This is a genomic window from Vibrio sp. B1REV9 (assembly GCF_905175395.2).
Classification (GTDB): domain Bacteria; phylum Pseudomonadota; class Gammaproteobacteria; order Enterobacterales; family Vibrionaceae; genus Vibrio; species Vibrio alfacsensis.
This window is the reverse complement of the sequence record NZ_HG992745.1, coordinates 517,563-978,935: the sequence shown is the minus strand read 5'-3', so window position 1 is coordinate 978,935 and position 461,373 is coordinate 517,563. Positions and strand designations below refer to the sequence as shown.

355 protein-coding genes, 51 tRNA genes, 31 rRNA genes, 11 pseudogenes and 4 riboswitches (2 of these 452 running past the window's edge) are annotated in these 461,373 nt (G+C 45.4%); of the genes and pseudogenes, 149 read left to right on the top strand and 299 right to left on the bottom strand.

Going from position 1 to position 461,373, the window contains the following annotated elements:
* Positions 1-230, top strand: partial view of a radical SAM family heme chaperone HemW gene (gene hemW, locus KHN78_RS10080; RefSeq protein ID WP_211915943.1) — the 3' end only. It extends 943 nt beyond the left edge of the window; the window shows 230 of its 1,173 coding nt (coding positions 944-1,173); its start codon lies beyond the left edge, outside the window; it ends in the stop codon at positions 228-230.
* 123 nt (positions 231-353) lie between these two features.
* Here hemW and glsB read toward each other — a convergent pair whose 3' ends face one another.
* The 3 genes from glsB to trmB form a co-directional block, all read right to left on the bottom strand.
* The gene (glsB, locus tag KHN78_RS10075) at positions 354-1,274 is read right to left on the bottom strand and encodes a glutaminase B (RefSeq protein ID WP_211915942.1); all 921 of its coding nucleotides are present in this window, start codon (positions 1,272-1,274) and stop codon (positions 354-356) included.
* A gap of 101 nt (positions 1,275-1,375) precedes the next feature.
* A complete protein-coding gene (locus KHN78_RS10070; protein ID WP_211915941.1) occupies positions 1,376-2,404 on the bottom strand; it encodes a TRM11 family SAM-dependent methyltransferase in 1,029 nt (342 codons plus the stop codon).
* Between the two features lie 11 nt (positions 2,405-2,415).
* Complete coding sequence (gene trmB, locus KHN78_RS10065) at positions 2,416-3,135, bottom strand: tRNA (guanosine(46)-N7)-methyltransferase TrmB (RefSeq protein ID WP_211915940.1); 720 nt, start codon at positions 3,133-3,135, stop codon at positions 2,416-2,418.
* A 203-nt stretch (positions 3,136-3,338) separates the two neighbouring features.
* Here trmB and mutY point away from each other — a divergent pair, with 203 nt between their 5' ends.
* The 14 genes from mutY (at position 3,339) to KHN78_RS09995 (ending at position 9,269) form a co-directional block, all read left to right on the top strand.
* Entirely contained in the window at positions 3,339-4,415 is a 1,077-nt protein-coding gene (mutY, locus tag KHN78_RS10060) for an A/G-specific adenine glycosylase (protein WP_211915939.1), read from the top strand.
* A 19-nt stretch (positions 4,416-4,434) separates the two neighbouring features.
* Positions 4,435-4,707: an oxidative damage protection protein gene (locus tag KHN78_RS10055; protein ID WP_128810126.1), complete on the top strand. Its 273-nt coding sequence runs from the start codon at positions 4,435-4,437 to the stop codon at positions 4,705-4,707.
* 82 nt (positions 4,708-4,789) lie between these two features.
* The gene (gene mltC, locus KHN78_RS10050; RefSeq protein WP_211916535.1) at positions 4,790-5,929 is read left to right on the top strand and encodes a membrane-bound lytic murein transglycosylase MltC; all 1,140 of its coding nucleotides are present in this window, start codon (positions 4,790-4,792) and stop codon (positions 5,927-5,929) included.
* Positions 5,930-6,029: 100 nt separating this feature from the next.
* Positions 6,030-6,105 (top strand) — tRNA-Phe (locus tag KHN78_RS10045).
* A 56-nt stretch (positions 6,106-6,161) separates the two neighbouring features.
* Positions 6,162-6,237, top strand: a tRNA-Thr gene (locus KHN78_RS10040).
* 7 nt (positions 6,238-6,244) lie between these two features.
* Positions 6,245-6,320: transfer RNA gene (locus KHN78_RS10035), tRNA-Phe, on the top strand.
* A gap of 42 nt (positions 6,321-6,362) precedes the next feature.
* Positions 6,363-6,438: transfer RNA gene (locus tag KHN78_RS10030), tRNA-Asn, on the top strand.
* Between the two features lie 89 nt (positions 6,439-6,527).
* A tRNA-Thr gene (locus KHN78_RS10025) sits at positions 6,528-6,603 on the top strand.
* Positions 6,604-6,610: 7 nt separating this feature from the next.
* Positions 6,611-6,686, top strand: a tRNA-Phe gene (locus KHN78_RS10020).
* A gap of 54 nt (positions 6,687-6,740) precedes the next feature.
* Positions 6,741-6,816: transfer RNA gene (locus tag KHN78_RS10015), tRNA-Asn, on the top strand.
* A gap of 254 nt (positions 6,817-7,070) precedes the next feature.
* Positions 7,071-8,696, top strand: a complete 1,626-nt coding sequence (locus tag KHN78_RS10010; RefSeq protein WP_211915938.1) for a methyl-accepting chemotaxis protein — start codon at positions 7,071-7,073, stop codon at positions 8,694-8,696.
* A 235-nt stretch (positions 8,697-8,931) separates the two neighbouring features.
* Positions 8,932-9,007 (top strand) — tRNA-Phe (locus KHN78_RS10005).
* Between the two features lie 51 nt (positions 9,008-9,058).
* Positions 9,059-9,134: transfer RNA gene (locus KHN78_RS10000), tRNA-Thr, on the top strand.
* A 59-nt stretch (positions 9,135-9,193) separates the two neighbouring features.
* Positions 9,194-9,269 (top strand) — tRNA-Asn (locus KHN78_RS09995).
* A gap of 185 nt (positions 9,270-9,454) precedes the next feature.
* On the opposite strand, the gene KHN78_RS09990 is transcribed toward KHN78_RS09995, so the two are convergent.
* From KHN78_RS09990 to KHN78_RS09950, 9 genes and pseudogenes are all read right to left on the bottom strand, one after another.
* Positions 9,455-10,891 carry an NAD-dependent succinate-semialdehyde dehydrogenase gene (locus tag KHN78_RS09990; RefSeq protein ID WP_211915937.1) on the bottom strand — a complete coding sequence of 479 codons (1,437 nt, stop codon included), beginning with the start codon at positions 10,889-10,891 and terminating at the stop codon, positions 9,455-9,457.
* A gap of 674 nt (positions 10,892-11,565) precedes the next feature.
* Positions 11,566-11,642, bottom strand: a tRNA-Asp gene (locus KHN78_RS09985).
* 31 nt (positions 11,643-11,673) lie between these two features.
* A 5S ribosomal RNA gene (gene rrf, locus KHN78_RS09980) occupies positions 11,674-11,790 on the bottom strand.
* A gap of 18 nt (positions 11,791-11,808) precedes the next feature.
* Positions 11,809-11,884, bottom strand: a tRNA-Thr gene (locus tag KHN78_RS09975).
* 58 nt (positions 11,885-11,942) lie between these two features.
* A 5S ribosomal RNA gene (gene rrf / locus KHN78_RS09970) occupies positions 11,943-12,059 on the bottom strand.
* Positions 12,060-12,187: 128 nt separating this feature from the next.
* Positions 12,188-15,091, bottom strand: a 23S ribosomal RNA gene (locus tag KHN78_RS09965).
* 364 nt (positions 15,092-15,455) lie between these two features.
* Positions 15,456-17,012 (bottom strand): 16S ribosomal RNA (locus KHN78_RS09960).
* The 16S, 23S and 5S rRNA genes sit together here with 2 tRNA genes alongside, the layout of an rRNA operon.
* Positions 17,013-17,563: 551 nt before the next feature.
* Positions 17,564-18,814, bottom strand: coding sequence for an HD-GYP domain-containing protein (locus KHN78_RS09955; protein ID WP_211915936.1), 1,251 nt, complete (start codon positions 18,812-18,814; stop codon positions 17,564-17,566).
* Positions 18,815-19,038: 224 nt separating this feature from the next.
* Positions 19,039-20,573 (bottom strand): annotated as a pseudogene (locus tag KHN78_RS09950) (GNAT family N-acetyltransferase).
* Positions 20,574-20,772: 199 nt separating this feature from the next.
* Between KHN78_RS09950 and KHN78_RS09945 the strand changes: the two are divergent.
* Positions 20,773-22,494, top strand: coding sequence for a DUF4955 domain-containing protein (locus KHN78_RS09945; protein ID WP_211915935.1), 1,722 nt, complete (start codon positions 20,773-20,775; stop codon positions 22,492-22,494).
* A gap of 100 nt (positions 22,495-22,594) precedes the next feature.
* On the opposite strand, the gene KHN78_RS09940 is transcribed toward KHN78_RS09945, so the two are convergent.
* The 10 genes from KHN78_RS09940 to KHN78_RS09895 all read right to left on the bottom strand — a co-directional run bounded on the left by KHN78_RS09940 (position 22,595) and on the right by KHN78_RS09895 (position 33,827).
* Positions 22,595-22,891: a hypothetical protein gene (locus KHN78_RS09940; protein WP_211915934.1), complete on the bottom strand. Its 297-nt coding sequence runs from the start codon at positions 22,889-22,891 to the stop codon at positions 22,595-22,597.
* A 603-nt stretch (positions 22,892-23,494) separates the two neighbouring features.
* Positions 23,495-26,542, bottom strand: coding sequence for a carbohydrate-binding protein (locus KHN78_RS09935; RefSeq protein WP_211915933.1), 3,048 nt, complete (start codon positions 26,540-26,542; stop codon positions 23,495-23,497).
* A 421-nt stretch (positions 26,543-26,963) separates the two neighbouring features.
* Positions 26,964-27,048, bottom strand: a riboswitch (cyclic di-GMP riboswitch).
* Positions 27,049-27,177: 129 nt separating this feature from the next.
* Positions 27,178-28,328 (bottom strand): IS3 family transposase gene (locus KHN78_RS09930; protein ID WP_211915932.1). Its coding sequence is split into 2 segments (ribosomal slippage): positions 27,178-28,091 and positions 28,091-28,328, totalling 1,152 coding nucleotides; the frame shifts between segments, so codons are not numbered across the junction.
* A gap of 517 nt (positions 28,329-28,845) precedes the next feature.
* Positions 28,846-29,274 (bottom strand): DUF2787 domain-containing protein, encoded by a 429-nt coding sequence (locus KHN78_RS09925; RefSeq protein ID WP_211915931.1) that lies wholly within the window; start codon positions 29,272-29,274, stop codon positions 28,846-28,848.
* Between the two features lie 100 nt (positions 29,275-29,374).
* Entirely contained in the window at positions 29,375-29,875 is a 501-nt protein-coding gene (locus tag KHN78_RS09920; RefSeq protein ID WP_211915930.1) for a hypothetical protein, read from the bottom strand.
* A 44-nt stretch (positions 29,876-29,919) separates the two neighbouring features.
* A complete protein-coding gene (locus KHN78_RS09915; RefSeq protein ID WP_211915929.1) occupies positions 29,920-30,303 on the bottom strand; it encodes a hypothetical protein in 384 nt (127 codons plus the stop codon).
* Positions 30,304-30,395: 92 nt separating this feature from the next.
* Positions 30,396-31,544, bottom strand: a complete 1,149-nt coding sequence (locus tag KHN78_RS09910) for a tyrosine-type recombinase/integrase (protein ID WP_211915928.1) — start codon at positions 31,542-31,544, stop codon at positions 30,396-30,398.
* A gap of 113 nt (positions 31,545-31,657) precedes the next feature.
* A complete protein-coding gene (locus tag KHN78_RS09905) occupies positions 31,658-32,311 on the bottom strand; it encodes a hypothetical protein (protein ID WP_211915927.1) in 654 nt (217 codons plus the stop codon).
* Positions 32,301-33,179 carry an HAD family hydrolase gene (locus tag KHN78_RS09900; protein ID WP_211915926.1) on the bottom strand — a complete coding sequence of 293 codons (879 nt, stop codon included), beginning with the start codon at positions 33,177-33,179 and terminating at the stop codon, positions 32,301-32,303. The genes KHN78_RS09905 and KHN78_RS09900 overlap by 11 nt, the downstream gene beginning before the upstream one ends.
* Before the next feature lie 563 nt (positions 33,180-33,742).
* Positions 33,743-33,827 (bottom strand) — tRNA-Leu (locus KHN78_RS09895).
* Positions 33,828-34,107: 280 nt separating this feature from the next.
* Here KHN78_RS09895 and KHN78_RS09890 point away from each other — a divergent pair.
* Positions 34,108-34,587 carry an RDD family protein gene (locus KHN78_RS09890; protein WP_128810108.1) on the top strand — a complete coding sequence of 160 codons (480 nt, stop codon included), beginning with the start codon at positions 34,108-34,110 and terminating at the stop codon, positions 34,585-34,587.
* A gap of 73 nt (positions 34,588-34,660) precedes the next feature.
* Here KHN78_RS09890 and lptG read toward each other — a convergent pair whose 3' ends face one another.
* Both lptG and lptF read right to left on the bottom strand, forming a co-directional pair.
* Positions 34,661-35,731, bottom strand: coding sequence for an LPS export ABC transporter permease LptG (gene lptG, locus KHN78_RS09885; RefSeq protein WP_211915925.1), 1,071 nt, complete (start codon positions 35,729-35,731; stop codon positions 34,661-34,663).
* A 3-nt stretch (positions 35,732-35,734) separates the two neighbouring features.
* On the bottom strand, positions 35,735-36,835 hold the full coding sequence (lptF, locus tag KHN78_RS09880) for an LPS export ABC transporter permease LptF (protein ID WP_211915924.1): 1,101 nt from the start codon (positions 36,833-36,835) through the stop codon (positions 35,735-35,737).
* Between the two features lie 199 nt (positions 36,836-37,034).
* Between lptF and pepA the strand changes: the two genes are divergently transcribed.
* The 5 genes and pseudogenes from pepA to KHN78_RS09855 form a co-directional block, all read left to right on the top strand.
* Positions 37,035-38,543, top strand: coding sequence for a leucyl aminopeptidase (gene pepA, locus KHN78_RS09875; RefSeq protein WP_211915923.1), 1,509 nt, complete (start codon positions 37,035-37,037; stop codon positions 38,541-38,543).
* Between the two features lie 115 nt (positions 38,544-38,658).
* Complete coding sequence (locus tag KHN78_RS09870; protein ID WP_211916534.1) at positions 38,659-39,108, top strand: DNA polymerase III subunit chi; 450 nt, start codon at positions 38,659-38,661, stop codon at positions 39,106-39,108.
* 96 nt (positions 39,109-39,204) lie between these two features.
* Positions 39,205-42,060: a valine--tRNA ligase gene (locus KHN78_RS09865; RefSeq protein WP_211915922.1), complete on the top strand. Its 2,856-nt coding sequence runs from the start codon at positions 39,205-39,207 to the stop codon at positions 42,058-42,060.
* A gap of 228 nt (positions 42,061-42,288) precedes the next feature.
* On the top strand, positions 42,289-42,690 hold the full coding sequence (locus tag KHN78_RS09860) for a DUF2061 domain-containing protein (protein WP_128810104.1): 402 nt from the start codon (positions 42,289-42,291) through the stop codon (positions 42,688-42,690).
* Between the two features lie 69 nt (positions 42,691-42,759).
* Positions 42,760-43,233: pseudogene (locus KHN78_RS09855) on the top strand (GNAT family N-acetyltransferase); the annotation flags it as partial.
* Positions 43,234-43,249: 16 nt separating this feature from the next.
* On the opposite strand, the gene KHN78_RS09850 reads toward KHN78_RS09855, so the two are convergent.
* Positions 43,250-44,050 carry a glycosyl hydrolase 2 galactose-binding domain-containing protein gene (locus KHN78_RS09850; protein ID WP_211915920.1) on the bottom strand — a complete coding sequence of 267 codons (801 nt, stop codon included), beginning with the start codon at positions 44,048-44,050 and terminating at the stop codon, positions 43,250-43,252.
* A gap of 146 nt (positions 44,051-44,196) precedes the next feature.
* A complete protein-coding gene (gene rraB / locus KHN78_RS09845; RefSeq protein ID WP_128810101.1) occupies positions 44,197-44,613 on the bottom strand; it encodes a ribonuclease E inhibitor RraB in 417 nt (138 codons plus the stop codon).
* Positions 44,614-45,198: 585 nt separating this feature from the next.
* Between rraB and arcA the strand changes: the two genes are divergently transcribed.
* From arcA to KHN78_RS09820, 5 genes are all read left to right on the top strand, one after another.
* Positions 45,199-46,419 (top strand): arginine deiminase, encoded by a 1,221-nt coding sequence (gene arcA / locus KHN78_RS09840; protein ID WP_211915919.1) that lies wholly within the window; start codon positions 45,199-45,201, stop codon positions 46,417-46,419.
* Positions 46,420-46,575: 156 nt separating this feature from the next.
* The gene (gene argF / locus KHN78_RS09835) at positions 46,576-47,580 is read left to right on the top strand and encodes an ornithine carbamoyltransferase (RefSeq protein WP_211915918.1); all 1,005 of its coding nucleotides are present in this window, start codon (positions 46,576-46,578) and stop codon (positions 47,578-47,580) included.
* A gap of 276 nt (positions 47,581-47,856) precedes the next feature.
* Positions 47,857-48,786 carry an aspartate carbamoyltransferase gene (gene pyrB, locus KHN78_RS09830; protein WP_211915917.1) on the top strand — a complete coding sequence of 310 codons (930 nt, stop codon included), beginning with the start codon at positions 47,857-47,859 and terminating at the stop codon, positions 48,784-48,786.
* Between the two features lie 17 nt (positions 48,787-48,803).
* Complete coding sequence (pyrI, locus tag KHN78_RS09825; RefSeq protein WP_211915916.1) at positions 48,804-49,265, top strand: aspartate carbamoyltransferase regulatory subunit; 462 nt, start codon at positions 48,804-48,806, stop codon at positions 49,263-49,265.
* Positions 49,266-49,400: 135 nt separating this feature from the next.
* The gene (locus KHN78_RS09820; protein WP_211915915.1) at positions 49,401-49,790 is read left to right on the top strand and encodes a RidA family protein; all 390 of its coding nucleotides are present in this window, start codon (positions 49,401-49,403) and stop codon (positions 49,788-49,790) included.
* Positions 49,791-49,928: 138 nt separating this feature from the next.
* On the opposite strand, the gene KHN78_RS09815 is transcribed toward KHN78_RS09820, so the two are convergent.
* The 8 genes from KHN78_RS09815 to mlaF form a co-directional block, all read right to left on the bottom strand.
* Positions 49,929-50,654 (bottom strand): 1-acylglycerol-3-phosphate O-acyltransferase, encoded by a 726-nt coding sequence (locus KHN78_RS09815; RefSeq protein ID WP_211915914.1) that lies wholly within the window; start codon positions 50,652-50,654, stop codon positions 49,929-49,931.
* A gap of 142 nt (positions 50,655-50,796) precedes the next feature.
* The gene (murA, locus tag KHN78_RS09810; RefSeq protein WP_211915913.1) at positions 50,797-52,062 is read right to left on the bottom strand and encodes a UDP-N-acetylglucosamine 1-carboxyvinyltransferase; all 1,266 of its coding nucleotides are present in this window, start codon (positions 52,060-52,062) and stop codon (positions 50,797-50,799) included.
* A 9-nt stretch (positions 52,063-52,071) separates the two neighbouring features.
* The gene (ibaG, locus tag KHN78_RS09805; RefSeq protein ID WP_005432865.1) at positions 52,072-52,326 is read right to left on the bottom strand and encodes a BolA family iron metabolism protein IbaG; all 255 of its coding nucleotides are present in this window, start codon (positions 52,324-52,326) and stop codon (positions 52,072-52,074) included.
* Between the two features lie 3 nt (positions 52,327-52,329).
* Positions 52,330-52,650 carry a lipid asymmetry maintenance protein MlaB gene (locus KHN78_RS09800; protein WP_128810092.1) on the bottom strand — a complete coding sequence of 107 codons (321 nt, stop codon included), beginning with the start codon at positions 52,648-52,650 and terminating at the stop codon, positions 52,330-52,332.
* Positions 52,650-53,288: a phospholipid-binding protein MlaC gene (gene mlaC / locus KHN78_RS09795; protein WP_211915912.1), complete on the bottom strand. Its 639-nt coding sequence runs from the start codon at positions 53,286-53,288 to the stop codon at positions 52,650-52,652. Before mlaC ends, KHN78_RS09800 begins: the two co-directional genes overlap by 1 nt.
* A 3-nt stretch (positions 53,289-53,291) precedes the next feature.
* Positions 53,292-53,780 (bottom strand): outer membrane lipid asymmetry maintenance protein MlaD, encoded by a 489-nt coding sequence (gene mlaD, locus KHN78_RS09790; protein ID WP_211915911.1) that lies wholly within the window; start codon positions 53,778-53,780, stop codon positions 53,292-53,294.
* A gap of 2 nt (positions 53,781-53,782) precedes the next feature.
* A complete protein-coding gene (mlaE, locus tag KHN78_RS09785; protein ID WP_128810089.1) occupies positions 53,783-54,574 on the bottom strand; it encodes a lipid asymmetry maintenance ABC transporter permease subunit MlaE in 792 nt (263 codons plus the stop codon).
* Positions 54,564-55,367 (bottom strand): phospholipid ABC transporter ATP-binding protein MlaF, encoded by an 804-nt coding sequence (gene mlaF / locus KHN78_RS09780; RefSeq protein ID WP_211915910.1) that lies wholly within the window; start codon positions 55,365-55,367, stop codon positions 54,564-54,566. The genes mlaE and mlaF overlap by 11 nt, the downstream gene beginning before the upstream one ends.
* A 398-nt stretch (positions 55,368-55,765) precedes the next feature.
* Here mlaF and KHN78_RS09775 point away from each other — a divergent pair, with 398 nt between their 5' ends.
* From KHN78_RS09775 to mgtE, 11 genes are all read left to right on the top strand, one after another.
* The gene (locus KHN78_RS09775) at positions 55,766-56,731 is read left to right on the top strand and encodes a calcium/sodium antiporter (protein ID WP_128810087.1); all 966 of its coding nucleotides are present in this window, start codon (positions 55,766-55,768) and stop codon (positions 56,729-56,731) included.
* A 35-nt stretch (positions 56,732-56,766) separates the two neighbouring features.
* The gene (gene kdsD / locus KHN78_RS09770; protein ID WP_211915909.1) at positions 56,767-57,738 is read left to right on the top strand and encodes an arabinose-5-phosphate isomerase KdsD; all 972 of its coding nucleotides are present in this window, start codon (positions 56,767-56,769) and stop codon (positions 57,736-57,738) included.
* A 99-nt stretch (positions 57,739-57,837) separates the two neighbouring features.
* On the top strand, positions 57,838-58,401 hold the full coding sequence (gene lptC, locus KHN78_RS09765) for an LPS export ABC transporter periplasmic protein LptC (RefSeq protein WP_211915908.1): 564 nt from the start codon (positions 57,838-57,840) through the stop codon (positions 58,399-58,401).
* The gene (lptA, locus tag KHN78_RS09760; protein ID WP_211915907.1) at positions 58,382-58,876 is read left to right on the top strand and encodes a lipopolysaccharide transport periplasmic protein LptA; all 495 of its coding nucleotides are present in this window, start codon (positions 58,382-58,384) and stop codon (positions 58,874-58,876) included. Before lptC ends, lptA begins: the two co-directional genes overlap by 20 nt.
* Before the next feature lies 1 nt (position 58,877).
* A complete protein-coding gene (gene lptB, locus KHN78_RS09755; protein ID WP_211915906.1) occupies positions 58,878-59,603 on the top strand; it encodes an LPS export ABC transporter ATP-binding protein in 726 nt (241 codons plus the stop codon).
* 50 nt (positions 59,604-59,653) lie between these two features.
* Positions 59,654-61,120 carry an RNA polymerase factor sigma-54 gene (locus KHN78_RS09750; protein ID WP_211915905.1) on the top strand — a complete coding sequence of 489 codons (1,467 nt, stop codon included), beginning with the start codon at positions 59,654-59,656 and terminating at the stop codon, positions 61,118-61,120.
* Between the two features lie 24 nt (positions 61,121-61,144).
* Positions 61,145-61,432: a ribosome hibernation promoting factor gene (gene hpf, locus KHN78_RS09745; RefSeq protein WP_128810081.1), complete on the top strand. Its 288-nt coding sequence runs from the start codon at positions 61,145-61,147 to the stop codon at positions 61,430-61,432.
* 2 nt (positions 61,433-61,434) lie between these two features.
* Positions 61,435-61,881, top strand: a complete 447-nt coding sequence (gene ptsN, locus KHN78_RS09740) for a PTS IIA-like nitrogen regulatory protein PtsN (RefSeq protein WP_128810080.1) — start codon at positions 61,435-61,437, stop codon at positions 61,879-61,881.
* A 14-nt stretch (positions 61,882-61,895) separates the two neighbouring features.
* Entirely contained in the window at positions 61,896-62,759 is an 864-nt protein-coding gene (gene rapZ, locus KHN78_RS09735; RefSeq protein ID WP_128810079.1) for an RNase adapter RapZ, read from the top strand.
* A gap of 2 nt (positions 62,760-62,761) precedes the next feature.
* Positions 62,762-63,037 (top strand): HPr family phosphocarrier protein, encoded by a 276-nt coding sequence (locus KHN78_RS09730; protein WP_128810078.1) that lies wholly within the window; start codon positions 62,762-62,764, stop codon positions 63,035-63,037.
* 166 nt (positions 63,038-63,203) lie between these two features.
* Positions 63,204-64,559, top strand: a complete 1,356-nt coding sequence (gene mgtE, locus KHN78_RS09725) for a magnesium transporter (RefSeq protein ID WP_128810077.1) — start codon at positions 63,204-63,206, stop codon at positions 64,557-64,559.
* A 108-nt stretch (positions 64,560-64,667) separates the two neighbouring features.
* Here mgtE and pmbA read toward each other — a convergent pair whose 3' ends face one another.
* Positions 64,668-66,011: a metalloprotease PmbA gene (gene pmbA, locus KHN78_RS09720; RefSeq protein ID WP_211915904.1), complete on the bottom strand. Its 1,344-nt coding sequence runs from the start codon at positions 66,009-66,011 to the stop codon at positions 64,668-64,670.
* Positions 66,012-66,121: 110 nt separating this feature from the next.
* On the opposite strand from pmbA, the gene yjgA reads away from it, so the two are divergent.
* On the top strand, positions 66,122-66,649 hold the full coding sequence (yjgA, locus tag KHN78_RS09715) for a ribosome biogenesis factor YjgA (RefSeq protein WP_211915903.1): 528 nt from the start codon (positions 66,122-66,124) through the stop codon (positions 66,647-66,649).
* Positions 66,650-66,724: 75 nt separating this feature from the next.
* On the opposite strand, the gene KHN78_RS09710 is transcribed toward yjgA, so the two are convergent.
* From KHN78_RS09710 to rapA, 3 genes are all read right to left on the bottom strand, one after another.
* Positions 66,725-67,687: a D-2-hydroxyacid dehydrogenase gene (locus tag KHN78_RS09710; RefSeq protein ID WP_211915902.1), complete on the bottom strand. Its 963-nt coding sequence runs from the start codon at positions 67,685-67,687 to the stop codon at positions 66,725-66,727.
* A 35-nt stretch (positions 67,688-67,722) separates the two neighbouring features.
* The gene (rluA, locus tag KHN78_RS09705; RefSeq protein WP_128810073.1) at positions 67,723-68,475 is read right to left on the bottom strand and encodes a bifunctional tRNA pseudouridine(32) synthase/23S rRNA pseudouridine(746) synthase RluA; all 753 of its coding nucleotides are present in this window, start codon (positions 68,473-68,475) and stop codon (positions 67,723-67,725) included.
* Between the two features lie 104 nt (positions 68,476-68,579).
* Positions 68,580-71,489: an RNA polymerase-associated protein RapA gene (rapA, locus tag KHN78_RS09700; RefSeq protein ID WP_211915901.1), complete on the bottom strand. Its 2,910-nt coding sequence runs from the start codon at positions 71,487-71,489 to the stop codon at positions 68,580-68,582.
* 547 nt (positions 71,490-72,036) lie between these two features.
* Here rapA and KHN78_RS09695 point away from each other — a divergent pair.
* Entirely contained in the window at positions 72,037-73,413 is a 1,377-nt protein-coding gene (locus KHN78_RS09695; RefSeq protein ID WP_211915900.1) for a PhoH family protein, read from the top strand.
* A 127-nt stretch (positions 73,414-73,540) separates the two neighbouring features.
* On the opposite strand, the gene tldD is transcribed toward KHN78_RS09695, so the two are convergent.
* The 26 genes from tldD to KHN78_RS09565 all read right to left on the bottom strand — a co-directional run bounded on the left by tldD (position 73,541) and on the right by KHN78_RS09565 (position 104,531).
* Positions 73,541-74,986 carry a metalloprotease TldD gene (gene tldD / locus KHN78_RS09690; RefSeq protein WP_211915899.1) on the bottom strand — a complete coding sequence of 482 codons (1,446 nt, stop codon included), beginning with the start codon at positions 74,984-74,986 and terminating at the stop codon, positions 73,541-73,543.
* Positions 74,987-74,997: 11 nt separating this feature from the next.
* A complete protein-coding gene (locus KHN78_RS09685) occupies positions 74,998-75,819 on the bottom strand; it encodes a carbon-nitrogen hydrolase family protein (RefSeq protein ID WP_211915898.1) in 822 nt (273 codons plus the stop codon).
* Between the two features lie 43 nt (positions 75,820-75,862).
* A complete protein-coding gene (locus tag KHN78_RS09680) occupies positions 75,863-79,741 on the bottom strand; it encodes a YhdP family protein (protein WP_211915897.1) in 3,879 nt (1,292 codons plus the stop codon).
* Between the two features lie 11 nt (positions 79,742-79,752).
* A complete protein-coding gene (gene rng, locus KHN78_RS09675) occupies positions 79,753-81,222 on the bottom strand; it encodes a ribonuclease G (protein WP_128810068.1) in 1,470 nt (489 codons plus the stop codon).
* Between the two features lie 18 nt (positions 81,223-81,240).
* Positions 81,241-81,810 carry a Maf family protein gene (locus KHN78_RS09670; RefSeq protein ID WP_211915896.1) on the bottom strand — a complete coding sequence of 190 codons (570 nt, stop codon included), beginning with the start codon at positions 81,808-81,810 and terminating at the stop codon, positions 81,241-81,243.
* A 4-nt stretch (positions 81,811-81,814) separates the two neighbouring features.
* On the bottom strand, positions 81,815-82,303 hold the full coding sequence (gene mreD, locus KHN78_RS09665; protein ID WP_128810066.1) for a rod shape-determining protein MreD: 489 nt from the start codon (positions 82,301-82,303) through the stop codon (positions 81,815-81,817).
* The gene (mreC, locus tag KHN78_RS09660) at positions 82,293-83,183 is read right to left on the bottom strand and encodes a rod shape-determining protein MreC (protein ID WP_128810065.1); all 891 of its coding nucleotides are present in this window, start codon (positions 83,181-83,183) and stop codon (positions 82,293-82,295) included. Before mreC ends, mreD begins: the two co-directional genes overlap by 11 nt.
* Positions 83,184-83,326: 143 nt before the next feature.
* The gene (locus KHN78_RS09655) at positions 83,327-84,370 is read right to left on the bottom strand and encodes a rod shape-determining protein (RefSeq protein ID WP_099080126.1); all 1,044 of its coding nucleotides are present in this window, start codon (positions 84,368-84,370) and stop codon (positions 83,327-83,329) included.
* Between the two features lie 152 nt (positions 84,371-84,522).
* A complete protein-coding gene (locus tag KHN78_RS09650; RefSeq protein ID WP_211915895.1) occupies positions 84,523-88,881 on the bottom strand; it encodes a DUF6701 domain-containing protein in 4,359 nt (1,452 codons plus the stop codon).
* A complete protein-coding gene (locus KHN78_RS09645; RefSeq protein WP_211915894.1) occupies positions 88,881-89,324 on the bottom strand; it encodes an MSHA biogenesis protein MshP in 444 nt (147 codons plus the stop codon). The genes KHN78_RS09650 and KHN78_RS09645 overlap by 1 nt, the downstream gene beginning before the upstream one ends.
* Positions 89,314-90,021, bottom strand: a complete 708-nt coding sequence (locus tag KHN78_RS09640; protein WP_211915893.1) for a PilW family protein — start codon at positions 90,019-90,021, stop codon at positions 89,314-89,316. Before KHN78_RS09640 ends, KHN78_RS09645 begins: the two co-directional genes overlap by 11 nt.
* Positions 90,021-90,617, bottom strand: a complete 597-nt coding sequence (locus KHN78_RS09635) for a prepilin-type N-terminal cleavage/methylation domain-containing protein (RefSeq protein WP_211916533.1) — start codon at positions 90,615-90,617, stop codon at positions 90,021-90,023. The genes KHN78_RS09640 and KHN78_RS09635 overlap by 1 nt, the downstream gene beginning before the upstream one ends.
* Positions 90,618-90,667: 50 nt before the next feature.
* Positions 90,668-91,153 (bottom strand): type II secretion system protein, encoded by a 486-nt coding sequence (locus KHN78_RS09630; RefSeq protein WP_211915892.1) that lies wholly within the window; start codon positions 91,151-91,153, stop codon positions 90,668-90,670.
* Positions 91,154-91,268: 115 nt separating this feature from the next.
* Entirely contained in the window at positions 91,269-91,502 is a 234-nt protein-coding gene (locus tag KHN78_RS09625) for an MSHA biogenesis protein MshA (protein ID WP_211915891.1), read from the bottom strand.
* Positions 91,503-91,571: 69 nt separating this feature from the next.
* Entirely contained in the window at positions 91,572-92,033 is a 462-nt protein-coding gene (locus KHN78_RS21985; protein ID WP_211915890.1) for a prepilin-type N-terminal cleavage/methylation domain-containing protein, read from the bottom strand.
* A gap of 183 nt (positions 92,034-92,216) precedes the next feature.
* The gene (locus tag KHN78_RS09615) at positions 92,217-92,678 is read right to left on the bottom strand and encodes an MSHA biogenesis protein MshF (RefSeq protein ID WP_211915889.1); all 462 of its coding nucleotides are present in this window, start codon (positions 92,676-92,678) and stop codon (positions 92,217-92,219) included.
* Between the two features lie 3 nt (positions 92,679-92,681).
* Positions 92,682-93,905, bottom strand: a complete 1,224-nt coding sequence (locus KHN78_RS09610; RefSeq protein WP_211915888.1) for a type II secretion system F family protein — start codon at positions 93,903-93,905, stop codon at positions 92,682-92,684.
* An 8-nt stretch (positions 93,906-93,913) separates the two neighbouring features.
* Entirely contained in the window at positions 93,914-95,638 is a 1,725-nt protein-coding gene (locus tag KHN78_RS09605) for a GspE/PulE family protein (RefSeq protein ID WP_211915887.1), read from the bottom strand.
* Positions 95,635-96,813 (bottom strand): tetratricopeptide repeat protein, encoded by a 1,179-nt coding sequence (locus tag KHN78_RS09600; protein ID WP_211915886.1) that lies wholly within the window; start codon positions 96,811-96,813, stop codon positions 95,635-95,637. Before KHN78_RS09600 ends, KHN78_RS09605 begins: the two co-directional genes overlap by 4 nt.
* Positions 96,798-97,643 carry an ExeA family protein gene (locus tag KHN78_RS09595; protein WP_211915885.1) on the bottom strand — a complete coding sequence of 282 codons (846 nt, stop codon included), beginning with the start codon at positions 97,641-97,643 and terminating at the stop codon, positions 96,798-96,800. Before KHN78_RS09595 ends, KHN78_RS09600 begins: the two co-directional genes overlap by 16 nt.
* A gap of 44 nt (positions 97,644-97,687) precedes the next feature.
* Positions 97,688-99,319, bottom strand: a complete 1,632-nt coding sequence (gene mshL / locus KHN78_RS09590; RefSeq protein ID WP_211915884.1) for a pilus (MSHA type) biogenesis protein MshL — start codon at positions 99,317-99,319, stop codon at positions 97,688-97,690.
* Between the two features lie 20 nt (positions 99,320-99,339).
* On the bottom strand, positions 99,340-99,672 hold the full coding sequence (locus KHN78_RS09585) for an MSHA biogenesis protein MshK (RefSeq protein WP_211915883.1): 333 nt from the start codon (positions 99,670-99,672) through the stop codon (positions 99,340-99,342).
* Positions 99,665-100,315 (bottom strand): type II secretion system protein GspM, encoded by a 651-nt coding sequence (gene gspM / locus KHN78_RS09580; RefSeq protein WP_211915882.1) that lies wholly within the window; start codon positions 100,313-100,315, stop codon positions 99,665-99,667. Before gspM ends, KHN78_RS09585 begins: the two co-directional genes overlap by 8 nt.
* The gene (locus KHN78_RS09575) at positions 100,312-101,760 is read right to left on the bottom strand and encodes an MSHA biogenesis protein MshI (RefSeq protein WP_211915881.1); all 1,449 of its coding nucleotides are present in this window, start codon (positions 101,758-101,760) and stop codon (positions 100,312-100,314) included. The genes gspM and KHN78_RS09575 overlap by 4 nt, the downstream gene beginning before the upstream one ends.
* A gap of 11 nt (positions 101,761-101,771) precedes the next feature.
* On the bottom strand, positions 101,772-103,781 hold the full coding sequence (gene csrD / locus KHN78_RS09570) for an RNase E specificity factor CsrD (protein WP_211915880.1): 2,010 nt from the start codon (positions 103,779-103,781) through the stop codon (positions 101,772-101,774).
* Positions 103,782-103,997: 216 nt separating this feature from the next.
* Positions 103,998-104,531 carry a single-stranded DNA-binding protein gene (locus tag KHN78_RS09565; protein ID WP_128810047.1) on the bottom strand — a complete coding sequence of 178 codons (534 nt, stop codon included), beginning with the start codon at positions 104,529-104,531 and terminating at the stop codon, positions 103,998-104,000.
* 277 nt (positions 104,532-104,808) lie between these two features.
* On the opposite strand from KHN78_RS09565, the gene KHN78_RS09560 reads away from it, so the two are divergent.
* The 4 genes from KHN78_RS09560 to KHN78_RS09545 all read left to right on the top strand — a co-directional run bounded on the left by KHN78_RS09560 (position 104,809) and on the right by KHN78_RS09545 (position 111,331).
* Entirely contained in the window at positions 104,809-105,453 is a 645-nt protein-coding gene (locus tag KHN78_RS09560; RefSeq protein ID WP_128810046.1) for a LuxR C-terminal-related transcriptional regulator, read from the top strand.
* A 159-nt stretch (positions 105,454-105,612) separates the two neighbouring features.
* A complete protein-coding gene (galU, locus tag KHN78_RS09555) occupies positions 105,613-106,485 on the top strand; it encodes a UTP--glucose-1-phosphate uridylyltransferase GalU (protein WP_211915879.1) in 873 nt (290 codons plus the stop codon).
* Positions 106,486-106,663: 178 nt separating this feature from the next.
* Positions 106,664-109,486, top strand: a complete 2,823-nt coding sequence (gene uvrA, locus KHN78_RS09550; RefSeq protein ID WP_211915878.1) for an excinuclease ABC subunit UvrA — start codon at positions 106,664-106,666, stop codon at positions 109,484-109,486.
* 66 nt (positions 109,487-109,552) lie between these two features.
* Complete coding sequence (locus KHN78_RS09545) at positions 109,553-111,331, top strand: PglL family O-oligosaccharyltransferase (RefSeq protein ID WP_211915877.1); 1,779 nt, start codon at positions 109,553-109,555, stop codon at positions 111,329-111,331.
* Positions 111,332-111,384: 53 nt separating this feature from the next.
* Here the strand turns inward: KHN78_RS09545 and KHN78_RS09540 are convergent, their stop codons facing one another.
* Positions 111,385-112,506, bottom strand: coding sequence for a pyridoxal-phosphate-dependent aminotransferase family protein (locus KHN78_RS09540; RefSeq protein WP_211915876.1), 1,122 nt, complete (start codon positions 112,504-112,506; stop codon positions 111,385-111,387).
* 223 nt (positions 112,507-112,729) lie between these two features.
* Positions 112,730-112,908: riboswitch (Lysine riboswitch) on the top strand.
* A 119-nt stretch (positions 112,909-113,027) separates the two neighbouring features.
* On the opposite strand from KHN78_RS09540, the gene lysC reads away from it, so the two are divergent.
* Positions 113,028-114,380 (top strand): lysine-sensitive aspartokinase 3, encoded by a 1,353-nt coding sequence (gene lysC, locus KHN78_RS09535; protein WP_211915875.1) that lies wholly within the window; start codon positions 113,028-113,030, stop codon positions 114,378-114,380.
* Positions 114,381-114,463: 83 nt separating this feature from the next.
* Here the strand turns inward: lysC and metH are convergent, their stop codons facing one another.
* Positions 114,464-118,144 (bottom strand): methionine synthase, encoded by a 3,681-nt coding sequence (gene metH, locus KHN78_RS09530; RefSeq protein WP_211915874.1) that lies wholly within the window; start codon positions 118,142-118,144, stop codon positions 114,464-114,466.
* A 189-nt stretch (positions 118,145-118,333) separates the two neighbouring features.
* On the opposite strand from metH, the gene KHN78_RS09525 reads away from it, so the two are divergent.
* A complete protein-coding gene (locus KHN78_RS09525) occupies positions 118,334-119,614 on the top strand; it encodes a cation:proton antiporter (protein ID WP_211915873.1) in 1,281 nt (426 codons plus the stop codon).
* A gap of 393 nt (positions 119,615-120,007) precedes the next feature.
* Entirely contained in the window at positions 120,008-120,271 is a 264-nt protein-coding gene (locus tag KHN78_RS22145; protein WP_211915872.1) for a transposase, read from the top strand.
* A gap of 212 nt (positions 120,272-120,483) precedes the next feature.
* Here KHN78_RS22145 and KHN78_RS09515 read toward each other — a convergent pair.
* The 21 genes from KHN78_RS09515 to dusA all read right to left on the bottom strand — a co-directional run bounded on the left by KHN78_RS09515 (position 120,484) and on the right by dusA (position 144,449).
* Positions 120,484-120,560 (bottom strand) — tRNA-Asp (locus KHN78_RS09515).
* Between the two features lie 69 nt (positions 120,561-120,629).
* Positions 120,630-120,746 (bottom strand): 5S ribosomal RNA (rrf, locus tag KHN78_RS09510).
* Positions 120,747-120,838: 92 nt separating this feature from the next.
* A 23S ribosomal RNA gene (locus KHN78_RS09505) occupies positions 120,839-123,731 on the bottom strand.
* 305 nt (positions 123,732-124,036) lie between these two features.
* Positions 124,037-124,112 (bottom strand) — tRNA-Ala (locus KHN78_RS09500).
* Between the two features lie 40 nt (positions 124,113-124,152).
* A tRNA-Ile gene (locus KHN78_RS09495) sits at positions 124,153-124,229 on the bottom strand.
* Between the two features lie 67 nt (positions 124,230-124,296).
* Positions 124,297-125,851 (bottom strand): 16S ribosomal RNA (locus KHN78_RS09490).
* 367 nt (positions 125,852-126,218) lie between these two features.
* A 5S ribosomal RNA gene (rrf, locus tag KHN78_RS09485) occupies positions 126,219-126,335 on the bottom strand.
* A 92-nt stretch (positions 126,336-126,427) separates the two neighbouring features.
* Positions 126,428-129,320: ribosomal RNA gene (locus KHN78_RS09480) — 23S ribosomal RNA — on the bottom strand.
* Positions 129,321-129,625: 305 nt separating this feature from the next.
* Positions 129,626-129,701, bottom strand: a tRNA-Ala gene (locus KHN78_RS09475).
* 40 nt (positions 129,702-129,741) lie between these two features.
* Positions 129,742-129,818: transfer RNA gene (locus tag KHN78_RS09470), tRNA-Ile, on the bottom strand.
* Positions 129,819-129,885: 67 nt separating this feature from the next.
* A 16S ribosomal RNA gene (locus tag KHN78_RS09465) occupies positions 129,886-131,440 on the bottom strand.
* A gap of 367 nt (positions 131,441-131,807) precedes the next feature.
* Positions 131,808-131,924: ribosomal RNA gene (gene rrf / locus KHN78_RS09460) — 5S ribosomal RNA — on the bottom strand.
* Between the two features lie 92 nt (positions 131,925-132,016).
* Positions 132,017-134,909 (bottom strand): 23S ribosomal RNA (locus KHN78_RS09455).
* Positions 134,910-135,271: 362 nt separating this feature from the next.
* Positions 135,272-136,826: ribosomal RNA gene (locus tag KHN78_RS09450) — 16S ribosomal RNA — on the bottom strand.
* Between the two features lie 624 nt (positions 136,827-137,450).
* Positions 137,451-138,230: a phosphoadenylyl-sulfate reductase gene (locus tag KHN78_RS09445; RefSeq protein WP_211915871.1), complete on the bottom strand. Its 780-nt coding sequence runs from the start codon at positions 138,228-138,230 to the stop codon at positions 137,451-137,453.
* Complete coding sequence (cysI, locus tag KHN78_RS09440) at positions 138,223-139,959, bottom strand: assimilatory sulfite reductase (NADPH) hemoprotein subunit (RefSeq protein WP_211915870.1); 1,737 nt, start codon at positions 139,957-139,959, stop codon at positions 138,223-138,225. The genes KHN78_RS09445 and cysI overlap by 8 nt, the downstream gene beginning before the upstream one ends.
* Positions 139,959-141,833, bottom strand: a complete 1,875-nt coding sequence (locus KHN78_RS09435; RefSeq protein WP_211915869.1) for an assimilatory sulfite reductase (NADPH) flavoprotein subunit — start codon at positions 141,831-141,833, stop codon at positions 139,959-139,961. The genes cysI and KHN78_RS09435 overlap by 1 nt, the downstream gene beginning before the upstream one ends.
* Positions 141,834-141,947: 114 nt before the next feature.
* Positions 141,948-142,178 carry a hypothetical protein gene (locus KHN78_RS09430; RefSeq protein WP_128810035.1) on the bottom strand — a complete coding sequence of 77 codons (231 nt, stop codon included), beginning with the start codon at positions 142,176-142,178 and terminating at the stop codon, positions 141,948-141,950.
* 149 nt (positions 142,179-142,327) lie between these two features.
* On the bottom strand, positions 142,328-142,990 hold the full coding sequence (locus KHN78_RS09425) for a TIGR04219 family outer membrane beta-barrel protein (RefSeq protein WP_128810034.1): 663 nt from the start codon (positions 142,988-142,990) through the stop codon (positions 142,328-142,330).
* Positions 142,991-143,089: 99 nt separating this feature from the next.
* Positions 143,090-143,305 carry an envelope stress response protein PspG gene (gene pspG / locus KHN78_RS09420; RefSeq protein ID WP_211915868.1) on the bottom strand — a complete coding sequence of 72 codons (216 nt, stop codon included), beginning with the start codon at positions 143,303-143,305 and terminating at the stop codon, positions 143,090-143,092.
* A 163-nt stretch (positions 143,306-143,468) separates the two neighbouring features.
* Positions 143,469-144,449, bottom strand: coding sequence for a tRNA dihydrouridine(20/20a) synthase DusA (gene dusA / locus KHN78_RS09415; protein WP_211915867.1), 981 nt, complete (start codon positions 144,447-144,449; stop codon positions 143,469-143,471).
* A gap of 282 nt (positions 144,450-144,731) precedes the next feature.
* On the opposite strand from dusA, the gene zur reads away from it, so the two are divergent.
* Positions 144,732-145,196: a zinc uptake transcriptional repressor Zur gene (gene zur / locus KHN78_RS09410; protein WP_211915866.1), complete on the top strand. Its 465-nt coding sequence runs from the start codon at positions 144,732-144,734 to the stop codon at positions 145,194-145,196.
* Positions 145,197-145,205: 9 nt separating this feature from the next.
* Positions 145,206-145,667 (top strand): chemotaxis protein CheX, encoded by a 462-nt coding sequence (locus KHN78_RS09405; protein WP_099080830.1) that lies wholly within the window; start codon positions 145,206-145,208, stop codon positions 145,665-145,667.
* A gap of 100 nt (positions 145,668-145,767) precedes the next feature.
* Here KHN78_RS09405 and pgi read toward each other — a convergent pair whose 3' ends face one another.
* The gene (pgi, locus tag KHN78_RS09400; protein ID WP_211915865.1) at positions 145,768-147,420 is read right to left on the bottom strand and encodes a glucose-6-phosphate isomerase; all 1,653 of its coding nucleotides are present in this window, start codon (positions 147,418-147,420) and stop codon (positions 145,768-145,770) included.
* 304 nt (positions 147,421-147,724) lie between these two features.
* On the opposite strand from pgi, the gene KHN78_RS09395 reads away from it, so the two are divergent.
* A complete protein-coding gene (locus KHN78_RS09395; RefSeq protein ID WP_211915864.1) occupies positions 147,725-148,144 on the top strand; it encodes a secondary thiamine-phosphate synthase enzyme YjbQ in 420 nt (139 codons plus the stop codon).
* Positions 148,145-148,193: 49 nt separating this feature from the next.
* Here the strand turns inward: KHN78_RS09395 and KHN78_RS09390 are convergent.
* The 3 genes and pseudogenes from KHN78_RS09390 to KHN78_RS09380 form a co-directional block, all read right to left on the bottom strand.
* Positions 148,194-149,388: pseudogene (locus tag KHN78_RS09390) on the bottom strand (hypothetical protein).
* A gap of 3 nt (positions 149,389-149,391) precedes the next feature.
* Positions 149,392-150,468 carry an alanine racemase gene (gene alr, locus KHN78_RS09385; protein ID WP_211916531.1) on the bottom strand — a complete coding sequence of 359 codons (1,077 nt, stop codon included), beginning with the start codon at positions 150,466-150,468 and terminating at the stop codon, positions 149,392-149,394.
* Positions 150,469-150,481: 13 nt separating this feature from the next.
* A complete protein-coding gene (locus KHN78_RS09380) occupies positions 150,482-151,882 on the bottom strand; it encodes a replicative DNA helicase (RefSeq protein WP_211915863.1) in 1,401 nt (466 codons plus the stop codon).
* 205 nt (positions 151,883-152,087) lie between these two features.
* Between KHN78_RS09380 and KHN78_RS09375 the strand changes: the two genes are divergently transcribed.
* Positions 152,088-152,852 carry a DUF481 domain-containing protein gene (locus tag KHN78_RS09375; RefSeq protein WP_211915862.1) on the top strand — a complete coding sequence of 255 codons (765 nt, stop codon included), beginning with the start codon at positions 152,088-152,090 and terminating at the stop codon, positions 152,850-152,852.
* A 101-nt stretch (positions 152,853-152,953) separates the two neighbouring features.
* Here the strand turns inward: KHN78_RS09375 and rplI are convergent, their stop codons facing one another.
* The 15 genes and pseudogenes from rplI to pilM all read right to left on the bottom strand — a co-directional run bounded on the left by rplI (position 152,954) and on the right by pilM (position 164,095).
* The gene (gene rplI, locus KHN78_RS09370; protein ID WP_128810025.1) at positions 152,954-153,406 is read right to left on the bottom strand and encodes a 50S ribosomal protein L9; all 453 of its coding nucleotides are present in this window, start codon (positions 153,404-153,406) and stop codon (positions 152,954-152,956) included.
* Between the two features lie 32 nt (positions 153,407-153,438).
* Entirely contained in the window at positions 153,439-153,666 is a 228-nt protein-coding gene (gene rpsR, locus KHN78_RS09365; protein ID WP_000090472.1) for a 30S ribosomal protein S18, read from the bottom strand.
* A 16-nt stretch (positions 153,667-153,682) separates the two neighbouring features.
* The gene (gene priB, locus KHN78_RS09360) at positions 153,683-153,985 is read right to left on the bottom strand and encodes a primosomal replication protein N (protein WP_128810024.1); all 303 of its coding nucleotides are present in this window, start codon (positions 153,983-153,985) and stop codon (positions 153,683-153,685) included.
* A gap of 8 nt (positions 153,986-153,993) precedes the next feature.
* On the bottom strand, positions 153,994-154,374 hold the full coding sequence (rpsF, locus tag KHN78_RS09355; protein WP_128810023.1) for a 30S ribosomal protein S6: 381 nt from the start codon (positions 154,372-154,374) through the stop codon (positions 153,994-153,996).
* 243 nt (positions 154,375-154,617) lie between these two features.
* Positions 154,618-155,289, bottom strand: coding sequence for a ribulose-phosphate 3-epimerase (gene rpe / locus KHN78_RS09350; protein WP_128810022.1), 672 nt, complete (start codon positions 155,287-155,289; stop codon positions 154,618-154,620).
* A gap of 99 nt (positions 155,290-155,388) precedes the next feature.
* Positions 155,389-156,227: pseudogene (locus tag KHN78_RS09345) on the bottom strand (Dam family site-specific DNA-(adenine-N6)-methyltransferase).
* Between the two features lie 69 nt (positions 156,228-156,296).
* Positions 156,297-156,686, bottom strand: a pseudogene (locus KHN78_RS22140) (SPOR domain-containing protein); the annotation flags it as partial.
* Between the two features lie 81 nt (positions 156,687-156,767).
* Positions 156,768-157,811, bottom strand: a pseudogene (locus KHN78_RS09340) (ATP-binding protein); the annotation flags it as partial.
* 51 nt (positions 157,812-157,862) lie between these two features.
* Complete coding sequence (gene aroB / locus KHN78_RS09335; protein WP_211915860.1) at positions 157,863-158,963, bottom strand: 3-dehydroquinate synthase; 1,101 nt, start codon at positions 158,961-158,963, stop codon at positions 157,863-157,865.
* A 28-nt stretch (positions 158,964-158,991) separates the two neighbouring features.
* Complete coding sequence (aroK, locus tag KHN78_RS09330) at positions 158,992-159,510, bottom strand: shikimate kinase AroK (protein ID WP_099080818.1); 519 nt, start codon at positions 159,508-159,510, stop codon at positions 158,992-158,994.
* 188 nt (positions 159,511-159,698) lie between these two features.
* Positions 159,699-161,378: a type IV pilus secretin PilQ gene (locus KHN78_RS09325; RefSeq protein ID WP_411912345.1), complete on the bottom strand. Its 1,680-nt coding sequence runs from the start codon at positions 161,376-161,378 to the stop codon at positions 159,699-159,701.
* 59 nt (positions 161,379-161,437) lie between these two features.
* Positions 161,438-161,953: a pilus assembly protein PilP gene (locus KHN78_RS09320; protein ID WP_211916529.1), complete on the bottom strand. Its 516-nt coding sequence runs from the start codon at positions 161,951-161,953 to the stop codon at positions 161,438-161,440.
* A complete protein-coding gene (locus KHN78_RS09315; RefSeq protein ID WP_211915859.1) occupies positions 161,937-162,530 on the bottom strand; it encodes a type 4a pilus biogenesis protein PilO in 594 nt (197 codons plus the stop codon). The genes KHN78_RS09320 and KHN78_RS09315 overlap by 17 nt, the downstream gene beginning before the upstream one ends.
* Positions 162,523-163,098, bottom strand: a complete 576-nt coding sequence (locus tag KHN78_RS09310) for a PilN domain-containing protein (protein ID WP_211915858.1) — start codon at positions 163,096-163,098, stop codon at positions 162,523-162,525. Before KHN78_RS09310 ends, KHN78_RS09315 begins: the two co-directional genes overlap by 8 nt.
* Complete coding sequence (gene pilM, locus KHN78_RS09305) at positions 163,082-164,095, bottom strand: type IV pilus biogenesis protein PilM (RefSeq protein ID WP_211915857.1); 1,014 nt, start codon at positions 164,093-164,095, stop codon at positions 163,082-163,084. Before pilM ends, KHN78_RS09310 begins: the two co-directional genes overlap by 17 nt.
* Before the next feature lie 141 nt (positions 164,096-164,236).
* Here pilM and KHN78_RS09300 point away from each other — a divergent pair, with 141 nt between their 5' ends.
* Entirely contained in the window at positions 164,237-166,801 is a 2,565-nt protein-coding gene (locus KHN78_RS09300; RefSeq protein WP_211915856.1) for a penicillin-binding protein 1A, read from the top strand.
* Between the two features lie 71 nt (positions 166,802-166,872).
* On the opposite strand, the gene oxyR is transcribed toward KHN78_RS09300, so the two are convergent.
* Entirely contained in the window at positions 166,873-167,781 is a 909-nt protein-coding gene (oxyR, locus tag KHN78_RS09295) for a DNA-binding transcriptional regulator OxyR (protein WP_211915855.1), read from the bottom strand.
* A gap of 173 nt (positions 167,782-167,954) precedes the next feature.
* On the opposite strand from oxyR, the gene KHN78_RS09290 reads away from it, so the two are divergent.
* Both KHN78_RS09290 and KHN78_RS09285 read left to right on the top strand, forming a co-directional pair.
* On the top strand, positions 167,955-168,683 hold the full coding sequence (locus KHN78_RS09290; protein WP_211915854.1) for a glutathione peroxidase: 729 nt from the start codon (positions 167,955-167,957) through the stop codon (positions 168,681-168,683).
* 496 nt (positions 168,684-169,179) lie between these two features.
* Positions 169,180-169,476, top strand: a complete 297-nt coding sequence (locus KHN78_RS09285) for a DUF3624 domain-containing protein (protein WP_211915853.1) — start codon at positions 169,180-169,182, stop codon at positions 169,474-169,476.
* A 254-nt stretch (positions 169,477-169,730) separates the two neighbouring features.
* Here the strand turns inward: KHN78_RS09285 and argH are convergent, their stop codons facing one another.
* The 4 genes from argH to argC form a co-directional block, all read right to left on the bottom strand.
* Positions 169,731-171,605, bottom strand: a complete 1,875-nt coding sequence (gene argH, locus KHN78_RS09280; protein ID WP_211915852.1) for an argininosuccinate lyase — start codon at positions 171,603-171,605, stop codon at positions 169,731-169,733.
* A 246-nt stretch (positions 171,606-171,851) separates the two neighbouring features.
* Positions 171,852-173,066: an argininosuccinate synthase gene (locus KHN78_RS09275; RefSeq protein WP_211915851.1), complete on the bottom strand. Its 1,215-nt coding sequence runs from the start codon at positions 173,064-173,066 to the stop codon at positions 171,852-171,854.
* Positions 173,067-173,156: 90 nt separating this feature from the next.
* Positions 173,157-173,948: an acetylglutamate kinase gene (gene argB, locus KHN78_RS09270; protein ID WP_211915850.1), complete on the bottom strand. Its 792-nt coding sequence runs from the start codon at positions 173,946-173,948 to the stop codon at positions 173,157-173,159.
* A 21-nt stretch (positions 173,949-173,969) separates the two neighbouring features.
* Entirely contained in the window at positions 173,970-174,974 is a 1,005-nt protein-coding gene (argC, locus tag KHN78_RS09265; RefSeq protein ID WP_211915849.1) for an N-acetyl-gamma-glutamyl-phosphate reductase, read from the bottom strand.
* Between the two features lie 144 nt (positions 174,975-175,118).
* Here argC and argE point away from each other — a divergent pair, with 144 nt between their 5' ends.
* The 3 genes from argE to KHN78_RS09250 all read left to right on the top strand — a co-directional run bounded on the left by argE (position 175,119) and on the right by KHN78_RS09250 (position 180,152).
* Positions 175,119-176,255 (top strand): acetylornithine deacetylase, encoded by a 1,137-nt coding sequence (gene argE / locus KHN78_RS09260; protein WP_128810008.1) that lies wholly within the window; start codon positions 175,119-175,121, stop codon positions 176,253-176,255.
* Positions 176,256-176,533: 278 nt separating this feature from the next.
* A complete protein-coding gene (ppc, locus tag KHN78_RS09255) occupies positions 176,534-179,167 on the top strand; it encodes a phosphoenolpyruvate carboxylase (RefSeq protein WP_128812228.1) in 2,634 nt (877 codons plus the stop codon).
* Between the two features lie 445 nt (positions 179,168-179,612).
* Positions 179,613-180,152 carry a PadR family transcriptional regulator gene (locus KHN78_RS09250; protein WP_128810007.1) on the top strand — a complete coding sequence of 180 codons (540 nt, stop codon included), beginning with the start codon at positions 179,613-179,615 and terminating at the stop codon, positions 180,150-180,152.
* A gap of 81 nt (positions 180,153-180,233) precedes the next feature.
* Here KHN78_RS09250 and metF read toward each other — a convergent pair whose 3' ends face one another.
* The 3 genes from metF to KHN78_RS09235 all read right to left on the bottom strand — a co-directional run bounded on the left by metF (position 180,234) and on the right by KHN78_RS09235 (position 185,027).
* A complete protein-coding gene (metF, locus tag KHN78_RS09245; protein WP_211915848.1) occupies positions 180,234-181,136 on the bottom strand; it encodes a methylenetetrahydrofolate reductase in 903 nt (300 codons plus the stop codon).
* Between the two features lie 304 nt (positions 181,137-181,440).
* Positions 181,441-183,849 (bottom strand): bifunctional aspartate kinase/homoserine dehydrogenase II, encoded by a 2,409-nt coding sequence (locus tag KHN78_RS09240; protein WP_211915847.1) that lies wholly within the window; start codon positions 183,847-183,849, stop codon positions 181,441-181,443.
* Positions 183,850-183,866: 17 nt separating this feature from the next.
* Positions 183,867-185,027, bottom strand: coding sequence for an O-succinylhomoserine (thiol)-lyase (locus KHN78_RS09235; RefSeq protein WP_211915846.1), 1,161 nt, complete (start codon positions 185,025-185,027; stop codon positions 183,867-183,869).
* A gap of 228 nt (positions 185,028-185,255) precedes the next feature.
* Between KHN78_RS09235 and metJ the strand changes: the two genes are divergently transcribed.
* Positions 185,256-185,576: a met regulon transcriptional regulator MetJ gene (gene metJ, locus KHN78_RS09230; RefSeq protein ID WP_128810003.1), complete on the top strand. Its 321-nt coding sequence runs from the start codon at positions 185,256-185,258 to the stop codon at positions 185,574-185,576.
* A gap of 110 nt (positions 185,577-185,686) precedes the next feature.
* Here metJ and KHN78_RS09225 read toward each other — a convergent pair whose 3' ends face one another.
* From KHN78_RS09225 to fkpA, 12 genes and pseudogenes are all read right to left on the bottom strand, one after another.
* Positions 185,687-186,964: a malic enzyme-like NAD(P)-binding protein gene (locus KHN78_RS09225; RefSeq protein ID WP_211915845.1), complete on the bottom strand. Its 1,278-nt coding sequence runs from the start codon at positions 186,962-186,964 to the stop codon at positions 185,687-185,689.
* Between the two features lie 201 nt (positions 186,965-187,165).
* Complete coding sequence (gene bfr / locus KHN78_RS09220; RefSeq protein WP_128810001.1) at positions 187,166-187,642, bottom strand: bacterioferritin; 477 nt, start codon at positions 187,640-187,642, stop codon at positions 187,166-187,168.
* Positions 187,643-187,714: 72 nt separating this feature from the next.
* Positions 187,715-187,903 carry a (2Fe-2S)-binding protein gene (locus tag KHN78_RS09215; RefSeq protein ID WP_211915844.1) on the bottom strand — a complete coding sequence of 63 codons (189 nt, stop codon included), beginning with the start codon at positions 187,901-187,903 and terminating at the stop codon, positions 187,715-187,717.
* Positions 187,904-188,129: 226 nt separating this feature from the next.
* Positions 188,130-189,314: an elongation factor Tu gene (gene tuf, locus KHN78_RS09210; protein ID WP_211915774.1), complete on the bottom strand. Its 1,185-nt coding sequence runs from the start codon at positions 189,312-189,314 to the stop codon at positions 188,130-188,132.
* A gap of 153 nt (positions 189,315-189,467) precedes the next feature.
* Entirely contained in the window at positions 189,468-191,567 is a 2,100-nt protein-coding gene (fusA, locus tag KHN78_RS09205) for an elongation factor G (protein ID WP_211915843.1), read from the bottom strand.
* Between the two features lie 139 nt (positions 191,568-191,706).
* A complete protein-coding gene (gene rpsG / locus KHN78_RS09200; RefSeq protein ID WP_045957025.1) occupies positions 191,707-192,177 on the bottom strand; it encodes a 30S ribosomal protein S7 in 471 nt (156 codons plus the stop codon).
* Between the two features lie 118 nt (positions 192,178-192,295).
* Positions 192,296-192,669 (bottom strand): annotated as a pseudogene (rpsL, locus tag KHN78_RS09195) (30S ribosomal protein S12).
* 178 nt (positions 192,670-192,847) lie between these two features.
* The gene (gene tusB / locus KHN78_RS09190) at positions 192,848-193,123 is read right to left on the bottom strand and encodes a sulfurtransferase complex subunit TusB (protein ID WP_128809998.1); all 276 of its coding nucleotides are present in this window, start codon (positions 193,121-193,123) and stop codon (positions 192,848-192,850) included.
* A gap of 7 nt (positions 193,124-193,130) precedes the next feature.
* Complete coding sequence (tusC, locus tag KHN78_RS09185; protein WP_128809997.1) at positions 193,131-193,487, bottom strand: sulfurtransferase complex subunit TusC; 357 nt, start codon at positions 193,485-193,487, stop codon at positions 193,131-193,133.
* Entirely contained in the window at positions 193,484-193,879 is a 396-nt protein-coding gene (gene tusD, locus KHN78_RS09180) for a sulfurtransferase complex subunit TusD (protein WP_211915842.1), read from the bottom strand. The genes tusC and tusD overlap by 4 nt, the downstream gene beginning before the upstream one ends.
* A gap of 2 nt (positions 193,880-193,881) precedes the next feature.
* On the bottom strand, positions 193,882-194,598 hold the full coding sequence (locus tag KHN78_RS09175; protein WP_128809995.1) for a transcriptional regulator: 717 nt from the start codon (positions 194,596-194,598) through the stop codon (positions 193,882-193,884).
* Positions 194,599-194,743: 145 nt separating this feature from the next.
* Entirely contained in the window at positions 194,744-195,526 is a 783-nt protein-coding gene (fkpA, locus tag KHN78_RS09170) for an FKBP-type peptidyl-prolyl cis-trans isomerase (RefSeq protein ID WP_128809994.1), read from the bottom strand.
* Between the two features lie 128 nt (positions 195,527-195,654).
* Between fkpA and KHN78_RS09165 the strand changes: the two genes are divergently transcribed.
* On the top strand, positions 195,655-196,641 hold the full coding sequence (locus tag KHN78_RS09165) for a WD40 repeat domain-containing protein (RefSeq protein ID WP_211915841.1): 987 nt from the start codon (positions 195,655-195,657) through the stop codon (positions 196,639-196,641).
* Positions 196,638-196,865, top strand: coding sequence for a SlyX family protein (locus tag KHN78_RS09160; protein WP_128809992.1), 228 nt, complete (start codon positions 196,638-196,640; stop codon positions 196,863-196,865). The genes KHN78_RS09165 and KHN78_RS09160 overlap by 4 nt, the downstream gene beginning before the upstream one ends.
* Positions 196,866-196,953: 88 nt before the next feature.
* On the opposite strand, the gene KHN78_RS09155 is transcribed toward KHN78_RS09160, so the two are convergent.
* From KHN78_RS09155 to kefG, 5 genes are all read right to left on the bottom strand, one after another.
* Positions 196,954-197,895: an isoaspartyl peptidase/L-asparaginase family protein gene (locus tag KHN78_RS09155; RefSeq protein ID WP_128809991.1), complete on the bottom strand. Its 942-nt coding sequence runs from the start codon at positions 197,893-197,895 to the stop codon at positions 196,954-196,956.
* A 163-nt stretch (positions 197,896-198,058) separates the two neighbouring features.
* Positions 198,059-198,634, bottom strand: coding sequence for a peptidylprolyl isomerase (gene slyD, locus KHN78_RS09150; protein ID WP_211915840.1), 576 nt, complete (start codon positions 198,632-198,634; stop codon positions 198,059-198,061).
* Positions 198,635-198,722: 88 nt separating this feature from the next.
* Complete coding sequence (locus KHN78_RS09145) at positions 198,723-198,923, bottom strand: YheV family putative zinc ribbon protein (protein ID WP_128809989.1); 201 nt, start codon at positions 198,921-198,923, stop codon at positions 198,723-198,725.
* A gap of 35 nt (positions 198,924-198,958) precedes the next feature.
* The gene (gene kefB / locus KHN78_RS09140) at positions 198,959-200,755 is read right to left on the bottom strand and encodes a glutathione-regulated potassium-efflux system protein KefB (RefSeq protein ID WP_211915839.1); all 1,797 of its coding nucleotides are present in this window, start codon (positions 200,753-200,755) and stop codon (positions 198,959-198,961) included.
* Positions 200,739-201,326, bottom strand: a complete 588-nt coding sequence (gene kefG, locus KHN78_RS09135; protein ID WP_211915838.1) for a glutathione-regulated potassium-efflux system ancillary protein KefG — start codon at positions 201,324-201,326, stop codon at positions 200,739-200,741. The genes kefB and kefG overlap by 17 nt, the downstream gene beginning before the upstream one ends.
* A gap of 167 nt (positions 201,327-201,493) precedes the next feature.
* Here kefG and KHN78_RS09130 point away from each other — a divergent pair, with 167 nt between their 5' ends.
* The 6 genes from KHN78_RS09130 to crp all read left to right on the top strand — a co-directional run bounded on the left by KHN78_RS09130 (position 201,494) and on the right by crp (position 207,121).
* Complete coding sequence (locus KHN78_RS09130) at positions 201,494-203,413, top strand: ABC transporter ATP-binding protein (RefSeq protein ID WP_211915837.1); 1,920 nt, start codon at positions 201,494-201,496, stop codon at positions 203,411-203,413.
* Positions 203,410-203,889 carry a TIGR02444 family protein gene (locus tag KHN78_RS09125; protein WP_128809985.1) on the top strand — a complete coding sequence of 160 codons (480 nt, stop codon included), beginning with the start codon at positions 203,410-203,412 and terminating at the stop codon, positions 203,887-203,889. Before KHN78_RS09130 ends, KHN78_RS09125 begins: the two co-directional genes overlap by 4 nt.
* Positions 203,890-203,989: 100 nt before the next feature.
* On the top strand, positions 203,990-204,991 hold the full coding sequence (locus tag KHN78_RS09120) for a hydrolase (RefSeq protein WP_211915836.1): 1,002 nt from the start codon (positions 203,990-203,992) through the stop codon (positions 204,989-204,991).
* Between the two features lie 48 nt (positions 204,992-205,039).
* On the top strand, positions 205,040-205,252 hold the full coding sequence (locus KHN78_RS09115; protein WP_128809983.1) for a YheU family protein: 213 nt from the start codon (positions 205,040-205,042) through the stop codon (positions 205,250-205,252).
* A gap of 127 nt (positions 205,253-205,379) precedes the next feature.
* Complete coding sequence (locus tag KHN78_RS09110; protein WP_128812224.1) at positions 205,380-206,249, top strand: phosphoribulokinase; 870 nt, start codon at positions 205,380-205,382, stop codon at positions 206,247-206,249.
* A 239-nt stretch (positions 206,250-206,488) separates the two neighbouring features.
* The gene (gene crp, locus KHN78_RS09105) at positions 206,489-207,121 is read left to right on the top strand and encodes a cAMP-activated global transcriptional regulator CRP (RefSeq protein ID WP_005381432.1); all 633 of its coding nucleotides are present in this window, start codon (positions 206,489-206,491) and stop codon (positions 207,119-207,121) included.
* A 101-nt stretch (positions 207,122-207,222) separates the two neighbouring features.
* Here crp and KHN78_RS09100 read toward each other — a convergent pair whose 3' ends face one another.
* The 10 genes from KHN78_RS09100 to nsrR form a co-directional block, all read right to left on the bottom strand.
* The gene (locus tag KHN78_RS09100; RefSeq protein WP_211915835.1) at positions 207,223-208,017 is read right to left on the bottom strand and encodes a DUF1338 domain-containing protein; all 795 of its coding nucleotides are present in this window, start codon (positions 208,015-208,017) and stop codon (positions 207,223-207,225) included.
* 249 nt (positions 208,018-208,266) lie between these two features.
* Positions 208,267-209,724, bottom strand: coding sequence for a succinylglutamate-semialdehyde dehydrogenase (gene astD, locus KHN78_RS09095; RefSeq protein WP_211915834.1), 1,458 nt, complete (start codon positions 209,722-209,724; stop codon positions 208,267-208,269).
* Between the two features lie 28 nt (positions 209,725-209,752).
* Entirely contained in the window at positions 209,753-210,772 is a 1,020-nt protein-coding gene (gene astA, locus KHN78_RS09090) for an arginine N-succinyltransferase (protein ID WP_128812222.1), read from the bottom strand.
* A 109-nt stretch (positions 210,773-210,881) separates the two neighbouring features.
* Positions 210,882-212,093: an aspartate aminotransferase family protein gene (locus tag KHN78_RS09085; protein ID WP_128809980.1), complete on the bottom strand. Its 1,212-nt coding sequence runs from the start codon at positions 212,091-212,093 to the stop codon at positions 210,882-210,884.
* 361 nt (positions 212,094-212,454) lie between these two features.
* Positions 212,455-213,042, bottom strand: a complete 588-nt coding sequence (locus KHN78_RS09080) for an aminodeoxychorismate/anthranilate synthase component II (RefSeq protein ID WP_211916528.1) — start codon at positions 213,040-213,042, stop codon at positions 212,455-212,457.
* A 182-nt stretch (positions 213,043-213,224) separates the two neighbouring features.
* Positions 213,225-214,262 (bottom strand): tryptophan--tRNA ligase, encoded by a 1,038-nt coding sequence (gene trpS / locus KHN78_RS09075; RefSeq protein ID WP_128809978.1) that lies wholly within the window; start codon positions 214,260-214,262, stop codon positions 213,225-213,227.
* A 115-nt stretch (positions 214,263-214,377) separates the two neighbouring features.
* Positions 214,378-215,064, bottom strand: a complete 687-nt coding sequence (locus KHN78_RS09070) for a phosphoglycolate phosphatase (protein ID WP_211915833.1) — start codon at positions 215,062-215,064, stop codon at positions 214,378-214,380.
* Between the two features lie 106 nt (positions 215,065-215,170).
* Complete coding sequence (gene rlmB / locus KHN78_RS09065) at positions 215,171-215,914, bottom strand: 23S rRNA (guanosine(2251)-2'-O)-methyltransferase RlmB (protein ID WP_128809976.1); 744 nt, start codon at positions 215,912-215,914, stop codon at positions 215,171-215,173.
* Between the two features lie 79 nt (positions 215,915-215,993).
* Positions 215,994-218,501, bottom strand: a complete 2,508-nt coding sequence (gene rnr, locus KHN78_RS09060) for a ribonuclease R (RefSeq protein WP_211915832.1) — start codon at positions 218,499-218,501, stop codon at positions 215,994-215,996.
* A 105-nt stretch (positions 218,502-218,606) separates the two neighbouring features.
* Positions 218,607-219,032, bottom strand: coding sequence for a nitric oxide-sensing transcriptional repressor NsrR (nsrR, locus tag KHN78_RS09055; RefSeq protein WP_128809974.1), 426 nt, complete (start codon positions 219,030-219,032; stop codon positions 218,607-218,609).
* A 111-nt stretch (positions 219,033-219,143) separates the two neighbouring features.
* Here nsrR and hmpA point away from each other — a divergent pair, with 111 nt between their 5' ends.
* Complete coding sequence (gene hmpA, locus KHN78_RS09050) at positions 219,144-220,328, top strand: NO-inducible flavohemoprotein (protein WP_211915831.1); 1,185 nt, start codon at positions 219,144-219,146, stop codon at positions 220,326-220,328.
* Positions 220,329-220,450: 122 nt separating this feature from the next.
* Here hmpA and motX read toward each other — a convergent pair whose 3' ends face one another.
* Together motX and KHN78_RS09040 are read right to left on the bottom strand one after the other, a co-directional pair.
* The gene (gene motX / locus KHN78_RS09045; protein WP_128809972.1) at positions 220,451-221,086 is read right to left on the bottom strand and encodes a flagellar protein MotX; all 636 of its coding nucleotides are present in this window, start codon (positions 221,084-221,086) and stop codon (positions 220,451-220,453) included.
* A 228-nt stretch (positions 221,087-221,314) separates the two neighbouring features.
* Positions 221,315-222,631, bottom strand: a complete 1,317-nt coding sequence (locus KHN78_RS09040; protein ID WP_128809971.1) for an adenylosuccinate synthase — start codon at positions 222,629-222,631, stop codon at positions 221,315-221,317.
* A 173-nt stretch (positions 222,632-222,804) separates the two neighbouring features.
* Here KHN78_RS09040 and KHN78_RS09035 point away from each other — a divergent pair, with 173 nt between their 5' ends.
* Positions 222,805-222,990, top strand: a complete 186-nt coding sequence (locus KHN78_RS09035) for a DUF2065 domain-containing protein (protein WP_128809970.1) — start codon at positions 222,805-222,807, stop codon at positions 222,988-222,990.
* 71 nt (positions 222,991-223,061) lie between these two features.
* Here KHN78_RS09035 and hflC read toward each other — a convergent pair whose 3' ends face one another.
* The 8 genes from hflC to tsaE form a co-directional block, all read right to left on the bottom strand.
* Positions 223,062-224,042, bottom strand: a complete 981-nt coding sequence (gene hflC / locus KHN78_RS09030) for a protease modulator HflC (RefSeq protein WP_211915830.1) — start codon at positions 224,040-224,042, stop codon at positions 223,062-223,064.
* Positions 224,043-224,044: 2 nt separating this feature from the next.
* Entirely contained in the window at positions 224,045-225,244 is a 1,200-nt protein-coding gene (hflK, locus tag KHN78_RS09025) for an FtsH protease activity modulator HflK (RefSeq protein WP_211915829.1), read from the bottom strand.
* A gap of 45 nt (positions 225,245-225,289) precedes the next feature.
* Complete coding sequence (gene hflX, locus KHN78_RS09020) at positions 225,290-226,579, bottom strand: ribosome rescue GTPase HflX (RefSeq protein ID WP_211915828.1); 1,290 nt, start codon at positions 226,577-226,579, stop codon at positions 225,290-225,292.
* Between the two features lie 38 nt (positions 226,580-226,617).
* A complete protein-coding gene (hfq, locus tag KHN78_RS09015; protein ID WP_005438329.1) occupies positions 226,618-226,881 on the bottom strand; it encodes an RNA chaperone Hfq in 264 nt (87 codons plus the stop codon).
* A 196-nt stretch (positions 226,882-227,077) separates the two neighbouring features.
* Positions 227,078-228,010 (bottom strand): tRNA (adenosine(37)-N6)-dimethylallyltransferase MiaA, encoded by a 933-nt coding sequence (gene miaA, locus KHN78_RS09010; RefSeq protein WP_211915827.1) that lies wholly within the window; start codon positions 228,008-228,010, stop codon positions 227,078-227,080.
* Positions 228,007-230,088 carry a DNA mismatch repair endonuclease MutL gene (mutL, locus tag KHN78_RS09005; protein WP_211915826.1) on the bottom strand — a complete coding sequence of 694 codons (2,082 nt, stop codon included), beginning with the start codon at positions 230,086-230,088 and terminating at the stop codon, positions 228,007-228,009. Before mutL ends, miaA begins: the two co-directional genes overlap by 4 nt.
* A gap of 18 nt (positions 230,089-230,106) precedes the next feature.
* Positions 230,107-231,834: a LysM peptidoglycan-binding domain-containing protein gene (locus KHN78_RS09000; protein WP_211915825.1), complete on the bottom strand. Its 1,728-nt coding sequence runs from the start codon at positions 231,832-231,834 to the stop codon at positions 230,107-230,109.
* Positions 231,828-232,292, bottom strand: coding sequence for a tRNA (adenosine(37)-N6)-threonylcarbamoyltransferase complex ATPase subunit type 1 TsaE (gene tsaE / locus KHN78_RS08995; RefSeq protein WP_128809964.1), 465 nt, complete (start codon positions 232,290-232,292; stop codon positions 231,828-231,830). Before tsaE ends, KHN78_RS09000 begins: the two co-directional genes overlap by 7 nt.
* A 284-nt stretch (positions 232,293-232,576) precedes the next feature.
* On the opposite strand from tsaE, the gene queG reads away from it, so the two are divergent.
* A complete protein-coding gene (queG, locus tag KHN78_RS08990) occupies positions 232,577-233,704 on the top strand; it encodes a tRNA epoxyqueuosine(34) reductase QueG (RefSeq protein WP_211915824.1) in 1,128 nt (375 codons plus the stop codon).
* 611 nt (positions 233,705-234,315) lie between these two features.
* Here the strand turns inward: queG and KHN78_RS08985 are convergent.
* The 15 genes from KHN78_RS08985 to orn all read right to left on the bottom strand — a co-directional run bounded on the left by KHN78_RS08985 (position 234,316) and on the right by orn (position 236,840).
* Positions 234,316-234,392, bottom strand: a tRNA-Met gene (locus KHN78_RS08985).
* A gap of 84 nt (positions 234,393-234,476) precedes the next feature.
* A tRNA-Met gene (locus tag KHN78_RS08980) sits at positions 234,477-234,553 on the bottom strand.
* A gap of 54 nt (positions 234,554-234,607) precedes the next feature.
* Positions 234,608-234,683, bottom strand: a tRNA-Gly gene (locus tag KHN78_RS08975).
* A gap of 56 nt (positions 234,684-234,739) precedes the next feature.
* A tRNA-Met gene (locus KHN78_RS08970) sits at positions 234,740-234,816 on the bottom strand.
* A gap of 108 nt (positions 234,817-234,924) precedes the next feature.
* Positions 234,925-235,000, bottom strand: a tRNA-Gly gene (locus KHN78_RS08965).
* Positions 235,001-235,035: 35 nt separating this feature from the next.
* Positions 235,036-235,111, bottom strand: a tRNA-Gly gene (locus tag KHN78_RS08960).
* Between the two features lie 49 nt (positions 235,112-235,160).
* Positions 235,161-235,236, bottom strand: a tRNA-Gly gene (locus tag KHN78_RS08955).
* Between the two features lie 48 nt (positions 235,237-235,284).
* Positions 235,285-235,360, bottom strand: a tRNA-Gly gene (locus KHN78_RS08950).
* A 52-nt stretch (positions 235,361-235,412) separates the two neighbouring features.
* A tRNA-Met gene (locus KHN78_RS08945) sits at positions 235,413-235,489 on the bottom strand.
* A gap of 54 nt (positions 235,490-235,543) precedes the next feature.
* A tRNA-Gly gene (locus KHN78_RS08940) sits at positions 235,544-235,619 on the bottom strand.
* 52 nt (positions 235,620-235,671) lie between these two features.
* Positions 235,672-235,748 (bottom strand) — tRNA-Met (locus KHN78_RS08935).
* Positions 235,749-235,802: 54 nt separating this feature from the next.
* Positions 235,803-235,878 (bottom strand) — tRNA-Gly (locus tag KHN78_RS08930).
* A 52-nt stretch (positions 235,879-235,930) separates the two neighbouring features.
* Positions 235,931-236,007, bottom strand: a tRNA-Met gene (locus KHN78_RS08925).
* 55 nt (positions 236,008-236,062) lie between these two features.
* A tRNA-Gly gene (locus KHN78_RS08920) sits at positions 236,063-236,138 on the bottom strand.
* A gap of 156 nt (positions 236,139-236,294) precedes the next feature.
* Positions 236,295-236,840, bottom strand: a complete 546-nt coding sequence (gene orn, locus KHN78_RS08915; protein WP_211915823.1) for an oligoribonuclease — start codon at positions 236,838-236,840, stop codon at positions 236,295-236,297.
* A 129-nt stretch (positions 236,841-236,969) separates the two neighbouring features.
* Here orn and rsgA point away from each other — a divergent pair, with 129 nt between their 5' ends.
* The 5 genes from rsgA (at position 236,970) to KHN78_RS08890 (ending at position 243,765) form a co-directional block, all read left to right on the top strand.
* A complete protein-coding gene (gene rsgA, locus KHN78_RS08910; RefSeq protein ID WP_211915822.1) occupies positions 236,970-238,034 on the top strand; it encodes a small ribosomal subunit biogenesis GTPase RsgA in 1,065 nt (354 codons plus the stop codon).
* Between the two features lie 116 nt (positions 238,035-238,150).
* Complete coding sequence (gene asd / locus KHN78_RS08905) at positions 238,151-239,008, top strand: archaetidylserine decarboxylase (RefSeq protein ID WP_211915821.1); 858 nt, start codon at positions 238,151-238,153, stop codon at positions 239,006-239,008.
* Positions 239,009-239,182: 174 nt separating this feature from the next.
* Complete coding sequence (locus KHN78_RS08900) at positions 239,183-240,598, top strand: SLC13 family permease (protein ID WP_211915820.1); 1,416 nt, start codon at positions 239,183-239,185, stop codon at positions 240,596-240,598.
* Positions 240,599-240,874: 276 nt separating this feature from the next.
* Positions 240,875-242,755: a methyl-accepting chemotaxis protein gene (locus KHN78_RS08895; protein WP_211915819.1), complete on the top strand. Its 1,881-nt coding sequence runs from the start codon at positions 240,875-240,877 to the stop codon at positions 242,753-242,755.
* Between the two features lie 122 nt (positions 242,756-242,877).
* Positions 242,878-243,765: a DMT family transporter gene (locus tag KHN78_RS08890; RefSeq protein ID WP_211915818.1), complete on the top strand. Its 888-nt coding sequence runs from the start codon at positions 242,878-242,880 to the stop codon at positions 243,763-243,765.
* Between the two features lie 120 nt (positions 243,766-243,885).
* Here the strand turns inward: KHN78_RS08890 and gpmM are convergent, their stop codons facing one another.
* The gene (gene gpmM, locus KHN78_RS08885; RefSeq protein WP_211915817.1) at positions 243,886-245,418 is read right to left on the bottom strand and encodes a 2,3-bisphosphoglycerate-independent phosphoglycerate mutase; all 1,533 of its coding nucleotides are present in this window, start codon (positions 245,416-245,418) and stop codon (positions 243,886-243,888) included.
* Between the two features lie 486 nt (positions 245,419-245,904).
* On the opposite strand from gpmM, the gene KHN78_RS08880 reads away from it, so the two are divergent.
* The 5 genes from KHN78_RS08880 (at position 245,905) to KHN78_RS08860 (ending at position 250,317) form a co-directional block, all read left to right on the top strand.
* Positions 245,905-246,339 (top strand): rhodanese-like domain-containing protein, encoded by a 435-nt coding sequence (locus KHN78_RS08880; protein WP_128809955.1) that lies wholly within the window; start codon positions 245,905-245,907, stop codon positions 246,337-246,339.
* A gap of 201 nt (positions 246,340-246,540) precedes the next feature.
* The gene (gene secB / locus KHN78_RS08875) at positions 246,541-247,005 is read left to right on the top strand and encodes a protein-export chaperone SecB (protein ID WP_128809954.1); all 465 of its coding nucleotides are present in this window, start codon (positions 246,541-246,543) and stop codon (positions 247,003-247,005) included.
* 200 nt (positions 247,006-247,205) lie between these two features.
* Positions 247,206-248,243: an NAD(P)H-dependent glycerol-3-phosphate dehydrogenase gene (gpsA, locus tag KHN78_RS08870; protein ID WP_128809953.1), complete on the top strand. Its 1,038-nt coding sequence runs from the start codon at positions 247,206-247,208 to the stop codon at positions 248,241-248,243.
* Between the two features lie 78 nt (positions 248,244-248,321).
* On the top strand, positions 248,322-249,143 hold the full coding sequence (gene cysE / locus KHN78_RS08865) for a serine O-acetyltransferase (RefSeq protein WP_211915816.1): 822 nt from the start codon (positions 248,322-248,324) through the stop codon (positions 249,141-249,143).
* Positions 249,144-249,168: 25 nt separating this feature from the next.
* Positions 249,169-250,317, top strand: coding sequence for a murein hydrolase activator EnvC family protein (locus KHN78_RS08860; RefSeq protein ID WP_211916527.1), 1,149 nt, complete (start codon positions 249,169-249,171; stop codon positions 250,315-250,317).
* A gap of 124 nt (positions 250,318-250,441) precedes the next feature.
* Here the strand turns inward: KHN78_RS08860 and KHN78_RS08855 are convergent, their stop codons facing one another.
* From KHN78_RS08855 to epmA, 4 genes are all read right to left on the bottom strand, one after another.
* Complete coding sequence (locus KHN78_RS08855; protein ID WP_211915815.1) at positions 250,442-251,398, bottom strand: DHH family phosphoesterase; 957 nt, start codon at positions 251,396-251,398, stop codon at positions 250,442-250,444.
* Between the two features lie 136 nt (positions 251,399-251,534).
* Positions 251,535-252,170 carry a TetR/AcrR family transcriptional regulator gene (locus tag KHN78_RS08850; RefSeq protein ID WP_211915814.1) on the bottom strand — a complete coding sequence of 212 codons (636 nt, stop codon included), beginning with the start codon at positions 252,168-252,170 and terminating at the stop codon, positions 251,535-251,537.
* A gap of 21 nt (positions 252,171-252,191) precedes the next feature.
* Positions 252,192-252,566 carry a VanZ family protein gene (locus KHN78_RS08845; RefSeq protein ID WP_211915813.1) on the bottom strand — a complete coding sequence of 125 codons (375 nt, stop codon included), beginning with the start codon at positions 252,564-252,566 and terminating at the stop codon, positions 252,192-252,194.
* A 9-nt stretch (positions 252,567-252,575) separates the two neighbouring features.
* The gene (epmA, locus tag KHN78_RS08840) at positions 252,576-253,547 is read right to left on the bottom strand and encodes an elongation factor P--(R)-beta-lysine ligase (RefSeq protein ID WP_211915812.1); all 972 of its coding nucleotides are present in this window, start codon (positions 253,545-253,547) and stop codon (positions 252,576-252,578) included.
* A 449-nt stretch (positions 253,548-253,996) separates the two neighbouring features.
* On the opposite strand from epmA, the gene frdA reads away from it, so the two are divergent.
* Genes frdA through frdD form a run of 4 tightly spaced genes read left to right on the top strand, consistent with a single transcriptional unit; the run spans position 253,997 to position 257,351 of the window.
* On the top strand, positions 253,997-255,817 hold the full coding sequence (gene frdA, locus KHN78_RS08835) for a fumarate reductase (quinol) flavoprotein subunit (protein WP_211915811.1): 1,821 nt from the start codon (positions 253,997-253,999) through the stop codon (positions 255,815-255,817).
* Entirely contained in the window at positions 255,817-256,575 is a 759-nt protein-coding gene (locus KHN78_RS08830) for a succinate dehydrogenase/fumarate reductase iron-sulfur subunit (protein ID WP_128809946.1), read from the top strand. The genes frdA and KHN78_RS08830 overlap by 1 nt, the downstream gene beginning before the upstream one ends.
* Before the next feature lie 2 nt (positions 256,576-256,577).
* Positions 256,578-256,961, top strand: a complete 384-nt coding sequence (gene frdC, locus KHN78_RS08825) for a fumarate reductase subunit FrdC (protein ID WP_211915810.1) — start codon at positions 256,578-256,580, stop codon at positions 256,959-256,961.
* 12 nt (positions 256,962-256,973) lie between these two features.
* Positions 256,974-257,351 carry a fumarate reductase subunit FrdD gene (frdD, locus tag KHN78_RS08820; RefSeq protein WP_211915809.1) on the top strand — a complete coding sequence of 126 codons (378 nt, stop codon included), beginning with the start codon at positions 256,974-256,976 and terminating at the stop codon, positions 257,349-257,351.
* 118 nt (positions 257,352-257,469) lie between these two features.
* Here frdD and efp read toward each other — a convergent pair whose 3' ends face one another.
* On the bottom strand, positions 257,470-258,036 hold the full coding sequence (gene efp / locus KHN78_RS08815) for an elongation factor P (protein ID WP_128809943.1): 567 nt from the start codon (positions 258,034-258,036) through the stop codon (positions 257,470-257,472).
* A gap of 32 nt (positions 258,037-258,068) precedes the next feature.
* Here efp and epmB point away from each other — a divergent pair, with 32 nt between their 5' ends.
* Positions 258,069-259,091, top strand: a complete 1,023-nt coding sequence (gene epmB / locus KHN78_RS08810; RefSeq protein ID WP_211915808.1) for an EF-P beta-lysylation protein EpmB — start codon at positions 258,069-258,071, stop codon at positions 259,089-259,091.
* Positions 259,092-259,186: 95 nt separating this feature from the next.
* Positions 259,187-259,684, top strand: coding sequence for an MgtC/SapB family protein (locus tag KHN78_RS08805; RefSeq protein ID WP_211915807.1), 498 nt, complete (start codon positions 259,187-259,189; stop codon positions 259,682-259,684).
* Between the two features lie 96 nt (positions 259,685-259,780).
* Here KHN78_RS08805 and KHN78_RS08800 read toward each other — a convergent pair whose 3' ends face one another.
* From KHN78_RS08800 to KHN78_RS08790, 3 genes are all read right to left on the bottom strand, one after another.
* Complete coding sequence (locus tag KHN78_RS08800; protein WP_164837135.1) at positions 259,781-260,344, bottom strand: VC2662 family protein; 564 nt, start codon at positions 260,342-260,344, stop codon at positions 259,781-259,783.
* Positions 260,345-260,791: 447 nt separating this feature from the next.
* Positions 260,792-262,435 (bottom strand): chaperonin GroEL, encoded by a 1,644-nt coding sequence (groL, locus tag KHN78_RS08795; RefSeq protein ID WP_211915806.1) that lies wholly within the window; start codon positions 262,433-262,435, stop codon positions 260,792-260,794.
* A gap of 73 nt (positions 262,436-262,508) precedes the next feature.
* Positions 262,509-262,799 (bottom strand): co-chaperone GroES, encoded by a 291-nt coding sequence (locus KHN78_RS08790; protein WP_211915805.1) that lies wholly within the window; start codon positions 262,797-262,799, stop codon positions 262,509-262,511.
* Between the two features lie 228 nt (positions 262,800-263,027).
* Here KHN78_RS08790 and KHN78_RS08785 point away from each other — a divergent pair, with 228 nt between their 5' ends.
* Entirely contained in the window at positions 263,028-264,410 is a 1,383-nt protein-coding gene (locus KHN78_RS08785) for an MATE family efflux transporter (RefSeq protein WP_211915804.1), read from the top strand.
* Positions 264,411-264,500: 90 nt separating this feature from the next.
* Here the strand turns inward: KHN78_RS08785 and pfkA are convergent, their stop codons facing one another.
* From pfkA to KHN78_RS08770, 3 genes are all read right to left on the bottom strand, one after another.
* Positions 264,501-265,463, bottom strand: a complete 963-nt coding sequence (gene pfkA, locus KHN78_RS08780) for a 6-phosphofructokinase (protein ID WP_128809937.1) — start codon at positions 265,461-265,463, stop codon at positions 264,501-264,503.
* Between the two features lie 285 nt (positions 265,464-265,748).
* On the bottom strand, positions 265,749-266,657 hold the full coding sequence (gene fieF / locus KHN78_RS08775; protein WP_211915803.1) for a CDF family cation-efflux transporter FieF: 909 nt from the start codon (positions 266,655-266,657) through the stop codon (positions 265,749-265,751).
* Between the two features lie 121 nt (positions 266,658-266,778).
* The gene (locus tag KHN78_RS08770; protein WP_211915802.1) at positions 266,779-267,291 is read right to left on the bottom strand and encodes a CpxP family protein; all 513 of its coding nucleotides are present in this window, start codon (positions 267,289-267,291) and stop codon (positions 266,779-266,781) included.
* A 190-nt stretch (positions 267,292-267,481) separates the two neighbouring features.
* Here KHN78_RS08770 and KHN78_RS08765 point away from each other — a divergent pair, with 190 nt between their 5' ends.
* The 3 genes from KHN78_RS08765 (at position 267,482) to trmL (ending at position 270,208) form a co-directional block, all read left to right on the top strand.
* Positions 267,482-268,171, top strand: a complete 690-nt coding sequence (locus tag KHN78_RS08765) for a response regulator (RefSeq protein WP_211915801.1) — start codon at positions 267,482-267,484, stop codon at positions 268,169-268,171.
* Positions 268,171-269,574, top strand: a complete 1,404-nt coding sequence (gene cpxA / locus KHN78_RS08760; protein ID WP_211915800.1) for an envelope stress sensor histidine kinase CpxA — start codon at positions 268,171-268,173, stop codon at positions 269,572-269,574. Before KHN78_RS08765 ends, cpxA begins: the two co-directional genes overlap by 1 nt.
* A gap of 154 nt (positions 269,575-269,728) precedes the next feature.
* The gene (gene trmL / locus KHN78_RS08755; RefSeq protein ID WP_128809932.1) at positions 269,729-270,208 is read left to right on the top strand and encodes a tRNA (uridine(34)/cytosine(34)/5-carboxymethylaminomethyluridine(34)-2'-O)-methyltransferase TrmL; all 480 of its coding nucleotides are present in this window, start codon (positions 269,729-269,731) and stop codon (positions 270,206-270,208) included.
* A gap of 71 nt (positions 270,209-270,279) precedes the next feature.
* On the opposite strand, the gene KHN78_RS08750 is transcribed toward trmL, so the two are convergent.
* Positions 270,280-270,798 (bottom strand): FxsA family protein, encoded by a 519-nt coding sequence (locus KHN78_RS08750; protein ID WP_211915799.1) that lies wholly within the window; start codon positions 270,796-270,798, stop codon positions 270,280-270,282.
* A 457-nt stretch (positions 270,799-271,255) separates the two neighbouring features.
* Between KHN78_RS08750 and aspA the strand changes: the two genes are divergently transcribed.
* The 8 genes from aspA (at position 271,256) to KHN78_RS08710 (ending at position 280,770) form a co-directional block, all read left to right on the top strand.
* On the top strand, positions 271,256-272,707 hold the full coding sequence (gene aspA / locus KHN78_RS08745) for an aspartate ammonia-lyase (RefSeq protein ID WP_128809930.1): 1,452 nt from the start codon (positions 271,256-271,258) through the stop codon (positions 272,705-272,707).
* A 177-nt stretch (positions 272,708-272,884) separates the two neighbouring features.
* On the top strand, positions 272,885-274,192 hold the full coding sequence (locus KHN78_RS08740) for an anaerobic C4-dicarboxylate transporter (RefSeq protein ID WP_128809929.1): 1,308 nt from the start codon (positions 272,885-272,887) through the stop codon (positions 274,190-274,192).
* A gap of 162 nt (positions 274,193-274,354) precedes the next feature.
* A complete protein-coding gene (locus KHN78_RS08735) occupies positions 274,355-276,190 on the top strand; it encodes a protein-disulfide reductase DsbD (protein WP_211915798.1) in 1,836 nt (611 codons plus the stop codon).
* A 193-nt stretch (positions 276,191-276,383) separates the two neighbouring features.
* Positions 276,384-277,019 carry a response regulator gene (locus tag KHN78_RS08730; RefSeq protein ID WP_211915797.1) on the top strand — a complete coding sequence of 212 codons (636 nt, stop codon included), beginning with the start codon at positions 276,384-276,386 and terminating at the stop codon, positions 277,017-277,019.
* Between the two features lie 220 nt (positions 277,020-277,239).
* A complete protein-coding gene (locus tag KHN78_RS08725; protein WP_211915796.1) occupies positions 277,240-277,863 on the top strand; it encodes a MarC family protein in 624 nt (207 codons plus the stop codon).
* Positions 277,864-278,067: 204 nt separating this feature from the next.
* Positions 278,068-278,334, top strand: coding sequence for a DUF4212 domain-containing protein (locus KHN78_RS08720; RefSeq protein ID WP_128809925.1), 267 nt, complete (start codon positions 278,068-278,070; stop codon positions 278,332-278,334).
* Between the two features lie 12 nt (positions 278,335-278,346).
* Positions 278,347-280,074: a sodium:solute symporter family protein gene (locus KHN78_RS08715; RefSeq protein WP_128809924.1), complete on the top strand. Its 1,728-nt coding sequence runs from the start codon at positions 278,347-278,349 to the stop codon at positions 280,072-280,074.
* Positions 280,075-280,287: 213 nt separating this feature from the next.
* Positions 280,288-280,770: a hypothetical protein gene (locus KHN78_RS08710; RefSeq protein ID WP_211915795.1), complete on the top strand. Its 483-nt coding sequence runs from the start codon at positions 280,288-280,290 to the stop codon at positions 280,768-280,770.
* Positions 280,771-280,823: 53 nt separating this feature from the next.
* Here KHN78_RS08710 and KHN78_RS08705 read toward each other — a convergent pair whose 3' ends face one another.
* Positions 280,824-284,255: a PAS domain-containing hybrid sensor histidine kinase/response regulator gene (locus KHN78_RS08705; protein WP_211915794.1), complete on the bottom strand. Its 3,432-nt coding sequence runs from the start codon at positions 284,253-284,255 to the stop codon at positions 280,824-280,826.
* Between the two features lie 135 nt (positions 284,256-284,390).
* Positions 284,391-285,581 carry a 3-phenylpropionate MFS transporter gene (locus KHN78_RS08700; protein WP_211915793.1) on the bottom strand — a complete coding sequence of 397 codons (1,191 nt, stop codon included), beginning with the start codon at positions 285,579-285,581 and terminating at the stop codon, positions 284,391-284,393.
* A 236-nt stretch (positions 285,582-285,817) separates the two neighbouring features.
* Here KHN78_RS08700 and KHN78_RS08695 point away from each other — a divergent pair, with 236 nt between their 5' ends.
* The 10 genes and pseudogenes from KHN78_RS08695 (at position 285,818) to KHN78_RS08650 (ending at position 296,772) form a co-directional block, all read left to right on the top strand.
* Positions 285,818-287,644, top strand: a complete 1,827-nt coding sequence (locus KHN78_RS08695; protein ID WP_211915792.1) for a DUF294 nucleotidyltransferase-like domain-containing protein — start codon at positions 285,818-285,820, stop codon at positions 287,642-287,644.
* Between the two features lie 35 nt (positions 287,645-287,679).
* Positions 287,680-288,311 (top strand): annotated as a pseudogene (locus tag KHN78_RS08690) (3'-5' exonuclease).
* Between the two features lie 235 nt (positions 288,312-288,546).
* Entirely contained in the window at positions 288,547-290,499 is a 1,953-nt protein-coding gene (gene acs / locus KHN78_RS08685) for an acetate--CoA ligase (RefSeq protein WP_211915791.1), read from the top strand.
* Between the two features lie 306 nt (positions 290,500-290,805).
* The gene (gene aroQ / locus KHN78_RS08680) at positions 290,806-291,255 is read left to right on the top strand and encodes a type II 3-dehydroquinate dehydratase (RefSeq protein WP_211915790.1); all 450 of its coding nucleotides are present in this window, start codon (positions 290,806-290,808) and stop codon (positions 291,253-291,255) included.
* Between the two features lie 59 nt (positions 291,256-291,314).
* Complete coding sequence (gene accB / locus KHN78_RS08675; RefSeq protein WP_211915789.1) at positions 291,315-291,779, top strand: acetyl-CoA carboxylase biotin carboxyl carrier protein; 465 nt, start codon at positions 291,315-291,317, stop codon at positions 291,777-291,779.
* A 14-nt stretch (positions 291,780-291,793) separates the two neighbouring features.
* Positions 291,794-293,136 (top strand): annotated as a pseudogene (accC, locus tag KHN78_RS08670) (acetyl-CoA carboxylase biotin carboxylase subunit).
* A 130-nt stretch (positions 293,137-293,266) separates the two neighbouring features.
* Positions 293,267-294,154 (top strand): 50S ribosomal protein L11 methyltransferase, encoded by an 888-nt coding sequence (gene prmA, locus KHN78_RS08665; RefSeq protein WP_211915788.1) that lies wholly within the window; start codon positions 293,267-293,269, stop codon positions 294,152-294,154.
* A gap of 139 nt (positions 294,155-294,293) precedes the next feature.
* Complete coding sequence (gene dusB / locus KHN78_RS08660; RefSeq protein WP_164837134.1) at positions 294,294-295,262, top strand: tRNA dihydrouridine synthase DusB; 969 nt, start codon at positions 294,294-294,296, stop codon at positions 295,260-295,262.
* Between the two features lie 23 nt (positions 295,263-295,285).
* Positions 295,286-295,582 carry a DNA-binding transcriptional regulator Fis gene (gene fis, locus KHN78_RS08655; protein ID WP_000462885.1) on the top strand — a complete coding sequence of 99 codons (297 nt, stop codon included), beginning with the start codon at positions 295,286-295,288 and terminating at the stop codon, positions 295,580-295,582.
* 200 nt (positions 295,583-295,782) lie between these two features.
* Complete coding sequence (locus tag KHN78_RS08650) at positions 295,783-296,772, top strand: GGDEF domain-containing protein (protein WP_211915787.1); 990 nt, start codon at positions 295,783-295,785, stop codon at positions 296,770-296,772.
* A gap of 474 nt (positions 296,773-297,246) precedes the next feature.
* On the opposite strand, the gene rrf (KHN78_RS08645) is transcribed toward KHN78_RS08650, so the two are convergent.
* The 19 genes from rrf (KHN78_RS08645) to zntR form a co-directional block, all read right to left on the bottom strand.
* Positions 297,247-297,363: ribosomal RNA gene (gene rrf / locus KHN78_RS08645) — 5S ribosomal RNA — on the bottom strand.
* Between the two features lie 128 nt (positions 297,364-297,491).
* Positions 297,492-300,386, bottom strand: a 23S ribosomal RNA gene (locus tag KHN78_RS08640).
* Between the two features lie 305 nt (positions 300,387-300,691).
* Positions 300,692-300,767: transfer RNA gene (locus KHN78_RS08635), tRNA-Ala, on the bottom strand.
* 40 nt (positions 300,768-300,807) lie between these two features.
* Positions 300,808-300,884: transfer RNA gene (locus tag KHN78_RS08630), tRNA-Ile, on the bottom strand.
* 67 nt (positions 300,885-300,951) lie between these two features.
* Positions 300,952-302,507: ribosomal RNA gene (locus KHN78_RS08625) — 16S ribosomal RNA — on the bottom strand.
* Positions 302,508-302,873: 366 nt separating this feature from the next.
* Positions 302,874-302,989, bottom strand: a 5S ribosomal RNA gene (rrf, locus tag KHN78_RS08620).
* Positions 302,990-303,080: 91 nt separating this feature from the next.
* A 23S ribosomal RNA gene (locus tag KHN78_RS08615) occupies positions 303,081-305,977 on the bottom strand.
* Positions 305,978-306,350: 373 nt separating this feature from the next.
* A tRNA-Val gene (locus tag KHN78_RS08610) sits at positions 306,351-306,426 on the bottom strand.
* Between the two features lie 30 nt (positions 306,427-306,456).
* Positions 306,457-306,532 (bottom strand) — tRNA-Lys (locus KHN78_RS08605).
* 2 nt (positions 306,533-306,534) lie between these two features.
* Positions 306,535-306,610: transfer RNA gene (locus KHN78_RS08600), tRNA-Glu, on the bottom strand.
* 90 nt (positions 306,611-306,700) lie between these two features.
* Positions 306,701-308,267 (bottom strand): 16S ribosomal RNA (locus tag KHN78_RS08595).
* Positions 308,268-308,634: 367 nt separating this feature from the next.
* Positions 308,635-308,753, bottom strand: a 5S ribosomal RNA gene (gene rrf / locus KHN78_RS08590).
* Positions 308,754-308,845: 92 nt separating this feature from the next.
* A 23S ribosomal RNA gene (locus KHN78_RS08585) occupies positions 308,846-311,755 on the bottom strand.
* A 327-nt stretch (positions 311,756-312,082) separates the two neighbouring features.
* Positions 312,083-312,158: transfer RNA gene (locus KHN78_RS08580), tRNA-Glu, on the bottom strand.
* A 126-nt stretch (positions 312,159-312,284) separates the two neighbouring features.
* Positions 312,285-313,845 (bottom strand): 16S ribosomal RNA (locus KHN78_RS08575).
* An 879-nt stretch (positions 313,846-314,724) separates the two neighbouring features.
* Positions 314,725-316,860 (bottom strand): lysine decarboxylase CadA, encoded by a 2,136-nt coding sequence (locus KHN78_RS08570; protein ID WP_211915786.1) that lies wholly within the window; start codon positions 316,858-316,860, stop codon positions 314,725-314,727.
* A gap of 116 nt (positions 316,861-316,976) precedes the next feature.
* On the bottom strand, positions 316,977-318,320 hold the full coding sequence (cadB, locus tag KHN78_RS08565; RefSeq protein ID WP_211915785.1) for a cadaverine/lysine antiporter: 1,344 nt from the start codon (positions 318,318-318,320) through the stop codon (positions 316,977-316,979).
* A gap of 808 nt (positions 318,321-319,128) precedes the next feature.
* Positions 319,129-320,703, bottom strand: a complete 1,575-nt coding sequence (cadC, locus tag KHN78_RS08560) for a lysine decarboxylation/transport transcriptional activator CadC (RefSeq protein WP_211915784.1) — start codon at positions 320,701-320,703, stop codon at positions 319,129-319,131.
* Between the two features lie 143 nt (positions 320,704-320,846).
* Positions 320,847-321,257, bottom strand: coding sequence for a Zn(2+)-responsive transcriptional regulator (gene zntR / locus KHN78_RS08555; RefSeq protein ID WP_211915783.1), 411 nt, complete (start codon positions 321,255-321,257; stop codon positions 320,847-320,849).
* A gap of 282 nt (positions 321,258-321,539) precedes the next feature.
* On the opposite strand from zntR, the gene purH reads away from it, so the two are divergent.
* Together purH and purD are read left to right on the top strand one after the other, a co-directional pair.
* On the top strand, positions 321,540-323,147 hold the full coding sequence (purH, locus tag KHN78_RS08550) for a bifunctional phosphoribosylaminoimidazolecarboxamide formyltransferase/IMP cyclohydrolase (RefSeq protein ID WP_211915782.1): 1,608 nt from the start codon (positions 321,540-321,542) through the stop codon (positions 323,145-323,147).
* 94 nt (positions 323,148-323,241) lie between these two features.
* Complete coding sequence (gene purD / locus KHN78_RS08545) at positions 323,242-324,531, top strand: phosphoribosylamine--glycine ligase (protein WP_211915781.1); 1,290 nt, start codon at positions 323,242-323,244, stop codon at positions 324,529-324,531.
* Positions 324,532-324,615: 84 nt separating this feature from the next.
* Here purD and KHN78_RS08540 read toward each other — a convergent pair whose 3' ends face one another.
* Entirely contained in the window at positions 324,616-325,314 is a 699-nt protein-coding gene (locus tag KHN78_RS08540; RefSeq protein ID WP_211915780.1) for a DUF1481 domain-containing protein, read from the bottom strand.
* A 39-nt stretch (positions 325,315-325,353) separates the two neighbouring features.
* Positions 325,354-325,626: a nucleoid-associated protein HU-alpha gene (hupA, locus tag KHN78_RS08535; RefSeq protein WP_005433627.1), complete on the bottom strand. Its 273-nt coding sequence runs from the start codon at positions 325,624-325,626 to the stop codon at positions 325,354-325,356.
* A 253-nt stretch (positions 325,627-325,879) separates the two neighbouring features.
* Here hupA and KHN78_RS08530 point away from each other — a divergent pair, with 253 nt between their 5' ends.
* Positions 325,880-327,010: a CNNM domain-containing protein gene (locus KHN78_RS08530; protein ID WP_211915779.1), complete on the top strand. Its 1,131-nt coding sequence runs from the start codon at positions 325,880-325,882 to the stop codon at positions 327,008-327,010.
* Positions 327,011-327,070: 60 nt separating this feature from the next.
* On the opposite strand, the gene KHN78_RS08525 is transcribed toward KHN78_RS08530, so the two are convergent.
* On the bottom strand, positions 327,071-327,658 hold the full coding sequence (locus tag KHN78_RS08525) for a YjaG family protein (RefSeq protein WP_211915778.1): 588 nt from the start codon (positions 327,656-327,658) through the stop codon (positions 327,071-327,073).
* A 66-nt stretch (positions 327,659-327,724) separates the two neighbouring features.
* On the opposite strand from KHN78_RS08525, the gene KHN78_RS08520 reads away from it, so the two are divergent.
* Both KHN78_RS08520 and KHN78_RS08515 read left to right on the top strand, forming a co-directional pair.
* Positions 327,725-328,648 (top strand): D-2-hydroxyacid dehydrogenase, encoded by a 924-nt coding sequence (locus KHN78_RS08520; RefSeq protein ID WP_211915777.1) that lies wholly within the window; start codon positions 327,725-327,727, stop codon positions 328,646-328,648.
* 7 nt (positions 328,649-328,655) lie between these two features.
* Positions 328,656-329,228 (top strand): uracil-DNA glycosylase family protein, encoded by a 573-nt coding sequence (locus KHN78_RS08515; protein ID WP_211915776.1) that lies wholly within the window; start codon positions 328,656-328,658, stop codon positions 329,226-329,228.
* 239 nt (positions 329,229-329,467) lie between these two features.
* Here the strand turns inward: KHN78_RS08515 and hemE are convergent, their stop codons facing one another.
* Both hemE and nudC read right to left on the bottom strand, forming a co-directional pair.
* The gene (hemE, locus tag KHN78_RS08510; RefSeq protein WP_128809901.1) at positions 329,468-330,535 is read right to left on the bottom strand and encodes a uroporphyrinogen decarboxylase; all 1,068 of its coding nucleotides are present in this window, start codon (positions 330,533-330,535) and stop codon (positions 329,468-329,470) included.
* 247 nt (positions 330,536-330,782) lie between these two features.
* On the bottom strand, positions 330,783-331,580 hold the full coding sequence (gene nudC / locus KHN78_RS08505) for an NAD(+) diphosphatase (protein ID WP_211915775.1): 798 nt from the start codon (positions 331,578-331,580) through the stop codon (positions 330,783-330,785).
* A gap of 176 nt (positions 331,581-331,756) precedes the next feature.
* Between nudC and rsd the strand changes: the two genes are divergently transcribed.
* Positions 331,757-332,248 carry a sigma D regulator gene (rsd, locus tag KHN78_RS08500; protein WP_128812218.1) on the top strand — a complete coding sequence of 164 codons (492 nt, stop codon included), beginning with the start codon at positions 331,757-331,759 and terminating at the stop codon, positions 332,246-332,248.
* Between the two features lie 322 nt (positions 332,249-332,570).
* Here rsd and rpoC read toward each other — a convergent pair whose 3' ends face one another.
* From rpoC to KHN78_RS08430, 14 genes are all read right to left on the bottom strand, one after another.
* Complete coding sequence (rpoC, locus tag KHN78_RS08495; protein ID WP_128809899.1) at positions 332,571-336,773, bottom strand: DNA-directed RNA polymerase subunit beta'; 4,203 nt, start codon at positions 336,771-336,773, stop codon at positions 332,571-332,573.
* Between the two features lie 105 nt (positions 336,774-336,878).
* The gene (rpoB, locus tag KHN78_RS08490) at positions 336,879-340,907 is read right to left on the bottom strand and encodes a DNA-directed RNA polymerase subunit beta (RefSeq protein WP_128809898.1); all 4,029 of its coding nucleotides are present in this window, start codon (positions 340,905-340,907) and stop codon (positions 336,879-336,881) included.
* Between the two features lie 250 nt (positions 340,908-341,157).
* A complete protein-coding gene (gene rplL / locus KHN78_RS08485; RefSeq protein ID WP_128809897.1) occupies positions 341,158-341,526 on the bottom strand; it encodes a 50S ribosomal protein L7/L12 in 369 nt (122 codons plus the stop codon).
* Between the two features lie 57 nt (positions 341,527-341,583).
* Entirely contained in the window at positions 341,584-342,078 is a 495-nt protein-coding gene (gene rplJ / locus KHN78_RS08480; protein WP_128809896.1) for a 50S ribosomal protein L10, read from the bottom strand.
* Positions 342,079-342,370: 292 nt separating this feature from the next.
* Positions 342,371-343,072: a 50S ribosomal protein L1 gene (gene rplA, locus KHN78_RS08475; protein WP_128809895.1), complete on the bottom strand. Its 702-nt coding sequence runs from the start codon at positions 343,070-343,072 to the stop codon at positions 342,371-342,373.
* Between the two features lie 4 nt (positions 343,073-343,076).
* Positions 343,077-343,505 carry a 50S ribosomal protein L11 gene (gene rplK, locus KHN78_RS08470; protein ID WP_128809894.1) on the bottom strand — a complete coding sequence of 143 codons (429 nt, stop codon included), beginning with the start codon at positions 343,503-343,505 and terminating at the stop codon, positions 343,077-343,079.
* Between the two features lie 143 nt (positions 343,506-343,648).
* Entirely contained in the window at positions 343,649-344,197 is a 549-nt protein-coding gene (gene nusG, locus KHN78_RS08465) for a transcription termination/antitermination protein NusG (protein WP_128809893.1), read from the bottom strand.
* A 13-nt stretch (positions 344,198-344,210) separates the two neighbouring features.
* Complete coding sequence (gene secE, locus KHN78_RS08460) at positions 344,211-344,591, bottom strand: preprotein translocase subunit SecE (RefSeq protein WP_005440549.1); 381 nt, start codon at positions 344,589-344,591, stop codon at positions 344,211-344,213.
* A 267-nt stretch (positions 344,592-344,858) separates the two neighbouring features.
* Positions 344,859-346,043, bottom strand: coding sequence for an elongation factor Tu (tuf, locus tag KHN78_RS08455; protein WP_211915774.1), 1,185 nt, complete (start codon positions 346,041-346,043; stop codon positions 344,859-344,861).
* Between the two features lie 101 nt (positions 346,044-346,144).
* Positions 346,145-346,220 (bottom strand) — tRNA-Thr (locus KHN78_RS08450).
* A 13-nt stretch (positions 346,221-346,233) separates the two neighbouring features.
* Positions 346,234-346,308: transfer RNA gene (locus KHN78_RS08445), tRNA-Gly, on the bottom strand.
* Between the two features lie 34 nt (positions 346,309-346,342).
* Positions 346,343-346,427: transfer RNA gene (locus KHN78_RS08440), tRNA-Tyr, on the bottom strand.
* Positions 346,428-346,474: 47 nt separating this feature from the next.
* Positions 346,475-346,550 (bottom strand) — tRNA-Thr (locus KHN78_RS08435).
* Positions 346,533-346,766 (bottom strand): hypothetical protein, encoded by a 234-nt coding sequence (locus KHN78_RS08430; protein WP_211915773.1) that lies wholly within the window; start codon positions 346,764-346,766, stop codon positions 346,533-346,535. The genes KHN78_RS08435 and KHN78_RS08430 overlap by 18 nt, the downstream gene beginning before the upstream one ends.
* On the opposite strand from KHN78_RS08430, the gene coaA reads away from it, so the two are divergent.
* Positions 346,757-347,680 (top strand): type I pantothenate kinase, encoded by a 924-nt coding sequence (gene coaA, locus KHN78_RS08425; RefSeq protein ID WP_211915772.1) that lies wholly within the window; start codon positions 346,757-346,759, stop codon positions 347,678-347,680. The two genes, KHN78_RS08430 and coaA, sit on opposite strands and share 10 nt — an antisense overlap.
* 26 nt (positions 347,681-347,706) lie before the next feature.
* On the opposite strand, the gene birA is transcribed toward coaA, so the two are convergent.
* Together birA and murB are read right to left on the bottom strand one after the other, a co-directional pair.
* Positions 347,707-348,672: a bifunctional biotin--[acetyl-CoA-carboxylase] ligase/biotin operon repressor BirA gene (gene birA, locus KHN78_RS08420; RefSeq protein WP_211915771.1), complete on the bottom strand. Its 966-nt coding sequence runs from the start codon at positions 348,670-348,672 to the stop codon at positions 347,707-347,709.
* Positions 348,669-349,712, bottom strand: a complete 1,044-nt coding sequence (murB, locus tag KHN78_RS08415) for a UDP-N-acetylmuramate dehydrogenase (protein ID WP_211915770.1) — start codon at positions 349,710-349,712, stop codon at positions 348,669-348,671. Before murB ends, birA begins: the two co-directional genes overlap by 4 nt.
* A gap of 101 nt (positions 349,713-349,813) precedes the next feature.
* Between murB and KHN78_RS08410 the strand changes: the two genes are divergently transcribed.
* Together KHN78_RS08410 and pssA are read left to right on the top strand one after the other, a co-directional pair.
* Entirely contained in the window at positions 349,814-350,245 is a 432-nt protein-coding gene (locus KHN78_RS08410) for a GNAT family N-acetyltransferase (RefSeq protein WP_211916526.1), read from the top strand.
* A gap of 71 nt (positions 350,246-350,316) precedes the next feature.
* Positions 350,317-351,657, top strand: a complete 1,341-nt coding sequence (gene pssA / locus KHN78_RS08405; protein WP_211915769.1) for a CDP-diacylglycerol--serine O-phosphatidyltransferase — start codon at positions 350,317-350,319, stop codon at positions 351,655-351,657.
* A gap of 250 nt (positions 351,658-351,907) precedes the next feature.
* Here pssA and KHN78_RS08400 read toward each other — a convergent pair.
* The 5 genes from KHN78_RS08400 to KHN78_RS08380 form a co-directional block, all read right to left on the bottom strand.
* Positions 351,908-351,984, bottom strand: a tRNA-Trp gene (locus tag KHN78_RS08400).
* A gap of 61 nt (positions 351,985-352,045) precedes the next feature.
* Positions 352,046-352,122, bottom strand: a tRNA-Asp gene (locus KHN78_RS08395).
* Positions 352,123-352,154: 32 nt separating this feature from the next.
* Positions 352,155-352,271 (bottom strand): 5S ribosomal RNA (gene rrf / locus KHN78_RS08390).
* Between the two features lie 91 nt (positions 352,272-352,362).
* Positions 352,363-355,255, bottom strand: a 23S ribosomal RNA gene (locus tag KHN78_RS08385).
* A gap of 362 nt (positions 355,256-355,617) precedes the next feature.
* A 16S ribosomal RNA gene (locus KHN78_RS08380) occupies positions 355,618-357,172 on the bottom strand.
* A gap of 620 nt (positions 357,173-357,792) precedes the next feature.
* Here KHN78_RS08380 and KHN78_RS08375 point away from each other — a divergent pair.
* Positions 357,793-358,248, top strand: a complete 456-nt coding sequence (locus KHN78_RS08375; RefSeq protein WP_211915768.1) for an RNA recognition motif domain-containing protein — start codon at positions 357,793-357,795, stop codon at positions 358,246-358,248.
* Here KHN78_RS08375 and murI read toward each other — a convergent pair.
* The 3 genes from murI to KHN78_RS08360 form a co-directional block, all read right to left on the bottom strand.
* Positions 358,211-359,017: a glutamate racemase gene (murI, locus tag KHN78_RS08370; protein ID WP_211915767.1), complete on the bottom strand. Its 807-nt coding sequence runs from the start codon at positions 359,015-359,017 to the stop codon at positions 358,211-358,213. The two genes, KHN78_RS08375 and murI, sit on opposite strands and share 38 nt — an antisense overlap.
* A gap of 40 nt (positions 359,018-359,057) precedes the next feature.
* Complete coding sequence (locus tag KHN78_RS08365; protein WP_211915766.1) at positions 359,058-359,741, bottom strand: adenine nucleotide alpha hydrolase; 684 nt, start codon at positions 359,739-359,741, stop codon at positions 359,058-359,060.
* A gap of 82 nt (positions 359,742-359,823) precedes the next feature.
* Positions 359,824-361,698, bottom strand: a complete 1,875-nt coding sequence (locus KHN78_RS08360) for a TonB-dependent receptor domain-containing protein (protein WP_211915765.1) — start codon at positions 361,696-361,698, stop codon at positions 359,824-359,826.
* Positions 361,699-361,752: 54 nt separating this feature from the next.
* Positions 361,753-361,954: riboswitch (cobalamin riboswitch) on the bottom strand.
* Positions 361,955-362,137: 183 nt separating this feature from the next.
* Here KHN78_RS08360 and trmA point away from each other — a divergent pair.
* Positions 362,138-363,232 (top strand): tRNA (uridine(54)-C5)-methyltransferase TrmA, encoded by a 1,095-nt coding sequence (gene trmA, locus KHN78_RS08355; protein ID WP_211915764.1) that lies wholly within the window; start codon positions 362,138-362,140, stop codon positions 363,230-363,232.
* A 78-nt stretch (positions 363,233-363,310) separates the two neighbouring features.
* Here trmA and KHN78_RS08350 read toward each other — a convergent pair whose 3' ends face one another.
* Both KHN78_RS08350 and fabR read right to left on the bottom strand, forming a co-directional pair.
* On the bottom strand, positions 363,311-363,676 hold the full coding sequence (locus KHN78_RS08350; protein ID WP_128809884.1) for a YijD family membrane protein: 366 nt from the start codon (positions 363,674-363,676) through the stop codon (positions 363,311-363,313).
* On the bottom strand, positions 363,676-364,317 hold the full coding sequence (gene fabR, locus KHN78_RS08345) for an HTH-type transcriptional repressor FabR (protein ID WP_005430912.1): 642 nt from the start codon (positions 364,315-364,317) through the stop codon (positions 363,676-363,678). Before fabR ends, KHN78_RS08350 begins: the two co-directional genes overlap by 1 nt.
* Positions 364,318-364,577: 260 nt before the next feature.
* Here fabR and sthA point away from each other — a divergent pair, with 260 nt between their 5' ends.
* A complete protein-coding gene (gene sthA, locus KHN78_RS08340) occupies positions 364,578-366,008 on the top strand; it encodes a Si-specific NAD(P)(+) transhydrogenase (RefSeq protein ID WP_080765438.1) in 1,431 nt (476 codons plus the stop codon).
* 68 nt (positions 366,009-366,076) lie between these two features.
* On the opposite strand, the gene dinF is transcribed toward sthA, so the two are convergent.
* The 3 genes from dinF to lexA all read right to left on the bottom strand — a co-directional run bounded on the left by dinF (position 366,077) and on the right by lexA (position 369,096).
* Positions 366,077-367,420, bottom strand: coding sequence for an MATE family efflux transporter DinF (gene dinF, locus KHN78_RS08335; protein ID WP_211915763.1), 1,344 nt, complete (start codon positions 367,418-367,420; stop codon positions 366,077-366,079).
* 55 nt (positions 367,421-367,475) lie between these two features.
* Complete coding sequence (locus tag KHN78_RS08330; RefSeq protein WP_211915762.1) at positions 367,476-368,270, bottom strand: class I SAM-dependent methyltransferase; 795 nt, start codon at positions 368,268-368,270, stop codon at positions 367,476-367,478.
* Between the two features lie 205 nt (positions 368,271-368,475).
* Complete coding sequence (gene lexA / locus KHN78_RS08325; protein ID WP_128809880.1) at positions 368,476-369,096, bottom strand: transcriptional repressor LexA; 621 nt, start codon at positions 369,094-369,096, stop codon at positions 368,476-368,478.
* Between the two features lie 367 nt (positions 369,097-369,463).
* Between lexA and plsB the strand changes: the two genes are divergently transcribed.
* Positions 369,464-371,890, top strand: a complete 2,427-nt coding sequence (plsB, locus tag KHN78_RS08320; protein WP_211915761.1) for a glycerol-3-phosphate 1-O-acyltransferase PlsB — start codon at positions 369,464-369,466, stop codon at positions 371,888-371,890.
* Between the two features lie 90 nt (positions 371,891-371,980).
* Here the strand turns inward: plsB and ubiA are convergent, their stop codons facing one another.
* Together ubiA and KHN78_RS08310 are read right to left on the bottom strand one after the other, a co-directional pair.
* Entirely contained in the window at positions 371,981-372,835 is an 855-nt protein-coding gene (gene ubiA, locus KHN78_RS08315; protein WP_211915760.1) for a 4-hydroxybenzoate octaprenyltransferase, read from the bottom strand.
* Entirely contained in the window at positions 372,836-373,375 is a 540-nt protein-coding gene (locus tag KHN78_RS08310) for a chorismate lyase (RefSeq protein ID WP_211915759.1), read from the bottom strand. It abuts the gene before it with no gap.
* A 153-nt stretch (positions 373,376-373,528) separates the two neighbouring features.
* Here KHN78_RS08310 and KHN78_RS08305 point away from each other — a divergent pair, with 153 nt between their 5' ends.
* Positions 373,529-373,939, top strand: a complete 411-nt coding sequence (locus tag KHN78_RS08305; RefSeq protein WP_128809876.1) for a flagellar basal body-associated protein FliL — start codon at positions 373,529-373,531, stop codon at positions 373,937-373,939.
* 73 nt (positions 373,940-374,012) lie between these two features.
* Here KHN78_RS08305 and glpG read toward each other — a convergent pair whose 3' ends face one another.
* From glpG to ftsY, 6 genes are all read right to left on the bottom strand, one after another.
* Complete coding sequence (gene glpG / locus KHN78_RS08300) at positions 374,013-374,855, bottom strand: rhomboid family intramembrane serine protease GlpG (RefSeq protein ID WP_128809875.1); 843 nt, start codon at positions 374,853-374,855, stop codon at positions 374,013-374,015.
* Positions 374,855-375,175 (bottom strand): thiosulfate sulfurtransferase GlpE, encoded by a 321-nt coding sequence (glpE, locus tag KHN78_RS08295; protein WP_128809874.1) that lies wholly within the window; start codon positions 375,173-375,175, stop codon positions 374,855-374,857. Before glpE ends, glpG begins: the two co-directional genes overlap by 1 nt.
* Before the next feature lie 410 nt (positions 375,176-375,585).
* Positions 375,586-376,443: an RNA polymerase sigma factor RpoH gene (gene rpoH / locus KHN78_RS08290; RefSeq protein ID WP_211915758.1), complete on the bottom strand. Its 858-nt coding sequence runs from the start codon at positions 376,441-376,443 to the stop codon at positions 375,586-375,588.
* Between the two features lie 175 nt (positions 376,444-376,618).
* Complete coding sequence (gene ftsX, locus KHN78_RS08285) at positions 376,619-377,587, bottom strand: permease-like cell division protein FtsX (protein ID WP_128809872.1); 969 nt, start codon at positions 377,585-377,587, stop codon at positions 376,619-376,621.
* Positions 377,577-378,251, bottom strand: coding sequence for a cell division ATP-binding protein FtsE (gene ftsE, locus KHN78_RS08280; protein WP_005535654.1), 675 nt, complete (start codon positions 378,249-378,251; stop codon positions 377,577-377,579). Before ftsE ends, ftsX begins: the two co-directional genes overlap by 11 nt.
* A 22-nt stretch (positions 378,252-378,273) precedes the next feature.
* A complete protein-coding gene (gene ftsY / locus KHN78_RS08275; protein WP_211915757.1) occupies positions 378,274-379,512 on the bottom strand; it encodes a signal recognition particle-docking protein FtsY in 1,239 nt (412 codons plus the stop codon).
* Between the two features lie 224 nt (positions 379,513-379,736).
* On the opposite strand from ftsY, the gene rsmD reads away from it, so the two are divergent.
* Positions 379,737-380,336, top strand: coding sequence for a 16S rRNA (guanine(966)-N(2))-methyltransferase RsmD (gene rsmD / locus KHN78_RS08270; RefSeq protein ID WP_211915756.1), 600 nt, complete (start codon positions 379,737-379,739; stop codon positions 380,334-380,336).
* 25 nt (positions 380,337-380,361) lie between these two features.
* On the top strand, positions 380,362-380,628 hold the full coding sequence (locus KHN78_RS08265) for a DUF1145 domain-containing protein (RefSeq protein ID WP_099080949.1): 267 nt from the start codon (positions 380,362-380,364) through the stop codon (positions 380,626-380,628).
* A gap of 142 nt (positions 380,629-380,770) precedes the next feature.
* On the opposite strand, the gene KHN78_RS08260 is transcribed toward KHN78_RS08265, so the two are convergent.
* From KHN78_RS08260 to KHN78_RS08250, 3 genes are all read right to left on the bottom strand, one after another.
* Positions 380,771-380,992, bottom strand: a complete 222-nt coding sequence (locus KHN78_RS08260) for a YecH family metal-binding protein (RefSeq protein ID WP_211915755.1) — start codon at positions 380,990-380,992, stop codon at positions 380,771-380,773.
* Positions 380,993-381,061: 69 nt separating this feature from the next.
* Positions 381,062-381,682, bottom strand: a complete 621-nt coding sequence (locus KHN78_RS08255; RefSeq protein ID WP_211915754.1) for a lysoplasmalogenase — start codon at positions 381,680-381,682, stop codon at positions 381,062-381,064.
* A gap of 1,032 nt (positions 381,683-382,714) precedes the next feature.
* Positions 382,715-383,080: a DUF4145 domain-containing protein gene (locus KHN78_RS08250; protein WP_128809867.1), complete on the bottom strand. Its 366-nt coding sequence runs from the start codon at positions 383,078-383,080 to the stop codon at positions 382,715-382,717.
* A gap of 241 nt (positions 383,081-383,321) precedes the next feature.
* Between KHN78_RS08250 and KHN78_RS08245 the strand changes: the two genes are divergently transcribed.
* Entirely contained in the window at positions 383,322-383,651 is a 330-nt protein-coding gene (locus KHN78_RS08245; protein WP_128809866.1) for a DUF2500 domain-containing protein, read from the top strand.
* Between the two features lies 1 nt (position 383,652).
* Here KHN78_RS08245 and KHN78_RS08240 read toward each other — a convergent pair whose 3' ends face one another.
* A complete protein-coding gene (locus tag KHN78_RS08240; protein WP_211915753.1) occupies positions 383,653-384,666 on the bottom strand; it encodes an acyltransferase in 1,014 nt (337 codons plus the stop codon).
* Between the two features lie 249 nt (positions 384,667-384,915).
* On the opposite strand from KHN78_RS08240, the gene KHN78_RS08235 reads away from it, so the two are divergent.
* Positions 384,916-385,296, top strand: a complete 381-nt coding sequence (locus KHN78_RS08235) for a cystatin domain-containing protein (RefSeq protein WP_211915752.1) — start codon at positions 384,916-384,918, stop codon at positions 385,294-385,296.
* A 90-nt stretch (positions 385,297-385,386) separates the two neighbouring features.
* On the opposite strand, the gene arsJ is transcribed toward KHN78_RS08235, so the two are convergent.
* The 5 genes from arsJ to rhtB form a co-directional block, all read right to left on the bottom strand.
* Positions 385,387-386,604, bottom strand: a complete 1,218-nt coding sequence (arsJ, locus tag KHN78_RS08230; protein ID WP_211915751.1) for an organoarsenical effux MFS transporter ArsJ — start codon at positions 386,602-386,604, stop codon at positions 385,387-385,389.
* A 258-nt stretch (positions 386,605-386,862) separates the two neighbouring features.
* Positions 386,863-387,357: a cyclin-dependent kinase inhibitor 3 family protein gene (locus KHN78_RS08225; RefSeq protein ID WP_211915750.1), complete on the bottom strand. Its 495-nt coding sequence runs from the start codon at positions 387,355-387,357 to the stop codon at positions 386,863-386,865.
* An 11-nt stretch (positions 387,358-387,368) separates the two neighbouring features.
* Positions 387,369-388,370, bottom strand: a complete 1,002-nt coding sequence (locus KHN78_RS08220; RefSeq protein WP_211915749.1) for an ArsJ-associated glyceraldehyde-3-phosphate dehydrogenase — start codon at positions 388,368-388,370, stop codon at positions 387,369-387,371.
* Positions 388,371-388,413: 43 nt separating this feature from the next.
* The gene (locus KHN78_RS08215; RefSeq protein ID WP_012126584.1) at positions 388,414-388,749 is read right to left on the bottom strand and encodes a metalloregulator ArsR/SmtB family transcription factor; all 336 of its coding nucleotides are present in this window, start codon (positions 388,747-388,749) and stop codon (positions 388,414-388,416) included.
* Positions 388,750-389,025: 276 nt separating this feature from the next.
* The gene (gene rhtB, locus KHN78_RS08210; RefSeq protein ID WP_211915748.1) at positions 389,026-389,640 is read right to left on the bottom strand and encodes a homoserine/homoserine lactone efflux protein; all 615 of its coding nucleotides are present in this window, start codon (positions 389,638-389,640) and stop codon (positions 389,026-389,028) included.
* A gap of 65 nt (positions 389,641-389,705) precedes the next feature.
* On the opposite strand from rhtB, the gene KHN78_RS08205 reads away from it, so the two are divergent.
* The gene (locus KHN78_RS08205; RefSeq protein ID WP_211915747.1) at positions 389,706-390,704 is read left to right on the top strand and encodes an alpha/beta fold hydrolase; all 999 of its coding nucleotides are present in this window, start codon (positions 389,706-389,708) and stop codon (positions 390,702-390,704) included.
* 161 nt (positions 390,705-390,865) lie between these two features.
* Complete coding sequence (locus KHN78_RS08200; protein ID WP_211915746.1) at positions 390,866-391,690, top strand: Cof-type HAD-IIB family hydrolase; 825 nt, start codon at positions 390,866-390,868, stop codon at positions 391,688-391,690.
* Positions 391,691-391,760: 70 nt separating this feature from the next.
* On the opposite strand, the gene KHN78_RS08195 is transcribed toward KHN78_RS08200, so the two are convergent.
* Positions 391,761-392,231: an EVE domain-containing protein gene (locus KHN78_RS08195; RefSeq protein ID WP_211915745.1), complete on the bottom strand. Its 471-nt coding sequence runs from the start codon at positions 392,229-392,231 to the stop codon at positions 391,761-391,763.
* A 39-nt stretch (positions 392,232-392,270) separates the two neighbouring features.
* On the opposite strand from KHN78_RS08195, the gene KHN78_RS08190 reads away from it, so the two are divergent.
* Positions 392,271-393,821, top strand: coding sequence for a COG3650 family protein (locus KHN78_RS08190; protein ID WP_211915744.1), 1,551 nt, complete (start codon positions 392,271-392,273; stop codon positions 393,819-393,821).
* A complete protein-coding gene (locus tag KHN78_RS08185) occupies positions 393,821-394,420 on the top strand; it encodes a tRNA-uridine aminocarboxypropyltransferase (protein WP_211916525.1) in 600 nt (199 codons plus the stop codon). The genes KHN78_RS08190 and KHN78_RS08185 overlap by 1 nt, the downstream gene beginning before the upstream one ends.
* Positions 394,421-394,482: 62 nt before the next feature.
* On the opposite strand, the gene yigB is transcribed toward KHN78_RS08185, so the two are convergent.
* The 6 genes from yigB to lptM form a co-directional block, all read right to left on the bottom strand.
* On the bottom strand, positions 394,483-395,205 hold the full coding sequence (gene yigB, locus KHN78_RS08180) for a 5-amino-6-(5-phospho-D-ribitylamino)uracil phosphatase YigB (protein ID WP_211915743.1): 723 nt from the start codon (positions 395,203-395,205) through the stop codon (positions 394,483-394,485).
* A gap of 8 nt (positions 395,206-395,213) precedes the next feature.
* Positions 395,214-396,146 (bottom strand): tyrosine recombinase XerC, encoded by a 933-nt coding sequence (gene xerC / locus KHN78_RS08175; RefSeq protein WP_211915742.1) that lies wholly within the window; start codon positions 396,144-396,146, stop codon positions 395,214-395,216.
* Positions 396,112-396,843, bottom strand: coding sequence for a DUF484 family protein (locus tag KHN78_RS08170; RefSeq protein WP_211915741.1), 732 nt, complete (start codon positions 396,841-396,843; stop codon positions 396,112-396,114). Before KHN78_RS08170 ends, xerC begins: the two co-directional genes overlap by 35 nt.
* Positions 396,837-397,667, bottom strand: coding sequence for a diaminopimelate epimerase (gene dapF, locus KHN78_RS08165; protein ID WP_211915740.1), 831 nt, complete (start codon positions 397,665-397,667; stop codon positions 396,837-396,839). The genes KHN78_RS08170 and dapF overlap by 7 nt, the downstream gene beginning before the upstream one ends.
* A 10-nt stretch (positions 397,668-397,677) precedes the next feature.
* Positions 397,678-398,931 (bottom strand): diaminopimelate decarboxylase, encoded by a 1,254-nt coding sequence (lysA, locus tag KHN78_RS08160; protein WP_211915739.1) that lies wholly within the window; start codon positions 398,929-398,931, stop codon positions 397,678-397,680.
* 63 nt (positions 398,932-398,994) lie between these two features.
* The gene (lptM, locus tag KHN78_RS22135; protein WP_005452030.1) at positions 398,995-399,111 is read right to left on the bottom strand and encodes an LPS translocon maturation chaperone LptM; all 117 of its coding nucleotides are present in this window, start codon (positions 399,109-399,111) and stop codon (positions 398,995-398,997) included.
* Between the two features lie 74 nt (positions 399,112-399,185).
* Here lptM and cyaY point away from each other — a divergent pair, with 74 nt between their 5' ends.
* Positions 399,186-399,500, top strand: a complete 315-nt coding sequence (cyaY, locus tag KHN78_RS08150) for an iron donor protein CyaY (protein ID WP_211915738.1) — start codon at positions 399,186-399,188, stop codon at positions 399,498-399,500.
* A 78-nt stretch (positions 399,501-399,578) separates the two neighbouring features.
* Here cyaY and KHN78_RS08145 read toward each other — a convergent pair whose 3' ends face one another.
* A complete protein-coding gene (locus KHN78_RS08145; protein ID WP_211915737.1) occupies positions 399,579-402,107 on the bottom strand; it encodes a class I adenylate cyclase in 2,529 nt (842 codons plus the stop codon).
* Positions 402,108-402,453: 346 nt separating this feature from the next.
* Between KHN78_RS08145 and hemC the strand changes: the two genes are divergently transcribed.
* Genes hemC through KHN78_RS08125 form a run of 4 tightly spaced genes read left to right on the top strand, consistent with a single transcriptional unit; the run spans position 402,454 to position 406,533 of the window.
* Positions 402,454-403,392 carry a hydroxymethylbilane synthase gene (gene hemC / locus KHN78_RS08140; RefSeq protein ID WP_211915736.1) on the top strand — a complete coding sequence of 313 codons (939 nt, stop codon included), beginning with the start codon at positions 402,454-402,456 and terminating at the stop codon, positions 403,390-403,392.
* Between the two features lie 2 nt (positions 403,393-403,394).
* Entirely contained in the window at positions 403,395-404,123 is a 729-nt protein-coding gene (locus tag KHN78_RS08135; RefSeq protein ID WP_128809847.1) for a uroporphyrinogen-III synthase, read from the top strand.
* A gap of 17 nt (positions 404,124-404,140) precedes the next feature.
* Positions 404,141-405,352 (top strand): uroporphyrinogen-III C-methyltransferase, encoded by a 1,212-nt coding sequence (locus tag KHN78_RS08130; protein WP_211915735.1) that lies wholly within the window; start codon positions 404,141-404,143, stop codon positions 405,350-405,352.
* Positions 405,352-406,533, top strand: coding sequence for a heme biosynthesis protein HemY (locus tag KHN78_RS08125; protein ID WP_211915734.1), 1,182 nt, complete (start codon positions 405,352-405,354; stop codon positions 406,531-406,533). The genes KHN78_RS08130 and KHN78_RS08125 overlap by 1 nt, the downstream gene beginning before the upstream one ends.
* Positions 406,534-407,174: 641 nt before the next feature.
* Here the strand turns inward: KHN78_RS08125 and KHN78_RS08120 are convergent.
* The 12 genes from KHN78_RS08120 to trxA form a co-directional block, all read right to left on the bottom strand.
* Positions 407,175-407,265: transfer RNA gene (locus tag KHN78_RS08120), tRNA-Ser, on the bottom strand.
* A gap of 84 nt (positions 407,266-407,349) precedes the next feature.
* Positions 407,350-407,466, bottom strand: a 5S ribosomal RNA gene (gene rrf / locus KHN78_RS08115).
* A 91-nt stretch (positions 407,467-407,557) separates the two neighbouring features.
* Positions 407,558-410,450 (bottom strand): 23S ribosomal RNA (locus KHN78_RS08110).
* Between the two features lie 306 nt (positions 410,451-410,756).
* A tRNA-Ala gene (locus KHN78_RS08105) sits at positions 410,757-410,832 on the bottom strand.
* A 40-nt stretch (positions 410,833-410,872) separates the two neighbouring features.
* Positions 410,873-410,949, bottom strand: a tRNA-Ile gene (locus tag KHN78_RS08100).
* Positions 410,950-411,016: 67 nt separating this feature from the next.
* Positions 411,017-412,571 (bottom strand): 16S ribosomal RNA (locus KHN78_RS08095).
* A 520-nt stretch (positions 412,572-413,091) separates the two neighbouring features.
* Entirely contained in the window at positions 413,092-413,805 is a 714-nt protein-coding gene (gene fre, locus KHN78_RS08090) for an NAD(P)H-flavin reductase (protein ID WP_211915733.1), read from the bottom strand.
* 14 nt (positions 413,806-413,819) lie between these two features.
* The gene (locus KHN78_RS08085; protein WP_211915732.1) at positions 413,820-414,089 is read right to left on the bottom strand and encodes a 2Fe-2S iron-sulfur cluster-binding protein; all 270 of its coding nucleotides are present in this window, start codon (positions 414,087-414,089) and stop codon (positions 413,820-413,822) included.
* Positions 414,086-415,939 carry a 4-hydroxy-3-polyprenylbenzoate decarboxylase gene (gene ubiD / locus KHN78_RS08080; RefSeq protein WP_211915731.1) on the bottom strand — a complete coding sequence of 618 codons (1,854 nt, stop codon included), beginning with the start codon at positions 415,937-415,939 and terminating at the stop codon, positions 414,086-414,088. Before ubiD ends, KHN78_RS08085 begins: the two co-directional genes overlap by 4 nt.
* A 91-nt stretch (positions 415,940-416,030) precedes the next feature.
* Positions 416,031-417,023: a hypothetical protein gene (locus tag KHN78_RS08075; RefSeq protein WP_211915730.1), complete on the bottom strand. Its 993-nt coding sequence runs from the start codon at positions 417,021-417,023 to the stop codon at positions 416,031-416,033.
* Between the two features lie 105 nt (positions 417,024-417,128).
* On the bottom strand, positions 417,129-418,388 hold the full coding sequence (gene rho, locus KHN78_RS08070; protein WP_038868581.1) for a transcription termination factor Rho: 1,260 nt from the start codon (positions 418,386-418,388) through the stop codon (positions 417,129-417,131).
* A gap of 196 nt (positions 418,389-418,584) precedes the next feature.
* The gene (gene trxA / locus KHN78_RS08065) at positions 418,585-418,911 is read right to left on the bottom strand and encodes a thioredoxin TrxA (RefSeq protein ID WP_004745500.1); all 327 of its coding nucleotides are present in this window, start codon (positions 418,909-418,911) and stop codon (positions 418,585-418,587) included.
* Between the two features lie 111 nt (positions 418,912-419,022).
* Between trxA and rhlB the strand changes: the two genes are divergently transcribed.
* Complete coding sequence (rhlB, locus tag KHN78_RS08060) at positions 419,023-420,336, top strand: ATP-dependent RNA helicase RhlB (RefSeq protein ID WP_211915729.1); 1,314 nt, start codon at positions 419,023-419,025, stop codon at positions 420,334-420,336.
* Positions 420,337-420,355: 19 nt separating this feature from the next.
* A complete protein-coding gene (gene gppA, locus KHN78_RS08055) occupies positions 420,356-421,849 on the top strand; it encodes a guanosine-5'-triphosphate,3'-diphosphate diphosphatase (protein WP_211915728.1) in 1,494 nt (497 codons plus the stop codon).
* 220 nt (positions 421,850-422,069) lie between these two features.
* Here gppA and KHN78_RS08050 read toward each other — a convergent pair whose 3' ends face one another.
* The 3 genes from KHN78_RS08050 to recQ form a co-directional block, all read right to left on the bottom strand.
* Entirely contained in the window at positions 422,070-422,744 is a 675-nt protein-coding gene (locus KHN78_RS08050) for a 7-cyano-7-deazaguanine/7-aminomethyl-7-deazaguanine transporter (RefSeq protein WP_211915727.1), read from the bottom strand.
* 250 nt (positions 422,745-422,994) lie between these two features.
* Positions 422,995-423,300 (bottom strand): DUF3630 family protein, encoded by a 306-nt coding sequence (locus KHN78_RS08045; protein WP_211915726.1) that lies wholly within the window; start codon positions 423,298-423,300, stop codon positions 422,995-422,997.
* Positions 423,301-423,309: 9 nt separating this feature from the next.
* Positions 423,310-425,145, bottom strand: coding sequence for an ATP-dependent DNA helicase RecQ (gene recQ / locus KHN78_RS08040; RefSeq protein ID WP_211915725.1), 1,836 nt, complete (start codon positions 425,143-425,145; stop codon positions 423,310-423,312).
* Between the two features lie 176 nt (positions 425,146-425,321).
* Between recQ and rarD the strand changes: the two genes are divergently transcribed.
* From rarD to ggt, 4 genes are all read left to right on the top strand, one after another.
* Positions 425,322-426,236 carry an EamA family transporter RarD gene (gene rarD, locus KHN78_RS08035; RefSeq protein WP_211915724.1) on the top strand — a complete coding sequence of 305 codons (915 nt, stop codon included), beginning with the start codon at positions 425,322-425,324 and terminating at the stop codon, positions 426,234-426,236.
* Positions 426,237-426,308: 72 nt separating this feature from the next.
* Complete coding sequence (locus KHN78_RS08030; RefSeq protein ID WP_211915723.1) at positions 426,309-427,106, top strand: AraC family transcriptional regulator; 798 nt, start codon at positions 426,309-426,311, stop codon at positions 427,104-427,106.
* 91 nt (positions 427,107-427,197) lie between these two features.
* A complete protein-coding gene (locus KHN78_RS08025) occupies positions 427,198-427,857 on the top strand; it encodes a LysE family translocator (protein WP_211915722.1) in 660 nt (219 codons plus the stop codon).
* A gap of 109 nt (positions 427,858-427,966) precedes the next feature.
* Complete coding sequence (ggt, locus tag KHN78_RS08020) at positions 427,967-429,733, top strand: gamma-glutamyltransferase (RefSeq protein ID WP_211915721.1); 1,767 nt, start codon at positions 427,967-427,969, stop codon at positions 429,731-429,733.
* A 698-nt stretch (positions 429,734-430,431) separates the two neighbouring features.
* Here the strand turns inward: ggt and uvrD are convergent.
* Positions 430,432-432,606 carry a DNA helicase II gene (uvrD, locus tag KHN78_RS08015; protein WP_211915720.1) on the bottom strand — a complete coding sequence of 725 codons (2,175 nt, stop codon included), beginning with the start codon at positions 432,604-432,606 and terminating at the stop codon, positions 430,432-430,434.
* A gap of 282 nt (positions 432,607-432,888) precedes the next feature.
* On the opposite strand from uvrD, the gene KHN78_RS08010 reads away from it, so the two are divergent.
* The 4 genes from KHN78_RS08010 (at position 432,889) to KHN78_RS07995 (ending at position 435,329) form a co-directional block, all read left to right on the top strand.
* Positions 432,889-433,149: a DUF2282 domain-containing protein gene (locus tag KHN78_RS08010; protein ID WP_211915719.1), complete on the top strand. Its 261-nt coding sequence runs from the start codon at positions 432,889-432,891 to the stop codon at positions 433,147-433,149.
* A gap of 86 nt (positions 433,150-433,235) precedes the next feature.
* Positions 433,236-434,108, top strand: coding sequence for a DUF692 domain-containing protein (locus KHN78_RS08005; protein ID WP_211915718.1), 873 nt, complete (start codon positions 433,236-433,238; stop codon positions 434,106-434,108).
* The gene (locus KHN78_RS08000; RefSeq protein WP_211915717.1) at positions 434,105-434,863 is read left to right on the top strand and encodes a DNA-binding domain-containing protein; all 759 of its coding nucleotides are present in this window, start codon (positions 434,105-434,107) and stop codon (positions 434,861-434,863) included. The genes KHN78_RS08005 and KHN78_RS08000 overlap by 4 nt, the downstream gene beginning before the upstream one ends.
* Before the next feature lie 10 nt (positions 434,864-434,873).
* Complete coding sequence (locus tag KHN78_RS07995) at positions 434,874-435,329, top strand: DoxX family protein (protein ID WP_211915716.1); 456 nt, start codon at positions 434,874-434,876, stop codon at positions 435,327-435,329.
* A 31-nt stretch (positions 435,330-435,360) separates the two neighbouring features.
* Here the strand turns inward: KHN78_RS07995 and KHN78_RS07990 are convergent, their stop codons facing one another.
* Together KHN78_RS07990 and KHN78_RS07985 are read right to left on the bottom strand one after the other, a co-directional pair.
* Positions 435,361-435,642, bottom strand: coding sequence for a hypothetical protein (locus KHN78_RS07990; protein ID WP_005443411.1), 282 nt, complete (start codon positions 435,640-435,642; stop codon positions 435,361-435,363).
* A gap of 91 nt (positions 435,643-435,733) precedes the next feature.
* On the bottom strand, positions 435,734-436,927 hold the full coding sequence (locus KHN78_RS07985; RefSeq protein ID WP_211915715.1) for a multidrug effflux MFS transporter: 1,194 nt from the start codon (positions 436,925-436,927) through the stop codon (positions 435,734-435,736).
* 106 nt (positions 436,928-437,033) lie between these two features.
* Here KHN78_RS07985 and KHN78_RS07980 point away from each other — a divergent pair, with 106 nt between their 5' ends.
* Positions 437,034-437,975: a LysR substrate-binding domain-containing protein gene (locus KHN78_RS07980; protein WP_128809828.1), complete on the top strand. Its 942-nt coding sequence runs from the start codon at positions 437,034-437,036 to the stop codon at positions 437,973-437,975.
* Positions 437,976-438,178: 203 nt separating this feature from the next.
* Positions 438,179-439,969 carry an aminopeptidase P family protein gene (locus KHN78_RS07975; RefSeq protein ID WP_211915714.1) on the top strand — a complete coding sequence of 597 codons (1,791 nt, stop codon included), beginning with the start codon at positions 438,179-438,181 and terminating at the stop codon, positions 439,967-439,969.
* A 127-nt stretch (positions 439,970-440,096) separates the two neighbouring features.
* Here the strand turns inward: KHN78_RS07975 and thiH are convergent, their stop codons facing one another.
* The 14 genes from thiH to KHN78_RS07905 form a co-directional block, all read right to left on the bottom strand.
* Complete coding sequence (thiH, locus tag KHN78_RS07970) at positions 440,097-441,224, bottom strand: 2-iminoacetate synthase ThiH (protein WP_211915713.1); 1,128 nt, start codon at positions 441,222-441,224, stop codon at positions 440,097-440,099.
* Between the two features lie 34 nt (positions 441,225-441,258).
* Entirely contained in the window at positions 441,259-442,026 is a 768-nt protein-coding gene (locus KHN78_RS07965) for a thiazole synthase (RefSeq protein ID WP_005397059.1), read from the bottom strand.
* Between the two features lie 5 nt (positions 442,027-442,031).
* Complete coding sequence (gene thiS / locus KHN78_RS07960; RefSeq protein WP_211915712.1) at positions 442,032-442,286, bottom strand: sulfur carrier protein ThiS; 255 nt, start codon at positions 442,284-442,286, stop codon at positions 442,032-442,034.
* Positions 442,287-442,324: 38 nt separating this feature from the next.
* Positions 442,325-443,098 (bottom strand): HesA/MoeB/ThiF family protein, encoded by a 774-nt coding sequence (locus KHN78_RS07955; protein WP_211915711.1) that lies wholly within the window; start codon positions 443,096-443,098, stop codon positions 442,325-442,327.
* Positions 443,085-444,500 carry a thiamine phosphate synthase gene (locus KHN78_RS07950; protein WP_211915710.1) on the bottom strand — a complete coding sequence of 472 codons (1,416 nt, stop codon included), beginning with the start codon at positions 444,498-444,500 and terminating at the stop codon, positions 443,085-443,087. The genes KHN78_RS07955 and KHN78_RS07950 overlap by 14 nt, the downstream gene beginning before the upstream one ends.
* A complete protein-coding gene (thiC, locus tag KHN78_RS07945; RefSeq protein ID WP_211915709.1) occupies positions 444,500-446,440 on the bottom strand; it encodes a phosphomethylpyrimidine synthase ThiC in 1,941 nt (646 codons plus the stop codon). Before thiC ends, KHN78_RS07950 begins: the two co-directional genes overlap by 1 nt.
* A gap of 165 nt (positions 446,441-446,605) precedes the next feature.
* A riboswitch (TPP riboswitch) is annotated at positions 446,606-446,704 on the bottom strand.
* A gap of 52 nt (positions 446,705-446,756) precedes the next feature.
* On the bottom strand, positions 446,757-447,140 hold the full coding sequence (gene crcB, locus KHN78_RS07940) for a fluoride efflux transporter CrcB (RefSeq protein ID WP_128809821.1): 384 nt from the start codon (positions 447,138-447,140) through the stop codon (positions 446,757-446,759).
* A 432-nt stretch (positions 447,141-447,572) separates the two neighbouring features.
* Positions 447,573-447,649: transfer RNA gene (locus KHN78_RS07935), tRNA-Asp, on the bottom strand.
* A gap of 32 nt (positions 447,650-447,681) precedes the next feature.
* A 5S ribosomal RNA gene (gene rrf / locus KHN78_RS07930) occupies positions 447,682-447,798 on the bottom strand.
* A gap of 92 nt (positions 447,799-447,890) precedes the next feature.
* A 23S ribosomal RNA gene (locus KHN78_RS07925) occupies positions 447,891-450,783 on the bottom strand.
* A gap of 369 nt (positions 450,784-451,152) precedes the next feature.
* A tRNA-Val gene (locus KHN78_RS07920) sits at positions 451,153-451,228 on the bottom strand.
* Positions 451,229-451,258: 30 nt separating this feature from the next.
* Positions 451,259-451,334, bottom strand: a tRNA-Lys gene (locus KHN78_RS07915).
* Between the two features lie 2 nt (positions 451,335-451,336).
* Positions 451,337-451,412 (bottom strand) — tRNA-Glu (locus KHN78_RS07910).
* A 90-nt stretch (positions 451,413-451,502) separates the two neighbouring features.
* Positions 451,503-453,057 (bottom strand): 16S ribosomal RNA (locus KHN78_RS07905).
* 545 nt (positions 453,058-453,602) lie between these two features.
* Between KHN78_RS07905 and KHN78_RS07900 the strand changes: the two are divergent.
* A pseudogene (locus KHN78_RS07900) lies at positions 453,603-454,171 on the top strand (gamma carbonic anhydrase family protein).
* Here the strand turns inward: KHN78_RS07900 and KHN78_RS07895 are convergent.
* The 4 genes and pseudogenes from KHN78_RS07895 to KHN78_RS07880 all read right to left on the bottom strand — a co-directional run bounded on the left by KHN78_RS07895 (position 454,168) and on the right by KHN78_RS07880 (position 456,879).
* Positions 454,168-454,431: a DUF1488 domain-containing protein gene (locus tag KHN78_RS07895; protein WP_211915708.1), complete on the bottom strand. Its 264-nt coding sequence runs from the start codon at positions 454,429-454,431 to the stop codon at positions 454,168-454,170. The pseudogene KHN78_RS07900 and the gene KHN78_RS07895 overlap by 4 nt on opposite strands.
* 6 nt (positions 454,432-454,437) lie before the next feature.
* Positions 454,438-455,269 (bottom strand): annotated as a pseudogene (aroE, locus tag KHN78_RS07890) (shikimate dehydrogenase).
* 100 nt (positions 455,270-455,369) lie between these two features.
* Positions 455,370-456,287, bottom strand: a complete 918-nt coding sequence (gene hemF, locus KHN78_RS07885) for an oxygen-dependent coproporphyrinogen oxidase (RefSeq protein ID WP_211915707.1) — start codon at positions 456,285-456,287, stop codon at positions 455,370-455,372.
* A gap of 34 nt (positions 456,288-456,321) precedes the next feature.
* Positions 456,322-456,879: an L-threonylcarbamoyladenylate synthase gene (locus KHN78_RS07880; RefSeq protein ID WP_211915706.1), complete on the bottom strand. Its 558-nt coding sequence runs from the start codon at positions 456,877-456,879 to the stop codon at positions 456,322-456,324.
* Between the two features lie 200 nt (positions 456,880-457,079).
* Between KHN78_RS07880 and purE the strand changes: the two genes are divergently transcribed.
* Positions 457,080-457,565, top strand: a complete 486-nt coding sequence (gene purE, locus KHN78_RS07875) for a 5-(carboxyamino)imidazole ribonucleotide mutase (RefSeq protein WP_211915705.1) — start codon at positions 457,080-457,082, stop codon at positions 457,563-457,565.
* A 4-nt stretch (positions 457,566-457,569) separates the two neighbouring features.
* Complete coding sequence (locus KHN78_RS07870; protein ID WP_211915704.1) at positions 457,570-458,703, top strand: 5-(carboxyamino)imidazole ribonucleotide synthase; 1,134 nt, start codon at positions 457,570-457,572, stop codon at positions 458,701-458,703.
* A 63-nt stretch (positions 458,704-458,766) separates the two neighbouring features.
* Here KHN78_RS07870 and KHN78_RS07865 read toward each other — a convergent pair whose 3' ends face one another.
* The 4 genes in view from KHN78_RS07865 to KHN78_RS07850 are tightly spaced (at most 23 nt apart) and all read right to left on the bottom strand, a layout consistent with a single transcriptional unit that may run on beyond the window.
* Positions 458,767-459,336 carry a type I DNA topoisomerase gene (locus tag KHN78_RS07865; protein WP_211915703.1) on the bottom strand — a complete coding sequence of 190 codons (570 nt, stop codon included), beginning with the start codon at positions 459,334-459,336 and terminating at the stop codon, positions 458,767-458,769.
* Positions 459,337-459,359: 23 nt separating this feature from the next.
* The gene (locus KHN78_RS07860) at positions 459,360-459,839 is read right to left on the bottom strand and encodes a DUF494 family protein (protein ID WP_211915702.1); all 480 of its coding nucleotides are present in this window, start codon (positions 459,837-459,839) and stop codon (positions 459,360-459,362) included.
* A gap of 2 nt (positions 459,840-459,841) precedes the next feature.
* Positions 459,842-460,951 (bottom strand): DNA-processing protein DprA, encoded by a 1,110-nt coding sequence (gene dprA, locus KHN78_RS07855; RefSeq protein ID WP_211915701.1) that lies wholly within the window; start codon positions 460,949-460,951, stop codon positions 459,842-459,844.
* Positions 460,935-461,373, bottom strand: the 3' portion of a protein-coding gene (locus KHN78_RS07850; RefSeq protein WP_211915700.1) for a LysM peptidoglycan-binding domain-containing protein. Its footprint extends 650 nt past the window's final position; 439 of the gene's 1,089 nt are visible here — the last part of the coding sequence; its start codon lies beyond the right edge, outside the window; its stop codon occupies positions 460,935-460,937. The genes dprA and KHN78_RS07850 overlap by 17 nt, the downstream gene beginning before the upstream one ends.

The following is a 461,373-nucleotide window of genomic DNA, read 5'->3' as shown; positions in this document are numbered from 1 at the left end:
AAGATCGTCCGTTTGAGTTCTTTATGAACCGTTTCCGCTTAATGGAAGCGTGCCCGAAACAAGACTACATCGATACAACAGGTCTGCCTCTGAGCTCAATTCAAGAGACTATCGATTGGGCGCTTGAGATGGGCTATCTAAGTGAAACAGAGACCCACTGGCAAATAACCGAAAAAGGCAAACTCTTCCTCAATGACTTGCTTGAAGCCTTTATGACCGAAGAAGACTAAGGGCTTTGACTTGGGTTATTAGTTTTTGAAATATAAAAATTAATCTAAACAATGCCTCTCACTTGAGAGGCATTTTCATATTCTTATCTCATCAAATTACAAGGGTATTGCTTGAGGAGGGGCTTAAAAAATCGAACGGCCTATTCGCTCGGAAAGTAATTCAAGCGCTTTCGTGCCCGCCAGAGAGTTACCTGATGCATCAAGTTCTGGTGACCAAACCGCTATTGTCATCTCCCCCGGTACAACAGCGATAATGCCGCCGCCCACGCCTGATTTACCCGGCATCCCAACACGATACGCAAACTCACCAGCACCATCGTACAAACCACACGTGGCAAGCAGCGCGTTGAGCTGTTTCGTTTGCATTGCCGTCACCACTGACTTGCCCGTTTGAACAGACGTGCCCTTATTAGCTAGGTAACTAAACGTCTTAGCTAAATCCACGCAGCTCATCTTCAGTGCGCAGGCATGAAAGTAATTTTGCAATACCGGGATCACCTCATTTTCGAAGTTACCAAACGAGCGCATCAGGTAAGCAATCGCCGCGTTACGGTCACCATGCATCATTTCAGAAGCCGCAACGACTTTGTCATAGACAATATGGGTATCACCTGACAATTGGCGAGCAAACTCAAGTAAGCGCTGACGCGGTGCTGATAGGCGGCTTTGAAGTAAATCAGCGACCACAATAGCACCGGCATTGATGAATGGGTTACGTGGAATACCCTGCTCCATCTCTAACTGGATCATCGAGTTAAATGCTTGACCGGACGGTTCCTTGCCTACTCGAGCCCAAATCTCTTCCTGCTTGTATAAACACATAGCAAGTGTCAGGCTCAATGCTTTTGAGATTGATTGAATTGAAAACGGTTCTTGTGAATCCCCAGCTTGAATCACTTCTCCTTCATTTGTGTACACCGCGATACCAAGCTTGGTGTGCGGTACCTTAGCCAATGCAGGAATGTAATCGGCAACCTTTCCTTGGCCTATCAAAGGGCGAACTTCCGCTAGAATGTCCGTCAAAATTTGCGCTGTAGGTTTCATTTTCTACCTTCTTGTCACAAGAACCCAAATACCAGAACTCAGAGGTAAAAAAAGCCAACGCAGACGTTGGCTTTTCCATAGAGTTTGTTTTACTTTGTCGATTATGGTTTTATGGCCACAATGATATTGCGGTTAATCGACTGGTCAACACGGTGAAGATAACCGATGTAAGGCGCTTCGGAAAGTACCTTCCACCCTTGTTCTTCAAATAGAGCGGCGACGTCTTTCCACTTCAACGTAAACTCATTGAAAGACAACACCACTGAACCTTGCTTTTTCAATACCACTTTCCATGCAGGCAGAGCCTCTTTTAGAAGCTCAAGTGGGCTGCGGTTCAGCTTGCTGTCTTTGGCATTTTTGCTGCCGTGCTGCACGCCATAAGGCAAGTCAGACACCATCACATCTACCGAGTTTTTCTTCACAACTTGGTCAGCAATACGTGTATCTGCTGAGTACAGCTTCATTGTTTGCAGATTACCTTTGTTGTAATCGTCTTTGTCTGCTGCAGCCTCAACCACGAAGCCGTCTGCCACTTTTTTACCACCAGCAGTGCGCTTTTCTTTGCTCACTTTGTGCTTGAAGCGGCCGTTCTTCATGAACTTAACGATGAAGGTTTGGATCTCTTGAACCCATTTCTGGTTGATCTCAACACCCACAACATTCAAGCCGTGGATCAAACCTTCAAACAGTGTTGTACCTTTACCACACATAGGATCCATCAACGTCAATTGCGCACTGCCCGTGTTGGCAGCACTGACGCCTAGGTTCACCATCAAACGCGTAAACTGCTCGTTTGTTTTACCTGTGTAACGCAGGATCTGACTCATGCTCTCAGGGAAAGTATTGAATGCAGGCGCCTGAATTGGACGTAGCAGGCCATCTTCACGCACTTCAAACAGCGCATAATAGATAGATGACGCAGCAATCTTGCCTGCCTGTGCTTCACTCAGTTCTGTTTCACAAGAGAACACCAGTGCAGCAGGAAGACCCACATCTTTGTTGCCAATTTCAGTTACTTCAACACCTTCCGACTCCAAAATCGCTTTCAGCTCAGAACATGCAATCGTCATAGCGCTATCAAAGTAAATACGGTTATGACCCGGATTCGCTAATATCGCGTAGTGGTACATCTACTGGCTCCTTAAGCAGTACGCTTGAATTTGATATCCCACACACCGTGACCTAGACGGTGACCGCGAGCTTCAAATTTAGTCAGAGGACGTTCTTCTGGACGAGGAATGAAGTCGCCATCTTCTGCGATGTTTTCGAAACCAGGCGCTTGGTTCATGATTTCAATCATGTGTTCCGCGTAGTTTTCCCAGTCTGTCGCCATGTGGAAAATGCCCTCGTTAGGGATAAGCTTCTGACGAACCATTTCAGCGAACTCAAGCTGTACGATACGACGTTTGTGGTGACGTTTTTTGTGCCAAGGGTCTGGAAAGAACAGTTGTAGCGTTGTTAGGCTGCCATTTGGAATCATGTGTTCGAATACTTCTACCGCATCGTGACACATTACACGTAGGTTAGTGATACCTGCTTCGCGAGCATCTGCAAGACAAGCACCAACGCCTGGACTATGAACCTCGATACCGATGAAGTTTTTCTCTGGCGCGTTCTTTGCCATTTCAACCAATGAAGCACCCATACCAAAACCGATCTCTAGTACCACTGGGTTATCGTTGCCAAACACTTCTTTCCAATCAAGAAGTTCTGCTTTGTAGTCGATACCCATTGTTGGCCAGCACTCGTTCATCGCATTCTCTTGGCCCTTGGTTAGACGGCCTTCGCGACGCACGAAACTGCGGATTTTACGGATCATTTTACCGTCTTCGTTGTATTCGTTAGTGGTTACTTCACTCATTGATTTTGCCTGCACATTGATTAATCAAAGCGGGGATTATCCAAAGAATTCACTTAGGTGCAAGTATTTGTTGAGCTATCGAACTATGGCCGCCCAAAAGCAAACAAACCAGATAAAATATCCCCACAGTTTATCTGTTGTACTTATACCGCAATCTGTGGTGCAATTTTGCTCCTAACCAATAATAGAATACAGAGCAAGTCGTGACACCTTTCGCAAGCGCCATCTTAGAATGGTATGACGCATATGGAAGAAAAGATCTTCCGTGGCAACAAAACAAGACCGCTTACAGTGTCTGGTTGTCTGAAATCATGCTTCAGCAAACTCAGGTCACTACGGTTATTCCTTATTACCAACGCTTTTTAGAGCGCTTCCCGACCGTGGTCGATCTTGCTAATGCCGAGCAAGATGAAGTACTGCACCTATGGACCGGCTTAGGTTATTACGCTCGAGCTCGTAATCTTCACAAAGCCGCAAAAGAGGTCGCCCATAAATACAATGGAGAGTTTCCGCTAGACCTAGAGCAGATGAATGCCCTGCCGGGTATAGGCCGCTCCACCGCAGCAGCAGTTCTGTCGTCTGTCTATAAACAGCCACATGCGATATTAGATGGCAACGTAAAGCGCACACTTTCACGCTGCTTTGCCGTAGATGGATGGCCGGGACAAAAGAAAGTTGAAAATAAACTATGGGAAATAGCAGAAGCGCATACACCACAAACCGATGTCGACAAATACAATCAAGCTATGATGGACATGGGCGCAATGATGTGTACCCGCAGCAAACCAAAATGTACATTGTGTCCGGTCAGCGATCTTTGTGTAGCAAAGAAACAAGGCAATGTACTTGATTATCCCGGTAAGAAGCCGAAGAAAGACAAGCCAGTGAAGCAAACTCGTTTCGTCATGCTTCATTACAAAAATGAAAATGGCCATGAAGTGTGGCTAGAACAAAGACCACAAACAGGTATTTGGGGCGGGTTGTTTTGTTTCCCGCAAACCGAGCATATCGATGTTGAAAGCGATATTGAATTGCTGATAGAACAACGTGGTATTCCAACCTGCGATATTAAACATCAAGAGACACTGATTACATTCCGTCATACTTTCAGTCATTATCATCTCGATATCACTCCGATTTTGATTGACCTGTCAAAGCAACCCAATGTGGTAATGGAAGGTAACAAAGGTCTTTGGTATAACTTATCTAAACCTGAAGAAGTCGGTTTGGCTGCACCAGTAAAACTACTACTGGAAGCACTACCCCACGAACTTCGTTAATTAATTGCAAGGAGTCATTATGAGCCGCACTGTTTTTTGTGCTCGACTAAAAAAAGAAGGTGAAGGTTTAGATTTTCAACTTTACCCTGGTGAACTAGGTAAACGTATTTTCGACAATATTTCGAAAGAAGCGTGGGCTCAGTGGCAACACAAACAAACGATGTTGATCAACGAGAAAAAGCTCAACATGATGGATCCAGAGCATCGCAAACTGATCGAAACCGAAATGGTGAACTTCCTTTTTGAAGGTAAAGAGGTTCATATTGAAGGTTACACGCCGCCAAGCGAATAAGATAAATTTTTTTTAAAACAATGACATCACAACACCAATTGTGGTGTCATTTTTATATGCAGACTCAAAAACTTCTATCATCATGAAAAAACTAGCCCTTATTGCAGTCGCGGTGTTAATGGCAGGCTGCAGTCGTGAGTTTATTGAAAACATCTACGACGTGGACTACGAACCAACAAATCGGTTTGCCACTAACCTCGCGGAACTGCCAGGACAATTTGAAAAAGACACCGGAGCTCTGGATGCACTCATCCGCAGTTTTTCCGGCAATATTGAAAAGCGTTGGGGCCAACGTGAAGTTAAGGTGGCGGGTAAAAGTAATTACGTAAAGTACATTGATAACTACTTGAGTCGAGCGGAAGTGGATTTTCAAAAGGGGATGATAACCATTGAAACGGTTTCCCCTACAGAACCGCAAAAACATTTAAAAAACGCCATTATTACTACCCTATTGACGCCAGACGATCCGGCAAATGTTGATTTGTTTTCTTCTAAAGAGATCACATTAGAAGGGCAACCATTTCTCTATAACCAAGTTGTAGACCAAGACAAAAAACCGATCCAATGGTCTTGGCGCGCAAATCGATTTGCTGACTATCTGATAGCGAATAACGTCAAAACAAAAGATGTCGATTTCAAAAAAGCGTATTACGTAGAAATACCCATGGTCGAAGACCACTTCTCGCAACGTAGCTACCAATATTCAGATATTGTTCGTAGAGCCTCAACAAAATACGACATTCCTGAAGATCTCATTTACGCCATCATAAAAACGGAAAGTAGTTTCAATCCTTACGCGGTAAGTTGGGCTAACGCTTATGGGCTGATGCAAGTTGTGCCAACAACCGCTGGTAGAGATGTTTTTAAACTGGTCAAAAACAAACCAGGACAACCAAGCCCGGAATATTTATTTAATCCAGAAAACAATATTGATGCCGGGACAGCTTACTTTTACATTCTCAAAAATCGTTATTTGAAAGATGTTCGCCATCCAACCTCGTTAGAGTACAGCATGATTTCCGCATACAATGGTGGAACTGGTGGTGTTTTGAACACATTTAACCGTTCAGATCGAAAACGCGCGATGAACGATCTAAATTCTTTACAACCAAATCAAGTTTATTGGGCGCTCACAAATAAACACCCAAAAGCGGAAGCTCGTAGATACCTAGAAAAAGTTACAAATTTCAAAAGGGAATTTAACGCCAATCAAACTTTGTAGCAGCACTTGGACAAAAAGCACTCGAACAACCACTTTTTTGAAATTATTTAAAAAAAGTGGTTGACGAAATGCAGGAAAATCCGTTTAATAGCGCTCCGTTGCCCGGATAGCTCAGTCGGTAGAGCAGAGGATTGAAAATCCTCGTGTCGGTGGTTCGATTCCGCCTCCGGGCACCACGAATTAAAAGTCGTTGGTGCGAAGCACGAATGACAAATTGCAAAGAATATAAAGTGCCGACTTAGCTCAGTAGGTAGAGCAACTGACTTGTAATCAGTAGGTCACCAGTTCGATTCCGGTAGTCGGCACCATTCTTTTGCCTCGATAGCTCAGTCGGTAGAGCAGAGGATTGAAAATCCTCGTGTCGGTGGTTCGATTCCGCCTCGAGGCACCACTTTTGGTGCGCTTGCTTAAGCAAGACACAAAACAGGATAGTTCCTCCTTAGCTCAGTTGGTAGAGCGACGGACTGTTAATCCGCAGGTCGCTGGTTCGAGCCCAGCAGGAGGAGCCACTTTCTAGAGTTTCATCTCGATGAGATTCTGAAAAATGAAGAGTTTATCTCTTCTAAAAAAGCAGTATTGCTTAAAAAGAATATAGTGTGCCGACTTAGCTCAGTAGGTAGAGCAACTGACTTGTAATCAGTAGGTCACCAGTTCGATTCCGGTAGTCGGCACCATTCTTTTGCCTCGATAGCTCAGTCGGTAGAGCAGAGGATTGAAAATCCTCGTGTCGGTGGTTCGATTCCGCCTCGAGGCACCATTTTTGGTGCGTTTGCTTGATTTTAGATAATCGGCAAGACACAAACAGAATAGTTCCTCCTTAGCTCAGTTGGTAGAGCGACGGACTGTTAATCCGCAGGTCGCTGGTTCGAGCCCAGCAGGAGGAGCCACATTAGAAAGCCAAGTCTTAGGACTTGGCTTTTTTCTTTTCAGCTGCTTTCTACTTCCCTACTCATTCCGCTCAATACTCAGATTCAATATCCACTCTTATCCCGTCACTTACACTTATTTCACGATAAAAATTTAGACTAAATCATAATTTCACCGGTTCAACGCCAACGCTCCTGTACAAAGATCACCAGAAGAATTTATTATTAGCCTCTTTAAATATACAGTATGACGTTTCTATTATTGTGAGCCTACTATGAAACTAAAAACTCAAGCTTATTTCTTATCTGCAATCATATTGATTGCTCTACTTGCTCTGACGGCATCAGGACTTTGGACTCTTCGAGTTGCAAGCAATCTTGATAACAAAGCTCGAGTAACAGAACTATTTAAAAGTGCTTACAGCATTCTGACCGAAGTGGAAAAAATGGCCATCGAGGGCAAAATGTCAGAAAGCGAAGCTAAGGCCCTGGCAACTCGACTATTGAGAAATAATCTCTATAAAGATAACGAATATGTTTATGTTGCCGATGAAAATATGATGTTTATTGCCGCGCCACTTGATCCTCAACTGCACGGTACAAGCTTTCATGATTTCCGAGATGGAAATGGTAATAGTGTCGGTCAATTGATTGTAGATGTATTGGGCCATAGAACAGGTCAAATCGTTGAATACACTTGGACGCAGCAGTTACCAGACGGTACGATTGAAGAAAAGCACTCTATCGCAGAGAAGACGCCTCATTGGGGATGGGTTGTTGGTACAGGTATTGGATTTAATGAGGTAAACGCTCGCTTTTGGTCAACAGCGCAATGGCAACTCACATTATGTTTGGCTATCGCAGGGGCAATTTTGGGTGGTTTGATCATTTCTATTCGCAAAATGCTCAACCTTCTTGGCGGTGAACCAAATGACGTACGAAAAGCAGTACAAGCCGTAGCACAAGGCAATATCCAAATCACATTTGATACCGTTGCACCAAAAGGCAGTATCTACGACGCAGTACAGGATATGAGTCAATCTCTGGCTAAAATGGTCACTAATTTGGAAAGTTCAATGCATGATCTTCGATCTGAACTGTCAGCGGTAGAATCGCGCTCCAATTCAATTGCAGAGCTAACCATGTCTCAACAACAATCCACTGCAATGATCGCAACAGCAATGACAGAAATGGCATCTTCTGCAAATCACGTTGCAACCTCTGCAAGTGATACTGCAAACAATACCGACGAAGCTGACAAGCAGAGCCAACACACACAATCTCTCATTCACAGCACCGTTGACAATATCCAAGGTTTAGCAACGCAACTTAATACGGCTAGCCAAGCGGTTGCAGATCTGGATCAGGACGTAAACAGCATCGTTAAGGTTCTTGATGTGATCGGCGACATTGCCGAACAAACGAACCTCCTAGCGCTAAACGCAGCAATCGAGGCTGCACGAGCGGGCGAACAAGGCCGTGGATTTGCTGTTGTCGCTGATGAGGTACGTAACCTCGCAGGCCGCACACAAGACAGTACAAAAGAAATCCAGCTAATGATTGCAAACCTACAAGACGGTTCACGTAATGCGATTCAGACCATGGAGATCTGTGCAGAGACGAGTGAAAGCACGGTGACAGAATCTTTGAATGCGTCAGAGGCGCTTCAGCAAATTGTTACTGCACTTGAGTCTATATCTGAAATGAGTCAACAAATTGCAACCGCAGCAGCAGAACAAACACAAGTAAGTGATGACATTGCACATCGTATTAACTTAATCGAAGAGAGTGGTTGTCAATTAAACTTGGTCGTAAATGAGAGTCAAACCAGCACACAAACCCTATCCGCTTTAGCAAATGAACTGGAAGGTTGGGTGAAGAAGTTCTCCGTAAAGAACTAGTTTAATCATATTTAGTTAGACAAGAGCACGTTTTAGGACGTGCTCTTTTCATTTTAGACACCATTAACCGTATTAGGATTTATCATTCTAGTGTGCCTAAAAGCTTAAAATATGGTGTGCGACCATATTAAAATGCATAAAAACACCCCACTCCGAGCACAATTTCATCAAACGATATTTTATTTTAAATTTATTGTTGACCTAGAGACCAAAAAGCCTTTTAATACACCTCGTCGCCCGGATAGCTCAGTCGGTAGAGCAGAGGATTGAAAATCCTCGTGTCGGTGGTTCGATTCCGCCTCCGGGCACCACAATTTCTAGTTGTTGGTGCTTAGCACGAACGACAATAAAGAATACAATGTGCCGACTTAGCTCAGTAGGTAGAGCAACTGACTTGTAATCAGTAGGTCACCAGTTCGATTCCGGTAGTCGGCACCATTTATTCAGTGCGCTTGATTAGTTTTAAACTATTTTTAAGAAAGCACAAACAGGATAGTTCCTCCTTAGCTCAGTTGGTAGAGCGACGGACTGTTAATCCGCAGGTCGCTGGTTCGAGCCCAGCAGGAGGAGCCACTTTCGAAAAGCCGTATCATTTGATACGGCTTTTTTCGTTCTAAAAGAACTGGTCTTTATCACTTTTCACAAAATCAGCAATTCAATCAGTCCTAATATGAGAGAAGCCAGACTGACATCTCGCTCCCTCTTATCCTTTAATGGGTTATAACTATTAATAGGTTATAACTATGGGCATAAAAGCACTAATTTATCCCACCAAGACAAACATACTTAGTCTCTAAGTATTCCTCCATCCCTTGTTTTGATCCCTCACGCCCTATCCCTGACTCTTTGATGCCTCCAAAGGGAGCTACTTCAGTAGATATAATTCCCTCATTAACACCAACCATGCCATAGTCTAAACATTCACTGAATTTGATAATACGTTTCAAGCTATCTGTGTAGAAGTAACACGCTAATCCATACTCCGTATCATTTGCCATTGCGAGAACTTGTTCATCATTCTCAAACGTAATGATGGGCAAGACAGGTCCAAATAACTCCTGCTGAACAATCGCCATGTCTTGCTCGACATTGTCGAGTAAAACAGGCTCCATAAAGCGCCCAGGTAGCTTTTGAGGCTGGTTAATGATGAGAGCCCCCTCTTGCACTGCCTGATCGATATTTGCCTCCAGGCGATGCTTAGCAGCCATCGTGATAACTGGACCAAGTGTGATTGTTGGTTCCCGCCCATTACCAACCTGCAATGCAGATACTTTATCTAATAGGACTGCAACAAAATCATCTTTGATACTCTCGTGTACATATAATCTGTTGGTACATACACACGTTTGTCCTGCATTGCGAAATTTAGATGCAATCAATCCATTTGTGGCACTTTCTATATCTGCATCATCAAAGACAATAAAAGGGGCATTTCCGCCAAGCTCCATAGAGACAGCCTTTACTGTATCACTCGCTTGCTTTAATAGGATTTTCCCAACACGAGTCGACCCCGTGAAAGATATCTTCTTGATTCTTGGATCGGTACTCAGTATCTGGCCGAATTCCGCCGCTTGCTCAGAGATAACCAAAGATAATAACGCTTTAGGAATACCTGCTTGATGAGCTAAATCCACAACAGCAAGAGCCGTTAGCGGCGTTAATTCTGATGGCTTTACGATCATACCGCAGCCTGCAGCAAGAGCAGGAGCCGCTTTTCTAGTGATCATAGCAATAGGAAAATTCCATGGCGTAATCGCCGCACAAACACCTACAGGCTGTTTAATCGTAGACAAGCGTCTATCCATAGATGTTGCCGGAATAACCTCTCCATAAGCGCGCTTAGCCTCTTCTGCGAACCATTCCACAAAGGATGCACCATATGCGACCTCTCCGCGACTTTCTGTGAGAGGTTTCCCCTGCTCCAATGTGATAATAGTAGCGATATCTTCAGCGTGTTCTACAAGCAACTGAAACCAGTTTTTGAGTATCTGAGATCGTTGTTTCGCTGCCAACTTCGACCACTCTTGTTGTGCTGTTCTGCATTGTTCAATCTGTTCATCCAGTTCCGTTAGCAAACTTGGCTCTAAGCGAATCAGCGTCTCCTCTGTCGCAGGGTTAATGACTGCGATCCCCTCTGGTGAGGACAGGCTTTCAAATAATTTTTTTAATTTTGTACTACGTAATAGCTGGATCATTAGTTTGCACTCCAAGACAGACTGTTCTTAGAGTAGCCCTCACAGCCAATAAGAGTAAAGCAAACATAGTTTACTGATGTGTGCTCATCAGTTTGTCTGTTCTTTGCCTCTCCTAAATCACGTTTTCAGACGTATTTCCAAAATATCTTAGTAGCAAACGCTCGATATGATAAAGACTTAGTATTGCTGCAATAACGCACGTTTAGGGTTTTGCTGCAACAAATAGGAGAAAGGCTGGCGGACTGAAGATCGTCAGGGCTTGTATTCAAGCAGGACTCATTGGTCAAAGACCAAGTTTATGCATATACGAAAAAGCCTCAGCATTGCTGCTAGTGCTTCGTCTGAATAAATAGCGAAGCGGCCGGGCTTGCGTTCAAGCGGGGCTCGTTGGTCAACCACCAAGTTTATACATATACGAAAAAGCCCCAGCATTTCTGCTCGAGCTTCGTCTGAATAAATGGCGGGACGGCCGGACTTGCGTTCAAGCGGGACTCGTTGGTCGAAGACCAAGTTTATACATATACGAAAAAGCCCCAGCATTGCTGCTAGGGCTTTGTCTGAATAAATGGCGGGACGGCCGGGCTTGCGTTCAAGCGGGACTCGTTGGTCGAAGACCAAGTTTATACATATACGAAAAAGCCCCAGCATTTCTGCTAGGGCTTTGTCTGAATAAATGGCGGAGCGGACGGGACTCGAACCCGCGACCCCCGGCGTGACAGGCCGGTATTCTAACCAACTGAACTACCGCTCCGCACTGGTTAGACTCTGGAGTCTAAATAAGAACCTGGCAATGTCCTACTCTCACATGGGGAAACCCCACACTACCATCGGCGCTACTTCGTTTCACTTCTGAGTTCGGAATGGAAATCAGGTGGGTCCAAAGTGCTATGGTCGCCAAGTAAAATTCTGTTTGTGAATGGTGCTGATACCCAGAATCGAACTGGGGACCTCATCCTTACCAAGGATGCGCTCTACCGACTGAGCCATATCAGCATCAAATGTCCTTTTCGGACCAAAATCCCGTACTATTGACCGGATCTTTTTAATTAAAGCCTGGCGATGTCCTACTCTCACATGGGGAAGCCCCACACTACCATCGGCGCTATTTCGTTTCACTTCTGAGTTCGGAATGGAAATCAGGTGGGTCCAAAATGCTATGGTCGCCAAGCAAATTCTGTCTTTTTACTTCCACTTTTTTAAAAAGTGAAAACAAAAAGTTTGGAAAGCTGTTTCTGTGTTCTCTACACAATCAAGTCTGTTCTTGCTTTGAGTCCATCAAAACCCTTTGGGTGTTGTATGGTTAAGCCTCACGGGCAATTAGTATCAGTTAGCTCAATGCCTCACAGCACTTACACACCTGACCTATCAACGTCGTAGTCTCCGACAAAACCCTTTAGGATACTTAAAGTATCAGGGAGAACTCATCTCAAGGCTCGCTTCCCGCTTAGATGCTTTCAGCGGTTATCGATTCCGAACTTAGCTACCGGGCAATGCGTCTGGCGACACAACCCGAACACCAGAGGTTCGTCCACTCCGGTCCTCTCGTACTAGGAGCAGCCCCTTTCAATTCTCCAACGCCCACGGCAGATAGGGACCGAACTGTCTCACGACGTTCTAAACCCAGCTCGCGTACCACTTTAAATGGCGAACAGCCATACCCTTGGGACCGACTTCAGCCCCAGGATGTGATGAGCCGACATCGAGGTGCCAAACACCGCCGTCGATATGAACTCTTGGGCGGTATCAGCCTGTTATCCCCGGAGTACCTTTTATCCGTTGAGCGATGGCCGCTTCCATTCAGAACCACCGGATCACTATGACCTGCTTTCGCACCTGCTCGAATTGTCATTCTCGCAGTCAAGCGGGCTTATGCCATTGCACTAACCTCACGATGTCCAACCGTGATTAGCCCACGCTTCGTGCTCCTCCGTTACTCTTTGGGAGGAGACCGCCCCAGTCAAACTACCCACCAGGCACTGTCCGCAACCCCGATAAGGGGTCGACGTTAGAACATCAACACTACAAGGGTGGTATTTCAAGGACGGCTCCACAGATACTAGCGTACCTGCTTCAAAGCCTCCCACCTATCCTACACATGTAGGGTCAATGTTCAGTGCCAAGCTGTAGTAAAGGTTCACGGGGTCTTTCCGTCTAGCCGCGGGTACACTGCATCTTCACAGCGATTTCAATTTCACTGAGTCTCGGGTGGAGACAGCGTGGCCATCATTACGCCATTCGTGCAGGTCGGAACTTACCCGACAAGGAATTTCGCTACCTTAGGACCGTTATAGTTACGGCCGCCGTTTACCGGGGCTTCGATCAAGAGCTTCGACCGAAGTCTAACCCCATCATCAATTAACGCTTCCGGCACCGGGCAGGCGTCACACCGTATACGTCATCATTACGATTTTGCACAGTGCTGTGTTTTTAATAAACAGTTGCAGCCACCTGGTATCTGCGACTCTCGTCAGCTCCATCCGCAAGGGACTTCACCATCAAGAGCGTACGCTTCTCCCGAAGTTACGGTACCATTTTGCCTAGTTCCTTCACCCGAGTTCTCTCAAGCGCCTTGGTATTCTCTACCCGACCACCTGTGTCGGTTTGGGGTACGATTCCTTACAATCTGAAGCTTAGAGGCTTTTCCTGGAAGCATGGCATCAATGACTTCACTACCGTAGTAGCTCGACGTCGTGTCTCAGCCTTAGAAAGAGCCGGATTTACCTAACTCTTAAGCCTACGCACTTGAACCTGGACAACCGTCGCCAGGCCCACCTAGCCTTCTCCGTCCCCCATCGCAATTGTAAGAAGTACGGGAATATTAACCCGTTTCCCATCGACTACGCCTTTCGGCCTCGCCTTAGGGGTCGACTTACCCTGCCCCGATTAACGTTGGACAGGAACCCTTGGTCTTCCGGCGAGGAGGTTTTTCACCCCCTTTATCGTTACTCATGTCAGCATTCGCACTTCTGATACCTCCAGCATGCTTTACAACACACGCTTCAACGGCTTACAGAACGCTCCCCTACCCAATGAAGTAAACTTCATTGCCGCAGCTTCGGTTTATTACTTAGCCCCGTTACATCTTCCGCGCAGGCCGACTCGACCAGTGAGCTATTACGCTTTCTTTAAATGATGGCTGCTTCTAAGCCAACATCCTGGCTGTCTGAGCGCTTCCCACATCGTTTCCCACTTAGTAATAATTTGGGACCTTAGCTGGCGGTCTGGGTTGTTTCCCTCTCCACGACGGACGTTAGCACCCGCCGTGTGTCTCCCGGATAGTACTTACTGGTATTCGGAGTTTGCAAAGGGTTGGTAAGTCGGGATGACCCCTAGCCTTAACAGTGCTCTACCCCCAGTAGTATTCGTCCGAGGCGCTACCTAAATAGCTTTCGGGGAGAACCAGCTATCTCCAGGTTTGATTTGGCCTTTCACCCCTAGCCACAAGTCATCCGCTAATTTTTCAACATTAGTCGGTTCGGTCCTCCAATTGATGTTACTCAATCTTCAACCTGCCCATGGCTAGATCACCTGGTTTCGGGTCTATATCCAGAGACTGAACGCCCAGTTAAGACTCGGTTTCCCTACGGCTCCCCTAGATGGTTAACCTTGCCACTGAATATAAGTCGCTGACCCATTATACAAAAGGTACGCAGTCACAGGACGCAATGCCTGCTCCTACTGCTTGTACGTACACGGTTTCAGGTTCTATTTCACTCCCCTCACAGGGGTTCTTTTCGCCTTTCCCTCACGGTACTGGTTCACTATCGGTCAGTCAGTAGTATTTAGCCTTGGAGGATGGTCCCCCATATTCAGACAGGATATCACGTGTCCCGCCCTACTCGATTTCACTGAATGTGCGTTGTCGACTACGGGGCTATCACCCTGTATCGCCGGACTTTCCAGACCGTTCGTCTAACGCATATCAAAGCTTAAGGGCTAGTCCAATTTCGCTCGCCGCTACTTTCGGAATCTCGGTTGATTTCTTTTCCTCGGGGTACTTAGATGTTTCAGTTCCCCCGGTTCGCCTCATTAACCTATGAATTCAGTTAATGATACTAGCTTATGCTAGTGGGTTTCCCCATTCAGAAATCCCAGACTCAAATGGTTGTTACTACCTAATCTGGGCTTATCGCAAGTTACTACGTCTTTCATCGCCTCTGACTGCCAAGGCATCCACCGTGTACGCTTAGTCACTTAACCATACAACCCCAAAGAGTTTCAGAAGAAATCTTGAGTTTGTTGTTTAAACAACCAAAGTTGCTATCTCATTATTTGAATGAGCGAGATAGCTATCGATTTTGCCGGACTCAAATATGTTTTGCTTTCGCAAAACCCAAGAACACTTGAATGTGTTTTTGTGTATTCATCGAAATGAATACTTTGAGAACTTTACAAACAAACGCTTATCTATTTAAGACAAGATTTGTTTTTTGTCAGCTTTCCAAATTGTTAAAGAGCAATAATAGCTCGAAGCTTTCGCTTCAAAACCATCAATCTGTGTGGACACTCATCGAGACTCATTTGTCTTCACTTTAAAAAGTGAAAGCAAACTATCCGTATCGTATAAGGAGGTGATCCAGCGCCAGGTTCCCCTAGCGCTACCTTGTTACGACTTCACCCCAGTCATGAACCACAAAGTGGTAAGCGTCCTCCCCGAAAGGTTAAACTACCTACTTCTTTTGCAGCCCACTCCCATGGTGTGACGGGCGGTGTGTACAAGGCCCGGGAACGTATTCACCGTGGCATTCTGATCCACGATTACTAGCGATTCCGACTTCATGGAGTCGAGTTGCAGACTCAATCCGGACTACGACGCACTTTTTGGGATTCGCTCACTTTCGCAAGTTGGCCGCCCTCTGTATGCGCCATTGTAGCACGTGTGTAGCCCTACTCGTAAGGGCCATGATGACTTGACGTCGTCCCCACGCTTCCTCCGGTTTATCACCCGGCAGTCTCCCTGGAGTTCCCGACATTACTCGCTGGCAAACAAGGATAAGGGTTGCGCTCGTTGCGGGACTTAACCCAACATTTCACAACACGAGCTGACGACAGCCATGCAGCACCTGTCTCAGAGTTCCCAGAAGGCACACCTGTATCTCTACTGGCTTCTCTGGATGTCAAGAGTAGGTAAGGTTCTTCGCGTTGCATCGAATTAAACCACATGCTCCACCGCTTGTGCGGGCCCCCGTCAATTCATTTGAGTTTTAATCTTGCGACCGTACTCCCCAGGCGGTCTACTTAACGCGTTAGCTCCGAAAGCCACGGCTCAAGGCCACAACCTCCAAGTAGACATCGTTTACGGCGTGGACTACCAGGGTATCTAATCCTGTTTGCTCCCCACGCTTTCGCATCTGAGTGTCAGTATCTGTCCAGGGGCCGCGCTTCGCCACCGGTATTCCTTCAGATCTCTACGCATTTCACCGCTACACCTGAAATTCTACCCCCTCTACAGTACTCTAGTCTGCCAGTTTCAAATGCAATTCCGAGGTTGAGCCCCGGGCTTTCACATCTGACTTAACAAACCACCTGCATGCGCTTTACGCCCAGTAATTCCGATTAACGCTCGCACCCTCCGTATTACCGCGGCTGCTGGCACGGAGTTAGCCGGTGCTTCTTCTGTAGGTAACGTCAAATCCATACGCTATTAACGCATGAACCTTCCTCCCTACTGAAAGTGCTTTACAACCCGAAGGCGCTTCTTCACACACGCGGCATGGCTGCATCAGGCTTGCGCCCATTGTGCAATATTCCCCACTGCTGCCTCCCGTAGGAGTCTGGACCGTGTCTCAGTTCCAGTGTGGCTGATCATCCTCTCAGACCAGCTAGGGATCGTCGCCTTGGTGAGCCCTTACCTCACCAACTAGCTAATCCCACCTAGGCATATCCTGACGCGAGAGGCCCGAAGGTCCCCCTCTTTGGCCCGTAGGCATCATGCGGTATTAGCCATCGTTTCCAATGGTTATCCCCCACATCAGGGCAATTTCCTAGGCATTACTCACCCGTCCGCCGCTCGCCGCCCAACAAATCCTCCGAAGATTCAATGTTGTCGCTGCCGCTCGACTTGCATGTGTTAGGCCTGCCGCCAGCGTTCAATCTGAGCCATGATCAAACTCTTCAATTTAAGATTTTGTTCGGCTCAATGAATACTGACTTCAAAACTGCTCTTACTCGAAAGTAAGAAGTAATTTTAAAGCTATTATCGTTCCAACAGAACGATAATGAATTGACTGTGCCAAGTCTTTCGACTCGTTTGGTCACTCAGTTCATTGAAACCTAATTTGATACCGCTTTCCGTTAAGAAAAGAAATATCTAATTGGATTATCATCAACGAGTGCCCACACAGATTGATAGGTTCTTATTTTTAAAGAGCTTGCTTTGTTCGAAAACTTTCTCTCAAAGCGGAGGTGCATTCTAACGAGATAATTGAGAGTAGCAAGTACTTTTTCAATTTATTTTCTCAGAAGCTTTTTACCTCTCCGACATTGCTGAAGCCTTATCGCATCTGCTGTGTCGGTGGATGCGCATTATAGGGAGTTACTTTTCTTTGGCAATACTAAATATGCATTTTTTTCCAAAAAAAGCATCAACCGAACACTTTGCATCCAACAAGAAGAAAAGAGCAAAATAACACTCAGGGTTTACACAGATTATTCACAAAAATCTGTGGGTAACTATTCGTCACTATCAAAGAAATACGATATTCGAGAGCGTGGATTAATATACTCTTTTACTTTATCTGGGAGTTTCGACGGATGAATCGCCTTAACTATCTTAATATCTTTGGATGCAAGCTCAATAATCGGTGCTTGAGTGCGCGGTACCGTCGGGTCGTACACCAATACATTGGGATATAACAAATGGGAGTCGTTTACCGAGATCACCAAGCCAATCATGTTATTTGAAAGTTGAACCACCGTTCCTGGCGGGAATACTCCCATAAACTTGATTAAAATATTGAGGTTTTCTTCTTTATATAGATGTTTACAATTCTTATAGAGATGAGAGAGCGCGGTGTAAGGGATTTTCTGTTCCGCGACAACCGGCGTATGGCACAAGTTGTCAAATGCATTAGCAACCATGATCACCTGAGTCAATTCACAGATCGCATCTCCTTTTAATCCCTCTGGATAACCTGAACCATCATTTAACTCGTGATGCTGAGCAATAACGGTTTTTGCACTATCCGGAAAGCAGTCAATCTCATTAGCGATGTCTAAGCCATACTTTGTATGTAACTTGAGGTAGTTACTTTCAGGTTCAGTCAATGGCTGTTGTTTTCTCAATATCGCTGTGGGAATCTTAATTTTCCCCATGTCATGAAACAGCGCGGCAAAAGACAGAGCTTTCAACTTCTCAGCTGAATAGCCTTTTGCTCTGCCAATCATCATAGCGATGACCGCAACATTTAGAGAGTGAAAGTAAACATCTTCAAATTCATTCTTACCATTCATAAGGTGCAGCGTGACATTGTCGTCAGACATCAACTTATCAACAATGTCATCAATTAACTGCTTAGCTTCATCTACGGCATCAATAGGACGATTACGTATTTTCATCATCACCGCTCGCATACGTGCAAGCGAGCGCTCAAATTCTTTTTCGCACTTAATCACACGACGACGATAAGCATTGAGCTTTTCAATACGATTTTGCTTTTCTTGCCATAACTTTTGAGCTTCTAAATCTAGCGATTCATCTGTAGAAACATCTTCCTGTGGTTGGTTTACAGGTAAAGGCGATGCGTCACTTTGCTCGGGGTTAAAGTAGACAAACTTAATGCCAAGATGACGGATCATTTCTACTTGTTGATGATCTTTAATTTTAAAGCTATTCAGTAAGAAAGGATGATCATTCCATTTTAGAGGAAGGCGAATATGTAAGCCGGGTTGTATCCGGTCCACTGTCAGTTTTAATGAAGCCACTGTATTAACAAGATTCTCGTTATAATTCTCAGCTCAGAATGTTAGTGAATTCATTCAACTAAATCATCTACTGGAAGACGATTAATGCTCTCTCTGTGCTTCCTATCAAAGAACCAAAAAATTAGGCCACAAAACTTGTGGCCTAGAACGCGCAATATGTAACGAGAAGAGCAATAAAGGAGATGAAACATACTCTTTGCTATTTCAACTCATCCAATTCCTCATTATTGCCCTTTTGCCTGTGTAAACCCACCGTACAGATCCAAACGCCTGTGACGTAAATTTGTGACAGAACCCTCTGTGTTCAGTTGTTTTAACTTGGTTAAGTCAACATCGGCAAAAATGATCATTTCTGTATTCGCATTCGCTTCAGTTAACGTTGCATCATGCGGAAAGTAAATGTCAGATGGAGAAAATACTGCTGACTGCGCATATTGAATATCAACATTGTCCACCCGTGGCAAATTACCAACACTTCCGCCAATCGCGACATAACACTCATTCTCTATCGCTCGAGCTTGAGAACAAAGACGGACGCGTTGATAACCATTTTTCGTGTCCGTCCAAAAAGGAACAAAAATGATCTGAACGTCTTGCTCCGCCATCATTCGACCGAGCTCTGGGAACTCACTGTCATAGCAGATCAAAATACCGATTTTACCTGCGTCCGTTTCAAAGACTTGTACTTGATTACCACCATCAATCACCCAATCTTTTTCTTCATGCGGTGTAATATGGATTTTGTACTGAGCATTAATTTGACCATCTCTCTGTAATAGATAAGCAACATTAAACAGTTTCCCATCTTCAATTACGGGCATACTTCCAGCAACAATATTGATGTTGTAGGTCACCGCCATCTGAGAAAAGCGTCGTTTTATCTCGTCACTAAAACTCGCCAAAAAGCGAATTGCTTCCACTGAGTTTTGGTCTTTTTTCAGTCCCATAAGTGGCGCATTAAAAAACTCAGGGAACAAGGCAAAGTCCGCTTTGTAATTGGCGAGCGATGATATGAAAACTCAGCCTGCTCTAAAAGATCGTCCAAATCATTCATGGCTCGCATTTGCCATTGGACAACGCCAATACGAACGAGGGTCTTTTCGACATCATGGATTGATTCGATATCTTCTTCATAAAAGAAATTATCCCACTCCAATAAGGTGGCATAACCTTTTGATGCATCATCCTCTGGGAGGTATCCACGCATGATACGTTTGACGTCAAAGCCATTCGCTAATTGAAAAGAGAGAATAGGATCATGCAGTTCACGGCGTTTTACTTTATCGATGTAATCCGCGACAGAAAACTCGTCAGAATATTTGTGGTAATTGGGAATACGTCCACCAGCTAAAATTGCTTTGAAGTTTTTACTTCGGCACAACTCTTTACGTGCATCATAAAGCCGTCGCCCTAAACGAAGCCCGCGATAATCAGGATGAACAAATACATCAAGTCCGTACATTGCATCGCCCGTAACTTGGTTCTGAATAACGTTGTTTTCCGTGATGATGTCTGTATATAAATGAGGAAGCGAAAAACGGTTGTAATCAACTTTTATCGTCAGTGCCGCGCCCACAATTTTCCCATTGTCTTCAATGCAAATCTGCCCATCTGGAAACTGGTGAATCAGGTCCATAATCGTCATTCGAGGCCAAGAACCTCCAACATCGTGAAATACAAGATCCATTAATTCTGCAAGCTCTGAGTAATCTACCGCTTCAATCGTTCGTAGAGAGAGTTTGGGCGTGTTGCTGTCCATTTTAGATATTCCATTATTCATTCAGTAGTGCATGACCGAGAATGTCACAAAAGGAAAAAATCAGATATATAAGATCATCACATATATGAATTTATAGTGTGACGGCTCACTACTAAACATTTCAAAAATCTTCATTTAATGCAAAGTTTCAGATAAAAACACAAAAACAAAAGAAAATGAAAGAAGTAGTGGAAATGCCATGCATAAAAAAATTTACTCTTTATTGATAGTAGCCTCTGTTACTACAACAGCAACCGCATCTGAAAGCACATCTCAATACTGGCAAAACTATTTAGCGAGCAGAAACGCCAATAGCGATCTCATTGATGTTAACAAATACGAGCTAGATGGATTGATTCCACCTAATTTTTCGTATGCAGGCTACCAGACAGGGATTAACCCCTTACCTCAAAATATTGAGCCTAGCTATAAGGTGTTCAACATACTCGATTTTGGGGCCATTGCTAACGACAACATAAGCGATAAACCTGCTTTTCAACGTATGGCAAAGGCCGTTTCAGAGTATGTCAAAAACGGGACAAATGGTGCGGTCTTTTATGTTCCAAAAGGACGTTACATAATCAATTCAGCCTCTGACAATCAACTAATTGATAAAAAAGACAAACAACAAATCACTCACCATCAAACCATCCGGATTATTGGCAGTAACATCGTAATAAAGGGCGATGGTACCGACAAAACCATTCTTGTCATGAAAGATCATTTATTTCCAGAATCAGAAAGTAAGATGTGGTCAACGCCTTACCTAGTTCAAGTTGGAGGGGATAAATCTAAATTTAAAACCGCCACTACGACAAAGGTAGTGAAAGACGCAATTCGAGGCAGTAGCTTTGATGTATATGTGGCCGATGCAAGTACTTTTAATGTTGGAGACTATGTTGAACTTGAGGGCAACATTTCTAATCAGGAACGAATAAAAGAAGCGATTGATCCTTATAAATTTGAACGAAACAAACAAGGAAAACCACTTTGGGCCGCTCTTGCAGCCAATCTACGCAAACTCGAAAAGCACCGGATTATCGCGATCAATGGCAATCGAATGACCTTTGATGTACCTATTGCCCATAACATCATCGCTCAAGACACATGGACCGTATCAAAAATAAACCCTGCGGCTAATATTGGTATCCAAGATTTAAGTTTTGAGGGTGCTTGGAATGGCGATTTTATCCATCACAAAAATGCTATTCACGACAGTGGTTATAGTTTTCTCCGATTATCGCTTGCTGTAGATAGCTGGATTAAAAACGTGAAAATCACGAACTTTAGCCAAGGGATACAGGTCGCTAACTCATTCAACACCACGGTGCAAGACATTACCTTAACGGGTAATCCAGGCCATTTAGCTCTGTCCATTTTATACGGAAACCACAACCTAATTAAGGATGTGAATGATTCGGCTCATACATGGCATGCTCCAGGTTTATCAAAGTTTTCTACCCACAATGTCATTTTGCGTAGCCAATATTCGCCAAAGATGGGGCTAGATTTGCATGGTGCTCAATCTATGGATAATTTATTTGACAATGTGAGAGGCGGATTTGTAAAAGGACATTGGGGAGCCGCTGTGCAGAACCAACCAAATCACCTGAAAGGCTTATATCTGTGGAATGCTGAAAACTTAGGGGAGTCGAACAAAGATCTCTACTTTATGTCCAGTGATGGCAAATACGGCAAATTAATCATGCCGCACTTAATTGGTTTACATGGCAATCCATTACAGGTGCAATCCCAGCGAGAATACATGCTGGCTGCAACGCAAAAGCAATGGGCTGAGTACAAACACTTACCAGCGCCAAACGTTGCCCAAGCATATATCGAATCAAACGGTAAGCGAGTGTTTCCAGAATCACTGTATGAAGCGCAACTAGACTACCGACTATCTCTAAAAGAAAAGTAATTATAACGCGTCACAAACAACAAAGCCTCGGGTTGTACCGAGGCTTTGTTCTATCTTATTTCTTCAATTTTATTCGATGAAGAGACCGTGCATTTTCCAATTAGAACAATGCCTGTACACCATCAAATAGCATATTTAACCCACTAACTAAAAAGAAAATACCTTTCACTGCATTCCAAAGCCTTTTAGGTACTGATTTGTTATACAGCGCTCCAGCACAAAAAAGAGCGCCAATAAGTGAACATAGAATTCCCCACATAAAATCATCTATCACGGGAGTGAAGATCACCGCATCATGTATGCCTTCGGTGATGAATTTATACCCTACCACGCTCACAAAGCCGAGAAGCCCAATAAGTACGATAAATTTAATTAATAGCGTTCTGTTACTTGTCATTTTGTACTCAGCTAAAGGCTATATCTTGTTAGCCATCAATATCATCCAAATGGATCATAAGGAAAGAACTACGAGGGGCTTTTATATTGGAGCAGATACAACAAAGTCCCGACTTTCGTCGAGGCTTTGTCATTTAAATATGGTACCGGTAGGCGGACTTGAACCGCCACGCCCGAAGGCAACGGATTTTGAATACCTCACATGGTCTTTTAACTAGCTGTATTTACTAGGATACTGTTGGATATAAAAGACCATGGAATGGGATTGTGTTGGATCTACATTACATGCTTCAGACACAGAATCACTTGGTAATCACAAATCGAAAAGCTAATATAACAATAACTTACAGCCTTAATTCTATACATCAAGGAAAGGGCGTACACACTATTGTCATTAATAGCTTTTTATCCGAAGACACTGACGATATCTCAGATTGGTTAAAGATTGTAGACCAACGATACTATCAGCTTTCTGTTCATCGCAATCATATTTTTTCATTTACTTCTTTCGGATTTGGCCTACTCAAGCAATTCCATGTTCGGCGCACGAAAAACGCCTGACAGAATATACTGACAGGCGTTAATTTCTGATGTTAGGCGAGGGTTATTGACAGCTTGCTGCGCCGATATCCATCCACACGCTCGCAACTCCAGGCTCTTCACCCTTTGTCCACCACTTGGCTTGCCACTGACGGCCATTGTGCGTAGTGATGTCATTGCCGTTGTACACTACGCCTTTGCTCCAGCCCAGTTGTACATCGCTAATCAATTGCCACTGGTCAGCAGTGCGTGATGGTTTATTGCCTTGGGTCCAGTACTTGGCTTTCCAGACTAAGTTATCTTGGCTGACAATATCGCCACCGGTATATACCGTTGCTGATTGCCACTGTGGGTACTTGCCAGCTTCTGGGTCGGTTGTGCCGCAGCTACTATCAGTGCTTTCCACCGTGATAATGCGTGGCAATTCTGTCACATTTGCTTCGCTATCTTGAGCACGGTAAAGCAACTCGTAATGACCAGCAACATCAGTATTAACTATGCCACTAACCCTAATAGAAGCGCTAACATCACCGTCTAGATCATCTGTTGCACTCACGCCATCGAGAGGATCAAATACTGAACCTTGCTCAATAGTTATATTACTAATTCCATGCAACGTGGGCGCTAAAGATGGTGTGCTTGATAAATACACCACTGAGGTAGAAACCGCCTTGCCATCGGTTACAGTGAGAGTCACAGGCTGGTTTTTCATCGCTTGCTTGGGTGTCGCAATAACCACCTTGCCACTGTTTTCACCCGACTTAATGCTAAAGCCTTCGGGTAACTGCCATTGATAGCTCAACGAAATGTTATTTTCGGACTTCACCATGGCATCCAGTTCAACATCCTGACCTGGGAAATAGCTCGCTTTATCAATTAATGAGAGTTCTGGGCCTTTCATATAACTAGGGGAAGTCAAAATCTCAACTGAGTTTACGATATCCAGGAAGTGGCTAGCATTCGTCACACCAGCATCACGAGTATAGTAACGGCCTGTGAAGTTTGTGCCCTCATAAAAACGAACTCGGTAATTAGCTGGAATATTATAAGACGACAGCTTGTTGCCAAAATCAAACGAATTTAGATCCGCAACATTTGCAGATAGTTGCACCATTTCACCACTTTGATCGAGCTCAGAATAGAGCTTAACTGCAGAGTATGGCGACATTTCCGGCACAGAGATGTCGATGTTCATCAGTACATGCGTCTTCGTCCCATCAACATACCTTTGCATGATTTTTAACGGCAAAATACCTGAATAATCGCCAACCTCGAGGTGCCTGTTTTTATCTGGATGGAACTCAAAATTAAAGATCGCATTTTTGTCATTACAGGTAGCTTGCGAGTTTAATGACATTACTTGCCCACAACTCCAACGATATGCAGTGATATACGCAACCTCTTGGGTTTCTGTGTTGCTGTTTTCAATCACCACAGGCAGTTCTAGCTTGTGAGTTTCATGCCAAGTTGGCGCGATAGGCCCTTGCTCTGGATAGAATACCAGCATGCCATCATAGGGATGACTACCCTCTTTTTCAAACTTAGTGACTTTAGTAAAGTCATTGATTGTAAAGATTTCAATATCAGCATTTACCACCTCTGGATCAAACGGTGGCACCATGGCGTCGAACCAGTTAGTCGTGTGCCTGATGACGTTGTGCTGGATCAACTCGCCTTGCGCATTATACATATCAAGAGGTACCCAAGCGCGCGACAATAGTGAGGCCGTTTTATAAGACTCATATTTTAATGTCACGTCGGTTGCGTCATTGATATTGTGGTTAATAGGGTAAGCTTTACCTTTAGACTCTAACCACATTTTTATCGGTAGATTAAGCTCTGCTGCGCTGTGCTCTTCGTTTGTGTGCTCATCAAGATATTGTGGATACACCAACGAATACTCATCACGATGGTGCATAGTAATTTTAGGGTTATTGAAATAAACCGGCTCACTGCTGCTTATTACTATACCATCGTTAGAGAACGGTGAGACAGCAACATTATTAAGCTTAACCGGTTTGGTACTCGCCGGTACTGCAATATTCTCGGCATAATCCTCAAGCCAAGGGTTTTGTTGGTGTATCAAGGAGGCTTGCCAACCAACATTTCTTGTTGGTGCAGCAGCAGCGTGAAGACCAATTAGCTCGCCAGTGGTTTGTAAGATAACTGGTGAGCCAGAGCTGCCTGCTTCAGTATCACAGTTATATAGCATGGTCGAGTTGTCTTGACCAAGGATAGAGCATGGATTCCCATCATCATGTTCACTGGCAACAATAGTTTTATGGTAGCCTTGCGGTATCATTAATGGTGAACCATCTGGTACTTTCTTATTTGCCAGCTTTAAGCCACCGAACAAACGCTTTATTTCTGAGTTAATCAAATCAAATTCGTTGACTTTGAAAAAGCTATAATCAGCACCGTGTTGGCCACTAATCGTTACTTCAGTCACTGGCAAGCGAATAATATCTTCTATTTGATTATCACCTTCACAAGAGCTATGACGATAATTAAACAAGGCAACAGTATCGTTAATTGGCCTAGGCTCTCCAATTACATGGTAGTTCGTGAGAAATAAGTTACCCGCACCAATCGAAGATGCAGATCCTAGATTATTATTATTTAAAGCAATTGCGCTACGACCCCAACCATAAAACTCAGCCCCTTGATAACAAGCAAGACGTTTGCGGCCATCAACACCAACGGCATTACGCTCCGTAGCACCCTCTGCCTCCTGAGAATATAAGATTTTGTCAATAACCAAACGAGCATCTTTAGCCAGTTGCACGCCATTTGGCAGAGTTAACGAGACAATAAAACCACCTTGCTCAGGCAGGTAGAGTTGGTGCTCGCCATTGGTTAGTCGGAAGTTATGGTGTAGTACGTCACCCGCTTCGGTGCGAATGGTAATACCCGTTCCTGTCGGTAGGTTGTGTGCTTCTAGCTGTAGATGTCTAAAGCTGTTGTTGCCTTTATCGCTAAAATAAAAGTTTTTGTTATAGACGCCTTTTGCGCCAGCTAGTAGATCCATTGCAATGTTATTAGCATCCAGATCATTCGCCACTGCACTTGCTGACAGCAAAGATAGCAGTAATGTGTTCTTTATAAACTTCATACTTAATAATTTTCTAATGTATGACTTATTGATGTTGAGCAATAAGCGATGTGTTTTTTTTTGTTATTCGCCAACAATACTTAGTCACTCTCATGCAACCTCATTGGTTGAAAAGTATTTGCTGAATGAGCCACATTGCATTTGAGTAGGTTCCAGTTAACTGAAACGTCTTACAACATTTTTCATTTAACAATTTTGCTATAAGCATTGTTGTCATTGATGGCTGTTTGGGGGAGTTCAACAATGGCGTCATGCGCTTCACCTCTATCAGAATGGGAGGAGAGCTGATAATAATGATGCGAGTAACGCTAGTGCAGAATATTGAGTTTACATGTTGTAATTCCTTATTGATGGTTTCAATAAGGCAAACAAAGCACGTGCATAGGCTACCGAGTGTGAGTTAGGAGCTCATTCGGTAATTCATGGCGTCCCCGCTATCTTAGGATTCATCCCTTAGACCGGAAGCTTTGCGTCCCAGTATTTCTACTGGTTTGCCTTTATCATCTATCGCCAACAGGGGTGATGGCTTGCGGGGTAGCATAAAGATAAAAATTTTAAACGCAACAAGCTGTTGATAAGAAAGATTTATACTTTCGAAAACAGTACTCATTTGACGTCTTTGAATAGCCACCAAATCAGTAGACACTCTTTAACTTGATTTCATATTGCTTTTCATACTCTACTGGCGACAACTGATTATTGGAACCATGTCGGCGTTTAATGTTGTAGAACATCTCAATATATTCGAAGATGTCCATACGAGCTTCCTCTCTAGTGGTGTAGCACTTCCGCTTAATTCTTTCTCTTTTGAGTAACTGGAAAAAACTCTCGGCAACCGCATTGTCGTGACAATTACCACGGCGACTCATACTTGATTCAAGACCATGCTGTTTCAAAAAACAGTCCCAATCGTGACTGGTATACTGGCTACCTTGATCTGAGAGGACGAGCACTTTTCCTATAGGCGAACGGCGCCAAACCGCCATCAGCAAAGCATCGAGGACAAGTTCTTTAGTTATTCTACTTTTCATTGACCAACCAATTACTCGCCGAGAGAATAGATCTACAACTACTGCCAAATACAGCCAACCTTCGTGCGTTTTGATATAGGTAATGTCAGTTACCCACGATTGATTGGGCGCGATCGGGTTGAACTCTCTTGAGAGTTTGTTAGGAACAATGATGTTTTCGGCACCACCCTTGGGGCGTGGCTTTCGATAGCCTCTTTGCGACTGAATACCTTCTCGCTTCATTAGTCTATGAACTTGGTTAATTCCACAGATTTCCCCTTCATCTCGCAGGTCACTGTAGATTTTTCGATAACCATACACACAGCCTGACTCCAGCCAAAATTGCTTTATAAGTCCGAGAAGGTATTTTCGCCGCTTTTCTTGTCTACTATCTGGATTTTTTAGCCAAGAATAATAACCACTTGGGTGAATTCCAAAGACTTTACACATGCGCCGAACAGACCAGATGGTCTGATTCGCTTTTATAAAGGCATACCTCAGTCGGACTGGCTTGCGAAGTACACCGCGGCTTTTTTTAGTATGTCTCGCTCTTCTGTTACCCGCTGCAATTCCTTTTTAAGTCGACGAATTTCAGCACTTTCATCAGATTGAGCTTGGTATAGTGAAGAGTTGGGACCGTAACGTTTAACCCACGCATACAAACTATGGCTCGTTGTTCCTAGTCGCGCAGCAACATCAGCCACGCTATAACCTTTTTCAGTCACTTGTTTGACTGCTTCAATTTTAAATTCTTCTGGATATCTCTTGCTGCTCATAAGCACCTCTCTATTAGTCATTTTGTCTAACTAAAAGGTGTCTATCAAGTCGGTGGCTATTCACACCAACCTTTTTGTTTCATTTTTATAACAAAGCACTAACGTGCTCTTGGCGCGAGATAGAAACAAATGAATATGGACAAACTCAGGGTAAATCGCATTTATGACCCACTATCCATACTCGCCCTAAAGGAAACACCGCACTCACTCCCATTGCTTGTTGAAGCAATGGGAGTCACTAATGTCAAAAGCTCGGTACAAACCAACCAGACTGGTTAGAATTAAAATCCACTCCTTGGTTTAAAAATCCATTTCTCAAGCTCCATTGAACTGTTCCCCTCTGAATCCCGACTGCAACGTTTAAGTAAAACGTTGTAGAACGTTACCCAAACGAAAAAGGCTTCCCATCACACCATGACGAACATGGGACAATGGGAAGCCTTGATTTCACTAGGAAGTGACTGGCAAATTTTATGGTGCATACATGGTGTTTTCAACTTAATTGGTTAGTGATGGACTAATCCACCGTGACTTGTATCTCATCGAATACTTCCATATGTAGGTACGTCATAAAGTTCAGTTCCCACATCTGGTAGAAGTCTATAACGTTCGTGTCACTAATAGGTTGAGGTGGCATATAAAGAAATGCCGCTTCTCCATTGGCAAAATCAAAATCAACTTCTTTAGCCAGTTCAGGATATGGATAGCCTACGTAACTAAAGTCCGTAATATAACTAAAGTGCCACAGACCACTCTCTTGCTCGATACGAATTTCAACCGGATGCCAGCCCCCCTCAGCGCTGAAACTGGTATCGCGGAAATTGTATGTTAGAGCTCTGGTTGATGCCGTTGGTAGGTCATGTTGATTGGCGATTTGTTCAAGCTTGCTTCTCAAGTCTTTGCTTACTGGTAGCAGTGATCGCTCAACGTCAAAAGTTAAGTTCATAATAAATTCTCTTTTAAATTGTTAGGGAAGCACTCTTGGTTAGTGCTAGGTATGAAAAGCCAGAGTTGGCTTGATTGGTAAGAATTGATGACTTTCAGGGTTATTCAGGCTTAGTTTCGCCCCCCACTAGCGACAGCAATTCATCACGACGTTGCTCAAAATCTGGTGCGAGTTGGTGAAGAAACACTGACTTTTCCGTCGGGATAATAAGACCAAGCCCCCTACAACAAGCCATGAGAAAACCGCTATTGTTGGCCGAGCCAGATTTGAATAGAGATTTCACCACAGTACTCTTAAATGGCTTGGTATCCTGAGCACAAAGAACATTCATCAAATCAGCTAAGCGTATATTTTCACGGCTGAACAAACCACCTCCTTCGTTTCCTGTCATACGGATATAAAGCTCATTTTCCTCGTCATGTAATACGATTTCATAGAACACATGGTTTGTTGTTTTCGGGCTTAGCTTTTTCGCTTTACCATCGAGTACGATATTAGTGAAATGATCGACTGGCTTATCGTCAGTAACCGTGACTTGTTCATTACCCTCTACGATTTCAGCTTGAACCGTTTCTTGTTGTTGATTTGATTTACGTGCCATACGACACCTCCTTTAAGTTGGAATAGTTCAGGTTTGATTTGGATTTAAGATTCAGCTTGGTCAGCGAGCTTGACGACAGGGAATGTTGGACTGTTCATTGGAGCGCAACAGTAGACTCCACCACCCTCCATAGTCACTATGGCGACCGCCAGCAACCAAGGGCAATCATCATCGTTTAACAGCAGAACCCACTCAGGGTAGTTAGAAACAAAGCGCAGGAAATGCTGATCTTCTTCGGCTTGTTCACTCAACGTTTCGTCGGTATCGGACTCCTCAATCAAGTACAAGGTTGTACTGACTTCATCCCAGAACGCTTTAGTGCTTTCTTCATCACCGAATGGCTCTATCAAATGTTCGAGGAGTTTTGCTTTAACACCATCGGGTATTGGTAGTGATACTACTTCCTCAAACTTATTTACTTTCTTCATAATTAATTTCCCTCTAATAATGAAAAAGCCCTCGTGCAGCGAATAGCTGCACGAGGGCTTTTTCTAATGATTTGATCTAAATATTGCTTGATTTATCCAAGTGACAAACCACCACTCACCATGTCCGATAGATGCGAACCAATTTCACGCCTACGTCCTACGGTAAGCTTGGAGTAGCGCCTTGTTGATGACAGATCTGCATGATTTAACTGCTTGGCTATATCGTGTAACGGAACCCCACGACTCGCCAGTAAGCTACCTACCGTATGCCTAGCAGGACTGATAGGTTTCCCCTTACGACGTCCAGCAAAGATATAAGGGTTATTCGACACCTTGGGTATAGACCGTAAAATCTCGACCATGTAATCACTCAGATAGATAACATGACTACTACCGTTTTTCGTATGTTGGATAGTAAGAGTTTGCTCGCCCCAATTGATGTCATTCCATAAACGAAATCTCAGCTCCTTATCGCGTAGTCCAGTTAGAAATAGCAGAGCAAGAAATGCCCCTGTGTGCCTATCTGGATACTCCAAGGCATGGCGAATAAAATCCTTTAATTGAACTTCCGACAAATAACCCGTGCGCACATTATCTTCTTTCATCAAGCTCACCTTATCCGCTACTAAAGGCGCATCCATCAACTTGTAAGCTTGGCGATTAATCGTTTTCAGTAATGCCAGCACTCGATTAATTGAAGCAGTAGCATAAGGCTTGCCTGTAGTCTTGCTAATAGCACCCTGCATTTCCATTTGGATCTTAACAATATGCGCAGCAGTGAGCTGATTGATTGGAACATGATGTATCGACTTAGCATGGCGAAACCTTGCGACCTCATCTTTCCAAGATCGTTTCTGCTTGGCTAATGGCAGATAGACCTCATTAAAGAATCGCTCTAGGGTCATAGAAGAATCGACTTTTTCAGTATCACGCTCGATCTTCGGATCAATACCCTCAAGGATTTGCTGGCGATATTCTTTAGCTTTTTTACGCAGCGTAATTAAGTCAGTGTCATTATGTCGCCCTAGACCGATGCTGGATTTTTTACCAGTCACAGGGCTAGTAAACCTAAAAATGAACCTAATTGAACCCTGTCTCTTGCCAACTAAACACCGCACTCCAACAGGCAAACCAGAGTCTTTCATAGCAGACAAGTTAACTTCGTAATCGGTGGATTTAGCGTTGGCAGGATTGGGCTTGAGATTGTTTAGAAATGCTGTGGTGAGTCGTGAACTTGTCACATTTAACCTCCTGTATTATCAGTGTATACAAGAGGTTAATATATGTTTGGATTGCTGTTTATTTCGGTAATATAGACAAGTGCACTGAACACTATATATCTAAAACCAGTTATCTATTTAGTGGAGGGTAGTTTATCGGTTTTACTCTTATCTTGTTCCGAATGAGAGTCGCCTAAAGCAATAACACTCAGTGCAACTGGTTCTACTTGAGTGCTCAATTCCATTCCCACCCCCGAATTTTGTAGTGCTTTCTCATTTTCAACCTTATCACTAATCATAAGAAGTAAGACTGCTATGCTCAGTAGAACACCACCAATTCCAAGATAAAAAATCTTAGCTTTTGTCGTACTCCTAACATTTTTAATACCTAAAATACTAACAGCACTTTCTGCGCCAATTTTTTGGGTCAAATTTATATTAGGCAAATCCAGCTTCAACTGCTCTTCTATCTCGATACCTTTGAGAACGGCACCTTTTAGTAAAGGGTGATACCAGTAAACATCCACTAAAAACACAAGCATCCAAACAACAAGAGCACCTAATGCGAGAAATGCTGCTACTGGTACTTCATATCCTAAAATTTCTGCCTCGTATTGAGATTTTAAACTAACACCAATCGCACTAATAAATGCTGAAATAATAAGTAAACCAAAGTTACGAACTTTCATTTCAAGATCATTAAAATGTTGCTGAACGTCGACAATCTTCTTCCACACATCAACGTTTAGCTTTAGTCGCTCTAAATCTACGTTATCGTTATTGCTCATGTTTTTTTCCATCAAACGCACAAAAATCAAACAAGTCTAATAATTCAGAAAAGCTATCAACAGAATACGTTGGTGGCATTGAATGATAATTTTCTTTGATCATTTTCTCTCTTTCTACATCAGCATCGGTCCAATGGGTTACTGAGCGCAACAAATCATACCCTTCCACATTTTGCTCAAAATGGCTTGTGCCATATCTAGCAAACACATCTGTAACACCCGCTTGTTGAGCCATGTCTATATCTTTCATCTCACTGTCACCAATATAAACACAGTCCTCCACATTTGCTCCAACCTCGCTGATTATATCCAAAAGCAATTTAGGATTAGGCTTTGTTTCACCTTCTGGAGTATGCCTAGGTTTAGTTAATTGAAAGTTAAACTTTGTCCCTGAGCCAAGTTCATCAGGTAACTCATGATCAGGTGGAGAGAAAAGATAATCAATATAACTATCTAAGCCAAACGTCTTTAGTCTATATGATGTGTAATAAGACTTTGACTCCGTGTACGCCACGATCAACACCCCTTTTTCTTTTAAAGACTTAAGTGTCGACTCAACTGTTGGATATAACTGGAAGTGTTTTTTTCTTGCAGATCTAAAAGCATGAATTGCTTCATCAAGAGCCATATTAACTCCTTCTTCCGAGCCGTATAATGACAATAGTGATGGTAAACTTTGAAGGATAAATGCGTATTCTGCGGTGCCATGCTCTTGATGAACCTTTTTCATTTCAGGCAAGATCACATCACTATTCAATCCTGTAATCTCATATACCTTTTCAAGCATCGCCGCATTGCTTGCATGCCAAATGCTGAACCAATCAAAAAGCGTATTGTCTAGGTCAGTAATGAGAACATTTTTATTCATCTAGCAACTCTGTATTCATTTTAGGGGGAATCTAACAACAGGTTATCATCTGGCAGCACTCAGTCAAAGAGAAGCTATCACCATTCACGGTGCTGTGCCCACTTTGGCGCTCGTTTCACTGCAATAAAACTTACAAAGCACAACACCAAACGACGTTGTTAATGTATATCCCCTACCGCCTTGATACACACTAACCAACAAGCCCCAATGATAAAAGGCTTTAACCGAAGTTCATCAAAACGATCTTTTACCCAAACCAAACTTCATACCTAAATTCATGTCACCGTAAATTCACCATGGTTCTTACACCCCACAGCCCTTGGTGATACTGGCTTGCGAGATTGCAGCTTTTAGCAATTGTTGGATTTACTAGGATTCCCTTGCGCACAGAATCGTCATGCGATGAACCATAGATAGACCATGGGAGAAAATTAAAGGCTGATAAAGATTGTCTATTGAGAGAGATTTTCTGCTGATAACAGGAAAGAAAAGCTGAGGTAAGCTTTGATTAGCCTAGAAACAACAAAGCCCCGACTTTCGTCGAGGCTTTGTCATATAGAATATGGTACCGGTAGGCGGACTTGAACCGCCACGCCCGAAGGCAACGGATTTTGAATCCGTCGTGTATACCAATTTCACCATACCGGCATCTTTGGGCTATTGCCCTTTGATGATTGGCATTATACGTAAGCTTTTATGCTTCGCAAGCAGAAAAATCTTTGATAACGACCGTTTGCTGATAATTTAGCCACAAAGTGTGATAAAGAATCTATTCTGATGGGTGATTCCCCTCTACTGCTATCTCTAAACTTTCTCGAATAACATAATCAATCTGATCGTAAACTGTGACTCTGTGCGTTAGGTCTCTTTTCACAAGCAAGCGGAATCTATATTCTGACGCACAATTTTAAAGGTAAGTGATAGAACTATGACTACTTCAACGACTCTTCCACCCGCCGGTTTTTTTCGTCGAATCGCGGCTTTGATTTATGACACTCTTATCATCCTCGCGATCGAGATGATGGCTGCGGGAGTCGTCATGGCAATTGTTTTTGCTTTGAATGCTGCAGGGTTATTAAGCTATGGCGAATATGTGGATGCTGCTGATATGCTAGGAAAACATCCGGTGCTAAGCCCACTGTTCACATTATATCTTGCAGCGGTATGGATTTACTTCTTTGTATTTTTCTGGACAAGAGCAGGACAAACCCTAGGGATGCGAGCTTGGAAGATGCAGATCCGTAACAGCAAAGATGGTGGACCTATTACCATCACTCAAGCGTTAATTCGCTTGGCAACCTCTGGTTTTGGATTGGCAAACCTAACGGTTCCAATTGATCCGCAAAAACGAGGCTTCCATGACATCTGGGCAAAAACCGAAGTTGTGGTCTTGCCAAAAGCGAGATAGCAGAGCGGTAAAAGCAAACAAAAAAGGAAAGCACTGTGCTTTCCTTTTTTATACGGTTAATTTTTTTGAATAACTATAGCTTTCTTCTTAGTAAAGAAACGGCAATGGCTAAGAACACCAAACTTGGCGCTAAGGCACCAAATACTGGCGGAATGCCATAAACTAACGTGAGCGGACCAAAAAATTCACTGGATATGTAGAACGTAAAGCCAGCAACCACGCCTGAAAGCACTCGTGCCCCCATCGTCACACTGCGCAATGGGCCAAACACAAATGACAGTGCCATTAACATCATCACTGCGATAGATAAAGGCTGGGTCAACTTACGCCAAAACGCCAGTTCATAGCGCGAAGCATCTTGCTCTGAAGCTTTTAAATAAGTAACGTAATCATACAGTCCACTCAAAGAAAGCTCTTCTGGTTTAACCGTTACTACCGCTAGCTTGTCTGGCGCTAAAGAGGTATGCCATTCCATCTGTTCTAAATCACGCTTGGTAATGACATTTTCATTTTCCATATCCGTGATTTGTACGTAGCGCATCAACCAATTGTTATCTTGTTGGTAATCCACCTCTTCCGCAAAGATCACTTTTTCGAGGTTCTTATTTTCATCAAAACGCCACATGTTTAAACCGTAGAGTTTGTCATCCTCAACTTTTCCAATGAAAATGAAGTCGTTAGCATCACGCGCCCATACCCCAGCTCGGACCGAAGCAATGCTACCGCCAGACAGGGCAAATGCTCGTAAGTCACGCGCCATCTTTTGTGCCTCTGGGGCCCCCCACTGACCAAGCGTCATTACGATGAGCATGAGAGGCACTGCCGTTTTCAATACCGAAAGACCAATGTCCAACTTTGAAAAACCAGCGGCTTGCATCACAACAAGTTCAGAGCTTGAGGCCAACATACCAAGGCCAATCAATGCCCCCAGTAGTGCCGCCATTGGGAAAAACATTTCAACGTCGCGAGGGATGCTCAGCAATACAAAATAAAGAGCATGCATCAAATCGTAAGCACCACGCCCAACCTTACGCAATTGCTCTACGTATTTAATGATGCCCGATAAGCCAACAAAGGTCGCCAAAACCAAGGCTGTGGTAGACATAATGGTTCTACCGATATATAGGTCTAAGATTTTGAACACAGCTTACGCGAGCCTCTTCTTACGGAATTTGTCTTTCATACGTCGAGCAGGAACACTGTCCATCATGTTTGCCAAAATAGCGACAATGAGCAACATAGCATTGATCGGCCACATACCAATTGCAGCAGGGATCGCTCCATCTTCCAGTGCCGATTTCGTCGCACTGATTGCTAGGAAATAGGCTAAGTAAATCAAAATCGCTGGCCCCATCTTAGCGAAGCGTCCCTGACGCGGATTCACTGCAGAAAGTGGAATGACGAGCATCGTCAACAATGGAATACAGACAAATAAAGAAATACGCCATTGCAGTTCGGCCTGAGCTTCCGGATCAGGATGTCCGATTAAATCCACCGTTGGGTAAGCTTCCCAATCACGACCTTTTTCCTTCACCTCTCGTTGACCAATCACACCTTCGTATTGATCAAACTTAGTCACCATATATTCAACGCGAGTAGGCACACCTTCATAACGCGTCCCATCATGCATGGTGATGATCTGACGTCCATCGGATAGTTCTTTTACTTCACCAGAAGAAGAAAACATCACACTAGGCAAGATAGAGTCACGTGGACGCATCTGCGCAACAAACACATTACTGAGCGTGCTATTTTTTATGTCATCAATAAAGACAACCGAAGATCCATCTGGCGTACCTTGGAATTGCCCTTTCTTCAAAAGATCAACGCTGTTTTCCGCTGCCACCTGTTCATACAGTTGTTCAACGCGATCTTGAGACCAAGGCGATAACCATAAAGCATTGAAAGCCGCAACAGCAGAGGTAATCAATGCTAAATACAACGCCGCCTGTACCAAGAACTTATTCCCGATACCTGTCGCGTTCATAACCACGATCTCGCTCTCTGCATACAGACGCCCGAAGGTAATCAATATGCCGATGTACAAACTTAATGGCAGCATCAAAAGCCCCATCGCAGGCATATTTAGACCTACAACAGAGAAAATCAAACCGGCTGGAATATCCCCATCAGAAGCATCAGCAAGTACGCTGATGAACTTCTGGCTCACAAACACCAAAAAAAGCACGAAGAAAATCGCAAATTGGCTCTTGAGTGTTTCGCGGATCAAATATCTAACAATAATCACGCTGAAATTACCTATACAAAACTTGTTTTTTTGGTCGAATCACTATAGTTTCCCGTTGAACCATTTATTTTTTTAAAAATTATAAACTAAATGTTAGCGCTTAAATCAGCTCAGCGGTAATGCTAGAGCTTAAATTCAACAAGTAAGCGTTCATTATCTAACATTTAGAGCAATTTGTCTTCAGGATGTAGGAGTACGCATGGAGTTCAGTGTTAAAAGTGGCAGTCCAGAGAAACAACGTAGCGCATGTATCGTTGTTGGTGTGTTTGAACCACGTCGCCTCTCTCCAGTAGCCGAACAACTTGATAAAATCAGTGACGGTTACATCAGTTCACTACTTCGCCGTGGTGATCTAGAGGGTAAACCTGGTCAGATGCTACTACTGCATCAAGTACCAGGTGTATTGTCAGAGCGCGTTCTACTCGTAGGTTGCGGTAAAGAACGTGAACTAGGCGAGCGCCAGTACAAGGAAATCATTCAAAAGACGATCAGCACACTTAACGAAACAGGCTCAATGGAAGCCGTATGTTTCTTAACAGAGCTGCACGTTAAAGGCCGCGATACTTATTGGAAAGTTCGTCAGGCGGTTGAAGCAACAAAAGATGGTCTATACACGTTCAACCAATTCAAGAGCGTGAAACCAGAAACTCGTCGCCCACTGCGTAAACTTGTGTTCAACGTACCAACGCGTCGTGAGCTAAACCTGGGCGAGAAAGCTATTTCTCATGGTCTAGCGATTGCGTCTGGTGTAAAAGCATCGAAAGATCTAGGCAACATGCCGCCTAACGTAGCAAATCCAGCTTACCTAGCTTCTCAAGCTCGTCGTCTTGCCGATGACTACGAAACAGTTACGACCAAAATCATTGGTGAGCAAGAGATGGAAAAACTAGGCATGACCTCTTACCTAGCGGTAGGTCGTGGCTCCAAAAATGAATCTATGATGTCTGTCATCGAGTACAAAGGCAATCCAGATTCAGATGCAAAACCTATCGTACTAATTGGTAAAGGCCTGACTTTCGATTCGGGCGGTATCTCACTAAAACCTGGTGAGGGTATGGATGAGATGAAGTACGACATGTGTGGTGCGGCATCTGTATTCGGTACCATGAAAGCGTTGGCAAAACTGAATCTACCGTTAAACGTAGTTGGCGTACTTGCTGGTTGTGAAAACATGCCAGGCCGCAACGCTTACCGTCCAGGTGATATCTTAACAACCATGTCTGGCCAAACCGTTGAAGTTCTGAACACAGACGCTGAGGGTCGCTTGGTATTGTGTGATGCACTGACTTACGTAGAGCGTTTCGAACCAGATTGTGTGGTTGACGTTGCAACGTTGACGGGAGCTTGTGTTATCGCACTTGGTCACCACATCAGTGGCGTACTTTCAAACCACAACCCACTGTCTCACGAGTTAGTTAACGCATCAGAGCAAGCGAGTGACCGCGCATGGCGTTTACCAATGGCAGATGAGTACCATGAACAGTTGAAGAGCCCATTTGCTGATATGGCAAACATCGGTGGCCGTCCAGCAGGCACAATTACTGCGGGTTGCTTCTTGTCTAAGTTTACTAAGAAGTACAACTGGGCACACATTGATATTGCGGGTACTGCATGGAAATCAGGGGCAGCAAAAGGCTCGACAGGTCGTCCTGTCTCAATGCTTGTCCAATTCCTTTTGAACCGCAGCGGCCAAGAGACAGAAGAGTAATTTCTGAACAACATCAAAAAGGGCCGCAAGGCCCTTTTTTATTATCCCAATATTCTTGAGAATGAATGAGGGTTAAGATGGTCTTAGGATGAGACCTTAAGCAAACGAGAGAATGATGCACAACGCCACTTTCTACATCATTAAAGAAGAAAGCCCACAAGCAACCGTTTCGGGGTTTGAACAATACATCGTGTTTTTGACTCAGCACTTTGCTCGTCAAGGCGCTAAAGTATATTTGAACTGCCAAGATAAACGGCACGCGGAGCAACTTGCTGAGGCTTTCTGGCAAATTGATGCTGATAAGTACATGGCACATAATCTCGTAGGTGAAGGGCCCAAATACGCTACGAATATAGAAATTGGCCATGAGGGTGTTAAGCCATCTTGGAATCGTCAGTTGGTAATTAATTTGGCGGAAAATGAGACAACCTTTGCGAACAAGTTTGCTCAAGTGGTAGACTTCGTCCCTTGCGAAGAAAAAGCTAAACAGCTCGCAAGAGAAAGGTATAAAATTTATCGTCAAGCAGGATACCAACTGCAAACAATCGAAATTGATTATCCTTAACGGTCAATCCTTATAGTTAAGGTGATCTTACGAAGATCCCTCACTTATAAAGATTGACTTAGATTCAACCATCAACGTATCCATTAAAAGAGCGCTATGGAAAAGACATACAACCCAACTTCAATCGAACAAGCTCTGTATCAGACTTGGGAAGAGAAAGGCTACTTTAAGCCACACGGTGACACTACTAAAGAAGCTTACAGCATCATGATTCCGCCACCGAACGTCACTGGTAGCCTACACATGGGCCACGCGTTCCAAGATACGATCATGGATACGCTTATCCGTTGTGAGCGCATGAAGGGTAAAAATACTCTTTGGCAGGTAGGTACGGACCACGCAGGTATCGCAACACAGATGGTTGTTGAGCGTAAGATCGCTGCAGAAGAAGGCAAAACAAAACACGATTACGGTCGTGAAGCTTTCATCGACAAAATCTGGGAATGGAAAGGCGAATCAGGCGGCACTATCACTAAACAGCTTCGTCGTCTTGGCGCATCTGTAGACTGGGATCGTGAGCGTTTTACGATGGACGATGGTCTATCTAACGCCGTTCAAGAAGTGTTCGTACGTCTATACGAAGACGACCTAATCTACCGCGGTAAGCGTCTAGTTAACTGGGATCCAAAGCTACATACAGCTATCTCAGACCTAGAAGTAGAGAACAAAGACACCAAAGGCAACATGTGGCACTTCCGCTACCCACTAGCAGATGGCGTTAAAACAGCAGATGGCAAAGACTACATCGTTGTTGCAACGACTCGTCCTGAGACCATGCTAGGCGATACTGGTGTTGCGGTTAACCCAGAAGATCCACGTTACAAAGATCTTATCGGTAAAGACATTATTCTTCCTATCGTTGATCGTCGCATCCCAATCGTGGGCGATGAGCACGCAGATATGGAAAAAGGTACTGGCTGTGTGAAAATCACACCTGCGCACGACTTCAACGACTACGAAGTTGGTAAGCGCCACCAGCTACCAATGATCAACATTCTGACTTTCGACGCGAACATCCGTGACGCTTCTGAAGTATTCAACACGAACGGCGAAGCAAGCGACGCGTACAGCACAGAACTACCAGCTAAATACCACGGTATGGAGCGTTTTGCTGCTCGTAAAGCTATCGTTGCTGAATTCGATGAGCTAGGTCTACTTGAAGAAGTGAAAGATCACGATCTACAAGTTCCTTACGGCGACCGTGGTGGCGTGGTTATCGAACCAATGCTAACGGACCAATGGTACGTGCGTACTGCACCTCTAGCGAAAACGGCGGTTGAAGCAGTAGAAAACGGCGACATCCAATTCGTTCCTAAGCAATACGAAAACATGTACTTCTCTTGGATGCGTGACGTTCAAGACTGGTGTATCTCTCGTCAGCTATGGTGGGGTCACCGCATCCCTGCTTGGTACGATAACCAAGGCAATGTTTACGTAGGTCGTGACGAAGACGAAGTTCGTAAGAACAACAACCTAGAGTCAGTCATTGAACTTCACCAAGACGAAGACGTACTGGATACATGGTTCTCTTCTGCACTATGGACGTTCGGTACTCAAGGTTGGCCAGAGCAAACTGACGATCTGAAAGTATTCCACCCTTCAGACGTACTAGTAACTGGTTTCGACATCATCTTCTTCTGGGTTGCGCGCATGATCATGATGACCATGCACTTCGTGAAAGACGAAAACGGCAAACCACAAGTACCATTTAAGACGGTTTACGTTACTGGTCTAATCCGTGACGAAAACGGCGACAAGATGTCTAAGTCGAAAGGTAACGTACTTGACCCAATCGACATGATCGATGGTATCGACCTAGAGTCTCTAGTAGAGAAGCGTTGTGGCAACATGATGCAGCCTCAGCTAGCGAAGAAGATCGAGAAGAACACTCGTAAGACGTTTGAAAACGGTATCGAAGCATACGGTACAGACGCACTACGTTTCACTCTTGCAGCAATGGCATCAACAGGTCGCGATATCAACTGGGATATGAAGCGTCTTGAGGGTTACCGTAACTTCTGTAACAAACTATGGAACGCAAGCCGTTACGTAATGATGAACACAGAAGAGCAAGATTGTGGCTTCAACGGTGGTGAGATTGAATACTCACTAGCGGACAAGTGGATCGAGTCTCAGTTTGAACTAGCGGCGAAAGCGTTCAACAACCATATCGACAACTTCCGTCTAGATATGGCATCTAACACGCTTTACGAATTCATCTGGAACCAATTCTGTGACTGGTACCTAGAGCTAACTAAACCAGTTCTATGGAAAGGTACTGAAGCGCAACAACGTGGTACTCGTCGTACACTAATCACAGTTCTTGAGAAGACTCTACGTCTAGCTCACCCAGTGATTCCTTACATCACTGAAACTATCTGGCAAAGCATCAAGCCACTGGTTGAAGGTGTAGAAGGCGAGACAATTATGCTGCAAGCACTGCCTCAATTCGACGAAGCAAACTTCAACCAAGAAGCGCTAGACGATATTGAATGGGTGAAAGCGTTCATTACAAGCATCCGTAACCTACGTGCTGAATACGACATCAACCCAGGTAAACCGCTTGATGTAATGCTTAAAGCTGACGAAAAAGACGCAGCTCGCCTAGAAGCAAACAAACAAGTACTGATGTCTCTAGCAAAACTAGAATCAGTACGCGTACTTGCAGCAGGTGAAGAAACGCCAGCGTGTGCAACGGCATTGGTTGCTAAGTCTGAGCTGATGATCCCAATGGCAGGTCTGATCGACAAAGACGCAGAACTTGCTCGTCTAGATGGTGAAATCAAGAAGACTCACGGCGAAATCAAGCGTATCGAAGGCAAACTAGGTAACGAAGGCTTCGTAGCAAAAGCGCCTGAAGCCGTTGTTGCTAAAGAGCGTGAGAAGCTTGACGGCTACAAAGAGACGCTAGCTAAGCTAGAAGAGCAGAAGACAACGATCGCTGCACTTTAATCGCTAAAAACTAGAATAAAAGAATCAAAGGGTTGGTGTGAAAGCATCAACCCTTTTTTTGCATTTTATCGCTCGGACAGCTTTCAAAGATATTCATCCTTCTCTCCTACTCTTCCTCCCATTTAATAGTTTTTACCTATCAAACTAATCTTAACTGCCAATTGGATTTAATGATAATAATTCTCAATAATAGCTCTATCGAAACAACACAACGATTGAGTAATTATCATGAAAAAGACACTAACCTTTGCAGCACTCCATTTTACTATCGCGTTTAGTGTCGCTTACGTGCTTACTGGCGACATTCTCATTGGTAGTTTAATTGCCATGATTGAGCCTTCAGTGAACACCGTCGCTTTCTACTTTCATGAAAAGGCATGGGCAAAAGTCCCAGCGCTTAAAGCTCGTCAGTGGATGACCAAATTAAAAACCGCAAGCTTTGCCACTATCCACTTCAGTGTTGCCTTTACCGTGGTTTACTTGCTAACAGGTGATGCGTTTGTTGGTGGTGTTATGGCGATGCTCGAACCAAGCTTGAATACAGTGGCTTACTACTTCCACGAGAAAGTGTGGATGCGTCAATCAGATAGCCAAGCAGCACCACAGTTTTGTTTGCACCAACATGCTTAAACGAAATATATTGGGTCACAACTCGTGACCCTTTTTTATAGGCAAAACATGAAACAAATTGCTGGCTTCACCCTCCGCCCAATCACAGCGCAAGATAACTCTGGCATTGCTCAAGTCATTCGAAAAGTCTCTGCTGAGTATGGCTTAACCGCAGACAAAGGTTATGGTGTGGCCGATCCAACACTAGATGACATGTACTCGGTTTACGACCAACAAGGCGCAGCCTACTGGGTAGTCGAATACCAAGGCGAAATTGTGGGCGGCGGCGGCTTTGCACCTTTAGCTGGTGAGCCAAATGTGTGTGAGCTGCAAAAGATGTACTTCTTACCTCAAACACGAGGACACGGCTTAGCTAAACGCATCGTCGCATTGAGCTTACAACTGGCGAAACAGTTTGGGTATCAGCAGTGCTATTTAGAAACGACAGAATGTCTAAGAGAAGCGGTAGGCTTGTATGAAAAGCTAGGCTTTGAGCATCTCGATGCCCCGCTAGGACAAACAGGGCATGATGCATGTGAAGTCGTGATGCTTAAGACGCTATAGCGTTTTATCCCCAAACTTAAAGTACAAGATGGGTAACACAGAGCTCTTGGCTAAGTGCCACTGTAAATGCTTGGCATTGCCCATCCAACTCCACCACGAGTTCGTAGAGATCTTTTGGATCGGGATTGTTAAGATCGGCATACTTTGGTGCTTCGATCTGGAATAAAGCACTCGCATGATCCGCTCGGACATCGATAGGAATATGGTAAGTCATGCCATTAAACTTAACCGATGCCGATACTAAGCCCGGCGCAAAAGTTTGATAGTACAAGTCGACTTTAAACTCACAACCACCACCGTGGTGCCAAATCTGCTCGGTAGCCACGCGGTCTAAACGCACATTGCGAATAAACTGCAGATACGGCTCTTGCCATACCCCTAAGCGCTCATCACTCTTTTGGTATTCATGATCCGCAAGTGAGCACAACTCTGGTTTATCCTCATCCAGCAGAAGATCTTCTTCTTCCTCAAGGAACAGGATCTCAAAACGGTTACGCCCCATTTGCATGAATGGGCGAATGTCTTTTTTGTACACACTTTGTGAACCGTCACAGTCGAACAATGCAACCCCGTTCAAACGCACTTCAGCATGGTAATCCACACCACCCAACACCATTTCTACCGCTGGGAATGCCATCATGGATTCGTCCACTTCAATGTCGTGCATCAGGTGCCACTCTTGCTGATGAATCGCTTCTTCAGTCAGTTCAGTAGGCAATACCTGACTCAAAGGAGCAGGGAAAGTAATGTCATCCTGTGGGATAGAAAGGTCCGTCAGTGGAGAGACTTGCCATAAACCGGCGAGTGAGAGTTGCATATACACCTTGAGCTAGATCAATTTTCACGCATTATATACTCAAGTGACTTCAATATGCACGAATCACTATGCTTATGTCACTTTAGTAAATGACAGGCATAAAAAAACCAGCGATAAACGCTGGCTTCTTAAAATGAATAAGTCGATTACTCTTCGTCTTCATCATCTTCGTCAGGGTAAAGCGCATCTTCGCCTTCGTAGTAAGTACCCCAGCCGTCATAAATGATGTCGTATTTTTCTGCAAGATGAACCAGCTTCTCAACCTGTGCGTCAATTGCCTCCGCGTCTAGCGCGGATTCCATCGTTGCATCACAGCAAAGCAGTTTATTGCCGTCTTCATCTTCTGTTTCTTCTGCTTCAAGCACATCAAAACCCATTTTGAATGCTTCAACTACCGCTTTTTCCAACGTGTCAAAATCTTCTGCAAACAGGTGATGTTCGATCTCGTATAGAGAATCTGGGTCACTGCCGTCTTCTAGCAGTGCTGCAATGATATCGCGAGTCTCTTCCTTTTGAATCTCAATTAATTCTTCTACTGATAGATATTCATCTTCGTGAGACATGTATTAGCTCCAGATTAGTGACTTGATAGAAACATTATACCCAAAACTTGAGTACGCTGATGCGGTGAAATATGGCATGGATCGCAACGAAAAGCCACAAACAAACCGCAATCAGCACCGATTCTCAGTGATTATTTCTTTCCTAAATTAGAAATCCAATCACGAAAAACAAAAAATTAACAAAAAGCATGAATATTTAATATTCAGAAGATCCTAATAAACCCAAGACACCCTAAATTCCACGCGCTTTGCGTGTTTATGACTATGGAGTGAATACAGTAAAACTGGAACATGAGAAGTGATCCGAATAAAGAAACAGCCGCATGTGCATATTTGGGAATATTTAGTCATCTTTTATGCACAAACCGTGTATTTCGCATAATCGAAAGAGAAAAGAATAAAAACGCACTTTTCCCCAATCATCTCGTAAAAAATAAAATATCGAAAAATAAACACACCAACAAACAATGTAGAGCAATCGAACATAAAGACAACAACAAGCAGGATATTAACAAAGTGGAACAACTTGCATCTTTGCTTCAAGCTTGTCATAACTAACCGCTGGAAAATTTGTAAGGATACAAAATGAGTAAGCTGTACGTTGGTTCAGAAGTCGGTCAACTAAGACGAGTACTATTGCATCGCCCAGAGCGTGCCCTAACCCACCTGACCCCATCAAACTGTCATGATTTACTGTTTGATGATGTACTTGCGGTTGAAGCGGCAGGCGAAGAACATGATGCGTTTGCTCGTACATTGCGTGGTCAAGGCGTTGAAGTATTGCTGTTGCATGATTTGCTCGTAGAAACACTCGACGTGCCAGAAGCCAAACAGTGGTTACTCGGCACTCAAATATCAGACTTCCGCTATGGCCCAACTTTCGCTCGAGATTTACGCCAATATTTCATGGCGATGGACAACGAACACCTAGCCACAATCTTGCTTGGCGGTTTAGCTTATTCAGAACTACCTATTCAATCATCTTCTATGCTGCCAAAGATGAAGCAGCCTCTTGATTTTGTTATTGAACCTCTGCCAAATCACCTATTTACTCGTGATACATCTTGCTGGGTATATGGTGGCGTCTCTCTTAATCCGATGATGATGCCCGCTCGCCAGCGTGAGACCAATCATCTTAGAGCAATATATCACTGGCACCCTACCTTTGCTGGACAAGACTTTATCAAATACTTTGGTGATGAAGATCTCCACTATGACAATGCCAACATCGAAGGGGGGGATGTATTGGTGATTGGCAACGGGGCTGTTCTGATTGGTATCTCCGAACGTACAACCCCACAAGGTGTCGAAAACCTAGCGGCAAACCTCTTCAAATCAGGCCAAGCGAAAGAAGTGATTGCGATCGATTTACCAAAACATCGCTCATGCATGCACTTGGATACGGTGATGACACACATGGATGTGGATACATTCTCTGTGTATCCTGAAATCATGCGCAAAGATCTCGACACATGGCGCTTAACACCAAAAACAAATGGTGAAATGCATGTTGAAGCCTCACACAACTATCTGCACGCGATTGAATCCGCACTCGGTTTAGACCAATTAAAAATCATCACAACGGGTGGTGACAGTTATGAGGCTGAACGTGAGCAATGGAACGATGCCAACAACGTACTCACTGTAAAACCAGGTGTCGTTATTGGTTACGAGCGCAATGTTTACACCAACGAGAAATACGACAAAGCAGGCATTGAGGTATTAACCATTCCGGGCAATGAGCTTGGCCGTGGTCGTGGCGGTGCACGTTGCATGAGCTGTCCTATCGAACGCGACGATATTTGAGAACAAACACTCACTCTATTCCGTGAATAAAGACTAAGGTTGATGTGTATGCATCAACCTTTTTTGTTATTACATAAAAATAATTATTCACAATAAAAGCATTTATATGTTTAAATGCTTTTATCTTATCACCACTAACGTACTTAAGGACGAGCTATGGCTTTCAATCTCCGTAATCGCAACTTTTTGAAGCTATTGGACTTCTCAACAAAAGAAATCCAGTTTTTGCTCGAACTGTCTGCAGAGCTAAAAAAAGCAAAATATGCAGGAACAGAGCAGAAGAAACTTCAAGGTAAAAACATCGCATTAATCTTTGAAAAATCTTCGACTCGTACCCGATGTGCGTTTGAAGTAGCAGCGTTCGATCAAGGTGCCCAAGTGTCTTATATCGGACCATCGGGGTCACAAATTGGTCACAAAGAATCAATGAAAGACACCGCACGAGTGCTGGGCCGTATGTATGATGGCATTGAGTACCGTGGTTTTGGTCAATCCATCGTGGAAGAACTTGGTGCCCACGCAGGCGTTCCCGTATGGAATGGATTGACGGATGAATTCCACCCAACCCAAATCCTAGCCGACTTCCTAACGATGCAAGAATATGGGCGAGGAAAGCAGCTGCACGAAATAACCTTTGCTTACCTTGGTGATGCACGCAATAACATGGGAAATTCACTTATGGTTGGTGCGGCAAAAATGGGAATGAACATCCGCCTCGTTGCACCAAAAGCGTTCTGGCCAGAAGAAGCGTTAGTGGCGACTTGCCAAGAGATTGCACAACAGAGTGGTGCAAAGATCACGCTTACCGAGAACGTCGAAGAAGGTGTAAAAGGTTGTGATTTCTTATACACCGATGTTTGGGTCTCTATGGGTGAATCTGCAGAAGCGTGGGATCAACGAGTAGCGCTTATGACACCTTATCAAATCAACATGGATGTGATTAAACAAACAGGCAATCCTCACGTGAAGTTTATGCACTGTCTCCCTGCTTTCCATAACGATGAGACGACTCTTGGTAAAGAGGTCGCAGAGAAATACGGAATGAAAGGTCTTGAAGTCACCGAAGAGGTGTTTGAGTCAGAATACTCTATCGTATTTGATGAAGCAGAGAACCGCATGCATACCATCAAAGCCGTGATGGTCGCGACATTGGGAAGTTAACCAATATTGGTAATAAAAAGCATGATGTAATCGCTTGCGCTCACTAAAGTTAAGCGTATAATGCTCGGCAATTTGTCTGAGGATTACGAAATGAACAAGCCGATTGCGGACGTAAAAATGCGATTTGCTCTAACTAAGCGACTACGCTTACGTGCTGTTATTTTCGTTAATTCTATTGAATTTTAAAACCTCCCCATTTGGGGAGGTTTTTTTATGTCCAAAATTCCGCGGCGGTTAATTTTGGGGATAGTCACCACTGTTATAGGGAAGAAGATCATGGCGAACTCGCTTTACCAAAAGCACATCATCTCTATTCCAGAGCTTTCACGTGAAGAACTGGAACTGATTGTTGAAACTGCAGGTCAGTTAAAAAAAGAACCTCGTCCAGAGCTGATTAAAAATAAGGTTGTTGCTAGCTGTTTCTTTGAGCCGTCCACACGTACCCGTCTCTCGTTTGAAACAGCAATTCAACGCATTGGCGGCGATGTAATTGGCTTTGACAATGGTGGTAACACCTCTCTTGCTAATAAAGGGGAAACGCTATCGGACTCGGTTCAAGTGATCTCTTCTTACGTAGATGCATTCGTCATGCGTCATCCTCAAGAGGGTGCGGCTCGCTTAGCGTCAGAATTTTCAAATGGCGTACCTGTGATTAACGCTGGTGATGGTGCAAACCAACACCCAACACAAACACTCCTTGATCTGTACACCATTGCCGAAACGCAAGGCCGTCTAGATAACCTTAACATCGCATTTGTCGGTGATCTTAAATATGGCCGTACAGTGCACTCTTTGACGCAAGCGCTAGCGAAATTTAACAATATTCGCTTTTTCTTTGTCGCTCCTGATGCTCTCGCTATGCCAGATTACATCTGTGAAGAGCTTGATGAGGCAGGCATTCAATACAGCCTACATACCGATATGGAAAGCGTGATCCCAGAGCTAGATATTCTATACATGACTCGCGTTCAGAAAGAGCGCTTTGATGAGTCAGAATATGCACACATCAAATCTGCGTATATCTTAACCGCATCAATGCTAGCGGGCGCACGTGAGAATCTAAAAGTGCTGCACCCATTACCACGCGTCGATGAAATTACCACTGATGTTGATGCTACACCGCATGCTTACTTCTTCCAACAAGCTGAAAATGGCGTTTATGCACGCCAAGCGCTGTTGGCATTGGTTCTAAACGAAACACTGTAATCGAGGGAGAAAAACACATGACTAAAGAAACTCAATTGCAGGTAGAAGCAATCAAAAATGGTACGGTTATCGACCATATCCCTGCACTGATCGGTATTAAAGTGCTAAAGCTATTTAATATGCACAATTCTTCCCAACGTGTGACTATCGGTCTCAACCTACCATCATCAGCACTCGGCCATAAAGATCTGTTGAAAATTGAGAACGTCTTCATCAGTGAAGAACAAGCAAACAAACTCGCTTTATACGCACCAAATGCGACCGTAAACCAAATCGAAAACTATGAAGTGGTTAAGAAGTTGGCCCTTGAACTACCAGAGACCATCAGCAATGTCTTTGAGTGTCCAAACAGCAACTGCATTACTCATAATGAACCTGTATCAAGCAGCTTTACGGTTATCAAAAAGAAAGAAGAAATCCGCTTAAGATGTAAGTACTGCGAGAAAGTATTCGCTCGTGAAATTGTGACTGAACGTTAAATGCAATTTCACTTTCTGTTTACGCTAAACTGACTAATACCCCGCTTTCGCGGGGTATTTTGCTCTTTACGTGCCACGTGTTTAAAGGCACACTGATCACTCTTTATATCCCCACAAACTGATGGAAGCATTCAAATGACGAAAGTACTTCACACTGAATCTGCACCGGCAGCAATCGGTCCTTACGTTCAAGGCGTAGATCTAGGTAATATGGTTCTAACCTCAGGCCAAATCCCAGTAAACCCAGCAACAGGTGAAGTGTCTGAAGACATCGCAGAGCAAGCTCGTCAATCACTAGAGAACGTAAAAGCAGTCGTAGAAGCTTCAGGCCTTAAAGTCACTGATATCGTAAAAATGACGGTATTCGTTAAAGATCTAAACGATTTCGGTACGGTAAATGAAGTGTACGGCAAGTTCTTCGATGAGCATGAAGTAGCAAACTACCCTGCGCGTTCTTGTGTAGAAGTAGCACGTCTACCTAAAGATGTAGGTATCGAAATTGAAGCAATTGCAGTTCGCAAATAATTGCTATTGTTCATAAGCTAAAAATTGCTTGTAAACCAAAAACTGTTTATAAGCTGAAAAATGTTTGCAAGCACAAAAAACGGGTAGCTCAGACTACCGTTTTTTTATGGTCATTTTGCTGTGACTTCGCAGTGAAACTTAAGCGGCATTACGCTGTTTCACTTCTTCATCCAGCGCTTCCAATTTCTCTTTCATTTGCTCTCGACAGAGATTCGCCAGATCGCGCACACTGTCTTTGCCATAATTTTCAGTACTGATTGGTGGTAGCATTTCAACAATCACATGACCGTTATTCCAACGGTTCAATTTCACTTTATCCGTTGAACTGCACACGATAGGAATGATAGGTACCCCTGCACCAATTGCTGCATGGAAAGCTCCGGTTTTGAATGGCAGTAAGCCACGACCACGTGAACGTGTCCCCTCAGGGAACATCCAGATAGAAACGTCGCTCTTTTTAATGCTATCAACGACTTGGTCAATCGTACCTTTCGCTTTAGAGCGGTTTGCACGGTCAATCAAAATATTACCTGTTAGCCAGTAAAGCTGACCAAACAATGGCATCCACGCCAAGCTTTTTTTACCAACAGTCACCACTTTTGGCGTGACCGCAGAAGAGACCGTAAACAAATCATAATTATTTTGATGGTTAGCAATATAAACATGCTGACCACGGGAATAAGCGTCTTCTGGAATGCGTAATTCTAATTTAATACCAAACACGCGAGACATCTTGCCGAAAAGTCGACCAAAGGTGAAAACGTGTTTAGGGTTTCGAGGGCTAAATAGGCAGTAACCACAACCACCAATAAACATCACAATTGCGAAAATTGCGACAGCAAATACACGTAACAGTGCAATCATTGTTGTTCTCCAGGAACCGGCTTTGCGCCAGGTACAGCTATTATTGTCTTTTCATAATCAAAGTTATGAAAGAAAACGCGATATAAAAAAGCCGAAACTTGAGTTTCGGCTCTCTTGATATCCAAGTCACCTGCAACGCAGTTTAACTTGCCTCGCTCACTCGCTCAATATTTGCGCCAAGTGCAGCCAGTTTATTTTCAATTTTGTCGTAACCACGGTCGATGTGGTAAATACGATCAACAATCGTTTCACCCTTAGCAATACAGCCGGCAATCACCAAACTCGCTGATGCACGTAGGTCTGTTGCCATCACTTGCGCACCACTTAGCGAATCGACATCACCACAAATAACCGTGTTGCCCTCGATCTCTGCTTTCGCGCCCATACGCATCAACTCTGGTACGTGCATAAAGCGGTTTTCAAAGATGGTTTCAGTGATCACGCCGCCGCCTTTCGCCATCATGTTCAACAGCGTAAATTGTGCCTGCATATCAGTTGGGAAACCTGGGTGTGGAGCTGTACGAATACTTACCGCTTTCAGTTCGCGATTGGTCATATCAACAGAAATCCAGTCTTCACCAGTTTCTACCAACGCACCTGCTTCCTCTAGCTTCGCAAGTACTGCTTCAAGTAGGTGAGCGTTGGTGTTACGACAAACAACTTTACCACCAGAAACGGCTGCAGCCACAAGGAAAGTACCGGTTTCGATACGGTCAGCAACAACGCTGTGCTTACCGCCACCAAGACGTTCAACACCTTCAATAGTGATGGTATCAGTACCTGCTCCAGAGATTTTCGCGCCAAGTTTGTTTAGGAAGTCAGCCGTATCGACAATCTCAGGTTCACGTGCTGCGTTATCAAGCGTGGTTTTACCCTCAGCTAACGTTGCCGCACACATGATAGTGATGGTTGCGCCAACACTCACCTTATCCATCACAATGTGAGCACCTTTAAGGCGGCCATCAACTTCAGCTTTTACATAACCATCTTCTAGTGTGATCGTTGCACCTAGCTGTTCTAGACCTGTAATGTGTAGGTCAACTGGACGAGCACCGATTGCACAACCACCAGGTAGAGATACCTGGCCTTTCCCAAAACGAGCAACAAGAGGGCCAAGCGCCCAAATTGATGCACGCATGGTTTTCACCAAGTCGTAAGGTGCGCAGTATTCATTAATGCTGCTTGGATCGACATGAACAGAACCATTGCGGCTTACTTTAGCGCCTAAACGCTTAAGCAGCTCCATCGTCGTATCAATATCGCGAAGATGTGGCACGTTTGCCACTTCTACTGGCTCTTCCGCCAAGATAGACGCAAACAAAATCGGCAGTGCTGCGTTTTTTGCACCTGAAATAGTCACTTCACCAACAAGTGGTTTGTCTGACCCAATAACTCGAAACTTTTCCATCAATAAACCTTAAAGCGACATTAGCTTTTTGTCACGTGCCCACTCTTCAGGAGTGAACGCTTTGATCGATAGCGCGTGAATGTCATTACGCTGGATGTAATCCATCAGAGGACCGTAAATTAACTGCTGCTTCTTAACGCGGCTCATTCCATCGAAACAAGCATCAACAGCAACCACTTCATAGTGGCTACCTTCACCTTTAACATGCACTTCTTGAAGGTTTAGTGCTTCTTCTAGTAACTGTTGTACTTTTGCGCTATCCACAATTTACCCCTGATAATTCTGTATATGTTTGGCCACTAAAGATTCAACGTTGCTTAGCTGAAACAAAGTGCGCAATTGCGCCGGCACGAAACTGAGCATTATATGACAGTTTCGTTTTTTTGCATGCTCTATTAAGTGGATTAACATCACCATTCCGGCAGAGTCAACACGCTCAATCCCCTCTAGCGAGCATTCTAACTCTGCTTGAGAAGGCATCCACTGTTGTGCCACGGCCCATAAGGCTGGTACGGAATCCCGATCCAACGCTCCTGTAAGCTTAAGAATGTCGGTCTGTAAATGCCACTGGCTATGAGATGATGCCATTACTTGCTCGCCTCGAAACGAATTGGCTGAGCCGCCAATTTCTCAAGGTCTTTCGCTACGGCTAGAATGCCGTCTTGGCGAATCTTCGTATTCCACTCTGACTGTTTGCTTGACAGTAAACTAATACCCTCAGCCACCATATCAAACGCTAACCACTCACCCGTTTTCTTGTCTTTACGCAGTTTAAACTCAAGTTTGATGTTAGGACGCGGTGCGTCAACGATATCAACCTTGATGCTAGTAATGCGTTTAGACGCATCTAAGTAGGGCTCAGGACCAAATTCTATTTTCTGATCCGAATATTGTGTTAACACTTGCGCGTATGACGTCACCAAATAAGCACGAAATGCAGTAATGAATTCACCGACATCTTCACGCTTTGCCCCTTTTAAATTTGGACCTAACAGTTTTAATGCTGCATAGCGATCGTTAACGTAAGGCATCAACTCTTCTTCAACGATGGTTTTCAGCAAATTTGGATCTTGTTTAATTTGTGGTTGTTCTGCTTTCAAACGATCAAATGTCACTTCCGCAACCTGCTTCATCATCTGATAGGGTTGAGTCTTATCTACTTCAGTGGCCATTGCACCGAATGCAGAAAATACCGCTAAAAAAGAAAGTAATAATCTTAAAAACATGGGTTATTCCTTACCTGAATCGCCTGAACCACCAATGCTATATAAAACCTGACCGATAAGATCTTCCAACACCAATGCAGATTTGGTGTCTTCAATCGTATCGCCATCGACTAGCATTTCTTCATCATCAAAAACAAAGCCTGGTACCAAGCCAATGTACTGTTCACCAATCAATCCAGATGTCAAAATTTGCACGCTAGAAGTTTCTGGAAACTGATTGTACTGGCTGTTAATCGATAAGCTCACCACGGGTAATAGGCTCTGAGGATTAAGTGTGATGCTGCTTACACGCCCAATCACGACACCACCAACTTTCACCGGAGAGCGAACTTTCAAACTACCAATATTATCGAATTCTGCTTTTAGGGTATAAGTATTGCCAGAGCCCATGCTTTTTACGTCAGCAACCTGAAAAATCATCACAAGAATCGCGCAAATTCCTGCTAATACAAAGCTGCCAACCCATAATTCAGTTTTACGTGTTTGTTGCATGATTAATTCCCAAACATCAATGCGGTCAGTACAAAGTCTAGCCCTAGTACTGCTAAAGAAGAATGCACAACAGTGCGCGTGGTTGCTCGGCTGATTCCTTCCGAAGTTGGAATAGCGTCATAGCCATTAAATAGAGCAATCCAAGTAACCGTAATAGCAAACACAACACATTTAATGGTGCTATTACCGATGTCTTGGCCTAATTCGACCGATGATTGCATTGCCGCCCAGAAACTGCCGTGATCAACGCCTTTCCAGTCAACCCCAACTAATTCTGCGCCCCAAATGCCTATCGCCATAAAAATCATAGCAAGCAGTGGCATTGAGATAACACCAGCCCAGAAACGTGGCGCAATGACACGCTTAAGAGGATCAACAGCCATCATTTCTAAGCTAGACAGTTGCTCCGTTGCTTTCATCAAACCAATCTCTGCCGTTAATGCAGAGCCTGCACGCCCAGCGAACAGTAACGCAGTGACAACCGGGCCAAGTTCACGTAAAAGCGATAACGCGACCATTTGACCAAGGCTCCCCTCTGCACCGTAATCCACTAGAACAACATAGCCTTGTAAACTGAGCACCATGCCGATAAATAGGCCAGATACCACGATAATTGCCAGTGATTGCACACCAACGGAATACAATTGCTTTAGGAGTAAAGGGAAGTTTTTGACAGGCTGGGGCCGAGAAACCAAAGCACCAATCAGCATTAGCGTCGCTCGACCAAAGGCTTCACAAATCGCCAATGTTCGCTTTCCTAATGAGGCGACAAAATGAATAAAGTTATCGACCATCAAATAAGTCCTTCTCGATACTTTGTGCAGGAAAACGAAATGGTACAGGGCCATCGGCATCGCCTTGCAAAAACTGCTGTACGCGAGGATCTGGATTTTCGTTTAGCTCTTGTGGCGTACCACAAGCAACAATTTTTCCGTCTGCGAGTAAATAAACCCAATCGGCAATACTCATCACTTCCGGAACATCGTGTGACACCACGATTGACGTTAGGCCTAGAGCTCGATTCAAGTTACTGATCAACTCAACCAAAACCCCCATCGTGATCGGGTCCTGACCAACGAACGGTTCATCATACATAATCAGGTCAGGATCAAGAGCAATGGCACGGGCCAATGCCGCACGCCTCGCCATACCACCAGAGAGTTCACTTGGCATTAACTCCGCAGCCCCGCGAAGTCCAACCGCTTCGAGTTTTAGAAGAACCATGGTTCGAATCAGTGTCTCGGGTAGGTCTGTGTGTTCACGCAAAGGAAATGCAACGTTATCGAACACCGTCAAATCCGTAAACAACGCACCCGATTGAAACAACATGCTCATTTTTTTTCGTGCATGGTAAAGCTTCTTACGTGACAACGCGGGAATATTGTCACCATCAAACCAGATTTCACCTTTTTCAGGAGACAACTGACCACCAATCAAACGCAGTAGGGTCGTTTTACCAATTCCCGATGGGCCCATAATGGCCGTCACTTTACCTTTTGGTACACGCAAATCTATATCATCAAAGATCGTACGATCACCGCGAGAGAAAGTGAGATTATGTAAAGTAACTAAATCGTTGTTCGACATATTATCTCTTCTACTATTTATAAGTGTTCACTTACAAAGTCGTTAAGTCATTCTCGCTGAACCAAGCATTTTGAGGTTACTTCGAAAGATGAACATCTCAATACTACGTCGGTACATTTATTATGGATGCAATCATAAGCACATTGAGATGCAATTAAAAGCACTGTTCAATTAATTCAAGGATCCTAGCTTTCGTTAATCTTTTAAAAAACAAAATGAAATTCGGCATCCGTCTTCTTATTTGCAAACCAAACTCTATTGGCGCAGAAGAACTCGAATTGGGTGCGCATTTTCGTTACTAAGTCTTAATTTATTTGTTGTTTATCTTCCATTTTTCGCTGCAAAAGGTCAAAATTGGCGGTTACTCATTTTACATATTTACTTACTTAGGAATTATCATGCTCGAAGCCGTAGCGTTGCTTATCGTCGGTCTTGTATTACTCGTTTGGAGTGCAGACAAACTGGTTTTCGGTTCAGCTGCTCTTGCCCGCAACGTTGGCATTTCACCTTTAGTTATCGGCATGACAATCTTAGCGATGGGCTCATCCGCACCTGAAATGATGGTATCTGCGACTGCTGCATGGGATGGCAAAACCGATACGGCCGTCGGCAATGTTCTCGGTTCAAACATCGCAAACATCGCGCTAATCCTAGGTATTACAGCTCTGATCAAACCACTGTCTATCAGTTCTGCTGTCATTCGTCGTGAATTGCCTTTAATGATAGCAGTAACTGTCCTTGCTGGTATTTTGCTATGGGATAACCACTTAGGTTTTTACGAGGGCGTTCTGTTATTTGTGTTATTTGGTGGCTTCCTCTATGCCATGCTTAAGATAAGTCGCAAAGAACAAAAAGCAGGCGATGCCTTTATTGAAGAGCAAGAAGCCGAAATCCCTGAGGGCGTAAGCAATCCAAAAGCCATCATGTGGGTCGTTATCGGTCTTATTCTACTTCCAATTGCCGCTAGTGTTCTTGTTGATAACGCCGTTATTATTGCCAAGTTCTTCGGCATGAGTGACCTCGTCATTGGCCTAACGATTATTGCAGTAGGTACCAGTTTGCCTGAGCTAGCAGCATCATTAGCTGGCGTATTGAAAGGTGAAGACGATATGGCGGTAGGTAATATTATCGGCTCAAACGTGTTTAATATTCTTGCAGTAATGGGCCTACCAGGCATTATCAACCCATCAATGCTAAGCGAATACGCTATGGGCCGTGATTTCTGGGTAATGCTTGGCGTATCACTACTGCTTGTCGCAATGTGCTTAGGTAAATCACGCAGTATTAATCGTATTGAAGCCAGCATTTTATTGGTCTGTTTCGTCGCATACCAAGGCTACCTACTTACAAACATGACCGCTTAAAAATAGAATAAATTACGATAAATTGGAGCATTAATATGTCCATTCAGTTTGATTTTCGTGCTGCTGCCAAACAAGTTCTAGATATCGAAGTCTCTGCACTTCAACAACTAGACCAATACTTTGACGCGCAATTCGAACAAGCTTGCGAGTTAATTCTTTCTAACCGCGGCAAAGTTGTTGTTATGGGCATGGGAAAATCAGGCCATATCGGTAATAAGATCGCGGCAACCCTCGCAAGTACAGGCACCTCTGCTTTTTTTGTTCACCCTGGCGAAGCCGCTCATGGTGACTTGGGCATGATTAGCGCTGGAGATATTGTTATCGCAATATCAAACTCTGGTGAATCTCACGAGATTTTATCGCTGTTTCCTGTACTAAAACGATTGAACATCACCATCATCAGCATGACAGGCAAGCCCGACTCAAACATGGCAAAGCTTTCTGATCTGCATCTGCAAATCACAGTACCGAAAGAAGCGTGCCCGTTAGGTCTAGCACCAACGAGCAGCACAACCGCAACATTGGTTATGGGCGATGCGCTTGCTGTCGCTTTGCTTCAAGCTAGAGGCTTCTCTGCCGAAGATTTTGCACTTTCTCATCCAGGTGGCGCACTGGGAAGAAAACTGCTTCTCAAACTGTCTGATATTATGCATATAGGTAGCGCGCTACCAAAAGTCGCGCCAAATGCGCTCATTCGCGATGCATTACTCGAAATTTCAGAGAAAGGATTAGGAATGACCGCCATCGTTGATGAACACGATGCTATGCTTGGTATATTCACTGACGGGGATTTACGCCGCACGCTAGACAAACGCATCGACATTCATACCACGAGAATTGGTGAAGTCATGACACAAAACCCAACGACTGCCCACCCTGAAATGCTCGCGGTTGAGGGATTGAATATGATGCAAGACAAGAACATCAATGCACTGATTTTATGTGACAATAACAAAATCGTTGGTGCTTTGAATATGCATGACTTATTGAAAGCGGGCGTAATGTAACTTGTACATGAGTTGCACAATACAATAAATTTAACGATTAATTTATCAGATTAAGGCAGTAGTCAGGGAAGTACTGAGCTAAAAGAAGGCCTTTATTATATGAGTTTAACTCGCCTTATTTATGTGCTGTTGATCTTTGTTATTGCATGGTGTGGGTATTACTTACTCACGCCGAAAAATAACGATGGTTTACAGGTCGCACCCAATTTAGAACTGCCTATGTTCAGTGGTACTGGACTAGAAAACATCACATATGGTGAAAATGGTGTCCGCAGTTACATCATTCGTTCTACCACATTAGATCATTATGCCAAAAGTGGTGAAACCATTTTTAATGACCCAACACTAATGGTCTACCGTAATGGTAGCGTTATTGAGTGGAAAGTTAGCGCGGTCAAAGCCGTGCTAGATGAAGACCAAATCCTGACGTTGTACGATAACGTACTCATGCAAAACCTATTGCCAGATGCAAGCTTTAACACGATGGCAACAGACAAAATGGTCATCAATCTAACCAACCGTGATTTTAAAGCGGATCAACAAGTAATGTTGGTTGGACCGCAATTTGAAACGACAGGAGGCGCAATGAAAGGCAACTTAAATGCTCACACTGCGACTCTAACAAGTGAAGTTCAAGGTCGATATGAAACCGTTACACCTTAGCCTATTAGCACTGGTATTAGCTGCACCACAAGCGCTGGCACTAAAATCAGACACACAACAGCCCGTTTACATTAATTCTGACACACAACAAGTGGACATGAAGAGTAATCAGGTTGTCTTTGAGGGCGATGTCTCTTTGAAACAAGGCAGCATCAATATTGATGCTGACCGAATCATCGTGACTCGTGACCCAAAAACCGAATCAATTAAACAGATTCAAGCGTTTGGCAAACCTGCCACTTTTTCTCAGTTGATGGATGACGGCAAAACACTAAATGGTCAAGCAACAGAGTTGGATTATCGTATCGCGACTGATGAACTGACGATGAAAGGTCAAGCGCAGCTCGCACAAGATGGTAATACGATCCGTGGCTCATCAATTCGTTACCAAATTGGCAAGCAGAAGCTTGTTGCTGACAGCTCAAAAACTGAGCGTGTGACCACGATTTTGCAACCTAATCAAATCGAGAACTAATATGGCGGTACTGAGCGCAAAAAACCTGGCGAAAAGTTACAAAAAACGCAAGGTCGTCACTGATGTGAGCCTAGAAGTGGAATCGGGCCAAATTGTCGGACTTCTCGGGCCGAACGGTGCTGGTAAAACAACGTCATTTTATATGATTGTCGGCCTTGTTCCTCGTGATGAGGGCTCGATTACTATTGACGATCAGGACATCAGTATTCTCCCAATGCACAGCCGATCTCGATTAGGTATCGGCTACTTGCCTCAAGAAGCCTCTATCTTCCGTAAGCTTTCTGTCGAAGACAACATCATGGCCGTGCTAGAAACACGCCAAGAACTTACCCGAGAAGAACGTCAAGATAAGCTCGAAGATTTATTGGAAGAATTCCACATACAGCACATAAGAACCAGTGCAGGTATGGCACTATCAGGTGGTGAACGTCGACGAGTTGAAATTGCACGTGCACTCGCTGCAAACCCACAGTTTATTTTATTAGACGAACCTTTCGCTGGTGTTGACCCGATTTCGGTAAATGACATCAAAAAAATCATCGAACATCTACGTGACCGCGGTCTTGGTGTATTGATCACCGACCACAACGTTCGTGAAACTCTCGACGTATGTGAAAAAGCTTACATCGTAAGCCAAGGGCACCTTATTGCTTCTGGAACCCCAGAAGACGTTCTCAATAATGAACAGGTGAAACAAGTTTATCTCGGTGAACAATTCCGTCTATGATTACATTAGGAACGGTAAGATTCTGAGCATTACAAGGTAAGTAACACTGAATGAAACCTTCATTACAACTCAAGCTAGGTCAACAGTTAGCCATGACGCCGCAACTGCAACAAGCAATTCGCTTGTTACAATTGTCGACGCTAGACCTTCAACAAGAGATCCAAGAAGCATTAGATTCCAACCCGCTTTTGGAAGTTGAAGAAGGCCACGAAGAAGCTCAAGTCAACGGTGAAGATAAGTCAGCTTCAGAAGCCGCTGACAGCAGTGCAAACGACGCCTCGGAACCCGACCTTCCCGATAGCTCAGATGTTATTGAAAAATCAGAAATTAGCTCTGAGTTAGAAATCGATACCACTTGGGATGATGTGTATAGCGCCAATACAGGTAGTACTGGAATAGCACTCGATGACGATATGCCAGTGTACCAAGGTGAAACAACTGAGTCGCTGCACGACTACCTAATGTGGCAATTGGATTTAACACCGTTTAGCGAAAACGACCGAACTATCGCAATCGCGATCATTGATGCGGTTGACGATTATGGCTATTTGACGCTCACTCCTGAAGACATCCATGAAAGCTTCGACAACGAAGACATTGAATTGGATGAAGTCGAAGCAGTTCGCAAACGCATCCAACAATTTGACCCTCTCGGTGTGGCCTCTCGTAACCTGCAAGAGTGTTTACTGCTGCAATTAGTTACTTTCCCAGAAGATACCCCATGGCTTGCAGAGGCAAGAATGGTGCTGAGAGACCATATCGATCATCTGGGAAATCGTGACTACAAGTTGGTGCTCAAAGAAACCAAATTAAAAGAAGCCGACTTACGCGAAGTATTGAAGCTCATCCAGCAACTTGATCCTCGACCGGGCAGTCGCATTACTCCTGATGATACTGAATACGTCATCCCTGATGTTTCTGTATTTAAAGACCATGGTAAATGGACCGTATCCATTAACCCTGACAGCATTCCAAAACTCAAAGTAAATCAACAATATGCCCAACTTGGAAAAGGCAACAGTGCGGATAGCCAGTACATCCGTAGCAATTTGCAAGAGGCAAAATGGTTAATTAAGAGCCTAGAAAGCAGAAACGAGACCCTTCTCAAAGTTGCAAGATGTATTGTTGAACATCAACAAGATTTCTTCGACTATGGTGAAGAAGCCATGAAGCCAATGGTCCTCAATGACGTAGCATTGGATGTGGATATGCATGAATCAACGATCTCTCGTGTGACAACGCAGAAATTCATGCACACACCGCGTGGCATTTTTGAATTGAAGTACTTCTTCTCTAGTCATGTCAGTACAGACAATGGTGGAGAATGTTCGTCCACAGCAATCCGCGCACTCATTAAAAAACTGGTTGCCGCTGAAAATACAGCGAAACCATTGAGTGACAGTAAGATTGCTGATCTTCTGGCTGACCAAGGGATTCAGGTCGCAAGGCGAACCATTGCGAAATATCGCGAGTCCTTGGGTATCGCCCCATCAAGTCAGCGTAAACGCCTACTTTAAGGCACCAACTGAAAAGGAAAGTCTATGCAAATCAATATTCAGGGCCATCACGTTGATCTTACCGATTCAATGCAAGACTATGTTCAAAATAAGTTTCAGAAGCTCGAAAGGTTCTTCGACCATATCAATCAAGCTCATGTCGTATTAAAAGTTGAAAAACTCGACCAAATCGCGGAAGCTACGCTCCATATAAATCAGGGCGAAATCCACGCTTCATCAACGGATGAAAGCATGTACGCAGCGATTGACTCGCTGGTGGATAAATTAGTTCGTCAACTTAATAAGCACAAAGAAAAACTAAACAGTCATTAATCATGCAACTTAGCGAAATACTGTCACTGGACTGCACGAAAAGTGCAGTCCATTGTACAAGTAAAAAACGAGCCCTCGAAATGATCAGCAAAATTGTTGCTGATACCACAGGCCAAGATTCAACAGAACTGTTTGAGTGTATGCTCAGCAGAGAAAAAATGGGTAGTACTGGTATCGGCAACGGTATCGCTATCCCACATGCAAGAATGTCATCTAGCGACAAAGCCATCGCCGTTTTACTTCAATGTGATGAGGCGATTGAGTTTGACGCTATCGATAACCGACCTGTCGACCTTCTTTTTGCACTCCTCGTACCAGAAGATCAGTGCAAGGAGCACCTCAAAACACTATCCTCAATGGCTGAACGTCTGAGTAACAAGCAAGTACTGAAGATGCTACGTAATGCTCAGAGCGATGAAGAACTTTACGACATTATGATTCATCAGTAATCGAGGCGATCACCATGCGATTAATCGTTGTTAGTGGGCACTCAGGTGCAGGAAAGAGTGTTGCCCTGCGCGTGCTTGAAGACTTGGGGTATTACTGCGTCGACAATCTACCAGTGAACCTACTGGATGCGTTTGTTCAATCCGTCGCAGACAGTAAGCAAAATGTGGCGGTTAGCATCGACATTCGCAATATCCCCAAAAAGCTCAAAGAGCTTACCAGCACACTAGAGAAGCTAAAATCAGAGCTGGATGTAACGGTACTTTTCTTAGATGCCAATAAAGAAACGCTGCTTAAACGCTACAGTGAAACTCGCAGAATCCACCCTCTTTCACTCGGTCAGAGTTCTCTCTCTTTAGAGCAAGCGATCGAACTTGAGCATAATATTCTGACGCCGCTCAAGGCTCATGCCGACTTAGTCCTCAATAGCAGTGGGCAATCGCTGCATGATTTAAGTGAAACCGTCCGTATGCGAGTATTGGGACGAGAGCGAAAAGATCTCGTAATGGTATTTGAATCATTTGGCTTTAAATACGGTTTGCCGTCTGATGCCGACTACGTTTTTGATGTGCGTTTTTTACCCAACCCACACTGGGAACCGGCATTGCGACCACTAACCGGATTAGATGCTCCTATTGGTGCTTTCTTAGAGCAGCACCAATCAGTTCTCGAACTAAAACAACAGATAGAGAATTTCATTGAGACCTGGTTACCGCTACTTGAGACAAACAATCGCAGTTACCTCACTGTCGCCATTGGTTGTACCGGTGGAAAACATCGCTCAGTGTATCTGACACAAAAAATTGGCGAATACTTTGCAGCTAAAGGTCATCAAGTCCAAATTCGCCACACTTCATTGGAAAAAAACGTTAAGGAATAACGGTGGAACTAAGTCGTAAAGTGTTGATCCAAAACCGTTTGGGGCTACATGCTCGAGCAGCAATCAAATTGGTCGAACTGGCGCAAAGCTATAACGCAATCATCACGATTGATAACGAAGAAGACAAAACCGCAACCGCAGATAGCGTGATGGGATTGCTCATGCTTGAGTCTGCTCAAGGGCAATACGTTACCATCCACGCTTGTGGTGATGATTCTCAACAAGCACTCGATGCGGTTTGCCATTTAATCGAAGACAAGTTTGATGAAGGCGAGTGATCCACTCGCTTTTTGCTTATCTTTAGTGTGATATCCCACACCACTTCCTATCCCCTGCATCTCTTCAACAAATAATTTCTTCGACTTTCACAAGTTGTTATTAAAAGGTGCCTAGAATTAAGATATTATTCAAAGCATTGTAAATTTCAGGAATTAGGAGGTATCAATGGCAGAGCAAATAGAATTCGACCAAGCTCACCAAGCCCTCCAAGAAGTCACTGAAGCGCTGGAAAACGGTCGCTTCGTCCATGTTCGCCGTCAATTGCAGGACATGGAACCTGAGGACATCGCTCATCTTTTAGAGGCCTCCCCACGTAAAAGCCGCGAAGTACTTTGGCAGTTAACTGACCCAGAGGACTACGGTGAAATCCTTGACGAGCTAAACGAAGACGTTAAAGACAGTCTTGTATCCAAAATGGCGCCAGAAGCACTTGCTGAAGCGACAGAGGGCATGGATACCGATGACGTGGCTTACGTACTACGGAGCTTACCAGATACACTATCGCGTGAAGTCCTATCACAAATGGACTCTGACGATCGTCTGCGCGTCGAAACCGCCCTATCCTACTCTGAGGATACCGCTGGCGGATTGATGAACACTGACGTAATTACCATTCGTGGTGATGTAGATGTGGACGTTGTCTTGCGTTATTTGCGCATGAAAGGTGAATTGCCAGAAGCAACCGATGCTCTTTACGTCATTGACGATGAAAACAAGCTCATTGGTGAGTTGCCGATTACCACACTTATCACCACGCAACCTGATGTCAAAGTCATTGACGTGATGGAAGATGCCGATGATGCCATTACCGTCGATACCAGTGACTCTGACGTTGCAAGCCTATTTGAACGTCGTAACTGGGTATCTGCGCCAGTCGTCGATGAAAATCAGCACCTGGTTGGCCGTATCACCATCGATGACGTTGTTGACGTTATCCGTGAAGATGCAGAACACTCTATGATGAGCATGGCGGGTATGGATGATGATGAAGATACGTTCGCGCCAGTATTTAAATCTGCTCGTAAACGCAGTGTCTGGTTAGGAGCAAACGTTCTTGCAGCACTGGCTGCAGCTTCTGTTTCCAATATGTTCGAAGCAACACTCGATCAAATGGCAGCCATTGCGGTTCTCATGACCATCGTACCTTCCATGGGCGGGGTTGCAGGTAACCAAACCGTTGCACTTGTGATCCGTGGCTTAGCGCTCGGTCACATCGGTGATGCCAACAAACGAGAACTTCTGATGAAAGAGGCTGCCATCGGCTTGCTCAACGGTATTATGTGGGCACTGATCATCGGTGGTATTGTCGTCGTTTGGAAAGGAAACTGGATGCTTGGCGGTATTATTTCTGCCGCTATGTTGACCAACCTATTAGTAGCCGGTATTGCCGGGGTAAGTATTCCAATACTGCTTAAAAAGATGAATATCGACCCAGCACTCGCGGGCGGGATGGCACTGACAACTGTCACCGACGTGATAGGTTTATCGGTATTCTTAGGGCTTGCTACTTTAGCCATCTAAGACGCATAAGCCTTACAAGCTTATTTAGGACGGATCGCAAGCCATAAAAAAGCCTGATGATAAACACATCAGGCTTTTTTAATCCTCTATCACTCACTTTTAGTGAAACTATTCGCCTGCGACTTTCATCGTATCAAGCAAAATAGAACCCGTCTGGATTTGTGAGCGGGTCTCCACATCACTGCCGACAGCCACAATTTTTGTAAACATTTCTTTTAGGTTACCAGCGATCGTGATTTCCGAGACTGGGTACTGGATTACGCCATTCTCAACCCAGAACCCTGCTGCCCCACGGGAGTAATCGCCCGTCACAACATTAACGCCTTGGCCCATGGTTTCTGTTACCAGTAGACCAGTGCCCAGCTCTTTCAGCATTTGCTCGAAGTTTTGCCCCGTAGACTTCACATACCAGTTATGAATACCACCAGCGTGACCCGTTGGCTCCATCTTCATCTTGCGAGCAGCGTAGCTAGTTAGCAAGTAAGTCGCCAAAACACCATCTGTGATGATTTCACGATCTTGAGTGTAAACGCCTTCACTATCAAATGGGCTTGAAGCCAAGCCACGTAAAACATGCGGACGCTCAGAAATATTAAACCATTCTGGCAACACTTGTTTGCCAAGGTGATCCAACAAGAAAGACGATTTACGGTATAAGTTACCACCACTGATTGCCATCACAAGGTGGCCAATCAAGCCCGTCGCAACATCAGCGGCAAACATAATAGGATACTTACCCGTCTTAAGTTTTTGAGCGTCTAATCGGCTAATGGTTTTTTCTGCGGCTTGACGGCCAACCATCTCAGGAGTCCACAAGTCATCACGATGGCGAGCAACGGTATAGCTGTAATCGCGCTCCATTTCGCCATTCTTACCAACACCAATAACACAACAACTGGTGCTATGGCGACTTGAAGCATAACTTGCTAATAAACCGTGGCTATTACCATAAACTTTCACACCATAATGGCTGTCATAGCTCGCACCATCACTTTGCTTAATGGCATCACTGTAGCTTAGTGCTTCTTTCTCGGCAGCAATGGCAACTTCTGCTGCATAGTCAGGGTTAGGTGCATCAGGGTGGAAAAGGTCTAGGTCCGGAATTTCTTTGACCATCAACTCTTTAGGCGCAGGGCCTGCAAATGGGTCTTCTGATGTGTATTGAGCAATGTCTAATGCCGCTAAGACGGTTTGCTTAATTGCGGCTTCGCTCAAGTCTGATGTGGAAGCACTGCCTTTACGTTGCCCACGGTAAACGGTGATACCAAGTGCACCATCGCTGTTGAACTCCACATTTTCCACCTCGCCCATACGAGTGGAAACACTCAAACCAGTGCTCTTGGTAATTGCGACTTCAGCCGCATCAGATTTTGCTCCAGCAATCTCTAATGCTCTTGCAACGGCTTGTTCTAGCTCAATTCGTTGCTCGGTAACCTGCTGTTTAATATCCATTGTCTTTCACATCATGTATTCGATGTACAATAGAATAACAAGAATTTCGCTTTCTCCCCACGATTCTTGTTAAAATAGTCATAATATTAATCAGAACACAGGCAACTGAAATGGCACGTAAGAATCAAAAAGCGCCATGGGAACCAGAAGAAGAGATCATCTGGGTAAGTAAATCCGAGATGAAACGCGACATGGAAGAGCTGCAAAAGCTTGGTGAAGAGCTCGTAGGTCTTAAACCATCGACTTTAGAAAAGTTTCCATTGAGCGAAGACCTAAGAGAAGCCGTTGCAGATGCACAGCGCTTTAAAAACGAAGCGCGTCGTCGCCAACTGCAACGCATCGGTAAATTGATGCGCTATGAAGATCCAGAGCCAATCCAAGCGGCACTGGACAAAGTTCGTAACAAGCACTCGCAAGCAACCGCCGTACTCCACAAATTAGAAGTACTGCGTGATCGCGTGGTTGAAGATGGTGATAAAGCTATTGATGACGTGATGGAGCTTTACCCTACAGCCGATCGTCAACGCCTTCGTCAGCTTGCTCGTCAAGCTGCGAAAGAAAAGAAAGCGGGCAAGCCTGCGAAGTCTTACCGTGAGATTTTCCAAATTCTAAAAGCGCTGAACGAAGAAGAGCAGTAATTCGCTTACCTTTAAAAACGGCAAGAAGCATCAAATACAAAGCAGATCTCATGATCTGCTTTTTCGTCTCTGCTGCTAGCAAAGTCTATTGATGCTCTCACCACACTGAAATGCATTGATGTTTTCGATTAATATGTCAGCTAGACGCTGAAGAGAAGAATCGCTTCCCCAGGCCACATGAGGGGTAAGCAACAAATTGGGTAAATCCATATTCGCCACCAAAGGATTATTGCTATCTGCTGGCTCCTGCGTAAAAACATCAATACCTGCAGCCGAGATTTCTCCTCGCCTTAGTGCATCCACTAATGCTTGCTCATCGACCAAGCCACCACGCCCTGTATTGATCAAGATGGAAGTTGGCTTCATTAACTTCAGTTCCACTTCACCAATTAAATTATGCGTATGTTCATTTAACGGACAGTGCAAAGAAATGGCGTCACAACGTTTAAGCAAATTTTCAAAGGGAACGTAACCCTTTCGACATTCACTTACGCCTTTCCGTTCGGAAAACAGTACGTTCATGCCCACTGCTTTGGCTAAATGTGCGGTTGCTTGCCCTAACGTTCCGCTTCCAATTATACCTAAAGTACTACCAGCAATATCAGCTATTGGATGAGTAAAAAAGCAGAACTGTTTATTTCTTTGCCATTCCCCAGCCGCAATATCTTGGTGATAGCCAAATAAATTACGACGCAGTGCAAATAGCATGGCAATAACATGCTCAGGTACAGAACGGGTGGCATAGCCACGAACGTTTGCCACTGCAATATTATTCTGGGCGCAATAATTGATGTCGACGTTATTGAAACCCGTTGCTGCGACCGCAATCATTTTTAAGTTAGGCAATTGAGCCAAAACCATTTGGTCGAGGACAACTTTGTTGCTGATGACAATATCGGCCTCAGCCAAACGTTCTACCACTTGGTCTGCCGAGGTTAAATCATACTCAATCCAATGATGAGCGAAATTAAGACGAGGTAACTGGATATGCTCGGGGATGGTTGCACGATCAAGAAAGACCACTTTAGGCAGTGACATAACGGCTCCTTTTTATTCACTGCCTAATGGAAATGTTATGAATGAGGCAGTGTTTTATAGTCTGGTAATTTACGCTCAGGGTCGAAATAGTCAAAGATCATCTCTTTCGCTTCCGGATAGAAATCACAAGGTACAAAAATACTGCGTAGCCATTGACTCTTAGGGTGGTAAAAACTCAGCTCTGCTGCGTGCAGCTCCAATCGAGCCGAGAATGCTTTCGCATCTTCAGTCGCGTAAAACTCATCTCCCACAATTGGGTGCCCTAGAGCTTGCATGTGTACACGCAATTGATGGGAACGTCCTGTAATAGGTAACAGACGTACGATTGTGGTCTTAGAGCCATCTTGATGCTCTTCTCGCTTAGCGACCTGAAATAACGTCTTGGATGGCTTGCCATCTTCAAAACACACTTTCTGTAGTGGGCGATTCGGCCAATCACAGATCAGGGGCAGATCGATCTCCCCTTCTTGCGGCTCTATATGCCCCCATACTCGCGCATAGTAGATCTTATGCGTCAGACGATATTGGAACTGTTTCTTCAAGGCACTTTCAGCACGCTTATTTTTCGCTAACACCATCAAACCCGACGTCGACATATCCAAACGGTGCACCACCTGGATCTCCGGGTATTCTTCTTGTAGACGACTCCACATACTATCGTGATGCTCAGCAAGACGCCCAGGAACAGACAGCAAACCTGATGGCTTGTTCACAGCCAAGATATGATCATCCTCAAACACAATATCGGTCCAAGGATCTGTCGGAGGGTTGTACTCAAGCATTGCCATCTGTGTGCTCTCAAAATATAGAAAGAAAAGGAGGGGTATTTTAATACTAAAACGACTCCCGTAAAGGAGCCGTTTTGATTATCGTTTTTCTAGATAAAAACCAATTAGTTGTGACTTACCACGATCAAACGTAGCGAATCGAGTTGAACTTGAGCTTGGTTAATATAACCCGTCAACTCTTTAATTTGTGCTTCAATCGCATCAATCTCTTCGTCACGAATATTCGGGTTTACCGCTTTTAGTGCTTGTAAACGTTCAAGCTCTGAATTCAAGCTTTGCTGCATCTCTTGATGAGCTTGCTTACGAACCGCTTCAACCTGTGGTTCAACCAATATATCACCGGCTTCTATTAAACGATGAACCTCTTTCTGAACAGAAGTCACTAGCTTGCTCGCAAGGTGACGATTTACTGGGCTAAGTTGACGGTTAAAGCTCTCAAACTCTACTTGAGCAGAGAGATCATTACCTCGGCCATCCATCATTAAGCGAATCGGCGTTTTTGGTAGAAAACGCGCAATACCACTGCGTTTTGGTGCTTGTGCATCCACCGCGTATACCAATTCAAGTAGAATAGTACCCACTGGTAGCGCTTTGTTCTTCAGCAAAGAAACCGCAGAGGTACCCACACCTTCGCTCATCAGCAGATCGATACCACCTTGAATCATTGGGTGCTCCCAACTGATGAAGTGCATGTCTTCACGAGAAAGCGCGGTATCACGATCAAACGTAATGGTTGCGCCCTCATATGGAAGACCAGGATAGCTCGGCACCATCATGTGTTCAGACGGTGTCACAACTAAGGCATTTTCACCTTTATCGTCTTGGTTCAGACCAATGGTATCAAATAGAGACAGCGCAAACGTCACTAGGTTAGTATCGCCGTCTGTTGATGCGATTTTCTCAACGATTTGCTGTGCTTTTTCACCGCCATTAGAGTGCATTTCTAATAAGCGATCGCGGCCCTGCTCTAACTGAGATTTCAGCGCTTTATTTAACTTAGCCGACTCTTCAATCACTTCATCAAGGTTTGCAGTATCGCCCGAAGCAAGCATCTCAATAAGCGCGTCTGAATACTTGTCATAAACCGCGCGACCTGTTGGACAGGTTTCTGCAAAGGCATTCAAACCTTCATCAAACCAACGAGCCAGAATCGATTGTGAAGTGCCTTTTAGGTATGGAACATGAATATCGATATCGCGTTTCTGACCAATACGATCAAGACGACCAATGCGCTGCTCTAGCAAATCCGGGTTGAATGGCAGATCGAACATCACAAGCTGATTAGCAAACTGGAAGTTACGACCTTCAGAGCCGATTTCGCTACAGATGAGAACCTGTGCACCCCCCTCTTCCTGAGCAAAATAAGCCGCGGCTTTATCACGCTCTAGAATCGACATTCCCTCGTGGAATACCGTTGCGCGGATACCCTCACGCTCACGTAAAGCTTGCTCTAGTTGCAACGCAGTACTTGCACGAGAGGCGATGACTAGGACTTTGTCACTGCGTTTTTCTTTTACTTTTTCAAGTAGCCAGTTAACGCGAGAGTCAAATTGCCACCAGCTTGAATCATCACCTTCAAACTCTTGGAAGATTTCCTCTGGATACAAGTTCTTCATTGCACGCGCTTCAGGCGACATCTTACCGCCAATCATGCCCGCAACACGCATGGATGTGGTGTATTGCGGCGGAATATCCATTGGCATCAAATGCACATTACGAACAGGGAAGCCTTTAACAGCAGCACGTGTATTACGGAACAACACACGCCCAGTACCGTGACGATCCATTAGATTGTCAATCAACTCCTGACGCGCTGATGCTTTTGCTTCTTCATCGCTGTCACTTTCGATAATACGAAATAGCGGTTCAACGTCCTGCTCAGAGAGAAGTTCTGTGATCTGGTTTTTAGCGTCATCGGCCAGTTTATGGCCTGAGAATAATGACGTAATTGCATCCGCAACAGGTGCGTATTGCTCTTCTTCTTCAACAAACGCTTCATAATCGTAGAAACGGTCAGGATCAAGTAGACGCAAACGAGCAAAGTGACTCTCACGGCCAAGTTGCTCTGGCGTTGCAGTCAGCAGTAGCACACCAGCTGTACGCTCCGCTAATCCCTCGACGACTTGATATTCACGACTCGGTTTGTCTTGGCTCCACTCTAGGTGATGTGCTTCATCGACAACCAACAGATCCCATTCCCCCTCTAATGCCTGCTCAAAGCGCTTACGGCTCTTACGTAGGAAATCAAGAGAACACAGCACATATTGCTGAGTATCAAATGGATTTTCTGCGTCTGCGAATGCTTCAATACAACGCTCTTCATCAAAGATAGAGAAGTGCAGGTTGAAACGACGCATCATTTCAACTAACCACTGGTGTTGTAATGTCTCAGGCACTACGATAAGAATACGCTCAGCTCGGCCAGCCAGCACTTGCTGGTGAATGATCATGCCCGCTTCGATAGTTTTACCAAGACCTACTTCGTCTGCTAACAGTACGCGTGGTGCATGTCGGCGGCCAACTTCGTGTGCGATATATAACTGATGTGGGATCAAACCTGCACGCATACCGCACAAGCCACGCATTGGGCTCTTATGCTGTTCAAACTGGTTTTTCAGTGCACGGTAGCGCAATACAAAGTTGTCCATGCGATCAATCTGACCCGCGTACAATTTGTCTTGCGGTTTATTAAAACGGATCTGGTTACTAAGGAATATTTCACGCAGTACGACTGCGGTTTCCTGAGTGTCTTCACGAGTACCGAAGTAGGTGTATAAACCCTCATCTTCTAGTACTTCTTCAACTTTTAATGACCAACCTTCTTGGCAATCGATGACATCACCGACGTTGAACGTTACTCGGGTAACTGGCGCATCGTTACGTGCGTAAACTCGGTTTTCCTCTGATGCTGCAAACATCAATGTCACAGTACGAGCATCCATTGCTACTACGGTACCTAAACCTAAATCGCCTTCCGTATCGCTAATCCAGCGCTGACCCAAAGCAAATGTCATGAATTGACTACCTCGTTATTTGTTTCTTGGTGAGTGTTTCTGTTGGCCTACTTATGCTCGTTAGGCATGGATAATAGTGTAGATCTGATTGCAACTTCTGCTACCTCCATTCTACTCTTTATGCCACACCAAGCTGAGTAAACAATCGCCAGCCTCGCATGATAATTCAGGCTCATCAGAAGCACAGAAAAGGTCGGTAATCTTACTTGAAGCTGTGATACAGGTCACGCCTAAACGAACAAGCGAACCAACTTTTTTTCCTGAATTACGAATGCAATCAAATTGTAAAAAACTCATGACAATTATTGAGTTGCAACAAGCAAATATTACGTATACTTCTAATAAGGATGCTTACATGACATATGTGTATATGTAGGCATATTGGTACACGATTAGGATCAACACGGGTTTGCAGTAAGTTGTCTTGCTACTCGGTTGCGCACTAACCGACATTGCCGGACGACCTCTATTGCAAGTAAATAAAGCTAGGACAGCGCTGTATTCCTAGTTTTCTTTAAGCAAAGCCGCGCTGCGGCAAGGAGACGCTATGGGCGATACCGATCGGAAACTATTTGTACTCGATACCAACATCCTCCTCCATGAACCTTTCGCCATTTTTTCTTTTCAAGAGCACGATGTCGTCATTCCTATGACCGTGCTAGAAGAACTCGACCGAATTAAAGACAGTAAGCGCGACGTCGCTCGAGATGCACGCGTTGCAATTCGCGCTATGGAAGATTTATTCAAAGACGCGACACCCGATGAAATTTCAGAGGGCATTCCCGTATCTAAAGACAGCCCAAGCCAAGGCACGATTTCTATTTTGGCGGATTTTGAATTGCAGGAAACCGTCAAAGCTTTCGCCGACAAAGCCGGTGACAACCGCATACTCAATGCGGTGCTTTATCTGCAAAACAAACGAGCACCTCGTGAAGTCGTGCTCGTGACGAAAGACATTAATATGCGCCTTCGAGCCAAAGGGGCTGGCGTTCGTTTTGTCGAAGACTATCGCACCGACCAGCTCATTGATGATATCCAGTACCTTACAAAAGGCTTCCAGCAACGTGAGGGAGACTTTTGGAGTCACGTCGATGATGTTGAAAGCTATGCTCTAGGAGGAAAAACATTCCACAAACTCAACAAAGAGCCGTTTGATCCAACGTTTATTAACCAATACATCATTGATCAAGACAGCGATTTTGTTGGCCGAGTAGAAACTATTGTTGATGACAAAGTGACATTGCTCGACCTCAGCCGTGAACGCATGATGCACCGTCGAGCTTGGGACATTACCCCGAAGAATATCTATCAAGGCATGGCGATGGATGCCTTACTCGACCCAGATATTGATTTGGTGATTCTGACCGGTGCAGCAGGCAGTGGTAAAACACTACTGGCCATGGCGGCCGCATTGGAACAAACCATTGAAAAAGGCATGTTTGACAAAATCATAGTAACGCGAAACACACCAGACATTGGTGAATCGATTGGCTTTTTACCAGGTTCTGAAGAAGAAAAGATGATGCCATGGCTAGCCGCTGTCACTGATACTTTAGAAGCGTTGCACAAGCACGACCACTGCACTGAGGGCTCAATGAAATATATCTGTGACAAAGCCAACATTCAGTTTAAGTCGATTAACTTTATGCGTGGCCGCTCCATTCAGAACGCATTTGTGTTGCTCGATGAATGCCAAAACCTAACCGCTTCACAAATCAAGACCATCATCACCCGCTGTGGGGAAGGCACAAAGATTGTGTGTTCAGGTAACTTAGCTCAAATAGATTCTCATTACCTCACACCCGTGACGTCTGGTTTGACTTATATGGTCGAGCGTTTCAAGAACTTTGAAGGCAGCGCCAACATTCACCTAAATGGCGTGGTACGCAGCCGATTAGCAGAGTTTGCCGAAGAGAATTTGTAGTGACCTATCTAGTCATCTAAAGTTCTTTGCCTGCAACTAGTCATCTAAAACTAATCACTGACAACGAATCACCTAAAACCAAAAGAGCGCTCAATGAGCGCTCTTTTTAATTTGGAGTGACGATGACTTACTCAGTACCACCAACGGTAATGGAATCAAGTTTCAATGTTGGCTGACCAACGCCAACCGGTACACTTTGACCCGCTTTACCACACACGCCAACACCTCTGTCGATGCTTAGATCATTACCTACCATCGATACTTGCTGCATCGCTTCGATACCTGAACCGATAAGCGTTGCGCCCTTCACTGGACGAGTGATTTTGCCATCTTCAATCAAGTACGCTTCCGATGCTGAGAAGACGAACTTACCAGAAGTGATATCCACCTGACCGCCACCGAAGTTTGGTGCATATAGACCTTTCTTCACCGTAGAGATGATCTCTTCTGGCGAGTGTTCACCCGGCAGCATGTAAGTGTTGGTCATACGTGGCATTGGTAGATGCGCGTAAGACTCACGGCGACCGTTACCTGTTGGGTTTACACCCATTAAGCGTGCGTTTAGCTTGTCTTGCATGTAGCCTTTTAACACACCATTTTCGATAAGCGTATTGTATTGACCATTGACACCTTCATCGTCTACGTTCAATGAGCCGCGCAGATCTTTTAGCGTGCCATCATCGACGATAGTACAAAGTGGAGACGTCACTTGCTCACCCATCTTGCCAGAGAACACGGAAGACTCTTTACGGTTGAAGTCACCTTCCAAACCGTGGCCTACGGCTTCATGTAACAATACGCCAGGCCAACCTGAACCTAGTACAACAGGCATCATACCCGCGGGAGCGGCTTCTGCTTCTAAGTTAACCAGCGCCATACGAATCGCTTCATCGGCGAAATAGAACGCCTGTTTTACACCATTGCTTTCAGACAAGAAGAAGTCATAGCCAAAACGGCCACCGCCACCAGCACTGCCACGCTCTCGACGATCGCCTTTTTCAGCTAACACACTGATTGACAAACGAACAAGAGGGCGAGTGTCTCCCGCGTAAGTGCCGTCTGTTGCAGCAACCAACATTTGCTCATGCACACCGCTGATACTAATGGAGACTTCTTTGATAAGTGGCTCTTTAGTACGGATGTACGCATCAAGCGACATTAACAGTTCGGTTTTTTGTTGCTTTTCCCAACTTGCTAGTGGGTTTACCGCATCATAGTAAGCTTGGTTGTCAGAACGTTTGAACGCATGCACTTTGCCATTTTGACCTTGCTGCGCAATACCACGCGCTGCAATCGCACTTTGCTTCAAACCGTCTAGTTGAATTTGGTCTGAATAAGCGAAACCGGTTTTCTCGCCAGTGACGGCACGAACACCAACACCACAATCAATGTTGAAAGAGCCATCTTTAATGATGCTGTCTTCTAGAACCAGAGACTCATGCCAGCTGGACTGAAAGTAAATGTCCGCGTAATCGATCTGGCGCGTCGCAATGCTCGCTAGTGTGTCAGCGATGTCTTGCTCTGTCAGACCGTTTGGGGCAAGGAGTGCCTGTTCTATTTGGTTTATGCTCATAGTTAGCTCTTTTATTTCCGTTTCAATGCATTTTGAAAGCGACTGTGTTGAGTCAGCGGCATATTCTGCCTTACTTGCTGGCTGTGTGACAAATCTATCTCAGCCACCAGCAATCCTACTTGATCATCGAGTTGTTGATGAATACAGCCCCAAGGGTCAATCACCATGGAGTGTCCCCACGTTTGGCGACCACATAGATGGGTCCCCGTTTGCCCGCATGCAAGAACCCAACACTGAGTTTCAATGGCACGCGCTCTTAACAAGACTTCCCAATGCGCTTTACCTGTCACCGCAGTAAAAGCGGCTGGCACAACAATAATTTGGGCACCTGCTAAGCGTAGCGCTTTAAATAACTCAGGAAAGCGCACGTCATAGCAAATACTTAAGCCTACCGTACCAATATTGGTCTCTGCCGTCACGATTTGGTTGCCAGCCTTAAACGTATCGGACTCTCGATAGCTGCCATGTCCATCGGCGACATCCACATCAAACATATGCAGTTTATCGTAATGAGCAATGCATTCGCCTTGCGATGAGAATACTAATGTTGTCGTTGTGACGCCTTGTTCTGAACGAATCGGCATACTGCCCAATACCAAAGTCAGCTGGTTTTGTTTTGCAATACCAGACAAACGTTGCTGAATCGGACCGTCACCCAATCTTTCCGCATTCTCATGATACGCGTTACGATTGGCAAACTGCGTGGCGTTTTCTGGCGTCACAACCAGCTTAACGCCTTGTTTAGCTGCCAGTTCACACTGCTGAGCGATAAAGTCCAGATTCTCATCGATATCCGGACCAGATGTCATTTGAATGATGCCAATTCGTTCCATCTACTTAGCTCCTTTGCGCTCATTCATAGGTAAAGACGAATGATTACTTCGCTTGTTTACGCATTTTTTCTGGCAATTTGTACTCGCCCTTACTACGTGACATCTCTTTTACCGTTGGTGAATCAAGTGGTCCTTTCACTTCGTAGTTTACCTGGGTGAAGACTTCAACAACGGGAGAAATCACTGTTGATATCGCCAGCACATATAATGCCGTTTGAGGTGCTACCGCAAAAGCGGTCAACATTGGTAAGCCCGAGGTAATATCTGGCGTAAACTTCACTTCTGCGTCCACAAGGCGACGATTAATATCAGCCATACCTCGGATTTGCATTTCACCCGCCAACGCATCCATCACGATATCATTAGTAACAAAAATGCCATCCTGAATTTTGCCCGTACCAGTGATTGAATTAAACGCCATACCTTTGTCAAACACATCCGTAAAGTCGAGCTGCATCTTGCGGATAATTGAATCTAAACTAAACAACCCCAATAAGCGTGCTGCACCGCTAACTTCGGTGATCACGCCTTTACCAAACTCGGTAGAGACGTCACCTTGCAAACTTTGAGTCTTCATCGACCACGGAGCGCCATCCCAATCAAGATTTGCACTAATCTCAAATGGCGCACGCTGAATACCAGAAGTAATACCAAAGCGTTCCATCAGGTCACTGTTGTTCTCGCCTTGTAATTTGATATTCAGATTCGAATGACTGCGATCTTTATTGAGCTCCCACCAACCATTCATTTCCACCTTACTCTGACCACTGCTAAACGTGACCTTGTTCCACGCCAAGCGGTTATCTTGCCGTGAAAGGTCAACATTGACCTTACCGACCTTATAACCTTGAAGCCAAAAGTCATCGATATTCAACGTTAAATTTGGTATCTCTTGGTGTAGCTTTCGATCCAAATCGGAGATCAAGGGTGCCGCTTGATCCTCACTGGCAAACAAAGAGTTTCTTTCATCGGTTATTTCATCAAACCCCGGAATGTATAAATGCAAGTGTTCTAATGACACCGACAAATCATAAGGCTTAAGGTACGTGGCATTACCTTTCAACTCTTGACTATTGACATCCAAGAGCCAACTCAAATGCTTTTTGCGAGCGGTTAAATCCACATCATGAAAATCAATGCCCGCGACTTTAAGTGTTTTTACATCCATACCCACGCGAGTTGGTAATGGGATTGCCGGCGTTTTCATATTTGCCAACACGGACGACACATCACTGACTGGTACGTGACCTAAACCCACCCAATTATCAAGGCTTAATGAGTCCAACTGAATCGAGGCATCGTGACCAACAATCGGGCTAATCTTAAACTCTCCCTCGCCGACAACGAGATTTGTCGCCGTCAAAATAGGCACATCTCCCGTGATATCAATTTCTGCTTGATACTTCGCATTCGGGATTTGCAAACGTGCAGAGATATTTTCTTGATTACCTGATGCCTGTAATCTTGCTTGACCCGCTTCCCCTCGTTCTTTATTCAATGGGGACGGGTATTGGCTTATCAGTTGATTTAACTGCGCAAGCACACCAAGTTGATACGTAAAACCGACATCATTAAGCTGTAAATCAATATCCATTTGCCATGGAGCATGCCCCGAGACTAAGCTCAACCAACGCTCACCTAAATAAGGCTTGAGCGGGTCAACCGACCAATCCCCCAGAGTATTGATTGCCACGTTATAGCCTTGCTCTGCATTTTCACCACGAAAATCCAAAGAAATCGGCTGCTTTAACAAAACCGCAGACAAACCCGATGTTGTCACGACGTCGTTATCAAACTCTATACGTCCTGTGGCCTTTTCCAATGTCATCGGCGGCGCTTCAATATCGACACGATTCTCCTTTAGATCCGCATAACCCCATGCTCTTGAGTCTTTATCGGTATCGAAAGGAATATTGAGCTGAAACTCTGAATACACCGGCCCGCTGACTTGTAAAGCTGTCAATGCAGCACCAACAGAGTCCACCAATGGCGTCGCCATCATATAGTCACGAACTTCATTACCTGGCGCACTCGCCTTGGCTTCTATTTCGATGTGACCATTCTCTGCCAATTCAGGAATGCGCCCTGTGATACGTTTCGCTTTCACACCGTTCAACGTTGCTGACTTAGAATCCAAATACATCGCATCGTTTTCGAACAATAAATCAAGTTGAAGATCAGTAATCGTCGGCCACGCGGTATCAAAACTAAACTTCGCGTTCTTCAAACCCACCCAAGCTTGGAACATCCCATTATGTTCTTTATACGGAAAGTCACCTAATTCGCCATACCAAAGCAGTTTAGCGGTGTTAACTTTCCCGCCTTGAATTGCAGTCGAAAGGTAATCGGTAAGATCTTGTCCTAACGCTGGCGCTGGTAGGTAGCGCCATGTTTCACCAGCATTGTAAAGATCAGCTTCGGCATAAAATGACAGGAATGGGCTTTGATCTTTGGGGAAATCCAAACGAAATGCACCAAGCACTTGTAAATCAGGCGTAGCAGCCGTGACTTTGTCTGACCATAAACGCCAACCACTTTCGTCTTGCTGCCAAATAACATCGACTTCCGCTTGCTTTACATTCAGTGGCGCTTGAAACACATCACCATATGGGAAAACATCATCAATGACGGTGATCTTTGCTTTCGCTTGCTTGAGATCGCCAAACACCGAGCCTTGTACATGATTAAAGCCCGGCAGCAATTCCCATTGCGTTAGACCGAGCTGATCAAGCTCTGCTGAATATTTCAGCGTGTCTAAACCACCATTCATGGATAAACGGATGTCTTCCACTCGCCCTTTGGCCGCAAGCTTATTCAGCAAATCACTGATAGGCTCCGACTTTGGCGCCAATTTGACAAGCGGTGTTAGCGCTTCAATATCCAGTTGAGATAAGTTAAGCAACCAACCATCTGGCTGCCAATCAAATGCGATGTCTAATTCTGGCCATGGGTGATCATCCGTGCGAATTTTGAGTGAGTGACCATTTACTTTCCAGCCCTGCTTATCTGGCGATAGCTTAAAAATGCCGGATTCCAACAATAACTCATGCTGGCCATTTTCATTCCACACAAGCTCTGAGGGTTTTAGTTCAACATAAGCGTAATGAGGATGACTATGCTCCAAGGTTAGCCATGTATTTAAACTTACACGTCCCGATTCAATTCCAGATGCATCTTGTACATAAGTCGTCAGCCAAGGGGTGACGGATACATCTTGAGCGCTAACATAGAATTCACCAGAAATATCCAATAATGACCCATAGTCTCTAAAGTTAGCGCTTACCAACAACGCATTGAGACTCGCATCCGCGATACTGACGGTGCCCTCTGCTAAGTGGTGTTTACCACGGTTACTCCATCGCAACTGGGCGATATCTAAGCGGCGAGTTTCCCCCGAAACCGATTTATACCAAACACGGGAATCCGTGATCGTAAAATCCTCAAACTGGCGTAACAGCAGCGAGTCAAGCTGATCAATTAGCTTACTTTCACTACGTGCACTACTTGAAGATTGAGGAGAGGACTCCCCGCGAGGTAACAAATCCAGAGAGCGAATATCTAATGCCAAATCACCAATCGTTAAATCAGCAATAACCGGTTTAAACTGCAACAAAGATTGAATTAAATCGAACTCAATGTGAATTTCATCAACCGCAAAACGTGCTTCGGGGTTATTGGGCAGATTGGCTTCTAAACCTTGCAGAGCAATAGATGGGTGGCTATTACGCCAAGAGCCAGCAACGCTGGTAATAGAAAAGTCAAAACCTGAGCCTTGCTTGACCCAGGTTTGAATTTCATCTTGGAAGTGGTTAAGTTGTGGGAGAGCTACGCGCAAGGTTGTTACGATGATGGCAAGAAAAACCAATACCGAAACCAATACCCACGCGCAGAAACGCCCGAAACGGTTAAAACCAGAATTCACAAATTTTCCAATTACATCATTACGACGTCAAACTGCTCCTGAATATACAGAGGCTCAGCTTGAATACGAACTTGTTTACCAATAAATACTTCAAGTTCAGCCAGTGCGTGTGATTCGTCGCCCAACAAAGTTTCAGCAACAAATGGGGATGCGTAAACGACAAACTTGTCGGCATCATAAGCACGGTTTACTCGAGTGATTTCACGTAAGATTTCGTAGCAGACGGTTTCTACTGTCTTCACGCTGCCACGCCCTTCGCATGTTGGACAACTCGAACAAAGAATATGTTCAATGCTTTCTCGCGTGCGTTTACGTGTCATTTCAACGAGACCCAATTGGGTAAAGCCGTTGATGTTGGTTTTCACGCGATCTTTAGATAAAGCCGCCTCAAGCGAAACTAATACACGCTTGCGATGTTCCTCTGACGCCATGTCGATAAAATCAATGATGATTATCCCGCCAAGGTTGCGCAAACGAAGTTGTCGTGCAATCGCCTGTGTCGCTTCGACGTTGGTGTTGAAGATGGTTTCTTCAAGGTTACGACGGCCAACAAACGCCCCAGTATTGATATCAACGGTCGTCATCGCTTCGGTCTGATCGATGATTAGGTAACCGCCCGATTTGAGCTCGACCTTACGCTCCAAAGAACGTTGGATTTCGTTCTCTGTATCGTACATATCAAAAATAGGTTTATCGCCCTCGTACAGCTCAAGCTTGTCTGTCAGCTCAGGCACATATTCAGAAGTAAACTCTTTAAGGTTTTCATACTCAAGACGAGAATCGACCATGATTTTGTCCAGCTCAGTACCAACAAAATCACGCAATATACGCTGCGCTAAACCAAGCTCACCATAAAGTGTCGAACGCGTTTTATATTTTGAACGACGTTCCATGACTTTTTGCCATAGACGTTTCAAAAATGCCGCATCTTGTGAAAGCTCTTTCTCGTCAGCGCCTTCCGCTGCCGTGCGAATGATAAAACCACCGTGCTCGTCGCAGTAATGGTTAACCACTTTCTTAAGACGCTCACGCTCACGCTCACTTTCAATACGCTGAGAAACACCAACATGACTCGCCCCTGGCATAAACACCAAGTAGCGCGATGGCAATGTAATATCAGTGGTTAGACGGGCACCTTTCGTACCGAGAGGATCTTTAACGACTTGCACAACAATGTCTTGGCCTTGGCGAACCAATTCAGAAATATCACGAACCTGAAATTGCTGCTTTTCGTTCTCTGCGACACACTCGGTGTGCGGCACAATATCTGACGCATGCAAAAACGCCGCTTTATCTAGGCCAATATCAACAAACGCCGCTTGCATGCCTGGCAATACGCGACTGACTTTGCCTTTATAAATATTGCCCACAATGCCTCGACGGGCTTCACGTTCAATATGAACTTCTTGTAGTACTCCACCTTCAATCATGGCCACGCGAGTTTCACTCGGGGTCACGTTAAGCAGCAATTCTGCACTCATGTGCACACCTCAAAACAATTATAAAAATTCTTGAATTAGCTGATCGGTTTCGAACAAAGGTAAGCCTACTACGGCATGGTAACTGCCTTCTATTCGGGTGACGAAACGCCCCCCGAGCCCTTGAATTCCATAACTTCCAGCTTTATCGCATGGTTCTCCTGACTGCCAATATTGTTCGATTTCTTCTTCGGTCAGTGTTTTGAACCACACGTCAGTGATCACGACCACTGAGTGTTGTTGTTCTTTTGATACGACGCTCACTGCGGTCATTACTTGATGTTGACGACCTGATAAGTTGTTGAGCATACGTTTTGAATCTTCAAAACTATTTGGTTTTTCTAATACTTGGTTTTCACATACCACGACAGTATCTGAGCCCAATACAACAGAATCAGGCTTAGCCATCGCTAAGCCTGCCTGAGCTTTTTCCAGAGAAAGACGCAGAACATAGTCTTGTGCTTGCTCGTGATCTTGCTTAGCTTCTTCAATGTCAGGAAGCACAACGTCAAAATCATAACCTAGTTGAGCAAGCAGCTCTTTTCTTCTCGGAGAACCCGATGCGAGAACGAGGGATAAGCCCTTTTTCACAACGCTACCTTACGTGCCAAGCGCGACGTACGCGTCGCATAAGTAAAAACATCCATGGCCAAAGTATACAGTTTATTACTGCAGTCCATAGAGATAATGGATTAAATACTACATCCTGGTTCAAATATTCCCCACAGAATATAAGAAGCTCCAATACCACGGTAAAAAAGGCAATCAAGATAGATTGTTGCCACAGTGCCATGTTACGGATCACCAGGAAGTTCAGTGCCACCAAGTAGACAACGATCGACATCATCATGCCTCTGATCCCTAAGGTCGAGCCAATCAAAATATCCCAGAGTAGCCCGAGCACTAGTGCCGTACCTACGTTCACACGATGGGGCAATGCAAGCACCCAGTAACATGTGACCAAGAATAGCCATGATGGACGAAGAAGATCTAATACGCCCGGCCAAGGGATCGTTTGAAGTACAAGAGCAACAAAAAAGCTGACACCAATGACCACTCGGCTACGCACTACACTATTGGCCATTTGTCACCTCTTGCTTAGCACTTTCTTCCACACTGGATTGCAATACCTTGTGCTGACGATCTTCATTCGGCCAGATCAACAGCAAATACCTCAAACGGTCAAACTCCACGACTGGCTCAGCCTTGATTGCAGCAAACTCCTGACGTGGATCGTGAGCAACCGATGTCACATTCGCAACCGGATACCCTTCAGGATAAATCCCGCCAAGACCTGACGTTACTAATAAATCGCCGACTTGAATATCCGTACTAGTTGGAATGTGTTCCAATTGGATCTCATCAACTTCACCATTACCAGAAGCAATCACGCGAATATCATTGCGGATAACTTGTACAGGAATCGCATTCTTTGCATCGGTAAGCAGGAGTACACGAGCATTATGTGCCGCAACAAAAGTGACCTGACCAACAATGCCTTTTTCATTAATGACAGGTTGACCTACGTATACCCCGTCAATTTGTCCTTTATCGATAACAACTTGGTGTCGATATGGAGAAGTATCTACCGCCATCACTTCTGTCACGACTTTCTTCTCATCACGGACAAACGAAGATCCAAGCAACTTACGTAGACGCTGGTTTTCTTCTTTATATTGATCGAGCAAAATCAGTTCGCTCTTCAGGCGAAGCACTTCACGCTTCAAACTGCGGTTGCCATCTATCAGCGACTGACGAGTATTTAAACTCTCAAACATCCCATCGAACATGCTACGAGGTAAATTTGCAGCGTATTGTATTGGAGCGACCATACTATTAAGCAGGTATCGAACGTTAGAGAACGTATCTAGACGGTTATCAGCCAGCATCAAGCTCGCCGACACGATGACAGCAAAAAACAGACGCAATTGCAGAGATGGGCCTCTGCCAAAAATCGGTTTCATCTTGTTTTTGACCTGATTGCTACCATGATATTGAGCCTTACTTGGCAACCTGAGAAATCACAAGATTCTAGGTATGGAGCAGATTGAAATTACAGAGAGAGCAGAAATGATGGTGAAGCCCGTGCAGAGCTTCACCGAACACTTTATTCTTCAGAGAATAGATCGCCACCGTGCATGTCGATCATTTCTAGAGCTTTACCGCCACCGCGAGCCACACACGTTAGTGGATCTTCAGCGATAACCACTGGAATACCCGTTTCTTCCATTAGAAGACGGTCTAGATCTTTGAGTAGTGCACCACCACCAGTTAATACCATGCCGTTTTCAGAGATATCAGAAGCGAGCTCTGGTGGACACTGTTCTAGTGCAACCATCACTGCAGATACGATACCAGATAGCGGCTCTTGCAGCGCTTCTAGGATTTCGTTTGAGTTTAGGCTAAAGCTACGCGGCACACCCTCAGCAAGGTTACGACCACGAACTTCGATTTCACGAACTTCATCACCTGGGTATGCAGAACCGATCTCATGTTTGATCTTTTCAGCAGTCGCTTCACCAATCAAGCTACCGTAGTTACGACGAACGTAGTTGATCACTGATTCATCGAAACGGTCACCACCGATACGTACAGAAGACGAATAAACCACACCGTTTAGTGAGATAACTGCCACTTCAGTTGTACCACCACCGATATCAACCACCATTGAACCTGTAGGTTCAGAGACGCGTAGACCAGCACCGATTGCCGCCGCCATTGGCTCGTCAATTAGGTAAACTTCACGTGCACCCGCACCCAGTGCTGATTCACGAATAGCACGACGCTCAACTTGAGTAGAACCACAAGGAACACAAACCAGTACGCGAGGGCTTGGTTTAAGGATGCTGTTATCGTGCACTTGCTTGATGAAGTGCTGAAGCATTTTTTCAGTTACGTAGAAATCTGCGATAACACCGTCTTTCATTGGACGGATAGCTGAGATGTTACCCGGCGTACGACCAAGCATCTGTTTTGCTGCATGGCCTACAGCAGCAACGCTTTTTGCAGAACCTGCACGGTCTTGACGAATAGCAACGACTGAAGGCTCATCAAGGACAATACCTTGGCCTTTTACGTAAATTAGAGTGTTGGCAGTACCTAAATCGATAGATAGGTCGTTAGAAAACATGCCACGAAGTTTTTTAAACATATTCTTCGCTCATCCTGCAAAAATTTAGAAGACAAAAATTGTCCTAAATGTACCAATGCCTCGCTGTCACAGCAAGGCATTGGTACACAAACATGAGCAGAAAGCCTCAATTTCTTGCAGTTTCCTTACTTAACGCAAGAAACCGGCGTTTGTTACTGTGCGGTTAAACCCGGTTCACCACGATAAATCACGCGATCATTGCCGCGATGAATACCAAACGTGACCACCGATGATGGATTTTCTTCTCCACTTTCCGTTTTATCCCAGTTGTATTTGAGCCAAGGTAGGTCATTACCACCCGGATCAAGGTTTAGCCAAACACGACTTTGTTGACGGTTAGATTCCGCTTCTGTGGCTTCAATTGAGCGAGAACGACCAGCGATCACTTTGCCACCTGCACTCAGTGCCACATCGACATCCTCCGCGACGCCATCTGTATTTTTCTTTTCCGACCAAACCAGCTTTTGTTTTTCTTTAATGCCTTGAACATCCGTTTGGCTGTCATCTAAGTTGAGAGTGAAACGTTCACCATTCCAGTATTCAATACGAAGTGGAATATGTATTACCGTATCTGTGCCTTGTTTTTCACCCGCATCGGATAAGTTAACGCGTCCAAAGCGAATCTTAGGCTGCATAATTAAACGCGAGTCATTAGCTTTATCTACATTCAAGAAAGAAACCGGATCCTGACTATTACCCGCAAATACCAAGCCAATTTTCGTCACATCCGCTCCTTGATTATAAGGACCATCAGCATAACCTTTTGCATCGTTTATCTTGGTGAAATCTTTAATAAAGCATGCACTACCAATCGAGCGATTCGAAGAATCAGCACCACAAAGCGAATTACCGCCTATAGTGAAAGATCCGAGACTCTTCGTCTTATCAGACAACCTCCAGCTGCCCTCTGAGTTAGGGGCATCAAATCTCCCAGCCAATGCATCTAACTCATCAATATTAAACATGGCTTGATTCGCAGACTCGAACAACGCATAGTTTTTGAGTGAATCTTCATTCGAGTTCAATGCCTCAACCGAATAAGAGACACCATCAAAAGGCTGCCCCATATAAGCAAAGTTTTGTGCTCCTGGGTAATTCCAATCACTGTCACTGTCAATGACTTGGAAATATTTAGGATAAAAACGACCGATAGTGACGTGATTGTCCGTCAACGATTTTTGGAAGTACGTTCCTGATGTTTTCAAGTCCAATGAACCTACTTCATTCCAAGCATATTCCACCGTCAGACCTGACTTAGCATTATCTTTGTTAAATTCTAATTGCTGTTTATCTCCTAGATTCGCGATATCGCTGTCTGTTGAGGATGGATAAGCAATAGAGAATTCAGTATCAAATTGTGCTTTAACACTTTCATCTGAGAAGAAGTTTTGAGTCACTGGATAGTCACAAAGCTCACTTGCCTGACCTTTCGAGTCACTATGTACAACTGGTTTGTAAGTCACACTAAAGCTCTCTCCAGATGGGATAAAGCCGCCATCAGAGCCTTGGGTTCCTGGGTTCAATTTTCCACCGTTCTTTGCAACAATATTGCATGCTGCAATTTTCCAAGGTCGTGACTGAACGGTAAATGAACCTGTGAGAACCGTTTCCAAAGATTGCGAACTATCATCACCTTTAGGAGCAATTGGACAATTACTAGAATAATTTGGATCACAAGTAAACTTAGTGTCAGTTAACGTAACCGTATAAACCCCTGATTCCATGACTTTAAACGGGCTAGAAGTCACGCCTTTACTACCATCAGAAAACGTAGGTGCATAAGTAAATAAACTTTCTTCCTTACGTCCTGTTTCTGGCGTTGCAATATCCCACTCTACAATTGGTGTACCTTGATAGCTTTTAACAACCGTTTGACTATCATTTTGACAAGCGAGCACCTTGGTCTCTATCTGAGAGCCTTGGCCCGCGATAACAAATTGCGGTTGTACATCAAATTTATAAGGTACAAACCTGAAAGTTGACGCTAACGTCTTTGATGAATCATTATCGAGAGTAACGGTTAACTTATAGTCTTTATTCAACTCTATTTTGTCGTTATTAGTAACCATTACAGATAGTTTAAGCTTTCCTAAATTAGATGAGCTGTTGCTAGTAATAAAGTGTGGATAGCTACCAGACCCGACGTTGTCAGCAACTTGAACAGACAAACCGCTTTCATTTGGTCCGACTCCAACAGTCACGCCCGTACTTTCCGGTTGAGTGCCATTTTTCGTTTCAATGATAAAACTAGGCTGATCTTCACCACATGTCAGGGCATATTGTTTTGTTGGGGTTAGTGTTAGTTCATAGCTTGTTGGGGGATCAATACATTCAGTTGCGGCTTGAATTTTCGCAGTCGATGTCAGTTGAACAGATCTTGCGGAAACAGAGCCATAAACAACGGCATCGCCACTCATCTCAACATGCTTTTCGCTGTATAATAATCCGACAAACTGCGCATCACCATTGAGATCTACATATTCTCTATCACCAGATTTGGGAATATTATGGACATTCACTCGAAGTTCTGCGTCTGCAAGTACCGGTAACTGCGGATTTGCCCAACTCGTTATCTCAATACCAAAGTGGCTTCGGTTGTTCACTGCCAAACTTCTTGTATCTATCGTAACGGAGTTCCCCGATCTAACAATGACTTTTCCGTCTTCCCAAACATCAATTTTGCCAATTTTATAATGTCCAGACTTAATAATAACCGTCCCACCAACAGACAAAGTTTCATATGTTTGATTATCATCATCAAGGATTAAAGTATCACCAGCCAAAACTGTTCGGCTCTCCCCCAGGTGATTTGGAAAGTTCTCTAAGGCTTCTTGCCCTGTCATCAACCCCTCATCACTCGTACAAGTTTGTTCTGAGCATGCCAATGTGCGATCATAAATATGGTCAGGTAAAAAACCGAGAACTCGCTTTCCATCGACAAGTGGAGCCCCTACGATTGTCGGACTGCCATATAGGTGTAGCTCACCATCCTTATCATCAACAGGAATGTATCCATCTGGTCGCTTCCATGTTTGAACTGGACTATTAAATCCATTACACATTGGGTTGGCGTTTGCTTTTTCAAACATGAACCAACCAACATCTTCATCCTTGTGGCCCCTTTCTTTATCTTTCTGCATATCTTCTTCAATGATAAAGGCGGCAGAATTTTTCGTCACATCACAGCGTTTTAGCCAACCTCCATTTGGACCTCGACGTGAGTTTTTATTTGCAACCAAAATAGGCGGCTCATTAAAGCTCGTTCCATCAGGGAACGGTGTATATACAGAACACCCCTCAACAACAGGGTCAATGACAGGATCTTTCGTATTTAACGTGTATTTCGTTGTACCGTCACCTAGCCAGAATTTGCGTCCATTGATATAACCAGCACCTTGACCTGCAACAAAAGCGAGCGTTTCTTTTGTACGCAAGTTGCTGTAAACCTCTGAGGTCTCAAGCGAGATTTTGGCTTTCTCTTTAGTAACATCCCGAGCAAGAGCAGTGAACCAATCTGAAGACCGATCATTATTTCTAGTCTGGGACTGAACTAAAACGCCGGGTATTTTATCGAAATGGTTCAATCCAAAGTCAGCGAAATCTATGGTTACCCCGTTATTTCTTTCGCTCTTTTTTTCAGATGCAGCAACCTTAGTATCAATTGTGCCTGCGACAATTTTTGAGCCATTATTCAGCTCTAATACACCTGGTTCGATAATAAAATAGTCCACTTTTGCCATTTCCTTGTGGATGACATCTCTATCTTTATCCCAAAACGAAACCTTAGAGTCCGCTTTGTTATGTGGGGCAAATTCTTGCACAATCGTAGCTGTGGAATAACTTGTGTTCACAACAGAAACCGTTGATGGGTACTCACTTACACGCGGAGATTTTCTTGATAATGACGCATCAATGGTTGGCATGACGAATACTAGAGGCTTAGATTTAGTTCTATCGTATGTATTCTCAAAATCAATCGTACAGGTGTATTTATTGCCATCCATACGACAATTTCCGCGATCCACGGTGCCAAACTCGAATGTCGGCGAACGATTAATCGGACCTACTGGAGGAACCAGCTCTTCGAAATTAGAACAGTGAATTGTACCGATATCATCACCGACATCAGATGCAAGATAATTACCAGACTTTAAACTTACATTCATAGAGTCAATAAGTTCATAACTCGATGCTCTTGCGAGTTTTCTAAAATAACGCAACGTACCTGTACTTGAGTCATGAGTTATTTTTACATCGTAAAACAAGCCTTCGGTAAGGCTACGCTCGTTAAATAAATAAGACCATGAACGGTTTTCACTTCGCTTATGCTTCGTATACCAAAGGTAGTATCCATGTTGGCCTTGCTGAAGTTTAACCGCTTGAAAATCATCATCAGCTTCAACACGGAATGAAATCGTGAAATCACTTTGCCCTAGCACATTGCACTGCGAAGCTAACGTAATATTTGGCAGCATTAGCGAAAGTGCTAACAAGATAATTATCTTTTTCATTATTGTTGATACTCCCTAACCCAAATCTCTTGTTGGCGCTGAACTTTTGTCACCCCGGAGCCACACATTGCCGTGGCTTGCACCTTAAATAAAGATTCTGCATCTGAAGCACCTTTATTAAAGGTGCCTATTTCTGAACATTGCATCGCTTCGATCTCACAACCTGTTCCTTGTGCCACATCTGGCTTTTTGCCATTGACACGATTCGAACATAGCGTTGTAAACGCAGCGCTGGTTCCGTTTAATGGATAAAGCTGAGTAAGCGCCCACTCATTGGCAGATTGGGCGATAAACCACGCTTTGGTTCCTAAAAATTCACGTGTGAGTGTGCTTTGGTTGGACCAATTCACACGCATTAATGACGAAGCCAAAAAGCCCATCACAATAATGACGAACAGCACGATAATTAAGACATTGCCTTGAGGCTTTCTTCTATGGGACATTGAGCACCTGCACGTCTTGTTGGTAAACACTGCGCTCACCGTCTTGAACAAACTCCAAATTAATATGGACAAGGCCACCGCGCTGAAGGGTTGGTTCTTTATAATGCATTTTGCTGACTGCTGTATTAACGTTCTCTGCAACCGTCACCCCATTGCGAGTAATCTGGCCACTGTCAAAGCAATAACTCACTTGCGAGTTTTCTTGGTAGATATAGTGACGGCTGGAAATAGAAGAACTATCAATGCTATCCGCGGCGCCTGAAATCTTAAAAACGCCATCTTTTTTAGTAAATTCGCTAACAGAGAAACTTTGTGGCGATGAGGGTGATAAATCCTGTATACGACTTGGGTTTATCACTAACCAACTGTCTTTGGGCATTGTTTCTCGGTCGATATCATTACCAAGAAGAAATTCTAAATTTCCATCTCTTAAGTTGTAAAAGCCTGAGAACTCGATAGGCACAAACGCCAAACAATTGCTTGAGGGTTCATAAAAGCTATTTGGCACCGCATGGCGAATCTCGCGCGACATTTTTTCTAATACAAACTGCGCTTGAGTTTGAATTCGCTGGCGGTCGATAGAATCCGCATAACCTTTCATCCCAAGCTTCACATAACCGGCAATACCTAGCATTATGATACTGCCAATCACAATCGTGGCGATCATCTCTATTAAAGTAAAACCCCGCATTTTCATCAGTAGTTTCCTCTAAAAGCGGTAAGCGATAGTGGCTGAGTATTGCTGGAGTAAATGGTCATCGTCACCTTTTTGTAAGGCGTGATAATCGTAGACTTGGTAGGTGCAGAGTTGTTTGTCGTAATATCGTAATAAGCGACTTTCACCTCAACCCTAAAATTCTTGTAACTGTCACCACTGTCTTCACCCAAAATATCACTAATGTTACCGCGCTCTTTTCCCTGACACTTATTGACCGTTGTAGGCGTACTCCAACAGCCAATGTAATCATCAACGTCATTAAAATCACTTGGCCGATTTTCTTCGCTGTCTTCACCTAAATCATCAGGCTCAGTACAACGCTCTTGTTTCGTACCATCATCTCCCTCTCCACAGCGAATCACGCCACCATCAAAGTCGCTGTTTTCATCAAAACCCCGCGCCAATATTTGCGACATAAAACTTTGCGCTAAAGCTGCTGCGCGAGTTTGATAATGAGGCGTTGCAGAATCACGCAACTGTGGAACAAGAAAGGAGGTATAGGCAATCATGGCAATGCCCATCAAAACGATGGCGATCACCATTTCAATCAAGGTCATGCCGCCTTGGTTCTTCAGCCTTTTATTGCTTAAGCGTTTCAGGATTAAGCGCTTCATGTTTAGACGCTTCATGAGCACTCTTCCTCTGACACATACCCTTGGCTATTGATCTCAACACGGCAGCGGCTACCACCATTTTTATCCCGGATCAGGATAGAGACACCTGCAGAAGCAGAACCTAATGGATTGCCTAATAAATTGAACTCTATTGGCGAAGTACCGCCACTCAACTCAAATACCGCTTGTGGGTCAGCCACATAATCACTGCGAGATTCGCGCTGAGCCTTGTTCATGTCACATGCGGCTTTAGAGCCAATGCAGGAGCCAGAAACTTCGAGAATAAAGTTGGTGTCTTCATAATCAACATTCGATTGCATGCGATTGACTTGCACTTGGCGGATCACGGAAATGGCTTGTTCTTGAAGTGCATAAGCGGAGATGCTAGCCGTGCCCATAAAACGGCTGGCCGCATAAAGCGAAAGAATAGAGAGCAGAACGATCACTAAGATCAATTCCATCAGCGTAAACCCAAATGCAGAGCTGCGATTTTTCATAACCCAACCTTAGGTCCAGAACAAGCAAATTAAGTATAAGATGAAATTATTAGAGTAATGATAGAGTTATCACATTTTTACATGAAGTGTGAGCGGTATACGTCTCGCGTTATGGCTAGTTATTGTCACCTTTGGCTTCATCTAGCTCTTTCTCGATGCGATCGTAGGTTTTTTTGTTGCTCAACGATTCAGAAACATGCTCTGCGGTTTGCTTGGTTTGCTCCCACTTCGCTTCATAGGTTTCTGCTTCAAAGCTGATAAATCTTGGCAATACCACATAGCCAACCACACCGAGGAGAACTAAAACAACAACGAACTCAACAGAGCTCAAACCGGAGGATTTACGCATATTAAGCATTCCGAGATTAACCAGAATTGGGAAAGAAAAGGCCAGACAGGCTGGCCTTTAGAAATATCACTAACACTTATCTGCTTCAGCAACTGTAATTACTGGAGCTGCACTTGATGTTGCAGCTTTGTAAGTAACTGAACAATCCCAATTTGAACTATCTGCAAACGTAAACTGAGTGACCGCACCAGCCGTGGCTGCACCACCTGATTGAGTCCAATCGCCTGAGTCATGTAGCGCTGCTTTAATACCACTAGCGTCTGCTGTTGGGTAACCATGAATAATTGTCACGTTACCTTCTGCTGAACTAACTGTTTCCAGGGTACTGCTATTCTCTTTACCTTGAATCGCAGCTTTACCATAAACAATGCCAGAAGCACCTTGCATCGCACCTTTAAGTCCCTCTAACGCAGATACTCGTGCATCAGATTGTAGGTTAAGGAAACGTGGTGCAGCCGTCACCGCTAGAATGCCTAGGATCACAATAACCACTACCAATTCGATAAGGGTAAAACCACCTTGTCTTTTCATTGTTTTTCTCTCTATGTAAGCATGCAGAGTGACTGCAAAATTTTGGTCGCATGACCCTGTTATTTGAAGCCATAATAAAAGCCAACGTGACACATTTACGTCATGTTACAACTTTTTTCTTATGGAAATATTTGCATTATACCGACTTTATGAACCATTTGTAGTACTAAGGTGTCAAATAATTCACTCCGCCGAGTTTTCGACACTCAATTTCAACTGGTTACCACTCGATATAACTACAACTTTATAACCATTTGCGTAAGTATAATCACACATATAATTATTACTTTTAACTACGCCACGAATTTTCAACAACTCGCTCGCCATAATCTTGCGTTGTGGGTAATGCACCGCCAACCAATAGTCACAATCCAGTTCCCCATCAGATGTAAATGGCGACACCAACCCATCATTGGTCATTTTTAGCTTAAAGCCATCCATCATCAAGATGTTAGGCTCCCCACTGACGAGCCAAGCTTGCTGATAACGCTGAATACTGGCGCGCATCCAAGCTTTCGCCATTTTGCTGCCAGATAAACTCGCTTCTTGTTCGATAGGCTTTAGATTCTGCACAAAAGCCACCAGCACGATCATCACCACCAAACCACCGAGAATGGCCGTTGCCCTCCTTGGGTTTTCAACCATGTTTTAACCGCCTTTGATGATGTCCAACATGCCCCACATCGGCAGGAAGATACCCAGCGCCAAGACCATTACCATACCAGCAACAATGACCAAAAGTAATGGTTCTATTCTAGCGGTCAGGGTTTTCAGATCGTAATCCACCTCACGATCATAAAAATCCGACACCTCAAGCAAGAGTTCATCAATACGACCGGTTTCTTCCCCCACCGCGATCATTTGTATGACCAACGGCGTAAAGATTTTACTGTTAATCGCCGTGACAGAAATGGTGCTGCCCGCTTCGATCGAGGCTTTCATTTCTAAAATACGGTTTTCAAGAAACTTGTTGCCCAGCGCTTCCCCCGCCAACGCTAATGACTGGTTTAGTGGGACACCAGATTTGAGCATCAACGAGAAAGTACGCGCAAAACGCGATAACTGCGCTCGGTTGACAATGCCTCCGACAATTGGCAAGCGTAAACGAAATTTATCAAACGCTTCTTGCCCGTCTGCCGTCGCAACCCAAGCTTTAAAAACAAAAAACGCCCCGACAATCGCGGCAATCAACAATCCCCAGTAGTGAACAAAGAAGTTTGAGGTCGCAATCAAGATCCGGGTTGGCAATGGCAAGTCGACACCAAAACGCGAGAACATCGAAGCAAACTCAGGGATCACCAAGATATTCAGGATAAACATCGCAATGGTGATAAAAATGATCACAAACGTCGGATAACGCATCGCTGCTTTGATTCGTTTGCGTGTTTCGAGCTCTTGTTCGTAATAATTGGCCAATTGCAGCAACGCTTGGTCGAGACGACCCGTGTTCTCACCGACGTTGATCATCGAGACAAATAACGGGCTGAATACTTTGGTATGTGGCTGCATCGCAGAGGACAAACCACGACCATTACTCAATTCAGATACCACGTCTTCTAGCGCGTCTTTCAACTGCTTGTTCTCACAGTTCTGTAAGAGTCCACGCATAGAGCGAAGCAACGGCACGCCGGCTTTGGTTAAACTAAACAACTGACGTGAGAATAGAATGATCGCCTCCAGAGGGATCGCCGGAACAAGGAGCTTAGCTAAGCTCACTTTGTTCTTCATGGCTTCTTTTTCTAAGCGAATGTTGAGCGGGATAATCCCCTTGTTCATCAATGCTTCTGCTGCGGCTTCTGCATTGACAGCATCCACTTTACCACTGGTGGCTTTACCGTCTAGAGAGCGGCCTTGGTAACGAAAAGTTGGCATTCACTTACCTATATTAAGATCGGTTCAACTTGACCAGAGGCATCACCCTCACCCAGAGCCATTACTTCATCAAGGCTGACGGTGCCTTGCAGAGCGAGCTCCATTGCCGAAGCAAGCAGTGGCTTATAGTTTGGCGAGCGACGAGCGACCTGTGCAAAACCAACCGCATCGTTAGCACGCAACTTATCCATCATTTCTTGTTCAAGCTCTAAGATTTCGAATACACCGATTCGACCACGGTACCCCGTCATATTACAGTTTTGGCAGCCAATGCCTCGGTGGAATCTTGTGCCCACCTGATTTGGGAATCGCTCTGCTAACCAGTGCTGACGAGACGCATCAAGCTCATCCGTCGTTTTACAATCTGGGCACACACGGCGAACCAGACGCTGAGCAACCACCGCCCGCACCGCACTTGCGACCAAGTAACCCGGCGCCCCCATATCAATCATGCGCAGTGCACTGTCGATGGCATCGTTCGTATGCAGTGTACTCAACACTAAGTGACCTGTCAGTGCTGCTCGCAAGCCGATTTCAACCGTTTCTTGATCTCGCATCTCACCGATAAGGATGATATCCGGATCCTGACGTAAGAAAGTACGCAACACACGAGAAAACGTCAGATCAATCTTACTGTTGATCTGTACTTGGGTAATGCGAGGTAAGCGGTATTCCACTGGATCTTCTGCTGTGATGATCTTTTTACCTGGCTCATTAAGTTCACTCAAAGCACCATAAAGCGTGGTAGTTTTACCCGAACCTGTTGGTCCTGTTACGAGGATCATGCCATGCGGGCGAGCCAGTTGATGACGTAAACGCGCCAACAACTCAGGAGGCAAACCAGAATCTTCCAACTTTCTTAGACCTGATGACTGGTTAAGCAGACGCATAACCACGGATTCGCCATATTGTGTTGGCAGCGTTGACATACGAATATCAATCGACTGACCACGCACTTTGATATTAAAGCGACCATCTTGCGGCAAACGTTTTTCAGAAATGTCGAGGTGCGCCATTAGCTTTAAGCGCAACACCAATGCAGAAGCAATATTCACCTCGTTAAGCAAGGTTTCTTGCAGTACGCCATCAATACGTTGACGTAAACGCAGCACTTTATCGTCCGGCTCAATATGAATATCGGAAGCGCCAACTTGCACTGCATCTTCAAACATGGAGTTGACTAACTTAACAACCGTGACATCTTCACTGTCACCCTCATCAATGCCATATTCAAACCGTTCTGAATCTTGGTGTTCTGCTTGCAACTGCTCTGCAAACGATGCGATTTCTTGCGTTCTTCGGTAATAGCGGTCGAAGCTTTCGATTAACTGACGCTCCGGCGCAATGATAAATTCCAGATCGTATTGCCCAAGCAAGTTCATCAACGACTCTTGGGTAAACAGATCCGCAGGATCACTCATTGCCACTCGCAAGGTATCACCATTTTGAGCGACAACTAACGCACGCAAACGACGCGCATGCACTTCAGGTAACAGCGGCACCGCGTCAGGATCAACAGGCGCTCGGCTTAAATCAATCAGCGGCAAACCTAACTGCTGAGATAAAAACTCCAGCATCTGCTTTTCGGTAATAAAGCCGAGATCAATCAACGCATCGCCAAGCTTCTGGCCTGTATTTCTCTGAGCAGATAAGGCCTGCTGAACTTGATCTTCCGAAACAATATTTTCTTCGACCAAGAGATCGCCTAAGCGTTTTCTCAACTGAATTTTCATTGTGCACTCTCCAGTTGTTTTAAGAGTTTTAAGCGATCGCGAATGAACGCCTGTGATTGATTTGAAATACCGACTTTACCCAGCGCTTGCTGGTAGGAAGCCATTGCCAATTTGAATTCGATTGCTCGTTCTTGCTGAATCCCAAGTCCCAACCACCAGCGTGCATTTTCAGGCTCTCGCTGAGTAAGCAGTTGGTAACTTTCTAACGCAATATCGTTCTGTTTTTGCTTCTGGGCTAGCGCCGCTCGCATCGCTAAATAATCGCGACTTGGCATTGGTGGAAGGTGCACAAGTGGGCTAAGTGCCGCTTCAGGTTGATTGGCTTTCACCAACAACTTAGACAGCGCAAGACGCAACACTTGGTTGTTCACATCTAAATTAATCCCCGCTTGGAGAATATCGTACGCTTCACGCGTATCGCCTTTACCAAAATATAACGCCGCCAGTTTTTGGCGAGCTTCAACATTCGTTGGCTGATAGCGCAGTGCTTCATTAAATGCAGATAACGCACCTTTCATATCATTAGCATCCATAGCCTTATCTGCGCGTATTAACGCTTTTTCGGCAAGTTGCTGGTGAGAAAGCTCAACTTGCTCTATTCGCATCGAGCTTTCCTGGACCATGGCAGGCAATGATTTTGGCTCATGATTGACTTGTGCCAATAGCACCGGCTTTTGCACCGCGTTATGTACAGAAACAGCCGGTGTTTGAACATCGTTAGTCAGCACACCACGCTCAGCTTGAGACGGGTTATGCGATTTAGGTTGAACTCGCACCTGAGATTGAGCTTGCTCTTGAGGCTTAACCACCACCGTTTCAGAAACTTGATGTGCTCTTTCTAGTGGTTTGGTGTACACCACTTCATCAAGATCAGGGGTGACTTTACTCGTAGGTGAATGTGTAACTCCTGCCGTTTGGTGGACAGGCTTTGATGACGAATCTAGCGTGTTATCGGCTAGGTTCGGTAAAGACACCCCATTTTGCTTTGCGTAGGATGGCGACTGTGATACAGCCCACCCACCAACGGCTAAGCTCAATGAAAAACCAGCAACTAGCCACAGCCAAGGTTTACTCTTTGTGACGCTTGGTACTTCTGCTTTGGTTAAAGCAGATGGTGCATCTTTTTCAGCAAGTTCTGATAATGCTTTATTAATCGCACTCAAGACTGACTCCATCCCCAAAATACAGGGGTCTTAAACTTAGGTTTACGGGCATCAAAGGTGTCATGCATGGCCACATAAACGTGATGATTTTTTAAAAGGGTGCAGCGATCGTTAAATGCAGAAAGTAACGCTTTATGACTGATTTGATTAATCAGCCGAGGTATCCCCATTGCTGAACGCCAAATCGCTTTTTTCTGCTCAATCGTCAATATATGAGCGCCATTTCCCGCTTTATCCAACCGGTTGTTGATATAAGCCACCCCCTCATCCAAAGAGAGAGGACGAAGATGGCAATTAAAGGTAATGCGTTGACGAAACTGTCTGAGTTCATGTGTAGCCAAACGCTCATCGAGCTCAGGTTGACCAAACAACACCAATTGAATCAACTTATGCTGCTCTGTTTCTAAATTGCCAAACAGACGTAAGGTTTCTAACGCTTGCTCTGATAGCGCTTGAGCTTCATCAACAATCAGCACTGTTTTTTTCCCGCTACTGTGCACCTCAATCAAACGGTCCTGTATCAACGACACAATACGTAAAGGATCGTCTTCTTGAACACCCAACTCCCTGGCGACAGCAAACTGTAATTGCTCGCCGCTAAGAACAGGGTTTGGTAGGTAGACAAGCTCAACTTGGGATTCAATTTGCTCAATAAGCTTACGGCACACCATGGTTTTACCCGTGCCTACTTCCCCCGTCACTTTAATCACGCCTTCTCCCATCTGCACAGCAGCAAGTATGGTCTGAATAGCTTCGTAGTGCGGCACCAACCCCAAAAACATCTCTGTATTTGGGGTCAATGAGAAAGGCTGAACTCGGAACCCAAAATGCGATAAATACATATGCGGTTTAAAACACCAAGATGATGATACAACTCCCGTCTGCGTTATTGCGCGTCAGGGAACCACTCTTGCAGTAAATCACGTGAGCGTTCTAGCTCTTTCTGCCATGAGTTCACACCAACAACGGTCGGTTTAAGCAAAATCACCAGTTCGGTTTTTTCCGTCACATTGTTCACATTGCGGAACAAATGCCCTAGCGCTGGTACGTCACCAAGGAATGGTACCTTAGAAACCAATTCGCGGTTTTGCTGCTTCATCAAGCCACCAATCACAACCACGTCACCATCTTTTGCTCGAATTACAGAATCTGATTCACGGATAGAGCTTTTTGCCAAAGGAAGTTGAATGTTTTGGAATTCACCACCTAGGTTCAATTGTTTTACTTCTTCTTGAACCTCAATAACCGCTGGATGAACGTGAAGGAAGACATTTCCCTTGTCATCAATTTGCGGGGTTACATCGAGAGAGATACCAGAGAAAAACGGCGTCAGTTCCACTTCAGGTACCGCATTGGAGTTTTCACCATTACCGGCATTGCTCGAAAGTTCAGTCACGAAGTATTCATCCGTACCTACTTTGATCACTGATTTTTGATTGTTGGCCGCGGTAATACGAGGGCTTGAAAGGACATTCAAGTCACCTTGTGTCGACATAAAGCTCAAAACCGCTTCAAAGTTACCATCAGAAATCGTTACATTGGTTTGCCCACCCAATAGAGAGCCGATCGCGTCCAATGGTGGCAATGCGCTTGCTGCACGCTCCACAACAACACTGCCAGAGTTACCAATCGAAGCCGTCATATCCGACCAATTGATACCTTGCTGATAACCATCACTCAAGGTCACTTCTAAGATCTTCGCTTCAAGAATTACCTGACGCTGCATTCGTTCTTGCGAAACGCCTAAGAACTCACGAACTTCACGAATTTCATCAGGGAATGCTCGTACTGTGATCACCCCAGCTTGTGGCGTCACAACCACACTTTGACCTTTGCCTGAGCCAATGAGGTCTGCCACCGATTGTTGCAGCAAAGGCCAAAAGTCACTTTCGGTAATGGTCTCAATGCGTGTGCCACCAGTCGAGGTCGTCGAGCTATTATCCGAATTCGAGCTTGAAGAGTCCGAATCATCCGAGCTGCCACCAGAGCTTGATTTACCCGCCGACGTTACCGAACCAGTTACGATACTCGTCAAAGAGCGACCTGAGCGTTTGAATTGCAAATAGTCAACCGGAATGGTGACCGTACGCATACCCGCAGGGTACACCTGAATCACTTTGCCCGTTTGGACAACGTCGTAGCCATACATATCTTGTACGACACGTAACACTTCATCCAAAGTCACATCAGATAAATTAACCGTGATGTTTCCTTGTACTGCAGGGTGAATGGCAACACTGTACTCTGTACCTTTGACTAAAGAGGCAAAGAAACTGCGCGCCTCAACCGCATTCGCTTGAATACGGAAACGCTTCAGCATTCCTTGCTCTGAAGTGACATTGGTATCAAGGTTTGGCATTAGATCGGCTTCGACGGAAGATGGGATCTCTTCAAGTGCTCGACTGTTTGCTTCATTAATAGATTCATTAAGAGCTTGCTTCACTTCAACTGGGTCACGGTGACCCATTGAACACCCCATTAAAGAAGCAATTGTTATTCCTACAACTAATTTGCGCATATCTGATCAGGCTCTGGTTATTATTTTTTTACATTCAAACGGAAAAGCTCAAGCTTCCAATGACGGTCGCCTCGCTTTAAGGTTACAAATTCACTGGTAATTCGCGACACTCGATACCCATTAACTTGAGCTCCTTGCTCAATAAGGCGGTTATTCAATATGGCGATACAATCTGAATTTGGTTTGCATACGATGCTATTGAGCGTCGGTACACGATACTGCTTCACTTTAGGCTTAGCTTGCGCTTGAGCAGCCGGTTGTTTCCACCCTAATGGCGCGGTTGGATCTTGATTCGCAAAAACAGAACCAGACACCACTACGAGGGCAATTGAGATCATGAGTTTCTTAACCACCGATAAACTCCTCTCTTGAACCTAATGTGTAAACTTCCAGTACCAACTTCGCTTTTGGATATTCTTCCACTTTGTAATTGAAGCTGCGCCAGTAGTAACTCGAAGGTAACCCCTCTAACTTGCTTAGGTAATTAACGATAGAAAAATAATCGCCCGTCAGCTCCATTCGAACCGGATGAACGTAGTAGCCTGAGTATTGAGAAGCTTCTTTATCTTCCGTGATCGGTTCAGCAGGTAATGTCTGCAATGACAGCAAATGAATACCGCTTTGTTTTTCCAATACACTTTCGAGTAATTGAGCCATTTGAGATGGTGTAATTAAGTGCTCAATGATCTCTGACAATTGCATAGAAAGGTGCTGACTTTCCGCCAACAGATCAGAGATTTGTTGATCTATTTCCGCATTAGGATCTTTTTTCAACTGCGCTTGAATGCGCAAAATATCAATTTCTGTCTTTTGGTTCGTGAGCTTTAAGTTACTCAATTGCTTATCGTTACTGGCTACCTCATTTAATTTCGGTTCCAATACCAACGTAAACAACAACATAACAACCGTCACCAAGCCACAAAGCGCCACCAGCATTTTTTCTCGAACGCTCATTTCTTCGAAACGTTCTTCTAAAGAAAGCCAAATATCATTCATTGCGCTTTGCCTCCACGAGTCTTCAACTCAAACGTCACTACGTTGTCCTCGTTGCGACCAATGCTCACATCATCGAATGTACGTCCAATTAGGCTAATTTCATTCTTAAACTGACTCACCCAGTTTGGTACTGCGCTCGGCGTTTTCGCTAAACCTTTAAGATCGAGCGTAGTACTGTCGATGTGAATGTCTGACAAAGAGATATTGCTGCTGCCTAGCTTCGCCAGCGACTGCATCACTCCGGAGTAGCCTGTTCTTTGCGAATCGTCATATTTCCCAACCGCTTTCATCGAGTCGCGTTTGGCTTTTACTTCTCGCTCTAGTCGGGCTTTTGCCGCTAACTTATTGGTATCGGGTTGGTGTTTACGAAGCCTAACTTGGTAACGTTCTAGTTCCGACTTCATGATACTGCCTTTGCTCTTTACAATCGCAATCTCATCTTCGACGCCTGAGCTCTGCCATGTCACATAGCCGTAAGACAACACGATCAAAGCGGCAGCAACCACCCAAGAAATGACCACATTCTTTAATGTCAGTAAGTTTTTTTTCGGTTTTAAGAAGTCTGGATATAGATTAACGCGACGCACACCCGTATTGGCAGCCGCGCTATCGGCTAACACTCGCCCTGAAAGTTCATGCTCTTCTGCGAGCAAAGGAGAAACTTTAGTGCTCAAACGGTAGTTCAGGGATTGAACCAGTTCATTCTCATCCTCTTCATCACAACACACTTTCAGTTGGTGTAACTGAACATTACGTAACTGTGAGGACAAGTAATCGATCGAACGCTGCAATTCCAGTGAAAGGCTGTCCATTTGCAATTCGCTTGATGGAACGCCAGTTAATGGTGGTGTCACACTGCGAATTGAACGGTGGAATGCGATGGTATGATCAACAAAAGCACTGATTCTAAAATGACCGCGTTTACTTCGTTGTAGAAGTAAAAAGTGACCAAGTTCTCCAGCGGTATCACCCCATACATCATCTTCCGGGATAATCGCATCCAGCGTTAGGTTGACACGGCTAGCAAGAAGCGCCAGTTTGTCCACCATTTTTCTTGATACTACATACGCTTGCACCTTGCTTGAGTTTGGCAGCTCAACTGCATCGGCAATGATGTCAATGGCACGTTCAGAAATCAGCTCTTTCAACAAAAACGGCAACGCAGATGGCCACTCATTCCGAGGCATCGCCGGTTTGTCGATTTGATACATCTGATAATAGTTGTGCGAGAGTACGACACTTAAAGCGTCATAACCACTCGCTGCGACACTCAACGCTTGTTCACAGGCTCTCTCCCAATTTGAGTCAGAAATTTCAAATCGAGAAGGCCGACTGCTTGAGGCCGGTGTTGATAAATAGATGGCATCTGGTTGAACAACCAAAAAGCACGTACGCCCACCTATCGATGAGCGCTTCAGCTTATCGAATACTGCTTTAAAATCCATGTTCGTTATCTTTATTTTTTCCGCCAGCGATTGCGTCTTCCCAATTTAACTTGGGAATCTGAATGAGAACTTAGCGTGATGCTTGGTACTGGAAGAAACTGTTCTTCTGCCGAAAAATAGCGTCCCTGACCACCGAACACCCCGAGTTCAACCAAGGTGTTCAACTCATGCTTATTCTCTATACCCACTGCTATTATTTTAGTTTTACTGTTTGCAGCTGCGCCCAACATACTTCGGACAAACAACTGATTTTCATGCCTTTGATCGATCTTTGCGACCAAACTTCGATGAATCTTAAGGTAACGAATGTCCACTTCTTTTAAATAATGAGTACTGACTATCGTTCGCCCTGCCTGCCCAATCATGATCTGGCACTCTAAACCGGCCAGCATTTTTGCAACAGGTCGCATAAAATCGAAATATCGGACAAATTGCGCTTCAACAAACTCAAACGTTAGGCATTTTCTCTGCTCTCGAGACAATTGCAAAAGCTCATCTCGAAACCACTTAAAATACTCTCGATGCCCAAATGGCACGACATTGAGATTGAGGACGTAGTGTCTAGAGCTATCAAAGTTATCTTTAAAGTCTTTTAAGAACTTATTCAAAACCGCACGATCCATCTGTGCTTCATAGCCCACTTGCCGCACTGCTGAGATAAAGCGAGACGCTTTTACCATGCCATTCTCTGGATCGAGGATTCGACAGGTTAACTCATTATGCAATGCTTTTTTATGCTTCATATCACCTATTGAATAGGCGGATTGTGCGTAGAGTATCACATTTTCAGAGGTGAGTGCTGAATCAAATAGCGTACGCCATCTCACACTGCCGCGCACATTTTCATCATGATTCCATTTTTTGAAGCGACTCCAGTTATTGCTATTTTGTAGCTGAGCACTCCTTAACGCCGTTTCCGCCTCATCGATAATTTGACTATGACGCTCGCCTTCCTTGTACATCGTCATTCCGATGTGACACCAGTTTTCTTCATCTAATGGGTATGGTGGGTGCAATTTTTCGAGCTGACGAATGCATTGCGAAGCCAAGTTTGCCACGTCTTTACCGGAGTGATGAGGAAGAAATAGAGCAAAGTCCGCGTCATAGTATCGGGAGAAGACGACATCGGGAAAACGCTGCACTAAATTTGATAATAAGCTACCCACCTCGACGATAAATTCATCACAGGTTTGCTTGTCTTGCTCTTCTTCTACGAGCTTCCAGTCTTGAATTCGTATTAAGAGCACGGCACCACGAGCGCCACTTTCCAAAAGGGCGGATTCCAATTTACTATCAAATAAGACACGATTTGCCGTGCCTGTCAGCTTATCGAGGAACGTCTGTGTTCGAATAAATGTATCAAAACGACTTCGTTCTTGACGTGCATCTTGGAGCTCTTCAATCAAGACATCGAGCGCTTCACTCGCTGTATAAGGCCACTCCCGCTCGTCCCCTTTTGCATACTGCTCTACCCGGCCAGCCAATATCATTCGACCGCGCTCTTCAAGCATCTCGGAGCCCTCTAGTTGCTCTTTTAACCAAGCAACACCGCGCATTAAGCAAAAAATGATCAACACGACGGCTAGCGTGATCGACCACAGAGCCTGCATCGAGTAGCCGTAACCGAGGTAAGGAGGAAGTGCCTTGAAATAGATAACGTAGTCTTGATTGTGAGCGAGTTGAAACTCTTGCTCAATCAGTATCGATTTATCTATCTTATGAGAGGTGTCTTTGAAACGATAAACAACGGCATTATTGGTCGATAGCGTCATTTCTACGATGTTACTTGCTTGTAGCATCTTAGGCATCCAACGCTGCATCGAGTACGCAGCGTCAGGATCTTCCATCTCTTTATCAACAACTTCAACAATCCCCTCCAAATAATGGGTGAGATATTCTTGTCCAAGCCGTTTAAAAGAGAGGGTGCCACCGACAAACAAAATAAACATCGCGCAAATAACGATCATGGTGACAAAGGCCACCAAACGCGTGCTTAACTTTAGAGTTGGGGTATACCTCATGAATACCAAATTCCTTTTCTATTCATCATATACCTTGTTGAATTACTTATACTTGATAAGTGTTCAGTAAACAATCGGATTCGTACAATAGTGAGAGGCTAAGACTAACAAATACCAGACTTTAGTACCAAACAAGGAGCGCAAAGTCGTTAGCCAAAATGGCAATAAAAAAGCCGCGTGATTACGCGGCTCATGGGATTCATAATAAGAACAATCTCAGAACGGAATGTCGTCATCAAAATCCATTGGTGGCTCATTGTATTGCTGCTGTGGTTGCTGCGGAGCCTGTTGCTGCTGTTGTGGTGCATTGTACTGCTGCTGTGCAGGTTGTTGTGGCTGACCCCAACTACCTTGTTGCTGCTGTTGTTGTTGACCACCCATTGGAGCGCCACCTTGAGCACGGCCACCAAGCATTTGCATAACGCCATTAAAACCTTGTACTACAACTTCTGTTGTGTACTGATCTTGGCCTTGTTGGTTTTGCCACTTACGTGTTTGCAATTGACCCTCAATGTAAACTTGTGAGCCTTTACGTAGGTATTCACCTGCTACTTCAGCTAGCTTACCGAATAGCACTACACGGTGCCATTCCGTTTTTTCGCGCTGTTCACCAGTCGCTTTATCGCGCCATGAGTCAGAGGTAGCAATAGTAATATTTGCTACTGCACCGCCATTAGGCATGTAACGAATTTCTGGGTCATTGCCAAGATTTCCCACTAAGATAACTTTGTTAATTCCACGGCTGGCCATGATGTGCTCCGTCTCACTCTGGATATATATAAAATTTTAGCGCATTAGAATAACACGCTTTAATGTTTTGATTAAAGTCCAATCCGATTGTGTAACTTAGACAACACACTGTCAGCAGATACACCAACGAAACTTCAATGTGTTGCATTTTTGATTCGCTTTGCAAACATCGTTTCGTGAACCTTTGAATCTCAACGCATTTCTTCATTAAGCATGTGGTCCTTAGCAATCAATAATGACAACGTATGGGCGATATTGCATAGGGAGAACTCAACACGTGAAAAAATCAGCTTACGCGAGAAAACTGTTTCTTGTCAGCGTAGAAAAACATGCTGAAAGAAAAGTAGAAGCGATAGAGAAATACATGGATATCGAGATCCCGGTCATTACGACGGATGCCTTGATGGAGGCGAATCCCACACACCGCAACAAGATATTAGTGATTGACTATGCTGAACATAAATACCTGATTCAATCTATAAAGAACCTACCGTTGATTTGGAAGAACTTTGAGACCGTCGTGTTCAACGTCCCAAAACGTCTCACCACTGATGATTTGCTGACGCTCGGACAGCTAAAAGGTATTTTCTACCAGTATCAATCCACAGAACAAGTTGGTGAGGGACTCATGGGTATTATCAATGGGCAAAACTGGTTACCAAGAAATGTCACAAGCCAACTGCTCCATTACTATCGCAATGTCATCAATACACATACGGCGCCAGCAACCGTTGATTTAACTATCCGTGAACTCCAAGTGCTTCGCTGTTTGCAAGCAGGCTCTTCAAACATTCAAATGGCGGAAGATCTTTTCGTCAGTGAATTCACCATCAAGTCACACTTGTATCAGATTTTTAAGAAGCTTTCGGTAAAAAATCGTGTTCAAGCAATAGCTTGGGCAGATCAAAACCTAATGTCTTAATCAAACCATGCCGTATAACTAATGTTGTGACATCTGGACTATGTGTCATTCTGCCTCTGGTTTCACAGTTTTTCTTACTTTATTCATGATTCATATGCATCTATCGTGTTAAAGTATCGCCCAAATTCTTGACTAAAAATGAGAAAGGATATTCCCCCAATGATTAAAAAATGTCTATTTCCTGCGGCAGGCTACGGTACTCGCTTCCTACCAGCGACCAAGTCTATGCCAAAAGAGATGATGCCAGTGGTAAACAAACCTCTGATTGAATATGGCGTAGAAGAAGCGATTCAAGCTGGTATGAACGGCATGTGTATCGTTACTGGTCGTGGTAAGCACTCAATCATGGATCACTTCGATAAGAACTACGAACTTGAGCACCAAATCAGTGGAACTAACAAAGAAGATCTGCTGGTAGACATTCGTGAAATCATTGACTCTGCAAACTTCACTTACATTCGTCAACGCGAAATGAAAGGCCTAGGCCATGCAATTTTGACTGGTCGTGAGTTGGTTGGTGATGAACCATTCGCGGTAGTTCTAGCGGATGACCTTTGCGTGAATGAAGAGGAAGGCGTTCTTGCTCAAATGGTTACGCTATTTAAGCAATTCCGTTGCTCTATCGTTGCCGTTCAAGAAGTGCCTGCAGAAGAGACGCACAAGTACGGTGTGATTTCTGGTGAAATGATCAAAGACGATATTTACCGCGTTGACGACATGGTTGAAAAACCTGAGCCTGGCACTGCACCAAGCAACCTAGCTATCATTGGCCGCTACATCTTAACCCCAGATATTTTTGAGCTAATCGAAAATACTGAGCCAGGTAAAGGTGGTGAAATCCAAATTACAGATGCGCTGCTTAAACAAGCAAAAGCAGGCTGTGTACTAGCATATAAATTTAAAGGCCAACGTTTTGACTGTGGTAGCGTAGAAGGCTACATCGAAGCAACAAACTACTGCTTTGAAAACCTATACCTAAAAGATGAGAAAAAATCAGAATTGGGTAAGCACGCAACAAAACGCGAAGCGTAATAGCACCTGTATCGTCCTCAATATGTGAACATATTTGAGGGCGGGACATCACTTTCATGTTAAAAGCTCGGTCTTGTGCCGGGCTTTTTGTTTACTGTTTTTTTGTCCAGTATTCTCTTTGCACATTTCTCACACTATGTAATACTTGCCTCACTTGGTTATACATAGAGCAAAAACGATGGATAAAATAGAAGTTCGTGGTGCCCGCACCCATAACCTCAAAAACATCAACCTCACGATTCCCCGTGACAAACTCACCGTGATCACCGGGTTGAGTGGTTCAGGTAAGTCTTCTCTCGCTTTCGACACCTTATATGCAGAGGGCCAAAGGCGTTATGTGGAATCGCTTTCGGCGTATGCTCGCCAATTTTTGTCTCTAATGGAAAAACCAGATGTTGATCATATTGAGGGCTTATCACCAGCAATTTCAATTGAACAAAAATCGACATCGCACAACCCACGTTCAACCGTAGGCACCATTACGGAAGTATACGATTACTTGCGCCTCCTTTATGCACGCGTAGGTGAACCTCGTTGCCCAACTCACCACACACCTTTAGCGGCGCAAACCATCAGCCAAATGGTTGATAAAGTGCTCGAGTTACCCGAGGGCAGCAAAATGATGCTGCTTGCTCCGATCGTGAAAGAACGCAAAGGTGAGCATGTAAAAACACTAGAGAATCTTGCCGCTCAAGGTTTTATTCGAGCCCGTATTGATGGTGAGACCTGCGATCTTTCCGATCCACCAACTCTAGAACTTCACAAAAAGCACACCATTGAAGTGGTTGTGGACCGTTTTAAAGTGCGCCCAGACTTGCAACAACGCTTGGCTGAATCATTCGAAACGACACTAGAACTTTCTGGTGGCATTGCTGTTGTCGCACCTATGGATGGCGACGGCGAAGAAGTGATCTTCTCTGCCAACTTTGCTTGCCCTATTTGTGGCTATAGTATGCAAGAACTTGAGCCTCGTTTGTTCTCGTTTAACAACCCTGCCGGAGCCTGTGGCACGTGTGATGGCCTAGGTGTGCAGCAGTATTTCGACCCAAGCCGTGTAATTCAAGATGAATCTTTAAGTTTGGCACAAGGTGCGATTCGCGGCTGGGATCAGAAAAACTACTACTACTTCCAGATGCTTTCTTCGCTGGCGGATCATTACGGATTCGATCTTCATGCACCGTTTAATTCTCTGCCAAAGAAAACTCAAGAGATCATTTTGAAAGGTTCTGGTCGCACAGAAGTCGAATTCAAATACATCAACGATCGCGGGGATATTCGTGTTAAGCGTCATCCTTTCGAGGGTATCCTGAATACACTTGAGCGTCGTTATCGCGATACAGAATCAAACTCTGTACGTGAAGAGCTTGCCAAATACATCTCCACCAAATCTTGTTCAAGTTGTGGTGGAACTCGCTTACGCCTTGAAGCGCGTAACGTCTTTATTGCCGATACAACGCTGCCAGAGATTGTTGAACTCAGTATTGCCGATGCATTGGATTTCTTCCACTCTCTGAAACTAGAGGGGCAACGTGCGCAAATCGCTGAAAAAGTGATGAAAGAGATCAACGATCGCCTGCAGTTTTTAGTTAACGTTGGCTTGAACTACTTAAACTTGTCACGCAGTGCGGAAACGCTATCAGGCGGCGAAGCTCAGCGAATTCGTTTAGCTAGCCAAATCGGTGCCGGACTTGTTGGTGTCATGTACGTTCTGGATGAACCCTCTATTGGCCTCCACCAGCGTGACAACGAACGTCTACTAAAAACACTGACTCATCTGCGTGATTTAGGTAATACCGTGTTAGTCGTCGAGCACGATGAGGATGCAATTCGCTGTGCTGACCATGTGATCGATATTGGTCCAGGTGCGGGAGTGCATGGCGGAAACGTGGTTGCTGAAGGGACGATGGAAGATATCATCGCGAACCCGAACTCTTTAACAGGACAGTACCTAAGCGGTGCAAAAGAAATTGCCATACCGAAAGAACGTACACCGCGTGATCCAAAGAAAACCGTTGAACTGCTTGGGGCAACAGGTAATAACCTGAAGAATGTTGACCTATCCATCCCTGTCGGCTTGTTCAGCTGTATTACTGGTGTATCAGGCTCGGGAAAATCAACGCTGATCAACGATACGTTCTTTAAAATCGCGCACACCCAACTCAATGGGGCAACGACAGCACATCCATCACCTTACAAATCCATCAAAGGCCTAGAGCACTTTGATAAAGTGATTGATATCGACCAAAGCCCAATTGGTCGAACCCCACGCTCAAATCCGGCGACTTATACTGGGATCTTTACTCCAATTCGTGAACTGTTTGCGGGTACACAAGAGTCTCGTTCACGCGGTTACAAACCGGGCCGCTTTAGCTTTAACGTTCGCGGTGGTCGTTGTGAAGCCTGTCAAGGTGATGGTGTAATCAAAGTGGAAATGCACTTCTTACCCGACGTATATGTTCCTTGTGATGTATGTAAAGGTAAACGCTACAACCGTGAAACCCTAGAAGTGCACTACAAAGGAAAGACTATCGATGAAGTGCTAGGCATGACCGTTGAGGACGCTCGCACTTTCTTTGATCCTGTTCCTGCGATTGCACGTAAGTTGCAAACGCTCATGGATGTCGGCTTATCGTACATTCGCTTAGGTCAAGCGGCGACAACACTGTCAGGTGGTGAAGCACAGCGCGTAAAATTAGCAAGAGAGCTTTCTAAGCGTGATACTGGCAAAACATTATATATCTTGGATGAGCCGACAACCGGTCTACACTTCCATGATATTCAACAGTTACTCACCGTACTGCACCGTTTACGCGATCACGGCAATACTGTGGTTGTCATTGAGCACAACCTTGATGTGATTAAAACGGCAGACTGGATCATTGACTTAGGGCCTGAAGGTGGACAAGGTGGTGGTGAAATCATCGCTCAAGGTACACCAGAAGATGTGTCTCAGATCAAAGGTTCACATACTGCTAGCTTCCTTAAACCTATGTTGAAGTAGAAAAAACAGGTAAAGTACAAGACCAGCCAATGCTGGTCTTTTTTCATTCAAAACAACACAATATCTATGGCAACTATACACGTTAGTGGAACCAAACTTTCACCAAGCAAAGTAACCGTTCCTCTCAATAGAAAGTTTCTTATCGCATTGGCAACATTATTTTTGTTGGCGATGCACTTTTTTATGCCAAACCCTGGTGGCTCAGGCCTTGCCCTGTCATTCAATGCAAGCACTTGGATCGCATTTAGCTTTGCGTTAGGTATTGGATGCTATCAACTTGCGACCAATCGCGTTCTGCGCTATTCCAAACTAACCATTGCCTTATTCGCCAGCTGTATGATCATGACGATCCCCATTTTCTATCCAAATGCTAACACAGCACTGGCGGCTAACAAGCTAATCGGTCTTTGGTGTGGCATGCTATTTTTCGTGGTGTTGCAGCAATTCCACTTTAGTAATAAGCACCGTCAACGCTTGCTGTGGTTTATTGTTCTTGCCGTGGTCATTGAAGCCATCTTTGGGTTGGTTCAATATTTATATCTACAGCCTGGGAATGTGTTTGGCTATAACACAGAAGCCAATCGTCCTTATGGCATATTTCAGCAACCTAATGTCATGGCGAGCTTTCTTGCTACAGGGCTAGTGATCGCAAGCTATTTACTTGCTCGTCAACCTTACAAGTATTCTCACAAGCTAAGTGATGTTTACTTACTTTATGCGGTGCCCGTTCTGACCATACCCCTAATTGTCGCTCTCGCCTCTCGCACTGGTTGGCTTGCCTCTATCATTGCAGTATTGCTGATCATTCCATACATGTATCGTTACGCGACAAAAGGACGCTTTCTGCGTTGGGTTGCTTCATTAGCTACCGGACTTCTGTTGTCTGTCACCATTATGCATATGGCTTTTCCTGATGGCGGAGGGCTAGCGAGCGAAAAGGTGAATATGGAATCACCAAGAACCTATACTTTTCCACAAGCCTTAGACATGGTGATAGAGAAACCATTCACGGGTTATGGATATGGTAAGTTCGAGTCTGAATACATGCTCTATACCGCTCGCCAACATGCGCTTAATGAACACTACCCAGCGGGATTGCCATCAATGGACCATCCACATAATGAACTGCTCTATTGGGGAGTTGAGGGTGGTTTATTGCCAATATTGGGTATCATGTTAGCCATGGCGATCGTACTTCATCGCATTTCACAAGCGAAACGAGGAACTCGTCTTGCATTACTTGCGCTCTTTATCCCTATCATTTTACATTCACAGTTGGAGTACCCGTTTTATCACTCCTTTGTACACTGGATTATTTTTATCATTCTTCTGTACTGGGTCGATCAGCGCGTATCCCGTTATCATCAAGCACCATTTAGCAAAGTGACGAAGAGTTTGCTTCGTGTATGCAGCCTCATCATTCCTGCTGTCATTAGCTTTTATATGATCAGCGCATTACATACTAACTATATCTTGATGAAATTTGAGACAACTCGCCCAACCAATCCGGAGATATTGAATCGTGTGACAAACCCAGTAGTTTGGAAAGATCGTTTCGATTGGGATGTCTATAGCACATTTTTGAACATTGGACTCTATAAGCAAGATCCAAGTTTAATTCAGCCTTATATTGATTGGTCTTTGGCAATCATCAAAGATAAACCACGCCCAGCGTTTTACAACAATCTGATCTTAGCTTATCAAGGTTTGAATGACTCAAGTAAAGCAGAGCAAATCCGTGCCGAAGCTCAATTCTTGTTCCCTAAGATCGATTTTAGTGACATCAATTACCAACCACCGTCTCAAGCAGTTTCTGCCTCACCAACCTCTGGTGTTGGCAAATAAACACAAAAAAGCGAAGGGAAACCTTCGCTTTTCTTTATCCGTACACCATCATTTTATTCGTTCAACGATTCTTCTAAAGCACGCAAACACAAAGCAACATTTTCTGCTCGTGCACCATACCCCATCAAACCAATTCGCCAAGCTTTCCCAGCCAGTGCGCCAAGACCCGCACCAATTTCTAAATTGTACGTTTCCAATAGATGATTACGTACTTTAGCTTCATCTATACCCTCAGGAACATAAATGGCGTTAAGTTGAGGTAAGCGATCGGCTTCCTCCACCACAAACTCAAAACCGAGTTTCTGCAAGCCTGCCTTTAGTTTTTCATGCATCTGCCTATGACGCGCCCAAGCATTTTCCAAACCCTCATTTTTCAAAATCAGCAACGCTTCATGTAAGGCATATAAACTATTGACTGGCGCAGTATGGTGATAACTGCGTTTGCCATCACCGCTCCAATAACCCAAAACTAAACTTTGATCTAAGAACCAACTTTGCACCGGTGTCGTTCTCGATTGAATTTTCTCAATCGCAGCAGGAGAAAATGTCACAGGTGATAAACCAGGAACACATGACAAACACTTCTGACTTCCGGAATACACCGCATCTAATTGCCATTCATCAACGTAAAGTGGCACGCCACCAAGTGATGTCACCGCATCAACAATTGATAGCAATCCATATTGCTTCGCAAGTTTACCCAATGCTTGTGCATCACTCACAGCACCTGTTGACGTTTCTGCGTGTACAAACGCCAAAACCTTTGCATCTGGATGTTGCTGTAGTGCCTCTTCAACTTTATTCACCGAGACCGCAGATCCCCATTCATCATCAACGACGATGACTTCACCACCAGCACGCACGACGTTTTCACGCATACGTTCACCAAAGACGCCATTACGACAGACAATCACCTTGTCGCCTCGTTCGATTAAGTTGACAAAACAAGCCTCCATTCCCGCGCTACCTGGCGCAGAAACCGCAATAGTAAATTCATTTTCAGTTTGGAAAGCATATTTTAGTAACTGTTTTAATTCATCCATCATCGCGATAAAAAGTGGATCTAGATGACCAACAGTCGGTCGACTTAACGCTTGTAATACTTGAGGTGAAATATCTGATGGGCCAGGCCCCATCAAAATGCGATGTGGTGGAATAAAGCTTTGGATTGACATGTCAGCTCCTTGATTGCAGTCATTCATCCTGAGCAAAATAAAAGTTCTATTCAAAATGATTGCTCAGGTATTGAACTTTTCACCCTAATAGATTTTTTGTCTAACAGCAATTAGCCCTAAGTATAGAGGTCAAACCACTGTCACAAATTCGTTAATAAAAACTTTCATTTTGGTTGAGATATTGATTGACATTGTGACAACAAAACCGTTCAATGTTTGAGCTTTATGCAGAAGAGGAGCACTGCCCAGGTAGGTGATTTGTGGAGCCGCAATTCCAATACTCATCACTCAGGGGGAGCAGTGCCGAGGTAAGTCAAAGTTGCAGGATTTGACTTGTCGGTTGGCTTGGGTTGAGTCCCATCAACTGTCATCAGCACCGTCTGATGAAGAGCTTCTGAGGGTAAATTTTTTAATGACATTCTTACTACCTCTCTATTTGCTCTGTTCCTTTCCTCACTAAATATTGGATGTATTAGACAACCAACTATTGTTGTTATTTTAGGAAGTCGTGGGAGAACGCAGTGAGCGCATTTAACGTAGCAAAATTCGGTGGGACCAGTGTAGCCAACTTTGAGGCAATGAGCCGTTGCGCTACCATCATTGAAAACAATTCAAATACCCGTCTTGTTGTCAGTAGCGCATGTTCAGGCGTGACAAATCTTTTAGTAGAGCTAGCAAATGGTGTACAAGATCAAGAACATCGTGCAGAAATACTACAAAAGTTAGCGAATATTCACGAATCAATCTTATCGCAATTAGAAGATGCCACCAAAACCGCAAGTGAGGTTTATGCCATTCTAGATACGGTAACGAGCCTAGCCGAAGCCGCATCAATTCAAGCCAACACCAAATTGACCGATCACCTTGTCGCTTGTGGCGAGCTAATGTCGACTCATATCCTTGCGCAGGTCATGCGTGAACGTGGCGTTCAAGCAACTCGATTTGATATCCGTGACGTACTTAAAACGGATGGAAACTTTGGACGAGCAGAGCCTAGCCTTAAGGCCATTTCGCAACTTGCACAAGAAAAGCTGATTCCCTTATGCAAAGAGTACGTTGTTATTACTCAAGGCTTTATTGGCTCCGATGAAAATGGAAACACCACCACTCTAGGACGAGGTGGTAGTGACTATAGTGCAGCACTCATCGCTGAGGGAGTGAAAGCATCTGGTCTCGAGATCTGGACAGATGTGCCTGGGATTTATACCACCGATCCTCGCATTGCATCAAAAGCAGCACCAATTCCAGAAATCAGCTTTAGCGAAGCGTCTGAAATGGCAAATTTCGGTGCTAAAATCCTTCACCCATCGACGTTGGTTCCAGCACTTCGTCACGATATTCCTGTCTTTGTGGGCTCTTCTAAAGAACCAGAAAAAGGCGGAACATGGATTCGTCATCAAGTAGAAAGTTCGCCGCTATTCCGTGCTCTAGCTTTACGTTGCAACCAAACCATGGTCACATTACGTAGTGCAAACATGTTCCACGCCTATGGCTTCTTAGCAAAAGTTTTTGAGATCCTCGCCAAGCACAAAATCTCCGTTGATTTGATCACAACGTCTGAAATCAGTGTGTCATTAACATTAGATCAAACCGATACCTCAGGTGGTGCTCCTCAGTTGCCACAAGCTGCGCGCGAAGAGCTTGAGGCGTTGTGCAAAGTAGAGGTGGAGCATGACTTATGTCTTGTCGCTCTGATTGGAAACAATATGAGTGAAAGCAAAGGCTATGCAAAACAAGTATTTGGCACGCTAGAAGACTTCAACCTACGGATGATCTGCTACGGCGCTAGTCCACATAACTTGTGTTTCCTCGTCCACGAATCAGTATCACGCCAAGCTATTCAGAAACTACACACAGAGCTATTTGAACAGTAAAAACGCTTTTACTCACGAGTAAAACTTTATTCGCCAAAAAACAATAAGGGCTGCGCAAGACAGCCCTTGTTTTGTTGGTTTGATTAACCATTAATATTTGGACCTAGCCACTTCTCCGCTTCGATCCGTTCCCAACCTTTGCGATCAGCATAACTCTGCAGTTGATCCTCTTGAATCTGAGCAATCGCAAAATAACGAGAGTCAGGATGCGAGAAGTACCAACCTGATACAGATGCACCAGGATACATTGCATAACTCGATGTTAGCGACATTCCGATATTCTCTTCAACATTCATAAGCTCCCAAAGTGGTCCTTTCTCCGTGTGTTCAGGACAAGCCGGATAACCAGGTGCTGGTCGAATACCTTGGTATTTTTCACGGATCAGTTCTTCATTTGATAGATCTTCATCCGCTGCGTAACCCCATATCTCTTTACGTACTCGCTCATGCAGACATTCGGCAAAGGCTTCTGCAAGACGATCAGCGACCGCTTGAATCATGATTGCATTGTAATCATCACCTTGGGCCTTGTACTCATCGGCGAGTTCTCGCTCACCAATACCACCAGTCACCGCAAAGGCACCAATCCAATCCTGCTTACCTGACTCTTTTGGTGCAACATAATCCGACAAACAGTAGTTAAAACCTTTCGGTTTCTCAGTTTGTTGACGTAAATTAAGCAATACTTTTGCAACTTCAGTACGAGACTCGTCAGTGTAGACTTCAATATCATCGCCCACACTTGCAGCAGGAAATAAACCACACATCCCTCGAGCCTTAAGTAACCCCTCTCGTTCAACACGATCCAGTAACTCATTGGCATCTTTGTATAATCGCAGAGCTTCTTCCCCAACTTCTTCATGATCAAATATAGTTGGGTACTTACCTACTAACGACCACGTCATAAAGAAAGGTGTCCAGTCGATATAACGACGGAGCATCGAGATATCAAAATCATCGAAGATATGAATCCCCGGTTTTACAGGAGCTGGCGGTGTATAGGAGGACCAATCTATAGCCACTTTATTTGCTCGTGCTTCTTCTAAAGTTACTGGCTTAGTTCGTGGCTTTTTACGGTTATGTTGATCACGAACACGGTCATAGTCCGCATCCAACTTTTCAACAAAACTAGGGCGAAGTTCATCTGAAAGTAGCGATGTACAAACTCCAACCGCTCGGGATGCGTTGTTTACATAAACCACAGGGTGTTTATAGTTTTGCTCAATTTTAACAGCAGTATGCGCTTTTGATGTGGTTGCACCGCCAATCAGTAATGGGAGGTCAAAATCAAGGCGTTCCATCTCTTTTGCGACATGCACCATTTCATCAAGAGAGGGAGTAATTAAGCCAGACAAACCAATGATATCAACGTTTTCTTCTTTGGCGACTTTGAGGATCTTTTCGCATGGAACCATCACTCCTAGATCGATGATTTCATAGTTATTGCACTGCAAAACTACCCCAACAATATTTTTACCAATATCGTGTACATCACCTTTTACCGTCGCCAGTAAAATCTTGCCATTCGATGAGCCAGCCTGTTTCTCTTTGTTAATAAATGGCTCTAAATGGCCGACAGCCTGCTTCATTACGCGTGCAGATTTGACCACTTGGGGAAGGAACATCTTACCCTCACCAAATAAGTCCCCAACAACGTTCATACCATCCATCAACGGCCCCTCAATAACTTCAAGTGGCTTAGATGCCTTGAGACGAGCCTCTTCAGTATCCTCAATGATGAATTCAGTAATGCCTTTGACAAGGGCATGCTCTAAGCGCTTTTCGACAGACCATGCTCGCCATTCCAAAGCGGAGGCATCCTCTTCTTTACCTACCCCTTTTCCAGCAAATTCTGCTGCAATATCGAGTAATCGCTCAGTAGAGTCATTTCGACGATTAAGCACCACATCTTCTACCGCTTCACGCAATTTATCAGGTACGTTATCATAAATTTCTAACTGTCCCGCATTTACGATTCCCATATCCATACCGTTTTTAAAACAGTGATACAGAAACACGGCATGAATCGCCTCACGAACGTAATTATTGCCTCGGAAAGAGAATGAAACATTAGAAACACCGCCAGAGATCATGGCATGTGGTAGGTCACGTTTGATATCAGCAACAGCTTCAATAAAATCCACCGCATAGTTATTGTGTTCTTCAATACCGGTAGCCACCGCAAAGATATTGGGGTCGAAAATGATATCTTCCGGGGGAAAGCCAACTTCATCGACTAAGATTCGATAAGCGTTTGTACAGATTTCAAGCTTGCGCTGGCGAGTTTCCGCTTGGCCAACCTCATCGAACGCCATCACTATCACTGCGGCACCATAACGACGTATCAGCTTCGCTTGCTCGATAAACTTTTCTTTTCCCTCTTTCAGGGAAATAGAATTAACGATCCCTTTTCCTTGAATGCACTTTAAGCCTGCCTCAATAACTTCCCATTTAGAAGAGTCCACCATAACCGGAACTTTAGAAATTTCAGGCTCAGAAGCACATAGATTTAAAAAGCGCACCATGCATGCTTCTGCATCGAGCATGCCCTCATCCATGTTGATATCAATGATCTGCGCACCGTTTTCAACTTGCTGACGAGCCACTTCTAATGCCTCATCGTAGAGCTCCTCTTTAATAAGCCGCTTAAAGCGAGCGGAGCCCGTTACGTTAGTGCGCTCACCAACATTGATGAAGAGTGAATCTTTCTCAATCGTTAATGGCTCTAACCCTGAAAGACGACAAGCGACGGTCAGTTCGGGTAATTTACGCGGAGAAATCCCCTCAACAGCTATCGACATTTGGCGGATATGTTCTGGTGTCGTACCACAACAGCCGCCTATAAGATTTAAAAAGCCACTTTCTGCCCACTCTCTAACATGCTCTGCCATATCTTCTGGCGACAAATCATATTCACCGAAAGCATTTGGCAATCCAGCGTTTGGGTGAGTGGAAACAAAAGATTCTGAAATACGAGAAAGCTCTTCGACATAAGGACGCAGTTCATCTGGACCAAGAGCACAATTCAAACCAAAACAAAGCGGTTTAACATGACGTAGAGAATTATAGAAAGCCTCTGTCGTTTGGCCAGAAAGAGTACGACCAGAAGCATCGGTAATCGTCCCAGAGATCATGACAGGTAGATCAATTGATAGCTCTTCAAAAACACTATCAACAGCAAATGCACACGCTTTGGCATTGAGCGTATCAAAGATGGTTTCGATTAAGATAAGATCAGAGCCACCCTTTATCAGGGCGCGAGTAGATTCGGAGTATGCTTTAACTAACTCATCAAAGGAAACATTTCGATAGCCAGGATCGTTCACATCAGGAGAAATAGAACAAGTTCGGTTGGTAGGACCAAGAACACCAGCAACATATCGCGGACGATCAGGCGTTTTAGTGGTCCATTCGTCAGCGGCTTCACGAGCGAGTTTAGCGGCTGCGAAATTTATCTCTTCGCTCAAACACTCCATCTCATAATCAGCCATCGCAATAGTCGTTGCGTTAAAGGTGTTCGTTTCAAGAATATCTGCGCCAGCTTCCAGGTAAGCGCAATGAATTTCTTTAATCAATTGAGGCTGAGTCAGCACCAACAAGTCGTTGTTGCCTTTTAGGTCGCAATGCCAATCAGCAAAGCGCTCTCCTCTATAATCTTGCTCTTCAAGTTTGTATCCTTGAATCATGGTACCCATACCACCATCGATCAGCAGAATACGTTCCATCAATAGAGCTTCAATCTGTTGTCTTACATTACTTCCCACAGTACAGCCTCATTCCCTTAATTATCTCACCATCCTATCACACAATTTAGAGGAGTCTAGACGTCCAAAATACGAATTGTGATTTTTTTGTATCCTTTCTAGTAACAAAATAATCTCGAAAAAATGTTTGCTATTTAGCCAACATAGTCCGAGAATTCCATTCATAAATTGTTACAAATAGAGAATCTCATGTCGGTATATCATACTTTATGTTTCTTATCTGCCGCTGCAATGCTAATTGCTTTTATAAACAGTAAGATAGGAAAAATGCAGACCACCATAGCAATCACTGCAGGCTCAATGATACTTTCTCTTCTTATTCTAATTGCTGGTCAAAATGGTTGGTTTCAACTAACTGAAATAGCAACAGAAACCATCACTAGCATTAATTTTGAAGATTTTTTACTTAAGGGGATTCTTGGATTTCTTTTATTTGCAGGTGGTCTTGGTATAAAACTACCCAATTTAAAAGATCAAAAGTGGGAGATAACTGTTCTTGCTCTGGGAGCGACACTATTCTCGACATTTTTCATCGGTTTTGCTCTCTATGGATTTTGTTTACTTATCGGCATTCAATTCGATTTAATATATTGCTTACTCTTTGGCGCATTAATCTCACCAACGGATCCCATCGCAGTATTAGCTATCGTCAAAAAGTTACATGCACCAAAACGCATCTCTACACAAATAGAAGGAGAGTCACTCTTTAATGATGGTTTTGGCCTTGTTATTTTTGTCACTATTTTTACCATTGCATTCGGAACAGAAGCGCCAACGGTTGGCAGTGTCGCATTACTGTTTATTCAAGAAGCGATGGGCGGAATTGTTTATGGTTTCTTACTTGGTCTTCTGTTCCACTACTTAATTTGTGCGACCGATGATCATTCAATGGAATTGCTACTAACAATTGGCATTCCAACCGCTGGTTATGCCCTGGCAGAATACCTACATGTATCAGGTCCATTAGCGATGGTAGTCTCAGGAATTATGATTGGGAACTGGACGCGGTTTATTGGCTTCTCAAAAGAGAGTGAAGATCACCTAGACCACTTCTGGGAGTTGGTTGATGAGTTTCTAAACGGTGTCCTTTTCCTCTTGATCGGAATGTCTATGCTGCTGTTCGAATTCCACAAAGAAGACTGGATTCTCATGGCAGTATCGGTTCCATTAGTGTTGTCAGCTCGCTATCTAAGTGTTTTCATCTCTTACATTGGCTTTAAACGCTACAGAACGTACAACCCTTGGTCGATAAGAATTCTAACGTGGGGAGGCTTACGAGGTGGTCTTGCTTTAGCCATGGCTCTTTCGATTCCATCGGGGATCTTAGTCATTCCTGATAAGCTGATCGACGTGAAAGAAATCATTATGGTCATGACTTACTCTGTGGTTGTTTTCTCAATTCTTATTCAAGGCTCAACCATCACACCAATGATTGAGAAAGCGAAGCTGGCCGAAAGGGAGTTGGAATAAACGCTTCTCGAGCGACATTCCATATATTAGGGTCAGATAAAGATAACGATTAGGCAGCCAAATGGCTGCCTTTTTTATTTCATCTAAATATCCAAATACATACCAGTTAAAGAAAAATTCGATTACTCGCTCTCCCCCCTAAGCAAAACTGTCACTCGAAGCGCGACAAGCTCTGAACAAATACCTCATCGAAACAATCCTTAAGTTTCCGGGCCACATGGGACTGGAGAGTGTTGATGTCAGGTTTCAAGATGAGGCGAAATTTGGCCAGCAAAAGACGACAACTCGACTTTGGGCTGAACGTGGTTCAAGGCCGAAAGCGGTAAAACAACAGCAATTTGAGTATGCTTATTTGTTTGACTCATAATGCCTCATTAGAGGGTTCGAGAAGCAATGGTTGTTCCTTGGGTTAGCAAGGCGATTATGGTTGAGCACCTTAAGCAGATCTCCGCAGTCACCAAAAGAGGTCATCACGCAGTGGCCATCATGAATGTGCTGGCTAATACACCAATGATATTGCACAAGGGGTCCATAATATCAGTATCATCAAACTCTCCCCCCTACTCTCCAGAGCTAAACCCGATTGAGCAAGTTTGGAGTTGGCTCAATCAGCACTATCTTGCCAACCAAACTTTGACGATTATTGGGATATTGTGACGAAAATATGCACTGCGTGGAATCGATTCTTAGAGAACGCTGATAGAGTTACCAACATGTGCACAAAAGACTGGATTAACCTAATCAGTTAATTTTCCAAAGGTATTATTCCTAACTTCTGTCAGCAGCATAATGGCTTTTGAGGGGAACATGACGAGTATTGAATATACGAAAAAGCCCCAGCATTGCTGCTAGGGCTTTATCTGAATAAATGGCGGAGCGGACGGGACTCGAACCCGCGACCCCCGGCGTGACAGGCCGGTATTCTAACCAACTGAACTACCGCTCCGCACTGGTTAGACATTTAAGTCTAAGTTTTTGTCTTCACTTTTTCATAAAAAGTGAAAATAAAATTAAAGCCTGGCGATGTCCTACTCTCACATGGGGAAACCCCACACTACCATCGGCGCTATTTCGTTTCACTTCTGAGTTCGGAATGGAAATCAGGTGGGTCCAAAATGCTATGGTCGCCAAGCAAATTCTTTAATCTGGAAAGCTGTTTCTGTATTCTCTACACAATCAAGTCTTGTTCTTGCTTTGAGTCCATCAAAACCCTTTGGGTGTTGTATGGTTAAGCCTCACGGGCAATTAGTATCAGTTAGCTCAATGCCTCACAGCACTTACACACCTGACCTATCAACGTCGTAGTCTCCGACAACCCTTTAGGATACTTAAAGTATCAGGGAGAACTCATCTCAAGGCTCGCTTCCCGCTTAGATGCTTTCAGCGGTTATCGATTCCGAACTTAGCTACCGGGCAATGCGTCTGGCGACACAACCCGAACACCAGAGGTTCGTCCACTCCGGTCCTCTCGTACTAGGAGCAGCCCCTTTCAATTCTCCAACGCCCACGGCAGATAGGGACCGAACTGTCTCACGACGTTCTAAACCCAGCTCGCGTACCACTTTAAATGGCGAACAGCCATACCCTTGGGACCGACTTCAGCCCCAGGATGTGATGAGCCGACATCGAGGTGCCAAACACCGCCGTCGATATGAACTCTTGGGCGGTATCAGCCTGTTATCCCCGGAGTACCTTTTATCCGTTGAGCGATGGCCCTTCCATTCAGAACCACCGGATCACTATGACCTGCTTTCGCACCTGCTCGAATTGTCATTCTCGCAGTCAAGCGGGCTTATGCCATTGCACTAACCTCACGATGTCCAACCGTGATTAGCCCACCTTCGTGCTCCTCCGTTACTCTTTGGGAGGAGACCGCCCCAGTCAAACTACCCACCAGGCACTGTCCGCAACCCCGATAAGGGGTCAACGTTAGAACATCAACACTACAAGGGTGGTATTTCAAGGACGGCTCCACAGATACTAGCGTACCTGCTTCAAAGCCTCCCACCTATCCTACACATGTAGGGTCAATGTTCAGTGCCAAGCTGTAGTAAAGGTTCACGGGGTCTTTCCGTCTAGCCGCGGGTACACTGCATCTTCACAGCGATTTCAATTTCACTGAGTCTCGGGTGGAGACAGCGTGGCCATCATTACGCCATTCGTGCAGGTCGGAACTTACCCGACAAGGAATTTCGCTACCTTAGGACCGTTATAGTTACGGCCGCCGTTTACCGGGGCTTCGATCAAGAGCTTCGACCGAAGTCTAACCCCATCAATTAACCTTCCGGCACCGGGCAGGCGTCACACCGTATACGTCATCTTACGATTTTGCACAGTGCTGTGTTTTTAATAAACAGTTGCAGCCACCTGGTATCTGCGACTCTCGTCAGCTCCATCCGCAAGGGACTTCACCATCAAGAGCGTACCTTCTCCCGAAGTTACGGTACCATTTTGCCTAGTTCCTTCACCCGAGTTCTCTCAAGCGCCTTGGTATTCTCTACCCGACCACCTGTGTCGGTTTGGGGTACGATTCCTTACAATCTGAAGCTTAGAGGCTTTTCCTGGAAGCATGGCATCAATGACTTCACTACCGTAGTAGCTCGACGTCGTGTCTCAGCCTTAGAAAGAGCCGGATTTACCTAACTCTTAAGCCTACGCACTTGAACCTGGACAACCGTCGCCAGGCCCACCTAGCCTTCTCCGTCCCCCCATCGCAATTGTAAGAAGTACGGGAATATTAACCCGTTTCCCATCGACTACGCCTTTCGGCCTCGCCTTAGGGGTCGACTTACCCTGCCCCGATTAACGTTGGACAGGAACCCTTGGTCTTCCGGCGAGGAGGTTTTTCACCCCCTTTATCGTTACTCATGTCAGCATTCGCACTTCTGATACCTCCAGCATGCTTTACAACACACCTTCAACGGCTTACAGAACGCTCCCCTACCCAATGAAGTAAACTTCATTGCCGCAGCTTCGGTTTATTACTTAGCCCCGTTACATCTTCCGCGCAGGCCGACTCGACCAGTGAGCTATTACGCTTTCTTTAAATGATGGCTGCTTCTAAGCCAACATCCTGGCTGTCTGAGCCTTCCCACATCGTTTCCCACTTAGTAATAATTTGGGACCTTAGCTGGCGGTCTGGGTTGTTTCCCTCTCCACGACGGACGTTAGCACCCGCCGTGTGTCTCCCGGATAGTACTTACTGGTATTCGGAGTTTGCAAAGGGTTGGTAAGTCGGGATGACCCCCTAGCCTTAACAGTGCTCTACCCCCAGTAGTATTCGTCCGAGGCGCTACCTAAATAGCTTTCGGGGAGAACCAGCTATCTCCAGGTTTGATTGGCCTTTCACCCCTAGCCACAAGTCATCCGCTAATTTTTCAACATTAGTCGGTTCGGTCCTCCAATTGATGTTACTCAATCTTCAACCTGCCCATGGCTAGATCACCTGGTTTCGGGTCTATATCCAGAGACTGAACGCCCAGTTAAGACTCGGTTTCCCTACGGCTCCCCTAGATGGTTAACCTTGCCACTGAATATAAGTCGCTGACCCATTATACAAAAGGTACGCAGTCACAGGACATAATGCCTGCTCCTACTGCTTGTACGTACACGGTTTCAGGTTCTATTTCACTCCCCTCACAGGGGTTCTTTTCGCCTTTCCCTCACGGTACTGGTTCACTATCGGTCAGTCAGTAGTATTTAGCCTTGGAGGATGGTCCCCCCATATTCAGACAGGATATCACGTGTCCCGCCCTACTCGATTTCACTGAATGTGCGTTGTCGACTACGGGGCTATCACCCTGTATCGCCGGACTTTCCAGACCGTTCGTCTAACGCATATAAAGCTTAAGGGCTAGTCCAATTTCGCTCGCCGCTACTTTCGGAATCTCGGTTGATTTCTTTTCCTCGGGGTACTTAGATGTTTCAGTTCCCCCGGTTCGCCTCATTAACCTATGAATTCAGTTAATGATACTAGCTTATGCTAGTGGGTTTCCCCATTCAGAAATCCCAGACTCAAATGGTTGTTACTACCTAATCTGGGCTTATCGCAAGTTACTACGTCTTTCATCGCCTCTGACTGCCAAGGCATCCACCGTGTACGCTTAGTCACTTAACCATACAACCCCAAAGAGTTTCAGAAGAAATCTTGAGTTTGTTGTTTAAACAACCAAAGTTGCTATCTCATTATTTGAATGAGCGAGATAGCTATCGATTTTGCCGGACTCAAATATGTTTTGCTTTCGCAAAACCCAAGAACACTTGAATGTGTTTTGTGTATTCATCGAAATGAATACTTTGAGAACTTTACAAACAAACGCTTATCTATATAAGACAAGATTTGTTTTGTCAGCTTTCCAAATTGTTAAAGAGCTAGATTCATTAAGAACCATTTTTAAAAACTCTCGTAAGAGTGCTTAAAGATGGTGGAGCTATGCGGGATCGAACCGCAGACCTCCTGCGTGCAAGGCAGGCGCTCTCCCAGCTGAGCTATAGCCCCATCTAGGTGTCGATACTGCATACCAATTCCTAAAAGGAAGTGGTGGGTCTGAGTGGACTCGAACCACCGACCTCTCGCTTATCAGGCGAACGCTCTAACCACCTGAGCTACAGACCCAGTATCGTCTCTTTTACTTATAAACCGTATCAATCTGTGTGGACACTCATCGTGAGTAATCATCGTATAAGGAGGTGATCCAGCGCCAGGTTCCCCTAGCGCTACCTTGTTACGACTTCACCCCAGTCATGAACCACAAAGTGGTAAGCGTCCTCCCCGAAAGGTTAAACTACCTACTTCTTTTGCAGCCCACTCCCATGGTGTGACGGGCGGTGTGTACAAGGCCCGGGAACGTATTCACCGTGGCATTCTGATCCACGATTACTAGCGATTCCGACTTCATGGAGTCGAGTTGCAGACTCCAATCCGGACTACGACGCACTTTTTGGGATTCGCTCACTTTCGCAAGTTGGCTGCCCTCTGTATGCGCCATTGTAGCACGTGTGTAGCCCTACTCGTAAGGGCCATGATGACTTGACGTCGTCCCCACCTTCCTCCGGTTTATCACCGGCAGTCTCCCTGGAGTTCCCGACATTACTCGCTGGCAAACAAGGATAAGGGTTGCGCTCGTTGCGGGACTTAACCCAACATTTCACAACACGAGCTGACGACAGCCATGCAGCACCTGTCTCAGAGTTCCCGAAGGCACACCTGTATCTCTACTGGCTTCTCTGGATGTCAAGAGTAGGTAAGGTTCTTCGCGTTGCATCGAATTAAACCACATGCTCCACCGCTTGTGCGGGCCCCCGTCAATTCATTTGAGTTTTAATCTTGCGACCGTACTCCCCAGGCGGTCTACTTAACGCGTTAGCTCCGAAAGCCACGGCTCAAGGCCACAACCTCCAAGTAGACATCGTTTACGGCGTGGACTACCAGGGTATCTAATCCTGTTTGCTCCCCACGCTTTCGCATCTGAGTGTCAGTATCTGTCCAGGGGGCCGCCTTCGCCACCGGTATTCCTTCAGATCTCTACGCATTTCACCGCTACACCTGAAATTCTACCCCCCTCTACAGTACTCTAGTCTGCCAGTTTCAAATGCAATTCCGAGGTTGAGCCCCGGGCTTTCACATCTGACTTAACAAACCACCTGCATGCGCTTTACGCCCAGTAATTCCGATTAACGCTCGCACCCTCCGTATTACCGCGGCTGCTGGCACGGAGTTAGCCGGTGCTTCTTCTGTAGGTAACGTCAAATCCATACGCTATTAACGCATGAACCTTCCTCCCTACTGAAAGTGCTTTACAACCCGAAGGCCTTCTTCACACACGCGGCATGGCTGCATCAGGCTTGCGCCCATTGTGCAATATTCCCCACTGCTGCCTCCCGTAGGAGTCTGGACCGTGTCTCAGTTCCAGTGTGGCTGATCATCCTCTCAGACCAGCTAGGGATCGTCGCCTTGGTGAGCCCTTACCTCACCAACTAGCTAATCCCACCTAGGCATATCCTGACGCGAGAGGCCCGAAGGTCCCCCTCTTTGGCCCGTAGGCATCATGCGGTATTAGCCATCGTTTCCAATGGTTATCCCCCACATCAGGGCAATTTCCTAGGCATTACTCACCCGTCCGCCGCTCGCCGCCCAACAAATCCTCCGAAGATTCAATGTTGTCGCTGCCGCTCGACTTGCATGTGTTAGGCCTGCCGCCAGCGTTCAATCTGAGCCATGATCAAACTCTTCAATTTAAGATTTTGTTCGGCTCAATGAATACTGACTTCAAAACTGCTCTTACTCGAAAGTAAGAAGTAATTTTAAAGCTATTATCGTTCCAACAGAACGATAATGAATTGACTGTGCCAAGTCTTTCGACTCGTTTGGTCACTCAGTTCATTGAAACCTAATTTGATACCGAGGTATCTAATTGGATTATCATCAACGAGTGCCCACACAGATTGATAGGTCTATATTGTTAAAGAGCTTGGCTTTCAGTGCCTTAGCACTTAAGCGAGGTGCGTATAATACGCTTTTCACTTTGAAAGTCAACATAAAACTCTAAAAAACTTCAGAACTTTATGGTGACTTGCTTAAATATTAAGCAAGTGCAAAATTAAAGCCTGGCGATGTCCTACTCTCACATGGGGAAGCCCCACACTACCATCGGCGCTATTTCGTTTCACTTCTGAGTTCGGAATGGAAATCAGGTGGGTCCAAAATGCTATGGTCGCCAAGCAAATTCTTTAATCTGGAAAGCTGTTTCTGTGTTCTCTACACAATCAAGTCTTGTTCTTGCTTTGAGTCCATCAAAACCCTTTGGGTGTTGTATGGTTAAGCCTCACGGGCAATTAGTATCAGTTAGCTCAATGCCTCACAGCACTTACACACCTGACCTATCAACGTCGTAGTCTCCGACAACCCTTTAGGATACTTAAAGTATCAGGGAGAACTCATCTCAAGGCTCGCTTCCCGCTTAGATGCTTTCAGCGGTTATCGATTCCGAACTTAGCTACCGGGCAATGCGTCTGGCGACACAACCCGAACACCAGAGGTTCGTCCACTCCGGTCCTCTCGTACTAGGAGCAGCCCCTTTCAATTCTCCAACGCCCACGGCAGATAGGGACCGAACTGTCTCACGACGTTCTAAACCCAGCTCGCGTACCACTTTAAATGGCGAACAGCCATACCCTTGGGACCGACTTCAGCCCCAGGATGTGATGAGCCGACATCGAGGTGCCAAACACCGCCGTCGATATGAACTCTTGGGCGGTATCAGCCTGTTATCCCCGGAGTACCTTTTATCCGTTGAGCGATGGCCCTTCCATTCAGAACCACCGGATCACTATGACCTGCTTTCGCACCTGCTCGAATTGTCATTCTCGCAGTCAAGCGGGCTTATGCCATTGCACTAACCTCACGATGTCCAACCGTGATTAGCCCACCTTCGTGCTCCTCCGTTACTCTTTGGGAGGAGACCGCCCCAGTCAAACTACCCACCAGGCACTGTCCGCAACCCCGATAAGGGGTCAACGTTAGAACATCAACACTACAAGGGTGGTATTTCAAGGACGGCTCCACAGATACTAGCGTACCTGCTTCAAAGCCTCCCACCTATCCTACACATGTAGGGTCAATGTTCAGTGCCAAGCTGTAGTAAAGGTTCACGGGGTCTTTCCGTCTAGCCGCGGGTACACTGCATCTTCACAGCGATTTCAATTTCACTGAGTCTCGGGTGGAGACAGCGTGGCCATCATTACGCCATTCGTGCAGGTCGGAACTTACCCGACAAGGAATTTCGCTACCTTAGGACCGTTATAGTTACGGCCGCCGTTTACCGGGGCTTCGATCAAGAGCTTCGACCGAAGTCTAACCCCATCAATTAACCTTCCGGCACCGGGCAGGCGTCACACCGTATACGTCATCTTACGATTTTGCACAGTGCTGTGTTTTTAATAAACAGTTGCAGCCACCTGGTATCTGCGACTCTCGTCAGCTCCATCCGCAAGGGACTTCACCATCAAGAGCGTACCTTCTCCCGAAGTTACGGTACCATTTTGCCTAGTTCCTTCACCCGAGTTCTCTCAAGCGCCTTGGTATTCTCTACCCGACCACCTGTGTCGGTTTGGGGTACGATTCCTTACAATCTGAAGCTTAGAGGCTTTTCCTGGAAGCATGGCATCAATGACTTCACTACCGTAGTAGCTCGACGTCGTGTCTCAGCCTTAGAAAGAGCCGGATTTACCTAACTCTTAAGCCTACGCACTTGAACCTGGACAACCGTCGCCAGGCCCACCTAGCCTTCTCCGTCCCCCCATCGCAATTGTAAGAAGTACGGGAATATTAACCCGTTTCCCATCGACTACGCCTTTCGGCCTCGCCTTAGGGGTCGACTTACCCTGCCCCGATTAACGTTGGACAGGAACCCTTGGTCTTCCGGCGAGGAGGTTTTTCACCCCCTTTATCGTTACTCATGTCAGCATTCGCACTTCTGATACCTCCAGCATGCTTTACAACACACCTTCAACGGCTTACAGAACGCTCCCCTACCCAATGAAGTAAACTTCATTGCCGCAGCTTCGGTTTATTACTTAGCCCCGTTACATCTTCCGCGCAGGCCGACTCGACCAGTGAGCTATTACGCTTTCTTTAAATGATGGCTGCTTCTAAGCCAACATCCTGGCTGTCTGAGCCTTCCCACATCGTTTCCCACTTAGTAATAATTTGGGACCTTAGCTGGCGGTCTGGGTTGTTTCCCTCTCCACGACGGACGTTAGCACCCGCCGTGTGTCTCCCGGATAGTACTTACTGGTATTCGGAGTTTGCAAAGGGTTGGTAAGTCGGGATGACCCCCTAGCCTTAACAGTGCTCTACCCCCAGTAGTATTCGTCCGAGGCGCTACCTAAATAGCTTTCGGGGAGAACCAGCTATCTCCAGGTTTGATTGGCCTTTCACCCCTAGCCACAAGTCATCCGCTAATTTTTCAACATTAGTCGGTTCGGTCCTCCAATTGATGTTACTCAATCTTCAACCTGCCCATGGCTAGATCACCTGGTTTCGGGTCTATATCCAGAGACTGAACGCCCAGTTAAGACTCGGTTTCCCTACGGCTCCCCTAGATGGTTAACCTTGCCACTGAATATAAGTCGCTGACCCATTATACAAAAGGTACGCAGTCACAGGACGCAATGCCTGCTCCTACTGCTTGTACGTACACGGTTTCAGGTTCTATTTCACTCCCCTCACAGGGGTTCTTTTCGCCTTTCCCTCACGGTACTGGTTCACTATCGGTCAGTCAGTAGTATTTAGCCTTGGAGGATGGTCCCCCCATATTCAGACAGGATATCACGTGTCCCGCCCTACTCGATTTCACTGAATGTGCGTTGTCGACTACGGGGCTATCACCCTGTATCGCCGGACTTTCCAGACCGTTCGTCTAACGCATATAAAGCTTAAGGGCTAGTCCAATTTCGCTCGCCGCTACTTTCGGAATCTCGGTTGATTTCTTTTCCTCGGGGTACTTAGATGTTTCAGTTCCCCCGGTTCGCCTCATTAACCTATGAATTCAGTTAATGATACTAGCTTATGCTAGTGGGTTTCCCCATTCAGAAATCCCAGACTCAAATGGTTGTTACTACCTAATCTGGGCTTATCGCAAGTTACTACGTCTTTCATCGCCTCTGACTGCCAAGGCATCCACCGTGTACGCTTAGTCACTTAACCATACAACCCCAAAGAGTTTCAGAAGAAATCTTGAGTTTGTTGTTTAAACAACCAAAGTTGCTATCTCATTATTTGAATGAGCGAGATAGCTATCGATTTTGCCGGACTCAAATATGTTTTGCTTTCGCAAAACCCAAGAACACTTGAATGTGTTTTGTGTATTCATCGAAATGAATACTTTGAGAACTTTACAAACAAACGCTTATCTATATAAGACAAGATTTGTTTTGTCAGCTTTCCAAATTGTTAAAGAGCTAGATTCATTAAGAACCATTTTTAAAAACTCTCGTAAGAGTGCTTAAAGATGGTGGAGCTATGCGGGATCGAACCGCAGACCTCCTGCGTGCAAGGCAGGCGCTCTCCCAGCTGAGCTATAGCCCCATCTAGGTGTCGATACTGCATACCAATTCCTAAAAGGAAGTGGTGGGTCTGAGTGGACTCGAACCACCGACCTCTCGCTTATCAGGCGAACGCTCTAACCACCTGAGCTACAGACCCAGTATCGTCTCTTTTACTTATAAACCGTATCAATCTGTGTGGACACTCATCGTGAGTAATCATCGTATAAGGAGGTGATCCAGCGCCAGGTTCCCCTAGCGCTACCTTGTTACGACTTCACCCCAGTCATGAACCACAAAGTGGTAAGCGTCCTCCCCGAAAGGTTAAACTACCTACTTCTTTTGCAGCCCACTCCCATGGTGTGACGGGCGGTGTGTACAAGGCCCGGGAACGTATTCACCGTGGCATTCTGATCCACGATTACTAGCGATTCCGACTTCATGGAGTCGAGTTGCAGACTCCAATCCGGACTACGACGCACTTTTTGGGATTCGCTCACTTTCGCAAGTTGGCTGCCCTCTGTATGCGCCATTGTAGCACGTGTGTAGCCCTACTCGTAAGGGCCATGATGACTTGACGTCGTCCCCACCTTCCTCCGGTTTATCACCGGCAGTCTCCCTGGAGTTCCCGACATTACTCGCTGGCAAACAAGGATAAGGGTTGCGCTCGTTGCGGGACTTAACCCAACATTTCACAACACGAGCTGACGACAGCCATGCAGCACCTGTCTCAGAGTTCCCGAAGGCACACCTGTATCTCTACTGGCTTCTCTGGATGTCAAGAGTAGGTAAGGTTCTTCGCGTTGCATCGAATTAAACCACATGCTCCACCGCTTGTGCGGGCCCCCGTCAATTCATTTGAGTTTTAATCTTGCGACCGTACTCCCCAGGCGGTCTACTTAACGCGTTAGCTCCGAAAGCCACGGCTCAAGGCCACAACCTCCAAGTAGACATCGTTTACGGCGTGGACTACCAGGGTATCTAATCCTGTTTGCTCCCCACGCTTTCGCATCTGAGTGTCAGTATCTGTCCAGGGGGCCGCCTTCGCCACCGGTATTCCTTCAGATCTCTACGCATTTCACCGCTACACCTGAAATTCTACCCCCCTCTACAGTACTCTAGTCTGCCAGTTTCAAATGCAATTCCGAGGTTGAGCCCCGGGCTTTCACATCTGACTTAACAAACCACCTGCATGCGCTTTACGCCCAGTAATTCCGATTAACGCTCGCACCCTCCGTATTACCGCGGCTGCTGGCACGGAGTTAGCCGGTGCTTCTTCTGTAGGTAACGTCAAATCCATACGCTATTAACGCATGAACCTTCCTCCCTACTGAAAGTGCTTTACAACCCGAAGGCCTTCTTCACACACGCGGCATGGCTGCATCAGGCTTGCGCCCATTGTGCAATATTCCCCACTGCTGCCTCCCGTAGGAGTCTGGACCGTGTCTCAGTTCCAGTGTGGCTGATCATCCTCTCAGACCAGCTAGGGATCGTCGCCTTGGTGAGCCCTTACCTCACCAACTAGCTAATCCCACCTAGGCATATCCTGACGCGAGAGGCCCGAAGGTCCCCCTCTTTGGCCCGTAGGCATCATGCGGTATTAGCCATCGTTTCCAATGGTTATCCCCCACATCAGGGCAATTTCCTAGGCATTACTCACCCGTCCGCCGCTCGCCGCCCAACAAATCCTCCGAAGATTCAATGTTGTCGCTGCCGCTCGACTTGCATGTGTTAGGCCTGCCGCCAGCGTTCAATCTGAGCCATGATCAAACTCTTCAATTTAAGATTTTGTTCGGCTCAATGAATACTGACTTCAAAACTGCTCTTACTCGAAAGTAAGAAGTAATTTTAAAGCTATTATCGTTCCAACAGAACGATAATGAATTGACTGTGCCAAGTCTTTCGACTCGTTTGGTCACTCAGTTCATTGAAACCTAATTTGATACCGAGGTATCTAATTGGATTATCATCAACGAGTGCCCACACAGATTGATAGGTCTATATTGTTAAAGAGCTTGGCTTTCAGTGCCTTAGCACTTAAGCGAGGTGCGTATAATACGCTTTTCACTTTGAAAGTCAACATAAAACTCTAAAAAACTTCAGAACTTTATGGTGACTTGCTTAAATATTAAGCAAGTGCAAAATTAAAGCCTGGCGATGTCCTACTCTCACATGGGGAAGCCCCACACTACCATCGGCGCTATTTCGTTTCACTTCTGAGTTCGGAATGGAAATCAGGTGGGTCCAAAATGCTATGGTCGCCAAGCAAATTCTTTAATCTGGAAAGCTGTTTCTGTGTTCTCTACACAATCAAGTCTTGTTCTTGCTTTGAGTCCATCAAAACCCTTTGGGTGTTGTATGGTTAAGCCTCACGGGCAATTAGTATCAGTTAGCTCAATGCCTCACAGCACTTACACACCTGACCTATCAACGTCGTAGTCTCCGACAACCCTTTAGGATACTTAAAGTATCAGGGAGAACTCATCTCAAGGCTCGCTTCCCGCTTAGATGCTTTCAGCGGTTATCGATTCCGAACTTAGCTACCGGGCAATGCGTCTGGCGACACAACCCGAACACCAGAGGTTCGTCCACTCCGGTCCTCTCGTACTAGGAGCAGCCCCTTTCAATTCTCCAACGCCCACGGCAGATAGGGACCGAACTGTCTCACGACGTTCTAAACCCAGCTCGCGTACCACTTTAAATGGCGAACAGCCATACCCTTGGGACCGACTTCAGCCCCAGGATGTGATGAGCCGACATCGAGGTGCCAAACACCGCCGTCGATATGAACTCTTGGGCGGTATCAGCCTGTTATCCCCGGAGTACCTTTTATCCGTTGAGCGATGGCCCTTCCATTCAGAACCACCGGATCACTATGACCTGCTTTCGCACCTGCTCGAATTGTCATTCTCGCAGTCAAGCGGGCTTATGCCATTGCACTAACCTCACGATGTCCAACCGTGATTAGCCCACCTTCGTGCTCCTCCGTTACTCTTTGGGAGGAGACCGCCCCAGTCAAACTACCCACCAGGCACTGTCCGCAACCCCGATAAGGGGTCAACGTTAGAACATCAACACTACAAGGGTGGTATTTCAAGGACGGCTCCACAGATACTAGCGTACCTGCTTCAAAGCCTCCCACCTATCCTACACATGTAGGGTCAATGTTCAGTGCCAAGCTGTAGTAAAGGTTCACGGGGTCTTTCCGTCTAGCCGCGGGTACACTGCATCTTCACAGCGATTTCAATTTCACTGAGTCTCGGGTGGAGACAGCGTGGCCATCATTACGCCATTCGTGCAGGTCGGAACTTACCCGACAAGGAATTTCGCTACCTTAGGACCGTTATAGTTACGGCCGCCGTTTACCGGGGCTTCGATCAAGAGCTTCGACCGAAGTCTAACCCCATCAATTAACCTTCCGGCACCGGGCAGGCGTCACACCGTATACGTCATCTTACGATTTTGCACAGTGCTGTGTTTTTAATAAACAGTTGCAGCCACCTGGTATCTGCGACTCTCGTCAGCTCCATCCGCAAGGGACTTCACCATCAAGAGCGTACCTTCTCCCGAAGTTACGGTACCATTTTGCCTAGTTCCTTCACCCGAGTTCTCTCAAGCGCCTTGGTATTCTCTACCCGACCACCTGTGTCGGTTTGGGGTACGATTCCTTACAATCTGAAGCTTAGAGGCTTTTCCTGGAAGCATGGCATCAATGACTTCACTACCGTAGTAGCTCGACGTCGTGTCTCAGCCTTAGAAAGAGCCGGATTTACCTAACTCTTAAGCCTACGCACTTGAACCTGGACAACCGTCGCCAGGCCCACCTAGCCTTCTCCGTCCCCCCATCGCAATTGTAAGAAGTACGGGAATATTAACCCGTTTCCCATCGACTACGCCTTTCGGCCTCGCCTTAGGGGTCGACTTACCCTGCCCCGATTAACGTTGGACAGGAACCCTTGGTCTTCCGGCGAGGAGGTTTTTCACCCCCTTTATCGTTACTCATGTCAGCATTCGCACTTCTGATACCTCCAGCATGCTTTACAACACACCTTCAACGGCTTACAGAACGCTCCCCTACCCAATGAAGTAAACTTCATTGCCGCAGCTTCGGTTTATTACTTAGCCCCGTTACATCTTCCGCGCAGGCCGACTCGACCAGTGAGCTATTACGCTTTCTTTAAATGATGGCTGCTTCTAAGCCAACATCCTGGCTGTCTGAGCCTTCCCACATCGTTTCCCACTTAGTAATAATTTGGGACCTTAGCTGGCGGTCTGGGTTGTTTCCCTCTCCACGACGGACGTTAGCACCCGCCGTGTGTCTCCCGGATAGTACTTACTGGTATTCGGAGTTTGCAAAGGGTTGGTAAGTCGGGATGACCCCCTAGCCTTAACAGTGCTCTACCCCCAGTAGTATTCGTCCGAGGCGCTACCTAAATAGCTTTCGGGGAGAACCAGCTATCTCCAGGTTTGATTGGCCTTTCACCCCTAGCCACAAGTCATCCGCTAATTTTTCAACATTAGTCGGTTCGGTCCTCCAATTGATGTTACTCAATCTTCAACCTGCCCATGGCTAGATCACCTGGTTTCGGGTCTATATCCAGAGACTGAACGCCCAGTTAAGACTCGGTTTCCCTACGGCTCCCCTAGATGGTTAACCTTGCCACTGAATATAAGTCGCTGACCCATTATACAAAAGGTACGCAGTCACAGGACGCAATGCCTGCTCCTACTGCTTGTACGTACACGGTTTCAGGTTCTATTTCACTCCCCTCACAGGGGTTCTTTTCGCCTTTCCCTCACGGTACTGGTTCACTATCGGTCAGTCAGTAGTATTTAGCCTTGGAGGATGGTCCCCCCATATTCAGACAGGATATCACGTGTCCCGCCCTACTCGATTTCACTGAATGTGCGTTGTCGACTACGGGGCTATCACCCTGTATCGCCGGACTTTCCAGACCGTTCGTCTAACGCATATAAAGCTTAAGGGCTAGTCCAATTTCGCTCGCCGCTACTTTCGGAATCTCGGTTGATTTCTTTTCCTCGGGGTACTTAGATGTTTCAGTTCCCCCGGTTCGCCTCATTAACCTATGAATTCAGTTAATGATACTAGCTTATGCTAGTGGGTTTCCCCATTCAGAAATCCCAGACTCAAATGGTTGTTACTACCTAATCTGGGCTTATCGCAAGTTACTACGTCTTTCATCGCCTCTGACTGCCAAGGCATCCACCGTGTACGCTTAGTCACTTAACCATACAACCCCAAAGAGTTTCAGAAGAAATCTTGAGTTTGTTGTTTAAACAACCAAAGTTGCTATCTCATTATTTGAATGAGCGAGATAGCTATCGATTTTGCCGGACTCAAATATGTTTTGCTTTCGCAAAACCCAAGAACACTTGAATGTGTTTTTGTGTATTCATCGAAATGAATACTTTGAGAACTTTACAAACAAACGCTTATCTATTTAAGACAAGATTTGTTTTGTCAGCTTTCCAAATTGTTAAAGAGCAATAATAGCTCGAAGCTTTCGCTTCAAAACCATCAATCTGTGTGGACACTCATCGAGACTCATTTGTCTTCACTTTAAAAAGTGAAAGCAAACTATCCGTATCGTATAAGGAGGTGATCCAGCGCCAGGTTCCCCTAGCGCTACCTTGTTACGACTTCACCCCAGTCATGAACCACAAAGTGGTAAGCGTCCTCCCCGAAAGGTTAAACTACCTACTTCTTTTGCAGCCCACTCCCATGGTGTGACGGGCGGTGTGTACAAGGCCCGGGAACGTATTCACCGTGGCATTCTGATCCACGATTACTAGCGATTCCGACTTCATGGAGTCGAGTTGCAGACTCCAATCCGGACTACGACGCACTTTTTGGGATTCGCTCACTTTCGCAAGTTGGCTGCCCTCTGTATGCGCCATTGTAGCACGTGTGTAGCCCTACTCGTAAGGGCCATGATGACTTGACGTCGTCCCCACCTTCCTCCGGTTTATCACCGGCAGTCTCCCTGGAGTTCCCGACATTACTCGCTGGCAAACAAGGATAAGGGTTGCGCTCGTTGCGGGACTTAACCCAACATTTCACAACACGAGCTGACGACAGCCATGCAGCACCTGTCTCAGAGTTCCCGAAGGCACACCTGTATCTCTACTGGCTTCTCTGGATGTCAAGAGTAGGTAAGGTTCTTCGCGTTGCATCGAATTAAACCACATGCTCCACCGCTTGTGCGGGCCCCCGTCAATTCATTTGAGTTTTAATCTTGCGACCGTACTCCCCAGGCGGTCTACTTAACGCGTTAGCTCCGAAAGCCACGGCTCAAGGCCACAACCTCCAAGTAGACATCGTTTACGGCGTGGACTACCAGGGTATCTAATCCTGTTTGCTCCCCACGCTTTCGCATCTGAGTGTCAGTATCTGTCCAGGGGGCCGCCTTCGCCACCGGTATTCCTTCAGATCTCTACGCATTTCACCGCTACACCTGAAATTCTACCCCCCTCTACAGTACTCTAGTCTGCCAGTTTCAAATGCAATTCCGAGGTTGAGCCCCGGGCTTTCACATCTGACTTAACAAACCACCTGCATGCGCTTTACGCCCAGTAATTCCGATTAACGCTCGCACCCTCCGTATTACCGCGGCTGCTGGCACGGAGTTAGCCGGTGCTTCTTCTGTAGGTAACGTCAAATCCATACGCTATTAACGCATGAACCTTCCTCCCTACTGAAAGTGCTTTACAACCCGAAGGCCTTCTTCACACACGCGGCATGGCTGCATCAGGCTTGCGCCCATTGTGCAATATTCCCCACTGCTGCCTCCCGTAGGAGTCTGGACCGTGTCTCAGTTCCAGTGTGGCTGATCATCCTCTCAGACCAGCTAGGGATCGTCGCCTTGGTGAGCCCTTACCTCACCAACTAGCTAATCCCACCTAGGCATATCCTGACGCGAGAGGCCCGAAGGTCCCCCTCTTTGGCCCGTAGGCATCATGCGGTATTAGCCATCGTTTCCAATGGTTATCCCCCACATCAGGGCAATTTCCTAGGCATTACTCACCCGTCCGCCGCTCGCCGCCCAACAAATCCTCCGAAGATTCAATGTTGTCGCTGCCGCTCGACTTGCATGTGTTAGGCCTGCCGCCAGCGTTCAATCTGAGCCATGATCAAACTCTTCAATTTAAGATTTTGTTCGACTCAATGAATACTGAACATTCCTTTCGCTAATAAATAGCAGAAGTAATGTTTGAATTGACTGTGCTGAATCTTTCGATTCAATGGTCACTTCGTTTCATTGAAATCTAATTTGAAGCCAAAGCTTCTAATTTGGATTATCATCAACGAGTGCCCACACAGATTGATAGGTTCTTATTTTTAAAGAGCACTCTTCTTTGTGACTCACATCACTTCGGAAGAGGCGGCCATTCTAACGAGATAATTCTCTATGTCAAACACTTTCTTGCTTTTATTTTACTTTTCAAAAGTAAAGGCAGTTCGCTGCTTGGCGTTCTTTCTGACCCTGCCGACCTAGCCTTGAACCCTTGTGAGCTCTGCCCTGTTGACAAGGACGCATTATAGAGATCGAGGTCACATTGGCAAGTCCTATTTTGCAAAATTTGCAAAAATAATGGTTAAACGCTGACTTTTCGATCAAAGCCTTATTTATTTAACTTTACCCAAAGAAAGCAAACAACTTATCCACAGAGTTATTCTTTTCAAGCTCACTTTCAACTCTTATAAACAAAGAAAGCTGCCTCACTGCAGCTTTCTTTGTTTCGTCTGAACACCGGGCCATGAGCGTAACAGCTAAATACCAGAGCCATGTTGCTCGGTACCATCGTCCTCATGTAACCCACACTCGCGTTTTAATCCAAAGAAACGCGTTTCTTCTTCTGACATTCCTGGCTCCCACTTTCTTGTCGTATGAGTATCTCCTACAGAGAGATAGCCTTGATCCCATAGTGGATGATAACTCAAACCATACTCTTCTAAATAGTAGTGCACGTCTCTATTCGTCCAGTCGATCACTGGCAAAAACTTGAAGACACCATTTTGAATCGACAAGATAGGTAATCCAGCACGTGATTTGCTTTGCTCTCGGCGCAGCCCTGAGAGCCAAGTTCCAATGTTTTGCTCTCGCAAAGCTCGTCGCATTGGTTCAACCTTATTTATCTTGTTGTATTTTTCTATTCCCTCGACGCCTTGTTCCCAAAGTTTTCCATAACGCGCTTCTTGCCAATGGGCACTTTCTTTTGCTCGATACACTTTAAGGTTGAGGTTCAGTTGCGTTTTCAACTGATCGATGAATTGATATGTCTCTGCAAATAGATATCCGGTGTCCGTTAGGATAATTGGGATATCCGGTTTTTGTTGTGTCACAAGATGGAGCATCACGGCGGCCTGGATACCGAAGCTGGACGAGACTGCGAACTCCCCTTCCAAGTTTTTCAATGCCCACTTTATTCTCTCTTGTGCCGAAAGCTGTTCGAGCTCGACATTGATTTGAGCAAGACGGAGGATTTGCTCCGTCTTAGTTAATGTCAGTAACTCTGTTAGCTCCGGTTTAGACGCTACAGAATCAAGCATGGAAGTCCCTCTTTGATACAAACACTTCTTGGATAATGCCAACTCGAATCGTGAAATCGCCAAATGCTTCGCATTCTTCACGTTCAGCAGCCCAACGAGCCACCAGCTGATCAATCTCTTCTAAGATTTGCTTATCCGTAATGTTCTCTTTATACATCTTCGGTACACGAGTACCGCCGCGGTTACCTCCTAGGTGCAAGTTGTATCTACCTGGTGCTTTACCAACTAAGCCGATTTCTGCCAGCATTGCTCGACCACAACCATTTGGACACCCTGTTACACGAAGAATGATATTGTCTTCTTCAGGTAGACCATGCTTTTCTAGAATACCTTCTACATCGGTTACGAACTGAGGAAGGAAGCGTTCTGCTTCTGCCATTGCTAATGGACATGTTGGGAACGCCACACACGCCATCGAGTTCTTACGTTGTTCACTTACGCAGTCATCCATCAAGCCATGTTCACGAGCAATCTTCTCGATCTTCGCTTTTTGGCTTTTTGGTACACCAGCAACAATCAGATTTTGGTTTGCTGTCATACGGAAATCGCCTTTATGGATTTTGGCAATTTCAGCAACACCCGTCTTAAGTGGTTTACCTGGGAAGTCTAATAGACGGCCGTTTTCTATAAAGAGCGCTAAATGATGCTTACCATCAATCCCTTCAACCCAACCAATACGGTCACCACGTTCTGTGAATTCATATGGACGGCTTTGCTCAAACTTAACACCAGCACGTTTTTCTACTTCCGCTTTAAACACATCACTACCAACACGATCTAATGTGTACTTCGTTTTTGCATTCTTACGGTTTGAACGATTACCCCAATCACGTTGCGTCGTCACTACAGCAGCGGCAACATCAAGTGTTTTCTCTAATGGGATAAAGCCAAAGTCATCTGCTCTGCGTGGATAAGTTGATGTGTCGCCATGCGTCATCGCTAGACCACCACCCACAAGTACGTTAAAACCAACCAGCTTGCCGTTATCTGCAATCGCTACAAAGTTAAGATCGTTAGCGTGTACGTCTACGTCATTTTGCGGTGGGATAACCACTGTAGTTTTAAACTTACGTGGTAAATAGTTCCTACCCAGAATCGGCTCGTCTTCTTCAGTACTTTCTACTTTTTCACCGTCTAACCAAATCTCTGCGTAAGCGCGTGTCTTTGGTAATAGATGCTCACTGATTTTCTTCGCCCATTCGTACGCTTCTTGGTGTAGCTCCGACTCCACTGGGTTAGTGGTACACAACACGTTACGGTTAACATCACCCGCGGTTGCAATCGAATCAATACCAATGCTGTTGAGCGTTTGGTGCATCAACTTGATATTTGGTTTTAGCACGCCATGGAACTGGAACGTTTGGCGAGTCGTAAGACGAATACTTCCATATAAAGAGTGCTCAGTTGCAAACTTGTCGATCGCTAGCCATTGCTTTGGTGTAATGATGCCACCCGGCATACGTGCACGAAGCATGACGTTGTGCAACGGCTCCAGCTTTTGCTTAGCACGTTCGTTACGGATATCGCGGTCATCTTGCTGGTACATTCCGTGGAAGCGAATCAATTGGAAGTTGTCTGCAGTAAAACCACCTGTAATGCGGTCCTGCAGATCTTGTTCAATCGTTCCACGCAGTAAATTACTTTCTCTTTTAAGGCGCTCGTTATCCGAGAGTGGTCCAAGCACCTCACCTAATACTTCTTGGCTGTTTGATTGTTGATTCGCGCTCATTAGTACACATCCCTTTGGTAACGTTTCGCTTTACGTAGATCGTTGATCAATGCTTCTGCTTCTTCACGAGAGAGCTCACCTTGTTGCTCAGCTACAAATACCAGCGCATCGTGAACATCTTTTGCCATACGAGTGGCATCACCACATACATAGATGTAGGCACCATCTTGAATCCATTGCCAAACTTGTTCAGCGTTTTCTAGGATACGATGTTGAACATAGACTTTCTCTGCTTGGTCACGGCTAAACGCGACATCAAGGCGAGTCAGCAAACCTGACTTGAGATACTTTTGCCATTCAACTTGGTAAAGGAAATCTTGAGTAAAGGTACGGTCACCAAAGAACAACCAGTTCTTGCCTTGTGCGTCACGATTATCACGCTCTTGAATAAAGCTGCGGAAAGGCGCAATACCAGTACCAGGACCAACCATGATGATTGGTGTGTTGTCATCTTGTGGTAGTTTGAAGTTATTGTTGTGCTCAACAAATACTTTCACTTCACCACTTTCTTCTAGACGTTGAGCGAGGAAGCTAGATGCTCCGCCATAGCGCTTTTCATCACCTTTGTCGTATTCAACTAAACCGACAGTTAGGTGTACCTCTTCATCCACTTCCGTTTGACTCGAAGCGATAGAATATAAACGCGGAGTTAATCGACGAAGTAAACCAACCAATTCTTCTGCGCTTAGCTTGGTCTTCTTCTCGGCAAGCACATCCACGATTTGCGTATTTACGGCGTATTCACGAAGTTTGTCTTTATCTTCCACTAGCTTTTGTAGCTTCTTGCTACCAGAAAGCTCTGCAAACTTGGTGACGAGCTGAGGATTAGAAGCGGTAATCTCATATTTACTAACTAAGGCGCTGTGAATAGATAAACTCTCACCATCCACTTCAACACTCTCTACGCCGGATAAGCCTGATTTCGCTAAGATTGCGTTAGCAAGCTCAGAGCTGTTGTCGAACCACACGCCTAGGGCATCTCCTGGTTGATAAGTCAGACCTGACTCGTCAAGATCAATCTCTACGTGGCGAACATCTTTGCCTGAATCACGGCCTGTGATTTTCTGACTTGTCAGAAGCGTTGCTGTATATGGATTTTGCTTGTTATAAACAGAATGTCCTGGAGCCGCTTGCCCAACGGGTAGTTGAACTACTTCTGCTTCATTACCTGAAGAAAGGGCCTCTTTTACTTGTTCAAGCGCTTGCTTACGCCATTCTGCGGCAGATGCTTCATAATCCACATCGCAATCAATACGTTCGATAAAGGCTTTTGCACCTAATTTAGATAAGTAAGCATCGAAGTCTTTTCCCGTTTGGCAGAAGAACTCGTAGCTTGAATCACCCAATGCAATTACAGCGTATTGCAGGTTTGGTAACTTAGGGGCTTTCTTAGATTGAAGGAACTCATGCAGTTCAATGGCATTATCTGGGGCCTCGCCCTCGCCATTAGTCGAAGCTACGATGATCACATGCGTCTCTTTTGCTAAGTTCTTGCCTTTATAATCACTGGCATCAAACAGCTCTACAGCAATACCCTCAGCTCTGGCTTCTTGCTCTAGTGCTTCAGCAACCCCTTTAGCGTTACCAGTCTGAGATGCAAAGATGATGCTTAATTTGCCTGTTGGTTTAACCGCAACTGCTGCCGCCCCTTGAGTAATTGGTGTCGCAGCTACTGAACCTGGTTGGTTTTGTGCTAAACCCCAAAAGTAACCACTAACCCAAGCAAGTTGCTGCGAAGACAGCTCTGAGATCGTTTGCTGGAGTGAACTAAATTGTTGATCGTTGAGAGGGCCTGAGATTGGTGACTTACCACCTTGCCCATTATTATCTTCCATCACATTCTTGTGTGAATACTCATTCTTTTGAAAAGACATTGTCACGACATCCCTATTCATTGCGTGACGATAGATTAACCACTCTCCTTAATAACAAGAAAGAATAGAAGTGAATGTTTTATAACTTTTTGGAAGTATAAACTTGATAAACACTTATCGGTCTTCAATACGAACTTGCTGAAAACCGACAGCCATCGCTGACTTCGATGCCGTATCGAGATCATCGTACAGACACTCTTCTCCGTGAGTATCGGTTAAAAAAACAAAACCACCATGGGCGTGACGAAACTCTACAACCCACCCCCCTTCTTGTATCGACGGTTCGATAATGGCTTCTACAAGCTGCTTTTCACGAAACAGATGTCTTAATTCATTGATGGTCATCGTTAGGCCCTGCTCCCTGCTTCTCACTTTTCATAAGCATGGCCCAACTCTCCTGTATTAGGGATGAATTTCGAATGGATATAATGAAGTGGTATAAAAAAACGCCGCTTATAAAGCGACGTTTTAAAAATAGTGTTTCACGGTCTTACTTAGAAAGAGAATTCTGCGGTAGCAAAGAAGCCGTTAGCAAAAATAAACTCTTTGCCTAAATCAGAGAGAAAAACTTCTGATTCAAGATCAATCACTCGATAGCCTGCTCGCAACGCTAGCTGAGATTCTTGAAAAGGAATACGATACTGAACACCTGCCATTAGGTCTGTACTCTTGATGCCTTTATTATCACCAAAATTCATTTCACCAATCACATCGAAATTGGTCTTTGGAACCGTGATTTCAGCATAGCCGTACCAAGCCCAAATCAACTCATCGAATTCTTCCGTACGGGCATTCGTTCCTGCATCAATGTACTTTGTATCACTCAAATTACTAAAAGTCAGACCCGCATCGAAATGTAAAAGGTCGTGCTCAAGAATTTGATAGTAAAGAGTGAGATCTAGCTTATCAAAGCCCATGTAATCAGCATCAATACTGGAGTAACGAAGACGCGCATTTGGTACGTATTTTACATCATGCTCAACCGCCACATAGTATGACCCTGACGTACTGCTATCTCTTCTTACTTCATTAACTTTGGTGTCCGCAGCCCAAACTTCCGCACCAACCGTCGTCTTAAAAGAAGACTCTTGCGCAAAAACAGAAAAAGACGCCGCCAAAGATAGTGTCGCTAAAGCGAATGTCGCTTTATTTGTCATGTGGTGTTTACTCCGAGATAGCTAATTTCAACATTAAGGGCATGCAAGAAATACTACCATACTCTTACAGCCCTCAATCAACTAAATCTCTACAATCCATTACTTATAACGAGGCTGACCAACACAGTTCTTAAAAAACCAAATACCCAATGCAATCACAATCAGCCATGGTAGCAATTTCAAAACAACCCCCACCATACCAAGTAAAAACATCACAACTAATGCAATACCTGTTGCGGCAAATACGGTCATCATTGTGATACCTGTAACAAGTAAGGTCGCGGCAAAGACTAATATAAAGATAAGCTCCAACATAATCACTTCTCCTTTGTTTTAATATGACTAGAGCAGATTCTGTACCAACTTATAAAAAACACCTTAAAGCTATGATTTTCAGACAAAAATAAAGCCAGACGTATTTCTACAGCCTGGCTTTTCCATTTATAGGTTGGTATTTTTTACCAGTCCCTGGTGAAATTTACACATTTAGTTCTTTTGGAATCTTCGCTAATGCGTCTTGCAGCACTTCCAAACCAGAACCTGGCTTATGCGCATTTTCACTAATATGACGGCGCCATTGACGTGCGCCTGGCATGTTTTGGAATAGTCCTAACATATGGCGCGTAATGTGGCCAATGTAGGCACCTTTTGCTAACTGCGCTTCAATGTATGGGTACATCTCTTCAACGATTTCACTGCGTTTTTTCACAGGAGCGCTAGAACCAAACAACTCTTGGTCCACAGACGCTAACAAATACGGGCTTTGGTAGGCTTCACGACCAATCATTACACCATCAAGATGCAATAAATGCTCTTTTGCTTCTTCTAGCGATTTTACGCCCCCATTAACAGCGATAGTCAGGTGCGAAAAGTCTTTTTTTAATTGGTAAGCGCGTGGGTAATCCAGTGGTGGAATTTCACGATTCTCTTTCGGGCTCAGACCACTTAGCCATGCTTTTCGCGCATGGATAGTAAACTGCTCACAACCACCTTTCTCAGACACAATTGAGATAAAGTCCGTCAGAAATTCGTAAGAGTCTTGATCATCGATACCAATACGCGTTTTTACTGTTACCGGTACATCAACGACATCTTTCATCGCAGCCACACAGTCAGCCACCAATTGTGGCTCGCCCATTAGACATGCACCAAAGCGACCATTTTGAACACGATCAGATGGGCAACCTACGTTTAAGTTGATCTCATCATAACCACGCTCTTGAGCTAACTTAGCACACTTAGCCAAATCAACTGGGTTGGAACCACCAAGTTGTAGTGCTAACGGATGCTCTTCTTCGTTATAAGCAAGAAAATCTCCTTTTCCATGAATGATCGCACCAGTCGTCACCATTTCGGTGTACAACAAGGTTTCCTTGGTCATCAAGCGATGGAAGTAGCGACAATGACGATCAGTCCAATCCAGCATTGGTGCAACAGAGAGCCTGCAAGAATGAGTCATGATTAAAACACCCGTTTTACGTTACCAAGATAGAGCGCGACAAGACGCTCAAAAAATTAAGTCGGGTATTGTATACTCACTGTGCAGCGGATGCGAGCATTGTGAATTCACATACTCTGGCGTGTATTTATGCACAGGTGTCTCATTCTGTGATAGCCGCGACTTACCTATTAAATCCTCACTTGCTTTAGTTCATGATTTTCGTGCAGATAGCAGGTAAAATAAGCCTCTTTTGCAGGCATAGCCATTGCAAATGGTTTATCACAAACATATCCGATAGTTATGGTGAAAGGTTTGGACCCAACAATCATTGAACAAATTGAACGTATCTGCGCACAGCGTGGAGTAAGATTAACTCCGCAACGCCGACGTGTGTTTGAGCTAATTTGTTCAAATCGCCGCGCATCGAGTGCGTATGAGCTATTGGATCTACTGAAACAAAGTGAGCCACAAGCAAAACCACCAACAGTATACCGAGCATTAGACTTTCTTCTCGAACAGGGCTTTATTCATCGAGTAGAATCAACCAATAGCTTTATTACTTGCTGCTCATTCAATACTCAACAGCACTTTTTCCAACTACTAATTTGCGATAAATGTGGTGATGTCGTTGAACTTGAAGACGAGACGCTGATATCCTTATTAGCCAATAACGCCGAGAAATACGGTTTCAAATTGACGAATCACGTTATTGAAACTCATGGTGAATGCCAAACTTGTTCCTCGGAGATGAAAAAAGAAAGATAGAAGAACGTTATGCGCGCTGAATTTGTAAACCCGTTTTTAGCTTCTCTCATGAATGTGCTAAAAACCATGGCTTCACTTGAGTTGAAGCCACAAAAACCGCGAATCAAGAAAGATGAGATCGCACGAGGGGACGTTTCTGGACTTATTGGTATGGTTGGTCCACAAACACGTGGCTCAATGTCAATTACCTTTGATGAAGCGTTGGCATTAGAAATCATGCAAAACATGCTTGGTGAACGCCCTAACGGTGTGAATGAAGAAGTCACCGATATGGTTGGCGAGATCACAAACATGGTAACTGGTGGTGCGAAACGCATTCTAGCAGAGAGCGGTTTTGATTTTGATATGGCAACACCTATCGTCGTATCAGGTAAAGGTCACACTATTCGCCACAAGTGTGAAGGCTCAATCATCATCATGCCTTTCTCTTCACAATGGGGAAATGCATTCATCGAGATTTGCTTCGAGTAAATGAGAAAAAATAGGTTGGTCAGTGCCAACCTATTTTGTTTCTGCCTAAGGCAATAAAAAAGGTCAGCGCTTGCTGACCTTTTCTTCTTCTATTCAGACATTAAGCTTTGAACGCTTTAAATGCATTGATTAGACCGTTTGTCGAGCTATCGTGTGAGTTGATTTCAGACTCATCTGCTAGCTCAGGTAGGATTTGATTCGCTAGTTGTTTACCTAACTCAACACCCCATTGGTCGAAACTGAAGATATTCCAGATAACACCTTGAACGAAGATCTTGTGTTCGTACATTGCGATCAGGTTACCTAGCGTGCGAGGTGTGATTTGCTTAACTAGGATAGAGTTCGTTGGGCGGTTACCTTCAAATACTTTGAACGGCACTAGAGACGCCATTTCTTCTTCGCTCTTACCTGCTTTCGCAAATTCTGCTTTTACGATTTCTGCAGACTTACCAAATGCCAATGCTTCTGTTTGTGCAAAGAAGTTAGACATCAGTTTTTGGTGGTGGTCGCTTGCTGGGTTGTGGCTGATTGCTGGTGCAATGAAGTCACATGGGATCAGCTTAGTGCCTTGGTGAATCAGCTGGTAGAACGCGTGCTGACCGTTAGTACCTGGTTCACCCCAGATGATAGGGCCGGTTTGGTAAGTCACTGCGTTACCATCACGGTCAACGTACTTACCGTTAGATTCCATGTTACCTTGCTGGAAGTACGCCGCGAAACGGTGCATATACTGGTCGTAAGGTAGGATTGCTTCAGACTCAGCACCATGGAAGTTGTTGTACCAAATACCAATCAGAGCAAGAATCACCGGGATGTTACTTTCTAGATCTGTCGACACGAAGTGGTTATCCATCTCGTGAGCACCGTCTAGAAGCTCGATGAAGTTGTCGTAACCTACAGCTAATGCAATTGAAAGACCAATTGCAGACCATAGTGAGTAACGACCACCAACCCAGTCCCAGAACTCAAACATGTTGTCTGTGTCGATACCAAACTCAGATACCGCAGGAGCATTCGTAGAAAGCGCAGCGAAGTGCTTAGCAACGTGTGCTTGATCGCCAGCTGTTGCTAGGAACCAATCACGAGCAGAGTGCGCGTTTGTCATGGTTTCTTGAGTCGTAAACGTCTTAGACGCGATCAAGAATAGCGTTGTTTCTGGGTCGACTTTCTTTAGAGTCTCAACGATGTGAGTACCATCAACGTTAGAAACGAAGTGTAGGTTTAGATGGTTTTTATATGGCGCGAGTGCTTCTGTCACCATGTAAGGACCAAGGTCAGAACCGCCGATACCGATGTTGACGATATCTGTGATTGCTTTACCTGTATAGCCTTTCCACTCACCACCAATTACACGCTCTGTGAATGACTTAATTTTTTCAAGAACCGCGTTTACCGCTGGCATTACGTCTTCGCCATCCACCATTACTGGCGTATTAGCACGGTTACGTAGTGCTGTGTGAAGAACAGCGCGATCTTCAGTTTTGTTGATCGCTTCACCACTGAACATCGCTTCAATTGCTGACTTAAGCTCAGTCTCATTAGCAAGTGTAAACAAATGCTTTAGCGTTTCCTCATTGATTAGGTTCTTTGAGTAATCGACGAGGATGTCTGAACCGAAACGAGCAGAGTATTTATCAAAACGTGCAGCGTCTTGAGCAAATAGCTCTTTCAGGTCCATATCTTGTGCTGATTCGAAATGCGCAGTTAACGCTTTCCAAGCTTGTGTTTGCGTTGGATTGATATTTTTCAACATGGTCATTATCCCGATGTTACAGTAGGTTCCATTCCTTACAGTCTAGCGAAAACTGTGGAATCCCCGATTTAGCAAAAAGTATAAAATAGATGTTTGGGCAAATTGCCACAAAACAAGTCTTTGTAGTTTTTTTTCAGTCATCAATTATGACGGAGTGCCATTGCACTCACATTGAGTTAGGTCACGTTCCCTGTTTCGAATTTAAACAATTCATTTATGCTGTAGGAAATCATATCATTTAGTAATAACTGGCTCTAATTGGATTAGGATAGACGCCAAAGCAAATTTTTCCAAAGGAATGCAAATGTGGGTACAAAAAACACTTCAATTAAAAGCGCGTAGCCGTGGCTTTCATCTCATCACTGATGAAATTGAACAACAATTACCTCAAATCCAATCACTCTCAGTAGGTTTGTTACATCTATTCATTCAGCATACTTCTGCTAGTTTGACCTTAAATGAAAATGCCGATCCGACTGTTCGCATGGATATGGAAGCCCATTTTAATAAATTTGTGCCTGAGCGAGCACCATACTACCAACACACTTATGAAGGTGATGATGATATGCCCGCTCATATAAAAGCATCGTTGCTTGGCAATAGTGTGACAATTCCGATTCAAAACGGCCAATTAGCTTTAGGTACATGGCAGGGAATTTACTTAGGTGAACATCGAGGCGACGGTGGTAGTCGTCGCATTATCTGCACCATTAACGGGGAGTAAGGCAAACAAAAGACCAACCTCTTCGTTAGCCTCTTGTCATCATATTCAATTAAAAGGGTTGGTTGATCATCACTCTGAAAAGGCCTTCATCAGCCCCTTTTGCCATTTCAGCTCGAACCACAATTCCCTCGACTTGGAAACGTACTGCACCACCGATATTCCACTTCATGTCTTCATGTAGCGTTTTTAAATCGTAATCATCAGCAACTCGGCCAACCTCTACAAATGCAACCCACTGCCACCAAGGCAAGTCATAGTAATTAATAAGAGGAATATCATCTAGCGGTTGCCAATCTGGTAATACACGGTATTCCGCGGAATAGTGAATCGCGCTACGCCCATGATAACGACCTGCGGTATAACCACGTAACCGATATAAACCACCTAAGCGAACTTGCTCTTGCTCTGGTGGGCGGCTGCACACAGCACCATCACACTGATTCCATGTCGGTGTATCAGCCGTATAAAAATCAAACGCCAATACTTGCTGATCAAACCAATCACCTAATGGCCCTAACGAGTAGTACTGACTGTTTTGGAATTCCCACTTCAGCCATAAATCTTCCGGCTGTAAGCTTTCTGCCCCCGTCGTTAGGTCAAATGAGGTATGGGAACCACGTGTGGTGTTACGCACACTGTCTCGGTTATCCCAATCAAACGTCAGGCGAAAGCCTGTGGCCTCTTCTTTTTTGTCATTATAAATATCCAACTCACGAGAAGAGTAAAATGGCGTGAATATAATGGAGCTAACACCCGATTCAACTGGAGAAGCAAAACTCACATCGCGAATCGGTTGGAATGCACCAAGTAACCCATGTTCACGTACGTTGCCCCAATCAAGTAAGTATTTAAACTCTAACTGATAGTTTTCTTCATCCCCATTAGTAATGGTTTTGTCATCGGTGAACGAGTGATTGGAACCTTGGCCCCCCAAGTAATAGGGGTTATCGTTATAGCGTGCTTGGTACATCTGCGCGCTAACCAATAAATTCGAAGACAACGCATAATTGAATGCAGAAAGAAAACCGACGTAACTGTCTTTTTCAGAATAGAGTCCCATGCCAAACAGTGCTGCTTGAGGTTGCCCTACTCCCTTTGCGACACCAGCAATACCGACAGTGCTACCCAGTATTTCAGTACTGAAATAGAACGGTACAAATGCGGAGTCTTTCTCTTTTGCGATAACTGGCGAAGATAAAAAAGCTGGCACTAAATGCCAGCACAGAAAGTAATCTTTTCTTCATGAGTTACTTTGAATATTCCATTTCAACGCGAGAAGTTAATTTCGTCACCAGTTCGTAAGCAATGGTACCAATATGGCTTGCGACTTCTTCCACTGGCAAGTCTTTACCCCATAAAATTGCTTCGTCACTGACTTTATCGGTGGCATCTGGCCCTAAGTCCACCGTCAACATGTCCATAGAGACGCGGCCTGCAATCGGCACTTTACGACCGTTAACCAGAACTGGTGTGCCATTAGGTGCCGTGCGTGGATAACCATCACCGTAACCCACAGCAATCACGCCCACTTTAGTGTCACGCTCACTGGTCCACATACCGCCATAACCGACACTCTCGCCTTTCTTCACTTCACGTACCGCAATCAGGTGAGATTTGAGCGTCATAACAGGTTGGTACCCCATGTCTTGCGCAGTTTTGTCACTAAATGGAGACACCCCATACATGATGATACCAGGACGAACCCAATCCAAATGACTTTGCGGCCATGCAAGCATACCGGCAGAAGCCGCCAAAGAGCGCTCCCCTTGACACCCTGAAGTCAACGTCATAAATAACTCTAGTTGTTCCAGAGTAATGTTGCTATCGAGTTCATCTGCACACCCAAAATGGCTCATATAGCGAAGTGGTTTTGCGACATTCGAGCACTCTTTTAAGCGAGAGATAAATTCCTCATATTGCTCAGAACGAACGCCTAGTCGATGCATTCCACTGTCGATTTTCAGCCAAACAACAACAGGCGTTTCAAGCTCCGCTTGCTCGAGAGCTTCCAGTTGCTCTTCACAATGAATCACGGTTTGAATGTTATTGGTGACAAGCACGGGAAGATCGCCTTGCGAGTAGAACCCCTCTAATAGAAGAATGGGTTTTACGACACCACATGCTCGTAATTGAAGCGCCTCTTCAATACGAGCAACGCCAAAAGCATCAGCGTGAGTAGCATTCTTAGCAACATGACGTAAACCGTGTCCATAACCATTCGCTTTCACTACCGCCATAACTTTGCTTGTTGGCGCTTGTTGTTTTACACGTTGTAAGTTGTGTTGCAATGCTGACAAGTCAATGCATGCCTTCGCCGCTTTCATGTAGCTCATTACATTACTCATCATCGATATCAAATGCTGGTCCCGCGTAATTATCAAAGCGAGAGTGTTGACCTTGGAACGTTAAGCGAACAGAGCCAATTGGGCCGTTACGCTGTTTACCAATAATAATTTCTGCCGTGCCTTTATATGGGCTATCAGGGTGATAAACCTCGTCACGGTAAATGAACATGATCAAGTCAGCATCCTGCTCAATGGAACCCGATTCACGCAAGTCCGAGTTAACAGGGCGCTTATCTGCACGTTGCTCTAGTGAACGGTTTAACTGTGATAGTGCAACAACAGGTACATTAAGTTCTTTCGCCAATGCTTTTAGTGAGCGAGATATTTCTGCGATTTCAAGGGTACGGTTATCCGACATTGCAGGAACACGCATCAATTGAAGGTAATCGACCATGATCATCGATAGACCTCCGTGTTCACGAGCCACTCGACGAGCACGGGAACGAACTTCTGTCGGTGTTAGACCTGAACTGTCATCAATGTACATGTTTTTCTTCTGCATGAGGATTCCCATCGTAGAAGAAATACGTGCCCAATCTTCATCGTCCAACTGACCTGTACGAATCTTAGTTTGATCAACGCGAGATAAAGAGGCCAACATACGCATCATTAGCTGTTCAGCGGGCATCTCTAGAGAGAAAATCAGTACCGGTTTTTCTTGCTGCATTGCCGCATTTTCACACAAGTTCATCGCAAACGTGGTTTTACCCATCGAGGGACGAGCCGCAACGATGACTAAATCAGAACCTTGCAGACCCGCGGTTTTCTTATTCAGATCAGTAAACCCAGTATCAACACCTGTCACACCGTCTTGCGGTGTTTTATATAACAGCTCAATACGCTCTAACGTTTTTTCAAGAATGTTATCGACATTCTGCGGGCCTTCATTTTCGCTAGTACGAGATTCGGCAATGGCGAAAACTTTACTTTCCGCTAAGTCGATCAAATCTTCTGAGCTACGCCCCTGAGGATCATAACCTGCATCAGCAATCTCATTTGCGACACCAATAAGTCCACGAACAATCGCACGCTCTGCAACGATATCAGCGTACGCATTAATGTTTGCTGCACTCGGCGTGTTCTTAGCTAAATCAGCAAGGTAAGCAAAGCCACCCACATCTTCGATTCGCTCATGGCGCTCCAAGTGTTCAGATAAGGTAATCAAGTCGAGAGGCTTGCCCGCTTCAAGAATAGACTTCACGCCATCAAAAATAAGACGATGTGGACGGCTATAGAAATCGCTGCTAACAACACGCTCTGCAACCGTGTCCCAACGCTCGTTATCTAATAAGAGACCGCCAATCACTGATTGTTCTGCTTCCAGTGAGTGCGGTGGGACTTTTATTGCGTCTACCTGACTGTCTAAAGGTTTGCGATTTCTATTTTCCGCCATGACTTTGCTCGATAACTACTATTGACCCGAGATTATAACCTCAAAGAAGACTAAGATGCTCCTTTGATGCGACAATTACTTGTTAAGAATTCATGCTTTCAATTTTTGTCTTATTTTACATCAAATAAAATTCATCCAATTATTGACCGATTCCAATATCTGTATCAGGATCAGGCCCTCATTTTTCATTCGATTCGAGGTATACGTGTCCCGATACTGGTTACTTAGCTTTAGCATACTCTGCACAGGTCTTGTGTACGCTGAAGAATCAGTAAAATCAGAGCAAGAAATTGATACACCTAGCCCTCTCAAGACCGAGGTTGAATTTGGCTATCAAGCTCATACAGGGAATACAGACACTCGCTCCCTAAACTCCCGCTTAAGTGCGGAGTATACCGCTGGACGTCATCGTTCAATGGGAGAATGGAAATATTACAATCTTTATAAAGATGGGGAAGAGGATAAACGTTCTTCGACCTACACTGTCCAAAGTGACTACAAGTTAGGGCCAAAAACATACCTATACGGCAGTTTTAAAGGCGTTGACTCTCGTTATACCGCTTATTTTAAGGACTATACTCTTTCTGGTGGTTTAGGTTATCAGTTTGCTTACACTGAGCAATTTACGTTAGAAGTCGAAATTGGCCCTGGTTTTCGTTATCAAGAACCAAACTTAGATGAGATCGATGACGATGACATTATCTTTCCAGATATTGTTCAAGAGGGTATTTTTCGTGGAAATGTTAACTCAACGTGGCAAGCTCTCGACAATTTGAGCTTAGGGGTTGATGTCACCGTAGTTAGTGGTAGGAGTAACACCCGTTTCGATAGTGATCTTAATGTTATCAACAAGATAACAGAGGACATTGCGTTAAAGCTTACTCACTCTCGCCAATACCACGACAAGGTGCCCAATAACCTTGAAAAAGCGGACAGTGTTTTCTCTGTAAACCTTCTTTTCGTTTTTTAATTCTTACCTTTTCGTTCTCGCTTTTTACTTTCCCCATTAAATCTCAGACATAAAAAAAGCACCTCCTGAGAGGTGCTTTTAAAATACGTCTTGATACTGAATTAGTCAGCAGCAACAACTTGTACTTTCGCAGTAGCGAAAACTTCAGAGTGAAGTTGGATGCTAATTTCGAACTCACCAGTTGTACGTAGTGCGCCTTCTGGAAGACGAACTTCGCTCTTAACAACTTCAACGCCAGCAGCTGTAATAGCTTCAGCGATGTCACGAGTACCGATAGAACCGAATAGTTTGCCTTCGTCACCAGCTTTAGATGCAATAACAACTGCTTCTAGAGCGTTAACTTTCTCAGCACGTGCTTCAGCAGCTACTAGTTGCTCAGCAACTTTAGCTTCTAGTTCAGCGCGACGAGCTTCAAACATTTCAACGTTAGCTTTAGTAGCCATAACTGCTTTACCTTGAGGGATAAGGAAGTTACGAGCGTAGCCAGATTTAACGTTTACAGTATCGCCAAGACCACCTAGGTTACCGATTTTATCAAGTAGAATAACTTGCATTGCTTAATCCTCTTTCTTAATAAAACGACCGATTACTGATGCTTGTCAGTGTACGGTAGTAGAGCTAGGTAGCGTGAACGCTTGATAGCGCGAGCTAGTTGACGTTGGTATTTAGCGCTTGTACCAGTGATACGGCTAGGAACGATTTTACCAGCTTCAGTGATGTAGTTTTTAAGAGTTGCTACGTCTTTGTAATCAATCTCTTGTACGCCTTCTGCTGTGAAACGGCAGAATTTACGACGACGGAAGAAACGAGCCATGGGCTATCTCCTGATCTTAAATTTGAGTAATATTGTCGGCATGTAACACTAATTTTCCCACACCATTTCGGCCGGTTTGATAAGCGACAAAGCCACCTACCTTAATGCTACTGCCTTGTACTAAATTCTGAGTTAATGCTTGTGACCTAAGCCCACTGACGACTACCGGCATTCGACAATAAACTTGTCGAGGTAGGTCAGCTTCGATAACAGTAGAGCGATGCTCTAACCAAAACCGACAGTGTTCTATGCCACTAGGGCTTTTACTACGAATGGGCGGCTTGGCAATGGTGCCACTCAGCTCCATTCGATTGGTCATAAGAAATATTACTCAGCAGCTGCTTCTGGCTTAGCTTCAGCACGCTCTTCGCGACGAGGAGCACGCTCTTCTTTCTGCTTAAGCATGATAGATTGCTCAGTGATAGCCGCTTTAGTACGCATGATCATGTTACGTAGAACTGCATCGTTGAAACGGAAAGCAGTTTCTAGCTCATCGATAACAGCTTGGTCAGCTTCAACGTTCATTAGAACGTAGTGAGCTTTGTGAAGCTTGTTGATTGGGTAAGCCAGTTGACGACGACCCCAATCTTCTAGACGGTGGATTGTACCGCCAGTTTCAGTGATAGAACCAGTGTAACGCTCGATCATGCCAGCAACTTGCTCGCTTTGATCTGGGTGCACCATGAATACGATTTCGTAATGACGCATGGGTTGCTCCTTACGGATTATTCAGCTTCCACAAATGGCTCAGTCGTCCAGAGGAAGCAAGGAACTAAAGAAAATTGACTGAGTTTAAGGAGCACGAATAGTACAGAAAGGCGGCAAAATAGGCAAGTGATTATTTACACCGCTCGATGGATATTTTTATAGGGATGGAGGCAGAGAGAATAAAGGCTGCCAGTAAAGTGACAGCCTTATAAATCAGGGGACTACAACATTTAATTTTAGCGTCTATTTTACTTGTGCAAGTTCGGTGCGCATTTTGTCAATCACTTGTTTGTAATCTGGCTCGCTGAAAATAGCCGAACCCGCTACAAACATGTCTGCGCCCGCTTCTGCTATTTCACGGATGTTCTCTACTTTCACACCACCATCGATTTCTAGGCGAATATCACGACCAGACTCATCAATCATCTTACGTACTGCACGTAGCTTATCTAGTGTGTGAGGAATGAATGATTGTCCACCAAAACCAGGGTTAACTGACATCAGTAGAATTAAATCAACTTTGTCCATGATGAACTCAAGGTGTGCAAGTGGCGTTGCTGGGTTAAGTACCACACCAGCTTTACAACCGTGCTCTTTGATAAGTTGGAGAGTACGGTCTACATGCTCAGATGCTTCAATGTGGAATGTAATCATCGACGCTCCAGCCTTGGCAAAGTCAGGGATGATACGATCAACAGGCTTGACCATTAGGTGGACATCGATGGGTGCCGTGATGCCGTAATCACGTAATGCCTTACACACTGGCGCACCAAAAGTCAGGTTTGGTACATAGTGGTTATCCATAACGTCGAAGTGCACCACATCCGCACCCGCTGCGAGTACTTTCTCTACGTCTTCACCGAGACGAGCAAAATCAGCCGATAAAATGGATGGAGCAATTAGAAAATCTTTCATACCTGACCTCAGTAGTGGCGAGCAAACAGCAAATAATTTGCGCGCAATTCTACCGAAGCCAGTGGGGAGATCCACTATTTAGATGCAATAGTGTGAGAACTAAGAGTTGGATTTATCCGCGTTTGAGGCACGAAATAGAGCAAGCAGCTCATCAACTTTATTACGACCGCTGCCGTTGCGGCTGATAGTACGCTTCACTTTGACCACATTAAGCTCTGCACCATGGTACAGACGACGCGTCAACGTAGTATCGTGATTCGAAATTAATACAGGGATACCGCGTTCGGTTGCAGCTCGCTCAGCAATATCAGCCAATGCCGCTTGGTCATCAAGCGTAAAGCCGTTTCCGGCATAAGAGGTAAAGTTCGCCGTGTTCGAAAGTGGTGCGTATGGAGGATCGCAATAAACCACACTGCCTTTACGCGCTCTGCTGAATGTTTCTGGATATCCCTCACACACAAAGGTGGCTTTCTTGGCTTTTTCAGCAAAGAATTCCATCTCAGCTTCTGGGAAATACGGCTTCTTGTAAGAACCAATGGCACGTTGAAGCCACCTTTTTTGTTGTAACGGCACAAACCATTAAAACCAAAACGGTTCATGTACAGAAACGCTAGAGAGCGATACATGACATCGTCAGTTTTATTAAATTCAGCGCGAATGCTCAGGTAGGCTTCTTTGCGGTTGTTCTCTGCAACAAACCAACGCTTCGCTTCAGAGATGTAATCTTCAGGACGCTCTTTCAGCAAGTTGTAAAGATTAATCAGGTCAGGGTTGATATCTGCAAGAAGATAATGCTCATAGTCAGTATTTAGAAAAACTGAACCAGCACCAACAAAAGGTTCAACTAGCTTCCGAGCGGGTGGTAAATGACGTTTTATGTCTTCAACCAGACCGTATTTTCCTCCTGCCCATTTAAGAAAGGCTCGTTGCTTTTTCATCTACTGCTCTATCTATCGACCGAAAATTAAGGCTGCGGAATGTAACATATTTTTCAGCGAAGCTCAGGATTATTTCACTCGCTCTATCTCTCGCTGAACCTGACCTAAAGATTTCGCCCAAGGGCCAATAGATTTCAGTGAGTTTGGTAGGCTTTCGACTGCGTCTCTGGCTGCCTGAATCGTTGGGTAATCGCTATACGTAATGATATACCACTCTACACCATCACGGGTAGTTGGATAAATGCGCACCTGATGACTAAGTTGATGTTCATCTAGAAAAGCTTGAACGTCACTCATGGATGTCATAGCCGCAAGTTGCAATGTGTAAGCTCTTGGTGACAACGCTTTTAGTTCTTCACGAGCAAAGGAAAATTTCACAACCGGTGCGTTCGACTCTGTTTGACGGTGAGAAGCATCACTATCATTCGCTTCAATCACTTTTATCAAAGATGAGCTAGCACGACTTTGTTCTGGGAGTTCACTTTCAATCGACTCCATGCTATCTGAATTCAATTGGTTGCGTTTTTCTGGCGCAGGAGCCCCCTCGAGCAAAGCGTCAACAACATCAGAATCAATAACGACACGTTGTTGAGTATCATCAGAACCAACACTAGCGACCTCATCGGTCACCACAGGCGGCAATGCGTCAGAATCATCCGTCACTTGCAACGAATCAAATGAACGACCTCCTGTATCACTTGGTGTTTCTACAAGCTCTCCTGCATATTGCTCGTTATCCGGTTCGGTAAGCGTTGGAATTGCCGTTTGCTCTACACTGCCGGTAATTTGTTGTGCCTTTTCTTCTGGTGTAGGTTGGTTGTACATCCACCAATAACCACCAGCCGCCAACAAGAGTAAAGCCAGTACAATGAGTGCAATATTCAAGGGTGAGCCAACAATTGAGCGGATAATAATCCTTTTTTCCACTTTCATCTCTCCTAACGCCATGATGTCGCCCGGTACCGGGTCAACTTTTTTAAATGCATCTCGAACACGTTTTTCGTTTTCATCATCAACATATCGAATAACAAGAGATTCAAAAAAACGACGTGCTTCGACTTCCGACAACACCTCAATATCGAGCTCCACAGGCTTATATTCCTGTCCATAACTCAAACGTGACAGCACGGGCTCGAGCAGTCCGGTCTGCGTAAATAATAAGATGTTGACTTTCCACTTTGGGTTGGTTTGCGCAGCAAGCACCAACATCCAAAGCTCAGAAATCAAAATATCGCTCAACCTATGCGCATCATCAATGACGATGGCGATATCGCAAGGATCGTTGCCTAAAATACGCTCTAGACTATCCGTTATCGTATCTTGCTGATTGAAAAGCGCATCTGACACCAGCTGACTCAAAATAAGCGTTCGATGCTGCACGTCATCATGGTTGGCTCGACAAAGTAATAAGCATTGGTTTTTATTGCTAGCACCTAATTCAAGATACCTCTGCGCCAACCAGGTTTTTCCATACCCAATAGAACCGTTTATTGCGATCAAATTAGAACCAAAGTTAGTCAATAACCCTAACCTGTCTAATAGCTCTGTTTGCGAATCCAGTTCTAGGACGTGAGCGAAACTCATCTTATTACCTTAATAAACAACATACATGATACGTAAATACGTCATTCAAAGTTAAATATCACGACCGAAGTCGATGGCTTGTTTGATTACGTCTTGCGGTGTGTCGGCGATAACGTCTGCACTACCAATGCCTGTTGGCAGAACCAGGCGAAGTTGACCAGATAACACTTTTTTGTCGCGCATCATGTGAGTCATAAAGTCGTCAAAACTCATGGTTTCAGGGGTATGTACCGGAAGGTTTGCGCGACGTAAAATCGCAATAATGCGAGCTAATTGCTCTTGAGAAATCAAACCACGAAGGTGCGATGTTTTCGCTGCCATGACCGTTCCTGAAGCGACCGCCTCACCATGCAACCAATTACCGTAACCTAACTCTGCTTCAATGGCATGACCGAAAGTATGACCAAGATTAAGCAACGCTCGAATGCCTGATTCTTTTTCATCCTGAGCAACAACTTCCGCTTTAATCTCACAACAACGTGCAATTGCGTAAGTCAACGCTTCTTCTTCCAGAGCGTACAAACGCTCAAGGTTTTCTTCGAGCCATTCGAAAAATACACCATCATAAATAATGCCGTACTTAATGACCTCTGCCATCCCAGCAGCAAATTCACGCTCAGGCAATGTCGATAAACAACTGGTATCGATGATGACCGCTTTCGGTTGGTAGAAAGCCCCAATCATATTTTTACCCAAAGGATGATTAACCGCGGTTTTCCCCCCTACGGATGAATCTACTTGGGATAACAAGGTCGTTGGGATCTGGATGAAATCCACACCACGTTGGTAACATGCGGACGCAAAACCAACAAGATCCCCAATCACACCACCACCTAACGCAATAATTACTACGTCACGAGCATAGCTTCCCTCTAGCAGGAAGTTCATGACTTGATTAAATGTGTCTAAGCTTTTGTATTGCTCACCATCGGGCAGCTCAAGCAATGAGGCATCACAACCAAGCTGTTTTAGCTGGCTAAGAATTTTGTCCGCATACAGAGGAGCAACCGTGACATTACTGATCACGATAACTTTCTGATTGGCGTTTTTGTTTGAAAGAATTTGGGAAAGGTACGCCGGGTTATCAAACAACCCGGCGCCAATAGAGATTGGGTAGCTACGTTCAGCTAGATTGACCGTAATCCGTTCCATCGGTGTGCTCCATTCAAAAGATAATTGCTTATCTCTCTTCTAGCATTTTTACGATCTGGTTGGCTACCACTTTTGCACTCTGATCGTCAGTACGAACCGTGTAATCCGCTACTTCTTCGTATAACGGGTTACGTTCGCCTGCCAATTGCTCCAATACTTCGCGAGGTTTATCTGTTTGAAGTAGTGGACGCTTCTTGTCACGGTTTGTGCGTGCAAGTTGCTTCTCGATAGTTGTTTCTAAGTAAACAACGACACCACGGGCTGAAAGGTGATTGCGGTTTTCTTTGCTCATGACAGAGCCGCCACCTGTAGCTAGCACGATGCCTTGCTCTTGAGTGAGATCTTCAAGTACAGCTTCTTCGCGTTTGCGGAAACCCTCTTCACCCTCAACATCAAAAACCCAAGAGATATCAGCACCAGTGCGTTCTTCAATCACAGTGTCTGAATCAACAAACTCCATGTGTAGTTGCTGTGCTAGATGTCTACCAATTGTACTTTTGCCGGCACCCATTGGGCCAACAAGGAAAATATTACGTTTCTCAGCCATATTCAGCGGTATTTTACAACGTTAATTCAATAAAATCGCCACAAGTAAACACAGCCGAACCGCTGTTATACAAGGCTCGTGGCACCAATTCCTCACAGATATTTCGTGATAAGACCCGAAATTATCCAAGCATGGTGCCACTAATGCAACTTTATTTTTGATCTATTCACATTTTCATCGGCCAAACACTACTGAATTACGACCTTTGGCGTCACGAAAATCAACAACTCACTTTTGCCTACTTTTTCATAACTTCGGCGAAAAAGCGCGCCAAGCAAGGGTAAATCACCAAGTAAAGGGACTTTGTCAACGGCATTACTGAGGCTATGTTGGAAAATACCACCCAATACCACCGTTTCACCATTATTGACCAAAACTTGAGTGCCAATTCTCTGAGTATCAATCGCAACCGCTTCTCCAGTGCCGGTTTTCACCACTTGACCTGGCCTGTCTTGAGTCACGCTCAAATCCAACACTAAGCGATTATCTGGCGTTATCTGCGGTGTCACTTTTAAACTCAATACTGCTTTTTTAAATGTCACCGACGTCGCCCCACTTGATGAAGACTCCAAATACGGAATTTCCGTTCCTTGCTCAATATAAGCAGGTTTCTTATTGGTGGTGATCAAGCGTGGGCTTGAGATGATTTCTGCTTTCGATTCCTGCTGCAACGCAGACAACTCTAAATCAAGTAAAGTCCCTGCCCCTAACTTTGCGACTTGAAAAGCGAGGCTAGTGGCACTTGGGTTGGTCGCTGCAAGGTTAACATTAAGAAAATCATCAATGCCAACGCCACCATCATACAAACCAAGCGTGGCGAGATTATTTTCAATCGAGCCTCCAACCGTTGAACTGCCATTTATACTTGTAAAACCCCAGCGTACCCCAAGCTCATCGAGATTCCCCTCATTAATGGTGACAATGCGAGCTTCAATCTGTACTTGTTTCACGGGAATGTCTAACGCTTCTATAATTTCGCGAATAACGTCAATGTTCTCTGGTAATTCTCGCACCAACAATGAATTCGTACGCTCATCAACGGTCATACTTCCCCTCTCAGAAAGCATGCTGATATTACCCTCGCCATTGATCATTTCCGCAACGTCCGAGGCTTTTGCAAAATTCACTTTGATGATCTCAGAGGAAAGCTCTCCTATTTCTTGCTCAAGCTTTTGCTTTTCAAGACGCTGCTTTTCTCTTAGCTCCAGTTCATCTAATGGGGCAATCAAAATAACATTGCCATCAACCCGCTTATCCAATCCTTTCACTTGCAAAATGATATCTAACACTTGTGGCCAAGGTACGTCATCTAAGCGTAACGTCAGATTACCCGACACAGAATCCGATACCACGAGATTGAAATCGTTATAGTCAGCAATTAACTGCAATACATTTCGCACCGGAATATCTTGAAAATTGATAGAGATTAAACGCCCTTTATTCTTCAAAATGTTCTGGCTTTGTGCTTGCTTAGTTGACTTTTCTTTCACCACTGTCACTTCTAACCAGCGTCCTGACAGGCGATAGTCATAGCGGTATTCATCGGTCGTATAGGCCAACAAACGTGTGGCCGAATGATAACGAGAAACGTCAATTTGCTTAATGACGGTAGAGAAATCTCTCACGTCCAAAAGGTGCAATTGGTTATCACTGACCGAAGTATTAAGCAGCTCAATACTTAACCCATCTCTTTCACGTTGTATATCAACCACGACAGACGATGACGTTAGCTCAATCATGATCACCGCTTCTGTATTGTTATCTGCACGGAAGTCTATCGATTTTAATTCATTCGGTGGTGACGCCTTTGCTCTCCCCTCTGATGCCAAAAACATAAATAGCCACACAGAGAAAAAGCCAATCACCATCCTTGGTGTAAGCATTGATCCTTTATTCACTTTCATTACTCGTTTAAACACCCATGTTGTTACTTCAACGCTAATGTCACCTTGCGCTTTTTCCAGCACCCCAATCCATCCGGTAAGGTTTCATTTATTAACAAATGATCACTCGAGATAGACGCGACGAAACCATTGTTTTGACCAATATATTCCCCAGTCTGAACTCGATATACCGTACCGCTCGGCACTTGAATAAGCCCTGACATTTGTGCTCCCATCCCAATCACACCTTTTAGACGCAATCTTTCTAATGGGAAACGCTCCAATTGCTCCGACGATGCTCTTGATGTCGGTTGCCAACAGTCTAGCGTTGCCATTGGTTGTATCACCGAGTGCACCTCTTTAGGCAGTGCGAAAGGCGTACGGCGCACTGATGCTTTATAGGGTAAGACTTGATACGCTGTGGCAGGCTTAAGTTTAATAACGTCATCGCGAGCCTGACTTTCAACATCACGAATGAAGTCAATTAACGATTCATCGTTAGCTTGACAACCGAGCAATAGCACGCTGACTAACACCACTACGTTATTTTTCATTTTTATTGTCTTCAGACTTGAGTTGGTAGGTATTCGCTTTAATACGAAAGTGCAATGACTCACTTTCTTGACTCACTCGCTGCCAAATTACATCCTGAAAAACAATAATTCGGGGTAATGCCGCCATCGCTTGAGTAAAACGTCCAATATCATGAAAATCCCCGGTTAACTCGAGTTCAAGAGGCAGTCGATAAAAAAAGTGCTCAACCTGCTTTTGCCCCCAATCCATTCGAGTGAACTTAAGGTTGCTGTCGATACCAAGCTGATTGATTGATGCCAACATGGTAGCTAGCTCTTTTTCTGCGGGTAATTGCAGTAACAACTGCTCATATCGCGAGGTCAACTCATCGACTTGTGATTGCAATTGAGGCAAGGCTGCAGCCCTATTCGCTTTGATTTGAAATTCTGTTCGCAGGGATTGCTCCTTTTGAACAAGATCGTTAAGCCGCTGATTCTCGGGTTTCAAATAAAACCAATAGCCAACGATCTGAAGCGCAAAAATAAAGATCAATATTGCGACGGTCTGAGCCTGTATTGGCCATTCAAGCATCTCATCCACATCCAAGTCTTGCCAATTAACCATGATGTAGACTTCCTGCCCCTTGCGCTTCCCGTAATCGAAAAGAGACATTAAATTGTTGGAATGACCTCCCAAAGCGTGATTTTCCATGAACAATAGAATGCATATCCACTTCATAAAGCTTTGCTGAACGCTCCATATTATCGAGCATCGTCGCCAGATGGGATGTGCTATCTGCAATCCCAGAAAGCTCAACGTAATAGTGATTGATTTTAATCTTGTCGACATAAACCCCCTCAGGGATCACCGAGGGGATAAGATTCATAAACGCCGTCGTTTTGCTTCGTCCTCGCTGTAATTGGTCAACAACATTTAATCGCTGCAGAACTTGGCGATGCTCTTGCTCCGCAATTTTCATCGCTTCAATCCGCTGATCAAAAAGCGTAATGTGATTGGAGAGATAATCTAGACGCTTTTGCTGCTCAGCTTGTTGAGCCTGTAAATACTGACTTCCTCCCCACTGAATGATCGCCGCAATCATTACTCCAAAAACAGCGAGGCTAACAAAACGGTGACGATGCGCCTTACGTTGATACTCGCGCCATGGCAACAAATTAATGCGATACAACATTGCCATGCTCCAACCAATGAATACCTCGAATCGCGAGGCCCGCAGCAGCAGTAAACCGGTGCGATTGCACAGCCGTATGCTTATGCGGTGACACCATCAATATAAACAACTCGAACGGGTTGAGTGTTTCACATTCCATGCTCAATTGACTCGATAACGCTCTCTTTAATTGGGGTGTGACAAAACCGTCACCTGTAATCCAGATACCGGTAATATTGAGAGAACCATTGAAAGAAGCATAAAGCTGCAGTTGACGCTGAACTCGCTCAATCAGAGCTTGCTCTTGGTGTGATTCATCCACCTGTAAACAAGCACCTTTCTGATATACTGATGGCGTTTTTTCAGACCATGAACTTGATGAGAACTCTTTGTGAAATAATTCACCCTGTTCAGTAAACATTGTGAACGATGATTTAACGTTGCCTACATTGAGCAAGCAGTACGTACTTTTCTCTGGAAAATGCTCCGTCGCGAGCTTCCACATATGACCTAAGCTTTGTGATGCCACCTCTACTAACACAGGCTTTAACCCTGATTGTTGTAAAGCATCGACTCGAGAATCAACAACGTCCTTACGAGTAGCAAATACTTGATAATGTTCAAGTCCATCCGTTTTATTCTTCACATCATCTAAAACAAAATCTAAACTAAGCTCTTGTAAGGGGAAAGGTGATTGATGAGCGAAAGCTTGCATGACCGCATAGTCTCGTTCACTGCTATCTAACCCTGGTTCTATTTGCAGTTTTTTGCTGATCACGGCATTTTCTGGCACCGAAATCGCGACACGTTTAGCCCCGAAAGGCAGTGCTTTTTTTATCTCTTTAAGTGTCTTTACAATTTCTTGATGATTTATGGTGTTATTTTCAGCGACAATACATTCTTTCAATATTATTTCTTTGTAGTCCAGTACCGCGTAATGGCGACCACTAGGCTTAAGTACCACGGCTTTGAGACTGTTATGGCCTATGTCGATGCCAGTAACGACGAGTTTGTCCATTGCTACTCTCGCTCCGAATTTTCTTCGTGCAAAGGTTGTGATTAGCATTTAAATAAGAGTTAATATCTCTATGTGCTAAATTTTGACCAAAGAGTACAAGGGTTTGTCATCCTACAGCCTCAACCAATCAGGGATTCTCCGGTGAAGTTCATAAAGCGTTTATTATTTTTAACATTGTTTTGCATAATTCTTGGAGTCATCACGATTTTCGGCTTCTATCAATACGTAAAGCCTGAATTACCAGACGTTGCAACACTAAAAAATGTTGAATTACAAACACCTATGCAGGTTTTCAGCCAAGACAATAAGTTAATAGCTCAATTCGGTGAGAAGCGTCGAATTCCTGTTACCTACGATGAGATCCCACAGGATTTGATTCATGCTCTGATCGCAACCGAAGATAGCCGTTTCTATGAGCACCCTGGTATTGACCCTATTGGCATCACTCGTGCTGCGATTGTTGTTGCTCTATCGGGCTCTGCCAAGCAAGGTGCGAGTACCATCACCCAACAACTTGCGCGTAACTTCTTCCTATCTAACGAAAAGAAGATCATGCGAAAGGTTAAAGAGATCTTTATCGCTATTCATATCGAGCAACTTCTGACTAAGCAAGAGATCATGGAGCTGTACGTAAATAAGATCTTCCTCGGTTACCGTTCATACGGTTTCGGCGCTGCAGCACAAGTCTACTTTGGTAAGAGTTTAAACGAGTTAACTCTGAGCGAGATTGCAACGCTTGCGGGTATGCCAAAAGCCCCTTCAACAATGAACCCTATCTACTCACTAGAACGCGCAACCAACCGCCGCAATGTCGTTCTGATGCGTATGCTCGATGAAAAATACATCACCCAAGAACAATACGACCAAGCTCGTTCAGAACCGATTGTCGCTCGCTACCACAGTGCTGAAATTGAACTTTCAGCACCGTATGTTGCGGAACTCGCTCGTTCATGGGCAGTAAAAGAGTACGGTGAGGAGCAGGCTTACACTTCTGGCCTGAACATTTACATGACTGTCGACTCTAAACTTCAAGATGCCGCAAACGCGGCGGCAATCAATAACCTACTCGCTTACGATGAACGTCACGGCTACCGTGGTGCAGAGAAAGTGCTTTGGAAAAAAGGTGAAGCAGCTTGGGATGTCGAACAGATTGAAAATCACCTTAAAAAGCAACCGACTTACGGTGAACTTTCTCCTGCAGTAGTCACAAAGGTCGACGAAAAAAGTGCTCAAGTATGGGTGAAGAACAACGATGAGCAAACTATCGCATGGACAGGCATGAACTGGGCTCGCAAATTCTTAACCGATGAGCGTCAGGGACCAGCGCCTAAATCGGCCAAACAAATTCTTGAACCAGGCCAACAAGTCTGGGTACGTGAAATCACAGCAACCGATAAAGACGGCCACATCACTCATAGTTGGAACTTAAGCCAAGTACCGAATGCAAACACCGCCTTTATCGCAATGAATCCAGAAAATGGGGCGGTACTCTCTCTTGTTGGTGGCTTCAACTTTGTTCACAGTAAGTTTAACCGTGCGACGATGTCGGTGCGTCAGGTTGGGTCAAGTATTAAGCCTTTCATTTACTCAGCAGCATTAAATAAAGGTCTAACATTGGCATCACTTGTCAATGATGCACCGATTAACAAATGGGATGCGGGTTCTGGCTCTGCATGGCGTCCAAAGAACTCTCCACCAACTTACATTGGTCCAACCCGTCTTCGCATTGGCTTAGCACAATCGAAAAACGTAATGGCCGTCCGTACGTTGCGGGAAGTTGGTCTAGATGAAACTCGTCAGTTCTTGACTCGTTTCGGTTTTGATATCAATGAGGTTCCTCGTTCAGAAACTATCGCGTTAGGTGCAGGTAGCTTAACCCCAATGGAAGTAGCCCAAGGTTACTCTGTCTTTGCGAATGGCGGTTACTATGTTGAACCTTACTACATTGACCACGTTCAGAGCGCGTTTGGTGAAGTGTTGTTTAAAGCAAATCCAAAAACCATTTGTCAGCATAATTGTCCACAAATGACGACAGCTGAAGAAGACAAGTTTGCTGCTGAATTTGGTGAACAAGATGTTCCTTTAGAAACCGTAGCGATCAACACAGCTTCCAACGATGAAGGGCCAAACTACGCTCCACAAGTCATTTCACAGCAGAATGCTTTCTTAATGCGTGAAATGATGTACAGCAATATCTGGGGCGGTGGTAGCTGGCGTGATGGTACTGGTTGGAATGGTACTGGCTGGCGAGCTCAAAAACTGGATCGCCGAGACATCGGCGGCAAAACAGGGACAACTAACGACTCTAAAGATACTTGGTACAATGGGTATGGTCCTGGCATTGTGGCTATCTCGTGGGTAGGTTTCGATGACCACTCTCGCACACTAGGCCGCACAACCGTAAACAGTAACTTAGGCAAAGGTCAAATCTCTGGTGCAGAGTCTGGTGCAAAAACTGCAGAGCCCGCATGGATTGACTTTATGCATGCCGCATTAGAGGGCGTCCCTCAGCGCAGCAAAGAAGTACCTGATGATATTGTTCGTGTTCGTATCGATCGTAATAGCGGCCTTCTCACTCACAAAGTGGATGGATCTTCGATGTTTGAGTACTTCGAAAAAGGGACAGAGCCAACGGAGTATGTCGGAAATAACCTCGAAGACAGTATTTACTCAACTGGTGGTGGCAGCACTGAAGAGCTATTCTAACATGGAAAATAAAATGGGGAGCCAGATTGGCTCCCCATTTTTTATTCGAATTGTCTTAAACTCAACTCTAATTATGCAGCAACAGATGTCTGCTGTTCATCGAGAATGCTCTTTATCTTAGCGGCTAAAGCTTCAAAACGAGCTCTCAGTGGCGACCCCGGACGATAGACTAAAACAATACGTCTTGATGGTACTGGGTTCACCGCAGGTAAATAACACACGCCATCTTTTTGCTTCTCGTGAGGAACAGATAACTGTGGTAAGAGGGTGATGCCAGCACCTGCTGCAACCATGTTACGTAATGTTTCTAAACTCGTCGCTCTAAAGCGTTCATCATCTTTTGCGCCAGCAGCAAAGCAAAAGCCTAATGCCTGATCACGCAGACAATGCCCATCTCCCAGAGACAACACCGTTTTCCCATTTAGCTCTAACATATCGATATGATCTAACATCGCCCACTCATGATCGCATGGAACCGCGACACTAAGCGGTTCGTTATAGACCTCGATCTCCTTAAATGGCTCAGTCTCAGGTACTGACGCTAAAACAAGGCAGTCTAGCTTCCCCTCTTCCAACTGACGGACCAATTGATGCGTTTGAGCTTCATGTAGAAAAAGCTCCAAATCAGGAAACTCATCTTTTAATTGAGGCACAATTTTGGGCAATAAATACGGGCCGACAGTAGGAATAAAGCCAATGTGCATTGGGCCATTCATAGTACCACTTTGACCGCTTGCCATATCTTTAAAAGTTTTTACTTCGCTTAAGATGCATTTGGCCTGATCCACCAACTGAAGACCTGAATCAGTGAATAGGACGCGTCGGCTACTTCGTTCTAAAAGTGCCGTTCCTAGCTCATCTTCAAGCTTGCGAATTTGCCCACTTAAAGTTGGTTGACTAACAAAACAGGCTTCCGCTGCCTTTCGAAAATGCTTGTGCTCCGCAAGCGCTACCAAGTATTCAAAATCTCGAATATTCATAACGTACGATTCGCTTCTTTTTTTACGATAGAAATAATCTATCAAAACCATAGCATTAAACGATTAGAGCTATCAAAGTTTTTTTTCAATAATGAGGGCAACAAAGCGAAACATAGCGCTAAAAAACGATAAGCTCTACTCGGACTATTTACAAATTGAAAAAGGAAATCATCATGTTTGCATCAAAAGAAGGTCAAGCAGTTCCACAAGTCACTTTCCCAACACGTAAAGGTGACGCATGGGTAAACGTAACAACGGACGAACTATTCAAAGATAAAACCGTTATCGTATTCAGCTTGCCGGGTGCATTTACTCCGACGTGTTCATCAAGCCATCTACCTCGCTACAATGAATTGTTTTCTGTATTCCAAGATCACGGCGTTGATGAAATTCTATGTATATCCGTCAACGACACATTCGTGATGAACGCATGGAAAGCCGATCAAGAAGCAGAAAACATCACATTTATCCCAGATGGTAATGGTGATTTTACCGATGGTATGGGCATGCTGATTGAGAAAAACGACTTAGGCTTTGGTAAACGCTCATGGCGTTACAGCATGCTTGTGAAAAATGGCGTGGTAGAAAAAATGTTCATTGAGCCAAACGAGCCAGGCGACCCGTTCAAAGTCTCTGATGCCGACACTATGTTGAATTACATTGCACCGGGACACAAAGAGCAAGAGTCTATCACTGTATTCACTAAGCCAGGCTGTCCTTTCTGTATGAAAGCGAAACAAAACCTAATCGACAAAGGTTTAAACTACGAAGAAGTCGTACTAGGTAAAGATGCAACAACAGTCAGCTTACGAGCTATCTCTGGCCGTTCGACAGTGCCTCAAGTATTTATCGGTGGTAAACATATCGGCGGTAGCGAAGAGCTAGAAACGTACTTGGGATAAGCAGCCTATACAGGGATGGGTGAAGTGTCATGAGTGCGACTGGATGAACTCCATTTCACCTGTCACCGACCAACAAAAAGAGCCTCGTCATGAACGAGGCTCTTTTTTGCTTTCTCTGCTTACGCAGTCATCATTGCGTAACGACTGACTAACACGATTGCAGTTAAGCCGATAGTGAAGAAACCACCAGCAAGACCAAGCGCTACTTTAAGTTCTGTCGACATTATACTTTTTCCCATTTTAGGCTGACAACGAACCATACATCAGTTACGTGCTACAAAAGTTTATCCAAGCTAATTTTCCATTTTTGATTTCATCACTCTACTCGTTCTGGCTTTGCAACAGTCTGCGGCGTTATAACAATCTGTGGCGTTATAAGTATCTGCTGCGTTATAACAACCACAATAAGCAAATGATCAACGTCTACATAGGAAAAACGCATTCACCTATCTAATGGGTATATAATTCGAAATAAATAGAGAGCTAGAGGCGTGTTATGTCTTGTCGTAGCTGCCAAGAACATTGGTTTTGGAAAAAGATTGGCCGTTGTCAGCGGTGTATGGATCAACTGACGGTGCTTTCCGTCCTATGTTGGATCGTATGGTGGTTTGTATTTCAAGATGATCCACATAGCATTGAGTCGATCGCCCTGATCTTTGCTGGTTTTACTTTCAATGGTTTACTGTTCTTACATCTATGGATGCGTTTTATCATCCTGCCATGGCAACGTCGTCAAAAAAAGACGAATAACCGAAAGGGGCGTAAAAATTCACATCGTTCAGATGACAAGTAAGCGTCAGAGAACAGAGAACAGAGAACAGAGAACAGAGAACAGAGAACAGGTTACTATCAAAGATCTAGTAAAACGACGATCTAGCAAAACGCTCAATAGAAAAAAGCCCCAAAACCAATATCGGTTTTGGGGCTCTCTTAGATTCTTCTAAGAAAAAGCAGTGGTACTTTAATAGACCGGGCTTCTTCTCAAAGGTTCCGTCTTTTTGTTATGATTTTTTTAATCAATAACTCAATAGGAGAAAAATCATAGAGCTAGGCAACAAAACTTTTTTGGATTACTTGCTCAATTAAATTGATCTCCAAAGCAACTTCATCACATGCATGCTGACGTGGGCACTGATCACAATCTTTCAGTACTTTCTCTGGTAGCAATGACTTTGAAGTTGGTAAGAAACTTTGCTTCATAAAGAACTCTGGGGTACGAGTGAGCACAAAGACTTTCTTAATCGCCATCTGACGAGCTTTCTCAACTAGGTAGTTCACGATAGCACTTCCCTGCCCTTGCCCTTGCCATCCCGCCTCAATGCCCAAAGAGCGAATCTCTGCAAGCCCAGAGTCGTATACATATAAAGATGCACAACCAGTAACTTCTCCGTGGTGCTCGGCAACAGCGAAAGATCCAATATCACGCACCAATTCGTTGCGTGAACGAGGTAGGTTTTCACCCATATTCGCCCAGTATGCCACCATACCCTCTAATGTTTCGATATCGGTTAAACGAGCAGGACGTACTTTGATCGAAGAAGTATCACGTTGAGACAAACGTTTGTCCGCTTGATCGACGGCGTAAGCCACTTGCTGTGGCGCGACACCACCAAGTGCACAGCGCTTCTCTAGACACGAGTCAATGGTCAGAATGTCATACACATCCGCTTCAATCACTTCAGAGAAAGCTTTCAGCTCGTCAATCGACAGCTCTTCCAACGCACAACCTTTCGCAATCGCACCAACTACGGCAACGCCAACGATATGGTGCGCTTCACGAAATGGGATGCCTTTCGCCACTAAGTAATCCGCCAGTTCGGTAGAGTTTGCATAACCTTGTTTCGCCGCTTCTAGCGTACGCTCACCATTGACCTTAATACCATCAAAACACAGTGCCGCCATTTCCATGCAGTCGTTCCATGTATCAAGTGCATCAAACAAACCTTCTTTGTCTTCTTGCATGTCTTTGTTGTAAGCCAGTGGCAGCGCTTTAACTGTCATCATCATGCCAGCCAATGCGCCGTACACACGACCCGTCTTACCACGGATAAGTTCTAATGCATCAGGGTTTTTCTTCTGTGGCATCAGAGAAGAGCCCGAGGTCACCGTGTCTGCCAATTCAATGAAGTTAGATTCACCCGAATTGTAGAAGATCATGTCTTCTGCTAAACGCGAAAGATGCAACATCGAAATAGACGCCACAGACATCAATTCCATCACATGGTCACGATCGGAAACTGAATCCAATGAGTTACGTGTTGCGCGATGGAAACCGAGATTGTGAGCTAACTCTTCACGATCGATTGGGTAAGCGGTACCCGCAAGCGCCCCAGAACCAAGTGGGCACGTATCCAAACGCTTAAGTGCGTCACTCAGACGCGAGTAGTCACGTTCAAACATTTCAACATAAGCCAAACACCAGTGAGCAAACGTCACAGGCTGAGCACGTTGCAAGTGCGTATAGCCCGGAAGCACCGTTCCTTGATGTTGCTTAGCGACGCCTACCATTTGTGCTTGTATACGATCAAGCGCAATCAACAATTGCTGACCTTGCTGACGACACCAAAGCTTCAAGTCCGTCGCTACTTGGTCATTACGAGAACGACCAGTGTGTAGCTTTTTACCCAAATCCCCAACTTTGTTAATCAACTGCTGCTCAACCCAAGAGTGGATATCTTCCGCATCCGAACGTAAAATTTGCTGTGGATCTTCCATCACTTCCAGTTTGAGCTCATTCAGTGCTAACTCAAGTTTTTGCTGCTCGTCTGCTGATAACACGTCAACAGAAAGCAAGGCTTTTGACCACGCAATTGAACCAACAATATCTTGCTCAGCCAATCGGTAATCGAAACGCAATGAATCGTTGAAGTCCTTAAATCTGGTGTCTGCCGCTTGGGTAAATCTTCCGCCCCATAATGCCATTGCGTCTCTCCTGATGACTATTGCTTACGCTAACGTGCTATTCATTAAGTGTTGACCAAACAACTGATCATTTGCTCACTTTTTGTTATGTTTCAACGTTACGATAATTACAGCGAAAAATAAAGTATAAATTCATTATTTTCACATATTTATTCATAAGTTTTTTATCATTATGCGCACCGTATGAGCAAAATAAAAAAGACCTGCCCAACATGGACAGGTCTTTTTTCTAACGTTTAAATTAGTTTATTTTTTCTGATTATTCAAAGCACGAATGCGGCTGGATAGTGAATAGAGACGAATAAAGCCTTCTGCATGACTTTGGTCATAAACTTCGTCCGCACCAAAAGTTGCAAACTCCTCAGAATACAAGCTGTTATCTGAACGTTTTTGCGTAACCGTCGCGTGGCCTTTGTAGAGCTTCACTACTACTTCACCATTTACGTCCTGAGCTAACTCCTCTGATGCCGCAAGAATTGATTTGCATAGTGGCGTAAACCAACGGCCATCGTAGACAAGGTGAGATGCTTTCAAACCAAGCTCTTCACGGAACTCAAATGAGGTCTTATCGAGAACAAGCTGCTCTACTGCACGTAGTGCTTCCATCATGATGGTACCACCCGGCGTTTCATAACAACCACGTGACTTCATACCAACCAGACGGTTTTCTACGATATCGACGCGACCAACACCATGCTTAGCACCTTTTTCGTTTAGGTAAACCAGCGCGTTGTATGGCGTCATGGCTTCACCATCGACTTCAACGATTTCACCTTTCGCAACTTTAAGCGAGACATACTCAGCTTCATTTGGAGCTTGTTCAGGGTCGACTGTCCACGCCCAACAATCTTCATTTGGCGCATTCCACGTATCTTCTAAAACGCCGCCTTCAGTAGAAATGTGCCATGCATTTGCATCACGTGAGTAAATCTTAGTCAAAGATGCTGAACAAGGGATGTTGCGCTCCGCTAAGTAATCCAAACACTCTTCACGGCTCACCAAATTCCATTCACGCCAAGGAGCGATAACATGCAGATCCGGTGCTAATGCTGCAAATGCACCTTCAAAGCGTACTTGGTCGTTACCTTTACCCGTACAGCCATGGCACAACGCATCTGCGCCGACTTTACGGGCGACTTCTACCTGCGCTTTGGCGATGATAGGACGCGCCATAGAAGTGCCCAATAGGTATTTACCTTCATAGTAGGCACCGGTTTTTAATGTCGGATAAATGTAGTCCGCTACCATCTCTTCTTTCAGATCTGCGATGTAACACTCTGAGGCACCAGAAGCTTTAGCTTTTGCTTCAATGCCCTCTAGTTCTTCTGCACCTTGACCTACATCGGCGACAAAAGCCACCACTTCACAATCGTAGTTCTCTTTTAGCCACGGGATGATAACTGATGTATCGAGACCGCCTGAGTATGCGACTACTACTTTCTTTACGTTCACTTTGCTCATGTTTCTACTCCAAACTTATCTGGCGCTGCGCTCGGCGGTCAGTGCCAACCACTTCCTAATGTTCAATTCTTTAACGGTTTTGCTTCTGCTCTATTGCGGCAGAAACTGCGTTCCGATACTTTCACCCGCGAATAGCTGGGTCAGTTTCTCTGGGTAACGCCATGTCGCTACTTCGATAGGACGACCAAGATCACTGGCGGCCTCCAAAGCGGCTTTAACTTTGACGATCATGCCGTCGGTGATCACTTGACCTTTGATCAATGCATCGGCTTCTTGCTCGGATAGCGTTTTGATCAAATGACCTTTGCCATCCAGCACACCGCTCACATCAGATAGAAGCACTAACTCCGCATCTAACGCACCAGCCACGGCAACAGCGGCCTGGTCAGCATTCACATTCATCATTTGACCTTTATCTGTCAGGCCAATTGAGCTAATGATTGGCAGTGCGCCTATGTTTAGTACCGCTTGTAATAACGTTGAATCACCCGGTGATGCTTGGCCTACTGCGCCTAACTCTGGAGCAAGTTCTTCGACACGACACAATCCGCCATCTGCAAGACTAAGTCCTACCGCATTCAGCCCATCAGCAATCGCTTGACCTTGCAGTAACTTGTTTGCCGTACCTGCAAGCGCACCTGCAATCACAGGAATTTGCTCATAAGGCGTCACGCGTAGACCATTTTTCTTTACGGTTTCAAGCTGAAGCTTTGCCATTAACTCATCAACTAGGTAGCCACCGCCATGAACGATGGCGATTTGTCGCTGCGCCGACTTTTGGTATGCCGCAATAGCAGCAAACAACTGGCTTAAGGTTTGAGTGCAAGATAGAGCTGCACCACCGAGCTTAATGACTAAAGGAGCTTGATTAGTTTGTGTCATCGCATTTCCCTCTTTCAACGACTACAGCAACGCTGTCAGTTCCGGGTAACCGTAATGAATATTGAGACATTGCATCGCTTGACTCGATGCACCTTTAAGTAGGTTGTCGATCGCAGAAATCACTATGATGTGTTCGCCATGTACCTTCCAGCCGATATCACAGAAAGGCGTGTTTTCGACATCCTGAATACGTGGAACACCGTCACCTTTAAGGCGAACCGCTGGCTTGCCTTGGTAAGCTTGTTCAAATGCTTGTGCCACTTGTGCTTCCGTCACGCCTTGCGCCAACTTCATCGTGATCGTGGCAAGAATGCCGCGCTTAAAGTTGCCTAGGTGTGGAGTAAAAATCACATCGCAACTCAAATGCTGAGCAATCTCTGGTTGGTGACGATGGTTAAAGACACCGTAAGGTTGCAAGCTCACTTCACAGAAGCTGTTAACCATGGAGGCTTTACGCCCTGCACCTGATACACCGCTGGTTGCGTTAATAACTGGCCATTGGTTGCTATCCAGTAATGCGTGTTCTAATAAAGGTTTGATTGCAAGCTGTGAAGCGGTTGGGTAGCAACCTGCCACTGCAATCAAAGGAGTGGTTTTTATTGATTCTTGGTTCCACTCTGCTAAGCCATATGCTGCTTTATCTAGCCAGTTGTTATGTTGATGTTCGAAGCCATAAAAAGTGTTGTAGAAGCCTTCGCTTTTCACACGGAATGCACCCGATAAGTCGAATACCTGACAACCTGCCTCTAAAAAGATTGGGGCTAGGTCGTGGCTCACTTCATGGGCCGTTGCCAGAAAAACCACATCAGACACTTGAGAGACTTGCTCAGGATCAGTCAAGGGCGAAACTGGCATATCAATCACCCCCGCTAGCTTGCCGTGCAACTGAGCAATATTCTTTCCTGCATCTACGCTATTGGCGGAAACGTATAAACCTGATAGCGTGAGTTCAGGGTGTTTGTTGACCATTAAAGCCAACTCTGCGCCGGTGTAGCCGCTGGCTCCGATAATCGTGGTTTTTAGCATTACATGACATCCATATACTTAAGGCTCAAAATGACTATTCATATTTAATTTTTGCTTCATTTTGATTTTTTATTCATTAAATATGATTTAATATGTGTTTTACATTTTTGTGCTCTGTCTGTCAATAGGAGAATGGAAGAATCCATGCAATTACCAAGTTTTCTAGAGGTCTATGAAGGACTGATCAGCACCTCTTCGATCAGCTCAACTGATCCAAGCTGGGATCAAGGCAATGCCAAAGTGATAGAGAAGCTAGCTTCTTGGTTTAAAGATCTTGGCTTCAGCGTTGAAGTAATCGAAGTGGAACCAGGCAAACACAATATGATCGCACGTATGGGCGAAGGTGAAGGCGGTCTACTTCTGGCAGGTCACAGCGATACCGTGCCATTTGATGAAGGGCGCTGGAGTTTTGATCCACATAAGCTGACCGAGAAAGACAACCGCTTTTACGGTTTGGGTACGGCCGATATGAAAGGCTTCTTTGCGTTTATTTATGAAGCGGTAAAGAAAGTCGATTGGAGTAAGCAGACCAAACCACTTTACGTATTAGCAACCTGTGATGAAGAAACTACCATGTTGGGAGCTCGTCATTTCACTGAGAGCGCACCTTTTAAGCCGGATTACTGCATCATTGGTGAACCCACCAGCCTAGTACCGATTCGTGGTCACAAAGGACACGTAGCAAATGCCATTCGCGTAACGGGTAAATCCGGTCACTCATCCGATCCTGCTTTAGGCGTCAACGCAATTGAGATCATGCATGAAGTCATGTTCGCCATGATGCAACTGCGCGACAAGCTAGTAAAAGAATATCACCATCCGGGTTTTGCCATTCCAAGCCCTACCCTAAACCTAGGTCATATTCATGGTGGTGACAGCGCAAACCGCATTTGTGGTTGCTGTGAACTGCACTACGATGTTCGCCCTCTTCCTGGTATTAGCCTTGACGGCTTAGAGAACATGCTGCGTAACGCATTGAAAGAAGTAGAGGCGAAATGGCCTGGACGCATCGAAATCATTCCTCTGCATGAACCTATCCCAGGTTACGAGTGTCAACATGATCACCCATTCATCGGTGGTGTGGAAGAGATCTGCCAAACAAGCTCGGAAACCGTCAACTACTGCACAGAAGCGCCTTTTCTACAGCAATTATGCCCAACGTTAGTACTTGGCCCAGGCTCTATCGATCAAGCCCACCAGCCAGATGAGTTTTTATCATTCGACTTTATCGACCCAACCATTGATGTGTTGTCCCGCGCCATGGTCAAATATTGTTGTTAGTCGCATTTTGAATAATCTTCTCCATGCAGCTCCTTCGAGCTGCATTTATCTTTTCGTTACCTCAACTTTCTAGCACGCTATATCCCTCTTTTTACACGCTATTTTGTAATTTATTTTCACTTAGCTTCAACTAGCTAACGTAATTTTGCTCTAAATCAGGAGAGAGACGGAATAATTACAAAGTTACTCGGCTTTATTTGACTACAACTGGTGCTTTTCGCTAGATTGGAGTCTCAACAAGGACAATGGATGTAGTTTTTTTACGAGGCAGGATGACAATGAACGAAAAATACGCCGCACTCAAAAGCAATGTGCGCATGCTGGGCCACTTACTCGGCAACACGATTCGCGATGCCCATGGCGAAGAGATATTCGAGAAAGTGGAAACCATTCGTAAATTATCCAAATCGGCTCAAGCTGGAAATCAAGGTGACAGAGACAGCTTAATTGAAGAAATCAAAAGCCTACCAGATGAGCAATTGACGCCAGTAACACGTGCGTTCAACCAATTTCTAAACCTGACGAATATTGCTGAGCAATACCATACGATTTCACGCCATTGTGATGAGCACATCTGCGAACCTGATGCGATTAACACGCTTTTCTCTAAATTGGAGCAAAGCGATGTCAGTAAACTAGATACTGCACAGGCCATTCGTGAATTAAATATCGAATTGGTACTCACCGCACACCCTACTGAAATCACCCGTCGCACTATGATCAACAAGCTAGTGAAGATCAACGAGTGTCTATCCAAGCTTGAACTTAGCGACCTATCATTAAAAGAGCGCAAGAAAACCGAACGTCGCCTAGAACAGTTGATCGTTCAAAGTTGGCATTCCGATGTGATCCGCCAGCAACGCCCAACACCTCTTGATGAGGCCAAATGGGGCTTTGCCGTTGTTGAAAATTCACTATGGGAAGCTGTGCCTGATTTCCTTCGAGAAATGAATGACCGCCTAAAATCTTACCTAGGCGAAGGTCTGCCTATTGATGCTCGCCCGGTGCATTTTTCCTCTTGGATGGGCGGTGACCGAGACGGCAACCCGTTCGTGACTCATAGCGTGACTCGTGAAGTACTACTTCTGTCTCGCTGGAAAGCTGCCGACTTGTATCTAAATGACATCAATGAGTTGATCAGCGAACTGTCCATGACGGTTTGTAATGACAAAGTCCGTGAACTTGCAGGGGACGATGAGCATGAACCATACCGTGCAATCCTAAAACAAGTACGCTCACTACTAAACGAAACCAAAGACATTCTCGACGCAAAAATTAACGGCCAAAAACTGGCAGTGAAAGCACCGCTACAGAAAGTAGAACAGCTTTGGGAACCTCTTTACGCGTGTTACCAATCACTAACAGAATGTGGCATGAGCGTCATTGCGAATGGCTCACTATTAGACACATTGCGTCGCGTAAAAGCGTTTGGTGTTCACCTTGTTCGCTTGGATATCCGTCAAGAAAGTACACGCCACGCTGACGTACTTTCTGAGCTAACTCGTTACCTAGGCATTGGTGATTACGAGCAGTGGAGTGAGCAAGATAAGATTGCTTTCTTAACCAACGAACTAGCATCTAAGCGACCTCTTCTGCCTCGCGACTGGGAACCATCAGAGCCTGTAAAAGAAGTATTAGATACCTGTAAGATCATCGCAGCACAACCACGTGATGCATTTGGTGCTTACGTGATCTCAATGGCGCGTACCGCGTCTGACGTATTGGCTGTGCATTTACTGTTGCAAGAAGCAGGCTGTCCTTACCGCATGGACGTATGTCCATTGTTTGAAACTCTTGACGATTTGAACAATGCGGAAGCCGTCATCAAACAGCTAATGGGCATCGACCTATACCGTGGCTTTATCCAAAACCACCAGATGGTGATGATCGGTTACTCTGATTCAGCAAAAGATGCCGGTGTCATGTCGGCGGGTTGGGCCCAATACCACGCGATGGATTCACTGGTTAAGGTTGCGGAAGAAGAAGGCGTTGAGCTGACTTTATTCCACGGCCGAGGCGGTACGATTGGTCGTGGTGGAGCACCTGCTCATGCAGCACTGCTGTCTCAGCCACCGAAGAGCTTGAAAGGCGGTTTGCGCGTCACAGAGCAAGGCGAAATGATTCGCTTTAAACTTGGTCTACCAGACGTTGCTGTAAACAGCTTCAACCTATATTCAAGTGCGATTCTGGAGGCAAACCTATTGCCACCACCAGAACCAAAACAAGAATGGCGCGATCTAATGGATGTACTGTCGGAAGTTAGCTGTGAAGCATACCGTAGCATCGTTCGCGGCGAACCCGATTTCGTCCCTTACTTCCGTCAAGCAACACCAGAGTTGGAGCTAGGTAAACTGCCTCTAGGATCTCGTCCTGCAAAACGTAACCCGAACGGCGGCGTTGAAAGCTTACGTGCCATTCCTTGGATCTTCTCTTGGAGTCAAAACCGTTTGGTACTACCAGCATGGCTAGGCGCGGGTGAAGCCATTCAGTACTCTGTAAACAAAGGCCATCAGGCACTGCTAGAGGAAATGTGCCGAGAATGGCCGTTCTTCTCAACTCGCTTAGGTATGCTTGAGATGGTTTACACCAAGTGCAACATGGATATCTCTCGCTACTATGATCAACGCCTCGTTGATGAGCAACTACAGCCTCTGGGTGATCGTCTGCGTGATCAACTTCAACAAGACATTAAGTCCGTACTGAATGTAGAGAACAACGAGAACCTGATGCAAAGCGACCCGTGGGGCCTTGAATCTATTCGTTTGCGTAACATCTACGTTGAGCCTTTGAATATGCTTCAAGCAGAGCTTTTATACCGTACTCGTCAAACAGAAGAAGCTTCTGCTAACTTAGAAGAAGCGCTGATGGTAACGATCGCAGGTATCGCTGCAGGCATGCGTAATACAGGTTAATCTTGTTCAATCTGAGGGCTGAGCGGATGCTCCGCCCTCGCCTTACCGTACAATCATTTTCACTATGTACGATACCACCCTAGCTTAATGCTCCATTAAAAAAGCAAAAAAACCACATCTAACAAAATAAATAACTACCACCGAGGACTATTGAGTTTTTTATTAGTTTTTTACCCGTTTTTTTTCCTACTATTCCACTTTATGCTTATTATTTATATACTACTCTTTCGCTGAGAGCAGATAATTCCAACCCAATAAGCTCCAGCATGATGATGGCTCAACCATCATTCTAGGTGATAAACGGCTTTCAAGGTGACATTACCAACATTGTTTTATTACTAACATTGTTCGGTGCTACCTATACATATCAATGATTAAGTGCCAAAAAGAGCACTCAAGTATACGTAGTTTGTTTACAAGTTTATTGACCATTTGGATTGAAGACATGTCATTACCACACGTAATCTTAACCGTACTTAGCACTCGCGACGCAACCGGTTACGACATCACTAAAGAATTCTCAGCTAGCATCGGTTACTTCTGGAAAGCAAGCCACCAACAAGTTTATCGTGAACTTAATAAAATGGCGGAAAAAGCGCTGGTTACTTGCGTACTAGAACCTCAAGAAGGTAAACCTGATCGTAAGGTATATTCAATTACCGACGCTGGGCGTAGTGCATTAGGTGAGTGGTTCGATCAACCAACGGCACATCCAACCGTTCGTGATGAATTTTCAGCAAAACTTATTGCTTGCGCAGTACAACCAGCAGCACCTTTCCGCGACCAACTATCTGAACTCGTTGATGAATCGCGCAAATTGGTTTCTCACTACAAAGAAATCGAAGCCGCTTACTACGCAACCCCATCAACACTCGATAAACAAGCTCGCCTAGAGCGCCTGACTCTTCGTCGTAACCTGATGCTGCGTGAAGCATGGATCAATTGGGCTGAAGAAGTTTTAACTGAACTTGAAGTGATTGGTTAATTTACACCATTACTTAAATTGAAACGAAAAAGGCTTACCGATGGGTAAGCCTTTTCTTTTGTTTATCTTGGGGAATGGAAATTACGCACCTGACGCCACTTGTGGGCGCACACCTAACGTATGGCAAAGTGCATAAGTCATCTCTGCGCGGTTAAGAGTATAGAAGTGGAAGTCTTTCACACCCTCACGACTGAGTACACGCACCATATCAATCGCCTGACTAGCACCAACCAACTGACGTGTCACCGGATCATCATCCAATCCCTCGAATTGCTTACTCATCCAGCCTGGTACTTTCACGTTGTTCTGTGCGGCAAAGCGTGATGCTTGTTTAAAATTCGATACTGGCAAAATACCTGGGACGATTTCCACATCGATACCAGCCGCCACACAGCGGTCGCGGAAACGCAGGTAAGACTCGACATCAAAGAAAAACTGAGTGATCGCACGATTGGCTCCAGCATCTACTTTACGCTTTAGGTTAAGCAAATCTGATTGCGCACTCTTCGCTTCTGGATGTACTTCTGGGAACGCCGCCACAGAGATATCAAAATCATGGCGCGCTTTAAGCAGTTCTACTAAGTCCGATGCGTACATATCTGGTGCGCCGCCACCTGGTGGGATATCACCACGCAGAGCAACGATATTTTTAATCCCGTTATTCCAGTAATCATCTGCAATGTTGATCAGTTCGTCACGAGTTGCATCGATGCAAGTTAAGTGTGGCGCAGCAACTAAGCCGGTTTCTGCTTTGATTTCTTTGATGATGGAGTGCGTTCTATCTCGTTCACCAGAGTTTGCACCGTAGGTGACTGAAACGAACTTAGGGTTGAGCGTTTTTAGACGGTGTACTGAGCTCCATAGTGTCTCCTCCATCTTTTCGCTACTTGGTGGAAAAAACTCAAATGAGACGTTGATATTGTCTGATAGTTCAGCGATATTTTGGTTTAAGGCGTCAATATGGCCTGCATGCGTGTATCCCATCTTACTCTCCCTGTGGTAACTCCACCACGAAATCAAAATTCCTTAAATCGACGTTTAGACGTCTATATGTCTCCAGGATGTATTGAATACGATTTAATGTCAACCTCATGACTATGAATTTTTCTCAAGTTAACAATGAGAGCAGCTCAAGTTCCAATTCAACTGCTTTCTGAGCTTTCTTTTTACATTCATATCATGCACACCTAGCAATAAAAAACCTCGGCATCGAACCGAGGTTTTCATCACCGCTTACCGCTGTCTATTCAAAACACTATGTTTAGCACTGAACCGTTAAACAATACAGCTAGAAAAGCCCAGCTAAGCGGTTGAGATCGGATTGAATCGCACCCGCAGTGACATCTCGTCCTGCTCCAGGGCCTCGGATCACCAACGGGTTGTCTTTATACCATTTACTTTCAATCGCGAAGATATTGTCACAGGGCAGCAGATTCGCCAACGCATGTTCACGAGACAGCGCTTCTACACCGACCGTCGCTTTTCCATTGCGCTCTAAACGAGCAACATAACGAAGTACTTGGTCATTCTTCTGCGCCTTATTCAGGCGCTCTTGGAGAATCTCACTCAGCACGTCCCCTTGGTCAAAAAAAGTATCTAAGCTCAATTCACGTAGCGATTCTGGGACCAGTGACTCAACCTTGACGCTTTCAGGTTCAATGTCCAGACCTGACTCTCGCGCTAAGATGACTAGCTTGCGCATCACATCCGAGCCATCTAAATCAGAACGAGGGTCTGGCTCTGTAAGACCTTGCTGCCATGCTAAGTCGACTAACTCGCTAAAAGGTACTGAACCATCAAACTGTTGGAACAACCATGACAAGGTGCCAGAAAAAATACCCGATACTGCGACAATTTCATCCCCACTTTCACGTAAATCACGCACGGTATGATTGATTGGTAATCCGGCTCCAACCGTTGCGTTATAAAACCAGTGACGTCCAATCTTAGCAAAGGCATCTTGAACTTGATGGTAGTATTCACTGCTCGCAGAACCCGCAACCTTATTAGCAGAGATAAGATGGATGCCTTGCTGAGCAATTTGCACATAACGCTCTGCAAGCTCTTTACTTGCTGTCACATCGAGCACAACGGCTTCATCATAATTCTGTAAGGCTCCCAATTCCGTTAACCAACGGCCGTCATTTCCAATGCTTTCCTCATCAAAATGAGACAACACTCTCTCTACATCAATCCCTTGGTCATCAAACCAATAGGCCTGACTATCAACCACCGCGACCAATTCGAAATTCATTCCGTGCCGTTTTTCCAATTCATTTTTTTGAGCAGCAAAAAGCGATAACCAACTAGAGCCAATGTTTCCTTTTCCGCAAAGCGCAACAGCAACACGCTTTTGGGCTTGGAACAACTGATTATGAATGCTTGGTACTATGCTCTCCACATCTGCTCGGCGCAAGATCGCCACTAAGCTCAAGCCCGACTCCGTTTCAGAGAAAAACTCCACCGGAGAGTGCTTTAACTGTTGGAAAAAACCAAAGCAGTGATGGGCATTTTTTGTCACACCTGCACCAACTGCAGCAAGAAGCGAATAGCCCTCTTTTAATTTGATTTCCGCTTCAACCGCCAGATCCTGTAAATACTCTAGCGCACCAGCTGCGATTTCAGCGGTATAAGCCAAACGCAGAACTTGCTTATCATCTTGCACTTCAAATGCGAGAGGCTCTAACTGCGCTCGTTTTAACGCCTGCAATACACCTTTTTGAGCACGTGAAAAATCATGTCCATGAAAGAACGACAGTTGAACTAAAAGTACGTCATCTAAAGAAGTAATGATTTTAGCACCACGACCCGAAGCTAATACGCGTTCAATACGAGTTGATCCCGATTCTGGCTGATAGCTACATTTGAGGTTCAAATCCATCGCACTCTGAGCCACGGGCTGAAGTGTTCTGCTATGAAGCACTGGCGCAGCCAAACGCGCAAGCTCACTGGCTTCATCCAAACGTAGCAATGGCAATAAACAAGCATCCGATACTAGTCGAGGATCCGCACTATAAACGCCAGCAACATCACTCCAGATAGTGACCGTGCTCACTCCAGCTAGCGCGCCGATGATTGTTGCAGAGTAATCTGAGCCATTACGGCCAAGTAATACCGTTTCTCCCGCACAGTTTTGAGCCATAAAGCCTGTAATAATCAATCGTTTATGATTATGTTGCGCTAGTATTTCTTTAATTAACGGGTAAGAACGCGCGCGATCAACCTCTGGCTGTATCCCAGATTCTGCGCGTAAAAACAGCCGAGCATCTTGTGCGATAGCGGCTAAATCCTGCTGCGACAACAATGCAGCCAGCAAGCGAGAAGACCACACTTCACCATGACCTAACACTGCTGCCTTTTGCGGCTCTGTTAACGGGGCAACCAATTCCGCCAGCGTAGTGAATTCATCCTGTAACAAGGCGAGCAATTCGCTCTTAACATCCCCCGCCAGAAGGGTCTCAACCAATTCTATTTGAAACTGTCGTAAGCTGTGCAAAGCTTCATGAGCAAGGCGGCCATCTTTTTCTAAGCCATCCAAAAACTCAATTAATCGATTCGTCGTTTTTCCCGCAGCAGACACCACAACGAGATCGTTTTCTGCTGAATATTCTTTAAGAATACTGGCCACACGTTGGTAACACTCGGAGTTCGCTAAGCTGCTGCCACCAAATTTATGCAGCTGACGTTGTACACTCATGATCGTTATACTCCCCGTTACAGTGCTGCTTTCGTAAATGCTTGTTCAAGATCAGAAATCAGATCTTGCGCATCTTCCAGACCAACAGATAAACGCAATAATTGTTGAGATACTCCAGCCTCTGCCAACGCAACGTCACCCATCGCACGATGCGTCATTGAAACTGGGTGACAAATCAAGCTTTCTACACCACCTAACGACTCAGCAAGGGAGAACAGGTCAAGCTCTTTAACGAACACTTTTAATTGTTCAAATGACCCTGCAAACTCAAAGCTGAGCATCGAGCCGAAACCTGATTGTTGTTTCTTCGCGATATCATGACCAGGGTGTTCAGGCAAACTTGGGTGATAGATCTTGGCGACTAAGGATTGCGTTTGAAGATACGCTAACACTTGCTGAGAACTTTCTTCGTGAACACGCATTCGTGCACCCAGCGTACGAATGCCTCGCAGTGTCATGTAACTATCAAATGGTGTACCCGTTGCACCAATACAGTTACCCCACCATGCCAACTCTTCAGCGTGCTCTTCGCTCTTAGTGATCACCACACCGCCAATCACATCAGAGTGACCATTAATGTATTTCGTCGTTGAGTGGATAACAAAATCTGCACCTAGCTCTAAAGGCTTTTGATATACGGGAGTCAAAAAGGTATTGTCTACGGCCACTAACGCACCAACTTGTTTCGCTTTCTCACACACTGCCGCGATATCAACAACGCGAACTAGAGGGTTTGATGGCGTTTCTAGCAGGATGAGCTTTGGCTTTTTCGCAATCGCAGCATCCAGCGCTTGCTGATCGGATTGATCAACAAACTGAACCTTAAAGTCGCCTTTATTTGCTCGGGTGTTGAATAAACGGTAGGTGCCGCCGTAGCAATCGTGTGGTGCAACAATGAGATCATCTGGCCCAAGAAACGCCGAAACCCAAAGGTTTAATGCCGATGTTCCACAGTTGGTCACCACTGCACCTTTACCTGATTCAAGCTCATATAACGCCTGCTCCAACAATCCTCGGTTTGGGTTACCTGAACGGGTATAATCGTATTGAGGGACTTCACCAAATGCCGGGAAGCCATAGTTAGTTGAAAGGTAAATTGGTGGTACTACAGCGTGATATTGACTGTCTGATTCGATACCTGTGCGTACAGCAATGGTCGCAGGCTTACGGGTGCTCATGAGTGTATCCTTTCACGGGTGGTGACATCTAAACGGGAATGCGCTATATCTAACTCATATTACTCAATTGATTAACACTCTTCCCTAACTATTAACGTCACTTTACTTGCCTAAAAACAAGACGTCAACACTTCTAGACGTCTATATGTCTTTGCTTATGGCGGTAAATGCAGCTAAAATCGCACCTACATTTAATTTTCCAACTTATTACATTAATGAAGGTGCGCAATGGCTGACTGGAATGGCGAATACATTAGCCCATATGCTGAGCACGGTAAAAAAAGCGAACAAGTAAAAAAGATTACCGTCTCTATCCCGCTAAAAGTTTTAAAAGTACTGACTGATGAGCGAACTCGCCGCCAGATCAATAACTTACGCCATGCAACTAACAGTGAACTTCTGTGTGAAGCATTTCTACATGCTTACACAGGTCAACCACTGCCAACGGATGAAGACCTTCGTAAAGACCGACCTGATGATATTCCGGCTGAAGCAAAAGCGCTGATGACCGCAATGGGCATTGAATTCGAAGCGTTTGACGAAGAATAATTGCTTACAAATTCGTCATCGTTTGGAAGTAACGCCGGGGGGTTGCTTCAACAAAACCAAAAAGGGACGCCAACGCGTCCCTTTTTTTATCTAGAGCATCACTCTGCAATTTATTCAGCCATGTAGTTTTCTGGCATTTCAATACGAGCAACACCTGAATTGACTGCCGCTTTAGCAACCGCTTTCGCCACTCGTGGCAATAGACGTGGATCCATTGGTTTTGGAATGATGTAGTCGTTGCCAAATTCGAGCTTATCAACACCTGCGGCTTTTAATACCGCTTCAGGCACTGGCTCTTTCGCCAACTCTCGAATTGCATCCACCGCCGCTAGCTTCATTTCATCGTTAATCTCACTCGCACGCACATCCAAAGCACCTCGGAAGATGAATGGGAAACACAGTACGTTGTTTACTTGGTTCGGGTAATCGCTACGGCCAGTCCCCATGATCAAATCATCACGCACTTCATGAGCGATCTCTGGTTTGATTTCAGGATCAGGATTCGAACAAGCGAATACGACTGGCTTATCGGCCATCAGTTTCAACGCTTCTGCTGGCAGTAAGTTTGGACCCGATACCCCTAAAAATAGATCCGCCCCATCAATAACATCTTCAAGCGTGCGTTTATCGGTGTTGTTCGCAAACAGCTGTTTGTATTCATTCAAATCATCACGACGCGTATGGATCACCCCTTTGCGATCCAACATGTAGATCTTTTCACGCATGGCACCACATTTGATCAATAGCTCCATGCATGCCACAGCTGCTGCACCGGCACCAAGACACACAATTGTTGCTTCTTCTAGCTTTTTTCCCTGTAGTTCAATAGCATTTAACATACCCGCAGCGGTAACAATCGCCGTACCGTGTTGGTCATCGTGGAATACCGGTACGTCACAACGTTCAATAAGACGCTTTTCAATCTCAAAACAATCTGGTGCCTTGATATCTTCAAGATTAATACCACCGAAAGTGTCAGCAATGTTTGCTACTGTGTCGACAAATTCGTCGATCGTACGGTGCTTTACTTCGATATCAATTGAGTCTAGACCAGCAAAACGTTTAAACAGCAGCGCTTTACCCTCCATTACTGGTTTAGAAGCTAACGGACCAAGATTACCCAATCCAAGAATCGCCGTACCGTTGGAAATAACCGCAACCATGTTACCTTTCGCCGTGTACTTGTACACATTGTCGGCATTTTGCGCGATTTCACGTACAGGTTCCGCAACACCAGGGCTGTATGCAAGCGCAAGGTCGTTAGCCGTTTCCGCTGGTTTAGTCAGCTCTACAGCAATTTTTCCTGGCGTTGGGTAGGCATGGTAATCCAATGCTTGTTGGCGACGTTCTTCTTCTGGGGTGAGTTCTTGGCGATGCTCTTCAGACATGTATCTGTTTCTCTTTTGTTATGGTTTCGGTAAGGGGGAGTAAATATTAATGTATAGAAATCAATCTTCATAGGCAAGATTGCGAGCTATATCTTTAAAAAAGAGCAAACTAGTAGAGATAAGACCAGATACCTGGAAGTGACACCTGATTAATAAAACAGGTGTCATTTGGTGATTTAATGAATCAAAAGTAAAGCGCGACTACTCTTCATCAACATACTGTGCTTGGAGGTAATTTTCGATGCCAGACATCTCGATAAGGCCAAGCTGAGTTTCTAACCAATCAACATGCTCTTCTTCATCTTCCAGAATATCTTGGAACAAATCTCGAGAAACATAATCACGAATATCTTCCGCATAAGCGATCGCATCTTTTAAATCAGGGATAGCAGCCATTTCTAACTTCAAGTCACACTCAAGCATCTCTGGCGTGTCTTCGCCTATCATCAGTTTGCCAAGGTCTTGAAGGTTAGGAAGCCCCTCTAGAAATAGAATGCGTTCAATTAAATGATCGGCATGCTTCATTTCATCAATAGACTCGTGGTATTCCTTTTCAGCAAGGTGTTTCAATCCCCAATCTTTATACATGCGAGCGTGAAGAAAGTATTGGTTTATTGCGATGAGCTCATTACCGAGCACTTTATTGAGATGTTGAATTATGATTGGATCGCCTTTCATGACAAAGCCCTCCTCTTTGGCTTCATATAACTGTAGAAGCAAATGAGAAGGTGTCAAAAATGAAGCGTGTCATTAGCTAACTTGTTTCAGCACTAGATATTCTGTTTCTGCTAAAATTTCTTTCGCTTGTTTAATGCACTTACCGCATTGACTTCCTAAAGCAGTGCATCTTTTAATTCCTCGAATGTCCGTTATGCCCTCATCTATCGCCAACTTCCTAATTTTCTTGTCAGAGACACCATGACAAAGACAAACGTACATATTCAAAACCCCTAAATTCTACCTTGGAATGAAATATAAACAATAATCGTTCTTGTTACCAGTTGTATTAATAGGGGTTACAGAACGTTTTGTTATATCAATTTTGAGCATTTAATGAACTTTCAATGACTTAGCAGGTACAAAAAAGGGAAGCCTTAGCTTCCCTTTTTCTAGCGCTTTCTTCAAAAAGAAGAAGAGTGCAAGAGTTCGTTTAATTCGTTAAGAATTAAGCGAAGATCTTAGCAACAACACCAGCACCTACTGTACGGCCACCTTCACGGATAGCGAAACGTAGACCTTCATCCATTGCGATTGGAGCGATTAGCTCAACAGTCATTTGGATGTTGTCGCCTGGCATTACCATTTCTACGCCTTCTGGTAGAGAGATGTCACCAGTTACGTCAGTTGTACGGAAGTAGAACTGTGGACGGTAGCCTTTGAAGAATGGAGTGTGACGACCACCTTCATCTTTAGAAAGTACGTATACTTCTGACTCGAACTTAGTGTGCGGAGTGATTGAACCAGGCTTAGCTAGTACTTGACCACGTTCAACGTCATCACGCTTAGTACCACGTAGAAGTGCACCAACGTTCTCACCAGCACGACCTTCGTCTAGAAGCTTACGGAACATCTCAACACCAGTACATGTAGTTGTAGTCGTGTCTTTGATACCAACGATAGCAACTTCGTCACCTACGTTTAGGATACCGCGCTCGATACGACCAGTAACTACTGTACCACGACCTTGGATTGAGAATACGTCTTCGATAGGCATTAGGAATGGCATATCTACTGCACGCTCTGGCTCAGGGATGTATGTATCTAGTGCTTCAGCTAGTTCAATGATTTTCGCTTCCCACTGCTCTTCGCCGTTTAGTGCGCCTAGTGCAGAACCTTGGATAACTGGTAGGTCATCACCTGGGAAATCGTACTCAGATAGAAGTTCACGAACTTCCATTTCTACTAGTTCTAGTAGCTCTTCATCGTCAACCATGTCACATTTGTTCATGAATACGATGATGTAAGGGATACCAACCTGACGGCCTAGTAGGATGTGCTCACGAGTTTGTGGCATTGGGCCATCTGTTGCAGCAACAACTAGGATACCACCGTCCATCTGTGCAGCACCAGTGATCATGTTTTTAACATAATCCGCGTGTCCTGGACAGTCTACGTGTGCGTAGTGGCGAGTTGGAGTGTCGTACTCTACGTGAGAAGTAGAGATTGTGATACCGCGCTCACGCTCTTCTGGAGCGTTATCGATAGATGCGAAGTCACGAGCAGCACCGCCGTATACTTTTGCAAGTGTAGTACAGATAGCTGCAGTTAGAGTTGTTTTACCGTGGTCAACGTGGCCGATAGTACCAACGTTTACGTGCGGTTTTACGCGTTCAAATTTTTCTTTAGACACAATCGTGTTCCTTCCTAGTTATGATTCGCTGGGATCATTATTGATCTCAACGCGCCAGAAATTGTTATTTTATGCGCCAACGCTCGTTAGCGCAATATTTGGACGGCCTGATCACGCAAAAAGTCTTAAACTTTTTGTGGATCAAACGTCAAATTAGTAACCACGTTCAGCCATGATTGCTTCAGCAAATGTCTTAGGCACTTCAGCATACTCATGGAACTCCATAGAGTAAGACGCACGGCCTTGAGTTGCTGAACGTAGGTCGGTTGCGTAACCAAACATTTCAGAAAGAGGTACTTGAGCACGGATGATCTTAAGACCTGCCACACCCTCGTCCATACCTTCGATCATGCCGCGGCGACGGTTAAGGTCACCAACAACATCACCCATCCAGTCTTCTGGAGTGGTTACTTCAACTTTCATCATTGGTTCAAGAATCACTGGGTTTGCTTCAAGAGCACCTTTTCTAAAGGCCATTGAACCAGCAATCTTAAATGCCATTTCGCTTGAATCAACATCGTGGTAAGAACCATCGAACAACGTTGCTTTAATATCTAGAACTGGGTAACCCGCTAGAACACCGCTATTCATTTGCTCTTCGATGCCTTTCGCTACCGAGCTAATGTACTCTTTAGGAACCGCACCACCCACGATCTCGTCAACAAAGACAAAACCTTCACCCAGTTCAGAAGGCTCCAGTTTGATCCATACGTGACCGTACTGACCGCGACCGCCAGATTGGCGAACGAACTTGCCTTCTACTTCCGCAGTACCACGGATGGTTTCACGGTAAGCAACTTGAGGTTTACCAACATTACAATCAACGCTGAATTCACGCTTCATACGGTCAACGATGATATCTAGGTGAAGTTCACCCATACCAGAGATCAGTGTTTGACCTGTTTCGTCGTCCGTTTCCACGCGGAAAGATGGATCTTCTGCTGCTAGTTTACCTAGAGCAACGCCCATCTTATCTTGATCAGCCTTTGAGCGAGGTTCTACTGCGATCTGAATAACTGGTTCAGGGAATTCCATGCGCTCTAGAATCACTTTGTGGTTCTGGTCACATAGAGTGTCACCTGTTGTTACGTCTTTCAGACCGATTGCAGCGGCAATATCACCCGCACGGATCTCTTTCACCTCATCACGCTTGTTAGCATGCATTTGTACAATACGGCCAAAGCGCTCACGCTTCTCTTTTACAGAGTTATAAACAGAGTCACCTGTGTTTACAACACCAGAGTAAACGCGCATGAAAGTCAGTGTGCCTACGAACGGGTCAGTTGCAATCTTAAACGCTAGCGCAGAAAACGGTTCGTTGTCGTCAGCATGACGCTCAACTTCATTTTCATTTTCGTCGATACCTTTAATTGCAGGTACATCAACAGGTGATGGTAAGTATTCGATTACAGCGTCTAGTACTGCTTGTACACCTTTGTTCTTAAACGCACTACCACAAGTAGCCAGTACGATTTCGTTATTTAGTGTACGAGCACGCAGAGCTTGTTTGATTTCAACCTCTGTTAGCTCACCTTCTTCAAGGTACTTATCCATTAGCTCTTCGCTAGCTTCTGCTGCCGCTTCAACTAGGTTGTTGCGCCATTCATCAGCAAGTTCTTGCATGTCAGCTGGAATGTCTTCGTAAGTGAAAGACATGCCTTGATCGGCTTCGTTCCAGTTGATCATTTTCATCTTGATAAGGTCAATAACACCTTGGAATTCTTCTTCTGCACCAACATTAAGTTGGATTGGAACAGGATTCGCACCAAGACGGTTTTTAATTTGGTCTACAACACGTAGGAAGTCTGCACCAGTACGGTCCATCTTGTTTACAAATACGATGCGTGGAACATGGTATTTGTCAGCTTGACGCCATACAGTTTCAGACTGAGGTTCAACACCTGATGAGCCACAGAACACGACAACTGCACCATCGAGTACACGAAGAGAACGTTCTACTTCGATTGTGAAGTCAACGTGTCCAGGAGTATCAATGATGTTTACGCGGTGATCTTGGAATTGAGCTTCCATACCACGCCAGAAAGTTGTTGTTGCTGCAGAAGTGATTGTGATACCACGTTCTTGCTCTTGTTCCATCCAGTCCATGGTTGCAGCACCATCGTGAACTTCACCGATTTTGTGAGAAAGACCAGTGTAGAACAGAATACGTTCAGTGGTAGTTGTTTTACCTGCATCAACGTGAGCACAGATACCGATATTACGGTAGCGCTCAATAGGAGTTTTGCGAGCCACGGTTGAATCCTCTTATACTTAGAGACTTAGGGACTATTGCTATGTCGAGAAAGCTATCCCCTAGATATAGCAATAGTTCCTAGCATGCGCATAGGAACTAAAGAAGTGCTGCAAGGAACCTTGCAGCACTGAAAAGGTATTACCAACGGTAATGTGCGAACGCTTTGTTTGCGTCAGCCATGCGGTGAACGTCTTCACGTTTCTTAACCGCAGTACCTTTGTTCTCAGACGCGTCTAGCATTTCAGCAGCTAGGCGTTGAGCCATAGATTTTTCACCACGCTTACGCGCAGCTTCAACCAACCAACGCATAGCAAGTGCGTTACGGCGAACCGGACGTACTTCTACTGGTACTTGGTAAGTTGAACCACCTACACGGCGAGATTTAACTTCTACCGCTGGGCGAACATTTTCAAGAGCTTCTTCAAATACAGCTAAGTGATCTTTACCAGATTTCTCAGCCATAGTGTCTAGTGCAGTGTAAACGATTTTTTCTGCAGTAGATTTTTTACCGTCAACCATAAGGATGTTAACGAATTTTGCCAGCAGTTCAGATTTGAACTTTGGATCTGGAAGGATCTTACGCTGACCAATGACGCGACGACGTGGCATGGAATTTCTCCGTTGTCTTATTCTTCAGGTTATCCAAAACTTTGCAGTTTCTTCAAAAAATTAAAATTTAATTTTAGTGTTTGGCCTTACTTAACGCTTCTTTACAGAAAGAAGGGCATTAAGACTTAGGACGCTTCACACCGTACTTAGAACGACCTTGTTTACGGTCGTTAACGCCAGCACAGTCAAGTGCACCGCGAACAGTGTGGTAACGTACACCCGGAAGGTCTTTTACACGACCGCCACGGATTAGTACAACACTGTGCTCTTGAAGGTTGTGACCTTCACCGCCGATGTACGATGTAACTTCGAAGCCGTTTGTCAGACGTACACGACAAACTTTACGAAGTGCTGAGTTAGGTTTTTAGGTGTAGTAGTGTAAACACGAGTACATACACCACGTTTTTGTGGGCACGCTTCTAGTGCAGGCACGTTGCTTTTAACAACTTGCTTTGCACGAGGCTTACGTACCAACTGGTTAATAGTTGCCATTAACTAGCTCCTGATTTACTTGAAAGTAAGCTTTGTGAAAAATCTATCCCTAACAACTCTTGGCAGTTAGGGACGCAAAATTCTATGCAGCAGTGAGAGGTGTGTCAAGAAATATACGGATCTTTTTTGTTCAATTAGGACAATTCGTCCGTAAACCTCATTAGACAAGAAAAAAGGGTCAATCCCAAGTTAAGGATTTGGCTTGTTTTACGGTTAATTCTACAAAGCCAGAGTAGTTCACAACCTCAATCGATGGGCTGATTCGATTACTCATGCCTCTTGCTTCAACATCACTTTGTAACACATAGACCAGGGGACCTTTTACTAAAGTGAATGCTTGATGTTGAGGATTTGCCGCATAGATGGCATCTTCAACTAACAGCACGGCATCTTGTTCGCTGTAAAACGCCGTGGCGTCGTTTAATGCTGTTACGGATTTGATGATGTGTAACATGGCTTCCTCAAAATGACAGCAATTTACCTGCTTGTTGCAATTTAGCTTTGAGTTGGTCAGTACTTAATGCTTCAGCCGCGATAACCAAATCGGCTTGAGCCAAACCTCGCTCTGAAAGTGAATCCGAACAAACGAAGACTTGCTCAATATCGTACAAATCAAACAACTTAAGCATAGGCGCATAGTCTTTACTCAATATGCCACTCGGTTCTTGACCTAGCAGTAATTGATAAACACCATCCCCAACAAATAATACCGTAATGTCCTCACAGTACGCAGATGCGGCTAGCAGGGCATCAACCCCTTCTCGTCCTGCGCTATTGCCATGGGGGGCACTACGAAATAGATAAGTTAACTGACTCAAAACTGCACCACTCTATCTTGGATAAGCATCGCCTCAGCCAAACTGCCTAATCCCGCTTGTTCAAAACCATGAGCTAAGTTGTTTTGAGTAAGGCCATGTTGGTTTGCTTCACTCTCACCAATAATGCCTCGACGAAGCGCTGCTGCCACACAAGTTTCAAGACGAATGTTATGCTGTTGAGCCAATGTCTGCCACGCTTTAGTGAGATCAAATTCGTCGTTTGCTGGTACACTCAATGCCGTACCATTGGTGACGCCATCTTGATAAAAGAACACACTGACCAGAGTGTGCCCTTGTTCAATAACCGCCTGTGCGAATTGATAGGCACTGCGTGCGGATTGACGCCCATACACAGGGCCATTAACGACCAACGTGTAAGTTAATTTACTCACGCTCATTCGTCCTCAGTCTTACGCTGACGAATATAAAGATAAACGGTATGTTTTGAGATATTCAAACGGTCTGCAACACGGTTAATTGCATCTTTGATATCGAAGATGCCTTTATCGTATAGCTCCATCACAATCTGACGATTTTTGGTATTGTTCGATACTGATTTATCAGCATTGATCTCTTCAATCGTGCGTTCAACTGTTTGGTCAACGAGCTCCTCTACATCACTCGCAAAGTTAACCGATGAAGCGGCTTCTTCGGCTTCTTGCGTAGGCATAAATGACTGCAAAACTTGAGAGAAAGGTGCATCAAGGTTGACGTTGATACATAGCAACCCAATCACGCGATTTTCACCATTACGAATAGCAACGGTGATAGATTTCATAAGTACACCGCCTTTCGCACGAGTAAAGTACGAGCGTGAGAAGTTACGCTCAGAACCCTCAATGTCTTTCAGCATTCTTAGCGCAAGGTCGGTAATCGGAGAGCCAACCTGACGGCCGGTATTCTCACCGTTAGCAATTTTGATTGCAGAGGTATTGAGATCTTCTAAAGAGTGAAGAACTATCTCACAAAATGGGCCGATTAGACTGGCAATGCCGTCTACGACTGCTTCATAAGATCTCAAGATGATTTTATCGTGCTCTGTAAATGGCATCACGTTGACAGATTCCATTTCGAGCAACATCTCCGCATTTATTGTTTCTGTAGTTGTCATAAGTCTTCGAGCGAAAAATCAACAAATTGGTGTAAGTTTATCAGAAATTTTGAAAGGCAACCTAGCAAACTCATCAACTAGTGACCTAGAACAAAAAAGGCCCGAAAATCGGACCTTTTTTCATCTACTTATAGAAAAGACGAGCTTATTGAGCTGCGTTGTCATTCTCAACTTTTAGTAGTTCTACTTCAAATACTAGCGTTGAGTTAGCAGGAATACTTGGTGTGTCTTGCTCACCGTATGCTAGCTCTGGCGGGATAACGAATTTGAACTTAGAACCTACTGGCATTAGCTGAACACCTTCAGTCCAACCAGGGATTACTCGGTTTAGTGGGAACGTTGCTGGTTCGCCGCGATCGTAAGAGCTGTCGAACTGAGTACCGTCGATCAATGTACCTTTGTAGTGTACTTGAACAGTATCCGTGTCTTTTGGTTTCTCGCCTTCAGCTGGCGTTTCAACTTTGTATAGAAGACCAGATTCTGTCTTAACTACGCCTTCTTGCTTCTCGAATTCAGCACGGAAGTCATCGCCAGCTTTCTTCGCTTCAGCCGCTTTCTCAGCCGCTTGCTTTTGCATGGTTTCTGCAACACGCTTGTCTAGAGATTCTAGAGCTGCACGAGTTTCTTCTTCGTTAAGCGCTGCATTGCCTTTGAATACGTCTTCGATACCTTTAAGCACTAGGTCTTTGTTTAGGTTAATACCGATTTCGCTTGGCTTCTCGATACTTGCACTTAGGTAGTTAGCAAATGACACACCAATTGCATACGCCGCTTTGTCATCGTCGGTTTTAAAGTGAACCGCTTTGCCAGTTTCAGCTTGAACTTGTTCTGCTTGCGGTGCCACTTCTGGTTTTGTTTCTTCTTTTTGACAACCTACCGCTAGCATTACTGTTGCAGCAAGTAGCGACACTTTTAAAACTGATTTCATTAAATTCTCCAAATAATGGCTACGCCATTGGTTGTTGTGCACAAATCTTCTATGAGACTAGTGAAGACAATCGTTATACCAATATACTAGCTATATGTCTCAAGACACAAACTGGATTATTAGATGTAATGCAAAGAATTTCTCATTTATTCCTACATTTAGTTGTCATCACTACGTTAAATGGATGCTTTTTTACCCATCACGATGTTCAACGATGGCCACTTGAACCTCAAGGCTCCACCAGCTTTGCTCTCAGTAGAGATGCCCGCTTTGCTTTACTCTACTCCAAAGAACACCATTTGGTATTGTGGGATTTAGAACAAAACAAGCAGCTTGCAAAGCTAGGGGAGCTCGATCAAGACGCCAGTGTGGTTTCTCATATTCGCATTTCTGACAATGGTCGATATGCCATAACAGCAAGCCAAGTCAATTTCGCCGTTTGGGATCTGGGGTGGACACAAGCCACGGGATTATGGTCTATCTCAGATGCACTTATTCGTGACGTTGACATTACTGCGAATGGTGAGCAAGTGTTACTGGGTCTTTCCAATGGAAAAGCAATACATGTCAACTTAGTCACCGGACGAAGATTGGAGTTCCTTGCTCACCAAGAAAAAGTCAATTCTGTGGCAATCTCCCCAAATGGGCGCTTTGCACTAACGGGGGGAAATGATTACAAAGCTTACCTATGGGATACAAAAAGCGGATTAGTGATACGGACCTTTGAGCATGACCAACGTGTGGTAAGAGTCGCATTACAACGAGATGGGAAATTAGCCATGACTTCCGATGCGGGCAACCAAGCCATTATTTGGGATTTAGAAACGGGGGAAGAGATGGCTCACCTCAGTAGTTGGTCGCGCCAGTTAATTTTCTCTACCGCACGATTCTCTGATGATGGCGATTTACTGGTTACTGGGATGCCATCTGGCCGAGTGATGGTATGGAATACCCAAACGGGCAAGCGAGTCGATGGATTTGAAGTCGAGCCGAAAAAAGATACTCGCCCTCCTCGCGCGGTCGTGTATGATGCTGCCTTTGATTCCAAGCAACGTGTAATTACTGCCACATCTGCGGGCATTGCCCAAGCTTGGCAGCTAGAGAACGGATCATGACAGACAAACTCATTCAGCAATTAGAAGCACGCATTAATGACTTAGAATGTCAGCTTGCGTTCCAAGAACAAACTATTGAAGATCTGAACGGTGCTTTATCGCAGCAGCAACTGCAAATCACCAAGATGCTCGATCAGATGAAATACGTGGTAGGTAAAGTGAAGAATATGGATTCGTCGAATTTAGCCGATCCATCTGAAGAAACACCACCACCGCATTACTAAAATTCAGATATCAATAACATAAAGCCCAGAACGCATTCTGGGCTTTATTGTTTTTAGCCGCGGTCAAAATATTTAGTCACAGACCAAACTACTCATCAGCGTAAATGCTTACACTGAGTTCACCTTGCGTATTAATACCTGCTCGGTACATACCGGTACTGTTCATCGCAAAGTGCAGCTCTCCTTGAGCATCAATAGCAATTAAACCGCCCTCACCGCCCATCACTTTGAGTTCACCTTGAATGATATGCTCACATGCCGTATGCACGTCTTCTTGTAAGTAACGTATACGAGCTGCAACATCTTCCGCCACGCGCTTACGAATAAAGAACTCACCGACACCCGTGGTTGATACTGCTACGACACCATTCTCTGCCACTGTGCCGCAACCAATCAGAGCAGAATCTCCAACTCGACCGTACTTCTTATTGGTTACGCCCCCCGTACTGGTTCCGGCTGCTAAATTACCATGTTGATCCAGCGCTACTGCGCCGACCGTACCATGCTTGCGGTCATCCGGATAACGAGATTCAGATAACGCAAACACCCCTTTCTCACGCATAGACTGCAGCTGTTCATACCGGCGATCGGTAAAAAAATAATCCTGCTCGGTGTACTCATAACCTTGTTCAAAAGCAAACGTCTCTGCCCCCTCGCCCACCAACAATACATGGTTGCTGTTTCGCATCACGTCACGGGCGAGTTCAATTGGATTCTTAATATGACGAACACCAGCAACTGCACCTGCGGCTTGGCTTTTTCCATCCATCACAGAGGCGTCCATTTCCACCATCTCGTTATGTGTCAAAACAGAGCCTTTACCAGCATTAAAGTTGGGAGAGTCTTCCAACACTTTCACTGCCATCACGACCGCATCTAAGGCTTCACCACCTTTTGCTAAGATTTGGTGCCCAGCTTTTACTGCGGCCTCTAGATCCGCCAAGATAGATTGTTGCAATTCATCGCTCATCTGTTCACGCAAGATGGTGCCTGCACCGCCATGAATGGCAATCGAGAAAGGTTTTGTCATCGCTTTGTCCAACTATTGTTACTTGTGACCGTGGTTCCGTGTATATCGTGGTTCCGTGTATATATTGCACTACACCCCAGATAAGAAAAAAGCGCAAGTTGAAACCTCAACTTGCGCTTTTTAAAATTTTGCTAGATAGCGTTATCTAGTGAAGATCGTGCAATTAGTGAGAACCGCAACCGCCGCCGCCACAACATTCGTGGTCGTCGCCTTTCTCTTCGCCGCCGCAACAGCCGCCTTCGTGATCGTGGTCGTGACCACCACAGCAACCACCACCTTGGTGAATGTGACCGTGTGCGATCTCTTCAGCTGTTGCTTCACGAGTAGCCATTACTTCTACTTCGAATGTTAGTGTTTGACCAGCAAGCATGTGGTTACCATCTACAACCACTTCATCGCCGTCTACTTCAGTTACTTCTACAGGGATTGGGCCTTGGTCAGTATCTGCTAGGAAACGCATACCAACTTCAATTTGGTCAACGCCTTGGAATACGTCTGCAGGAACACGTTGAACAAGTTCGTCGTTGTGCTCACCGTAAGCTTCTTCAGGAGATACTGTTACAGAGAACTTGTCGCCTGCCACTTTGCCTTCTAGCTCTTTTTCAAGACCAGTGATTAGGTTGTCATGACCGTGTAGGTAATCAAGAGGAGCGTCAGCTGTTGATTGGTCAACAACAACACCGTCTTCCAACATTACTTTGTATGCAAGGCTTGCAACAACGTTCTTTTCAATTTTCATGCTAACTCCAGGGAGATTAATTGACTTAACCAGAATGGGGTTAAGTACCAAGATGGTAGTATTATGGGGATCAATTATTGAAGTTCAATTATTCTGGCTTAAAAATCCCGATCATTTCTTGCTGCGAGTGTTTATTTTTATCTACAGATTGCGGTTTACGCTGCTCGGTATAATCACAATCGACACACTCCACAAGCTCAATGTTATTCTCGATCCACCAACGTAATGTGTCTTGTTGGCTGCACTTCGGGCAATTTGCTCCTGCAATAAAACGTTTCTTAATTTTCAACTCTATTCCCTCTCCCGCTCTATGTTTTGCGGGTACTACTTCCAATGATTAGGTGACTGTTGATCGCTTTCCATTTCGCGACCAAAAATTTCCTCTAATTCTTTACGCGCTTCTTTTGAGCGCTGAGCGAGTTCTTTATCTTCACTATGCTGAGGCAACAAGTCCTTGAGCATAGCATTATCAAGTTTTCGAAAATGTGCTTCTGCCCGCTTTGCTTGATACGGATGCATACCTAACTCCACGAGCGCTTGGCGACCAAGATCGAGCGCTCCTAAAAAGGTTTCACGCGAATAATTTTGCACACCATGATTCATTAATTGATACGCTTCCACACGGCTGCGTGCACGTGCAAGGATCTTTAGTTTTGGGAAATGAGCACGACAAATATCAACGATTGCCATGACTTCATCAGGAGAGTCAGTACAGATCACTAGCGCTTCTGCTTTGTCAGCCCCCGCCGCTCGCAGAAGATCAATCTGAGTCGCGTCACCATAAAACACTTTATAGCCGTATTTACGCAGTAAGTGGATCTGGCTAGCATCACTCTCTAATACCGTCACTTTGATCTTATTGGCGTACATCAAGCGCCCAACAATCTGACCAAAACGACCAAAACCGGCAATGATCACGCGTGGGCGGCGATCAACAACGTTGCTAGTCACGCTCTCTTCTTCTTGATTGAGCGTATGTGCAAACCACTTCTTCTGCCCCATGAGCAACAACGGTGTGGTCACCATCGATAAACTCACCACCACCAGCAAGAACGCCACTTGTTCTTTATTTAAGATCCCCTCTTGATTGGCTGCAGTGAAGATAACGAAAGCGAACTCCCCCCCTTGACTCAAAATCGCAGCCATACGACTGCGCGACTTGGCACGAACTCGAGCAGTACGAGCCAAGACATACAACACCAAACCTTTCACCGTGACTAAAGCCACTACAGCACCAATAATTGCCAGCGGTTGAAGTGCTAATAACCCCAAGTTGACGGCCATACCTACGGCGATAAAAAACAAGCCAAGCAGCAAACCTTTGAACGGTTCAATCGCAATTTCGAGCTCATGACGGTACTCACTTTCAGCAAGTAACACCCCCGCCAAAAATGTGCCGAGCGCCATGGAAAGCCCGAGTTTTTGCATGGCGACAGAAATGCCAAGCACCACCAGCAACGCTGCGACAGTAAAGAGCTCGCGTACACCACTCATCACCACAAATCGGAACAGGGGACGCAACAGGAAGTGACCACCGACCAGTAAAGCCAGCACACTTCCCAACACAAAAATAGCATCCAGCCAGTCACCACCACTTTGCCCACCAGCCAATAACGGCAACATGGCGAGCATAGGGATCACGGCAATATCTTGAAACAGCAATACTGCAAAGCCAGACTGCCCAGTTTCAGTACCGGTTTGCCCTTGTTCTTCAATCACTTTAAGTGCAATTGCCGTGGACGAAAGCGCCAGCCCCATACCGATAACCAAACTGACTTGTATGCTCAATCCAAACAAACTGACAATACTGCCAATCACGGCGGTGGTTATGATGACTTGCGCTCCGCCTAAGCCAAGTATTGGCCCTCGCATTTGCCAGAGTTTTTTAGGATTCAATTCCAATCCAATTAAGAACAGCAACAATACGACCCCGAGTTCCGCAAAATGGAGAATGGCATCCACATCACTGATCAAGCCCAACCCCCAAGGACCAATTAGGACTCCAGCAATCAGATAACCAAGAACAGACCCAAGCCCAAGGCGTTGCGCGATCGGTACAGCAATCACCGCCGCAGAGAGAAACACCACGCTACTTTGAAGAAACTCACTGGTTATCGCCATGCTGACCTCCTTGCTCATCCCACTCTCTCAAGGGATCATTCAGCCATTGACGATATTGCTCTGCATGTTGATAGCGTTCGATGTCTGAGACATTACGCGACCAGTACAGCACTAAAGGTTCCATCCAGTGCATTTGGCACAGGGCTGCGGTTAACTCGAACGGTTGCAATATTTGCTCAAGAGGATACTTATTGTAGCCCTTAGGGCTAAACGCATCTTCTTTGCCCCCAGTGGTAATGACACTACGCCAATATTTGCCCTCTAACGCACAACCATCACCGAATGCAAATCCTTTACCTAATACGCGATCCATCCACTCTTTCAATAATGCCGGACAGGAGTACATATAAAGAGGGTGATGAAATACGATCACATCATGCTCCTTAAGCAGAGTATGCTCGTAATTCACATCAATAAAAAAATCGGGATACGCACCATAAAGATCGCGCACCGTGACATGATCAAGCGATTGAATTTTTTTAATCATCACTTGATTAGCAATCGAATTTTGTGGCTCTGGATGAGCATAGATAACCAGAACTCTTGGGGGAAGAGGCGCTGAAACAGCCAAATAGTCGTCCTTGTCTTTATTTTTATCCGTTATCAAATTGTTATACTTTTTTGTATAGCATAATGCAATTAAAGCGCAGAGATCGACTTTTCCTGCCAATAGCCCTACTATTCATCGCGAGATAAATGACTAAGAAACGCGCACTGCGCAAAGTGAATTAAAACCCTATGATTACCTTCTCTGATATTCAGTTACTGCGTGGCGGTAAACCTCTTTTAGACCAAGCATCAGCAACCATTCACCCAGGCGACAAAGTGGGTCTTGTAGGTAAAAATGGCTGCGGTAAATCTACCCTGTTCGCATTACTAAAAGATGAACTGTCCATTGATGCCGGCTCATTCAGCCAACCTCAACATTGGGAATTGGCTTGGGTTGCACAGGAAACGCCAGCACTCGACCGCAGCGCACTGGAATACGTTATTGATGGTGATCGTGAGTTCCGTGATCTTGAAGCTCAACTGGCTATCGCCGAAGAGAAAGACAACGGCACACTGGTTGCTGAGATCCACGGCAAGATTGAAACCATTGGCGGTTATAGTATTCGCGCACGCGCTGCCGAACTGCTTGATGGTCTGGGCTTTAGCCAAGAGCAAATGAGTTGGAGTCTTACCCAGTTTTCTGGTGGTTGGCGTATGCGCCTTAACTTAGCTCAAGCGCTATTATGTCGCTCAGATCTACTGTTGCTCGACGAACCGACCAACCACTTGGATTTGGATGCTGTAATGTGGTTAGAGCGCTGGTTACAAAATTATCCAGGTACGCTAATCCTTATCTCGCACGACCGTGATTTCTTAGATCCTATCGTTGGCCGCATTATCCATATCGAAAATCAACAGCTAAACGAATACACCGGCAACTACTCATCATTCGAAAATCAGCGCGCGCAAAAGATGATATTGCAACAAGCGATGTTCGAAAAACAGAAGAAGCAGATGTCGCACATGCAAAGCTACATCGATCGTTTCCGTTACAAAGCTTCCAAAGCACGCCAAGCCCAAAGTCGCATAAAAGCGCTAGAACGTATGGAAAAAGTGCTGCCTGCGCAATTCGATAACCCTTTCAGCTTTGAATTCCGCGAGCCAACGGCATTACCAAACCCAATCATGATGATGGATGAAGTATCAGCCGGCTACGGTGATAACCTGATCCTAGAAAAGATCCGCCTTAACTTAGTACCGGGCAGTCGTATTGGCCTACTTGGCCGCAACGGCGCTGGTAAATCAACCTTGATCAAGCTGCTTTCTGGCGAACTTAAAGCACAAGGTGGTGATCTGACTTACTCGCAAGGCGTAAAAATTGGTTACTTTGCTCAACATCAATTGGAAACTTTGCACCCAGAAGAAACGCCACTGCAACACATGATGCAAATTGCGCCAGACCAAACGGAACAGCAATTGCGAGACTACCTAGGTAGCTTTGGTTTCCAAGGCGATAAAGCACTAGAGAAAGTCGCACCGTTTTCAGGAGGTGAAAAAGCACGCTTGGTACTGGCATTAATCGTATGGCAAAAACCCAACCTATTGCTACTCGACGAACCAACCAACCACTTGGACTTGGACATGCGCCAAGCACTGACCATGGCACTGCAAACTTTTGAAGGTGCGATGGTGATTGTTTCGCACGACCGTTACCTATTACGTGCGACAACCGATGACTTATACCTAGTCCACGATCGTCAAGTTGCCCCATTCGATGGCGATTTGAACGATTACTACAAATGGCTGACAGAGCAACAAAAAGCCGAGCGAAAAGAAGCCCAAGCGTCACAACCGGTGAAAGATGGAGCCAATAGCGCGGCGGCAAAAAAAGAGCAAAAGCGACGCGAAGCAGAATTCCGTAAACAAACGGCGCCAATTCGCAAAACGCTGACACAGTTAGAGAATAAAATGGATAAGTTAGGCGAGGCGTTGGCGAGAGCAGAAGAACAATTAGTCGATAACTCTCTGTATGAAGCCGAAAATAAAGCTAGACTTAACGAAGTATTGGCACTTCAAGCATCAAGCAAATCAGAGCTTGAAGAAGTGGAAATGGAATGGATGTCTGCCCAAGAAACACTCGAGCAGATGGAGCTAGAGTTTAATCAATGACAAACAAGCACGTAGAATTCACTCTTACCTTAGAACACCTTTGGCAGTTCAGCCTGCAATTTTATGGTGTCCGCGAAGTGAAAGAAGCGTGCTTATCATTGCAGAACAACTACCACGGTAACGTGAACTTATTACTGCTGCTCAAATGGCTTGATGAGCAGCAGGTCATTTTCCTAGAACAAGATTGGCCAATCCTTCAAGGCTGCATAATGCGCAGTGAAACGCTCCTCAGCTCTTATCGAGAATTACGTCGTCACCTCAAATTACAAGTCAATGATGCTTTGTATCGTGAAGCATTACAGTTTGAGTTACAGCTAGAAAAGCAGCAACAATCGGATCTTGTGGATTGTATTAATTCTCTTACTCTGGTGAATAACGATGGTGAGCCACTGACGCTAAGATACTGCCGTCAACTTGGGGGGGAGCACCTACAACACGCGTTTTCAATGCCATTTCCTGATAACCATCCCCTATAATATCGCCCATAACCCCGTAATATATCTATACTAAAGCTATAAAGGATTATATTAATAAGTTCTTCAGCCAACACGAAGGACCATATAAGAGCAGTTAGGTATGACACAATTTTTCGCAGCCGCTGGGATTAAGAACCCACACCTTCAAACCTTATTACCACGATTCATTCGTAAAAAAGCCTTGTTTACACCCATTTGGCAGACTCTCGATACGCCTGATGGTGACTTTCTTGATTTAGCATGGTCTGAACGCATGGATATGAGCCAAAACAAGCCTATATTCGTTTTGTTTCATGGCTTAGAGGGATGTTTTTATAGCCCCTATGCAAATGGGCTGATGAATGCATTTTCTCAGTCAGGATGGCTGTCTGTCATGATGCACTTTCGTGGCTGTAGTGGAAAGCCGAATAAAAAAGCACGAGCTTACCATTCAGGCGAAGTCACGGATGCTCGCTTCTTCCTGGAATATTTAAATAAGCAGTTTCCAAATAACCCAAAAGTTGCGGTTGGCATTTCTCTTGGTGGCAACATGCTGGCAAACTACTTGGCACAATACAAAGACGACCCAATTTTAAGTGCCGCGACCATCGTATCTGCACCGTTAGATTTGGCTGCATGTGCCAATCGTATTGAGCAAGGCTTTTCTAAAGTTTACAAACGTTACTTGCTTTCCTCACTCAAACGTAATGCGCTACAAAAGCATGATTTGATCCAAGGTGAGCTTGCCCTTTCTTACAGCTCGATCAAACGAGTCACTCGCTTATATGAATTTGATGATCTCATCACGGCGCCTCTGCATGGGTTTAAGGATGCTCAAGATTATTATGAACAGTGCTCTGGCCTCAGTAAGCTGCAACAAATCACTTTACCGACACTGATCATTCACGCAAAAGATGATCCCTTTATGACCGACGATGTCATTCCAAAATTTGTACTGCCTGACAATATTGATTATCGCCTGTATGAGCATGGTGGGCATGTGGGTTTTCTAACTGGGACCGCCTTAAAACCTAAGTTTTGGCTAGAAGAGGCCTTGCCAGCCTATTATGAAAGCATCTCTTCCGAGTACCTTTCTGCTGTATCCGCATCACGAACCTTGTAAACTAACTGAGGCAAATAGCCCTAACCGTCATAAAAGTTTGAGGTATTTATGATCATTCCATGGCAAGACATCGCGCCAGATACACTAGAAAACCTGATCCGTGAATTCGTTCTCCGTGAGGGGACAGACTATGGTGCGGTAGAAATTTCGTTGCAAGACAAAATCGAACAAGTGAAGCTGCAACTAGAGAAAGGTGAAGCGGTCATCGTCTTTTCAGAGCTTCATGAAACGGTTGATATACAGCTAAAAGCAAAGTTTTAGACCTCTCACATTTTTGCTGAATCCCTCTCGATGACAACGGCTTGTTACATGCTATAGTGGGATTTCGACCGTGCAGCATATTCGTATGCTGCACATTACAGGTAAGTAATTTTCGACAAGGTTTGTCATGTCAGCGAAACATCCAATCATTGCGGTTACTGGTTCGTCCGGTGCCGGCACTACAACTACATCCGAAGCTTTCCGTAAGATGTTCAATATGATGAACATCAAACCTGCATGGGTGGAGGGTGATAGCTTTCACCGTTTTACTCGTCCAGAAATGGATGTCGAAATCCGCAAAGCTCGAGAGCAAGGCAAGCACATCAGCTACTTTGGTCCTCAAGCCAATGACTTTCCCGGCCTAGAATCATTTTTCCGCCAATTTGGGGCAGAGGGCACGGGCAGCGTACGCCGATACCTGCACACCTTTGATGAGGCGGTGCCTTACAATCAAATGCCTGGCACTTTCACACCGTGGCAAGACCTACCCGAAAACAGTGACGTCTTGTTCTATGAGGGGTTGCATGGCGGCGTGGTGGATGGCGAAGTAGACGTTGCTCAACATGTCGATTTTTTGATTGGCATGGTCCCTATCGTAAACTTGGAGTGGATTCAAAAATTCGTCCGCGACACCCGTGATCGCGGACACTCACGTGAGGCGGTAATGGACTCCATTGTTCGTTCTATGGACGACTACTTAAACTACATTACGCCACAATTTTCTCGTACTCACATCAACTTCCAGCGCGTACCGACTGTAGACACATCCAACCCGCTAAACGCAAAAGGGATCCCAAGCCTAGATGAAAGTTTCGTTGTGATTCGCCTGCGTGGAATTAAGAATGTCGATTTCCCTTACCTACTGGCGATGATTGACGGCTCATTTATGTCACGTCATAACACCATTGTTGTGCCTGGCGGTAAAATGAGCTTTGCTATGGAGCTCATTGTTAGGCCAATACTGCAACAACTCATCGAAACGGGAAAAATCGGTTAGAAACGTCCGTATTAAGGTGTTTACTTTTCATACCGTGATCATGTGCACAGTTTTGCTTACAAAATCTCCGCCATGGCACGATTAAAATCAAGAAATCGTTTTAGAAAAAGGATACTATTTCTAACCGAAACATAAGAGAGCTTGCAGCATAGAAAAAGTGCTCTTATTCTAGTAGGCCAATTCAGGCTGAGCTAAAATATGGATAGCGCAAGCGTACCCTGCAGAGGAAGTGAGATATTATGGTTCTAGGTAAACCTCAAACCGACCCAACATTAGAATGGTTTCTTTCACACTGTCACATTCATAAGTACCCATCAAAAAGCACGCTAATTCACGCGGGCGAAAAAGCAGAAACTTTGTACTACATCGTTAAAGGTTCTGTTGCGGTTCTTATCAAGGACGAAGAAGGTAAGGAGATGATCCTTTCTTACCTAAACCAAGGTGACTTCATTGGTGAGCTTGGCCTATTCGAAGAAGACCAAGAGCGTACAGCTTGGGTTCGTGCTAAATCTCCTTGTGAAGTGGCAGAAATTTCTTTCAAGAAGTTCCGTCAACTTATCCAAGTAAACCCGGATATCCTTATGCGCCTTTCTGCGCAGATGGCTCGTCGTCTTCAAGTTACTAGCCAAAAAGTAGGTGACCTAGCGTTCCTAGACGTAACTGGTCGTATCGCTCAGACTCTTCTGAACCTAGCTAAACAACCAGATGCGATGACTCACCCAGACGGCATGCAAATCAAGATCACTCGTCAAGAAATCGGTCAAATTGTTGGCTGTTCTCGTGAAACCGTTGGTCGTATCTTGAAAATGCTAGAAGAACAAAACCTAATCTCTGCACACGGTAAAACTATCGTTGTATACGGGACTCGTTAATTTCTTAATCAGTTAGTTTATTCATTAACTAACTTCTCATCGAAATAACGTTCAAATTATAAAGCCACCCTCGGGTGGCTTTTTCTTTACTTGGATGCGTGTTATTTACTGTTCGTGCTCTCAAAGATTTTGTCTGCTGATGCCGCAACAAAACCCGTGTACAGTTCGCCACTTTCCATCGGGTAACGTTTTGCAAATTCATAGAAACCACCAGGGATGACTTGTGCCCCATCCATGAATGTGACAGGGACTTTATCTGCCATGGTAGAAGACTGCTCTAAAAGTACTTCTGGTGTGCCTTTTACTTCACCACCATTTTCGTTAATGATAAAGCCTGCTTCTCGCAAATAGTCATTCACCTGCTTCACTTCTTCATACTGATTAAGCTGATTGACGCTCACTGTGAAGTGGTTAGCTCCGTAACCATGAGCCGCTAGCCAAGAAGCGTACTCACTCTCTTTCGCTAAGATTTGGAAGTCAGCATGGCTAAGGTCCCACAAACGTCCGCCGTACAAGAAGTCACTGCCGGTCAGTTTAGAAGCATCAACCTGCTCTACCAGTTTATAAACAATGCCTTGTACCTCTGGTGAGCACTCATCCACTTTCAATTCACTGATGAAGACTTTTGGTTGTTTCGGATCTGGATGCTCAAAATGTTTTGCCACCAGCTTTTTGCTTTCAAATACGTAGTCACCACAGGCTTTGTAACCCACCGCTAGGAATGGCTTCGCCAACGTTTCAATGCCTAGAGGAGCGACATTAAACGTACGCAGCGCAATATGGTCATTAATAAGAGGTTCATCTTCTTGTAAAAGTTGATGCACTTTAGCAGCAGATGGGCAAAGGCGTTGAATATAGTCTTTCCACAGCGATTCAAATAACAGGTCGGGCGTCATAACAACTCCTTGTTACGAAATGTTAGTTATAGGCAGAAGAAGTTGACCACTCGTTCACAGCCGAAAGGCTATCCAGAATTAAGAACGAGTGGTCATCAACCTGTGACGGTATGTGTGGCATTAAGTGCCAGTCAGTCAACACGCTCTGGAAAGTCTTAAGCTCACCTTTGGCGTTTGCCAGCGCTTACCTGAGTAAATAGCTCTGGCAAATAGAAGCAGTAATACTTTGTCACTGCTTCGTATACTTGATTACAAGCTAACACCCGGGCTCAATGTTGCAGGTAAGATCGTTTCTTGTCCCTCCATTGATGCCATTGGGTACGCACAGTAGTCCGCTGCATAATAAGCACTTGGACGTAGATTGCCTGACGCACCAGGGCCACCAAACGGAGCATCACCACTTGCTCCTGTTAATTGGCGATTACGGTTCACGATGCCAGCTCTGATATGATCAACGAAATAGTCCCACTCTTGGTCGTCGGTTGAAACGAGACCTGCGGATAGACCAAATCGCGTATCGTTCGCTAACTCAACCGCTTTTTCTAGCCCTTCGTAGCGTATAACTTGCAGCAGTGGACCGAAGTACTCTTCATCTGGTAACACAGCAATGTTCGTCACATCGATGATGCCCGGAGAAACAAACGCCGCTTCACCTGCTCTTGCTTCAATCAAGCTCTCGCCACCCAGTGCTTGTAAGTTCGCTTGTGCATCCAAAATGAACTTGGCTGCCGCAACCGAAATTTGCGGTCCCATGAATGGCGCAGGCTCTGCAAATGGTTGGCCTACTCGAATATTGCGTGTCGCTTCCACCAGCTTCGTGATCACGGCATCGCCTTTGTCACCAAATGGGATATACAGACGGCGTGCACAGGTACAGCGTTGGCCTGCACTAATGAATGCCGATTGAATGATGGTGTAAACTGTCGCATCTAGATCGCCGTAGTTATCCGAGATAACCATCGGGTTGTTGCCGCCCATTTCAAGCGCCAACATCTTATCTGGCTGACCCGCGAATTGACGATGCAAGACGTGCCCTGTGTTTGCGCTCCCGGTAAACAACACACCATCAATACCTTTAGCATCAGCAAGAGCAATACCAGTTTCTTTCGCGCCTTGGACTAGGTTAATCACTCCTTTTGGTAGACCAACTTCTTCCCACAGTTTCATTGCGAGTTCACCCGTCCACGGAGTTTGTTCAGATGGCTTGAATACAACGGTGTTACCCGCAAGCAGTGCAGGCACGATGTGACCATTTGGTAGGTGGCCAGGAAAGTTATAAGGACCGAATACCGCCATCACACCTAGTGGGCGATGACGCAATACAATTTGGTTGCCCGCAGCTTCACGGGTCGCCTCTCCTGTTCGGTCGTGGTAGGCGCGGATAGAAATGGCGATTTTTCCAGCCATTGCCGCCGCTTCAGTGCGAGTTTCCCAAATCGGCTTACCCGTTTCTTTAGCGATAACTTCGGCGATGGTTTCGCTGTTCTCTTTTACTTTTTCAGCAAAAGCCAAAACAATCGCTTCACGCTCTGCGAATGGGCGTTTTTTCCACTCAACAAACGCTTCACGTGCCGCATCTACGGCTTGATTCACTTGTTCTGCGGTTGCACCTTTGCCTTGCCAAATCACTTCTTGATTATATGGAGATAAAGACGTTAGGGCTTCCCCTTGACCTTGTACCCACTCACCTGCAATCCAATGCGTCATTGTTTCTATCCTTAAAATCTGTCGTCAGTTACTGTGGAAGAAGACGGATAAAATCTCCGTCCTTAACCAAAAGCGCTTCCGCCAATTCAGGCGCAATTACGACACTATGTGTCTCAGCGTCATACGCCGCCTTTGCCGCTGCGGCTCGAAAATCTGCAAATGATGAATTGCACATCAAAAAGTCTTGTGTGCTCGTGTGCGGAGCAATTCTCACTTGAGCTCGGAATGAGTGACGTACCGACTCAATATTTCGTAAATCACATTCTACGGTTGGACCACCATCGAAGATGTCCACGTAACCGCGATTTGTGAACCCTTCATTTTCAAGTAACTTGAGCGCTGGGCGAGTGTTGTCATGCACTTTACCGATAACAGCTTGTGCTTCTGGACTCAACAAATTGACATAAATCGGCAGCTTTGGCATCAAGTCAGCAATAAAGCCTTTTTTACCAATACCCGTTAAATAGTCTGCCAAAGTGAAATCAATAGAGAAGAAGTGTTCTTGTAGCCACTGCCAGAATGGTGAATTACCTTGGTCGTCGGATACGCCACGCATCTCTGCAAAAATGGTTTCAGAGAAACGTTCAGGGTGCTCAGCCATCATTAAAAAACGGCATTTGGACATTAAACGGCCATTCAAACCACCACGGAACTTCTCGCGCAAAAACAAGGTACATATTTCGCTATTGCCCGTGTAGTTGTTACCAAACGTCAGTAGCTTTACAACGTTATTAACGCCGAGCTTTGGCGATGAGTGAACGACTTTACTGATGTGGTAAGAGTAAAACGGTACGTCCCATCCGATCGAAGCTTCAATCCCCGTCGTACCCGCGACCTCTCCGGTTTCAGAATCAAAGCCGACCATAAGGTAGCCCTCATCCCCCGCCTCTTTTACGTCTGGTTTAGCAAAGCTGTACTCTGAGTGTGTAATTCGATTGGTTAATAGCTCTTCATTAACCGGCAGAGATGTAAATCCATGACCTGATTCCACCGCACAAGTGTGCAGCGCATCATAATCCGACATTGCAATAGGGCGAACAACTAGCATCAATACTCCCTCCAGATGCAAGAAGATCCTAACTATAGTGTAGGAACAATTCCCCCATCAGCGATCCTCGATGGGGGCGTCTGCGTTGACAATAAACTGATCTGCGCGTTTAAACTAACGTCGATATGGCTTTATCCAGTTTTGCCAAGCCTTCTTCGATTTCTTGTTGTGTGATCACGAGTGATGGAGTGAAACGTACGACATTGGCACCCGCAACCAATACCATGAGACCTTGTTTACCAGCAGCGACTAGTACGTCTCGCGCACGCCCCTGCCATTCATCATTCAGCGCAGCACCTAATAGGAGACCTTTGCCACGCACCTCAGAAAAGATATTGTACTTCGTATTAATCTTCTCTAGCCCCTCACGGAATAGCGCTTCACGCTCAAGGACACCGGCTAACGTTTCAGGCTTGCTGACTTCCTCAACCACCGCCTCAGCAACGGCACAAGCGAGTGGGTTACCACCGTAAGTAGACCCGTGAGTGCCGACTTTCATGTGTTCCGCCAGTTTTGCAGTTGTTAACATCGCACCAATAGGGAAACCACCGCCAAGTGATTTCGCGGTACTTAAGATATCTGGTGTGATACCCAGACCTTGATATGCGTAAAAGTGACCGGTACGACCATTACCCGTTTGAACTTCATCAAAGATAAGTAAAGCATTGTGCTTATCACACAATTCACGGACGGCTTGAGCAAACTCTGGTGTAGGGGGAATGATACCGCCCTCACCTTGTAGTGGCTCCATCATAATCGCACAAGTGCGATCTGAAATATGCGATTGCAGCGCTTCAATGTCATTGTAAGGCAAATGCGTAACATCACCAGGCTTAGGTCCAAAACCATCCGAGTAAGCTGCTTGACCACCAACGGTTACCGTAAAAAACGTACGGCCATGGAAACCTTGTTTAAATGCAATGATTTCAGACTTTTCTTGACCATGAACATCTGCGGCATAACGACGGGCAAGTTTTAATGCAGCTTCATTCGCTTCAGCGCCAGAGTTAGCGAAAAAAACACGCTCAGCAAAGCTGACTTCGGTTAGCTTTTTGGCAAGTCGTAGTGCTGGCTCATTGGTCATGACATTACTTAGGTGCCAAAGCTTATTGCCTTGTTCAGTCAACGCATTCACCATGACAGGATGACAATGTCCAAGGCAACTCACCGCAATGCCACCGGCAAAATCGATGTATTCATTGCCATCTTGGTCCCAAACTCGTGAACCCTTTCCTTTTACTGGAATCATTTCCATCGGGTTATAACAAGGCACCATGACCTCATCAAATAAACCGCGCTCTACTTTATTTTCCATCGTCATTGCACATTCCTTTTTGATACCGCATGCCGAGCAGATAAGCGAATTTGGCCAGCATTCATCACCAGCAAATAATGTTTTGCATTTAAGCTATCACGGCATTGTATTTACATTTAATTAACCATTTCAATAGTGATTTATTCTTTTCGTATCGGGAGCAAGCCACCATTAATCACTACCTATGAGTATTTATGCACCAATAATTATAAATTGAGAAGCAAAATTTAATAAAAGCCACTTATGACAAGGCTTAAACAGAAATGATAAAAATGAATAGTGCACGCCAGAAAAGTAGAACGCATAGTTTTGCATTCTCTTCCCTAGTGGAAAAAGATGAAGAATTTGTTAAGAAAAGTGATCCTGATCAGATCATTTCACGTGAGAGAAAGTTAGCTAGAAGCTCATGACCTTGTTCTGTCTTTATAGACTCAGGATGAAACTGTACCGCATCAATTGGCAGGGTTTTATGTTGATAACCCATGATTTCATCCATGCTGCCATCTGAAAGTTCCGTCCATGCCGTCAATTCAAACACGTCTGGTAGGGTGCCATTTTTTACCACTAAGGAATGGTAACGAGTCACTGTAAGTGGGTTGTTGAGGTTTTTAAATACGCTGCGACCATTGTGACGGATCGGCGATGTTTTACCATGCATCACTTGTCTTGCGCGCACCACTTCACCACCAAATACCTGCGCAATCGCCTGGTGACCTAAACACACCCCTAATATAGGTAACTTGCCAGCAAAGTGCTCTATCGCTTGTAGAGAAATGCCCGCCTCATTTGGTGTACATGGCCCTGGTGAAATAACAAGGTGGGTTGGCTTGAGCGCCTCAATGCCTTGGATATCAATCTCATCGTTGCGCACAACCTTAACGTTCGCCCCTAACTCACAAAAGTACTGGTAAAGGTTGTAAGTAAACGAGTCATAATTATCAATGATCAACAACATAGTGTTTAGGTTGCTCCAATCCATTCTTGGCAGTTCAGACAGGGGTTATGCCACAAAAGTGCCATTGAGGCGGTATTTTGCTATACAAAATCAGAAAGGCAAGGTTTTGCGATATAAATTTACTCAAAGACAAAAAACCCCCGCAAATGCGAGGGCTAAAGAAAGTAAAACTTTAAGCTGTATTATGGGCGAGCAACAAAGCCTACTGCCGCGTACGCTTTCTTCAACGTTTCAGCCGCACGAGCCGATGCTTTGTCTGCACCTTGCTTCATCACTTCGTTCATGTATGCACGATCTGCACGGATACGATGGTATTCCGCTTGGATTGGCTCAAGCATAGTAACCAGTGCTTCACCCACGTCTTTCTTGAATGGGCCATACATTTCAACGCCTTTGTATTTCGCTTCAATCTCTTCAAAGCTCATGCCTGTCGCCGCAGAGTAAAGACCCATTAGGTTAGAGATGCCTGCTTTGTTTTCCCAATCGTGAGCAATACGTGGTGGCATTTCAGCGTCAGTTTGCGCTTTGTTGATCTTCTTGATGATCGACTTAGGCTCTTCCAGCAGCGTGATAACGTTCTTACGGTTGTCATCTGACTTAGACATCTTCTTGGTAGCGTCTTGCAGGCTCATTACACGCGCATTTACCGTTGGAATGTAAGGCTCTGGTACTTGGAAGATTGGCTGCTCTGGCGAGTAGATGTTGTTAAAGCGGTTCGCAATATCACGCGCTAGCTCTAGGTGTTGTTTCTGATCGCTACCTACTGGCACTTGATGCGCACCGTAAAGCAGGATGTCTGCAGCCATTAGAACTGGGTAATCAAACAGACCCACATTTACATCACCAAACTGGCTTGAGCTGTCTTTTGAGTAACGTGCAGATTTATCTTTAAACTGCGTCATACGACCCAGTTCACCCATCTGGGTGTAACAGTTAAGAAGCCAACCAAGCTGAGCATGCTCTGGTACGTGTGACTGAACAAATAGCGTGCTCTTCTTAGGGTCAACACCAACTGCCAGACAGATCGCCAGTGCATCTAGAGTCGCTTCATGCAGTGCTTTAGGGTCTTGACGAACCGTAATCGCGTGAAGGTCTACCACACAGTATTGGCAATCATAATCGTCTTGCATCTGCTGCCATTGACGTAGAGCACCCAAGTAGTTACCGATACTTAGTTCACCTGAAGGTTGAACACCACTCAATACGATGGGTTTGCTCATTAGAATGATTCCTTTGACTTCTTAATCTAATTAAATGAAAAAACCGTGCAGCGATAGGCGCACGGCTTACTCAGTGTACTCATTAACGAGTATTTTGGAAGCTCTTTTGTAGCCGTTATGCAGAAACGGCTACAACGTCCAATAATTCTGCCAAACTGTCAGCAACAAAATCTGGATTTGATACTGAAATAGCCTCGCCATGGTTGTAACCATAAGTTAAACCAAATGAGGCGCAGCCTGCGTTCTTCGCTGCTAAAATGTCGTTTTTAGAGTCACCGACCATCAGCATTTCACTTGGTTGAATTTGGTGTTTTTCCATTAACCAATTCAATGAGACTGGGTTTGGTTTTTTCTCTGGAAACGCGTCACCACCTAACACATCAACAAAGTACTTTGCGATGTCATGCTTCTCCAGAACGTCAGGGACAAACTTAGAAGGTTTGTTAGTCACAAGCGCCATAACAAAACCCGCCTTGTGCAACTCTTCCAGTGTCTCTTTTACCGTAGGGTAAAGGTGGCTTAGCTTATGACCACTTTGCTCGTAGTAATCATCAAACAGCACACGCGCTTTTGCACGAAGCTCTTCGCTCAGTTCAGGATTGATGGTCAGGCTTTGGCTCAGTGAGCGTCCAATCAGCACATCTGCGCCGTTACCCACGTAATCTCGAACCTGCTCTTCTGAAACCGATGGAAAGCCAAGCGCTTGTACTGCTTGGTCTGCCGCAACCGCCAGATCTGGCACGCTATCAAGCAAAGTACCATCAAGGTCAAAGGCGATGAATTTAATGTCTTGTTGAGTCATAACTTCCCTGAAGATTTTTATTTATATTCGGTGAAAACAACAAAGGATGGCACCCCATCCTTTGTTTTTATCACTGTGACTGATTTATCTTAACGTTTTTTATCAGTTATTTAGCAGCAATACGCTGACGAACCGCTTCAAACAAACAGATGCCCGATGCTACAGATACGTTCAAGCTTGAAACGCTGCCTGCCATTGGGATCTTAATTAGATCGTCACAGGTTTCGCGAGTCAGACGACGCATGCCGTCACCTTCTGCCCCCATCACGATAGCCAGAGGGCCGGTCAGTTTCGCTTGGTAGATGTCGTGTGTCGCTTCACCCGCCGTGCCCACAAACCAAATGCCTTGCTCTTGCAATGTACGCATCGTGCGCGCCAAGTTGGTCACTCGGATCAATGGCACGACTTCAGCAGCACCACAAGCGACTTTGCTTACCGTTGCGTTCATTGGTGCAGAGCGGTCTTTCGGTACAATGATCGCCGCAACGCCAGCTGCGTCTGCATTACGTAGACAAGCACCTAGGTTATGCGGATCCGTCACGCCATCCAATACCAATAACAGCGGAGATTCATGCTGCGCTAAAATGCCATCAATGTCGTTTTCGTTCAGCTGTTTCGCTGGCTTCACACGAGCAATGATACCTTGGTGGTTAGCACCATGCGCTTTATCGTCTAGCGTTTTACGAGTCATTTGTTGGATAGACACACCACAAACCTGAAGATCATTCAGAATTGGCATTAGACGATCGTCTTGACGACCTTTTAAAACATACGCTTCGATAAAACGTTCTGGTTCGCGTTCTAGTACCGCTTTCACTGCGTGAATGCCGTAGATAAATTCGTTACTCATTATTTAACCTGTTTTTCTGGTCAGTGCCCACATCAATTTAACTTGGCGTATTCACACCAAGTTAAATCAGCGATTTCACCTACTCTGCGTTACTTTGAGTACGCGTGGTTTTCTTCGGCTTACTGTGTGGCTTTTTCTTACGTGCCTTTTTCACTTTCGGCTTTTTCGCGCTTTCAGTGTCACCACGCTTCGAACCACCTTTGCGTTTGCCGGCCTTTTCACTTGGCTCAGGTCGCTTAGTTGGCTCGATAGCTGGTGTAGCACGCGTACCGTTTGACTCTTTTGAAGAGCGCGTTGAGGTACGTTTTTTCTCTTTCGCTTTGCGTTTTGCTTCTGCTACACGCTTCTTCGCGGTCTTGCCTTTGCCGCGTAGCTTACGACTTGTTTCGATCAATTCAAAGTCAATTTGCTTGTCATTTAAGTTCACCGCAAGCACTTTCACTTTCACCGCATCGCCTAAACGATAGATGTTACCGAAGCTTTCACCGATAAGTCTTTGACCGATCGGATCAAATTGGTAGTAGTCGTTGGCTAGTGTCGAAATGTGTACCAAACCATCGATGTGCAGCTCTGTTAAACGAACAAAGAAGCCAAAGCTCGTCACGTTGGCAATTACGCCATCAAGCTCATCACCAACGTGATCTTGCATGTATTCACACTTCAACCAATCAGCGACTTCGCGCGTTGCATCGTCTGCACGGCGCTCTGTCATCGAACATTGCTCACCGTAGAAGTCCATATCGTCAAATGAGTAATGGTAACCACCCGTTGGTGTCCAGCGGTCTTGATTACGGCCTTCTTCTTTGGCAATCAAGTATTTGATTGCACGGTGCAGTAATAAGTCTGGGTAACGACGAATTGGTGACGTGAAGTGCGCATAGCGTTTCAGTGCTAAACCAAAGTGACCGGCATTGTCTGCGTTGTATACTGCTTGCTTCATTGAGCGCAACAGCATCGTTTGGATCAACTCTTTATCCTGACGCTCGGCAATTTGCTTAACCAAATCAGCGTAATCCGTTGGAGATGGCTCTAAACCACCGCCTAAGTTTAAGCCCAGCTCGCCAAGGAAATCACGGAAGCCTTGCAGACGCAATTCACCCGGAGATTCGTGAACACGGTACAACGCCGGTTCTTTCGCTTTCTCAACATAAGACGCTGAAGCGATGTTCGCTAGGATCATACACTCTTCGATGATCTTGTGAGCGTCATTACGAATCACTGGCTCGATGCTTTCAATCTTACGATCCGCATTGAAGATGAATTTCGCTTCAACGGTTTCAAACTCAATTGCACCACGATTATCACGCGCTTCTTTCAGCACTTTGTACATACTGTGTAATTCTTCTAGATGAGGCACCAGTTTGTGATAACGCAAACGAAGATCTTCATCCCCCTCAAGAATTGCTCCTACTTTGCTATAAGTAAGACGAGCGTGTGAGTTCATCACGGCTTCGTAGTGTTTGTAACCCGAGAGTTTGCCCGTCTCAGAGATGGTCATCTCACATACCATACACAAGCGATCGACTTGTGGGTTTAGTGAACATAAACCGTTCGATAGCACTTCAGGCAACATTGGGACAACTTGCGATGGGAAGTACACAGAGTTACCGCGGTTGATGGCTTCTTTGTCGAGAGCAGTGTCAGTGCGTACGTAGTAACTTACGTCAGCTATCGCAACCCATAAACGCCAACCGCCGCTCTTTTTCTTCTCACAGAAAACCGCATCATCAAAGTCACGAGCATCTTCACCATCAATGGTCACCAATGGTAAATCACGCAAATCAACACGACCTACTTTTGCTTCTTCTGGCACTTCTTCGCCTAGGTTAGCAATTTGCTTATCAACCGCTTCTGGCCAATCGTGAGGGATTTGGTGAGTACGAATTGCAATTTGCGTTTCCATTCCTGGTGCCATATTTTCACCAAGAACTTCAATGACTTTACCCATCATGCCACGTGAACGAGCGCCACGGTCTGTGATTTCAATAACAACCACGTTACCCATACGAGCACCGGCTTTGTGCTCATTGGGGATCAGGATATCCTGGCTGATTCGAGAGTCATCCGGTACAACATATGAGTAACCATATTCAAGGAAGAAACGTCCTACGATCTGTGTCTTACGCTCTTCCAGCACTCGAACTAAACGCCCTTCACGACGACCACGTTTGCTATTGTCTGTTGGTTGCACCAACACGTAATCACCGTGAATGATATGCTTCATCTGATGGTGAGGTAATACAATGTCATTGTCCTTGCCAACACTGCCCTCAGGACGTACCCAACCATGGCCATCTTTGTGGCCAATAACGTACCCTTTTACCATTTCGAGCTTTTCTGGTAATGCATAGCACTGACGTCGTGTAAACACCAACTGCCCATCACGCTCCATCGCTCGGAGTCGACGACGCAAACCCTCGTACTGCTCTTCACCATCAAGCTGTAGTGCTTCAAACAAATCATTACGATTCATCGGTACGCCGGCTTGTTGTAGAAACTCAGTAATAAACTCTCGGCTTGGAATTGGGTTTTCGTAATTTTGGGATTCACGATCCGCAAAAGGATCGTTTGGAATGTTGTCTGACATAGGCGTGCCTATCTAGCAAGGAAGGTATAGAGCTAGTATATCCGAGTCTCTTGATAAGCTACAGAATTGCTTTGAAAAAAGAACGAACTGAATGAGATTTAAGAACTATGGGCGCGTAAGCAAGATCAATAGATCAGAATTGTCGGTGATGAGATCTTCAATTGTGCAATCATCGAGTGCCGCTAAAAAAGCCATTTTCGCTTGAGCTAACTTTTCTTTCAGGCGACATGCTGGCGTAATATGGCAAAATTCTACTGAACAGTTCACCAAATCTAATGGTTCTAAATCACGCACAACACCACCAATAGTGATCGCTTTTGCTGGCTTCATCAAGCGTATCCCGCCATTTTTACCACGCACTGTATGCACATAGCCAAGTTGCCCAAGGCGATTAATCACTTTCACCATATGGTTACGAGATACACCAAATAAATCCGTTACCTCAGTAATGTTGGTAAGCTCATCTTTGGGTAATGACGCTAGGTAAATCAAGGTTCTGAGTGCGTAGTCGGTAAAACTGGTTAGCTGCATAATGCGCTCCTCTCTGGTCTCAAAAGTGTAAATCTTTTCTTGATTAAAAGATACATTTGAGATACAACTTTAAACATGCATTATAAATACAACTTTAAATAGGAAACCACTATGCTCAGCAATCAAACTATTGATATCGTGAAAGCCACCGCCCCACTTTTGGCAGAAACTGGACCAAAATTAACTGCACATTTTTACGATCGCATGTTTACGCATAACCCAGAATTGAAAGACATTTTCAATATGAGTAACCAGCGCAATGGTGACCAACGTGAAGCACTATTTAATGCGATTTGTGCGTACGCAACCAATATTGATAATCTACCAGCACTTCTCGGTGCAGTAGAAAAGATCGCACATAAACACACCAGCTTTTTGATCACCGAAGATCAGTACCAAATTGTGGGTAAACACCTACTCGCAACAATTGATGAGCTGTTTTCTCCTGGCCAAGATGTCATTGATGCGTGGGCTGAAGCTTACGGCGTGCTAGCAAACGTCTTCATTCAACGTGAAGAGCAAATTTACCAAGAGAACGCTGCACTTCAAGGTGGTTGGCGTGGTTTACGTGAATTTGAGTTGGTGGGCAAGCAACGTGAAAGTGAAAATGTTTACAGCTTCGTTTTCAAACCGGTTGACGGTGAAAAAGTTGCAAAATACAAGCCGGGACAATACCTTGGTATCTACATCAACAGTAATAAGTTCGAAAACCAAGAGATTCGTCAATACAGCCTATCTTCTGCGGTTCAAGAGAACACTTATCGTATCTCTGTAAAACGAGAACAAGGCGGTAAAGTTTCTAACTTCCTACATGATGACCTAAACATTGGCGATAAAGTACAACTTGCTGCTCCAGCAGGTGACTTTTTCATGGATGTGGAAACTCATACACCAGTGGTTCTGATTTCTGCTGGTATTGGCCTAACACCGACACTTTCAATGCTTGAGAGCCTTTCAGATCACCAAGCGCCTGTCACATGGGTACACGCAGCAGAAAACGGTCAACAACACGCATTTAAACAACACGTAAACCAATTTGTTGGCGCAAAAGAAAACATGAACTCACTGGTTTGGTATAACCAACCAATGGCTGAAGACCGACTTGGTGAAGACTTCCACTTCACGGGCCTTGTAAATCTACGCGAAATTGAAACCGCCTTAAAGCAAGACAACGTGCAAGTGTACTTCTGTGGTCCAGTTGGCTTTATGCAACACGTAGCGCAACAACTGCTTGAAATCGGTGTATCACAAGAGCAATTCCACTACGAGTGTTTCGGCCCACACAAAGTCGTTTAATCGCTCGCAGCAACTCTTCAAGAAAAACGACAAAGCCCACATGATGTGGGCTTTGTTATGTCTATTCTCAGAGTATTATGACGTCGCAGGGTTGCATGACGCGCCGTTTTTGAGAGTACGAATTACCAGAACGTATCGCGTCGCTTTGCGCGTGCAATGATGTTCTGTGGCATGCGCTGCTCGAGACCATTTCTCAGCATCGCAATACGTTTATGTTGGCGTTTGTCAGCCGTAACAGAGTTATACAACCAACGGTACGCATCTTCATAATCGAGAGGGCTACCGTAATCTCGCAAAAGCAATTCTGCAAGATGAATACGTGCATTTAAATTTCCCATCGCCGCGGCTTCACGCAAGTATGGGATCGCACGCTCTTTATCTTGTTGCACTAATGTGCCACGAGAATAATAGCGACCAATTTGCTCGAGCGCTGCTGGCAAACCTTGGTGTGCCGCGTTTTCCATGTAATAAAGACCAAGCTCTACGTCTTGATCAACGCATACGCCCCAAGCCAGCATATCGCCATATAGAAATTCATAAGATGGCAAATTAATGCGTGTCGCACGAGCTACGATATCTTCCACCAACTGGCAGTTGTCAGCGCGTACGCGTTCTAAGTGCTTATTCTGCTCAATAAGCTTAATAAGTTCTGCTTCGGTGTAGATGGGCACTGGTGCACCTACATCGGAGACATTCGCTTTAACCGATGTTGCACTCAGCATCAATAACAGTGAAGCAGCCACTGCTCGTAACTTCATAATTTACTCTTTAAGGTATCTGAGAGACCAAAGATCAGCGAATGACCTCTTCTGCTTATAAAGCTTATCGGCAAAGGTGACTTAAGCTTTAGACAATTTTTGCCCCTCACTTAAGCTTAACGGCAATAAGTTGCCATGGCGAATACCATCTCTCAGAGAGACGAGCACATCACAGATACAAAAAAACCGGCTAGAAAGCCGGTTTTTAAATTCTCTAACGAATATCCATTAAGCACCAAATGGGTGAACTTTAATGATAGTCTCGTTACGGTCAGGACCTGTTGAGATAATGTCTACTGGTACGCCAGTCAGTTCTTCAATACGCTTGATGTAATCTAGAGCTGCTTGAGGAAGCGCATCGATAGATTTAGCACCAAATGTGTTTTCAGACCAACCAGGCATTGTTTCGTAGATTGGCGTTACTTTTTCGTACTCATCAGCAGCCATTGGCGAAACTTCTAGTACAGATCCATCTTCCATCTTGTAACCAGTACAGATTTTTAGCTCTTCAAGACCATCTAGTACGTCTAGTTTAGTTAGACAGAAGCCAGTTACTGAGTTGATTTGAATTGCACGACGCATCGCAACCGCATCAAACCAACCAGTACGACGTAGACGACCCGTTGTTGCGCCAAACTCGTGACCAACAGTACCAAGGTGCTTACCTACTGGATCTTGCTTGTCTAGACCATCGTATAGTTCAGTTGGGAATGGACCTGCACCAACGCGAGTACAGTAAGCTTTCGCGATACCAAGGATGTAACCTAGGTGACGAGGACCAAAACCAGAACCTGCAGCAACACCACCAGCAGTCGTGTTAGAAGAAGTTACGTACGGGTAAGTACCGTGGTCGATATCTAGCAGTGTACCTTGAGCACCTTCGAACATGATCTTGTCGCCGCGCTTACGTGCTGCGTCTAGTTCGTCAGTTACGTCCATAACCATAGAAGTCAGTAGTTCAGCGTAGCCTTTAGCTTGCTCAAGTACTTCTTCGTAGCTTACTGCGTCTGCTTTGTAGTAGTTCACTAGAGCGAAGTTATGGTATTCCATTACTTCTTTTAGTTTCTCAGCGAATGCTTCCATATCGAATAGGTCGCCAACGCGTAGACCGCGACGAGCAACTTTATCTTCGTATGCAGGGCCGATACCACGACCAGTTGTACCGATAGCTTTTTTACCACGTGCGATTTCACGCGCTTGGTCTAGCGCTACGTGGTAAGGAAGAATTAGAGGACATGCTTCAGAAATGAAAAGACGTTCGCGTACTGGAATACCGCGCTCTTCAAGAGGTTTCATTTCTTTAATTAGAGCTTCAGGTGATAGTACAACACCGTTACCGATAACGCATTTTACGTTATCGCGAAGGATACCTGATGGAATTAAGTGAAGAACGGTTTTCTCACCGTCAATTACAAGTGTGTGACCTGCGTTGTGACCGCCTTGGTAGCGCACCACGTATTTTGCATCTTCAGTTAAAAGGTCTACAATTTTACCTTTACCTTCGTCACCCCATTGGGTGCCTAGAACGACTACGTTATTTCCCATCTTTCCAAGTCTGATTGCTAGTTAAAAAAGGATTCTAGCACTGAATCTCGCATCTTGCAGTCATTTTTTGTTCACAGACTTGATACTAGAATGCAATCTCACCAACGTAGCTCATTTCGAAATCAGTACATCACTGATAATATTTACTTTTCTAAATTCAGTTAGGAATCACTATGTCTGAGTCTATTTGGCTCGCAATCGGGCTCGTATTGATTGTAGAAGGGATTGGCCCCTTAATCGCGCCCAATGGATGGCGCAACATGGTCGCTCAACTCAGTCAGCAACCCGATAATCAGCTGCGTCGCATTGGGGGTTGCTTAGTGGTTGCGGGTGCCGTCATTGCCATTATGATGAGTTAACACACTCACGAAACCATTCCATCAAATACAAAAAAGGCTCCTTTCGGAGCCTTTATCATTTATCAACACGCTTATTGTGCTGACGCACCTTTCGCGTTATTCATGTACTGGAAGAATTCACTCTTCGGATCCAATACAAGAATGTCGCTCTTAGAGCTGAACGATTTCTCGTAAGCTTTCAAAGAACGTAGGAAGCTAAAGAACTCAGGATCCTTGTTGTACGCTTCTGCATAAATCTTCGCAGCTTCTGCATCGGCCTCACCTCGTGTTACGCGAGCTGTTTTATCGGCTTCTGCTAATACCGTCGCAACTTCAAGTTCAGCTTGAGCACGAATAACTTCGGCTTTCTCACGACCTTGAGAACGGTGTTTACGAGCTACTGACTCACGTTCTGCACGCATACGTTTGTAGATAGAATCACTGATGTTGTCAGGTAGATTGATCTTCTTCATTCGGAAGTCAACAATCTGAACACCTAAGTCTGTCATCGCACTTTCGCGGGTGCCTGTCAGTACGTTTTCCATGATTTTATCGCGTTCGCCGTCGATCTCTAATGCTTCTTTCGCCGCTTCAGTAGTGACGACTTCGCTGTCAGAACTTTCTGGCAAAACATCGTTATTACGCGGGCCTGAAACAATCTGTTTGATCTCGCGAGAACCGATTTCAGAACGTAGAACGTCTGTTACTTTACGTTCTAATAGGGCTTCTGCCGTCAGCGTGTTGCCACCACCTGTCGCTAGATAGAACTGACCAAAATCTTTGATACGCCACTTAACATAGCTATCAATGATTACGTCTTTTTTCTCTGACGTTACAAAGCGGTCTGAGCGGCCGTCCATTGTTTGAATACGTGCATCAAGTGTTTTCACACGGTCAAACAAAGGCATTTTGAAATGCAAACCTGGTTCATAGATACGAGCAATATCATTGTTATCTTTCAGTACTCGACCAAAGCGAATCACAATGCCTCGTTCCCCCTCAGGGATCACGAACAGTGACATCAGCATCAAAGCTAGAGCGATGACCAGTACAGGGATCATTAACTTACGCATTCTTAGTATCTCCCTTGACGTGTACCAGTTGAACGAGATTGAGTATCCGTTGTACCGCTAGTACTTTGAGATTCCAACTCAATTTTGTCGTAAGTCGAAGACGAGCTTGATTTACGTTTTGTTTGTGTCGTTCCTTCCTGACCAGCAAGTTTGTCGATCGGTAGGTACAACAGGTTGCCGCTTGATTCAGAGTCAATCAGCACTTTCGATGTGCTTGAATACACTTCTTCCATTGTATCTAGGTACAAACGGTCACGAGTAACGCCTGGCGCTGCTAGGTACTCTGGTAAGAGTTTTTCAAACTGAGCAACCTGACCAAGTGCTTCATTCGTAATACGTTCGCTGTAACCTTGCGCTTCTTTCTTCAGACGTTCAGCACGACCTGTTGCCTTAGGAAGAATGTCATTACGGTACGCTTCTGCTTCACGTTCAAAACGCTCTTCATCCTCACGAGCCGCAATCGCATCATCAAATGCGTCTTTTACTTGCTCAGGTGGACGTGCAGACTGGAAGTTCACGTCAACAATCATCAAACCCATATCATAATTATCAATGATTTGGTTTAGTGTTTCTTGTGTGCTTTGACGAATTTGCTGACGGCCGCTTGTTAGGATGCTGTCCATTAGCGAGTCACCAATTACCGCACGTAGCGCAGAGTCTGTTGCTTGACGCAAACTGTCATCCGCATTCGTTACTTGGTAAAGGTACTTGTATGGGTCAGAGACACGGTACTGTACATCCATTGCTACCGTAACAACGTTTTCGTCTTTCGTTAACATTGTGCCAGAAGCACGCAAAGAACGAATTGCCTGTACGTTTACAGGCGTCACTTCATCAATAAAGCGAGGACGCCAGTTCAGACCAGGATCGACGATACGGTCATATTTACCTAAACGCAGTACAACACCACGCTCTGCTTCACCGATGGTGTAAAAGCCAGCGAAGAACCAAACTGCAATCGCGATAACTGCAATGACACCGAAGCCAATCGCACTACCACCACCGCCGATAGGTGAACCACCGCCGCCTTTTTTACCAAACTTACCACCCAGCTTTTGACTCAGTTTGCTGAACACTTCATCTAAATCTGGCGGACCTTGATCTCTGCCACCAGGACGCTGGCCACCGCGATTATTATTACCCCATGGGTCATTATCGCGGCCATTATTGCCGTTGTTATTTCCAGGCTCATTCCACGCCATTAGAAAGCTCCATCATTTGATATGACGTTATACTGTAGCAGTCCTTTAAGTGACTATAAAGCCAGTCAAAACTGCCCCTTCTCTTTTTTCAAGTCTAGACCAATCTACTTGCTGCATTCGAATCGCGATCAACAAGTTACCATCCTGGTCATACTCCTCACGTTGAATACACTTCATTTGGAAGAATGTACTACGGAATCGTCCTTGATACTGTGGAGGAATTCGCAACTGATGCTCAACCATTTGAGAAGCCAACCGCTCGGTCAGCGCATCAAATAGGAGATCAATACCGATTCCATCCATGGCGGAAATCCAAACTGCACGAGGCACGCCTTCTTCGTCGCGCTCAATGCGTGGTTTCTGCTCATCTAGATTGTCAATCTTATTCATGACGACGAGACTTGGCACTTCATGTGCGTCGATCTCTTCTAATACTTCATGAACAGCTTGAATATTCTCACGAAAACGTTCATCACTGGCATCAACAACATGTAACAAAATGTCAGCTTCTTGCGTCTCTTGTAGGGTCGCTTTAAAAGCTGCCACCAAGTCATGTGGCAAATGTCGAATAAAACCAACGGTATCTGCGAGAATTGCAGGGCCTACATCTGCTAACTCTATTTTACGTAAAGTAGGATCAAGAGTAGCAAATAGCTGATCAGCTGCGTACACACCCGCTTCAGTTATACGGTTGAAGAGTGTCGACTTACCCGCGTTGGTGTAGCCTACGAGAGAAACCGTTGGAATTTCTGCTCGATTTCGGGCACGGCGTCCCTGTTCACGTTGCTTCGCTACTTTTTCTAAACGACGAAGTATCGATTTAATTCTCTCACGCAATAGTCGACGGTCGGTTTCCAGCTGAGTTTCACCTGGACCACGTAAACCAATACCGCCTTTCTGCCTTTCAAGGTGTGTCCAACCGCGAATCAAACGAGTAGAAATGTGACGAAGTTGAGCCAACTCTACTTGTAGCTTACCTTCGTGCGTTCGAGCTCGTTGAGCAAAGATATCGAGAATAAGACCAGTGCGGTCGAGAACTCGACATTGGCACAGTGCTTCGAGGTTACGTTCTTGGGCAGGAGAGAGGGAGTGATTAAAAATCACAATTTCAGCACCCGTTAATTGCACCGTCGATGCAATTTCTTGTGCTTTACCCTCTCCGACATAGTATTTCGGGTGTGGGGATTGACGGCTACCAGTCACAACTTGCAGCGCATCAACCCCTGCGGAGGAAACTAGCATTTCAAATTCAGCCAGATCTTCCCATTCACCTTCTTGCGTGAAGTTGATATGAACAAGTACGGCTCGCTCACCGGATTCATAACGGTCAAACAAGCAATCAACTCCTTATTGTAGAAATACTAAATGAAGAATTAATCTTCAGATTTTTCTTGTGGACGATCACCTTGAGGACGATCACCACTATGGTGGCTCACTGGGCGAGCCGGAACAACTGTAGAGATTGCGTGCTTGTACACCATTTGGTTTACAGTGTTTTTCAATAGGATCACGAACTGATCAAATGATTCGATCTGACCTTGAAGTTTAATACCGTTCACAAGGTAGATAGATACCGGGATACGCTCACGACGTAGCGCATTTAGGAATGGGTCTTGTAGAGATTGCCCCTTAGCCATTTTTATTTTCCTTATTTAATTTGTAGTTGTAATTATTTAGCTAGCGGTGCAATGCAAAAGGTACTGCTTTTTTTGCATCTGAGCTAAACGAGTCAAAAAGCACTCTAAGTAATTAGCAGCATAGTATAAAAACCGCCAACAACCGATCCTTTGAGAGTGCGTTCACGCCAAAACGATCACATTATACACAGCAATCTCAATCAGATGCTATTGCTTCTGACATGGTTGCCAATGCTTGTTCAATGTTATCGCTATCCAACCAAGTTAAATCATTCCAGCTGCGTAACCAGGTGATTTGTCGCTTGGCCAATTGACGAGTTGCGCATACGCCACGAAATATCGCTTCGTCACGTGTACACTCTCCGTCTAAATACTCCCACATCTGTCTGTAACCAACACAACGAATAGATGGCAGATCCGGATGAAGATCTTTCCTCGCGTGAAGCGTTTTCATTTCATCTTCAAATCCAGAAGACATCATTTTTTCGAAGCGAAGTTCAATTCGACGGTGAAGTTCTGCCCTATCCTTGGGAGCAATTGCGAACTGTTTCACTCTAAACGGAAGGCTATCACCTTTAGTTTGAGTCAGTTCAGTAAGAGTTTGACCTGAAATACGAAAAACTTCCAATGCTCGAGACAAACGCTGAGGATCATTAGGATGAATTCTCGCAGCCGATACAGGATCAATCCCCTTAAGCTCATCGTGCAACACTGACCAACCTTTAGTCAATGCTTCTTGTTCAATTTGCTGACGAATTTCAGGATTTGCAGCAGGAAGAGGAGATAACCCCTCTAGCAGCGCTTTGTAATACAACATAGTTCCACCAACAAGTAGCGGAATTTTCCCCTCAGAAACAATATCATTCATTGCCTTAAGCGCATCACGACGAAAATCTGCAGCAGAATAAGATTCGCTCGGATCTAAGATATCGATAAGACGATGTGGCGCAAGGCTAAGTTCGCGTTCATCGGGTTTTGCTGTTCCAATATCCATACCTTTATAGATCAAGGCGGAATCTACACTGATGATCTCAACGGGATACTTTTGGCGTAGACGAATGGCTAGCTCTGTTTTACCTGATGCTGTTGGCCCCATTAAAAAGAGTGCCAACGGTAGTTTGTCTGTCATGATTTCAATTTGGCAATTGTGGCAGAGAAATCAACAGCAGAGACAAATTTAAGGTCTTCTAGTGGTAATTGACCATGTCTTAGCTGTTCAAGTTCCGCAATAATTTGAATGGCTTCGGAGAGAGTATAGTGGCTCTTAACCGTAGTGACCTGCATAGCAAGCCAATTTATCAGCTCTGATAACATCGAAGCGTCTGCGCTCTCTCCTCTCACACGCGTTTGCGCGTAAGATAGCAGATCTGGAATCAAAATTTGTAGGTTTTGTTGACGCAGTGGCGAGGGCACCCCCATCACCATCAAGGCTTTGTCATTGCGCGCCTTCAGCTGAATACCCAACTGGGCAAAATCTTGCTGATAATCCTGAGCAAACTGAATCAGTTCTGGCTCCAGTTTTACTGACAGCGGCACTAAGAGAGGTTGAGCTTTTAAAGCCTCATCTCTTGGTGTTAGCTGACCTTTCGTCCGATAAAACTCAGCTCTTGGCAGTGCAACCAAAGCCACACCGCTATCACTGCTCATCAAGACAAACTGTTCGTCCACCACCGCCAGCGCTTTACTTAGTGCCGTAACAGGCGGTAAAGCAACTTCTACCGATGTTCTTACTGGCGCTTTTGAGGCCTCTGTTTGAGGATCAAAATCAGGCGTTTGCAACAGTTCATGATAAGCACGCACTTCTTGTTTACTTGGTGCAGGCTCGGCATGACGTTGTTCTTTACTTGAAGTTGGTTTAGGTGTTGGTTTTGACTCGATCCAATCAGTTCGCTTGAACGAATCCGTCGTCCGGACTTCTCGCACTGAAGACTCACTGGTTGCACGATCGCGCGGCTTCGCTTCATAGTCCGATCGCCCCGGATAGGCTGGTGTGTTATCAATCGCTTGATACACTCGCTCAGGTACAGGTGAACCAATTTGCTCCGGTGTACTTATTGACTCCGGTGAACTTATTGGCTCCAGTGAACTTATTGGCTCCAGTGAACTTGCTGTTTCAGGAGCAGGCGTCATCGCCTCAAATGGTTTTACTGTCTCGGCAGGATCTGCATGATAGAACGCCGATTTGTTCACGTGCGGTTTATCAATCACTGAGCTTTGAACAAGCGCATCCGCTAGAGCTTGATAAATAAAGTCATGCACTAATCGCGCTTGATGGAAACGCACTTCATGTTTAGCGGGGTGCACATTGACATCGACTTGATGTGGATCGAGTTCAATAAACAGCACGTACGCAGCAAATTGATCGGATTTTAAGCTCATCTCGTAGCTTTGTCGGATAGCGTGATTAATGAGCTTGTCACGCATCATACGTCCGTTCACATAACAGTACTGCAAGTCACTTTGTTGTCTTGCGCCCTCTGGTGTTGTGATCCAACCGTGAAGTTTTAGGCCTTGATGCTCTAGCTCAATGCGTAACATATGGCGTACGAAGCCATTACCACACACCGCGGCTATGCGCTTTTCGGTTTGAAGCTGATTTTTTGCCGCTCGATATTGACGGACCATTTTCCCGTTATGGCGGACATTAATGGTCACATCAAAACGACTTAACGCGATGCGTTTCAATAACTCATCAATGTGAGCAAATTCCGTTTTCTCTGTACGCAAAAACTTACGTCGCGCAGGCGTATTGAAAAATAAATCTAAAACTTCAACCGAAGTTCCAATCGGATGCGCCGTCGGCTGCAATGTTACTTTCATGTCACGCCCTTCAGAATAGGCACTCCATGCTTGCTCTTGTGTTGCGGGGCGAGAGGTAATGGTCAAGCGAGACACAGAGCTAATACTGGCTAACGCTTCACCGCGAAAACCTAAACTCATGATGGCTTCTAAATCATCCAAAGTGTGTATTTTAGAAGTCGCATGGCGGCTGAGCGCGAGACCTAACTCATCTTTCACAATCCCTTTACCGTTATCACGCACGCGGATCAGCTTAGCGCCGCCTTTCTCGATATCAATATCGATACGTGTAGCGCCAGAATCGAGACTGTTTTCTACCAATTCTTTCACGACAGAGGCGGGTCTTTCGACGACCTCCCCTGCCGCAATTTGGTTTGCCAATCGTGCTGGCAAAATCTTAATGGTCATGATGAGTTAAGCGCTCACTTACTTATTAGGAATAATCAGTACTTGTCCAACGGCAAGTTCATCAGAACGTAAGTTATTTGCCTTACGGATACTCGATACACTGACGCCATATTTTGCTGCAATCTTACCTAAATATTCTCCGCGAGCTACTTTGTGCTTACGAATCGGCTTATCTTTCACTGCCACCGTAATTTTAAGCTTTTGCCCGACCCAAAGCGTGTCTGACTTCAGATTATTTTGGCGGCGGATATCGGCTATTTTCACTTTGTAGTGGCTAGCAATCTTACCGAGGAACTCACCGGATTTAACCGTGTGTGTGATCGTCTCCGTTTCAACCGTATTGGGTTTATTCGGAATAGAAACCGAAACCGCACCAGAACCAGGGATTTTCAGTTTCTGGCCAACGGCTAAACTGCTTGATTTAAGCTTGTTCTCACTCATGATTGCCTTGGTTGACGTACCATATTTTTGAGCAATAACTGAGAGCGATTCACCGCGTTTCACGGTATGAACCGCTGGCTTGGCCGACGATGAGAACACGGTTCCCTCTGGTGGATTATCTTTTAAATATTTCACCACCGCTTTGGAGATCGCTCGTGCCAATTTGTCTTGGTGTGAACGCTGGAACAACAACTTTTCTTCAGTCGGGTTTGAAATAAAACCGGTTTCAACCAACACCGATGGGATCTGCGGTGAACGCAATACTGCGAGACTGGTGTTGATGGGCTTCGAGTTATGTAAACGCGCAACCTTGCCCATTTCACCTAGAATCTCAGTAGCAAGCTTATAGCCCTCTTTTTGTGAGTGACTAAATTGCAAATCCAGTAACGTTTGGTTTACGTTCCGATCACTGGAATTACTGACAAATGCGGTGCCTGAACCACCTAATAGCTCAGACTGCTTCTCATGGTTTTCTACCCAACGAGATATCTCTGTATTTGCTCGGCGAGTATTAAGAACAAATACCGAACCACCACGCGGCTGAGGAGAAGTGAATGCATCCGCATGGATCGATATCAACAAATGCGCGTCATTTTCGCGAGCGATTGCCACTCGACGATTGAGGTTTACGAAATAATCCCCTTTACGTGTCATTTTTGTCTTAATACCCGGAACCGCATTAAGTTGAGCGGCAATCTTATGAGAAATACTCAGTACCGCATCTTTTTCATACTTACGTCGTGATGGACCTATTGAGCCAGGGTCTTCGCCTCCGTGACCCGGATCAATGACAATCAAAATCTCTTGCGCACGCTGAACCGTACTCATGTCTTTGCTTGGCGTTGATGGCGTACTCGGCTTGGCCTTTGCTGGCGCCGTTGATGTTGTTTTACCGTGTGGCAAATCAATGACCAAACGATGACCATACTGGCCACCAGGCGTTGGCTTCAATTTAAAGACTTCAGCTTTCACACTTTTCTTTAACTCAAATACCAAACGATACGTATTTTTATCTGGCGGAGAGCTCTTGCGAACAAGCTTTAATACTGGACTATCCGTTACCGTCACAGGCAACTTAGCTTTCATCACGGTGTTATTAATATCCACCACTAGCCGATCTGGCCCAGAGAGAGAAAAATAGGAATAGTCCGCTTCCGAGCTCAAATCGATGACGACACGCGTTTCATCTGGAGACGGCCAAACTCGGAAACTTTTAACGACGTTAGCAAATGCTAAATTGGGGATGATAAGGAGAAAAGTGGCGACTAACGCCGCCACTGCTCTAAATTTAGAAAGACTCAACATAGCTCCAATCGACTGAGTAACTGTACACCATATTCATTATTCGCCGTTAATTCGGCAACACGCTGCTCGCCTTGGTAGCGAATGTCCACATCTAAATCAGGTTGTGGCAGCAATCCATGCCCTTTTTCAGGCCATTCGACTAAACAAATTGCATCATCCGTAAAGTAATCTCGAATACCCATAAATTCCAATTCTTCAGGATCGGCAAGTCGGTAAAGATCAAAATGGTAAACTTGCCATTTATCTAACTGGTAAGGCTCAACCAGAGTATAGGTTGGGCTTTTTACGTTTCCTTGATGACCAAGAGCACGGACAAAACCACGACTGAATGTTGTTTTACCTGCGCCTAAATCGCCATGCAGGTAAATGGTGGTCTGTTGAGAACAAAGCTGAGCTAATGCGGTGCCCAGAGCTACCGTTTCATGCTCATCTTTAAGATTAAATTGTTTCGTGCTCATTAATGTTTCTCTAACTGATGATCGTTGACTATATAAAAATCAAAAGAACAGGAATAGTAAACTGTGTTGGTTTTGAGAGACAAGCTTTCAAATGTCATATGTGCGAAAAAAGTAGCCAAAATGATGGAAGCTAATCCTATGATCTTGTTAAGTACGTTAACGGTCTCGACCATAACACTTTCAGTTTTTATTCGCTGGGTTCAAAACCTATTCCGAGACTTTCTGGTAGCACCGACTCCTAAGATCCGTTAAGATCCGCCCCCCTTTTATCTTGGTGGTAAAACATGAACTACGAACAACTCGCACAACAAATCAAAATTTGGGGTAAAGAGCTCGGCTTTCAGAAAGTTGGTATCTGCGATGTTGATCTTAGTGAACATGAGGCCGCTCTGCAAAAATGGTTGGACGCTGGTTATCACGGCTCAATGGACTGGATGGCTCGCCATGGCATGATGCGCGCGAGACCCAGTGAGCTTTTACCAGGAACCGTACGCGTCATCAGCGTACGCATGGACTATTTGCCACCGGAAGCAAAGTTTGCCTCTAATTTAGCGAACAAAAACCACGCTTACATTAGTCGTTATGCACTAGGACGTGATTACCACAAGCTCGTAAGAAAACAATTAAACAAACTTGGGCAACTTATCGAACAAGAAGTTGATCAATTGGGCTATCGCCCCTTTGTCGATTCTGCACCAATTCTCGAACGTCCATTAGCCCAAAAGGCTGGGCTGGGTTGGACGGGCAAGCACTCCCTCATCTTAGATGAAGACTGTGGTTCATGGTTTTTCCTTGGTGAGTTACTTATCGACTTACCATTGCCCATCGACGAAGCAAGTATTGACCAATGTGGAAAATGTCGAGCATGTATCACGTCTTGTCCAACTCAAGCCATTGTGGATGACAACGTTGTCGATGCTCGACGCTGCATTTCTTATCTCACCATCGAGTTTGATGGTGTGATCCCAGAAGAGTTCCGAAAACCTATGGGGAATCGCATTTATGGTTGTGATGATTGTCAGTTGGTTTGCCCTTGGAATCGTCATGCTGAGATCACCGAACAAGAAGACTTCCACCGCAGAGATAGCTTTATCGATCCCGATCTCGTCACGATGTTCCTATGGGATGAGCCACATTTTCTAAAACAAATGGAAGGCTCTGCGATCAGACGAATCGGACACCTACAATGGCTACGTAATATTGCCATTGCACTTGGCAATTCTGAATATAGTCTGCGTGTGGTGGAAGCGCTAGAAACGCGCCAAGGTGAAAACCCAATGCTAGACGAACATATTGAATGGGCATTAGCTCAACAATTTAATCAAACGCCATTAGAAAGTACGGGGTCAATTGAAACCAAGCAGAAACGATTAATTCGAATTGTTGAAAAAGGACTTCCTAGAGACGCTTAAGACCTAGCGTATATGCATGCAATTGAAAACAACAATTACATGCTCAATTCATGATGCTGTTCTCAATTCTGAAATGTGGAAAAACAAAAAGCACCCAGAACAAAATGGGGTATAAAAAAAAGTTAAACACAACTTCGGGAAATGACTAGGATCAAAAAAATGCAAGTTAATGATCCTAATTTAACGTATTCGATCCCTACCTCTGGCGGCATTTTCGTTTATAAACAACAACTTATAAACCAAATATCTACCCTTATTATCTGCAAAAATAATAAAGATCTTTCTTTTCTTCTTTTAAAAACCTAGCTAAAAACACTTTATCAACCAACTTATCCACAGAACGATGTATGTGGATAACTCTGTGAATTGAATAGGTTAAACTCAACCAAACACCAAGTCATTGATTATTGAACGAGCTCTTGCACTGTTTAATACACAGACAAAATCGCCCAACATCTGATGATGTTGATTAAAAGCTTATTTTTGGGATTGATGCTTCTCAGCATTATGAAAAGAGCGAAATGAGTGGGATGTAGAAACCAGGAATAAGTCTGAGTTTCATATCCAAAGATGGCTTAAATACGATAAAACTAAGTAGCTATCTTAAAGATTGGTTGCGGGGGCCGGATTTGAACCGACGACCTTCGGGTTATGAGCCCGACGAGCTACCAAGCTGCTCCACCCCGCGTCCGTATTGTATCACCGTTAAGTACGATGTGAATTTTGTTTTCGCATAAGAGAAAGTAGGACTACATACATTCTCTAAGAAAATTGGTTGCGGGAGCTGGATTTGAACCAACGACCTTCGGGTTATGAGCCCGACGAGCTACCAAGCTGCTCCATCCCGCGTCCGTATTTCACCGTTAAGTACGATGATAACTTGTACTTTCTGCTTAAAGAAACTGGAGCGACACACGAGGTTCGAACTCGTGACCTCAACCTTGGCAAGGTTGCGCTCTACCAACTGAGCTAGTGTCGCATCATAAACTGCCTGAGCGTTATGCTAAATAACATTCAAACTGTTTTGAATTTGTTTGGTTGCGGGGGCGGATTTGAACCGACGACGCTTCGGGTTATGAGCCCGACGAGCTACCAAGCTGCTCCACCCCGCGTCCGTATATTATTGTAAAACTGGCTGAAAAACAAAATCTACGCAAAAGCGTATCATTTATCAGGTGAGAATTACAATGCACTGTTAAGCACAATGAAAGCTATAAAGTTGGAGCGACACACGAGGTTCGAACTCGTGACCTCAACCTTGGCAAGGTTGCGCTCTACCAACTGAGCTAGTGTCGCAAAATCACTGTTAAGCACAATGAGGGCTATAAAGTTGGAGCGACACACGAGGTTCGAACTCGTGACCTCAACCTTGGCAAGGTTGCGCTCTACCAACTGAGCTAGTGTCGCAATATCACTGTTAAGTACAATGAAAACTATCTTGTCCACTTAAAGAAAGTGGAGCGACACACGAGGTTCGAACTCGTGACCTCAACCTTGGCAAGGTTGCGCTCTACCAACTGAGCTAGTGTCGCAATGTCACTGTTAAGTACAATGAAAACTATTTTATCCACCTGAAAAAGTGGAGCGACACACGAGGTTCGAACTCGTGACCTCAACCTTGGCAAGGTTGCGCTCTACCAACTGAGCTAGTGTCGCATCATAAACTGCCTGAGTGTTATACTAAATAACATTCAAACTGTTTTGAATTTGGTTGCGGGAGCTGGATTTGAACCAACGACCTTCGGGTTATGAGCCCGACGAGCTACCAAGCTGCTCCATCCCGCGTCCGTATTTCACCGTTAAGTACGATGATAACTTATACTTTCTAATTAAAGAAAGTGGAGCGACACACGAGGTTCGAACTCGTGACCTCAACCTTGGCAAGGTTGCGCTCTACCAACTGAGCTAGTGTCGCATCATAAACTGCCTGAGCGTTATGCTAAATAACATTCAAACTGTCTTGAATTTGGTTGCGGGGGCCGGATTTGAACCGACGACCTTCGGGTTATGAGCCCGACGAGCTACCAAGCTGCTCCACCCCGCGTCCGTATTTCACCGTTAAGTACGATGATAACTTATACTTTCTAATTAAAGAAAGTGGAGCGACACACGAGGTTCGAACTCGTGACCTCAACCTTGGCAAGGTTGCGCTCTACCAACTGAGCTAGTGTCGCATCGTAAACTGCCTGAGCGTTATGCTAAATAACATTCAAACTGTCTTAAATTTGGTTGCGGGAGCTGGATTTGAACCAACGACCTTCGGGTTATGAGCCCGACGAGCTACCAAGCTGCTCCATCCCGCGTCCATGATCACCATTTTAAGCATGATGATAACTTATACTTTCTAATTAAAGAAAGTGGAGCGACACACGAGGTTCGAACTCGTGACCTCAACCTTGGCAAGGTTGCGCTCTACCAACTGAGCTAGTGTCGCATCAACAACGTTTCCGCTGTTCAGGGCTGCGAATTATAAGAGCATTTTTTTGTGATGCAAGTCCTTCGTTCAAAAAATCTTTAAATTTTTACTGATCGATGAAAAAGCAAGCAAAAGGTTCATTTATTACAACAATTTGGATCACAGCCTTAACAGTTAGATCGTAAAGATCGTTTCACGATAGTACTTAAGCTCTGCAATTGACTCTCGAATATCATCCAGTGCCAAATGCGTGCCTTGTTTAGAAAAACCATCGAGGACTTCTGGTTTCCAACGGCGTGTCAGTTCTTTTAGCGTGCTCACGTCTAGATAGCGGTAATGAAAGTACTCTTCAAGCTCTGGCATGTGTTTATAAAGAAAACGGCGGTCTTGACCAATACTGTTACCACAGATCGGAGATACACCTTTAGGCACCCATTTTTCCAGAAATTCGATGGTTTTCACTACTGCATCTTGTTCTGTAATGTCACTATTGCGTACACGTTCAACCAAGCCGCTTGCTGTATGGGTATTCGTGCACCAATCATCCATCTTAGCCAATTCATCTTCAGGCTGATGTACTGCTAGCACTGGGCCTTCTGCCAAAATGTTTAGCTCGCTATCAGTGACGATAGAGGCGATTTCAATGATTTTGTGCGTCTCAGGATCAAGTCCTGTCATCTCTAAATCAACCCAAATTAAATTTTGATCGCTAAAGGACATGGTTACGCTGCCTATTTGTTTATCGATAAAAGAGGTACTATACCTGAAAATACTTGAAACACGATACTCACAAACCTGAGTCGAGATCGAACTCAATCGTTTGATTGACCCCATATTAAGTACAACATTGTGGCAAAAAAGAAAAAGTTAACCAAAGGTCAAGTGCGTCGCGTACGCAGCAACCAACAAAAGCGTCTTAAGAAACAAGAAGATTCCGTTCAATGGGATGAAAGTATGCTTGGCGCAAGCAAACAGGGATTGGTCATCACTCGCTTTGGTCAGCACGCTGATATCGAAGATTTAGAAACGGGTGAAATACAACGCTGTAACCTTCGTCGCGGCATCGAGTCACTGGTTTCTGGTGATCGCGTGCTTTGGCGAGAGGGGCTAGAGTCCATGGCAGGGATCTCCGGCGTTGTTGAAGCGGTGGAGCCTCGTTCATCGATGCTCACTCGCCCAGACTATTACGATGGTCTAAAACCGGTTGCTGCCAACATCAATCAGATGGTGATCGTCTCTTCAGTGCTACCAGAGCTTTCTCTTAATATCATTGACCGGTACTTAGTTGCTTCAGAAACGCTCAGCATTGCGCCATTGCTCGTCTTGAACAAGGTTGACCTGTTAGAAGAAAAAGACCGCGCAACGTATGAACAATGGCTGACTGAATATCAGCGCATCGGCTATAAAGTTCTGTTTGTTAGTAAAAAAACAGGGGAAGGTATTGCTGAGCTTGAGGTGCAACTAAGAGATCGTATCAATATCTTTGTTGGGCAATCCGGTGTCGGAAAATCTAGCCTTGTCAATGCGCTGATGCCAGAACTAGAACAAGAAGTGGAAGAAGGTGAAGTATCCGAAAACTCCGGATTAGGGCAACATACGACCACTGCGGCACGTCTTTACCATATCCCAACCGGTGGCGACCTTATTGATTCACCGGGAGTACGTGAGTTTGGACTTTGGCATTTAGAGGCGGAAGAAGTCACCAAAGCTTTCGTAGAATTCCGCCCTTACCTTGGTGGCTGTAAGTTCCGTGACTGCAAACACAACGATGACCCTGGCTGCATTCTGCGTGAAGCGGTTGAGAAAGGTGACATCAATGAAACGCGCTTTGAAAACTACCATCGCATTCTAGAAAGCATGGGAGAAAACAAAGCAAACCGTCAGTACTCACGCAGCAAAAAGGCAGACTTGTAACTGAGTAGAGTCTGCGATTGTGTAAGAAAACATCACCTAATACTGACAAGCAGATTAAATTTCAGTAACATCACGCGCCCTAAAGCGAGAATCTAACAGAAGTATCGGAAATAAAGATGGACAAGATTAAAGTTGGACTGCAGTACTGGATCCCACAACACGGGCTAACGCGCCTTGTGGGTAAACTGGCTTCAGCTGAGGCTGGCGGTCTAACAACAGCTATCATTCGCTGGTTTATCAAACAATACAATGTGAACATGGATGAGGCAAAGCACTCCGATCCTAAACACTTCAAAACCTTTAACGAGTTCTTTGTTCGTGAGCTCAAAGATGGCGCTCGTCCAATTGCTGATGGTGAAAAAGTGATTACTCACCCTGCGGACGCATGCGTAAGCCAATTCGGTCCGATTGAAGATGGTCAGCTAATCCAAGCTAAAGGTCATAACTTCTCAGCACAGGAACTACTTGGTGGGGACGCAAAACTGGCAGAAGAGTTCCAAGACGGTTCTTTCGCAACATTGTACCTATCGCCTCGTGACTACCACCGTGTTCATATGCCATGTGACGGAACTCTACGCCAGATGATTTACGTTCCTGGAGACCTATTCTCAGTGAACCCACTAACCGCAGAGAACGTACCGAACCTTTTCGCACGCAACGAGCGCGTAGTATGCATCTTTGATACAGAGTTTGGCCCAATGGCACAAGTACTGGTTGGTGCAACCATCGTCGGTAGCATCGAACAAGTATGGGCTGGCACCATCACGCCACCTCGTGGTAACACGGTATTCAAATGGGATTACCCTGCAGAGGGTGACAAAGCCGTTATCTTGAAGAAAGGCGAAGAAATGGGTCGCTTCAAGCTTGGGTCAACCGTTATTAACCTGTTCGCAAAAGATGCTATCGCATTCGATGAAAGCATGGAAAATGGCAAGCCGACGGTAATGGGAACCCCTTACGCTCATCAACAGTAAGTTCTTTGCTCAAATCTATCTTAAATAGCCTCCGTTCTCGGGGGCTTTTTTGATGAAAAACAAAACTCTGTTCGAAATTTAACCTTTCTTATCCAAACTCATACTCACCTCTAAGTCCCTAAAAATACAATCGTTTAATCTAGCATCAGGAATGAACTGTGTAAGGGGCAGCCGATGCCGAAGATGAGTACGGACACACTGGTCAAATTACTGGTGTGCTTATTAGTTCCACTGGGTGTATTAATGATGCCCATAGACATGATCCCCATTGAAGATCTCACGTTAATTCAACATCGTCTTCTAGCAATATTTCTTCTTGCTGCATTGCTGTGGGTACTGGAGCCCGTCCCCGTTTTCGCCACTTCGATTCTGATTATCGCTCTCGAATTAATCATGATCTCAGACAAAGGCTTACACCTATTTCGTAACCCACCAGCGGGACACGATTTAGGAGAGTTAATTGCTTACACAGACATCTTCTCTGCTTTTTCCTCCCCTATCATCATTCTTTTTATGGGTGGTTTTGCTCTCGCGATTTCCGCTTCAAAATACGAACTTGATAACAACCTCGCCCGCGTATTGCTCAAACCATTTGGCACTCAACCTAAGTTCATCATGCTGGGGTTAATGTTGATCACGGCTGTGTTTTCCATGTTTATGTCTAATACGGCAACAACCGTGATGATGCTCGCTTTACTTGGCCCTATCGTGGCTGCTGCACCAAAAGGCGATTTAGGTGTTAAGGCGTTAGTGTTGTGTATTCCTATTGCCGCTAATACTGGTGGTATAGCGACACCAATCGGCACCCCTCCTAACGCAATTGCACTTCAATACTTAACGGGTGAAAACAGTATCGATTTCCTTTCTTGGATGATGATGGGCTTACCTTTCGTTTTAGTGCAGCTCACCATTGCTTGGTTCCTCCTACAAAAACTATTCCCAAGTAGTGAGCCAGAAATGAAGTTACGATTAAATGGTACGTTTAAGAAGAATTGGCGTGCTATTGTGGTTTATATCACTTTCGCCATGACGATAGTGTTGTGGATGACGACCAAAATACACGGAATGAATACCTATGTTGTCGCCATCATCCCACTTGCGGTGTTCACTCTTACCGGCATCATGGGTAAAGAAGAGCTAAAGCTGATTAACTGGGATGTCCTGTGGCTAGTTGCTGGTGGTATTGCCATTGGCATTGCTCTGGATAAAACCGGATTAGCAGAAGCCCTAGCCCACGCAATTGACTACGAAACATTATCACCATTTGCGGTTGTGGTTGCACTTTCCATTGTGTGTTGGTTGATGGCGAACTTTATGTCTAATACGGCAACAGCAAACCTATTGATGCCTATCGCGGCGGCCATTGGCGTATCTATGCCTAGTTTGGCTGCCATAGGTGGGTTACAAGGCTTACTTGTTGTCGTCGCGTTCTCTGCATCACTCGGTATGATCTTACCTGTATCAACACCACCAAACTCACTGGCATACTCAACAGGCTTAATCGAAAGTAAAGACATGGCCAAGGTCGGCTTAATCATCGGCTTAGTTGGTTTGTTTATCGTTTACGGCGCTGTTCTCATATTATTCTAGAACGCAGACCACTGAGGTGTGAACAAACACCTCAGTGGCTCTTCAATGATTTCTTTACTATCTGATCTATAAACCAATTTTCTTTAAAGCCCAGTTTCATATTCATTCAACAAATTTTTGAGCATTATTTGCACTGATTCCCTCAAGTATATCGAATAAATGTCGATATATACCTTACAGCCTTTCATGTCACTATTCGTACTTGAATCGTCTCATATCACTTGGAGTCACTGATAGTGACATTGAACTTCTTGTCTGTTTTATGAAGGTAGGACAATGAGAAACACAATAAAATTAAAAATACAGATTGCGATTGCAATCATTATCGCCATTGTTAGTGGCGTTCAAGCTTGGGTGTCGGTGAGTCAACTTCGTGAAGAAACATCTTCAACGCTCAATCGAGAAATCCAAAATATTTCTTACGCTACTGGCAATTACATCAGTGACTGGCTTGCGATTCGCAGCGACATGATGCTAGCCAACGAGAACCTAATCGCAAACACTGAGAATGCGGATAGGGAAATGCTGCTTACTAAACGGGCAGGCAAGTTCCTCTCTGTCTATGCGGGATTCTCTGATGGCACTATCGCTTACGGAGACAAAACTGAATCTTGGCCATCCGATTATGACCCACGCACTCGTCCTTGGTACCAAGATGCAATGTCTCAATCTAAGCTGATCATCACTGAGCCTTATCAAGACTTTGATGGCAGTATTGTGGTGAGCTTTGCAAAAGCCTTTAACCAAGGAAAACAAGGTGTACTGGCTGCTGACCTAACCGTTACAGACATCATCAATGAAATATTGAACATTAAAATTGATAACAATGGATTTGCATTTCTTGTTGATGGAAACAATAACCTCGTTGCGTACAAAGATGAAAATCTAAGCCAAAAACCGCTCACTGACCTTAACCCTAGCCTTACGCAAAGCACCATGATGAGCCTAGCCAATGATGCCCAATTGGAGACGATTCAATGGCCAAATCAAGGTGACAAACTGGTTTATATTGCGAAAGTACCTGGCACTGATTGGTCATTAGGCATCGTACAAGATAAAGAAATGGCATTTGCCTCAGTCTCAGAGCAAATCACATTTACAGCCATTGCCTCTCTCATTCTGTACCTTGTTATTGCTGCGATTAGTACTTACATCATCACTCGTTTACTCAATCCACTCCAAACGCTATCCGAAGCTATTTCTGAACTATCTCAAGGCGAGGGGGATTTAACTCAACGCATTAAGATTGAACGTATGGATGAAATTGGCGAACTGGCAACGCATGTGAACCAATTTCTAGCACAAATGCAGACTATGCTAAAAAGCATCGTTGAGGACAGTGAACAACTGTCCGTTCAAGCGAATAAAGCAAATGAACTCTCCGCTATGGCCGCCGCACGCGTTGAAAATCAGCAAAATGACGTCAACCAAATTGCAACTGCGATTCATGAAATGTCAGCAACAGCGGCAGAAGTCGCAAGCCACGCAGAACTGACGGCAAGTGCTTCACAAAACTCTGCATCGGCATGTATTGACGGACAAAATGTCATTCAGAAGAACCGTGAAGCGATTGTCGAGTTAGCAGAACAAGTGAGCGATGCCGCAAGCGTGATTTCTGAGTTGGAAGCGAATACGCAAAGCATCAACCAAATCCTGTCAACCATCCAAGGTATTGCAGAGCAAACCAACTTGTTGGCACTCAATGCCGCAATTGAAGCCGCGCGTGCTGGTGAGCAAGGCCGTGGGTTTGCCGTGGTTGCGGATGAAGTACGCGTACTGAGCCAACGCACTCATGGTTCAACGGAAGAAATCCGTACCATGATCGAAACATTGCAAAACAATACTAAGCTGGCGGTTCATAGCATGCAAAGCAGCACCAGCTTGGCAGATACCAGCGTTGAGTACGCTCAGCAGGCACACGACAGCCTAACGAGCATCACCAACTCAATCACAGAAATCAACGACATGGCAATGCAAATAGCGAGCGCGGCTGAAGAGCAGCGTGCGGTAAGCGAAGATATCAGCCGTAATACTCAAGGTATTAAGGATGATGCAGATGTCATTGCCGAGCAATCTCTCCAAAGCAGTGATGGGGCGCATCAAATGTTCGAAACTGCCAATACCATGCGCGAGAACATCAGTCGCTTTAAAGTCTAAACCATATCCTAGAAGCAGCTCAACGAGCTGCTTTTTTATTGGGACTGATAGACACTTTTCGATCTTTATAAATTCATGCATATTAGAGTATCTCCCCTGCTCTACAAGGATGTCTCGCAATCATGGGTTATGAATGGCTGGCGTTATGCGCCGCTTTCTTATGGGCTGTTTCTAGCTTAATTTCTGTTGTTCCCGCGCAGCATCTCGGTGCGTTTGCTTATAGCCGTTGGCGTATGGGTTGTACTGCAATGATTCTCTCTAGCATGGCATGGATAACGGGAGGTTGGCTCAGTGTCTCGACAGAACACATTACACCGATGATGGCGTCTGGTTTGATTGGTATTTTTATTGGCGATACTGCTCTGTTCGCCTGTTTGAATCGCATGGGACCACGCCAAGCTGGCTTACTATTCTCTTGTCACGCCGTCTTCTCTGCTATCTTAGGTTACTTCCTATTTAGCGAAAGCATGACTGGTACGGAGTTGATTGGTGCAGCCTTAGTCTTCAGCGGTGTCGTGATGGCAATTTTCTATGGTCGACGCGGGCAAGCCAGCAACGCACTAGAAGAGATCAAAGGCAACGTTTGGATTGGTGTCGGGCTCGGTTTAACCGCCGCTATGTGCCAGGCTCTGGGTGGCATCATCGCTAAACCTGTCATGCTAACCAATGTTGACCCTGTTGCCGCCTCCGCGATTCGTATGATCAGTGCTTTCGTCGCGCACTGTGCACTGTGGTTAATTGGCGCGAAAGTGGCTCGCGCAACGCAAACCATCACATGGAAAGTTTTTGGCATCACTGCATTAAACGGCTTTTTGGCCATGGCAGTGGGTATGACATTGATTCTATATGCCCTGCGTGAGGGTAACGTCGGGATGGTGGCGCTGCTTTCTTCAACAACGCCGATCATGTTGCTGCCATTGTTGTGGGTTTACACCAAGAAACGTCCGAATCGATTCGCTTGGTTTGGCGCTGCACTGGCGGTCATAGGCACTGGTATCCTAGTGCAATAGCTCAGGTTCAATGAGGGGCTATCGACCTTGGTAACTCACCGCCTTGCCAAACACAAAATGACAGATACAAAAAAAGCCCGAGTCGAACTCGGGCTTTTATCATTCTGAATCGTCAGTTAATTACTTAACTAGCACTTCACCAGACATTTCTGCAGGGATTTCTAGACCCGCGAGAGAAAGCATTGTTGGTGCAAGGTCAGACAGTTTACCGCCTTCTTTGAACTCAACCGCTTTGTCACCTACGTAAATTAGAGGTACTGGTAGGTTAGTGTGAGCAGTGTGGATGCCGCCAGTTTCAGGGTCGATCATCATTTCTGCGTTACCGTGGTCTGCCGTGATCAATAGTTGACCGCCAACTTCTTTGATCGCTTCAACCACTTTACCAACGCTTTCATCTAGCGCTTCGATAGCTTGCTCAGCCGCTTCGTAAACGCCAGTGTGACCAACCATATCTGCGTTTGGGTAGTTACAGATGATAGTATCGAACTTACCAGACTTGATAGCAGCAACCATCTTCTCTGTTAGCTCTGGAGAGCTCATTTCTGGCTGCATGTCATAAGTTGCTACTTTTGGAGAAGCAACAAGTTGACGCTCTTCACCTTCAAATTCGTTCTCAACACCACCGTTGAAGAAGAATGTAACGTGTGCGTATTTCTCTGTTTCAGAGATACGTAGCTGAGTTTGACCTTGCTTAGATAGCCACTCACCGTAAGTGTTTTCTAGAGACGCTGGTGGGAATGCGATAGCTAGAGGGATGTCAGCCGCGTATTGAGTCAACATCACGAAGTTAATTGCAGGGAATGCTGCACGCTCAAAGCCATCAAATGCAGGAACGAATGCACGAGTGATTTGGCGTGCACGGTCAGCACGGTAGTTCATGAAGATAACTGCATCGCCATCTTGCATGATTGCGTCTTCTTGACCATCTACTTTGATTGCCGTTGCTTTAACGAACTCGTCATTTTCGCCGCGAGCGTAAGCCGCTTCTAGACCAGCAACTGCCGTATCGAAAGTAAACTCTGCTTTCGCTTGAGTTAGAAGATCGTAAGCCACTTGAACGCGATCCCAGTTGTTGTCACGGTCCATTGCGTAGTAACGACCCACTAGAGAAGCAACGCGACCTTTACCTAGTTTCGCAAATAGGTCTTGGAAACGTTGTAGTGAGTTTTCTGCACTACGTGGTGGCGTGTCACGACCATCTAGGAAGCAGTGTAGGTAGATTTTCTCAGCGCCACGAGCGTTAGCCATTTCAACGGCTGCGTAGATGTGATCTTCGTGAGAGTGAACACCACCTGGAGACATAAGACCCATGATGTGTACTGCTTTTTCAGCTTTTACAGCAGAGTCGATAGCTTCTACTAGTGCTGCTGTCTCAGCAAATTCACCGTCAGCGATAGATTTAGTAATACGAGTTAGATCTTGGTATACAACGCGACCTGCACCGATGTTGGTGTGACCAACTTCTGAGTTACCCATTTGACCATCAGGTAGACCAACGTCCATACCTGAAGCAGAGATTAGAGTGTTAGGGTTGTTCGCAATCAGTGCATCCATAACTGGTGTTTTAGCATTTGCAATTGCGTTACTTGCTGTGTCTTCACGGTAACCGTAACCGTCAAGGATAACTAGAGCCAATGGCTTCTTAGCAGACATAGTGATGACCTCATCAAATTTAAGTAACTTTCGGCGTAGGGCTTCATTGCCCATCTAACCTTGAAACAAAACTAGCGTAATTTTACTACACTTTTTAACCAGAACTGTAGGTTAAGATCAAATAATGTTTGCGATTTATTGTTGCTATCTTACAAGTTAGCAAGCAATACGACTTTGTCTGCAAACGTGTTCCACAAGCATAGTCACTTTCAAGATGCTTTGTATAACCACCGAAATACTTAGGTGAAAAACTTTTTGTTGATACCTATATTGCGCTTTTGAACGTAGAAGTGAAGTCAATTACATCAATTAGAGTGATAGGAAACATCGATACTAAGATTGCAGGAATAACCACTCCAAAAGAACTTTAACGCAAGCGATGAGATCTCAATTATAGGTTAGAAAATTTTAACCCTCTCGCCTAAGACGATTAACCTCGCTATACTCCTGCTTTATTTTTCCGCCAACAGTGTAAGAGCTCAGGACATGCAAGAGTACATTGAATTTTTCCAACAGAACATGATTCTATCCTTAGTATGGGTAGGTCTTCTTGTCGCTTTCATCATGAGTATCGTGAAATCAGCGACCTCAGCATACAAAGAAATCAACGTTAACCAACTGACTCATCTTATGAACCGTGAAAACGGTATTGTGGTGGATATCCGCGCGAAAGATGAATTCAAAAAAGGTCATATCACCGACGCAGTTCACATTTTGCCATCAGATATCAAAGCGGGTAACTTTGGTAGCCTTGAAAACCAAAAATCAAACCCAATCATTGTGGTATGCAAAACGGGCCAAACCGCTCAAGAAAGCGCAAACCTACTAGCAAAAGCGGGCTTTGAAAATGTAAGCCTACTGAAAAACGGTTTGATTGCGTGGAACGAAGCGAACCTTCCACTCGTACGTGGTAAGAAATAAGGTCGCGGTGAAAACAATTTTACCGGCCTCGTTTTTATAAACTGAGCAAATTGAAAGCAGTTGACGCGTTAAGTTGTGATGCTTTGCACGTAATGAACGCTTCACCTAGTCAAGGCAAATTTGCTCAGTTAGTCTCAGGACAAAACATATTTCGAGGTTTAGAGGTTCTAGACCTAACAAATTTTTATTAAGGATTTAAAAATGGCTGAAGCAGCACCACAAGCAGCACAACAAAACTTCGCAATTCAACGCATCTTCCTAAAAGACGTTTCTTTCGAAGCGCCTAACTCACCAGTAATGTTCCAAAAAGAGTGGAACCCTGACGTTAAACTAGACCTAGATACTCAAAGCCGTGAACTTGGCGAGGGTGTTTACGAAGTTATCCTACGTCTAACCGTTACTGTTAAGAACGAAGAAGAAACCGCGTTCCTATGTGAAGTTCAACAAGGTGGTATCTTCACTGCTGAGCAAATGGAAGCAGGCCAACTAGCACATTGCCTAGGCGCATTCTGCCCGAACATCCTATTCCCTTACGCTCGTGAAACTATCTCAAGCCTAGTGGTAAAAGGTACGTTCCCTCAACTGAACCTAGCGCCAGTTAACTTCGACGCGCTATTCATGAACTACCTACAACAGCAAGCTCAACAAGGCGAAGCTGAAGCGTAATTCACGCTTTGTAAGTGACGTGTTGCATTCCAAATGAATGAATTCACGTCCTATACTTGAAAAAATGCACAAAGTGTCCAATTAGCGATGCGATGTGCATTTTTTATTTCTGAAAGATCCTAGTTCCTAATCCCTAGAGATCGTAAAATCTGGCGATTATGAACTAGATTCTACTAGTAGAAAGACAATTAGGCGGTAGCATGACACACGCAAATACCAACAATGCTTACGGTAAAGACATCGCAATGACGGTGATTGGCGCAGGATCATACGGTACTTCTTTAGCAATCTCGCTTGCTCGTAACGGCGCGAACGTCATCCTTTGGGGGCATGAGCCAGAGCACATGGCACGCCTTGAAGCAGACCGTGCTAACCATGAATTCCTACCTGGGATTGATTTCCCAGAGAGCTTGATCATTGAATCGGATTTAGAAAAAGCCGTTCAAGCAAGCCGTGACTTGTTAGTTGTCGTTCCGAGCCATGTTTTCGGTATTGTACTGAACAGCTGCAAACCTTTCTTGCGCGAAGATTCTCGCATCTGTTGGGCAACCAAAGGCCTTGAGCCAGAAACCGGACGTCTACTCAAAGAGGTCGCTTTCGATATTATTGGCGACAGCTACTCATTAGCAGTGCTATCTGGCCCTACGTTTGCCAAAGAGCTCGCTATGGGCATGCCAACTGCGATTTCTGTCGCTTCTCCTGATGCGGAGTTCGTTGCAGATCTGCAAGAAAAAATCCACTGCAGCAAAACTTTTCGTGTCTACGCAAACAACGATTTCATTGGCATGCAACTTGGCGGCGCGGTGAAGAACGTCATCGCAATTGGCGCTGGTATGTCTGACGGTATTGGTTTTGGTGCCAATGCACGTACTGCACTGATTACCCGTGGCCTTGCTGAAATGTGCCGTCTAGGCGCTGCACTTGGAGCACAACCAGAAACCTTTATGGGCATGGCTGGTCTTGGCGATCTTGTTCTAACTTGTACCGATAACCAATCACGTAACCGCCGTTTTGGTTTAGCGCTCGGCCAAGGGAAAGATGTCGATACAGCACAAGAAGAGATCGGACAGGTTGTTGAGGGTTACCGCAACACCAAAGAAGTTTGGATGCTTTCTCAACGAATGGGCGTTGAAATGCCAATAGTTGACCAAATTTATCAAGTACTGTATCAAGGGAAAGATGCACACCTGGCAGCGCAAGATTTACTTGCTCGTGACAAAAAAGCGGAAGGGAAGTAGCACTCTAACGCCCTTTGAACCTCATCTGAGAAGATTAAACGTTGTCGGGTCACGGAAGAACCACTCAGGATATTGAGAATGAAACACTGCGAAAAACAAAAAGTCTGGAACAAGATCGTTTCAGAAGCCCGTGAAATGTCAGAACAAGAGCCTATGTTGGCGAGCTTTTATCATGCAACCATCATCAAGCATGAAAGCTTATGTGCCGCGCTGAGCTACATTCTGGCCAACAAATTAAACACTGCATCCATGCCTGCAATGGCAGTACGTGAAGTGGTTGAGGAAGCTTTTTCGGCGGATCCTAACATCACGGATTTTGCAGCGTGCGATATTTGTGCCACGGTCAATCGTGACCCAGCAGTGTCAATGTACTCAATGCCACTACTGTATCTAAAAGGCTATCACGCTCTTCAAGGTTACCGCGTGGCAAACTGGTTGTGGAAACAAGGCCGTCATGCCTTAGCGACGTACTTGCAGAACCAAATATCCGTCGCGTGTCAGGTCGACATTCACCCTGCCGCACGTATCGGTAGTGGCATCATGTTAGATCACGCAACCGGCATCGTGATCGGTGAAACCGCCGTGGTTGAAAACGACGTTTCTATTTTGCAAGATGTAACCTTAGGCGGTACAGGTAAAGAGGGTGGCGACCGTCACCCTAAAATTCGTGAAGGCGTAATGATTGGCGCTGGTGCAAAGATCCTCGGCAACATCGAAGTAGGCGAAGGTGCGAAAATTGGCTCTTGTTCTGTTGTGCTGCAAGCGGTGCCTCCGCACACGACAGTCGCAGGTGTGCCTGCAAAAATCGTTGGTCGCCCAAAAACAGACAAACCCTCTCTCGACATGGATCAAGGCTTTAATGGTAAGTCACAAAGCTTTATCCATGGCGATGGCATTTAGTCATTTCTTCTTATTTGACACATACGTGGTAGGAAATTCTCAAGTGCGGAAACAAAATCACCCAGTACTACGCTCGGCTATTTTATTAACTTGTGCTTTATCTGCCACTTACTCCCTCACCTCTTCTGCCGCGAGTCAGCAAGAGCTAAAAGGCGTTTCGAGCGAAATCAGTCGTCAGAAAAAGTCATTAACCTCTCAAGAAAAGCAACTTAACGACCTGCAGCAATCGTTGAAAAGCCAAGAACTCGGCATCTCTAAGTTAGAGCGCGAAATCCAACAAACTAAAGCGGATTTAACGCAGGCCGATAAAAACATCCATAAATTAGAAGAGAAAATTGCTCTGCAAGAGGGACAACGTCAGGCGCAAGAAGAAGAACTAAAGCAATTGATTCAAACCTATTACGTCACCGAGCGTGCTAAAGCCAACGGCCACCTCTTAAACGAAGGCGTAGAGGAAGATCGAATTAGCCAATACTTCCAGCATCTTGCTAAAGCACGTGCAGAAGTAATTGATGCAATCACCAAAACCACTCAAGAATTGGCTCACAACAAGAACCAACTTGAATTGGAAAAAGAACAGATTGAAAGCTTACTAAAGCAACAATCGGAAAAACGTTCGTCTTTGGCAAGCACGCAATCGCAACGTAAAGGTACGTTGAGCAAGATTCAAAAGAGCATCACGGACGACAAACGCTATCTTGCAGAGCTACAGCGCAATGAGACTCGTCTAAAAGCAGAAATAGCGAAAGCTGCGAAACGTAACGCAGTACCTATGGACGGTATCGCAAAACAACGTGGCAAACTGCCATGGCCAATAAAAGGCCGTGTATTACATAACTTTGGTACCAAGCAAACTGGCCAAGTGAACTGGAAAGGCATGGTGCTCTCTGCCAACTATGGTCAGCAAGTCAAAGCGGTTTACCCTGGTACGGTGGTGTTTGCTGAATACCTACGTGGTTATGGTTTGGTTGTGCTACTCGACCATGGCAAGGGCGATATGACGTTATACGGCTACAACCAAGCGTTAACGAAAAAAGAGGGTGATAAGGTGACAGCCGGCGAGGTGATTGCTCTTGCGGGTGATACTGGCGGTCAAGACAGACCATCACTGTACTTTGAAATTCGTCGCAACAGTGAAGCGCAAAACCCAAAATCTTGGTTAAAGCGTTTATAGCTGCCGTTTGCAATTCCTGTTCTAAACCGCCTTTACAAAAAATCGTCGAACCACAAAAAACGAAGGAGCCACTCAGCTCCTTCGTTGCGTTCGCATTAAAGAAAACCCTGCATTCAAGAAAACGCTATGCGTAGTACGTCTCTACCGCATCAATAAAGGCCGCAAAATCATCTTTACTTAATGCATTGATGCCTGCTGCCGCTTCTCGGCCGCCACCCGTGGGGAACTGACCACACACTGACACGGCTCCTTGCTTGTTATTCAGTGGCGCACGAAGAGAAACCGTGTAAGTGCCATCTGCATTTTCAGTTAATACCGCATGCGCAGAGTCTGGGTTTTGGTTTGCAAGCCAATTGCCATAGACGCCACTAATTCGACGTGATGCGGCATTGTTTGGCAATACAAAAAGCTTGAGTTTTGAACTTTCATGAACGGCTGGTACTGCTTGCGCTGTATCCATATCTTGCTGATAAGCGGACTGCAATTGGTAATATGGCGATGCATTGTCTGCGATTGCATCGAATGGTGAGACGTATTGCTTTAAGGCTTGGTACAAGTCTGCAGGATGGAAATGAAGATCATCAACTTTTGAGCCATAGCCATTGTAGTTAATCAATGTACCGAGTTCTTTTAACTGCGCTTTCTGCCTTTCATCCAAGTCCGCTTTATCCGCTAACTCATCCGCTTTAGCAATCAAGTTGTCTCCATAAGCGGCCGTGATTGCCCATGTATGAAAACGCCCTTTCAACAACTTATCGACAATCAAAGCCGTACAAGTATTCGCATCAAGATCAATGTGCGCATCAAGATTTCCATGCGATGGGATCGTGCCGGAACGGTGGTGATCCGCATAGAAAACGTGAGCACCTTGAGCCAGAGCTTGTTCCAGTGCGCTCATATTTTTTTCCATCGACACATCGAAAATAGCAAGCTCATCACCGGCTTGCACTTCCACTTGTTCGACGAGCTTAATATCGCGCTTAACGCCAGTCACTAACTGTGTTTCCAGAGGATCAGCAAAACGCCATTGAAGCAAAGCAATGATGCCATCAGCATCACCATTAAAGACATCGTAGTTCATTAAACGATAGTTCCCTTACCGATAATTCATACTCTATTGTGCTCAGAGAGCCGAGCAAGTCAACTTACGAGGTGAATAGAAATGAGAGCTCAGCTCAAAAACAAATCAACAGGTCTAACCAGATTCACTGTGCACATCAACAATGAAGAGTGCTCAGTGCTTCTTCTAACAGTTGCAGCTGCTCCAAACCTTGTTCTGTAGCAACGGGCTTAACAACATTCAGCATTTGCAACATGCCTTGCTTAACCATTTGCTCTGTGATGTCAGTTTTTGGCGACATGGCTGATTGATACGCCAACCAACTGCATGCGATTAAATGTAAGGTACAAACCAGAGACTTCAACTGAGTATCGTCAATATGCAGCAACTTCAGAGAAACAAACTCTTGCACAATCGCAATCAAGTTAGCCTGTAGCTTGTCTTGAACATCGATGTATTCATCGTGTAACTGTTCGTCTCTCGACAAAATTTCCGGTAAGTTGGCGTAGAAGAAACGATATTTCCACATCAAGGTAAAGATAGAATCAAGATAGCTTTTTAACATGGTCAGGCTTTCTTGAGAGCCTTGAATCGGAGTAAAACGCTCTAATAACTCTGCAGAGTAAAGCGCAAAAATCTCACGCACGATTTCTTGTTTATTGCGGAAGTGGTAGTACAAATTTCCTGGGCTAATTTCAATGTGATCGGCTATGTGATTAGTCGTAATATTTCGCTCACCATGTTGATTGAACAGCTCCAGTGCTGCATAGACGATTCTGTCGCGCGTTTTCATCTTTATCGTATTCCCTCTTGACTATCTGATCGAGTATAACGACTTCACCCATCTAGATCGAGAGAGGGTCCAAATACGGTAACATAGCAGACCAGTTAAGATGCCCATCGTATTCGCAATAAGGTCATGCCAAGACGTCTGTCTACCAACATAACCTTGCAGCACTTCAATCACGGCACTAAATGACAAAATCACCATTGCCGCATAATAACGCTGCCGCCACTGCAACACACAAAAGCTACCTAAAAAGGCAAAACCACTGTATGCCATCGCGTGTTGCATCTTATCTAGATAGGCAACGTCTCCCCAATTCTGTAAATCCCCAGAACTCAAGGAGAGGTAAGCAATCAAAGCAGCATAACTAAACAAAATAAAGCGAGCAGCGGCAAGGTTCATCTAAAAATCCTAAGCAATTGGAAATGGGAACGCGGTGACTTGGTCAATATGGTTACAGCCTAATGCCAGCATAATCAGGCGATCAATACCTAATGCGACGCCAGCACAATCTGGTAGGCCCGCCTCTAACGCTCCAATTAAGTGGTAATCGATCGGCTGTGGTTTTAAACCCATTTCAATACGCTTGGCATTATCTTGTTCAAAACGTGCCAACTGTTCTTTTGGGTTATCCAGCTCATGGAAGCCGTTTGCTAGCTCAATGCCTTTGAAGTACACCTCAAAGCGATCCGCAACTCGGTGGTCTTGCGGGTTAATCTTTGCGAGTGCCGCTTGCGATGCAGGAAAGTCATAAACAAATGCAGGCACTTGCTGGCCAATCTTAGCTTCCACACCAATACTGAACAACAATTGCAGCAAGGTATCGCGATCTTGTTCTGGCTCTGCAATGTCACTCAGCCCTAGCTTAGCCGCGACCACTTTTAGCTCTTGCATTGAGCCCTCTAGTGGGCACACGCCTAGCACATCAATAAAAGCTTGCTGGTAAGTCATACGATCCGCCGCGCCACATTTCAGAACCAATTGAAGCAGGTCATCCATTTCGTCCATCAACTTATGGTGATCAAACCCAATGCGGTACCACTCCAACATAGTGAATTCAGGATTATGGTAGCGGCCATTCTCTTCATTACGGAAAGCTTTGTTAATTTGGTAAATACAGCCGCTGCCTGCAGCTAGCAAGCGCTTCATGTGAAATTCGGGACTGGTCATAAAGAACAGCTTACGACCATCAGCATAACCCGGCCCCACAAACTCAGTCTGGAAAGTATGCAAATGAATGTCCGTCACCGTGGCGTGGCTCATGGCTGGCGTGTCAACTTCCATCACCTGTCGCTCGGCAAAGAATTGACGAATTGCGCTAATCAAAGCCGCACGTTGACGAAGTTGCTCCATAGAAGCAGTAGGTTGCCAGTTCGTTTGCATAACAAAACTCTTAAAAGGTTAGTGAGCAGGAAAAATAGCAATTTTGGCATGGTTTGCCTAGCTCAGCGAGGGGGGAATCGGCTCAATTTTCTCAAACTAAATACGAATAAAAATCGATTAAATTTGAAGCAAGCATTCTACGTTCTACAGTACATTAAATCACCACAATTAAGCCTATTATCAATGAGGGTAATGTTAGGCAACAGTCGCGTAACATTGATGAGCTTTACGTTTGTGCCTCAAACGTTTCGTGCCGTGATAGCAGTCACATAACCTAGAATTTCTATGCTCCCGTGTGCATTACCGGAGAAAAAACCCAAATACATCAATTTTTCTGCCACACGCCTACCCTACACTAACCTTACTACTTTAGGGGGATTGCCTAAAACACCCTCCCCCACACTCACAATAACAAGCGGATTTCCGCAATCACACACTGGAGGATAACTGTGCAAATTATCACCACAGATATCGCAGTCATCGGCGCTGGCGGCGCTGGTCTTCGTACTGCTATTGCAGCGGCTGAAGCTAACCCTGACTTAGAAGTAGCACTTATTTCGAAAGTTTACCCAATGCGTTCCCACACGGTAGCGGCAGAAGGTGGCTCAGCAGCAGTTATCAAGGATGAAGATAGCTTAGACAATCACTTCAACGATACCGTTGGCGGTGGTGACTGGCTATGTGAACAGGACGTTGTTGAGTACTTTGTAGAGAATGCGACTCGCGAAATGATCCAGATGGAACAATGGGGTTGCCCATGGAGTCGTAAAGAAAACGGTGAAGTCAACGTACGCCGTTTTGGTGGTATGAAAGTTGAACGTACTTGGTTCGCTGCCGATAAAACTGGCTTCCACATGCTTCACACGCTATTCCAGACATCAATGAAGTACGACAACATCAAACGTTTCGATGAGTACTTTGTTGTTGACTTGCTTGTTGATGACGGTGAAGTGCAAGGCTTGATTGCAATCCACATGTCAGAGGGCGAGCTAGTTACGATTAAAGCGAAGTCTGTTGTTTTAGCAACCGGGGGCGCAGGTCGTGTATACCACTGTAATACTAACGGCGGCATCGTAACGGGCGACGGCATGGCGATGGCTTACCGCCACGGCGTTCCTCTACGTGATATGGAATTCGTTCAATACCACCCAACTGGTCTACCAGGTACAGGTATCCTAATGACAGAAGGCTGTCGTGGTGAGGGTGGTATTATCGTTAACAAAAACGGTTACCGTTACCTACAAGACTACGGCATGGGCCCTGAAACTCCAGTGGGTGAGCCGAAAAACAAATACATGGAGCTGGGTCCACGAGACAAAGTTTCTCAAGCTTTCTGGCATGAACAACAGAAAGGCAACACCATCAAGCACCCTCTTGGTGATGTGGTGCATCTAGACCTTCGTCACCTTGGTGAAGAGTATCTACAAGAGCGTCTACCGTTCATCTGTGAGCTAGCGAAAGCTTACGTGAACGTTGACCCAGCAAAAGAGCCAATTCCAATTCGCCCTACTGTTCACTACACCATGGGTGGTATTGAAACCAACGGCGAATGTGAGACTCGCATTAAAGGTCTATTTGCGGTTGGTGAGTGTGCATCAGTGGGTCTTCACGGTGCAAACCGTCTAGGTTCTAACTCACTAGCAGAATTCGTCGTATTTGGCCGCGTTGCGGGTGAACAAGCAGTGAAGCGCGCAGCGGAATTCAAAGGCTGGAACGAAGACGCTATCGCAGAGCAAGTAAAAGCGGTTGAAGCTCGCATCGAAGCACTAATGAACCAAGATGGCGATGAAAACTGGGCGGATATCCGCACTGAAATGGGTCACACCATGGAAGCGGGCTGTGGTATCTACCGTCAAGAAGATTTGATGCAAGCAACGATTGATAAGATCACGGAACTTAAAGCTCGTTACAAAAAGATCAGCATCAAAGATAAAGGCAAAGTATTCAACACTGACCTTCTATACGCAATTGAAGTGGGCTACGGCCTAGAAGTTGCAGAAGCAATGGTCCACTCTGCAATCCTACGTAAAGAATCTCGTGGTGCACACCAGCGTCTAGATGACGGCTGTACAGAGCGTGACGATGAGAACTTCTTGAAGCACTCGCTTGCTTTCTTCCAAGAAGACGCAGCACCAACTATCGACTACAGCGGCGTGAAGATCACCAAGTCTCAGCCAAAAGCACGTCTATACGGTGAAGCGGCAGAGAAAGCGGCAGCAGCAGAAAAAGCCGCTGAAGCAGAAGCGAAGAACGCAGAGGAGCAAGCATAATGTCAGCAAACCGCATTCAAAAAGTGAACGTTCTGCGTTACGACCCAGAAAAAGACGCAGAACCATACACTCAAACATTCGAAGTGCCATTTGATGAAACCATGTCAGTGCTTGATGCACTAGGCTACATCAAAGACCACTTAGATAAAAACCTGTCTTACCGCTGGTCTTGCCGTATGGCGATCTGTGGTTCTTGCGGCATCATGGTAAACAACGTACCTAAGCTTGCTTGTAAGAGCTTCCTACGTGACTACCCAAATGGCGTGACTATCGAGCCACTCGCGAACTTCCCAATCGAGAAAGATTTGATCGTTGATATGACGCCGTTCATCGAGCGTCTAGAAGCCATCAAGCCTTACATCATTGGTAACGATCGCAAGCCAGAAGACGGCACAAACCTACAAACGCCAGAGCAAATGGCGAAATACAAGCAGTTTGCTGGCTGTATCAACTGTGGTCTGTGCTACGCGGCATGTCCTCAGTTCGGTTTGAACCCTGAGTTCATCGGTCCTGCAGCTCTGACTCTGGCACACCGCTACAACCTAGACAGCCGCGACAACGGTAAAGATGAGCGTATGAAGCTGATCAACGGTGAAAACGGCGCTTGGGGTTGTACATTCGTAGGTTACTGTTCTGAAGTTTGTCCTAAAAACGTAGACCCAGCAGCGGCAGTAAACCAAGGCAAAGTGGAGTCTTCAATGGACTTCGTGATTGCTATGTTGAAACCTGATGGTTCACCGAAAAAAGTGGAGGCATAAGGATGAGCAACCGTAAACCTTACGTTCGTGAAGTAAAACGCACTTGGTGGAAAGATCATCCTTTCTACCGCTTCTACATGCTACGTGAAGCGACAGTGCTTCCTTTGATCCTATTCACTATTTTCCTAACTTTCGGTCTAGGTTCACTAGTAAAAGGTCCTGAAGATTGGCAAGGTTGGTTGGAATTCATGGCAAACCCTATCGTGGTAGCGATCAACATCGTTGCACTACTAGGTAGCCTATTCCATGCACAAACTTTCTTCAGCATGATGCCACAGGTAATGCCTATTCGTTTGAAAGGCAAACCAGTGGATAAGAAAATCATCGTTCTGACTCAGTGGGCAGCGGTAGCGTTCATCTCACTGATCGTTCTCATCGTGGTGTAAGGAGCTTGAGTAATGAAACCGAATTATAGTGTTAATACAGCGCCGAAACGTTCTGATGAACCAATCTGGTGGGGCCTATTTGGTGCCGGTGGTACTTGGTTTGCGATGATTACACCAATCACTGTGCTAGTACTAGGTATCCTAGTGCCACTCGGCGTAATTGATGCAGAAGCAATGAGCTATGAGCGCGTGTCTGAATTCGCAACCAGCATCATTGGCGCGCTGTTCATCATTGGTACGCTAGCATTGCCAATGTGGCATGCTATGCACCGCCTACACCATGGCATGCACGATCTTAAATTCCACACAGGTGTGGTTGGTAAAATCGCATGTTACGCGTTTGCAGGTCTGATTTCTGCACTCGCTGTGATCTTTATCTTCATGATTTAAGATACTGACCTAAATGTAAAAAGCTGGCAACACGCCAGCTTTTTTTGTTTCAGTAATATAATAATTACAACGCAATAAAAAAGGCCGCCAAAGCGACCTTTCTATGAGAAGCTATAAATTACTTCACACGACCTACGTATTCAGCGCTACGAGTATCTACTTTGATTACTTCACCGATAGAGATGAATAGTGGAACACGTACAACAGCACCTGTTGATAGTGTTGCAGGCTTACCACCTGTACCTTGAGTGTCGCCTTTTAGACCTGGGTCTGTATCAGTAACTTCTAGTTCAACAAAGTTTGGTGGTGTAACAGTAATTGGGTTACCGTTCCAAAGCGTGATCATACAAGTGTTGTTTTCTACCAACCACTTAGCGTTCTCACCCACAGCTTTTGCGTCTGCAGCGATCTGTTCGAACGTCTCGTTGTTCATAAAGTGGTAGAATTCGCCGTCTGAATATAGATAATCTAGGTCGATATCCATTACGTCTGCCACTTCACAAGTGTCACCAGACTTAAATGTTTTCTCTAGCACTTTACCAGAAAGAAGTTTACGAATTTTAACGCGGTTGAATGCTTGGCCTTTCCCTGGTTTAACGTATTCGTTTTCCAGAATTACACAAGGCTCGTTATCAAGCATTAACTTAAGGCCGCCTTTAAATTCATTGGTGCTAACTGTAGCCATTTTGTCCTCTTACATTCTTAGAGCTAAATTCAATGCCGCACATAATAACCCGAAAAGTCGAATCTGTTGAGCAAAACTGGCTCAAACAGTTAGCGAATGGGATCTCTGATCCTACAAAATTGCTGGAAATGTTGGAAATAGATCCATCGCCGTGGCAGGACGGGTTTGCTGCGCGTAAGCTGTTTGCACAGCGTGTACCGCAAAGTTTTGTCGATAGAATGGAAAAAGGCAATCCTTACGATCCACTTTTACGCCAAGTATTACCTTTGAGCGAAGAGTTTGAAGTACACGATGGCTACTCCAATGATCCGCTGGAAGAACAAGATAACGAGATTCCGGGATTGCTGCACAAATACCGCAACCGTGCCCTAATGATCATAAAGGGTGGTTGCGCAGTAAATTGCCGTTATTGCTTCCGTCGCCACTTCCCTTATCAAGAAAACAAAAGCGGTAAGCAAGCGTGGACAAAGTGCTTAGAGTACATGGCACAGCAACCAGAGCTAAATGAAGTAATCTTCTCTGGTGGCGACCCTTTGATGGCAAAAGACGATGAGATCCACTGGCTTTTGGAGCACATCGCACAAATCCCACATATCAAACGCCTGCGTATTCACAGCCGTTTACCCGTGGTAATCCCAGCTCGTATTACTGATGAGCTATGTCACCTACTTCGAACTTCTCGTCTGCAAATTGTCTTGGTGACGCATATCAACCACGCTAACGAAATCAATACTGAATTTGCCGCTCAAATGGCGAAGCTAAAGCAAGCGGGTGTCACTCTGCTAAACCAAGGTGTTCTGCTTAAAGAGGTTAACAACAGCATTGAGGCACAAGTAGCACTAAACGAAGCCTTGTTTGATGCAGGTATTTTGCCTTACTACTTACACGTTTTAGATAAAGTCCAAGGTGCAGCACACTACTTTGTTTCCGATGAAGAAGCCAAAGCAATCATGCGCGGTGTGATCACGCGAGTTTCTGGTTACTTGGTGCCTAAGCTAACCCGCGAAATTGGCGGTCGCCCAAGCAAAACCCCACTCGATCTGCACCTAGAGTGAGTCGCTAGCCGTATATAAGATTGTCGTTACGAGCAAAAGCTTTTGTTCGATCGAACGGTCTTATCTATGCATACTCCGAAAATTTGGAGGTTAAGATGCAAGCAACTTTTGAACATTATTTCGATCTTGGCCCATTCAGTTGGGCAGCATTACTTTGCTGTGCGATCAATGGTTTGATGATAGGCATAGAACGTCAAACTCGAGGAAAACCCGTTGGTATTCGTACCGCAATTCTCGTTATCTCAGGTACTTATCTGTTTATGTCGATGGCCGTCTCTTTGTCACCAAATACCCTAGATCAAGCTCGTGTACTCGGCCAGATCATTACGGGTGTTGGCTTCTTAGGTGCTGGCGTGATGATGACTCAAGATGGCAAGATCCACGGTGTAACTTCTGCCGCAGTAATTTGGGTATTGGCAGGGCTAGGCTTAATGATCGGTTTAGGCTACCTAACTCAATCCATTATTATCACCGTCTTAGCACTGACCGTTTTACTCGGCGTAGATAGAGCGGAAAACCGAATAAAAGCGCTGCGTCGTGGTGTTCACCAAAAGATGCAACAACGCAAAACTTCTACACGAATCATCAAGTAAATCCGAGTGATAAAAAAGACCCCGGCATCATACCGGGGTCTTTTTTATCTGGCGTTAAGCTAGGAAGAACACTTAACTTTTGGTGAAGTTCGCTGATTATTTAGCGAAGTTCACGATAGGGAAACACTTGAAGAAACCGTTGTCTGCACAGTTTAGAAGACCAATTTGAACACCGTCAATTTGATCAGTCATGTTGAAAAAACCTAGCTGGAAGTTAGATTTTTTAGAGATACTTGCCAGACCGATATCTGCCATTGTGTAGCCTTCAGAGTAGTTCACTGCACTCCAGTTTAGACCTTCAACGTTATTCGTTACGTTTACCGCACCTAGGTTAAGACCGGTTGTTTGGCCTTGGTTCCAGTTGAATAAGCCTAGCGATACACCTTTCATTTCTTGGTTTACTTTAGATGCACCAAAAAGCAGACCAAAGTTCACACCTGTAGTGCGGTCTGTTTCAGACATACCTAGTAGAGAGAAGTCGACACCTTTTACTTCATTTACTTGACCGTGAAGAACAGATAGACGAACGCCACCAACAGAAGAATTTGATGGCAAATTAGTATTGTCGATAGTAGAAAACATCACTGGTGAGCTATCTGCAAGAGCAACAGGTGAAGCGATAACGGCAGCAACGGCCAATGACGTCATTAACTTTTTCATTTTAATCTCCAGAGGAAGTATGTAATTTACAACACAGTGTAGTGTTCAGATTCTGCGCTATTTTAACCGAATAGATGTTAGCGTGAAGTCATATTTTATTATTCTGCATGCATAAGAACATATTCATAACTCTGATTTTTAAAGAATTTATCCACATTTCATCTACAATCGTGACAAAACAGCACAAAATCAATGCCATTCCCTCCTTACAAATCAGTAAAAATTCTTTTATCCCTAACCATCGTGAGATAGCAAACTCCGACAAAAAAATGCCTAAACAACAAACATAAAAAAACCGAGGCATTCACCTCGGCTTAATAGTTTGGTTTGGTCGGTTGTCTTTAAGCTATAACGCCTTAGAGCAAAGAGAAAGCGCGGAGTTTACGCATGTAAATGAGCACTTTCGATGCCGCTATAAGGGGTTAAAGCGACAAGACAAGCAGCAAATTACATCATGCCGCCCATACCACCCATACCGCCCATACCACCCATGTCAGGCATGCCGCCATCTTTTTGTGGTAGGTCAGTCACCATCGCTTCAGTCGTGATCATTAGACCTGCTACTGATGCTGCAAATTGTAGTGCGCTACGAGTTACTTTAGTTGGGTCTAGGATGCCCATCTCTAGCATGTCGCCGTATTCGCCTGTTGCTGCGTTGTAGCCGTATGAACCCTCACCCGCTTTCACGTTGTTCGCTACTACTGACTCTTCGTCACCAGCATTCTTCGTAATTTGACGGATTGGTGCTTCCATTGCACGTAGTGCAACGCGGATACCAACGTTTTGCTCTTCGTTGTCGCCTTGTAGGTCAACAATCTTAGATGCCGCACGGATTAGTGCAACACCACCACCAGCAACAACACCTTCTTCAACCGCTGCGCGAGTCGCGTGTAGCGCATCTTCTACGCGGTCTTTCTTCTCTTTCATTTCAACTTCAGTTGCTGCGCCAACTTTGATCACTGCAACACCACCTGCTAGCTTAGCAACGCGCTCTTGTAGTTTCTCTTTGTCGTAGTCTGACGTTGCATCTTCAATCTGTTGACGGATTTGAGTAACACGACCTTGGATCATCGTTTCTTCACCCATACCATCGATGATAGTGGTGTTTTCTTTGGTGATCGCTACGCGCTTCGCTTGACCTAGATCTTCTAGAGCGACTTTTTCTAGCTCTAGACCTACTTCTTCAGAAATCACGATACCGCCAGTTAGGATAGCGATGTCTTGTAGCATTGCTTTACGACGGTCACCGAAACCAGGTGCTTTTACTGCTGCTACTTTCACGATGCCACGCATGTTATTCACAACCAGTGTAGCTAGTGCTTCACCTTCAACATCTTCAGCAATGATCAGTAGTGGGCGAGATGCTTTCGCTACTGCTTCTAGTGCAGGAAGAAGCTCACGGATGTTCGAGATTTTCTTGTCTACTAGAAGAATGAATGGGTTTTCTAAATCAACAGAACCGGCTTCTTGGTTGTTGATGAAGTAAGGCGATAGGTAACCGCGGTCAAACTGCATACCTTCAACTACGTCTAGCTCATCTTGTAGCGCTTGACCTTCTTCAACCGTGATAACACCGTCACGGCCTACTTTTTCCATTGCTTCAGCAATGATGTTACCAACGCTTACATCAGAGTTTGCAGAGATAGTACCAACCTGTGCGATGGCTTTAGTATCGTTACACTCAACAGATAGTTCTTTTAGTTGCTCAACCGCGGCGATAACCGCTTTGTCGATACCGCGCTTAAGATCCATTGGGTTCATACCCGCAGCAACCGCTTTAAGGCCTTCATTTACGATAGATTGAGCCAGTACTGTTGCTGTTGTTGTGCCGTCACCCGCAGCGTCGTTAGCTTTAGACGCTACTTCTTTAACCATTTGTGCACCCATGTTCTGGAATTTGTCTTCCAGTTCAATTTCACGTGCAACTGATACACCATCTTTAGTGATCGTTGGAGCACCAAAAGAGCGGTCTAGAACAACGTTACGGCCTTTAGGGCCCAGTGTTACTTTTACTGCGTCCGCTAGAATGTTTACACCCTCTAGCATTTTAACTCGTGCGTCATTACCAAATTTAACGTCTTTAGCAGCCATCTTTGATTTCCTTTCTAAATTCTGTTTTCAATTTTGTTTTAAATCAGAGCAAAAAATTACTCAACGATTGCTATTACTGAACGATCGCCATGATGTCGTTTTCAGACATGATCAGCACTTCTTTACCGTCGATTTTCTCAGTCTTAGTACCGTAACCTTCAGCGAAGATCACTGTATCACCAACCTTAACATCTAGCGGTAGCACAGTACCGTTTTCTAGGATGCGGCCTTTGCCTACAGCTAAAACAACACCGCGAGTCGATTTTTCCGCAGCAGAGCCAGTTAAAACAATGCCACCAGCTGACTTAGATTCAACTTCTTTACGTTCAACGATAACTCGGTCATGTAATGGACGAATGTTCATCGGTCGTCTCTCCTGAAAATTTTCATGTTTATTTGATAATTGCCCGCGAGGGGCACGTGATCACTATATAAGGGGCAAGACCAAGGATCCCAAGGGTAAACGGAGAGTTTTTTGTGACTTAGTTAAAAGAACGAACAGTTAAGCAACGGTTTGCGTGCAAAATGCCCACTCGCTCGTCCTGTGGCTTTCTTGTATCCTTGCCACTCCCTCACCAGATAGACGTCGAAAATGCTGGAAAAACACAAGCCAGACAATCAGGCTGAAGATAAGCATGGTTTGTTGACCGCGCCCATTCCTGACACCTTGCGAAAAATGACCATTCCTATGACGATGGGCATGATCGCCATTTTGATGTTCAACTTGGTGGATACCTTTTTCATTTCACTGCTAGGCACTCAGGCGCTTGCTGCGATCAGTTATACCTTTCCAGTGACATTCGCGGTGAATTGCATCACCATGGGGATTGGTATGGGCCTTTCGACCAATATCGGTCGACTGCTTGGACAAGGCCACGCCCCACAAGCCGCGCGCTTTACCACTCACGGCTTATTGCTTGCTATCACTTTAGTGACTATCGCCTCGTCACTTGGCTTTTTTACTATTGAACCCCTATTCCGCTTATTAGGTGCCAAAGAAGATTCCATCCCACTGATTGAGCAGTACATGCAAGTTTGGTATCTGACCATTCCTCTACTCGTCATTCCTATGGCAGGTAACAGTGCAATTCGAGCCACAGGCGATACCAAAACTCCGGCCAAAATCATGATGCTAGCTGGGCTTATCAACGGCATACTCGATCCATTGCTTATCTTTGGTTATGGCCCTTTTCCTGAGCTAGGCATTCAAGGGGCAGCAATCGCCAGCGCATTCAGTTGGCTTGGCGCGTTGTTTGGCTCTTTCTATGTATTGATAAGACGCGAAAAGCTGCTAGCTCCACCTCAATGGCAGTTCATAAAACAAGATTGGCAACAAACGTTGAAAATTGGCACGCCTGCAGCACTTTCTAATGCAATGACCCCATTATCGGGGGCAATACTAATGATGATGCTATCAAACCATGGAACCGCTGCCGTGGCCGCTTATGGTGCAGCACAACGTATTGAGTCAATTTTGATTCTGGTCTTGATGTCTCTAACCTCTGCTCTTACGCCATTTATGGCGCAAAACTTTGGGGCTAAAAACCCTAAGCGAGCCTTTACTGGTTGGTTCCTAAGCATGCGTTTTGCTGTCGTATTCCAAGGCTTTATCTTCTTGATGATGGTACCACTCAGCATTCCCCTTGCGGCGCTGTTCTCACAAGAAGCAGCGGTAAAAGATCTACTGTGGCATTATTTGCTCGTTGTGCCATTTAGCTATGGTTTCCAAGGTATTGTGATGATGCTGGTGAGTGGCTATAACGCTATGCACAAACCGCTGCGCGCCTTCCAGTGGAGCTTTATGCGCTTGTTTGTCTTTACGTTGCCAGCGGCATGGATTGGCAGTCAGCTTTATAGCATCGAAGGTTTGTTTATTGGCATTGCTCTAGGCAATACAATGGGGGGGATACTGGGTTATTGGTTTGCACTGCGTGAGCGAAGAGTAACCTTGGCAGAACACCAACCATTAGCTTAATTACCCAATCACTTCATTACTTAAAAGTACAGATAATAAAAAACCGCGGATAACCGCGGTTTTTTTAGACTTTCACTTTAGCGAGCTGGCTTAGAATAGCTCTTCAGCAACTTGGTATAGATCATTACGTACTGGACGCTTCATGTTCTCGATTGCATCGATAATGTCGTGGTGAACAAGTTGCTCTTTCACGATACCAACACAACGGCCACCATGACCTTCCATTAGTAGGTGAACCGCGTAGTTACCCATGCGAGATGCTAGAACACGGTCAAATGCTGTTGGACGACCACCACGTTGAATGTGACCAAGAACCGTTGCGCGAGTTTCGCGACCCGTTCCCGCTTCAATTTCTTTCGCAAGTTCGTTTGCATCCATCATCAGCTCAGTTAGTGCGATGATTGCGTGTTTCTTACCTTTAGAGATGCCATCTTGGATATTGCTAATTAGCTTCTCTTTATCTAGACCAGTTTCTGGAGTGATGATGTACTCACAACCACCTGCAATTGCAGACATCAGAGTTAAGTCACCACAGTGACGACCCATGATTTCTACAATAGAAATACGTTGGTGAGAAGAAGACGTGTCGCGTAGACGGTCGATTGCATCGATAACTGTGTTTAGCGCGGTTAGGTAACCGATGGTGTAATCTGTACCTGCGATATCGTTGTCGATTGTGCCTGGTAGACCGATACATGGGTAACCCATTTCAGTCAGTTTTTTAGCACCCATGTAAGAACCATCACCACCGATAACAACAAGTGCATCGATGCCGTGTTTTTTCAGGTTCTCAATTGCTTTTTCGCGTACCGCTACTTCCTTGAATTCAGGGAAACGTGCAGAGCCTAGGAATGTACCACCTTTGTTGATCACATCAGAAACACTAGAACGATCTAGCTGTTCGATACGACCTTCATAAAGACCTAGGTAGCCATCATAAACACCGTAAACTTCCAATCCCTCAGATAGTGCTGTACGAACTACGCCGCGTATTGCAGCGTTCATACCAGGTGCATCACCGCCACTTGTTAAAACACCGATCTTCTTAATCATGCTCACCCTCGATCTTTGGCAATCAATTTATTTAATTTTCTTCTAGGCCCCTTGTTACCAAGCAACCTGCATAATCCAGAACTGTGCGTTATGTTACATTTCCTCTACAGGAATACCAATGAAAACACACTTTTTTATGTAACTTTTCTACTTATGTAAGAGTATTACAGTTCCTTATAGCAACTTCGTTGATTCACATCAGGATCACGATTCTTAATAAGTAGTGATGGAAAGATAGTCAACCAACGCTTATTTGTCGCTAGCTTTCGTGTAATTTTTAGACCTCTACCAATCTTGTGCCTTTTGCTCTCTCTCTGGGCCAAAAACGACCGATAGTGGGTCTTGATGAATTAAGACATCTGCATCCGGGAACAAAGAAAGCACATTGTCTTCCACCTTATCGGCTATCTGGTGGGCATCAATCAAACGCAAGTTATCATCCAATTCTAAGTGCAACTGAATAAAACGCGTCGGCCCAGACATTCGAGTACGCAGCTGATGCACACCCAGTACTCCATCCACTCTTAGGCACTCTTTGCGAATCTGCTCCAGCTCTTCATCTGGCAGTTTTCTATCCAACAAGGTCTGAATCGCTTCGCTGACCATTTTGAATGCACTATATAAAATAAAAACGCCAATCCCAACTGCAAACACAGCATCGGCTTGTGTCACCCCAAAGTAACTCAGCCCCAGAGCCACCATAATCGCACCGTTCATGTATAAGTCAGTTTGATAATGCAGGGAGTCCGCCGCAATCGCCTGACTTCCGGTCTTGCGTACCACATGTTTTTGGAACATCACTAATCCCAAAGTGACAACGATGGCAAAGAGAGAAACATAAACCCCGAGTTCAGGCGAATTCAGTTCGTGCGGACGGAAAAATCGCTCAATACCATTCAGGATTAGGAAAACAGCAGAGCCAGAGATAAACATCGCCTGTGCCAACGCGGCTAACGATTCCGCTTTACCGTGACCAAAAGTGTGTTCTTTGTCTGCAGGCTGTAGTGCATAACGCACCACGATGAGATTCACCACGGAAGCGGCAATATCCAACATTGAATCGATAAGAGAGGCTAATAAGCTTACTGACCCCGTCACCCACCACGTGATGACTTTTACTATGAGAAGAAGCGTCGCGACAATGGTTGCCGTCCAAGCTGCTGTCGTGACCAAGCGTGCGTATTCGTGTTTCATAATCAAAGAGTTAACTCAAACCATTTATCAAGTATACCTTGTCGGCCGTGTAATGAGTATGAAATCACTCAATCAAAAAAGGCAACTCACGGTTGCCTTTTCTATGTTACCTAATTCGCAATTAGCTATTGTGATGCTTTTGCATGCGTTTTTGCATTTTCTCACCACACTTTTGTTGACGCTCTTTTTGCAGCTCAACAAATTTTGCTTTTTGCTCTGGCGTTAGCACGCTCAACATTTGGTGTTTTTTCTCTAGCATTTTAACGCGACGATCTGTTTGTTTTTCTACCATCTCTTTTGCTAGGTCGCTTGCTGCTGCTTCATCGAAGTTGTCTGCCAATAGAAGCGCTTGAACTTTATCATGGTGCGCTTGACGCTCAGCCATGCGTGCTTCTTTACCATCAGCAAATTTTGCTTTCATCTCTGCTTTGTTCGCTTCACGCATGTCTTTTAGTTGGTCTTTTTGTGCATCAGTCAGGTCAAGTTGGCGCATGATGCCGCGATCCATTCCCATACCACACTCACCATTAGGACCTTTGTGATGGTCTTTACCACCAAATGCGAACGCACTCGCCGCACCAAGAGTTAGAGGTAGAACAACCGCAGCTAGCACAAGTTTTTTTGCAGATTTCATAATTTGATTCCTTACACAGTTTAGTGACTCTTCTGAGCTGTTCTCACAGCGCTTGAGTGTAGAATACGAGCTTGTCGGTAAAGCAACGTATAGAGAGCGTAAAGAATCGTAAAGAGTCATTTTTACGCTCATTCTTAACAGCTAATACCATGTAATATTAAGACTGAAGAAGTAATTGATAGGTACTCAAATGGCGAACATTCTTTTAATTGATGACGATATCGAGCTTACTAGCCTGCTTAAGGAAGTGCTAACTTTTGAGGGATTTAATGTCAGTGAAGCCAACGATGGCGAAGCAGGATTAGAAGCCATCAACAGCGAGATCGATCTTATCTTACTTGATGTGATGATGCCGAAGCTCAATGGAATGGAAACCCTAAAACGCTTACGTGAAAACTGGGAAACGCCTGTACTTATGCTAACGGCGAAAGGTGAAGAGATAGATCGAGTGATCGGCCTAGAACTTGGCGCTGATGACTACTTACCAAAGCCGTTCAGCGACCGTGAATTACTTGCACGTATTCGAGCGATATTACGCCGCACCAGCAATAACCAAAAGAGCACGAAAAACAGCGATTGCATTGAGTACCATGAAATCAAACTGTTCCCAGGTAAGCAAGAAGCCTATTGCGAACAAGCATTACTCGATCTTACAACTACCGAGTTCGCATTGCTGACACACTTTGTGCAAAACCCTGGGCAGGTGCTCACTAAAGAAGCCTTAAGCTTAGACGTACTTGGCAAGCGTTTAGCCGCATTTGACCGAGCGATCGACATGCATGTATCCAACTTACGCAAAAAGCTGCCAGATCAAAATAACGGTAAGCCACGCATTAAAACCCTACGTGGGCGTGGTTATATGTTGATTGAGGAAGACTAATGCGACGATCACGCTTCAAACTTCCGAAGATAAACAGCTTGTATGGGCGCATCTTTGCCATCTTTTGGTTCACCATGTTTTTGGTTTTGATGGCGGTATTATCACTGCCACACCTTGACCCACGTAAAGCTCGTGATATTCCTACCGACCATTATCAACGGATGATTGAAATACGTGATGGCATAGAGAAAAAGTTTCGTAAACAAGACAATCTCGGCAAGATCTTATTTAGTATTGAGGGGCACAAACGTAGTAAGCACGACCCTAGGCCTCGTGTCTTCTTTTCGGACCTTGAAGGTAATGTATTAACGACGTCAAACCGTAAAGACTTTCAACTACGCGCGTTACAAAACTTCGTTACCAGTATTGATGACCTAAAACAGCCAAAACAAAAGCTTTACGGTCGTTATATGATTGCCGGTCCAATGCCGATCAATATCGCCAACTCAGATCTGCTGATGTATGTCGGTGTAAAGTGGAACGAGCCACCACCAATCCTACTGCGTCTGTTTGACCACCCATTACAATTGCTACTCGCGGTCATGCTGGTGAGTACACCGCTATTATTGTGGTTAGCATGGGCACTGAGTCAACCAGCTCGCCGACTAGAAACCGCAGCACAACGCGTTGCTAAAGGGGAGTTTGTTATCGACCCAAACCTAGAAAAAGGTACCTCCGAGTTTCGTCAAGCAGGAACCAGCTTCAACCAAATGGTCGAAGCCGTGAATCAAATGATTTCTGGTCAGCAACGCTTGCTCTCAGATATTTCGCATGAGTTGCGCTCACCATTAACTCGATTGCGCATGGCAAATGCACTGGCCACACGTAAGCAAGGTGAAAGCCCAGAGTTAACTCGTATTGATACAGAAGCTCAGCGTTTGGAGCAGATGATTGCTGAATTGCTTGAGCTGTCGCGCATGCAAGTGAACAGTCACATGACGCGTGAGACTCAACCTATTGCTAGCTTATGGGAAGAAATCATCAAAGATGCGCAATTTGAAGCGGAGCAAATGGGTAAAACGCTCAGCTACTCTGCGTTACCTGATCGCAGCATCTCGGGAAACCCTAAATTGTTGATGAGTGCAGTAGAGAACATCATTCGTAACGCCATTTACTACGGTAAAGACGAGGTGAAGATCGATATTCAAGACAATGCCGACGCACTGAGCATTACGGTTGATGACAATGGAGAGGGAGTGCCAGAAGAAGAGCTCGACGCAATATTTCGTCCATTCTACCGTGTATCGACGGCACGAGATCGTCACTCTGGAGGTACAGGGCTTGGCCTAACAATAACCGAAAGTGCGATTCGCCAACACAGCGGTTCCATTATTGCTAGTCGCAGCCCACTTGGAGGGTTACAAGTTCAAATTGTTCTGCCTCTGATCAAAATCAGTCACTAACCCCACCGAGAGCAGCATCCACTTTTGTGGTGTGATATTACCGTCTCCTCCAAGATAGAGGGGGGGCGGTAGAACTCGACTTCCTCATCTATACCCATCCCCTTACTATTGGGTATATACTGCTCACCTCTTTTGACCAATCTATTCCAATACCATGTTTGATATCGCTCTATACGAACCAGAAATTGCGCCGAACACCGGCAACATCATTCGCCTGTGTGCTAACTGTGGTGCGAATCTCCACTTAATCGAGCCACTAGGTTTTGATCTTGAGGAGAAAAAAGTCCGCCGTGCAGGCTTGGATTACCACGACTTGGCACGCGTCACTCGTCATAAGAACTATCAAGCGTTCATCGAATATCTAGAAAAAGAGAAGCAAGGCAACTACCGCCTATTCGCTTGCACGACCAAGACGACAGGTCACCATGTGGATCCGACGTATCAAGCAGGCGATGTGTTGATGTTCGGTCCGGAAACTCGTGGTCTACCTGCAGAGATCATTGAAAGCTTACCGATGGAACAGCGTATTCGTATTCCGATGATGCCTGATGCTCGCAGCTTAAACCTATCCAATGCCGTCGCCATCATCGCCTTTGAGGCATGGCGTCAAATGGGCTTTGACGGCGCGCTGTAAGCACACCGAATAACAGACACTAAAAAGGGCGCACAATGCGCCCTTTTATATTTTAATTTTCCGAAAGGATATTAGTTGAGCTTATTACGATCATTGTCGTCTTTGCGCTCATACTCCCCTTCAAACGTGTTGCCATTGTCCGATTGAGAATCATATGGGTCACGACGAAACGGACCTTGTTCAAATGGCCCTTGGTTTGAAAAACCACCTTGGAAACCACCCCCATGAACCGTTTTTACGACCATCTTGCTCATGAGGTACTTAGCAATCAAAGCTCTCGGAGCTGGCAGTAATACAATCATACCTAGCGCATCTGTCATAAAGCCTGGCGTTAATAGCAACACACCAGCCACTGCAAGCATGACACCTTCAAAGATTTGCTGAGCAGGAAGCTCACCTTGCTCTAGACGGTTTTGTACCGACATTAGAGTCTGAATACCTTGGCTACGAACCAAAGATGCGCCAACAAATGCCGTAATCAAAACCAAAGCAATCGTAGGCCACAGCCCTAAGAAACCTCCCACCTGGATAAATAGGCCGATTTCGATGATCGGGACGAAGATAAACGCCAATAATAAGATAGGAAACACACGCCCTCCTTTGTTTCAATAAGTTTAATGGCAAACGCCCACTAAGCTCAAACGAATCGTTGTAAAAAAGCGTGTTCATACTAAACATCGCACCCCACCAAGAAGAGGCATATTGATATCGTTCGATCTCCCTCATCCATCGGCATGAAATGATGAACGCTGATAAGAGTTCAAGGAGGGTAATCTTCCATTTTTGCACTCTAAAAATGCATCCATGTAGATAAAAAGTGCCTACCCACAAAGCGTTATTCATATCTCATTCATACTTTGCAAAATATTGACGCATCAAAAGCGAAAAAGGTGATCTAGTTACTATTTTTATGCGCCAAGTGCAGTATCATGTTTCACATAAGTCAGGACGGATTTTCCAGCCAAAAATTCTGATGAACGGATTCTTGAATGCAGAAATGGCTAATAAATAACTTTATTATCAGAATTATCATCTAAGGATCCTGTTATGGCTACCCTATCTGATGCTCCAAAAACAGCAAACCAAGCCACTCGTATTGAAGAAGACCTATTAGGTGAACGTCACGTTCCTGCAGATGCATACTACGGTATCCATACTCTTCGTGCGATTGAGAACTTCAATATCTCAAGCAGTACTATTTCTGACGTCCCTGAATTTGTACGCGGCATGGTGATGACGAAGAAAGCCGCTGCATTAGCAAACAAAGAACTAGGTGCGATTCCAAAAGACGTTGCAAACTACATCCTTGAAGCGTGTGATTTGATCCTTGAAACAGGTAAGTGCATGGATCAGTTCCCATCAGATGTATTCCAAGGTGGCGCTGGTACTTCGGTAAACATGAACACCAATGAAGTTATCGCGAACGTTGCACTTGAACTCATGGGCAAAGAAAAAGGCCAGTACCAGTTCATCAACCCGAACGATCACGTGAACAAGAGCCAGTCAACCAACTGTGCTTACCCTACTGGTTTCCGTATCGCGGTTTACAACAGTGTTCATCAATTGATGGAAGCGATCGAGTACCTAAAAGGAGCATTCGAGCTTAAAGCACAAGAATTCAAAGACATCTTGAAAATGGGCCGTACTCAGCTTCAAGATGCCGTTCCTATGACAGTGGGCCAAGAGTTCCATGCATGGGCAGTAACATTAAACGAAGAAATTCGTGCATTAGATTACACATCTAAGCTATTGCTAGAGATTAACCTAGGTGCCACGGCAATCGGTACCGGTCTAAATGCACCAAAAGGTTACCAAGCGCTCGCAGTGAAACACCTAGCAGAAGTAACAGGCCTAGAAGTGGTTCCTGCAGAAGATTTGATCGAAGCGACTTCTGACTGTGGTGCTTACGTAATGACGCATGGCGCACTAAAACGCCTAGCGGTGAAACTATCGAAGATCTGTAACGACCTTCGTCTTCTTTCTTCTGGTCCACGTGCAGGTCTAAACGAACTGAACCTACCAGAGATGCAAGCAGGCTCTTCTATCATGCCAGCTAAAGTAAACCCAGTTATCCCTGAAGTAGTAAACCAAGTTTGCTTCAAAGTTCTAGGTAACGACAATACGGTTTCTTTCGCAGCAGAAGGTGGTCAGCTACAGCTAAACGTAATGGAACCTGTCATCGCACAAAGTGTATTTGAGTCAATTTCTCTTCTACACAATGCGTGTGTGAACTTACGTGATAAATGTATTGATGGCATCACTGTAAACAAAGAAATCTGTGAGAACTACGTTTACAACTCTATCGGTATCGTGACTTACCTTAACCCATACATCGGCCACCATGAGGGCGACATTGTTGGTAAGATCTGTGCTGAAACAGGTAAGAGCGTCCGTGATGTTGTTCTAGAGCGCGGTTTATTAACTGCAGAAGAGCTAGATGACATCTTATCGGTTGAAAACTTCATGCATCCGACTTATAAAGCGAAACGCTACGAGTAATATCATTAAATAAGGGGTCCCATACGGGGCCCTTTTTTAGGCTTTCATACGGTTAACCACACTTTTTCTAAGCTTTTATTACCGTGGGCCACGGCGATTCTGATTTTCTAAACGCTTATTCTCAGCTCAAGTGTTCACAAAATCAGGATCAATAAAAAACTAAAAAGAGGTATCAATATGGTAATGGTCGAACTCTTCGTGGTTCTGCTCTTCATTTATTTGGGGGCAAGAATCGGTGGTATCGGCATTGGTTTTGCCGGTGGTGCCGGGGTCATTGCGTTGTCTTTAATCCTAGGCGTTCCGACAAGCCAGTCTTACATCCCCGTCGATGTAATTTTGATCATCATGTCTGTAATTACCGCTATCGCAGCAATGCAAGTAGCCGGTGGTTTGGATTGGATGGTACAGGTTGCGGAAGACTTTTTGCGTAAACATCCAGAGCGCATCACTTTTTACGCACCTATCGTAACATTCCTAATGACACTGCTAGCGGGTACGGGCCATACGGCATTCTCTACTCTGCCAGTCATCGCAGAAGTAGCAAAAGGCCAAGGTGTTCGTCCGTCTCGTCCTCTGTCTATTGCAGTTGTCGCATCACAAATCGCAATCACTGCATCGCCAATCTCAGCGGCAGTTGTGGCATTCGCAGCAATGCTGCACCCATTCGGCGTTGACTACCTAACGCTTCTTGCTGTTTGTATCCCAACCACGTTCATCGCGTGTATGATCGGTGCATTCGTTGCTAACTTCATGGGCAGCGAACTTAAAGACGATCCTGAATATCAACATCGTTTAGAGAACGGTCTGATCAAGCTAAGCACAGAATCTAAACGCGAAATCCTGCCAACCGCGAAGAAAGCAACATTCATCTTCCTAGGCGCAATCGCATTCGTAGTATGTTACGCAGCAGCAATTTCTGGTTCTGTCGGCCTTATCGAGAACCCTGCTCTGGGTCGTAACGAAGCCATCATGACGGTAATGCTAGCAGCCGCAGCAGCAATCGTAATGAGCTGCAAAATCGATGCTGGCAAAATCCCATCAGCGGCGACATTCCGCTCTGGTATGACAGCGTGTGTGTGTGTTCTTGGTGTGGCATGGCTAGGTTCTACATTCGTGAACGCGCACGTTGATGGCATCAAAGAAGTCGCTGGTGCACTGCTTGCTGACTACCCATGGATGCTAGCACTTGTTCTATTCTTCGCATCAATGCTGCTTTACTCTCAAGGTGCTACCACTGTTGCGCTTATGCCAGCAGCACTAGCTATCGGCGTGGCACCACTTACCGCCGTTGCGTCTTTCGCTGCAGTAAGTGCATTGTTCGTACTACCAACTTACCCAACGCTACTTGCCGCGGTTGAGATGGACGACACGGGTTCAACTCGTATCGGTAAGTACGTATTCAACCACCCATTCTTTGTACCTGGTGTGGTAACCATCGCTTCTGCGGTAGCTCTTGGCTTCGCATTTGGTGGCCTACTGATCTAGTAGAAACAGAGTCTTACTCGGGGAGCTTAGGCTCCCTTTTTTATTGTTCATAACATCGAATCATGCACAACAAATCTGCAATGTCATGAAACTAATTGGCTCAATTCAAGGTCTGATTGAGTTACACTAACGACAATTATCTAAGATGAATTGAACCTTTTTATGCGTGCATTACTCTCCGTCTTACTCCTGGGGTTTATTACCTTTTCTGCGCCATCAATGGCTTTGTTTGGGAACGATCAGTTAGGGAATACGACAAACAATACTTTTGGCAGTAGCAATGACAGTTTTGTGCCTGTCGATCAGGCTTTCCCATTCAACTACTACCAGCAAGACGGCAAACTGATGCTGGATTGGCAGGTACGTGATGGTTACTACCTGTATCAAGAACGCTTATCGGTAACTGGCGAGAAAGTGTCGCTAGGCGAACTGCAGATGGAAGACGGAACACCACATAAAGATGAATTCTTTGGTGATGTGCATATCTACACTCAACCTATCTTCGTCAACGTACCAATGCATGATTGGCAAGATGGTGCGCGTGTAGTGGTGCAGTACCAAGGCTGTGCCAAAGCAGGCTTCTGTTACCCACCAGAAACCCACATGATTCCTATCAGTGTATTTACGTCGTCAAACTCTGATCCTACGATGACACCGGGCGCATCAGCAGCAGAAGCAAAACTTACGGTTGCGCCACCAGAAGCAGAATCCTCTCGCTCAACAAGCAGAGCATCAATACCAGTCACGCAACAAGACAGCCTTGCTGAAAATCTTGCCGACAACTGGTGGACACCATTCTTATTTTTAGCATTAGGCATAGGTTTGGCATTCACACCTTGTGTGTTACCGATGTACCCAATTTTAACCAGCATCGTGCTTGGCAGTGGCAAACTAAGCCAACGTCGTGCGCTGGGCTTATCATTTGTTTATGTACAAGGCATGGCGCTGACTTACACCTTACTTGGTCTTGTGGTGGCATCAGCGGGCATGCAATTCCAAGCTGCAATGCAACATCCTTACGTATTAATTGGTTTAAGCGTATTGTTCGTTGTGCTTGCGCTTTCTATGTTTGGCGTTTATACCCTCCAACTACCAAGCAGCGTCCAAACTTGGCTCAACAACTTAAGTAACAAACAACAAGGTGGCAACAGCGCTGGCGTGTTCGCTATGGGCGCCATCTCTGGATTAGTTTGCTCACCATGTACTACTGCACCACTTTCTGGCGCTTTGCTTTATGTGGCACAAAGTGGAGATTTACTCACTGGGGGGATTGCCCTGTACGCACTCGCGATGGGTATGGGAATCCCCCTGATTCTGGTTGCAGTATTCGGCAACAAACTACTACCAAAAGCTGGTGGTTGGATGGACCGCGTTAAAACGTTGTTTGGTTTTATTCTGCTTGCGGCGCCTATTTTCTTACTAGAGCGCATCTTGCCAGAAGCATGGGCCACCGCTCTATGGTCGGCTTTAGGAATCGCCGCTTTCGGTTGGCTATATCACCTTAAAAACAACTTACCGTTTGGTGGCTGGAAACAAAGTGCCATAGGTATTGTTGCTGTATTGGGTTTATTTGCTTCAGCACAACCCGTACTGAACTATTGGTTTGGAAATAGCACTACCGTGCAAGCTCAACAGACAACTGTGGACTTTATTCAAGTGACCAACGTAGCAGAACTTAAAGAGCAATTAGCTTTGGCAAAACAAGCCGGTAAGCCTGTGATGCTCGACTTCTACGCGGATTGGTGCGTGGCATGCAAAGAGTTCGAAAAGTACACTTTCCATGATCCGAGTGTCGAAGCCAAGCTGCGAGGCTTCGTGCTTCTGCAAGCGGACGTGACGAAGAACCAAGTTAAAGATATCGAATTGCTTAAACATATGAATGTACTCGGTTTACCGACCATCGAATTTTGGGATGCAAGCGGTGAACACATTTCAAATGCTCGTTTAACTGGTTTCATGCAAGCCGAGCCTTTCTTAGAGCACATCAACCGATTCTGATCATGAATCATTCAAACGCCAGTGATTAAACACTGGCGTTTTTTATTGTTCTGATTTTCAAGAAAAATGCGTTTATATGCAAAATTGCTAATAAAAGTCGATTTGGTTCAGACTTTTAGCGGATACTTATTGTCCAACTTCTCAAAGATCGACAATAATTCCTTTAACTAAATAGTCAAAAGTGTTTAACGTCATGGATTCGACCTACACCATAATCATCGCTGATGATCACCCTCTTTTCCGCAATGCCTTGTTCCAATCGGTACACATGGCAGTGAGTGGTGCTAATCTTCTCGAAGCTGACTCTTTAGACGCACTGCTCGCTTTACTGAAAAAAGAAGAAGAACCCGACCTCGTATTATTGGATCTAAAAATGCCGGGGGCAAATGGCATGTCCGGCTTAATTCACTTACGTGCAGAATACCCAGACTTACCTATTGTGGTTGTCTCTGCGAGCGAAGAGCCTGCTGTCGTCACTCAAGTCAAAAGCCATGGAGCATTCGGTTTTATTCCTAAATCAAGCGACATGCGCGAGCTGGTAAGCGCGCTTAATCAAGTCCTTAACGGTGACCCATTCTTCCCAGATGGACTCATCACTAATAATGCCGCTTGCAATGATTTAGCCGAAAAAATAGCCGCATTAACACCACAGCAATACAAAGTCTTGGGTATGCTTTCAGATGGGCTACTCAACAAGCAAATTGCTTATGAGCTAAATGTCTCAGAAGCAACGATCAAAGCGCATATGACCGCCATTTTCCGCAAACTTGGGGTGAAAAATAGAACTCAAGCCGTCATCTTGCTTCAGCAGATAGAGCCTGAGCAATAACCTATTAATTATTCACACTTATATGACTTAAAAAGAACAGCAGACGTTAAAATAATACACCAACCATCGTAGGTCAGTGCTCATGAGACGCGCACGAACAGCGTCGTTATCGAACGTTTTCACAAGCTAGAATGACCCACTATTTACGAGCATTGGTGTGGACTGCACTACGCAGCCTTTTCGTCCCTCTGTTAAACCTCTAACTCTGGGAGGCCATACTTTGCTAAGTATTCTCATCACTCAATTCGTCGTCTTATGGGCAGTCATCGATCCTGTCGGTTCTGTGCCTGTGTATCTGTCCCAAACCCAACACCTTAGTGCCAAACAGCGTCGACTCGTTGCACTAAAGGCCATTGCGATTTCAACCGGCGTATTACTTTTCTTTCTAGTTGCGGGTCAACTTTTACTTGAAGCTATGCAAATCCCACTTCCTGCATTTCAAGCCGCTGGTGGATTAGTACTGCTCTTATTTGCACTCACCATGATCTTTGGCGAAGCAAAACCAGAACAAGAACAGAAAATGCAGAAAGAGTTGGATAAATCCGCCCTTGCCGATCTCGCGGTCTACCCATTAGCGATCCCCTCGATAGCCTCTCCGGGAGCAATGATGGCGATAGTGATGTTAACCGACAACAACCGTAACTCTTTAGTCGATCAAGCCATGACTGCCGGTGTCATGGTGGTGGTGCTATTTATCACGTTGCTCTTGCTACTAGGCGCAAATACCATCCAAAAAGTAATCGGCAATGTTGGAGCCGCGATCATCAGCCGTGTGATGGGCTTAATCCTCTCAGCGGTGGCACTCAACAATTTACTACTTGGGATCAGAGACTTTTACCTATGATAAGTAAAACTCTTAGACCTTTGGCTAATTTAACATCAAATTAACATCACGTTTTTATCTCTAATTTCACCTAAACGCCCTAAACAAGGGCGTTTTTACTTTTCATTGCCCCGACTAAAGTTGAAAAGAGTTCTTGCCAACACCTTGCTAAGGTACATGGTGAAACATTTTTTTAACAACAATACCGATCGTAAGGAGACGGCAATGGCATTTGAAAGCGAAGAAAGAGCCAAAGCCTATTGGGATAAGAACGTGAAGATCATGGTACGCCTGATGGTGATCTGGTTCGTCGTATCTTTTGGCTGCGGCATTTTATTTGTCGACGTACTGAATCAATTTCAACTAGGTGGATACAAACTAGGCTTCTGGTTTGCTCAGCAAGGCTCCATCTACACTTTCCTAGGCATTATTTTCTACTACGCGTGGAGAATGCGCCAACTTGACCGTGAATTCGGCGTAGATGATGAGTAAGGAGTAACTCAGATGGATTTGAAAACGATAACCTACCTGGTGGTTGGCTCAACCTTCCTCCTGTACATTGGGATTGCGATTTGGGCTCGAGCAGGCTCAACAAAAGAGTTCTATGTCGCTGGTGGCGGTGTTAACCCTGTAGCAAACGGCATGGCAACCGCAGCGGATTGGATGTCAGCAGCATCTTTTATCTCAATGGCTGGTTTGATTGCCTTTATGGGTTACGGCGGTAGTGTCTTCCTAATGGGGTGGACGGGCGGCTACGTTCTGCTAGCTATGCTTCTCGCTCCGTACCTGCGTAAGTTTGGTAAATTTACTGTACCCGAATTTATCGGTGAACGCTTCTATTCTAACGCGGCTCGTATCGTTGCGGTTGTGTGTCTGATCATCGCATCGGTCACTTACGTAATCGGTCAGATGAAAGGGGTTGGCGTTGCGTTTGGTCGCTTCCTAGAAGTCGATTACGCAACAGGTCTAGGCATCGGTATGTGTATCGTATTCATCTACGCAGTAATGGGTGGAATGAAAGGCATCACCTACACGCAGATTGCTCAATATTGCGTACTCATTTTAGCTTACACTATTCCAGCAATCTTTATCTCTCTGCAACTGACAGGTAACCCTCTACCACAAATCGGCCTCGGCAGTACCATTCAAGGCACTGACGTCTACCTGCTTGATCGGCTTGACCAAGTCGTCACCGAACTTGGCTTTAGTGAATATACGACCGCCGTCAGAGGTGACACACTAAACATGTTCGTATACACCATGTCTCTTATGATCGGTACCGCAGGCCTTCCGCACGTTATCATCCGCTTCTTTACCGTGCCTAAAGTTCGTGATGCTCGTACATCTGCAGGCTGGGCGCTATTTTTCATCGCGATTCTATACACAACAGCCCCAGCAGTATCTGCAATGGCTCGCTTGAATCTGATGGATACCGTTAACCCAGCACCAGGTCAACACCTTGCTTATGATGAGCGCCCTGACTGGTTCAAGAACTGGGAAAAAACGGGCCTACTTGGCTTCGATGATAAAAATGGCGATGGTCTGATTGAGTACACTTCAAACCCAGCAACCAACGAACTAAAAGTTGACCGTGATATTATGGTATTAGCAAATCCAGAGATTGCTAAATTGCCAAATTGGGTCATCGCATTAGTCGCAGCTGGTGGTTTAGCAGCAGCACTATCTACCGCTGCTGGTCTGTTGTTGGCAATCTCATCAGCCATATCCCATGACTTAATTAAAGGGGTTATCAATCCGAACATTTCCGAGAAGAAAGAACTGCTCGCAAGCCGAATATCGATGGCGGTGGCCATTGCGTTTGCGGGTTATCTTGGCCTCAATCCACCGGGCTTTGCCGCGGGAACCGTAGCATTAGCGTTTGGTCTGGCTGGTTCATCTATCTTCCCGGCACTGATGATGGGTATCTTCAGCAAAGGCATTAACAAAGAAGGGGCTATCGCGGGTATGGTTGCGGGTATTAGCATCACGCTATTCTACGTATTCCAACACAAAGGCATCCTATTCATTCCAGAATGGAAATACCTACAGAGCTGGGGACAAAACTGGTTCCTAGGTATCGAGCCAAATGCATTTGGTGCTATCGGTGCAATATTCAACTTTGTCGTGGCATTCGCGGTATCGAAAGTAACGGCTGAAACTCCACAAGAAGTGAAAGATCTCGTTGAGCACGTTCGTGTACCAGTTGGTGCAGGCGATGCTGTAGACCACTAAATCTCAACTCACACCACAAAAGCCCCATTTGGGGCTTTTTTATTCACTCAATTAGGTTAACGTAGCTCATATCAATTTCGATAGTAAATACGAATACAAAGCCACGGTAAAACAACTCAATCCAATTTTAGACATGGTATACCCAAGCAACTTTATCTCTGCCAGCTTAGGTATGAGGTTTCTTAGGTATACCGTTGTAGCAAGGAAGCCAAGATGTTCAAAAACAAGCATATTACGATCGCCCTGTTAGTGGCACCGATTCTTTCTCTGATCGCGTATTTCGGCACTGACATGGCCCTCAGTGAAAAACCTCAAGCCGCCAAAGAAGGGGAGAGTTACAAGTTAGTCGGAAAATCCAACTGCCGTTACACCAGTGGATTGTGTGATATGGAAAATGGTGATTTCAAAGTGAAGTTTCGCTCAGAAAAGCTCACGAAAGACAGTTTGGAATTATCACTCAATGCCGCCTACCCACTGGAGGGGGTGAAAATTTCTGTCGTTGATGACCAAGCACAAAATACCCAGCCTTTTGAGATGACTCGCGCTGATAACGCTGGCCAAAATTGGACCATCACGCTTCCTAAGCCTGCATCTGAAGAAAGCTGGTTACGTGTAGCGATTCAATCAGAGGGAACGCTATACTATGGCGAGACACAAACGGCATTTGTGAAATACGAAACGTTATTTACAGAATAATCATCCATCGACGCGAAATACCGCCAAAAGCGACCGCCTTAGGGAGGCCGCTTTTATGCAACTCGATTAAGCACAGAGCGCAACTTTAGGGGTTTTACTGGTTTCGCGATGAAACTGAAACCATTTGCTTTGATCCCATCCATCATGTCATCGGTTCGATCTGCACTGATAATGACGCCTTCGAAACGGTTACCTAAGCGCAAACGACATTGCTGCAATACCTCTAGTCCCGTTCGACCATTATCAAGACGATAGTCGGAGAAAATCACGTCCGGAGTCCAGTCATCTTCAAGCACTTTTAAACTTTCAACGATATCAGTCGCTAGGCGAATGTCGCATCCCCAACGTGAAAGCAAGTTTTCCATACCGACCAAAATTTCAGGTTCGTTATCAACGCACAAAACGCGGATATGACTCAAATCTGATTGCTTGCTCTTTACTGTAACACTTGGTTGTACGTGTACTCTTTCTGCTTTATCTAAAGTAATCGAGAACACACTACCTTGACCAAACCAAGAGCGCATTGATATCTCATGCCCAAGAACTTGAGCAATACCTTTCGAAATGGCAAGACCAAGCCCTAAACCTTGATCAGAACGAACTTGCGTACCACGGCTAAACTCTTCAAAGATTTCTTGCTGTTTCTCTTGCTCAATGCCCATACCGTTATCCCACACATCGATACGCACATTACCTTGCACACGCCGTACACCCAATACCACCTTACCATTTGGGCTATAACGAAACGCATTAGTTAAGAAATTCTGAACCACTCGACGCAGCAACTTCGGATCGGATTTCACCATTAGGGACGAGGGGATCATCATAAAGTCAATCCCTTGCTGTTTCGCCAGCGCGCTGAACTCTGCATTCAAATTCGCAAGGACATCGTTCACGGCGAAAGCATGAACATGAATATCCAATTTCCCTGATTCCAAACGCGAAATATCCAGTAAGTCACCAATTAAATCTTCCGCAGCGCCAAGTGCACTCTCGATATGGGTAGAGAGTTTTTGTGTTTCATTGTCTTTGGCGACTTCCGATAGCGAAGAAGCAAACAATCGCGCCGCATTAAGCGGTTGCATCAAATCATGGCTAACCGCAGCCAGAAATCGAGATTTAGATTGAGATTCATGTTCTGAGCGCTGCGTGGCAGCAACCAACTGCTTGTTCAGTTGCTCCAACTCGCGAGTACGAACACGAACACGCTCCTCTAAGGTCTCATTTGCATCTTTTAGCGCTTGTTCTGCATCTCGAAATACAGTGATATCAGTAAAACTCATCACAAAACCGCCACCAGGCATCGGGTTTCCTTGCACTTCAATAACCCGACCATCCGGTCGAATACGAGAAGAAGTATGACGCGTACCTTGTTCTAAATGAAAAACACGTCGACGAACATGATCTTCTGGGTCTCCGGGGCCACACAGACCTTGCTCAGCATTATGGCGAATCACATCCGCAATAGGGCGACCAACTTGAATGAGTCCAGGAGGAAAAACAAACAGTTCCAGATAACGCTGATTCCATGCCACCAGCCGCAACTGTTTATCGACAACAGCGATACCCTGGCCAATGTGCTCAATTGCACCTTGCAACAATCCACGACTGAAGTCATACAATTCCGATGCTTCATCAACAATGGTGGCAACTTCTTCAAGCTGCATGTTTCTTCCTTGCAAAGCAGAAGTAAGTACTAACTTTGCTGAAGACGCGCCAAACACGCCCGCAAGGACACGCTCAGTATGCCTAATCAAGGTAGATGGTGCCTGTTGGTTTGGTAACAACGCTTCTGGTTGTTGATTCCAGTATGTTTGAAACGCCGATTTCACTCGTGTACGTCCAACAAAGCGAGAAGCGAGCATCTCCAGTTCGCTCACGGTGACACGGCTTTGATACAAACTGATGTTTTCACTTTCAGGCAACGGCGTACCAACAAATGAGGCAGATTGTAAACGTTCACTCAGGCTTGGGCGCGTCGCCAATGAAACCAACACAAAACACAGAGCATTTGCGGCAACACTCACAATCATTCCCCAATCAGAGATTGCGATGCCAAGATCCGTCAGTAAATCAGGTGGTGTGATCAGCCAAATCAATAAATTATTACTCGCATCACCAGCTAGCATGCCAGTTTGGCTCATCAAGGTTATTAACCAAATGGTGAAGCCAACCAATAACCCAACATAAACGCCTTTCTTATTTCCCTGTCGCCAATACATACCACCAATCAAAGGAGGGGCAAACTGAGTGATTGCAGCAAATGAGAGGAAACCTATCGCTGAGAGTGAGTGAATACTATCTAGCGCCTGATAAAAACCCCACGCCCCAACTAACAGCAACAGAATTAAGCCACGACGAATGCGCAGTAACAGTTCAGAAAAGTGATGGTGATTGCGTTGAGACAACTTCATGCGACGCAAGATCAGTGGCATGACCAAGTCATTAGACACCATGATGGCTAAGGCGATCGTGGAAACGATGACCATGCCACTCGCAGCGGACGTACCACCTAAAAATGCCAATAGAGCAATATCGTTAGCACCCACCGCCATTGGTACGCTTATCACGTAAGTATCTGCAGGGCTTCCACTGAGCAAGCTTTGCCCTACCCATGCAATCGGCAGAACAAAAATGCCCATTAAAATCAAATACAGTGGAAACAGCCAACGCGCGACGTGTAAATCCTGAGCTCGCTCGTTCTCAACAACCATGGTATGAAACTGACGCGGTAAACAGACAATCGCCAGCATGGTCAGTATTGTGTGGATCAATAAGGTTGGAATATTTGGCGATTCATAAGTCTGAGCTGCAATGTCTGCTAGATGGAAACTTTCCGTATCGATTGCAAGCCAAACAATAAATACACCGACAACCAAAAATGCCACCAGCTTGAGAACGGATTCAAATGCAATCGCCATCATCATACCGCGGTGGTGCTCGGTGTTATCAATGTGGCGAGTACCAAATAGCATGGTAAAAATCGCAAGTGCTCCAACAACAAACCAAGAAACACTGAAATTTTCACTGCCTAACTGAGAGGGTAGATCTGGAGCGATGATTTCTAACCCCATGGTAATGCCACGCAGTTGCAACGCGATATAAGGTAAAATGCCTGCAACAGCAATTAACGTCACCGCAACGGCAATACCTTGAGATTTACCATAGCGCGCAGCGATAAAGTCTGCGATCGAGGTAATATGCTCTCGCTTAGCGATCAAAATGAGACGAGCCAATACCCGCCAACCAATCGTAAAAACAAGAATGGGCGCGATATAGATCGGTAAAAAAGACCACGGATTATTGCTCGCTTGCCCAACTGTGCCGTAAAACGTCCATGACGTGCAGTACACTGCAATCGACAAACTGTAGATCCACGGTCGCCAACGCGCCAACCATCTCTTTTGTTTGTCACCATACCAAGCGATAAAAAATAGAATTCCCAAATACGCTAAAGAAACGGGAATTACGAGCCATCCTTGCATTCGATATCCTTTCTTACCTCTGTTGCCATTCGTGATTTAAAAGGCACAAAAAACCTCTCCGTAAGGGAGAGGTTTCATTTAACACTGCTTTCACAACAGAGACAAAGGTTAGTTTTTAATCTCTGTCACAGAAGCTTAATTCTGTGCTTCTACTGCATTTTCTGATACATCGACGACGTTACGCTGAGCATCCTGAGGTTCGACTTTAATGAACAATGCAAAAAAGCCCATAGACGCCATAACCCAGAAAATGTTCGCCCCCCAATGCTCATATCCCCAACCACTGAGCACAGTCATAAGTGCGATAACAGCGCCCAATGGAATTGCGTTATACAGTGCTTGCAATGCCACCATCTTGTTCTCTGCAGAATTTTGAATGTATTGAATCGCGGCAATGTGGGCAGTTGCAAACGTCACGCCATGAAGCAGTTGAACCATAACTAACGCAAAAATTGACGTGGTTGCAGCCGTCATTCCCCATCGCAACATCACCCCACCCGCGGCAACGACAAATAACGATCGTAATGCCCAACCAGCAAATAAACGCTTACTAAACGCAAAAACGGCGACTTCTGCCGCGACACCTAAGCTCCACAAATAGCCAATCACATTTTCAGAGTGACCTGCGGCTTTCCAATGAATGGCACTAAAGCCGTAGTAAGCCGCATGACTCCCTTGAATCAATGCAACTAATACGAGAAATTTTACAACCGGTTTGTCTGTCAATAATGCCGATAGCTTCGGGCGTTGCGTATGCTGACCACTCTGGGTCACTGGCATTGGATTTGTGTTACGCATCGCAAACAACAATGAAATGAACACTCCCACCATCGCCGTGTACAAGATCATGTCAGAGCCAAATTCTGCCACTAGAAAACCGACCACGGTAGAACCTGCGATAAACGCAACAGAGCCCCATAGACGAGTACGTCCATAGTCGAGCATTTTCAAACGAGAGTAGTAATTCGCCATCGCGTCCGATAACGGAACCACTGGGCCACAACAGAGATTGAACAATACGGTCACTAATGCCATTAGCCAAAAATTGCCACCCGTAAAAAAGTGAAAACCGACAAAGATAAGGGCTGCAAAACTTAACCAACGCAATGCTGGCATTAAGTGTTCGACTTTATGCACACGTGGTGTAATCACCATATTCGCGACGCAACGCGTAGCTAAACCAAGACCCACAAGTAAACCGATGTCTGTTGCAGAGACACCCTGCTCTTTAAACCACAACGACCAAAATGGCAGGTATACGCCATACGCAAAAAAGAATCCGAGAAAGTACTGGGAGATCCAGCCATACGGAGAGGGTTTCAACATCACTGACATCCTAAAAACGGCAAAAACGAACAAGTTTCGTCACGTAAACGATTGGGAGAGTGAATTATGGATCGCAATGTGTCATAGAAAAAGGGAAGAATCGGCCATTTCCTCTTTCCTCTATGGCACAGGATTTCAGCAAAAATAGATTACATCAATTTAGACCAAAGTCGTCTGGCTTCAATGGAGAAAGTTGTCAGACTTAAAGAGTATTCCCATCACATGTAGGTGCTTTCATGCCTGACAAATTTAATATGCAATCTCCACCGTTCAATCGCCTAACTGACGCACAGCAAAATAGACTGCGCTCGTCTCTCGATGTGGCATACTACCGAACGCGAGATGTCATCTTAGCTTGTGGACAAGATAACCCTCACCTGCACGTGCTGATTAAAGGCGCTGTTGAAGAGCGCTCAAAAGATCAAGACGAAGTGTTTGCTCACTACGCCAATGACGACATGTTTGATGTGCGATCCTTATTCGAAGAAAGCGTCCGTCATCAGTATGTGGCACTGGAAGATACCCTCTCGTACTTACTGCCCAAAGAAGTATTCCTTGAGCTGTATAGCGAGAACGGACAGTTCGCCGCCTACTTCGATAACAACTTATCAAAGCGCCAAGCTCTCGTTGAAGCAGCTCAGCAGCAGCAAAACCTTGCCGAATTCATTCTGACGAAGGTAGATAGCAGCATCTATCATCCGCCAATGTTATTGGCTCCTGATATGCCAATTAATGAAGTCACCAAAACACTCAAAGACAATGGCATCGATGCTGCTTTGGTTCTGCTTAGCCAAGAGGACCCACGCTTAGAGCAATATCCATCGGCACATCCCTACGCGATTGTAACTCGAACTAACATGCTGCATGCCGTCATGTTAGATGGGCATCACCTTGACACTCCTGTTAATGAAATCGCCACATTCCCTGTCTATCACGTCGATCAAGGCGATTTTCTGTTTAATGCCATGATCACCATGACACGAAACCGCATGAAGCGCCTGATGGTATGCGATGGAAACGAAGCCATCGGCATGTTAGATATGACTCAGATCCTCAGTGCTTTCTCGACGCACTCTCACGTACTGACACTCAGCATAGCGCGAGCCAGCAGCGTGGAAGAGTTAGCCCTTGCTTCCAATCGACAGCGTCAGTTGGTGGACAGCTTACTGACCAACGGCATCCGTACTCGTTTCATCATGGAGCTGATATCCGCAGTCAACGAACAAATCATAGAGAAAGCATTTGAGCTTGTCGTACCACCAGCATTGCACGACCACTGTTGCTTGATTGTCCTAGGTTCTGAGGGGCGTGGTGAACAAATCCTTAAGACTGACCAAGATAATGCATTGATTATTCAAGATGGTTTGGAATGGGAACATTGTACCGCCGTAATGCAAAACCTAACGCACACCTTGCAGCAACTTGGCTATCCACTTTGTCCTGGTAAAGTGATGGTTAACAATCCGAAGTGGGTCAGAACGCAGCAAGAATGGATTAAGACTATCGATAATTGGATTGCTAAAGCACAGCCTGAACAGATCATGGATTTAGCCATATTCAGTGATGCTCACGCGGTCGCAGGCAATCGAGATCTTCTCACGCCTATCACCGAGCACCTCAGAGACAGCATGGAAGATCGCATGTTGATTCTGTCTGATTTCACTCGCCCTGCTCTGCAATTTTCCGTGCCTCTTACTCTATTTGGTAACGTCAAAAGCGCTAAGGATGGGCTAGATATCAAGCGTGGCGGCATCTTCCCAATCGTACATGGCATTCGCACCTTGTCATTGGAATACGCAATTGAAGAGAAGAACACCTTTGAACGTATCGAAGCACTGAGAAAAAAACGTATCTTAGAACCGGAAACCGCAGATAACCTCAATGAGGCGCTAAAGCTGTTCTTCAAGATCCGTTTGAACCAGCAATTGAGTAAGCAAGAAGCCCTGAACAACATCGACATCAAACAGTTAGATAGGAGCGCACGAGACCTGCTGCGCCACAGCTTACACGTGGTAAAGAAGTTTAAGCAGTTCTTAGGCTTCCATTATCAAATCCGTGATTAGAGTCTTTTAGGCAAATAAGACGAGAGGTGACAGGGATGAATTGGCTACAAAGGAAATACTGGCATTACAAGCTGAAAGGCTCACCTTATCAGCCACTATTTTGTTCGCCGCAAAAAACGAGTTTGTCTCTCTCGATTGCGAAACCACCAGCTTGGACCCAAATCGTGCCGAGCTGGTCACTATCGCCGCAACTAAAATCATCGACAACCGCATCATCACCAGCAAGCCATTTGAAGTTCGACTTCGCGCCCCACAATCACTCGATTCAGGCTCGGTAAAGATTCACCATATCCGCCACCAAGATTTGGTTGATGGTATCAGCGAAAAAGAAGCGCTGATCAAACTGCTCGACTTCATCGGCAATCGTCCTTTGGTCGGCTACCACATCCGCTATGACAAAAAGATCCTCGACCTCGCCTGTCTGAGGCATTTAGGCTTCCCACTACCTAACCCTCTCATCGAAGTGAGCCAGATTTATCACGACAAGCTCGAACGTCATTTGCCCAACGCCTACTTCGACTTAAGTCTTGATGCTATTTGTAAGCACCTTGAACTGCCGATTCAAGACAAACATGATGCCCTGCAAGATGCTAAGTCTGCCGCGTTAGTATATGTGCGCCTCACGAAAGGTGACTTACCAAAATTTAGCGTACCGTACACCCAATAATCTCGATGATACACTTTCGACCAACCTCCCAGAATCAGGTTTATTTCCGCAAATTTTCAGCACATCACTCGCTCTCATCCTAAAGTCTAATTGTAGAAATAACCGCTGTGACGGACAGTTATACGCACAGCAGCGCTCTGGACTCAATTGGTTCTTTATTCAATTGACAACAAAGAGCGTGAAACAGCCCTACAAAAGACTCAGGTCGAGAATTATAGGCACAAGGAGAGAAGCCATGAGCGAAGCCCACGTTTATCCGGTAAAAGAGAATATTAAAAATCATACGCATGCGGATAATGACACTTACCTAGCCATGTATCAGCAGTCAGTCACCGACCCTGAGGGCTTCTGGAGTGAACACGGCAAAGTCGTCGATTGGATAAAACCATTCACTCAAGTAAAAAACACCTCTTTTGATACTGGTCACGTCGATATTCGTTGGTTCGAAGACGGCACGCTGAACGTGTCTGCAAACTGTATTGATCGTCACCTTGCCGAACGTGGCAATGAGGTCGCAATCATCTGGGAGGGCGACAACCCAGCTGATGACAAAACACTAACATTCAATGAACTGCACAAAGAAGTATGTAAATTTTCTAACGCACTGAAACAACAAGGCGTACGAAAAGGTGACGTAGTTTGTCTTTACATGCCGATGGTCCCTGAAGCTGCCGTTGCAATGCTGGCATGTACTCGAATCGGCGCTGTCCATACCGTCGTTTTTGGCGGTTTTTCTCCAGAGGCACTATCAGGACGCATCATTGACTCTGATTCAAAAGTCGTCATTACCGCTGATGAAGGCGTTCGAGGCGGTCGCGCGGTTCCTCTAAAGAAAAATGTCGATGAAGCCCTGACAAATCCTGAAGTAAAAACGATAGAAAAAGTAGTGGTACTAAAACGCACGGGTGGTGATATTGAGTGGCATGAGCATCGTGATGTTTGGTGGCATGAAGCAACCGCCGTTGTTTCTGATGTATGTCCACCGGAAGAGATGAAAGCCGAAGACCCTCTATTCATCCTTTATACATCAGGCTCAACAGGTAAACCAAAAGGTGTATTGCACACCACTGGTGGCTACCTCGTCTATGCGACCATGACATTTAAATACGTGTTTGATTATCAAGAGGGTGAGACATTCTGGTGTACGGCGGATGTAGGTTGGATCACAGGTCATACTTACCTAATTTACGGCCCTCTTGCAAACGGCGCCAAAACCATTTTGTTCGAGGGTGTACCAAACTACCCAAGCACAGCACGTATGAGCGAAGTGGTCGATAAACACCAAGTTAACATTCTTTATACCGCACCAACGGCTATTCGAGCCCTGATGGCGAAAGGAAATGAAGCGGTTGCCGGCACATCTCGTTCAAGCCTACGTGTCATGGGTTCCGTTGGTGAACCAATCAATCCTGAAGCGTGGGAGTGGTACTACAAAACTATTGGTAACGAAAAGTCACCTATCGTTGATACTTGGTGGCAAACCGAAACGGGTGGTATTTTGATTGCCCCACTACCTGGAGCCACAGATCTAAAACCAGGCTCTGCAACTCGTCCATTCTTTGGTGTGCAACCTGCCCTTGTCGATAACATGGGTAACATCATTGAAGAGACTACGGCAGAGGGGAACTTAGTCATTCTCGATTCATGGCCTGGTCAGATGCGCACGGTGTACGGCGATCACGAACGATTCGAGCAAACCTACTTCTCAACCTTTAAAGGCATGTACTTCACCAGTGATGGCGCACGTCGTGACGAAGATGGCTACTACTGGATTACTGGCCGTGTTGATGACGTACTAAACGTATCTGGTCACCGAATGGGTACGGCAGAAATTGAATCCGCCCTCGTTGCACACGATAAGATCGCAGAAGCAGCGATTGTGGGCATTCCTCATGACATCAAAGGTCAGGCAATTTACGCTTACGTCACGCTTAATGATGGCGACTTCCCATCGGCTGAATTGCATAAAGAAGTGAAAGACTGGGTACGCAAAGAGATTGGCCCTATCGCAACACCAGATGTTTTACATTGGACTGACTCTCTACCAAAAACGCGCTCAGGTAAGATCATGCGTCGCATCCTGCGTAAGATTGCCACTGGAGATACCAGCAACTTAGGTGACACCTCAACACTGGCAGATCCAAGCGTAGTAGATAAATTGATCGCAGAGAAAGCGGAACTGGCATAACGCTCAGCCCTTTTTGCACAGTTAACCCTAAAAGCCGCCATTGCATATGGCGGTTTTTTTGTACGTGGGTGCAAAAGAGCCCCTAAAAACTACGTGGCAATTATGTTGTTTTTGTTAACTTGGTTACAGAAACGGTGGGCACTATTGGGAGATTAGACCAGTAAATTGCTGCTAATTGCTGTGAATTAGCTATAATCTTGGTCGATTTTTTAAAATTTGCGCGGTTTTAACAAAAAAATCGTGCTGATTTATCGTATATTTGGGAATATAAACGTTCTGCTCACGATAAAGGAAGATAGCAACACAATGTCTGCAAAGTCACGGATTCTAGTTCTAAATGGGCCAAATCTTAATCTATTAGGCCTACGAGAACCAACACACTATGGTAACAATACCCTAGCACAGATTGTTGACGCTTTGGCTGAACAGGCTCACAAGTCTGGAGTAGACCTTGAACACCTGCAATCGAATCGCGAGTACGAACTGATTGAAGCTATCCACGCCGCATATGGCAAAGTGGACTTCATTATCATCAACCCAGCGGCTTTCACACATACCAGTGTTGCCCTACGTGATGCACTACTTGGCGTTGCCATCCCATTTATTGAAGTGCACCTATCGAACGTTCATGCGCGAGAACCGTTTCGTCATCACTCTTACCTATCAGATAAAGCGGAAGGGGTGATTTGTGGACTAGGTGCACAAGGTTATGAATTCGCTTTGTCTGCCGCAATCGCAAAATTGCAGGCAAGGTAAACCAAACACTCTGCAGCCCAATGGGTTGTCTTAATCACAAGATAAAAGAGAAAGAAAAGATGGATATTCGTAAAATCAAAAAGCTAATTGAGTTAGTTGAAGAGTCTGGCATTGCTGAGCTAGAGATTTCTGAAGGTGAAGAGTCGGTACGAATCAGTCGTCACGGCACAATCGCTGCACCAGCACCAGTTCACTACGCAGCAGCTCCAATTGCAGCACCTGCTCCAGCGGTTGCACCAGTAGCAGACGTGCCAGCAATGGCACCTGAAGCTCCAGCAGCAGTACCTGCAGGTCACCAAGTTCTTTCTCCAATGGTGGGCACTTTCTACCGTTCTCCTAGTCCTGATTCAAAATCATTCATTGAAGTTGGTCAAAGTGTGAATGCTGGCGACACATTATGTATCGTTGAAGCAATGAAGATGATGAACCAAATTGAAGCAGACAAATCAGGTGTGGTAACTGCAATCCTAGTTGAAGACGGCCAACCAGTTGAATTCGACCAACCACTCGTTGTAATCGAATAAGCGGGGCTTGCCTTATGCTAGATAAAGTAGTCATCGCGAACCGAGGTGAAATCGCACTTCGTATCCTTCGCGCTTGTAAAGAATTAGGAATTAAGACCGTCGCCGTTCACTCAACAGCTGACCGCGATCTTAAGCACGTACTACTCGCAGACGAAACAGTATGTATCGGTCCTGCTCGTGGTATCGACAGCTACCTAAACATCCCTCGTATCATTCTGCAGCAGAAGTGACGGGGGCAATTGCGATTCACCCGGGTTACGGGTTCCTATCTGAGAACGCAGACTTTGCAGAACAAGTAGAGCGCAGCGGTTTCATCTTCGTTGGTCCTAAAGCAGACACCATCCGCATGATGGGTGACAAAGTGTCAGCAATCAACGCAATGAAAAAAGCAGGCGTTCCTTGTGTACCAGGTTCTGACGGTCCACTAGATAATGACGAAGACAAAAACAAAGCTCACGCTAAACGTATCGGCTACCCAGTAATCATCAAAGCCTCTGGTGGCGGCGGTGGTCGTGGTATGCGTGTTGTACGTTCTGAAGCGGACCTTGTTCAAGCTATCGCTATGACTCGTGCAGAAGCAAAAGCGGCATTCAATAACGACATGGTTTACATGGAGAAATTCCTAGAAAACCCTCGTCACGTTGAAGTACAAGTTATTGCTGACGGTCAAGGCGGCGCTATCCACCTAGGTGAACGTGACTGCTCTATGCAGCGTCGTCACCAAAAAGTTGTTGAAGAAGCACCAGCACCAGGTATCACAGAAGAAATGCGTAAGTACATCGGCGAACGTTGTACTCGTGCATGTCTAGAGATCGGCTACCGCGGCGCTGGTACGTTCGAATTCCTATACGAGAACGGTGAGTTCTACTTCATCGAAATGAACACACGTATTCAGGTTGAGCACCCAGTAACAGAAATGGTTACCGGTGTTGACCTAATCAAAGAACAACTGCGCGTAGCAGCAGGTCAACCACTGTCATTCACTCAAGATGACATCAAGATCCGAGGCCATGCGATTGAGTGTCGTATCAACGCAGAAGACCCAGAACGTTTCCTACCTTCACCAGGTAAGATTGAACGCTTCCACGCGCCAGGCGGCATGGGTGTTCGTTGGGAATCTCACATCTACACAGGCTACACAGTACCACCTCATTACGATTCAATGATTGGTAAACTGATTACGTACGGTGAGAACCGTGATGTAGCGATTGCACGTATGAAGAACGCATTAGGCGAGATGATCATTGAAGGTATCAAGACTAACGTTCCGCTGCAACAGTCCATCATGAATGATGAGAACTTCCAACATGGTGGTGCAAATATTCACTACCTAGAGAAGAAGCTTGGCCTACAATAAGCGATCGCTAACCTCATGATAAATGCCCACATCTGTGGGCATTTTTGTTTTGTATACTATCTATACTCAAACAAATCGTAGAGTTCTGGTAAACTCTGCGCCACTTCATTCACTTTGAGAGCAAAAACAAATGCCTTGGATTCAAATCAAACTCAACGCGACCAATGAAAACGCTGAACTAATCGGCGACATGCTAATGGAAGAGACTGGCGCGCTGTCTGTAACATTTTTAGACGCGCAGGATACACCGGTATTCGAACCTCTACCTGGCGAGACTCGCTTATGGGGCGATACTGATATTCTGGCATTGTACGATGCAGAAGCAGACACAGACTTCATCATCACACAAATCAAAGCAAGTAGTATGCTTGCAGACGATTTTGCTTACAAAGTTGAACAGCTAGAAGACAAAGATTGGGAACGTGAGTGGATGGAAAACTTCCACCCGATGAAGTTTGGTGAACGTCTATGGATTTGCCCAAGCTGGCGTGACGTACCAGAACCTGACGCGGTTAACGTAATGCTGGATCCTGGTTTAGCATTTGGCACAGGTACGCACCCAACAACCGCATTATGTCTTGAATGGTTAGAAGGTCTAGACCTTTCAGGTAAGACAGTTATCGACTTCGGCTGTGGCTCAGGCATCCTTGCGATCGCAGCGATCAAACTAGGCGCAGAAAAAGTAGTCGGGATCGACATTGATCCTCAAGCACTACAGGCTTCTCGTGACAACGCAGAACGCAATGGCGTAGCAGATAAACTAGAAGTCTACCTCCCTCAAAACCAACCTGAGGGACTAATTGCTGACGTAGTTGTTGCTAACATTCTTGCTGGTCCATTACGCGATTTAGCTCCTATTATCAAAAGTCTTGTAAAGCCACATGGTGATCTCGCAATGTCTGGTGTACTTGATACACAAGCAGAGGATGTGGCGAATCATTATCGTGATGAACTTCACATCGACCCAATTATTGAACAAAGTGAATGGTGCCGCATCTCAGGTCGCAAGCAAGGCTAAGTAAGCTTTTCAAGGCTAATTGTTTGAATTTCATGCTAATTACAAAAACAATTTGTAAATGCTCAAATATTAGTCTTTTCACGCAGCAAAAAAATGCGTAAAATGCGCGCCCTTGCTGGTACAGAACTGTGATGACGTTTTGAAAATCGGAAACTATCAACTTAAGAACAATCTAATCGTAGCCCCTATGGCTGGTGTAACGGATAGACCGTTTCGCGAGTTGTGTCTTCGCTATGGTGCGGGAATGGCCGTCAGTGAAATGATGTCCTCCAACCCCAAACTATGGGGAACGTCGAAATCGAAGCAACGCATGGTACATGAAGGCGAATCGGGCATTCGTTCAGTACAAATTGCAGGCTCCGATCCACAGCTTATGGCGGATGCAGCTCAGTTTAGTGTTGAAAATGGTGCACAAATCATTGATATCAACATGGGCTGCCCAGCAAAAAAAGTGAATAAAAAGCTAGCTGGCTCTGCACTGCTTCAATACCCAGACATCATCAAAGAGATTTTGACTGCCGTAGTGAATGCAGTAGACGTTCCTGTAACGTTAAAGACCCGAACTGGCTGGAATACAGAAAATAAAAACTGTGTTCAAATCGCTAAATTAGCCGAAGACTGCGGCATACAAGCTCTTGCTCTGCATGGCCGAACAAAAGCCTGTATGTACAAAGGTGAGGCCGAATACGACAGCATTAAAGCGGTAAAACAAGCTATTTCCATTCCGGTTATCGCAAACGGTGATATCGATAGCCCGGAGAAAGCAAAGTTTGTACTGGAGTACACCGGCGCAGACGCTTTAATGATTGGACGCCCTGCCCAAGGTCGTCCTTGGATTTTCCAGGAAATCCATCACTATTTGGAAAACGGCACCACGATGGATGAACTTCCAAACCAGGAAGTGAAAGCCATTATGCTTGGTCATGTTAACGCTCTGCATGATTTCTATGGAGAGTTCTTAGGACCACGAATCGCGCGCAAGCACGTAGGCTGGTACCTAAAAGAACATGAACAAGCGAGTGAGTTTCGCCGTACCTTCAACGCTATCGATGCAGCTCCGCTGCAACTTGAGGCGCTCGAAGGTTATTTTGATAACGTTGCATCATAATTAAGAGAAGAGCTAGACCGAATATGTTCGAACAAAATCTGACTTCAGAAGCATTAACAGTAACTACAGTAACGTCACAAGACCAGATTACTCAGAAGCCTTTACGTGACTCTGTTAAAGCGTCTCTTAAAAACTACCTAGCTCAGCTAAACGGCCAGGAAGTAACAGAACTATACGAATTAGTTCTAGCTGAAGTTGAACAGCCACTACTAGATACCATCATGCAGTACACTCGCGGTAACCAAACTCGCGCAGCAACTATGATGGGTATCAACCGCGGTACTCTTCGCAAGAAACTTAAAAAATACGGCATGAACTAATCGTTCATACAGTACTTTTGTAAAAAAGGCTTAGTCTAAAGTGACTAAGCCTTTTTTATTTCCAACAAAAATACGTACGGGCTGTTAAGGAAGCCTACGTTTTAGAGAGAATTAGTAATATAAAATGTGATCTTAACTGATTGAGAGGAGGTAAAAAACAGATATAATCAAAGGCTTACAAAAATATAGGAATAGACTAAATGATACTTAAAGAAAGAGGAGATTGGCTTCACGCTATCTTAAACTCTCTCCCAGATCATGTCTTTATCCTAGATGAACAAGGCCGTTATATCGAAAGTTTTGGCGGAACATATCACTCTAATAACTTCAATGCTGAAAGTTATACCAACCTTTATCTAGACGATGTTTTATCGCCTCAAAAAGCATCTGAGCTTCTCGGTTATATTGATGATGTAATACGCTCTAAGCAGCCGAAAGTCGTTAAGTATAGTATCGCCCTACAAGATCACTTGTTGATGCCTATCGAAGAGCTAGAAGCCTTAGAAAACCCTGAAGAAACTTGGTTTGAAGCGATTATCCAACCAGTAAAAAATCCTGAAAGCAATAATAACTGGGTGACTTGGTCGGTAAGAAATGTGACCAAAACTCACCTGCTCGAAAAGCGCCTGAAACAACTCTCTGAGACTGATGAGTTAACAGGTGTGCTCAATCGACGGGCATTCCTAAGTCGCCTTGACGATGCTCTAAGTGCGCAATCTAGCCGCTCTCAAACACTATCCTGCATCATGATCGATATTGATCACTTTAAGGAGATCAATGATCAAGTCGGGCACTTCTCCGGTGACAAGGTGATCTGCGATGTTGCAAAAATCTGCCAAAGTGCGATACGTAGTAGTGACTTCATTGGCCGACTGGGCGGAGAAGAGTTTGCAGTAATATTAACAAATACGAGTGCGATACAAGCTTATGACGTTGCTGAAAGGATCAGACAGTCGGTTCAAAACACTTCATGTCAAGTAGATGATATTGAGATCAACACCACTGTCAGCATTGGTGTAGCAGAACACGATGAAGAAAACCCAACAGCAAGGCAGCTGATGATTCGTGCCGATAAAGCTATGTATTACTCTAAGCATACAGGGCGAAATCTGACGACCTTACACCACAAAAACATTCCTGATATCAAATCACAGCCATCATCGAATCTAAGAATCCAAAAAGTTTCTTAGCCTTTCTCTATAACCTCATTATTTCTTTATTCTGCAGTCCATGTGCTCACTTACCAAAGCACTTAGCCAACCAAGCTTAAACAATATTAAATCATAGATTCAGAACGTACTGTAAGGCCTCAAGCGCTGAGCTTGGTCATAATGCTGTTGTGATCAAGGATGGTATACAGATAACGTTGCCGAGCAATTTAACAAAATGAGTATTAGCAAGCTCCCCCCAATTCACCGGAGCTAAAACCAATAGAGTAAGCATAACGTTGGTTACGAACGCGCAATTGAGTAAAAAGATATTGTAGAGAAGGTGTGGAGTGCATAGCATTGCTTCTTGGAAAGCACCGATATAGTGACAACGGTGTACAAAGAGTGAATGACCCTAATCAATCAATTTTTCAGATTAGTATCATCAAATTAAGTTTGCTTTGCTCCAAATGCAAAAAAGCCCATTCTTTCGAATGGGCTTTTTCTAAAATTAAAGCCTGGCGATGTCCTACTCTCACATGGGGAAGCCCCACACTACCATCGGCGCTATTTCGTTTCACTTCTGAGTTCGGAATGGAAGTCAGGTGGGTCCAAAATGCTATGGTCGCCAAGCAAATTCTGTCTTTTTACTTCCACTTTTTTAAAAAGTGAAAACAAAAAGTTTGGAAAGCTGTTTCTGTGTTCTCTACACAATCAAGTCTGTTCTTGCTTTGAGTCCATCAAAACCCTTTGGGTGTTGTATGGTTAAGCCTCACGGGCAATTAGTATCAGTTAGCTCAATGCCCCTCACAGCACTTACACACCTGACCTATCAACGTCGTAGTCTCCGACAACCCTTTAGGATACTTAAAGTATCAGGGAGAACTCATCTCAAGGCTCGCTTCCCGCTTAGATGCTTTCAGCGGTTATCGATTCCGAACTTAGCTACCGGGCAATGCGTCTGGCGACACAACCCGAACACCAGAGGTTCGTCCACTCCGGTCCTCTCGTACTAGGAGCAGCCCCTTTCAATTCTCCAACGCCCACGGCAGATAGGGACCGAACTGTCTCACGACGTTCTAAACCCAGCTCGCGTACCACTTTAAATGGCGAACAGCCATACCCTTGGGACCGACTTCAGCCCCAGGATGTGATGAGCCGACATCGAGGTGCCAAACACCGCCGTCGATATGAACTCTTGGGCGGTATCAGCCTGTTATCCCCGGAGTACCTTTTATCCGTTGAGCGATGGCCCTTCCATTCAGAACCACCGGATCACTATGACCTGCTTTCGCACCTGCTCGAATTGTCATTCTCGCAGTTGCAAGCGGGCTTATGCCATTGCACTAACCTCACGATGTCCAACCGTGATTAGCCCACCTTCGTGCTCCTCCGTTACTCTTTGGGAGGAGACCGCCCCAGTCAAACTACCCACCAGGCACTGTCCGCAACCCCGATAAGGGGTCAACGTTAGAACATCAACACTACAAGGGTGGTATTTCAAGGACGGCTCCACAGATACTAGCGTACCTGCTTCAAAGCCTCCCACCTATCCTACACATGTAGGGTCAATGTTCAGTGCCAAGCTGTAGTAAAGGTTCACGGGGTCTTTCCGTCTAGCCGCGGGTACACTGCATCTTCACAGCGATTTCAATTTCACTGAGTCTCGGGTGGAGACAGCGTGGCCATCATTACGCCATTCGTGCAGGTCGGAACTTACCCGACAAGGAATTTCGCTACCTTAGGACCGTTATAGTTACGGCCGCCGTTTACCGGGGCTTCGATCAAGAGCTTCGACCGAAGTCTAACCCCATCAATTAACGCTTCCGGCACCGGGCAGGCGTCACACCGTATACGTCATCTTACGATTTTGCACAGTGCTGTGTTTTTAATAAACAGTTGCAGCCACCTGGTATCTGCGACTCTCGTCAGCTCCATCCGCAAGGGACTTCACCATCAAGAGCGTACGCTTCTCCCGAAGTTACGGTACCATTTTGCCTAGTTCCTTCACCCGAGTTCTCTCAAGCGCCTTGGTATTCTCTACCCGACCACCTGTGTCGGTTTGGGGTACGATTCCTTACAATCTGAAGCTTAGAGGCTTTTCCTGGAAGCATGGCATCAATGACTTCACTACCGTAGTAGCTCGACGTCGTGTCTCAGCCTTAAAAAGAGCCGGATTTACCTAACTCTTAAGCCTACGCACTTGAACCTGGACAACCGTCGCCAGGCCCACCTAGCCTTCTCCGTCCCCCATCGCAATTGTAAGAAGTACGGGAATATTAACCCGTTTCCCATCGACTACGCCTTTCGGCCTCGCCTTAGGGGTCGACTTACCCTGCCCCGATTAACGTTGGACAGGAACCCTTGGTCTTCCGGCGAGGAGGTTTTTCACCCCTTTATCGTTACTCATGTCAGCATTCGCACTTCTGATACCTCCAGCATGCTTTACAACACACCTTCAACGGCTTACAGAACGCTCCCCTACCCAATGAAGTAAACTTCATTGCCGCAGCTTCGGTTTATTACTTAGCCCCGTTACATCTTCCGCGCAGGCCGACTCGACCAGTGAGCTATTACGCTTTCTTTAAATGATGGCTGCTTCTAAGCCAACATCCTGGCTGTCTGAGCCTTCCCACATCGTTTCCCACTTAGTAATAATTTGGGACCTTAGCTGGCGGTCTGGGTTGTTTCCCTCTCCACGACGGACGTTAGCACCCGCCGTGTGTCTCCCGGATAGTACTTACTGGTATTCGGAGTTTGCAAAGGGTTGGTAAGTCGGGATGACCCCCTAGCCTTAACAGTGCTCTACCCCCAGTAGTATTCGTCCGAGGCGCTACCTAAATAGCTTTCGGGGAGAACCAGCTATCTCCAGGTTTGATTGGCCTTTCACCCCTAGCCACAAGTCATCCGCTAATTTTTCAACATTAGTCGGTTCGGTCCTCCAATTGATGTTACTCAATCTTCAACCTGCCCATGGCTAGATCACCTGGTTTCGGGTCTATATCCAGAGACTGAACGCCCAGTTAAGACTCGGTTTCCCTACGGCTCCCCTAGATGGTTAACCTTGCCACTGAATATAAGTCGCTGACCCATTATACAAAAGGTACGCAGTCACAGGACATAATGCCTGCTCCTACTGCTTGTACGTACACGGTTTCAGGTTCTATTTCACTCCCCTCACAGGGGTTCTTTTCGCCTTTCCCTCACGGTACTGGTTCACTATCGGTCAGTCAGTAGTATTTAGCCTTGGAGGATGGTCCCCCATATTCAGACAGGATATCACGTGTCCCGCCCTACTCGATTTCACTGAATGTGCGTTGTCGACTACGGGGCTATCACCCTGTATCGCCGGACTTTCCAGACCGTTCGTCTAACGCATATAAAGCTTAAGGGCTAGTCCAATTTCGCTCGCCGCTACTTTCGGAATCTCGGTTGATTTCTTTTCCTCGGGGTACTTAGATGTTTCAGTTCCCCGGTTCGCCTCATTAACCTATGAATTCAGTTAATGATACTAGCTTATGCTAGTGGGTTTCCCCATTCAGAAATCCCAGACTCAAATGGTTGTTACTACCTAATCTGGGCTTATCGCAAGTTACTACGTCTTTCATCGCCTCTGACTGCCAAGGCATCCACCGTGTACGCTTAGTCACTTAACCATACAACCCCAAAGAGTTTCAAAAGAAATCTTGAGTTTGTTGTTTAAACAACCAAAGTTGCTATCTCATTATTTGAATGAGCGAGATAGCTATCGATTTTGCCGGACTCAAATATGTTTTGCTTTCGCAAAACCCAAGAACACTTGAATGTGTTTTTGTGTATTCATCGAAATGAATACTTTGAGAACTTTACAAACAAACGCTTATCTATTTAAGACAAGATTTGTTTTGTCAGCTTTCCAAATTGTTAAAGAGCTAGATTATTAAGAACCATTTTTAAAAACTCTCGTAAGAGTGCTTAAAGATGGTGGAGCTATGCGGGATCGAACCGCAGACCTCCTGCGTGCAAGGCAGGCGCTCTCCCAGCTGAGCTATAGCCCCATCTAGGTGTCGATACTGCATACCAATTCCTAAAAGGAAGTGGTGGGTCTGAGTGGACTCGAACCACCGACCTCTCGCTTATCAGGCGAACGCTCTAACCACCTGAGCTACAGACCCAGTATCGTCTCTTTTACTTATAAACCGTATCAATCTGTGTGGACACTCATCGTGAGTAATCATCGTATAAGGAGGTGATCCAGCGCCAGGTTCCCCTAGCGCTACCTTGTTACGACTTCACCCCAGTCATGAACCACAAAGTGGTAAGCGTCCTCCCCGAAAGGTTAAACTACCTACTTCTTTTGCAGCCCACTCCCATGGTGTGACGGGCGGTGTGTACAAGGCCCGGGAACGTATTCACCGTGGCATTCTGATCCACGATTACTAGCGATTCCGACTTCATGGAGTCGAGAGTTGCAGACTCAATCCGGACTACGACGCACTTTTTGGGATTCGCTCACTTTCGCAAGTTGGCTGCCCTCTGTATGCGCCATTGTAGCACGTGTGTAGCCCTACTCGTAAGGGCCATGATGACTTGACGTCGTCCCCACCTTCCTCCGGTTTATCACCGGCAGTCTCCCTGGAGTTCCCGACATTACTCGCTGGCAAACAAGGATAAGGGTTGCGCTCGTTGCGGGACTTAACCCAACATTTCACAACACGAGCTGACGACAGCCATGCAGCACCTGTCTCAGAGTTCCCGAAGGCACACCTGTATCTCTACTGGCTTCTCTGGATGTCAAGAGTAGGTAAGGTTCTTCGCGTTGCATCGAATTAAACCACATGCTCCACCGCTTGTGCGGGCCCCCGTCAATTCATTTGAGTTTTAATCTTGCGACCGTACTCCCCAGGCGGTCTACTTAACGCGTTAGCTCCGAAAGCCACGGCTCAAGGCCACAACCTCCAAGTAGACATCGTTTACGGCGTGGACTACCAGGGTATCTAATCCTGTTTGCTCCCCACGCTTTCGCATCTGAGTGTCAGTATCTGTCCAGGGGGCCGCCTTCGCCACCGGTATTCCTTCAGATCTCTACGCATTTCACCGCTACACCTGAAATTCTACCCCCTCTACAGTACTCTAGTCTGCCAGTTTCAAATGCAATTCCGAGGTTGAGCCCCGGGCTTTCACATCTGACTTAACAAACCACCTGCATGCGCTTTACGCCCAGTAATTCCGATTAACGCTCGCACCCTCCGTATTACCGCGGCTGCTGGCACGGAGTTAGCCGGTGCTTCTTCTGTAGGTAACGTCAAATCCATACGCTATTAACGCATGAACCTTCCTCCCTACTGAAAGTGCTTTACAACCCGAAGGCCTTCTTCACACACGCGGCATGGCTGCATCAGGCTTGCGCCCATTGTGCAATATTCCCCACTGCTGCCTCCCGTAGGAGTCTGGACCGTGTCTCAGTTCCAGTGTGGCTGATCATCCTCTTCAGACCAGCTAGGGATCGTCGCCTTGGTGAGCCCTTACCTCACCAACTAGCTAATCCCACCTAGGCATATCCTGACGCGAGAGGCCCGAAGGTCCCCCTCTTTGGCCCGTAGGCATCATGCGGTATTAGCCATCGTTTCCAATGGTTATCCCCCACATCAGGGCAATTTCCTAGGCATTACTCACCCGTCCGCCGCTCGCCGCCCAACAAATCCTCCGAAGATTCAATGTTGTCGCTGCCGCTCGACTTGCATGTGTTAGGCCTGCCGCCAGCGTTCAATCTGAGCCATGATCAAACTCTTCAATTTAAGATTTTGTTCGGCTCAATGAATACTGACTTCAAAACTGCTCTTACTCGAAAGTAAGAAGTAATTTTAAAGCTATTATCGTTCCAACAGAACGATAATGAATTGACTGTGCCAAGTCTTTCGACTCGTTTGGTCACTCAGTTCATTGAAACCTAATTTGATACCGAGGTATCGAATTGGATTATCATCAACGAGTGCCCACACAGATTGATAGGTCTATATTGTTAAAGAGCTTGGCTTTCAGTGCCTTAGCACTTAAGCGAGGTGCGTATAATACGCTTTTCACTTTGAAAGTCAACATAAAACTCTAAAAACTTCAGAACTTTATGGTGACTTGCTTAAATATTAAGCAAGTGCAAAATTAAAGCCTGGCGATGTCCTACTCTCACATGGGGAAACCCCACACTACCATCGGCGCTATTTCGTTTCACTTCTGAGTTCGGAATGGAAATCAGGTGGGTCCAAATGCTATGGTCGCCAAGCAAATTCTTTAATTCGGAAAGCTGTTTCTGTGTTCTCTACACAATCAAGTCTGTTCTTGCTTTGAGTCCATCAAAACCCTTTGGGTGTTGTATGGTTAAGCCTCACGGGCAATTAGTATCAGTTAGCTCAATGCCTCACAGCACTTACACACCTGACCTATCAACGTCGTAGTCTCCGACAACCCTTTAGGATACTTAAAGTATCAGGGAGAACTCATCTCCAAGGCTCGCTTCCCGCTTAGATGCTTTCAGCGGTTATCGATTCCGAACTTAGCTACCGGGCAATGCGTCTGGCGACACAACCCGAACACCAGAGGTTCGTCCACTCCGGTCCTCTCGTACTAGGAGCAGCCCCTTTCAATTCTCCAACGCCCACGGCAGATAGGGACCGAACTGTCTCACGACGTTCTAAACCCAGCTCGCGTACCACTTTAAATGGCGAACAGCCATACCCTTGGGACCGACTTCAGCCCCAGGATGTGATGAGCCGACATCGAGGTGCCAAACACCGCCGTCGATATGAACTCTTGGGCGGTATCAGCCTGTTATCCCCGGAGTACCTTTTATCCGTTGAGCGATGGCCCTTCCATTCAGAACCACCGGATCACTATGACCTGCTTTCGCACCTGCTCGAATTGTCATTCTCGCAGTCAAGCGGGCTTATGCCATTGCACTAACCTCACGATGTCCAACCGTGATTAGCCCACGCTCGTGCTCCCTCCGTTACTCTTTGGGAGGAGACCGCCCCAGTCAAACAAACCCCCAGGCACTGTCCGCAACCCCGATAAGGGGTCAACGTTAGAACATCAACACTACAAGGGTGGTATTTCAAGGACGGCTCCACAGATACTAGCGTACCTGCTTCAAAGCCTCCCACCTATCCTACACATGTAGGGTCAATGTTCAGTGCCAAGCTGTAGTAAAGGTTCACGGGGTCTTTCCGTCTAGCCGCGGGTACACTGCATCTTCACAGCGATTTCAATTTCACTGAGTCTCGGGTGGAGACAGCGTGGCCATCATTACGCCATTCGTGCAGGTCGGAACTTACCCGACAAGGAATTTCGCTACCTTAGGACCGTTATAGTTACGGCCGCCGTTTACCGGGGCTTCGATCAAGAGCTTCGACCGAAGTCTAACCCCATCAATTAACGCTTCCGGCACCGGGCAGGCGTCACACCGTATACGTCATCTTACGATTTTGCACAGTGCTGTGTTTTTAATTAAACAGTTGCAGCCACCTGGTATCTGCGACTCTCGTCAGCTCCATCCGCAAGGGACTTCACCATCAAGAGCGTACGCTTCTCCCGAAGTTACGGTACCATTTTGCCTAGTTCCTTCACCCGAGTTCTCTCAAGCGCCTTGGTATTCTCTACCCGACCACCTGTGTCGGTTTGGGGTACGATTCCTTACAATCTGAAGCTTAGAGGCTTTTCCTGGAAGCATGGCATCAATGACTTCACTACCGTAGTAGCTCGACGTCGTGTCTCAGCCTTAAAAAGAGCCGGATTTACCTAACTCTTAAGCCTACGCACTTGAACCTGGACAACCGTCGCCAGGCCCACCTAGCCTTCTCCGTCCCCCATCGCAATTGTAAGAAGTACGGGAATATTAACCCGTTTCCCATCGACTACGCCTTTCGGCCTCGCCTTAGGGGTCGACTTACCCTGCCCCGATTAACGTTGGACAGGAACCCTTGGTCTTCCGGCGAGGAGGTTTTTCACCCCCTTTATCTCGTTACTCATGTCAGCATTCGCACTTCTGATACCTCCAGCATGCTTTACAACACACCTTCAACGGCTTACAGAACGCTCCCCTACCCAATGAAGTAAACTTCATTGCCGCAGCTTCGGTTTATTACTTAGCCCCGTTACATCTTCCGCGCAGGCCGACTCGACCAGTGAGCTATTACGCTTTCTTTAAATGATGGCTGCTTCTAAGCCAACATCCTGGCTGTCTGAGCCTTCCCACATCGTTTCCCACTTAGTAATAATTTGGGACCTTAGCTGGCGGTCTGGGTTGTTTCCCTCTCCACGACGGACGTTAGCACCCGCCGTGTGTCTCCCGGATAGTACTTACTGGTATTCGGAGTTTGCAAAGGGTTGGTAAGTCGGGATGACCCCTAGCCTTAACAGTGCTCTACCCCCAGTAGTATTCGTCCGAGGCGCTACCTAAATAGCTTTCGGGGAGAACCAGCTATCTCCAGGTTTGATTGGCCTTTCACCCCTAGCCACAAGTCATCCGGCTAATTTTTCAACATTAGTCGGTTCGGTCCTCCAATTGATGTTACTCAATCTTCAACCTGCCCATGGCTAGATCACCTGGTTTCGGGTCTATATCCAGAGACTGAACGCCCAGTTAAGACTCGGTTTCCCTACGGCTCCCTAGATGGTTAACCTTGCCACTGAATATAAGTCGCTGACCCATTATACAAAAGGTACGCAGTCACAGGACATAATGCCTGCTCCTACTGCTTGTACGTACACGGTTTCAGGTTCTATTTCACTCCCCTCACAGGGGTTCTTTTCGCCTTTCCCTCACGGTACTGGTTCACTATCGGTCAGTCAGTAGTATTTAGCCTTGGAGGATGGTCCCCCATATTCAGACAGGATATCACGTGTCCCGCCCTACTCGATTTCACTGAATGTGCGTTGTCGACTACGGGGCTATCACCCTGTATCGCCGGACTTTCCAGACCGTTCGTCTAACGCATATAAAGCTTAAGGGCTAGTCCAATTTCGCTCGCCGCTACTTTCGGAATCTCGGTTGATTTCTTTTCCTCGGGGTACTTAGATGTTTCAGTTCCCCCGGTTCGCCTCATTAACCTATGAATTCAGTTAATGATACTAGCTTATGCTAGTGGGTTTCCCCATTCAGAAATCCCAGACTCAAATGGTTGTTACTACCTAATCTGGGCTTATCGCAAGTTACTACGTCTTTCATCGCCTCTGACTGCCAAGGCATCCACCGTGTACGCTTAGTCACTTAACCATACAACCCCAAAGAGTTTCAAAGAAATCTTGAGTTTGTTGTTTAAACAACCAAAGTTGCTATCTCATTATTTGAATGAGCGAGATAGCTATCGATTTTGCCGGACTCAAATATGTTTTGCTTTCACAAAACCCAAGAACACTTGAATGTGTTTTTGTGTATTCATCGAAATGAATACTTTGAGAACTTTACAAACAAACGCTTATCTATTTAAGACAAGATTTGTTTTGTCAGCTTTCCAAATTGTTAAAAAAGAGAGCTATGTTTCTTCACAAGGAAGTACATTTTCTAAAGACTTTCAGAGTCGATAATTCCAACCACATCCGTTTTACTGAAGTGGTTTGGACGTTCCTATCCAAAAATACTTAGAGAATGGTGGGCGATACCGGGCTCGAACCAGTGACCCCCTGCTTGTAAGGCAGGTGCTCTCCCAACTGAGCTAATCGCCCACATAAGTTTTGATTCTTCGTGGAGAAGAATGGTGGGTCGTGCAGGATTCGAACCTGCGACCAATTGATTAAAAGTCAACTGCTCTACCAACTGAGCTAACGACCCAATGGTATCCCGTAGGGGAGTCGAACCCCTGTTACCGCCGTGAAAGGGCGGTGTCCTAGGCCTCTAGACGAACGGGACACTGGATTGAAGATATTGGGATATCTTCGTCTCTTTTACTTTATAAACCGTATCAATCTGTGTGGACACTCATCGTGAGTAATCATCGTATAAGGAGGTGATCCAGCGCCAGGTTCCCCTAGCGCTACCTTTGTTACGACTTCACCCCAGTCATGAACCACAAAGTGGTAAGCGTCCTCCCCGAAAGGTTAAACTACCTACTTCTTTTGCAGCCCACTCCCATGGTGTGACGGGCGGTGTGTACAAGGCCCGGGAACGTATTCACCGTGGCATTCTGATCCACGATTACTAGCGATTCCGACTTCATGGAGTCGAGTTGCAGACTCAATCCGGACTACGACGCACTTTTTGGGATTCGCTCACTTTCGCAAGTTGGCTGCCCTCTGTATGCGCCATTGTAGCACGTGTGTAGCCCTACTCGTAAGGGCCATGATGACTTGACGTCGTCCCCACGCTTCCTCCGGTTTATCACCGGCAGTCTCCCTGGAGTTCCCGACATTACTCGCTGGCAAACAAGGATAAGGGTTGCGCTCGTTGCGGGACTTAACCCAACATTTCACAACACGAGCTGACGACAGCCATGCAGCACCTGTCTCAGAGTTCCCGAAGGCACACCTGTATACTCTACTGGCTTCTCTGGATGTCAAGAGTAGGTAAGGTTCTTCGCGTTGCATCGAATTAAACCACATGCTCCACCGCTTGTGCGGGCCCCCGTCAATTCATTTGAGTTTTAATCTTGCGACCGTACTCCCCAGGCGGTCTACTTAACGCGTTAGCTCCGAAAGCCACGGCTCAAGGCCACAACCTCCAAGTAGACATCGTTTACGGCGTGGACTACCAGGGTATCTAATCCTGTTTGCTCCCCACGCTTTCGCATCTGAGTGTCAGTATCTGTCCAGGGGGCCGCCTTCGCCACCGGTATTCCTTCAGATCTCTACGCATTTCACCGCTACACCTGAAATTCTACCCCCTCTACAGTACTCTAGTCTGCCAGTTTCAAATGCAATTCCGAGGTTGAGCCCCGGGCTTTCACATCTGACTTAACAAACCACCTGCATGCGCTTTACGCCCAGTAATTCCGATTAACGCTCGCACCCTCCGTATTACCGCGGGGCTGCTGCTGGCACGGAGTTAGCCGGTGCTTCTTCTGTAGGTAACGTCAAATCCATACGCTATTAACGCATGAACGCTTCCTCCCTACTGAAAGTGCTTTACAACCCAGAAGCGCTTCTTCACACACGCGGCATGGCTGCATCAGGCTTGCGCCCATTGTGCAATATTCCCCACTGCTGCCTCCCGTAGGAGTCTGGACCGTGTCTCAGTTCCAGTGTGGCTGATCATCCTCTCAGACCAGCTAGGGATCGTCGCCTTGGTGAGCCCTTACCTCACCAACTAGCTAATCCCACCTAGGCATATCCTGACGCGAGAGGCCCGAAGGTCCCCCTCTTTGGCCCGTAGGCATCATGCGGTATTAGCCATCGTTTCCAATGGTTATCCCCCACACATCAGGGCAATTTCCTAGGCATTACTCACCCGTCCGCCGCTCGCCGCCCAACAAATCCTCCGAAGATTCAATGTTGTCGCTGCCGCTCGACTTGCATGTGTTAGGCCTTTGCCGCCAGCGTTCAATCTGAGCCATGATCAAACTCTTCAATTTAAGATTTTGTTCGGCTCAATGAATACTGACTTCAAAACTGCTCTTACTCGAAAGTAAGAAGTAATTTTAAAGCTATTATCGTTCCAACAGAACGATAATGAATTGACTGTGCCAAGTCTTTCGACTCGTTTGGTCACTCAGTTCATTGAAACCTAATTTGATACCGAGGTATCTAATTGGATTATCATCAACGAGTGCCCACACAGATTGATAGGTCTATATTGTTAAAGAGCTTGGCTTTCAGTGCCTTAGCACTTAAGCGAGGTGCGTATAATACGCTTTTCACTTTGAAAGTCAACATAAAACTCTAAAAAACTTCAGAACTTTATGGTGACTTGCTTAAATATTAAGCAAGTGCAAAATTAAAGCCTGGCGATGTCCTACTCTCACATGGGGAAACCCCACACTACCATCGGCGCTATTTCGTTTCACTTCTGAGTTCGGAATGGAAATCACGGGTGGGTCCAAAATGCTATGGTCGCCAAGCAAATTCTTTAATTCTGGAAAGCTGTTTCTGTGTTCTCTACACAATCAAGTCTGTTCTTGCTTTGAGTCCATCAAAACCCTTTGGGTGTTGTATGGTTAAGCCTCACGGGCAATTAGTATCAGTTAGCTCAATGCCTCACAGCACTTACACACCTGACCTATCAACGTCGTAGTCTCCGACAACCCTTTAGGATACTTAAAGTATCAGGGAGAACTCATCTCAAGGCTCGCTTCCCGCTTAGATGCTTTCAGCGGTTATCGATTCCGAACTTAGCTACCGGGCAATGCGTCTGGCGACACAACCCGAACACCAGAGGTTCGTCCACTCCGGTCCTCTCGTACTAGGAGCAGCCCCTTTCAATTCTCCAACGCCCACGGCAGATAGGGACCGAACTGTCTCACGACGTTCTAAACCCAGCTCGCGTACCACTTTAAATGGCGAACAGCCATACCCTTGGGACCCGACTTCAGCCCCAGGATGTGATGAGCCGACATCGAGGTGCCAAACACCGCCGTCGATATGAACTCTTGGGCGGTATCAGCCTGTTATCCCCGGAGTACCTTTTATCCGTTGAGCGATGGCCCTTCCATTCAGAACCACCGGATCACTATGACCTGCTTTCGCACCTGCTCGAATTGTCATTCTCGCAGTCAAGCGGGCTTATGCCATTGCACTAACCTCACGATGTCCAACCGTGATTAGCCCACCTTCGTGCTCCTCCGTTACTCTTTGGGAGGAGACCGCCCCAGTCAAACTACCCACCAGGCACTGTCCGCAACCCCGATAAGGGGTCAACGTTAGAACATCAACACTACAAGGGTGGTATTTCAAGGACGGCTCCACAGATACTAGCGTACCTGCTTCAAAGCCTCCCACCTATCCTACACATGTAGGGTCAATGTTCAGTGCCAAGCTGTAGTAAAGGTTCACGGGGTCTTTCCGTCTAGCCGCGGGTACACTGCATCGTTCACAGCGATTTCAATTTCACTGAGTCTCGGGTGGAGACAGCGTGGCCATCATTACGCCATTCGTGCAGGTCGGAACTTACCCGACAAGGAATTTCGCTACCTTAGGACCGTTATAGTTACGGCCGCCGTTTACCGGGGCTTCGATCAAGAGCTTCGACCGAAGTCTAACCCCATCAATTAACGCTTCCGGCACCGGGCAGGCGTCACACCGTATACGTCATCTTACGATTTTGCACAGTGCTGTGTTTTTAATAAACAGTTGCAGCCACCTGGTATCTGCGACTCTCGTCAGCTCCATCCGCAAGGGACTTCACCATCAAGAGCGTACGCTTCTCCCGAAGTTACGGTACCATTTTGCCTAGTTCCTTCACCCGAGTTCTCTCAAGCGCCTTGGTATTCTCTACCCGACCACCTGTGTCGGTTTGGGGTACGATTCCTTACAATCTGAAGCTTAGAGGCTTTTCCTGGAAGCATGGCATCAATGACTTCACTACTATCCCCGTAGTAGCTCGACGTCGTGTCTCAGCCTTAAAAAAAGAGCCGGATTTACCTAACTCTTAAGCCTACGCACTTGAACCTGGACAACCGTCGCCAGGCCCACCTAGCCTTTCTCCGTCCCCCATCGCAATTGTAAGAAGTACGGGAATATTAACCCGTTTCCCATCGACTACGCCTTTCGGCCTCGCCTTAGGGGTCGACTTACCCTGCCCCGATTAACGTTGGACAGGAACCCTTGGTCTTCCGGCGAGGAGGTTTTTCACCCCCTTTATCGTTACTCATGTCAGCATTCGCACTTCTGATACCTCCAGCATGCTTTACAACACACGCTTCAACGGCTTACAGAACGCTCCCCTACCCAATGAAGTAAACTTCATTGCCGCAGCTTCGGTTTATTACTTAGCCCCGTTACATCTTCCGCGCAGGCCGACTCGACCAGTGAGCTATTACGCTTTCTTTAAATGATGGCTGCTTCTAAGCCAACATCCTGGCTGTCTGAGAGCCTTCCCACATCGTTTCCCACTTAGTAATAATTTGGGACCTTAGCTGGCGGTCTGGGTTGTTTCCCTCTCCACGACGGACGTTAGCACCCGCCGTGTGTCTCCCGGATAGTACTTACTGGTATTCGGAGTTTGCAAAGGGTTGGTAAGTCGGGATGACCCCCTAGCCTTAACAGTGCTCTACCCCCAGTAGTATTCGTCCGAGGCGCTACCTAAATAGCTTTCGGGGAGAACCAGCTATCTCCAGGTTTGATTGGCCTTTCACCCCTAGCCACAAGTCATCCGCTAATTTTTCAACATTAGTCGGTTCGGTCCTCCAATTGATGTTACTCAATCTTCAACCTGCCCATGGCTAGATCACCTGGTTTCGGGTCTATATCCAGAGACTGAACGCCCAGTTAAGACTCGGTTTCCCTACGGCTCCCCTAGATGGTTAACCTTGCCACTGAATATAAGTCGCTGACCCATTATACAAAAGGTACGCAGTCACAGGACGCAATGCCTGCTCCTACTGGCTTGTACGTACACGGTTTCAGGTTCTATTTCACTCCCCTCACAGGGGTTCTTTTCGCCTTTCCCTCACGGTACTGGTTCACTATCGGTCAGTCAGTAGTATTTAGCCTTGGAGGATGGTCCCCCATATTCAGACAGGATATCACGTGTCCCGCCCTACTCGATTTCACTGAATGTGCGTTGTCGACTACGGGGCTATCACCCTGTATCGCCGGACTTTCCAGACCGTTCGTCTAACGCATATAAAGCTTAAGGGCTAGTCCAATTTCGCTCGCCGCTACTTTCGGAATCTCGGTTGATTTCTTTTCCTCGGGGTACTTAGATGTTTCAGTTCCCCCGGTTCGCCTCATTAACCTATGAATTCAGTTAATGATACTAGCTTATGCTAGTGGGTTTCCCCATTCAGAAATCCCAGACTCAAATGGTTGTTACTACCTAATCTGGGCTTATCGCAAGTTACTACGTCTTTCATCGCCTCTGACTGCCAAGGCATCCACCGTGTGTACGCTTAGTCACTTAACCATACAACCCCAAAGAGTTTCAGAAGAAATCTTGAGTTTGTTGTTTAAACAACCAAAGTTGCTATCTCATTATTTGAATGAGCGAGATAGCTATCGATTTTGCCGGACTCAAATATGTTTTGCTTTCGCAAAACCCAAGAACACTTGAATGTGTTTTTGTGTATTCATCGAAATGAATACTTTGAGAACTTTACAAACAAACGCTTATCTATTTAAGACAAGATTTGTTTTGTCAGCTTTCCAAATTGTTAAAGAGCTAATCACTTCTCATGAAGTAACCATTTTTAAAAACACTCTGCTTTCTATTAAAAGAAAGTGCGTTTAAAGATGGTATCCCGTAGGGGAGTCGAACCCCTGTTACCGCCGTGAAAGGGCGGTGTCCTAGGCCTCTAGACGAACGGGACACTGGATTGAAGATATTGGGATATCTTCGTCTCTTTTACTTATAAACCGTATCAATCTGTGTGGACACTCATCGTGACTCATTTGTCTTCACTTTTAAAAAGTGAAAGCAAACTATCCGTATCGTATAAGGAGGTGATCCAGCGCCAGGTTCCCCTAGCGCTACCTTGTTACGACTTCACCCCAGTCATGAACCACAAAGTGGTAAGCGTCCTCCCCGAAAGGTTAAACTACCTACTTCTTTTGCAGCCCACTCCCATGGTGTGACGGGCGGTGTGTACAAGGCCCGGGAACGTATTCACCGTGGCATTCTGATCCACGATTACTAGCGATTCCGACTTCATGGAGTCGAGTTGCAGACTCAATCCGGACTACGACGCACTTTTTGGGATTCGCTCACTTTCGCAAGTTGGCCGCCCTCTGTATGCGCCATTGTAGCACGTGTGTAGCCCTACTCGTAAGGGCCATGATGACTTGACGTCGTCCCCACGCTTCCTCCGGTTTATCACCGGCAGTCTCCCTGGAGTTCCCGACATTACTCGCTGGCAAACAAGGATAAGGGTTGCGCTCGTTGCGGGACTTAACCCAACATTTCACACAACACGAGCTGACGACAGCCATGCAGCACCTGTCTCAGAGTTCCCGAAGGCACACCTGTATCTCTACTGGCTTCTCTGGATGTCAAGAGTAGGTAAGGTTCTTCGCGTTGCATCGAATTAAACCACATGCTCCACCGCTTGTGCGGGCCCCCGTCAATTCATTTGAGTTTTAATCTTGCGACCGTACTCCCCAGGCGGTCTACTTAACGCGTTAGCTCCGAAAGCCACGGCTCAAGGCCACAACCTCCAAGTAGACATCGTTTACGGCGTGGACTACCAGGGTATCTAATCCTGTTTGCTCCCCACGCTTTCGCATCTGAGTGTCAGTATCTGTCCAGGGGGCCGCCTTCGCCACCGGTATTCCTTCAGATCTCTACGCATTTCACCGCTACACCTGAAATTCTACCCCCTCTACAGTACTCTAGTCTGCCAGTTTCAAATGCAATTCCGAGGTTGAGCCCCGGGCTTTCACATCTGACTTAACAAACCACCTGCATGCGCTTTACGCCCAGTGTAATTCCGATTAACGCTCGCACCCTCCGTATTACCGCGGCTGCTGGCACGGAGTTAGCCGGTGCTTCTTCTGTAGGTAACGTCAAATCCATACGCTATTAACGCATAAACCTTCCTCCCTACTGAAAGTGCTTTACAACCCGAAGGCGCTTCTTCACACACGCGGCATGGCTGCATCAGGCTTGCGCCCATTGTGCAATATTCCCCACTGCTGCCTCCCGTAGGAGTCTGGACCGTGTCTCAGTTCCAGTGTGGCTGATCATCCTCTCAGACCAGCTAGGGATCGTCGCCTTGGTGAGCCCTTACCTCACCAACTAGCTAATCCCACCTAGGCATATCCTGACGCGAGAGGCCCGAAGGTCCCCCTCTTTGGCCCGTAGGCATCATGCGGTATTAGCCATCGTTTCCAATGGTTATCCCCCACATCAGGGCAATTTCCTAGGCATTACTCACCCGTCCGCCGCTCGCCGCCCAACAAATCCTCCGAAGATTCCGAATGTTGTCGCTGCCGCTCGACTTGCATGTGTTAGGCCTGCCGCCAGCGTTCAATCTGAGCCATGATCAAACTCTTCAATTTAAGATTTTGTTCGGCTCAATGAATACTGACTTCAAAACTGCTCTTACTCGAAAGTAAGAAGTAATTTTAAAGCTATTATCGTCCCAACAGAACGATAATGAATTGACTGTGCCAAGTCTTTCGACTTGTTTGGTCACTCAGTTCATTGAAACCTAATTTGATACCGCTTTCCGTTAAGAAAAGAAATATCCAATTGGATTATCATCAACGAGTGCCCACACAGATTGATAGGTCTATATTGTTAAAGAACTTTCTAACTAACTCGCCGCCTCAGCGCCTCGTCGTTAGGGGTGCGTATAATACGCTTTCCAATTTGAGAGTCAAGCATTTTTTCAAACTTCTTTTCTCTCTTTCCAACTCGCTGTGTGACTTCTGTCTCACTCCGTGTCGGTGGATGCGCAGTATAGGGAACTGAGAAATTAGCACAAGCATTTTTTGCAAAAAAAACCCAACCGCACAAATAACGAACACTGCGTGCATTTATTCACCATTTTCTCCCGATTTATTCGTATCCATGCCCTTTATTCCTGTAAAAAACCATTACTTGCCTAAGTAAAAACGGCCTATTTCTTTGCAATTTCGGTTTCGGTTATTGCTTTCTGCATCTTTTTCCCACTTTCTATTTCTTGAAAGCGAAAAAAAAGAGCAGGACAATAACGAGCTGCTCTTTGGTCTTTGCTTTTTACTTGGGGTATTTCAGGTGAAATCTTGGAAATATGTTTCTTCTATATATAGAAGAAAAGAGTAGAGCTTCCTTGCTCTACTTTTACGACAGATTAGTTGGGGATACCTATAAATGTCGTAGTAATTAAATGGCGCCTTGAGCTCATAAGAGTGGAGCATGCTTGCATTCCCAATGGCGCTATCTTCGAGAGGAACTTAGTTCTTCAATACTTTTACGGTGTAGCTACCATCTTTTTGTTGGTATAGACCGTGGATGTCGGTTTCGAAACCAGGGTAATGCGCACCGATCTCACAAAGCATCTCTAGGAAGTCCAGCACAGGGCGAGACTCTTGAGTCACCATTTCACCAGGAAGTACTAGTGGCACACCTGGAGGGTAAGGAAGGATCATGTTCGCACTTACGCGGCCAACCATTTCTTCCAGTTTGATTTCTTCGATGTTGCCACGAAGCTCTTCTTGCCATGCTGCGTGTGGTGTTACTTTCATTTCTGGAAGTACATCGAACGCTTTGTACATTAGCTCTGGTAGGTTGTATTTCTTAGTTAGGTCATGAATTGCTTGTGCTAGTTCTTGAACGCGCATGCCTTCATAGAAGCTTGGGTCTTCGTTGTATAGCGAAGGTAGGAAGCTCTTGATGGTTAGGTTCAAGTCGTAGCCACGTTTAAATTCAGTTAGACCGCGTAGCAATTGCATTGCTTTTGATTTGTCGATACCGATTGAGAATAGGAACAACAAGTTGTATGGACCTGTTTTCTCTACCACGATGCCGCGCTCGTCTAGGAATTTCGCCACCAGCGAAGCAGGAATACCTGATTCTTCTAGTTCGCCTTCTTTATTCATCCCAGGAGTCAGTAGCGTTACTTTGATTGGGTCAAGATACATGTGGTTATCGTCCATGTTCTTGAAGCCGTGCCATGTCTCGCTAGGGTCTAGTTTCCAACATTCTGTGGTATCGATGTTTTCTGGTTGCCATACATCGAAGAACCAGCTGTCGCTTTCTGCTTCTAGGCGTTTGATCTCTTTGCGGAAGCGGATTGCGCGATCGATAGAGTCTTGCATCAACTTCTTACCAGTGTTGCCGCGCATCATTGCCGCAGCAGTTTCAGTAGAAGCAACAATGCCGTACTGAGGTGAAGTTGAAGTGTGCATCATGAATGCTTCGTTGAAAGATTCTTTATCAAAATCACCTTTCACGTGAATCATTGAAGCTTGTGAGAACGCTGCCAACAGTTTGTGTGTTGATTGTGTTTCGTAGAACACTTTGCCTGGCATCGCTTCACCACTCATACCACATTTACCTTCGTAAATTGGGTTGAAGTTAGTGTAAGGCACCCAAGCACTGTCGAAGTGGATGTGTTTACAATCTAGCGACTCTTTGATGAATTGTGTGTTGTACAACAGACCATCGTAAGTTGAGTTAGTCACTACTGCGTAAGTTGGTGCAGTTGCACCTGGTGTTTTCGCCACTTTCTCTGCAATGACATCGCGGTTAAATTCGCTTTGTGGAATACCACCAAGGATACCGTATGCGTTACGAGTTGGACGGAAGTAAATTGGTGTCACGTCGCTCATCATCATTAGGTGAGTCAGAGACTTGTGACAGTTACGGTCAATCAGTACTGTGCTGCCTGCAGGTGCTGAGTACATACCAACGATTTTGTTCGATGTAGACGTACCGTTGGTTACAATGTACGAGCTGTCTGCATTGAATGTACGTGCGATGTATTCTTCTGCATCTTTATGTGGACCTGAGTGGTCTAGTAGAGAGCCTAACTCAGGCATTGAGATTGATACGTCCGCTTTAAATGTGTTTGGACCGTAAAAATCATAGAAGATGCTACCAGCAGGGCTTTTCTGGAATGCAGTACCACCCATGTGACCTGGAGTACAGAAAGTGTATTTACCTTCTTCTACGTATTTGAATAGCGCTTTAGTGAATGGAGGCATGATTGCATCTTTGTATGCCTCTGTCGCTTGGTTGATTTTGATAGCGATGTCGTCAGCCATACCTAAAGCGTACTCGAAGAAGCTCACGTTTAGACGTAGGTCTGTTAGTGAAATGTCTAGAGTAGACTGTTCGTTAGCAAATGCGTGAACAGGCAGTTTTTCGTTGATTTGGCTGATACGCTCACATAGTTCTAGTGAGTATTTATCCCAGTCGAACAACACACCGCAAATGCGTGGGTTCATCTCAATCATTTTGATCAAGTCTTTATCATCTACTGGGTAAACCACTTCGTAGCCCGCTTTCTCAAGAGCTGCGTGAAGTTGACGAACTGGCTCTTCTTTAAAGAACACACCCATGTGGTTCAAGATAGCGAATATATTCATTTGGACATCTCCAAGGTGAATGAGGGCGCTCTTTGCCATTTACAGGCAATGAGTAAGGGAGCGCCGCGTGAATTTGAGTTTTATGGGCTGGCACCGTAGTGCCAGCGTTTTGGGTATTAGTTGCTTGCTTGGGAAGGCATGTCGTCAGCGTGCATTTTCACGTACTGAGCAAGACCTGCTTTTTTGCTGTAGAACATCAAGATAACTAGAGAAACGATGAAGGTTGCTGTTAGCGTACCGCCCTCTGCACCTGCTAGTGCGATGAAGCAGAACAAACAAGCCACACCAGAGAACAGCATTACGAAGCCGTTACGTGTTGTCATACCTTCGAAGCGAATCAAGTTAATGCTTGAGTAGAAGTAAGGCAGCATAGTTAGTAGCACTGCGTCAGTCGTTAGCTGGTTGAACAGGTCTGATGCGTGTGCTGTTTTAGAGCTGAAGAACATCAATACAACCATCAGTGCAGTCATCTTGATTGACGCAAGGATTAGACCTTTCTTAGGCACACCATTTTTGTCAGTTTCGCCGTAGATTTTAGGGAAGTTGCCGTCGTTTGCTGCGCGTTTACCTGCTTCACCTACTAGCATCATCCAAGAACCTAGCGAAGTGAAACATGCTAGCGCTGTGAATGCTGATACGAATGGTGCTGTCCAGCTACCGAATAGCTCAGTGGTTGCTAGTGCAAATGGCGCACCTGATGCCGCTACTTCTGACGCTGGGAACATGCCGCTGATCATTTGAGTTGATAGGATGTAAATCACACCTGCGATACCAGTACCTAACATCGTTGCTAGTGGTACAGTACGTTTAGGGTTCTCTACCATACCAGTAGATACCGCTGCTGATTCCACACCTACGAATGACCATAGACAGATAAGAACCGCTGTTACTACCGCGTGGCTGTCAGTGCCTGCTGATACGTTCCAGTTTTGGCTGTAAAGCGCAGTATCGAAGTGCGTCCAACCAAATGCGGCTGTACCAACAACTGGGATAAGAATAAGAACTAGACCAAGCGTACATAGACGGCTTACCCAGCTACCACCAAGTAGGTTAACAAGAGTGAAGATCCATACTGATGCAATCGTCGCAATACCTGCTGGGATTGGGTTATTAAGCACAGGGAAGAATACTGAAAGGTAAGAAACACCTGTAATAGCAATAGCCAGGTTACCAATCCAGTTCGCGTGGTAATAAAGAACGCCCGTTTGGAAACCAAATACAGGAGATACTTCGCCAGCGTAAGCGATAGGACCACCTTCTTGAGGGTTTTTGGTTGCCAGACGAGCGTAAACAAACGCTAGACTCAGTGCACCGACCAAACAGATCAGCCAACTGAAGATTGAAACAGAGCCTACAGAAGCAAGGCTAGAAGGTAATAGTGCGATACCACTACCCATCATGTTACCGGCTACGACACCCGTACAGGCAATAAGGCCGATTTTTTTCGCATTCGATGACATAACATCTCCAAATCTATTCTACTCGAGTCAACATGACTCAAACTGAATGGTTATTAGCGAGATACTATTAGGAAGAACCTGCTGACCTCGCTAAATTTCGAAGTGAAGACTACGCCCAAAAACTGGAAAAAAAATAAACTTGGGGTTATCAATAAAATAATTAGCCCATCGGTATAAAACTGAGATAAACCTGATAAACTAAAAAATATAAAATCAATATATACAATCACTTAGATACAAAAACTAAAGCACCCCCATTCAAAAGGTAAAAATATCAACCTCAACCTATTTTCCATAAACCTCATAAGCCACCATCGTTCCAATAAAAGGGCGTATTAATTACTCAAACTGTTGATGAATGCTCTTACCCCTGGCCAACAACAATTGATGTGCATCAATGTTGTGATAGATCATTGTTCAGTAATGAATAAAGACAGCTCTTATTGCGGATAAATAACCTTGCAATTGCTACTTACAAGATCATTTCAACACTGAATGAGGTTCAATCTTATGAGTTCAGGCATAACGGAATGGACAGGTAGTAAATAGTAAGCAATAAGCAATTAGCAATTAGCAATTAGCAATTAGCTAATAACTCTCCGTAGAAACCATCACGTCAAACCATATTTCTCAAGTAATCTGACGATGAGCGGAGCGAGAAAGATGCAACAATTTTATCTGCCACATTTCAATACGAGACAATAGATAGCAAAAAGCCTTCCACCGAAGTGAAAGGCTTAATCTACATTCATTAAAACATTAGATATCAAACAGTATTACTATATACCGTTTTAGCAAAGCGCTCACATTACAACATGCGTACAACTGACGGGTGCACGGCTCGATACATAGCGTAATCAATGGCTTTCATGTTACTTGGGAAGACCAAGTTCTCACACAACAGATAGGTCTCAACAGAAGTATCAATATAGAATGCTTCACTGTAAGACTCACTTGCCCAATCCAAGTCGCCATCCAATTCAGCATGCTTGCCTCTGATCACGTAAGACAACACTGAATCTCTAATTTCAAGCGCCTGATTCAAATGCTGTTTTGCGGTATCAACATCCCCAACGATGGTTTCATGCAGAGCCAATGCCTCAAAGATACGGGGCTGAATAGGCCCAACCATCACTTCTGAATTCGTTTCCAGCGCATCACTGAGTTGTTGTACTCTTCCCTTTCGCAACTCTAGAGCTGGATCAAGTGCTTTCTGCACATGGTAAGCAATCAATAATTCAGCTTGTACATATGCATTCTCTGGCTCGATTTCTAGAATACTCTCCATTAAGTCAATGCCACGTTGGAATTGATTCACATCTGATACATTCAGGTAATGGTTCGCTTGGATAAATAATTTGAGCGCTTCTTGATTAGTTGGCATTCCCGCCACCAGCACCTGAGACTTTTCTTTGGCATCTGGAACTTTCAGAACATGCATCAAATCCAAAGAGGCTTGCTGCAGTACTGTCTTCAAATGATTGTCTGCCAATGCATATTGACGACTGAACAGCACTTTTTCTGAGGAATTGTTGCGATACTCGACCTCTAGAAAATTACCACTCTCGTTCGCTTTCACTCGAACCACTACCGATTTCCCGGGTACGATGCCATTAGTAAAGGAGGCTTTCTTGAGCATCACCCGATAATCACTGACTTGGGCAATATCCGCCATCAATTTCTGAGCAAAACCATCTGCAAGCTCGTAGCTTAAACTGTCTCGACTAAAATCATCTTGGAACTTGAACTCGATTAAATGAGTATCAATGGCTTGAGTGATACGAACTTCTGACTGCTTGTAGGTAAATACGCCCATCACCACGACCAAAAGACTGATCCAAATGAAGTTCATAAAACCTAAACGCCAAGGACTAATTTTGTTGGGTTTACGAGGGGCCTTTTTTTTCTCTTTTGACATCTCGCACACCGCACGAGTTAAAGGCCCTGCTGGGAATGCAATACTAGGCGTTGGCGCATCAAGTCTGACTTCTTCAACGCTTTCAACATCCGGAAAAAGAGCCTCTGCATCACAATGACGGCTTGCCAGAAATTCATCGTGCGTCATTGGCGTGACATTAGCCACCAGCTTATAACCTCGTTTAGGCACAGTGATCACATAGCTAATGTTTTCTTCTCTGCCATCACGCAACAACTTACGCAGCTCGAAGATAGACTGCGTTACCACTTGGTCAGTCACAATCGCACCCGCCCAAACGTATTGGATCAGCTCTTCGCGATTGAACACTTCACTGGCATGCTCAGCAAGAAAGTGTAGAAGGTTAATTAAGCGCGGTTCAACGGAAACTTCCCTGTCTTGTCGATACAGCTTATTTTCATCAACGCTTAAAACCCAATCATTGATCTGAAAATAGACTCCAACCATGTATGAAAACTCTCGTATCTAAAAGACAGCGCCGTTTAGGAATAAGTGGAATTACGTATTCTTTGGGTCGGCTAAAGGCGAGATTATAGGCGGTAAAACGGCCTGGACCTAGAAAAGCAAGCCGTCAAAAATGCAAACTTAAGTTAAGTGTCAGACGATTCCAGTGCCGCAAGGATAGAACAATGGCTGGCATCATCGTTGTTGTGCCCACAACAAGCATCGTTAATTTTCTTTAATGCCGTACGAATTCTAGTGAGTTCAGCAATCTTGTCATCTATCAACGTTAACTTAGCAGAAGTAATGGCTTTTACCTCTGCACAACTGTGTTCTGTGGCCTCTAATTTTATCTCTAGAAGCTCTTTAATCTCTTCTAAACTTAAGCCCAACTCTTTTGCTTTAAGAATGAAGCGCACTTGCTTTTGGTTCTCTTCATTATATAGACGATAACCCGAGTCACTTCGTCCTGCAGGCTTAATCAATGTATTTTTTTCGTAGAAACGTAATGTATCGGCAGTCACACCGCAGCGTTTTGCCAGTTCACCTATCTGAAACATAACTTCCCTTATTAACTATCTCGTTACTTTAAAAGCTAAATATCGTGGTTTTCATAATTATTTTTGAGATGCCAAACGATTGCGCGAGCTTTTTTGTAATAAATTGGTTAGAATACGCGCCATCAAATAGTGGAGGCTACTTTCTAGCCAGAGAGCTATCGACCTAAAAAGCTCTCAACAAAGGTCTTTACCAAAACTGGCCAATATTTTACCCCAAGAGGTAAAAACAAGTTCATTTTTGGCAAACATCTTTAACTCCGTGAATTTGAGGAAAATGGAAGCATGAACAACGCTCGTCCTATTCGCCGTGCGCTTATCAGCGTATCAGACAAAACAGGTATTGTTGAGTTTGCACAAGCTCTTGCTGAGCGCGGTGTCGATATCCTATCGACTGGTGGTACTGCTCGTCTACTTGCTGAGCAAGGCATCGCCGTGACTGAAGTCTCTGATTACACTGGTTTCCCAGAAATGATGGACGGTCGTGTTAAGACGCTTCACCCAAAAGTTCACGGAGGTGTGCTAGGTCGTCGTGGTCAAGATGATGACGTAATGGAAAAGCACGGCATCAATCCAATCGACATGGTCGTCGTTAACCTATACCCATTCGCAGAAACTGTTGCCAACGAAGGTTGTACCCTTGCTGACGCAGTTGAGAACATCGACATTGGTGGCCCAACAATGGTTCGCTCCGCTGCGAAAAACCACAAAGACGTGACTATCGTCGTTAACGCAAGTGACTACGGGCGCGTAATTGCAGAGATGGATGCAAACGAGAAATCTCTTACTCTAGAAACTCGCTTCGACCTTGCTATCGCAGCATTTGAGCACACTGCGGCTTACGATGGCATGATCGCAAACTACTTCGGCACTATGGTTCCATCTTATGGCGAGAACAAAGACGGTGACGAACCTTCTCCTGAAAACAAGAGCAAATTCCCTCGCACATTCAACCAGCAGTTCGAGAAAAAACAAGACATGCGCTACGGTGAGAACAGCCACCAAGCAGCCGCATTCTATGTTGAAGCAAATCCTGAAGAAGCGTCTGTTTCTACTGCACGCCAAATCCAAGGTAAAGCACTTTCTTACAACAACATCGCAGACACTGACGCTGCACTTGAATGTGTGAAAGAGTTCGACGAGCCAGCATGTGTGATCGTAAAACACGCGAACCCATGTGGTGTGGCTCTAGGTAAAGACATCCTAGAAGCCTACAACCGCGCTTACCAAACTGACCCAACATCTGCATTCGGCGGGATCATTGCATTCAACCAAGAGCTAGATGCTGAAACGGCAACGGCTATCGTTGAGCGTCAATTCGTTGAAGTCATCATCGCGCCTTCTGTTTCTGCTGAAGCGATTGGAGTTATTGCAGCGAAGAAAAACGTACGTCTACTTGAATGTGGCGAATGGTCAACGAAGACAACTGGCTTTGATGTAAAGCGCGTCAACGGTGGTCTACTGGTTCAAGACCGTGACCAAGGCATGGTAAGCCTAGATGACCTGAAAGTGGTTTCTAAGCGTCAACCAACAGAAGAAGAGCTGAAAGATGCCCTATTCTGCTGGAAAGTCGCGAAATACGTTAAATCAAATGCGATTGTTTATGCCAAAGGTGACATGACTATCGGTGTCGGCGCAGGTCAAATGAGCCGCGTTTACTCAGCAAAAATTGCTGGCATCAAAGCCGCAGACGAAGGTCTAGAGGTAGCTGGTAGTGTGATGGCCTCTGATGCGTTCTTTCCATTCCGTGATGGTATCGATGCCGCAGCAGACGCTGGCATCAAGTGTGTGATTCAGCCTGGTGGTTCTATGCGTGATGACGAGGTTATCGCTGCAGCAGACGAACACGGCATGGCAATGATCTTTACGGGTATGCGTCACTTCCGCCACTAATTCATATTGTTAGGTCCTAGTTACTAGGCCCTTGGGTGGTTAATAGCCCTGCCTTAATCAGGGCTAAACAGAATCATTTATAAAGGATTTTAATATGCGAGTTTTAATCATTGGCTCAGGCGGGCGTGAACACGCGCTAGGTTGGAAAGCAGCACAAAACCCAAATGTTGAGACTATCTTCGTTGCTCCGGGTAACGCTGGTACTGCGCTAGAGCCAAAGCTAGAAAACGTCAATATCGCGGTAGAAGACATTGCTAGTTTAGTTGCTTTTGCAAAAGAGAAAGCTATTGAACTGACCATCGTTGGTCCTGAAGCGCCGCTGGTTATCGGTGTTGTGGATGCTTTCCGAGAAGCAGGTCTGCCAATCTTCGGCCCGACACAAGCAGCAGCGCAGCTTGAAGGCTCTAAGGCATTTACTAAAGACTTCCTTGCTCGTCATAAAATCCCAACGGGAGCCTACGCAAACTTCACTGAAATCGAACCAGCACTGGCTTACGTACGTGAACAAGGTGCACCGATCGTGGTTAAAGCTGATGGCCTTGCCGCTGGTAAAGGCGTGATTGTGGCAATGACGCTAGAAGAAGCCGAAGACGCAATCAAAGATATGCTAGCGGGTAACGCATTTGGTGATGCTGGCAGCCGTGTGGTTATCGAAGAATTTCTAGATGGCGAAGAAGCAAGCTTCATCGTGATGGTGGATGGTGAGAACGTTTTGCCAATGGCCACCAGCCAAGACCACAAACGTGTAGGCGACAAGGATACTGGCCCTAACACGGGTGGCATGGGTGCATACTCTCCTGCCCCAGTCGTGACAAAGGAAATCCACAACCGCATTATGGAAGAAGTGATTTACCCAACAGTACGCGGTATGGCTTCTGAAGGTAACCCTTACACTGGCTTCCTTTATGCAGGTCTGATGATCGATACCGACGGCACGCCGAAAGTGATCGAGTACAACTGCCGCTTCGGGGATCCTGAGACGCAACCAATCATGATGCGTATGGAATCGGATCTCGTGGATCTATGTCTAGCGGCAATCGACGAGAAACTGGATCAAGTGGAATCAAAATGGGATCCGCGTGCGTCGATTGGTATCGTGTTAGCCGCCGGTGGTTACCCTGCTGCATACAACAAAGGCGATGTAATTTCTGGCCTGCCACAAGTTGAAATTGAAGGCGAGAAAGTCTTCCACGCAGGTACAGAGAATAAAGACGGCGACATCGTGACTAACGGTGGTCGTGTACTTTGTGCAACCGCACTCGGTAATAGCGTCTCAGAAGCGCAGCAACGTGCTTACGAGTTGGTAAAACAGATCAGTTGGGATGAAATGTTCCATCGTAATGACATCGGCTACCGTGCGATTGCACGCGAGCAAGAAAAATAATAACAACTTCAGTTGGCTAAAAAGACAAAAGGCGCATTAAGCGCCTTTTTTATTATTCTTTCACCAAGCAAGTTCAAGCGATGTTTATTCAGAGATAAACTTAGGTCGTTGAACACAATCAAAACTATCATCATTGAGCATCAATAATTCATCGACGGTTGCAGTATTACGCGATTCTTTGCCAATAAAAGCGATGTAACTATCGACTGAAGCGAGCCTATCAATGACAAAATTCGGCAACGTTTGATTAAATTCTAACGTAGCGTATTCGCGTCCTTTACACGTTTCGAATGTTTCACCATCCCAATAGCCTTGTATCAGATTCTGACCATCTCGAGATTCTTGCTTAATCGAGTCAACAACACCATTCGCTTCCACCTTGTAGCGTCCTAGCTGCTCACGCTGTATTGGTAGCACCTTACCGTTCACACGATATTGCTGATAAATCGCATCACCATCTTTATTGAATCGAATGTGGATTTGAAAAGGCACTAACCCTTGCTTGGTATCAAGTAGCTTGCCTTTTCGAATCAACTCTCGCAATTCACCATCGTCCCAACGGTAGTCACTTTGATAATACCCATAATCCCCCATCGTGACATAGTCAGCCGCAGTACTAACCCGAGTAAGACGCTCGGTCATCCAGTACAAGCTGGTCGTGTCTCCCATGACTTTTCCGCCAGAGAAGTGCGTAAATTGTTCTAGATTAGGAGTTTCTACGGAAGTACAGCCTGCAAGAGCAAGACTTGTTAAGAGAAGTGAAGTGAGTAGATGTTTGTTCATGAAATTGCACCGAGGCAGGAGACCTCGGTGCATTTTAACTTAGTTTACTGATTCTTTCAGCGCTTTACCTGCTACGAATGCAGGTACGTTAGCTGCTGCGATTTGAATCTCATCGCCAGTCTTAGGGTTACGGCCAGTACGTGCAGCGCGGTGGTTTACTTTGAATGTACCAAAACCAATTAGTTGAACTTGGTCACCCTCTTTAAGAGCGCCAGTTACACCCTCAAGAGTTGCTTCAAGAGCAGCTTTAGCTTGTGCTTTAGATAGGTCTGCTTTCTCTGCAATAAAGTCGATTAATTGGGTCTTGTTCATTAGGTTTCCCTTCTCATATGTTATCGAATTCGTCTCACTCTAAAACATAAATGCCCCATCTGGCAAAGGTTTGTAAGCGATCTTTCGATTTTCTGACGTAGTTTTAGCCATAATATGAGTATTAACTCACAATTTGTTACTACTTGCTTAAGTAAACCCCTTGCTTTCTAATGTAATAAAACCAATTTATATGGCACTTTTGCGGTTATAATTGCCGCAAATACCTTCTATCACACTACAATCAAGGGCAACTATGCTGCTGTTATCCATTTATATCTCTATTGCTATCGGCGTTTCATTTATCTGTTCGGTGCTAGAGGCAGTGCTACTTAGTATCAGTCCGAGCTATATTGCTCAACTTAGACAACAGGGGCACCCTGCTTCCGCGCAGTTAGAAAAACTAAAAGCGGATATCGACCGACCATTGGCTTCTATCCTAACGCTAAATACCATTGCTCATACCATTGGTGCAGCTACCGCGGGTGCACAAGCTGCTGTCGTATTTGGTAGCGAAGCACTAGGTATCTTCTCTGCGGTATTAACTCTAGCAATTCTTGTTTTGTCTGAGATTGTACCAAAGACCATTGGCGCAACTTACTGGCGTCAATTAGCACCTGCTGCCGCGGTTTCACTTCGCTGGATGGTATGGGCACTAACGCCATTCGTTTGGTTCTCTGAACAGATCACTAAACGCCTTGCTCGTAACCACCAAGCGCCTAAGATGCGTGATGAACTATCAGCAATGGCAATCTTGGCTAAAGAAAGTGGCGAATTTGCAGAGGGTGAGTCAAAAATCCTAAGCAACCTGCTTGGTATTCAAGATGTCCCTGTAACGCAAGTGATGACGCCACGTCCAGTTGTATTCCGTGTGGATGCGACAATGACCATCAATGAGTTCCTTGATAAACACAAAGAAACGCCTTTCTCACGTCCATTGGTGTACAGTGAGCAAACTGATAACATCGTTGGTTTCGTGCACCGTTTAGAGCTATTTAAGCTCCAGCAATCAGGAAGTGGCGAAAAGCAACTTGGTTCTGTTATGCGTCCAATTCAAGTGGTTTTAAACAATACGGTTTTACCGCGCGTATTTGACCAAATGATGAGCCACCGTTTACAACTTGCATTGGTTGTCGATGAATATGGCACAATTCAAGGCCTAGTAACGCTAGAAGATATCTTTGAGCACCTATTGGGTGAAGAGATCATCGATGAAGCAGATAAGAGCACGGATATGCAAGAGCTGGCTTACCAACGTTGGGAAAACTGGAAAGAACAGCACGGCGTGATTGAAAGCCGAGACGATGAAGAGGAAGAAGAGCAAGAGAAACAAGTGAAAGAGCAAGAGGCTCAAGTAACAAAGAAACCAGACTCTAAAGACTCATAACCATTTCCAATTAGCAAAAAGGCATCCAACTAGGATGCCTTTTTCATATCTATTCAACGATTAAAGTGCGATACCGATATTGCTCACGCCCTCTTCGCGTAATTCCTCACGCAAATCTTTAATCAAGCTGATGTCACGCTCTACCGCTTCACGCAGTGGACGGAAGATAGCCCACTGAACATCCCACTCTTCACATACGGCTTCGTTTTCTTTTTGATTGTCGTTCGTGATTGGTTCTTCACCTTGTGCTTGCTCTAGGTCAGCGACAGTTTGTACTGACTGTTGGCTCACTTTAAGCATTGAATCGAAAAGGTAGTCGCGATCCAACAGACCATGCAGCAGCGTTGACAAACCCTGACACGCATCCATCGCTGGGTAAACACCATAAAAGTCGTACTCATCCGCACTTGGGAATAGCTCTTCTAACTTCTCTAGTTGGCGTTCGAAGTTCACTTTTGCGTTCTTAACCGTCAGAATTTCCCATACACTATCAAGAATCGCTCGGTAAGCACGTGGCTCAGCAAATTCTGTATTCTCACAAAACATCGCATAGTTTGGATACATGCGTTCACACAGACACGCCATGAAAGTAATTTGTTGCCAAGGTTCTAGTTTTTCCAAACGAACCTGAAGAGGATTCTTAAGCATAGTCACTCAATCATTGAAGAAAAAATCAGCGAAAGTGTACTTGATTCATCACAGGGAAAAAAGTTAATGCAGCGTCGAAATCAGATTTTCCTGCTCTCAGAGCATCATGACACCTACGAAACGTTACTGGCGGAGAGAAACCTGCCCGATCTTTGCCTCACTGATCAACCTGAAGCAGCTCAGATCGTACTGGCGGATCCACCATTGCTATCACAAAGGTTAGACGAGTTTTCACAACTTGAATGGGTCCAGTCCACATTTGCCGGTGTAAACACTCTCATGAAGCCTAGTCGACGCCGAGATTATTCGCTGACTAATGTACGCGGTATTTTCGGTCCATTGATCGCAGAGTACGTGATTGGTTATAGCATTGCTCACTTCCGCCATTTTATGCAATACCACCAGCAACAACAGAGCAAGCAGTGGCAACCGCATCTGTATACCTCACTGCAAAACAAAACCATGGTGATTCTTGGTACAGGCAGCATAGGTAGCCACTTGGGTAAAGCGGCACAATTGATGGGAATGAAAACCGTAGGGATCAATCGTACTGGCATCCCAACTTCTGGTGGCGAATTCGATCAAACATTTCATGTTAACGAGTTAGGCTGCGCCCTGCATCAAGCTGATATCATCGTCAATACACTACCCAGTACTCCAGATACCCGCCGAATACTTAATAGTGAAGTGTTAAGCCAACTTAATCAGGCACTGTTATTTAATGTCGGACGAGGCGATGTGATTGATGAGGCTGGTTTATTACTGGCTTTAAAAAACCGTTGGGTAGATCATGCTTTTCTCGATGTATTTGAACAAGAGCCACTTTCACCGCTACATCCGTTTTGGAAACTTCCGCAGGTAACCATCACACCCCACATCGCAGCATTGAGTTTCCCTGAGCAAGTGGTCGACATTTTTGCAGACAACTACTTGAGTTGGCGAGACGGTTTCTCTCTTAATAATCAGGTCGATTTCGATAAAGGATATTAACCATCTTATGTCTTTAGAAACATTGCTGAAGCAATTACGAGCCTGCCAGATCTGTGCAGACGATTTACCTTTGGGGGCAAACCCTGTGGTACAAGCCGCAAAAGACGCACGTATCCTAATCATCGGACAAGCACCGGGGACGCGCGTACACAAAACCTCGATCCCTTGGAATGACCCAAGCGGCGATCGGTTACGCCAATGGCTCGATATCGACAAAGACACTTTCTACGACCCAAACAAAATTGCCATTGTCCCGATGGGTTTCTGCTATCCAGGTAAAGGAAACTCAGGCGATCTACCACCTCGTAAAGAATGCGCACCCGCTTGGCATAAACAGATTCTTGAGCACTTGCCCAATATAGCGTTGACGCTACTGATTGGTCAGTACTCACAGCAATACTATCTCACCAACAAACCAAAGACGCTCACGCAAACTGTTCAGCAATGGCAGGGTTGGGAACCTGACTTTATTCCGCTTCCTCACCCTTCTCCACGTAACACATTGTGGTTAAAGAAGAACCCTTGGTTTGAATCTGACGTCGTGCCATATCTTAAAAAACGCGTTCACTCGATGCTTTAGGTTACCGATGATCTAATTGCTTATTTATCTGCACAAGAAAATTAGCGCACAAAACAATCCAACATAAGTTATTGTTTATAAGAGTCTTTCATGTCTAGCGTACAGCTTGAATAGTAATTAGATCATGGCAGGCCAAATACTAATAGAGCTGTACAGCCTTACGTTTCAGATAAAAATCTGAATTTCAGGTAAAAAAATACCGGCATTGATTGCCGGTATTTGATTTCAAAAAGTCGAATTTACTTGTGGTAAGGCTTAGATAGCTCGTGTACCGCTTCCACAAATACGCCCGCGTTTTCTGGCGGCACATCCAAGTGGATGCCGTGGCCTAGGTTGAACACGTGACCAGTACCTGCATCGCCAAAGCCTTCTAGAATACCCGCTACTTCTTCACGGATACGCTCTGGTGAAGCGTAAAGCATTGATGGGTCCATGTTACCTTGTAGAGCCACTTTATCGCCGATACGCGCTTTCGCGTCTGCAATGTTGATTGTCCAGTCTAGACCTACCGCATCACAGCCCGTTGCTGCGATTTGCTCAAGCCACATGCCACCATTTTTAGTGAATAGCGTCACTGGTACGCGGCGGCCATCGTTTTCACGAATCAGACCATCTACAATCTTGTGCATGTATTGCAGTGAGAACAGGTTGTAGTCGCGAGGTGTCAGTACACCACCCCATGTATCAAATACCATCACCGATTGCGCACCCGCTTTAATTTGCGCGTTTAGATACTCGATAACGCTGTCTGCTAGCTTATCTAGCAGTAGATGCAGAGTTTGTGGTTCTGCGTACATCATCTTCTTGATCTTGGTGAACGCTTTCGAGCTGCCACCTTCAACCATGTAAGTCGCTAGCGTCCAAGGACTACCAGAGAAACCAATCAGTGGAACATCGCCGTTTAAATCTTTACGAATCTGGCGTACCGCGTTCATTACATATTGCAGTTCACCTTCTGGATCGGGAATACCGATCTTTTCAACGTCGGCTTTACATGTGATCGGCTTATCGAACACCGGACCTTCCCCGGTTTCAAAACGTAAACCTAAACCCATTGCATCAGGGATAGTTAGGATATCAGAGAACAAGATCGCAGCATCAAGAGGAAAACGACGTAGTGGTTGAAGCGTTACTTCTGACGCCAACTCCGCGTTCTTACACAAAGACATGAAATCGCCCGCTTGCGCACGAGTTGCTTTGTATTCTGGTAGGTAACGACCTGCCTGACGCATCATCCATACTGGCGTGTAGTCTACTGGCTCTTTAAGAAGTGCACGTAGATAACGATCATTTTTTAATTCAGTCATTCCGTAATTCCAATTGTTAGGCTTTCTATGAAAGGAGGTATTCTATCACTGATTTAAGGCCAATAGCTGTGTGCTTTGCAACCTGGATCAAGTTATTAACTTTTAAATCAATGCTTAATTTGCACCCAATCTTTATCAGTGTTAAAAATTTGTTCGCTAGCGAAAACTACAATTATAAACTGAGTACCCAGTACTCGGCATCTCATAACGACATCTTACTTACCCCCTCCCTCTCGGAGGGTTTTTTTTATCTCATTTTCAACTGATTAGAATGGATATCTTGCAGCGTCTGTTCGATAAGGGCTCTTGCTATCGTCCCTTTTGGTGCTACTGGTGGCATTTCATCAACCCCAAACCACTGCGCATCTGAGAGTTCAGTGTAATCTGGATTCAATTCGCCAGACTCGTAGTCAGCTAGAAATGCCATCATCATACTGGATGGAAAGGCCCAAGGTTGGCTGCCAAAATAACGAATATTTTTAACATTAACTCCCGTTTCTTCGTGTACTTCACGCGCGACGCACTCTTCTAAAGTTTCACCGACCTCCAAAAAGCCCGCTATCACGGTATACATGCCATTTCGATGACGTGGATGCTGAGCCAATAATATTTGCTCATCTCTGCGCACCGCGACGATGATGCATGGAAAAATTCGCGGATAATGTAATGTTCGACATTCACCACACTGCATGGCTAATTGATTATTATTGAGAAAATTACGACCGCCGCATTGGGGGCAAAAGCGCATACTCTGTGTCATATGGCCATATTGAATTGCCTTACTCAACAGAAGAAACATGGGTTCAGGAAAGTGCAAACAATCTCGCAGTGACTTAAGAGGAAGGTCTTGTTCTAATTCTGATAAGTTCACCCACATCACTGGAGAATTCTGGTAGTCCCCAATATGTCGCGCACAGTTTTCTGGTAGTGATAACTCCTCCGAAGTACCAAAAGGTATAGAACCATCGACTAACCAGACCTCAGTTCCTGCAACAACACACCAATATGCATTTATCATATGGTCTACTTTACCTTTTCTTAACATTACTGCGTCCCTTTGCTTGAAGTTCATTCATTTTACTGGCAATCTAAATTCATACCAGAGTTTGTAAGTCGCAATTTGCGTAAACAAAGTCTAGTAAGGACAAGAGTTTGTAATAACTACATTCACTTTGCTTTGCAAAGGATTTCCTCACCCACTGGGTGACAGATCATGAGGGCATGGTCATGCTAAAAAAATTCAAACAAACACAAGACCAATGGGGTGGCTCAAGTGAAGTCATTGATCATTGGCTAGAAACAAGACAATCGCTGATTGTCGAATATTGTAAGCTTGCAGCACTGCAACCTTGTTCGAAAACAAACGTCATTGAACTCCCATCTCCAGCCGAACTTCAGCACTTCTGTCAGCACCTTGTTGACTACATATCCGAAGGTCATTTTAAAATCTACGACATGGTAATGGATAAGTGGAAATCAACTGGATTTGTCGCGACCGATGATATCAACCAAACCTATGGAAAAATTGTGCTCACCACAGAGCCGCTCCTCAACTTTAATGACAAGTATTCCAACGTATCAGAGGAAGATGAGCTCGTAAGTTTTGATGCTGATATGTCGTTAGTCGGTGAGATTATTGAAACACGTTTTGAAGTGGAAGATCACCTGATTCAGCTAATCGCTGACAGTCTAGCGATGCCTCCTGGCGCCTGAAGAAGATGTGATAATACACTGTCTCAGGGATGATGGTAAAACATTGTCCCTTAGACATTACTCGCCTGATGAAATCAGTGTAATGAGATGGACGTGAAGCTAACGTCCGAGATCTGTCTTTTCCTAAAATCTGCTTTGTCCTAAAAATTGCTTATTACCCACAGAACACTATTTCCAATAACCAATAACCAATAACCAATAACCAATAACCAATAACCAATAACCAATAACCAATAACCAATAACCAATAACCAACAGAAACAAAAAAGGCACCCTAAGGTGCCTTTCAATTTCATTTCTTAACGATTATTCGTCAGAAAGCTTAGTCTTCTGAAGAGAAGCCTGCATTTAGAAGTGCTGCTAGGTTATCTGTTGCTTGTTCAGCAGATGGACCTTCTTGCGCTTCAGCACGCTTACTTTGACGCTCTTGGTGGTATGCGAAACCAGTACCAGCTGGGATCAGACGACCAACAATTACGTTCTCTTTCAGACCACGTAGATCATCACGCTTACCAGAAACCGCAGCTTCTGTTAGTACGCGAGTTGTCTCCTGGAACGATGCCGCAGAGATGAACGACTCGGTAGCTAGAGATGCTTTAGTGATACCTAGTAGCTCACGTTCGAAACGTGCAGGCTCTTTGCCTTCAGCTTCTAGTTCACGGTTAGCGATCTTAACTTGCGTGTATTCAACTTGCTCACCAGGTAGGAACTCAGAGTCACCAGCGTGAGTAATTGTACATTTACGTAGCATTTGACGAACGATAGTTTCAATGTGCTTATCGTTAATCTTAACGCCTTGTAGACGGTAAACTTCCTGAACCTCGTTCGCGATGTATTGCGTCACAGCATGCACGCCACGTAGACGTAGAATGTCATGTGGAGACTCTGGACCATCAGCGATAACATCACCACGTTCAACGCGCTCACCTTCGAACACGTTTAGCTGACGATGCTTAGGTACCATTTCTTCGTAAACTTCACCACTATCACGAGTGATAACTAGACGACGCTTACCTTTGGTCTCTTTACCGAAGCTTACTGTACCTGTGTGTTCAGCAAGAATCGCAGGCTCTTTAGGCTTACGAGCTTCGAACAGGTCTGCTACGCGTGGAAGACCACCGGTGATATCTTTGTTACCGCCAGATTTTTGTGGGATACGAGCAAGTGTGTTACCCACACCAACTTCAGCACCATCAACGATGTTTACGATCGCTTTACCTGGTAGGAAGTAATGCGCTGGCATATCAGTACCAGGGATCATTACGTCGTTACCTTGCTCATCTACAAGTTTGATAGCTGGACGCATATCTTTACCTGCAGCTGGGCGAGCCGCTGGGTCTGTCACTTCGCTTGAAGATAGACCTGTTAGGTCATCTGTTTGACGAGAGATAGTTACACCATCAATCATGTCAACAAACTGAACACGACCTGCTACTTCAGTGATGATTGGTAGCGTGTGCGCTTCCCAGTTTGCCACTGTTTCACCAGCTTCAACTGCTTGACCATCAGCTTTGTTTAGTAGCGTACCGTAAGGCAGTTTGTGCTTCTCTTTCGTACGGCCGAACTCATCAATGATAGTTAGTTCTGCTGCACGAGAAGTGATAACAATCTTACCGTCGTCTGCTAGTACGAACTTAGCGTTGTTTAGCTTCATAGAACCGTTGTTCTTAACTTGAACACTGTTCTCTGCCGCTGCTGTCGATGCCGCACCACCGATGTGGAACGTACGCATCGTTAGCTGTGTACCTGGTTCACCGATAGACTGAGCAGCGATTACACCTACTGCTTCACCTTGGTTCACTAGGTGACCACGTGCAAGGTCACGACCGTAACACTGTGCACAACAACCGAAGTCTGCATCACAGGTAACTACAGAGCGCACTTTCATGCTGTCTACTGAGTTTTCTTCCATGATCTGACACCACTTCTCATCAATTAGAGTATTACGTGGGATCAGAACTTCTTCAGTACCTGGCTTTAGAACGTCTTCAGCAACTACACGACCTAGCGCAAGCTCTGTCAGTGCAACTTTCACGTCACCACCTTCGATATGAGGCATCATATCAACGCCTTCTAGCGTGCCACAGTCGTGTTCGTATACAACCACGTCTTGAGCAACGTCTACTAGACGACGAGTTAGGTAACCCGAGTTCGCTGTTTTCAGTGCCGTATCCGCAAGACCCTTACGAGCACCGTGCGTTGAGATAAAGTACTGAAGTACGTTTAGACCTTCTTTAAAGTTCGCTGTGATCGGCGTTTCGATGATCGAACCATCCGGACGAGCCATCAGACCACGCATACCCGCTAGCTGACGAATCTGAGCTGCAGAACCACGAGCACCCGAGTCAGCCATCATGTAGATGCTGTTAAACGATTCTTGTTGCTCTTCTTCACCATCACGGTTGACTACCGTTTCAGATGAAAGGTTTGCCATCATCGCTTTTGCTACGCGATCGTTGGTCGATGCCCAGATATCGATAACTTTGTTGTATCGTTCGCCCGCAGTAACAAGACCTGATTGGTATTGTTCCTGGATTTCACGTACTTCTTCTTCCGCTTCCGCGATTTCAGTGTACTTAGCTGGCGGTACAACCATGTCGTCGATACCAACAGATACACCAGATAGTGCAGCGTATGCGAAACCTGTGTACATAATTTGGTCAGCGAAGATAACGGTATCTTTCAGACCTAGCTTACGGTAAGCCTCGTTAAGTAGGTTAGAAATTTGCTTCTTACCTAGCTTTTGGTTAACGATGCTGAACGGTAGGCCAGCTGGAACGATTTGCCATAGCATTGCGCGACCGACAGTTGTATCAACCATCTTAGTTTCAGTCGTGCTGTTGCCGTCTTCGTCTACAACTGTCTCTGTAATACGTACTTTAACACGTGCGTGTAGTTCAGCCGTCTTAGTGCGGTATGCTTTCTCAGCCTCTGCTGGGCCAGAAAGGTACATGCCCTCACCTTTCACGTTGATCTTGTCACGAGTCATGTAGTACAGACCCAATACAACGTCCTGAGAAGGTACGATGATAGGATCACCTGACGCTGGCGACAGAATGTTGTTTGTCGACATCATCAGAGTACGAGCTTCAAGCTGTGCCTCTAGAGTTAGAGGTACGTGAACCGCCATTTGGTCACCATCGAAGTCCGCGTTGTACGCCGCACACACTAGTGGGTGTAGCTGAATCGCTTTACCTTCGATCAGTACTGGTTCGAACGCCTGGATACCTAGACGGTGAAGTGTCGGTGCACGGTTCAATAGTACTGGGTGTTCACGGATTACTTCGTCTAGGATATCCCAAACGACCGCTTCTTCACGTTCTACCATTTTCTTAGCAGCTTTGATTGTAGTCGCAAGACCACGAGTCTCTAGCTTGCTGTAGATAAATGGTTTGAATAGCTCAAGTGCCATCTTCTTAGGAAGACCACACTGGTGTAGACGAAGGTATGGACCTACTGTGATTACAGAACGGCCAGAGTAGTCTACACGCTTACCTAGAAGGTTCTGACGGAAACGACCTTGTTTACCCTTGATCATATCAGCAAGAGATTTTAGAGGACGCTTGTTAGAACCTGTGATCGCACGACCGCGACGACCGTTATCTAGTAGCGCATCAACAGACTCTTGCAGCATACGTTTTTCGTTACGTACGATGATGTCCGGAGCTGCTAGCTCTAGAAGACGCTTCAAACGGTTGTTACGGTTGATCACACGACGGTATAGGTCGTTTAGATCAGAAGTCGCAAAGCGACCGCCATCTAGTGGTACTAGAGGACGTAGATCTGGCGGAAGTACTGGAAGTACAGTTAGGATCATCCACTCTGGGTTGTTACCCGAAGTAATGAATGCCTCTACCAGTTTAAGACGCTTAGTTACTTTCTTACGCTTAGTTTCAGAGTTAGTCGTTTCTAGCTCTTCGCGCATTTGTTCCGCTTCAGCGTGCATATCCATAGAACCTAGTAGGTCCTTGATAGCTTCTGCACCCATCTTAGCAGTGAACTCGTCACCCCACTCTTCTAGGCGATCCAGATACTCTTCTTCAGTAAGCATCTGAGATTTTTCTAGATCAGTCATACCCGGTTCAGTTACTACGTACATTTCGAAGTAAAGAACACGTTCGATATCACGTAGAGGGATATCCATTAGTAGACCGATACGAGACGGTAGCGATTTTAGGAACCAGATGTGAGCTACTGGTGAAGCAAGTTCGATGTGGCCCATACGGTCACGACGTACTTTAGTCTGTGTAACTTCTACACCACACTTCTCACAGATAACACCACGGTGCTTCAAGCGCTTGTATTTACCACAAAGACATTCGTAGTCTTTTACTGGACCAAAGATACGCGCACAGAACAGACCATCGCGTTCAGGTTTGAACGTACGATAGTTGATCGTTTCAGGTTTTTTAACTTCACCGAAAGACCATGAACGGATCATGTCTGGTGAAGATAGACCGATTTTGATTGCATCAAACTCTTCGGTCTTATGCTGTGCTTTTAGAAAGTTTAATAAGTCTTTCACAATCAGCTCCTGTAAGGAGTTAAAAGGAGCTCACTCGCTAAAGTGAGCACCTTCTACCAAATAATCGCTTTTGATTCTCTCGAAATTAATCAAGAGAGAAAGGGATTACTCTTCGTCTTCTAGCTCGATGTTGATACCTAGCGAGCGAATCTCTTTCAACAATACGTTGAACGATTCTGGCATACCAGGTTCCATGCTGTGGTTACCGTCTACGATGTTTTTGTACATCTTAGTACGGCCGTTAACGTCATCAGACTTAACCGTTAGCATTTCTTGTAGAGTGTAAGCCGCACCGTATGCTTCTAGTGCCCATACTTCCATCTCACCGAAACGCTGACCACCGAACTGAGCTTTACCACCAAGTGGCTGCTGAGTTACTAGGCTGTACGAACCAGTTGAACGAGCGTGCATCTTGTCATCAACAAGGTGGTTTAGTTTCAGCATGTACATGTAACCTACTGTTACAGGACGCTCAAACTCATCACCAGTACGACCATCAAACAGTTTTAGCTGACCAGATGTTGGTAGGTCTGCTAACTCTAGAAGAGCCTTAATTGACGCTTCTGGAGCACCGTCGAACACAGGCGTTGCGATTGGTAGACCGCCACGTAGGTTCTTGATTAGAGTACGTACTTCGTCATCAGATAGAGAAGCAATGTCTACTTTCTGACGAGTGTCGCCTAGATCGTAAACTTTTTGTAGGAACTCGCGGAATTTCGCTAGTTCTTGCTGCTCTTTAACCATCTGAGTGATCTTGTCACCGATACCTTTCGCTGCCAGACCTAAGTGTACTTCTAGGATCTGACCGATGTTCATACGCGATGGTACACCCAGCGGGTTAAGTACGATGTCGACAGGCTGACCTTTTTCATCGTATGGCATGTCTTCAACAGGGTTGATCTTAGAGATTACACCCTTGTTACCGTGACGACCCGCCATCTTATCACCAGGCTGAATACGACGTTTAACCGCTAGGTAAACCTTAACGATCTTCAGTACGCCAGGTGCTAGATCATCACCTTGAGTGATCTTGCGACGCTTAGTTTCGAATTTCTTATCGAAGTCAGCTTTCAGCTCATCCCACTGCTCAGCTAGTTGCTCAAGCTGTGTTTGCAGTGCGTCATCTTCTAGCGTTAGCTCTAGCCACTTCTTACGATCAGTCGTGTCTAGTTTCGCTTCAGAGTAACCACCCTCGATCAATACAGCGCGAACACGGTTTAGAAGGCCACCCTCAAGAATCTGGAATTCTTCAGTTAGGTCTTTCTTCGCTTCTTTAAGCTGCATTTGCTCGATTTCAAGCGCACGCTTGTCTTTCTCTACGCCATCGCGAGTGAAGACTTGAACGTCGATAATCGTACCTGATACAGAGTTAGGTACACGTAGTGACGTATCTTTAACGTCCGATGCTTTTTCACCGAAGATCGCACGTAGTAGCTTCTCTTCAGGAGTCAGCTGAGTTTCACCTTTAGGTGTTACTTTACCAACTAGGATGTCGCCACCCTTAACTTCAGCACCGATGTAAACGATACCTGACTCGTCTAGTTTAGACAGAGCAGATTCACCTACGTTTGGAATATCAGCTGTGATTTCTTCAGAACCAAGCTTAGTATCACGCGCCACACAAGTAAGTTCTTGGATGTGGATAGTCGTGAAGCGGTCTTCTTGAACTACGCGCTCAGATACTAAGATCGAGTCTTCGAAGTTGTAACCGTTCCAAGGCATGAACGCGATACGCATGTTTTGACCAAGCGCTAGTTCACCAAGGTCTGTTGATGGACCATCAGCAAGAACGTCACCGCGTGATACAGGTTCACCTGGCATCACACATGGGCGCTGGTTAATACATGTGTTCTGGTTAGAACGTGTGTATTTAGTCAGGTTGTAGATGTCGATACCAGCTTCGCCTGGTACTAGCTCTTCTTCGTTCACTTTAACAACGATACGAGAAGCATCTACTGACTGGATTACACCACCACGTTTAGCAACTGCAGTTACACCTGAGTCAACTGCTACGTTACGTTCAATACCAGTACCAACAAGCGGTTTGTCAGCTTTCAGTGTTGGAACTGCCTGACGTTGCATGTTCGCACCCATCAATGCACGGTTCGCATCATCGTGTTCTAGGAACGGGATAAGCGATGCAGCGATAGATACAACCTGGTTTGTCGCAACGTCCATGTACTGAGCGTGCTCACGAGGGTGTAGGCCAGATTCACCTTTTTGACGAGCTGTGATCAGCTCATCTGCAAAACCGCCTTCTTCAGTTAGCGCAGCGTTAGCCTGTGCGATAACGAATTGGCCTTCTTCGATTGCAGATAGGTAATCTACTTCGTCCGTTACAACACCATCTACAACGCGACGGTATGGAGTCTCTAGGAAACCGTACTCGTTACAACGCGCAAACGCAGATAGAGAGTTGATCAGACCGATGTTTGGACCTTCCGGCGTTTCGATAGGACATAGACGACCGTAGTGAGTTACGTGTACGTCACGTACTTCGAAACCAGCACGTTCACGAGTCAGACCGCCAGGACCCAATGCAGAAATACGACGCTTATGCGTTACTTCTGATAGCGGGTTGTTTTGGTCCATGAACTGTGAAAGCTGTGAAGAGCCAAAGAATTCTTTAACAGCTGCAGAGATTGGTTTCGCGTTGATCAGGTCTTGAGGCATGATTGCGTCAAGGTCGCCTAGGCTTAGACGCTCTTTAACTGCACGCTCAACACGTACTAGACCTACACGGAACTGGTTCTCAGCCATTTCGCCTACAGAGCGGATACGACGGTTACCAAGGTGGTCGATATCGTCCACTTCGCCTTTACCGTTACGGATCGCGATAAGCTTCTTCATCACTTCAACGATATCTAGCTCGTCAAGTGTGCCTTGCTCTTGAGCATCTTCACGGCCGATAGAGCTGTTGAACTTCATACGACCAACAGTCGATAGATCGTAACGCTCTTCAGAGAAGAATAGGCTTTCGAATAGTGCTTCTGCAGCTTCTTTTGTTGGTGGCTCGCCAGGGCGCATCATGCGGTAGATTTCTACCAATGCAGAAATACGGTCAACAGTGCTGTCGATACGTAGTGTTTCTGACATGAATGGACCGTGGTCTAGATCGTTCGTAAATAGAACTTCTAGCGCTTTGTGGCCAGCCTGAGATAGGTTCGCTAGTGCTTCCAGGCTAATTTCCTGGTTAGCGTTAACAATGATCTCGCCTGTTGCTTCGTTGATGTAATCTTTCGATGCAACTTTACCAACGATGTACTCAACTGGTACTTCGATGTGATCAACGCCATCTTTTTCTAGTTGGCGGATATGACGAGCTGTTACGCGACGACCTTGCTCTACGTAAACTTTACCGTTCGACTCAATATCGAATGACGCAGTTTCACCACGTAGACGATCAGGAACCAACTCCATAAGCAGAGTTTGGTCTTTCACTTCGAAGTTCACTTTCTCGAAGAAGATATCTAGGATTTCTTCAGTCGATTTACCTAGTGCACGAAGGATGATCGATGCTGGTAGCTTACGACGGCGGTCAATACGAACGTATAAGTTGTCCTTAGGATCAAACTCGAAGTCGAGCCATGAACCACGGTAAGGAATAACACGTGCGTTGTATAGAACTTTACCTGAAGAGTGGGTCTTACCCTTATCGCTGTCGAAGAACACGCCTGGGCTTCGGTGCAGCTGGGATACGATAACCCTCTCGGTACCGTTAATTACGAAGGTACCATTGTCTGTCATAAGCGGAATTTCGCCCATGTAGACTTCTTGTTCTTTAATGTCTTTTACAGTACCTGCTGGTGCGTCTTTATCAAAGATCACTAGACGCAGTTTTACGCGCAGTGGCTTTGAGTAAGTTACACCGCGGATTTGACATTCTTTAACGTCAAAAACTGGCTCACCAAGACGGTAGCTAACGTATTGCAGCTCAGAATTGCCGTTGTAGCTCTGAATTGGGAATACAGAACGGAAAGCAGCTTCAAGACCGTATTGACCTTCAGGATCCTGTTCGATAAATTTGTCGAACGAATCGAGCTGGATCGATAGCAGGTATGGAATGTCCAAAACTTGTGGACGAGTACCAAAGTCCTTACGGATGCGCTTTTTCTCGGTATAAGAGTAAACCATGGGGTTCCTCAGCTCGCTGATAAGTGACCCAAACTGTCCGCCCGCTCCTAGTTACTTAAGGGGGGTAAGGGACAGTGACTAAATAGCTGTTTACTGTAGTGACGTTTCATTTCGTATGAATGAAACGTTTTTTGCTTGGATATTAGGCGCTTAAACAGCGGGAAAATTCGCCTATACCCTACAGCGCAAAAAGGCCGGTGGTTAAAAAACCACCAGCCAATAGCCGTTAGGCTAGGAAATTAAGTAATAATTACTTAACTTCAACAGCTGCACCAGCTTCTTCTAGCTGAGCTTTAAGAGCGTCAGCTTCAGCTTTGTCAACACCTTCTTTAAGAGGTGCTGGAGCGCCGTCTACTAGAGCTTTAGCTTCTTTAAGGCCTAGACCAGTTGCGCCACGTACTGCTTTGATTACAGCAACTTTGTTAGCGCCAGCAGAAGTTAGGATTACGTCGAATTCAGTTTGCTCTTCAACAGCTGCACCAGCTGCTGCGCCGCCCGCTACTACAGCTGCTGCTGCAGAAACGCCGAATTTCTCTTCCATTGCTTCAATTAGTTCAACAACTTGCATCACAGACATTTCTGCGATTGCGTCTAGGATTTGCTCGTTAGTAATAGACATAACAATTCTCTTTTAAGTCAACAATAAGTTTATTAAGCAACCAGTAAAAAGCAAGGCTTATGCCGCTGCTTCTTGTTTTTGATCGCGGATAGCTGCGATAGTACGCGCCAGCTTAGCAGCAGAAGCTTCTTTCATGCACATCATTAGGCGTGCGATTGCTTCGTCGTAAGTTGGTAGTGTTGCTAGTACTTCAGCGTCAGTTAGAGCGCCTTCAAATGCAGCAGCTTTGATCTCGAAGTTTTTATTCTCTTTAGCGAAGTCTTTGAAAAGACGCGCTGCAGCACCTGGGTGCTCGTTAGAGAATGCGATCAGAGTAGGACCAGTGAATGTCTCTGTTAGACATTCGTAGTCTGTACCTTGAACCGCACGACGTGCTAGTGTGTTACGCACGACTTTCATGTAAACGCCAGCTTCACGAGCTTGTTTACGTAGAGAAGTCATTGCGCCAACTTCAACGCCACGAGAATCAGCTACAACTGCAGAAAGTGCACCACTGGCAGCTTCGTTGACTTCAGCAACAATTGCTTTTTTGTCTTGAAGGTTTAAAGCCATCTTGGATTTACTCCTGGTTGTCGTTACACCACTCACTATCATCACGACAGTGAGAGCTATTTAGGTGCATTCCCAGAAGAAAGTTAACTATATACATAGAGCTTTCTGTCAGTTCGGGCACCATCTACGTAGGATGATTAAGACTATTATAAAAATAGACACCTACGGTCTTGGACGGAGACTGGGTCTTAATTTACTTCAAACTAGTGAATAGTTTGAAGAACCAAAGTTCAGCCCCAACCACAATATTAGGCGCAAAATTATACACAAATTTTGCGCCTAAGCAAATAAATTATGCTTGAGTGTTCAGGCTAGCCTGATCAACAGCAACACCAGCACCCATAGTAGTAGAGATGCTTACTTTCTTCAGGAAAGTACCTTTCGCTGAAGATGGCTTAGCTTTCTTAAGAGCAACTAGAAGTGCTTCTAGGTTCTCTTTGATCTGCTCAGCAGAGAAAGTTGCTTTACCGATAGTAGTGTGGATGATGCCGTTTTTGTCGTTACGGTAACGAACCTGACCAGCTTTAGCGTTCTTAACCGCTTCAGCAACGTTAGGAGTTACAGTACCAACTTTAGGGTTTGGCATTAGACCGCGAGGACCTAGGATAGTACCTAGTTGACCTACAACGCGCATTGCATCTGGAGAAGCAACAACTACGTCAAAGTTCATTTCGCCTTTTTTCACTAGCTCAGCTAGATCTTCCATACCAACGATGTCTGCGCCAGCTTCTTTAGCTGCTTCAGCGTTTGCACCTTGAGTGAACACTGCAACGCGGATGTCGCGGCCAGTACCGTGAGGTAGTACAGTTGCACCACGTACGTTCTGGTCAGATTTACGAGCATCGATGCCTAGGTTAACAGCAACGTCAACAGACTCTACGAATTTAGCAGTTGCTAGTTCTTGAAGAAGTGCAACAGCTTCGTTGATTTCGTACTCTTTAGTAACGTCAACTTTTTCGCGGATTACGCGCATGCGCTTAGTTAGTTTAGCCATCTTATTAACCCTCTACCACTAGGCCCATTGAACGAGCAGTACCAGCGATAGAACGCTTCATCGCTTCGATGTCAGCACCAGTCATATCAGCAGCTTTAGTTTCTGCGATTTCTTGGATTTGAGCTTCTGTCACAGTACCCACTTTTTCAGTGTTTGGACGACCTGAACCAGACTTGATACCAGCAGCTTTCAGAAGAAGAGTCGCAGCAGGTGGAGTCTTAGTGATGAACGTGAAAGAACGGTCATTGTATACAGTGATAACAACTGGAGTAGGTAGACCTTTCTCTAGAGATTCTGTTTTTGCGTTAAACGCTTTACAGAATTCCATGATGTTAACACCGTGTTGACCTAGTGCAGGACCAACTGGTGGACTTGGGTTCGCCATACCAGCTGCAACTTGTAGCTTGATGTAAGCTTCAACTTTCTTAGCCATGATAATTCCTAAGTTTGGGTACAAACGCTAATCACCGATCAGCTCCCCGTTTATGTAAAAAACTTTTTACTTCAAGAGAAGTAAAAAGGCGCGAAATTATAGTCATAATTCGCGCCTTAGACAACCCTTAAAAAGGTGTTTTTTTAATCAAGCTTTTCAACTTGACCAAAATCAAGCTCAACTGGTGTTGCACGACCAAAGATCGACACAGACACTTTCAGGCGGCTCTTCTCGTAATCCACTTCTTCAACAGTACCATTGAAGTCAGCAAATGGACCTTCATTAACACGTACCACTTCACCCGCTTCGTACATAGTACGTGGACGAGGTGCTTCGCTTGCTTTCTCAAGACGATTAAGAATAGCGTCAGCTTCTTTATCTGTGATAGGTGCTGGACGATCTGAGGTACCACCAATGAAGCCCATGACACGCGGCACACTGCGTACTAAGTGCCATGATTCATCGTTCATAATCATCTGAACAAGGACGTAACCAGGGAAGAACTTACGTTCAGATTTACGACGCTGACCAGCGCGCATTTCCACTACTTCTTCAGTAGGAACAAGTACTTCACCGAATAGCTCTTCCATGCTGTGCATTTTGATATGCTCGCGAAGAGACTGAGCTACACGACCTTCAAATCCAGAGAAGGCTTGAACCACATACCAGCGTTTTTTTTGAGCTTCACTCATGAATTAAAACCCTCTATACCCCAGTTGCTAGAGCTACTAGACGCACCATGATGCCGTCAATACCCCATAGCACTAGAGCCATTACAATACTTACAGCTAAAACGATCAGTGTTGTTTGCATGGTTTCTTGGCGAGTCGGCCAAACAACCTTACGAACTTCCATACGAGATTCTTTTGCAAAACTGATCGCTGCTTTACCTTTAGTCGTTGTTGCTGCAACGCCAAGAGCAGCTGCAATTAGAACAACAACGCCTGCAGCGCGAACAACTACAGACATTTCACCATACAGGTAATTACCCACAACAGCGGCCGCTGCTAATACGAAAGCGGCAATCCACTTAAACGTATCTGCTGCGTTCGAGCTATCAGGAGTTTCAGCATTATTTGCTTTCATAAAACCAACCTGTCACAAGTCTTAATATAGACGACAACAACCCCGCTGTTGCAGGGCAAACTCCATATCGCTGAAAAAATCAGCGTTACTCTCTTAAGATTAAGCGTCTCTGCCTAATCTTGCTCTGCGCTCAACCCAATTCTGAACAAGAAAACAGCTAAAATAATGTTGAGTGCAGAAAAAGGGCATCAAATGATGCCCTTTTTGCTACTGGTTCGTCAAATCTAATTGAAGATTTTCAGAAGACATTCGGCAATTCGTTAAGAATTAAGCGAAGATCTTAGCAACAACACCAGCACCTACTGTACGGCCACCTTCACGGATAGCGAAACGTAGGCCTTCATCCATTGCGATTGGAGCGATTAGCTCAACAGTCATTTGGATGTTGTCGCCTGGCATTACCATTTCTACGCCTTCTGGTAGAGAGATGTCACCAGTTACGTCAGTTGTACGGAAGTAGAACTGTGGACGGTAGCCTTTGAAGAATGGAGTGTGACGACCACCTTCATCTTTAGAAAGTACGTATACTTCTGACTCGAACTTAGTGTGCGGAGTGATTGAACCAGGCTTAGCTAGTACTTGACCACGTTCAACGTCATCACGCTTAGTACCACGTAGAAGTGCACCAACGTTCTCACCAGCACGACCTTCGTCTAGAAGCTTACGGAACATCTCAACACCAGTACATGTAGTTGTAGTCGTGTCTTTGATACCAACGATAGCAACTTCGTCACCTACGTTTAGGATACCGCGCTCGATACGACCAGTAACTACTGTACCACGACCTTGGATTGAGAATACGTCTTCGATAGGCATTAGGAATGGCATATCTACTGCACGCTCTGGCTCAGGGATGTATGTATCTAGTGCTTCAGCTAGTTCAATGATTTTCGCTTCCCACTGCTCTTCGCCGTTTAGTGCGCCTAGTGCAGAACCTTGGATAACTGGTAGGTCATCACCTGGGAAATCGTACTCAGATAGAAGTTCACGAACTTCCATTTCTACTAGTTCTAGTAGCTCTTCATCGTCAACCATGTCACATTTGTTCATGAATACGATGATGTAAGGGATACCAACCTGACGGCCTAGTAGGATGTGCTCACGAGTTTGTGGCATTGGGCCATCTGTTGCAGCAACAACTAGGATACCACCGTCCATCTGTGCAGCACCAGTGATCATGTTTTTAACATAATCCGCGTGTCCTGGACAGTCTACGTGTGCGTAGTGGCGAGTTGGAGTGTCGTACTCTACGTGAGAAGTAGAGATTGTGATACCGCGCTCACGCTCTTCTGGAGCGTTATCGATAGATGCGAAGTCACGAGCAGCACCGCCGTATACTTTTGCAAGTGTAGTACAGATAGCTGCAGTTAGAGTTGTTTTACCGTGGTCAACGTGGCCGATAGTACCAACGTTTACGTGCGGTTTTACACGTTCAAATTTTTCTTTAGACATGAGTTGTCCCTCTAGGTACGGATTTAGGTGGCCCGAATTGACCACGCAACCAAAAAAGATAATTGGTAAATCTTATATCAAAAGGAAATAAACTTGAGAGCTGGTGCTGATAGGCAGACTCGAACTGCCGACCTCATCCTTACCAAGGATGCGCTCTACCACCTGAGCTATATCAGCACTCAAATTTGATTGGAGCGGGCAGCGGGAATCGAACCCGCATCATCAGCTTGGAAGGCTGAGGTAATAGCCATTATACGATGCCCGCACACGTAACTCTGAGAGCTATTTCCTTAAGAATATGGTGGAGGGGGACGGATTCGAACCATCGAAGGCAGTGCCGGCAGATTTACAGTCTGCTCCCTTTGGCCACTCGGGAACCCCTCCAAATTTTTCGCCATTTTCACTACAAATTGCTTAGAGCAAGGAGAAAATGGTGCCGACTACCGGAATCGAACTGGTGACCTACTGATTACAAGTCAGTTGCTCTACCTACTGAGCTAAGTCGGCATAAGTGGTGCGCATTCTATTGAATGATTTTCCTGCTTGCAATAGTAAATTTAAAAAAAATCGCAAAAATCCATTTTTTCTTGTCGCTTGCTGCAAAATCATACAAACCTCGCTTTTTACGACAAACTTTCCTGCTTTCTCATTTGCTTTACTCGATGCTTGATGTATGTTTTTGCTCTCTGTAAAAGCAAGGATAAACGAGATCCATGAGTCCATTTTTGTCATTCGATCGTGCCGCATGGGCTGAACTTCGTAATTCGGTTCCGATGACACTCTCTGCAGACGACCTTATCGCCCTGCAGGGCATTAATGAAAACCTCACGATGGAGGAAGCTGTAGAAATCTATTTACCGCTGTCTCGTTTGCTCAACTTGTATGTACAAGCGCGTCAAAGCCGCAATTGTGTGTTACAGCAATTTCTAAATACAGAAGAGCATGCCCCCCCTTTCGTGATTGGTATCGCAGGAAGTGTCGCCGTTGGTAAAAGTACAACCGCGCGCATTCTCGAGGCTCTACTCTCTCGCTGGGAGAATCATCCTAAAGTCGCACTTGTGACCACAGATGGTTTTTTGTATCCAAAAAAAGTTCTAGAGCAAAAAGGGATCATGCATCGAAAAGGGTTTCCGGAATCCTATGACATCAAACGCTTAGTAGAATTTGTCTCTGATGTAAAAGCAGGTAAGCCAAACCTCACGGTACCGCTATACTCACATATTACTTACGACATCACTGAAGACCTTAAGACTGTCGATAGACCAGATGTATTGATTATTGAGGGCCTAAACGTATTACAGAGCGGTATGGACTACCCGCACGATCCGCATCGTGTGTTTGTTTCTGACTTTCTTGATTTTTCAATTTATGTCGATGCTGACACAGAAACCATTGAGCAATGGTATATCGAACGTTTCTTGAAATTTCGTCAGGGAGCATTCACCAAACCTGGCTCTTATTTCAGTCACTATACGCAACTTTCAACCGATGCAGCAAAAAGCAAAGCCAAAGATATTTGGAAAAGTATTAACGGGCTCAATTTAGATCAGAATATTCTACCTACTCGGGAGCGAGCCCATTTGATATTACACAAAGGTGCTAATCATCTTGTCGATAGAGTCTCATTACGTAAGTAATAGATTCTAGCTTGCGTTACAAAAAACTAGTCGTGCTTTCTTAAGGAAATTTCCCCACCAATAAAGGTCTCCAAACCACTTTCCGTTTCAAGCACGACACCACCTTGCTGATCAATACCTTTTACAACACCATAAATTTCCCTTGGTCCCATGAGTAATTTCACTGACCTGCCAAGGAAATTATCCAAGCGATTCCAGCGCTCAACAAACCCACTCAACCCTGTCATTTCATATTCTTCAAGCGCACTCTTCCAATGCTCTATTAAATGAATGGCGAGTTGAGTACGATCAATCGCTTGCCCATTACTCACTTGATTTAAGCTGGTCCACGGTTGGTCAATGCTTGGTTGTTGGTCCGGCATGCCGATATTGAGCCCCATACCGATAACAAGATGCGCAGCAGCACCTGCTTGACCAGACATCTCTACGAGAATACCTGCGAGTTTTTTGTCTTGGTAGTAAATGTCATTTGGCCATTTCAGTTTTACGCCCTCGAAGCCCATTTTTTCAAGCGCTTCTACCGCAGCAATACCAATCACTAGACTCAACCCCATAGCTGCTGCCATGCCCGCATCTAAACGCCAGTACATTGAAAAATAAAGATTCGTACCGAAAGGCGAAACCCATTGACGTCCACGTCGGCCTCGACCTTGTGCTTGATATTCCGCGAGACAAACTCGTCCTTTGTCTGATTCACTAACTCTCTCCAATAGATACTGGTTTGTCGAATTAATAACAGAAATCAGTTCAACTTGAGTATTCGCACTGGCTGTTAGTCTCTCTTCATCAAGAAGCTGCATAGGCTGCGCTAATTGATAGCCACGACCTTGAATTCGATAAATATCCACTCCCCAATCATTCAGCCCTTTTATGTGCTTAGCGATTGCCGCGCGAGAGATGCCTAATTCGTTCCCGAGCGCTTCTCCTGAGTGGAAGCCGCCATCACTTAATGATCTAAGAATATGCAATTTTGCTGAGTGTTCTTTTCTCATCTCCCTGCCTCTATTTCAGCCAGGTTGGTTTCCTTTTTGCTGCCCATAAAACGCACTTCATGTTCAAGCTCAATTTGATACTTATCCCACACCGCTCTCTTAACTAAAGATGCCAACGCAACAACATCATCTGCACTACAGTTATTAACATTCGTTAAAACGAGCGCTTGCAATGGGTTTACTTGCGCACCATTCACGGAAACACCTTTCAAACCACATTGATCGATTAGCCATCCTGCTGCAACTTTCATCCCTCCTACGGCAGGGTAAGCCACCATACTGCTATGTTGCGAAATGAGTTGATCATAATGATCTTGCGTGATCACTGGGTTTTTGAAAAAGCTACCGGCATTTCCGACTTTGGCTGGATCGGGCAGTTTTTCCATTCGAACCTGACATACCCGCTCAAAGATAGAGCGTGGACTAAGCTCATTTTCTGGAATACTCTGCAGAGGACCATATTGATTAATCGCTTGCCATTGCTTAGGTAACTTCAACCCAAGAGCGGTAATAAAACACTTCTCATACAGCGCATGCTTAAAAATTGAATCTCGATAGCCAAACTCGCAATCTGCTGAGCTCATTCGTTTAGTTTCAAATGTTGTGAGATCCAATACATCGACATAGTCACAGATATTTTGTAACTCTAGACCATAGGCACCAATATTCTGGATGGGAGCGGACCCAGCACAACCCGGAATCAACGCAAGATTCTCAACACCACCAATCCCTTGTCTTACACACCATTCCACTAACGCAGGCCAATCTTCACCTCCATCAACATGAAGCAAATAATGACTCTCTGTTTCAGTGACAGTTTTACCCAAAAGGCGGTTGATGATAACAACGCCCTCATAATGTTGGGTAAAGAGCATATTGCTGCCCTTGCCCAAGAATAGTTTTGGTAAGCCTTTAAAAGTTGTATCGTTGAATAGCTGTATAACATCGTCAATTGATTCAACAACAGCAAGGTAAGCACAAGTCTGTTCGATACCGAACGTGTGAAAAGCCTTAAGGCTCGCGTGTTTCTTAATTTCCATAGTGGATTTGCAACACCTGATGAGATTCTCTTAAACTACATGCATTCTACATTAGTTATCTTTTAGCCGCAGTGACATTACAAAGCTCATTAATCATAGAAGTGTTAAATCCTATTAAGCTCCCTCTTGTAAAAAGACTCTATAAAGCCCACTACCCAGCAGGCAGAGCTAAACGCGATGAGTTAATCATCACCGCCAATATCGAGACGAACATCATTGCTCTACTCCGAATGAAAACGGTTGAGCAGTCTCGTCTATTAACGGGTATGTTAGTCATACCAGAATATCGAGGACACGGCGTCGGCCATGCACTTCTGCGCCATTGTGAAAACTTTGTATTTACAGATGGAGACTACTGCTTTGCATTTGCACACTTGGAAAACTACTACTCTCAATTTAGCTTCCAAAGCATTGCATGTGACAATTTGCCAAACTCATTAAAAATGGCCTTTTTGCGCTACTCCGAGAGCGGCAAAGATCTCATTCCGATGCAATTCATTGCTCCAAAGCCCCCAATACACGAGGATTTGTAGCCAGATAAATCATATCTTTGATAAAATGTCAGGTTCGCAATATTGCACTTAATTAAGGTACTCACACCGATATGATAGTAAGTAGGAATCCATTCGAGCAGTTGCCGAGTCTTGCTGTAAATCCCGAAGACTTCGAAGTTCTGCATTCAGCAGACACTTTCAGAACTCGTCTTCTTGATGCGATCAGCAAAGCAACGTCACGAATTTACCTAGTCGCACTATATCTGGAAGATGATGAAGCTGGGCGTGAAGTTCTAACTGCTCTTTACGAAGCAAAACAGCGTAACCCTGGGTTAGACATCAATATCTGTGTAGATTGGCACCGAGCTCAGCGTGGTTTGATTGGAGCAGAGTCATCCGAGGGGAACTCCGCGCTGTATAAAGCATTTGCCCAAAAATACCAACACTCTATCCCTGTGTACGGAATCCCTGTACGAGGTCGAGAGGTTTTTGGCGTTCTTCACCTAAAAGGTTTTATCGTTGATGACACCGTCATTTACAGCGGAGCCAGTCTAAATAACGTATACCTGCAATACCATGATCGCTATCGCTTTGACCGTTATCATGTAATTCAGCACCAAACGCTTGCCGACTCTATGGTCAATTTTATTCAAGATGAAATGATTGCCCACCCAGCAGTAAATGATCTGGCGGACAAAGACAAACCCGAAACTAAAGAAATTAAAGTTGCGATTCGTCAATTTCGCTCTTCTCTTGCTTCTGCCAATTACCAGTTTGAGCCAGAAGATGCAGGTGAGGATAAAATCAACATCACACCTCTCGTTGGTCTAGGAAAACGTAGAAACATTCTAAACCAAAAAATTGTTAACCTACTTGCTGCCGCCCAAAACGAGATTTTCATCTGTACGCCTTACTTTAACTTCCCAAAAGCGATCAATCGTGAAGTAAAAAGAGCAATGAAAAGAGGCGTAAAAGTGACAATCGTTGTCGGTGATAAAACGGCTAATGATTTCTATATATCCCCTGAAGATGAGTTTAAAACTATCGGGGGCTTGCCATACTTGTATGAGCTTAACTTAAGACGCTTTGCCAAAGCCAATGAAGCCAATATTGCTGCGCGTAGGCTTTCGATTCATTTATGGAAGCACGATAATAACAGTTTCCATCTAAAAGGAATTTGGGTTGATAAGCGTTACATGTTGCTCACAGGCAACAACCTAAACCCTCGAGCATGGTCGCTAGACTTAGAAAACGGTCTACTAGTACAAGACCATTACGCAAAGCTTACTGATAAATTTGACCTAGAAGTAGAGAACATTCTCAAGCACACGCAGTTAGTTTGTACCTATAAGCAACTAGAAAAAGTAGAGAACTATCCCATCGAAGTTCAGAAGTTAGTTCGTAAAATCACCCGAATCAAAGCGGATGGCGTTCTAAAACGCATTCTATAACCTCTATGTAGCCCTTTCACTTAAAGCCTAACCACCGCGTTGGGCTTTTTTCTACCCATAAGAAAATGGCACAATGTTACGCTCCGTAACGAACCAGAAGAGGCTGTTTTAGCATTAAGAAAGATAATGTATAGCTTGTCGCTCTCGCACGATTTAGGTATGTAGAGGAGACGAGAATTCTGTCGATGAGTCGTGGATAGAGATATTGAAATGCAAAAAAGCCCCAGCATTTCTGCTGAGGCTTTGAAGATGGCAGGGGTGGAGAGATTCGAACTCCCAACACGCGGATTTGGAATCCGCTGCTCTGCCAATTGGAGCTACACCCCTAAATATTCTACATATTGTAGATTCGACAAAACCTTGCTTATAGCAAGGTTGTCTGAATAAATGGCGGAGCGGACGGGACTCGAACCCGCGACCCCCGGCGTGACAGGCCGGTATTCTAACCAACTGAACTACCGCTCCGCACTGGTTAGACACTTAAGTCTAAATTTAAAGCCTGGCGATGTCCTACTCTCACATGGGGAAACCCCACACTACCATCGGCGCTATTTCGTTTCACTTCTGAGTTCGGAATGGAAATCAGGTGGGTCCAAAATGCTATGGTCGCCAAGCAAATTCTTTAATTCGGAAAGCTGTTTCTGTGTTCTCTACACAATCAAGTCTGTTCTTGCTTTGAGTCCATCAAAACCCTTTGGGTGTTGTATGGTTAAGCCTCACGGGCAATTAGTATCAGTTAGCTCAATGCCTCACAGCACTTACACACCTGACCTATCAACGTCGTAGTCTCCGACAACCCTTTAGGATACTTAAAGTATCAGGGAGAACTCATCTCAAGGCTCGCTTCCCGCTTAGATGCTTTCAGCGGTTATCGATTCCGAACTTAGCTACCGGGCAATGCGTCTGGCGACACAACCCGAACACCAGAGGTTCGTCCACTCCGGTCCTCTCGTACTAGGAGCAGCCCCTTTCAATTCTCCAACGCCCACGGCAGATAGGGACCGAACTGTCTCACGACGTTCTAAACCCAGCTCGCGTACCACTTTAAATGGCGAACAGCCATACCCTTGGGACCGACTTCAGCCCCAGGATGTGATGAGCCGACATCGAGGTGCCAAACACCGCCGTCGATATGAACTCTTGGGCGGTATCAGCCTGTTATCCCCGGAGTACCTTTTATCCGTTGAGCGATGGCCCTTCCATTCAGAACCACCGGATCACTATGACCTGCTTTCGCACCTGCTCGAATTGTCATTCTCGCAGTCAAGCGGGCTTATGCCATTGCACTAACCTCACGATGTCCAACCGTGATTAGCCCACCTTCGTGCTCCTCCGTTACTCTTTGGGAGGAGACCGCCCCAGTCAAACTACCCACCAGGCACTGTCCGCAACCCCGATAAGGGGTCAACGTTAGAACATCAACACTACAAGGGTGGTATTTCAAGGACGGCTCCACAGATACTAGCGTACCTGCTTCAAAGCCTCCCACCTATCCTACACATGTAGGGTCAATGTTCAGTGCCAAGCTGTAGTAAAGGTTCACGGGGTCTTTCCGTCTAGCCGCGGGTACACTGCATCTTCACAGCGATTTCAATTTCACTGAGTCTCGGGTGGAGACAGCGTGGCCATCATTACGCCATTCGTGCAGGTCGGAACTTACCCGACAAGGAATTTCGCTACCTTAGGACCGTTATAGTTACGGCCGCCGTTTACCGGGGCTTCGATCAAGAGCTTCGACCGAAGTCTAACCCCATCAATTAACCTTCCGGCACCGGGCAGGCGTCACACCGTATACGTCATCTTACGATTTTGCACAGTGCTGTGTTTTTAATAAACAGTTGCAGCCACCTGGTATCTGCGACTCTCGTCAGCTCCATCCGCAAGGGACTTCACCATCAAGAGCGTACCTTCTCCCGAAGTTACGGTACCATTTTGCCTAGTTCCTTCACCCGAGTTCTCTCAAGCGCCTTGGTATTCTCTACCCGACCACCTGTGTCGGTTTGGGGTACGATTCCTTACAATCTGAAGCTTAGAGGCTTTTCCTGGAAGCATGGCATCAATGACTTCACTACCGTAGTAGCTCGACGTCGTGTCTCAGCCTTAGAAAGAGCCGGATTTACCTAACTCTTAAGCCTACGCACTTGAACCTGGACAACCGTCGCCAGGCCCACCTAGCCTTCTCCGTCCCCCCATCGCAATTGTAAGAAGTACGGGAATATTAACCCGTTTCCCATCGACTACGCCTTTCGGCCTCGCCTTAGGGGTCGACTTACCCTGCCCCGATTAACGTTGGACAGGAACCCTTGGTCTTCCGGCGAGGAGGTTTTTCACCCCCTTTATCGTTACTCATGTCAGCATTCGCACTTCTGATACCTCCAGCATGCTTTACAACACACCTTCAACGGCTTACAGAACGCTCCCCTACCCAATGAAGTAAACTTCATTGCCGCAGCTTCGGTTTATTACTTAGCCCCGTTACATCTTCCGCGCAGGCCGACTCGACCAGTGAGCTATTACGCTTTCTTTAAATGATGGCTGCTTCTAAGCCAACATCCTGGCTGTCTGAGCCTTCCCACATCGTTTCCCACTTAGTAATAATTTGGGACCTTAGCTGGCGGTCTGGGTTGTTTCCCTCTCCACGACGGACGTTAGCACCCGCCGTGTGTCTCCCGGATAGTACTTACTGGTATTCGGAGTTTGCAAAGGGTTGGTAAGTCGGGATGACCCCCTAGCCTTAACAGTGCTCTACCCCCAGTAGTATTCGTCCGAGGCGCTACCTAAATAGCTTTCGGGGAGAACCAGCTATCTCCAGGTTTGATTGGCCTTTCACCCCTAGCCACAAGTCATCCGCTAATTTTTCAACATTAGTCGGTTCGGTCCTCCAATTGATGTTACTCAATCTTCAACCTGCCCATGGCTAGATCACCTGGTTTCGGGTCTATATCCAGAGACTGAACGCCCAGTTAAGACTCGGTTTCCCTACGGCTCCCCTAGATGGTTAACCTTGCCACTGAATATAAGTCGCTGACCCATTATACAAAAGGTACGCAGTCACAGGACGCAATGCCTGCTCCTACTGCTTGTACGTACACGGTTTCAGGTTCTATTTCACTCCCCTCACAGGGGTTCTTTTCGCCTTTCCCTCACGGTACTGGTTCACTATCGGTCAGTCAGTAGTATTTAGCCTTGGAGGATGGTCCCCCCATATTCAGACAGGATATCACGTGTCCCGCCCTACTCGATTTCACTGAATGTGCGTTGTCGACTACGGGGCTATCACCCTGTATCGCCGGACTTTCCAGACCGTTCGTCTAACGCATATAAAGCTTAAGGGCTAGTCCAATTTCGCTCGCCGCTACTTTCGGAATCTCGGTTGATTTCTTTTCCTCGGGGTACTTAGATGTTTCAGTTCCCCCGGTTCGCCTCATTAACCTATGAATTCAGTTAATGATACTAGCTTATGCTAGTGGGTTTCCCCATTCAGAAATCCCAGACTCAAATGGTTGTTACTACCTAATCTGGGCTTATCGCAAGTTACTACGTCTTTCATCGCCTCTGACTGCCAAGGCATCCACCGTGTACGCTTAGTCACTTAACCATACAACCCCAAAGAGTTTCAGAAGAAATCTTGAGTTTGTTGTTTAAACAACCAAAGTTGCTATCTCATTATTTGAATGAGCGAGATAGCTATCGATTTTGCCGGACTCAAATATGTTTTGCTTTCGCAAAACCCAAGAACACTTGAATGTGTTTTTGTGTATTCATCGAAATGAATACTTTGAGAACTTTACAAACAAACGCTTATCTATTTAAGACAAGATTTGTTTTGTCAGCTTTCCAAATTGTTAAAGAGCAATAATAGCTCGAAGCTTTCGCTTCAAAACCATCAATCTGTGTGGACACTCATCGAGACTCATTTGTCTTCACTTTAAAAAGTGAAAGCAAACTATCCGTATCGTATAAGGAGGTGATCCAGCGCCAGGTTCCCCTAGCGCTACCTTGTTACGACTTCACCCCAGTCATGAACCACAAAGTGGTAAGCGTCCTCCCCGAAAGGTTAAACTACCTACTTCTTTTGCAGCCCACTCCCATGGTGTGACGGGCGGTGTGTACAAGGCCCGGGAACGTATTCACCGTGGCATTCTGATCCACGATTACTAGCGATTCCGACTTCATGGAGTCGAGTTGCAGACTCCAATCCGGACTACGACGCACTTTTTGGGATTCGCTCACTTTCGCAAGTTGGCTGCCCTCTGTATGCGCCATTGTAGCACGTGTGTAGCCCTACTCGTAAGGGCCATGATGACTTGACGTCGTCCCCACCTTCCTCCGGTTTATCACCGGCAGTCTCCCTGGAGTTCCCGACATTACTCGCTGGCAAACAAGGATAAGGGTTGCGCTCGTTGCGGGACTTAACCCAACATTTCACAACACGAGCTGACGACAGCCATGCAGCACCTGTCTCAGAGTTCCCGAAGGCACACCTGTATCTCTACTGGCTTCTCTGGATGTCAAGAGTAGGTAAGGTTCTTCGCGTTGCATCGAATTAAACCACATGCTCCACCGCTTGTGCGGGCCCCCGTCAATTCATTTGAGTTTTAATCTTGCGACCGTACTCCCCAGGCGGTCTACTTAACGCGTTAGCTCCGAAAGCCACGGCTCAAGGCCACAACCTCCAAGTAGACATCGTTTACGGCGTGGACTACCAGGGTATCTAATCCTGTTTGCTCCCCACGCTTTCGCATCTGAGTGTCAGTATCTGTCCAGGGGGCCGCCTTCGCCACCGGTATTCCTTCAGATCTCTACGCATTTCACCGCTACACCTGAAATTCTACCCCCCTCTACAGTACTCTAGTCTGCCAGTTTCAAATGCAATTCCGAGGTTGAGCCCCGGGCTTTCACATCTGACTTAACAAACCACCTGCATGCGCTTTACGCCCAGTAATTCCGATTAACGCTCGCACCCTCCGTATTACCGCGGCTGCTGGCACGGAGTTAGCCGGTGCTTCTTCTGTAGGTAACGTCAAATCCATACGCTATTAACGCATGAACCTTCCTCCCTACTGAAAGTGCTTTACAACCCGAAGGCCTTCTTCACACACGCGGCATGGCTGCATCAGGCTTGCGCCCATTGTGCAATATTCCCCACTGCTGCCTCCCGTAGGAGTCTGGACCGTGTCTCAGTTCCAGTGTGGCTGATCATCCTCTCAGACCAGCTAGGGATCGTCGCCTTGGTGAGCCCTTACCTCACCAACTAGCTAATCCCACCTAGGCATATCCTGACGCGAGAGGCCCGAAGGTCCCCCTCTTTGGCCCGTAGGCATCATGCGGTATTAGCCATCGTTTCCAATGGTTATCCCCCACATCAGGGCAATTTCCTAGGCATTACTCACCCGTCCGCCGCTCGCCGCCCAACAAATCCTCCGAAGATTCAATGTTGTCGCTGCCGCTCGACTTGCATGTGTTAGGCCTGCCGCCAGCGTTCAATCTGAGCCATGATCAAACTCTTCAATTTAAGATTTTGTTCGGCTCAATGAATACTGACTTCAAAACTGCTCTTACTCGAAAGTAAGAAGTAATTTTAAAGCTATTATCGTTCCAACAGAACGATAATGAATTGACTGTGCCAAGTCTTTCGACTCGTTTGGTCACTCAGTTCATTGAAACCTAATTTGATACCGCTTTCCGTTAAGAAAAGAAATATCTAATTGGATTATCATCAACGAGTGCCCACACAGATTGATAGGTTCTTATTTTTAAAGAGCTTTCTAACTAACTCGCCGCTTCAGCGCCTCGTCGTTAGGGATGCGTACTTTACGCTTTCCAGTTTGAGAGTCAAGTGTTTTTTTCAAACTTCTTTTTCTCTAACCCCAACTCGCTGTGTGACTTTCGTCTCACTCCGTGTCGGTGGATGCGCAGTATAGGGAACTGAGAAATTAGCGCAAGCCTTATTTAAAAAAAAACCGTTCAAGCGGTCACTTATCCATCAAATGCCATATATCTGCATATTTCTTCGTCACATTTGAGACACATCACAGCAATTGGTTGGAAAAACACCAACCATATACGTAAGATTCATGTGTCTATTTTGTTAATAGGCAGACTATTTTCTTATTCTCTATATGTAGTATTCAAATGATGTCTAAAAAAAATCTTATCTTATGTGCTGGTTTAGCTGTCATTGGGGGAGTCATATTCTCTCAAATAGCTATTTCTCCCGCCTTGAGCTTCATTATCGGTGTTATCGCGACCGCTTTTCTCTTTTCACTTTCAAGCAAAGCACCTGTTATTCAATCTACGGTTTCTGAACCGTCAACAAAAACGCTCTATGTTGGAAATCTGCCATATAAAGCAAATGAGAGTCACGTTCGTGATCTCTTTGCTGAATATGGGCAAGTCTACGCAGTGCGATTAATGAAAGATAAACGAACAGGAAAAAGGAGAGGATTCGGTTTTGTCGTCATGGCGGCTACAGATGCAGAACCAGCCATCACCGAACTCAATGAAAAGGAATACATGGACCGAACACTAAAAGTTCGCATTGCTAATGACCCTAAACATCCGGATGGCGGTAAACTTGAACAGGATTAAATCCTAACCTAGCCAAACAAGTATTCAGTGCATCTTCTTGCCAAGGAGGTGCACTGGCATAAATCTTCTTACTCCCTTCCTCTTTACTCTCTTCCATCATATCACTGACTAGTAATGCTTTCACTCGACGAGCAATGGCTTCGCCAGAATCAACTAATGTTACTTCGCCACCAAGAGCCTGATGAATCTCTTCTTTTATTAAAGGAAAATGCGTACACCCCAATACAGCCACATCGACTTTATTACGCAGTGGTAGAAGAATGCTTTCGAGCTCTGGAATAGAAATGCTTTCGCCACGCAACTTTTCTTCGGCCATATCAACTAAGCGAGTGGAGCCTAATAGCTCGACAGGTTTGCCTTGAGCAAAGTCACGGATCAGTTCATGGGTATATTGACGAGTCACGGTCGCAGGCGTAGCAATGAGTCCTACACCTTGAGAAGCGAGTAACGAGGCAGGCTTGATCGCAGGCACCACACCAACAACCGGAATGGATAGCTTCGCGCGCAGTGACGGTAGCACTATGGTACTTGCGGTATTGCAGGCGATGACGACGATGTCGGCTTGATGCTCTTCGATCAACGCCGCAACTAGCTTATTAACGCGAGTGATCAGCACATCTTGGTCAAGTTCGCCATATGGGTAAGCTTCGTTATCGAACAGATACAAGTAATCCATGTGTGGTAGAAGTCGGTGGATTTCTTGGAAGACCGATAGCCCTCCGACACCGGAGTCAAACACTAGAACTTTTTTCTTACTTGATGCTCGCACGAGTCTTACCTGCAAATTAGAGACTCGGCGATCATACTGGTTAGATTTGTTTTGGCAATGCTTTGGCTTGGTATCTTTGATGGCTGAATCGCTCCCCTATTTCCACTTCAAGCTTAGTCAACTCTATATGTCCTTGAAATGATGGGGTTGATGTCACCAACGTATGGAATTCGCCATCTTCTCCGCAGGGATCAATATGACCGGGTAATGACTCAATCAGCGCTTTGTCATACCAGCGTCCACACCACTCCGGCGGCAACACGTTTCCATCGGTGGTAATCAACATAGTTTGAATACCACGTTCGACAATTTCAAATGCTAATGTTCTGCTTTCTTCCCCCAGTAATGGGAATACGCATTCCCAACCAGCAGGCTCAATATAGCTGCGTCGATAATCAGCAATTCCATTGCAAAACATATCGCCAAACGCGACGGCTTCTACATTCAGCCCACTACTTTGTAGTGCATTCACGATAGTCGATTGATAAATGTCGTTACTCGGGAAGACTTCAGGCAGTTCAATAGGAATGAGCGGAAGACCAAGTAAGTCCGCCTGCATTTGCACAACCTCAAGCGGCGTTGCTTGAAAAGGGACTTCTTTATCAACATAAGTGGTGTACAAGCCAACCACCTGATAATGCGGATCTTCGTTTAGACGCTCCAACGTTAATGTAGAGTCTTTTCCGCTTGACCAGCTGATCACAACACGTTTTGGTTTAGTCATCGTCTTTCCTTGTTACCTATTTCCACCAGCGCTTTACTTACAAAAAGAAAGACCGCCGACGTGGCGGTCTCGTTTGGCTTGATTAAAAGCGGTAGTCTGCTGAGACAAAGTACTGACGCCCAGGGGTCGCGTAACCTGAATACATCTCGTAGTCTTTATCGAAAGCGTTACTTAGCTTCGCATTAATATCCCAGCTTTGGTTTACTGCGTACGAAGCGGTGAAATTCCATAGGCTGTAGCTCGGTAGTCTGGTACTGCCATTAAAGCGTTCACCTTGGTACAGGTATTGCGAGCCCAACGTCCATTGGTCAAACGTTGCGTAGGCGTTCCATTTAGCACCACGCTTAGAGCGGTAAGCGAGTTGAGTATCTTCTGCGCCAGATTTATCAACGGGATCTTTGTAGTCTAAATAGAACTCATGAGAAACAATATCTGTATCTAGCTTCACCTCAAGTTCTACCCCTTTGATTTCTGCTTCACCGACATTTTGCATGCCTGCACCTTCCCAGATCAGCATGTTTTCAATTTGGTTGTAGTAACCCGTTACCGTCCAATCAACAATCGATACAGCACCCGATAGCGACAACTCGGTATTTTCTGATTCTTCCGGTTTTAGGTTTGGCATTTCGTAGCCTGGGTAATACAAATCAACAAAGCTCGGCGCTCGGAAAGCGGAACCATGACTCAGCGTTAATTCGTAACCTTCGTAAAACGCCCAACCCGCAGCAGTTTGCCACGTGGTGTTGTTACCAAACTGGTTATTGTCATCATTACGTACACTTGCTTCTAACGTCCATACGTCATAAGCGTATTGAGCAATGGCGCTTATACCAAAGTTGGTTCTTGGGTTCTTTTCTGGATCGTAACTCTGGGAAGGTCCCCAATCACTTGGTGCAATGTAGCCCTTAGCGAGCTTTTCTGTGCGGTAGTCCAAGCCACCACCAACGCTCAACTCTTCGTTTACGCTGTACGAGTTCAACCAAATCGCATTGAACTGTTGAATGGCAACGTGATCGCCGGTTGATTTGCTTTGACCTGATTTATGGTCATAGTTGTCTTGTTGGCCGTAAGCCAATTTCAATTCAGATGAGTAAACGTCTTTGTTGTACTCCAACGATAGATCGGCGCCGACATACTCTACTTCACCGGTTTTCTTTTCATGCTTATCGACTGTTCCCCATGTAGGGTTACCATAGTTACTATTATCGTAATCGTACTCATTGTTGTAAGCACTCACCCCAACGTAACCAGATAAGTTGTCAGAAAAGTTTTGTTGGTAGCCTAGTTTTAGGTTGAGCGTTTCAAAGCCGTGCTCATCGCCATCATTCACCCCCGGCAACGGTTTCACATTGAAACCATCGGTTTTCTCGTAGCCTAGAACGCCTTTAAAGTGTTTTCCTTCACCGACCGGTTTAGAGATAACAAACGCCCCTTTCTTATGATTGTCCGAACCATAACCAGCAGACACATGACTGGCATCACTATCAATGTTCGCTCGAGTAATAATGTTGATTACGCCAGAAATCGCTTCTGAGCCATATATAGAAGCACGCGCACCACGAATGTAGTCGATACGCTCTATAGAGTTGATCGGAAACTGATTAAAATCGACGCCGCCCATAATAGCTCGAGGCATACGAACCCCATCGACTAAAACAAGAACTTGGGATGAACTACCACCTCGCACATAAATAGAGGCGGATTGACCACGTCCACCGTACTGGGCAACTTCAACACTCGGTAGTGTACGGAACACATCAAACAGACTGTTTGCTTGCAGGCGTTCAATATCTTCTTTTGTAACCGTAACGGTTTGTGCGAGAACCGCACCATCAATTTGCTGGAATCGGTTTGCGGTAACCACAACAGTTTCATCTGAGGAAACTTCTTGAGCGTGTAAATAAAAGGTAGGTGAAAGCAGCGATGCACATGTGATCGCAAGAAAGGTTTTTCTCATTATGTTATCCTAAATCGCGTAGTTCCTACCGAGCCCTACTGATAAGTAGTCCAATGCTATGACTCGGGTGCTGGCAGGTATTCGGACTTAAGAGCAAGGCTTACACCACCTAATTACTCGACTTCCCACATAAACTAATGCAGTGTCTGATGAGCGTTCGTTCTCTTTTACCGCTGCGCGTCAGTTCTGGATTTTCACCAAATTCCCATTTCAGCCATCTAGATTGCTAGATAGCACCAGCTCGGGCAAATACTATTAAGCTATTGATTATTTGTCCAGCCAAGAATCCCTATCAAATGACTTATACTCTCGTTCATTTCTCGATCTACCGACGCAAAGCACACTATCTTTAAATCAATTGAAGTACAAAACTGGACATACTGTTGAGATTGAATAAAATCTGCGCTCTCAAATTGAATGCACCATAAAAGGTAAGATCATGGCTACTCTTGATGTAAACCCACAACGCTACCAAGAACAACTGGCTGAAAAAGTCGAACGTTTGACAGATATGTTCGCGCCATACAACGTGCCAGAACTTGAAGTGTTTGAATCCCCAGAGCAGCACTACCGTATGCGTGCTGAGTTCCGCGTTTGGCATGAGGGTGAAGATCTTTACTACATCATGTTCGACCAAGAAACTCGTGAAAAATACCGCGTTGACCAATTCCCTGCGGCAAGTCGTCTGATCAACGATTTAATGCCACTATTGGTTGAAGCAATGAAAGACAACGAATCGCTACGCCGCAAGTTGTTCCAAGTGGATTTCCTATCGACGTTGAGTGGTGAAGTTCTGGTTTCTTTGCTTTACCACCGTCAGCTTGATGAGGAATGGATTGAAAATGCAAAAGCACTGAAGCAACGTCTAAATGATGAGGGCTTCAACCTAAACATCATCGGCCGTGCACGTAAAATGAAAATCGTACTCGACCGCGACTACGTGATCGAGAAGCTAGACGTGAATGGTCAAAGCTATGTTTACCAACAAGTTGAAAACAGCTTCACGCAGCCAAACGGCAAAGTAGCAGAGAAAATGCTGGAATGGGCAGTTGACTGTACGCAAGAAAGCACGGGGGATCTGCTAGAGCTTTACTGTGGTAACGGTAACTTCTCTTTGGCATTGGCACAAAACTTTGATCGTGTTCTAGCCACTGAGCTAGCCAAGCCATCTGTGGTTTCTGCGCAGTACAACATCGCCGCGAACGAGATTGATAACGTACAAATCCTACGTCTATCAGCGGAAGAGTTTACCCAAGCGATCGAAGGCAAACGTGAATTCCGTCGCCTACAGGATGCGGGTGTAGATTTGAAGAGCTACAACTGCAACACCATCTTTGTGGATCCACCACGCTCGGGGATGGACGTCGATACTTGTAAGATGGTGCAAGGTTACGAGCGCATCATGTACATCTCTTGCAATCCAGAAACACTGAAAGAGAACTTGGACATTCTATGCGAAACCCACAACGTGACACGCTTTGCGTTGTTTGACCAATTCCCTTATACACATCACATGGAAGCTGGCGTGTACTAGAGCGTAAAGCGTAAACCACCAGCGTAAGACATAAAAAAGCGAGCTCTGTAGCTCGCTTTTTTGTTGGATTCATTTGGCTTATTCAGCGGTGGTCTTCTTATCCATAAAGCCTAGCTTTTTACCAATCCATGCCATTAGAATCATTGAAACTAAAATAGCAAAGAAGTTAGAGCCTGCTTCTGGATATTGCGCTTTAATAAACGCAGAGTGTCCAAATGCACCTACGAAGAAACACGCTAGACCGACTAGTGGGATGTCTTCAGATACTGGGTTGTTAAGATATTCTTGGTACAATGATTGTACTGCAAGTACGAGGGCAATCAGAGGGAAGATTGAGAAAGATACTTCACTCATGGTTAACCATGACAACAAAGCATCACCACACATACCTGCAACCAGTGCCAAAATCAGCGTTTTCTTTTCAGATTTATTTCCATTCGACATTATTCTATCCCGCCTTTTAATCGGTTACGTTCACGTTCTTTGCGATACCAATAGGCCCCTTTGGCTATCATTCGCAATTGCATGATCAATCGCTCGGCGAGTTCATCGCGCTCACGTCGATCTAAATCTAAAGCTTCCGCACCAGAGCTAAACACCAAAGTCACCGACGCTTCTGCTTGAGTAAACGCCTCTTCTTTAGTCATGCCAGTGCTCATTAAGTATTCGGTTAATTCTGCCGCAAAATGCTGGATTTCTCGAGCCACAGCAGTACGAAATTCAGAAGAAGTACCAGAGCGCTCACGCAGCAATAAACGGAAAACATTAGGACTACTTTCGATGAATTCCATAAAGGTTTCAACTGAAGTTCGAATTACGCTGCCTTCTTTGACAATACGCTGACGGGCTTGACGCATCAATTGACGTAACAATAGCCCTCCCTCATCAACCATGGTTAAGCCTAGCTCATCCATGTCTTTGAAGTGGCGATAAAAAGAAGTCGGCGCAATTCCTGCCTCTCTAGCCACTTCTCGCAAGCTAAGATTAGAAAAGCTGCGGTCCGCACTGAGTTGATTAAATGCCGCATCGATCAATGATCGACGTGTTTTTTCTTTTTGCTGTGCGCGGATTCCCATCGACTTCATTCTTTAACTGACTCTTTTCTATTGGGTACGAGAGCATCAATATAACGCATATCGCCCCCACGTATAAAGCAACGTTATCTTCAGATAGGCGGCGAGCACGTTACTATTGGAATAGCTTGTACTGCAATCTTCTCGATTCAAATAGTAGACATGCAGCATACCAAATAGTTCTTTTGTCTCATTCTGCGTGATCACTTCCACTCTCTAGCAGGCCTATTATATTCCGAACAGAGGAAATGAGTTAAAATACCGCTACAGCAATGTTAAGTAAATATAACAAGGAAGACATCATGGCGCATGCTAATCACTATGACGTGATCGTAATTGGTAGTGGTCCCGGAGGAGAGGGGGCCGCAATGGGTTTAACCAAAGCCGGTCTGAATGTTGCCATCGTAGAAAAGGAAAGCAGCGTTGGAGGCGGATGTACGCACTGGGGAACCATACCATCTAAAGCATTGCGTCACGCGGTTAGCCGTATCATTGAATTCAATAGCAACCCGCTATTCTGTCGTAATAACACCAGCCTTCATGCAACATTTTCTGACATTTTAGGCCATGCGAAATCAGTAATTGATAAACAAACTCGACTTCGCCAGGGCTTTTATGATCGTAACTCCTGCACACTGTTGTTTGGTACTGCACGCTTTATCGATAACTACTCCATTGCAGTAATGCAAAGTGACGGTACGGAGGAAGTGTACTCTGCGGATAAATTTGTTATCGCCACAGGCTCTCGCCCATACCAACCAAACGACGTCGACTTCTTGCATGAACGTATCTACGACAGTGACTCTATCTTGAGCCTGAAACACGACCCTCGCCATATCATCATTTACGGTGCTGGGGTTATCGGTTGTGAATACGCTTCTATCTTCCGTGGTTTAGGCGTTAAGACTGATCTAATAAACACCCGCGACCGCCTACTCTCTTTCCTCGATAACGAAGTCTCAGATGCATTGTCTTACCACTTCTGGAACAGTGGAGTGGTGATTCGTAACGATGAAACGTTCGAAAAAATCGAGGGGACCGAAGATGGCGTCATCGTGCATCTTCAATCTGGCAAGAAGATGAAAGCAGACTGCCTACTTTATGCTAATGGTCGAACCGGTAACACTGACAAACTCAACCTACCTGCCGTTGGTTTAGAAAGCGACTCTCGCGGGCAACTTAAAGTGGATGGTAACTACCGCACTGAAGTCGAACACATTTATGCAGTTGGGGATGTGATTGGCTATCCTAGCCTAGCAAGCGCCGCTTATGACCAAGGTCGTTTCGTGGCACAAGCCATCACTAAAGGACAAGCTGACGGTAACCTGATTGATGATATCCCGACGGGCATCTACACCATTCCAGAAATCAGCTCAGTGGGTAAAACCGAGCAAGAGCTCACTGCGGCGAAAGTGCCTTATGAAGTAGGACGCTCTTCGTTCAAGCATCTAGCTCGTGCGCAGATTGCAGGTAAAGACATCGGCAGCTTGAAAATCCTCTTCCATCGCGAAACCAAAGAGATTCTTGGTATTCACTGCTTTGGTGAGCGCGCTGCGGAAATCATCCACATCGGTCAGGCCATCATGGAGCAAAAAGGCGAAGCCAATACGATTGAATACTTCGTCAATACCACCTTTAACTATCCGACGATGGCAGAAGCGTATCGCGTAGCGGCACTGAACGGTTTGAACCGATTATTCTAATTCAATTGGGTTGCCATGATCCAAAAGCGAAAACAGCAGGTTTCGACCTGCTGTTTTTTTATGTGTAACTAGGCAAGAAAGCTTCCCTTGCGCCATTGATAGAAGAAGATAGCGCCAAGTCCAATCCCTCGCATTGCCATGAAACTGGTCATCGCAAACCATAGTGCATGGTTTTGCCAGCCAGAGAACAAAAAGAAAATCGCAAAGAAACAGCAAGTCGCCACAAACATACTGTTCCGCATGTCTTTACCTTTGGTGGCACCAACAAAAATGCCATCAAACAGGAAGCACCACATTGATGCCAATGGCATGACCACCAGCCATGGTAAATATACCGAAGCTTGCTGCTGCACTGCATCAATCGAAGTGATCATGGCGATCAAGTGCGATCCCGCCAAACCAAATGCCGCTGTCAAACCTAAACAGATGATCAAACTCCAGAAGAAAGTCCCCATTAACGATGCGCTGAGCTGAGCTCGGTCTTTGGCTCCAATGGCTTTCCCTACCATAGCTTCCATGGCGTAAGCAAAGCCATCCATACCGTAGGAAATCATCATCAAAAAGCTCATCAATACTGCATTGGCCGCAACCACATCATCTCCAAAGCTCGCACCTTGGAAAGTCATAAAGCTGAACGTGGCTTGCAAACAAAGCGAACGTAAAAAAATATCACGGTTGAGTTTTACAAACCGCCCGATCCCATGCTGGGTATCTGCCAGTAAACTTTTCGGTAATGGTAGTTGACGTGCTTGCCACGTTTTCCACACACACAGCAAGCCAAACGCCATGCCTGAGTAATCAGCTATCACAGACGCAAATGCCGCACCCTCGACTTTCCAGTCCAAACCAATCACAAACAGTAAATCGAGCGCGATGTTGGTCACGTTAGTGATGATCACCATCCACATTGGGGCTTTGGAGTTTTGTGTTCCAAGCAACCATCCTAACAACACAAAGTTCATCAGTGCCGCGGGGGCACTCCATACACGGATGGAGAAATATTGCATGCCGTAGTGCTTCACTTCTGTACTGGCATCACTCCACCCAAAGATCAGATCCGCGATTGGGTTGTGGGCAATGAGAAAGACTAACGCGAATAGCAAGGCCATAAGTGAGCCTTGCATAAACACCAAAGCGAGTTGTTTTCGGTCTTCACCGCCATAGGACTGCGCCGCCAATCCTGTAGTCGACATACGTAAGAAGCCAAGCAACCAAAAAGTTACGCTGATCATGGTACTACCCAGCGCGACACCACCGAGATACCAAGCGTGTTCAAGGTGACCGATCACCGCAGCGTCAACCAAGCCTAATAGCGGGACAGTAATATTCGACAGCACCATAGGGATAGCAAGCGCTAATACTTGGCGATGCACTTGAGGATTCGATAAAGGAGAGAAGATTGAGTTTGTCACAAGCACCTCGTTATTTAGATCCGCGAGTGTACCTGAGTGACTAACAACTAGCCAATTACCACTTGATGTGAATGAGGACTGGCGTGAGACGATGCTTCAACATTGGGATCTTGTTTAGCCAGCGTTGCCATGCTTTCCAGCGTGAGCAGAATCGGTCGAATGGCGAGAAAGCTTTCACCCATTGTGCCCATGGAAGCCATTGCAATATTTGTTCTGCCGGAGCTTCAAACCCATGCGAATAAGTATCCGAACCAAGCTTTTGACCCCATTTGCTTTCGGTTAAGTCACCTGCTAACACCATGCACACTTCTGCAGAAACAAAATGACGCCCTAGTGTTTGAATAAAAGTCGCAACTTGAGCTTCATCGCAATCAAGTAAAGTCATCTCACACAAAATCAAAACTGGCGCTTTATCTGGAATACGCAGTTCATCTAACCAACTCATGTCTTCTACGCTGCCACATCGATGTTCATAACGTTCGTTTTTGTGGAACAAACGCTGACGCCAAACCAAATTCTCGGTGATGTCCAATTCAACCCAATGACAACGACCATTGTCCAAACGGTAGAAACGTGTATCTAAACCTGCACCAACATTGATGATCCAAGCGTCTGAGTATTGGTGAAGAAAATGACTCACCTGTTGATCACACAACTGAGTTAAGGTCACGTGCAGCAATTGCTTCTGATCGACATCGCCACTGATACAGCCTGGAGCCATCTTGCAGCTCAAGCATGCCTTTGCCGCAATCGGATCGTACACCAAGCCGTTATCAACTAAGCTTTCGCGGCTGCGCAAAAACAACGGTTTTAGCAGATGATTGGGGATGTGATGTTGAGGCTTGGACATGGGCATTTCCCTGCACCGATAAGAAAATGATAAGACAAAATTAGATGATAATAAATCTCAATATCACCTGCAAGTTTAAACAGCACGATCCAACCCTGACTCAAGGTGAGTGCAATAGCTTTGAAAGAAATAAAAAAGAAATAGAGCAGAAAACATAAAGCCCAACGGAGAGCTGGGCTTTATTAGAGTACTTGAGGCTAGAAACTTACATCCAGTCGGTGTTGCGAATAATGCCAACCGCAAGACCTTCAATCGTCAGATGCTGCGACGTTAAATCGACTTGGATTGGTGAAAACGCTTCGTTTTCCGCGTGCAGCAGTACAGTAGAACCTTTACGCTCTAAACGCTTCACCGTCACATCGTCATCAACACGAGCAACCACAACTTGACCGTCGCGCACATCTTGGGTTTTGTGCACAGCCAGCAAGTCGCCATCCATGATACCGATGTCTTTCATACTTTCGCCGTTTACGCGAAGTAGGAAGTCCGCTTTCGGTTTAAACATCGCAGGATCCACTTGGTAGTGAGATTCCACATGTTCTTGAGCCAGAATCGGCTCACCAGCAGCAACCTGACCAATCAAAGGTAGTCCTTGATCGTCGTTTGCCGCATCTTCAAGTAAGATTCGGATCCCACGAGATGCGCCTGGAATAATTTCAATCGCTTGTTTACGAGCAAGCGCTTTTAGGTGTTCTTCTGCGGCATTCGCAGAGCGGAAGCCAAGCTCACGCGCAATCTCTGCACGAGTTGGTGGCATTCCAGTATCTTCAATTTTGCTTTTAATCAAATCGAAGACTTGTTGTTGGCGTGGCGTTAACGGCTTCATATGTCACCTGTCTTTTTATACAGTTAACTGTGAGTATATCCAGTAAATGAACAAATGAAAACCCAATTGGTTGTTTTTTAATTTATTTGCCCTGCTTCTGAACTCCCCCACAAACTTCAAATAAGCCTGCGTTTTAAACACATCTCCCATGCACTGTCTAATAAAAACAACAACCTATTAGTACGACTAATTTACAATCAATAAAATTAAAAGGTTTGACCAGTTTCTGGTATCCTTGCACCGCTTAAATTTTATCGCCTAGGCTTATTTCTATAGCCGTAACTATTCCTTTAATTACTGATGATAGGAAAGCGGACACAGAAATAAGGTTAGGCTTGTTTGAATACCTATTGAGGCAGTGAACTTTATGTCTTCTGGACAATCATTTTCACGTTCATTACTAAAACTACCTTTATCGGTAATGGTAAAGGGCACCACAATCCCATCAAATCCGATTGATGATCTTAACATCGACATCACTAAGCCGATTGTATACGCCTTACCATTCCGCTCGAACGTGGATTTGCTGACATTACAAAAACAAGCTCTGAGTCTTGGTCTACCTGACCCACTCAGTCCTTTAGAAATTAACGGCAAAACTCTCAACCGTTTCGTATTCATTGCATCTCGCCCAACGGTGATGAGCGATGATAATCATGTACCAAGTGATTCTGTTTCTTTGTTCACCGAACTGCTTGAACTGCATAAACTCGATAGCGAACTTGATGTACAGATGATCCCAACAACCGTGTTGTGGGGTCGTAAGCCTGGTAAAGAAGAAAACAGAAAGTCGTACCTACAACCAATGAACGGTCCACAAAAAGCGAAAGCGGTATTTGTCGCTGGTCGAGACTGTTTGGTACGTTTTAGCCCTGTGGTTTCTCTGCGTTATATGGCAGATTCCCACGGCACTGACAGCGCCATTGCTCATAAGTTAGCGCGTGTCGCTCGTATCCACTTCTCACGTCAGAAGCTTGCGGCATCGGGGCCAAATTTACCTCAGCGCCAAGTACTGTTCGCACGTTTAATGAAATCACCAGCGATCGAAAAAGCGATTGAAGACGAAGCACAAAGCAAAAACATCTCTATTGATAAAGCACGCAAAGAAGCCCATGACATCATGGATGAGATTGCTGCGGACTTTTCATATGGCTTAGTGAAAAATGGCGACCGTATTCTTGGCTGGTTGTGGACTAAGCTGTATCAAGGTCTGCACATCAATAACGCTTCGACGGTTCGTCGCTTAGCACAAGATGGTCATGAGATCGTGTACGTGCCATGTCACCGCAGTCACATGGACTACCTACTGCTTTCTTACGTTCTGTACCATGAAGGTATGGTACCGCCACATATTGCTGCAGGTATTAACCTAAACTTCTTCCCTGCAGGCCCTATCTTCCGTCGTGGTGGTGCGTTCTTTATTCGCCGTAGCTTTAAAGGCAACAAGCTGTACTCAACCATTTTCCGCGAGTATCTATCGGAGCTGTTTGCTAAAGGTTACTCGGTTGAGTACTTCAGCGAAGGTGGTCGCTCACGCACTGGTCGTTTGCTACAAGCAAAAACTGGTATGTTGGCAATGACGATTCAAGCGATGCTGCGCGGCCTAAACCGCCCAGTAACACTGGTTCCTGTGTACATTGGTTACGAGCACGTAATGGAAGTGGGCACTTACGCCAAAGAACTTCGTGGTTCACGCAAAGAGAAAGAGAACGCAGGTCTTGTGCTACGTACTCTGCGTAAGCTACGCAACTTTGGTCTTGGCTACGTCAACTTCGGTGAGCCAATTCAGCTAAACCAATACCTGAATGAACATGCACCAGAGTGGACGAAAGACATCGACCGCATGGGTGGTAGCAAACCACAATGGATGAACCCAGTGGTAAATGACCTCGCCAATAAGATGATGACACACATTAATGATGCCGCTGCAACAAACGCGCTGACTTTGTGTGCAACAGCGCTATTGTCTTCTCGTCAACGTGCATTATCACGTGACTCTCTGATCAATCAAATTGACTGCTACTTAAAGTTACTGAAGAACAATCCTTACTCTCGCACATCAACCGTGCCGAGTGAAACTGCAGAAGAGTTAGTGGATCACGCGCTCTCTCTCGATAAGTTTGTGATTGAAACCGATACTATGGGAGACATCATTTCACTGGATCGTAGCCAGTCGATTTTGATGACTTACTACCGCAACAACATCATTCACTTATTCGCTCTACCATCATTGATTGCTCAGATGCTTATTCGTCAGCGCAACTTGTCCGTAGAGAAGATTCAAGAGAATGTCGCTCAGATCTACCCATTCCTGAAAAAAGAACTGTTTCTAAGCTACAAAGAAGATGAGTTGGACGAGCTAGTAATTAAGGTGCTCAATGAGTTTGCCGAGCAGAAGATGATCAACTTAGATGGTGACAAACTGGAAATCAACCAGTCTAACAACCAGCCATTGGTGTTGCTTGGTCGCACAATCACAGAAACATTGCAACGTTACTCTATTGCCATGAACCTTTTGGTTGCAGACCAAGATCTAGGTAAATCAGACCTTGAGCAGAAGAGCCAAGACATTGCCCAACGTTTAGGTCGTTTGCACGGCATCAATGCACCTGAGTTTTTCGACAAAGGTGTGTTTACTGCCATGTTTAACACTCTCAAAGAACAGAAGTACTTAGATAGCAATGGCGACTGTGACCTTGAGAAAACACAGCAATTAGCCAAATTGCTGTTCACTCTACTTTATCCAGAAGTGAAGTTAACCATCGAAGAAAGTATCCACCAACTTCAGGCATAAACGACTTAAGCTCGATACGAGATTCCGTACAAAAAGAAAAGGCATCCAACTGGATGCCTTTTTCATACCTGCGATCATGATTAGAGGGGCTTACCAAAATGCAATAAACAACCCTAATGCCACGACCATTCCTACATAGTTATTATTGAGGAACGCTTTAAAACATAGGTCACGATCTCGGTGACGAATTAAGTGCTGCTGATAAACAAACAAAGACGCCGCGACCAAAATCATCCAATAATAACTTTGACCAAGTTCGTAATGTTGACCAAGTAACACAAGCATTGCGAGTGTCACTAACTGCAATACGCCAATCACCAATTTATCATGGCGACCAAACAAAATAGCCGTAGACTTAATGCCAATTTTTAAATCATCATCGCGATCGACCATGGCATACTGAGTGTCGTAAGCAATGGTCCATAAAGCGTTAATCGCAAATACAAACCACACGATCCATGGCAACTCACCTGTTTGAGCCGCCCAAGCCATTGGGATCGCCCAACTAAACGCTAAACCCAGAAAGAGCTGAGGCAAGTGGGTATAACGCTTCATAAATGGGTAAATGAAAGCCAAAACAATACCAGCAAAAGAAAGCTGAATCGTCAGTGGGTTCATCGTAAGAACCAATAAGAACGAACTGGCAGCCAGCAACAAAAACAAACCAATGGCTTCCTTTGAGGTCACTTTGCCTGATGGTAAAGGACGTTGCTTAGTACGTTTTACATGACCATCGACTTTACGATCCGCGAAGTCATTAATCACGCACCCTGCACTTCGCATTAAAAATACACCCAATACAAAGACCACCAGAACATCCCAACTGGGCATACCTTGGGCGGCAATGACAAGGGCCCAAACTGTCGGCCACAATAGTAAGAGTGATCCTATTGGGCGGTCCATTCGCATCAGTTGCCAATATGCTTTGGCTTTATCTGCGGACATTTACACTTTCTCCTTAGCGTAAACTGGGGCATTAGGTAAGAATAACTCAGCCACTAACATCGGTTTGTGATTCATCCACAATCTAGAGCGGCGCGCTAAAAAGCGACCTTGTGGCAAGCTTGCCCATCCCACTTGTAATGCATCGCGCTCAACGTTGTCTGCACTAAATACGGTGAGTCCAAGCGGTATATCACCTTGCTGAGCTAAGTCATATTGCTGATCGACTAACGTTGAACGAGGGATCAATGTGCGTCCAATGACCCAACCTTTCTCATCACCACGCAGTACCACCTCTCTAAGGAGGCATTCTTGTTCAGATAATAACTGGCTTTCATTGCGTGTTAGTGTCTTCGCGGTAACGATCTGATTGTGAAGCAATTCAACAGTTAACTGTTTGCAGTGCTGGCTTAAACGGCGTGACAAAGATCCTTGTTCTTCAAGCCAATGCTTGGCGAATTCATTTGGAAATTCAAAAACTTCGGGGTTTTGCCACTCTACTTCCAATAACGAAGTAAGATAGAGTGATATCAGCTGATTCATACTAGTATTCAATTGGTGGCTTTATGCGTACAATAAAGCAACAACTTACCGTCTGATTGAAACGGTAAGTTCTGTTATTTGTTTTAGACGAATCATTGTACCAAGACTTAAGCGATTCGAATATCGTGATCCAGAGAAAGAAAAGTTAGAAATATGTACAAACGTTATGTAGGCCAAATTATTTTCGCGCTAAGTCTGCTGATATCGATGCCCACTTGGGCTGAAACAAAAGAGACTGAACCTCAACTTGCTTACTTCACTTTAGAACCAGACTTGACGACCAATTTTTATACCAAAGGTAAAAAGCTCGGTTATGTGCAAGTACGCATCGACATAATGGTCATGAGCCAACAGGATCTTGCGGTAGTAGAGCACCATCAACCATTAATTCGTGATGCTGTAGTAGAGCTACTTGGTAAACAAACCGAAGACACGATTAAGTCTCTATCGGGCCGAGAAGACCTACGCAAAACATTGGTAACGACACTCAACGAAACACTACTACCAGAAACCGGCAAAACCATCATTGCCGATCTGCTGTTTACGAAGTATCTATACCAATAAGTGTCCATTGAAAGCTAAAGCCCATAAAACTAAAAGACCGCCGATGGGCGGTCTTTTTCTTCAAATCAAACGCTCAAGATGCGTGTTGGTATTTCTGCTTACCTGAATCAAATAAAGCAATCGCCATACCTGAAAGCAAGCCAACCAAATGAGCCGTATTGGCAATAGCCATAAATGGTTGAACAAAGCCCAATACCAACCACACTAGCATAAAGACAATGATCGGCTTAGGCAGCGTTAAACCTAAATGTGGCAAGCGATAGCCAAGAATCCACAAGTAACCAAGAAGCGCATACACCACACCAGACAAGCCACCAAAGTTTGCACCCTCAACATAAAACTGACCTGCACCAGACAGTGCTGCTGAGATAACAAAGATCTGCAATAACTTACCAGAGCCTAATCGGCGCTCAATATCGCCTCCCAACTGCCACCACCATAACAGGTTAAACACAATATGTGTGACCGAGAAGTGTAGCAAAGCATGGCTCACCCATCGCCATAACTGCCACTGCTGCCCTTCAAGGGCAGGAAAATGCAACAAAGCAAACACGCCATCGCCAAAACCGAACAACTGCAAAAAGTAGATAACGACACAGACAGCCATGATCAATAAAGTCACGGGACCCGCTTTAGCTTTCACCATATCCATGATGCTTGGGCTCGAGTAATGGAATTTACTTTTACGAGTATCGGCAACGTCCCAAGAAGCAGCGCTGTATTTCGACGCAGACGGATTTTCTAAAAATTGCTTAAGTTCCGCTTCAACTTCAATTTCATACTGCGCGTCAGTAAGCCAAAGAGCAAACTGCCCATCTCCCTCTGGCATCATCTGGATATCAATTCGGCGTGATGCCATATAATCAATAAACGCTTGCGCCATACGTGGATTATTTAACGTTACCAATCTCTTCATTAACTTCTCACTATCGGTAGTTCTGCTCGTTGCCAGGCTTCAAAGCCACCATCCACACTGTACACCTGTTCAAAGCCTTGGTTAACCAAATATTGCGCAGCACCCTGGCTACTAATGCCGTGATAACACATCACAAGCACGGGTTGTTCGAACTCCACGTCATCCATAAAGGAAACCATCGAATCATTGGTCAGGTGGAATGCTGACTCGGCATGTGCCACGGCAAAAGACTGAGGATCTCGGATATCGACAAGCCTTGCTTCACCTTGATCGAGTAATGCCTGAGCACTTTGTACATCAATATGTTGAAACTGGTCCATTTACTTTCTCATTTTGTTTTCATTATTGATGCCATTGTAACCTATCCAGAGCCAAACTTAGACACAGAGATAATCAGGATATTTCAAACTGTTCATAACACCACCAGTTGTGGATAAAGCTGTGAATTGCGTTGATAAAGTGCATTTAGATCATTTGATCCACAATATGTAGTAATGATCTTGATCTAGCTGTGTGTATATCTGGAACTATCCCCAAATGACAAACCTCGTCAAAGCCTTATTTTGTCCGGCTTTCGAACAGTTGATGAATAATTACTTCACAGAGTTATACACAGGTAGCACAGATAAACTTGATCGCAACCGTTATCGATTTTCGATCGAAAATAAAAAAGCCGAGATCGCATGATCTCGGCTTTTTATGAAAATCTTATTGTCGATAGAAATGGACGTTAGAACTCGCCAACAGCCAGTTTAAGTTTCTTCATCGCATTCTTTTCTAACTGACGAATACGCTCAGCAGAAACCCCAAACTCATCAGCAAGGTCTTGCAGCGTTGCTTTTTCATCATCTAACCAACGAGAACGAACAATGCGTTGACTGCGCTCGTCGAGGCTTGCTAATGCGTGACCTAAACGATTGTTAGTGTGTGTTTCCCAGTTAGCCGCTTCAATGTTATCCGCCACATCAGAAGATTTATCCTCTAGATACACCATAGGAGCGGTGTATGAGTTGGAGCTGTCATCTTCATCCATTGGCATATCAAAAGTTGAATCTATCGCTGCAAGGCGAGATTCCATTTCACGGACTTCAGATGGCTCAACACCTAGTTCACGGGCAACCGTTTCGACTTCACCATTATTGAACCAACCTAAACGCTTTTTCGACTTACGCAGATTGAAGAACAATTTACGCTGCGCTTTGGTTGTTGCGATCTTAACGATACGCCAGTTACGCAGTACGTATTCATGGATCTCTGCTTTGATCCAGTGAACGGCGAATGAGACAAGGCGAACACCCACTTCCGGATTAAAGCGCTTAACCGCTTTCATTAGGCCAATGTTGCCCTCTTGCACTAGATCTGCCATTGGCAAACCATAGCCAGAGTAACCACGAGCAACGTGAACAACGAATCGTAGGTGTGACAAGATCAGGCCTTTCGCCGCATCAATCTCACCATTGTAGTGTAATCTTTCTGCCAGTTCACGCTCTTCTTCTGGTGTCAGCATTGGGTAGCTGTTTACAGAACGAATATAGCTATCAAGGCTATCTTGCGTGACTAGAGCCATCGGATACGCTTCTTTTGTCATTCAATTCCTCATCAATCTCTGATCTGGAGCATTACATTGCAATTTAGCTTGGTCATCTTGAACTCAAAATGAACAAGTTTCAAGCTGGGTCAGCAATTATCCATAAACAAATGGTCTAAACAAGAGATAAAAATTAGCTTGTGCTAATAAATTCCAACTATAAGACACGAATCACCTAAACAGGTTCAATTTCTTTCAGGTGACGCTGTGCAGATACTCGTGCCGCAATACAGCCTAGTAAACTACCAGTAATGATCAACAGTAAAGATTCATCCCAGCTCAAGCCAATCAAACGGAACTGGCTATCATATAATGCAGCCAATTGCTCCACCGCATTATTCATCACCACCGTAATCAATGCTGTGACTAGCCATGCAATGGTCGCCCCTAAAACACCGAACCACATACCAGTGTATAAATAAGGACGGAGAATGAAACTGTCAGTTGCCCCAATCAGTTTCATGGTCTGAATCTCTTCTTTGTTCGCCAATACATTAAAACGTAGTGTATTGCCGACGATTAAAAATACAGCACCCAACATCAGTATTGTCAGTGTAATGACAATAATGCCAGCAAGGGTTTTGATCGCATCAAGCCGTGCAAGCCAGTCTTCATCAAGCCTAACGTCAGTAACATCTTGTTGCTTACCCACTTCTTTTGCCAATGAGCGAATATCACTTTTTTGCTCTGAGTCAGGTGTAATGACTAATACACCTGGCAGCGCATAACCGCTTAATAGGCTTAACGCTTGGTCAAAGCCCGCATACTGGCTCAAATCAGAGAGACCTTGTTGAGGAGAAATGTATTCCACCTCTTTTACTAATGGCCAGGTCTCAATCTGATCTTTTAGCACCATAACACGTGCATCAGGCATGCCTTCAACTAAGTAAGCACTAACTTGCGATGGCGATGCGACGTCTTCTGCCGCACCTGCAACGTTCTTGCCTAATAAATACAAACATGCAGGCATAGCCAATGCCATGGAAATCACGGCAAGAGTCAGTATATTACCAAGAGGCCGACGCCATAATGCGCCGAAAGAAGATTTTGCTTGTTTAATATGGACAGAGAAAAAACCGTCGGTATTAGCACGCTTGGCACTTCGGCCTTTGCCTTTCTTTTGGGTGCGCTTATTACCTACCATAGTCTTCTACCTCACTTAGGAAGCCTTGGTTCAATTCAAAGTGACGATATTGTGGGCGAGTGTTTACTAACCCAATATCGTGCGTTGCTAGTAGGATTGTCACACCTGCACGATTAAATTCTTCAAATAATCGCAACACGCGGTTAGACAGTTCAGGGTCGAGGTTACCGGTAGGCTCATCCGCAACCAGTAAGGTAGGTCGATTCACAACGGCACGTGCGATACCCACTCGTTGTTGCTCACCACCTGAGAGTTGGCTTGGTAAGCAACGGGCTTTATCAAGTAAGCCCGTTTTATCTAACGCCGCAGAGACTCGGCGCTTTATTTCATTTTCAGAAATCGATTCGATACGCATCGGAAGTGCCACGTTATCGAAGACACTGCGATCCATCAATAAACGGTGATCTTGAAATACAATCCCAATGTTGCGACGCAAAAAAGGAATGTCTTTATTTGAAATACGTGTGATATCGTGCCCATTAAAATGGATTTTTCCATCGGTAGGACGCTCTATCGCACATATCAGTTTCAACAAGGTACTTTTACCTGCCCCAGAATGTCCGCCTAAAAACGCCATCTCACCGCGCCTTAAGTGAAAGTCGACTTTCTGCAGAGCTTGTCGACCACCTCGGTAAGCCTTGCTCACTTGCTGAAATTTGATCACCGTTGATTTCCTCTAACTCTTGTTACTCTTCACGACTAAACAGAGCGTCAATAAACTCTTGAGTTTCAAATGGACGCAAGTCTTCAATACCCTCACCAACACCAATGTAGCGAATTGGAATCTCAAACTGATCTGCAATAGCAAAGATAACACCGCCTTTTGCAGTACCATCCAGCTTAGTCAATGTAATCCCGGTTAGAGGTGCAACATCACTGAAAAGTTTCGCTTGGCTAATCGCGTTTTGACCTGTACCTGCGTCTAGCGTCAGCATGATCTCGTGTGGCGCAGAGTCATCAATCTTCTTCATCACACGTACAATCTTACGCAGCTCTTCCATTAGGTTCGCTTTGTTTTGCAGACGACCCGCAGTGTCAGCAATGACGACATCTACGCCACGTGCTTTTGCCGCTTCAATCGCATCGTAAATAACAGATGCACTATCCGCACCAGTATGCTGAGCAATCACTGGCACATTATTGCGTTCACCCCAGACTTGCAGCTGCTCTACCGCTGCTGCGCGGAAAGTATCGCCAGCCGCCAGCATGACTTTCTTGCCTTGATTCTGGAATTGCTTCGCTAATTTACCAATCGTCGTTGTCTTACCAACACCATTTACGCCAACCATTAAGATAACGTAAGGTGTTTTGCTGCTGTCAATTTCCAACGGCTTTTCTACCTTAACGAGAATTTCAGCCATTTCTTCCTTCAGCAGACCATACAAGGCCTCTCCGTCTTTAAGATCACCACGAGAGGCTTTTTCAGTCAGGTTGTTGATGATTTTCGTTGTGGTGTTCATTCCCACGTCAGCAATCAATAGCTGCTCTTCAAGCTCTTCGAACAAGTCATCATCGATTTTCTTGCCACTGAACAAACCAAAAAAGCCTGCACCGATATTGGCTTTAGTACGGCTTAGACTGCGCTTAAGACGCGCAAAGAAACTTTCTGTCGGTTTTTCTTGCTCTTGAACGCGAGGTGCAACAGGTACTTCTGCTTCTGCTTCTGCTTCTGCTTCTGCTTCTGCTTCTGCTTCTGCTTCTGCTTCTGCTTCTGCTGGGACAGTTTCGGTACCCTTAGGCTCTTCTTCAACAACTGCTTTTTCATCAACTTGTTCAGCAACAACTTCTTCCATCGCTTGTTGCTCAGCTGCAGGCGCTTCCACCGCTTCTTCTTTTACTGATTCTTCAGCCGTTGGCTTTTGGCTTTGCTCTTCATCACCAAAACCTAGCCACGAAAGTAATCCGCGCTTCTTTTTTTCCGTCATCTGGGGCTATCCTAGATTGTCTCTTTATCTATTTAAGTACGCTTTTCTAAAAACAGAATGACTGATTCAGAAAAGCCTGATGACAAAGTTGTGCTAACTTTCCAATTAGATGATTCTAATCTTATTAATGTTACACTCTGTCATCATGAATATTCTGGGCTGTACCCTCGCTCAATGCTTGGGCAATTGGGTATAGTATCACTTTATTAGCGGTCAAAAAATCTATGTCAAGACGTCGCCAGCAAAACTCCTCACAAAAAAAGCCAACAACGGGCTTTGTTCGCATTATTAGTGGTTTATGGAGAGGTAGAAAGCTCCCTGTTCATGATGCAGAAGGTTTGCGTCCAACCACCGATCGCGTAAAAGAAACGCTATTTAATTGGCTAGCTCAAGACGTACCTCAAGCGAAATGTCTCGACCTATTTGCAGGTTCTGGCGGTTTAGGCTTTGAATCGGCTTCTCGCCAAGCAGAGCTTGTCACTATGATTGAGCTCAATCCTCAAGCATTTCAGCAACTGCAAAAAAATATTGCCTCTTTGAACGCAAATAATATTAACGTCGTGAACACTGACGCACTGAGCTTTTTACAACAACCGGGTACGCCATACCATGTCGTATTCATCGATCCACCGTTCCGCAAAGGGTTACTGGATGAAACCGTGACCTTGCTAGAGCAAAACGGCTGGTTAGCTGAAGATGCCATGATTTATATTGAAACAGAAAAAGAGCTGAATATTGCTGGGCTTCCGGATAATTGGCAATTGCACCGCGAGAAAAGCGCGGGGCAAGTAAGTTACCGCCTATACGAACGCTCCCAATCTTAACGCCTCAATTTAAAAGGAAAGTTAAATGAAAGCACTACTGATATTGGCGAAAGCGGCGATCGCTTTTGTCTGGTTTATATTGATTCTCAACATCTTTATGCCATTCCCAGGCAAAGCGGCCATCGCTCTTTACATCATGGCTGCGTTCCTATTCATGATGCATGGATTACAAATGGCGATCTTCATCGGTGCGTTTGGTGACAAAATTAAGATGAGCGCTTGGGAGAAATACTCCATTCTAATTTTTGGTATTTTCGCGTTACTCGACATTCGTCGTAAGCACATGATGTAAACGTCGACAAAATAGATGTCAGTGAATAGACAAAAGCCGCTCGATTGAGCGGCTTTTCTGCTGCATTGATCTTGTTCTCAATTAAAGCTGCTTTCTACATCATCAACAATAACAAAGAAAAACGATGCCCATCATGAGTAAATTAATGGTTACAAATACGTGCTTTGTTGACGATGAATTTGCCCTCATGCTCATGAATTTTTTCACGTTTTAGTAAAAAATCTAGTAACGCATCTAAATCTAAATCATTGAGTTTGCACGTATGAAAACGGACATCAGTACCAAAGTGAGTCGCTAGCTCATCACGGTTCATTGGGGTTTCATTCAGTAGGTTTAACAGGTTATGCGCGTGAATCTCACTCATCATTGACTCCAATCATCAAATTTAATCCCATCAGTTTACTCAAGTTAGCGATTGTTACTTTGACCTGCGTTAGTAAATGACAGAAGCCACAATTAAAGCATGAGCGAAGAAATAGCTACCACTCACCCAAAGGTACGCACGTTTCATCGGCTTACGGTAGCCGTGAATGGCGTAAGTCAATGCGGAGCCTATCATAACCAAGGTACCGAGAAACCCGAGAGCTGCCCCACGAGTTGCAGCCTGAAGCCACACCTCGCCCGCTAACCAAGCAAGAAAAACCAGGACACCCCCCATGACAACAACAGGGAAAACTAAAGAATCAAGTTGAGGAAGCAACAAGAAGAAAGCAACAACACTTGCTGCAAGCAGTAGTGCCAGTAACCACCAGATAATCTCACCGTTCAATTGAACCCAGAAAGCTTGGCTATAAAGCAACTGAGCGAGCAAATAACTAACAAAATAGAAAGACTTCCGAGATTTAAATGAATGCAGGGTATCTGCAAACATAGACACTAACAGACCACCTACAATCCAGTAAGTCTGAGATGCGGAAGGTCCCTCTGTCAGTACTAGGATCAATAGCAATAACAGCGTCAGTACTTTAAACAGTAGAGACTGTGGCAAATTGGCTTGCTTTGCCCCCAACACGGAATACAACCCAGATAGTCCTATTGCCAGCCAACTCCACATGACACCTACACCTTCTACATAACCCCGTCGCTAGTCTAGGTAGACCAATCTTGATGTAAAGACACAATCAACGAAAGTTGGATCTCGATAGCGAATCGCATGACTTTCACACCTAACTCAAGGCACATTCTTTATCTATGTTTCATCTCTTTTTTTCTCCTACAACATCAAAGCGTAAGCTCGTGCTAAACGTCGATACAAACAAAATAGGTCCAACAGAAAAGTTGTCAAAGAAACCATCAAATTGATTGCCATACAAACGTTATGAACAAATAAGAAACACAAAACAGAAATCCACGACCTCTGGACTTAAAGCGTCTAAAACAGGCAAAGACAGTGCAATATAAACCACCTGAATCCTTGTATTTATCTAGATTAAAAAGTTAAGCAACCAAACATAACTAACTGATATAGCTAAAAACATATCAGATAAGTCATTAAAACCACACTCTATCCACCACAAATCTATCCCAAGTGGTAATGGCGGGACAATTTTCTCATCAGATAGGAAATCACTCCCACTGTTGGAAACTTTCGCCCTAACCAGCAAGAATAAAAACTCAATTTTCTCAACTTTTGAGAAATTCATCAAAAATCAAAACCCAAACCAGCCACATATAAAAGAAACACAATAACACCATTAGTGTAACTATATTTAACACATTAAAATCAACAACTTAAACCCGCAAGCGAAGAACATTTAGACACAACGCACACTTATGAAGCAGCACAAAAAACACAGTTTCATTGGTCAAATTAAGGTAAAAACAATCAAGTTAAGTGTGTTTTTTGAAAAGTTTCACGCTTTAAAGTTGATCAAAGCTCAAAAACAGTGCTATATTATTTACATCGAGTTCATCAAGGATTAAAGGGGTAGTGTTATGATTTCTTCATCTCAAAAACAGGGGCTGGTAATGATTGCAGTAGTTATGGGTTTAATGACGCTGCCAATGATGTACTAAGTTACTGTTTAAAATAAAAAAGGGACGCAATTGCGTTCCCTTTTTTGATTACTTTTCGTACAAACACTGTTTATAGATGTTTCGACAAAATATCCCAATGCATGTAGTAGAAGCCAAGAGCGGCAAGCGTAATGAGAGCCATCAACAAAATTGCTACTCGCCAGATAAAGCGAGAACTTCTTGGCGTCAACTCTTTCTCGCATGCATCGCAAGCGGCTAAAAAACCCTTTCGATCATCCAGTTTATAGCCCTCTTCATGGACAACCTTATTTCGAACGGTCGCAATAAAACGCAGTTTTGCAACAACGTCGTGTGGCAAACGTTCTTCACAACTGGTGATCAGTTGGTGTAACCCTTTCCCTTCTGCGTGATACTGTGTTCGCAAGAGCTTTTCAATCGTTCGGGTACGCATGACTACTTTCTCAATATCTGACATCGTAACCTTCCTTCACTGATCTTTCCTTTGTTCGTTCACTTATTCTTCTACAAATTTAGAGGTTTTTCGAGTTAAGAGGTGCACATTTCCTGCTAATTTGTGCTCTTCTACGCATATAAAATGTGAAGTGCGCCGAATAAAAACTACATCCCTTTTACTAGATCACGAATAATTTATCTCAACTCATAGTTTAATCAGGGAGTTCTGTAAAATAGGTGCCAATGAAACATTGGAGGTTATCATGCCAATCTCACTTATTTTGGCTCTATTTGCCCTGATTGCTCTGGGGGCATGGGTGTTCTTTCGCTTTTACAGTAAGCACTATTTTGGCGAGAACGCGCCTGAGCAAAGCGCACAAGTCACCGTACTCGACAAACAAGCAATAGACGTACCGGACGCAGAGCCTGGTCAAGACGATCAAGAATATTGGATTTATGTACAACGTGGGCCTATCGGACCGAAACGCGAGTTTCAAATCGGTGTGCACTATTACCATGCGCTCAATCCAGGTGATAAAGGCACACTGACCTACCGTGGCGATAAGTTCTTACACTTCGCTGTAAAACGCTAACCTACGGCAATAACCAACGAGTCTTGGCGGACTTAGAGAACAAATAACTCATTGCCAAGGCTCCTGCTCCACTCAACACAATCCACACAGGAATCACCCATGCTGGATGGCCGTGATACCACTCAAAGGCTTTCATTGGCCATAAAAAAATGGGGTGTAATAGATAAATACCTAAACTGTATTGGCTAATAAAACCCACCACTTTTTGTGCTTTAGGGGCTAACCCCTCACCAAAGTAACGACACAGCATAAAGATCATTGACGCCGCTAAAATCACATTCAATGTTTTATATGAGAACCAGCGCCCTACTGTGTATTTCTCGGCTTCCAAGCTATTGCTCACAACCATAGTGAAAGTCACAACCAAAGCGACTAAGCCTAACCCCGTAACGAGCGATACTGTAGAGCGATTAAGTGGAACCTTTTTAAATAATACATAGCCGAGAGGCAAATATCCCATGTAAAGCCAGTATTGATTGCTCCACGGCCCATCAATTTTGAATAAGAATAAGGTGCTACTGAGTAGCCAAACCGCCAAGTACGCATAAAGGACACTGTCATCACAATTGCGGACTACCCATTGAAACAGCGGAATCACAAAATAGAGCGGAATAAAGTAGTAGAAGAATCCGAGATGATAGTAAGTCGCGTGATGTGGACTATTACCAACGACTTCTTTGACGGTCTCGAAATCAAAACCTTGCGCTGTCCAACCGGATAGATAGGCATAAAACATCGACCACACTAAGAAAGGCACCAACACTTTACCCAAACGCCGTTTAACGTAGTACTTGGCATCAAAAGGACGAGTGTCACTGAGCATCAGCGCACCAGTGATCAAAATGAATACGGGCACCGCCCAGCGAGTCACACTGTTCACACCGACCGCTGTCAACCATTGGTCAAATGGAATCACTCCCAACTCATTACGATATGGCGCTAACACGTGAATAGCGATCACTGCCACTGCAGCGACACAACGTAATAAGTCGAAAAATAGAACCCTTTCTCTCATACCCTTTCCTAATTTGCGTAACTTCACGTCTATAGCATAGGGCAATTTTCATCCGGTTAAATAGTTAACAGTCTGTTTTTGCTTATTTTTAACTCCTTTATGACGTGCAAATATTATTCACTTGCAAAATAGATACCCGCAACTTCCATTCTGAGGTGAGATCAGCAGCCCAAAGCTTTCTCAGAGATGAAACAGATCTAACCGATTTATTCTATTAGGATGCTGAACAGATTATTAAGAGAGGCCTTTATGAAGAAAACATTATTAGCGTCACTGGTTTGTGTAGTGGCTTTAGCTGGATGTAATCAAAAGGAAGAGACCGTGGCACCAACACAATCGCAACCGGAAGCGAACCCTATCTGCAGCGCTGAAAACCTTGCTGGCGGTTGGTCTCAAGGTGAAGTAACACCTGAGGCTCAACAGGCATTAGATTTTGTACTTGGTCAGATGAATACCGCGGCGAAGCTAAAAGAGATCTTAAGCGTACGTACTCAAGTGGTGAATGGCCTTAACTACGCGATTGAATTCGAAATGGACAATGGTGAAGTTTGGAACACCATCGTTTACCGCTCACTGAAAGGTGATATGGAAATGACGCAACCAGCACAACAAGGCCGCATTTGCCCATAAGCAAGACTTGCTGATTTGCGATACTGAATCGTAAAAACAAAAATGGCTCCCAATATGGAGCCATTTTTTATTTCTAAGTCGTAAACCGATTTAAGCCGTAACCACTTTGGCCTTTGGTAGCTTGATAGAAATTAGAGTTGTTAGTGCTAAGAAAGCAAATGACACCCACAGACATGCCGCTAGACCCGCTTCTTGGTAAATCCAACCAGATAGAACCGTACCGATCAAACGTCCCATCGCATTCGCCATATAGTAGAAGCCGACATCCAGTGATACTCCATCGCCCTTCGCATAACTAACGATCAGGTAAGAGTGCAGAGATGAGTTCACTGCGAACACAGCGCCGAAAATCATCAAGCCCACGACAACAACAAGCTCTGGTTGCCAACCGATTTGCACGCCATAAGCAATCGCACCAGTGATGACGGCAAGGATGCCCGCCCAAATCAGAGCCGCGCTGCCATCTGGCACTCGACCTTGTGCTTTGCCGGTGATACGAGGCGCAAAACCTTGAACGAATCCGTAAGCAATCACCCAAGCCGCGAGGAAGCCACCCACCATCAGATGATCCCAACCAAACACGCTGCCAAGGTAAATCGGCAGTGCAACAACAAACCACACATCACGTGCGCCAAATAAGAACATACGCGCCGCAGAAAGGATGTTTACCGACTCTGACTTAGAGAAAATCTGACGGAACTTAGGTTTGCTCTTCGCCTTACCCATATCCGCTTCTAGCCAGATCAAACTGCATACAAACACAACAGCCAGCACACTTGCCATAATGATCATCGAAGTTTGGAAACCAAACGCCGACAGCAGCAAACCACCAACGAAGAAGCCCGCACCTTTCAGTGCATTCTTCGAGCCCGTTAAGATCGCAACCCATTTATAAAGTGCACCCTGCTGCTCGTCTGGCACCAAAGTTTTGATCGCGCTCTTTGCACTCATCTTATTCAAGTCTTTGGCAATACCTGAAATTGCCTGCGCCGCCATTACCCAAGGAATGGTCAACCAAGCATTGGGCACTGCCAACATCAGCAAGGCAAAAATCTGCATCCCTAAGCCGACGTTCATGGTTTTGTTCAAACCAAGTCGAGCACCTAGCCAGCCACCAACCAAGTTGGTCACTACGCCAAAAAATTCATAGAAAAGGAACAGCGAAGCAATGGCTAAGCTTGAGTAGCCTAAGTCATGGAAGTAAAGCACCACCAGCATACGCAGTGCACCATCCGTCACGGTGAAGTTCCAATAGTTGAACGTCACCAACATATACTGACGAATGCTTTTGCTTAGTTTTGAAATCATAACGACCTCAGATGTACAGCGTTTAGAGTATTTAGATCATGATGTTCTAAATGCTCTATGACCTGAACACCAGCATTGAACCATCTCAATACTGGCGCTAAATTGTGAAGCTAAAACTGATGAAGCACTCAATAACCATTCGTTAATAAACAATGGCTTAAATACAAAATCAATAAACAAGAATCACATAAATTGATAAGCCATTACAGCATAAATAGAGCTTTTAGATCATGATGTTCCAAAAGCTCTATAAGCTGATCAAGCATTTTGAGCTACACGCTCGATGTACTCAACCTGTACTGGTTTAGTGAAAGCACCAGGACGCAAAGCTTGCACTTCACGTACGATGTCTTCTAGCGCCCAATCTTTCTCTAGCAGTAAGTGCGCAGCAAACAAACCTGTGCGACCAGAGCCACCCATACAGTGCATTGCAACCTTGCCACCTTGAGCAATAATCGCGTGCAATTCAGGGCTAGCTTGTTGCCATTTTGCAGCGAAGTCTTCGTCCGGAGCGCAATCATCTTCAATTTCAATTTGGAACCATTTCATGCCCAGCTGTTGGGTTAATTCGCCCAACGCAGACACATCTTTAGACGCTAATTCAGCATCATCAAGGGCAGTAACAATCGCTTCTACGCCTTGCTCTTTTAGCTGCTCTAACGAAGCTTGCAGTTCAACACCTTTAGTGCCCGGACATGGAGTCAGTACCAACGCGCCCGTTTCTAAATCTAATTGCCATGTAGGATGAGACATTTTAAAACTCCTTATGCCATACCAACGTTACGAACCAATTCCGCAGTGCGCGTCGCGTAACCCATTTCGTTATCGTACCAAGCGTAAACTTTCACCATACGAGAACCCACAACCATGGTGGATTGCGCATCGACGATAGTTGAACGTTGGTCGCCTTTGTAATCAATAGAAACCAATGGACGCTCTTCAAAGCCTAAAATGCCTTTTAACTCGCCTTCGGATGCTTCTTTCAGTAGTGCGTTAACCTCTTCTACCGTGGTATCACGTTTCACATCGAAAATGATGTCTGTGAGTGAGGCGTTTGCGAGAGGAACACGAACTGCATGGCCGTTAATCTTGTCTTTTAGATCTGGGAAGATTTCAACAATTGCCGTCGCACTGCCGGTTGTGGTTGGGATCAGGCTCATGCCACATGCACGTGCACGACGTAGGTCTTTGTGCGGCGCATCTAAAATGGTTTGTGTGTTGGTTAGATCGTGAATCGTCGTGAATGATGATTGCTCGATACCCAGTTTCTCGTGAATTACTTTCACGACTGGTGCAATACAGTTAGTGGTACAAGATGCCGCTGTGACGATGCGGTGCTGCGCTGGATCGAAGATGTGGTCGTTCACACCCACTACGATGTTAGCTACGCCGTCTTCTTTTACTGGTGCGCTAACAACAACACGTTTGACGCCTTGTTCTAGGTATTTGTTTAGGAATGAGGTTTTGCGATGAACGCCCGTTGCTTCAATCACAACATCACATTGACCCCAGTTCACAGCATCGATATCACGCTCTTGTGAAGTCGTGATGCGCTTACCGTTGATCACCATATCTGTGCCTTCAACTTGCACTGCATGGTTCCAACGACCTTGAACTGAATCGAACTCAAGTAAGTGACCAAGCGTCGCTGCATCACCCGCTACATCGTTGATGTGTACGAACTCTAGCTCTGGCCAATCAAACGCTGCACGTAATGCCAAGCGACCAATACGACCGAAACCGTTAATACCTACTTTAATCGTCATAATCTTCTACCTTTTTAAACCTATAAACTGGTAACACTTACTATTAGCAGCAAGCTGCACGAGCTTTATCGTGCAATCGTGAAATGTCTTCTTGGTACTCTTTCTTCAAACAGTTCGAAGCGACCAAGTCATCAATCAATTTTTGCATCCATCCCGGTAATTGATCGGACAGCTCGTAGTACACCCATTGCCCCTGACGTTTATCAACTAAAATACCATTTGATCTTAGCTGGGCCAGATGGCGAGAAATCTTGGGCTGGCTTTGTTGTAATGCATGAGCCAAATCACCAACACAGGTTTCCCCTTCACGAACCACCAACATTAAGCAGCGCACACGAGTCTCGTCGGAAAGAAGTTTGAAGAACTGATGTGGAAGCATAAACACATACCTATATATGGATATGCGTATATATTTATTTAAAACTGAGATGCCGTCAAGCGATCGCGCTCGACTGTAATAAAAGTTTAATATTTGATCAGACAAAGAACGTATGAAATACCATTCAAAAAGGCGACTTGAGGAGAATAAGAAGAATACAGAGAGAAGCAAAAAAGGAAGTAATATGTAGGGCAAATCATATTGACATAATCATGTCGCCTAACACGATGATATTCATAGTGAAAGGCGACACAATAGAGAAGAACTACATCGTTATCATTTTGCTGCAGCAAGCAAGGCACCGCACCCCATAAACATTGAGCCAAAGACTTTGTTTATTTTACTCATGATACGATCAGAGCGAATAAAACGGCCCATTTGTGCAGCCAGTGTAGTGTACCCTAGCATGACAAATGCATCGATGGTCACTGTGGTCACCCCCAATACCAACAACTGTGTCAGTTGATCTTTTGCTGGGTCAATGAACTGTGGAAACAATGCCACTAAGAACACAATAGATTTTGGGTTAGTCAGGTTAATGAGAATGGCTTTATATAATAAAGAGGTCCCTGACATGGCTTTATGGCTTTCAGCGGCAACCAAACCGGACGTATCACGCCATTTTTGAATACCAAGCCATACTAAATAAGCAGCGCCTACCCATTTAATCACGGTAAATGCGGTTGCCGATTGTGCGACTAATGCGCCAATACCCGCACCGACCAAAGCAATATGAATTGCTAAACCGATTTGCAAACCAACAATAGCACCTAATGACTTTCGTGTGCCGTAACTCAAACCATTACTGATTGAGTTGACGGTACCCGATCCCGGAGCCAGACTAAAAACGATTGCTGTTACCACATAGGCTAACCAAACGTGGGTATCCATTGCATTTCCTCAATAATTCTTCGATGATACATCGCGTCTTCAACGTATCTTCAGGTAATCGACTAATGGCTATTAACCATTCACCTTTGACTTATACTCAAGAGCGCTTATTTGAGCAAGCAATAGGTGGTCCTATCGCAGCACTTTGGCAAGAACGCCAAGAGGGCTTTGTAAAAGGGACAGAGAAAAAGAAAATCTACTGGTGCAAACTTACCAACCCTGAGCACACAAAAGCCATACTGATCGTCAACGGCCGCGTTGAAGCTTCCTGGAAATACCAAGAACTGTTCTACGATCTGTATCGACAGGGTTATGACGTGTATTCGTTTGACCACCGAGGACAAGGTTTATCAGATCGTCTGCTGCCAGACTCTGACATGGGTCACGTCTATGACTTTAATGATTACATTGAAGATATGGCATTAGTGCTGCAGCAGCTCGACTTAAGTGGCTACCAACAACGTTTTATCATCGCTCACTCCATGGGTGGCGCGATTGCGACACGTTATCTTCAAACTCATCCAGAACATAACTTCAATGCTTTGATCCTAAGCGCACCAATGTTTGGTATTCACCTCCCTTGGTATCTAAGCCCTGTTGCCATTCCAGTAACGCAAATCCTTGCCGCTGTCTCATCACAGCCAAGCTATGCACCAGGCCATAAAGCGTATTATCCAAAACCATTTGAAGATAACCCACTTAGCCAAAGCGCCAGTCGCTACCATTGGTTTCGCGATTTATATAACAATAAACCAGAGCTACAGGTTGGTGGGCCAAGCACTCGCTGGGTATGGCAAGGCTTAATGGCTGCCAAACAATGCATTTTGCTAACACGTCAGATCAACGTTCCTGTTTTACTGATTCAGTCAAGTAACGATCGCATCGTCAGCAACGCTGCACAACAACGCTTTATCAATAAACTCCGTAAAACCAACCCAAATGCACAGCTAATTTCTATCGATAATGCAGAACACGAAATCTTGTTCGAGAAAGACCAATATCGAAACCAAGCGCTCGATGCGATCTTTTCTTTTATGCGTGAGCAAAGCCAAATAACAAATTAAAGAGGAAAGACGACGTCTTCGATTTACCCTCTTTTTCTTCCTTATTTTGGCGTAAACTTCATCATGTTCCCCGCACTCGGAGCAGTATGAACTAGTCAATCTACTGTACTCCGTGTGCAATCAACCTGTTCCACTCTATTCGAACCGTTTACGAGGGCTTCATGACCATATCGCTACCTTGCAAAGAGATCACCAAAATCGTTGCCTCCGATCTGGATGGTACTTTACTCGCACCTAACCACCAGCTAAGTGCCTACTCAAAAGAAACGCTGAAAGCGCTGCACGAAAAAGGTTACACATTTATCTTTGCAACGGGTCGCCACCACGTAGACGTCGCAAGCATTCGTCGTACAGTCGGCATTCCGGCTTACATGATCACATCAAACGGTGCGCGCGTGCATGACCAAAATGATCACGAGATGTACAGCCAGAACGTACCTGAAGATTTGGTACAACCGGTGATCAACACGATCAAGACGGATCCAGAAATACTTATCCACATGTACCAAAATGAAGACTGGTTGTTGAACAAAGACGATGAGCAGCTGCGTGATTTTCATGAAGAGTTCAGTTACAAACTGTACGATGAAAACAACGCGCCGACGGATGGAATTGCAAAAATTTTCTTCACGCATCCTGCGCAAGATCACGACCACCTTGTCACTTTCGAAACTAAGCTTCGCGAGCAATTTGGAGACCGATTGAACATCGCATTCTCTACACCTTGGTGCTTGGAGGTAATGAGCGCTGGCGTTTCTAAAGGTGATGCATTAAAAGCTGTCGCGGAGTCCATCGGCCTAACGCTAGAAAACACCATCGCATTTGGCGACGGTATGAACGATGTAGAAATGCTATCCATGGCGGGTAAAGGTTTGGTAATGGGCACGTCTCACGAGAAAGTGATGAAAGCACTGCCAAACAATGAAGTGATTGGCAGCAACGCCAACGATGCAGTCGCACACTACCTGCAAGAACATTTGCTATAACCGGTCTTTGCTATCTAGGACCCGTTATCCATAAAATGACAAAGGGCTGCGCATTTGCAGCCCTTTTCTTTTATCGCTGGCTTGGCAGCTTCTCTTTGCTAAGGATCGCTTGCCACTCATCTTCACTCACCGGCATGATCGATAAGCGATTGCCTCGTTTCACCAATGGCATATTTTCTAGCTCAGGCATCGCTTTCATCACTGACAGTGGGATCAAGCGCTCGGTCTTACGTACAAACTCGATATCCACCATGATCCAGCGCGGATTTTCTGGATCAGACTTTGGATCGTAGTAGTCACTCTCCAAGTCAAACTGGAAATGGTCGGGGTATGCTTCACGGGTGACTTTGGCAATACCTGCCACACCAACGTTCTTGCAAGAGGAATGGTATATCAGCACCAAGTCGCCCAATTTGACTTGATCACGCATCATATTGCGCGCCTGATAATTACGAACGCCCTCCCAACATGAAACCTTTTGGGTTCGCAGCGTGTCAATAGAAAAGGTATCTGGTTCTGTTTTAAATAACCAATATGCCATAATGCCATCCGATGCAGATTGTAATGAGGAAGATATAACATGAAGGCTTTGAAAAACCCAGTAGCATTAGCCACACTGCTGGTCCTGCAAGCATGTAGCATGCAGCCATCACCGTCAGGTGAAGACACACCAACCACACCGCCTGCATCTTTAGATAAGCCGGAAACCATCTTACCTCAAACCTTTATGTTGCGTGGTGAAGTGGTGATTGGCCACGAAAGCCAATACATCACGCCTTGTGGTAGCGATAAACAATATTGGCTACAACTCTCTCCCCAACAAATCCAACGTGCAGTAGGGTTAACCTCCGAGCCTTACCAAATTATGTATGGTGAAATTATTGGTCACCTGACTCAGCCAGGTGTTGATGGTTTCTCTGCAGATTTTGATGCAAACGTTGTAGTTGAACAGGTGAACTTCCTCACGACAGAAAATACAAGCCGCTGTAAAGAAACTAGCAAACCAACGCGCGTCTTTGGGAACGAACCATCATGGCATGCACATTTCGAAGGCGACTCATTTGTGCTTAAGCAAATCGGTCAGCCTACAGAAACACTGAATGTTGATAGTAGCCAGCTGCAACCGCGTCAACGCACCTATCAACTTAACGATGGGGAGCTGCGCATGACAGAGAATTTATGTTCTGACACTACGAGCAATTCTCTATATGGTTGGAAAGCGACACTAAAGCACAATGGTAAGAGCTACCAAGGTTGTGGAATGACAGCGAATATAGATTCTACCTTAGACTGGGCGGATACCTATGTAGCGACATCAACCCAATCACAGGGCTTTGAAGTCCAGATGACACTGAACACCGATCACAGCGCAATCACTCAATACCGCTACGCGGATGGACAACCATCGTTGATTGAACGAGGTTATTGGCAACAACTGAGCCCATCGCAAATACAAGTAGTGATGACGCATCACCAGCAGCAACGATTGATCACTGAACGTTTGTTCACTCGTGATGGAGATACACTCAAAGCAACCCAAGAGAAAGTAGGCAGCATGGTTTATCCTATTGCTGGTGGTGGATTGGTACTCTATCCATCAACAATACATAACTCAGACACAGAGAATACAACGCAACAAAGCAACAGCACACCTATCAAAACTGTGAACATTCCATCAAGTGCAGACTTCAACTCTAAAGTCGATGCCGCTGTTCGTAACTACTTCTTCATTAATCAAATAAATTCAAACAACAACCAATATCGCTGGCTGACTTACGACCTAAATGATGATGGTAATGAAGAGCTTCTCATTCAACTGGATTGGTGTGGTTCTGGTGGTTGCACGTTATTGGTCTTTGAAAACGATGAAAAAACGTGGGTCTTCAATAGCCGCATCACGCTGGTGCAAAGCCCAATAATGCTTGGTCAACAAACCTCTCATGGTTGGCGAGACCTCATTTTTAATGTCAGCGGGGGCGGAGCTTCGTCTGGCCAACATGTCATGCAATACACCGGGGCAAGTTACCCAATTAATCCAAGTTTAGCGCCAAAGGCAACCAAAGAGCAGATCAGTGGTGTACGCTTGTTCTCTGATGAAATTAGCCCAGTTCGCGACGGAGTCCGCTTGTGATAACGCAGCAGCCTTGTCTCCAGTGTGGGTTTCAATTCAACTGCATTTGCTCACTGCTGCCAAAGCTGAGCAGTGAACATGAATTAATGCTCTTGATACATCCAAATGAGCAAGCTCGAGACACCAATACAGGCAAACTACTTATCCAGTGCCAGTTGAATGTGACTCGAGTCGTTTGGGAGCGGAAATGCCCACCAGCAGAATGGTCAATCATGTTTGCAGATCCAAGCTTGTTGCCAGTACTTCTTTTTCCAAGTGAAGAGAGCCTCACGTTGGAACAAGTACAAAAGCAAAGCCATCAACAAAATAGAAAACCAATGTTCATCATCCTTGATGCGACTTGGCAAGAAGCTCGTAAGATGCTCAACAAGAGCCATTGGTTAGAGGATATTGCGATGATGGGGCTAGTCAGCCAAGCCAATTCTCAATATCAACTGCGTCGCAATCAGCAAGATGGGAACTTATGCACATTTGAAGTCGCAGCGCAGCTGTTAGGACAACTCGGTGAACATGAAAACCAACAGCAAATGCTGGATTTCTTCCAACATTACATCCCACACTTTCAAGCAGAGAAAAGTGGCCATGCGCTCAAATCATAAATGAGAAATAAAAAACGCAGCTTTCGCTGCGTTTTTTATCAGTGTCGTTTCACGTGAAACCATCAGTGGTTTAAGAACTCCCCCAAGGTGTTCAAGCAATGGATCTCTACATCTGGTAATAACTGACTTTTCGTATTTCCCTGCCGAGGTTCTGTATTGCGATTAAACCAGCACGCGGAATAACCTGACTGTTTCGCCCCCAAAACATCCGTCACCAAATGGTCACCAACATGAAGAATATGTTGGGCTGGTACATCTAAAAATTGCTGCGCTTTATTAAATAAATCGGGCTCAGGTTTCTCTCGTCCATCAGGCCCCGCCTTTAAGACCAGTTCAAAGAATGGAGCAAGGCCGATTCTATCTAAATCAACATTACCGTTAGTGATGGCAACAAGGGGAAGTTGTTTTCTAAGTTGCGTCAGTATATCGAGACTTGTCTGTGGTACTGTAAACCGACTACGCCACTCTAACGCTATATCAACGCCTGCCTGTGCTGCGTTCTCCGCATCAAGCTCGTCATAACCGGCTTCAAGAAATGCCCTTTTTAGCTGCACCCAACGCCAACGTGTCACATCGTTTTTTAGCTCAGGTTGCTGCTCTACGACTTGTTTTTTTACTGCCAGCCACTCAGCTTTTCCCAAATGCGCAACCGCGGGGTGATTCCGACTGAGCCAAGACAATAACTCTTGTTCCATACGCACGATCACTGGATAGTTGTCGTAGAGCGTATCATCAAGATCAAATGTCATCGCTTTAACTGACGGAATACTGCGGTAGAATTTCATTCGAGTCCCTATTTATCGCTCTTCTTACGTGCACGAGGGTGCGCCTGATCATAAGCCTGTGCTAAATGTTGAAAATCCAAATGCGTGTAGATTTGAGTGGTTGAAATGTTTTCATGCCCTAACAACTCTTGTACTGCACGTAAGTTATTGCTCGACTCCAGCATATGGGTAGCAAATGAGTGACGCAATTTATGCGGGCTAATATGGCTCGCTACCGACTGTTTTTGTCCCCATTCGGCCATGCGCTTTTGCACACTTCGGTGTGAAATACGCGTACCAAGCTTAGACACAAATAACGCAGATTCACCAGCCGCAGCAAACCCACCACGAACTTTAAGCCACTTACCTACCCACTCTGTCGCCATGCCTGAGAATGGGACTTTACGCTCTTTGTCACCTTTACCAATAACCCGTAATTCCCCACTCCGCAAATGAACATCACGAACATCAATACTCACTAGTTCAGCTAAACGTAAACCCGCACCGTACATGAGCTCCATCATCGCACGATCGCGAACCGCTAAAGGATCATCCTCATTCACTTCAAGCAGCTGGTTTACTTCATCAACATCTAGGTTTTTAGGGAGAGGTCGCTTCTTACGAGGTGCAGATACCCCTTTAGCGGGATTTGCGGTCATTTCTCCCCGTAAGATAAGAAAATCGAAAAAACTCCGCAGAGAAGAGAGACGCGTGGCTAAACTACTGGCTTTCATTCCCTCACGCATGCCTTTACCCGCAAGTTGGCGAACCCAGCCCGCATCAACTTGAGACCACTCTTTCAGGCCCATATCTGCTAGGTGCTGAGCCATGGTGCCCAGTTGTTGTTTGTAATTTCGTTGAGTATGAAGGCTCAGCCCCTTTTCGCTTCGCAGAAATTCATAGAAACGTTCAAGAGGCTTGCTAAGGCTATTGGGTAGAGGTTTGTTGGGTGCTGTTATCATGATGTTCATGCCATACCAGAGTTTGTGCGAGATATGCCACGACTAATGAGAGGTGACGCAAAAACAAGGTATCCATATCTGGTTGAAAGTGACCACCATCTTCACTAGAAAATGCCAGAACACCGAGCGGCTGTTGTTTCACCAACGGCAACACCACATAGGACCCCATTTCTGGAACATCCATATTTCCAAACAAAGCTTCACGATCCACTTTACGCAGACGACCTAGATAAGCGTCTTTGCCATTTAAGTGATTCATCGCAAAACGTTGGTAACTTTCCTTACTCAGTTGAGTTTCAGCATGACACTGACTCAACAGACGAACATAGGCTTTTAAACCAAGCTCTTTTGCTTTCTGTTCTATTGCCGCAATCACTTGCTTAAAATCAGTACACTTAAGAATCTGCCCTTGCAGATCCATGAACTCATAAAATGTTCGGTCATTACTGGCAGCTAGGGACATCAGTGTGGTTATTTCTTCTTCAAGTTCTTCAATGCGCTGACGCTGACGATTCATTTGAATGTGCACAAGAGAAACGGTACCGAGATCAGCATGAGGCAGAGAAAGTCGATCAATCAGTTCTGGGCGCTGAACAAAGAAATCCGGATGGTCTTTCAGATATTCAGCAACCACTTCTGCCGTCAAAGCATCGGCGTCAACGGAGGGCAATTGAATTTCCTTTTCTTCTACTAACACGACAGCTGACCATCAAATACATGGGTGGCAGGGCCGGTCATAAACAACGGCTTACCAGGACCTTGCCAAGAGATACGCAATTCGCCACCAGGCAGAGAAACTTTCACATCCTCATCAAGCAAGCCTTGCACAATACCAACAGCAACTGCACCACATGCACCGCTACCGCAAGCTTGGGTTTCACCCGTTCCTCGCTCATACACGCGCAAACGAATATGACCACGATTGACCACCTGCATAAACCCAGCGTTCACACGCTCAGGGAAGCGCTCGTGAGACTCAAGCAATGGGCCAAGTGTTTCTACGTCTGCCGCATCCACATCATCCACCACCGTCACCACATGAGGATTACCCATGCTCACCGCGCCACAGAATAAGGTCTTCTCACCAGCGCGCATGATGTAGGTTTTTTCTTTCTGCTTCGCTTTGAAAGGGATTTTACTCGGTTCAAACTCTGGGATACCCATATTCACCGTGACCTCACCATCGTCTTCGATATCGAGGATCATTTTTCCTTTCTTCGTGCTTACGCTGATGCTGTATTTATTGGTCAAGCCCTTTAAACGCACAAAACGAGCAAAGCAGCGAGCGCCATTTCCGCACTGCTCTACTTCACTACCGTCAGCATTAAAGATGCGGTAATGAAAGTCGGTTTCCGGATCGTATGGCGCTTCAACGACAAGCAGCTGGTCAAAGCCAACTCCCGTGTTGCGATCCGCCAAACGACGGATCAAATCTTGCGAGAAAAACACGTTCTGGGTAATACAGTCTACGACCATAAAGTCGTTGCCCAAACCGTGCATTTTAGAAAAGTGGAAATGCATTTGTTGTGTGTTACTCCGGTAGAATCTGTTCCAGCTGCCACAAACTGGTCAGCTCCTCACGCTGGCGAACAAGGTGACTTTGGGTACCATCCACCATCACTTCCGCCGCTCGGGTACGGGTATTGTAGTTCGAAGACATCACAAAGCCATAGGCACCTGCAGAGCGAACCGCGAGTAGATCACCTTCTTGCAGCACTAGCGCTCGATCTTTACCCAAGAAATCGCCTGTTTCGCAGATAGGGCCAACAAGATCGTAAGTTTGTGCCTCGCCATCACGTGGTGAGACAGGCACGATATCTTGCCATGCTTGATATAGCGCGGGACGCATTAAATCATTCATCGCTGCGTCGATGATCGCAAAGTTTTTGTGCTCAGTGTGCTTTAAGAATTCTACTCGCGTGAGCAAGATACCAGCGTTTGCTGCAATCGCCCGCCCTGGCTCAAAGATAAGCTCAAGCTCTTGATGATTTTCAAGACGCGCCAATAGCGCTTTGGCATAATCAGAGGGCTGTGGGGGTAATTCATCGCGATAAACGACGCCTAGACCACCACCAACATCAAGATGACGAATATTAATGCCTTGTGCTTTCAAATCATCAATCAATGCCAACAGACGGTCCGTCGCATCAATAAATGGTTCGATATCGGTTAGTTGGGAGCCAATATGACAATCGATGCCTTGTACATTAAGGTTCGGTAAACTCTGCGCGAATTGATACACCGCAGGAGCACGGTCAAAAGCAATGCCGAATTTATTGTCGCGAAGACCAGTCGAAATGTAAGGGTGCGTTTTCGCATCAACGTCAGGGTTAATACGCAAAGAAATCGGTGCAATCACACCTAACTCACCGGCCACACGGTTCAAGCGTTCGAGCTCAGGTTCAGATTCAACATTAAAGCATTTAATGCCAAGCTCGAGAGCTCGTTTCATTTCTGCTGGTGTCTTACCAACGCCAGAAAACACCACTTTTTTCGCATCACCACCTGCAGCGATAACACGTTCTAGCTCACCACCTGAGACAATATCAAAACCAGACCCCAAACGAGCCAAAGCATTCAACACACCTAGGTTAGAGTTTGCTTTTACTGCGTAACAAACAAGATGTGGGTGCTGCCCCACAGAACTGTCGAATGCATTCCAATGACGCTCTAGTGTCGCACGTGAGTATACATAAAGAGGAGTGCCATATTGCTCAGCAAGAGCGTGGAGTGAGACGTCTTCAGCCCAAAGCTGGCCATCATCCTGATAGTTGAAGTAATCCAAAATTCGCTTCCCTTAATTAATTCGATTGCTAAACCCTGATTTCACCCTAAGGGGTGGCTGAGATTATTGTGACTGCTCGTTTTGTTGAGTGTCGTCTGGAATGTAAAGTGAACCTGATTGACCGCAACCGGCAAGCGTCGCTGCAACCATCACAAACAACACAGTAAGTAGTTTTTTCATTTTGCATATCGTGATTATTGAATCAATGCCCCCTATAATCGCACCACACTCAGGAAAAGCAATAGGATAGACGGATGAACGATACTGAATTTCATCAACTGGTGGACGCGCAGATGCAAATCATCGAAGAATCCATCGATGATTCAGGCGCAGACATTGATTACGAAGTGTCTGGCAACGTAATGACATTAGAGTTTGAAGACCGCAGTCAAATCATCATTAACCGCCAAGAGCCAATGCATGAAATATGGCTAGCCTCAAAGTCTGGAGGCTTCCACTTCAAGCTTATCGATAACAAATGGACTTGTTCCAAAACGGGCATGGAGCTGTTTGAAATGGTGAAAGAAGAGTGTGAAAAGCACGCTGGTGAAGCGATCGATTGGGACTAAATTGAACGGGTCATTGAAACGAATCGTCAGCAAAAAAAAGAAAAAAGAGCACTGATGTGCTCTTTTTAATAATTTGTCTTACACATTCACCACTTTGCTTGGGCGAGTGGGCGTGCAACCGTCATTTCGGTAAGGGATGATGTAGGTATTGCCCTCTTCCGGGCGAATAATCTGATAGTACTGGGGCAGATTAAAGTTGATCAGCTTAGACGAGACTCGATTATCATCTTTCACGGACGTGTAAAAGCTATTCACCGATGCAATCATCTCATCTTTCGAGCCGCTAAACTGGTGATACACCTCAACTTGGTTTGACTCATCCAGCACGTAAATATTGAACCCCTCTTCGGTATCCTCGAAGAAAAACTGCACCAAGCCCTCACTCGCGAATCCATCGACCACTTCAGGTAGTTGATATTCTTGTTCGCGATCCAACATCAATAATGGAGAGCCTTTCAGCTTGTTGGTCGAAATACTACGGTAAAAATCAACCGAGTTTTCCAATTTCTGTACAGACACACCACGACGTTCAAAGAACAAACCGTATGTTTGGTTGCCAAGGCGCATTGCCTTAAAGCGGCGACGTTTTTCTTGCTCAACCGGTTTCAAACGTAAATCAATGCACTCAGCCAACATTTGATAGACCTTATTGCGCATCACGCCACGCATATTCTTCGCATAGCAAAATACATCAACCGATTCTGGCGGTATCGCATCTTGGTGCATCTTACCCAGAATAGTCTTCAGGGCATCGAGCATCGCCGTCTCACCCTTAAAATGCAGCGTTCGCACTTCATGCCATGAGTTACGATAAACCAAATCGACACTGCCAACTAAGTTGATTTGTTCAGGGCCAAAACTGAAGACGTCAATGTTCTTCACATCCACTTTCAGCGAGCGGCCAGACAACTCTGAAGTTGGATCATTTTCAAAGTTAATGAACATCGCCAGTTGGCTAATTTCACAAGGACTCGCTAGAGCCTGCATGGTCGGGCGACGTTTACGCAACGAGAATGTATTACGTAAATCACTCACCATTTGGTAGAACTTATCAATATCAAGCTGAGCTTCGCGTACAACAGCGTGCAAACGCGTTGATTCTGTGATCAAGCCATTGAAAAACGCCCAAGACACCAACTTACTTAAGTACTCGTGGTGTTCTAAACTCGGCTGACCAAGAATTCGATGTGCAATCAAAGGCTGTTTATACAGATACCACCCTGATTTATTTACTTTCCCTTCTTTCACTTCGATAAAGCTAAGATCGGGTTCATGCAAATCAGGGGAGATTTGGGGGTTAAGCAGCGTTACTTTACCTGGCAGCACTTCAAATGCCGCATACAGCTTACGGGCCAGAATACTAATATCTTGAGGACTAATAGCCGAAGTGATGTCATTGCGACGAGCAAACTGAATGAGATTTCGGTAGCTTTGCATCAATGCATCAAGCAAAGAATGATGCACAATTTTAACTTGCTCAACTTTCCAGTTACGGCGGTCATCAAGCTCTGCGATCACAGAGTCATCCCAATCCCATTTTGCGATCATATCACTCAGCGCTTCACGTCGCCACGCCACAGATCCAACATCAGGCTCGCGAGAAAGTTTCTCATGTGTTTTTAGATAAAAGCAGCGACGTACCAGATCTAAACGCGTGTCATCTTGGATTCGTACCAAATAACGCGTAACCTTTTCAAGCATCAGGTAATACGCATCCATGCCGTACAAATCAGGCTCATGCGCAAAGAAGCGGCGTTTGGTATCAACACTCAAAAGTTGCGTATTCGGGTATTCCCACGAGTAGGCTTCAAGCAAAATGGCTTTCAATACAGATTTGTATGGTGAATCAATGCTTTTGTACAGTTGCCATAAATTCGAGCCAAAGTACTCTTCAGCAGGAATTCGGTTGAGCTGACCAAAGTTAATCCACTCGCTGCAATCGATATAACCATCATTACATAGCTGTGCAACATACTCGTCGTAACACTCTTCCATCTCTGGAGGCACAATTTGCCACAATAATCGCTGACCAGCGAGACGCACCGCAGAACGGTAAAACTCATCCAGAAGCAGCAAATGCTGGGAAGAACCACAGTTGTCCCCAGTCATTTCTTCAGAATGATTGCTACGAAAACGCTCTTCATCCATCAAGAAGAAGTTTGCTTCGACACCTTGAGTTTGCGCCCAATCGGTAATCAACAAGCATTTATTGGTCAACAGTTCGCGATCATCACTGTCCATTGCTGGAGAGATGCACACCCAAATGTCTAAATCACTCGATGTGCTTTGTCCAATAGAAGACGTGCTACCCATAGTATACAAACCAAGAATGGCAGGCTGCTCAGGCGTGGTAAGTACCTGACCAATGGTCAGTTGAGTATCATCTAGAAATTGCTGTTGAAGTGCATTTAGCTCGAAGCCATACACACCGTAAGGCACGTCGGCATCGTAATAACCTGGGATGACAGGATGATTGTAGTTCAGCAAGGCCGGAATCAAATGAAAGACTTGCTGGCTTTGCGAATCCATAAGCGCCAGCGCGCGATCGATACGCTGCTGGTTTAGATTATCTAATCGCTGAATGAGTTTTTGAATGTAAGCCTGCAAGGGAGATTCCTTGGTTGAACAATCACGAAAATTTGCTGATGTATTAAGCCAAAATGACGTAAAAACGTGATCAATTTAACACTTTCATCAGAGTTGGTAAAGTTTTCCCCCGCAAATCATCACGACCTGAAAACTCAACACTGCTCGCAAATTTGACAGCGCAGTAGTGTCGCTTGTATTCGCTATCAACGAATACTAATCCTTAGTCTAAATGAGAATCTAGTCACACAATTTTCATAACCTAATGTAAATCCAATCACCAACCAAAGAGAACGCCAACTAACATTAAGACTTTCACGTGTTGAATGGTAGGATTAAGCAAAACTAAAACAGCATTGAGAAGACCATGACACAATCTACGCCAATTCGCATTGCAACTCGAAAAAGCCCTCTTGCTTTATGGCAAGCATACTTTGTAAAAGACGCGCTTCAAGCCGCTCATCCAGGCCTAGAAGTTGAGCTCGTCACGATGGTGACCAAAGGCGACATCATTTTGGATACGCCCCTAGCAAAAGTCGGTGGCAAAGGCTTGTTCGTTAAAGAGCTAGAAGTTGCGATGCTTGAAGGTCGTGCAGACCTTGCGGTGCACTCAATGAAAGATGTTCCGGTCGATTTCCCTGAGGGATTAGGTCTTGTCACGATATGTGAGCGTGAAGATCCACGTGACGCTTTTGTATCAAACACTTACAGTAACATTGATGAACTACCTCAAGGCGCTATTGTGGGCACATGTAGCTTACGTCGTCAGTGTCAGGTAAAAGAATACCGCCCAGATCTGATTATCAAAGAACTGCGTGGCAACGTTGGTACTCGTCTAGGTAAATTAGATGCTGGTGAATACGATGCAATTATTCTAGCGGCTGCAGGCTTGAAACGTCTTGAACTAGAAGAACGTATTCGTAGTTTTATTGAACCAGAACAGTCCTTGCCAGCCGTTGGCCAGGGTGCAGTCGGCATTGAATGTCGCCTTGATGATGAGCGTCTTATTAAACTGCTTGAGCCACTCAATCACCAAGATACCGCCGATCGCGTTCGTTGTGAGCGAGCCATGAACCTAACCCTTGAAGGCGGTTGTCAGGTACCAATTGGTAGCTACTCTCTACTCGATGGAGACAACATCTGGCTACGTGCGCTTGTCGGTGAGCCTGATGGCAGCCTAATTGTACGAGGTGAAATTCGTGGTCACCGCAACGACGCCGAAGCTCTGGGCGTTCAGTTAGCTAACGAATTGCTTGAAAATGGTGCGCGAGACATTCTAACCAAGCTATACGCAGATCACGAATAACCATGGCAGTGTTGGTCACTCGGCCGGGAGAGCAAGGCAAAGCGCTTTGCTCTCTGCTCGAAAGGCACGGCATTGACGCTATTCATCATCCTCTGATCGACATCGTCGCCGATCTTGAAGAAACAAACCTTTCTAAATTCGTAGAACACGCCCATATCATCATCGCAGTTAGTCAACATGCGGTGCTATGCGCGCAGCAAATCTTGCAAAACAATCAGATTCCATGGCCAAAGCAGGCTATTTACCTTGCCGTCGGTCAAAAAACCGCACACTATTTAAGCAAATGCACACAACAGAAAGTACACTATCCACAAGTTAGTGATAGTGAGCACCTGTTACAACTCCCTGAGTTACAAAATTTAAAACGACAGACGGTACTCATCCTTCGTGGAAATGGCGGTCGCGAATTAATAAAAGAAGCATTGGTGAGACAAGGTGCAAAAGTTCACTATAGTGAGACATATAAGAGAGAACTTATCCCGTTCGATCCAGTAAGCTGTGTTTCACTATGGAAAACTCAAAATATCGACCAGATTATCATCACAAGTGGTGAGCAACTGGACTTTTTGTGCAGCCAGTTAAATCCAAAACAATTAGCTTGGCTTACCCAACAAGAGTTGTTTATCCCCAGTCAGCGGATCGCTGACATCGCAATTCAACGGGGCTTCACTCAGGTCAGGTGCACAGGAAGCGCATCGAACCAAGAATTACTGGCTGCTCTCCAGCCCTAGCTACACAGGATATAGGCATGACAAGTAAAGATAACGATCAGAAAAATAATGATAAGAACCTTGCCGACAACAACGCATCGGCACCGCTAGCTGAAAAAGACCTAGCAAAAAAGGAAACTGAATCAAAAAAAACAGAACCTGAAACAGTAGAGCCAAAGAAACAGACCGACTTGAATAAGCCTGAACTTAAAGAAAAGCATGGCAAGCGTGGCGTGAAGCTCGGTACCGTTGCTATCATCCTTTCGATTGTTTTTGGTGGCGGTTTGACTTACAAACTTCTTGAGCAACAGTCTGAGTATCAAGCTCAAATCGCACAGCTTCAAAGCCAATTAAAACAAACACAAGCGTCCATCACACAAGAGTTAAGCCAAGTAAAAAAAGAAACCATTGAGAAAGCAACGACTGCGACTCATAAAGCGGAAGTGGTACTTGGTCAGCAACAAAAAAGCATTGAGAGTCTGCAACTGGCAGTTGCTGATGTAAAAGGCCGTCGTCCAAACGATTGGTTATTGGCGGAAGCTGACTACTTAGTCAAACTTGCTGGGCGTAAACTATTTCTAGAACACGATGTTGAAAGTGCAACCCAGCTTATGGAAAGTGCCGATCAGCGTATCGCAGCATTAAATGACCCAAGCCTTGTTAGCCTGCGTAAAGCAATGGCAAATGACATTACTAAGCTGCGCACTGTGCCTTTAATTGACCGTGATGGCCTAGTCTTACGCCTTACTGCACTTCAACAACAAGTTGATAAGTTGCCGCTTGCAAATGCACTGCTTCCAGAAGCGGCTGCGATCGAGAAAAAAGAAGTATCCGAAGATATTGCAAACTGGCAAGACAACCTGATGACATCACTAAAAGACTTCTCAGAGAACTTCATTACTTTCCGCACTCGTGATGGCAACGTCATTCCACTCCTGTCTCCACAGCAACATTTCTACTTGAAAGAAAATATCAAAGCAAAACTAGAAACGGCCATCAAAGCGGTATACCAAGAGCAAAGTGAAATCTATACAACCTCTTTAGAAACTGCAGACAAATGGGCGATGGCGTTCTTTAACCAAGACGACAACTCAGTAAAAGAATTCAACAAAGCACTTGGCCAATTAAGTAAAAAAGACATTGATGTTGAATACCCTTCAAAACTAGAAAGCCAAAATCAATTATCTGATGTGATTCGCGAGCGTCTACGTCGTGAAGTGACAACAATGACAGGTACGGAGGATAAATAATGGTTCGTCTTATTTTCCTATTCGTTATTCTCGGTGCAGGCCTTTTTGTCGGTACACAGTTTTCAGGTCAGCAAGGTTATGTACTGATCTCGATTGCGAATACCACCCTTGAAATGAGTGTCACAACACTGGTTATTTTCGTGATAGCTGCGCTAGCTGCTCTATTCTTGCTTGAATACTTGGTAAAAAAAGTGGTCTATGCAAGTTCAAGCACATGGAACTACTTCAGCGTACGTAAGATGCGTCGCTCTCGTCGCTACACCAATGAAGGTATCATAAAGTTACTAGAGGGTGATTGGAAAGGCGCAGAGAAAAAAGTAACCCGCTGGGCTAACCACCACGATATGCCTTTGCTCTGCTACCTAGTGGCTTCAGAAGCCGCGCAAGGTCAAGGTGACAAAGCAAAACGCGACCAATACCTAGAACTCGCGAGCCAACAAGAAAATGCCCACCTCGCGGTGGAGCTAACTCGAGCAAAACAATTTATTCGTGATAATGAGTTTGAATCTGCTTTCGATACCTTGCAAACACTAAAAGGCCAGTACGCGAATAACTCCATAGTTCTTAACCTGCTAAAAACAACATATATGCAGCTTAAGTTATGGCAACCTCTGATCGATCTAATGCCTCTGCTTACTAAAGCCAAATTGGTGACAGAAGAAGAACAATCCGAGTTGATTCAAAAAGCACAATGCGGTTTATTGCATGAAGTTGCCCAACAACAAGGCAGTGAGGGGCTTATTTCTCATTGGAATAGCCTCCCAAGAAAAGTTAAACAAGATGCTCACCTAATCACATGTTTTGCACACGAACTTATTTCACGTAAAGCTGACTCCGAAGCGTTCACGGTGATCAAAGAAGCACTTAAGAAGCACTCAACACCAGAGCTTTACCAGCTGCTACCAGATCTCAACTTACCAGATAGTCATCCTGTGATTGTTTTCCTTGAGAGTGTACTAAAGCGCGAATCAGATAATGCTGCGGCACACAGTGCATTAGCACATTTATTCTTCCGTCAGGAAAAATGGCCAGAGGCACAGCAACACTTTGAAGTCGCGCTAAAAATTCGCTCAAACGTATCTGATTACGCATTCCTAGCAGACACACTAGAGAAACAAAACTTAACTAAAGCCGCTCACGAAGTCTCTCGTAAAGCGTTAATGCTAGTTCAAAGCAATTAAGCGTTCTAGAAAATGTAAAGCCGACAGTGATGTCGGCTTTTTTATTTCCTTTGTATTTTCCCTATCTCGCACCTAACAGAATAAGTCCCATCAAACCGCTGCATTCCTAATTCGATATATTCAGAACCTAGTTATCCCTGGAGAGCAAACGTTAATGTTTATTACTGAAGCTAATGCCGACATACACTCCTATCGCCGTATCCCCCCTGTAACCATCCAGAAAGTCAGAAAAATATAACCAATCATGATTCAACGGGCTCTCGCTTTTTGCCTAAGAAAAGGCGTTCTACCTATACCAATTCGTGAGTAAGTGCTCAGATTTAGGGCCGGAAAATGCTTAAAACAAGGCGATTTAGCCAAGCACAGTTTCACAGATTATAGCGGCATGGTTTCTAAGATTTGTCGTATGCTTTAAATGGATGTCTTAAGTGCAGAGATCGCGCAATAAACATGTACAAAAGACACAGGATAAACCTGAGCAATTAATTGGCCGGATTGGGATTGATCGAAAGCGTAGGTTAGTTAACTCGAGAAAACTAAGGGATTACTGTAAATCTCGCCTAGCTGTTAAACGTCAGAAAAGTTATTAGACGTCAGAAATGACGAAAGCCTGCAAATTTCTTTGCAGGCTTTCTGTGTAGTGGCGGAGAGATAGGGATTTGAACCCTAGGTACGCTATTAACGTACGCCGGTTTTCAAGACCGGTGCTTTCAACCACTCAGCCATCTCTCCGCAAATTTTTACTAAAATTTAGTCTTATACTAATGATGCTAATTTTTAGTTTTGTTTTCAGATTTCTCTAAAAACGATATTAAAGCCTGGCGATGTCCTACTCTCACATGGGGAAACCCCACACTACCATCGGCGCTATTTCGTTTCACTTCTGAGTTCGGAATGGAAATCAGGTGGGTCCAAAATGCTATGGTCGCCAAGCAAATTCTTTAATCTGGAAAGCTGTTTCTGTGTTCTCTACACAATCAAGTCTGTTCTTGCTTTGAGTCCATCAAAACCCTTTGGGTGTTGTATGGTTAAGCCTCACGGGCAATTAGTATCAGTTAGCTCAATGCCTCACAGCACTTACACACCTGACCTATCAACGTCGTAGTCTCCGACAACCCTTTAGGATACTTAAAGTATCAGGGAGAACTCATCTCAAGGCTCGCTTCCCGCTTAGATGCTTTCAGCGGTTATCGATTCCGAACTTAGCTACCGGGCAATGCGTCTGGCGACACAACCCGAACACCAGAGGTTCGTCCACTCCGGTCCTCTCGTACTAGGAGCAGCCCCTTTCAATTCTCCAACGCCCACGGCAGATAGGGACCGAACTGTCTCACGACGTTCTAAACCCAGCTCGCGTACCACTTTAAATGGCGAACAGCCATACCCTTGGGACCGACTTCAGCCCCAGGATGTGATGAGCCGACATCGAGGTGCCAAACACCGCCGTCGATATGAACTCTTGGGCGGTATCAGCCTGTTATCCCCGGAGTACCTTTTATCCGTTGAGCGATGGCCCTTCCATTCAGAACCACCGGATCACTATGACCTGCTTTCGCACCTGCTCGAATTGTCATTCTCGCAGTCAAGCGGGCTTATGCCATTGCACTAACCTCACGATGTCCAACCGTGATTAGCCCACCTTCGTGCTCCTCCGTTACTCTTTGGGAGGAGACCGCCCCAGTCAAACTACCCACCAGGCACTGTCCGCAACCCCGATAAGGGGTCAACGTTAGAACATCAACACTACAAGGGTGGTATTTCAAGGACGGCTCCACAGATACTAGCGTACCTGCTTCAAAGCCTCCCACCTATCCTACACATGTAGGGTCAATGTTCAGTGCCAAGCTGTAGTAAAGGTTCACGGGGTCTTTCCGTCTAGCCGCGGGTACACTGCATCTTCACAGCGATTTCAATTTCACTGAGTCTCGGGTGGAGACAGCGTGGCCATCATTACGCCATTCGTGCAGGTCGGAACTTACCCGACAAGGAATTTCGCTACCTTAGGACCGTTATAGTTACGGCCGCCGTTTACCGGGGCTTCGATCAAGAGCTTCGACCGAAGTCTAACCCCATCAATTAACCTTCCGGCACCGGGCAGGCGTCACACCGTATACGTCATCTTACGATTTTGCACAGTGCTGTGTTTTTAATAAACAGTTGCAGCCACCTGGTATCTGCGACTCTCGTCAGCTCCATCCGCAAGGGACTTCACCATCAAGAGCGTACCTTCTCCCGAAGTTACGGTACCATTTTGCCTAGTTCCTTCACCCGAGTTCTCTCAAGCGCCTTGGTATTCTCTACCCGACCACCTGTGTCGGTTTGGGGTACGATTCCTTACAATCTGAAGCTTAGAGGCTTTTCCTGGAAGCATGGCATCAATGACTTCACTACCGTAGTAGCTCGACGTCGTGTCTCAGCCTTAGAAAGAGCCGGATTTACCTAACTCTTAAGCCTACGCACTTGAACCTGGACAACCGTCGCCAGGCCCACCTAGCCTTCTCCGTCCCCCCATCGCAATTGTAAGAAGTACGGGAATATTAACCCGTTTCCCATCGACTACGCCTTTCGGCCTCGCCTTAGGGGTCGACTTACCCTGCCCCGATTAACGTTGGACAGGAACCCTTGGTCTTCCGGCGAGGAGGTTTTTCACCCCCTTTATCGTTACTCATGTCAGCATTCGCACTTCTGATACCTCCAGCATGCTTTACAACACACCTTCAACGGCTTACAGAACGCTCCCCTACCCAATGAAGTAAACTTCATTGCCGCAGCTTCGGTTTATTACTTAGCCCCGTTACATCTTCCGCGCAGGCCGACTCGACCAGTGAGCTATTACGCTTTCTTTAAATGATGGCTGCTTCTAAGCCAACATCCTGGCTGTCTGAGCCTTCCCACATCGTTTCCCACTTAGTAATAATTTGGGACCTTAGCTGGCGGTCTGGGTTGTTTCCCTCTCCACGACGGACGTTAGCACCCGCCGTGTGTCTCCCGGATAGTACTTACTGGTATTCGGAGTTTGCAAAGGGTTGGTAAGTCGGGATGACCCCCTAGCCTTAACAGTGCTCTACCCCCAGTAGTATTCGTCCGAGGCGCTACCTAAATAGCTTTCGGGGAGAACCAGCTATCTCCAGGTTTGATTGGCCTTTCACCCCTAGCCACAAGTCATCCGCTAATTTTTCAACATTAGTCGGTTCGGTCCTCCAATTGATGTTACTCAATCTTCAACCTGCCCATGGCTAGATCACCTGGTTTCGGGTCTATATCCAGAGACTGAACGCCCAGTTAAGACTCGGTTTCCCTACGGCTCCCCTAGATGGTTAACCTTGCCACTGAATATAAGTCGCTGACCCATTATACAAAAGGTACGCAGTCACAGGACGTAATGCCTGCTCCTACTGCTTGTACGTACACGGTTTCAGGTTCTATTTCACTCCCCTCACAGGGGTTCTTTTCGCCTTTCCCTCACGGTACTGGTTCACTATCGGTCAGTCAGTAGTATTTAGCCTTGGAGGATGGTCCCCCCATATTCAGACAGGATATCACGTGTCCCGCCCTACTCGATTTCACTGAATGTGCGTTGTCGACTACGGGGCTATCACCCTGTATCGCCGGACTTTCCAGACCGTTCGTCTAACGCATATAAAGCTTAAGGGCTAGTCCAATTTCGCTCGCCGCTACTTTCGGAATCTCGGTTGATTTCTTTTCCTCGGGGTACTTAGATGTTTCAGTTCCCCCGGTTCGCCTCATTAACCTATGAATTCAGTTAATGATACTAGCTTATGCTAGTGGGTTTCCCCATTCAGAAATCCCAGACTCAAATGGTTGTTACTACCTAATCTGGGCTTATCGCAAGTTACTACGTCTTTCATCGCCTCTGACTGCCAAGGCATCCACCGTGTACGCTTAGTCACTTAACCATACAACCCCAAAGAGTTTCAGAAGAAATCTTGAGTTTGTTGTTTAAACAACCAAAGTTGCTATCTCATTATTTGAATGAGCGAGATAGCTATCGATTTTGCCGGACTCAAATATGTTTTGCTTTCGCAAAACCCAAGAACACTTGAATGTGTTTTTGTGTATTCATCGAAATGAATACTTTGAGAACTTTACAAACAAACGCTTATCTATATAAGACAAGATTTGTTTTGTCAGCTTTCCAAATTGTTAAAGAGCTAGATTCATTAAGAACCATTTTTAAAAACTCTCGTAAGAGTGCTTAAAGATGGTGGAGCTATGCGGGATCGAACCGCAGACCTCCTGCGTGCAAGGCAGGCGCTCTCCCAGCTGAGCTATAGCCCCATCTAGGTGTCGATACTGCATACCAATTCCTAAAAGGAAGTGGTGGGTCTGAGTGGACTCGAACCACCGACCTCTCGCTTATCAGGCGAACGCTCTAACCACCTGAGCTACAGACCCAGTATCGTCTCTTTTACTTATAAACCGTATCAATCTGTGTGGACACTCATCGTGAGTAATCATCGTATAAGGAGGTGATCCAGCGCCAGGTTCCCCTAGCGCTACCTTGTTACGACTTCACCCCAGTCATGAACCACAAAGTGGTAAGCGTCCTCCCCGAAAGGTTAAACTACCTACTTCTTTTGCAGCCCACTCCCATGGTGTGACGGGCGGTGTGTACAAGGCCCGGGAACGTATTCACCGTGGCATTCTGATCCACGATTACTAGCGATTCCGACTTCATGGAGTCGAGTTGCAGACTCCAATCCGGACTACGACGCACTTTTTGGGATTCGCTCACTTTCGCAAGTTGGCTGCCCTCTGTATGCGCCATTGTAGCACGTGTGTAGCCCTACTCGTAAGGGCCATGATGACTTGACGTCGTCCCCACCTTCCTCCGGTTTATCACCGGCAGTCTCCCTGGAGTTCCCGACATTACTCGCTGGCAAACAAGGATAAGGGTTGCGCTCGTTGCGGGACTTAACCCAACATTTCACAACACGAGCTGACGACAGCCATGCAGCACCTGTCTCAGAGTTCCCGAAGGCACACCTGTATCTCTACTGGCTTCTCTGGATGTCAAGAGTAGGTAAGGTTCTTCGCGTTGCATCGAATTAAACCACATGCTCCACCGCTTGTGCGGGCCCCCGTCAATTCATTTGAGTTTTAATCTTGCGACCGTACTCCCCAGGCGGTCTACTTAACGCGTTAGCTCCGAAAGCCACGGCTCAAGGCCACAACCTCCAAGTAGACATCGTTTACGGCGTGGACTACCAGGGTATCTAATCCTGTTTGCTCCCCACGCTTTCGCATCTGAGTGTCAGTATCTGTCCAGGGGGCCGCCTTCGCCACCGGTATTCCTTCAGATCTCTACGCATTTCACCGCTACACCTGAAATTCTACCCCCCTCTACAGTACTCTAGTCTGCCAGTTTCAAATGCAATTCCGAGGTTGAGCCCCGGGCTTTCACATCTGACTTAACAAACCACCTGCATGCGCTTTACGCCCAGTAATTCCGATTAACGCTCGCACCCTCCGTATTACCGCGGCTGCTGGCACGGAGTTAGCCGGTGCTTCTTCTGTAGGTAACGTCAAATCCATACGCTATTAACGCATGAACCTTCCTCCCTACTGAAAGTGCTTTACAACCCGAAGGCCTTCTTCACACACGCGGCATGGCTGCATCAGGCTTGCGCCCATTGTGCAATATTCCCCACTGCTGCCTCCCGTAGGAGTCTGGACCGTGTCTCAGTTCCAGTGTGGCTGATCATCCTCTCAGACCAGCTAGGGATCGTCGCCTTGGTGAGCCCTTACCTCACCAACTAGCTAATCCCACCTAGGCATATCCTGACGCGAGAGGCCCGAAGGTCCCCCTCTTTGGCCCGTAGGCATCATGCGGTATTAGCCATCGTTTCCAATGGTTATCCCCCACATCAGGGCAATTTCCTAGGCATTACTCACCCGTCCGCCGCTCGCCGCCCAACAAATCCTCCGAAGATTCAATGTTGTCGCTGCCGCTCGACTTGCATGTGTTAGGCCTGCCGCCAGCGTTCAATCTGAGCCATGATCAAACTCTTCAATTTAAGATTTTGTTCGGCTCAATGAATACTGACTTCAAAACTGCTCTTACTCGAAAGTAAGAAGTAATTTTAAAGCTATTATCGTTCCAACAGAACGATAATGAATTGACTGTGCCAAGTCTTTCGACTCGTTTGGTCACTCAGTTCATTGAAACCTAATTTGATACCGAGGTATCTAATTGGATTATCATCAACGAGTGCCCACACAGATTGATAGGTCTATATTGTTAAAGAGCTTGCTTGCTGAGAAAACTTTTCTCTCGAAGCGGAGGTGAATTCTAACGATATAATTGAAAGAGTCAAACACTTTTTCAATTTATTTTCTCAGAAGTTTCTCACCTCTCCGACCTTGCTGAAGCCTTATCGCGTCTGCCGTGTCGGTGGATGCGCAGTATAGGGATTTGAGAAATCAGCGCAACCCTTTTTTTAAAAAAATGGAAAAAACTGACTGTTCGATGACTATTTCATCAAAAAAGCAAAAAAGAGGGTAAAAAACCCTCTTTTTATACCTAAAAAGCCTTATTTAAATAAAAGCGTAGGCATCTGCAAACATGCGCTCACTCTTCGCTTTCTTATTCTGAGTGAACTGTTCACGAGCCGCTCCGGCCATTTCAAAGCGACCTGCAATATAAATGTCGTAGTTTTCTAGGCTTTCGAAATCTTCGCTGATAGCTTCTAGTACGTTCCCTACTTTCCCTTGCCATTCGCTAGGTGCATCTTCTACTACTGGTACAAAGTGCACATTAGAGAATTTGTCAGCAATTTCGATCAATTCATCTTTCGCATAAAGCTGACGACTATCGCGTGCCCCCCAATATAAATAGATAGGGGTTGTTTTGTTCTGTGCTACACAGTGATCCAAAATCGAACGTACGTAACTAAAGCCAGTTCCACCAGCAATTAATAATAGTGGGCGTTCGCTTTGTTCTTGAATCCACGCATCACCATGAGGTGCATCAATTTCGACATGACCATCTGTTTCTAACGCTGCTTGCATCGCCTCGACGACTTCTAAAGCGTAAGCATTATGCTCTGCTGCACCGATATGCAGCTCAAGCTCTCCTTCATGACGGCAAGGACTGCTTGCGATAGAGAAAGGGCGCTTGTCTTTCTCCCCCATGACAACCATTAGGTACTGACCTGCTTTAAAAGACACTGGCGATTCCGGGTGGAGGAGAATTTGATAAGTATTACAAGCTAACGGCTGAATAGACTTTACTTTACATTGGATGGTCATGGTGTTCCTCTCGCTTACTCATCAAAAGTAAGCACTAAATTACTTTCTGTATAGGCTAGGCAAGGGAATATCCAACCTTGCTGTTGCTCTTTTTCGGTTAGCATCGGTTCGAGGTGATAACTCACCTCACCCTCTAGCTTTTTACACATGCACATGGCGCAAGCGCCAACTTGGCAACGGTGGGGGAAGCGAATATTATTGTTGAGCGCAGCTTCCAGCACCGTTTCTCCATCTTTTACTTGGAAAGAGACGTCCATTGGCAAAAGGTGGACTTGATGGCTCATAGAATACCTAACTGGTCCCAAATCTCATCGACTTTAGCCACAAGTTTCGGATTTTTTTCAATTGGTGTGCCCCACTCTCGTGTCGCTTCTGAACCGAGCTTGTTGGTTGCATCCAATCCTAATTTAGAAGAGCTCTCTGTCGTAGCATTGACTTGAATGGTATCTCTATCCGGATCCATCCGAGTTGTCACAGCCCAAATGATATCGTTCCAATCTTTTGCATCCACGTCATCGTCACACAAGATAATAAACTTATTGTCAGTATACTGAGCAAAGAAGCCCCATAGGTATTCCATCAGTGCTTTGGATTGCCCTTCTTGGTCTTTCTTCATCGTCACTACAACAAACTGATTGTTCGCTGCCTGAGGTAAATAAATATCAACAATCTCTGGACGTTGTTTTTTTAATGATTCCAAATCCACTTCTGTAATGTCTTTGCTCTCTCGCGTCTTCGCTTGTGGACACCTTGCAAGCTCGGCTTCCCACTTAATGGTTGCATCTAAACCCATCTTGGATCCAAGACCAACGACTGGTGAAGCAAAGTCGAGTGAATCAATTGGCGTATTATCGATCATCAACGCATCGCGCACTGGATCCATATGTTCGGTCATGGCTTTAACAACATCGTTCCAATCTCGTGCATTCACTGACTCATCGCACACAATTACAAACTTGGTGTACATAAACTGACGTAGGAAAGACCATACCCCCATCATTACGCGCTTGGCATGACCAGGGTACTGCTTCTTCATCGTTACTACCGCCATTCGGTACGAACACCCCTCTGGCGGCAGGTAGAAGTCTTCAATCTCTGGGAACTGCTTTTGCAGGATAGGCACAAACACTTCGTTTAATGCCACTCCTAATACAGCAGGCTCATCTGGCGGACGTCCTGTGTAAGTACTGTGGTAGATAGGATCTTTACGCATGGTAATGTGCGTAATGGTAAACACGTGATGCTTTTCTTTTTCGTTATAATAGCCAGTATGGTCGCCGTAAGGCCCCTCATCGGCAAATTCGTTCGGGTCAATGTAACCCTCCATCACGATTTCAGCGCTCGCTGGTACTTCTAGATCATTACTCACCGATTTCACAACTTCGGTTTTGCTCCCTCGTAATAAACCAGCAAACGCATATTCCGATAATGTATCTGGCACTGGTGTGACGGCGCCAAGAATCGTTGCGGGATCAGCGCCAAATGCAACGGAAACCGGGAAAGGCTTTCCAGGATTAGACGCCATCCAATCACGCAAATCGAGCGCGCCACCACGGTGGGCTAACCAACGCATGATGATTTTGTTCTTCGCTATTTTTTGTTGGCGGTAAATGCCTAAGTTCTGCCGTTTTTTATTCGGACCTTTGGTCACGGTTAAGCCCCAGGTTAATAATGGTGCCACGTCTTCTGACCAGCAACTCATTACGGGGATTTTGTCCAAATCAACATCATTACCTTGCCAAACAACTTCTTGGCATCGCGCTTTACGCAAACGGCGAACTGGCATGTTCAACACTTGTTTGAATACCGGTAGTTTTTCTAATGCATCTTTAAAGCCTTTCGGTGGTTCGGGCTCTTTTAAATAGGCCAGCAGTTTACCGACTTCTCGTAATTCATTTACATCGTCACGCCCCATACCAATCGCAACGCGTTCTGGCGTACCAAATAAATTAGTGAGAACGGGAACGTCGTAACCAATTGGGTTCTCGAACAGCAGCGCAGGACCACCAGCACGGAGCGTGCGGTCACTGATTTCTGTCATTTCATAAGCGGGATCGACGGGGTGAGTAATACGTTTCAGTCGACCACTCTGTTCCAAGTGATCAATAAATTCGCGTAAATCCTTAAAACTCATAGGCTTTCTTGCTGGCTGATTAAACTATTCGCAGTATAACAAATCAGAGGACACTAAGATCCTCCAATTTTGTATGGGTATGTGATTACGCTTAACGTAAAACGCTATTTATTTGATGTGCTTTCACTTGTTGATTACTCGACACTAGCTCTTCAAGCCAGCTTTGATGTCCCTGTTTTGCCAGCTCTCGAGCAACAAGAGTTGCGTCTTCAGATAACTCCATACGGGCGATCAAAAATTGTTTCACTTTAGGTTGTAACGGATGAGATCTCGCAAGAAGACTGATTGCGTATGGTTTTAACGTTGGATTGACGGTGGCATTCATCAGTTGTTGCAACGAAAACGCATCACCAACGCTCGCTAATCTATCAAGTTCCGTACGGCTGTTATAGTCTGCTCGAATTCGCCACAATAAATCGTACATCGCCTGTTCTTGGCTGACTTGTGCCAAACGTACAATCACCGCACTTCTGGGTAACCAACTCGTGACATCGGCTTGAGTTAATTGCGCGGTTAATGCACTAATCGCATCAATAGAAAGACTATCAAGCTCTTTGATTAACAAGTCTTCACGAATTTGAATCTGCTGGGATGTTCCCGTAAGCCAGTCTTTCAACACCAAGTCATGTCGTTCGGCGTCTAATACAAACTCAAGTGTACTTTGGTCTTGTTTCCAACGCTTAATAAGACGGCTAGCAATAGCTTGAAAATTGAATGCTGGCACGCTGAATTCATAGCCATCGCCATGCTCTAACACTTGATAACTTGGAGTGATATTGATTTGAGATTCAACAAAAATAGCCATTCTTGGCGTAAGAATTAAATTTTGCTGTTCTACTTTTTGGAGCAATAAATAACGGACCACTTCTTGTTGAGGGTATGCGAGTCGATCTAGAGAAAATTTAAGCGTGTCGACTTCGTCTCGAAAAGCATAATCTAATAGCTCAGAGACTTTCGCTTGTATGTGGGTATCCTGAAGCCACTGCTCTACCTCAGACTCCTGCATTTCCATTGCAGATAACGTCACAGGTACTGTAATCAGTGACAAACTCAGGAGTAATGACGACAACATTCCTTGTTGCATGTTAACCTCCCGATAACATTTTCTTCATTCTGATGTTTCTATCGGGAGAAAGCAATAAAAAAGCCACCGAACTATGCGGTGGCTCTTATCAAAACTTATCAGTGACTACTGACGACGCATTGCATCGAAGAATTCATCATTAGTCTTCGTCATCGCTAGCTTATCAATGAGGAACTCCATCGCGTCGGTTTCGCCCATTGGGTGAACAATCTTACGCAGAATCCACATCTTCTGTAATTCGTCTGTCTTAGTGAGTAGCTCTTCACGACGCGTACCGCTGCGGTTGAAATCAATCGCTGGGAATACTCGTTTTTCAGCAATCTTACGGTTCAAGTGCAGTTCCATGTTACCTGTACCCTTGAACTCTTCGTAAATAACTTCATCCATTTTAGAACCAGTATCTACTAGTGCTGTTGCGATGATAGTTAGACTGCCGCCTTCTTCTACGTTACGAGCTGCGCCGAAGAAACGCTTTGGACGGTGTAGCGCATTTGCATCCACACCACCAGTTAGTACTTTACCTGATGAAGGCACGACGGTGTTGTATGCACGAGCTAAACGAGTAATTGAGTCAAGTAGGATAACCACGTCTTTCTTGTGTTCTACAAGACGTTTTGCTTTCTCGATTACCATCTCTGCTACTTGTACGTGACGAGATGCTGGTTCATCAAACGTTGACGCAACCACTTCACCTTTAACTAGGCGCTGCATCTCTGTTACTTCTTCCGGACGTTCGTCGATCAGAAGTACCATCAACTCACACTCAGGATGGTTGTAAGCTATGCTTTGAGCGATGTTTTGCAGAAGCATTGTCTTACCCGCTTTAGGCGGAGCAACAATCAGACCACGTTGACCTTTACCGATTGGCGATGCCAAATCTAAAACGCGTGCAGTGATGTCTTCTGTAGAACCGTTACCGCGCTCCATAACCATACGCTCATTAGCGTGTAGAGGCGTTAAGTTCTCGAATAGGATCTTGTTACGCGCGTTATCTGGTTTGTCGTCGTTTACGGTGTTGACTTTCAATAGGGCAAAATAACGCTCACCGTCTTTTGGTGGACGAATTTTACCAGCGATAGAGTCACCAGTACGTAGGTTAAAGCGACGAATTTGACTTGGCGATACGTAAATGTCGTCAGGACCAGCAAGGTATGAACTGTCTGCACTACGTAGGAAACCAAAGCCGTCTTGCAGAATTTCCAGAACCCCATCGCCAAAGATGTCTTCGCCGCCTTTTGCGTGCGCTTTAAGGATTGCGAAGATAATGTCTTGTTTTCTTAGACGCGCTAGGTTCTCAAGCCCTAAGCTTTCGCCAAGTTTTACAAGGTCAGACACTGGTCTGTTCTTCAGTTCGGTTAGGTTCATGGTGGTGGATTCTTGTTTAGTCAAAATAAGATCTGTTTTCTAGTTAAGATGGATTTGGTCTCAGGATCGACCAAGAAGAGAAATTGTTCAATTAACGCGCGATAAGTTAGCACTAATTAGTATTCTAGTCCAGAGTTAGAAAAACAAAACCGCGCATTGATGTTTTGCACGGTTTTGTTTGCAATCACATAAGTGATTATAGATTCGCGTCTAGAAACTCTTTTAATTGAGTCTTAGACAATGCACCAACTTTTGTTGCTGCTACGTTACCGTCTTTAAACAACAGTAGCGTTGGAATGCCACGAATACCAAACTTAGGTGGTGTACCTGCGTTATGGTCAATGTTTAGTTTACCGATAGTGAGTTTGCCTTCGTACTCATCAGCGATTTCATCCAGAATTGGGGCAATCATTTTACAAGGACCACACCATTCCGCCCAAAAATCAACTAGAACAGGGCCTGCAGCATTGATTACGTCGTTTTCAAAACCATCATCAGTCAGCTGCAAAATCTTATCACTCATCTTCCACTCCAATGTGTTTTTCGAAACTGGTTGGATGATAACCAGTAATTTGATGCCCTATTGGAATGTATTTACTTTCGTATTGCAAGCTTTAGCTGATATTCTATAGCTATGAAAAAGACGCATATCACAGAGCAAAAGTTCGCCGATTTGGATTTAAAGCCCCAAGTCATTGATGGATTGGAGAAAAAAGGGTTCGAATATTGTACCCCTATCCAAGCATTGGCGTTGCCGGTACTGCTCACCGGCCAAGACATTGCAGGCCAGGCCCAAACGGGTACTGGTAAAACCCTCGCGTTTCTTACTGCTACTTTCAACCACCTATTGACCACACCTGAACACGAAGGGCGTAAACCAACGCAACCGCGTGCGATTATTATGGCACCAACTCGTGAACTGGCGATTCAGATCTTCAACGATGCTGAACCTCTTATTGCAAGTACAGGCCTTAAAGCAGCACTCGCATACGGCGGCGAAAGCTACGATAAGCAGCTTGGCAAGTTACAAGACGGCGTTGATATCCTTATTGGTACAACTGGCCGAATCATTGACTTCTACAAACAGCGCGTATTCAACCTAAACAACATTCAAGCCGTTGTTTTGGACGAAGCAGACCGTATGTTTGATCTTGGCTTTATTAAAGACATTCGTTTCTTGTTCCGTCGTATGCCTGAACCAAAAGAGCGTTTGAACATGCTGTTCTCAGCAACATTGTCTTACCGAGTACAAGAATTAGCATTCGAACACATGCACAACCCTGAGCATGTTGTTGTCGAGCCAGAGCAAAAAACGGGTCACCGCATCCAAGAAGAACTGTTCTACCCATCTAACGAAGACAAAATGGCGCTGCTTCAAACAATTATTGAAGAAGAATGGCCAGATCGTGCAATCGTTTTTGCTAACACTAAACATAAATGTGAGTCGATTTGGGGTCACCTTGCAGCAGATGGTCATCGCGTTGGTCTACTAACGGGTGATGTGCCACAGAAAAAACGTGAAAAAATTCTGGAGCAGTTTACGCTTGGCGAAGTAGACCTATTAGTTGCAACCGATGTTGCTGCTCGTGGCCTACATATTCCTCAAGTAACACATGTATTCAACTTCGACCTACCAGATGACTGTGAAGATTACGTTCACCGTATCGGTCGTACCGGTCGTGCTGGTGCAAGTGGTCACTCAATCAGTTTTGCTTGTGAAGATTACGCCATCAACTTGCCACCGATCGAAGAGTATATTGAGCACGCAATCCCAGTTTCTGATTACGATGCATCCGCTCTAATTCAAGATCTGCCTGCACCACTTCGTATGCGCGCACCTCGCACTCAGCAGCGCCGCACGAATACAGGTGGCACACGCTCTGGTAACCGCAAGCCACAAGGGCGTCGTCCTCGTCAGCCGCGTCAATCAGCGCCAAAACAATCATAAAAGGAAACTGAAGTCGTTTATGAGTCAAGCAGGATCATCACCGCTATACGCCGCCATCGACCTCGGGTCGAACAGTTTTCACATGCTCGTTGTGCGTCATATCGATGGCAGCGTTCAAACCATGGCTAAAATTAAGCGCAAAGTTCGTCTCGCAGCGGGCTTAGATGAACATAACTCTCTTAGTATGGAAGCTATGCAGCGAGGATGGGACTGCTTAAGTCTATTTGCAGAACGCTTGCAGGATATTCCTAAACAGAACATCCGCATTGTGGGTACTGCAACACTGCGTACCGCCACGAATGTGGATGTTTTTCTAGAGAAAGCGAACCAAATATTGGGGCAGCCAATCGAAGTCATCACTGGTGAGGAAGAAGCGGCCACTATATATAAAGGTGTCGCACATACTTCCGGCGGCAGCGGCCGTCGACTTGTCGTCGATATCGGGGGCGCAAGTACTGAACTCATTATTGGTGAAGGTTTCGAAGCCAAAGCTCTCACTAGCCTAAAAATGGGTTGTGTTACTTGGTTAGAACATTTCTTCAAAGATCGTCAACTTAACGCTCGTAACTTTGAAGCAGCCATTGAAGGTGCCAAACAAACATTAATGCCAATTCTGGAGCAGTATACAGACTTAGGTTGGGATGTTTGTGTTGGAGCATCGGGCACAGTTCAAGCACTACAAGAAATCATGCTTGTACAGGGTATGGATGAAGTCATAACTCACGCCAAACTCAAACGCTTACAAAAGCAAGCAATGCTTGCCGATCACCTAGAAGAGCTCGATATCGAGGGGCTAACCTTAGAGCGTGCTCTGGTATTCCCAAGTGGCTTATCTATTTTAATTGCAATCTTTGAGCTATTAGAGATCGATGCCATGACACTGGCTGGCGGCGCATTGCGTGAAGGCTTAGTGTACGAAATGGTTGATGAACTTCGCCAAAACGACATTCGTGCTCGTACGATTTGCAGCGTACAAAAACGTTATCAATTGGATTGCCAATACGGTGAACAGGTAGCCAACCTTGCCAGCAAATTACTTGAGCAAGTTGGGAATGAAGAATGGGTTGCAGAACCACAAGGTAAAGTTCTGCTGGAAACCACTGCTAAGTTACATGAAATTGGTCTAACCATTGATTTCAAAAAAGGCGGTGAACACAGCGCTTACCTACTGCAGAATTTGGATTTACCCGGCTACACACGCGCGCAAAAGTTCTTCATTGGAGAACTGGCTCGGCGTTATCGTGAGCAACTAACGTCACTACCAGAGCAACATGCGCTATCTGGTACTAGCGGTAAGCGAGTTCTTCGTTTATTACGTTTAGCCGTACTGCTTAGCCACCGTCGAAACCCTATGTTAGAGCCAAAAGTGTCTCTAAGTGCAGAGGGCGATAAACTGACACTAAGTATTGATGCTCACTGGCTTAATGCGAACCCATTAACAGCTGCCGAGTTGGAGATTGAGTCCAACCGTCAGACTGATATTGGCTGGCCATTGACAATCACCATTTGCTAATCGCTTATAGTTTGCCAAACGCTTATAGAAAGGTCTCGAGTTGAGGCCTTTTTTATTCCCCCCAGCTTTTCACCTCTGACTCGTTGCGCTCCGTTAAGCAAGCTTTAGAACACCTATGATCCAACTGCTCCTTACGCTGTACCTAACCACACAATATCCTTTCTACTGCCACAAAAAAACCGCTTGGTTTGAGCAAGCGGTTTTGGGGTTCCCACAATAATTAAGGCTGAATCGTCGTGCTGACTTTAAAGTCTGGATTCACAGCGGTTAGCTTGTTAATGAGATAGTTAAGTAGAACGCCATACATAGGCACAAACAAACCTAAACTAATGATCAACTTGAAGCCATAATCCACCAGCGCAATCTCCATCCAGTGCTGAGCCATAAATGGGTCTGGGCTTTGATAGAACGCAATAGAGAAAAACGCGATAGTATCGAGCGCATTACCGAAAAGCGTTGAACATGTTGGTGCAACCCACCATTGCTTCATTTGGCGTAAACGATTAAAAACGTGTACGTCCATGATCTGACCTAACAAGTAAGCCATGAAACTTGCAATCGCAATACGCGCAACAAATAGGTTAAATTCCCCTAAGTGACCGAAACCTTGAAATTGCCCTTCAAAGAATACAACGGATAAGAAGTAAGACACCGCTAACGCAGGCAACATCACCAAAAAGATGATCTTACGAGCCATTTGCGCGCCAAAAATACGTACAGTGAGATCCGTCGCCAAAAAGATAAATGGGAAAGTAAATGCGCCCCAAGTGGTATGGAACCCAAAAACGGTAAATGGGAGCTGAACTAAGTAATTGCTTGATGCAATAATGACTAAATGGAATAAAACCAGATAGATAAGGGCGTTGCGCTGCTGCGCAGAGGTAAAGTTACTCATGTGATACCTTTTTAGTTTGGTTTGGGGGTGAGGGAACCCAAATCGAGCGCTTAATAAAAAACGACTCTTACCAACAATGTAAAAATGGAAAATAAACTGGCTTAACTCATTCAGAATTAAGCGGTGGGCGATTATACATTAACCAGTTTGACTCGCAAGCGCTCAGTTCTGCGCAAACGTTTGAGCATAAAAAAGGGGGTTTCATGTGAAACGCCCTTTCGTAATAATTCTAAATGAGCACCACTGGGCTTTAGAATCCGCGTTGAAACAATCCTGCGAGATAATCCAACTCTTCCCTGCTCTCTTCAATCGCTAAGGCTTCAAACCAAATCGCTTCGCTGTAATGCTCTGCTTTCATAAACAGTCGGCAACCTTCAAAGTCGATCAGCCAAGAGTGAATGTCCGCATCCCATTGCTTTTCAATCACAGTAGCGGAAAGCAGCCCGACTAAACGCTCACCCAAAGCAGGAAAACTATCAAGATCAAAGCTCGGCGCAGTAATGATTAAGCGTCCTTCTTGTGCCATGTAGTCAGCTAAGCCAAATTCCTTTTGCATCTTGGTTCCTTATCCGTGGTGAGTAATGTGTTCTTGAATCAAATCAAGGAATGGATCGGCGTACTTCTCCAATTTGCGCTGACCAACGCCGCTGACTGCCAGCATTTCGCCGTAAGACGTCGGCAGAATTTCCGCCATATCAATCAGAGTCGCATCACTAAAGACCACGTACGGTGGTAAACCATCTTCATCAGCAATCGACTTACGCAGCTTACGTAACTTTGCAAACAGCTTTTTGTCGTAGTTCTTACTGGTCAATTTATCTGACTTCGCCGCGCGTGCTGCGGTGTCTAAACGTGGGACAGCTAACTCTAGAGTCACATCGCCACGCAGCAGCGGACGCGCCTCTTCAGTAAGTTGCAGCGTTGAGTTGCGCGTGATGTTTTGGAACAGCAGACCTTTGTGGATTAACTGACGGAAAATACTGATCCAATAATCGTGGCTGTGATCGCGCCCTATAGCGTAGGTAGAAATCTTATCGTGCCCATTTTCACGCACACGAATATTTTGCATGCCACGTAGCACTTCCACCACGTAACCCATACCAAAGCTCTGATTAACACGGTACACACAAGACAGCGCCTTACGCGCTTCTTCTGTGGCATCAAAGTGCTTCGGCGGGTCTAAGCAAATATCGCAGTTACCACATGGTTTCTCACGATACTCACCAAAGTAATTCAGTAGCACCTGACGACGACAAGTTTGCGCCTCAGCAAAGGCACTCATCGCATTCAGTTTGTGGGTTTCCACCTGCTTCTGTGGACCATCGTCTTTCTCATTCAACATACGACGCAGCCAACTGATGTCCGCTGGGTCATACAACATCATCGCTTCCGCTGGTAAACCATCACGCCCTGCACGGCCCGTTTCCTGATAGTAGGATTCAATGTTGCGCGGGATATCAAAGTGGACCACAAAGCGCACGTTTGGTTTGTTGATGCCCATACCGAATGCCACGGTCGCCACTACGATTTGGATGTCATCACGTTGGAAAGCTTCTTGAACGTAAGCGCGCTCATCAGCATCCATACCTGCGTGATAACCAGCAGCACGAATGTGGTTGTTGCACAGCTTCTCAGTCACCATCTCAACTTTCTTGCGGCTACCGCAATAGATGATGCCACAATTGCCCTTTTGGGTTTCAAGATAGCGAACGATTTGCGAAACTGGCTTGTGCTTCTCAACCAAGTTGTAGCGAATGTTAGGGCGGTCGAAACTGCCTAGGTAAACCTCTGGATTATTCAGTTGTAGACGCTCAAGAATATCTCGGCGCGTTGCGTCATCCGCTGTCGCCGTCAGCGCCATAAATGGCACGTGCGAAAATTGCTGCTTGAGTTGACCAAGCGCGGCGTATTCGGGACGGAAATCGTGTCCCCATTGGGAAATACAGTGCGCTTCATCGACTGCAATCATCGATAACGGCAAGTTTTCCAAGCGCTCAATGAAGTCACGCATCAATACACGTTCTGGCGAAACGTACACCAACTTAAGATGACCAGTGTGCATGCGGTTATACACGCTGAGCAGTTCTTCACGAGGCATGGTCGAGTTGATGCACTCAGCCGCCACGCCGTTGGCCTTAAGCTGATCGACTTGGTCTTTCATCAGTGAAATCAGCGGAGAAATCACCAAAGTAATACCAGAGCGAACCAAAGCAGGGATTTGATAACACAGCGACTTACCACCACCAGTAGGTAGGATAACTAAGCTGTCGCGACCTTCTACCGCTGCGTCAATCACCAGTTGCTGACCATCTCGGAACTCTTGGTAACCAAACACATCCTCCAACACACGTTGAGGCGTCAAAGGCGAATCAGATTGTTCGGCTAACAAGGTCGAGGTCATGAATAATCTCAGATAGGGTCTTAAAAAGAGGTGCTTTTGCACGCGACGAGCACGCAAAGTGAGGGCACATTGTAATGGGGTTTGATGGTGAATAAAACCGCAAATTGTTAGGTGATTTAGTTCACGACTCGTATACTGATTTTCTGCTCTATAAACACACAATTAGGTGACACACTATGACACCAGAAGATCAACAGCGAGCAAAACAAGGCGTTTTACTGGCAATTGGTGCATATACCATGTGGGGCATCGCCCCCATCTACTTTAAATCCATTGCTGAAGTCTCGCCACTTGAGATACTAAGCCATCGCGTGATTTGGTCTTTCTTTTTACTCGCTGCGCTCCTTCATTTTGGCCACCGCTGGCGTTCGGTATATAGCGTTATTAAAGATAAAACAAAAATCACTTACCTATTGTTTAGCTCGGTATTAATTGGGGCTAACTGGTTAATCTTTATTTGGGCGGTCAATACCAATCATATGCTTGATGCAAGCTTGGGGTATTACATCAATCCACTGATCAATGTTTTATTGGGGATGGTTTTCCTTGGTGAACGACTGCGCAAATTACAATGGTTTGCAGTGGCTCTCGCAGCGTGTGGAGTGCTGGTTCAGCTATTTGTTTTTGGATCCGTTCCTATCGTGGCAATCGCCCTCGCAATGAGTTTTGGTTTCTATGGTTTGTTGCGTAAAAAAGTCAACCTCGATGCACAAACCGGACTGTTTATTGAAACGACCGTATTACTGCCGGCGGCTTTCATCTACCTATTGTTTCTCGCCAATACGCCAACATCAAATGTGCTGGACAACCCATGGCAACTCAATAGCTTATTAATTGCAGCAGGTGTTATAACCACGCTTCCTTTGCTTTGCTTCACTGGCGCTGCGACACGATTGAAGTTATCAACATTAGGCTTCTTTCAGTACATCGGCCCAAGTCTAATGTTCTTACTTGCAGTATTAATTTACGGCGAGCCGTTCTCCGCAGATAAAGCGATCACTTTTGCTTTCATTTGGGGAGCTTTGGCCGTATTTAGCTTTGATGGTTTGCGTAACAACCGCAAGTCACGCAAAGCGGCTCGTGCTGCCTGATCGTTTTTTACAAGACAATTGAGAAATTGATGGATAAGCTTGGTCATAATGTGACCAAGCTTTTTTTATTTAATGGAACATATTCAGTACTACGCAACCGACCATGACAACTTGAGTCTGATAGAGGCGAAATACCAGAAATTTGCTTTTCAAAGGCATTACCATCTGGATTTTCACCTCGGTCTGATCACGCATGGCGCGCAGAAGTTCCAATACCAAGGCAACAGCCACCAAGTTGGTCACGGGCAAATTGTGATAATGCCGCCAGATGAACTGCACGACGGGCAATCTAAGCTCGAAAGTGGCTATGAAGTAAATGTGTTTGCGATCGAACCTCACTTGTTGAGTGATCTGGCTGATCTTAAGCAAAACGGCCAAATAATACACTTCAACGAGCTGATCATCTCGGTTCCAAAGATATTTTCACAACTTAGTAACTTGCACGGGCTACTTCGCCGTGAAAACCTCAGCCAACTCACCAAAGATTGTTTGCCTTTTGAAGGGTTTAACCAGCTTTTTGATCGCTACGGATCGCTTGAGCGACAAAAAGTAGTACCGCTAGGCAATCAATCACTCGGGACGTTAAAAGATTATCTAATGGCGAACCTTGACCAAGCAGTACGTTTGGATTCGTTATCAGAACTGTGCCAACTGAGCCCAACCCAGTTCCAGCGCCACTTTAAAGCCCAAACTGGCATGACACCTTACGCTTGGTTCGCTCGCTTGCGCCTCGAGCAAGGCATGAAATTACTGCAATCTGGCCAATGCGGTACCGACGTCGCCCATCAAATCGGTTTCTACGATCAAGCGCATTTCAGCAAAGCGTTTAAACATACTTATGGTGTTTCTCCATCTCAAATCACGCGCTAATGGTACTATATGAGAAAAGTGTTCATTTTTTACAAGCACAATGTATGACTTATCACGACAATAGGAACATTGTTTCTATTTGAGATGTGTTATGAATGAATCCACCATATTGCTGACTCTTGCCAGTATTCACTTTATCGCCTTAATGAGTCCGGGGCCGGATTTTGCCCTTGTGGTACAAAACGCGACGCGTCATGGTCGTCAAACTGGTTTATATATTGCGCTAGGCTTATCTGTTGGTATTTTGCTGCACTCTTTGTTCAGCCTAACAGGCGTCAGTTACATCGTTCATCAGCACCCTTTATTGTATTCCGTAGTGCAACTATTGGGTGGCTGTTACTTACTTTACTTAGGTATTGGTGCATTGCGTGCCGTGATCTCGATGATCAAAAACCCACTGGCGGATCAACCTAAGAAACAAAACAACTTGGTGATCAGTAACAAGCGCCAGGCATTTGCGAAAGGGTTTGCAACCAATATTCTGAACCCAAAAGCGCTAGTGTTCTTCATCAGTTTAATGTCGAGCTTAGTCCCTGCTGGGATGTCGATTACTGGCAAAGGTATCGCTTTGGTAATTTTGTTTGCCTTATCACTGTTTTGGTTCTCAAGCCTAGCGTGGATGCTGTCCACTCAGCGTCTACAACGCAAATTACACAAAGCTGGTATCTACATTGACGGATTATGTGGCGTCATATTCACTCTAGTCGGTAGCAGTATTCTGTTTCAAACGACCACCAATTTAATTGGTTAATACAAAACACAAAATCCTCTCGCATCGACATTTCTGTAATTGCTGACTCGACGTGACTCTTCATGACTGCCAAGCTAAAAACACAAAACTGGCAACATGGAGAGTCATCATGCATTGGACGTTCAAACGACTCGTGACCACGGGTCTTTTTCTTACTTCCCCACTCATCTTATCTACCCCTGCCTTTGCTAACCAAGCCGCAGATGCAGTTGCACCAGAACACAGCACTGGCTTTGAGCAAAAGCAATTGGTCAAAGCCAAAGATTATATGGTCACAGCTGCCAACCCACTTGCCACCCAAGCTGGAGCAGATGTTCTTGCACAAGGTGGTAATGCTATTGATGCCATGGTTGCCGTGCAACTGATGCTGGGCTTGGTGGAACCGCAATCTTCTGGCATTGGTGGTGGTGCCTTCTTAGTGTATTGGGACAGTGAGAAACAAAAACTGACTACGTATGATGGACGTGAAACCGCACCACTCGCCGCGACACCTAAACTCTTCTTAGATGATAAAGAACAACCCCTGCAATTTTTCGATGCGGTTGTCGGTGGGCGCTCCGTTGCCACTCCAGGCACTGTGAAACTGCTGTGGGACACGCACCAGAAATACGGCAAGTTAGAATGGAAGAAGATCATCCAACCTGCGATTACCGTAGCTGAGCAAGGTTTCGAAGTGAGTCCTCGCCTCGCTAGTCTGATTGAGAAAGACGCCAAACGCCTGTCACGTTTCTCAACGACTAAGGCGTATTTCTTCAATCCAGATGGATCACCAAAAGCCGAAAGTACGTTGTTGAAGAACCCTGAATACGCGCAAACTCTGACGGCAATTGCAGAACAGGGCGCAAACGCTTTCTATCAAGGCGATATCGCTACAGACATCATTAAGACTGTTCAGAGTGCAGCAGGGAACCCTGGCGTATTAGCTCAAGTCGATTTCGATACTTACCAAATCAAGCAACGTGAGCCCGTTTGTACTGCTTACCAAAGCTATGATATTTGCGGCATGGGGCCGCCAAGTTCGGGCGCATTGACGGTTGGGCAGATTCTCGCAATCACCGAGCAATACGACCTTAAAGGTTGGGGAGCCGAAAGCGCGAAATCATGGCAAGTGATCGCCGATGCGTCTCGCCTTGCGTTTGCAGATCGCGGAAAATACATGGCTGACCAAGATTATGTACCAATGCCAACCGAAGGCTTGCTTGATAAAGATTATCTAAAACAACGTGCTGAGCTCATTCAAATCGGTAAAGCCTTGAGTAAGGTTGAAGCCGGCAACCCTCCTTGGTCGCACGCCATGAATTTAAGCATGGATCAATCGATCGAGCTGCCCTCCACCAGCCATTTCAATATTGTCGATAAGCAAGGTAACGTAGTTTCAATGACAACAACCATCGAGAACGCCTTTGGCTCACGCTTGATGGTACGCGGCTTCTTGCTCAATAACGAACTTACTGATTTCTCTTTCCGCACTCATCAAGATGGTATGCCAATCGCAAACCGCTTAGAACCGGGCAAACGCCCACGTTCTTCTATGGCACCAACTATTATGATGAAGGACGATAAACCCTACATGGCAATTGGTTCTCCAGGCGGCAGTCGCATCATTGGCTACGTAGCACAAACTATCATTGCCCACACTCAATGGGATATGGATATCCAAAGTGCGATTGATCAACCACGATTACTGAACCGTTTTGGCACCTTTGATATTGAACAAGGTACCACCGCAGAAAGCTTTCAATCAGAATTAGAAAAAATGGGATTTAAGACCGATGTCCGTGATTTGAACTCTGGGCTGCATGCGATACGTATATTAAAAGATGGACTTGAAGGGGCTGCGGATCCACGCCGTGAGGGCATGGCGATTGGGCAATAGTAGTGTTTTGCTCGAGCCTTTGTGCGAGATCTCTTACAAGGAGGTGAGCAAACTTCTCTTTTTATGTAGAGAATTCTAGTTCAAATCAAACTAACTCATTGAATTTAAAATGTTCGTTCTTTTTTTGAACGCCGCTATCTTGGAAAAATATGAATTTCAGCCATTGTTGAGAACCATTAATCACGTAATATTAAACCTGTCGGAAGGATGCTGACACGGAACAGGAAACACCACGGACTTGGTGAACTTCAGGAAGAAGAAACGGTTATTCAGGAAGAATAGTCGGGCATGGATTGCAAAATTGGACATTGAACGGACTCAATAGTAACTAGGATGGTTACTACTAAGGATGGGATATGGACACCTCTGGACGAGGCACGGATTGAACATCAGGAAGATGTCAGGGACACCGCTCAGGGAACAAGTGATGAGAGCTAACGAGGATTGTTAGCAGACCAGGATAAGGTCAAGGACACCGCTAGGAAGGCGATGCAAGGATTACGCTGACGGAATACAGCGAACTATCATGGATTCGATGCATGGAGCACTTTTAGTAGCTGGATTGCTGCGAGTAAGACTATAACCCCGATGGGCGCAAGCCCTCGGGGTTTTTCTTTGTCGTTTGTTGACTCATAAACAGCATAAGAAAGAGCCGCCGCAGCAGCTCTGAATCTTAATACGCTAATTTTTGCAAAGCCTTACAACTTCTCTAATCGAGCGTAAGCGGTCACTAACCATTTGATACCTTCACCGTTAAAGGCGATCTGTACACGACTCTGTGGACCACTGCCCTCGAAGTTGATGATGGTCCCTTCACCAAATTTTGGATGCATAACACGAGAACCAAGCGAAAAACCAGTTTCGTTGAAGCTTTCTTTGACAACTGTTTGGCTGAATCGGCCACTACTTGCAGGACGGCTGACTTGCGCTTTCATGCGAACTTCATCTAAACAAGTTTCTGGCAATTCACGAATAAAACGCGATGGCTTGTGGTATTTATCTTGCCCATACAAGCGGCGCATTTCTGCGTATGTGATGTATAGCTTCTGCATCGCTCGCGTCATACCCACATAACACAATCGGCGCTCTTCTTCTAAACGTCCCGCCTCTTCTGCAGACATTTGGCTTGGGAACATGCCCTCTTCCACACCAACCATAAAGACAAGTGGGAACTCCAAACCTTTCGCACTGTGCAGTGTCATAAGCTGGACTGCATCTTCAAATTCATCCGCCTGTCCCTCACCCGCTTCTAATGCAGCATGAGTTAGGAAAGCTGTCAGTAGCGACATATTTTCAGCTTCTTCCGGCTTTTCGAACTGACGTGTTGCTGTGACCAGTTCTTCCAAGTTTTCTATACGTGCTTTCGACTTTTCGCCTTTTTCTTGCTCGTACATTGCAAACAAGCCGGAATACTTGATCACATGATCCGTTTGGTGATGCAGCGGCATTTCCATCGTGTCGTCTTCTAGTGCAGTAATGAGCTCAATGAAACGGCTCAATGCGCCAGCAGCACGACCAGCTAACACTTGTTCCTCTATCATAGCTACACTCGCTTCCCACATGGTGCAACCGCGATCACGTGCCGCAAAGCGAATCGTTTCTAGTGTCTTATCACCTAGACCACGCGTTGGCGTATTTACCACACGCTCAAATGCCGCATCATCATTACGGTTAGCGATTAACCGCATGTAACTCAACGCATCTTTGATTTCCTGACGTTCGAAGAATCGCATGCCACCATATATACGATAAGGTAGACCTGCTTGGATTAAGGCTTCTTCCAAAACACGCGATTGGGCGTTGTTACGGTAAAGCATCGCAGCATCATTTAAGACACCACCTTTCTCCTGCCACTCTTTGATTTTATTTACCGCGAAACGAGCTTCGTCTAATTCATTGTAAGCGCTGTAAACCGAGATCGGCTCACCGACAACACCATCCGTCCATAGCTCTTTACCCATACGCTCAGTATTGTTCGCAATCAAAGCATTGGAAGCTTCAAGGATCGTTTTGGTTGAACGGTAGTTTTGCTCCAGACGAATGGTATTTACGCTTGGGAATTCGAGGGTAAATTTCTCGATGTTCTCAATTTTAGCGCCACGCCAACCATAAATAGACTGATCATCATCACCGACTATCATCACGTGACATTCAGGGCCTGCCATCATGCGTAGCCAAGCGTATTGGATATTATTGGTATCTTGGAACTCGTCCACCAAAATGTGTTTAAAACGAGCTTGGTAATGCTCACGGACGAACTTGTTATCACGCAGTAGCTCATGCGCACGCAGCAAGATTTCCGCAAAGTCGACCAAACCAGCACGATCACAAGCTTCTTGGTAAGCGGTATACAACTGTAGATAAGTTTTTGTGATTGGATCATGGTAAGCATCAATGTGCGATGGACGCAGGCCCTCATCTTTCTTGCCGTTAATCCACCATGACACTTGACGTGCAGGCCATTGTTTTTCATCTAAATTTTGCGCTTTGATTAAACGTTTTAATAGACGCAGCTGATCGTCGCTGTCAATGATCTGAAAATCTTCAGGTAGCTTTGCATCAAGATAATGCGCACGCAGAATACGGTGGCAAATACCATGAAATGTACCATTCCACATGCCACCTGTACTGCCCATCATTAACTCTTCAATACGACCACGCATCTCTGCCGCAGCCTTATTGGTAAAGGTCACAGACATAATTGAAAACGGAGAAGCTTGCTCTACCGACATCAACCAAGCAATTCGATGAACAAGAACACGAGTCTTACCACTCCCTGCACCAGCAAGGATAAGCAAGTTTTCTAGAGGTGCAGCAACGGCTTCACGTTGTTTATCGTTCAAACCGTCGAGTAATAAAGAGGGATCCATCATGATGAGCGCTACTGGTTATTTATACATAGAAATAGATTATAACCTAAACAATCATTGCAGATGAGACAAAATTTCATAAAAAATTTGATGTATTTTTAAACTACACATCAATCACTTGTTGAAATAATACAGCCACAAATCATTCCAAAATAAATTTATCTGAAAGTTTTTATGCCAATTTCCTATCTTTTTAGTTAAGCACGTTGATGAACAGTAGTCACACAATAAACACTGAATCAGCTTGCCAATCTAAGTAAAGGAAATCACTCAGAGGAACGTATTATGAAAAAGTCGAATCTTGCTGTTACTGCTGCGGTTACCGGCCTTTTAGCACTTGGTGGAACAATGCTCACCGCGACTCCAGCCGTCGCTGCCGACAAAGAGAAATGCTACGGCGTCGCAAAGGCAGGTAAAAATGACTGCGCAACGAAAAGTAGTTCATGTGCTGGTACATCGAAAGAAGACAATCAAAAAGACGCATTTGTTGTAGTACCAAAAGGTCTATGCGACAAACTGACTGGTGGTAGCACCACTTCTTCTTAGTTCTCCTTATGTAAGTTTTGAGGATGCGTTGTTGCTCAACCTACGCATCCTACTCTTTTTCGCACGATTTGAAAAAGGAGTTTCACGTGAAACACCACACCTTCCACGACCTTGTTGGAGTTGGATTAAGAACCCCTCACCTCGATTACTTTAGCCAAAACAAACCCGAGTTATCTTGGTTAGAAATCCACAGTGAAAACTATTTTCAACCCAACGCTACAGAGCGCAATCAATTACAAGCATTGCGCGAGCAGTATCAAATTAGCTGCCATGGCATTGGTCTGTCACTAGGTTCGGTGGAACGTGTGAATCAAAAGCACCTTGCTCAACTTAAAGCGCTGATTGACTCAATCAATCCGATTCTTGTTTCTGACCATTTAAGTTGGAGCGAAAACGGCGGTCACTACTTTAACGACCTACTCCCACTGCCCTACACAGAAGAAGCATTGAAAGTGTTCACTCGAAACTTGGACGAAGTGCAGGATTATTTGCAGCGTGAAATCTTGATAGAGAACCCATCTAGTTATGTGAAGTTTCAACATTCGACCATCAGCGAATGGGAGTTTCTTACCGAAGTGCAAAAGCGCACTGACTGTCGTTTATTGCTCGATCTAAACAATGTTTATGTTTCGGCGTTCAACCACGGTTTTGATTGCGACACATACCTAGATGCAATTCCAGCCGACAAAGTGGATGAGATTCACTTGGCAGGTTTTACCATCAAACAACTCGACAAAGGTGAGATATGGATTGATACCCATAGCCGCCCAGTTAGCGATGAAGTTTGGCAGTTATTCGCGCAGTGGACAAAGAAACACAGTCCACGTCATGCGTTGATTGAATGGGATTTGGATATCCCCGCGCCAGAAGTCTTGCTCGGAGAAGCGCAGAAAGCATCGCAACTGCTATTGCAAGGCACACTCCCAAATGAACAAAGCGAACCAAGGAAGGCATCATGAATCTAGCCACCTTGCAAAGCCAGTTTGCTAAAGCCCTACACTATCAAGCACTCGGTGAAGATTGCGATATTGCCAGTGATGAGTTTACCGCTGATGAACGCATGCAGATTTACCGCAATAACTTTATCGTCAGCTTAAGTGAGGTGTTATCCGCAACCTACCCGATGGTTGAAGCGCTATTTGGTGAAGAATGCTTTGAACAGATGGCTCGCCAGCACGTTCTCACTTATCCATTGGAAGAGGGAGATGTAGTGCATTATGGCAAAGACTTTCAAGACACCATCATGCAGTTTAGTCAGGTGATCGCACAAGCACCTTACAGCCCTGAAGTCGCACGCTTCGAGTGGCATATCGACCTCGCTCGTCAAGCACAGTATGAACAACCCAATGCAGCAGAATTAAAACCGCTTACGTTACTTAGAGAAGTGAGTGAAGAGCAACAACCCGCTTTGGTTTTGCATCTTAAGCAAGGCTGCCGCAGCTTTGACTCTAGCTACGCAGTCTTTGATTTGTTTAGCGCAATTCAAACTGGGCAGTTCGAACAACTTAATATCAACCAATTACAGCAAGGTGTTATCTCGATTCAAGCCAATGGAGAAGCCTTGTGTCACGCACTCGATGCCGATGTGTTCCAACTGCTGCAATGTTTAGAGCAGAAGCAGAGTTTGAGCGAAGTACCTGAAGTTTTACTCGCTCATCTCAATAGCATCATGGCACTCGATCTCGTCGACGGCTTTACATTGAAATCAATCTAAGGAGCACTCTATGACGGATACGGTTAAAAACTTAGTCAATCGGTACGACGATTTAATCAGTACTCTACAAGCTGGCTTTGTCCCTTTACTGCTTCTCTTTTGTCGCTTGTGGGTTGCATGGGTATTCTTCAATTCAGGGCTAATTAAAATCTCGTCTTGGGATAGCACACTGTATTTATTTGAGCTGGAATACCAAGTACCAATACTGCCATGGGAACTAGCGGCTTACTTAGGTACGGCAGCAGAATTAGTTCTACCTGTGTTCTTGGCACTAGGATTGATTACCCGCCCGATGGCTGCGATTCTGTTTGTGTTTAATATTATCGCAGTGGTCTCTTACCCACTGCTGTGGGAGAAAGGCTTTTATGACCACCAACTCTGGGGTTTGATGATTCTTATCGTCATTGTGTGGGGACCAGGACCACTGTCTCTCGACCATATCCTGAAGAAGAAAATTACCAACTAAAAAAATCCCCGCATGATGCGGGGATTTTTTATTATTTGTTTAAGTAAGCCAGTAGCTCTTCAGCAGAGATGCCTTGCTTCGCGAGGTCTTTTGCCATCTGTTCTACTTGCTCGCCCTTACGTGACTCAATCACTTGCTGAAATTGATACACAAGATCACGTAATACTGGCACAGGAACTTGTTTTGCCGCGCTACGAATGCGCTCAGAGCTTTGGTTGCCTAATTCGTTTAGCAACTTACCAAACATCACCTTTTCTGGTGACTCTTCCATTTGCTCTAGGATACGAGCCATTTCATACGTGGTTAACGACATTACTTTATGAGTTCCGTTATGGTGTCGAGAATAGTTTGAATGACAAATATACACGCGTTAGTAACATTGGAAAATACTAAATTACCAAGTTTTACGCATTGGCCAATTTCGCATGCCAGTTCTTACCAGCTTTGCTAAACAGAATCACCAACGCTGGAAGTAATACCCACATATGAATCGCAATCAGAGTTTGCGGCTCAAGTGACAAGCGTTGTAGCGTACCGACCAACAAACCTGCACCGCTCATCTGGAACAAACCAAGCAGTGCAGCCGCAGTACCCGCTTTATCACCAAACGGTTCCAACGCTTTACCTGCTGCGGCGCCAAGAATCCAAGCAAAGCCGACCGATGAGATAAAGATTGGTAGCATGAAAGACAGCGCCGTGTTGTGCTCTTTCATCACCATCATGATCACACCAGCAATCGCAAGTAAGCAGATACCAACAACAAGCGAATTATGCGTACCCCAGTGATCCATAAATTTCGGTGCTAGCAGACAAGCTGCGATATTAAATGCTGCGTTCAGACCAAACCAGAAAGTGAATTCATTCATCGACAGTCCCATACCTGTCATCAACACCACGGGGGCAGACGTTACGTAAGCAAGAATCACAGCCATCGCCATCAAACACAGTGATGCGTGGAAGATGAATGACGGCGTACTCAGCACTGCCCAGTAACGACTTAATTTAAAGACCGCTTGTTTCTCTGTGGCCGGGTTAGTTTCCTTCAGGCCCGAAAACATCAGCGCACCAGCAATAACAGCGAAAACAGCCATAAAGCTGAAGTTTGCACGCCAATCAAATTGCTGGGTTAGCCAACTGCCTAAAATAGGCGCCAATGCAGGGATAAAGCAGATCGCCCCGTTAAGGTAACTGATCATTTTGCCACTTTTTTCCGGACCGAATATATCGCGAACTGTTGCAAAGGCTGCTACAGATGTTGCACATGCACCTAAGCCTTGTAGCAAACGAGCCGTCAACATCCACTCAATATTTTGAGCACTCCACGCCAATACAGCGCTCAATGCGTAGATGGTGATACCTCCCAATGCAACAGTTCGACGTCCAAGTTTATCTGCCAAGGGACCAGCGAATAGCTGACCAACACCCATAGCAAATAGGAACCAAGTGATGGTGTCTTGTGCCAGTGCATTTTCTACCTGAAAAGTGGACGCGATAAGAGGCAAAGCAGGTAGGTAGATATCAATCGCAAGCGGACTGAACAGAACTAACATGGTCAACAGCGCCATCTGTTTTTTGCTATTTGTAATATGGCTAGACACAAAACACTCCAAATTGAACAAGAACTTTGCGCAAAGCTTAATCATCTGATGATATGAATGGAAATGATGTATACTCATGACCATTATTCCCACGAGGAAAATCACTGTGAACGTCGAAAAATTAGTGCGTTTAGACCTCAATTTGTTGGTCTGTTTTAAGGTATTGATGGAAGAGCTTAATGTCACTCGAGCTGCGCACCGGCTGTGCTTGAGCCAGTCTGCGGTGAGTAAATCTTTGGCCAAGTTACGCACTCAGTTTGATGACCCTTTGTTCACTCGAAACTCACACGGATTGACGCCTACACCGCGTGCATTGTTCCTTAAGCCGAAACTAGATCTGTTGATAAACCAACTTGAGGTGCTGACTCAACCTGAAGAGTTCTCTCCACAGAGCAGTGAGTACCGTTTTCAAATCGCAGCGGTAGAGAGTGTCTACCCGCTAATTCTGCCCCACTTCTTGCCAGCAATATTCCAACAAGCACCAGGCGTGACCATAAGCACCCACTCTTGGTCGGAACAAACGTTCAAGATGATTCAGCGCGGTGAAATCGATTTAGGCATGACGGGTCGAGATATCGACATCAACGATGCCAAGCTGACTATGCTGCCGCCAGATGACATTTGTGAGCAGGAAATCTATCGCGACCACCAAATGTGCATCGTACGTAAAGACCACCCGGCTTTGCGTGGTAATTGGAACTTAGAAGCTTATCTAGCCCTGCGCCATGTTCAGGTGCGTTGTGATGGCAACGACCGTTGGTTGCTCGACTATCGCCTAGCCGACATTGGTCGCGAACGTGATATCGCAGTCACCGTACCGGACTTTAACAGTGCCGCCAGTTTGTGTTCATACACTGATTTTGTGTTTACCGCGCCAAGCCACTTTGTGAAGCTGGCAGCCAAACAACACGACATGGCATTGCTACCTCTGCCACTCGAATTCCCGCCAATGGCTTACACTTTGTTCTGGCACCGAGACAGAGAAAATGACCCAGCTTTAACTTGGCTACGTACCATGATCACGCAAAAAACCGATCATCTTAGATAAAAATCCCGGACGCAATTTGCGCTCTTACGGTAAAATGAGTAGCTTAACAGTCGATAGTCCTTTTTGGCTCATCTATGGTCTGTTGTACTCCGACTCTATTGAAGTGATTGCGAACCTCAATGGAATCGTAAACTGCATGAAGCAGATGGAAACAGCTCCCACACCTGAGCATGAAGGAGCGGTAATTTGAAGGAATAACACAGATGCACAACGATACCCAAAGCCGCGTGAATGCAATTCGCGAATGGCTAGCACAACATAATATTGATGCCCTACTTGTCCCTCATGAAGACGAGTACTTGGGCGAATACGTACCAGCGCACAACGAGCGTTTACATTGGCTAACAGGTTTTACCGGTTCTGCTGGTGCTGCGGTAATCACCAAAGACAAAGCCGCTATCTTTGTTGATGGTCGCTACACGGTACAAGTAACTAAGCAGGTTCCTGCTGATCTATTCGAATACCGTCACCTGATTGAAGAGCCTGCGCTAGATTGGATTAAAGACCATCTTGCAAATGGTGCGTCTGTGGCAATCGACCCTCGCATGCACAACTCAGCTTGGCTAGACATGGCACAAGCAAAACTTGCAGGTGCACTTGAGCTTAAGATTCTCGACAGCAACCCAATTGATGAGCTGTGGCACGACCGCCCTGCTCCTGTGGTTTCTGATGTTCGCCTAATGGCAACAGAAGCGGTTGGACAATCAAGCGAAAGCAAACGCCAAGAAATCGCAGAGCTCGTAAAAAAAGCCGGCGCAGACAGCGCAGTGATCACAGCACTTGATTCTATCTGTTGGTTGCTCAACGTTCGTGGTCTTGATGTATCTCGCCTACCGGTTCTGCTTTCTCACGCGATTCTGCATTCAGATTCAAGCGTGGAATACTTCCTAGATCCAGCTCGCCTACCTGCTGAGTTTGACGCTCACGTTGGTACGGGCGTAACAGTTCATCAACCAGAAGCATTGCAAGCGCGACTAGAAACCCTCACTGGCAAGAATGTACTGGTTGACCCTGCGACAAGTAACGCGTGGTTTAAGTTGGTTCTTCAAAACGCTGGCGCATCAGTGGTGAGTAAAGCCGATCCATGCCTGATGCCAAAAGCGGCGAAGAACGCAGTTGAAATCGCGGGCATGAAAGCATGTCATATCCGCGATGGAGTTGCGATGAGTAAGTTCCTATCTTGGTTAGATGCAGAAGTCGTTGCAGGTAATCTGCATGATGAAGCAACACTGGCAGACAAACTAGAAGCATTCCGTAGCGAAGATCCGACACTTATGGACCTTAGCTTCGATACCATTTCGGCAGCAGGTGGCAACGCGGCGATGTGTCACTACAACCACGAAAACCAACCTGAACCAGGTAAGCTAGAACTGAACACACTTTACCTAGTGGATTCAGGCGGTCAGTATCTAGATGGCACGACAGATATCACGCGTACCATCGCGATCGGTCAGCCTTCACAAGAGATGATAAAACAATTCACTCTTGCACTAAAAGGTCACATCGGTGTTGCTCGTGCACGTTTTCCGAAAGGTACACGTGGTTACCAAATCGATACGCTAGCTCGTCAGCACCTATGGGCGGAAGGCTACGATTACGATCACGGTACTGGTCACGGTGTTGGTCACTTCCTAAGTGTTCATGAAGGTCCAGCGAGCATTTCGAAGAAGCAAATCGACGTGCCTCTAACAGAGGGAATGGTGCTATCCAACGAGCCGGGCTACTACCGTGCAGATGCGTTTGGTATCCGTATCGAGAACCTAGAGCTTGTTGTTGAAACCCCAACTAACGGTGACTTCCCCGTTCTGTCATTTGAGTCGCTAACACGCTGCCCAATCGACAAGCGCAACATCAATGTTGATATGCTAACTCGTCCAGAGCTTGCTTGGCTGAATGACTACCATCAGAAGGTTTGGGATGAGATCAGCCCGCTAGTTGAAGGTGATGTGAAAGAGTGGCTTCGTCAAGCAACGCTACCATTAGCATACAGCTAGAAGCTAGAAGCTAGAAGCTAGAAGCTAGAAGCTAGAAAAAGTAGAGGGTTGATGTTTTGCATACCACCTTCTTTTTTGCCTATGTTTCACGTGAAACATAACGATGACCAGTGGCTTTCTTTACTACTTAACCAGAATACGCCGAGTGCCAATCTCGCCATACTGGGTCAAAGCCTTTGGCTCGAATCATATCTTCCACAGAACCCGCACTTCGTTCATCACTGATCTCAAACTGCTCGAGTTCAACATCATCCATCGCATACCCACCCGGCTGAGTTTTCGATGCTGCAGACATACTGGTAATGCCTAACGGCAATGCGTTGTCTCTGAACTTCGGTGACTCACGAGTCGATAATGACAACTCCACTTCTGGATTCAACAAACGATAAGCGCAAATCAACTGAACAAGCTGCTTATCCGTCATGACTGATTTTGGCTGCTTTCCGTTTAAAGAACTGGCCCCCTCACAAGGACGCAAACGCGGGAAAGAAATCGAGTAACGAGTCTGCCAATACGTGCGCTCAAGATAGTCCAAGTGCGCTGCCACATAAAAACAGTCGGTACGCCACTCTTCCAACCCGATCAAAGCACCGATACCGATCTTATCGATGCCTGCTTTTGCAAGACGATCGGGTGTATCCAATCGGTATTCGAAATCCATCTTATTGCCACGCAGATGGTGCTCGGCGTAAGTCGAAGGATGATATGTTTCTTGATAGACCATCACCGCATCTAAACCCAATGTCTTGAGCTCTGCGTATTCGTCTTGATCTAGCGGCTGCACTTCCATCGCCAAATAGTTAAAGCGCTTCTTAATCATCGGCACCATTTCGCGAAAGTATTTCATGCCCACTTTGGTTTCGTGTTCACCAGTCACCAGCAATACGCTATCAAACTTCATGCGTTTAATGGCTTCGACTTCTGCAGCCACTTCGTCCCTATTCAAAGTGCGACGCTTGATTCTGTTCTCCATCGAGAAGCCACAATAAGTACAAGCATTGGCGCACAAGTTAGAAAGGTACAATGGAATATAAAGCGACATGGTATTACCAAAACGCTTGCGAGTTGCCGAGTATGACAACTGCGCCATTTGCTCTAAATATCCTTCAGCCGCTGGTGAAATTAGCGCTTTAAAGTCTTCCAAATCACGCTTGGGTTTATTCAATGCTCGCTCAACATCTTGTGCCGTTTTCGCGTAGATCGACATCGAAATGTCATCCCAATTGAGCTGCTTAAATTGTTCAACGAAGCTCATGTTTTCCTCGCTTAATAGCTAAACCAATCTAGGACTAAAGCTCATCTAGGAATGACGTCAGTGGACTCGACGCAACCGCATGAGAAACCTTACCAGCAAGTCCGGCTTCATAAGCCATACGCCCCGACTCTACCGCCAACTTAAATGCCTTCGCCATCGCAACGGGATCGCTCGAAGCTGCAATCGCAGTATTGACGAGCACGGCATCCGCGCCCATTTCCATCGCTCGCGCGGCATGTGAAGGTGCGCCAATACCCGCATCGACAACGACAGGAACATTAGCTTGGTCGATAATGATCTCTAGGAAATCGTGAGAAACTATCCCTTTGTTAGAACCGATCGGCGCACCTAATGGCATGACCGCAGCACAGCCTACTTCTTCCAATCGTTTACATAAAACTGGGTCAGCATGACAGTAAGGAAGCACAATGAAACCTTCGCGAACCAATTGCTCTGCGGCTGCAAGTGTCTCAATTGGATCGGGCATCAAGTACTTCGGGTCTGGATGAATTTCCAGTTTTAGCCAGTTAGTCCCCAACGCTTCTCGCGCCAGTTGTGCAGCAAACACAGCATCTTTAGCATTCTTTGCACCTGAGGTGTTCGGTAGTAAGTTCACACCCGCTTGTACTAACGGCAGCAAAATATCGTCTTGTTGATCGTTCACATCCACACGCTTCAACGCCATGGTTGCAAGTTGAGATCCCGACACTTGAATCGCTTCTGCCATTAGTCGGCTGTTGGCAAACTTCCCTGTTCCCGTGAACAGTCTTGATTCGAATTGTTTATCACCAATTTTAAGCATCGACTTTAACCCCCTGCGATCGCTTGAAACAAAGAGATGCAATCTCCCTGTGAAAGAACTGTGCTAGCCCACTCACTGCGTGGCACAACATTGTTATTAATAGCAAAAACACAGCCCATTTCAGGCAGCGCAAATTGACTAATGATTTGCTGTAGATTCGACTGACTGGCAACTTGATGTGACTGATCATTGATGACAATAGTGATCACATCTAAGTCAGCAGCGGTCATTTGTGTTGTTTGTGGTTCTGATAACGTCATTGCTTCCAACTCTCTTAATTCTACCCATGACTCGTAAGCTAAATCTGAGCACACACTTGGCACTGTTTATCTTTACTTATCGCCATGGTTTGCCATTGCAGTTTCAACCCATCAAACAGATGCAACTTGGCAGTCTCGACATGAAACTTTCCCGTCGCCAGTTTTTGAATTGCCGCTATCGCTTGGTAGTTACCAAGTGTGCCCACCACCGGACCGACGACACCGCTCTCACTGCATTTTTGACTTTGTGGTAGTTCGTCAAACGGATACAAGCAGCGGTAACAGGCTTTACTCTGCGCTTCTTGTTCACTTGGTATTTGGTAATCAAAGACAGCGAATTGTCCTTGCCAACCAATTGCCGCCGCTGAGATAAGTGGCGTATTTTGCTCGAAACAAACTTGGTTAATGAGCTGGCGCGTTGGCATGTTATCGGTGCAGTCGAGCACCACATCCGCTAGCATCACCTCAAGTTGAAGCTGTGCTTTGTCTAATCGCTTATTGAGAGCACGAACTTGAACCATAGAATTAAGGCCAGTCAGTTGCTTTACAGTAGCTTCTGTTTTCGCAACTTGGAGGTCTTGTTCACGATAAATGATCTGACGTTGTAGGTTACTGCTATCAACTTCATCGTCATCAACCACAACCAATTTACCAACACCCGCTGACGCCAAATACAAACTCGCAGCACTTCCTAACCCACCACAACCGATGATCAGCACATGAGATTTACTCAAACGCTCTTGCCCACTTTCAGCAATTTCAGGTAGAGCGACTTGGCGTTGATAGCGAATGAATTGCTTATCCGTGAGCATGCTCGCCTCTCTTGGTATTCGCCAATTCACTATTCTGATCAGTAAACGTTAGTTGTCTTTCCTTCATCAGTTGTGCAAAAAACTCAATAACGGACTGAGGTGATTCTGCCAACGTAATAGCTCGCACAACTGCCAAACTGGAAACACCTGTTTGCCAAACTTGACCTGCATTAGATTGGTCAATGCCACCAATTGCAACCGTCGGAAAGCCAAGCACATAGTCACTAACTGCTTTGTCTTTTGCAGGACGGAAAGCCAGATCTTTGTTTCCGTAAGGAATGCTATCAATCAGCTTTTGATACAGTGCTAAGCGCACCAAACCTTGTGGTTTCGATGGCATCTGTTTAGTGGTGGTTGGGAAAATATGCCCTAGCGCGATGTAACTAGGATGAATTTGTACGATGCGCAGTAGCTCATAATAACCATGAGTAGAAAGACCAAGACGAATGCCGGCTTTAGTTAGCTGAGCCAAATTCGATTCTTCAATGTCTTCTTGTCCCAGGTGAACACCATAAGCGCCATGCTTGATTGCCAACTGCCAATAGTCATTGATGAACACTTGTGCTTGATACTGACGACCTAGCTCAATTGCTCGAATGATCTGTTGTTCTAAATCGGCTCGTTGTGAGTTCTTGATTCGCAGTTGAATAGTGTTGATGCCTAGTGGCAGTAGACGCTCAATCCAAACAACATCATCAACGACTGGATAGAGCCCTAGATTTTGCTTAGTTAGAGTTGGAAAGCTAATGCTCTCCCCTTGTGCTGACCAACCAACTTGAATACCGAGTCGGTTATCCTCCAGTACAGGTGTGGGGAAATCATCAAATTCGTCAGCCCACAGAGTAGCTCTTCCCTCGTCAAGGTTGTCATTCAACAGTGTTTCACGTGAAACATTCGCTTGTTGAGTTAGCATTCCTCGAGCAAGTGTTAACGCATCTTCGATAGGAAAATCGAGTACTCTCAGCGTTACTATCCAAGCAAGGTGATGTTCGGGATCGAACATTGCGTTGGGTTTAGACTTAACGGAAAGCGCTCTCACTTCGTTGTTAATTGGGTGACGCCAGATATCAAGCTGAAGCACTTTCTCCTTTTCATCGGATACCTGCGTATCAGCAATGCCAATATAAATTGCTTTCGACGGTTGCTTAGCACACGCTTCTACCGATAAAGCAGAGCGGTAATAGAACACAAATGAACTCTCATGTTCAGAGTCATAATCATCAAGGAGATCAGTCGTTATGTGTGTGGTCTGTTGGTCGCGAACGAGCTGAATAGATTGAGTTAGGCTCACACCCAACTCAATGTCTTCGATACTAAAACCCTGTTCTTTCGCCAACAACAAACATTGCTGAACTAAACCTGTCAGTTCAATCAATGATGACGGAATAAGGATTTTGCTCATTAGTCACTTACCTCGGCATGTGCTGCTGGGTGGTATAACTCAGAACCTGTATCTCTAAATTCTTGCGATTTCTGACGCATACCCTCAAGAGGGTCATCGAGCATTTTGATCGAGATAGCTTGGTCCGCAGCAACTTGCTCAGTGTCTTTCGCATATTCTCGAACCTCTTGCGAAATCTTCATAGAGCAGAACTTTGGTCCGCACATCGAACAGAAGTGAGCAACTTTTCCAGACTCTTGAGGCAAGGTTTCGTCATGGAAAGCGCGCGCGGTATCAGGGTCAAGTGACAAGTTGAATTGGTCTTCCCAGCGGAACTCGAAGCGAGCTTTAGAAAGCGCGTTATCACGAACTTGTGCACCTGGGTGTCCCTTAGCCAAATCAGCGGCGTGCGCAGCAAGCTTATAAGTGATCATGCCTACTTTCACATCTTCTTTGTTTGGTAAGCCAAGATGCTCTTTAGGAGTTACGTAGCAAAGCATTGCACAGCCATACCAGCCAATCATGGCAGCGCCAATACCTGAAGTAATATGGTCGTAACCAGGAGCGACGTCTGTCGTCAGTGGACCAAGTGTGTAGAAAGGGGCTTCATGGCAGTGCTCCAACTGCTCTTCCATGTTCTCTTTGATCATATGCATTGGAACATGACCGGGACCTTCGATAATCACCTGTACGTCGTATTCCCACGCAATCTTGGTTAACTCACCAAGGGTACGAAGCTCAGCAAATTGCGCTTCGTCGTTCGCATCGGCAACCGAACCAGGACGCAGACCATCACCGAGAGATAGTGCGACATCATACTTAGCACAGATTTCACAGATCTCTCGGAAGTGAGTATATAAGAAGCTTTCTTGGTGATGCGCTAAACACCATTTCGCGATGATAGAACCACCACGAGAAACGATGCCAGTAACGCGTTTTGCAGTCATTGGCACATAACGAAGTAGTAAACCGGCATGGATAGTAAAGTAGTCAACGCCCTGCTCTGCTTGCTCGATCAGAGTATCGCGCATCACTTCCCAGTTAAGATTTTCCGCAACACCATTCACTTTCTCAAGCGCTTGGTACATTGGTACGGTACCGATAGGAACCGGACTGTTACGTAGAATCCACTCGCGAGTTTCGTGAATATTGCGCCCAGTAGAGAGATCCATAACGGTATCGCCACCCCAGCGCGTCGCCCACACTAGTTTCTCTACTTCTTCTTCAATCGAAGAAGTGACCGATGAGTTACCGATGTTGGCGTTCACTTTGACCAAAAAGTTACGCCCAATGATCATTGGTTCGGATTCTGGGTGGTTGATATTAGACGGGATAATCGCGCGACCTTCGGCGACTTCTTTACGCACAAACTCGGCAGTAATGTCTTTTGGAAGATTCGCTCCAAAGCTTTGACCCGGATGCTGTTGATTTAGCACTTCATCACGGTATTGAGCACGCCCCATATTTTCACGCAGGGCGATGTATTCCATTTCAGGGGTGATAATACCTTTGCGAGCATAGTGCAATTGAGTCACGCACTGCCCACTTTTAGCACGTCGAATACGTGGTAGATTACCATAACGAAGATCGTCTAGTGTATCGTCTTCTAAGCGTTCTTTGGTGTAAACCGAACTTACTTCATCAAGTAGCTCAGTATCGGTACGCTCTTCAATCCACCTTTCTCTCAGCTTAGGCAAGCCGTTGTAGAGGTCTATTGTGTGTTCTGGATCTGTGTATACACCCGAGGTATCGTAAACGCGTACTGGCTCGTTAGGCTCGAAAATAGGCGCTTCCTTTGTGCCTCCAATAAGGCTATCAGCGAGTGATATTTCACGCATTGGCACACGAATATCAGGACGTGAACCCTCTACGTAGACTTTGCTTGAATTGGGGTACGGTTGTACCGAAAGTGTATCAATGAACTGTTTTGCTTCCAGTCTCGCTTGCTTGCGACTCGACATAGCATTTTTCCTTGCTTTGTTATGCTTAGATAAAAAGTATTGGGATAAAAATGCTTGGCGGATAGATGCGACAAGAGGAATCGAATTAAAGACAAGTTGAGCGAGTGCTCTTCGTCTATAACAACATTCGACTATTTGATAGGTCGACCAGTTAGAATTCTGGTGTAGATATCTTCTCTTGTTCCCTTCGCAGATTCTAATCTGATCAGGTTCAACGGATCCCGAATTAACGGTCTCAGCCTTATGGCACTCCGACAAGTAAAATCAGTATATAAAAACGGCTTGGTTAAACCAAGCCGAGTTGTTCAAAATTTGACTAACTACGCATCAATAGCTGAAAGCCAATCCATGCCGCTGAGATACTTAGTACAACATTCAATAAAATGTTCAGGCCCATTTTTAAGAAAGCGCCTTGTTGCATTAAAAGAACATTATCCATCGAGAACGTGGAGAATGTTGTTAGTGCACCAAGAAAGCCTAATCCAATGATTTGGCGCCAAGGATCGGTTGCAAGTATCTCACTTTCAAAGGCCGCAATTAGCAGACCCATAATAAATGAACCAACCACGTTTACGGTTAGGGTTCCGTACGGAAAGCCACGACCAAGTAGCATCACACAAAGTTCAGAAATTAAGTAACGAGAACATGCACCAAATGCGCCACCCAATGCAATAAAACCCAAAACGGCTAGTTGTCCCATAATTCCCCCAAAAAGTTAATGGCGACATTGTAATCAAATTTGAGGCGATAGTGACGATGAAATCTTAGAATTTAGCAAAGCCCAGCACTCGGAGTTTAGATATATTTTAAAAGTTACAGGTGTCACTTAGAACAAATAAGCACCGTTTCAACAATGGTGTTAACTAGCTAAATGAATGTAAGTTCAGAAGAGGCTAACAAAAGAGGAAGTTTTAAGCTACTTATTCATAACTTCTGTCAATAGCACAATGACTTTTGAGGGGAAGACGAATATTGAATATACGAAAAAGCCCCAGCATTGCTGCTAGAGCTTCGTCTAAATAAATGGCGGGACGGCCGGGCTTGCGTTCAAGCGGGACTCGTTGGTCAAAGGCCAAGTTTATGCATATACGAAAAAGCCCTAGCATTTCTGCTAGGGCTTCGTCTAAATAAATGGCGGAGCGGACGGGACTCGAACCCGCGACCCCCGGCGTGACAGGCCGGTATTCTAACCAACTGAACTACCGCTCCGCACTGGTTAGACATTTAAGTCTAAATTTAAAGCCTGGCGATGTCCTACTCTCACATGGGGAAGCCCCACACTACCATCGGCGCTATTTCGTTTCACTTCTGAGTTCGGAATGGAAGTCAGGTGGGTCCAAAATGCTATGGTCGCCAAGCAAATTCTTTAATCTGGAAAGCTGTTTCTGTGTTCTCTACACAATCAAGTCTTGTTCTTGCTTTGAGTCCATCAAAACCCTTTGGGTGTTGTATGGTTAAGCCTCACGGGCAATTAGTATCAGTTAGCTCAATGCCTCACAGCACTTACACACCTGACCTATCAACGTCGTAGTCTCCGACAACCCTTTAGGATACTTAAAGTATCAGGGAGAACTCATCTCAAGGCTCGCTTCCCGCTTAGATGCTTTCAGCGGTTATCGATTCCGAACTTAGCTACCGGGCAATGCGTCTGGCGACACAACCCGAACACCAGAGGTTCGTCCACTCCGGTCCTCTCGTACTAGGAGCAGCCCCTTTCAATTCTCCAACGCCCACGGCAGATAGGGACCGAACTGTCTCACGACGTTCTAAACCCAGCTCGCGTACCACTTTAAATGGCGAACAGCCATACCCTTGGGACCGACTTCAGCCCCAGGATGTGATGAGCCGACATCGAGGTGCCAAACACCGCCGTCGATATGAACTCTTGGGCGGTATCAGCCTGTTATCCCCGGAGTACCTTTTATCCGTTGAGCGATGGCCCTTCCATTCAGAACCACCGGATCACTATGACCTGCTTTCGCACCTGCTCGAATTGTCATTCTCGCAGTCAAGCGGGCTTATGCCATTGCACTAACCTCACGATGTCCAACCGTGATTAGCCCACCTTCGTGCTCCTCCGTTACTCTTTGGGAGGAGACCGCCCCAGTCAAACTACCCACCAGGCACTGTCCGCAACCCCGATAAGGGGTCAACGTTAGAACATCAACACTACAAGGGTGGTATTTCAAGGACGGCTCCACAGATACTAGCGTACCTGCTTCAAAGCCTCCCACCTATCCTACACATGTAGGGTCAATGTTCAGTGCCAAGCTGTAGTAAAGGTTCACGGGGTCTTTCCGTCTAGCCGCGGGTACACTGCATCTTCACAGCGATTTCAATTTCACTGAGTCTCGGGTGGAGACAGCGTGGCCATCATTACGCCATTCGTGCAGGTCGGAACTTACCCGACAAGGAATTTCGCTACCTTAGGACCGTTATAGTTACGGCCGCCGTTTACCGGGGCTTCGATCAAGAGCTTCGACCGAAGTCTAACCCCATCAATTAACCTTCCGGCACCGGGCAGGCGTCACACCGTATACGTCATCTTACGATTTTGCACAGTGCTGTGTTTTTAATAAACAGTTGCAGCCACCTGGTATCTGCGACTCTCGTCAGCTCCATCCGCAAGGGACTTCACCATCAAGAGCGTACCTTCTCCCGAAGTTACGGTACCATTTTGCCTAGTTCCTTCACCCGAGTTCTCTCAAGCGCCTTGGTATTCTCTACCCGACCACCTGTGTCGGTTTGGGGTACGATTCCTTACAATCTGAAGCTTAGAGGCTTTTCCTGGAAGCATGGCATCAATGACTTCACTACCGTAGTAGCTCGACGTCGTGTCTCAGCCTTAGAAAGAGCCGGATTTACCTAACTCTTAAGCCTACGCACTTGAACCTGGACAACCGTCGCCAGGCCCACCTAGCCTTCTCCGTCCCCCCATCGCAATTGTAAGAAGTACGGGAATATTAACCCGTTTCCCATCGACTACGCCTTTCGGCCTCGCCTTAGGGGTCGACTTACCCTGCCCCGATTAACGTTGGACAGGAACCCTTGGTCTTCCGGCGAGGAGGTTTTTCACCCCCTTTATCGTTACTCATGTCAGCATTCGCACTTCTGATACCTCCAGCATGCTTTACAACACACCTTCAACGGCTTACAGAACGCTCCCCTACCCAATGAAGTAAACTTCATTGCCGCAGCTTCGGTTTATTACTTAGCCCCGTTACATCTTCCGCGCAGGCCGACTCGACCAGTGAGCTATTACGCTTTCTTTAAATGATGGCTGCTTCTAAGCCAACATCCTGGCTGTCTGAGCCTTCCCACATCGTTTCCCACTTAGTAATAATTTGGGACCTTAGCTGGCGGTCTGGGTTGTTTCCCTCTCCACGACGGACGTTAGCACCCGCCGTGTGTCTCCCGGATAGTACTTACTGGTATTCGGAGTTTGCAAAGGGTTGGTAAGTCGGGATGACCCCCTAGCCTTAACAGTGCTCTACCCCCAGTAGTATTCGTCCGAGGCGCTACCTAAATAGCTTTCGGGGAGAACCAGCTATCTCCAGGTTTGATTGGCCTTTCACCCCTAGCCACAAGTCATCCGCTAATTTTTCAACATTAGTCGGTTCGGTCCTCCAATTGATGTTACTCAATCTTCAACCTGCCCATGGCTAGATCACCTGGTTTCGGGTCTATATCCAGAGACTGAACGCCCAGTTAAGACTCGGTTTCCCTACGGCTCCCCTAGATGGTTAACCTTGCCACTGAATATAAGTCGCTGACCCATTATACAAAAGGTACGCAGTCACAGGACGCAATGCCTGCTCCTACTGCTTGTACGTACACGGTTTCAGGTTCTATTTCACTCCCCTCACAGGGGTTCTTTTCGCCTTTCCCTCACGGTACTGGTTCACTATCGGTCAGTCAGTAGTATTTAGCCTTGGAGGATGGTCCCCCCATATTCAGACAGGATATCACGTGTCCCGCCCTACTCGATTTCACTGAATGTGCGTTGTCGACTACGGGGCTATCACCCTGTATCGCCGGACTTTCCAGACCGTTCGTCTAACGCATATAAAGCTTAAGGGCTAGTCCAATTTCGCTCGCCGCTACTTTCGGAATCTCGGTTGATTTCTTTTCCTCGGGGTACTTAGATGTTTCAGTTCCCCCGGTTCGCCTCATTAACCTATGAATTCAGTTAATGATACTAGCTTATGCTAGTGGGTTTCCCCATTCAGAAATCCCAGACTCAAATGGTTGTTACTACCTAATCTGGGCTTATCGCAAGTTACTACGTCTTTCATCGCCTCTGACTGCCAAGGCATCCACCGTGTACGCTTAGTCACTTAACCATACAACCCCAAAGAGTTTCAGAAGAAATCTTGAGTTTGTTGTTTAAACAACCAAAGTTGCTATCTCATTATTTGAATGAGCGAGATAGCTATCGATTTTGCCGGACTCAAATATGTTTTGCTTTCGCAAAACCCAAGAACACTTGAATGTGTTTTTGTGTATTCATCGAAATGAATACTTTGAGAACTTTACAAACAAACGCTTATCTATTTAAGACAAGATTTGTTTTGTCAGCTTTCCAAATTGTTAAAGAGCTATGTTTCTTCACAAGGAAGTACATTTTCTAAAGACTTTCAGAGTCGATAATTCCAACCACATCCGTTTTACTGAAGTGGTTTGGACGTTCCTATCCAAAAATACTTAGAGAATGGTGGGCGATACCGGGCTCGAACCAGTGACCCCCTGCTTGTAAGGCAGGTGCTCTCCCAACTGAGCTAATCGCCCACATAAGTTTTGATTCTTCGTGGAGAAGAATGGTGGGTCGTGCAGGATTCGAACCTGCGACCAATTGATTAAAAGTCAACTGCTCTACCAACTGAGCTAACGACCCAATGGTATCCCGTAGGGGAGTCGAACCCCTGTTACCGCCGTGAAAGGGCGGTGTCCTAGGCCTCTAGACGAACGGGACACTGGATTGAAGATATTGGGATATCTTCGTCTCTTTTACTTTATAAACCGTATCAATCTGTGTGGACACTCATCGTGAGTAATCATCGTATAAGGAGGTGATCCAGCGCCAGGTTCCCCTAGCGCTACCTTGTTACGACTTCACCCCAGTCATGAACCACAAAGTGGTAAGCGTCCTCCCCGAAAGGTTAAACTACCTACTTCTTTTGCAGCCCACTCCCATGGTGTGACGGGCGGTGTGTACAAGGCCCGGGAACGTATTCACCGTGGCATTCTGATCCACGATTACTAGCGATTCCGACTTCATGGAGTCGAGTTGCAGACTCCAATCCGGACTACGACGCACTTTTTGGGATTCGCTCACTTTCGCAAGTTGGCTGCCCTCTGTATGCGCCATTGTAGCACGTGTGTAGCCCTACTCGTAAGGGCCATGATGACTTGACGTCGTCCCCACCTTCCTCCGGTTTATCACCGGCAGTCTCCCTGGAGTTCCCGACATTACTCGCTGGCAAACAAGGATAAGGGTTGCGCTCGTTGCGGGACTTAACCCAACATTTCACAACACGAGCTGACGACAGCCATGCAGCACCTGTCTCAGAGTTCCCGAAGGCACACCTGTATCTCTACTGGCTTCTCTGGATGTCAAGAGTAGGTAAGGTTCTTCGCGTTGCATCGAATTAAACCACATGCTCCACCGCTTGTGCGGGCCCCCGTCAATTCATTTGAGTTTTAATCTTGCGACCGTACTCCCCAGGCGGTCTACTTAACGCGTTAGCTCCGAAAGCCACGGCTCAAGGCCACAACCTCCAAGTAGACATCGTTTACGGCGTGGACTACCAGGGTATCTAATCCTGTTTGCTCCCCACGCTTTCGCATCTGAGTGTCAGTATCTGTCCAGGGGGCCGCCTTCGCCACCGGTATTCCTTCAGATCTCTACGCATTTCACCGCTACACCTGAAATTCTACCCCCCTCTACAGTACTCTAGTCTGCCAGTTTCAAATGCAATTCCGAGGTTGAGCCCCGGGCTTTCACATCTGACTTAACAAACCACCTGCATGCGCTTTACGCCCAGTAATTCCGATTAACGCTCGCACCCTCCGTATTACCGCGGCTGCTGGCACGGAGTTAGCCGGTGCTTCTTCTGTAGGTAACGTCAAATCCATACGCTATTAACGCATGAACCTTCCTCCCTACTGAAAGTGCTTTACAACCCGAAGGCCTTCTTCACACACGCGGCATGGCTGCATCAGGCTTGCGCCCATTGTGCAATATTCCCCACTGCTGCCTCCCGTAGGAGTCTGGACCGTGTCTCAGTTCCAGTGTGGCTGATCATCCTCTCAGACCAGCTAGGGATCGTCGCCTTGGTGAGCCCTTACCTCACCAACTAGCTAATCCCACCTAGGCATATCCTGACGCGAGAGGCCCGAAGGTCCCCCTCTTTGGCCCGTAGGCATCATGCGGTATTAGCCATCGTTTCCAATGGTTATCCCCCACATCAGGGCAATTTCCTAGGCATTACTCACCCGTCCGCCGCTCGCCGCCCAACAAATCCCCCGAAGGTTCAATGTTGTCGCTGCCGCTCGACTTGCATGTGTTAGGCCTGCCGCCAGCGTTCAATCTGAGCCATGATCAAACTCTTCAATTTAAGATTTTGTTCGGCTCAATGAATACTGACTTCAAAACTACTAATGTAATTTTAAAGCTATTATCGTTCCAACAGAACGATAATGAATTGACTGTGCCAAGTCTTGCGACTTGATTGGTCACTCAGTTCATTGAAACCTAATTTGATACCGCTTTCCGTTAAGAAAAGAAATACCTAATTGGATTATCATCAACGAGTGCCCACACAGATTGATAGGTCTATATTGTTAAAGAGCTTTCCTATTGAGCCTTGCTCAAATCGGACGGCCATTTTAGCGAGATAAAGTTTAGTGTCAACCACTTTTTTCAAACTTTCTTTCAAGCGTTTCCACTTGGCTAATTGGCTTGCTAACTTGGCTTGCGTTCCTTTCGGAGCGTTGCCGTGTCAGCGAGGTGGCATTATAGAGATTGCGATCACATTGGCAAGCCCTTTTTTACGTTTTTTTTGATTTCCTTATCGTTTGAATGTTTTTTATTCAAAAAGGTCGGTTTTTGCTACTCTTCTCATCAGATATTACCGTTATTAACGCTTTATAAGGAGTAAAGATGAGTTCAATTAGAAGCTATAAAGGTATGCGTCCTCAGTTGGGCGAACGTGTATATATCGACTCAACCTCTGTTTAGTCGGTGATATCCGAATTGGTGATGATTCTAGTATCTGGCCATTAGTCGCAGCTCGTGGTGATGTAAATCACATCCATATCGGAAAGCGAACGAACATCCAAGATGGCAGTGTGCTTCATGTGACCCATAAGAATGCCGATAACCCAAACGGCTACCCGCTCATTATTGGCAATGACGTAACTATTGGACATAAGGTGATGCTTCACGGCTGCGAGATTCACGATCGCGTGTTAGTGGGTATGGGCGCGATAGTGTTGGATAATGTTATTGTAGAGTCAGAAGTAATGATTGGCGCTGGCAGTTTAGTTCCACCGGGAAAAATACTAGAGAGTGGTTATTTATATGTTGGTAGTCCAGTAAAACAAGCTCGCCCTTTATCAGAAAAAGAACGAGCCTTCTTACAAAAGTCTGCCAATAACTATGTACAGAACAAAAATGATTATTTACATGAAGTCGAAGACATCAACGATCAACTAGGAGTCAACCGTTAATTGATGACGATACAGCCTTCGTCATTGAAGGCTTCATCTTCTATTAACTCTTCGGCTAATTCTTCCAGATCGAATCGGTATTCAACAAATACTTCAATAGCAACTTGCTCTGTTTCGATAGTTGAGCCAAATAGTTTTTCTAACTTTTGTTTTGTTACATAGCACTCGATCAACGCTCCTGATTGCTGTGCTGTAAAGTTTACTGACTGTAATGCTTCATCCCATGACTGCATGTCAGGGAATAGGATGGATTGGTTCATCGCTTATTAGCCTTCAAGGTTCTTTCTTAGTTCTCTGAGAATTTGTTTTGCACCAGGACGTAAGCCACGCCACAGCATAAAGCTTTCCGCTGCTTGACCCACTAACATACCGAGACCATCATACGCTTGAGCAGCACCATTTTCTTTTGCCCATAAGTTAAAGCTCGTCACCCCTTTGCCATAAATCATGTCATAGCTCGTACTATTAACAGCAAAGATAGAGGATGAAATAGCAGGCAGTTCACCACTAAGAGAAGTAGAAGTTGAGTTAATAATGACGTCATACTCATCATTAATACTATCCATCTTTTTAGCTACGATTGGCCCGTGAGAAACAAACAACTCCGCAAGCTCCTGTGCTTTACTGAAAGTACGGTTGGTAATAGTTAAAGAAGTCGGCTTTTGATCGAGAAGTGGTTTAATCACGCCTCGCGCTGCGCCACCAGCACCAATAATGAGGATTCGCACACCTTCCAATACAACATGGTGTTGAAGCAGATCTTGCACTAAACCTGCGCCATCAGTGTTATCACCAATGATTTCACCATCATCTAACTTCTTGAGAGTGTTCACTGCGCCCGCCAACTGAGCACGCTCAGTCAGACGGCTAGCAAATTGATAAGCATCTTCTTTAAATGGCATGGTGATGTTGCACCCTTTACCACCTTCAGCAAAAAAACAGCTTCGCTGCGTCAATAAAACCATCAACAGGTGCACTTTCTGCGGTGTACACCAAAGACTGATTGGTTTGACGAGCAAACAAGGTGTGAATGAATGGCGACTTACTGTGTCCGATAGGGTTACCAAACACGGCATAGCGATCAATTTGCTGAGTCATTTCCTTACCTTTATTCCTTACTTACTGTAGAAAAAACAGGGCCACCTGATTACAGATGACCCTATCACTATCTATCTATATAGAAAAGAAGATTCAGTACCTACCACTCTCGGGGCGTTAGGTATTGCTCGTAAAGCTCTGCCTCTGGAGAACCTGCTTGAGGTTCATAGCTGTATTCCCAACGCGCAAGTGGGGGCATAGACATAAGAATTGACTCTGTACGACCGCCACTTTGCAGACCAAATAGAGTTCCACGGTCATACACAAGGTTGAATTCAACATAGCGACCACGGCGATACAGTTGGAACTCACGTTCGCGCTCACCGAACGCAATTTCTTTACGACGAGAGACGATCGGTAGGTACGCTTGGCAGTATCCCTCACCAACGGCTTTGATGTAGTCAAAACACTTATCAAATTCCCATTGGTTTAGATCATCAAAGAATAGACCGCCGATACCACGAGTTTCATTACGGTGTGGTAGGAAGAAGTATCTGTCGCACCACGCTTTGTGTTCTGAGTAAACGTCGTCACCAAATGGTGCACAAAGCTGTTTTGCTGTGTTGTGCCATGATTGGCAATCTTCTTCGAATGGGTAGAAAGGCGTTAGGTCAAAACCACCACCAAACCACCAAATTGGGTCTTCACCGTCTTTCTCTGCAATAAAGAAACGGACATTGGCATGTGAAGTCGGTACATAGGGGTTGTGAGGATGGATAACCAGAGAAACACCCATCGCTTCAAAACGACGACCAGCTAGCTCTGGACGATGTGCCGTCGCAGACGCTGGCATTTCATTACCTTCTACATGAGAGAAGTTCACTCCTCCTTGTTCGAAGATATGACCATCACGCAAAACGCGGGTACGACCTCCGCCACCAAGGCGCTCTCCTTTTTCACGTTGCCATGCATCTTCGACAAAGACGGCCTTTCCATCTTCCTGCTCTAACTGCTGACAAATGGAATCCTGAAGTGACATCAAGAACTGCTTTACGGCGTGCTTATCGATTGCTGACATACGTGTAGTACCTATTGATTGCTGACTAGCAGGGTTAGCCCTGTCTTAATATTTGCGAGGTTTTAGCATCACGGATTTCACTAGGCTTGTCACGACCACTGGTTTCACCACGTAAGATCGCCACAAGTCGGTCACCTAACTGTTCTTCGACTTCTTTCGTCGTCATACAAGGAGGCAGACCAGTAAGGTTCGCGCTGGTAGAGGTTAGCGGCTTTCCAAATGCATTACACATCTTTTGTACCAAAGGATGATCCGTCACACGTACGGCAATTGAATCAAATTGACCCGATACCCAGTGAGAGACTTTATCACTCGCAGGCATAATCCAAGTATATGGCCCTGGCCAGGTTGCATGGACTTTATCGAGTTGCTCTTGAGTTAACTGAGATTCATCAACATAAGGCAAAAGCTGCTCATAACTAGCCGCAATAAGAATAAGCCCCTTCTCTATAGGGCGCTGCTTTAGCTCTAGCAACTTCTGAATCGCTTCTGGGTTATCCGGGTCGCAACCAACACCAAACACCCCCTCTGTTGGGTAGGCGATCACTTCGCCTTTTTGCAGTGCTTCGAGCACCTGTTCAAAGTTATCCACCGATTAGTTCCTGATAGTCTTGTCTGTTGAGTTTGCGCTAAGTGTACAAATATTCATTCTCAGAGACTAAAGCAATTTGTTTATAAAATGTATCAATACCATTTACAAACGCGCGCAAACGTTTGCCTGAAGTAAAAATCCCCGTATAATGCGCACAAATTTATCTGCTCACCTAATTTTGCAACTTGAAGGAGTTTGAGATGAAAGTCGGTATCATCATGGGTTCTAAATCAGATTGGCCAACCATGAAACTAGCAGCGGAGATGCTGGATCAATTTGGCGTGTCTTACGAAACAAAGGTGGTGTCAGCTCACCGTACTCCTCAATTATTGGCTGATTATGCAAGCAGCGCAAAAGAACGTGGAATTAAAGTCATCATCGCAGGTGCGGGTGGTGCCGCTCACCTACCAGGCATGGCAGCAGCATTTACCAGCGTACCTGTACTTGGCGTTCCAGTTCAGTCTCGCGCGCTGAAAGGCATGGACTCACTACTTTCTATCGTACAAATGCCAAAAGGTATTGCGGTTGGTACATTGGCGATTGGCGAAGCGGGCGCAGCAAACGCTGGCATCCTAGCGGCTCAAATCCTTGGTACACATGATGAAGCGATCATGGCAAAAGTCGAAGCGTTCCGTAACGAACAAACGGAAACCGTATTGGCGAACCCAAACCCTGCTGAGGATTAATCAGATGCATGTACTGGTTCTTGGTGCGGGTCAACTAGCTCGTATGATGTCTCTGGCTGGTGCCCCACTGAATATTCAAATCTCAGCTTACGATGTGGGCAGCGGTAATATCGTTCATCCACTGACTCAGCACGTACTAGGCAACGGCTTAGAGAATGCAATTGAACAAGTCGACGTCATTACTGCTGAGTTCGAGCATATCCCACATGATGTGCTCGAGGTTTGTGAAGCGAGCGGCAAGTTCCTACCAAGTACACAAGCCATCAAAGCAGGTGGTGATCGCCGCATTGAAAAGGCATTACTTGATGATGCTGGCGTGCGTAACGCGAAATACTACGTCATCGAAACTCGTGAAGACTTTGACCGCGCAATTGAACACGTTGGTATGCCAATGGTTCTGAAAAGTGCATTGGGTGGTTACGATGGTAAAGGCCAGTGGCGCTTAAAAGAAGCCTCTCAAGTAGAAAACATTTGGACAGAGATGGCAGAGTGCATCGCGGCAACACCAACTCAAGCGATTGTTGCTGAGGAATTTGTCCCTTTCAACCGTGAAGTTTCACTGGTTGGCGCTCGTGGTAAAGATGGCAGCGTTGAAGTGTACCCTCTGGCAGAGAACGTTCACACCAATGGTGTATTGAGTCTTTCTACTGCGATTGATGCACCAGAGTTACAAAAGCAAGCGAAACAGATGTTCACAGCCGTTGCCAACAGTTTGAACTACGTTGGTGTGTTAGCTCTCGAGTTCTTCGACGTTGACGGCACGTTGCTGGTTAATGAAATCGCACCACGCGTACACAACTCTGGTCACTGGACTCAGCAAGGTGCAGAAACTTGTCAGTTTGAGAACCACCTACGCGCCGTGTGCGGTATGCCTTTAGGTAGCACAAAACTGGTTCGTGAAACCTCTATGATTAATATTCTTGGTGAAGATACACTGCCAGATGCATTGCTAGCAATGGATGGTTGCCACATTCATTGGTATGGCAAAGACAAGCGTGTCGGCCGCAAGATGGGCCACATCAACGTATGCGGTGACTACACTGGTGAGTTGAATCGTAGGTTGTGTGCATTAACAGACGTGCTTGATGAAGAAGCCTTCCCAGCAGTTCATGAATTTGCCAAACAGTGGCAAGCATAGAAAAGTTGATAAATAGACAACAAAAGGGTCGCATGATGCGACCCTTTTAATTTGAACTAAAATTTATTGTGATTGTGTATGTTGACACTTGCGACTTGCACATTGCAGCTTAACACCGCTGGCAAGTTTCTTTTCTACCAACAAGGTAAAACCACATTCCTCACAGCGCCCTTTCACTGGTTTCAGGTTTACTGCAAACTTACACTTCGGATAGTTATCACAAGCATAGAACGTCTTACCAAATCGGGTTTTGCGCTCAACCAAATGTCCTTTACCACACTCAGGGCAAGCATATAGCTCTTGCGATTCTTGCTCGGGTTCAGGTTGATTGATCGATTCGATATGATGACATGCGGGGTAATGGCTACAGCCTATAAACATACCGTAGCGCCCTTGGCGGAGTACCAACTCATTACCACACTCAGGGCAAGGCACACCCAACTCTTTCACAATGTGACCGTCATTGCTGTGTAGCGGCTTAATATAATCGCAACTTGGGTATTGACTACAACCTAAAAAAGGGCCGTGCTTGCCGTGCTTAAGCGAAACTTCCCCACCGCATTTAGGACAAGGTTCGCGCTCAAGCGCATGCTCGTGTGCCGAGAAAAGGTTGTGATCGATTTTACTACTCATACTCACCGCTCAAGCAGAAGATATTAATGAAGAATACCTTGTTCCTTGGTGTACAGCAGCTCTTCCATCAGCGTGTAGGCGTTTTCGTTGCCCGGAACATTAAACAGCACCATAAGAATGATCCATTTAAGGTCCTCAAGTTCAAACTCACTGGTTTCTAGCCCCATTACACGGTCAATCACCATCTCACGTGTTTCTGTGGTCAAGACATTGATTTGCTCAAGGAACAATAAAAAACCGCGAGATTCAAGATCCAGACGCTGCATCTCCGCCGATGTGTAGATACGAGTCGATGCCGATGCGATACACGATGAAATAGCAGAATGTGCATCACTCTGTTGTAACGCAGCCAGCTCTTCTAACCAGACAAGGGCTTTGTAGATATCTTTTTGTTGAAAACCTGCACGAAGCAATTCATCTTCCAACTCGTCTTGATCGACCTGTAAATCTGCATCGCTATGGATGTAGGTTTCGAATAGATACATAAGTATATCCATCATCATAGCTAGCCCCTCCCCTTTCGAATATAGCCACCGGATACTGCAACAACATGCCCTGAAAGCTCAAGCTCTAAGAGCTGCATCATGACTTCTTGGACAGGTATATTGGTCCTACTTGCAAGAATATCAACTGGCGTAGCCTCATTTCCTACGTTAGCGAACAGCTGAGGAAATGGCAATTCTTCTTCACCCATTGGTGTAGAAAACAAATCTACACTCTGACTAATAGACCAATTGAGTAAAGATTGTATTTCATTTAGCACCTCTTGGGTATTTTGTACGAGGCAAGCACCACTACGAATCAACTGATTACCTCCCATCGCGTTCGGAGCATTGATCGACGTAGGCAACGCAAACACTTCGCGCCCTTGTTCAAGGGCATAACGTGCCGTTATCAAAGAGCCACTTTTTTCTGCCGCTTCAACAACTAAAACACCTAACGATAAGCCACTTATAATTCGATTTCGACGCGGAAAGTTTTCTGCTCGCGGTTTTGCCTCCGGGCGAAACTCCGACACTAACGCACCGCTTTCTATCACCCGCTGCGCCAGACTACGATGCCTTGCTGGATACACTTGCTCTAATCCTGAGCCTAGCACTGCGATGGTTTTACCACCAGCTTGCAAAGCTCCATCATGCGCATGACCATCAATACCTAAAGCCAATCCACTCGTCACAATAAGATCATGTTGTACTAGCTCTGAAGCAAAACTGCGGGCATGTTGCATGCCATTCACACTGGCATTGCGACTACCAACCATGGCGATTTGTGGCAAGGATAAACAGCTCGCATCACCTTTAACAAACAACAAAGGAGGCGGAGCGACCGTTTGCTTTAGTAGCGGTGGATACTGGGGGTTAGCCAAGGTAAGAATTGAATGCTGGGGAGATGACGCTAACCACGCTAAACAAGCATCCACTTCTTTATCAACCATAGACCACGCTTGTAGTTGCTTGTCGGTAAACCCTAAAAGTTGGAGCTCAGAGGTTGAATACTGGACGATATTGCTTGGCGAATCTTTACTCAACAACTTATTCAGCTTTACCGCGCCGATCCCCGGTAAACACGTTAGTTTTAACCAAGCAGCAAGGTCACTCTCATTTTTTATTTTCATTCGAATAAGAACTCTCAACTGAAAGAGGGGCCAAAAACACATTTTTATCAATCGGCCTCGTGCTCTTGGTAATTAACGCGAAACTAAAATAGTCATACAGATCGACAACAACTAATTCTCCGACTTTGATACGAGGGAAAACAAACTGAGAGTCAAATGCACCGCTTTCTGTAATAAAGGGACTCTCACCTTTAAGCGCCGGACGCGCGGCTTCTTTAAGTTCAAATACGCTACCTAGCCGCAGGCCATCCTCTGCTCCTTTATCTACAACAACAATTTGGTTGGTCGAGCTAAAATGAGTGTTATCTAAGTTACCAAGTACATTAATAGAGAGGTTTACTGATGATGGTGAAAGGGTGGATGTGGAATTATGGGACACATTATTTAATAAAGGCAACGCAACATCATTGCGCAGAATCTCT

Excerpts from the sequence above, each read along its gene's own strand:
- glsB (WP_211915942.1), bottom strand. The coding sequence starts at position 1,274 with ATGAAACCTACAGCGCAAATTTTGACGGACATTCTAGCGGAAGTTCGC.
- KHN78_RS10070 (WP_211915941.1), bottom strand. The coding sequence starts at position 2,404 with ATGTACCACTACGCGATATTAGCGAATCCGGGTCATAACCGTATTTAC.
- trmB (WP_211915940.1), bottom strand. The coding sequence starts at position 3,135 with ATGAGTGAAGTAACCACTAACGAATACAACGAAGACGGTAAAATGATC.
- KHN78_RS10055 (WP_128810126.1), top strand. The coding sequence starts at position 4,435 with ATGAGCCGCACTGTTTTTTGTGCTCGACTAAAAAAAGAAGGTGAAGGT.
- mltC (WP_211916535.1), top strand. The coding sequence starts at position 4,790 with ATGAAAAAACTAGCCCTTATTGCAGTCGCGGTGTTAATGGCAGGCTGC.
- KHN78_RS10010 (WP_211915938.1), top strand. The coding sequence starts at position 7,071 with ATGAAACTAAAAACTCAAGCTTATTTCTTATCTGCAATCATATTGATT.
- KHN78_RS09990 (WP_211915937.1), bottom strand. The coding sequence starts at position 10,891 with ATGATCCAGCTATTACGTAGTACAAAATTAAAAAAATTATTTGAAAGC.
- KHN78_RS09945 (WP_211915935.1), top strand. The coding sequence starts at position 20,773 with ATGCATAAAAAAATTTACTCTTTATTGATAGTAGCCTCTGTTACTACA.
- KHN78_RS09940 (WP_211915934.1), bottom strand. The coding sequence starts at position 22,891 with ATGACAAGTAACAGAACGCTATTAATTAAATTTATCGTACTTATTGGG.
- KHN78_RS09935 (WP_211915933.1), bottom strand. The coding sequence starts at position 26,542 with ATGAAGTTTATAAAGAACACATTACTGCTATCTTTGCTGTCAGCAAGT.
- KHN78_RS09925 (WP_211915931.1), bottom strand. The coding sequence starts at position 29,274 with ATGAACTTAACTTTTGACGTTGAGCGATCACTGCTACCAGTAAGCAAA.
- KHN78_RS09920 (WP_211915930.1), bottom strand. The coding sequence starts at position 29,875 with ATGGCACGTAAATCAAATCAACAACAAGAAACGGTTCAAGCTGAAATC.
- KHN78_RS09915 (WP_211915929.1), bottom strand. The coding sequence starts at position 30,303 with ATGAAGAAAGTAAATAAGTTTGAGGAAGTAGTATCACTACCAATACCC.
- KHN78_RS09905 (WP_211915927.1), bottom strand. The coding sequence starts at position 32,311 with ATGAGCAATAACGATAACGTAGATTTAGAGCGACTAAAGCTAAACGTT.
- KHN78_RS09900 (WP_211915926.1), bottom strand. The coding sequence starts at position 33,179 with ATGAATAAAAATGTTCTCATTACTGACCTAGACAATACGCTTTTTGAT.
- KHN78_RS09890 (WP_128810108.1), top strand. The coding sequence starts at position 34,108 with ATGACTACTTCAACGACTCTTCCACCCGCCGGTTTTTTTCGTCGAATC.
- pepA (WP_211915923.1), top strand. The coding sequence starts at position 37,035 with ATGGAGTTCAGTGTTAAAAGTGGCAGTCCAGAGAAACAACGTAGCGCA.
- KHN78_RS09870 (WP_211916534.1), top strand. The coding sequence starts at position 38,659 with ATGCACAACGCCACTTTCTACATCATTAAAGAAGAAAGCCCACAAGCA.
- KHN78_RS09865 (WP_211915922.1), top strand. The coding sequence starts at position 39,205 with ATGGAAAAGACATACAACCCAACTTCAATCGAACAAGCTCTGTATCAG.
- KHN78_RS09860 (WP_128810104.1), top strand. The coding sequence starts at position 42,289 with ATGAAAAAGACACTAACCTTTGCAGCACTCCATTTTACTATCGCGTTT.
- KHN78_RS09850 (WP_211915920.1), bottom strand. The coding sequence starts at position 44,050 with ATGCAACTCTCACTCGCCGGTTTATGGCAAGTCTCTCCACTGACGGAC.
- rraB (WP_128810101.1), bottom strand. The coding sequence starts at position 44,613 with ATGTCTCACGAAGATGAATATCTATCAGTAGAAGAATTAATTGAGATT.
- arcA (WP_211915919.1), top strand. The coding sequence starts at position 45,199 with ATGAGTAAGCTGTACGTTGGTTCAGAAGTCGGTCAACTAAGACGAGTA.
- argF (WP_211915918.1), top strand. The coding sequence starts at position 46,576 with ATGGCTTTCAATCTCCGTAATCGCAACTTTTTGAAGCTATTGGACTTC.
- pyrB (WP_211915917.1), top strand. The coding sequence starts at position 47,857 with ATGGCGAACTCGCTTTACCAAAAGCACATCATCTCTATTCCAGAGCTT.
- pyrI (WP_211915916.1), top strand. The coding sequence starts at position 48,804 with ATGACTAAAGAAACTCAATTGCAGGTAGAAGCAATCAAAAATGGTACG.
- KHN78_RS09820 (WP_211915915.1), top strand. The coding sequence starts at position 49,401 with ATGACGAAAGTACTTCACACTGAATCTGCACCGGCAGCAATCGGTCCT.
- KHN78_RS09815 (WP_211915914.1), bottom strand. The coding sequence starts at position 50,654 with ATGATTGCACTGTTACGTGTATTTGCTGTCGCAATTTTCGCAATTGTG.
- murA (WP_211915913.1), bottom strand. The coding sequence starts at position 52,062 with ATGGAAAAGTTTCGAGTTATTGGGTCAGACAAACCACTTGTTGGTGAA.
- KHN78_RS09800 (WP_128810092.1), bottom strand. The coding sequence starts at position 52,650 with ATGGCATCATCTCATAGCCAGTGGCATTTACAGACCGACATTCTTAAG.
- mlaC (WP_211915912.1), bottom strand. The coding sequence starts at position 53,288 with ATGTTTTTAAGATTATTACTTTCTTTTTTAGCGGTATTTTCTGCATTC.
- mlaD (WP_211915911.1), bottom strand. The coding sequence starts at position 53,780 with ATGCAACAAACACGTAAAACTGAATTATGGGTTGGCAGCTTTGTATTA.
- mlaE (WP_128810089.1), bottom strand. The coding sequence starts at position 54,574 with ATGGTCGATAACTTTATTCATTTTGTCGCCTCATTAGGAAAGCGAACA.
- mlaF (WP_211915910.1), bottom strand. The coding sequence starts at position 55,367 with ATGTCGAACAACGATTTAGTTACTTTACATAATCTCACTTTCTCTCGC.
- KHN78_RS09775 (WP_128810087.1), top strand. The coding sequence starts at position 55,766 with ATGCTCGAAGCCGTAGCGTTGCTTATCGTCGGTCTTGTATTACTCGTT.
- kdsD (WP_211915909.1), top strand. The coding sequence starts at position 56,767 with ATGTCCATTCAGTTTGATTTTCGTGCTGCTGCCAAACAAGTTCTAGAT.
- lptC (WP_211915908.1), top strand. The coding sequence starts at position 57,838 with ATGAGTTTAACTCGCCTTATTTATGTGCTGTTGATCTTTGTTATTGCA.
- lptA (WP_211915907.1), top strand. The coding sequence starts at position 58,382 with ATGAAACCGTTACACCTTAGCCTATTAGCACTGGTATTAGCTGCACCA.
- lptB (WP_211915906.1), top strand. The coding sequence starts at position 58,878 with ATGGCGGTACTGAGCGCAAAAAACCTGGCGAAAAGTTACAAAAAACGC.
- KHN78_RS09750 (WP_211915905.1), top strand. The coding sequence starts at position 59,654 with ATGAAACCTTCATTACAACTCAAGCTAGGTCAACAGTTAGCCATGACG.
- hpf (WP_128810081.1), top strand. The coding sequence starts at position 61,145 with ATGCAAATCAATATTCAGGGCCATCACGTTGATCTTACCGATTCAATG.
- ptsN (WP_128810080.1), top strand. The coding sequence starts at position 61,435 with ATGCAACTTAGCGAAATACTGTCACTGGACTGCACGAAAAGTGCAGTC.
- rapZ (WP_128810079.1), top strand. The coding sequence starts at position 61,896 with ATGCGATTAATCGTTGTTAGTGGGCACTCAGGTGCAGGAAAGAGTGTT.
- mgtE (WP_128810077.1), top strand. The coding sequence starts at position 63,204 with ATGGCAGAGCAAATAGAATTCGACCAAGCTCACCAAGCCCTCCAAGAA.
- pmbA (WP_211915904.1), bottom strand. The coding sequence starts at position 66,011 with ATGGATATTAAACAGCAGGTTACCGAGCAACGAATTGAGCTAGAACAA.
- yjgA (WP_211915903.1), top strand. The coding sequence starts at position 66,122 with ATGGCACGTAAGAATCAAAAAGCGCCATGGGAACCAGAAGAAGAGATC.
- KHN78_RS09710 (WP_211915902.1), bottom strand. The coding sequence starts at position 67,687 with ATGTCACTGCCTAAAGTGGTCTTTCTTGATCGTGCAACCATCCCCGAG.
- rluA (WP_128810073.1), bottom strand. The coding sequence starts at position 68,475 with ATGGCAATGCTTGAGTACAACCCTCCGACAGATCCTTGGACCGATATT.
- rapA (WP_211915901.1), bottom strand. The coding sequence starts at position 71,489 with ATGACATTTGCTTTGGGTCAGCGCTGGATTAGCGATACGGAAGGCGAT.
- KHN78_RS09695 (WP_211915900.1), top strand. The coding sequence starts at position 72,037 with ATGGGCGATACCGATCGGAAACTATTTGTACTCGATACCAACATCCTC.
- tldD (WP_211915899.1), bottom strand. The coding sequence starts at position 74,986 with ATGAGCATAAACCAAATAGAACAGGCACTCCTTGCCCCAAACGGTCTG.
- KHN78_RS09685 (WP_211915898.1), bottom strand. The coding sequence starts at position 75,819 with ATGGAACGAATTGGCATCATTCAAATGACATCTGGTCCGGATATCGAT.
- rng (WP_128810068.1), bottom strand. The coding sequence starts at position 81,222 with ATGAGTGCAGAATTGCTGCTTAACGTGACCCCGAGTGAAACTCGCGTG.
- mreD (WP_128810066.1), bottom strand. The coding sequence starts at position 82,303 with ATGGCCAATAGTGTAGTGCGTAGCCGAGTGGTCATTGGTGTCAGCTTT.
- mreC (WP_128810065.1), bottom strand. The coding sequence starts at position 83,183 with ATGAAACCGATTTTTGGCAGAGGCCCATCTCTGCAATTGCGTCTGTTT.
- KHN78_RS09655 (WP_099080126.1), bottom strand. The coding sequence starts at position 84,370 with ATGTTTAAAAAACTTCGTGGCATGTTTTCTAACGACCTATCTATCGAT.
- KHN78_RS09650 (WP_211915895.1), bottom strand. The coding sequence starts at position 88,881 with ATGAAAAAGATAATTATCTTGTTAGCACTTTCGCTAATGCTGCCAAAT.
- KHN78_RS09645 (WP_211915894.1), bottom strand. The coding sequence starts at position 89,324 with ATGTCCCATAGAAGAAAGCCTCAAGGCAATGTCTTAATTATCGTGCTG.
- KHN78_RS09640 (WP_211915893.1), bottom strand. The coding sequence starts at position 90,021 with ATGAAAATGCGGGGTTTTACTTTAATAGAGATGATCGCCACGATTGTG.
- KHN78_RS09630 (WP_211915892.1), bottom strand. The coding sequence starts at position 91,153 with ATGAAAAATCGCAGCTCTGCATTTGGGTTTACGCTGATGGAATTGATC.
- KHN78_RS09625 (WP_211915891.1), bottom strand. The coding sequence starts at position 91,502 with ATGCGTAAATCCTCCGGTTTGAGCTCTGTTGAGTTCGTTGTTGTTTTA.
- KHN78_RS21985 (WP_211915890.1), bottom strand. The coding sequence starts at position 92,033 with ATGAAAAGACAAGGTGGTTTTACCCTTATCGAATTGGTAGTGGTTATT.
- KHN78_RS09615 (WP_211915889.1), bottom strand. The coding sequence starts at position 92,678 with ATGGTTGAAAACCCAAGGAGGGCAACGGCCATTCTCGGTGGTTTGGTG.
- KHN78_RS09610 (WP_211915888.1), bottom strand. The coding sequence starts at position 93,905 with ATGCCAACTTTTCGTTACCAAGGCCGCTCTCTAGACGGTAAAGCCACC.
- KHN78_RS09605 (WP_211915887.1), bottom strand. The coding sequence starts at position 95,638 with ATGAAAATTCAGTTGAGAAAACGCTTAGGCGATCTCTTGGTCGAAGAA.
- KHN78_RS09600 (WP_211915886.1), bottom strand. The coding sequence starts at position 96,813 with ATGGAGTCAGTCTTGAGTGCGATTAATAAAGCATTATCAGAACTTGCT.
- KHN78_RS09595 (WP_211915885.1), bottom strand. The coding sequence starts at position 97,643 with ATGTATTTATCGCATTTTGGGTTCCGAGTTCAGCCTTTCTCATTGACC.
- mshL (WP_211915884.1), bottom strand. The coding sequence starts at position 99,319 with ATGCGCAAATTAGTTGTAGGAATAACAATTGCTTCTTTAATGGGGTGT.
- gspM (WP_211915882.1), bottom strand. The coding sequence starts at position 100,315 with ATGAATGATATTTGGCTTTCTTTAGAAGAACGTTTCGAAGAAATGAGC.
- KHN78_RS09575 (WP_211915881.1), bottom strand. The coding sequence starts at position 101,760 with ATGGATTTTAAAGCAGTATTCGATAAGCTGAAGCGCTCATCGATAGGT.
- csrD (WP_211915880.1), bottom strand. The coding sequence starts at position 103,781 with ATGAGGTATACCCCAACTCTAAAGTTAAGCACGCGTTTGGTGGCCTTT.
- KHN78_RS09565 (WP_128810047.1), bottom strand. The coding sequence starts at position 104,531 with ATGGCCAGCCGTGGAATTAACAAAGTTATCTTAGTGGGAAATCTTGGC.
- galU (WP_211915879.1), top strand. The coding sequence starts at position 105,613 with ATGATTAAAAAATGTCTATTTCCTGCGGCAGGCTACGGTACTCGCTTC.
- uvrA (WP_211915878.1), top strand. The coding sequence starts at position 106,664 with ATGGATAAAATAGAAGTTCGTGGTGCCCGCACCCATAACCTCAAAAAC.
- KHN78_RS09545 (WP_211915877.1), top strand. The coding sequence starts at position 109,553 with ATGGCAACTATACACGTTAGTGGAACCAAACTTTCACCAAGCAAAGTA.
- KHN78_RS09540 (WP_211915876.1), bottom strand. The coding sequence starts at position 112,506 with ATGTCAATCCAAAGCTTTATTCCACCACATCGCATTTTGATGGGGCCT.
- KHN78_RS09525 (WP_211915873.1), top strand. The coding sequence starts at position 118,334 with ATGTCGGTATATCATACTTTATGTTTCTTATCTGCCGCTGCAATGCTA.
- KHN78_RS22145 (WP_211915872.1), top strand. The coding sequence starts at position 120,008 with ATGGTTGTTCCTTGGGTTAGCAAGGCGATTATGGTTGAGCACCTTAAG.
- KHN78_RS09445 (WP_211915871.1), bottom strand. The coding sequence starts at position 138,230 with ATGCTTGATTCTGTAGCGTCTAAACCGGAGCTAACAGAGTTACTGACA.
- cysI (WP_211915870.1), bottom strand. The coding sequence starts at position 139,959 with ATGAGCGCGAATCAACAATCAAACAGCCAAGAAGTATTAGGTGAGGTG.
- KHN78_RS09435 (WP_211915869.1), bottom strand. The coding sequence starts at position 141,833 with ATGTCTTTTCAAAAGAATGAGTATTCACACAAGAATGTGATGGAAGAT.
- KHN78_RS09430 (WP_128810035.1), bottom strand. The coding sequence starts at position 142,178 with ATGACCATCAATGAATTAAGACATCTGTTTCGTGAAAAGCAGCTTGTA.
- KHN78_RS09425 (WP_128810034.1), bottom strand. The coding sequence starts at position 142,990 with ATGACAAATAAAGCGACATTCGCTTTAGCGACACTATCTTTGGCGGCG.
- pspG (WP_211915868.1), bottom strand. The coding sequence starts at position 143,305 with ATGTTGGAGCTTATCTTTATATTAGTCTTTGCCGCGACCTTACTTGTT.
- dusA (WP_211915867.1), bottom strand. The coding sequence starts at position 144,449 with ATGACTCATTCTTGCAGGCTCTCTGTTGCACCAATGCTGGATTGGACT.
- zur (WP_211915866.1), top strand. The coding sequence starts at position 144,732 with ATGGTGAAAGGTTTGGACCCAACAATCATTGAACAAATTGAACGTATC.
- KHN78_RS09405 (WP_099080830.1), top strand. The coding sequence starts at position 145,206 with ATGCGCGCTGAATTTGTAAACCCGTTTTTAGCTTCTCTCATGAATGTG.
- pgi (WP_211915865.1), bottom strand. The coding sequence starts at position 147,420 with ATGTTGAAAAATATCAATCCAACGCAAACACAAGCTTGGAAAGCGTTA.
- KHN78_RS09395 (WP_211915864.1), top strand. The coding sequence starts at position 147,725 with ATGTGGGTACAAAAAACACTTCAATTAAAAGCGCGTAGCCGTGGCTTT.
- alr (WP_211916531.1), bottom strand. The coding sequence starts at position 150,468 with ATGAAAGCGGCGAAGGCATGCATTGACTTGTCAGCATTGCAACACAAC.
- KHN78_RS09380 (WP_211915863.1), bottom strand. The coding sequence starts at position 151,882 with ATGGCGGAAAATAGAAATCGCAAACCTTTAGACAGTCAGGTAGACGCA.
- rplI (WP_128810025.1), bottom strand. The coding sequence starts at position 153,406 with ATGCAAGTTATTCTACTTGATAAAATCGGTAACCTAGGTGGTCTTGGC.
- rpsR (WP_000090472.1), bottom strand. The coding sequence starts at position 153,666 with ATGGCTCGTTTCTTCCGTCGTCGTAAATTCTGCCGTTTCACAGCAGAA.
- priB (WP_128810024.1), bottom strand. The coding sequence starts at position 153,985 with ATGACCAATCGAATGGAGCTGAGTGGCACCATTGCCAAGCCGCCCATT.
- rpsF (WP_128810023.1), bottom strand. The coding sequence starts at position 154,374 with ATGCGTCATTACGAAATCGTATTCATGGTGCACCCAGATCAAAGCGAG.
- rpe (WP_128810022.1), bottom strand. The coding sequence starts at position 155,289 with ATGAAAGATTTTCTAATTGCTCCATCCATTTTATCGGCTGATTTTGCT.
- aroB (WP_211915860.1), bottom strand. The coding sequence starts at position 158,963 with ATGGAACGGATTACGGTCAATCTAGCTGAACGTAGCTACCCAATCTCT.
- aroK (WP_099080818.1), bottom strand. The coding sequence starts at position 159,510 with ATGGCTGAGAAACGTAATATTTTCCTTGTTGGCCCAATGGGTGCCGGC.
- KHN78_RS09325 (WP_411912345.1), bottom strand. The coding sequence starts at position 161,378 with ATGGTGATTGGCTTTTTCTCTGTGTGGCTATTTATGTTTTTGGCATCA.
- KHN78_RS09315 (WP_211915859.1), bottom strand. The coding sequence starts at position 162,530 with ATGGTTAATTGGCAAGACTTGGATGTGGATGAGATGCTTGAATGGCCA.
- KHN78_RS09310 (WP_211915858.1), bottom strand. The coding sequence starts at position 163,098 with ATGTTGTATCGCATTAATTTGTTGCCATGGCGCGAGTATCAACGTAAG.
- pilM (WP_211915857.1), bottom strand. The coding sequence starts at position 164,095 with ATGGACAAACTCGTCGTTACTGGCATCGACATAGGCCATAACAGTCTC.
- oxyR (WP_211915855.1), bottom strand. The coding sequence starts at position 167,781 with ATGAATATTCGAGATTTTGAATACTTGGTAGCGCTTGCGGAGCACAAG.
- KHN78_RS09290 (WP_211915854.1), top strand. The coding sequence starts at position 167,955 with ATGTTTGCATCAAAAGAAGGTCAAGCAGTTCCACAAGTCACTTTCCCA.
- KHN78_RS09285 (WP_211915853.1), top strand. The coding sequence starts at position 169,180 with ATGTCTTGTCGTAGCTGCCAAGAACATTGGTTTTGGAAAAAGATTGGC.
- argH (WP_211915852.1), bottom strand. The coding sequence starts at position 171,605 with ATGGCATTATGGGGCGGAAGATTTACCCAAGCGGCAGACACCAGATTT.
- KHN78_RS09275 (WP_211915851.1), bottom strand. The coding sequence starts at position 173,066 with ATGAGCAAAGTGAACGTAAAGAAAGTAGTAGTCGCATACTCAGGCGGT.
- argB (WP_211915850.1), bottom strand. The coding sequence starts at position 173,948 with ATGACACAAACTAATCAAGCTCCTTTAGTCATTAAGCTCGGTGGTGCA.
- argC (WP_211915849.1), bottom strand. The coding sequence starts at position 174,974 with ATGCTAAAAACCACGATTATCGGAGCCAGCGGCTACACCGGCGCAGAG.
- argE (WP_128810008.1), top strand. The coding sequence starts at position 175,119 with ATGCAATTACCAAGTTTTCTAGAGGTCTATGAAGGACTGATCAGCACC.
- ppc (WP_128812228.1), top strand. The coding sequence starts at position 176,534 with ATGAACGAAAAATACGCCGCACTCAAAAGCAATGTGCGCATGCTGGGC.
- KHN78_RS09250 (WP_128810007.1), top strand. The coding sequence starts at position 179,613 with ATGTCATTACCACACGTAATCTTAACCGTACTTAGCACTCGCGACGCA.
- metF (WP_211915848.1), bottom strand. The coding sequence starts at position 181,136 with ATGGGATACACGCATGCAGGCCATATTGACGCCTTAAACCAAAATATC.
- KHN78_RS09240 (WP_211915847.1), bottom strand. The coding sequence starts at position 183,849 with ATGAGTGTACAACGTCAGCTGCATAAATTTGGTGGCAGCAGCTTAGCG.
- KHN78_RS09235 (WP_211915846.1), bottom strand. The coding sequence starts at position 185,027 with ATGAGCACCCGTAAGCCTGCGACCATTGCTGTACGCACAGGTATCGAA.
- metJ (WP_128810003.1), top strand. The coding sequence starts at position 185,256 with ATGGCTGACTGGAATGGCGAATACATTAGCCCATATGCTGAGCACGGT.
- KHN78_RS09225 (WP_211915845.1), bottom strand. The coding sequence starts at position 186,964 with ATGTCTGAAGAGCATCGCCAAGAACTCACCCCAGAAGAAGAACGTCGC.
- bfr (WP_128810001.1), bottom strand. The coding sequence starts at position 187,642 with ATGAAAGGCGATCCAATCATAATTCAACATCTCAATAAAGTGCTCGGT.
- KHN78_RS09215 (WP_211915844.1), bottom strand. The coding sequence starts at position 187,903 with ATGTACGTTTGTCTTTGTCATGGTGTCTCTGACAAGAAAATTAGGAAG.
- rpsG (WP_045957025.1), bottom strand. The coding sequence starts at position 192,177 with ATGCCACGTCGTCGCGTCATTGGTCAGCGTAAGATCCTTCCAGATCCA.
- tusB (WP_128809998.1), bottom strand. The coding sequence starts at position 193,123 with ATGTTACACATCATCAAATCCGTAACAGCATTAAACGACGCCACGGCG.
- KHN78_RS09175 (WP_128809995.1), bottom strand. The coding sequence starts at position 194,598 with ATGACAACTACAGAAACAATAAATGCGGAGATGTTGCTCGAAATGGAA.
- fkpA (WP_128809994.1), bottom strand. The coding sequence starts at position 195,526 with ATGAAATCAGTTTTAAAAGTGTCGCTACTTGCTGCAACAGTAATGCTA.
- KHN78_RS09165 (WP_211915841.1), top strand. The coding sequence starts at position 195,655 with ATGCAAAGAATTTCTCATTTATTCCTACATTTAGTTGTCATCACTACG.
- KHN78_RS09160 (WP_128809992.1), top strand. The coding sequence starts at position 196,638 with ATGACAGACAAACTCATTCAGCAATTAGAAGCACGCATTAATGACTTA.
- KHN78_RS09155 (WP_128809991.1), bottom strand. The coding sequence starts at position 197,895 with ATGACAAAACCTTTCTCGATTGCCATTCATGGCGGTGCAGGCACCATC.
- slyD (WP_211915840.1), bottom strand. The coding sequence starts at position 198,634 with ATGAAAATTGAAAAGAACGTTGTTGCAAGCCTTGCATACAAAGTAATG.
- kefB (WP_211915839.1), bottom strand. The coding sequence starts at position 200,755 with ATGGCGATAACCAGTGAGTTTCTTCAAAGTAGCGTGGTGTTTCTCTCT.
- KHN78_RS09130 (WP_211915837.1), top strand. The coding sequence starts at position 201,494 with ATGATTACCTTCTCTGATATTCAGTTACTGCGTGGCGGTAAACCTCTT.
- KHN78_RS09125 (WP_128809985.1), top strand. The coding sequence starts at position 203,410 with ATGACAAACAAGCACGTAGAATTCACTCTTACCTTAGAACACCTTTGG.
- KHN78_RS09120 (WP_211915836.1), top strand. The coding sequence starts at position 203,990 with ATGACACAATTTTTCGCAGCCGCTGGGATTAAGAACCCACACCTTCAA.
- KHN78_RS09115 (WP_128809983.1), top strand. The coding sequence starts at position 205,040 with ATGATCATTCCATGGCAAGACATCGCGCCAGATACACTAGAAAACCTG.
- KHN78_RS09110 (WP_128812224.1), top strand. The coding sequence starts at position 205,380 with ATGTCAGCGAAACATCCAATCATTGCGGTTACTGGTTCGTCCGGTGCC.
- crp (WP_005381432.1), top strand. The coding sequence starts at position 206,489 with ATGGTTCTAGGTAAACCTCAAACCGACCCAACATTAGAATGGTTTCTT.
- KHN78_RS09100 (WP_211915835.1), bottom strand. The coding sequence starts at position 208,017 with ATGACGCCCGACCTGTTATTTGAATCGCTGTGGAAAGACTATATTCAA.
- astD (WP_211915834.1), bottom strand. The coding sequence starts at position 209,724 with ATGACGCATTGGATTGCAGGTGAGTGGGTACAAGGTCAAGGGGAAGCC.
- astA (WP_128812222.1), bottom strand. The coding sequence starts at position 210,772 with ATGCTAGTTGTTCGCCCTATTGCAATGTCGGATTATGATGCGCTGCAC.
- KHN78_RS09085 (WP_128809980.1), bottom strand. The coding sequence starts at position 212,093 with ATGACGATGGAAAATAAAGTAGAGCGCGGTTTATTTGATGAGGTCATG.
- KHN78_RS09080 (WP_211916528.1), bottom strand. The coding sequence starts at position 213,042 with ATGTTGTTGATCATTGATAATTATGACTCGTTTACTTACAACCTTTAC.
- trpS (WP_128809978.1), bottom strand. The coding sequence starts at position 214,262 with ATGAGCAAACCCATCGTATTGAGTGGTGTTCAACCTTCAGGTGAACTA.
- KHN78_RS09070 (WP_211915833.1), bottom strand. The coding sequence starts at position 215,064 with ATGACTCAACAAGACATTAAATTCATCGCCTTTGACCTTGATGGTACT.
- rlmB (WP_128809976.1), bottom strand. The coding sequence starts at position 215,914 with ATGAGTAACGAATTTATCTACGGCATTCACGCAGTGAAAGCGGTACTA.
- rnr (WP_211915832.1), bottom strand. The coding sequence starts at position 218,501 with ATGTCAGACAACATTCCAAACGATCCTTTTGCGGATCGTGAATCCCAA.
- nsrR (WP_128809974.1), bottom strand. The coding sequence starts at position 219,032 with ATGCAGCTAACCAGTTTTACCGACTACGCACTCAGAACCTTGATTTAC.
- hmpA (WP_211915831.1), top strand. The coding sequence starts at position 219,144 with ATGCTCAGCAATCAAACTATTGATATCGTGAAAGCCACCGCCCCACTT.
- motX (WP_128809972.1), bottom strand. The coding sequence starts at position 221,086 with ATGAAGTTACGAGCAGTGGCTGCTTCACTGTTATTGATGCTGAGTGCA.
- KHN78_RS09040 (WP_128809971.1), bottom strand. The coding sequence starts at position 222,631 with ATGGGAAATAACGTAGTCGTTCTAGGCACCCAATGGGGTGACGAAGGT.
- KHN78_RS09035 (WP_128809970.1), top strand. The coding sequence starts at position 222,805 with ATGTCTGAGTCTATTTGGCTCGCAATCGGGCTCGTATTGATTGTAGAA.
- hflC (WP_211915830.1), bottom strand. The coding sequence starts at position 224,042 with ATGCGTAAGTTAATGATCCCTGTACTGGTCATCGCTCTAGCTTTGATG.
- hflK (WP_211915829.1), bottom strand. The coding sequence starts at position 225,244 with ATGGCGTGGAATGAGCCTGGAAATAACAACGGCAATAATGGCCGCGAT.
- hfq (WP_005438329.1), bottom strand. The coding sequence starts at position 226,881 with ATGGCTAAGGGGCAATCTCTACAAGACCCATTCCTAAATGCGCTACGT.
- miaA (WP_211915827.1), bottom strand. The coding sequence starts at position 228,010 with ATGACAGACAAACTACCGTTGGCACTCTTTTTAATGGGGCCAACAGCA.
- mutL (WP_211915826.1), bottom strand. The coding sequence starts at position 230,088 with ATGACCATTAAGATTTTGCCAGCACGATTGGCAAACCAAATTGCGGCA.
- KHN78_RS09000 (WP_211915825.1), bottom strand. The coding sequence starts at position 231,834 with ATGTTGAGTCTTTCTAAATTTAGAGCAGTGGCGGCGTTAGTCGCCACT.
- tsaE (WP_128809964.1), bottom strand. The coding sequence starts at position 232,292 with ATGAGCACGAAACAATTTAATCTTAAAGATGAGCATGAAACGGTAGCT.
- queG (WP_211915824.1), top strand. The coding sequence starts at position 232,577 with ATGAACTACGAACAACTCGCACAACAAATCAAAATTTGGGGTAAAGAG.
- orn (WP_211915823.1), bottom strand. The coding sequence starts at position 236,840 with ATGTCCTTTAGCGATCAAAATTTAATTTGGGTTGATTTAGAGATGACA.
- asd (WP_211915821.1), top strand. The coding sequence starts at position 238,151 with ATGGACAAGATTAAAGTTGGACTGCAGTACTGGATCCCACAACACGGG.
- KHN78_RS08900 (WP_211915820.1), top strand. The coding sequence starts at position 239,183 with ATGCCGAAGATGAGTACGGACACACTGGTCAAATTACTGGTGTGCTTA.
- KHN78_RS08895 (WP_211915819.1), top strand. The coding sequence starts at position 240,875 with ATGAGAAACACAATAAAATTAAAAATACAGATTGCGATTGCAATCATT.
- KHN78_RS08890 (WP_211915818.1), top strand. The coding sequence starts at position 242,878 with ATGGGTTATGAATGGCTGGCGTTATGCGCCGCTTTCTTATGGGCTGTT.
- gpmM (WP_211915817.1), bottom strand. The coding sequence starts at position 245,418 with ATGTCTGCTAAGAAGCCATTGGCTCTAGTTATCCTTGACGGTTACGGT.
- KHN78_RS08880 (WP_128809955.1), top strand. The coding sequence starts at position 245,905 with ATGCAAGAGTACATTGAATTTTTCCAACAGAACATGATTCTATCCTTA.
- secB (WP_128809954.1), top strand. The coding sequence starts at position 246,541 with ATGGCTGAAGCAGCACCACAAGCAGCACAACAAAACTTCGCAATTCAA.
- gpsA (WP_128809953.1), top strand. The coding sequence starts at position 247,206 with ATGACACACGCAAATACCAACAATGCTTACGGTAAAGACATCGCAATG.
- cysE (WP_211915816.1), top strand. The coding sequence starts at position 248,322 with ATGAAACACTGCGAAAAACAAAAAGTCTGGAACAAGATCGTTTCAGAA.
- KHN78_RS08855 (WP_211915815.1), bottom strand. The coding sequence starts at position 251,398 with ATGAACTACGATGTCTTTAATGGTGATGCTGATGGCATCATTGCTTTG.
- KHN78_RS08850 (WP_211915814.1), bottom strand. The coding sequence starts at position 252,170 with ATGAAAACGCGCGACAGAATCGTCTATGCAGCACTGGAGCTGTTCAAT.
- KHN78_RS08845 (WP_211915813.1), bottom strand. The coding sequence starts at position 252,566 with ATGAACCTTGCCGCTGCTCGCTTTATTTTGTTTAGTTATGCTGCTTTG.
- epmA (WP_211915812.1), bottom strand. The coding sequence starts at position 253,547 with ATGCAAACGAACTGGCAACCTACTGCTTCTATGGAGCAACTTCGTCAA.
- KHN78_RS08830 (WP_128809946.1), top strand. The coding sequence starts at position 255,817 with ATGTCAGCAAACCGCATTCAAAAAGTGAACGTTCTGCGTTACGACCCA.
- frdC (WP_211915810.1), top strand. The coding sequence starts at position 256,578 with ATGAGCAACCGTAAACCTTACGTTCGTGAAGTAAAACGCACTTGGTGG.
- frdD (WP_211915809.1), top strand. The coding sequence starts at position 256,974 with ATGAAACCGAATTATAGTGTTAATACAGCGCCGAAACGTTCTGATGAA.
- efp (WP_128809943.1), bottom strand. The coding sequence starts at position 258,036 with ATGGCTACAGTTAGCACCAATGAATTTAAAGGCGGCCTTAAGTTAATG.
- epmB (WP_211915808.1), top strand. The coding sequence starts at position 258,069 with ATGCCGCACATAATAACCCGAAAAGTCGAATCTGTTGAGCAAAACTGG.
- KHN78_RS08805 (WP_211915807.1), top strand. The coding sequence starts at position 259,187 with ATGCAAGCAACTTTTGAACATTATTTCGATCTTGGCCCATTCAGTTGG.
- KHN78_RS08800 (WP_164837135.1), bottom strand. The coding sequence starts at position 260,344 with ATGAAAAAGTTAATGACGTCATTGGCCGTTGCTGCCGTTATCGCTTCA.
- groL (WP_211915806.1), bottom strand. The coding sequence starts at position 262,435 with ATGGCTGCTAAAGACGTTAAATTTGGTAATGACGCACGAGTTAAAATG.
- KHN78_RS08790 (WP_211915805.1), bottom strand. The coding sequence starts at position 262,799 with ATGAACATTCGTCCATTACATGACCGAGTTATCGTTGAACGTAAAGAA.
- KHN78_RS08785 (WP_211915804.1), top strand. The coding sequence starts at position 263,028 with ATGCTGGAAAAACACAAGCCAGACAATCAGGCTGAAGATAAGCATGGT.
- pfkA (WP_128809937.1), bottom strand. The coding sequence starts at position 265,463 with ATGATTAAGAAGATCGGTGTTTTAACAAGTGGCGGTGATGCACCTGGT.
- fieF (WP_211915803.1), bottom strand. The coding sequence starts at position 266,657 with ATGAAACACGAATACGCACGCTTGGTCACGACAGCAGCTTGGACGGCA.
- KHN78_RS08770 (WP_211915802.1), bottom strand. The coding sequence starts at position 267,291 with ATGAAATCTGCAAAAAAACTTGTGCTAGCTGCGGTTGTTCTACCTCTA.
- KHN78_RS08765 (WP_211915801.1), top strand. The coding sequence starts at position 267,482 with ATGGCGAACATTCTTTTAATTGATGACGATATCGAGCTTACTAGCCTG.
- cpxA (WP_211915800.1), top strand. The coding sequence starts at position 268,171 with ATGCGACGATCACGCTTCAAACTTCCGAAGATAAACAGCTTGTATGGG.
- trmL (WP_128809932.1), top strand. The coding sequence starts at position 269,729 with ATGTTTGATATCGCTCTATACGAACCAGAAATTGCGCCGAACACCGGC.
- aspA (WP_128809930.1), top strand. The coding sequence starts at position 271,256 with ATGGCTACCCTATCTGATGCTCCAAAAACAGCAAACCAAGCCACTCGT.
- KHN78_RS08740 (WP_128809929.1), top strand. The coding sequence starts at position 272,885 with ATGGTAATGGTCGAACTCTTCGTGGTTCTGCTCTTCATTTATTTGGGG.
- KHN78_RS08735 (WP_211915798.1), top strand. The coding sequence starts at position 274,355 with ATGCGTGCATTACTCTCCGTCTTACTCCTGGGGTTTATTACCTTTTCT.
- KHN78_RS08730 (WP_211915797.1), top strand. The coding sequence starts at position 276,384 with ATGGATTCGACCTACACCATAATCATCGCTGATGATCACCCTCTTTTC.
- KHN78_RS08720 (WP_128809925.1), top strand. The coding sequence starts at position 278,068 with ATGGCATTTGAAAGCGAAGAAAGAGCCAAAGCCTATTGGGATAAGAAC.
- KHN78_RS08715 (WP_128809924.1), top strand. The coding sequence starts at position 278,347 with ATGGATTTGAAAACGATAACCTACCTGGTGGTTGGCTCAACCTTCCTC.
- KHN78_RS08710 (WP_211915795.1), top strand. The coding sequence starts at position 280,288 with ATGTTCAAAAACAAGCATATTACGATCGCCCTGTTAGTGGCACCGATT.
- KHN78_RS08705 (WP_211915794.1), bottom strand. The coding sequence starts at position 284,255 with ATGCAAGGATGGCTCGTAATTCCCGTTTCTTTAGCGTATTTGGGAATT.
- KHN78_RS08700 (WP_211915793.1), bottom strand. The coding sequence starts at position 285,581 with ATGTTGAAACCCTCTCCGTATGGCTGGATCTCCCAGTACTTTCTCGGA.
- KHN78_RS08695 (WP_211915792.1), top strand. The coding sequence starts at position 285,818 with ATGCCTGACAAATTTAATATGCAATCTCCACCGTTCAATCGCCTAACT.
- acs (WP_211915791.1), top strand. The coding sequence starts at position 288,547 with ATGAGCGAAGCCCACGTTTATCCGGTAAAAGAGAATATTAAAAATCAT.
- aroQ (WP_211915790.1), top strand. The coding sequence starts at position 290,806 with ATGTCTGCAAAGTCACGGATTCTAGTTCTAAATGGGCCAAATCTTAAT.
- accB (WP_211915789.1), top strand. The coding sequence starts at position 291,315 with ATGGATATTCGTAAAATCAAAAAGCTAATTGAGTTAGTTGAAGAGTCT.
- prmA (WP_211915788.1), top strand. The coding sequence starts at position 293,267 with ATGCCTTGGATTCAAATCAAACTCAACGCGACCAATGAAAACGCTGAA.
- fis (WP_000462885.1), top strand. The coding sequence starts at position 295,286 with ATGTTCGAACAAAATCTGACTTCAGAAGCATTAACAGTAACTACAGTA.
- KHN78_RS08650 (WP_211915787.1), top strand. The coding sequence starts at position 295,783 with ATGATACTTAAAGAAAGAGGAGATTGGCTTCACGCTATCTTAAACTCT.
- KHN78_RS08570 (WP_211915786.1), bottom strand. The coding sequence starts at position 316,860 with ATGAATATATTCGCTATCTTGAACCACATGGGTGTGTTCTTTAAAGAA.
- cadB (WP_211915785.1), bottom strand. The coding sequence starts at position 318,320 with ATGTCATCGAATGCGAAAAAAATCGGCCTTATTGCCTGTACGGGTGTC.
- cadC (WP_211915784.1), bottom strand. The coding sequence starts at position 320,703 with ATGGTTGGAGTCTATTTTCAGATCAATGATTGGGTTTTAAGCGTTGAT.
- zntR (WP_211915783.1), bottom strand. The coding sequence starts at position 321,257 with ATGTTTCAGATAGGTGAACTGGCAAAACGCTGCGGTGTGACTGCCGAT.
- purH (WP_211915782.1), top strand. The coding sequence starts at position 321,540 with ATGAACAACGCTCGTCCTATTCGCCGTGCGCTTATCAGCGTATCAGAC.
- purD (WP_211915781.1), top strand. The coding sequence starts at position 323,242 with ATGCGAGTTTTAATCATTGGCTCAGGCGGGCGTGAACACGCGCTAGGT.
- KHN78_RS08540 (WP_211915780.1), bottom strand. The coding sequence starts at position 325,314 with ATGAACAAACATCTACTCACTTCACTTCTCTTAACAAGTCTTGCTCTT.
- hupA (WP_005433627.1), bottom strand. The coding sequence starts at position 325,626 with ATGAACAAGACCCAATTAATCGACTTTATTGCAGAGAAAGCAGACCTA.
- KHN78_RS08530 (WP_211915779.1), top strand. The coding sequence starts at position 325,880 with ATGCTGCTGTTATCCATTTATATCTCTATTGCTATCGGCGTTTCATTT.
- KHN78_RS08525 (WP_211915778.1), bottom strand. The coding sequence starts at position 327,658 with ATGCTTAAGAATCCTCTTCAGGTTCGTTTGGAAAAACTAGAACCTTGG.
- KHN78_RS08520 (WP_211915777.1), top strand. The coding sequence starts at position 327,725 with ATGCAGCGTCGAAATCAGATTTTCCTGCTCTCAGAGCATCATGACACC.
- KHN78_RS08515 (WP_211915776.1), top strand. The coding sequence starts at position 328,656 with ATGTCTTTAGAAACATTGCTGAAGCAATTACGAGCCTGCCAGATCTGT.
- hemE (WP_128809901.1), bottom strand. The coding sequence starts at position 330,535 with ATGACTGAATTAAAAAATGATCGTTATCTACGTGCACTTCTTAAAGAG.
- nudC (WP_211915775.1), bottom strand. The coding sequence starts at position 331,580 with ATGTTAAGAAAAGGTAAAGTAGACCATATGATAAATGCATATTGGTGT.
- rsd (WP_128812218.1), top strand. The coding sequence starts at position 331,757 with ATGGTCATGCTAAAAAAATTCAAACAAACACAAGACCAATGGGGTGGC.
- rpoB (WP_128809898.1), bottom strand. The coding sequence starts at position 340,907 with ATGGTTTACTCTTATACCGAGAAAAAGCGCATCCGTAAGGACTTTGGT.
- rplL (WP_128809897.1), bottom strand. The coding sequence starts at position 341,526 with ATGTCTATTACTAACGAGCAAATCCTAGACGCAATCGCAGAAATGTCT.
- rplJ (WP_128809896.1), bottom strand. The coding sequence starts at position 342,078 with ATGGCTTTAAACCTTCAAGACAAAAAAGCAATTGTTGCTGAAGTCAAC.
- rplA (WP_128809895.1), bottom strand. The coding sequence starts at position 343,072 with ATGGCTAAACTAACTAAGCGCATGCGCGTAATCCGCGAAAAAGTTGAC.
- rplK (WP_128809894.1), bottom strand. The coding sequence starts at position 343,505 with ATGGCTAAGAAAGTTGAAGCTTACATCAAGCTACAAGTTGCAGCTGGT.
- nusG (WP_128809893.1), bottom strand. The coding sequence starts at position 344,197 with ATGAGTGAAGCTCAAAAAAAACGCTGGTATGTGGTTCAAGCCTTCTCT.
- secE (WP_005440549.1), bottom strand. The coding sequence starts at position 344,591 with ATGAAAGCAAATAATGCTGAAACTCCTGATAGCTCGAACGCAGCAGAT.
- tuf (WP_211915774.1), bottom strand. The coding sequence starts at position 346,043 with ATGTCTAAAGAAAAATTTGAACGTGTAAAACCGCACGTAAACGTTGGT.
- coaA (WP_211915772.1), top strand. The coding sequence starts at position 346,757 with ATGAGTCCATTTTTGTCATTCGATCGTGCCGCATGGGCTGAACTTCGT.
- KHN78_RS08430 (WP_211915773.1), bottom strand. The coding sequence starts at position 346,766 with ATGGACTCATGGATCTCGTTTATCCTTGCTTTTACAGAGAGCAAAAAC.
- birA (WP_211915771.1), bottom strand. The coding sequence starts at position 348,672 with ATGAGAAAAGAACACTCAGCAAAATTGCATATTCTTAGATCATTAAGT.
- murB (WP_211915770.1), bottom strand. The coding sequence starts at position 349,712 with ATGGAAATTAAGAAACACGCGAGCCTTAAGGCTTTTCACACGTTCGGT.
- pssA (WP_211915769.1), top strand. The coding sequence starts at position 350,317 with ATGATAGTAAGTAGGAATCCATTCGAGCAGTTGCCGAGTCTTGCTGTA.
- KHN78_RS08375 (WP_211915768.1), top strand. The coding sequence starts at position 357,793 with ATGATGTCTAAAAAAAATCTTATCTTATGTGCTGGTTTAGCTGTCATT.
- KHN78_RS08365 (WP_211915766.1), bottom strand. The coding sequence starts at position 359,741 with ATGACTAAACCAAAACGTGTTGTGATCAGCTGGTCAAGCGGAAAAGAC.
- KHN78_RS08360 (WP_211915765.1), bottom strand. The coding sequence starts at position 361,698 with ATGAGAAAAACCTTTCTTGCGATCACATGTGCATCGCTGCTTTCACCT.
- trmA (WP_211915764.1), top strand. The coding sequence starts at position 362,138 with ATGGCTACTCTTGATGTAAACCCACAACGCTACCAAGAACAACTGGCT.
- KHN78_RS08350 (WP_128809884.1), bottom strand. The coding sequence starts at position 363,676 with ATGTCGAATGGAAATAAATCTGAAAAGAAAACGCTGATTTTGGCACTG.
- fabR (WP_005430912.1), bottom strand. The coding sequence starts at position 364,317 with ATGAAGTCGATGGGAATCCGCGCACAGCAAAAAGAAAAAACACGTCGA.
- sthA (WP_080765438.1), top strand. The coding sequence starts at position 364,578 with ATGTTAAGTAAATATAACAAGGAAGACATCATGGCGCATGCTAATCAC.
- KHN78_RS08330 (WP_211915762.1), bottom strand. The coding sequence starts at position 368,270 with ATGTCCAAGCCTCAACATCACATCCCCAATCATCTGCTAAAACCGTTG.
- lexA (WP_128809880.1), bottom strand. The coding sequence starts at position 369,096 with ATGAAGCCGTTAACGCCACGCCAACAACAAGTCTTCGATTTGATTAAA.
- plsB (WP_211915761.1), top strand. The coding sequence starts at position 369,464 with ATGTCTTCTGGACAATCATTTTCACGTTCATTACTAAAACTACCTTTA.
- ubiA (WP_211915760.1), bottom strand. The coding sequence starts at position 372,835 with ATGTCCGCAGATAAAGCCAAAGCATATTGGCAACTGATGCGAATGGAC.
- KHN78_RS08310 (WP_211915759.1), bottom strand. The coding sequence starts at position 373,375 with ATGAATCAGCTGATATCACTCTATCTTACTTCGTTATTGGAAGTAGAG.
- KHN78_RS08305 (WP_128809876.1), top strand. The coding sequence starts at position 373,529 with ATGTACAAACGTTATGTAGGCCAAATTATTTTCGCGCTAAGTCTGCTG.
- glpG (WP_128809875.1), bottom strand. The coding sequence starts at position 374,855 with ATGAAGAGATTGGTAACGTTAAATAATCCACGTATGGCGCAAGCGTTT.
- glpE (WP_128809874.1), bottom strand. The coding sequence starts at position 375,175 with ATGGACCAGTTTCAACATATTGATGTACAAAGTGCTCAGGCATTACTC.
- rpoH (WP_211915758.1), bottom strand. The coding sequence starts at position 376,443 with ATGACAAAAGAAGCGTATCCGATGGCTCTAGTCACGCAAGATAGCCTT.
- ftsX (WP_128809872.1), bottom strand. The coding sequence starts at position 377,587 with ATGGTAGGTAATAAGCGCACCCAAAAGAAAGGCAAAGGCCGAAGTGCC.
- ftsY (WP_211915757.1), bottom strand. The coding sequence starts at position 379,512 with ATGACGGAAAAAAAGAAGCGCGGATTACTTTCGTGGCTAGGTTTTGGT.
- rsmD (WP_211915756.1), top strand. The coding sequence starts at position 379,737 with ATGTCAAGACGTCGCCAGCAAAACTCCTCACAAAAAAAGCCAACAACG.
- KHN78_RS08265 (WP_099080949.1), top strand. The coding sequence starts at position 380,362 with ATGAAAGCACTACTGATATTGGCGAAAGCGGCGATCGCTTTTGTCTGG.
- KHN78_RS08260 (WP_211915755.1), bottom strand. The coding sequence starts at position 380,992 with ATGAGTGAGATTCACGCGCATAACCTGTTAAACCTACTGAATGAAACC.
- KHN78_RS08255 (WP_211915754.1), bottom strand. The coding sequence starts at position 381,682 with ATGTGGAGTTGGCTGGCAATAGGACTATCTGGGTTGTATTCCGTGTTG.
- KHN78_RS08250 (WP_128809867.1), bottom strand. The coding sequence starts at position 383,080 with ATGTCAGATATTGAGAAAGTAGTCATGCGTACCCGAACGATTGAAAAG.
- KHN78_RS08245 (WP_128809866.1), top strand. The coding sequence starts at position 383,322 with ATGCCAATCTCACTTATTTTGGCTCTATTTGCCCTGATTGCTCTGGGG.
- KHN78_RS08240 (WP_211915753.1), bottom strand. The coding sequence starts at position 384,666 with ATGAGAGAAAGGGTTCTATTTTTCGACTTATTACGTTGTGTCGCTGCA.
- KHN78_RS08235 (WP_211915752.1), top strand. The coding sequence starts at position 384,916 with ATGAAGAAAACATTATTAGCGTCACTGGTTTGTGTAGTGGCTTTAGCT.
- arsJ (WP_211915751.1), bottom strand. The coding sequence starts at position 386,604 with ATGATTTCAAAACTAAGCAAAAGCATTCGTCAGTATATGTTGGTGACG.
- KHN78_RS08225 (WP_211915750.1), bottom strand. The coding sequence starts at position 387,357 with ATGTCTCATCCTACATGGCAATTAGATTTAGAAACGGGCGCGTTGGTA.
- KHN78_RS08220 (WP_211915749.1), bottom strand. The coding sequence starts at position 388,370 with ATGACGATTAAAGTAGGTATTAACGGTTTCGGTCGTATTGGTCGCTTG.
- KHN78_RS08215 (WP_012126584.1), bottom strand. The coding sequence starts at position 388,749 with ATGCTTCCACATCAGTTCTTCAAACTTCTTTCCGACGAGACTCGTGTG.
- rhtB (WP_211915748.1), bottom strand. The coding sequence starts at position 389,640 with ATGGATACCCACGTTTGGTTAGCCTATGTGGTAACAGCAATCGTTTTT.
- KHN78_RS08205 (WP_211915747.1), top strand. The coding sequence starts at position 389,706 with ATGGCTATTAACCATTCACCTTTGACTTATACTCAAGAGCGCTTATTT.
- KHN78_RS08200 (WP_211915746.1), top strand. The coding sequence starts at position 390,866 with ATGACCATATCGCTACCTTGCAAAGAGATCACCAAAATCGTTGCCTCC.
- KHN78_RS08195 (WP_211915745.1), bottom strand. The coding sequence starts at position 392,231 with ATGGCATATTGGTTATTTAAAACAGAACCAGATACCTTTTCTATTGAC.
- KHN78_RS08190 (WP_211915744.1), top strand. The coding sequence starts at position 392,271 with ATGAAGGCTTTGAAAAACCCAGTAGCATTAGCCACACTGCTGGTCCTG.
- yigB (WP_211915743.1), bottom strand. The coding sequence starts at position 395,205 with ATGAAATTCTACCGCAGTATTCCGTCAGTTAAAGCGATGACATTTGAT.
- xerC (WP_211915742.1), bottom strand. The coding sequence starts at position 396,146 with ATGATAACAGCACCCAACAAACCTCTACCCAATAGCCTTAGCAAGCCT.
- dapF (WP_211915740.1), bottom strand. The coding sequence starts at position 397,667 with ATGCATTTCCACTTTTCTAAAATGCACGGTTTGGGCAACGACTTTATG.
- lptM (WP_005452030.1), bottom strand. The coding sequence starts at position 399,111 with ATGAAAAAACTACTTACTGTGTTGTTTGTGATGGTTGCAGCGACGCTT.
- cyaY (WP_211915738.1), top strand. The coding sequence starts at position 399,186 with ATGAACGATACTGAATTTCATCAACTGGTGGACGCGCAGATGCAAATC.
- hemC (WP_211915736.1), top strand. The coding sequence starts at position 402,454 with ATGACACAATCTACGCCAATTCGCATTGCAACTCGAAAAAGCCCTCTT.
- KHN78_RS08135 (WP_128809847.1), top strand. The coding sequence starts at position 403,395 with ATGGCAGTGTTGGTCACTCGGCCGGGAGAGCAAGGCAAAGCGCTTTGC.
- KHN78_RS08130 (WP_211915735.1), top strand. The coding sequence starts at position 404,141 with ATGACAAGTAAAGATAACGATCAGAAAAATAATGATAAGAACCTTGCC.
- KHN78_RS08125 (WP_211915734.1), top strand. The coding sequence starts at position 405,352 with ATGGTTCGTCTTATTTTCCTATTCGTTATTCTCGGTGCAGGCCTTTTT.
- fre (WP_211915733.1), bottom strand. The coding sequence starts at position 413,805 with ATGACCATCCAATGTAAAGTAAAGTCTATTCAGCCGTTAGCTTGTAAT.
- KHN78_RS08085 (WP_211915732.1), bottom strand. The coding sequence starts at position 414,089 with ATGAGCCATCAAGTCCACCTTTTGCCAATGGACGTCTCTTTCCAAGTA.
- ubiD (WP_211915731.1), bottom strand. The coding sequence starts at position 415,939 with ATGAGTTTTAAGGATTTACGCGAATTTATTGATCACTTGGAACAGAGT.
- KHN78_RS08075 (WP_211915730.1), bottom strand. The coding sequence starts at position 417,023 with ATGCAACAAGGAATGTTGTCGTCATTACTCCTGAGTTTGTCACTGATT.
- rho (WP_038868581.1), bottom strand. The coding sequence starts at position 418,388 with ATGAACCTAACCGAACTGAAGAACAGACCAGTGTCTGACCTTGTAAAA.
- trxA (WP_004745500.1), bottom strand. The coding sequence starts at position 418,911 with ATGAGTGATAAGATTTTGCAGCTGACTGATGATGGTTTTGAAAACGAC.
- rhlB (WP_211915729.1), top strand. The coding sequence starts at position 419,023 with ATGAAAAAGACGCATATCACAGAGCAAAAGTTCGCCGATTTGGATTTA.
- gppA (WP_211915728.1), top strand. The coding sequence starts at position 420,356 with ATGAGTCAAGCAGGATCATCACCGCTATACGCCGCCATCGACCTCGGG.
- KHN78_RS08050 (WP_211915727.1), bottom strand. The coding sequence starts at position 422,744 with ATGAGTAACTTTACCTCTGCGCAGCAGCGCAACGCCCTTATCTATCTG.
- KHN78_RS08045 (WP_211915726.1), bottom strand. The coding sequence starts at position 423,300 with ATGCAAAAGGAATTTGGCTTAGCTGACTACATGGCACAAGAAGGACGC.
- recQ (WP_211915725.1), bottom strand. The coding sequence starts at position 425,145 with ATGACCTCGACCTTGTTAGCCGAACAATCTGATTCGCCTTTGACGCCT.
- rarD (WP_211915724.1), top strand. The coding sequence starts at position 425,322 with ATGACACCAGAAGATCAACAGCGAGCAAAACAAGGCGTTTTACTGGCA.
- KHN78_RS08030 (WP_211915723.1), top strand. The coding sequence starts at position 426,309 with ATGGAACATATTCAGTACTACGCAACCGACCATGACAACTTGAGTCTG.
- KHN78_RS08025 (WP_211915722.1), top strand. The coding sequence starts at position 427,198 with ATGAATGAATCCACCATATTGCTGACTCTTGCCAGTATTCACTTTATC.
- ggt (WP_211915721.1), top strand. The coding sequence starts at position 427,967 with ATGCATTGGACGTTCAAACGACTCGTGACCACGGGTCTTTTTCTTACT.
- uvrD (WP_211915720.1), bottom strand. The coding sequence starts at position 432,606 with ATGATGGATCCCTCTTTATTACTCGACGGTTTGAACGATAAACAACGT.
- KHN78_RS08010 (WP_211915719.1), top strand. The coding sequence starts at position 432,889 with ATGAAAAAGTCGAATCTTGCTGTTACTGCTGCGGTTACCGGCCTTTTA.
- KHN78_RS08000 (WP_211915717.1), top strand. The coding sequence starts at position 434,105 with ATGAATCTAGCCACCTTGCAAAGCCAGTTTGCTAAAGCCCTACACTAT.
- KHN78_RS07995 (WP_211915716.1), top strand. The coding sequence starts at position 434,874 with ATGACGGATACGGTTAAAAACTTAGTCAATCGGTACGACGATTTAATC.
- KHN78_RS07990 (WP_005443411.1), bottom strand. The coding sequence starts at position 435,642 with ATGTCGTTAACCACGTATGAAATGGCTCGTATCCTAGAGCAAATGGAA.
- KHN78_RS07975 (WP_211915714.1), top strand. The coding sequence starts at position 438,179 with ATGCACAACGATACCCAAAGCCGCGTGAATGCAATTCGCGAATGGCTA.
- thiH (WP_211915713.1), bottom strand. The coding sequence starts at position 441,224 with ATGAGCTTCGTTGAACAATTTAAGCAGCTCAATTGGGATGACATTTCG.
- KHN78_RS07965 (WP_005397059.1), bottom strand. The coding sequence starts at position 442,026 with ATGCTTAAAATTGGTGATAAACAATTCGAATCAAGACTGTTCACGGGA.
- thiS (WP_211915712.1), bottom strand. The coding sequence starts at position 442,286 with ATGACGTTATCAGAACCACAAACAACACAAATGACCGCTGCTGACTTA.
- KHN78_RS07955 (WP_211915711.1), bottom strand. The coding sequence starts at position 443,098 with ATGCTCACGGATAAGCAATTCATTCGCTATCAACGCCAAGTCGCTCTA.
- KHN78_RS07950 (WP_211915710.1), bottom strand. The coding sequence starts at position 444,500 with ATGAGCAAAATCCTTATTCCGTCATCATTGATTGAACTGACAGGTTTA.
- thiC (WP_211915709.1), bottom strand. The coding sequence starts at position 446,440 with ATGTCGAGTCGCAAGCAAGCGAGACTGGAAGCAAAACAGTTCATTGAT.
- crcB (WP_128809821.1), bottom strand. The coding sequence starts at position 447,140 with ATGGGACAACTAGCCGTTTTGGGTTTTATTGCATTGGGTGGCGCATTT.
- KHN78_RS07895 (WP_211915708.1), bottom strand. The coding sequence starts at position 454,431 with ATGAACCAATCCATCCTATTCCCTGACATGCAGTCATGGGATGAAGCA.
- hemF (WP_211915707.1), bottom strand. The coding sequence starts at position 456,287 with ATGTCAGCAATCGATAAGCACGCCGTAAAGCAGTTCTTGATGTCACTT.
- purE (WP_211915705.1), top strand. The coding sequence starts at position 457,080 with ATGAAAGTCGGTATCATCATGGGTTCTAAATCAGATTGGCCAACCATG.
- KHN78_RS07870 (WP_211915704.1), top strand. The coding sequence starts at position 457,570 with ATGCATGTACTGGTTCTTGGTGCGGGTCAACTAGCTCGTATGATGTCT.
- KHN78_RS07865 (WP_211915703.1), bottom strand. The coding sequence starts at position 459,336 with ATGAGTAGTAAAATCGATCACAACCTTTTCTCGGCACACGAGCATGCG.
- KHN78_RS07860 (WP_211915702.1), bottom strand. The coding sequence starts at position 459,839 with ATGATGATGGATATACTTATGTATCTATTCGAAACCTACATCCATAGC.
- dprA (WP_211915701.1), bottom strand. The coding sequence starts at position 460,951 with ATGAAAATAAAAAATGAGAGTGACCTTGCTGCTTGGTTAAAACTAACG.